Raw genomic sequence first — 461,373 nt, 5'->3', positions numbered from 1 at the left:
GGTGTCCGATCACCTGGCCCCCTTCGCCCTGCAGACGGCTTTCCCGCCCTCCCTGGCCGGTCGTGACTCCGGCGACTACTACGAGGCCTCCGTCGCCATAGGACTCGCGTCCCACAGGCGATCCCGCGTTCGTCTCTGTTGTACGTAGCAGCGTGACGTAGGCGCCCCACTCATCTCCTTGAACACCCTCGCTGGGCGTCGCCCCGCGCTCCGAGGGTGCGTCGGCCACAATCGACTCCGACGCAGAGCACGGCACCGGTTTCAGATGCCTTTCCGGTGGATGAGAACTTGCATCGACTGGAGATTAGGGTTCAGGCAATCCAGCTTTCGCCATATCACGCGGGTCCTCCCGGTGCACCGTCCCTGACATCTGGGCCCAGCCACCGGGCTGCTCTGGCATGCTCCTGTCCCCTTCACCTTTCGGATCCAGGTAAGCCAGCCAACCCAGGAACCTCCCTTCGAGTCCCTCCCAGCTGAGCTGGGGATACAACAGAGCGCCTCGCGGCGCACATCGTCCGCTCAATCACCCACCTGAACACGCCGAGGCCGGAGCCGTGCGGTTGACCGCGGCGCGCGATGCGGGGGCGGATGCCCTTGGCCCGTACCGCTCGGCGGTACTTGTCGTGGTCGTAGGCGCGGTCGGCGAAGACCTCGTCGGGGCGTTGGCGGGGCCGGCCGCGGCGGCCCCGCACGGGTGGGACCTTGTCGATCAGCGGCAGGAGTTGGGTGACGTCGTTGCGGTTGCCGCCGGTCAGTGAGACGGCCAGGGGGATGCCGGCGCCCTCGGTCAGGACGTGGTGCTTCGAGCCCGCTCGGGCGCGGTCGACCGGGCTCGGACCGCTTCTGGGCCGCGCCGGGCGGCGCGGACGTGGGAGGAGTCGATGACCGCTCGGGACCAGTCCAGCTTCCCCGCGCCCTGCAATTCGGCGAGGAGCAGTTCGTGCAACTGCTGCCAGACCCCGGCGCGGTTCCATTCCTCCAGCCGCCGCCAGCACGTCATCCCGGAGCCGAATCCGAGCTCCTTGGGTAGGAACTCCCACTGGATCCCGGTATGCAGCACGAACAAGATCCCGCACAGCACCTGCCGATCCGGGATCCGGTTCCGACCGGGTCGCCGTGGATCGCGTGGGACATGTCTGGGCAGCAGCGGCTCGATCCGCTGCCACAGCCCATCGGGCACGATCCACGGCGGCTGCTCACCACGCCGCACAGCTCAGCATGGTAGACGAACGTCTACAAAGGACACCAGTGGGTCATCTACTATCTTTGTTAGGAACTCTAACGCACCTCATCGACGTCCAGAACCATTTCATGCAGGTTGGCGGGTACGACCCCAACGATCGGCGGACAATCCCCCGGACGCCGGCAGCGAACGACCGGCGCCGGCCCCGTGGGTCGAACGGCGCCCGGATACTGCGCGATGATCGTTTCCACAACGGTGCCGACGATGGATCCGGCGGCCGGCGCGGCCCTGGACGACGAATCCGGCACGTTCCATGTGTCGTCGGGTGGCGGGGCCGTGTCGTGGCCCAGCCGGGTGCGGGACAACGAGCCGCTACGGCAAGGCGTTTGCCGACGCGTGGGACCGAGCACATCAGCGGTTGCACCGCCGCGCTGCCTGGGCCGGACACGAAGGGCAACTGCCCACTGTGGAGGGTACGTTGATCCGGCTGCTCGTGGACCGGTTGCCGGGCGACCGCAACCCGAAACCGGTCTGGCTGTGGAGTTCGGCGATCGGACTCGATATGTCCAATGTGGACCGGCTCTGGCAGGCGTACCTGCGCCGATTCGATCTGGAACATACGTTCCGGCTGTTCAAGAAAACTCTTGGCTGGACCAAACCACGCATCCGGGACCCGAAGACAGCCGACCGCTGGACCTGGCTGACGATCGTCGCCTATACGCAACTGCGCCTGGGCCGAGATCTCACCAACGACCTACGCCGCCCGTGGGAACGACCGGCTACCGAACCGGGCCGCCTGACCCCCGCCCGTGTACGGCGCGGGTTTCGCCACCTGCGCGCGAAACTGCCGAGGCTGTCGCACAGCTTTCGATCTTCGGCTGTCAAGCGGTCTTTCGTCTGGCGTCTGACGAAAGATCTTGTTCAGGTTGTGGACGACGCCGAGTAGTTTGATCTCGGCGTCGACGTCGTTGGTGCCGCGGTGGTGCAGGTGGCGTCCGAACCATTGGAACAGTTGGGCGAAGCCGGGTTCGACGAGGGCGCCGCGGCGGGCGTAGAGCTGCTTGCCTTCGGGGGATGCCAGGCGGGTCGCCATGTCGCGGTGGCCGGCGGGGGCGTTGTGGCTGGGTGGTGTGGTGGCCCTGGTCTGGTCGTATTCCTTGGTGAGCGACACGAGCAGCGGGAGGTCGGCCAGGGCGGTGAAGTTCGCGGTGCTGGCGTATCCGCTGTCCGCGAGCCATGCCGCGACATCGCTGGTCAGGCCCGCGGTCGCGCAGTTGTGCCGAGCACGTCTGATGACGGGGATCAGGGCAGTGGTGTCTGACGGGTTGTCGTGCAGTTCGATAGCGAGGAGGACCTGGTTGCGGGAGCAGGCGATCTGCACGTTGTAGCCCTGCACGTAGCCGCCGTGCTTGCCGAGCATGAGCCGCGACGTTGGATCGGTAAGTGAGGCCCTGGCCGCTGCCGACGGGATCGGCCGGGGGTTGAGCGCACGGTGCAGCGCGGCCTGCGCCCTTGCCAACCGGGCGTGCTGCCGGACGACCTTGGTCTTGGCCTCGACCGCGACCGGTGGGCGCCCGTTGGCGCGCCGGCGTCCCTCGGCCTGGTCCTGCAGGCTCCGGCGGGCGTAGTCGGCCAGCCGCTGCTGCTGGGCGGCGGTAACCTCGGCCAAGCGCTGGGCGGCTCTGGCCACCATCCGCTCGGCGGCCTCGACCTTGATCCGGATCTCGCCGGCTGAGGGCAGCGCGCGCTCATACAGCTTGTCGCGGGCCGCCCGGGCTCGCGCCATGCGGTCGCCGAGCCGGGACAGCCGCCGCAGACGGCTGCCGGCAGCGGTCTGCTTGCCCTCTTCGGCGGCTGCCGGGTTGTCCATGTCACTCATCAACTGGTCAATCTCGACCTCGCCATCGGCGATCACGGTTTCCAAAGCGTGGAGGCTGCGGTTGGTGGAGCGGGCGGCGGCCGCCTGCATCGGCGAGCCGTCCACCGCGACTGCGGACAGGTCCACCAGCCCACGCTGGGCGCATAGCGCCAGGACCTGCACGAACAGTGCCTTCATACGGTCGCGGTGACGGCGCAGGAACCGCGCGATGGTGGCATGGTCGATGTGCTGGTTGCTGGTGATGATCCGGCAGCCCACATCGCCGAGGCATGCTCCCTCGATTCTGCGTGACGAGCGCACGCCCTTGCAGTAGCAATACAGCACCAAGCTCAGCAGCACCTGCGGTGGATACGCGGCCGCGCCTTGGCCGTCGGTGCGGTAGCCCCGCAGGAACTCCGACAGGTCGAGCTCACCGACGATCTTCAGGACCTGCCAGCACAGATGCTGCGACGGCAGCCACCCACGCAGGTCATGTCCGGGCAGTGACAAGCCGTCCGCGCTACAGGAGATGAAGTTGTATGCCACGGCACGACATGATCGTCAACCGCGGACGAATTGCAGCAACGACTCTCGACAGCCGAAGATCGAAAGCTGTGCGACAGCCTCACGGTTGTCGCGCGGAGGTGCCGAAAGGCGCGGCGGACTCGTGCGGGGGTGAGCCGTTCGGGCGGTGCGGGCCGTTCCCACGGCCGGCGCAGGTCGGCGGCGAGGGGACGGGCGAGGCGCAGTTGGGTGTAGGCGGCGATGATCAGCCAGGTCCACCGGTCGGCGGCCTGTGGGGTGCGCAGCTTCGGCACGGTCCAGCCGAGGGTCTGCTTGAACAGCCGGAACGTGTGCTCGATGTCGAAGCGGCGCAGGAACGCCTGCCACAACAGGTCCACGGTGGCCGGTTCGGCGTCCACGCCGGACCACCACAGCCACACCGGCTTCGCGGTCGCGCCCGAGGGCAGCCGGGCGACGTCGAGGCGGATCACGGTGCCCTCCAGGATCGGCAGCACAGCGCAGTCGGCCCATGCGGCGCGGCGGGTCAGCCGGGGATGCAGCCGGTTCCAGGCCCGTGCCGTCGCCGTGCCGTAGAGGCGGGTCTCCGTCACGGTCAACACGTCCGGGGCGCCCCAGCCGGCCGGGTCGGCGAAGATGAACTCCCCGCCGTGCCGGCGCGGCCGGCCCATGCTGCCCGGCGCTCGCGGTGGCGCAGGGCGGCGCAGGACCCGGTCCGAGCGCATCCGGGCCAGGATCTGCACCGGCAGATCCCGCAGCAGGTAGGCCAGCCGCGCGGCGTCGTAGCCGGCGTCCATCACGACCCAGACCTCGGCATCGCCGGGCTGCCAGTGCCCAGTCTCGACCAGCCGGGTCACCACCTGGCGCAGCTGCTCGGCGGTGACCGCGGCCAGGTCGGCGCCCGGGGCGAGGCGGACCGCGTCCAGCGGCGCGGTCCACGAGCTACGGCCGGTCTGCAGCGCCACCACGAACGAGTACGGCCACCCCGGGACCATGATGTGCTGATCCTTGCCCCGCCCGTAGGTGTGACACAGGATCCGCTCCGGTGCGGTGTGCGCCTCCGGCCGCAGCCAGGACGTCACATCCACCGCCAAGACGATCCGCCCGTCCGCGGCCGGGGCACCGGCACCGCGCTCAGGCTGACCCGCAGCCGCTCAATGTCCATCCGGCCGCGGCTCAACGCCGCGTACAGCGAACCATGACCACGGCGGTGCTCGGCGACCAGCGACAGCTCAGCCAGCGAATGCACCGGCCCGTCACCGCACAGCACCGCATCGGCCAGTTCGAACAGCACATCCGCCCGGCCGGTCAGAGACCGGTAGAACTCCTGCCGGAACCCGGCGAGATCCCCGGCCGCGCAGTCCGGTCGGACGTCAGGCACACTGATCACCACAACAGCCCTTGGTTTGTGGATCTTCTTCCCTAGACAAGAGGAATGATCACCCAAGGGCTGTTGCCGTCATCAGCCGGGGTCGATACCGACCCGCTCAAGGTTAAAACTCAAGTTAGGACGGAACACAGGGCTTCGTTGGTTGGCGCCTTTAACATTTCTCATAAAGAGCGGCCTCTTTCGACCGACATTTCCCGGCTTGAATTAACCTCGGTCGGCATGGATATGACCCGACGGGCCGCGCTGGCGGCCGGTGCCGGTGCGGCCGCCGCCCTCGTCGCCGCAGGCAAGGCCGCCGCGGCGCCGGCCGACGACCTCTCGAAGCTGGCGCCGGCCGAACGCATCCGGCGCACGTACGCCCGCCAGACGGCCAAGGCCGGCGGCACCTGGTACTCCCACGTCACCCGCGTCGACGACGCCGGCGCGCTGCGCACCGTCGTCGAGCAGGACGCCGACCACGTGGTGAACGGCTACAGCGTGCAGAAGCTCGCGGTGGCCACCGCCGTCATGGACAAGATCGACCGGGGCGAGCTGCAGCTGGGCCAGAAGCTGGACCTGCAGGCCGACATCATCCTGGGCGGCAGCGGCATCTACTTCCTGCACACCGTGTGGGGCGACGACATCACCGTCGCCAACTTCCTCACCGCGATGCTGCTCGTGTCGGACAACACCGCGGTGCGCATGTGCGGCCGCGTGGTGCCCGCGCTGGAGATCAACGAGATCCTCGCGGCCAAGGGCTTCGTACACACCCGGGTCGAGCCGGTGGCCAACCCCAACCGGTTCTACCTCGGCACGACCACGCCGCACGAGATCACCGACCTGCTGACCCGCCTGGCGAACAAGACCCTGCTCACACCGGCCTCGTGCACGTTCCTGCTGAGCATTCTGCGCTGGATCGACGGCTACCACGACGGCATCCGCCGCAACATGTCCTCGCAGGAGCGCAGCCGCGTCGCCACCAAGTACGGCGCCGACTTCAACACGCTGGGCGCGGCCCGGCACGAGGCCGGCATCATGTTCGGCCCCGACGGCGCCCCGGTGCTCGTCTACGGCTTCTTCGCCGAGGGCCTGCCCGACCTCGACAACTACGGCGCGACCCACCCGGCCGTCGAGGCACACGCCGTGCTCGGCCGCACCATGTTCGACACCATCAAGACGACCACGGTGGCAGCCGCACGCGCCAAGACGGTCGTACCGCAGTTCCGCCCGGTCAACGGCGGCTGAACCGGGTCGAGTATCTTGCCCGCGTGATCGGTGAGGAGCGTCGCGAGCCGCGGCCAGTCGAGGTCGTCGGGGTGCGGGCCGCTCGTGCCGGCGCCGTTCACGACACCGGCAACGCTGCCGCCGCTGCCGTCACGGCGATCGCCGTGGCGGTCCGGGACCCTGCTGACCGGCGCGGTGGTCGTCGCGGTGGTCGCCGCGCTGCTCGTCGCCGGCGGGCTGCGCGCGCGGCCGGCGAAGTCGGCCGCGCCCGGTCCGTCGGCCGTGGCCTCGGCGACGGTGTCCCCCGCGCAGGCCGCGGCCGCGGCCGTCAACCTCGAGCTGGCCGCGCAGAGCCGGGCGCTGCTGTCGGGCGACCTGTCCGGCTACCTCGCGCCGGTCGACGCCGGCCTTCGCGACGAGTTCACCGTGCGGTTCGGGTAGTACGCCGCCGACCGCGACGGCGCCTGGACCCGGGACCGGCTGCCCCACGTGCGGCGGTTCGTCAAGGCCGGCCGCTGGGACGGCACCATCACCCTCGGCGCGATGCCGAGGGACGCGTCGGCGGACGAGCGCACGGCCCGCTATGGCCTCGCCCTGCTCGCCGTGTCGTGCCTGGCCAAGCGCTTCGGCGAGGACCGGATGCTCGACTTCTTCGCGGCCGTGGTCCGCGGCTGGAGGACCCCGGAAGTGGCCTCGGCGACCGCATTCGGCACCGACTGGGCGCCGGTCGCCGCCTCCTGCGCCGCCCAGATCCGCGCCCGCGTCTGACTTTCACCTCCGTCGCGCCGAATACGGCAGCGGCATGTAGCGCTTAGGCGCAGCTACAGTATCTGCGGGTGCTCGGAACCGACCACCCCGACACCCTCACCGCCCGCGGCAACCTCGCCTACTGGCGACAGGCCGCTGGAACTCAGCCAGCATCCGAAGAAAGTGCCAAGTAGATCCGGACGCTTTCGGGCCACACCGTCCGGATGGAGTTGTCCTGCCTCAGGTCAACGTATCTGGCCCTGCCAACTTCGGCTGGCGGTGTGCCCCGCCACGGACTCCCTCGGACAGCGAATACTGACTCTCGATCTGACTGAAGGCCATACGGACGGCGAGATGACCGGCTGTTCGGAATGACCTTTCGCTGGAGTCGACCTTGTGCGCCACCAGGGTTCGTAGCACGACGGTCACCGCCACCTCGGCTCCGGTCACCCGGTCTGCCAAGGCGTCGGACAGACCCTCGGCCAGCGCTGCGCGGTACCCGGATAGCGCTTCCGGGTTGTTGTAGCCCGGGTAGCGGACATCCTCGGCGACGGTGAACGCGAACCCGGGCGAGCCCGGCTCGAAATCCACGGTGACGTCGGCGAACACGCAGGTGCCGCCGGTCTGAGGGGAGTGCCGCACCCGGACGCCACGGACCGGATGGGGCGGGAACCTCCGATCCATCACACAACGGTACTTCAGGACGACTGAAGCACTCCGCCACCACCCACGAGGCCAACCACCAGCAACCTCGCCGTCCACGGCGTCACCCACCTGCAGGCGATCATCAAGAACCGGCTCAAACGCATCCAGCGCCGTTTGTAGTGGCTTCGTTTGGCACCGGTTTGGTGTCGGCGTCGCCATCGTGACCATGCCAGGGCGATCATGGCCAGGAGTGTGAACCGGTGCCCTTCACTACACTCGCGCAGGTGCCGGCGCATAGACATTGACGAAGGCCAGTGATGGTCGGGTTGCCCCGGTATTGACACCCGTGAAATGCCACCGATTCAATGAGCCGATGACGGAACGGATCGCCGTCGGGTTCACCGGTGCGCGAGGCGGCGAGTGCGGGCTGAGCTGGGGCCAGATTGCCATCTGGCGCGCGATCCAGCGTCTCGTGCCCGACGACGCGAGCCTCAACATGAGCTGGGTGACCGCCCTCGAAGACGAGGGCCTGTCCGTCGACACGCCGCTGTCGAGGATCACCGACACGGTGTCGTACATCATGGGCCGCCACGAGTCGCTGCGGACCACGGTGCGGCTCGACGAGGCCGGCGAGGCGCGGCAGACGGTGGCGCGGGACGGCGTCATCGAGCTCGAGCTCGTCGACGCCGAGCGGGCCGAGGCCGGCGCCGCGGCGCGGCAGCTGCAGCGGCGGCTCACCGAGCCGGCGTTCGACTACCCGAACGAGTGGCCGTTGCGGGTCGGTGCGGTGCGCGTGGGCGACGTCGTCACGCACGCCGTCTTCGCGATCTGCCACATGGTCACCGACCGGGGCGGGCTCACCGCGCTCGTCAACGACGTCGTCTCCGGCCTCGTCGGCCGGCCCACGCTCGATCCGACCGACGCCCAGCCGTACGACCTGGCCCTGCACCAGCACTCCGATGCGGGGCGGCGGCAGACCGGGAAGGCGCTGCGGTACTGGCGGCGGCAGCTGAGCGCCGTGCCTGCCAGCCGGTTCGGCGAGCCCGACGGCGAGCCCCGGTTCATCAGCGCGACCCTCAGCTCACCCGCCGGCGACCAGGCCGTCAGTCTGCTCGCCGAGCGCGAGCGGGTCAGCACGTCGGCGGTCATCCTCGCCGCGGCCGCGGTGCAGCTCGCCCGCCAGACCGGCGCCCGCGAGGCCGTCCTGCAGGTCATCGTCAGCAACCGGTTCCGCCCCGGCCTCGCCGGCTCGGTCGGGCCCGCCTCGCAGGACGGGCTGTGCGTCATCGAGGTCGGCGACGACGAGCTCCGCCCCGTCATCGGCCGCGCCATGCGGGCCTCGATGCAGGCGTACCTGCACGCGCAGTACGACCCGGTCGCTCTCGATGCGCTCGTCGAGCAGCTCGGCGAGGTCGACCTGTCCTGCTCGTTCAACGACCGCCGCTTCGACTCGCAGACGCCCGTCTCGGCCGCGGCGGACGTCAGCGCCGACAGTCTGCGGGCCGCGCTGCCGCACACGACCCTGGCCTGGGAGCCGGTCGAGCACTACGGCGCCCGGTACTTCCTGCACGTCAACGCCGTGCCCGGCGTGCTCGACCTGACGCTCTTCGCCGACACCAGCGTCTTCGACTCCGTGTTGGTCGAGGAGCACCTGCGCGGCATCGAGTCGCTGCTCGTGGCCGAGGCGCTCGGCGCGCTCACCGTGGCCGCCTAGCCGTTGGCCGTCTTCGCGCACGCCACCTCCTGCATCGCCGGTGAGACGCTGCGCTTCACCCTGCTCGGCCCGGGCCCGGACACCGTCACGGTCCACGACGCCACCGACGACCGCCTCGTGCTGACCGCCGCGGTCGACTGTCCCGCGTGGACACTCACGGTGCCCGCCGACTGGCCCAGCTCCCTCTACCGGGCCGTGTTCAAGCACCGGGACCAGGAGGTGTACTTCGTGGTGCGCCGCCCGTCCGGCAGCCCGTCGGCCGCCATGGTCGTGTCGGTGCCGTTCGCGACGTGGCAGGCGTACAACCGCTCGGGCGTCCCCGGCGAGAGTCTCTACTACGCCGAGGAGCCGACGAGGGCGTCGCGGGTGTCGTTCGACCGCCCCGGCGGCGGGCCGCCCCCGCAACGCTGGGAGGAGGGGCTGCTGCGCTGGCTGCGCCCGGCCGGCTACCGCGCCGACTTCTGCTCCAACCTCGACCTGCACGCCGACGGCCCGGCGCTGCTGCGCCGATACCGCCTGCTCGTCGTCAACGGCCACGACGAGTACTGGTCGATGGAGATGCGCGATGCCGTCGAGGCCTTCACCGCGGCCGGCGGCAACGTCGCGTACTTCGCCGCCAACACGGCGCTGTGGCAGGCGCGCTTCGAGGACGCCGGTCGCACCATGGTCTGCTACCGCGACCCGGTCCGCGACCCCGTCGCCGCGCTCGACCCGACACGCACGACGGTCGAGTGGGCGGCGGCCCCGGTGCACCGGCCGGAGAACACGATGACCGGGGTCGGCTACCGCCACGGCGCCGGCGCGTGGGGCGACTTCATGGACGTCATGAAGGAAACCGAGTACACGGCCCGCTTCGCCGAGCACTGGGTGTACACCGGAACGGGTCTGCGCGACGGCGACCGGTTCGCGCTCGGCGCGGTCGGCTACGAGACGGACGCCGCGCTCTATCAGGACGTGGACGGTGTACCGCGGATCACCGGCGCCGACGGCACCCCGCCGTCGTTCGTCATCCTGGCCACGGCGGACCTGCGCCACTGGCGCCGATACGGCCAGGGCGGCCACGCGACGATGGGCGTGTTCCGGCTGGGTGCCGGCACCGTGTTCAACGCGGCGACCGTGAACTGGGGCAACCGCCTCGCCGACCCGGTGGTCGACCGCATCACCCGCAACGTCCTGGACCGCCTCTCGGCGCCGCCGGACCCGACCCGCTGGGACGCGATCGGGCCGGCACCGCAGCTGGCCGCGCTGGTCGCCTGCGAGCACGCCTTCTGGGGGTTGACCCCGGACGGCGCGCTGCTGGTCCGCGCCGCCTGCGGCCAGAACCTGCCCTGGCGCCCGGCGGTCGCGCCCTGGGATGGCGCCCACGATCCGCCGGTGTGCCTCGCGGCGCCCCGCGAGGCCGTTTCGGGGATGGCGGTCGGGCTGTACGCGGTCACGCCGCGGGGGCGCCTGCTCTACCGCGAGCCGGTCCGGGCGCCCGCGCAGTGGGAGGCGGTCGGCCCCGCGCCGGCGGGGATCCGGGCGCTGGCCAGCGCCGACGGGACGCTCTTCGCCGTCACCGAGGACGATCGGCTCCGATGCCTGCCGTTGGCCCGGCTCGCGCAGGGCGACCACGGCTGGGCCGACGCGGGGAGCGCCGGGGAAGCGCTCAGCCTGACCGCGGCCGGCGGGCTGCTCCTCGCCGTCGACCGCCGCGGCCGGCTGCGGTTCCGGCCGCCGGCGGCCACGGAGGCGGCCTGGTCGGACCTCGGCCCGGCCGGCGACCGCACGGTCATCGCCGGCTACGACGGGCACCTGGCCGGCACCGGCGGCGATCGCCTGCTGCGATGGCGCGACATCAGCCGGCACGAAGGCGGCGGACCGGTCACGCCGTGAGCGCGGCCGGTCCGCCGAACGGTGTGTCCGGATCAGCAGGTCAGGTTGCCACCCGCGGGTACACCGAGAATCCCGACGAACCGGTTGTAGAGGTTGACCCGGTCCTGCATCTGGGCGGTGTTCCCGCCGTTGCACTCGATGCTGTTGATCGCGCGGATCGTGGTACCGAATCCCTGGCCGTTGACCATCGCGTTGTGCGACGTCGTGCCCGCCCCGCCGGTGCCGGTCATCCAGTACCACAGGCCGGTCTGCCACGAGATCGACGAGTTGGTCGCCACGAGGTTCGGGTTGTTGAGCAGGTCGACGCCGAGCGCGTCACCCGCGGCCTTGTAGTTGAAGTTCCAGCTGAGCTGGATCGGGCCGCGGCCGTAGTACGCGGCCTGGCCGGCCGGGCAGCCGTAGGGCTGGCTGTAGTCGCAGTAGTGCGGGTAGTTGGCGGTGTTGATCTCGTTGATGTACACCAGTCCGCCGGTCTCGTGGCTCACGTTGGCCAGGAACGCCGCGGCCTCCTGCCGCTTGACCGTGTCGCTGCCGGTCGTGGCGAACGCGGGGTACTTCCGCATCGCGTCGGTCAGCCCGGCGTAGGTGTAGAACGAGTTCCGGCTCGGGAACATCTGGTTGAACTGGGCCTCGCTGACCACGAAGCCGCTCGTCCCGCCACCGCCGCCGGGGACGGTCCATTTCTGGTTGGCGCCGCCGGAGCAGGTCCAGATCTGCAGCGGCGTGCCGTCGGCGGAGCTCGGGCCGGTGGCGTCGAGGCACTTGTTGGCCTGCGGGTTGACGATGTCGCGGGCGGCGTTGGCGACCCACTGCTGCGCACCGGTGCCGTTGCAGTCCCAGAGCTGGACCTTGGCCCCGTCGGCCGTTGAGCCGCCGGAGACGTCAAGGCACTTGCCGAGGGCCCGGATCGTGCCGTCGGTACCCACGGTCCAGTTCTGGGCGTTGGTGCCGTTGCACGTCCACAGCTGCACCTTGGTGCCGTTCGCGGTGTTGGCGCCGGAGACGTCGACACACTTGCCGCCGTAGCCGGTGATGGCGCCGGTGCCGGCGGCGGCCGCGGCACCCGGGATGAGGATGAAGGCGCCGAGGACGGCAGCGACGGCCGCGACGAGCACCCGGCGCAGGCGCGCCGATCGTGACTTGTCCATGATGGAACTCCTGGGCGAGGGAGCGGGCGGGCATGGACCCAGATCTATTGGGGGCTTTTTTCATATCGCAAACTTGGCTAACTGTAAAGAGTCCTTCCTTTTTGTCCGATCGTGAAGGTCTCCTGCCGCCCGCCGGCTACACCCCGCAGAAGTACCTGGCGGGGCCCGACGGCTGGAACCCGATGTGCACGGCAGCGCCCACCGGCCATCCGGCCGGCGGGCGCGTCGGGCCTACCCCCAATATGCGGTGGACCAGTCGTCGCTGGACCAGTAGTGGCCGGTCCAGGTCCCGGTGGACCAGTAGTGCCCGGACCAGTAGTGCCCGGACCAGCCCGGGTCCGTCCAGCTGCTGGAGCCGCCCCACGGCCCGCCGGACCAGGTCGCGGCGGCCCACGTCTTCGACGCCCAGGACGTGCCGGTCCAGCCGCTGCCGGACACCTGGTAGCCCATCCACTGCCCGCCCGACCACGCGGCCTGCGACGCGCTGCGCGAGGCCCAGTCGGTGGTGCTCACCGCACCCCAGACGGTGGCCTCGCCGGTGAGCGTGACGTTGTCGCGGACCACGTGGCTGCCCCCGCGCGCGTCCTCGATCAAGCCGGTGCCGGTGGACCACGTGTAGGTCTGCTGCACGTTCGGCGTCGCGGCGGCCAGGGCGCCGTTCAGGTTGAGCTCCCGGTACCCGAGCCCGGCCGCGTTGCCGGCGGTCAGCACGGTGCCGTTGTTCATCAGCAGGTACTTCGCCTGGTCCGGGGTCAGCGACGGCCGGGCCTGCAGCAGCAGCGCGACGGCGGCGCTGGTGACCGCGGTCGCCTGGGAGGTGCCGCTGCCGCGGAACAGCGTCGTACCGACCCGGGCCGAGGCGTACGAGCCGTCGATGTTCGAGCCGGGATCGGCGAGCGACAGGATCGACTGACCGGGGGCCAGCAGATCCGTGCGGCGGTTGGCCGGGCCGTTGTAGGTGAGGCTGGTGAACGTCGAGATGGTGTCGTCGGACGCGGACAGCGTGCCGTTGGTGTCGGTCGAGCCGACGTTGAGGATGAACTGGTCGGTCGCCGGGTCGGTCATCTGCTTGCCGCTGTTGCCGACGGCGGCGACGACCACGATCCCGGCCTTCCACGCCTGCTCCGCGGCGAACTGCACCGGGTCGGTCCAGTAGTTCGGCGTGCCGCCGGTGCCGTAGGACAGGTTGATGACCCGGATCGGGTTGGCCGGGTCGTCGTTGCGGTGCGCCACGACCCAGTCGATCGCCGCGATCATCTGTGACGCGTCGACGGCGCCGTTGGACGTGCCGACCTTGATCGAGGTGAGCTTCGCCTTGGGTGCCAGGCCGACGGTGCCGGTCGCGGTGTCGTTGGCGATGATGATGCCGGCCATGTGCGTGCCGTGGCCGTACGTGTCGAGGTAGCGCAGGCTGGACGACTGCGACTCGAACGACAGGTCCGGCCCGTTGATGACCTGGGACGCGGGAATGCCGGGCACCGGCGCGATGCCGGTGTCGATCAGCGCGACGCCCACCCCGGCGCCGGTGAGGCCGGCGGCCGCGCCGGTGCTCGCCCCGATGACGTTGCGCACGTCGGCCAGCGAGAGGCCGGCGCCCGAGCCGGCCGTGCCCATCCAGATGTTCGACGCCCAGGCGCTGGAGGCCCGGTGCACACCGGACGCGAGCGCCTGGGGCCCGCCCGAAGCGCCGCCGAGGGCGACGGGCAGCAATGCGGCCGCGGCGGCGGCGACCCGCAGCAGGCTCCGCCTGCCGCGCCTGCGTGTGTTGCGCATCGTGGGAGTCCTTTCCGTACGCCCGGGTCGCGGGCACCCCAAGCGTCGGGCACCGGGCGGCCCGGCGTCAGCACCGGGCGGCCGCATCTCACCGAACCGCACCCGCCGCCTGTCAGCCGCCCGCCGGACATGTCCGCCGATCCGCGCCCGGCGGCCGCCAAGTGGGCGACGGCCCGGGAACGGCAGTGCCAGGGTTGCGACAGGTATCCGACGGCCCGCTCGACGGTCCGATCGGTGACACGGCAAGGCAAGCCGACATTAACTGAACGCCAAGTCGGTGCGGGCCTAATGGTGTTCGCCGGGCCGCACGGGCCCGGCCTCACCGGAAAAAGGAGTTGTACCGATGTTGAAGAAGGCCACGACGCGCATCAAGCTGGAGCAGATCGCCGCATCCGGCGTCGAGCTTCGCGAGGACGACCTGCGCCAGATCAGCGCCGGCGCGAAGAGCCAGGTCTGCACGAAGAGCGGCGGCGGCTGGTCGTGCTCCGGCGACGGCATGACCGACTGACCGGGTACCGGACGACGCACTCCTGACACATCGCCATGACTGAACAGATCCTCGTCCTGACCGAGGCCGACGACGTCACCGCCCAGCGGGTCGCGGCGCTGCTCACCTCCCGCGGAGCCGAGGTACTGGTGCTCGATCCGGGAGTCGTGCCGGCCGGTGCGCAGGTCGACATGACTGCCGGCGGCGCCGGCCGCGTTCGCCGGTGGCTGCGTCTCGGTGGCCGGGACGTCGATCTCGACGGTCTGACATGTGTGTGGCACCGGCGCCCGACGGCGCCGGTACCACCCCGCACCGTCGGCGACCCGGACGTGCGGGCGCACCTGTCCGGCGAGGTGAAGACCTACCTCGACGGCGTGTGGCGGGCGCTGGCGTGCCGCCAGGTGCCCGCCACCCGCGACGTGATCGACCGCGCCGACCGCAAGTCGTACCACCTCGCGGTCGCGGTCGAGCTCGGGTTCGCGGTGCCGCCGACGCTGATCACCGCCGACCCCGACCGGCTGCTCGACTTCTACGACGAGCACGACGGAAAGATCATCACGAAGCCGCTGCACCGCTCGTGGCGCGGCACCGCGGAGGCGCCGATGGGGCGCTACACGGAGCCGGTGAGCAACCGCGACCTCGGATACATCGCGGCGCTGCGGCAGTCGCCGATGATCGTCCAGGCGTACGTGCCGAAGGACGTCGAGCTGCGGGTAACCGTCGTCGGTGCGGCCGTCTTCGCCGTCGAGATCCATTCCCAGGCGACGCGCCACACGCGGTACGACTGGCGCCGCTACGACCACCAGAACACCCCGCTGCAGGTCCACACGCTGCCCGGTGACGTGGCCGAGCGCTGCCGGGAGCTGGTGCACCGCCTCGGTCTCAGCTACGGCGCCATCGACCTCATCCTGACCCCGGAGGGGGAATACGTGTTCCTGGAAATCAACCCCAACGGGCAGTACGACTGGCTCGAGCTGGCCACCGGGCTGCCGATCACCGCGGCGGTCGCCGACCTGCTGCTGACCGGGTCGGTCGAGGTATCGCCATGACGCTGCTGACGGAGGCGGTCGAGCTGCTGCGCGCGGCGGCCGCCGAGAAGTTCGAGCGGGCCGAGGTCCGGGCCCGGGTCGACGCCCTGCGGGCCCGGCACCCCGAGGCGGGGCTGCGCCTGCTGTGGCAGCGCGAGGAGTACGACGGGTCGCTGCACTACGACCTGCTCGTGCGCCAACCGGCCACCGATGCGGGCGTGGTGTCGCTGTCCTGGTGCCCGGACGACACCCTGCCGTGGCCGTTGCGCGGCGTGCAGCGCGGCGGCGAGATGCTGCTGGTGCGGGTCAACGGTTTCGAGCTGGACGTGGCCGACGCGATCGGCTTCCTCGACCTGCTGTGGCAGGATGCGGCGCTGCGCGACCGGCTCGTCGACACCTGCCTGGTGCGCCTGGCCCTGGACGCCGACGGCACGGAGCTCGACGACGCGGCGCTGCAGGAGGCCGCCGATGCGTTCCGGCGGGCGCGCGGCCTGCTCACGCTCGAGGACACCCGCGCCTGGATGGCCCGCGAGCGGCTCAGCGACCAGCAGTTCGAGGACCTCGTCGCGCACCAGGCCGGGGTCGCGCGGCTGCGGGAGCGGGTCACCGCCGGGCGGGTCGACGCCGAGCTGGCCGCCGACCCCGGCCGCTACGAGCAGCTGCGGCTGGTGCGGGTCGAGGCCGCCGACGAGGCCGCCGCGGCCCGGCTGGCCGCGGCACCGGACCTGCTCGCCGCCGCTGCCGCCGACTTCACCGCCGGCGTCGGCCCGGCGCCGGTGCTGATGACGGTCACGCGCGCGGACCTCGAACCGGTGCTGGCCGGCGACTTCGTCGTGACCGCGGTGCTGGGCGTGCAGCCCGCGACCCGTGAGGCGGTGTCGCGCCGGCTGTTCGCCGACTGGCTGGCCGAGCAGCGCGCGGCGGCGCGGATCGAGTGGAACTGGGGGCCGGCATGAGCGAGATGAACGTGACGCGGGACGGGGTGTTCCTGGCCGCCGCGGTGCGCCGCCACGCCGACGCCGGCCGGGTCGAGCCGGTGCGGCTGCGAGTCCTGCCCTCCCGGCTGTTCGCGGCGTTGTGGCTGGCGGCCGCGCTGCTGTTCATCGGACTGGCCGCGGTGCTGTTCATGACGTACACCGGGCCGGTGCCGCGGTGAGCCGCCGGCGCCTGCCGGAGCTGCGGCAGGTCAAGGCAGCCGACTGCGGTGCCGCCTGCCTGGCCATGGTGCTCACGTACCACGGGCGGCCCACGACGGTACGGCAGATGACCGCCGAGGTCGGCGTGTCCCGCGACGGGCTGAGCGCGCTGGCCCTCGTCGAGGAGGCCGGCCGGCGCGGCCTGCACGCCCGGGCGTTCTCGTTGCCGCCCGAGGACCTGGCCGCGGTGCCGACGCCCGCTGTGCTGTACTGGAACTTCAACCACTACGTGCTGCTGGAGCGCTGGGGCCGGCGGCGGGTGCATCTGCTGGACCCGGTCTCCGGGCGGCGCCGGCTCACCCACGAGGAGTTCGAGGTCGGCTACACCGGCGTCGTCATCGGCTTCGAGCCCGGCCCGGACTTCCGGCCCGGCGACGCCGAGCCGGACCGGCCGGCCTGGCGGCGGCAGTGGCTCGGCGCGGCGCTGCGCCGCTACCGGGGGCTGCTGACCCAGGTGCTGCTGGCCTCGGTACTGCTGCAGGTGCTCGGCCTGGCGGTGCCGGCGCTGTCGGCGGTGCTGGTGGACCGGCTGCTGCCCACCGGCGCCACCGACCTGCTGGCCCCGCTCGGCCTCGCCGTCGCGGTCGCCGTCGTGGCGCACGTCGTGCTCGGCTTCCTGCGCACCGCGCTGCTGCTGACCCTGCGCGCACGCGCCGACGACGACGTCACCGGCGGGGTGGTGCGGCACCTGTTCTCGCTGCCGTACCGCTTCTTCGCCGAGCGCGGCAGCGGCGACCTGGTGATGCGCACCCAGAGCGTCTCCGCGCTGCGCGACATCCTCTCCGGCAACGTGCTGTCGACGCTGCTCGACGCGCCGCTGGCGCTGGGGTACCTCGGCCTGGTGCTGTGGCGCGACCCGGTGTTCGGCGGCTTCCTCGCCGCGCTGGCCTGCGTCCAGCTGGCGGTGCTGCTGGCCACCCGCCGCCGCGTCGTCGAGCTCGCCGAACGGGAGCTGCACGCCTCCGGTAAGGCGCAGGCGCAGCTCATCGAGGCACTGGGCGGGATCGAGACGCTCAAGGCGGCCAGCGCCGAGGAGCGCGCGGTCGAGCGCTGGTCGTACCTGCTCGCGGGGCAGCTCAACGCCGGCACCCGGCACGGCCTGGTGCGCGGCGGCCTGGAGACCGCGCTCGGGGCGTTGCAGTACCTCGCGCCCGCGCTGCTGCTGCTCATCGGCGCCCAGCGCGTCCTGCACGGCGAGCTGAGCCTCGGCACCATGCTCGCCCTCAGCGCGCTGGCCACCGCGGCGCTCGCCCCGCTGTCGTCCATCGTGGACAACCTGCACCAGCTGCAGCAGACCGGGGCGCACCTGGCCCGCCTCGACGACATCCTGGACGAGGCACCGGAGGAAGGCGGCCGGGCGGCGCCGGCCCACGACGGGCGAGTGTCCGTGCGCGACCTGGGCTTCCGGTTCGACCCGCGGGCGCCGTGGGTGCTGCGCGGGCTGACGTTCACGATCGAGCCGGGGCAGAAGGTCGCGTTCGTCGGCCGCTCCGGCTCGGGCAAGAGCACCCTGGCCCGGCTGCTGCTGGGCCTGTACCGGCCGACGGAGGGCCACGTGTACCACGGCGGGCAGGACGCGGCGGCGCTCGACGTGCGCACGCTGCGCCGGCAGTTCGGGGTGGTGACCCAGGACCCGACGCTGTTCACCGGCAGCGTCCGGGAGAACATCAGCCTGACCGACCCGCAGGCGCCGCTGTCCCGGGTCGCCGCCGCGGCGGCCGCGGCCGGCATCCACGACGACATCACGGCGATGCCGATGGGCTACGACACGGTCCTCGTCGACGGCGGCGGCCTGTCCGGCGGCCAGCGCCAGCGCATCGCCCTGGCCCGGGCGCTGCTGCCCGAGCCGCGGGTGCTGCTGCTGGACGAGGCGACGAGCAACCTCGACCCGGCCACCGAGGCCTACATCGAACGGGAGCTGGCCGAGCTGCCCCAGACGCGTATCGTCATCGCCCACCGGCTGAGCACCGTCCGCGACGCCGACGTCATCTACGTCCTGGACGGCGGGCGGATCGTGGAGCAGGGCCGCCACGACGAGCTGCTCGCCCGCGGCGGGCACTACGCCGAGCTCGCCACGCTCCAGTCGGTGCCCGGGTAGCCGTTTCGCCGGGGCGGCGCGCCGACGTCAGTCGCCGAGCGTGCTGACCCAGTCGTTGCCCGCGGCCAGCGCGTCGGCCAGCGGCGGGATGCCGGGGTGCCATGTGCGTTCCCACTCGAGGCTGTACCAGCCGTCGTAGCCGGCGGCCTCGGCCGTGCGCAGGATCTCGCGCAGCGGCACCGCGCCGGCGCCCAGCAGCACCGGCGTCTTGTCGACGGCGTCCGCGTTGTCCTTCACCTGGACGTGCGCGAGCCACGGGGCCAGCGCCCGCTGGGTGTCGGCGACGGCCTCGCCCGCCGCCCAGGGGTGCCGGGCGTCCCAGATGGCCCGCACCCGCGGGTCGTCGACCGGCGCCAGGACCCGGCGCACGTCCTCGCCGCGCGGGTGGGAGTCGTGCGTCTCCAGCCAGACCTCGACACCGGCGGGCAGCCTCGGTGCGGCGGCCCGCAGGCGCTCGATCGCGCGGGCGTCGCCGTGCTCGTCGTCGCCGCCGGGAAAGACGCGGACGGCCCGGGCGCCGAGATCGGCGGCGAGGGCGGCCTCGGCGAGCAGGTCGGCGACGCATCGTTCGTCATCGACCTGGCCGCTGGCCACCTTGACGTAGGAGGCGACGCAGAGGACGGCGACGCCGTCCAGGGCGGCCACGGCGGCCCGGCGCCCGTCCGCGGACAGTCCGATGTGGACGGGCTCGTCGGGGGCCGAGCGCAGTTCGACGCCGCGCCACCCGGTGCGCCGGGCCAGCGCCGCGACCTCGGGCAGCGGCAGGCCGGGGCAGCCGAGGGTCGAGAACGCCAGCCGGTCGCGGATCCATGCCATCGATCCAGCATAGATCGGGACCGACGTCACGGGCGCTCGGTGCGGACCGGGTTGCCGCGCACGAGGTCGTCGTGGACGCGCCAGCGGGCCGTCTCCAGGGCCGCGCCGGCCGCCGAGTGCCGCTCCTCGAGGCGGCGGCGCAGCAGGTCGAGGGCGATGCGCCGGTTGAGGCCGAACCGCCGCTCGGTGTCGACGACGACCACCATCCCGGTCGGGCGGTGGGTGGCCCGCACGGCGGTGCTCACCTTGTTGCGGTGCTGGCCGCCGGGGCCGCCGGTGCGGCACGGCACGATGTCCACGTCCGCCTCGGCGAACTCGGTGCGCGGGGCACCGACCTCGCAGCGTTCGGCGATGACGTACCAGTTGCGCCGCTCGGTGCTGCGAAACGGGCTCGGCGCCCGCCAGCACAGCGTGCCCGTCCAGGCGCCGGCGACCCGCGCCGCCCGCTCCCCCGCGAGCCGCAGCAGCACCGAGCGCAGGGTGCCGCGCCGGTCGCCGGCCACGGACTCGAGCCGCTCGGTGCGCACCCCGGCGCCGGCCGCCTCGGCCTCGAGCCGCGCGACGAGCTCGGCGACCGCCCAGGAGCACTCCTCGGGGCCGCGGCCGGCCGACACGAGCAGGTGCAGCGGCTCGCTCATCGCCGCCCCTTGCGCACGTCGGCGGTCTTGTAGGTGACCACCGGCACCGTGCTCACCACCGGCGTGGCCAGGCCGTGCGCGACGAGGTCGGCGATGACCTGCTCGATGCGCTTGTACGCCCCCGGCGCCTCCTCGAACAGCAGCTGCCGGTCGCCGCACACGACGACCGACCCGGTCGGCGGGCGGCGCAGCTCCTCGACGGTGTGTTTGGCCCGGTTGCGCACGAGCGCGTCGGCCCGCGACATCTTGCGCCCGGCGCCGTGGGCGACGGAACGCCCGGCGTCGTCGCCGGCGTGGGCGGCCACCACGTACGACCGGGTGCCGCGGGTGCCGGCGATGAGCACGTCCCGCCCGTCGCCCGGGGCGGCGCCCTTGCGGTGCAGGTAGGCGCCGTCGCGGACCTCGACGAGGTTGTGGCACTGGTCGATGACCGGCTCGGCCGGGCGGGCGCCGAGCGCGTCGGCGACCCGCGCGGCGATGAGCCGGCGGTTGAGCGAGCCCCAGCGCACGGCGGCGTCGTGCCGGGCGAGGTAGTCCACCGGGTCGGCGGCGGGCCCGGCGCCGTGGACCTCGGTGTGGTCGCGCAGGATGCGCTCGCCAAGGCCGCGGGAGCCGCTGTGCACGACGAGGACGAGGTCGCCGGCGGCCAGGCCGAGCCGCTGGGCGTGGCCGGCGTCGAGGACCTCGTGGACGCGGGCGAGCTCGGCGAAGTGGTTGCCGCGCCCGACGGTGCCGAGCCCGTCGAGGTGCCCGGCCGGCACGTCCTCGGCGCTCAGGTCGGCCCAGTCCGGGTCGACGGGGACGTCGAGGTCGGGGAACTTCGCCGCGAGCTTCTGCGGATCGGGCCGCTTCAGCGCGATCGGGAACACGGCGATGCCGCAGCCGATGTCGGAGCCGACGAGGTGGGGGTACAGCACGGCGGAGGTCATGGCGGCGCCGATCGGCGCGCCCTTGCCGGGGTGCAGGTCGGGCATGCCGGCGACGTGCAGCATGCCGTCGAGGGCCGCGACCTGGTGGCACTGGTCGACGGCGCCCGACTCGATCCAGCTGCCCTCGGAAGCGAAAATGGTGACGGTGGCGGGCAAGAAACGCTCGTCCTTCGACTGAGGAGGAAATGGTTGGCGTCGGTGCACCGTCAGCGCGTCATGCGCCCAACCATCCCGGACCGCGCCCGGCCCTGCAATCGAATTACGGGTAGCCGATCGCGGCGACGTCGTCGCGCACGCCGGGCAGCGACGCCTGCGGGTTCAGCGCCCGGACCACGTTCTCGGTGAGCGGCCGTCGCCGCCGCCGACGATGCGCTCCAGGACCGTGCCGCATGTCGAGCAGGTGACGCGCATGCCGTTCAGGCTACGGCGAGCACGATCTTCCCGCGTACCGGTCCGCTCTCGCTGAGCTCGTGCGCCCGCGCCGCCTCCTCCAGCGGCAGCACCCGGTCGACGGCGACGCCGAGCGTGCCGGATTCGACCATGGCGGCGATCTTGCGGAGGTCTTCGCCGGAGGGGGTGAAGCCGAACTGGGTGTACCGCAGGCCGCGCTCCTGCGCCAGCGCACGCACGGCCGTGCGGTCGGGCCCGGTGCCGCGCACGTCGACGAGGATCCCGTCCGGGCTGAGGACCTCGAGCGACCGCGGCCCGTAGTCGCCGGCGATGGGGTCGAGCACGACGTCGACGTCTTGGACCGCCTTCGTGAAGTCCACGGCGGTGTAGTCGACGACCTCGTCGGCGCCGAGGCCCGCGACGAAGTCGTGCTTGTCGCGGCGGGCGGTGCCGATGACGTACGCGCCGCGGGCCTTGGCGATCTGGACGGCGAGGTGCCCGATCCCGCCGGCCGCGGCGTGGACGAGCACCCGCTGCCCGCGCTGGAGGCCGGCGCCGCGCACGAGCGCCTGCCACGCGGTGAGCGCGGTGGTCGGCAGCGCCGCCGCGTGCACCGGGTCGAGCCCCTCCGGCGCCGGCGCCAGCTGCACCCTCGGCACGGCGACGAACTCGGCGTACGTCCCGCGGGGCGGCAGCACGACCCCGAAGACGGCGGTCCCGTCCGCCGTGCCGGCGAAGTCCAGCCCGACGGTGAACGGCGGCTCCCCGAACCGTCGCAGCAGCCCCGCCCGCCGCTTCCAGTCGGCCGGGTTGACCCCCGCCGCGTGCACCCGCACGAGGACCTCGCCCGGTGCCGTCGACGGCGGCTCGATGTCGACCACGTGCAGGACCTCGGGCCCGCCGAAACGCTCCTGGCTGATGGCTCGCATGCGTTCATGCTGGCCGCCGCCGGTATGCGTTGTAAATTAGGCACCTTTGCGTAATGTGGTATCCGATGGAAACCTTCACCTACCGGCGCGACTGCCCGTCCCGGACGGTGGTCGAGCTGCTGGCCAGCAAGTGGGTGATGTACGTCCTGGCCGCGCTGCGCCACTACGAGCGCCCGATGCGCTTCAACGAGCTGCGCCGGGTGCTGGACGGCATCACGCAGAAGATGCTCGCGCAGACGCTGCGCGCCCTGGAACGCGACGGGCTGGTGAGCCGCACCGTGTACCCGACCGTCCCGCCGCGGGTCGACTACGCCCTGACGCCGCTCGGCGCCGACGTGGGCCGCCTGACGAGCGCGATCGCCGGCTGGTCCCTGGAGCACGCCCGCGAGATCGTCGCGTCCCGCGCGGACTTCGACGCCCGCGACGAGCTGCCGCCGGTCTAACAGCCCTTCGGGCTGCGGCAGCGTTCGATCTTCGTTGCGTATGGCATGAGCTCGTGCAGGCGGTGGTCCAGGCGGGTCAGCTCCGCGGCCGACAGGTCGCCGCGGAAGCCGACGTACAGCTTGTCGCCGGTCTCCAAGGGGGTGATGGCGACGCTGGTGGCGCCGTAGCCGATGCCCGAGCCGTCGTACAGCAGGGTGTCGCGGGGCGGCCGGCGGCCGTCCGTGGGCAGGTACACCACGTAGAGGTTCGGGACTCGGTACATCGCGTCCCAGATGAAGGCCGACCACGGGGCGACGACCACGACCAGGAGGACCGCGATCGCCGCTGTCCAGAAGCGCCGCGCCGAGCGGGAGCGGCCGGTGAACCTTGCCAGCAGCAGCAAGGCTGCGCTCGGCAGGAAGAAGTAGGCGCCGAAGAAGACGAAGGGGATCGCCAGCACGATCAGCAGGACGGCGCCGATCAGGGTGGCCGCCTCGAAGGCGCGGCGGCCGGCGCAGACGAGCGGCACGGCGGTGACGAGCGTCAGGGCGATGGCGGCGGCGTTGACCAGCACGAAGTTCGACGATCCGATGAGCAGGTACGTCGCGAACGCGGCGCTCAGCAGGGCCGTCGCGGCGATGGCGCGTTGCCACCATGTCGCACGGGTCGGATCGAGCTCCATCATGACGACCCCCGATTTGAACGCGTTCAACTACGAGCGAGCGTATCACCCCCGCATCGGTGACGTTCAGTTGAGGGCGCGGTGGACGAAGGCGCGGGGGACCATCGCGGCGTGCCGGCCCGGCAGCAACGCCAGGCAGCGCCGGCGCGCCTCCTCCGCCGTCACCGAGCCGTCAAGGACGACCGCGGTCAGGTCCGGGCCCGACAGCCGGGCCGCCCCCGGGCCCAGCGCCTCGTCGAGCAGCCGCTGCACCTCGTCGAGGTCGACCCAGCAGCCGTCGATCAACCGCCAGCCCGGCGGCCGTGGCAGCGGCGGCAGCGCCAGCGCCGCGGCGATCCCCGCCGGGTCCAGGTCCTGCGCGGCGGCGGCGAGCAGCAGTCGCTCCAGTGCCAGCAGCAGCTCCCGCGCCTCCCCCGGGGTCACGCGGCCCGTGTCGCCGCTCCACACGCGGGCCACCACGGCGTCGTCGGCGCGGCCCAGGTCGAAGCGCAGCAGGATGTTCGTCGGCGGCATCTCGACCCACCCCAGGTCGGTCGGGGCCGGCGGCGCGGCCGGCTCGGGCACATCGAAGCCGCGGGTGTCGACGATGACGCTGTTGAACAGCGGCTCGAAGCTCGGGGCCACGCCCCGCGCGGCGACCCGTTCCCGGGTGCCCGCATCCTGGCGGTAGACGTGGTACGCGCCGTTGACGCCCGCCTGCAGGACCGCGCCGAACGCGCGGCGGACGAGCTCGTCGAAGCCGGCCCCGGCGGTGTCCACGGCTACGAACGTCGACTGGGCCAGCGTCCCGACGAACTCGCTCAGGGCGGACTCGAAGCGGTTGGCCGAGAGCATCACGAAACGGCAGACGTCGTACCCCGTCCGCCGCGCCAGCAGCGCGCACCACGCGGCCAGCACGATCGTCGGGCGGCTGGTCCGGGTGCGGTCGGCGATGCGGTCGAGGGCCCGGGCGGCCGCCTCCGACGACATGCCGCACGCGCCCGACCCGCCGGCCGGGTCGGCCCGCGGGCCGGCGTACAGGTGCGCAGGCGCCGCTTCGACGTGCCGGAACCAGTGCCGCAGCGCCTGCTCCTGGCGGCGGCGCCGGGCCGGGGAGCACTCCGCCTCGGCGCGGTCGAGCGGCTGCAGGGCCACCCCCGGCAGCGGCTCGCCGCGCAGCAGCGCCGCGAACTCCCGCTCCAGCACCATGAGCGCCTGGAAGTCCACGGCGATGTGCGAGTACACGGCCGCGAGGTCCGTGACGAGGCCGTCGGCGGCCGCGGCCACGAACCGCACCGGAGCGCCGGCGGACACCCCACCCAGCTCGGCCGGCAGCTCGTCGTACACGTCCAGCGGGACGCTGCCGGAGTCCAGGACGCGCTGCTCGCCGGGGTCGCCCAGGGTGTACCGGCTGCGCAGGCCCTCATGCCGGCTCACCAGCGCGCCGAGCGCCGCGGCCACCGCGTCCACGGTGGTGCCGGGCGGAACCGGCAGGTGCTGCTCGAGGCGGGCGGCGGGCGCGTGCGGGGCATCGGCGAGCCACTTCGCCACGTTGAGCTGGCCGAGCGTGAGCGGACCGGCGACGGCCCGGGCCCCGCGGAAATCGATCGGGATCACCTGCACCATGGGCAACGATCATCCGGATCGCATCGAGAGATCGCCATCGACCGGGCGGACTACGAGTATTTCGAAATCCCGACAAACCATCAGCTTCGCTGGAAGTTTCATCGCCGCCGAATACGGCGCCCCGCCGGGCGCGTGTCGCCTGCACGCCCTCAACACATTGACGTCCGTAACCGTCGAAGCGCTTGACACGACGCCGTGTGAGCGCAAACATTCCCTGCGCAGCGCTGATCCGCCCCGCCCGCCTCTGAGGAAAGCGGTCAGACATGTCCGTGCCGAACAAGCGTCGCCTCCGCCGAAGCGTTGCCGTCGCAGCGTCCGCGGTGACCGCGGTCGCCGCGCTGCCCGCGACGGCGGCCGCCGCCACCGCCGTCACCGTCGCCGCGGACGGTTCCGGCAACTACACCACCATCCAGGCCGCCGTCGCCGCCGCCTCCGCCGGCACCGTCATCACCATCAAGGCCGGCACCTACCAGGGCCAGGTGAACATCCCCGCCGGAAAGCCGGGCATCACCCTGCAGGGCGCCACCGGCAACTCCGCCGACATCGTCATCACCGGCAACAAGCCGCAGTCCACCGCCGGCGCGACGGGCAGCGCCACGGTGCTGAACATGGCCAAGGACACCACCGTCAAAGGCCTCACGATCCAGAACACCTACGCCGCCCACGACAGCCAGGCGCTCGCCCTCTACGCCGGCGGCGACCGGCAGGTCTACCGCAACGTGCAGCTCAAGGGCTACCAGGACACCTTCCTGTCGTGGGGCGGCACCGGCAGCGCCCAGGTGCGCCAGTACGTGTACAAGAGCTACATCGAGGGGGCCGTGGACTTCATCTACGGCAACGGCGCGCTGGTCATCGACCGCACGACCATCCGTTCGCTGGACCGCGGCAGCTCGAACAACGGCTACATCACCGCCGCGGCGACGAACGCGAGCAACCGGTACGGCATCCTGATCACCCGGTCCACGCTGACCAGCAGCGCGGCCGCACAGACGGTGGCACTGGGCCGCTGCTGGCACGCCGGCGGCGCCGCGGACGCCATCGGGCAGGTGCTCGTGCGCGACTCAACGCTCGGCGCGCACATCCGCCAGGCCGGCGCCTGGCAGGACATGAGCGGGTTCTCCTGGAAGACCTGCCGCTTCTCCGAGTACGCCAACACGGGCGCCGGCGCCACCCAGGGCACCAGCGACCGCCCGCAGATGAGCACCTCGGCCGCCGCGAGCTACACCGCCCAGAACTACCTCGCCGGCAGCGACGGCTGGAATCCCGTCCAGCCATGACCGCACAATGAGGCGGTGACGGCGACAGGTACGAGTCCGCTTCACCACGATCAGCGCCTTGCCGCGCCGGTCATTGCCGAGCTTCTCGTTGCGGCCGAACCGGACTCCGAAGCCGAGACGGGACGCCGTGACCGAGGTCTGCGGGCCTGCCCCGCAGAGGGTGAGGCGGGGTGGAGCGGGCATGGCGGTTAGCAGGTATCCGCGGGTGCGGAAACCGGCAGCCGGAGAATGCAGGTGGCGGCGACGCCGCCCCTCACCGGTACGAGAGAACGTGGAATCAACACCGCCCACACCCCTCGCGAACAGGTGATCCGCCATGACGACCTACACAGTTGACCCGGTGCTGTGCATGGCACTGTTTGTCTCCGACGCCCCGCAGAAGGCCGACCTGGACAGCAGCACCGTTCGCGACACCGTCACCCGCACCCTCGAGCAGCTCGGCGCCGACGAGTGCTACGCCCGCGCCGCCGAAGAGTTCGGCAACCACCCCGACGTCGCCCTCCCCCGCATCACGTGGGCCCGCGAACTGTGCTCCCGCGCCATGACGCTCGCCGCCGCCTAACCAGCGACGCACCGGCGACACGGCAGGCGGCCGTCCGCCATCAGCCCGCGACATCGTCGTGCAGCAGGTTGGCGAGCTGTACCCGCGATCGCACGCCCAGCTTCGCGAAGATGGTGCGCACGTGCGTGCCGACCGTGTTGACCGACACACCAAGCTTGGACGCCGCCGACTTGTTGGTGTGGCCGGTGGTAATGAGGCATGGGCGAGCGTGTCGATGTCACGTTGCCACAGTCCGCGCAGGGTCAGGGCGACGCCTACGTAGGTGGCGACGCCGGGGTTACGCACGGCGGCAGCCTCAGCGATGGTGAGGCAGGACGCGGTGAAGACGGAGTCGGCGGCGGCCATGCCGATCTGGAAGAACATGCCGTTCCAGCAAGGCCATAGTGGCCAGTAGCTGTGTGATGCCGCGGCTCCCTGGAGGATGGGTCGCAGGGCGTCGATGGCGGAGCCGAAATCGTACCGGCTCGCCGCGAGCCAGCCGCGCATGACGGCAAGCCCCGGGCTGCGGACGTTGTCGTCGGCGTTGGTGACCCGGTCGACGAGACGCAGCTGGGCGGGGCCGCGGTCGTCAACGATGTCGCCCAACCGGCCAACGTCCCATCAAAACCGTGCCCCCGGGTGCTCAACGACCAGCCGGGGGCGGGCGAGAGTACCCGAGACGCTTGACGTCGGGATTGAGAGCGCTAACATTCACCACAGCAATTGCCTGGATCCAGGCTATCCCATGCCCTGCCGGGCAGGGTCACGCTGGTCCAGCAACGTTGTTATCGGTCACACGGCGCGGCGGCCGTGCCCGACCTGATGCGCTCGCCCGCCATCGGCGGCCGGTCGGGCGCACGCTGACCACGAACGGACCAGTCCGTTCACCCGCCGACCACAGGAGCTCTGTTGAGGCACCTGCATCGCCACGCCCAGCCGCCGTCACCACACCGTTGCGCCGCCCTGTCGGCGACCTGCCCGGCGCGGCCCTAGCCCGCCGCACCCAACAGGTTCTCACCGCCGGCCGCATGCCTCGGCATGGCACCGCGCCGGCGCGCTGCCCGCAGGTCAATCCGATGTTCAAGGGCCGGCGGCCCGCCACGCCGCGACGGCTCGTAGCTCGAGAAGGGATCGTCATGCAACGCAACAGTCCTCCAGGAAAGCGACGCGCGGCCGGCCGCGCGGCCGTCATCGGCGCGCTCATCGCTGGTTCCGCCGCGGCCGTCGTCAGCGCGCAGCACCCGGCCACAGCAGCCGTACCCACCGTCGACGGCTTCACCGCCGGTAACGCCGCCCTGACGTCGGTCGACCTCTCCGGACGGTGGACGTTCACGCCGGAGGGGCGAGCGGCCACATCGATCACGGTGCCGGGCGGCGGCTGGTACAAGCAAGGCTTCACCGACGTGTCCCACGCCGTGTACTCACGGACGATCACCGTCCCGGACGCGGGGCAGCCACAGTCGACGTGGATCGAGTTCGGCGCGGTGAACCACCAGGCGACACTCTCCGTCGACGGGCGGGTGGTGGCGACGCAGACGACCTCGTTCACGCCCTCGAACTTCGACATCAGCGCCTACGCCGCGCCGGGAACGACCCACACCATCTCGGTCGACGTGAAGGGCCGCAACGCGCTGAAGAACCAGGCCAACGGGAAATACCTGGTGCCGGACGCCGCGGAGTGGTCGGAGGCGGTGCCGCAGGGCATCTACCGCTCCGCGTTCCTGCGGGTCTATCCGGCGGTGTACATCAACGACGCCTTCATCCGCACCTCCGTGACCAACCAGAGCCTCACGTACGACGTGAGCGTGACCAACACCTCGGCAAGCGCCCGCACGGTGACGCTGACCGGCTCGCTGTCCTCCGACGGCGGCGGCGCCTTCTCCTATCCCGGACTCCCCAGCCGTACCGTGTCCGTCGGCGCCCACTCGACGGCCAGGGTCACCATCGGTCCGATCGCCTGGAACCTCGGCACCGCCTCCTACTGGTGGCCCAACGTGCCCTACCGCTCCGGATACCGGGCCCAGCTGCACCGCCTCGCCGTGCACGCCGCGACCGACGACGGGCGCGCCAGCGACGCCCAGTACCGGTTCGGGTTCCGGGAAAGCACGCAGAGCGGCGAGTACTACTACCTCAACGGCGTGCGCGTGAACTACCGCGGCGACAACCTGCAGGGCGCGGACTACGACCGGATCAACAACGGCGGGGCCGGCGACGCCTACGACACGCTGCCCGGATTCCTGCCGCCGTCGGCGGGCAACGGCGGCTGGCCGCAGGCGGTCGACAACTATCAGCGGCTCAACTACAACGTGGTCCGCATCCACCAGGAGCCCGCGAGCCCGTACATGCTCGACGTCGCCGACGAGATGGGACTCATGCTCGTTGACGAGACCGGGATCCGCGGCTCCGCCAACCTCCAGGACTACGTCGCCGGGCACGACAACATGGTCAACCACGCCCGCGCGCTGACGCTGCGCGACCGCAACCATCCCGCGATCACCCGCTGGAGCCAGAGCAACGAGCCCGGCTGTTGCGGCGGCCCCGACTCCCAGCAGTTCGAACAGGATCTCTACGCGGCGATGAACGGCAACGACGGCACCCGCCCGATCATCGTCGACGGCCAGTCCCCGACCCAGTACCCGACCATGAATTCGCAGTACGCCAACTTCGCCTCGTTCCCGCACTACAACGGAGGCCTCGGCGCCTACAACGACCAGGTGACGTCCACCCCGGGCAAGCCCGACGGGGAGACCGAGTACATCTGGCCGAAATGCAACACCAAGCAGGGCTTCGAGTGGTTCGCCACCCTGACCGCGGCCAAGCGCGCCAAGGACGCCAGCGACCTGCGCCCGTACACGCTGCTGTCCGGCTGGGCCGGCTTCGTGCCCGGCGTGAAGACGACCGACTTCGTCCCCGAGGAGAACGGCCACCCCATCTACGGCGCCGACAACCTGTCCGACCCGTGGAGCAACCCGCAGATCCAGCGCGTCCAGGCCGGCTTCCACCCGCTCGCAGCGATCGACCTGCCGTACTGGTCCGCTTCCGGCATGTCCGACGCCAACGGCACCTTCCCGCTGCCCTCCGCCGTCGACAGCTACGGCTTCAACGCCCCGGTGACCCGGACCATCACCGTCTTCAACGACGACTTCACCGGGACGTCGGTCGGCCTGACCTGGACCGCGCGCCTCGACCAGCCCACCGGCACCGTCATCGCGTCCGGCAGCACCACCCTCACCGTCCCGCTCGGCTCCCGGGCCGCCCAGCCGATCTCGTTCACCACGCCGGGCTCGGGCTCGCGGGTGTACCTGACGCTGTCCACGACGAAGAACGGCGCCACGGCGTTCACCGACACCGTCGAGTACTTCACGCTCGGCGGGAGCCAGGCCGCCAACATCGACGACGCCGACGCTCGCGTGACCTACACCGGCAACTGGGGCCACGCCAGCGGCGAGACCGGCCCGTACTCCGGCACCAACTCCTACACCGACGTCGCCGGCAACACCGCGACCCTGGTGTTCACCGGCACCGGCATCACCCTGCACGGCGTCACCGACCCGAGTCACGGCATTGTCGCCGTCTCGCTCGACGGCGGCGCCGAAACGCTCGTCGACGAGTACTCTGCGGCCCGCACCGGCGACGTCGCGGTCTGGACCAGCCCGCGCCTGGCCTCCGGCCAGCACACGATCCGGGTGCGCGCCACCGGCAACCAGCGGTCCGGCGCCACGCACAACTGGGCCACCATCGACCGGTTCGAGATCACCACCAGCAACGTGATCAGCCTGCGGGCGCATGCCAACAACCAGTACGTCACCGCGGGCAGCGCACCGCTCATCGCCAACGGCACCACCATCGGGACCGCGCAGCAGTTCGACCTCATCGACGCCGGCAACGGGTTCATCGCCCTGCGGGCCCGCGCCAACAATCAGTACGTCACCGCCGAGAACGCAGGGGCCGCGGCGCTCATCGCCAACCGCACCGCCATCGGCAGCTGGGAACAGTTCCAACTCATCCGCAACGCCGACGGCAGCGTCTCGCTCAAGGCCAACGCCAACGGCAACTACGTCACCGCCGAGAACGCCGGCGCCGCCGCGCTCATCGCCAACCGCACCGCCATCGGCCCCTGGGAGGAGTTCGACCTGATCTCGTCGTAACGCTCGAGCCCACCCGCCTCGCCCGCCGAACGAGCATCAGCCCGGTGGGCGAGGCGGCTCCTCATGCCCGCTCTCATCGGCGACAAGGCTCCGCGGGGTGCCGCGGCCGGGTAGAACGTGCACGGTGCGTTACCGCCGTGCCAGGCGTTGCCGAGCTGGCCGATGGTGTTGCGTGCGTTCTGCAGGTCGGTGCCGGAGCTGTCCAGTCCGACCAGGCCGCCCGGGTAGATGAACTGCGCGGCGATGTCGTTGCCGTCGTCGATGAAGTCGCTGCCGACCTCGGTCTCCCGGACCACGGTCTGCCCGTTGCGGGTGAAGGTGGCCGGGGTGGACAGGTGCGACAGGATGTTCTGCCACGTCGCCCGGGTGGTCGTGTCGACGTTGAGCGTGGTGCTCATGTCGATCAGACCCTGGAACAGCAGGTGCACCAGGCCCAGGGACATGCTGCTGTTGGTCTGCGGGTAGGCCTGGCCCTCGTGCGGCGCGTCGTTGGTGATGACGTAGCGGTTGCGCGAGGCGTCCCACGTCAGGTAGTTCTGCCAGAACAGGCCGACCTGCTTGAGCCACGGGTACACCTGGTTGGCGTAGTTGGTGTCGTAGGTGTACTCGAACCGCATCACCATGTCGCTGGCCAGGTTCGCGGCGTTGGACTTCTGGTTGAGCAGCGAGGCGCAGCAGACCTCCGTGCCGCCGGGCGAGATGCCGACCGGGTACAGCACACCGGTGAACCCGTTCTGGCCGGCCATCTGCTGGCCGCGGCTCTGGTAGTCCAGGACCGGCTTGTCGTAGGCGGCAGCCTGGTCGACGTGGTTGGTGGCCAGCGCCGCGTAGAACGGCACCTCGTAGTTGTAGTTGGTGTGGTAGTCCCCCGCCCAGGCCATGTCCGGCTTGTCGATCCAGCTGCCCCACAGGCCCGGGGCGAACTTGCCGGTCCGCGAGGAGCTCGCCAGCAGGTACAGCGAGCCGTACCAGCTCTTCTCGATCGCCTTGTCCGGGATCTCGACGTACGACTGCGACCATAAGTTCTGCCACCAGCTGCGATGCGAGGCGTTGTGGTTGTCGACGTCGGACTGGGTGAGGTTGGTGACCATGGACACGGCGCTGCTCTGGTAGCTGCCGGTGTCGATGCTGGACTGAATGCCGACGACGAGCGTCGACGTGGTGCCGGGGGCGAGCGTCAGGGTCAGCCGGTTGCCGGAGATCGACTGGGAGCCACCGATCGTGCGGGCGGCCATCCGGGCCCGCGGGTCGCCGGCGCCGCCGGTGTCGGCCTGGACGTCGCCGCTGAGCACGCGGCCGTCGTTGGACGCCGACGGCGTCCCGCCCGAGCCGTTCTGCAGTGTGATGCCGATGTTCTGGGTGGCGCCGCCGGTCAGGGTGAACGAGGTGACGAACAGGTTCCAGTTCGCATCCACCCAGCTCGCGGTGCGCAGGGTCTGGCCGCCCAGCGTGTACGTGCCGCGGACCTCGGCGTTCTTGATGTCCTGCACGGCGTTGTATGAGGCGCCGGACAGCCCCGACGCCGACACGACCACCCGGCCGAGCGGCTTGATCGCGTGCGTCGTGGACGACCAGAAGTCGTTCTTGCCCACGTAGAAGGTCTGGTTGGTGATCGGGCCGCCTTCCACGACGCCGACGTCACCGTTGCCCATCATGGGCCCGTCCTGGGTGAAACCCGTGCTCAGGTTGCTCGGCGGCGAGTTCCAGGTGCCGGTGTACTGGCCGACGATGCGGGTGGCGTGGGTGGCCGTGGCCGAGTCGGCGGCGGCGGCGCCGGGCCGGATGACGGTGAGCAGGGCGGCGGTCAGCAGCAGCACGGCGGCGGGACCGCGCAGCCTTCTGACATTGGCGGTGTGTCTCACGGATGCTCTCGCTTTCGCGGATCTCCGCCGGGCCCGGGTGTGGCGGCGGCGGGTCGGGTGTCGTCAACCACGCCGCCGAAACGTAGTCGCAAGAACGAGATAACGTTATCCCGCCGGTCGGAGGCCGTAAAGGGGGCCCGGCAGGAATCCTGCCGGGCCCCCTTTGCCACCCCACGAGCTACGACGTGATGAGGTCGAACTCCTCCCAGGGACCGATCGCCGTGCGGTTGGCGATGAGCGCGGCGGCGCCGGCGTTCTCGGCGGTGACGTACTTGCCGTTGGCGTTCGCCTTCAGCGAGACGCTGCCGTCGGCGTTGCGGATCAGCTGGAACTGCTCCCACGACCCCACGGCGCCCCGGTTGGCGATCAGCGACGCGTTCCCGGCGTTCTCCGCGCACACGTACTGGTTGTTGGCGTGCGCCCGCAGCGCGATGAGGCCGCCCCCGGCGTCGATGCGGTCGAACTGCTCCCACGGGCCGATCGCGGTGCGGTTGGCGATGAGCGGGGAGCTGCCGCCGTTGTCGGCGGTGACGTACTTGCCGTTGGCGTGCGCCCGCAGGCTGATGACGGTCGACGGCGGCGGGGGCGTCGTCGACACTGAGCAGTTGCCGGCGACAGCCCCGGCGGTGGTGAGGATCCCGCCGAGCAGGATGTGCAGGAAGTTGGCCTCGCTGTAGCTTTCGTTGGTGTGGCCCAGAGCGGTGTAGAACGACCGCCCGCCGTCGTAGTTCTGGCACCAGGTGGTCGGATGGTCGCTACCCATGGTCGAGCCGGTGTACGACGAGTTGTCCACCGACGTCAGCACGTGCACGCTGCCGCGCGGGTTGGTTTGGAAGTCGTACCACTCGTCGGTACGGGTGATCGACGACGGCAGCCCGGACGTGGCCGGGTGAGCGGTGTCCTCGACCACGACGCGGGCCGGCTGGATCGCGGGGTGCTGCTTGAAGTAGGCGCCGACGAGCTTGCCGTACCAGGCCCACGAATAGCCGCTGTCGGCGGCGGCGTGCACGCCGACGAATCCGCCGCCGTGCTCGATGTAGCGCTGGAAGGTGTCCTTTTCGGCCTGCGTGCCGACCGGGTCGCCGGTCGTGGACAGGAACACCACCGTCTTGTACTGCGCGAGGTACGCGTCGGTGAACAGCGTGTCGTCCTCGGTGGCGTCGACGGTGAAGTTGTTCGCCGCGCCCAGGTTCTTGATCGCCTGGATGCCGGCCGGGATGGAGTCGTGGCGGAAGCCGGTCGTCTTGGAGAAGACCAGCACCTTGAACGACGCGTAGGCGGGTGCGGCACCGCTCGGCACGGCGGTGCCGAACAGGCCGAGCAGGGAACAGACGACTGACAGCGTCGCGAGCACAATGCGACGTGTACGTGGAGACGCCATGCGAAGCACTCCTGTGATTCGTGGGTTCTCCCGGCCGCCGATGCCAGGCCGATGGATGAGGGGTTACGCGGCCGCCGCGTCGCGTGATGCCGAGTGTTCGCGCTCCCGGCGCGACACGTCAAGGGGCTCCGGCAAGAAAACGTCAGACGTCGATGCGCCCGGCCACCGGCGATCCAGGTCAGTTCGCCGATCGGCAGGGCGAGCCCTTCGCGCCCACTGCCAGGTCCTTGCCGGAGTCGCCGGTCACCCGCAGGGCATTCACCGATCCCGAGTACGCCAGCTCGGCCGCGAGGTCGCACAGCTGCCGTGCGGTGGTCGCGTCGCCGTCGGAGAGGGTCGTCGCGACGGTCACCGTACCGCACGCGGCGTCCACCGTGACGGTCTTGACGCCGGGGCGGGAGAGGCGCTCCCGGACCTTGCCGGCCACGGCGGCATCACACGATCCCGCGATCGCGCCGCTCGGCGCAGCCGCGGGAGCGGCACCGCGGTCACAGCCTGTGAGCAGGGCCAATACGGTGACAGCGATGGTGAGCGATCGATGCATGCGCTCGACCGTAGGATCGCAGCGCCGGCGGCACCAGAGGTCAAACTTTTGCCGTTTTCGCAGAAACTCCGTCAGACAGCCGGCGTCTTCGGCATCTCGTCAAGAAACTCGCCGTACTTGGGCCCTCGTCAACGAGCCGGCCGGACAAGAGGGTGAGGCGGGGTGCGGCGGGCATGGCGGCTAGCAGGTATCCGCGGCTGCGGAAACCGGCAGCCGGAGAATGCAGGTGGCGGCGAGGCCGTCCCTCATCGGTACGAGGGAACGTGGACGTAACGCCCACACCCCCTGCGAAGAGGTGAACCGCCATGACGACCTACACAGTTGACCCGGTGCTGTGCATGGCACTGTTCGTCTCCGACGCCTCACAGGCGAGCGACCTGGACAACAGCACCGTTCGCGACATCGTTGCCCGCACCCTCGAGCAGCTCGGCGCCGACGAGTGCTACGCCCGCGCCGCCGAAGAGTTCGGCAACCACCCCGACGTCGCCCTCCCCCGCATCACGTGGGCCCGCGAACTGTGCTCCCGCGCCATGGCCCTCGCCGCCGTCTGACCGGCGTTCATGCCTCGTCGATTGGAATCTTGACCAGGAGTGCTGTGCCGTGGCGGGCCGGGCTCACGACCTCCATGTGGCCGCCGAGCGCCTCGATGCGGTCCTGCAGGCCGATCAGTCCGGTTCCCTTGCCAAGGCTGGCTCCGCCGATCCCGTCATCCTGGATCGAGAGCCGGAATACCGCGTTCTCCGCCTCGGCGTTGACGTGGACGATGGTCGCGCGGGCGTGCGTGGCGGCGTTGGCGAGCGCCTCGGACACGATGTGGTACGCCGCCACCTCGGCATGTTCGGGCAGCGGCCGGCTGATGTTCAGGTTCAGTTCCACCGGAATCGCGCTGCGGCGGGCGAGCGACCGGATCGAGGCGCCGAGGCCGCCCTTGGACGTGATCGCCGGATGGATCCCCTGCGTGACCTCCTGCAGGCTGGTGAATACACCGTTCAGCCCCTGCGCGACATGTGACAGCTGTTCCTTGTACCTGTCCAGCTCGGGCGGCATCGACGCCTCGGTCATGCTCAGTTCCAGCCCGAGCGAGACGACACGCTGCAGTACGCCATCGTGCAGCTCTCGTTCGAACTGCCGTCGAGCGTTGTCAGCGGCGGTGACAATGCGGGCGCGAGAAGCGGCGAGCTGCGCGCGACTCTCGACGTTGGCGACCGCGGTTGCGATGAGGTCGCTGAAGTCGGCCAGGCGTGCTTCGGTGCCGGGCGGGATGGCCTCGTCCGTGAACGACACCACGGCAAGCACTCCCCAGAGACAGCCCTGGACCATGACGGGAACGCCGACCGCTGAGCGTATGCCCAGCCCGCGGGCCGTCGCCGCGGCCGGGCCCGCGGCGCTGTCGTAGCTGTCGATCCGGGCCGGACGCCTGGTGCGCAGAACCGTCCCGACGACGGTGTCCCCTTCGAGCGGGATGGACGTGGGGCCATGCAGCTCGTCCAGACCCGCAACACGAGTGGCGGTGCAGTCCGGCTCGTAGCGCATCAGCGCGGTGCGGACCCGGCCAAGGGTCCGGCAGAGCTCGTCCGTCATCGCATCGAACACATCGACGAGTGAGGCGCCACGCGCGACCATCGTGGGGACCCGCCGCCACGCGGCTTGATCCTCCGTGAGCAACGTGGACTCGTTACGGCCCGCCTTCAGCGAGTTGACGATCGCCTCATGCTCACACGCGGCGCACAGCAGCGGCTCCAGCGTCGGCACCACGCGTTGCCGCAGGCGCTCCAGCGTCTGGTCCGGCAGGTCCGCCGGAACGAGCAGGGTGCCCAGGCGCCTCGCACCATCACACAGCGGGAATGCGGCCCGCTGCCCATCCCCGGCAATCACGTCGAGCCTGATCGCCGCGGACCGAAGCTCAAGCACCTGCGCGAGCCGCTGTGACGCCGGGCCGAGCGCGGAGCGCAGATCGTCCGCGCCCACCATACATTTGGCCAGCTCTGTGGCGAGGCTGGCTTCCTGACGGCGGTCAGGCGCCTCGGCGGCACGGGAGCGGGCCAGATCGGCGAGGCGGCCGGTCGCCAGCCCCGCCGCGATGAACACCACGACGATCGGCAGATCCCGGCGAGCTGTGAACTCGAACGCCCAGAAGGGCGGGACGTGAAAATAGTTGAAGGCAAGAGCACTGGCCACCGCCGTCGAGACGCTGAGCCAGGGTCTCCACACCATCGAGATGGCCAGGACGCCGACGAGATACACCACGCCCGAGGCGGCCGAATACGAGTCTCCCCTGAGGGGAAACAGCACGACGGTCTCCAGCGCGATCAACGCCACGGCGACGACCAGCCCGAGCCAGAGCGGTGGCGGCTTCGGCCTCAGCAGCAACGGAACCAGGTTTGCGGACACCGGCGACCGTCTTTCACCTCGCCGTCAACACGCGACGCCTGCGCTTACCGTCACCGCGGGTGCGAACCGTGGATCGCCGGGCGTGCTGACGCACCTTCCTGCCAGGGCGATATTACCGCAACGCAGCGCCTTGACTGGCTCCGCTACACGGGTGCGCCGGCCACCCCCGAGCTCGCCAGCCTGGTCGCCCCCCGCCCGGTGTCCGGTGACGCGATGAGGCGTGCCAGCGCCGCGCCGGCCGCTTCGGCCAGGGACTGCAGCCGGGCCAGTTCCTGTTCGGTGACCCGGTGTGGCTGGATCCAGTAGGCGCCGATCGCCCCCAGCGGGTCCTCGACGCGCATCGGGACGATGACGAGGCTCTTCACGAACGTCGGCCGGTACGCCTCCTGCGGCACCCGATCGTCGACCTGGATGTCCGGCACAATGGCCGGCCGACGATTGCGGATCGACCACCCGCTGATGCACTGCCGCACCGGGAATCGCTGGCCCTTCCACAGCGGGCTCACCGCGTCCTCGTCGGCGTAGAAGCAGTGGCCGCGGTCCAGCAGTACCACGGTGGCTCCGTGAGCGTTCGCCAAACGCCTGGCGGTGCTGCGGATGATCTGCTGAGCCTGCTCGACGTCCTGCACCAGGCCGAGATCAGCCACGGCGGTGCGCAACAGCTCGGACGCGTCCATCACCGATGGTCCTTCCCGTCACGATGTCGCACTGGAGACGACCCCACGCACGACACGCGTCTCTCCGAGGCAGCTCGCTGCCACCTCACTTCCAGTGTTTTCCCGGCGTCGCGCAAGGTGTTCTCATGCTTCCGGGTGATCGCCGCCGTATCCCCCGCTGCGGGTGAGCTCCACCGGGTCAGTTCCGGCAGCCCGCCGCCGCGCTGCGGACAGTGCTGAAAAAGTCCCAGGTTACCCGGGTAGCCGACGGGGTGACGTCGTCGCCCTGCGGCCAGTCGTGGCTGCCGCCGTGGTAGACGGCGAGCTGCACGCACTGCCCGGTGGCGCACCGCACCCAGGTGCTGGTGGTCACACTGCCCTGCGCCCGGGTGACCGGGGTACCGGCACAGCGGTTCGCCCGCCGGTACTGCTCCACCTGCGCGTCAACGGTGGGCTGGGTGTAGCCGTCGAGGGTGTGGGGCGTTCCGCCGGAGCCGACGGTCAGTTCCGGGTCGCCGGTCGAGGCGATCTCCAGCAGTGACACCGGCGCCGGGCTGGGGCACGGCATGGAGCTGACGGCCGCGTAGGACGCGACGGCCGCGAAGCGTCGAGGCGCCGCGCAGGCCATGCGCAGGGCCATCTTTCCGCCGTTGCTGTACCCGAGCAGGAACACCCGGCCGGAGGCGGCGTCGGGCTGGGTGTCGAGCACCTTGTCGACGACGGCGGTGAGGAAGGCGACGTCGTCGACCGCGGCGGCCTGGGCGGGGCCGCAGCAGTGGCCCGCGTTCCAGGACTGGCCGACCCCGGCGGGGTACACCAGGATCGCCGGCCCGGTCACGCCGGCGAACCCGCTGCGCTGCCGCTCGTAGTCCGGCGTGACGCAGCAGCCGTGCAGGACGACCAGCACCGGCAGCCGGGCCGCGCCGGCCGGCCACGGATGGACCAGGAGGTAGCTGCGGGTCAGGCCGTCCACGACGATCGGGACGGTCGCCTGGGTCCACCTGACCGGCGGACCCGGCAGCGTTCGGACGGACGGCGAGCGGGAGGCGGTCAGGACCAGACACACCACGACCAGCGCCGCCGCGGTATGCAGTGGTCGCCTCCGGCCCGAGCGACAGCCCGGACCGACGTGCATCGGTGGCGACCCGACGGTCAGTACTGCAGCCTGGGGTCGTCGTACTGCTTGAACTCCAGCACGTTGTTGGACGGGTCGACGAGGAAGATGGTGCGGTGCTGCTCGGCGGTGCCCTCGAAGCGGGTCGCGGGGCCGGACAGGACCGGCAACTTGCGGTGCTCGACCAGCTGGAGCAGCCGGTCGAAGTCCTCGGCGCGGGCGAACGTGACACCGAAGTGCCGGGGGTACTCGACGGGTTCGGCCGCCACGGCGGCGGCGTCGAGGTGGCAGACGAGCTGGTCGCCGAAGAAGTCGAACGTGACGCGGTCGTCGTAGCGGCGGGCCAGCTTGGCGCCGAGGCCGAAGACGTAGAACCGTACCGCCTCGTCGAGATCGTGGGTGGGCACCGCGACGTGGAAGGCGTCGTGCGTGGATCGCATGGAGGTCTCCTCGATGGTGTCAGGGAACAGGGCTCGCCGGGACGGCGGCCACGTGCAGCAGGGTGTCGCCGCGCAGCCCGCGGCGCAGCGTCTCCGCCCCGAGGACGTCGGTGGCGGCGACGTTGCCGAGGTTGACGCCCGGCCCGAGGGCGGTGATGAGCTCCACCTGGAGCGTCTTGGTCGGCGCCTCGAACATCACCCGCTCGGTGTCGACGTTGTCGATGACCGCGTCCAGGACGTCCCGGCGCAGGTGCCCGTCGGCCCGGGCGATGCCGCTGCGGCCGCTCTCACGAGCCTCGGTGACGACCATGGAGGCACCGGCGGCGAGATCCTCGCCCATCGCGTCGACCCACTGGGCCGGGGTGAGCCGGGCCGACCGGTCGGCATCCTTGTAACCGACTTCGGCCAGCACGGGGCGGTACTGCGACATGCGCCGCACGTGTTCGGCCTTGCCGCTCTGGTCCAGCGGGATGGTGCCGTTGGACACCTCGATGTGGGTGGCGCCGGTACGCCGGACCAGCTGGAGGTACTCGTCCAGCCGGCCGGTCCACAGCTGGTGCTCGAACAGGGTTCCGCCGAAATAGAACCCGATTCCGGCCTCCCGCAGCACCCCGGCCTTGCGATCGAGGTCCCGGGTGACCAGCGCCGTGCCCCAGCCGAACTTGACCAGGTCGATGTAGTCGCCGTGGCTGGTGACGAGGTCGGTGAAGGCACCGGTGGGCAGGCCGCCGTCGATCACCATCGTGATGCCGGGTGACGTTCGCATCGCATCCTCCTGAAGGGTCATTCCCGGGTACCGCGCCGAGTGCGGCCGGTCAGCGCCAGGCTCAGCGGCGTGCGCAGCGCCACTGCCACCGCCGACCAGCACGCGAGATAGATCAATGGGACGACGGTCATCGCGACCGCGGTGACGAGCGGGCCGGGCTGGCGCTGCGCCACGGCGGTCAGGCCGGACGCCGCGCACACCGCCAGCAGCCCCTGCAGCAGCAGCGGGTGAGCCAGGTAGACGCCGAACGAGGCGTCGGAGGCGGAGCGGACCAGGCGCCGGCCCGGTGTACGCCGGCGCTGCCACACGACGCCGCAGGCCAGGAACGCCCATGCGACGGCGACGCTCTCCACCACGACGACGGGCTGGAACACGGCGCTGGCAACCACCGGAGCCTGCCCCAGTGCTGATGCCTGTACGAAGAAGACCGCGACGGCCGCGGCGACGACGAGCGCGCATCCGGCGAACACCCACCGCACCCGCTCGCGGGTCCACCGTAAGAGCGTCTCCGCGTGCCACGCCGCCACGCCACCGGCCACGACGAACCCCAGGTAGCTGGGCAGGTAGGCGCTGGGGTCGGCGAGCCCGGGCACCGATCCCCGCTGGACGGCGGTGTAGCAGCCGACCTGGTAGACGGCTGCGCCGGCCAGCAGCCATCCATGCCTGCCGCGGGTGGCCGTCAACAGCCGGCGCAGCAGCGGGAACACGAGGTACACCTGCATCGTCACCAGCAGGAAATACAAGTGGTAGCGGGCACCGCCGTTCAGCACGTCCCGCGCGAACCCGGCCAGCGCCCGGCCGGCCGGCCGCAGCGGCCCGCCGCCGGCGAGGAAGTACACGGCGGTCCACAACAGGTACGGCGCGCAGATCAGCACGTAACGCTTCCGCCAGAACGCCCACCAGCGCGACGGCGCGCGATCGCGATAGCTGTAGACGAGCACGAACGCGGTGAGCAGGAAGAAGACCTCGCGGCTGACGTGCAGCACGATGAGCGGCGCACCGTTGGACAGCGTCACACCGCCGGGCTGCTGGGCGAGCACGTGGACGGCGATGACGAGCCCGACGGTGAGCACCCGGACGACATCGACCGAGTCGAGGTGGGCGGGCGCTCGTGGCTTCTCGGGCGGCGTGCGCGCCTGGGCGGCCGGTTCGCCGTCGGGTGCCGCGCGCAGGCCGGCGAGCGGCCGCGGCGACCCGCTCACCGGCCACCGCCCGCGACCGGCCCGCCGGCCAGCGCCGCCGCGTCGGCGCGCAGGGCACGACGCAGCACCTTGCCCGTGGGGCTGGTCGGCAGTTCGGCGGTGACGGTGATGGCGGCCGGGCACTTGTGGCGGGGCAGCCGCTGGGCGCACAGCCGGTCCAGTTCGTCGACCAGACCCGCTTCCGCGCGGTGCGGCCGGAGCATGACGAACGCGACCGGTACCTGACCGAGCCGCTCGTGCGGCGCGGCGACCACGGCGGCCGAGGCGACCGCGGGATGGCCGAGCAGGACGTGCTCCACCTCCTGCGGGTGGAGCTTCTCCCCGCCCCGGTTGATCACGTCGTCGGCGCGGCCGGCCAGGTACACGAAGCCGTCCTCGTCACGGAACCCCAGATCGCCGGTGGGCAGCCACCCGTGCGCGTCCCGGGCCGGCCGGCTCGCTTCCGCCCCGTACCCGGTCAGCTCCAGATACCGGTCCGTCACCTGGCGGCCGCGCAGGACGACCATGCCCTGCGAACCCGGCGGGGCGGGCCGGCCGTCCGGGCCGGCGACCGCCAGCTCGACGCCGACCGGCAGCCCGACGGAGCCGGCGCGGCGGGCGGAGATGTCGAACGGGTTGGCGGTGATCTGACCGGCCGCCTCGGTCATCCCGTACGTGTTCAGCACCGCGACGCCGGTGTGCGCGGTGAAGGCGTCCTGCGTCGCGACCGGCAGCGGCGCCGACGCGCTACGGGCGAAGCGCAGCCGGGCAAGGGTCGCCTCGGGCGGCGGGGGCTGCGCGGCGAGGGGGCCCAGGATCGCCGGGACGGTGTTGAGCCAGGTGGGTGACCACTGCGCCACCCGCGACCAGTACGCGTCGGGCTCGAAGCGCCGGTCCAGTACCAGCGACGCGCCGCTGACCAGCGCCGCGAGCAGCCCCATCACCTGGGCGTTCACGTGGAACAGCGGCAGCGCACTGTACCCGCGCTGGCCCGGGCCGAACCGGTGGTGCCCGGCGACCCGCCGGGCGGCGTGCAGCAGTTGTGCCTCCGACAGCGGAACGCCTTTCGGCTCGCCCGTTGTGCCGGACGTGGTCAGCAACACGGCCGGACGCAATGCGGCGCCGGCGCTGGGCCGCGCACCGGTCGGCGCCGCGCCCACCGGCACCGGCGCGGCGCGCTCGGCCACCCAGTTCTCCAGCCCCGCCACCGGCGAGGAGAGCGGCGCGTCGGTGACGACGACGTCGGCCCGCAGCTGGATGAGGAAGTCGTCCAGCGTCGGCAGCCGGGGGTCGACGGGCACCACGGTGAGTCCGGCGGAAAGCCCCGCGAGGTAGGCGGCGGCGAAGGCCAGCGGGTCGGCGACGACCAAGCCGATCCGCGCGCCCGGCGGCAACCGGCGCGCGGCGGCCAGTTCCCGGAGCCGTTCGGCGTACGCGGCCAGCGCCGGCCATGCGATCGTGCGACCGTCCGCGCCGCCGATGAACGCCGGCTCCTCCGGTTGCTCCTGCGCTCGTGCCGCCAGCAGTCCAGCTACTACCGCCATGCGTCTTGCCACCGTCCTTCGTCACCCTCGGGTGAGCTCGGGGCCCAGGTCGTTATTTCTGTTGGCATACAAGGCGATCCAGCCGCGGCCATACCCACCGGCGCGCTGTGCAATCGCCGCCCGCCTCACAGCAACTTCACGGTCGGCGGCGGCGGTGCGGACAGGCCTGGTGGCTACGGTTGAGCCATGTCCACGGCTTTGCCGCCGGTCGACGAGACATCGCGAGGCGTCGGATCCCGTTGGTCAACGGCCTTCCGCCGCCTGCTGCGCGGCCGGGACGGGGACCCCGTCTGGGCCAGGCCCATGCTTGCCGTCCTGCTTGGCGCCGCCGCGCTGCTGTACGGGTGGGGGCTCGGCGCGTCCGGGTGGGCCAACGCGTTCTACTCGGCGGCGGCTCAGGCCGGCTCGCTCAGCTGGAAGGCGTGGTTCTTCGGGTCGTTCGACGCCGCCAACTTCATCACGGTCGACAAGACGCCGGGCGCGCTGTGGCTCTCCGGCCTGTCGGTACGCCTGTTCGGGCTCAACCCGATCGCCTGGCTGCTGCCCGCCGCCCTGCTGCTGTGCGGGGCCGGCTTCGCGCTGACGGGCAGGAGCGCCGCGGCGCCCACGCAGGCCGGACGGTGGCGGGCCGCATATGCGCTGTGGGGCGGATGGCTGGTGGCGACCGCGGTGGTCCTCAGCCTGATGCACGGCATCTTCCATCCGTACTACACGCTGGCGCTCGCCCCCGCGGTGGCCGCGCTGGCCGGCATGGGCGCACACACCCTCTGGCGGCTGCGCTACGACCGCGCCGGCGCGTACCTGCTGGCGGCGGTGGTCGCCGGAACCGCTGTCTGGTCCTGGGTGCTCCTCGATCGCAGCGCCGCCTTCCATCCGTGGCTGCGCGCCGCGGTCGCGGTGACGGGGCTGCTCGCGGCGGCCGCGCTGGCGTTGTCCGCGCGCCCGGCTCGTCGCGGCCGCCGCCCGACGGCGCTGCTTGTGCCGTTCGCCGCGGCCGCCGCCCTCGTCGCCGTCCTCGCCGGCCCGGTGGCGTACTCCCTGCAGACCGTCGCGGCGCCGAGGTCCGGGTCGCTCGTATCGGCGGGACCTGCCCTGGCCGGGGTGCGCACCGGCCGATTCGGCGGCCTGGACCTGGCGCGGACGGTCGCCGTCCGGGCACCCGACCCGCGGGTCCGCGCCCTGCTGGCGCAGAACGCCGGTGCGTACACCTGGGTCGTCGCGACGGTCGGCTCCCGCGGTGCGGCAACCTACCAGCTGGCCACCGGGTGGCCCGCGATGGCGGTCGGCGGCTTCAGCGGCACCGACCCCGCCCCGACGCTCGCGCAGTTCCAGCGCGACGTCGCCGCCAAGCGGATCCACTACTTCATCGGCGATCCGTTCGCCCGCGCCCTCGCCCGCACCCGCGCGAGCGACAGCGTCCGGATCGCCGACTGGGTCCAGCACACCTACCCGGCCGCCACTATCGACGGCATCACCATCTACGACCTTTCGAGGTGAGACGGTGACCGATGTCCGGCCTCCGCGCGCGATCGACCAGACGCGCGACAACCGCTCCGGCCCCCAGGCGCCGGTCCTCGACATCGTCATCCCCGTGTACAACGAGGAGACAGACCTGGGGCCGTGCGTGCGGCGGCTGCACGCCAGCCTCACCGCGGCGTTCCCGTACCCGTTCCGGATCACCGTCGCCGACAACGCCAGCACCGACGCCACGCTCGACATCGCCCGCGCCCTGGCCGCCGGGCTCCCCGAGGTCGCCGTCCTCCACGTGGCCGAGAAGGGGCGCGGCGGCGCGCTGCGGGCAGCGTGGACGGCGTCGGACGCCGCGGTGCTCGCCTACACCGACGCCGACCTGTCCACCGATCTGGCGGCGCTGCTGCCCCTCGTCGCACCGCTGCTGTCCGGCCACTCCGACCTGGCCATCGGCACGCGCCTGTCCGACGGCGCGCGCGTTGTCCGCGGGGCCAAGCGCGAGTGGCTCTCCCGCTCGTACAACCTGCTGCTGCGTGGCGCGGTGGCCGCCCACTTCTCCGACGCGCAGTGCGGGTTCAAGGCGATCCGCAAGGACGTGGCCGAGCAGGTGCTGCCGCTGGTGCGCGACACCGGCTTCTTCTTCGACACCGAGCTGCTCGTGCTGGCCCAGCGCGCCGGCCTGCGCATCCACGAGGTGCCCGTCGACTGGGTCGACGACCCGGACTCCAGGGTCGACATTTTCGCCACCGCGGTCGCCGACCTCAAGGGCATCGCGCGGCTCGTCCAGGGGGCGATCACCGGCCGGCCGTCCCTCACCGCGCTGCGGGCGCAGTTCGGCCGAGGGCCGCTGCCGCCCGCCATGCCCGGCGTACCTTGTGCGATTCGTCCTCATGCGTGGATGGGTCTTCCGCGCCGCGCTCTGACGAGGCGGTGATCCGTGAACTGGTTGAACCGCAACACCATCTGCGCCGCGGCCGTGGTCGCGGTCCTCGCCGGGCTCGTCCTCGCCGCCGGCGCCGGGCTCTTCGACGGCGTGCCGCTGCTGAACCCGGCCGCGGCCACCGCGATCGAACTGCTCGCCCTCGCCGCCCTGGCCGGCTCGTGGGCGCGCCGGGACGCACGCTGGCTTACGCGCACGCTGCCGCTGCTGTGGGGATCGGCGCTGGCGCTCACCGTCGCGACCATGGTGACGCTGCGGGTGACCGCGACGATCCGTGACCGCTACCCGCCGATCTTCGCCGTCTGGTTCGCCCTCGCGGTGGCGGCCATCGCCGGGGTGCCGCTCGCGTTGTCCCGCCCGGGCCTCGTGCGCCGGGTCGTCGCCGTGTGCGCGGTGCCGCTGACGCTCGCCGGCGGCCTGCTGGTCGTCGATCAGGTGTATGCGGTCTGGCCGAATGCCGGCGACCTTCTCGGCCACTCGCACGCGCTGGGCGGGGCGGCACTCAACCGGACGCTGCGGGCATCACCGCCGTCCGTACGCGAGAACGGCCTACTCGGCGAGTACGACATGCCGGCGACGGTCTCGCACTTCCAGCACCGGCCCGGATATGTGTACCTGCCGCCGGCCTACTTCACCGCCGACCGCCCGAACCTGCCCGTGGTGGTGGTGCTGGCCGGTGTGCCGGGCTGGACCGGCCAGTGGCCGCAGGCGGGCGGGGCGGTGACGACAGCAGCCGGCTACGCCGCCGGTCACCACGGAGTCGCGCCGGTACTCGTCTTCGTCGACCAGAACGGCGGGACGTACCGGGACACCGAGTGCGTCGACGGGCCGCTCGGCAACGCCGAAACCTTCCTCTCTGTCGACATCCCCGCATTCGTGACCGGCACGCTCCACGTCCACCACGAGGCCAGGGCGTGGGCCGTCGTCGGCTTCTCCGAGGGCGGTACCTGCGCGACCGATATCGTGCTGCGCCACCCCGACGTGTTCCGGCACCTCGTCGACCTGGGCGGCGAGCCGCGGCCGACGCTGCGCGGCCCGCGCACGACCCTGCTGCAGCTGTTCGACGGCTCCGCCGCCGCCGAGCGCGCCCACGACCCCGTCCACCTGCTCGCCACCCGCCGGTACGACCAGGTCAGCGCCTGGTTCGCCGCCGGCGCCGACGACCCCAGAGGGATCGTCGCCGCCCATCAGCTCGCGCAGGCCGCGGCCGCGGCGGGGGCCACCTGCCACGAGTTCACGGGCGACGGCGGGCACAACTGGCAGTTCGCCCGCACGGCCTTCGCCCAGGTCCTGCCGCAGCTCGCACAGGGCCTGGGGATCCGCTGACGGCGCACCGCGACCGGCCGCCCCCCGGCGTAGGCTGAGCAGAGGACTTCCGGTGCTGTATGCGCCGCACGGGCGAGGTGGCCGAGATGTCTTCCGTCGGCATCGTTGTCTTCGCCGCACTGTGGCTGGCCTGCGCGGTCGCCTCGCTGTGTGTCGCGGCGCGCCTGGCCCGCCAGCACGAACAACACTGGCGACATGCCCACGGCGACGGACACGTCCGGATCCGGCCGCTCCACGCGGCGCACGGGACCGCGTTCGGCACGCTCCACTTGGCGGCCCGGCATTGGGCGACCCGGCTACGCCGCCGGTAGCGGCGACCTCGGGCTCCGCCGCGGTCACCTGCTCGAGTCACTGAGCCGAAGGGAGGCGAGCGCAGTGGATCCCGGTCCCGGCGGATGTTGTCCGCCGACTGGTGTTCTGCATCGTCCTTGGATCGCTCGCGGCACCCGCCGGCCGGCCTCTCCGCCCGGACGCATGACGCAGCCCCCTCGCTGAGCGACGCGCCGGGCAGCGCCGGCGCGTGCCGCCTCTGTCCCGTCCCGGACGGGAAGGGGATGCGCTATGGCGGGAACGCGCGCCCGCACCGACAGCGGGCAGACGGCGCTGGACCCCACGCAGACCGGCGAAATCCGGGGCGCGCTGGGCAGCATCGCAGCGCACGACACCGGCGAGCGGCCCGGGCTGCCGGCCAGGCTGAAGACCCTGCTGGCGATCGTCGGCCCCGGCCTGATCGTGATGGTCGGCGACAACGACGCCGGGGCGTTCAGCACCTACTCCCAGGCCGGGCAGAACTACGGCACCCGGCTGCTGTGGACGCTGCTGCTGCTCGTGCCGGTGCTGTACGTCAACCAGGAGATGGTGCTGCGGCTGGGTGCCGTGACCGGGGTGGGGCACGCCCGGCTCATCCTGGAGCGCTACGGCCGGTTCTGGGGTGCGTTCAGCGTGATCGACCTGTTCGCGCTCAACGCCCTGACCATCGTCACCGAGTTCATCGGGGTCAGCCTCGGGCTGGACTATCTCGGCCTGCCCAGAGTTCCCGGGGTGCTGCTGGCCGCCGCGGCGGTGATCGCGGCGGCGAGCACCGGTTCGTTCCCGCGGTTCGAACGGGTCTGCCTGGCCCTGGTGGCCGGCTCGTTGGCGCTGATCCCGGTCGTGGTCATGGCCCATCCGCCGCTGGGGCAGGTCGCCCGCGCCTTCGTCGTGCCGGGTCTGCCCAGCGGCGAACCGTCCACGGTGCTGCTGCTGATCATCGCGATCGTGGGTACCACCATCGCGCCGTGGCAGCTGTTCTTCCAGCAGTCCTACGTGATCGACAAGCGGATCACGCCCCGGTTCATCCGCTACGAGAAGGTCGACCTGTGGATCGGCATCGTCATCGTCGTGGTCGGCGCCGCGGCGATGATGTGCGCCGCCGCGGCCGCGTTCACCGGCCGGCCCGGGTACGGGCAGTTCACCGACGCGGCCGGTGTCGCCGCCGGTCTGGGCCGATACGTGCATGAGGCGGCGGGGATCCTGTTCGCGATCGCGCTCATCGACGCCTCGATCATCGGCGCGGCGGCGGTCGCCCTGTCCACCTCGTACGCCATCGGCGACGTGCTCGGCCTGAAGCACTCGCTGCATCGCTCGCCGCGGCAGGCCAAGCCCTTCTACGCGATGTTCGCCGCGCTGCTGCTGGTCTCCGCGATCATCGTGGTGCTTCCGGGCTCCCCGCTCGGGCTGCTGACCGAGGGGGTGCAGACCCTCGCCGGGGTGTTGCTGCCCTCGGCGACGGTGTTCCTGCTGCTGCTGTGCAACGACCGCGCGGTGCTCGGACCATGGGTCAACGGCCCGGCCACCAACCTGTTCACGTCGGCCGTCGTCGGCGCGCTCGTCCTGATGTCGATCATCCTGACCGCCAGTGTCCTCTACCCGAACATCAGCCTCGCGCAGATGCTGGCCATCCTCGCCGCCGGCGCCCTGCTCGGCGTGGGCGGCGCGGCCTGGCTGCCGGCCGCGCGCCGCCGCCACCGTGGCCGGGACACCGTGCCGGTCGACCGCTCGCAGCGCGAGACTTGGCGCACACCGCCGCTGGCCCTGCTGGAGCGGCCGCGCCTGTCGCCCGGGCGACGGCTGGGCCTGGCGGTCCTGCGCGGCTATCTGGTCATCGCCGTCGCGCTCGTCGTGGTCCGGGTGGCCCAGCTCGCGCTGGCACACTAGAAGGTGAACCCGCCAAAAGGGGTCCCGTCATGTCCTGCGGTCCCGGTCCCGCCCGAACCCGAAGACTGGCGCTGTCACGGCTGCTGAGGACCGCCGCGATCGACGCGCGCGGGCAGCGCCTGGGCGGCCTGGTCGACGTCATCGTCCGGCTGCCCGCCGAGGGCGGCTACCCGCCGGTCGTCGGCCTGGTCGCCGAGGTCGGCCGGAGGCGGGTCTTCATTCCCGCCTCCGTGGTGCGCACCTGGCAGCCCGACCGCGTCGAGCTCGTCACCGCCCGCGTCGACCTGCGCGCCTTCCAGCGCCGCGAGGGAGAGGTGCTCCTGCGCGCCGACGTGCTGGGGCACCGCCTGTTGGACACCACCACCGCCCGGCTGGTCCACGCCCACGACATCGAACTGACCGCCGGCCCGTCCGGCGTATGGGTGCTCTCCGGAGTCAACGTCCACCGCCTGCCCTGGCTGCACCGCCCCGGCCACGACCCGGGCCATCCGTTTCGCGACTGGCTCGGGTTCGAGCCGCTCATCGGCCACCAGGCATCAGTGCACGCCCGCCACCCCCTGGTCCGGCTGCGCCGCCTCAGGGCCGCCGAACTGGCCGACCTGCTCGAGAACGCCTCCGCACACGAGCAACGCGAGATCCTCACCCAGGTCCACACGGACCCCGAGCTGGAGGCGGACGTCTTCGAAGAGCTCGACGAGGACCAGCAGAGCCACCTGCTCTCAGGCCGCAGCGACGCCGAGGTCGCCGAGCTGATCGCCCACATGCGCGCCGACGACGCGACCGACGCCATCGCCGGGCTGCCGCAGGACCGCCGCCGGCGGGTCCTGGCGCTGCTGCCCGACGATCGCCGGGCCACGGTCACCTACCTGCTGCACTACCACGCCGCCACCGCTGGGGGCCTCATGGGCGTGGACATCCTGGCCCTGCCCGAGGACGCTACCGCGCGGCAGGCGGTGCAGGCCGTCCGCGACGCCACCACCACCCAGCCCGAGGCCCTCGCCGACCTGTACACGGTGAATCCCGCGGGGCGGCTGACCGGCACGATCAGTCTGGTCAACCTGCTGCGGGCCGACCCGGCGGTGCTCCTTCGGGCCGTCGCCGAGCCGGACCCGGTCACCGTCACCGCGGACGCCGACCAGATCGAGATCGCCACCTTGATGGCCGACTTCAACCTGAGCACCCTGCCGGTCGTCGACGACGACTGCCACCTCATCGGCGTGATCACCATCGACGACGTCCTCGACGAGACCATCCCCGACAACTGGCGCCGCCGCGAACCCGCCCCGCACCACCACTACACCGCCGCCTGATGCCGGTCCGGGCCTGGCTGGACCGTGACGACGATCTTCTTCCCGGCGTGGAGGCCGTTCTCGAGCCGGCGGTGTGCCTCGACGACGTCGTCGAGGGCGAACACCTTGTCGATGGCCGGCCGCAGCACACCGAGACGTACACCGGCGTTCAGGAAGGCCGCCATGCGCTTCACCACGACGGCGTCGAGGGTGTGCTCGAAGCTGCGGTAACTGAAGATCGTGAGCGGCGCGCCGCTCGGGAAGGGCGTGGGCCGGGGGTCCAGGAAGCCCGCGGCGACCAGTGTTCCACCGGGGCGGGCCGCCTTCAGGAGGTCCTGCTGGCCGGGGCCCATGACAACGTCGAGGACGATGTCGGCGCCGGTCCCGCCCGTGTGGTGCCGGACTGCTTCGACGACGTCCACCTCGTCGGTGGCGATGACCGCGGCGGCGCCGGCGGCGAGCAGGTCGTCCTGCTTCGCTGTGTGCCGGGTGATGGCGATGGGCACGGCGCCGATCTGGTTGGCGATCTGGATCGCCGCCCGGCCGACGCTGCCGGACGCGGCGGTGATGAGGACCCGGTCGCCGGGCCGCATCCTCGCCTTCTCGACGAGCGCGCCGTAGGCGGTGGAGTACGCGACCCAGATCGCCGCCGCCTCGGTGATGCCGAGCCCGGCCGGCCGGGCGACAAGCCGGGTCGCGGGGACCGTGGTGTATTCGGCGTAGCTGCCCCTGACGCTCGCGTCCGGAATGGCCGTGAGGATGACCGGATCGCCGATCTCCAGCCCGGCGACCTCGGGGCCCAGCGCGTCGATGACGCCGGTTCCTTCGACCCCGAGGCGGGCATGTGGCAGGGCGACCGTTGCGGGCAAGGCGCCGGAACGCATCATCCGGTCGAGCGGGTTGACGGCGAACGCTTCGATCCTGACCCGTACCTCGCCGGCCGCGGGCTCGACGACCGGCTCCTCGACGACGTGCATGACATCCGGCCCGCCGAACTCGTCGAACACGACGACTCGTGGCATGGTGACTCCTCCGCATCCGGTGCTGGTTTCGTAGCTCGCGGAAAGACGTTACGGAGCCGTGAGTTACCTCCTGGTACCTTCGATGCTCATGCAGAACGCGGCTGGACCAGCCTTCCTCGCCGACTGCCCCACGCGCCTGGCGGTCGAGATCATCTCCGACAAGTGGGCCGTGCTCGTGCTCTTCGGGCTCAGCCATCAGCCCCGCAGGCACGGTGAGCTCGTCGACCTCATCGGCGGCATCTCCCGCAAGGTGCTCACCCAGACGCTGCGCCGGCTCCAGCAGTACGGTCTGGTCGAGCGCCACGCCGAAGCGCCGAAGCGGGTCGAGTACAGCCTCACCGACCTCGGCCGGACCCTTGTCGAGCCCATCGAGGTCCTGACGAACTGGGCGAGGGACTACGGCGGGGCCATCGCCGACTTCCAGGAGGCGGCGGAAGCCGCTACTTCGGCTCGGGGCTCGCGCGCGGCCCGCCAATGACGGGCCCTTCATCGACATTCTTCAATGCACCTGTACCATGGTGCAGGTGTTGCGGTTGCCGCCTCTCGCCGGTCTGATGGCCGATCCCGACGTCGACACCACCGACGACGCGCGGATGCTCGACCGATACCTGCGGTCCGGGCACGCCCTGCCGCCACTGCCGATGTCGATCGGGGACCCGTACCTGCTCGGCGGGGCGCTGCCAGCTGGACTGGCGGTGTACGAACAGCAGGCACCGCAGTACCTCGCAGGGTACAGCCGCACGCCGGCCGGTCTGCCCGAGGCGCGCCGGTCGATCGCGGCGGACACCGTGCGGTCCGAGCGGCTGGACCGGCATGCGAGCCCGGGCGGGGACTTCGATCTGCATCTCACCTCCGGCACCGGCACCCGCGGCATCATGGGCGACTTCGCCCGGCACCTGCTCGACGCCGACGGCGACGGCCGGACCCCGGCGGTGTTGTGCGCCTACCCGACGTGGGACTACGCGGGCGTGTTCGAGCCGCTCGGCTACGAGATGGCGTACTGGCCGCTGCGCGCCGAACACGCCTGGATTCCCGACCCGGCCGACATCGAGCACGCACTGGCGAGGCTCGACGCCGACCCCCGCCGACGGCTCGCGCTCGTCGTGGTGAACACCCAGCACAACCCGACCGGCGCGACCTGGCCGGAGAGCGTGCTGACGACGCTGTTCGAGGCCGCCACCGCCCGGGGCGCGGGAATCCTGCTCGACGACGCCTACCGCCGCGTGGTGACCGACGACGCCGACGAGGTCTCCGCGCCGGCGGCCCTGCTCGGATACTTCGCGCGCGCCGACCCGCCACAGCAGGCACGGCGCCGGTGGTGCCGCGTGGAGTCGTTCGGCAAGGTGTTCGCCTGCAACGACTGGGGCATCGGTACCGTCATGGGCCACCCCGAGACGCTGCGCGCCATTGCGCGGCACACCATCCAGTGGGCCTTCCCGCGCGGGGCGCGGCGGCAGTGGGCGATGGCGCGCTGGCTGGCCGATCCCGCGTGCGCACGCTACCTCGCCGGGCTGCGCGCCGCCCTCGGCCACCACCGGTCTCTGTGGGCCAAGTCGCTGGTCGGGCTGGGCTGGCCCCGGGAGCTCACCGCCACCGGGACCACGACGCCGTACTTCCTGGTCGCGGTACCGCCCGCGTTCCGCACCCGGCCGGACGGCGTCGACGCTTGGCGCCGCGACCTGCTGGACCGCACCGGGCTGCTGTTCTCGCACGCGTCGATCACGATCGACGGCACCGACGCCGGCGTACCGTTCCTCCGGGCGTACCTGGGCGGAGGCGATGACGCCGTCGCCGAGGCGATCCGGCGGCTCGAGGACGCTCAGATCCGCTACCTCTGAACGTTCCGCTTCCTCTGCACGTTTGAACGTTATGCGGGAACGCACTCGACGACGTCGACCTGCGGCAGCCGGATCGTGGGCTCGCGGATCGCGAGGCCAGCGCCGTGCACGAGGGCCGCCAGCTCGCTCATGGTCCGGTTGCCGCCGCCGGTGAACGAGAAGACCAGCAGGTCGTCGAGGACCGCGGACTGCGCGCGGGGCGTCGCCGTCGGCCGATCGGGGACGATCTGCTCGAGCACCAGCAGGCGGCCCCCGTCCCCCATCGCCGCCCGGCATGACCGCAGCAGCGTGCTCGCCTCCGCGTCGCCCCAGTCCTGCAGGACGTACTTCAGCAGGTACACGTCGCGGCCGGCCGGTACGCCCGCGAAGAAGTCGCCCGTGACGACCGCGCACCGCTCCGCCACGCCTTCCGCGTCGAGGAGCCGCTGCGCCGCCGGGCGCACCTCGGCCCGCTCGAAGACGGTGCCGCGCAGGTGCGGCCAGGCGTGCAGCAGCCGGGTCAACATCCGGCCGTCGCCGCCGCCGATGTCGACGACGGTGGACACGTCCGAGAAGCCGTACGCACGGGCGAGCTCGTCGCCGATGCCGACGGAGTTCGCGGACAGGTCCCGCACGAACAGCTCTCCCAGCGGCGGGCGGTCGCCGAAGAACTCGTACATCGTGCGCTTGTGTGCCGCCTCGAACGCGCAACCGCCGTCGAGCAGCGCGGTGCCGAGCCCTTCGAACACCCGGAACAGGTCGGGGTGGCCGAGCTGCAGCGACCGGTGGTGGAGCGAGCCGGGCGTGTCGCGACGCAGGAGCGGCGTCAGCGTCGTCTGCCGCAGCTCGCCGGCGTCGTCGATGGCAAGCAGGCCGAACGCCGCCCAGGCCCGCACGATCCGCAGCAGGTTGGGCAGGTCGACGCCGGTGTCCCGCGCGAGGTCCTCGGCGCTGCGGGGGTGGTCGCTCAGGTGATCGGGCAGCCCGAGTCCGACGCCGGCCGAGACGACCTGCGTCGTGATGGCGCCGGACAGCAGGGACAGGACGGCGGTCGTGCCGGCGAAGTCGATGCGGCTAGGCAACGGGTACTCCGCGGGTCTCGGCGTGGCTGCCACGGGTCTGCTCGTGGCGGGCGTGCGCCTCGGCGCGGGCCGCCCACAGCTGGGGGAACGGCGCGTGCAGCCGGCGCGTCAGGTATTCCAGACCGGTGGTGCCGCCGGTGCCCGGGCGGTCACCGATCATCCGGGTGACGACGTGCAGGTGGGTCGTCTGCCAGCTCCAGACCCCTTGCGCCAGCTCGGCGAGCGCCTGGGGCATTCGGAACATCGGGTCGCCGCGCAGCCCGCCGGCGACGAGTTCGGCCAGGTCGCGACCGGAGCGGTCGAGCAGCCGCAGGTAGCCCTCGAAGAGCGGGCCGGGCCCGTCGCCGTTCATTCCGAGGATCGTCCGCAGCCGGTGGAAGTGCGCGGACTGGGCGCCGCTCGCCGCGCCGAGTCGCTGACGGAACGCGGCGAAGCACTCGACCGGCAGTCGCCCGAGCAGCTCGGCCTGCTGCCGCAGCGTCACCATGCAGTCTGTCGCCCGCCCCACGCTCTCCAGCCAGTCCTCGACGTCGCCATCCGGCGCGCCCAGGCACTCGACCGCGGCGTCGAGCTCCAGGATCGCCTGTCGCAGCAGCAGCTCGCTGCATTGGTGCATAACGATGAAGAAATGTTCCGCGCGGAACGTCCTGAGGTCGTCCGGCGGAGTCAGGGGGTGCTGCAGGGACATGAGCTCCGGAATTCGGAGATAGCCGGCGTAGCTCGGGCGCTCCATGGCCGGATGTAGGTGCGAATACACGATTCAGCAGGCCCTTCCCGTCTCCATTGACCGCCAACGATATCCGAGCCGCGGGACGGAGACAAGAAGCCGGTATATTTTTTGAATTGCCGTACAGCAATGAATTACACCGGATTTAATTAGATGTTTATGCCTGTGAAATGCTGAGCCTCTTTCATCGTGACCCGGCAGGTCCTGGCCGACAAGGCCACCAAGGTGCCGGTGGCACCATCCGCACTTCGTTCGAACGCCACCGACACCGGCCTCGGCTCTCCCGCCGGCAGCGCGGCATCAACCGCTCGCACGCCCGCATCCGAGGTATCGGCGAGCACGCCGTCGCCACCCTCAAGGGCTGGAGGATCCTGACGAAATTGCGCTGCTGTCCTCGCCGCGCCACGGCGATCGTGCAGGCTATCCTGGTCCTGCACCACATCGAAACCGTCCGCTGCACGTGGTGAAGGGGACGCCTCGAAGCCCCATCAACGACCGATGCCGCAGCGGGGTGCTGCGTCGATCCGGGGATGATGTTTCCGTGGACTACCCGCCGCGGATACCAGATCCGGCAACTGACGACCATGGTCATGGTGTGACCTGGACGGATTAGTCACTGGGTCGTGTTTGTGGAGGCTGATGAGGTTGCCCGCCGGGTTCTTTCGTCAGTTGGGTCTGGCGGGCAATCGTTCGTGTCCACCGGGCCTGCTGGTGGAGCTGGCTGCCCTGACGGTGCATGAGGATGTGCGGGCGGAGTTGGCCGGTCGGGCGGAGTTGCCGGGAGCGGTGCTCGCGGAAATGGTCGGGGCGGGCGGTCCGCGGGCCGAGTTCACCGTGGTCGGGAATCGGGCCTGCCCGGCCGACGTCCTGCTGGGTGTCTATTTCCGGGCGCGGTGGTCGGCGGCGGAGGGGGCCGGTCTGGAGCATGTGCGTCTGATCGCGGCGCTGGATGCGGTGGAGCATCGGCACTTCCCGCCGGATGTGCTGGGGTTGCTGGCGCGGGGGTTCGCGCCGCTGGTGCCGGGTGGGAATGAGGCGGTCGCCGCCGCGATGCGCAATCCGTCGCTGCCGGGGGATGATGCGCTGCTCGGGTCGAGGGATTCCCGGGTGGCGGTGCGGGCTTCGGTGGCGGCGAACCCGGCGATCTCCGCGCGGATCGTGCGGGCGCTGCGCTCGGATGAGCGTCCGGAGGTGCGTCTGGCGCTGGCCGGGAATCCGGCGGTGCTGGACCCCGGCCTCCGGGAGTCCCTGCTGGAGGGTGTCGTGGCGCTGCGCCCGGATGCCGTGGCCGGGCTGGACGGTCTTCCGCGCGAGCTGATCCCCGGGCTGGTCGGTCTCGTCTCGGACGCGGGGTGGCGCGCCCTGGCCGGGAATCCGTCGGTCCCGGCGCTCGTCGTCGAGCGGATGCTCGCCCGGGCCGCGACGGCCGATCGACGTGCGTGGGCCGAACTGGCCCTGCTGCGGCGGAGGGAGTGCCCGCCCGGCATCGTCGCCAGGTTCGCCGCGGACGACGACTTCCGCCGGCGTGCCCTCGCCGCCGCTAGCCCGGCCCTGTCGGGCCGGCACCGGGACCTCCTGGCCGGCGACGGGCAGGCGCTGGTCCGGGCGAAGGTCGCGGCCAACCCGGGCACGCCGCCGGAGATGCTCGAGTCGCTGGCCGCAGACGCCGACCGTTCGGTACGAGCGGGGGTGGCCGGGAACCCGGCCACCCCCGCCACGCTGCTGCCGCCGCTGTCCCGCGACGACGACCGGATCGTCGTGCTGACCGCCGCGCGCCACGCGAACCTGCCGATCAGCGAGATGCGAGCCATCGTGCAGGGAAGCGCCGCGAGGACCACGTAGACCCGCGTCGGCGACGTCGGCTGGAGGGCTTTCGGCATCCGTCTCCTAGCGTGTGCACCGCGGAGCAATGTCATGCACCACCTCCCGCTCCCGGGAGGTGAGCAGGGCCAGCTCCGGCGGTTTGGGCCTCGGCCTGGCCGCGGGCTACTCAGCCCCGACCGAGCGTCGGATCACCGCCCGGGTGACGCTGGGCGACAGCAGCGCGTCGCCACGGGCCACCACGCGCACCGCCTGCACCAGTTCGTCCGGGTCGGTGTCCTTGACCAGGAAGCCGCTGGCGCCGCAGCGCAGGGCGGCGAACACGTTGTCCTCCTCGGCGCTCGTCGACGCCGGGCTGCTGTGCGCGCGCTACGAGGCCCCCGCCGACCAGCCCCGCGGGCGGGGCCGGGCGCCGAAGGTGTACGAACCGGCAACGGACGGCCTGGCCATCACCGTGCCGGAGCGGCGCTACGAACTCATCGCGGAGATCCTCGCCGACGCGGTCGCGGACGACCCGGCGCACGCCGACGAGGCGGCGCGCCGGCGTGCGCACAGGACCGGGCAGGAGATCGGCGCCCGGTTCGCGTCCGGCCGGGTCGACACGGTGGCCGCGCTTGCCGGCCTGGGGTTCAAGCCGCAGCCGGACGCCACCGGGCGGGTACTCCTGCACAACTGCCCGTTCCACGCCATCGCGGCACGGCAAACCGCACTGGTGTGCGGCCTCAACCACACGTTCCTCGCCGGCCTGGTCGACGGACTGGGCGCCACCGGGCTGCAGGCCCGGCTGGCGCCGCGTCCAGGCGCCTGCTGCGTCGAGCTCGTGCCGGCCCCGCAACCACCATCCGGCTGAGGCGACAGGCCGGTCGCGGCGCTGAGCCGGCCGGCCCGCTCGAATCCGGCAACAGGGACGTTGACGACGGCGCCGCCGCGCCGAAGGGCATGGTCGCCGTCATCGTCGACCGGATCGGTTCACCAGGGCCAGTGCAGGGCGAGGCCGGCGGCGGCGCCGAGGCCGACCAGGATTGGTTCTTTGACCTTCCACTTCAGCAGCAGCCCGAGCGCGATCACCGCGATCGCGGCGGACGGCCAGTCGGTGATGGTCTGCCGGGACAGCACCACCACCGCGCCGGCGATTGCGCCGGCGGCTGCGGCGGTGGCGCCCTTGACGAAGGCCCGGATCTGCGGGTTGCCTCGGTGGCGGATGAACCATCGGCCGGGCACCACCACTCCGAGGAAGATCGGGATGAAGATCGCCACGGTGGCCACGATGGCGCCCTGCCAGCCGGCGACGAGGTAGCCGATGAACGTGGCGGTGATGACGACCGGCCCGGGGGTGATCAGGCCCATCGCGACGGCGTCGAGGAACTGGCTGTCGGTCAGCCAGTGGTGCTGATGGACCACGCCTTCGCGCAGGAACGGCACGATGGCCAGGCCGCTGCCGAAGATGAACGCGCCGGCCTTGAGGAAGAACCAGCCTAGCGCGAGGACTGTGCCGCCGCCGGCCGCCGCAGCCAGCGCCTTCCCCGCCAGACCCCTGCCCGCCAACGGCCCGAGGCCGGGCACCGCTACGGCGGCGGCGCGAGTGGGGCGGTGCAAGCGCCGGGGCGGGGCGTCGAGGATGATCATGATCAGCCCGGCGGCGATGAACAGCAGTGCGATCTCCGCGCCGGTCAGGGCTGTGACCACCGCGACGACCATGCTGATCGCCCACAGTCGCAGGTCGCGGTGGTTGGTCATCCGGGCCAGTTTGTACGCGGCCACGGCGATGATGGCCATGACGGCCGGGGCGATGCCGTGGAACAGCGCCTGTACCACGGGCAGGCCCTGGTAGTGGGCGTAGGCGATGGCCACGGCGAGCACGAGCAGGAATGACGGGGCGATGAACGTCGCCGCGGTCACGAGGGCGCCGATGGTACCGCCGCGCAGGTACCCCAGCCACATCACCACCTGCGCGGCCAGGGGGCCGGGCATGCTCTGGCCCAGCGCGACGCCGTCGAGGAAGTCCCGCCGCGACAGCCAGGCGCGTCGCTCGACCAGGTCGCGTTGCATGTAGCCGACGGTGGCGATCGGCCCGCCGAACCCCCACGTACCCAGGCCGAGGAAGTAGCCGAGGAACGTCCGCTGCGGCACGGCCCGCACGTCAGCTCCAGCAACCCGGGCACCGGAACCAGCGGCGGTCTCGGGCTCCGGCGTTGCCGTGCCCTCATGCGTTGCGTGGTTCGGTGGGTTGCGGTGGTTCATGCCGGCTCCCGGCCGAGCAGCAGGGCGCGGCGCTGGAACTCGTACAGGCCATCGAAGATCGGCCCGGTCACCTCCAGCATCCGCTCGTCGTCGCACACCATGGACAGCCCGCGCAGCACCACGTCCAGGCCGGGCGCCTCGGGGGCGTCGTAGCGTTCGTCGTCGAGGTCGGCCTCGTGCACGATCTGTCCGATGCGCCACAGCACCGGGTCGGTCAGGTCGTAGCGGCGCAGGATCGTCTCGAAGCTGCAGTCGGCCGCCCCGTCCGGGCCGGCGTGGTGCGACAGGTCCACCCCGCGCATGTCGAACGCGGTCGCGTCCGGCGGCAGCTCGGCGGGGTCACTGACGAAGACAAACTCGGCGTCCGGGTCGAGGAATCGGCGGACCAGCCAGGCGCAGGCGGCCCGATCGACATGGATCCGGGCGCGGGTAGCCCATCTCATCACGGCACCTCCTGCACCTGCGTGTCCGCCTCCTGTGCGGCGGCATCCCCCAGCAGTGCCTGGACCGCGGCGTGCGCGGCATCCCGCTGCGGCGGCGGGAAGTAGTCGCGACGGCCGATACGGCGCAATTCGCCCCGCAGCCGTTCGCCGGTCCGGCGGGCCTCCCGTGCCCCCGCCGCCGACACGGCGCCGGCCTCGGCAATCACCGCGTCATACTCGGCGGCGCGGGCAGCAGCCATCCGCGCTGCAAGATCGCGCTCCTGCACGGCGGAGGCGGGCCGGGCCAGCCAGATCGACGCCTCGCCACCGGCCTCGACGATCTCGTCGGCGATCCACTCCAGCTGCTCGCGGGTGCGGGCGTCGGCGGGCAGCGTGACGAGCCCGTCCGCCAGTTGCGCCACCCCGAGCCGCCTGAGTTTGCGCCACACCGTGATTCGCGGTGTGGACGGTTCCCGGGGCAGCCGATAGCACAGCATCACCCACGACTCCACCGTCCGATCACCACCCACACCTTCCATGTAACCACGGTTACACAGGTTCGGTCAGGGTGCGAAACATAGCCTGCGTCATCCCATGCAGAGGAAACGGATTCGCTCGTGCCGGCACCATGATGCTGGTTGGTCGTCGGAGCTGATCCGAGCCATAAGCGTGCCGGGCTTGGCCGATGCAGGGAATCGATACATGATCAGGGGCCCCGCGGCGGGGTACGAGTTGCTGCCGCACACCGCCGACGTGATGCTCACGGCGTGGGCACCGACCGCCGAGGAGTGCATCACGGAGGCGGTACGGGCGCTCGCCGCCTGCTTCGCCGACGTCCGTACGGCCTGCCCATCCCGCACGGTCGCGTTCGCCTGCGAACCGGCGCCCGACGACGAGCTGCTGGTGCAGGTGCTGGAGGAGGCCATCTACCTGCTCGACACCGAGGACGTGGTGGCGGTCCAGATGTCGGCCGTCCGGACCGCCCAGGGCGGCCTGGTGGGGGACTTCGGCGTCGTCGCGCGCTCGGACGTCGCGCTGGTGGGCCCGTTGCCGAAGGCGGTCACCCGGCATGGGCTGCGTTTCGCGCGGCAGGGTGAGCTGTGGCACTGCCGGGCCGTCATCGACGTGTGAACCGCCGCCGTGCGCACCGGCTCAGCCCTTGACGACACCGACCGGCACGAGCCGGGCCACCACGTCGGCGAGGCGGGCCCGCCGGCAGGTGTCGACCACCTCGTCCACGTCCTTGTACGCCTCCGGCGCCTCCTCGGCCAGCCCGCGGGCGCTCGCGCCGCGGACCAGGACGCCGGCGGCGGCCAGCTCACGACGGACCGCCTCGACGGGCGCGTGCCGGACGGCGGCGTGACGGCTGAGCGTGCGTCCGGCGCCGTGGCACGCGGAGTGGAACGCCTGCCCGCCGGGCACGCCGACGAGCACATACGAGGCGGTACCCATCGAGCCGGGGACCAGCACCGGCTGCCCCACGGCCCGGATCGGGTCCGGCAGGTCGGGGTTGCCGGGTGGGAAGGCCCGCGTCGCACCCTTGCGGTGTACGCACACCTCACGGGCCACTCCGTCGACGACGTGCGTCTCCAGCTTGGCAAGGTTGTGCGACACGTCGTACAGCAGCCGCAGATCCCCCAGGCCGGCATCGCGGAAGCTGCGCCGGGCGGCGTGGGTGAGCAGCTGCCGGTTCGCGCGGCCGTAGTTGGCCGCCGCGGCCATCGCGGCCAGGTAGCGCCGGCCCTCCGGCGACGTTACCGGGGCGCAGGCCAACTGCGGATCGGGCACCTGGATGCCGTATCGGCGCATCGCGGACAGCATGACGCGGACGTGGTCGGAGCAGATCTGGTGGCCCAGCCCCCGCGACCCGCAGTGGATCATCAGGCAGAGCACGTCCGGCCGCAGCCCGAGCGCGTCGGCCACCCGCTCGTCGTAGATCCGGTCGACGGCCTGGACCTCCAGGAAGTGGTTGCCCGAGCCGAGGCTGCCGACCTGGCCCCTGCCCCGGTCCAGCGCACGCGCACTCACGGCGCCGGGGTCGGCACCGGCGACCGCGCCGCCGTCCTCGCAGAAGGCCAGATCCCCCGGTACCCCGAACCCTCGCTCGACCGTGTACGCCGAGCCGCCGAGCAGGATCTCGTCCAGCTCGGCGGGCTGGGCGGCCGGCAGCACGCCGCCGCGGCCCATGCCCCGCGGCGTGGCCGCCCCGAGCAGATCCATCAGCCGCCCCAGGTGCGGCGCCGCGTCGGCACGGGTCACGGCCGAGGCGAGCAGCCGCACGCCGCATGAGATGTCGAAACCCACCCCGCCCGGGGAGATCACCCCGCCACGGGCCGGGTCGGTGGCCGCGACCCCACCGATCGGGAACCCGTACCCCCAGTGGACGTCCGGCATGGCGTACGACGCCTCTACGATGCCGGGCAGTGACGCCACGTTCGCCACCTGCTGCAACGCCTGATCCCCCGGCGCGTCCGGCAGCAGGCCCTCGGTGGCGAAGACCACCCCCGGCACGAGCATCGACCCGGCCGGCTCGATACGCCACCGGCATTCCCCGTCCGGCACGACAGTGACCATGACGTTCTCCCTGACAGGTTCGCGGGTACGTCCGGTTCTCTCTCCATTCTTATCGGCATTCTTATCGGCATTCTTATCGGCGTGGACGCCGGCGGCCCGATCCACTCGACGCTGAACGCGCACATGGTCGCCTTCGCCCTTCAATAGGGGCGATCAGTAGGCTATGAGGTAGGTCCGATCCTGCGCGGAGGTGTCGGATGGGGAACGGCGGAGTGCTGACTGGCCGTGATCCACCTGATCAGGGCGAAATGCTGTACGACACCGAGCGCACGCGTGTCTCTCGGCTGTTTGTCGGTGGGCGCATGGTCGTCCGTAAGGAGCCGCTGGGACCTGATGCGCAGCGGCGGGTGCGGCACGAGACGGCGATCCTGAGGCGGCTGCGCGGTGTGGTGGGTGTCGCGCAGTTGGTGGAGGCGCCCGGGTGCCCGGGGTCGGTCGTGGTGGAGGACGTCGGTGGCACGAGCCTGGCTCGGCTGGCGAAGCCGCTGGCGCCCGATGACCTGATCGGGCTTGCGGTGGAGCTGGCCCGGGCGGTGGCCGGCATGCACCGGCGCGGCGTGATACACCGGGACATCACGCCGCCGAACATCGTGGTCTCCCGCGACGGCGTGCCCTGGCTGGTGGATTTCGCGTTGGCGACGTCGTTTGCCGAGCTTCGTCCCGGGTTCACGCATCACACCGAGATCGTGGGGACGCTGGCGTATCTGGCGCCGGAGCAGACCGGGCGAACCGGCCGGTCGGTGGATCAGCGTGCCGACCTGTACGCGCTGGGCGCGACACTGTATGAGCTGGCGACGGGCACGCCGCCGTTCGGCTGGGGTGACCCGCTGCGGCTCACACATGATCATCTGGCTCAGCTGCCGGTGCCGCCGATGCAGGTGAACCGGGCCGTCCCGGCACCGTTGTCCGAGATCATCATGCATCTGCTGGAGAAGGAGCCGGACAGCCGGTACCAGACCGCGGAGGGCGTCGTCCACGACCTGCAGCGGCTGCGGGACACCGGCCCGCGCGCTGGAGCGGTGGCGTTTCGGGTCGGCGAGCGGGATGTCCCGCTGCGGCTGCTACCACCGCGACTGGTGGGGCGCGATGCGGAAGTGGTGGCGCTGGAGGCGGCGTTCGAGGAGGCGCTCTCGGGCCGGTGTCGCGGGGTGCTGATCGGCGGGGCGCCGGGGGTGGGCAAGACGGTGCTGGTCGATGAGCTGCGGCCGGTGGTGACCGGCCGGGACGGCTGGTTCGTGGCGGGCAAGTTCGACCAGTATCGGCGGGATCTGGAATTCGACGCGTTGCATCAGGCCATTCGGGCGGTGGGCCGGCTGTTACTGGCCGAGCCGGAGGACGAACTGATCCAGGTCCGCGGACGGATCTTGGCGGCGGTCGGCGCGAACGCGGGTCTGCTGACCGCGGTGGTGCCGGAGTTCGCGGCGCTACTGGGCGTGCCGCCCGATCCGGGGGATCCGCTGACCGCGCAGGCGCGGGCGCAGCGGCTGGCGTTCGACGTGCTGCGCGTGGTGGCCTCACCAAAACGGCCCGTGGTCCTGTTCATCGATGACCTGCAATGGGCGGGGCGTACGCCACTGGGCTTCGTGGACCTGGTGCTGAACGCGGAACCGGTCGACGGTCTGTTGCTGGTGGGTGCTTACCGCGAAGGTGACGTGGGCGCAGTTCATCCGTTGGCAGCGGTGCGGTCCTGGTGGCGTGAACAGCCGGAGGTGCGGCACCTGCGCCTGACCAACCTGCCGGTGGCCGGCACGATCGCCATGGTCGCGGAGATCCTCCATGTGGACGAGGCCGCGGCGGCGAGCCTGGGCGAAGCGGTCAGTCCGTACACGTCCGGAAATCCGTATGAGACGGTGGAGTTGCTCAACGCCCTGCGCCGTGACGGCGTGCTGACGGCGGACGCCGGGTGGCGGTGGGATACGGCGGAGGTGCGCGCTCACCTGGGTCGGCCGGACGTTGCCGGGTTGCTGGCGCCGCGGGTTGATGCCCTGCCGGCGCAGTCGCGGCTGATGGTGGAGGCGATGGCGTGCATCGGCGGGCGAACCGACCTGAGCGTGCTGCGGACCGCCGTCGGCGAGCCGGCGGACGTGATGGAACAGCGGCTGGCGCCCGCCCTCGACGAGGGGCTGCTGGTGGTGGAGCCCGGGGCGCGGGAGGCTGTGCTGTTTCGCCACGACCGGATCCGCGAGATGGTCCTGCGCGGGGCGGATCCGCGGCGGCGGCGCACCCTGCAGTTGGCGATGGCGCGCCGGCTGGCGGCGGTGGCGGAGTTGTTCGCGGTCGCGGCGGAGCAGTACCTGCAGGTGGTCGACGCCGTCGACGACCCTGAGGAGCGGCGCCGGGCGGTGGAGCTGTTTCGGCGCGCCGCCGACCAGGCGTCGATGATCGGGGAGTACTCGCTGGTGAACGCGCTGCTGGCGGCCGCGCTGCGGCTGATCGGCCCGGACGACACCACCGCGCTCGTCGAGGTGCACACCGGCCGGCACGCCGCCCTGTACAGCCTCGGGCGCCTGGACGAGGCGGACGAGGAGTACCGCACGATCGAAGGGCTGTGCCCCACCGCCTTGCACAGTGCGGCCGCCACGGCGGTGCAGGTGCGCAGCCTGACCCACCGCAACCGCTACGTCGAGGCGATCGGGCTCGGCCTGGAGTCGCTGCGTGAGCTGGGCATCGCCGTACCGACCGCGGACCGGCTCCCGATGGCGCTCGACCACCAGTTCAACTATCTGTACCGGTGGCTGGAGCACAACGAAGCCGCGGACGAGCTGACCCGGCCGGAGGTCACCGCGCCGGCGGTGCTCGCCGCGGGCCGTCTGATGAACGCGATCCTGCCGGCCGTCTACTTCGCCGCCGACCACCCCGCGCTCGCCTGGCTGAGCCTGGAAGCGCTGCGAATCTGGATCGAGCACGGCCCCGCCGGCGCCCTGCTCGGCCCGGCGAGCCACGTCAGCTTCGCCGCTGTGACGGCGCGCGATGACTACGCCGCCGGGTACCGGGCGATCTGTCGAGTGCTGGCGCTGGGCGAGGCCCGTGGCTACGAGCCCGACACCTCGCAGGTGCGCTTCCTGTCGGCTCTGCTGAGCTGCTGGTTCGAGCCTATCGAAAACGGCATCCAAGCCGGCCGGCGGGCCCGCGAAGGCTTGATCGCGGGGGGGTGACCTGGCCAACGCGGGATACACCTACTACCCGGCCGTGGTGGGCCTGCTGGATTGCGTGCCATCGCTGGACGCCTACATAGCCGAGGTGGAGGAAGGGCTTGCCTTCGTGCGGCAGACCGCCGACGAGCACATCGGCGAATCGTACGACAGCTACCGGCGGCTGGCTGGTGAGCTGTGCGGCGAACGCGCCACCACAGCCGGTGCGGCGGTCCCGACCGAGGGGTACGCCGAAAGCCCGTGGGCCCTGTTCCACGGGCACCTCACCCACGCGATCGCCGCCGCCATCCTCGATGATCTGGCCGGCCTGACACGGCACACCGCGGCGGCGATGCCCCTGCTGCCGGCCGCGGCGACCTTTTACCCGACCGCCGCGGCGCACGTGCTGCGTGGACTGGCGCTCGCCGGGCAGGTTCGAGCCGGCCACGGCGGCGAGCGCGACGGTCCACTGTCCGAACTGGACGAGGTGACACGCTGGCTGGCCGCACGCGCCGCCGACGCGCCGGCCAACTTTCGGCACTGGCTGCGGTTGCTCGAGGCCGAGCGGGCCTGGGCTCTCGGCGACTTCGGCGCCGCCGTCATCGGCTTCGACGCGGCCCGCCACGAGGTCGCCGGTCACGCCCGGCCATGGCATCAGGCCCTGATCACCGAACACGCGGCCCGCTTCTACCTCGCCCACGGCGCCCAGCACGCCGGTTACGAACTCCTCGCCGAGGCCCGTCAGGAGTACCTCGCCTGGGGCGCGACGGCGAAGGTCGACCAACTGGACTGGGCTTACCCTGTCCTGCGAGCACACGGCGAGCCGACCGGCAGGCACGGCGCCCGCCACCCCGGCGACCTTCCCCAGCGTCACCCCACCGTCACGACCGGAACCGTCGACCTGCTCGGCATCCTGTCCGCGTCGCAGGCGCTGAGCTCCGAGACGAACATCGAAGACCTGTACTCCCGCCTGGTCGAGGTGCTCTCCGCGATGACCGGCGCCACCGGTGTACACCTGCTGCTGTGGAACGACGAACGGCAGGACTGGCTGCTGCCCGCAGCCGGGGGTGACGGCGGCATCATCCCGGCCGCCGGCAACGGTCACGAACACACGGTGCCGATATCGGTCCTGCGATACGCCCAGCGGATGCGTGAGTTGCTGGTCGTGGGCGACGCCACCCGCGACGACCGCTTCGCCCGCGACCCCTACTTCGCCGGCCTCAGCTGCTGCTCTGTGCTGGCCGTACCCATCCTCAACCGCGGCACGCTGCAGGCGGTACTGCTGCTCGAGAACCGCCTCATCCACGGCGCCTTCACCGCCGAACGGCTCGACGGCGTCAAGCTCATCGCCGGCCAGCTCGCCGTGTCCCTCGACACCACCCAGCTGTATGCGGCGTTCCGCCGGATCGCCGACGAGCAGACGGCCTTGCGGCGGGTGGCGACGCTGGTCGCCCGCGGGGCGGCCCCCGATCTCGTATTCGCCGCCGTGGCCGACGAAGTCGGCGCGCTCTTCGGCGCCGACGACACGTCGATCGTCCGATTCGAGCCGGACGGAGAGGTGACGGTGCTGGGGGGCTACGGACTCGAGCCGTCCGTACCAGGTTGGCGCGGCAAGCCCGACCCCCGCGCCGCCATGGCAGCGGTACGGGTGACAGGCCGCGCTGCCCGCCACGACGTGGACCACTCGAGGTCAGCGAACCCGCCCGGGGCCGGCCTCGAGGGCATCTGCTCCGCGGTCGCCAGCCCGATCGAGGTCGAGGGCCGGATCTGGGGCGCCATGCGCGTCGGGTCGCGGCGCCAACCGCTGCCCCAGGACACCCAGCAGCGGCTGGCCGACTTCACCGAGCTCATCGCGACCGCCATCGCCAACGCTGAAAGCCGTTCCGAGCTCACCACGTCACGCGCCCGGATGGTCGCCGCCGCCGACCAGACCCGCCGGCGCATCGAGCGGGACCTGCACGACGGGGCCCAGCAGCAGCTGGTCGCCCTGGCCCTGCAACTGCGCTCCGTGCAGGCGGCGCTGCCGTCCGAACGCGACGCCCTCGCCGCGAAACTCGACCGCGCCGTCGCCACGGCGACGAGCGCCGTGGACGAGCTGCGCGAGATCTCCCGTGGCATCCACCCGGCCATCCTGACCGAATCCGGCCTCGGCCCGGCGCTTCGCACGCTGGCCCGCCGCTCCCCGATCCCCGTCGACCTCGACATACGCACGACGGGACGGCTGCCCGAGCACCTCGAGGTCAGCGCGTACTACATCATCGCCGAGGCGCTCACCAACGCGGCCAAGCACGCGCACGCCTCGGCCGCCACCGTCACCGTCGAAACCGACCCCGCCGGCCGTGTCCTGTGCATCGCGGTCCGCGACGACGGCGTCGGCGGCGCCGACTTCGCCCGCGGCACCGGCCTGGTCGGCCTCAAGGATCGCGCCGAAGCGCTCGGCGGCCAGATCGTTCTCCACAGCCCGCGCGGGGCCGGAACCACGCTGTGCGCGGAACTCCCGCTCACCCCCCGCTCGTGACCCTGACGCGCGATCGTACGGCCCGTGGAGGCGTGTCACGGGATTGTCGCAGTATCTCAGTGGCTTCGTCGTATGTGACGCCGAGTATGTCGCTAGTTCGGACCCGCCCGTGGACGGCTGTGGTGTGGTGGGTGGCGAGGAACGGGACGTCTGTGGCGATTGTTCGGGGGTGATTCGGGCCCGTGGTATGCCACGATGAGGCTCGAGACGGTGCGCTGGTCGGCGCCTTCCGGCCGCGGCCGGTGCACCTGCGGACCACGCGTCGATGGCTGGCTGCGCCGAGCGATCGGGCCGGGCGGCTGCTGTTGCTGCTGCCGGTGCTGCCGGTGCTGGCAGTCACCGGCTGGCTGCTGGTTGCGGTTCCGCTCGCGGCACTGGGCGGCTTCCACTGGTGGACGGTGCTGCCGCTGGGCGCGCTGGCCGCCGGGCTGCTGATCCGCTGGGCGCTGCCCCGGCTGGCCATGGTGCCGGTCCGGCCGGCGCCGTGGTGGGCGGTGGCCGGGGTGCTGGCCGTGGCCGGTGGTTTCGCGATGCTGGCGATCCTGACGCACAGCCAGCAGGCGGTCCTGCACCGCGATGCCGGCACCTATGCGCAGATCGGCCTGTGGCTCAGCAATCACTCCGGGCTGACGGCGCCGGTGCCGGCTGAGGCATTCGGGGCCGGCTCCGACATGGTCGACTACACCCATCCCGGCTTCTACGTGCAGGACGGCCGGGTTGTGCCGCAGTTCATGAGTGGCTGGCCGACGCTGCTCGCCGCCGGGTTCTGGGCGGGCGGCTGGCACGGCGCGTTCGCGCTGCCCGGACTCATCGGCGGCGCCGCGGTCCTGGCGATCGGCGGTCTCGCGGCGCGGCTGTGCGGTCCGCGGTGGGCTCCGTTCGCCGCGCTCCTGCTGGCGGTCGCGTGGCCGATGCTGCGGGTCAGCCAGACCACCTACTCCGAGCCGCTGGCCTGTCTGATGCTCGCCGGCGGCCTCTGCCTGCTCGCCGACGGCTGGGCGATCGGTGCGCGCGCCGCAGCGGCCGGTACCGGCGCCGTCGGTGAGATCCGCGGTCACCGCAACGCCGTGCGGCGGCGGGCGGGCGGCCTGCTGCTCGGACTGGCCGGACTCGTGCTGTCCAGCGGCGAGTTGGTCCGGCTCGACATGGGTGTGGACTTCGCGCTGGTGTTGCCCGCACTCGGTTGGTGGTGGCTGCGTGGCCGCGCCGGCGTCGGCTCGTTCCTGCTCGGCGCAGCAGTCGGCGGCGGCCTCGGGTTGCTCGACGCCCGATACGTGACGCTGCCGTACGTCCTGGTCAACTGGTCCTCGGTCCGGCTCATGATCGCTCTGCTGGTGGTCGTGGCCGCCGGGACGGCCGCTGTCGCGCTGGTGTTCCGGCGGCGTCCCGCTCCGGTCTGGCTCCGCCATCGGCGACGACTCGCCGCGGCAGCGGTGGCGACGCTTGCCGTGGCCGGCGCAGCCCTGGCCGCGCGGCCGCTGCTGTACGTCGACCACTCCACCACAGCGTCGGCAACCATCGACTACGTCCAGAGTCACCAGGAAGCGCTCGGGCTGCCGCTGGACGGCACCCGCGGCTATGCCGAGCACAGCCTGTCCTGGGTGGTGTGGTACCTCGGCTGGCCGGTCGTCCTGCTGGCCTGGGCCGGCGTCATGCTCGCCACCGCCGCCGCCGTGCGCGGCCGGGGATGGCGGCTGCTGCCCATCCTGCTCGTGTTTGCGGGTTCGGGCGCCGCCACGCTGCTGCGCCCGGCGATCACGCCGGACCATCCGTGGGCCGACCGGCGGCTCGTCGTGGAGGTCCTCCCCGCAATCGTGCTCTTCGCCACCCTCGCCATCGCGCGCGCCGGCCGCGCGTGGCTGCGGGCCGGCGCGGACCGGTCGGCGGCGCTGCCGATGCTGCGTCGCCTGCCGCGGACGGCGCGGCTGGGGCTCCTGCCCGCGCTGCTCGTGGCGGCCGCGGTGGTACCGGCGCTACCGGTGTTCGCACATCTGGCGCCGCTGCGCACCGAACTCGGTGAGCCTCAGGCGACCGCCGCGGTGTGCCGGGCGCTGCAGCCGAACGATTCCGTGATCCTCATCGACGTGTGGTGGGCACCGACCGTCCGCGATGAATGCGGGTTGCCGGTCGCGACGCTCGTCGACCCCACCCTGCCCCGGATGCATTCGGTGGTGGCGGCCGTCCGGGACACCGGCCGGCAGCCGGTGCTGCTGGCCAGTACGGCGGATGCCCTCGCACCGTACGGGGTGGCCGTGCACCAGGTCGTCGACCAGTGGGTCCAGCACGATCAGCACCAGCTGGTCCAGCGTCCGACCGGCACCGACTGGGAAAAGCTGCAGTGCTGGGTGGCACGCCCGTAGGCGTACCACTGATGTACCACCGTCGTAACAACGACAGTCACGGGCATGCAACCTCCGCGCTGCGCAGACTCGCCGGCTATGAGATTGATCCGAATCCTCGTCGTCGCGGTCACCGCTGCGGCGACAGTGGCGATCGCTCCGCAGGCCGCGTTCGCCATTCCGTCCGGCACCGGGTGGTCCGGCTCCTGGAAGTACACCGGCGGCACCAGCGTCCAGGTCACGCTCGACGTGCCGGGGGCGAAGCTGGTGGCCAACGGCTGGGACGCGCTCGGGACGCGCGCCTTCGTCCTGAACATCACCGACACCGTGGCCGACGGCAAATGCGCCTACGTCAAATGGACCGCGGCCGCCACCACCGAGCACTGGGCGTGCGGCAACGGCACCACCACACAGGTCACCGGCCTGCCGACCTCGACCAACGCCATCACTGCCGTGCTGTGCCGCGACTCCACCGCCCACAACAACAAGACCAACTGCAATGTCATCGACGTCCCCTCGTCGTACACCGACGACTTCATCCGCACTGAGGGCAACGGTGCGCGCTGGAAGTACTACAGCGCCGCCGAACAGTACGACGGCGGCGAGGACTGGGGCGCCTGGATCACCATCGGAGACGTCGACTTCGACTACTTCGGCTGGGACGACACGCCGGCCGGGCAGCGCTGGATCAAGTCCTGGCTGACGGTCTTCGAGCCCGCCTGCGCATCGGGCACCCTGCTCAACGCCACTCCGGCGTCGAGCCTGTCCTTCTGCTCACAGTACGACCTCATCGACGCCCTGCCGGTCACGAACATCACCGGGACGGCGTGGGGCAAGGGCTGCACCTGGGCCATCGCCAGCCGAGTTCCCAATCCGCCCAAGCACTGCATCACGGTCCGCGTCCCTGAACCCAGCTGACCCCTGAGCCGGTCTGCGTGCCGGGGCGGGTCCAGCGGATCCGCCCCGGCAACCGGTTCAGGCCGAGAGCAGGCCGCCGTCGATGATCACAGACTGTCCGGTGATGTATCCCGCGCCCGGACCGAGCAGGTACATGATGAGGGCGGCCACCTCCTGCGGATCGCCCTGCCGGCTTAGCGGCACCCGCGCGACAACGCCGTCCACGGCTGCCTTCGCGTCGGCCTGGGCCCGCCAGTACGGATCGTTGAACGGGGTGTCGATCCACCCCGGGCACACACTGTTGACGCGAACTCCGCTGCCCGCGAGCTCGACCGCCAATGATCGGGTCAGGCTGATGAGTGCGCCCTTGGATGCGGCATAGGCAAACGTGCCCGGGCTGCCGCGGTGAGCCGCGGTCGAGCCCGTGAACACGATGCTCCCGCCGGTGTCCGCCAGCGCCGCCATGGCCGCCTGCGCAAGCAGGTAGGGGGCTCGCACGTTCACCGCCATCGTCGCCTCCCACGCCTCGAGCTGGAAGGACTCCAAGGGCGCAACGACGTGCAGACCGGCCGTCACGACGACGTGGTCGAGCCGTCCGAATGCCTCCAGGGCCGCGGCCACCGCGGCCTTCGGCGCGTGCGGGTCGGCCAGGTCGTGATGCCCGACGACGATCCGCCCCGCAGCCTCCTGCGCCGCCACCTCCCCCGCGGCCGAGTCGTTGACGTCGGCCAGGTACACGTCGGTCCCGGCGGCGCGCAGGGCCCGCACCGTTGCGCGTCCGATCCCGGTGGCGCCGCCCGCGACCAGCGCGCTGGTCACGCGCCCATCACTGCGTACGCCCGGTAGTTGGCCGATCCCGGCCCGGCCGCACGGTTCTTCACCACGGCAGCCGCGCGGTACACCGCCGAGCTCGGCGTGGCGTCACGGACAACGGCCGGGACGTCGCCGCCCTCCCCGCTGCTGTCGGCCAGGGCGTTGAGGATCCGGCTGAGAAACTGGGGCAGGTCGTTCGGCAGTTGCGAGGTGATGAGATTGCCGTCGACCACGACGGCCTCGTTGCGCCAGTCGCCACCGGCATGAATCACGTCGTCCTTGATGACCGGCACCGACGTGACGGCACGCCCCTTCACGATGTCCGCGCTCGCCAGCAGCCACCCCGCGTGGCAGATCGCCGCGACCGGGGCGCCTCGCTCATCCAGGGCGCGGACGAGCTCGACGAAGGCCGGTTCCCTGCGCAGGTACTCGGGGGAAAAGCCGCCCGGCACGATCACCGCGTCGAAATCGTCCGCCGACACGTCCGCGATGCCGACTTCGGCCACGGCCGGGTAGCCCAGCTTGCTGGCGTACACCTCCCCCGCGCGGGAGCCTACGATCGTCACCTTCACGCCGGCCTCACGCAGCCGCAGGACCGGGTACCACAGCTCCAGCTCCTGGTACAGGTTCTCGGCAAGGACAGCGACTCGAGCCTTCTGCAGTTCCATCCAGTCCTCCGTCAGACCGCAATCGAGAAGATGCGCCGGGGGTTGTGAATCATGATCTGGTCGAGCTGTTCGTCGGTGACGCCCTTGGACTTCAAGCGCGGAACCCAGCTGGTGAACATGTAGTTGAGGTCGACCTTCTCGTTCTCCAGCTGCGGGTCGGTTTCGGTGACGGTCGCACGGGGGTTGAAGAACCACCGATCGAACGTCAGGACGATCCGATCCACGTAGCCGTCCTCGATGAGCTCCACGAGAGCATTGGCCATCGCCTCGTCCAGCTCTTCCGCGCTACTGATGCGCCAGGGAATGCCGATGTGGTCGAGCTGGACGTTCGAGCCCATCTTGAGGACCTCGCGGATCATGCCGAGCTGCGGCGGCACGAAGGCGTGGCCGATGATCACCTTGGACAGGTCCATGCCGACCTCGTCGAGGATTTCGAGCTGCTCGCGTCCCGGGTTGGTGACCTGGAAGTCCATCGGGTCGATGTGCGTGTTGATGGCGCAGCCGGTTTCCATGGCCGCCCGGCCGGCGGCCCGGATCAGGCGGTCCTCAACCTCGTGGACGTGGCGGCCGTACGCACCCACCGGGCTCGGCCTGGGGTAGACGCTTTCCTGACCGGTGGCGATCTTGATCGCGCCGGCCTTGTACGGCGTCTGCTGCCACGCGAACACCATGCCCTCGGTGAGGTCGCGCACGAAGAACTCGGTGAGCTCCTCGATGGTCTGGCGGCGCCAGTAGTAGGGCACGCCCATCCGTTCCGGGAAGAACCCGGTGATCGCCACGACGTTGATGCCGGTGCGCTTGGCGACGTCCACCATGAACTGCGGGTGACGGCCGACCTCCGCCGGGGTCATGTCGACGAGGGTGTCGTAACCGTTGGGGAGCATGCCATCGATGATCTGGCGGCTGACCCGCTCCACGGCGGCGGGGTGGTCGAATACGGTCCGGTGGTCCAGCTCCGCCCCCGGATAGCCGTACAGCAGGTGTTCGTGGGTGAGGATGCGACCGGACTGCTCGGCCGGGACGTCACCCAGCACGGTTCGAAAGATGTCCATGACGAACGCTCCTTTGACGTCGACGAACGGCGGCTCAGCCGGCCAACTCGGTGCGCAGCCGGGTAACCAGGGAGGGAAGGGCGTCAGCGTCCGCCGCGACACGGTCGGGATCGATGTCGAGGACGAGCTCACGGACCAGGTGGGCACCGGAGCCGCTCGCGAAAATGGGCACCTCCGCGGCGTGCAACCGCTTGAGCAGGGACACCTGCTCGTCGCTGACCGCCGGGCGACCGGCAACGGTCCCCGGCACGATGAGAGCGTCCACCGCCTCGGACACGACCTCGCCTGGCGCCGTGTCCCCGAGCACCGGGTATCCCAGGTGGCTTTCGCACGGGCCCTCCCCCGGACCGACGACCTTGACCTGCGCCCCCTCCTCCCTGGCGCGCAGGACCGGATACCAGAACTCGAGCTCCTGGTAGCCGTCGAAGGCGAGGACGACGATCGAACGGTTGGACAACGTCATGAGGAGTGACCTGGCCTCTCAGAGAACTGGTCTACTAGATGAACCAGTTTTAGTCTGCCACACGATGAATCGGCTGGGAAGGTGAGCTACAGGCCGGGCTGGGCCGCGGTGAACTTGTTGCGTGCGTACGACGCGGCCCCGAGCAGTGCCGCGTCCCCGTCCTCCGCCACGTGGTGCAGCTCGGTTCGGGCCCAGCGCGGCCGGATGAGGTCCCAGTGCTTTCGCACCGCTTCGCCGAACCACGTGTCCGGGGCCAGCGTCGCACCGGCCAGGATGATGCGGTGCGGATCGTGCGTCGCGACGATCGTGCGCATGCCGGCGGAGAATGCCACCGCGGACCGGCCGAGTATCTCGGCCGCCCGGCCGTCGCCGTCCCGGGCGGCGTCCTGAAGGTCTCCGGCGTGCAGGACGCGTCCGCTCCGTGCGCGCGCCTCGAGCAAGGGACTCAACCCCGCCTCGGCGAGCGCGCGTGCCGCTTCGGCCAGGGTCCGTCCGGAGACCAGCTGCTCCAGGCAGCCGGTGCCGCCGCACCAGCAGCGCGGGCCGTCGACCGCGATCACCATGTGGCCGAAGTCGCCGGCCGCTCCGAGTCCGGGGTCCAGCGCGCCGTCCTTGACCACGGCTCCCCCGATGCCGGTACCCATGGTCAGCACCGCGGTCGTCCCGTGCGGCCAGCGCGCCGCCACGCCCAGTGCCGTGGCCTGGGCGTCATTGAGCAGGTAGGTGGGCAGTGGCAGGTGCGGGCGCAGTGCGGCCGCGACGTCGGCCCCGTCGGTGAAACCGAGGTTGTGGGCGGTGCCGACGATGCCTTCCTGGATCACACCGGCGAGTCCGACGCCTACCGCCGCGGGCGGCTGGGCGAGGTGTGCGGTGGTCTGCCGGACCATGTCGGCGACGGTGGCGTACTGCTCGGCCAGACTCTGCGGCTTGGCGCGCCGGTCCTTGCGCACGATCCGGCCGCCCGACACGGCGGCCACCCTGATCCACGTCCCACCCCAGTCGACGGCGGCCACGAGGGTGTCGTGACCGGCGTCGACCGCGAGGTCAGCCAAGGCAGCCCGGCCGATACTCGCCGGCCACCGAGAAGATGCACGAGGCGGGGTCGTGGCTCATGTTGTAGAACGAGTGTTCCGTGCCGGCCGGGATTCGCACACCGTCCCAGGGGTTCAGCTCGACCCACTTCTTCGTGCCGGCGAACTCGACGTGCAGGTTGCCTGACTCCACGAAGACCACCTTGTCTGCGGGGTGGCTGTACACGCCACTTCGCTGGCCACCCAGGAACGACATCTTCCCGGCGGTGAGGTGTTCCGTGCTGCACAGGATCCCCACGAGGATCTCGCGACCCCGAACGGAGCCTTCCATGCGCCAGAGGATGTCGGCCTCCCGGATCATCCACGTGGTCCGCTCCCGGGGGGTGTCGCGGGCCATCGGCCAGTTGCCGAGCAGCTCGTCCTGGCCCTGCTTCGGCGGGCCCTCGAGCGGAGGTTGCGCGCGAGCGTAGGCTCCGCCCGTTCCCGACTTGGGAGCAGGCTGGAAGAACTCCAGCATCCGCAGTTGTACGTTGCTGTGGTTCCACTGGTAGTGCCATGTGTCCTTGCGGAAGAAGATGGCCTCACCAGGGTTGACGACGAAGACCTCGCCGGTGACCGGGTTGCTCTGGACCATGCGGCCCTCGAGCACGTAGAAGAGCTCGTCCGCTCCGAACACGGTGGGGTTGGCGGGCGAGGAGATCGCGGAACCGTTCGGCGGCATCCCGACGATGTTGAGGTTCATCGTCGCGTCGTCGGCGTAGAACCAGTCGCACAGCCGTCCGGTGGTCTCGTCACCCCAGGTGCGCCGCTCAAGGTCTTGGTACCGAAGGACTTCCGGCTCGCGGATGGTCTCGTCTGTCATGTCGCCCTCTCGGGGTCGGACGCTTTCGCGTTGAATCCAGCCAAGCACGTGGCGCTAACTGGTCTAAATACTGAACCAGTCTGTAGGATTGGCCTGGTCGTGTCAATCGACTCGGCCTGCACAGCAAGCGATTTCCCCGGGAGCGGACGGCCTGGCGCTACGATGCATCCCGGCCGGCGCACCACAGCGCACAGCAACGCCATCAAGGAGGGCAGCCGTGGTGAAGGCACTCGACCTCAAGGTCTCCCCGGCCCGGGCAGAGGGCCGCAACAACGCCGTCGAGGCCTACCGCGCCCTGCAGCAAGCGTTGACCGTGGGGCAGTTCCCGGCCGGCACCCGCTTGCCCGGTGAGCGCACCTTGGCCGCCGAGCTCGGGGTCAGTCGCGCGACGCTGCGACAGGTGCTGAGCGCCCTGGCCGATGCCGGGCGGATCATGCCATCACCACAGCGCGGCTGGTTCGTAGCCGAGAACCGGCTCGTGCACGAGCCCAACCGGCTGCGGGGGCTCAGCGAGGTCGCACGTGAGCGCGGCATGGAAGCGTCGTCCCGGGTCCTGCGGGCCACGGTACGCCAGCCCACGCTGGCCGAGGCGGAGGTGCTGGGCATCGACACGTCCCAGCCGGTGGTCGACCTGCGCCGGGTGAGGTTCCTGGACGGGTCGCCGCTCAGCGTCGACCACTCGTGCCTCGACGCCGCGCGGGTCCCCGGCATCGAGGACGTCGACTTCACCGGCCAGTCCCTCTACGACGTGCTGCGCGACCGGTACGACATCGCCGCCAGCCGCTGCGACTACGAGCTCGCCGCGGAGGCGGTCAAGCCCAGGGAAGCCAAGCTGCTCGGACTCGAGCCCGGCGATCCGGTGCTGGTCGGTTATCAGCAGACCTTCGACCAGCACGACCGCTGCTTCGACGTGGGCAGCCAGCTGTACCGCGGGGACGCCTACCGGTTCCAGGCGTCGCTGTTCCGGTTCTGAGGCGGCGCCGTCGACCGTCAGCCCTTCATCGCACCCGATGCCATTCCCTGCATCAGCCTCTTCTGCACGAGGAGGAAGAAGAGCACCACGGGGATAGTGAAGATCACGCTCGCCGCCATCACTCCTCCCCAGTCCGTGTAGTAGCTGGAGAAGTACTGCTGAAGGGCGACGGGCAGCGTTTCGATCTCGGGCCGCTGCATATACGTCGCCGAGAACATGAGTTCGTTCCACGATGTGATGAATGCGTAGACGGAGCTCGCGGCCAACCCCGGCCACGCCAGCGGAAACACGATCGACCATACGGCTCGCAGCCGGCTCGCCCCGTCGACCAGCGCGGCCTCTTCGAGTTCGAACGGGATCTCGACGACGAACGATCGCAGCATGAACGTGCACAGGCCCACGGTCAGGGCCAGGTGGCTCAAGGTCAGCCCTTGGAATGTGTTGAGCAGGTCGGCGTTGCGGAACAGCGTGAACAACGGGATCACGAGGATGGTCTGCGGGAGCAACTGCGTGAGCAGAATGACGACCGTGAGGATGTGCCGCAGCCGCAGCCGGTAACGGGCCAGGGCATAGCCGGCCAACAGGGCAATGAGGCCGGTCAGGACCGTCGTCGCCACCGCAACGATGAGGGAGTTGCGGAACTGGGTGGGGATGTTGCCGTCGAGCAGGTGCGTGTACCGCTGCACGGTCGGCGAGGTGACGATGAAACGCGGGGTACGCGTGAACAGCTCGCTGTCGGGCTTGATCGACGTGACCAGCATCCAGAAGAACGGAAAGAGGCTGCTCAGCACGATCACGGCGATCAGCAGGTACAGCGCACCACGGCGCAACGCAGACGTCATCGAGCGTCCTCCCGGTTCAGCCGGACGTACAGCACGCTCACCGCGGACAGCATGAGGAACAGGACCACGGCCATGGCCGCGGCGGAGCCCTGGTCGAGCTGCGCGAAGGCCTGCAGCCAGGTCAGCAGGGACAGCACCTCGGTCGAGTGGTTCGGGCCGCCGGGCGGTGTGGTCATCACAAGGAAATGGTCGAAAGACTGATACGCCCAGATGGTCGAGATCGTGGTCATCACGACGAGCAGGGGGCGGATCATGGGCAGCCGGATGCGCCGCAGGATCTGCCAGCCGTTGGCGCCGTCGACCCGTGCCGCCTCCACCACTTCACCGTGGGTGCCTCGCAGCCCGGCGAACAACGAAACCGCCACGAAGGGCACCGAGTGCCAGACGACGGCGACCGTGATGGCCACCATGGCCGGCGTACCCGTGCGGAACCACGAGTAGCCGTTGAAGGAGTCGATGCCGAACCAATGCGCCAGCACCCAGTTGACGACGCCGTACTGGTCGTCGAACATCCACTTCCAGACGATGCCCGACGCGACCCGCGGCATGGCCCACGGGAGCAGCACGATGACGCTGAGCACCTTGGCCGCGCGGGGTGCGGCATCAAGAACCAGGGCGATTGCCAGGCTCAGCAGGATCGTGGTGACGACCACCGCGGCCGCGAACAAGGTCGTGCGCAGCAGGGCCGCGGTGTAGTACGGGTTGGCGAAGATGTCACGGTAGTTCTTCAGCCCGACGAACGGTCCGTTCTGCAGGTACTCACCGTCGTGGAACGACAGCCAGATCGTCCGCACCACCGGATATCCGACGACGCCGACGACCACGACGAGCAGCGGCGTCAGAAAGCCCCACGGCAGGAGCCGCTTCTCAAAGCTGGACTGCCCGGGCAGCAGACGCCGCCGGCGGGGTGCCCCCGGCGTAGCCGAGGACACCGCGCGACGGGTAGGGGTCTTCACGTTCTCAACCAATTGCCTGGTTCACCTGGTCCGAAAGCTCCTTCATGGCGGCGTCCGCAGTCTTCTGGCCGCTCATGATCGACTGCATGGCGTTCACGATAGCGTTGGCCCCCTCCACCTTGCCCCAGCTGGCCACCGGGGGGATGGAACGGGTGTGATCAGCCTGCTCGGCGTAGGCCTTGAGCAGCGGGGTGGAGAAGGATCCGGTGGACTTCTCCTGTGCCAGCGCGTCGTTCGTCGCCGGGAGCAGACCCAGGTTCGAGGTGACCGGCACGAGGTTTTCCTTGCTCATCATGAACTTCACGAAGTCGTTCGCCACTGCCTTGTTCTTGCACTCGCGGAACACGGCGAGGTTGCTGCCGCCGGCGAACGTGTCGTTGTTCCCCCCCGGGCCCTTGGGAAGGACCGCCGTGGCGAGTTTGCCCTCCAGGTCAGGACTCTGCTTGATGATGGTCCGCAAATCCCACGACCCGCCGACCATCATCGCCGTCTGGCCCAAGCCGACCGACTTGTCGACGTCGGCTGCGGTCCAGGCGGACGCACCCTTGGGTGAGAGATTGTCCTTGGTCAGCAGATCGGCGTAGAACTGGAACGCCTGGACGGCCGGCGGCGACGAAGCCTCGGAAACCCACTTGTCACCGCTCTGCTTGGCGATCTCCCCGCCCCAGTTCCAGATGAGCGGCAGGTAGTACCAATGGGCACCGCCGATGATGCCGAACCCGTTGACACCCTTGTTCTTCGCCTGAATGGCGATAGCGTCCTCGCGGAGCTCGTCCCAGGTGGCGGGCGCCGTGGACTTGCCGATCGACTCGAGCATGTCCTTGCGGTAGATCAGCGCGCGGACACCGGTGTCGTAGGGAACCGCGTACGACTTGCCCTTGAAGACGGTCGAGTCGATCATGCCTGGCACATAGGTGCCCTGCAACGTCTTGGGGTCGTCTGCGTAAACGTTGAGGGCGTTGAGTGCCGCGAATTCGGGGGTCCAGGTGTTGCCGATGAGTGCGACACAGGGAACGCTGCCGCCGGCGATCGAGGTCAGGTACGTCTGGTGCGCGTCCTTTCCGAGGAATCGGAGGTTCACCTTGGTTCCTGGATGCGCTGCGGCGTAGTCGTCCGCCAGCTTCTGCATGATCGGCTGCTGGGCGTCGCCGATGGGGTCGCCCATCCAGAAGTCGATCGCTCCCTTGATCTCGCCCGAGTCGTTTCCGCTCGAGTCGTTCGCCCCACCGCAGGCCGCGAGGGCGAGGACCCCCATCAGCCCAATGGCAACGGCAACACGGCCGCGCCAAATGTTCCTTGCACGCATCCCTGCTCTCCTCTGCTGGGGACCGAAGACCTGCTAAGCGCGGGGTACGCGGTGCCTCCGGATGACTTGTCAACCTGCCCGGCTGTCAGACAGCCCGATAGGTTGCCACTCAGCGTGCACCGTGGTGGGGTGGATCGCAAGGGCCTCCGCTCGGTTCGTTACGAAGTTTCCTTGCTCTCAGGTTCCGCAGCTGGTAGGCACACGGGAGCGGCCGGTTCGGATCGCCGCTGGTCAGGGGTTGGCCGGCGGGCCATGGAGCAGCTTGGAGGGCTGCATGTGTAGTAACACAACGTAGCATCCTGTCCTTGTGCTACCAGGGCATGGATGGTTCATTCGTAGCCATGTTTCTGCGGTTCACGTCGCGGACCAACGCCGACGGCACGGTGGTGCGCTACGTAGCCCTCGCGCACAACCGGCGCGTGGAGGGGCGGATCAAGCCGGACGTGCTGATGAACCTGGGCCGGGTCGACCGGGTCGACGTGGCCGGGCTGCAGCGGCTGGCCGCGTCGATCAACAAGCACTTCGGCGGCGACGACGGGCTGGCCGGCGCCGCAGAGGCGGCTACAGCCGCCCGTGCCGCGCCACTGGAGGCCGTCGACGCCCGGCCCATCGGGGCCACCTGGCTGCTCGACGGGCTGTGGCACCGCCTCGGCGTGGGCACGGCCATACGAGCGGCCACCGGCGCGCGGCGGTTCACCGCCAACATGGAACGGGTGCTGTTCGCGCTCGTCGCCAACCAGGCGGTCGCGCCGGCGAGCCGGCTGTCCGCCGCCGAATGGGTGCGTGAGGACGCCGCCGTCACGGGACTGTCCACGATGGATGAGGACCACGCGTACCGGGCGATGGACCTGCTCGTGGACGCCGACACGCACGGCCGGGTGCAGCAGTCGGTGTTCGCCGCCGTCGCCAACCTGCTCAACCTCGAAGTCGACCTGCTCTTCGTCGACACCACCTGCTTCGAACGCGACGACGCGCACGGCCACGCCGAGCAGCACCGCGGCGATCTGCCGCAGCTCGTCATCGGCCTGGCCGTGACCAAGGAAGGCATCCCGGCCCGCTGCTGGTGCTGGCCGGGCCACGCCGGTGACCAGTCCGTCCTGACCGGGGTCCGCGACGACCTGCGGGACCCGAAGCTGGGCCGAGTCATCACCGCGGTCAGCCGCGGCTTCTCCAGCGCGGACGACCTGGCCGACCTGCGCCGCACCGGCGGGCACTACCTCGCCGGGATGCGCATGCGCGACGGCAACCCCCTTGTCGAGGCCGTGTTGTCCCGCCAGGGCCGCTACCAGCACGTCCGCGACAATCTGCGCGTCAAGGAGGTCCGTCTCGGCGGTCAGGACGCCCGGTTCGTCGTCTGCCACAACCCCGACCAGGCGCAGCGCGACCAGCAGTACCGCGACGAGGCGATCGGCCGCATTCAGGCCGAACTGGCCCGTTTCGCCGAGCAGCGCGGCCGCACCGAAGCCGCCCACGTGCGCGCCGAGTGCGCCCTACGCGACCACCCAACCCTCGGCCGCTGGCTGGTCCAGCAGCCCAACGGACGCCTGAAGGTCAACGCGGCGAAGGTCAAGGCCGAGGCCAGACTCGACGGCAAGTACCTCATCGCCACCTCCGACCCGGACATCAGCGCCGAAGACGCCGCCCTGGGCTACACGAACCTCCTGGAGGCCGAACACGGCTTCCGTGACCTCACGACACAACTGCTCCTCCGCCCGGTCTTGCACCGCCTGGAGCATCGCATCCACGCGCAGGCGCTGGTCTGCTGGCTGGCCCTGGTGCTGACCCGCGTCGCCGAACGCGGCAGCGGTCAACCCTGGCGAGACATCAACCGGCAACTCGGGCGGATCACGCAGGTAACCCTCGCCGGCCCGGCCGGCAGGGTCACGCAGACCACCCCGCTCACCCCCGAGCAGAAGGCCATCTACCAGGCGCTTTCCATCCAGCCGCCGGCCCGGGTCGCCGCCTTCGACCCCGCCTGGTCACGACCGCGGAAGGCCGGGACGGCGTAGACACACGCCAACCCCTACCCCCCGAGTTCGATGCTCCGGTCACCGAGGACTTCACGGGCGTTCGCGCTGAGCACGGCGGAACGGTGCGTGTCGCCGAGAAACTCACACAGGAGGGCGAAACGCTCGGCCACCTCGTCGGCCGACGAAAACGGGAAGTCCGTGCCGAGTACCACCCGCGTGTCGTCGATGAAGGACAGCAGTGCGCCGAGGTCGGCTGCGGTGTGGGACAGGGCTGTGTCGTACCTGAAAGCCGACAGAGCGCGCAGGACACCCTGCGGACCGACGGCCGCGAGCTCCGGCATGCCTTCGGCCAGAACCATGCGTGGAGCGACGGCGGGCATCGCGCCGCCGCAGTGCGAGAAGATCCATCGGATTCGCGGAAATCTCCGCGGCACGTCCGTGAGGAGAAGGTTCGTGATGAGGCGCGTCGAGTCGAAGAGGTACTCCAGTACCGAGGGTCGAATGGGGATCTCGCCCTCCGGCCACCACGCGGGCAGCACCGGATGCACATGGACCAGAGCACCGCGGTCGTTGAGAGCCTCCAGAAGGCCGTCAAATCGGGGGTGGCCGACGTATGACCCGGCATAGCTGGTGAGCAGGCCGACGCCGACGAACTCCGGCCGGTCGAACACCCGCTCGACCTCGGCGAGCGCGGCATCGACCGAAGGCAGGGGCAGGCATGCAACCGCCGCGAACCGCCCGTCGCCGTCGCGGACCACTTCGGTCAGCTCGTCATTGGTGTCTTGGCACAGGGCGGTGGTGAACACCTGATCGCCGAAGTAGAACCCGGGTGAAGCCACGGACAGCACGGCCAGGTCGATGCCTAACCGGTCCATCACCCGGACTGAGTCCGCAGGTTCCCACACCGGAAATGGGGCGCCGGGCTGCGCTTGGATTCCCAGCGCGGTCAACCGGCTGACATAGGACGCCAGTGGTGCGTGGTGATGAAAGTCGACGATGGTCATTGCACCAGCTCTCGGACGGCTCGAATGGTTCGCAAAATGTCGTCGGGGCCGCCCGCCTCGTGGCCGTTGAACTGCCACACGGTCATCTCTTTGGGCCCGGAATAGGCATTGTAGGCAGCGAAGACGGTGGAGGGTGGGCTCACGACGTCGTGCAGGGCGACGCAGAACCGGCCGTGGCAGGTGGCTCGGCGCGCGAAGGATACGGCGTCGAAGTACGCAAGCGTCTGGAAAGCACGTTCCACAGAATCGCGGTGGGCGGCCAGCCATTTGACGATCTCCCCGTGGGGACTGTGGTCCGTCACCTGCAGTGCGCGCCGGAAGGCCGACAGGAACGGCACATGCGGCATCGCCAGCCGGACATCGTCACGTAGGCCGGCTGCCACGAGCGCCAAGGCGCCGCCCTGGCTGCGTCCCGTCACCGCGATCCGGTCCGGCGCCACGGCCTCGTGGGTTGCCACGGCGTCGACGAACCGGTAGGCGTCGGTGAACAGGCGGCGGTAGTAGTAGCGCTCGGGGTCGAGGATGTCCCGGGTCATGAACCCCGGTACGGAGGGCCCCGCCCCGTGCGGGTCGGCGGTGTGGCCGGCGCGCTGAGCACTGCCCTGTCCGCGGGAGTCCATGATGGCGTGGGCGAACCCGGCACTGGCATAGGCGAGGGACTCGACCGGGTGGCCGCGTCCGCTGCCGTACCCCAGGTACTCCACCACGAGCGGCAGCGGGCCGGTTCGTTCGTGCGGCAGGAGCAGCCAGCCGCGTACCTCGTCCCCGGCGTACCCGCCGAAGGTGACGTCGTACACGTCAACGGTCCGCACCAGTGCGTCCACCGGGTCGAAACGCGGATCGAGGGCGTGGACACGTTGTTCGTCGAGTGTCCGGCTCCAGAAGGAGTCGAAGTCGTCCGGCTCCGCGTACGGGTACTCGTACTGCACGAGCCGATCGAGGGGAAGATCTACCTGCACCAAGCAACTCCTGTCTGACAGCCAGACAGGAGTGTAGCAATGGTGGCGCTGCCGACAAGGACAACCTGTCATGCAACCTGATAGCCTGCTAGGCAGGCTGATCGTAGGGCTACAGTGGAGGTGGGAATGGCGCGGACAGTCGCCTCCGGGTACGACATCGTGACCGTCACGGGCGACCCGGACGAGCGGGGATACCGGTACGGGCTCGCCGCGAGGACTCGGATAGAGCTCGCCTTGCGGACCTATGCCGACGTGTTCATGCACTACGCGTCGTGGGACTGGCCGACCGTGCGACGACACGGACTCCGGTTCGCCGGTCCCATCGAGGACTTCTCACCGGCGTCCGCGCGTGAGATCCGGGCGATCGCCCTCGGGGCCGGCGTCGAGGTGGCCGACATCCTGGCCCTGAACACCCGCAGCGAGATCATGTTCGCAGCTCCGGGACGTGCCAGGGCCGTCGCCGCCAGCGAGTGCACGTCGTTCGCGCTGACACCCGAACGCACGGCTACCGGCAGCACGCTGATGGGTCAGAACTGGGACTGGATCGAGGGGGCCCGGGAAACCGCGATCGTGCTGCAGGTGCGTCGTGACGACGGCCCGGACTTCATCACCGTGGTCGAGGCCGGAATGCTGGCGAAGGTCGGGATCAACTCCAGCGGTGTCGGCCTGTGCACCAACACCCTCATCTCGGACGGGGACGAGGGCCGCATCGGCGTTCCGTACCACGTGCTGCTGCGGTCGGTTCTCGACAGCGACAGCGGTGCTCAAGCCGTACAGCGGATCAGGTCGACATCCCGAGCCAATTCCGCGAACTATCTCATCGCCGACGCGGGCGGGTTCTGTGTAGACCTGGAGACGCGACCGGGCGATGGTGACTGTGGCGCGATCATGCCCGTCGACGGCGCCGTCACGCACGCCAACCACTTCCTGGTCGACGGTCTCACCGGGGTGGACCGCTACCTCGAGCGCAAGACGCACACGCGCAACCGGCTGCACCACCTGACGGCGCGCATGCGGCAACAGCGCACGCACACGGTCGAGAGCCTGCAGGAGGCGCTCGCCGACCACGCGGACGCACCGGACAGCGTGTGCCAGCACCCGGACGCGACCCGGCCCCCTGCCGACCGCACCTGCACCATTGCGGGGATAGTGATGGATCTGTCGGCCCGCTCCCTGATATACACCTCAGGGAGTCCGTGCGAGTCGACCTGGTCAGGGCCAGTGGGCCTCAATGCGTCCTCCTGACCGCTCAGCTGCCCGGCAGCCTGTTAACCTGGCAGCCGTGAAGGTGGTCCCCGTCGCGCAACGAACAGCCGCGGAACACGTGCGATCGCAACTCGTCGAGTTGATCGAGTCGGGTGAGTTCGCGGTGGGCCAGCGGCTGCCCTCCGAGGCCGAGCTGGCCAAGTCGTTTGCGGTCAGCCGTTCGGTGATCCGTGAAGCGCTCCACAGTGTGAACGCGCTTGGTCTCACCCGGTCGTATGCCGGCAAGGGCACCTTCGTCGACGCGCAGTTCGCGCCGTCCCAGCTGCTGACCGGCAAGTACCTTCCCCGCGACCTGCACGAGGTGCGCAGGACGCTGGAGGTGCCGTTGGCCGCCCTCGCGGCGGAGCGCCGCTCCCGGGCCGACCTCAAGGCGATGACCGCGCTGCTCGAAAAGTTCCGTGCAGAGGAGAACCCCTCCGTGCGGGTCGGCATCGACGCCGACTTCCACGTCGCCATCGCCACGGCGACCGCCAACCCGCTGTTCCCCCGGCTGGTCTCGGAACTGCGCACGGTACTGCAGGAGCAGGCCATCGCCGCGACGGCCGTTCCGGGCCGCGCGGCCCAGGCGGCCGACGAGCACGACGCGATCCTTGCGGCCATCTCGGAGCGCAACGCTCATGCAGCGGCTGAAGCGATGAAGCTTCACCTTGCGGCGGCGGAGGACGCCGGGAACCCGCACGGACGCCGGAAATAGTCCACCCCGAGAGCCGTGTCCACTTTCCTGACGGACGAGTGCTGGTGAGCCGAGCAGACTGCAGCGTCGCAGGGGACAAAGCCGGCACGCGCATCAGCGACCGTCCAGCATGACCGCTTGGCGGATGTAGTCGGCAACGGCCTCCTGGTCGATGCCTTCGACACGCTTGATCTTGATGTGCCGAGTGGTCTTGCCTGTGCCCTCCAGCAGGCCGTGGCCGTCGGTGAACGCCGCGCCCCGGCCGAAGGCCAACGTGAGGTGCGTCTTGCTGCGGCTGACGATGGCCAGCAGGCCACGGCCGGTCCAGGCCGGCGAGCCGCGACTGATCACAAGCTGGGCGTGGGGGGCGTGGCGGCGCATGAGCTCGCGCAGCGACTCGAAGATCTCGCGGTGGTGCGGCTCGAAGTTGGCATTGAGGTAGGCGTCGATGTCAACCGTCATGGCTCGGCCTCCGTTCTGTGCGTGCGCTCCTGGTCCGGGCGGGCATGCGGTGTCCGCCCGGTTACCGTGCACCCGGCGCCTTACCGAATCTTTACGGCATCCGTGGACGGCGTTGCCGTGTGCGGCCACCGCGAGCCTGGCGTAAGGAAACCGTAAACGGCTTTCGGCAGCGTGGGCCACGTCAGGCGCGCGGTCGACCAGCGCATCACCACACCCACCGGGAGCACACCGTCATGTCAGCGTTGCAGCGACAGGTACAGTCCGTTGTCGACGAACTGGTCGAGACCGGCGCCGAACGGGGGCTGCAGGTCGCCGTCTACCACCGCGGCGAGCCGGTCGTCGACGCCGTCGCCGGCGTGGCCGACCCGGTCACCGGCCGGGCCGTCACGCCCGGTACCCCGTTTCACGTCACGTCGACCGCCAAGGGAATCACCGCCGCCGTCATCCATGTCCTCGCCGAGCGCGGCGAGCTCGGCTACGACACGCGGATCGCCGAGCTGTGGCCCGAGTTCGGCGCCCACGGCAAGGACCGCGCCACGGTCCGGCACGCGCTGACCCACACCCTCGGCGTCCCCGGTGTCCCCGTGGAAACCACGCCCGAGGACCTGTGCGACTGGGAGCGCATGTGCGCCGCGATCGCCGGTGCCAAGCCCTGGTGGGAGCCGGGCACGAAGCAGGGGTACCACCCGCAGACGTTCGGATACGTCCTCGGTGAGGTCGCCCGCCGGGCCACCGGTCTGAGCATGTCCGAACTGCTGCACGAGCACATCGCCGGCCCGCTGGGGCTGGTCGGCGAGCTGTATTTCGCAGTACCGGCGGCCGAGCAGCCACGGGTGGCCCGGATGGAGGAGGCCGACGAGGCCGCGGCGCTGACCCCGGAGGGGTTTGCCGCGCTGGCGGAGCAGGTCCCGTTCTTCCGGATCGTCGAGGGCTGGACCGCCGCCCCACCGCACGCGATGCCCACCGCCGCGTACTGCAACCGGGCCGACGTGCTGGCCGCCGACATCCCCGCCGGCGGGGTGACGTCCGCGCGCGCCCTCGCCCGGGTCTACGCCGCGCTCATGGACGGCACCGGCGGCGTCCGGCTCGTCAGCCCCGGCCGGCTGCGCGACATGACGGCCCCGGCCGTCAGCGGCGTCGACGAAGTCGTCGGCTTCCCCAGCACCCGCAGCCTCGGGTACAGCCTCGGGTTTCCCGGCCCGCTGGACAGCCCGACGTTGTTCGGGATGGCCGGCAGCGGCGGCACGGCGGCGTACGCCGACACCGCCACCGGGCTCACGGTCGCGGTGTGCAAGAACCGGGTCAGCGCCGGCGACTACGGCACGTTCAACCGGATCGCCGAGACGGTGGCGAAGACAGTGATCTGAAGGCGTCCTGGACGCTCGACCGGCGCCCCTGCGCCACCATGGCGTCGTAGCCGGCGTCGCCGAGCACCGACCGGGCCTTCGCGGCGGTGCGGTCCAGATCGTAGCGCTCAGCCACACTGACCGTCATGCCGAGCCGGTCGCGGGCGGCGGCAACCGCGCCGAGGATGCGCGCGGCCCGGCCGGCGCCGGCCCGCCCGCCGTCCAGCGCCGCGGCACCGGCCAGCCCGGCCAGCGCATGCACGGCGTCGCGGGTCGCGCCGAGCCGCTGGGCGACGGCATACGACTCAGCGTGGTTGCGCCGGGCCGTGTCCGCGTCGCCACGCTGCTCGGCGAGGTACCCGCACTCGACGAGGACGCTCGGCACGTGCAGCGGCTGGCCGGCCTCGCCGTCGCGGTCCGCGGCCGCGGCGAGCAGGCTGTGCAGGTGCGCCTCGGCGGCCTCGAGGTCGCCGCCGCGGCGGGCGGCGAACGCCAGCACCATCTCGGCGAAGATCGCGTTGAGCGGTGAACCCTGTTCCTGCGACAGCCGCAGCGCCCGGGCGCTCAGCTCACGGGCCGCCGCATAGTCGCCGCGTTGCAGCGCCCCCCATCCCAGCCAGGACAACCGCCCGGCCACCTCGGGCCACAGCCCGAGATCCTCGGCCATGCGCAAGCCGTCCTCATGCAGCTGCGTGGCGCGGTGCTCGTCGCCGCTCAGCTCGGCGTGCGCCGCCAGCCACTCCGAGGCGTGCAGCAGGCCCCACCGATCGCCCAGCCGGCGAAACAGTGCCACGCTGCGCCCGGCATCAGTGGCGAGGGCGTCGAGGTCGCCGGTGATGTGGGCGTGCTTGGCCCGCAGGCTCAGCGCCGCCGCGACGCCCCACTGGTCGCCGACCTGCTGGCAGTCCGCCAGCACCCGCTCGACCAGGGCACCGGCGGCGGGCACGTCGCCCAGGTCCATCTCGGCGTACGCCAGGAACCACAGCGCCCGAGCGCGGGCGCGGGTGTCGTCGACCTCGTCCAGGGCGCGCAGGGCGGCCGCGTGCCGGTCGGGCCAGTCCGCGATGTCGCCGAGCAGGAACGACATGCCGGTCAGCCAGGCCGCTGCGGTGGCCCGCCGCGCCGGTTCGGTTGCGTCGGAGCGCGCCAGCGCGGCGCCCAGGGCTCGGTGCGCCTCGCTCAGCCGGCCGCGCAGGAACCAGTACCAGGCCAGGGCATTGGCCAGCCGGAGCGGGAGCTCACCGTCGGCGCGGTCGAGGGCGGTGCGCAGATTTGCGGCCTCGGCGTCGAGCCGGCGCAGCCACGCACGCTGGGCCGGTCCGAACAGCTGTGGTGCGGCCGCCTCGGCGAGCTCGGTGTAGTAGCGGACGGCTCGCCGCCCGATCGTCGCGACTTCGCCGGCCTCGGCCAGACGCTGCGCCCCGAACGCGGCGACGGACTCGAGCAGCCGATAGCGCGGGGTGCCGTCGGCGGCCTCCGCCACGGCGACCAGCGACCGGTCGACCAGACGGCCGAGCACGTCCAGGACCGCCGCGCCCGACAGCTCGCCGTCGGCGCACACGACGGTCGCGGCCTCGCGGGTGCAGCCGTCGGCATGGACGGCGAGCCGGCGCAGCACGAGCCGCTCCGGCTCGGTGAGCAGCTGCCAGCTCCAGTCGATCATCGCCAGCAGCGTCTGCTGGCGAGGCGGGGCCCCCCGATGTCCGGTGGCCAGCAGCCGGAACCGATCGTCGAGGCCGGCGACCAAGCCCTGCACGCCGAGCGCCCGTACTCTGGTCGCGGCGAGTTCCAGCGCGAGCGGGATGCCGTCGAGACGCCGGCACAACAGCGCGACATCGGCCGCGTTCGCGGGCGTGAGGGCGAAGCCGTGCGCTGCGGCGGCGGCCCGGGCCACGAACAGCTGTCCGGCCCCCGTCCGCGCCACCGCCTCGGGATCGCCGCTCGCCGGGACGTCCAATGGCGGTACCGGCCACACCGCCTCGCCCGGCAGGCCCAACGGCTCGCGGCTCGTCGTCAGCAGCCGCACCCCGGGGACCGTGCCCAACAGCCGTCCGGCGAGATCGGCGACCTGGTCGACGAGGTGCTCGCAGTTGTCCAGCACCAGCAGCAGCCGCCGCCCGCGCAGCACGCTGGTGAGCCGCTCAACCGGATCCTGTCGAGCGCCGCCGGGGCCGGGACCGTCGTGGACGTCCAGGACGCCGAGCACCGTGGCGGCGAGCACCGCCGGCGGGTCCGTCGGGTCATGGGCCGCGAACTCGGCCAGCCACACACCGTCGGGGCAGTCCACGTCCAGGCCGCGGGCGACCTCGATGGCGAGGCGCGTCTTGCCGACGCCGCCGGAGCCGGTGAGCGACACCAGGCGGTGCTGACCAACCATCGCTCGCAGCGCGGCAACGTCGCCGTCGCGGCCGATGAGGCCGGTCACCGCGGCCGGCAGGTTCGTCACCGGCCGGTGACCGCCGGACCGGACCGGCCCGGCCGACGCGGACAGTGCCGGATCCTGCCGCAGGATCGCCTGGTGCAGCCCGGCGATCTCCGTGCCCGGCTCCAGGCCCAGCTCGTCACGCAGGTGCGCGCGCAGTCGCGCGTAACCGTCCAGCGCCTCTGCCTGCCGGCCGGCGCGATACAGGGCAAGCATGAGCAGCGCCCGCGGACGTTCCCGCAGCGGCTGTTCGGCCACCAGCTCGGCCAGCTCACCGGCGACCGCATCGTGCTGCCCGATGGCGAGCCGAGCCTCGGCGAGGTCCTCCCTCGCGACGATCCGTTGCTCCTCGAGCCGTGCGGTCACCGCCCGCGTGAACTCCTCGTCGCGGAAGTCGGCGAAGGCGGCACCCCGCCACAGCGCCAGCGCGTCGGACAGCAGCGCGGCGCGCTGCGCCGGCGGCCGCGTCCCCCGCGCCGCCGCGGTCAGTTCCGCGAACCGGTGCACGTCCAACGCGCCGCCGGCGATGTCCAGCACGTATCCGGGCGGCGGCGACACGACCAGCCGCCGGGCGCCCGGCTCGGCGTCCTCCAGTGCCCGTCGCAGCTGCGAGACCTTCGCCGACAGGGCGGCGGGCGCGTTGCCCGGGGCGCGGTCGCCCCAGAGGTCCTCGATGAGCCGATCGGCAGTCACCGGCCGGCCGGCGTCCACCAGCAACGCGGCGAGCAGCGCACGGACCTTGAGGCCCGGCACCGCGACCGCCCGGCCGTCGTCGGTCCAGACCGCCACCGGTCCCAGCACCCCGAACCGCATGTCAACCGGCCCGGGTCGGGCGGTGCGACGCAAGCTGAGCTCCTGCCATGGCTCCCCCGTTCATGACGATCCACATTCTTGCGCACGGTGCACTGCGTAAGGAAACCGTAAACGGCTCGCGGCAGGGTGCTCATCACAACAGCCCCGGCCGAATGGAGCTACGAATGCCGACCACTCCCCCGATGGTCCGTCACCGCCGCGCCGACGCCGGCCCGATTCGCGCGCTGCTGCTCGTCGTCGTCGCGCTGGCCGTACTGGCGCCGTCCACCCCGGCGGCCGCGACCGCGTTCACGGCCGGTTGGTCGGCCGGCTGGGCCGCCGCCGTGCAGCCGCCGGCGCTGCCCAGCGAGTGGGCACCACCGAGCTGGTCCACGGCCGGCTTCCACAACCAGTCGATCCGGCAGGTCGTGCGGGTCAGCACCGGTGGACAGTGGCTGCGCATCCGGCTGTCGAACGCCTACGGCGCGAAGCCGCTCCGGCTCACGGGCGCAAGCATCGGAAAATCCGGCACCGGTGCGGCGATTCACGAGGGGAGCATCCAGTCGCTGCAGTTCGCCCGGCACGCCTCGACCACGATCCCGCCCGCGGCCACGGCCACCTCCGACCCCGTGCGGCTGCGCACCACGGCATTGGAACGACTCACCGTGACGTTGTACTTCGCCGAACAGACCGGGCCGGCGACGTTCCACTCCACCGGGCTGACCACCACGTACCGGGCCACCGGCGACCATCGGTCCAGCCGCAGCGCCGGCGCGTTCACCGGCGAGACCAGCCCGTCCTACTTCTACCTCACCGGCGTCGATGTGACGGGCGGCGACGGACGCAGTTCCGGCACCGTGGTGACGTTCGGCGACTCCATCACCGACGGGTACGACTCCACACCGAACGCCGACAATCGCTACCCCGACGAGCTCGCCGAACGACTCGTCGCCGCAGGGCGACCGCTGGGCGTCGCGAACAGCGGCATCGACGGCAACCTGCTGCTCACCAGCTCCCCCTGTTTCGGCGAAGCCGGCGTCGCCCGCTTCCGTCGCGACGCTCTCGACCAACCGGGGGTGCGCGCCGTGATCGTCCTGCTCGGCATCAACGACATCGGCTCGGCCAACGGTCCCGACTTCGGATGCGGCAGCCCGCCCGACGTGAGCGCGGCCGATCTCATCACTGGCCATCGGGCGCTGATCCGGGCCGCCCATGCGCGTGGAGTACGCATCATCGGCGCGACCCTGACCCCCTTCAAGGGCAACGCCTACTACGACACCGAAGCCAACCAGCGCCGGCGCGCGGACTTCAACGAGTGGATGCGGACGAGCGGCGAGTACGACGCCGTCATCGACCTCGACCGGACGCTCGCGGACCCGGCTGACCCGGCGGCGATGAACCCGATCTACGCCTCGCCCGACCGTCTGCATCCGAATGATGCCGGCATGACGGCTATCGCCGCGGCCGTCCCCATCAGCAGGCTGTGACCTCGGCCCGCTATCCCGGCGACGGGGAAGTACCGTAGGGGGTGTGGCCGACGACGCTACTCGTGCCGGGCTGGAGCAGTTGCGTTCAGCCGTCGCCGGGGAGGTGAACACCCTCGAGGCCGACCTGCGCGCCGTGTTCGAGGCGAGCCAGGACTCCAACGCCGACGACGAGCACGACCCTGAGGGAAGCACGATCGCCTACGAACGCGCACAGCTCACCGCCGTGCTCGCCGCGGCCCGCCGCCGGCTGGCCGACCTGGACGAGGCGCTGGCTCGGCTCGACTCCGGCGTCTACGGCATCTGCGAGCGCTGCGGCCGCCCGATCCCGGCCGATCGCCTCGCCATCCGCCCGTTCGCTCGCACCTGCGTCAGCTGCGCGTGACCACACCGTGAACGTCAGTGCAGGACGGCTACCCGTCGCCGCACGGCGATGTCGGCCAACCGGCTGAGCATCTCCGTGCTGCGAGGTCCCAGCAGGGCCGACTGGATGATCCGCGGCACAAACCGGCCGATGCCGGCAATGAGTTCGTACGACAATGTCACTCGGGTGGCCGCCGCCTCCACCGGCTCGAGGTCCAGCCTGACCTTCGCCTCCCCCAGCGGCCATGCGCGGGCGTGCAGTTCGAGCATCCGCCCAGGGGTGACCGCGTGCACCCAGGTCACATCGCTGATGTGCAGCGGCCATGGTCCGACCTGGTGGAACAGCCGAGCGCCGACAGCCGGCCAGCCGTCGTCGACATCACGGATATGCGAGGCACCGACCACCCAGCTGGCGTATGTCCAGCCGTCAGCCAGTACCGCAAAGACACGGTCGGGAGTTGCGTTGACGGTCCTCCATCGCTTAGCCACTACCGTCCCCCCTCGAAGGACCATGCCAGGTCATACTCCGCCGGACACGGTGATATCGCTGCCGGTGACGTACGACGCGGCCGGCGAGACCAGCCACGACACGGCATCGGCGATCTCGTCGGGCCGGCCCACGCGACCGAGCGGGCTGCTCGTGGCGAACTGACTCGAACCTTCGGTTTCCGCCGCCATTTCCGTGTCGACAGCACCCGGCGAGACGCTGTTGACACGGATCCCTTCGGGGGCGACCTCGTTCGACAGGCCACGACTGAACGTCACCACGGCGCCCTTCGTGGCCTCGTACGGCACGACCCCTTCTACGCCGGGGACCGCCCGGGCGGCGACCGAGGCGATGTTGACAATGGAGCCGCCGGTCCCGCCGTGCGCGGTCGACATCGCTCGTACGGCGTGCCCGGCGCACACCATCGGGCCCACGACGTTGACCTGCATCAGCCGAGCCAGCTTGGCCGCGTCCTGCTCATCGATGCGCGCCTGCTCGCCGACCATGCCGGCGTTGTTGACCAGCGCGGCCAACGGCCCCAGCTCGCGCTGGGCGCGTTCGAACATGGCCGCGACGGCATCCGGTGCCGCCACGTCCGCGCCTACGGCGATGGCCCGGCCGCCGCGCCCACGGATGGCGGACACCACCGATTCGGCGCCGGCCTCGTCCGCGGCATAGTTGACGACCACGCCGTACCCGTCATCGGCCAGCTTCTGGGCGATCGCGGCGCCGATACCCCGGCTCGCGCCGGTGACGATCACCGCGCCTTTCTCCTGATCAGTTGTCGTCATCTCTTCGAACTACCCACGGGGCCGCGGCGAAACCCAGGCCGTCCTCGGCGTGGGTTTGCCGGCGCTTGTCTCACCAACCGCAGTCGACTTCTGCTCGGCTGAACAGAAGTATCGAACATTCATGCCTACGGATGGACACCACCGCGCGACTGCGTCTACGGTGGTGGCAAAAGTCGGATGAGGTGTTCGGCGCACCACGTCATGCCCGCTACAGCAGGAGTGATTGTGACACTGCGCCGACCGCTCGTGTCCACCTTTTCTGTCGTCCCCGCGCTCGTCGCCGGCCTCGCCGCATCCCTGTGGTTGTTGCCCGCGGGCACGGCCCGAGCGGCCACCACCACCTATGAGGCGGAGTCATCCGTGTTGAGCGGCGGCGCCGTCGTGAACACCGACCACTGCTGCTACACCGGCACCGGGTTCGTCGCCGGGTACGGCGCGGTCGGTGCCAGCACCACGTTCAGCGTTGCGGCGACCGCGGCGGGCGCCTACGACGTGACCCTGCGGTACTCCAACGGCCCGTACCCGTCCAGCATGACCAAGACGATCAGCATCTACGTCAACGGCGCGAAGATCAGGCAGATCAGCCTGGCCAGCACCGGCACCTGGGAGACCTGGGCGAGCCGTAGCGACTCGCTCAACCTCAACGCCGGCACCAACACCATCATGTACCGCTACGACCAGGGCGACACCGGATGGGTCAACCTGGACTCGATCACGGTCACCACCCCGACCACACCCGCCGTGAACCTGGCCCTGAACAAGCCGGCCACCGCCGACAGCTCGTGCAACGCCAACGAGACGGCGGCAAAGGCCGTCAACGGCAGCGTCTCCGGCGGCAACAGCGACAAGTGGTGCTCGCAGGGCGCCACCAAGTGGCTCCAGGTCGACCTCGGCACGACCAGCACCATCGGCCGCCTCGTGGTCAAGCACGCGCAGGCCGGCGGCGAGGCCGCCAGCATGAACACGCGGGACTTCACCATCCAGCTGAGCACGAACGGCACCACCTGGACGACCCCGGTCACCGTCACCGGCAACACCGCCGCCGTCACGACGCACGACATCGCCGCGACGGCGGCCCGGTACGTGCGGCTCAACGTCACGCGGCCGACCGGCACGACCGACAACGCGGCCCGGATCTACGAGCTCGAGGCCTACGCGGCGGCCGGCCAGCCGAACCGGCTCACGCTCTTCGACGGCACCAGCCTGGCCGCGTGGCGCCACGCCAACGGCAGCGACGCGACGTGGCTGCTCACCGGCGGGGCGATGGAGGTGCGCAACGGCGACATCTACACGCGGCAGAACTTCGGCGACTTCAAGCTGCACGTCGAGTTCTGGCTGCCGCTGTACCCGCCGGACGTGACCGGCCAGGCCCGCGCCAACAGTGGCGTGTACCTGCAGAGCCGGTACGAGATCCAGGTGCTGGACTCCTTCGGCGACACCACGCTCGCCAACGACGAGGCGGGCGCCATCTACTCGAAGAAGGCCCCGGACAGCAACGCGGCCACCGCACCGCAGACGTGGCAGACCTACGAGATCACGTTCCGGGCCGCCCGCTTCACCGGCGCCACCAAGACCGAGAACGCCCGCGTGACGGTGGTGTGGAACGGCGTGACCGTGCAGAACAACGTCGCCATCGACGGGCCGACCACGCTCGGCGATCCCGAGGGACCCGCGGCCGGCCCGATCCGGCTGCAGGACCACGGCAACCCGGTCCGCTATCGCAACATCTGGATCGAACCGGCGAACTGAGCAACCGCCGGCGGGCGGGCGCCGTCCAAGCGTGGTGGATCCTTCGCCGGACCACCTGATCGGCCGGCGCCCCGGGCAACGGCTCCGGCCGTTCACAGGCCGAAGGCACCGCCGTCGACGAGAATGACCACGCCGATGCCGATGAGGACCATCGGGAGCAGGAGGTGTCCCCATCGGCTCAGCGCCCGGGCGACGACGGGGCGGGTGGCGAAGTACCGGCCGGCGGCGATCCACAGGGCGAGCAGAGCGAGGAAGACGACGACGTAGGAGCTCATGCCGACGATGCCCGCGGTCGCGAAGACCGGGACGTAGACGCCGATGTTGTCGCCGCCGTTGGCGAAGGTGACGGCGGCGACCTCCAGGAGGCGCGGGCCGCCGGGTCCGGTCCGTTCGTCCTCCTCCTGCCCGCCGCGGCCGCGGTGCCGCCAAACCCGCACAGCGGCTCGGACACCGATCGCGAGGGGCAGCAGACCGAGATACGGCACGACCCGCTCCGGCAGGAAGGTGGCGCCGAACGCGGCCGTCACGGCGACGGCGACGATCGCGGCGAAGCCGACGTACTGTCCGACAGTGATGTTGCGGGCAGCGTGGCGGCGGCCAGCGCCCTGGGCGAAGAACAGGGCGAGGACGACCACGTCGTCGATGTTGGTGACGGCGAACAGGCCGACCGCCTGCCCGACGATGCCGAGATTCATGGCCTTGACAAAGATCGACTATTATCGATCAGAATGTGGCGATCGGGTTGACCGGGCTGCCGGACGTGCCGGCGAAGCGGACCGGGGCGACCGCGAGTTGGAAGTCCCACTGGCCGAGCTCGGCAGCCGCCGTCGCGCACGCCTCTAGGTCGCAGTTGTCGAGCAGCCACAGACCCATCGCGACGAGACTCACGGCATGAACCGGCATCAACACGTCTTCGTACCCCGACGGCTGAACGTCCTGGGGGGTGTCCGCGCCGATCAGCGCGACCTGCCGTTCATGCAGCCACGGCAGGCAGGACGCGTGCCAGCCGGCCTGCGTGAAACCGCCGGCCGCACCGCCCTCGTGCCGCACACGGCCACAGCCGGTCCGCAGCAGTACCGCATCGCCGGATCGCACCCGCACACCCTGGCGACGCTCAGCCTCCTCGAGATCTTCGGGAAACACACCCTGCCCCGGCTCCAACCACGGCACATCGCGCACCCTCGCAACGTCCAGCAGGACGCCACGCGTGACGATCCCGTTCGCCGCCGCCGTGACGGCCGCCCACGCCGATCCCGTTGCGGCATCGACCAGCGAGTGTGACCGCCCGTTGTACGTCGCGCCGTCCCAGAAGATGTGGCACGGCGAGTCGAGGTGGGTGATGGTGTTGCCGTGGAACGTGATGCCAACCCGCTCGGACGAAAAGCCCCAGCGCCGGTCGTTGCGGAATCCGGCCGGCATATGCTCGGCACCCGGCATGTCGGCGGCGCACGGGCACGTCGTCGTCGACCGCTCCATCTCGTCCGGTACGGCAACCTCCCATGCGCACGACACGCTCCTGCCGTGGCGCACGGCCCGCGCCGCCGCCAGCCGGACGGCGTCGGTGATGTGGTTCAGCGTCCCGAGCTCGTCGTCGTCGCCCCACCGTCCCCAGTTCGACAGCGTGTCGAAGTACCCGAGCACGTCGTCCTGTGTGGGCATCGGTCGCCCTGCCGTCATCCCAGCACCGACTCTCCGGTCACGCGGTTCGAGGCACCGCAGGTAGGCCGCCGTTCGTACTCCCCGGCACGGCCGAGTTCGTCGAACACCGACATTATGCAAGGTGACGGCCGGCTTCCGATCGGGTGTGCTGGTGGACTCGGCTTTCGCAAATTTTCTGGTACACATGCGCGAGCGCGGACATGGCGACCGCGGGCGCCGGTCTTCGTGGCTGGACCCGCACGTCGGAGATCTGCGACGACCAGCCGTCTCCAACGCGGGTGGCGGATTTGTGGCAGGCGGGTGTAATAAACGCGAGTTCCAAGGGATTACCGGGTGAAGTGACCTGTGATTCGGAGGAGGAGCGTTGCCTGCACGTTGTGCCTTGAGTGGCACGCAGAGTGTTCTGGCCCGATCAAATTCCCTGTTCAGCGCGGCCAGCCGAGACATTGCCCCCATCGGCCTGGAATCGAGATTCTTCGCTGCCGCATCGGTCCGATGAACCGTGGTGGCAACGGAGCGAGATCTACAGGCGCGGCTGGTCGGCATCTTCCAGGCGCACCGTCGCCGCGTGTACTCGTACGTGGTCAGCCACGCTGGCCGGCAGTTCGCTGACGATGTGGTGAGCGAGACGTTCGTCGTGGCGTGGCGCAGCATCGAGAAGATCCCGGCGGACGAGTTGCCGTGGCTGATCGGTGTAGCACGCAACCTGCTGCGTAAACGCTACGAGCGGGAGGCTCGGCAGGCATCACTGGCAGTGGAGATGCGTGCCTGGATCGAGGACGTCGATGACATCGCTGACAGCGTCGCCCAGCGGTGGGCCGTGCTGGAGGCGTTGGCCCGGCTCAGTGAGTTTGACAGGGAGCTGTTGACGCTTGTCGGGTGGCACGGGCTGTCCAACGCGCAGGCGGCACGGGTCATCGGCTGCTCCGTCGCCACCCTGCTGGTCAAGCTGCACCGCGCCAGGAATCGCCTGGCCAACGCAATGTCCGCGGTGGAGCAGTCCAAAGCCCTCATCCGAACGGAGCACTGATGACAACCGGAAAGGAAGCAATGCAGCACCTGCAACGAGCCCGGCCGCCGCGGCTTGACGATGTGGATTCCAGGCTCGACTGGGAAACGATCGTGGCCCAGCCTCGAGGCCACCGCACGAGCAGCCCGGGGCGGCTGGTGCTCGGGTGGGGGTTGGCAGGTGCTGTCCCGATTGTGGCGGCAGCTATCGCGCTAGTGCTGGTCGGCGGGCAGCCGACAACGCCGGCATCACCCGAGCAGCGACACTCCGAGGCCTCCACGCCACGCGAACTGCTGCTCGTTGCGGCCACCAACGCCCTGAAGACAAAGTCGACCGGTCGCTACTTCGTCACCAAGACGGAGACCGGATACGTCTTCTCCGCCAAGGGGTACGACGTCCTCGGCCGGCGTTACGCAGAGGATTGGGAACCGCGATCCGCCCAGGACCACCCATGGGGGGTGGGGCAGCATCTCGGCGCTGCACCGTTCGGTCCTGGCAGCGAGGCGGCTTGGCGCGCCGACGGTTCGCCGACATCGTGGACCATACCCGGCAATGGCAAGAACCCGGATGCCACCACGGTAACCGCAGCGGCAGGGCCAAGAACTGTCGGTGGCAGCATCGTAGTCAAGACCGGCAGCGGCCCCACGAACTGGGCAAGGGCCTTTGTTCTCGGCGGACAGGTCGTGTCGGCCGAGACGATGGCAACCCTTCCCACGGACGCCGCCAGGCTACGAGCATGGCTCACCGAACGGTACAACGCCGACCCGGACCCCTTGATGACCAATCAGGACCGTCTGATCGATGACGCCTTGCAGCTGATCGCGCAGATGCCCGTCACCGCACAGGTGCGCTCGGCCGCCTATCAAATGCTGGCAGAACTCGACACGGTCCAGCTGCTCCCCGCCGCCGCCGACCAGCGCGGCCGGACCGGCGCGGCAGTAGCCCTCCCGGTCAGATACGAAGACGGTGTGACAACCTTGCGCGTCATCTTCAACCAGGACAGCGGTGACGTGCTGAGCATCGAGCAACTGACCGCGGCGGGGAAGCTACGCGGCTACACCCTCACGGTCAGCAGCGGCTGGACCGACGAACCGCCGCCGGCCGAATAGACCCACAACCAAGACGAATATTCCTTTTCCGGGTTGAGCCTGGCCGACGGCACGACCGGACAGGTCATTCGCGACATACCCAGCCCGGACCTGGGGCTGCGTCCCATGGAAGCGGTCCTGACCGAACTCGGAACGCCGATGCTGGGCCCGGACGACCACACGCTGTTCCCGGGTACCCGCGACACGGCCACGCCGGGCTCGACCGCAGCCCCGGAGAGCCGGTTTCTCGTGGGGTTCGACATCGAGACCGGACGGCTGACCGAGCGGTACCCGCTGCCCGACCAGATCCCCGCTGCCCAGCGCTCCGCCACGAAGGGGGGATCGGTCATCGTCCCGGCCGGCAGGTCCTGTGGGGTTCTCCTGCCGCCAGAGCCGCAGAGGTCGGGGCGGCCAGCGGGATGGCACCGCACCGGTCGCCCTGCCGTCATCCCCGCACCGACTCTCCGGTCACGCGGTGCGCGGCGCCGCAGCGGCGCGGGCCACTTCCGTAACGGGTGGCGCCGGTGTACGCGTCGACGAGCACCACCGGCCGGAACACTCAGGCCGCGCCGCAGTCCTTGCGATCGTCCGGGACGGTGATGTCGAGCTCGGACTGCAATGAGCTGATCTTCAGCGAGAACGCGACCCCGCTGCACTTGTACCGCGCGACCAGCCCGTTCGGGGCGACATGGATATTGTTCGCCAGCCACTGGACCGCGCCGCCGAACGCCGGGTCGTCGCCGGGGAGGGCGGCATTGCCACACAGCTTCAGGTAGCCGATTTCGACGGGGGTCAGTGGGGTCGTCCCGGTCGAGTTGGCCTCGCACCGGACCGAGTACACGACCTGGTGGGCATGCTCGACGGTGAGCCGCCCGGCGGCGGTGCCGGGCCGGTCGGTGAGCGTCGGCAGGTTGAGCGTGTGCGTGCCCGAGGTGTTGACCCACTCGAGGCTCGCGCTGAATCGCTGCGCCTCCATCAGCTGGTTGAGCGTGACCGGCAGCCGCCGAGCCGGGTCACACCCGTAGTCGTGCAGGTCCAGACAGGACGACCGGCTCGGGGCAGGCGACCGCGGCGCAGCGTCCTCGGCCGCCCGCTCAGCCTCCGCCTGATGGCCGGAGTGCACCTGGATGCCGATGTAGACCGCGGCGAACGCGAGCACCACGAACGCGACGGCACCGGCGACGAGCAAGATGGGAAAGGGCCGCCCGCCACCCGGAAGCGGCTCGTCGTTGTTGTCGCCGTTTTCGACGATCTCCGGTTCAGCCACGGTGCAGTTCATATCACGGCCGCCGCTGCCGGGATGTCCCTCGTTGACGACGTGAAGTGTCGTCTGCATAGTGATGTCGACCTGGCCGGGGCTCATCGTGCAGTACGGGGGCAATGTGTTCGACAAGGAGCTGTTCTCGGAACGGCTTGCGGCGCGCCGCGCACGCAACGCGGCACGACCCTGGTGGCAGAAACTTCTCATCGTGCTGGTGCCGTGCGTTCTCGGCATTGCGTGCTACGCCAACCTCCACGTGGACGACAATGCGCCTTCGTCGTCGAAGCCCGCTGCGGTGCACTCGGCCTGCGGGTATGTCGACGAACATGGTCTCGCCGCGTTGTTCGGCTCGCCGGCCCCGGCACTCGTGGAACAGCCGCGGGTGCAGACCGGCAGCGTCACGACGTACAGCTGCCTGATGCAGTCCGATCCGGCAATGCGGCTGCGGCTTGACCTCGGTGTCCACCAAGGGACGGTCGGACCCGCCGATCCGCTCCTGCTCATGGCATTGAGCAACCAGGTCGAGTACTCCGTTGACGGCACAGACGGAGTGCTGAGTGCGGCGAAGCGGTCGAGCGGCACGCTGTACAGCGTCCGCCTGAGCGGGTCATCCGGCACACCGGCCGTACCGTTGACCCAGGAACGACTCCAGACGCTGGCAACGCCAATCATCGGCAAGTTGTAGGGCGCGGCCGCGTCACTCGGCCGGCCGGTGCGAAGCCCAAGACACGCAGGCCGGCGAGTCCGCTCACGTTCAGGGCCGACGGAAACAGCTCATTTGGGTGGCGCCGTGGTCTCGATCATGATGGGATCTGGCGTGCTCTGGACGGGGAACTTCACGCGCTACTTCGTCGCCCGCACCGTGTCGGTCTTCGGCGACGCGATGCTCATCGTCGCCTCCGCCCTGGCCGTCGGGCACCTCTACGGGGCGACGGGCGTGGGGCTGGTACTGGCCGCGTTCTCGATCCCGTTCCTGGCGAGCATCCTCTTCGGCGGCGTGTTCGCGGACCGGATCGGTGCGCGCCCGCTCATGCTCGGCGCCGACATCGTCCGGTTCGTCGCGCAAGGCACCGTGGCGGCGTCATTCTTCGCCGGTACGCCGGCGCTGTGGCTGCTGCTCGTGTGCTCCGCGGTGCACGGCGCCTCGTCGGCCGCCTTCCAGCCCGGCGTCAACGGCATGGTGCCCCTCGTCGCGACCGACCTGCACCGTGCCAACGCGACCATCAAAGTCTCCCAGTCGATCGCCCAGCTGCTCGGCCCGGCCACCGCCGGCATCGTCTTCGGGTTCCTCGGGGCCGGGCCGCTGTACGCCACCGACGCCGCCACGTTCGCCGTGAGCGCGGCGTGCCTGGCGGCCCTGCGCCTCGGCGGCCTGCCGCGCCCGGAGACGTCCTCGTCCCCGCTGCGCGACCTCGCCGCCGGCTGGCACGAGTTCCGCTCCCGCACCTGGATCTGGAGCGTGATCCTGGTCTGGGTCGTCTACGGCGTGCTGCTCTTCGGCCCGCTCATCCCGCTCGGCTCCGTGCTCATCAGTGGCCGTCTCGGCGCCGCCGCGTACGGCTGGACCGAGTCGGGCCTCGCGGCCGGCGCCATCATCGGCGGCCTGATCGCCCTGCGCCTGCGCCCGCGGCACCCGCTAGCCGCGGGCGCAGTCGCCATGTTCGGCTACGGCCTGCTCCCGCTCGCGATCGCCGTGCACGCCCCACTGGCCCTGCTCCTGGCCGCCGCGTCGGTGAACGGCGCCGCGTGGTCGTTCTGGTCGGTGATGTGGCAGACGAGCGTGCAGACCCATATCCCGCCCGCGATGCTGAACCGCATCACGTCGTACGAGGTGTTCGGCTCCGACGGCAGCCTGCCCATCGGCCAGGCGCTGGCGGGCCCGGTGGCGGGCCTGCTGAGCGCGGAGGCGGTGCTGGGCTTCTCGGCGGGCGTGAGCGCGCTGGGCTGCGTGGCCCTGCTGCTCATCCCCGCGGTCCGCGCCCTGCAGCGCATCGAACCCCGCGAGCCCGCCGAGATCCCCGCCCGTTAAGCGGCGGATGCGCTCGGTCAGCCCGCGGTGAACAGGTCGCGGTGGCGATCCGCGGACTCCAGGCGGCACCAGACCGGGATCTCGCCGAGCGGGGCCGGGACCTCCACCACGCGGCCGCCGTCCAGCACCTCGTGCGTGCGCAGGTCCAGCCAGCGCCCGTGCGGCAGGTAGGCCGACCGGGCGGTGGCGCCCTCCGCGACCACCGGCGCGATGAGCAGGTCGTCGCCGAGCAGGTAGTCGTACTGGTGCTGCCAGGCGCCGGGGTCGTCCGGCGCGACCAGGCACACCGACCGCAGCATCGGCCAGCCGGTCTCGACCGCCCGGGCCGCCGACGAGGCGAGGTACGGCACCAGCCGCTCGCGCAGGTGGGCGTACCGGCGGAACACCGGCAGCACCGCGGGGTCGCCGGTCTGCGCGGCGATGTTCCACGGGGTGCGGTCGCGCGACGGGCTGCGGTGGTGGTTGTACTCCGAGTGGTACTGCATGATCGGCAGGAACGCCGACATCGCCGTGGCCCGCAGGTACAGCTCGGCGGAGGGGACCGGCCCGGAGAAGCCGGCCAGGTCCCAGCCCCAGTAGACGATCCCGCACGCCGCCGCGGTGAGGCCGGCCCGCAGCGAGGACCGCATGGCCTCCCACGTGGAGTCCTCGTCGCCGGCCCAGAACACGCCGTGCGCCTGCGAGCCGGTGAAGCCCGCCCGGCTGAACGTGACCGGCGCCTTGCCGCAGGAGCGCAGCAGGTCGCCGTACGCCGCGGCGTAGTGCACCGGGAAGCGGTTGTTGCCGGTGGCGCCGATCGAGCCGTCGGCGTAGCGCAGGTCGTGGCCCCACGCGTGTTCGCCGCCGTCGGTCTTGAACCCGTCGATGCCGACGTCCTCGACGAGATACCGGCGCTTCGCCAGCCACCAGTCGCGGGCCTCGGCGCTGGTGAGGTCCGGCATGAGCGCGGCCGGGAACCACCAGCCGCGGTTGCGGTACGGCCGGCCGTCGCCCTCGCGCACCCCGTAGCCGCGGGCCACCATGGTGGCGGCGTCGGCGGCGGCCTGGCCGGTCGGGTGGGGGCGCATCTTGTGCAGCGGAATCTGCCACAGCACGACCTTGACGCCGTCGGCGTGCAGGTCGTCGACCATGCCCTTCGGGTCGGGCCAGGCGCCGTCCGGCGGGAAGGTGAAGTCGGCCAGGCGGTGCGGGCGGCCGTCGTCGTGGACCTCGTACCGCGCGTCGCGGAACGCCACGAACGTCGACTCGTCGCTCCACGCCTCGACGACCACGACCCCGACCGGGATGTCGTGCTTGCGGTGCAGCGCCATCTCGGTGCTCACCCGCTCCTGGGTGTTCCACTCGTTGCCGCTGGCCCACAGCCGGAACACCCAGTCGGGCAGCGGCTGCGGCCGGCCGACCTCGCCGAGCCACCGGTGCAGGATCTCGCCGGGGGTGCCGTCGTAGAAGCGGACGTCCAGGTGCCCGCCCACCACGTCGGCCTCGACCCACAGGTCCGCGCCCGCGTCGAACCAGGTCCGCTCGGCGGTGTCGACGTGGAACGCCCACCCGGAACCGCCGAGGACGTGCGCGAACGGCATCGGCAGGTAGGTGCGCCCGGCGGCGCCCTGGCCCTTGTACTGCTCGAAGACCGTCGCGTCGAGCGTGTGCCCGCGCTGGTCGAGCCGGTCGAAGCGCTCCCCGAACCCGACCAGGTGCTCGCCGGCGGTCAGCCGCAGCGCGAACCGCACCTTGTGGACCCCGTCGGGGCCGACAAGCCACGAGGTGCTGTCCGGCACGAGGCGGCTCGTGCCGTGGGTGGTGAGCGTGCCCCCGGCCGGCGACCAGGCGGCGCCGCTCACCTCGTACCACCGGGTGCGGCGGGTGCGGGTGCCGTCGGTGGCGACGAACCGGTACCGGACCGGCCGGCCGGCGGGCAGCGGCGGGCTGTCGGCGGCCCAGCGGACGCTGCGGCCCTGCCGCCCGGCCGCGGCCGTGGCGAGGTGCCCCTCGGCCCCGGCCGTCGGCCCCGTCGGCGCGCCCTCACGGTGCAGGTCGAACCCGCCGCCGTCCCACTCGCAGCGCACTGAGGTGACGGACGCGGCGGCGGCGACGCCGAGGTTCACCGGCTCGCCCGCGAGGGGCCGCACCGGCCGGCGCTGGTCGATGGACGGCTGGTAGACGTGGCCGGAGCCGAAGGGCCGGTGCCGGATCACAGGGTGACCTCCAGTTCGGCGGCGAGGGACAGCAACGCGCCGTGCGACCACAGCAGCGGGGTCGCGACCGGGCCCCACCGCTCGAGCCACTCCTGGCGGTGCTCGGGGTGCAGCAGCCGGTCGCTGACCTGCTCGGGCAGGTCGCCGTTGGCCGCGGCGGTGCCGGCGATCCAGGCGAGCTGGCGGCGGGCGTCGCCGGGGCGGCCGAGCCGGAGGTACGCCTGCCCGAGCAGCCCGGCCAGGACCGGCCACCGCCCGCCGCCGTAGAACACGTCGGCCCGGAACCGGTGCACGCCGCCGTCGTCGAGCAGGTCGCGCTCCACGGCGGCGACCGTGCGCGCCGCCGTGGCGTCGTCGACGACCCGCAGCGGCGCGACGGCGGCCAGGAGGCTGCCGTCGACGGCGTCGGAGCCGAGCCACTTGCGCAGCCGCCCGTCGACGCTGCCCTGTCCGGCGATGACCGCGGCGATCTCGTCGGCGGCGGACAGTGCCGCGCCGGCGTCGCCGTCGCCGAGCAACCCGGTGCGTGTCGCCGCGCGCAGCCCGGCCTCGACCGACGCGAGCGTGGCGACGTGCACCTGCTCGGCGTGCTCCTCCCACCAGTCGTAGCAGGGCAGCCGCCACGCGGCGCAGAGGTAGCGCACCGTGAGGGCGACCGCCTCCGCGAACGCGCGGTCGGGGGTTCCGGCGAGGTGCCGCTCCAGCGTCCACAGCCAGGTGCCGTAGCCGTCGAGCTGGAAGTCCCACCAGGACTCCGACCCGTCCTGGCCGTCGAGGGTGTAGCGGGTGGGCAGGAACCGCGCGTGGTCGACCTCCTCACCGGCGGCCAGCGCCGCGACGACCGCCTCGATCCGCCCCGCGCGCTCGCCGATGACCCGGGCCGTCCACTCGTGGAAGGCCCGGGGCCCGTCGGCGATGCCGTGCGCCCGCAGACCTTCGGCGACGAACGCGCCGTCGCGCAGCCACGCGTAGCCGTACACGGGGAAGTTCGAACAGGCGGGGTAGGCGCCGCTCGGCGCCTGCTCGGCGTTGATCACCTTGATGCTGTGCTCGACCAGGTCGCGCATGTGCTGTCCCTTACCTTGCTGGAGGAGGGCCGTCAGAGCAGGGCCGTGACCTGCTTGGCCGCGTCGTCGAGGGTCTTCTGCAGGTCCGCGCCGCCGGCCGCCTTGGTCAGGGCGTCGTTGACGATGTCCTGCATCTGCTGTTCCTTGGCGATGACCGGCAGCAGCGACTGCTTGCCCAGCGCGTCCATGACCGCCTTACGGTTCGACGGCGGCGTCTTGCCGAGGTAGCCGGACAGCTTCGAGGCGTCGGCGAGCGGCGGCAGCTCCCACGACGAGTTGATCCGCGCGGTGACGGTCTGCTCGGAGGTGGTGAGGAAGTTCAGCCAGCGGAACGCGGCGTCCTGGTGGCTGCTCTTCGCCGACACTGCGACGCCGTTCTGGAACACGGCGCTGGCCTTCTGCGCGTCGCCGGGCTCGACCACCACGTCCCAGCCGAACGGCACGCTCTTGAGCGTGTCGAACTGCCAGTTCCCGTTGTGCCACATCGCGAGCTTGCCGGCCTTGAACAGGTTGGTGTCGAAGTCCGGGGTGTTGCCGATCTCGGTCAGGGTCGGCATCGTCGCGCCGGGCTTGCCGATGAGCCATTTCGCGGCCGCGACGCCCTGCGGGTTGTTGAACGTGGCCGTCTTGCCGTCGGCGCTCAGGAAGGTGCCGCCGGCCTGGTTCACGGCCTTGTAGAACTCGTAGAAGCTGACCGGCTGGTAGTCGCCGTAGACGCCCTTGGCCTTGTCGGTGAGCTTCTGCGCGGCGGCCGTCTCGTCCGACCACTTCCAGTCGGCCGTCGGGTAGGCCACGCCGGCGGCGTCGAACAGCGCCTTGTTGTAGATGAGCACGACGGTCGAGAAGGACTCGGGGAGCCCGTACTGCTTGCCGCCGTGCTTGAACGCGTCGAGCGCGGCCGGCGAGAGCACCGACGGCTGCCACGTCTTGTCGTTGGCGGCCGGGCCGGCGAGGTCGGCGAGCGAGCCGGCCTGGGCGTAGGTGACGAAGTTCTGGTAGTCCAGCTCGAAGGTGTCGGGGGCGGTGCCGCCGGCGATCGAGGTCTGCAGCTGGGTGAAGTAGTCCTTGTACGGCGCGGTCTGCACGGCGATCTTGACGTCGGGGTTGGCCTTCTCGAACGCGGCGACGATGCCGTTGAGGTCTTCGAGGTGGTCCGGCGCCGCGGAGAACGTCAGGTAGCGGACCGTGGTGACGCCGCCCTCGGAGGTGTCCTTCGTGGCGGAGCCCTTCGAGCATCCGGCGAGGGCGAGCGCGGTAACGGCGATCAGGGCGGCGGCCCGGTGTAACCGGAGCCGGGGTCGAGCGGACATGCTGGTCCTCACAATCGGGGGTGCTGGGGTGTCTGGCTACTTGAGACCGGCTTGGGCGACGCTCTGCACGATGTGCTGCTGCGCCACGGCGTAGAGGGCGAGGATGGGAACGATGCTCACGACCGAACCGGCCATGATGGCGTTCCACTGGACGGTGTATTCGCCGCTGAGGCTGGCCAGCCCCAGCGGCAGGGTCATGAACTCGCGGGAGCGGATGACGACGAGCGGCCACAGGAACGCGTTCCAGCTGGACATGAACGCGAACAGGCCGTAGGTCACCAGGGCGGGACGGATCAGCGGCAGCGTGATCCGCAGGAAGATGCGGATGTGCCCCGCCCCGTCGACGAACGCCGCCTCGTCGAGCTCCTTGGGCAGCACGGCCACGGACTGGCGCAGCAGGAACACGCCGAACGCGGAGGCGATCGTCGGCACGATGAGCGAGGCGTACGTGTCGACCAGGTCGAACGCGCGGACCTCGATGAACAGCGGCACGACGAGCACCTGCATGGGGATCATCAGCGTCGCGAGGTACGCGACGAAGACGACGTTCTTGCCGGGGAAGTCGAGCCGCGCGAAGGCGTAGGCCGCCGTGGAGCTGGTGATGAGCAGCAGCGTGGTGGAGACCACGGCCAGCACGAGGCTGTTCAGCGTGATCCGCCAGAACGGCAGGACCTCGAAGAGTTTGCGGTACCCGTCGAGGCCGGTCTGCTCGGGGATCAGGCGGGGCGTGGTGAGCACGCCTCCGCCGGCGGTGATCGAGGTGACGAAGGTCCAGACGAACGGGAAGATCATGAGCAGTGCGCCGACGGCGAGTACCGCGGCGAGCAGGCGCCTAGACATAGGTCACCCACCGGCGCTGCAGGCGCTGCTGGACGACGGTAACCACGAGGATCAGCGCGAACAGCAGCAGGCTCAGGGCGGATGCGCCGCCGGCGTCGCCGTAGCGGAACGTCAGGTCGTAGATCTCCTCGACCAGCGGCCGGGAGGCGCCGGCGGGCCCGCCGCCGGTCATGACGTAGATCTGGTCGAAGACCTGGAATCCGCTGATCAGTGAGATCACCACCACGAAGTAGCTCGACGGGGTCAGCAGCGGGAACGTGACGCGCCAGAAGGTCTGCCAGGCCGACGCGCCGTCGAGGCGGGCGGCCTCGAGGTACTCCTCCGGGATGCTCTGCAGGCCGGCCAGCAGGATGACCATGACGAACCCGGCGTCCTTCCACACCGAGGCGACGACCGCGGAGGGGATCGCCCAGCCCGCCGACGCCCACCAGCCCGGCCCGGGGATGCCGACGGCCTCGAGGGCGTGGTTGACTAGGCCGTTGGCCGGGTTCAGCAGCCATTTCCAGGTCAGCGCGACAACGACCCAGCTGGTGACGACCGGCAGGAAGTACATCGAGCGCACCAGGTTGCGCCCGGGGAAGCGGCGGTTGAGCCCGACGGCGAGCGCCAGGCCGAGCACGTAGACCAGGGGCAGGTACAGGGCCAGGAAGTACAGCGTGTGCAGCAGCGCGTCGCGGGTGGCGGCGTCGCCGAGCAGCCGGGTGTAGTTGTCCAGGCCCGTCCACCGCATCGGCGACTGCAGGTTCCAGTCGTGCAGGCTGATCCACGCCGCGCCGAACATCGGCGCGATCGTGAACAGCAGCAGCGGAACGGCGCTCGGCAGCAGGAACAGCGCGACGACGGCGGCCTTGCGCACCCCGCGCGGGCCGACCATCACTCCACCGTCCCGTCGGCGCCGTCGGAGCCGTGCAGGCGAGCGACGACGAGGTTCGCCTGTTCGCCGCCGAACCCGTCGAGGTCGAACGGCGCGGCGAGCACGAGCGCCGCCGCGCCCTGCGCCCAGCTGCTGTCGTCCCAGTTGTGCACCACCACGTCGATCCCGTCGCCGCCGCGGACCTGGCGGCGGGCGAACTCGGCGCGGAACGTCGCGTCCCAGTGGATCCAGTGCGCGACCCCCTCGCCGGCCAGGACGATCCGCGCCGGGTCGAGCATGTTCGCGGCGCCGGCGACCGCCCGGCCGAGCAGCCGCCCGGCGTCGGCGAAGATCTCGACGGCGTGCCGGTCACCGCGATCGGCGGCCGCGACGAGCGCGGCGAACCCCTGGCGCGGGCCGATCACGCCACCAGCGCGGGCGATGCGCTCCAGCGCCGGCTCGCCGAGCCACGCCTCCAGACAGCCGTGCCGGCCGCACTGGCACAGCGGGCCCTCGTCGTCCATCGGCACGTGCCCGAACTCACCGGCGCCGCCCTTGCCGCCCCGGTACACCGAGCGGTCGGCGACGATGCTCAGGCCGATGCCGCGGCCGATGGTCAGCACGAGGAAGTCGTCCGCCTCGCGGCCGTGGCCGTAGAGCACCTCGGCGACGGCCAGGGCGTTGACGTCGTTCTCCACCACGACCGGCAGCCCGAGCGCACCGCGAAGGTGGCGGCCGACCGGCAGCCGGCGCCACTGCAGCACGTCGGCGTCGACGGTGCCCTTGTCGGGCCGCGGCACGACGCCCGGGACCGCCACGCCGACGCCGAGGAGCTTGGGCAGCCCGGGGTCGAGGTGCGTGTGGGGCGCCAGCTCGGTGGCGAGCCTGGCGAGTGCGTCGGGGGCCATCGCGTCGAATGCCAGGGTGGTGCTGCTGAGCATCTGCCCGTCGAGCCGGACGTTGACGATCACGAGGTGGTCGGCCGCGACCTTTACCCCGAGCGCCCGGCCGGCCTCCCCCACGAGGCCGATGAGCGAGCCGGGCCGCCCGCCGCTGGACGGCGCCTGCGCGACCTCCTCGACCATCCGCTGCTCGAGGAGCCGGCGCATGATCTGCGACACAGCAGCGGGGCTGAGCCCGAGCTCACGCGCGATGTCCGCACGGGACATCGGCCCGCGGCTCCCGAGGAGCGCGAGCACCGCTGACCGGGAGAGGTCCCGCCCGGCCCCATGCTTCGCTAACGGCACTTCGTCCACCCACTTCATTAAGTTGCGATACAAAGTCCCACGTGGGTCCCCCACGGTCAAGAGCACATTTCGGTAACCGCCCGGAGGTGGCGGCTCGGCGCACCCTCGCCGTCAGCCATGCCGCCGAGCTTGGGGCGAGGCGCGGCTGCGGCACCACTCCCCGCGCTGCTGCGTGACCTCGGTCCGCAACCGGCCGCACCCGGCCGGCAGCGTCACCGCCCGGGCCTGCCCGGCGGGCCGCAGCGATAGGCTGAATGAGCGCGTTGCACTGAGATGGATGGGCGGTCGCTGATGCGGGCCCGCCTGATGGCTTTGATCCTGAGCCCGAAACCGCCACCGTTTGCCGTCGGGTTGCTGGTCGCTGTGCTGGTCATCGCGGTGGAGACTGCGGTGCTGCTGCCCCTGCAGACGGGCAGTCAGATCGGCGCGGACAGCGTGATCTACCTGTGCGGCGTCCTGCTCATCTCCAGTGTGTGGGGTGCCAGGCTCGGGATCGTCACCTCGCTGGTCAGCGCCTTCGCCTTCAACTTCGTCTTCCTTCGCCCCTACTGGCGGTTCCACCTCGTTCCGCGCAGCGACGTGCTCAGCGCCGTCGTCTTCATCGCGGCCGGGCTGCTGACCAGCTTCCTGGCCAACCTGGCTCGCAAGCGCGCCGCCGACGCGACGGCGCGGCAGCAGGAGGCTCACCTCGCCGCCGCGCTGGCCCGGCGGATGCTCGGCGCCGACGACGTGCGCTCGGTCCTCGGCCCGGTGTCCCAGCGCATCGCCGACGAGTTCGCGCTGGACTCCGTAGCCGTCGAACTCGGGGCGGTACCCGGGGACGAGCGCCGGACCGCACTGCCCTTGTGGGACCACGCGACGCGCCTGGGCACCCTGCTGGTCCCGGCCAACCTGCCCGAAGCAACGCTCGAGCGTCTGCGGCAACGCGTGGTCCCGTCGCTGGATTCGCTGCTGCACGCGGCCGTCGACCGTGAGGCAATGACCGACTCGCTTCGGGCCAGCCGCAAGGAGGCCACCTTGCTGATGGAGAAGCAGGCCGCGTTGCGGCGGGTGGCCACCCTCGTCGCGGATGGAGCCGCACCGACCGAGGTGTTCGATGCGGTCGCCGAGGAACTGCGCCAGATCTGCGGCCCCCAGAACACCGCACTCATCCGGTACGAACCGGACGGCACGGCCACGCTCGCCTCAGGCCGCAACGAACCCGGCCTCCCCACGCTGCCGGCCGGGACGCGCATTCAGCTCGACGGGGAGTGCCTCTCCGAGACCATCAGGCGCACCGGAACCGCGGCCCGCATGAACTACGCCGACGCCGCGGGTCCCACCGCCGCGATGCTGCGCGAGATGGGCATCCGTTCCGGGGTCGGCGTTCCGGTCCTGGTCGAGGGTCGCCTCTGGGGCGCCGCCCTCGTCACCACCACGTCGCCCGCACCGATCTCGGAGGCGGCCGCGGCGCGTCTGGTGGATTTCACCAAACTGCTCGCAACGGCGATCGCCAACGCCGACAGCCAGGCGCAGCTCGTCGCCTCCCGCGCCCGCATCGTCGCCGCGGCCGACAACACGCGCCGGCAGCTCGAGCGCGATCTGCACGACGGCGCACAGCAACGTCTCATCTCGATCGGGCTTCAACTGCGCTCTATCGAAGGGTCGCTGCCACCGGGCCTCGACGCGATCAGCGACCAGCTGAAGGTTGCCGCGCACGACGTGACCGGCGTCTGCGATGACCTGCGGGAAATCTCCCGGGGCATCCACCCGGCAATCCTGTCCAGGGGCGGGCTCGGCCCGGCGCTGAGGACGCTGGCCCGCCGCAGCGCGATCCCGGTCGAGCTCACCCTGGACATCAACCGGCACTTGGCTGAACGGACCGAGGTCACCGCGTACTTCATCGTGTCCGAGGCACTCACGAACGCCGCCAAACACGCCCGGGCGAGCACGGTACGCATCGAGGCTAAGGTCGCCGGCGCGTTCTTCAAACTCTCGATCCAGGACGACGGCATCGGGGGCGCCACCACCGGCACAGGAACCGGGCTGATCGGCCTGCAGGACCGGACCGAAGCACTCGGCGGCGAAATGGAGGTGGTCAGCCCGACCGGCGGCGGCACGACGCTGAACGTCAGTATTCCGATCGAAGACGGCTGACCACCGCGACCTGGGCCTTGGAGTTCTTAACCACATCGGGCGACGTGTCGGTACGTTAGGATGCAGGTGGCGAGGCCGAGGAACGCTTCATGGACGTCGTCGCGGCGTCCCCAGCGGACGCGAAGCCGTTCCATGCCTTGGCGCCAGCGCCGGCGCGTTCCACGAACCTGCGGTAGACGCCGAGGGCCCGAACCGTGGGGTGTGCCGCGGCCGGCGATGCGCGGGCGGATGCCTTTGGCGCGCACCGCGCGGCGGTAACTACCGTGATCCACAATGGACACCGGACCCGCCACGAACGAGTGAAAACTCGATGAACCTGGATGTTTTGCGCCGTCCTGAGTGGACAGGCAGGGGTCGTCTTCGGGTGAGCCATGAAGGTGCGGACGTGTGGCCGTGCTTGAGGCAGCCATCACGATTCCACGGAAGGTCACCGTTGCATGTCCGCTCGGTTTCCAATCCTCAGGCGGCGCCGGGGATCTGCCGCGCTCGTCGCCGTGCCGCTCGCACTCGGGATCATCTTGACGATGTCGGTCGCCGGATACGTGACCCAGATGGTCTCGCACAGCCGGCCGGACACGCAGGCGACGCCCACGGCGGCGCCGGAGCAGGTCAGGCCGACGTTCGACCCGAGCATCGGTGCGCCGCTGCCGACGAACCGGGTCGTGGCGTTCTACGCGGTGCCGGGCGCGGCGGCGACCGGGCCGGCCTACCAGCTCAGCCAGGCAATGCTCGCCCGGCTGAAGGACCAGGCCGCGCAGTATCAAGCCCTCGACCCTCAGCACCCCGTCGTCGCCGGCATCGACCTGGTGGTCAGCGTGCCCGACGGATCTCGCGGGCCCGCGGGCACCTACAGCCACCACGTCGACGACGCGACCATCAACAGCTACGTCGAGTTCTGCCGCACCAACGGGCTGGTGCTGTTCCTGGACCTCAACTTCGGCTGGACCGATCCGCTCACCGAGCTCAACGCCTTCCGCGAGTACCTCAAGCTGCCGTTCGTGCACGTCGCGGTCGACCCGGAATGGATGTTCCCCCGGCACAACGGCATTCCCGGCACGAACCTGGCGAACGTGCGTGCGTCCGACCTCAACCCGCTCATTGAGGCGGTCGCCGCGATGCCGCAGGAGTACAAGGTGCCGCGCAAGATGTTTCTCATCCACCAGTACCGCCCCGACGGCGACGGTCTCGCCGATCCGTATGATCCCGGAGCAGCGCTGATCGCCGACAAGCGCAACCTCGTCAACGACGGCCGCGTCGACGTCATCATCCACATCGACTCCGTCGGCGGCTGGCCCGGCGACATCGAGCTCAAGACGCAGCAGTATTCCGCCTGGGTCGGCCAGAGCATGCAGCAGTACGGCAACTTCAAGTACGGCGGATTCAAGATCTTCTACCAGCTGGAGTCGAAGCACAGGCTGATGACCCCGCAGGAGGTGATGGCCCTACAACCTCCGCCGATGGTCATCACGTACGGCAACTGACGTACGGGCCGCTACCGGTGAAAGCGGGTGAGCTCATCGCCCCAGCACGGTTCCTCCGTTGACTCCTACCAGTTGCCCGGTGATGAACGATGCCGCGGGCGAGGCCAGGAAGCTCACGACGGACGCCACGTCCTCGGGTGTGCCGGCGCGTCCGACCAGGGTGCGGTCGACCCGGGCCTGGTGGAACTGCGGGTTCATCCGGTCGCCGAAGAACTCGGTGTCCGGCACATAGCCGGGTAACACGAGGTTGGCGGTGGCCCCGGTAGGCCCGAGTTCCGCGGCGAGCCAGAAGATCCACGCGTGCAAGGCCGCCTTTGCCGCACCGTACGAGCCGCTGTAGCCGCTGCCGAGTTGGGCGCCGATCGAGCCGATGCCGATCACCCGGCCCTGCTCGGCCAGCTTCGGCCGCAGCGCGGCCACCAGCAGCACGGCGGTCAGCACGTTCTGGTCGAAGTCGGCACGCCACTCCCGGGCGATCGCGTCCAGTTCGGACGGCACCGCCGCGCCGGTGCCCCCGGCGCCGGCGACGATCACGTGCACCCGCTCCACCGCGCCGGCCACCCGCGCGGCACCGTCCGCCGTGCTCAGATCGGCGGCGACCCAGGTCGCCGCGGGGCCGAGCGTCTCCGCTGCGGCGCGGAGCGTCGGCTCGCGCCGGCCCACCAGGACCACCCGGTCGCCGCTCCCGACGAACGTCGCGGCGATCGCCCGGCCGATGCCGGTGCCGCCGCCTGCCACCACCACCGTACGGCTCATCGAGCCCTCCCGAGCACCACGTCAGGGCACCAGCATCGTCTTGATGCGCGCCGACGGGCCTCGCATCAGCGCCTCGAACACCTCGACACCGTCGGCGAGGTCTCGAAGTTCCAGCCAGTCCTCGTCGAGGGCGGCGGCAAGTGGCGCTGCCGCCGCGAACTCCGCGTCGGTGTAGCAGAAGCTGCCCAGGACCGCCTTCTCGCCCCGGATCATCGCTCGGCAGTCCGCATCGGACTCCGCGGCATGCAGGCCGAGCCAGACCGCGGCACCGCCCGGATGCAGCTGGGCGACGGAGTCGGCGCGGGTCCCGGCCGTGCCCACCGTGTCCAGGATGACGTCGAAGGCGCCGGTCAGCCGCTGCCCGGTGCGCTCGGCGCCCGCCTTGACCGCGGTCGCGAGCCGCGGTTCGGCCAGGTCGGCGACGTCGATGCCGGTCAGGCCGCGGCTGCGCAGCACCAGCAGTACCGCTGTGCCCAGCATGCCGGCGCCGATCACGCCGACCCGGGCGTCCGGGGCGAGCCGGTCGGCGACCAGGTTCGCGGCGTGCACGGCGTTGGCCATGGGTTCGACGAACGCTCCGCGCTGCGGGGACACGCCGGCCGGCAGCGGGTGCACGTTGGCTCGCGGCACGGCCACGTACTCGGCGAAGCCGCCCGCCCGGTTGATCCCGAGGATGCTGCGGTGGTCGCAGATGTTCGTCCTGCCACGCCGGCAGTTGGCGCATTCGCCGCATGCCACCAGCGGGTTGACCGTGACCAGGGCGCCGTCGTCGACCCGATGCCCGGCGAACTCGTGGCCCATCACCAGTGGCGGCTTGCGGAACGGGCTCTGGGTGGCGAAACCCTCCACCTCGGATCCGCAGACCCCGGCCGCGGCCACCCGTACCAGCACCTCGTCGTCGGCCGGAGCCGGAACGTCGAGATCGGTGACGACGAGTTCGAGCGGCCCGGCGTAGAGCAGTGCTTTCATGCGACACGCACATCCTTCCGCGCGCCGATGCGCGCACCGCTGTCACTGTCGAACCAGCAGGCGCCGCTCAGGTCGAGCAGCACCCGGCATTCGTCGTCGACGACGAGGCCGGCGTCACCCGGTAACTTCGCGTAGTGCAGGTCGCGCACGGCGGCGGCGCCGAGCTCGTCGGGGTTGGCGGCGAGCCCGAGCCGGAAACCGACCACGGTTTCGGCGCCCAGCCGTTCCACCACCGCCACCCGGGCCGGCAGGCCGGAGCCCGTCGCGGCGACCCGCACCTTCTCCGCCCGCACGCCCAGCAGGGCCGGCCCGTCGGGTACCCCGGCGGCGGGCACGGTCGTACCGCCGTCGATCGTGGCCTGTCCGTCCTGGACCGTGACCGGCAGGAGGTTCATCGCCGGCGAACCGATGAACCGGGCCACGAAGGTGTTCGCCGGCTCGTCGTAGATCTCCTGCGGGGTCCCGCTCTGCTGCACGACGCCGTCGTTGAGCAGGATGATGCGGGTGCCCATGGTCATCGCCTCGACCTGGTCGTGCGTCACGTAGATGAAGCTCGCTCCCACTCGCCGGTGCAGCGCCGTGATCTCGGTGCGCATCTGCGCCCGCAGCTTGGCGTCCAGGTTGGACAGCGGCTCATCCAGCAGGTAGATCGAGGGCTCGCGAACCAGAGCCCGGGCCAGTGCGACCCGCTGCCGCTGCCCGCCGGACAGCGTGCGCGGCCGGCGCTCGAGGTAGGGTGTGAGCTCCATGGTCGCGGCGATCTGCTCGATTCTCGTGGTGATCGCGGGGTCGCGCATCGCCCGCCAGCGCGCCACCATGCCGACCACCGGGATGTGCTGCCACCAGCGGAAACGGCTCATCAACAGCGGGAAGGCGATGTTGGCCCGCACCGTCTTGTGCGGGTAGAGCGCGTAGGACTGGAAGACGAACGCGACGTTGCGCTGCTTGGGTTCCAGGTCGTTGACCCGCTGGCCGTCGAAGAGCAGATCACCGCCGGTGATGTCGATGAGCCCGGCGATCATGCGCAGCATGGTGGACTTTCCGCACCCGGACGGGCCGAGCAGCACCAGGAACTCCCGGTCCCGGATCTCCGTGGAGAACTCGTGGATGACCGGTGTGTCGCCGTAGGACTTCCGGATGCCCCGGAACGCGATGGCTGGCATGCCTACCCCTTCACCGAACCGGAGGTGAGGCCACTCACGATCCGGCGCTGGACCAGTAGGAAGAAGATGATGGCGGGAACGGTGAACACCAGCGCGGCGGAGAACACCGTCGACAACGGGGTGATGAACTCGCCGATGAACGACGACAGGCCCTTGCTGGCCGGCCATTTCGCCGAGTCGCGGATGAACGTCGAGGCGAACAGGTACTCGTTCCAGCCGTCGAAGAACGTGATGACGGCGGCCGCGGCCACCGACGGCGCGACCAGCGGCAGCGTGACCTGGGAGAAGACGACGAACCGGGGTGCGCCGTCGACCCGGGCCGCCTCCTCGATCTCGTAGGGCACGCCGTCCACGGCCGACTTGATGATCCACGCGGCGACCGGCATGGCGAAGGCCGTGTTGGCCAGCACCAGGCCGAACAGCCCGTTGATCAGGCCGAGGGACACGAACAGCGTGTAAAGCGGCACGATCAACAGCGCCTCGGGCAGCATCTGGGTGGCGAACAGCGCGAAGCCCACGAGACCGCGGCCGTGGAAGCGGCGGTACCGCGACAGCCCGTACCCGGCCAGCACGGCGAGCGCCAGGCTGAAGAACGTCGTGCCGGACGCCACGATCGCGCTGTTGGTGAGCCAGCGCAGCAGCGGTACGTCGCTGTCGAAGACGTCGAAGATGGAGGCGATCCGGTCGACGCGCGGCCACAGGCTCTGCCCGTTGAACAGTTCCTCGCGGGTGGCGAGGGCGGTGTTGAGCATCCAGTACACCGGGAAGCCGGCGACGACGATGAGCACGACGACCGCGAGCCATCGCCCCGGACCCGCTCCGGTCAGCCGCTTCACTGCGCCTCCCGCCGCGCCGAGCGTCGCTCGACGACGAAGTAGACGACGGTGACGACGAGGGACAGGCACAGCCCGAGCATCCCCAGCGCGGACGCCCGGCCGAGGTCGGAGTTGGCGAACGCCTCCCGGTAGACGTTGATGACGAGCGTGTTGGTGGCATCGACCGGTCCGCCGCCGGTGAGCAGGTAGATGATCTCGAAGCGGCGAAGCGACCAGATCGTCATGAGCAGCGCCACGATGCGCAGGGTCGGCGCGATGTGCGGCAGGACGATCTCCTTGAGCGCGGTGAACCGGTCGGCGCCGTCGACCCGGGCCGACTCGCGCAACTCGGCGGGCACCGACTGCAGGGCGGCGAGGACGACGAGCATGATGAACGGGAACACCTTCCAGACGCTGACCGCGGTCACGGACAGCAGGCCGAGGTCGGGGTCGATGAGCCAGCCCTGCTCACCGATGCCGAGGACGGCGAGGCTGCGGTTGGCGACCCCGTCACCGACGTTGAAGATCCAGGTGAAGACGAGCACGACGGCGATCGAGGGCACCGCCCACGGCATCGTGAGGATGGCCCGCACGACGGCCCGGCCGCGGAATCCGTCGTTGATCGCGAACGCGGCGGCGGTGCCGAGCAGCAGCGACCCGCCGACCGTGCAGGCGGTGTAGAGGATCGTGGTGAGCACCGATGAGGCGAACCGGTCGTCGACGAGGAGGTCGTGGTAGTTGTCCAGGCCGACGTACTCGCCGCTGTCGGGGTTGAGCAGTTTGGTGTCGGTGAAGCTGAGCAGCACCCCGCGCAGCAGCGGGGTGGCGGTGAACACCAACAGATAGACGGCCGCGCCGCCGACGAACAGGTACGGCGCGAGCCGCGATCGGGTGCTCATGGGCCTCCTTCGGGGGGATCGTGCGCGGTAGATGCCGCGTGGCCGGCACCTACCGCGCCGGCGGCGGGTCAGCCCCCGACCGCCGCCTTGGCCTCCTGGGCCGCCTTGGCGAGGGCCTCCTCGGGCGGGACGTTCTGCAGCAGCACCTTCTCGATCCACTGCAACACGATGTGGCGGATCTGCGGGGTCTTGGCCTCGAACCCGTCCACCACGGCGTCGTGCGAGTACGGCGCGTTCTCCCGGTAGGCGGTGACCCACGGGTTGGCCTTGACGTACGCCTCGGGGACGGTCGTGTCGACGGCCACGGTCGAGGCGTTGCCGATGACCTCGGAGAGCTTCTGCTGCGGCTGCGGCTGGACCAGCCAGCGCAGGAAGTCCTTGGCCAGCTCCTTGTTCTTGGAGTGCTTGTTGATGACGAAGTAGATGCCGACCTGGCTGGTGTTCTTGCCCGGGAACGGCAGCTTCGAGGACATGATGGAGGTGCCCGGCACCTTGTCGCTGATCATCGCGGTCGGCGCGCCGGTCGCGTCGATGAGCATCGCCAGCTTGCCCTCCTTGAACTTCGTGCGGAAGGTCGACGCGTCGTCACCCACGGCGAAGGCGCCGGAGTCGTAGACGGCCTTGTAGGCCTTGAGCGCGGCGATGTTCTCCGGCCGGTCGATGGTGAGGTTCTTGCCGTCGGACCAGCCGCCGCCGAAGCCCTGCGGCCAGTTGTTGAAGTCGATCCACCACGGGTTCTCCTCGGCGATGCGATGGCGCACCGCGAAGCCGGTGATGCCCGTCTTCTCCTTGATGGTCTTCGCCGCCGAGACGAGTTCCTCGGGCGTGGTCGGCGGCTGGACGCCGGCCTGGGCCAGGATGTCCTTGTTCCACAGCAACGCGTAGGGGGCGATCTGGGCGGTGATGGCGAGCTGCTTGCCGCGCCACTTGCCGCCCTCGTTGGTGACGTTGAGCTTCGTGTCGGCGCTGAAGACGCCGTCGAGCGGTTCGAGGACACCTGCCTCGGCGAGCTCCGGCAGGAACGTGTCGGCGACGGCGAACACGTCGGGGCCGCCGCCCGCGGCGATCTGCGTCTTGATGGTGGTCTCGTAGTCGGCCCGGGTGATTTCCTGCTTGGTCAGCGTCGCCTTTGGGTTCTGCTGCTGGTAGCCCTGAAAGGTCTCCCACATCTTCGCGCCGTAGCTCGGTGCCAGCAGGTCCCAGTGGGTGATCTCGAGGGTGCCGCCGTCCTGGGCGGACTTGGTGGGTTCAGTGGTGTCGCCGCATGCGGCCGTCAGGCTCAATGAAGCCACGACAGCGGCCGCCAGAAGTGCGGATCGGTGTCTCAACATTCCAGTCCACCTCGTGTGGCAGTTGGTGTGTCGCAGGGACGTGGGACTTGGTCCACGACTGTAGACGCGGTGATCGGATATGGGAATACGCGTTCAGATATATGAATCACGTGCCTATTCTCCAAGCTCAGAGCCGGTTGATTGCCTACGATCGGACGCGTGTGGCACCCTGCTCGGGACTCGACTCACGGACGAAGGCGGACGGAAACCATGGCGCCGACACCCCGATCTCAGGACGTCGCGGACGCCGCGACGCCGGCCGGCTCGATCAAGTCGGCCGAACGCGTACTGCAGATCCTGGGCCTGGTCGCGGGGCACACCGACGGGATCGACGCCAGCGGTATCCGCACCGCCCTGCAGCTGCCCCGCAGCAGCCTGCACGGGCTGTTGCGGGTGCTGTCGGAGCACGGCTACCTGTTCATGGACCCGGACTCCCGGGTCTACCGGGTCGGGCTGCGCGCCTGGGAGGTCGGGCAGGCGTACGCACACAACCGGAACATCACCGTCCTCATTGGACCCGAGATGCGCGCGCTGCGTGACGAGCTCAACGAGACGGTGCAGCTGGCCGTCCTGGACGGCCTCGACAACGTCTATCTGGCCAAGGAGGAGTCCGACCATCCGCTGCGCCTGGTCTCCGGCGTCGGGCTGCGGCTGCCCGCGCACACCACGGCGCTGGGCAAGGTGCTGCTGGCCGGCCTGCCCGCGGGCGAGCTGCGCCGCCGGCTGATCGGGGTCACGTTGCAGCGGTTCACCAAGAGCACCGTCGGCGACAAGGCCGAGCTGCAGCGGCGGCTCGCGGCCGTGCGGACCAACGGGTTCGCCGAGGACGACGGCGAGTACACCGTCGGGCTCTACTGCGTCGCCGTGCCGGTGCGCAGCGAGTCGGGGGCGGTCGTCGCCGCCGTGAGCTGTTCCATCCCCTCGGCCCGCGCGGGCGGTGCCGGCGACCGCGCCCAGCGATACCTGCCGGCGCTGCGAGCCTGCGCCGACCGGCTCGCCCCGCTGATGGCCCCCCTGTCCTGAGCGCCGCGGGCGCGGCGTCAGCCGTCCACTGCCGCCACGCAGTCGATCTCGACCAGCATGCCCGCGGCCAGCGTCGATCCCACCGTCGTGCGCACCGGGCGCGGCTCGGACATCAGCCGGCCGTACGCCCGGTCGAAGGCGGCAAAGTCGGTCAGGTCCGCCAGGTGCACGGTGACCTTCACGACCCGGCTGAGCGAGCTTCCGCCGGCCCTCAGCACCTCGTCGAGATTGCGCAGCACCTGGACGGTCTGCTCGCCGACGTCACGGCCGACGAGCTGCCCGGTGGCCGGGTCGACCGGTCCCATCCCGGCGGTGAAGAGCAGCCCGTTGACGAGCAGCCCCTGCGAGTACGCCCCGGCCGGGACCGGGGCCCGGTCGGTCCGGATCTGTTGCACCATGTCTCCGCCTTCGGTGTCTGATGTGGACGAACACTGGTCACTGGTCACCGCCGCGCCAGCCGAGGTCACGGGACATCGCGTCGCAGTGGCGGGTCAGCGAGCTCACGAGGTGGTCGCGGTGCGCCGGCCCGTCACCGAGCCGGACCCGGGGGATGGAGCAGCTCATCGCGGCCACCACCCGCCCGGTGCCGTCCCTGACCGGTACGGCGACGCAGAAGACCCCGGGGGTGTACTCGCCGTCGTCCTCGCCGAAGCCGCGCTCACGGATGTCCTGGACCCGCTCGAGCAGCTGCTGCCACGTGGTGACGGTGTGCTGCGTGAACTTGCGCATGCTCACGCCCTCGAGGCGTGCCTTCAGGTCCGCCGGATCGAGGTAGGCCAGCAGCACCTTGCCGAGGCCGGTGGCGTAGGCGGGCAGCCGCATCCCGACCCGGGACACCAGCCGCAGCGGATGGTCGGCCTCGACCTTGGCGATGTAGACGTTGTCGATGCCGTCGAGCACGGCGAGCTGCACGGTTTCGTTGAGCTCGTCGCGGGCCGCCCGCAGGTGCGGTTCGGCCCGCTGGGCGAGGCTGTCCAGGTAGTCGAAGCTTTGCGCGGTCTCCCAGACCCGCACGCCGATCCGGTAGCGCCGCTGTTCCTCATCCAGATGGATCCAGCCGCGGCTCACCAGCGTGCCCAGCAGTGCGTGCAGGCTGCTCTTGGGAAAGCCCAGGTCGTGGCTGATCTGCGGGAACGTTGCGCCGGAGCGGTGTGCGGCCAGGTACTCCATGAGATCCAGCGCGCGCTCGGCAGACTTGACGCCGGTCGCGGACTGGACGTTCGGCGGGGTGTTACGGGTGGCGGTCATGACGCTGGCCTCCTTGCGTGCTGAGATGTGACCGGCTGTCCCGCCCAGGTTCGATCGGGAAGCGCGCCGCGTTGCCCGGGTCGTGCAACGCCACCACCTCATCACACACGCGTCGATACTGTTTGATGGACTGGCGGCACGCGGCGGCGTCCTCGGCGATGCCGATCGGGAGCTCCTCGGCGATGTTGCGGTCGAAGAACGCCGTCTCCAGCAGGCCGACCACGCCGTCGGCGCAGCGGACCCGGACGCCGGCCGACCCGGGGTGGTGGCCGCCGGTCGTCTCGAACTCCAGCCCGGGCGCCACCGTGACCGGCCCGTCGGTCAGCACGAGCCGCCCGGCGACCGCCAGGTCCCGCAGCAACGACCAGGTGCCGCTCGTGAAGTAGAACTCGGTGGGCGGGTGCCCCGGCGGCGCGCACAACATCTCCCGTACCCCGGCGTACGAGGCGTAGATCGTGGCGCGCGGGAGCAGGCCCGGCAGGAGCCCGCCGGTGTGGTACGTGACCGTCTGGGTGAGCAGGACGAAGTCGACGTCCTCGCCGCGGACTCCGAGCACGTCGAGGGCCTCCGGCAGCAGCCGCACGTCGTGGAACGCGCATCGCGGGTCCAGGGCCTGATTGGCCTTCTCCAGCGCCGCCCGGTCGGCGTCGCCGATGGGCAGGCCGGTGTCGATCAGTCCGGTCCGCTCGCCGTCGGTGACCAGCCAGACGTAGAACCACAGGTCGTAGAAGTCGTGGTCGTTGCGGCCGAAGAACGCCGCCGTTCCCACGAGCGGCATGCGGGCCACCGGCGCCGCGGCCAGCCGCCATGGGCCCGTCATTGGTCGAGTACCTCGATCAGCCGCTTCGCCAGCGCGGCACCGTCGCCGGGCTGTAGTCCCATCGGGTTGACGACGAGCACGCCCTGCCAGGCGCGGTCCTCGCCGACGTGGATGCGGGGCGCGCCCCGGTCCAGCTCCCGCACGACGTCATCGGCGTCGCGACCGGACGCGGACAGGTCGATCTCGAGGACCGGTACGTCGAGGTGGTGCTCGTAGCCGTCCCGGACCGCGCACCGGGCGTCGGCCTCCAGCGCGGCCCGGATGTCGGCCAGCTCCTGCGCCCCGTGCCGGTGGTGGGCGTCCGGGTCCCGGACGAACGCCCGCAGGGCGACGAGCAGGCCGATGATCTGTTCGCGGCCGACCTTCATGCCCCGGCCGATGCCGTGCCGGCCGCGGACGGGGTCGGCGCCGGTGATCTCCGAGCGCTGCCAGGTGCTGGGCCGGATGTCCATGTCCTGGTGGTGCAGGGCGACCGCGCCGACCAGGTCGGCCCGGCCGCAGAGGATTCCGGCGGTGTGCGGGCCCCGGAAGGCCTTTCCGGCGCTGATCGCGACCAGGTCGGCGCCGCCGTCGAGCAGCTCCGCGAGCCTCGCCAGGGGTGGTACGTCCATCGCGGCATCGACGAGCACCGGCACACCGGCGCGGTGGGCCAGTTCCGAGACCTCGGCGATGCCGAGGTGGTCGCCGCCGCGGCCGGGCCGCCACAGCACCAGCGCGGCCCGTTCGTCGAGCTCGCGGACGAGCTCGTCGGGGCGCGTCGATCCGGGGTAGCCGATCTCGACCAGTTCCGCGCCGACGGCGGTCAGCGCGTGGTCGTAGGGGTCCCGGTGGGCCCGCTGGATGATGGCCCGGCGGCGGGGCCCGGCGACGTCGGGCAGCACGTCGATGGCCGCTGGACGGTCGCCGGCGAGGCAGACGGCGGTGGCGAGGCTCAGGGCCGCGGCGGCGCCGCTGGTGACGTAGGCGGCGGGCGCGCCGAGCAGGGCGGCGATCTCGGCGCCGGCGGCCTCCTGGAGCTCGTCCATGCGTACGTTGCGTGCGCCCGCCGCCCGCATCGCCTCCACGACGTCGTCGGACAGCGGCAGGCCGCCCAGCCGGGTGGCCGGCCCGACCGCGTTGATGATGGTGCGCACGCCCAGTTCCGTATAGATGTCCATGTGTCGATGCCCCTTTCAGATTGGTTCGGCGCGGTACACGATCTCGCCGCCCCGGACGGTCAGCACGGCCGCGACGGCCGGGGCCGGGTCCTCGGTCACCCGCAGGACCGCGACGTCGGCCGGTGCACCGGCGCGGAGGGTCCCGACACCGGCGCCGTCCAGCCCGGCGACCCGGGCCGGCGCCACCGTCGTGCGGCGGACCACCTCGGGCAGGGCGACGCCGAGCCCGAGGAACTTCGCCATGACGTCGGGCAGGCCGCCGACGATGGGCCGCGAGTAGGTGTGCAGGTCGGAGCTGATCGTGTCGGGCAGGAACCCGGCGCCGACCGCGGCCCGCGCCTGCTCCAGGTCGAAGCCGCACATGCCGTGCCCGACGTCGAAGAGCACGCCGCGCTGCCGGGCCTCGTGGACCAGGTCGACGACCCGGCCGTGCTCGGTGTACGGGGTGCCGGACAGGCCGGTGAAGCAGTGGGTGAGGATGTCGCCGGGGCCGAGCCGGGCCAGGATGTCGGCCAGCGAGGCGGGCGGCGGCCCGAGGTGCACCATCAGCGGCAGCCCCTCGGCGTCGGCGACCTCGCGAGCCCGGTCCAGGGCGACGACGCCGTTGTCGCCGGCGACGTCGGCGGACGCCCGGACCTTCACGCCGATGATCCGTTGCCGGTGTTCGGCGATCGCCGCGCGGCAGGCGGCGGGGTCGACGTACGGGAGGGTCTTCAGCTCTCCGGAGAGCAGGATGCTCGTGGTGCCGACGGTGGAGATGTTGATGAACGCGCCGATCCGGGTGCGGGCCTGTTCGAGCGTACCGCGGACGAACGCCCCGAACAGGTGCGCGCCGGCGCTGCCGGTGTCCACCATGGTCGTGACCCCGCTGGGCGGGCCGAGCACGTCCGGATCGACACCGAGGTCCTGGCCGACGAAGACGTGCGTGTGCAGGTCGACCAGCCCAGGCGTCACCACCAGCCCCGACACGTCCACGACCCGGTCCGCCGGGCCGGCCCTGCCGGCGATCCGCCCGTCGCGCACGACGACGTCCCCCGGGGCCAGGGTGCCGGCCTCGGGGTCGCAGACGAGGCCGCCACGGAGCACGAACCCGGTCATGACAGCCTCACCGGCTGTCCGGTGCGGGCGGACTCGGCCGCGGCGGCGGCGCAGACCACGGCCAGCCGCCCGTCCTCGGCGGCCGGGACGGCGGGCTCCGGCCCGGAGCAGGCCGCCACGAACGCCGAGAGCTGCCGGTGCAGCCAGTCGTCGCCGGCGTAGGACTCGGCCCGCTCCCCCGCCGTGGACGACACGGCGAGCGTGCCGCCCTGCTCGATCCGCAGCTGCCCGGCGCTGCCCTGCACGACGGTCAGCGACCGGGGGCCGGCCCCGTGCGTGCGGCCGAACGACAGCGAGATTCCGGCGACCGCGCCGGACGCGAACGTCCCGGTGATCGCGGCCGCCGACTCGGCCTCCCCGGCCAGGCCGGTGGTGCGGCAGGTCAGCTCGGCCAGGGGCACGCCGACCAGCCACGGCAGCCGGTCGAAGCAGTGGTGCGCCTGCAGCTGCAGGATCCCGCCGCCGCGGCCGGCGTCCCAGTACCAGGGCGGCGTGTCGGGCGTCGCCTCGACGATCACGTCGGTGACCGACAGCGGCTCCCCGATCACGCCGTCGGCGACCAGCGTCCGGGCCGCGAGCCACTCGGCCCGGAACCGGTAGCTGAACCCGACCATGAGCACGATGCCGGCCGCGTCCCGGGCCGCGATGATCCGGTCCGCCTCGGCGACGCTGTTGCACAGCGGCTTGTCGATCAGGACGTGGACGCCGCTTGCCGCCGCCGCGACGCAGGCGTCGGCGTGGCCGTCGTGGGGCAGCCCGAGGTAGACGGCGTCGACCGCGCCGGAGTCCAGCAGTTCGGAGCAGCCGGCGAACGCGAGGCCGCCCGACCGGCCGGTCAGCGCGGCGGCGCGTTCGGCAACCGGGTCGGCGACGGCGGTGACTCGCACCCCGGGCAGCCCTTCGGCGGTCGCCGCCACCTTGGCGCCCATGATCCCGGCACCGACGATGCCAAGCCTGATCATGACGTCGCTCCTCACATGCCCAGCAGCTCGCCGCCGTCGACGACGATGTCGCCGAGCAGGATGTGGGAGCTGTCCGCGGAGAGCAGGAAGCGCACCACGGAGGCGACGTCGCTGCCGCGGGCGACCCGGCCGGCCGGGATCCGGGGGCGGAACGCCGGCAGGCTTCCGTCGGCCAGGTCGTCGACGGAGGCGTGGTCGCTGGCGAGCTGCCGCATCATCTCCGTGTCCGTCGGCCCGGGCGAGACGGTGTTGACCCGGACCCCGCTGCCGGCGACCTCCAGGGCGAGGACCCGCAACGACTGGCGCAGGGCGGCCTTGGACGCCGCGTAGGCGGCCTGCCGCATCCGGGGCATCCGCGCGGCGACGGAGGCGACCGCCACGATGGACCCGCTGCCGCGGGCGGCCATGCCGGCGGCGTAGCGGCGGGCCACGTCGAAGCAGCCGACGGCGTTGACCCGCAGGATGCGCTCGAAGTCGGCGACGGTGACGTCGAGGGTGGGTGAGCTGTCGAAGACCCCGGCGGCGATCGCGACCTTGTCCGCCTCGGCGGTCTCGGCGACCAGGTCCTGCACCGATTTCTCGTCGGTGACGTCGACGTGGCGGGCGGTCGCCTCGACGCCCTGCACCCGCAGCGTGGCCGCGACGCGTTCGACGAGCTCGGCGTCGATGTCGGCGAGGACCAGCCGGTCGCCGGGGCAGGCGCGGGCGAGGTCCTCGCCGATCGCCTGCCCGATGCCGCGACCCGCGCCGACCACGACTGCTGTTGTGCTCATGGTTGTTCTCCAGGTTCAGTGGCGGGCGCCGCCGCGTACGCGAACGCCCGGGCGGGGTTGGCGACCGTCATGCGGTGGATGTCCTCCTCGGACACTCCCCGGTCGCGCAGCATGGGCAGGAAGGTCTCGATCACGTTGGCGTAGCCCGGTCCGCCGTACGCGGCGAGCTGGCCCAGCTCGCAGATGTCGTTGGACAGCATCAGCTGCCCGGCCAGTCCCATGGCGGTCAGTTCGGCGACGTTGTCGGCCCGGAACGACAGGGGCGCGTACCCCTGCACGAAGGCCAGGTTGTCGATGTTGAGCCAGGCGCCCCGTTCGGCGATCGGCAGCCACCACTTCGTCCCGCGCCGGTCGCCCAGGTGCGACACGATGACGCGGGCCGGGTCGACCCCCTCCTCGGCGAGCAGGTCGAGCTGCTCGAGGGCCAGCTCGCCCCAGTGGGTGGTGTGGGTCATGATCGGGCAGCCGGTGCGGCGGTGGGCCCGGCCCGCGGCGCGGAACACCCGCTCCTGGTGCGGGGTGATGTGGCCGCGCTCGGTGCCGATCTCGCCGATGAAGCCGGGGCGGATGCCGCTGCCGTCGACGCCGTCGGTGACCTCGGCGACGAGGCGGTCGGCGAGGGCCTCGGTGCTGTCGGTGGTGATGTAGCCGGGGTAGACGACCTCGCGGTACCAGCCGGCGCCCATCACGATGTTGATGCCGCTGGCCTCGCTGATCCGGCGCAGGGCCTGCGGGTCGCGCTTGAGCCCGATGTTGGTCGGGTCGCAGATCGTCCGGCCGCCGGCCGCGGCGAACCGGCGGAGCTCCTCGACGGCGATCTCCTCGTCGTCGAGGATCGCCTCGTACAGCTGGCGCAGTCCCCACCCGTCGACCAGCACGTGGTCGTGGCTGAGGGTGTTGCCCATGTCCTCGGGCTCGATCGGCCCGAGGACGGTCATGACCTTCCCGGCAAGACTTTCGATCATTTCACACTCCCTGCGGCAAGGCCGGTCACGATGTACCGCTGAAACGCCAGCGCGATGAGCACCGGCGGGACGACCGTGAACATGGTGGCCGCGGCCAGCGTCGTCCAGGAGAACTGCTGGAGGTTCTGCAGGCCGGCCACGACCGGCGGGACGGTGAGGGCGTTGGTGAGCACCAGCGAGTAGAAGAACTCGCTCCACGCCTCCAGGAAGACCAGCAGGCCGGCGGCGATCAGCCCGGGCCGGGCGATCGGGGTGACAACCACCAGCAGGCAGCGCAACCGGGACGCGCCGTCGACCTCGGCGGCCTCCTCCAGCTCCTTGGGCACGCTGTCGAAGTACGTCTTGAGCAGCCAGATCGCCAACGGCAGCGTGAACGCGTTGTAGCTGATGATCAGGGCCAGCGACGTGTTGAGCAGCCCGAGCTGCCGGAACGCGACGAAGAACGGCAGCACGATCGCGATGGCCGGCACCACCCGGGAGGCGAGCAGCAGCAGGTACGCCAGGCGCGAGCCGCGGAACTCGTACCGCGAGAACGCGTACCCGGCGGTACCGGCGATGACCAGGTTGCTGGCGACCACGACGACACCGACGACCAGGCTCCGCACGATCGCCGGCATCAGCCGGGCGACCGCGTCGGTGCTCGAGACGATCCCGCCGTCCTGCCCGGTGGAGAACGGCGCGCTGTTGCCGGTGAAGATGGCGACGTAGTTGGCCAGCGTCGGGTCGTGCGGCCACCAGTGGAACGGCTTGGCGCCGATCTCCGACGGCCCCATGAAACTGCTCAGCACGGTGAAGTACAGCGGGAACAGGATCCAGACGAGGAACAGCGCGAACCCGGCGTAGATCCCGGCCGAGGCGAGTTTTGATCGTCTCACTCCACGCCCTCCGTGATCGTGCTCGAGCGGTACAGCAGCTTCACGAACACGAACCCGAGCACCAGCGCGATCCCGCCGAGGACGACGGCCGTCGCCGAGCCGAGGCCGGTGTTCGTGTAGACGAACAGCTGCTGGTACAGGTAGATCGACAGCACCGACGTGGCGTCGCCCGGGCCGCCCTGGGTCAGCGCCCAGATCGTGTCGAACTGCATGAACCCGAAGATCGTGTTGATGATGACCACGACGACGATGACCGGCCGCAGCCAGGGCAGGGTCAGGTGCCGCAGCCGCTGCCAGGCGTTGGTCCCGTCGACCATCGCGGCCTCCGGAAGCTCGCGCGGGATCGTCTGCAGCCCGGCCAGGAACAGCAGCCCGGTGAACGACGCCTGCCGCCAGGCCCCGGCGAGGATCGCGACGACCAGGGCGCCGGTGCTGTCCGACAGCGGGGAGACGCCGTCGAGGCCGACGAGGGCGAGGGCGCCGTTGAGCGCGCCGACCTCGCCGTCGACGAACCACTTCCAGATCATGCCGACCATCACCCACGGACACGCCCACGGGACGATGAGCAGGCTGCGGGCCAGCCACCGGCCGCGGAAGCCGGTGTTGAGCAGCAGCGCGAAGGCGAGGCCCAGCAGCGTCGAGACGAGCAGGAACCCGACCGCGTACAGCACCGTGGTGGTGAGCGCGTGCACGAACTGCTTGTCGGCGAACAGGGTCTTGAAGTTCGCCAGCCCGGCCCACCGCTCCTGCCCGGCGAAGGTGACCTTCTGCAGGGAGTAGATCGTCGTGCGGATCGCCGGCCAGGCGACCAGACCGAGCACGAAGACGAGGGCCGGGGTGGCGAGGACGAGCCCGAACCGGGCATCGGCCCGGGCCCGCACCGATTTTGCGGCCATGCTCTAGCTGCCCGCGGCGGCGAGGTTCTTGGCGTCCGCGGCGAGCCCGTCGACGGTGTCCTTGATGCCGGCCTGGCCGAGCAGCATCGCCTGGAGCCGGTCGCCGACCTTGACCTGGAACGAGGCGTACCACGGGGCGACCCGGGCCGGGACCACGTCGCTCTGGTTGGCGAAGGCGTCCTCCAGCTTCGGCATCTCGTAGTAGTCCGGGAACGCGGCCAGGAAGTCCTTGTCCTTGAACAGCCCCGGGTACGGGCCGAGCAGCGCCGCCGCCTTCGCCCAGGAGGTGAAGGTGGAGTACTTGCCGGCCTCGTCCTTCCAGCCGTAGAACTTCAGCAGCTTCCAGGCGTCCTCGGCCCGGGCGCCGCCGGCCGTGGCCCCGATCTGGATGACCTCACCGATCTGCAGCGTCTTGCCGGTGATGCCGGGGTGGCGGTACGAGATCGTGACGTTCTTCGACTCGGGCCCCTCGGTCGTGCGGATGATCTGCAGGAAGTAGTGGTGCAGCGTGTAGAAGGTGGAGTTGCCCTGCGCCATCGCGGTGACGTGCGCGCCCGGGTCGGCGGTGAGCACCTCCTTGGACGTCAGTCCCTCCTGGTACATCGCCTTCCACCACTCCATGACGCTGAGCGTCTTGGCGTCGTCGGCGAAGACCGGGGCACCCTTGGCGTCGAACGGCGTGATCCCGTCGGCCAGCAGGTAGACGAGGAAGTACTCCTCCAGGAACTGCTTGGTCCAGTAGCCCGCGTACGGACTGGCGACCCCGGCGGCCTTGAGCTTCTTGCACTGCTCGTACACCTCCTCCTTCGTGGTCGGAGGTGCACTGATGCCGTGTTTCTGCAGGTGGCTCTGGTTGTACATGAGGCTGTGCACCGCGGAGAAGTACGGGACGCTGATGATTCGGCCGTCCGCGAGCCGGTGCCGGGCCGCCGAGGCGGGGAACATGTCGCCCAGCATGTCCTCGACGCCGGCGAACTTGTTGAGCGTTCCGGCCCAGCCCGCGTCGACGTACTTGGTCGAGGCGTAGGCGAAGTTGTAGAAGGCGTCGATCGCCTGGCCGCCCTGCAGCCGCGTCTGCAGGGCCGGGCCGTAGCCGACGTTCGGGATAAGGGACAGATCCACGCCCACGCCGGACTGGTCCTTGAAGGACGACAGCAGGGTGCGGATCTGGTCCGGGTACGCCTCCCAGGCGGTCATCGACAGCGTCCCGGGAGTGTCGTTGGTCTTCGGGGTGGACGCACCGCCGCACGCAGCGAACAGCGATGCCGTGGGAACGGTCAGGCCCGCCGCGAGCGCGCCGCGCAGCAGGCTCCGACGGGAGATCGACGTGCTGGTCAAGAACAAACCCGGGTTCGGGCGCCGCTCATCCATGTGTGACCCTCCGGCCCGTCAGATGGTTCATATACATGAACCTAAGTTCTGAGTTGAGCATTCGTACCAGGTCAACGAGGCGCAATCAAGAGGCAGCGTGGGATCGACGCCGGACGGTGAAGCGCCCGTGGAGGAGGTCTTCGATGTCTATCGGGAGGCTGTCACGGCCGGCGGCGCCGGCGGCCACCCTGAGCGTCATCGATCTCTGGCCGACCGGAAAGCGGGGAACGTCGCCGGCGGCGGGGCTGTCGCGTCCCGCCAGCGGGCCGACATCGCGTCGGCCAGCCGGGCGAACCAGTCCGCCATCGCCGGCAGCGTCGCCGCCCGCTCGGCGAGCCGGGTGAACACCTGGATCTGTTGCACGAGCTGCACCCGGCGGCGCCAGCGGGCTTGCGCGGGCTGGCCGGCGGCGGCCAGCAGCGGCAGCCGCTGCACCCGAACGGCAAGGGCCGCCGCCGCACCGACCGCGAGCGCCTGGTCAAGGCCTCCGAGGATGTCACCGGGCACGGCCGCGGCCAGTTCGCGGCGGTAGGCACGATCGGCCTCGGCCACCACGCTGTCGGGCAGCGTCGCCCAGTGGGCGCTGTAGGTGGGGAACGGGAAGTGCAGGAACGACGTGTCGAAGCCGAGATGCCCGAAGATCGCGCCTTCGAAGTCCACGATCCGCACACCGTGCGGCGTCACCAGCGCGTTGCCGGGATTGAGGTCGGTGTGCGTCAGCGCCGCGAACGGCCCGGCGTCGGCGATCCGATCCTGGACGAACGCGGCGTCACCGGCCGCGGCGCGCGCGTCCGGCAGGCCCAGCTCGGCGCACACGACCTCCACGTCCCGCCACCTGTCCACACCGGGCCAGGGCAGTGCGGGGCCGGCATCCGCATCCGGCGCGCCCAGACCCGCCAGCGCCTGCCGGTACCCCTCACCCGCGCCGCGCGTGCCGGCGTGCAGCCGCCCGACGGCCACGCCGAACTCCACCACCGCTCGCGCGGCGGCGCCGGCATCGGCGCCGAGCAGGACGCTCTCCAGCGTCGGCCAGTCCCCGAGATCGGTGGTGACCACGACACCCGCGGCCTGGTCGGAGGCGATCAACCGCGCGGTGACCCCGGTGGGCGCGGCCGTCCGCAACGCTGCCTCCTCACGCCGCAGGTGGGCGGGGCCACCGTGACCGGCCCCGTCCACCCGGCGTGTCTTGACCACCACCGTCCGGCCGACGCCGGGCAGGTCGCGGTCGAACGTCAACCGCGTCACCGGAGCCCAGTCATGCCCGAGCGACGCCTCCGCCACCAGCGACGCGGCCCCACCATGCAAGGGGCGCAACAGCGCGAGGACCGTGTCCCGCCGGTGCGCGGCCAAGGAGTACTGCCGGTCCGTCACGTCGGCCCGATCCGATCATGTGCCGGGACCGTAGCAGCGTTATTCAATCGCCCTCGCGTGCGCCGTCGGCGGTCATCGCGCCCTGGCCCGGGGCGCTGGGCAGGAACACGTGCTGGTGGCCGTGACCGGTGTCGATGTTGAGCTGGTCCAGCTGCGTGGCGCCGATCGACCAGCTGGCGATGGCGTTGTCGCGCTGCCGCGACGCCAGGGCCTGCAGCGCCGGGCGCTGGTCGTCGCCGGCCTTGAGCGCCGCGGCGTAGGTGTCCACGGCGAGGTCGAGCTGGCGCGCTCCGGCGGCGAGTCCGGACCGGGCGACGTTGACGGCGGTGCCGGCCGACGGCGGGTTCTCGAAGTCCTTGGCGGCCTGGCGGGTGGCCGCCTTCCAGCCGTCGACCTGGGCCGCGGAGGCCGGCGGCCCGGGGGTCGCGCCGGGCGGCAGGGCCGTGTACAGGCCGTCGAGCGCCGAGCCGAGCAACTCGCGCACGCGGCGGGCCTGGTCGGTCAGCGCGACCACCTGGTCGGCGTCCCGCTGTACCTCGGCGGCCTGCATCGCATCGATGCGCTTCTGGGCCTCGGTGCGCGGGTCGGCGGTGACGGCACCGAGCAGTGCACCGACGGCCACGGCGACGGCGAGGGCCGGGTAGACCCAGCGCGGCACGGAGGAGCGGCCCGCGGGGCGGGCGGCGGCTGGGCGGGTTCGGGTGCGGTTGGTCATGCCGCACACGGCTTCGGCGGTACGGGACGCACGGGTCCTCCAGGCGACGGCCCGGGGCTCGCCGAAGACCTCCGGGCGGATGGCAGCAGGCCATCGATCCTATCGCCCCTGAACATGGCATGTCACGTCGGCGACACATCACTACCGGGACGGGGCACGGGGATTCATACTCGCGAGTCGAAGCGTCCGCATTGTTTGGACGCGCTTCTCACGTCACCTTGTGATGCGCAGGAACGCCTCGTTCGAGCGATGTGGTCGCGGCAGCCGCCTGAGGCCTCGTCACATGGAGGCGCCATGGATACGGGCACGGCATCCCGTCGATTACCGCGCCGGCGGGTAACGTTGGTGCGCCCCCGCAGCGCTGATCGTGGCCGAGATTCCGCAGCGCGAGCCCGCGCGGGCACATCAGTCCGGGGCTCACGATGATGAGACTCGGTTGGAAACGTGTCGCCACGGCCGTTGTGGTGGTCGTGGTCAGCAACGTCGCGAACTTGCAGGTCGCGCACGCCGCCGCCTCGACGGTTACGGCAGTCGATGCCACGAATGTGGCCCTGCGGGGCGCGCCGGTCAGCACCACCGACAGCACCGGCAGCGTTGTCTCCAAGGCGTTCAATACTCCCAGCGCGGCGATGGCCGGTGACCTGCTGATCGCGTCGTTGTCGTACAAGACTCCGGGGTTGTCCGACCTCGCCAACACCGCGCCGACCGGCTGGACCAAGATTCCCGGTGAGCTGTTCGATGTCTCGATCACCACCGGCTCGCATCTGGTGGTGGCTGTGAAGGCGGCGGTGGGGGGAACGGAGTCCGGCACGTGGGGATTTTCGAGCCCGCCCGCCGGCATGGTGATCACCGTGCTGGCGTACTCCGGCGCCGACACCACAATCGACATGACGAATGGCGTCTATCCCTTCGAGAAGTACGGCTACAAAGTGGAAGCCGGTGGGTCCAATACCACCACCCACACCGCCCCGGCCTTCACGCCGACGGTGGCCGGTAGTTGGGGCTTCGCGGCCTTTGCCTCCCGCGCCTCCGAGACGTGGACGCCGGGAGCGGGGTTGACCGAACGCTCCGATATCAGAGCCGCCACATCAGCCCAGGCCACACTCGAGACCAATGACTCCAACGGTGTCATCGCCACCGGTAGCCCGGTTACCTACTCGAGTACGGAGTCCGGCGGTACGTCGGTGCAGGTGAGTTTTGCCGCAAACATCAAGCCGAGCGGCCAAGCGCAGGGGCCGTCGGTGGCGACCGGTAGCGCCACGGGTGTTACCAGCAGCACCGCGACCATCGCCGGCACGATCAACCCCAACGGATTGACCACCGCATATCACTTTGAGTACGGCACCACCACGTCCTACGGGAACCGGGCGCCCTCACCGGACGGTTCGGCGGGGTCCGGCACCACCGCGGCCCCGGTGTCGGCCGATCTCAGCGGCCTGATTGCGTCCACGACGTACCACTACAGGCTCGTCGCGACCACCTCGGCAGGCACCAGCAACGGCTCCGACGCCGTCTTCACCACCAGCGTGGCGGGCAGCATCGGTGTTGCCGGGCCGGCGACACCGGGGGCGGCAGCGACCGGTGAGAAGCCGGAGAGCAAGTTGTGGTGGAACGACGGCGGCTGGTGGGCAGTGCTGTTCGACACGGTCAGCCAGACCAACCACATTTTCCGGCTGGATCGGTCGATGCAGACCTGGATCGACACCGGCACGCAGAGCGACAACAGGGCGAAGTCGCACTCCGACACCCTGTGGGACGGTACCCACCTCTATGTCGCCTCCCACGTGACGGCCAGTTCGTCCACCGGGGCCACGTCCGGCAACCCAGCCCGGCTCTATCGCTACAGCTACACCCCCGCGACCAGGACGTACACCCTCGACACCGGGTTCCCGGTCCAGATCGACAACTACTCCAGCGAGACGCTGACGATCGACAAGGACTCCACCGGCGTCCTGTGGGCGACCTGGACTCAAGCGTCGAAGGTCTACGTGAACGCCACCACGGGCAGCGACACGACGTGGGGCACGCCGTTCCTGCTCCCAGTCGCCGGCGCAGCGTCACTGGACCCCGACGACATCTCGTCCATCGTGGCCACGGGCGACCACAAGATCGGCGTGATGTGGAGCAACCAGGTCGATTCGGCGATGTACTTCGCCACCCACGCCGACGGTGCGGTGGCGGCAACCTGGTCGGCGACCAGTACGGTGCTCAGCGGTGCCGGTTCCGCCGACGACCACATCAACCTCAAGGCCGACCAGTCCGGGCGCGTCTACGCGGCGGTCAAGACCAGCTTGGACGACGTCGGCGGCTCAGCGTCCGCGCCACAGATCATGCTCCTGGTGCGGGACCCCTCGACCGGCGACTGGGCGAGCTACCCGATCGGCCGCCTCAGCGACTGCCACACCCGGCCGATCGTCATGCTCGACTCCGAGCACCAGATCATCGACGTGTTCATGACTGCGCCGGACTCCGGGTGCCCCTTCTCAGGATCTAACGGGACGATCTTTATGAAGAGCTCCCCGATGGACAACGTCTCCTTCCCGCTCGGCCGGGGTACGCCGGTCATCAGAGACGCGCAGTCGCCGCACCTGAACAACGTGACCTCGACCAAACAGTCGGTCACCAGCACAACCGGCCTGGTCGTCATGGCCAGTAACGACACGACGCAGCGGTACTGGCACGCGGACATTCCGCTGGGGTGATCACGTGGGCGGGGACGACCGCTCGCCCACCACTTCGCGGGGGCTGGCGTTCGTGCGCGGCCGTCAGTGATGACGAGGGTGAGCTCCTGCTGGTAACCAGCGGGGCCCGCTCGTGCCGCCGCGTGCGCCGGGCACCTCGAGCAGGCCCGTCGCGCAGGTCGACGCCGGGGCGGGCCGGTGGCGGGTACACGAACGCCGTCCGTCCCCTTCCCAACTGCGCGGGCTTACTCCCGCCCGGCCGCCTTCTCACCCGCTTTCTCGCCCAGGCGTGCGCTACGGATTGATCACGATGGCGGCTCCACGCTGTCGAGCGGCGCAACCATGCGGACGTCCACATCGGACAGTCCCATCTGATCGCGGGCGCGGTCGCCCGGCCGGATCGGCCGGTGCGTCGAAGAAGCCGGGCACGATCCCGGGTGATACGGCCGGCGACGTCGCGGATGTCGCGGTTACCGGCGTTCACTCGCTGTTAACGTCGGGTTCAGACCAGGCACAGCCAGCCGTATCGGCGCTGCGTACCGATTCAATCGCTTCGGGCACCTTCGGGAGGGCTTGATGAAAACTGCTGCGCGTTTCGGTCTAGGTGAAACGCGAAAGACCAACGACGGCGCGCTGGGAACCAACCGGACGGCCCGGGTCACCGGGAGGAACCGATGACCGGATCCAGTGACATCAACAACGCGCTGGGTCCCGCCGTCGACGCGTTCCCCGCGCCGGAGGAGGACGGCGAGCCATCGGTGGGTATCCCGCGGATGAGGGACTGGACCGACCACATACCGGCCGAACCGATCAGCGGGATCCCCGGGCGGCAGAGCGTGAGCGTGGTCATCCCCACACTCAACGAGGAGAAGAACATCGCCTGGGTGCTCAAGCGGCTCCCGTCCATTGTGGACGAGGTCGTCCTTGTCGACGGGCACTCGTCCGACCGCACGGTGGAGGTCGCACGCGCCATCCGGCCCGAGATCGTGGTGCTGGCCCAGCACTGCCGGGGCAAGGGAGACGCGGCGCGGGTCGCCTTCGCCGCGGCGACCGGAGACCTGATCGTGATGATCGACGCGGACGGCAGCATGGATCCCGGCGAGATCCACAGGTACGTCACGCCGCTGATGAACGGGTACGACTTCGTGAAGGGCTCCCGGTTCCTGACCGCCGGGGGCTCGACGGACCTGACCGCGCTTCGGCGGATCGGGAACCAGGTGCTGGTCCGGATGACGAACAGCATGTTCCTCGTCCGCTTCACCGATCTGTGCTACGGGTTCTGCTCGTTCCGTCGCGAGTGCCTGCCGGCGCTCGCCCTCACGGCGCACGGCTTCGAGATCGAAACCGAACTCGTCATACACGCCTTGAAGGCGGGCCTGCGCATCGCCGAGGTGCCGAGCACCGAACTGCCGAGGCGGTGCGGCACCTCGAACCTGCGCACGTTCCGAGACGGCCAGCGGGTGCTCCGTACGCTGATCCGGGAGCGCATGGTGCGGCGGCCGCGGCCGGTCGTGGACCCGATCGACCACCGGGTCCTGCACACCTGGCAGTCGCTGACCGCCGATCTGCCCGACACCGCGGCGCTTACCGAAGAGGCCCGGCCGTGACCGGCTACCCGAGCCCACCCGCCAATGCCTCGACGGGTGTGCTGCGAGCGGCGCCGTGAGCGCGGCTCCCGGCCTGCGGCCGCGGTCGCGCCGGGCCGGCGTCACGAGCGCACCGGTCGTGACGAGCCCGGCCCCGGTCGACGAGTGGCACGAGGTGCTCGCTTCCGCCCCGTGGGCGCTGCCGACGCAGTCCCCGGAGTGGCTGGAGTGCATCTGCGCCGTCGGTGGGTATGCGGACGCCTCGCGGCTCTACCGGACCGCGGACGGCCGACGGCTGGTGCTCCCGTTGGTGCGCCGCGCGATCGCCGGCCCATTGATCACGATGGAATCCTCGCTGCCGGTCGGCTGGGGAGCGGCCGGTCTGCTCGGCGAGGGCGGTACCGTCCGGCCGGAGGATGTACGGATGGTCCTCGCCGATCTGGCGAAACGGCGCACCGTCAGTGCCTCGTTCCGGCCCGATCCCTCGACCGCGGAGTCCTGGGAACAGGGCTGCCCGCCCGGGGTTCAACGCGAGCCGCGGATGGCGCAGACCCTCTCCCTCGCCGGTGGCTTCGACGAGGTCTGGCGGACCCGGTTCCGCAGTGACACACGCAACCGGGTCCGGCGAGCCGAACGCGCCAATGTCGTTGTCGAGCGGGACGACACCGGCCGGCTCGTCCCTGCCCTGCAGGAGTTGTACGCCAAGTCCGTCGACCGGTGGGCACAGCAGGATGGTGTACCGCTCCGGCTGGCGCGCTGGCGGGCGGCGCGGCTGGAGCCGCCCCGCAAGCTGCATACGGTCGCCCAGGTGCTCGGCCCGCGCTGCCGAATCTACGCGGCGTTCGTCAACGGGCGTCCGGCCGCCGCCATCGTCATACTGCTCGGCCAGGCGGTCGCCTGCATGTGGCGGGGCGCGATGGACGAGGAACTCGTCGGCCCCACGTACGCCAACTACCTGTTGCACCGCGCCGCCATCGAGGACGCGGCCGAGGCCGGGTGCGTGTCGTACCACCTGGGCGACTCGGCCCCCGGCTCGTCGCTGGCGCTCTTCAAGAGTCGCTTCGGCGCCGCTGAACAGCACTACGCCAGCTACCGGCTCGAGCGAATCCCGTTGGGCGCGCTTGCGCGTCGTGCGCGTGGCCTGACCAGCGCGGCGCTGCGGCGCATGAGAGGGCGCGGGTAGGTCCGTGTTCCGCAGATCGTTGCGATTGCCGAAGCTCCGCACCGGACGCCGTCACGTCGTGGTCACGCTGATCACGCTTTCGCTGGTCTCCACGCTGCTGCTCCTCGGATGGAATCCCGGCCACGAGCACACCTCGGACCAGCCGCCCGACGAGTCGGACCTCGCCGATACCGCCGGCTACAACTGGGCCGCGCCGAAGATCCACCGCCCCGACCCGCGCACCCTGGCCGTGGGCGTCACCCACACCCAGAACTCGATCGACGACTGGGGCGATCCCGCGGCCTCCGCATCGGCGCGGGCCGTCCTGACCGCCTCGGCGACCTACCAGAACCAGCACATCTACGGGTGGGGGGCGGGGAACCCCGAGCCGAGCCCGGGAACGTTCGACTGGTCGTCGCTCGACCGCCGGATGAAGCTCATCAGGTCAACCAACGGCACCCCCGTGATCACACTCTGCTGCGCCCCTGACTGGATGAAGGGTGGCCGGCCCGGGGAGACCGACTGGGACCGGTTGCAGGTGGCGCCACAGCCGAAGCACTACGCCGACTTCGCCGCGCTCGCCGCGGCGGTCGCCCGCCGGTATCCCGACGTGCGGCACTTCCAGGTGTGGAACGAGTTGAAGGGCTTCTGGGACGAAGCGCGCAACCGCTGGGACTACGAGGCGTACACGAAGCTCTACAACGCGGTGTACGACGCGTTGAAGGCGGTCAACCCCGCCATCGCTGTCGGCGGACCGTACGTCGTGCTCGACCTCTGGGCGAACCCCAAGGCCGGCGGTTACCCGTCCGTCCTCGCCGGCGCCTGCGGCACGATCGACCAGCGCAGCCTCGACGTGCTCGACTACTGGTTGCGGTACAAGCACGGTGCGGACTTCATCGCGGTCGACGCTGGATCGGCGACCCGCGACGGGGGCCGGATCACCGCCACCGGCGTGAACAGCGCGCTGTTCGGCGCCCTGACCCAATGGCTGCGGCAACGGACCCCGCTGCCGGTGTGGTGGAGCGAGTTCCACGTCGGCCAGGCCACCGCGGACGGCCAGGCGAAACTGGTCGCCCGGGCCGTCGGCGCCCTGCTGCACATGGTGGATCAGAAGGCTGCCGTAGCACTCATCTGGCAACCGCAACGCGACGCCGACCAACGCGAGGCAGACTCGCCGGCGCTGTGGAGCGCGACCGACCGGCAGGACGGCGGCCATCCTCTCGCGTACGCCGAGGCGGTCGCGCGGCTGCAGCAGGTGCTCGCGGACCCGGCCCGGGACGAGGCCGTGACATGGCCGGTGCCGGAGCTGGGACTCCTCCGCGGCAGATCGGCGCTGCTGCTCGTACACCTCGGAACCAGCCGGATCGAGGTGACGGTGCAGGGGCGGTCGTTGCCGCTCGAACCGTACGAGGTGCGGTACATCCCCCTGCGCACCGACCGGCCGGCGGACTTCGCCCTGGCCGTCCAGCCCGCACCGGCCGCGGCACCGGCGGATCCGTGCCTTGCCCTCCCAGCAGCAACCACACGAGCGTCGGAGAGCACTCGATGACAAACGATGACACGACCGAACGGACGCTTCAGGGACATCCGCATCGGTGGCCGGACCCCGCTGTAGCCGAACTCGGGCTCGCCCGTACGGTGCTGGCCGGGCTCGACGAGGCCGGCGTACGGTGGTGCCTGCTCCGCGGCGGCCCCGACGGGCTCACCGCCGGGGACGACCTGGACATCCTCGTCGCGGCGGCCGACCTCGCCCGGGCCGCGGCCGTCATCGAGGCGAACGGGCTGATCCGGTTGCGCAGCCACGGCCGGGGTACTCACCGCTTCTACCTCGGTCTCGACACGTCCACCAGCACCTGGGTCGAACTCGACCTGGTGACCGAGATCGCCTACGGCCGCCATTTCGAGGTGCGTACGGAGGCCGCCGACGAGTGCCTGGACCGGCGCCGGGAGCACGACGGTGTGTGGGTGCTCGCGCCGGGGGACGAATTCTGGGCGCTGCTGCTGCACTGCGTGCTCGACAAGGGCGCCTTCGCGGCGCGCCACGTGCGCCGGCTGGACGACCTGGACCACGCGGCGTCGCTCGACGGCCCGCTGGTACGCGCGATGCCGGCGGCCACCGCGTCACTCCTGCTGAAGGACTGGCGGGCGGGACGACTCGACGCCCTCCCGGCGCGGCGCCGCGCCTTGCTTGCCGCCTGGCGGCGAACCCGCCCGGGCACCGTGGCCGGCCGGCTCGTCGCCGCGGCCGCGCTGCGGCTCGTGGAGAGGCCGCTGCAGGCCTGGAGCAGACGGGGGGTCAGCGTCGCGCTGCTCGGCCCCGACGGTTCCGGGAAGTCGACGCTCGCCGCCGGCATCCAGTCGGCGTTCTACTTCCCGGTGCGGCGGGTCTACATGGGACTGTGGCCGTCGAACGAGGCGCCGGTCAGCGTTGCCGCGCACGGACTGCGCATCCTGCTGCGCCCCCTCACCGTGTGGCGTCGCTACCTGACCGCGCTGCGCCACCGGGTGCTCGGGCGAGTCGTGGTCTTCGACCGGTACGTCTACGACGCGCTACTGCCTCCGCGCGGGCCGCTGGTGTGGCTCAAGCGGCCGTACTTCGCGCTGCTGAGCCGACTCTGCCCGGCGCCGAACCTGGTCCTGCTGCTCGACGTGCCGGGTCACGTCATGCACGTGCGGTCCGGTGAGTACGACCCCGCGCATCTGGAGGCCGAGCGGGAGCAGTACCAACGGCTGCGCCGGCGGATCCCGCACCTGGAACGCTTGGACGCGGACCGGCCGCCGGACCTGGTGCTCGCCGACGCGATCGCGCGGATCTGGCGGTACCACGCGAGGCGGGTGGCCCGGTGAGGGGCACGCTGCAGAAGGCCCGGCCGGTGCTGCGCGACCGCTTGGCCGGCTGGCTGCACCGGGAAGAGCGGCGATGGACCGCCGCCGTCGCACCGCGCCTGGTCGCCGGCGCGACGTCGATCCGGAACACCGGCTGGCGGACCGAGACCGTCAGCTTCACCAGCACCTCCGTCGCGGTCGCCACGGTCACCCGCTCCGGATCGCCCGGCCGTTACGTGGTCAAGGTCCCGTGGACCGCCGCCGGCGCCGATGGCCTGCGGCGTCAGGCGACGGTGCTCGCGATCCTCCAGCACGATCCGCGGCTGCCCAACCTGCGTCCGGTGCTGCCCCGCTGCCTCGCCCAAGGGACTATCGAGGGGCGCTACTACTGTGTGGAGGAGGCGCTGCCGGGGGTCTCCGCGATGGGGCCGATGGTACGGCGGGCCCGGCGAAGCATGCTCCTGCGCGCCGCCACCAGGCTCATCAGCGACCTGCACGCCCGCACCGGGGAGCAGACCGTGCTCGACCGGCCCGCCCTGCGGGCGTGGGTGGACACACCGCTGAGGCGGCTCGAGCAGTTCGCCCTCACCCTTCCCCAGCCGGCCCGGGTCGTCGACGCGGTCGGGCGTCTGCGCGAGGAGCTGTCCGCCGTTCTTGTCGGGCGGACTGTGCGCGTGTCCTGGATCCACGGCGATTACTGGCCCGGCAATCTGCTGGCCGCGCCGCCGGGCGTGCAGGTGACGGGGATCGTCGACTGGGACCGCGCCACACAGGGCCAGCTTCCGCTGCATGACCTGCTGCATCTGCACGTCCTGGCCCGGCGGTTGACCGGCGGCGATGAGCTCGGCGACATCGTCGTCCGCGCCCTGCACCGCGGCATCGAGGAGACGCTCGACGTTCCCGCCCGCGACGTCGCCGCCTGGCTGGACGGCATCCCACAGCGGGCGGCCCTGCTCCTCTACTGGCTACGCCACACCTTGCTCTTCATCGACTCGGAAGGTGACCATGACAATCCACGGTGGCTTCGCGGCAACGTCGAGCGCGTCCTCGTCAGCGTCTGAGCTGGTCGTCGACCGCGCCCCGGAACGGCCCGACGACCCTGGGCCGGCGCCGGGCGTCACCGTCGTCATCTGCGTCTACACCGAACGGCGCTGGCCGCAGATCGTGCGGGCCGTCGAGTCGGTGCTCACGCAGGAGACCCCGGCAGCGCAGATCGTCGTGGTCGTGGACCACAACCCCGCGCTGCTGGACCGGGTCCGGCACACCTTGCCCGGCGTGACGGTCGTGCCGAACAGCGGCCCGCGCGGCCTGTCGGCGGCCCGCAACACCGGCGTGGCCGAGGCACGCGGAGAGATCGTCGCCTTCCTCGACGACGACGCGGAGGCGGAGCCCGACTGGCTGGCCCGGATGGTCCCGCACTACCGCGACGAGCAGGTGCTGGCCGTCGGCGGGCGGGCTCTGCCGGCGTGGGAGGAGCAGCGCCCGCGGTGGCTGCCGCCCGAGTTCGACTGGGTGGTCGGGTGCAGCTACACCGGGCAACCGACGAAGGTCTCCCCCGTGCGCAACGTCATCGGGTGCAACATGTCGTTCCGCCGGACCGTGCTGCAACGCTCCGCCGGCTTCGACCCCGCGCTCGGACGGATCGGGCGCACGCCGGTCGGCTGCGAGGAGACGGAACTGTGCATCCGTATCCGGCGCGAGCACCCTGACGGCGTGGTCCTGTACGAGCCGGCGGCGCGAGTCCGGCACCTGGTGACGTCGGACCGGACGACTTGGCGCTACTTCCGCCGGCGTTGCTTCCTGGAAGGGCGGTCCAAGGCGGTGGTCGCCCGTCTGGCCGGCAGCGATGCGGGGCTTTCCGCGGAGCGCGCGTACACCCGCCGGGCGCTGCCGGACGGGGTGCGTCGCGGGCTGCGCCAGATCCGCGACGGCGACAGCGCCGGGCTGCTGCGGGCCGGGGCGATCGTCGCCGGGCTGCTCGTGACCGCCTCCGGCTACGTCTCCGGTCAGGCGATGCGCGCCTCCCACGCCGCCGGCAAGCCCACCCGCGAACGGCGCGGCCCGGGGCCGGCGCCGATACGCGTACTCACGGTCGAACTCGCCGAGGGGCTGCCCGCGGTGCCTGACGGCGGTGGCCCGGCCGGGAGCCGGTACGCGGCGGCGCAGATCCTGGTCCGGCTGCACGAGCGACCGCTGGGGCTGCTCGACGTCCCGCTGCCACCCGGCGGCCTGACCGCGCCGGCCCTGGCCGGGGTGATCTGGGAACGGCTCGGCGAAGAAATCGACGAGCACCTGCGCAAGGACGGTCTGCCGCCGCTCGATCGGCTGGATCCGGGCCTGCTCGGCGAGGCCGGAACGGTCGGCAGTGGCATGTCGTGCCCACCCGGCCGGCCGCTGGCGGAGCCGAGCCCGCTCGTCAGCGTGATCGTGCCGACGTGCGGGCGGTCGCCGCTGTTCGAGACGGCGCTCGACTCGCTTGCCGCGCTGGACTACACCCGGTACGAGATTGTCGTCGTCGACAACGCCCCTCAGCGGCCCGACACGGCACGGATCGTCGCGGCGCGGGCCGCTGCCGATCCCCGGATCCGCTGCACCTGCGAACCGCGACCCGGCGTCAGCCACGCACGGAACCGGGGGCTCGCCGAGGCCCGGGGCGAGATCGTGGCCTTCGCGGACGACGACGTGACGGTGGACCGGCGGTGGCTGCGGTCGCTCGTCGACGGCTTCACCGACGCCGACGTTGCCGGAGTCACCGGACAGGTGCTTGCCCGTGAGCTCGAGGTGCCGGCCCAGATCTGGATCGAGCAGTACGGCGGTTATGGCAAGGGCTGCCGGCGCCGGCGGTTCGACCGGACCGGATTCGAGACGCTCGAGGCCGAGCACGTGCACCGGGTTCCCGCGTCGCCCCGCTCGCTCTACCCGTATCTGCCGGGTTCGTACGGCTCCGGGGCGAACATGGCCTTCCGTGCCGCGCAGCTGCGCCGGTTGGGCGGGTTCGACCCGCGCCTGCCCAGCGGCGAGGACATCGACGTGCTGCTGCGCCTGGTGCTGGCCGGCCACGCGCTGGTGTACGAACCGGGCGCGATCGTCTGGCACACGCATCGGCGTGAGGTGCGGGCGTTGCGGCGCACCGTGTACCAGTACGGGACCGGCCTCAGCGCGGTGCTCGCGAAGTGCGTCGCCACTGATGCCTCGGCCCGCGTGGACCTGCTGAGACGGCTGCCGCGCGGCATGGCGTACGCCCTACTGCCGCGGTCCGGGAAGAACGCGCGGAAGCAGGACGGCTACCCCGCCTCGTTCACCGCTCTGGAGCTGTGCGGGCTGGCGCTGGGCCCGGCCTACTACGCCGCCGCCGCGTGGTCGGCCCGGTTGCGACGGAGCCGCCGGTGAGCGCCGCGCGACCGAGGACCGTCGTGCCCGTCCTCGGGTACCACAGCATCAGCGACGAGCGCCGTGACGGGACGCTGCGATGGTCGGTGTCCCCCGGCGACTTCGCCGACCAGATGGCGTTGATCAGCGAGCGGGGCCGCACCGCCCTGACGGTCAGCCGGTACGCCGCCGCGCTCCGTGGACTGGCGCGGCTGCCGCCGCGACCGGTTCTGATCACCTTCGACGACGGGTTCCCCGACCTCGCCGGGACCGCCCTGCCGGTGCTGCGCCAGTACGACCTCTCGGCGACCGCGTATGTCATCACCTCCCGGCTGGGCGTGGCGCGGCCGACCGGCAGCGATCCCGCGCTTGACTGGGACGCACTGGCGGAGCTGCGCGCGCACGGGGTGGAGATCGGCTCGCACAGCCGCACGCACCACGCTCTGGACTGCCTGGGCCGCCGCGAGCTCGATTCGGAGATCGCGCGCAGCAGACGGGATCTCGAGGACGGGCTGGGGGCACCCGTGTCGTCGTTCGCCTACCCGTACGGTTACCACAGCCCGGCGGTTTGCCGCGCGGTACAGGCTGCCGGCTACTCCTCCGCCTGTGCGGTGAAGAACGCGCTGAGCCACGAAGAGGACGACGTCTTCGCCATCGCCCGGGTCCTGATTGAGCGCGACACCGGCACCGAGGCGCTTGACGCGCTGCTCGACGGACGTGGCTGGCCGCCGGCCTGGCGGGGGGAGCACCTGCGCACGCGGGGCTGGCGCGCGTACCGGCGGGTCCGGCGATTTGTGCACGCGGCCCGCGACACCGTCCGGCGTCCGCGCAAGCCGGACCGGAGCGAGCCGCCTGACCGCGGCCGGGAGGTGACGACGTGACAGGGCGGCATTCCGGAATCGCCGATCCGGCGATCGCTGACGGCGCGCCCGCCGTCGGCGCCGTCGCCGATGCCCCAGTCGCCGCACGGCTGCGCCGCCACCTGCGCAATCCGCTGAACAGCAACGTCTACGCCCTGATGGCCAACACGGTCCTCAGCTCGCTGCTGGGCGTCGCGTACTGGGCGATCGCGGCGAGGCTGTACACCACGGCGGAGCTGGGCATCGGCGCCGCCCTGGTCTCGACGATGACCTTCCTGAGCAACCTGTCCCAGCTCAACCTGAACGGGACGCTCGCCCGCTTTCTCCCGGCGGCGGGCCGGCAGGGAACCCGGCTGGTCGGCTACGCCTACGGGACGAGCTGCCTGGTGGCCCTCGCCATCAGCGGCGCCTTCCTGGCGATCACTCCGTTCGTCGCCGACCAGTTCGACTTCCTGCACCGCGGCCCGCTGCTCGCGCTCTGCTTCGCGCTGGCCGTCGCCGGTTGGGGGGTCTTCACGCTCCAGGACAGCGTGCTCACCGCGCTGCGGGGAGTCGTCTGGGTTCCGGTCGAGAACGCCCTCTTCAGCGTCCTCAAGATCGCATTGCTGGTACTGCTGGCCGGTGCCGCACCGAGCCTTGGCATCTTCGTCTCCTGGAATCTCGCGGTCGTGGCCGCGCTCATCCCGGTTAACGTGCTGGTGTTCCGCAGGCTGCTGCCCCGGTTGCACGCGCGGGGCGACGCGGGTGCCCTGCCCGGCCGCCGGGCCCTGGCCCGGTTCGTTGCGCTGGACTACGTGGGGTACCTGTTCATGCAGGCCGGCACGAACGCACTGCCGCTGATCGTGACCGCCAGGCTGGGCGCGGAGGCCAACGGCGTGTTCTACGTGGCGTGGCTGCTCGGCAGCTCGGCGGAGCTGGTGGCGTACCACTTCGGCACCTCGCTCACCGTGGAGGCCGCCGCCGACGAGTCCCGGCTCGCGACGTACACACGGCAGATGCTGCGCCGGGCTCTGCTCCTGTTCACTCCGGCGGTCGTCCTGCTCTGTGCGTCGGCGCCACTGCTGCTGACCCTGTTCGGTGAGCACTACGCCGGGGCCGGCGCGAACACCCTGCGGCTCTTCGCCATCGCGGTGCTGCCCAAGCTGGTGGTGATCGTCTTCGTCGCCGCATCCCGGGTGCAGCGGCGAGTCGGCCGGATCATCCTGGTCAACGCCGCGGCGAGCACATTGGTGCTGTCGCTGACCCTGGTCACCATCGACGAACTCGGGGTGACCGGGGTCGGCGTCGCCTACCTGGCCGCGCAGCTGCTCGTGGCGGGAGCCGTACTGCCGGCGCTGCTGCGACTGGTGAGGGGCACGCCATGAGCAGCGAGAGTGCCGTGCTGACCACGGCGGCCGCGCCGGGGCGCCGGGTACACGACGGCCTGTGGGTCGCGGCCAGGTGGTGCGCGCCCATGATCGCGCTCGGGCTCGGACTGCAGTCGCTGCGGCGGTCGGACGTCGCTGACATCGGGTCCCTCGGCCTCGTCACGGCGCTGCGCCCCGAGCTGTACGTCGCGCTCGCGCTGCTGACCCTCGGTTTCATCAGCGGTGTGTTCAGCACCCGAGCCGTTGCGGGCCCGCTGCTCGCCGCGCACGTCGTCGTGCTGGTCGTCCTGCTGCACGGCGCGGCGGCGGTCGTCGAGCCGTTGCCGCGGATGATCCCGAGCTGGCTGCATGTCGGCTTCGCCGACTACATCGCGCGCACCGGCGACACGCTGCCGCAGCTCGACGCCCGATTCAACTGGCCCGGGTTCTTTGCCCTGGCGGCGATGGCGACCCGCGCGGCGGGGATGCCGGACGCCATGCCGCTGGTTGCCTGGACATCCGTCGTCCTCAACCTGCTGTACGGCGCGACCGTCTTCAGGCTGACCCGGGAGCTGTCGCCGGACGTGCGTACGGCGTGGCTGGCCGTCTGGCTGTTCGTGCCGGCGAACTGGGTGGGGCAGGACTACTTCGGGCCGCAGGCGATGAACTATCTGTTCTACCTGGTGCTGATGCTGGTGCTGGTGGCGTGGTTCCGCCGGCGTCCGGATGCCCCGCCGACGTTACCCGGACGGGCCATCGGCTGGCTCCTGTGCCTGCTCCCGCGGAGGTCGCTGCGGCTCGCCCCCGACCCGCATCCGGCCGATCCGGTGTCGCTGGCGGGCCTGATCGGGGTGGTGCTGGTGATCTTCACCGCCAGCACCGTCAGCCACCAGCTCACCCCCATCGCGATCGTGATCTCCGCCGGCGCGCTGGTGCTGACCGGGTGCTGCACGATGCGTACGCTGCCGATCCTGCTGGGCGTCGTGGTCGCCGTCTATATCAGCTACGGCACGGTGCCGTACTGGTCCGGGCACCTGCACGACATGTTCGGCTCCGTCGGCGACGTCGGCGGTACCGTCAGCAGCGCAGCGGTGCAGCGGGTCCGGGGCGACCTCGCGCATCAGATCGTGGTGCTGTCGCGGCTGGGTGTTGCCGCGGCCGTCTGGGGCCTGGCGGCCGTGGGAGCGTGGCGCTGGATGCGCCGCGGGCAGGGGGACCTCGCGTTGCTGTCGCTGGCCATCGCCCCGTTCCTGTTGCTGGCCCTCCAGAGCTACGGCGGCGAGATCTTCCTGCGTGTCTACACCCTCGCGCTGCCGTTCATGGTGATCCTCGTTGCCGCGGTGCCGGCAGCTACGTGGCCGGCGCGGCGGCGTGTGCTCGCCGCCGCCCTGACCGGTGGGCTCAGCGCCGTGCTCGTCGGCGGGTTCTTCATCGCACGATACGGCAACGAGGCCTTCGAGCAGGTCCGCCCCGGCGACGCCGAGGCAGTGGCCTGGCTCTACGCGAACGCGCCGGCGGGCACGTCGTTCGTCTCGCTGACATCGAACGTGCCCTGGCGGGCCCAGGCCATCGAACGATATAAGTACGTGCCTCTGGGCGAGGATTTCGGGCCGACCACGCTGGCCGATATCGAGCGCGAGATGCGGGCCAACCCGCGGGGCGCGTACCTGGTCGTCACGAAGGGACAGTTCGTCTTCGCCGAGTCGTTTCTCGGCAAACCGGCGGGCTGGGGCGAGAGCATCGAACGCGAGGTCGTCGACTCCGGCCGGTTCCGGCCGGTGTACACCACCCCTGACGCGAGGATCTACGTTCTCACCGCCCCCGGAGGCGCAAGCCGATGACGGACACCACCGAGCCGAGAGTGGCCAACGGCAAGAGCGTTCCGAAACCCCGGCAACCGACCGGAATGCTCGCGCGCCGGCCGGCGACGCCGCGTGGCCCGGATGGTTCCGGGCCGCCCGCCGTCTGGCCACCGGTGCTGATACTGCTCGCCGGCGCCGGGGTCTTCGGGCTCGTCCTGCTGAGCGGACCCGGCACCGTACGGGCCGTCGCCGTGCTCTCCTACCTTGTGACTGTGCCTGGGCTGGCCTGCGTGCGGTTGATCCGGCTGCCGGACCGCCTCACGCAATTCGTCCTCGGGGTCACGCTCAGCCTGGCGCTGGGCACCCTGGTCGCCCAGGCGATGGTTGCGCTGCGGCGATGGTCGCCGCTGCTCGGGCTGTGCACCCTCGTGACCGTGGCCTCGGTCGCGGCGCTGATCGAACTGGTCCGGACCCGGCGCACGGCGCGACGGGGGCGGGTGAGCTCCTCATGAGCCCCCAGCTGCTCAGGTCGGTGTGGATTGGCGAGGGCTCATGGGCGTGGGGCCACGCGATCCTGCTCACTGTGCTGCTCGGAACGCTCGTCGCCAAGGTCGTGCTGCACGGTGCCGTACGGTCGCCGAGCAGAAAGGCCTTGCGCGTGCTCAACCTGGTGATCGCGCCGCTGCTCGCCGTGTTCCTCATCGTGGTGCTGCAACGCTTCCGCGAGCTCAGCGGCTAACGGTGCGAAGGGGGAATACGACCGCAGCACCGGTTAGTGGCCCAGTCGCTGCTGAATGATGCACACGTCACCGGGCGACACGGTGACCCGCACCGCGTCGCCCGCGGCGACCTTGCGCCGGCGGCGCCACATCCGGGTGCTCCGGGTTGCGTGGAGCCGGCTGCCGTCGGCGAACTGCACCTCGTAGCGATCCCCGGGCAGTACCGAGACGACAACGCCCTGGCGCGGGACGGCGTTCAGTGCCGCGTACACGCCGAAGGCGACCAGCTGCTCCCGTGTCACCGGGCGGCCGGCTTTGACGTCCTCGACGGCCGCCCGTCCCAGCTGAAGGTCCACGCCTTTGCGGCGGCGGCGGGCCAGCAGGAACAGCGCGACGGGCGCCAGCATCATCGCCGCGAGCACGACACCGTGCGGCCACACCTGCACCGAGTCGACCTCCTTCGCCCGACCCGAAGCCTCGCACGGCTGGCTCAGAGAATCCAGATCGACCGGCTGTCCGGGTTGCGACGGTGAGACACCATTGGCGGCTGCACGTCCGACGCAGATGTTGGCCGGCCACTCAGGGGAGCGACGACCCGCCGCTCCCCCGAGATCCCCACCCGGTTGGCGGGTCAGGTCACCGTGACCCGCATAATCTGGTCGGAGCCGTTGGCGGCGCCGCCGTTGTTGTCGCAGTTGGTGGTGCTGAGCCAGAAGGCGTCGGCGCCGGGGACTTTGGTGACGGTGCGTAGGCGGCCGTAGGTGCCGACGTAGTAGGCGCTGGGGGTGCCGGTGGACTCGCCGCTGAGGATGGGGATGCGCCAGAGGCGTTCGCCGCGCAGGGCGCCCATGTAGACGACGTCGCGGACGATGGCGATCCCGCTGGGTGATGCCTGGTCCACGGACCATTGCCGCTTGGGGTTTTCCATGCCGGCGACGCTGCAGGTGCCTTCGCAGGTGGGCCAGCCGTAGTTGAGGCCGGGCTTGATGAGGTTGAGCTCGTCGTACAGGGAGTTGCCGAACTCGGCCTCCCACAGCCGGCCCTGGGAGTCCCAGGCGATCCCCTGCGGATTGCGGTGGCCGTAGCTGTACACCAGGGTGCCGAACGGGTTGCCGGGAGCCGGGGTGCCATCGGTCTTCATCCGCAGGATCTTGCCGTTGAGCGAGTTCTTGTTCTGCGCGTTGCTGCCGGTCTGCGCGTCACCGGTGGTGGCATAGAGGTAGCCGTCGGGTCCGAAGGCGAGCCGGCCGCCGTTGTGGTAGCGGTTCTTGGCGATCCCGGTCACCAGGGTGGTGTACCCGGTGAGGGTGTTGCCGTTGTACGTCATCCGGACGATCCGGTTGCCCTCCGCGGCGGTATGCATGAAGTACACGAAGTGGTTCGTCGCCCAGTTCGGGTCGAACGCCACGCCGAGCAGTCCACCCTCACCGTTCGTGGTGACGACGTTGGGCACGGTCCCGACGAGGGTCTTGCCGCCGCCGGTGGTATTGAGCTTGTACACCCGGAACTGCCCGCCGGCGACCTTGTCATCCCGCTCGGTCACCAGCGCCGACTGCCCGTCCGGCGCGAAATAGGTACCCCAGGGGATCGTCCACCCGCTCGAGTACGTCGAGATGGCCGACGGCACCCCGCCGCTGCATGCGGGCGTGGTGAACGAGACCGTGTTGCTCTGCCCCGACACGTTGCCGGCCAGGTCCCGAGCCACCGCGTTCAACGTGTACGACGTGTTGCACGCAAGTGTGGTGATCGCGGTCGTGGTCGCGGGCGGGGTGCCGTTCACCGACTTCACCACCGTCGTGCCAACCCTGACGTCATAGGCCACGACACCTCGGTCGTCGGTGGACGCAGCCCAGCTCAGCGTCACGCTTCCCGACATCAGGTTGGAGTAGGTGAGGCCGGTCGGGGCGCTGGGCGCAGACACATCCGTGCTCTGCGCGGTGGTGCAGATTGCCTGCGCGCTGGACAGCGACACGTTGCCGGCGGCGTCGCGGCCGAAGACGGACAGCCGGTATTCGGTGTTGGGGGTGAGCCCGGTCAGGGTCTTGCTCGTTCCGGTGCCGGCGGACTGCGCGAGGAGGTTGCCGTCGTGGTAGATGTCGTACCCCACCACGCCCACATTGTCCGTCGAGGCGCCCCACGACAGGCCGATGCTGTTCTCTGTGATGCCGGAACAGCTGGGCTGACCCGGCGTGGTCGGCGGGGTCGAGTCGGCCTGACCCGTCACCCGCAACCGATCCAGGTTCGGCCCGCCGCCGGCCGTGGTCGCCGTCGCCCGCACCTTGTTGCTGCCCGCGGCGAGCGTGACCGAGATGGTCTGCTCCGCCCACGTGTCCCAGTTCGCGGTCGCCCCGAACGCCAGATCGAGCTTCACCGAATTGCCGTTGACGGTAATGTCCATCGGGCGGTTCACCGTCGTGCCGTTGGCGTACCGGAACGTCAGCTGAGCCGTGCCCGCGGCTGCGGCGGTGACCGTGAACTCCACATATGAGCCGGCCACGTTCGTGTAGTCCACGAAACCGCTACCGGTGTAGCCGGTGTGGTTGCTGGCGACCGTGCCCTGCGAGATCGCCGCGTCCTCGGCCTGGTAGTCGACGAACTGCGGCGCGACGCTGAAGTCGACGTAGTCCAGGTTGACGTTGCCCAGCACGGTGGTCGCGGTGATCCGGATCTTGTTGGATCCGGCGTTCACGTTCGCCGTGACGGTCTTGTCGGCCCAGGTGTCCCAGTTGGTGGTCGGGTCGAACGCGGCGGCCGCGGCGACGACGGTGCCGTTGACGCTGATGTCGGCCGTGCGGTTGGCGGTGGTGCCGTTGGAGTACCGGATGACGAATGTGCCGGGGCCGGCGTTCGCCGCGGTGACGGTGCATTCCAGGTAGTTGCCGACCGCGTTGTCCCCGTTGGCGAACCCGGTGCCGCTGTAGTTGAGGTGGTTGGTGTCGACGGTGCCGGCCGAGATGGTGCAGTTCTCGGCCTCGTACCGGGTGGTGGCGGCGCCGGCGGCCGGCGCGATACCTACCGGTAGCAGGATCACGAGCCCGGCGGCTGCCGCCAGACTGGACCTTTTCATCCATCCTCCTTGATGGTGAGAGCCTCAGTGAACGGTGAGGTAGTCGACGTTGGGCCCGCCGCCGGCCGTCGTGGCGGTGGCCCGGATGGTGTTGGTGCCGGCGGTCACCGGTACGGTCACCGTCACGTCCTGCCAGGTGTCCCAGTTGGCGGTCGGGTTGAACGCGACGCCCGCCGCGACCACCGTGCCGTTGACCGCGATGTCCATCGGACGGTTCGCGGTCGTACCGTTGGCGACCCGGAACGTCGCCGTCGCGGTGCCCGCCGCCGGCGCGCTCACCGACCACTGCACGTAGCTCCCGGTCACGTTGGTGTAGTCGACGAACCCGGTACCGGAGTAGCCGAGATGGTTGGTCGCGACCGTGCCCCGCGAGATCGTCGCGTTTTCCGCCTCGTACCGGACGAACGAACCGCCGCCCGCGGGTACGGTCTGCGTGGCCGCGTTCCATCCGGAGACCCGTACCGACGGCGTCGCGCCGGCCAGGTCGCTCGTGCGGTACCTGGCGGTCAGGGTCTTCGATTCGCCCGGCCACAGGCTGATCTCGTTGTCGTCCCACTGGATCGGCAGCACGGGTTTGCCGGACGGATCGACCACGTGCGCGTCGAGGTAGAACGCCGGTGTCTTTCCGGTCGAGGTGTTCCTGAGCGTGACGGTGGTCGTCGTGGTGCCGCCCGCCTCGCTCGACGACGCCGTCGCCGACACCGGTGCCTGCGCCATGCTCGACAGACCCTTGAGGTTGGCGTAGGCGGTGGTCGGCGCGTAGTACCAGTCGTTGTTCGCCCAGTCGACGGTGTCGGGCGCCGTCGACAGCCAGTAGACGTTGCGACTGACCTCGGTTCCGGCCGAGTCGAGCAGGACGAGCTTGGCGAGGTACGTGCCAGCGATGCCGCTGATGGACGACGGTACGGTCAGCGCGGTCGCCCGCCCGCCGTCGCCCGGGACCGTCAGCGCCGCTGAGGTCTGGCCGAACACCTGGGTGCCGTCGGGGTTGTAGAGATTCACCTTGGCGACGAGGCCGCTCGCCGAGCCGTGCCGCTGGTTGACCACGACGACCGAGCGGCTGTCGTACGAGTACTGCACGTGCAGCGGCTCGTTGGCCTTCTTGGCGCCGTAGTAGGCGCCGTTCTGGTCCAGGTAGGAGTCGAACAACTGCCAGTGCAGCGAGGTCCAGCCGCTGTTGAGCATCCAGTAGATGACGCCGTCGGCCGGGTTCGACGAGTCGGTGAAGTTGCGCCGGTACGCCTCGAACTGCGCTCGGACGTTCTCGTACTGGGCCAGCTGCGCCTTGCGCACGTAGTCGTCCAGGCTGGTCGGCGCCCCGTACCGGCCGGTGATGGCGTTGTCGAAGATCTTCAGCGTGTTGAAGGTGCTCGACTGGGACCGGTGGTACTGCACGGCGGTCGGGCTCTGCCACAGCGTGCCCAGCTCGGTGCTCGACATCATCCGTCTGAGGGTGTCCATCGTCGGCACGTCCGGCCCGGCACTGGTCTCGGAGTTGAAGCCCCATGCGCCGCCGCTGTCCGAGTGCGCCTTGTCGTACCAGTAGTTCGGCGGAATCCAGTCGTACGGCCCGGTCATCTTCATCCCGGACGAGCCGGTCAGCGGCGCGGACCTGTCCGACGCGGCGGCGACGACCGGGGTCGACCAGTCGGCCGCGGTCAGCGCGTCCACGTAGTTCTTCTCGATCGTCGCGTTGGGCGCGAAGTCGCTGCCGATGAGGAATGAGATGACGCTCGGATGGTCGCGCAGCCGGGCGGCCTCGGCGGCCATCGACACCTTCGCGATCGGGTAGTCGCCGGAGGTCCAGGCCTCGCCCGGCTCGCTGCCGTTGACCTGGCCCTCCCATTTGTCGCAGCACTCCCAGCCCGGCAGCGTGAGGATGCCGTACCGGTCGGTCAGGTCGAAGAACTCGTCCGGCTCGATGTGTCCCTCGAGGCGGATCGTGTTGAGCCCGAGGTCGAGCGTGTAACGCAGCTTGTCTTCGACGTACACGGGGTTCCACCGCAGGAACAGGTCCGGCGACCAGCCACCGCCGCGGATCTGCAACGGTCGTCCGTTGATGCTGTACCGGCGGTGGCCGCTCGCGTCCAGCGGCGCCTTGACGTCTCGCACGCCGAACCGGTCGTGCGCGGCGTCGGTGACCGTGCCGCCGACCGACGCGGTGAGGTTCAGGTCGTACAGCGGCTGACCGCCCATGCCGGCCGGCCACCACACCTGCGGGTTGGCGAGCGTCACCTGAGGGAAGGTGACCGTCTTCGTCTCGTGCGCGGCCAGGCTCACGGGCTGCGACAGCGAGGTGCCGGCGACGCTGCCGGCCACCGTCGCGGTGACCGCGACGGCGGAGTCGTTGCGGACGTCGGCCTTGGCGGTCAGCGTCGCGCTGTCCAGCGCCGGCGTGCTGAGCTTCGTAACCACGTGCGCGTTGCGCAGCGCCACCGTGCCGGACCGGCGCAGCAGCACGTCGCGCACGATGCCCATGTTCTTGTCCGGCGGCGTCTGCACCCAGTCGATCCAGCCCATGGTGAGGTCCCGGTTGGGGTCGTTCGGGTACACCTTGACGGCGATGCTGTTGACGCCACTGTGGACGATCGCGGTCAGGTCCAGTTCGTGCTGGGTGTACGCGCCGGCGACGGTGCTGCTCGTGGCGACCTGGGTGCCGTTGACCCAGACGTCGGCCTTGGACAGCACCCCGCTCATGTTGACGAAGGTGTGCAGCCCGGTCTCCGTGCCGAGCGAGAAGTCCGCCCGATACCACCACGGCACCGTGAAGTCGGCCGTGGGTATCGACTTCATGTTGGTGGAGTAGAAAGGGTCGGGGTAGACGTTGTTGTACAGCAGGCCGGCGAGCACGGTCGAGCGCGCCGGCACCGCGAACCAGCCCGACGCCGCGTAGTCCGGCTGCGAGATGGTGCCCCCGTTGTCACTGGTCTTGCCGGACGACTGGATGACGAAGCCGGGGATCGCGGTCGACTCGCCGGGAGCCGCGGAGACCGGGACGGCCGCCGGCGGTGCGGCCGTCGCCGGGCGGGCCGCGGCCGTCGCGGCGCCGGTGCCGCCGAGCGCGACCAGCGTGGCCGCGCCGACGAGCAGGCGCAGCGGGACTCGGGTACGAATTTGGCGCAGCATGAAGCCTCCCGGGTGATGGGCGGTCTACGTGCACGGGTGCGGACGGCCCGGGGCGGCGGGCCGACCGGTCACACCCCGGAACTGTTAAAGACTCTTACTATTCAATGGCTCTCGATGCTAGGCACGCGGCTCCGATGCGGTCAAGACGCCACAGTGCTGAAAAGTTGTGGGTTGACCTCGGTTTGCGCACGGTCCTAGCATCGAGACCCATCTGTCAGTAAAGTTGCCTGACAGTTCCCCGCAGGGAGGCAGCCCATGGGAAGACGCAGACAGCGAGCCGTGCTCGCGGTGCTCGGCATCGCGAGCGCAGTGCTCGGTGTCCTGGTCCCGGCCGGACCGGCCAGCGCCGCGACGACCCGCTACGAGGCGGAGAACGCGACGATCTCGCAAGGCGTGGTGGAGTCCAACCACCTCAACTTCTCCGGTACCGGATTCGTGAACAACGACAACGTCGTCGGCAGCTACACACAGTGGACGGTGAACGCCGCCAGCGCGGGCACCGCCACGATCACGATCCGGTACTCCAACGGCACCACCGCCGACAGGTCCGCCGACATCGCGGTGAACGGCAGCGTGGTCTCCGCCGCGGCGTCGTTCGGCAGCACGACCAACTGGGACACCTGGGCCGACAGGACGCTCACCGCTGCGGTGAACGCCGGCTCCAACACCATCCGCGTCACCGCAACGACGTCGAACGGCCCGCCGAACCTGGACTACGTGGACGTTGCGATCGCCGCGTCAACGTTCACGGACTACCAGGCCGAGGACGCGACGCTGGTGCAGGCCACGGTCGCGACCAACCACACCGGCTACACCGGCGCGGGGTTCGTCGACTACGTCAACGCAACCGGCTCGTACATCGAGTGGACGGTCAACGCGGCGTCGGCCGGCAGCGCGACCTTCACCATCCGCTACGCCAACGGCACGACGACGAACCGCCCGATGAACATCGCCGTCAACGGTACGACCGTGGCATCGAACCAGGCCTTCAACGGTACGGCCAACTGGGACACCTGGGCTGACCAGAGCTTCACGGCCACCTTCAACGCCGGCGCCAACACGATCCGCGCGACGGCGACGACGAGCAACGGCGGCCCGAACGTGGACCGGCTACGCTTCGGCACTTCCGGAGGCGGCGGTGGCGCCCCGACCGCGGCCGAGCTGCTGGCCAAGGTGACCACGTGCAACCAGATCTCCAACGGCAAGTACAAGACGGACTCCGACGTGGCGACCGCGACCGTCGCCGTGTGCCAGAAGACGGGTGCCGTGTTCTGGAAGGCCGACATGGACATCGACTGCGACGGCGTGCGCACCACCCAGTGCAACGAGACCACGGACTGCTGCTTCCAGGCGGACACGTTCTGCCACACGTCGGGCAACAGCCCGCTGAACGCGGCGCAGCTGCCCTACGTCGTGGTGCCCAGCTCGAGCTCCGTCTGGAACTACACCAACTACCAGATCGGCTGCGGCACGGTTGTCGCCGTGATCTACAACAACCAGGTGCTCTATGCCGTGGTCGGGGATACCGGGCCCACGGGGATCATCGGCGAGGCGTCCTATGCCACCGCCAACGCGCTGGGCATCAACCCCGATCCGAGCAACGGCGGCACCGACTCCGGCGTGACGTACATCGTGTTCCAGGGCTCGCAGCGGGTCTCCCCCATCGAGAACCACAACAACGCGGTGACGCTCGGCCAGAGCCTTGCTCGCACCTTCGTCAACAGCAACTGATCCGACGCAGGACGGACCCTGCCGGTGGGTGCGCCCGCCGGCAGGGTCAATCACGTGTGCAGCCGGGCGATCGCGGACCGCGCGACCGCGGCGGCCGCGTCGCGCAGGGACTGCGTGCTCGGCGGCGTCGAGGACGTCACCTTCAGGCGTACCCCGAGCTGCGTGCGGCCGTCGAGCGCCCACAGCTGGTAGGTGCGCACTCCGCCGTCGCCGATCTGGTAACCGAAGGCGCTCGAGCCGATCCCGGCGATGTCCGCGGCGTCCGCGGGCGCATGCGCCCGCGCGTCGGCGAAGCGGCTGGACGCGCCGGGCGCATCCGCGCCCACCAGGGCCGTGACGTCCGCGGCGATCTGCAGGTTGTTCCCGGCGAAGGGTCGGTCGCAGGTGTACGACGTGTAGTCGGACTTGTCGGCGTGGTCCCCGACGGCCGGCTGCGTCGCGGCGGCGCCCAGCCCGGCGACCGGCCCGAAGTCGACGGCGCCGCAGAGGTCGAGCGGCCCGGGCGGCGCGCCGGCACTGCCACCGGCCGCAGTGGGACCGGCGGTCGCGCCTGTCGCACCTGTCGTGCCGGAGCCGCTCACCGCGGACGGCCCGGGGTTGCCTGCCATGGCAGTCGTCGCGATCGTCGTCGCCGATGCGGGCGCGGACGCGTCGGCGGCCTCGTTCCGTCCGGCCGGCGGGCCGCCGCCCAGGGTCGCAACGGCGAGCACCACCAGGGCGACGACCACCGCCCCGACGCCGGCCAGCGTCCACCACGCCACCTTGCCGAGCCGCCGTTGCGGGCCGGTCGAGCCATCCATCGGCGCAGTATTGCAGAACACGGCGCAGACGCGTCAGTCCTTAGCCTGGATCCACCGATCGGTGCTGGAGCGCTCGCGTCGTAGGCATTGCATCGATATGTGCTGATTGGGTTGGTTGGTGGGTGTGATGGACCCGCCGGGCGCTCCGGCGTGCTCCGTGGCGATGGTGGGGCCCGGGGTGGGCGGCTGGTCCGGGTCAGGCTGTGGCGGGTGGTGCGTGGACTCGGTCGAAGAGGGTCTGCCAGGGCTGCTGCCAGGGCCAGTGGGTGGGCAGGTGCAGGATGAGGCGGCGGGCTCGACGGGCCAGCCGGGCCGGGATGGTGATCAGCTGCCGGCGGATGGTGGCGGCCCGGGCGGTGGCGTAGCGGGGGCTGGTCAGGCAGCCGGCGGCGCGGAGCAGGTTGTGGCTCATCGCGGCCAGGGTCAGCCAGGCGGCGTTGGCGGCGAACCGGCCCGAAGGCAGATGCGCGAGGGGTCCGTCGATGAGGTCGGCGAAGACCTGCTCGACGATGGCGTGACCGCGGTGAGTCAGATCAGCATCCACTGTGGATTCCGTGGTGTCGGTGAGAAATGCGTGATACCGCCACAGCGGGAACAACGCCTCCTGACCTTCGGGTGCGGGGTTGCGTTCCTTGACCCGGCGCACGACAAGCCGGGCGGTGATCTTGTAGCGGGTGGACTCGAACGCGGTGTAGACCGTTTCGGCGACCTCGGCCTCGGAGATCCAGCCTCCGGTCTCCTCGTCGAACACCGCGCCGGGGTAGCGCACCGGGGTCCACGCGGTCTCGTCGATGCTGGCGATCGCGGTGCGGAGCTTGGGGTTGGACTGCAGGGTGAGCGAGAAGTTCACTCCGGCGTTGCGGCAGGCGGCGGCCACCGGGCCGGAGCCGAACGCCGAGTCGGCACGGACCAGGATCGGGCCGGTGGCGCCGCACGCCCGCGCGGTCGCGATCGCCTGGCGGATGAGGGATGCCGCGCCGCGGGCGGAGCCGGCGTTGCCGCCACGCAGCCGGGTCGTGGCGATCACCGGCGCCGCCGTGGTGGTGCTGATCGTGGCCACCAGCGGGGACAGACCGCGCAGTCGCGCGCTGTAGCCGCCGACCTTGGCGTGGCCGAACGCCGCGCCCTGCTTGGCGTGGCCGTAGACCCGCCGCAGCAACGAGTCCACGTCGACGTACGCCTGCCTGCCCGCGCCGGGCAGCAGCGGCGTGGCCGCGGCGAGGGCGGCCAGCAGGTCCCGGGCCGCGGCCTCCAGTTGCAGGGCGTGGCCCCAGGTGAAGAACCGCAGGAACGACCCCAGCGTCGAGGGCGCGTACACCCCGGCGAACAGCGTGGCCATCCCGCCATGCCGCAACACGTCCAGGTCGTCGATGCTGTCCGCGCCGGCAGCCATGCCGGCCACGACGGCGGCGGCCTTGGCGCCCGGGTTCGACCCCGTGGACAGGTCCGGCCGCACCCGGGATGTGACCAACCCGGCCAGATCGACCTGCTCGGCCAGGCCCATCACCGGGACCAGGCCGGCACACGACACCAGATTCGCCTCGTCGAACACCACGTCGACCGCGCGGCGAGCATGCAACAATCGCACCTACGAGATGCCCTCTCGACCAGGGTGATGGAAGCGTAGAGAACTCCCATCCTTCCAGGTCAGAGGGCATTTCCCATACCCTCGCAGCTCACGACGTCATCGTTAGTCGGTGGATCGAGGCTTAGTGGCGCCGCCGGTGGGCCAGCACCGTGATCCCTCAACCGCACCGGCTGACGCCGGCCCCGCCGTCGTCGCCGTCGTGGCGGCGATCGCCGCGAGGTACGTCGTCCGGTGGACCTGAAGGAAGCCGTCTGTGGCTACGGGCGGGCCGATCGTGACGAGGCGCGGACCACGAGACGGGGGGCGAGGAGGCGGCCGTGTACCGCGTGCCGGTCCGGTTTGGCGACGGTGTCGACGAGCAGCTCCATGATGGCGCGCGCGGCCTCGGTGACCGGCTGGCCGATGCTGGTGAGGCCGAACGCGAGCGCGGTCGGGGTGTCGTCGAAGCCGACGATCGCCAGGTCGGTTCCGGGGCGCAGGCCGCGGGTCGTGGCCTCGTGGTGGATGCCGACGGCGATGGTGTCGGTGGCGGCGACGATGGCGGTCGGCGGGTGCGGGTCGTCGAGGAGCCGGCCGGCCGCCTGGCTGCCGGCGGGCATCGTGTCCTCGGCGCGGGCGTCGAGGTCGGTGGGCAGGCCGTGGCGGGTCATGGCGTCGCGCCAGCCGCGGGCGCGGCGCACCCCGACGGAGAAGTCCTCCGGCCATCCGATGTAGCCGATGCGGCGGTGGCCGCGCTCGACGAGGTGGTCGACGGCGTCGGAGACGCCGGTCTCGTCGTCGACGTCGACCCAGGAGTACTCGCCGGTGCCGGACACGGTCCGGCCGAAGGACACGAACGGCACCCGGCCGGCGAGCAGGAGGCCGGGCCGCGGGTCCTGGGCGCGGACGTCGTAGAGGACGACACCGTCGGCGGCGCCGGCCCGGATCAGCGTGCGGGCGGTCTCGGCCTCGGCGGCGGCGTCGTCGGCGGTGAAGAGCTGGATGTGGTACCCGCTGGGCCGCCCGGCCTCGGCGAGCGCGTGCAGGAACCGGTCGTGGATCGAGCCGACGACCTCGGTGGAGGTCGGCTCGATCCGCAGCCCGATGACGTGGGAGGCGCTGGCGCGCAGGGCGCGGGCCGCGTAGTTGGGGTGGTAGCCGAGCTGCTCGATCGCGGCCTCCACCTTGCGCCGGGTCTTGGGCAGCACGCGTTCCGGGCGGCGCAGCACGTTGGACACGGTCTGGGCGGAGACCTTCGCCACCGCCGCGACGTCGGCCAGGGTGACTGGCTGATCGTTGACTGGCACCGTGACGTTTCCTCCGAGACCGGCGTGGTCTCGCCAGTTTAGTGCCACCAGGCGGTGGCACCGGGCGGCAGGGACACCGCGCCGGTGGGCCGGGCGGTGGCGAGCGCGGTGCTGGCGAGCAGCAGGGTGCCGGGCGGGGCGACGTCGACGTCGTGGTCCGTGAGGTTGGTCGTGCACGTGAGCGTCGAGCGGGTGAAGGCCAGCACGCCGTCCGGGGCGTCCTGCCAGTGCAGCGGACCGCTCATGCGGCGGCGGATGTGCAGGGCGCGCCGGTACATGGTGAGTGTCGAGTGGGGCGTCTGCTGGGCCTGGACGCTCAGCTGCCGCCAGGCCGGCGGTATCGGCAGCCAGGTCGCGGCCGATGCGCTGAACCCGAACGCGGGCGGCTCACCGGTCCAGGGCAGCGGCACCCGGCAGCCGTCCCGGCCGGGGTCTCGGCCCTGGGACCGCCGCCAGGTGGGGTCCTGCCGGGTGGCGTCGGGCAGGTCGAGGACCTCGGGCAGGCCGAGCTCCTCGCCCTGGTAGAGGTAGGCGGAGCCGGGCAGCGCGAGCATGAGCAGTGTGGCGCCGCGGGCCCGGTCGAGCGAGCCGAGCCGGGTGACGTGGCGTTGCACGTCGTGGTTGGACAGCACCCAGGTGGGTGCGGGGTTGGTGCGCAGGGTCTGGTCGATGACGGCCCGGACCGCGCCGGCCTGCCAGGGGCTGAGCAGGAACGGGAAGTTGAACGCCTGGTGCAGTTCGTCCGGGCGGGTGTAGTTGGCGAGGCGCTGGGCGGTGGGCGCCCAGGCCTCGGCGATGCCGATGCGGTCGCCGGGGTACGAGTCGAGGATCTTGCGCCAGTCGCGGTACACCTCGTGGACGTCGTCCTGGTCGAAGTACGGCAGGATGCCGCCGCGGTGGTCCTGGCCGGTGTGGCCGGCGTCGGGCAGGCCGGGGGCCTTGACGAGCCCGTGGGCGACGTCGATGCGGACGCCGTCGACGCCGCGGTCGAGCCAGAACCGCAGGACCGCGGCGTACTCCTGCCGCACGGCCGGGTCGTCCCAGTCGAGGGCGTCGGTGAGCAGCGCGTCGAAGTCGGCGAGCGTGCCGAACATCGGGTCGACGTCGCGGTGGTCGGTGATGTCGTAGCCGCCGTCGCGCATCGGCGATTGGTAGAACGGGGTGAGCCACACGCCGTCGACGCCGAGCTCGCGCAGGTACGGCAGCCGGCTGCGGACGCCGCCGAGGTCGCCCACGCCGTCGCCGTCGGTGTCGGCGAAGCTGCGGACGTAGATCTGGTAGATGACGGCGGACTGCCACCACGGGGTCATTTGACGCCTCCCGCGGTGAGGCCGGCGACGATGCGGCGCTGGCAGATGAGCACGAGCACGACCAGCGGGACGGTGACGACGGTGCCGGCCGCCATCTGGGTGCCGAACGGCTGGTCGAAGCCGTACTGGCCGGTGAACAGCGACAGGATGACGTTCGCGGTCATGGTGTCCTTGCGGTTGACGACGCTGGCGGCCACCATGAACTCGTTCCAGGAGGCGATGAAGGCCAGGATCGCCGTGGTGAACACGCCGGGGGCGGCGAGCGGGAGCATGATGCGGTAGAACGCTTCCAGGGTTCCGCAGCCGTCGACCTGGGCGGCCTGCTCGAGCTCGACCGGCAGTTGCCGGAAGTATGCGGTCAGTGCCCACACCGCCAGTGGCAGGGCGAAGCTGATCGTGGGCAGGACCATCGCCTGATACGTGTTGATCCAGTCGAGTTTGATGATGACCTCGAGCATCGGGACCAGGATGGTGATGCCGGGGAACATCGCGGTGGCGATGATGAAGCCCAGGATGACGCCTTTGAACGGGAACTCCAGCCGGGCGATGGCGTAGGCCATCAGCGCCGCGACGGCCACCACGACGACGGTGGTGACGCCGGCCACGATGAGGCTGTTGAGCAGGGCCTTGGCGAACCCGTTGGCCGGGTCGAAGGCCGCGCGGTAGTTGTCCAGCGACGGTGGCAGGGGCAGTGGGTCGTTGGAAAACTGGTCGGCCGGGCGGCGCAGGCTGGAGATGACCATCCAGGCGAACGGCAGCAGGCAGTAGGCGATCAGGCCGCCGGTGGCGGCGAACTGCGGTATCCGTTTCACGAGGCACCCCGGTTGGTGACGTCCGCGCCGAAGATCCGGACGAAGACGAACGCGATGGTCATGACGTAGAGGAACAGGACGGTCGCGTAGGCGGCGGCGGGCCCGAATCGCAGGTTGGTCATCTCGTCGTAGGCGAGCATCGACAGGGTCTCCGCCGAGCCCTTGTGCGGCCCGACCAGCACGTAGGGCAGGTCGAACATGCGCAGCACGTCGAGCAGCCGGAACAGCACCGCGACGACGAGGACCGGGCGGACCAGCGGCAGGGTGATCCGCCAGAAGGTCGAGAGCGGGGAGCTGCCGTCGACGCGGGCCGCCTCGTAGACCTCCCGGGGAATGGCCTGCAGTCCGGCCAGGGTGAGCAGGCCGATGAACGGCGCGGTCTTCCACGTGTCGGCCACGACGACGGCGGTCCAGGAGGAGATGCCGTCGCCGGTCCACACGACGTCGGCGGACAGGACCGCGTTCGCCACCCCGGACGGTGCGAAGATCCACCGCCACAGCAGGGCGGACACGACGGTCGGGATCGCCCAGGGCACCAGGATCGACGAGCGGACCAGGCCCCGGCCGCGCAGGCCGCGGTTCATGATCAGCGCCATGGCGACGCCGATGACGACCTCGATGGCGACCGACACCACGGTGAACGTGGTCATCGGCGGCAACCGCTTCGTCGCCGCCTACTCCCGGGTAACGATCGCCAACCACGACTCGGTCGCACACACGCAGAACCCGGCCCCGTCCTCGGCGCTGCTGGCCCTGAACAGCCCGTCGACGACCGTCGCGGCCGGGCAGAGCGTCAACTTCGACTACGTGATCGCGATCGACAAGTTCGGTGGCAGCTACGCCTGGCCCGCAAACGCCGCGCTGACCGGGGCCGGCGGCTACGACACGCACTACGCCCACATGACGTCCTACTGGGACGGCAAACTCGCGCAGATCGCGCAGATATCGGCGCCGGATCCGCAGATCGCCAACGCCTACAAGGCCGGCTACATCTACACGAACATCGTCAAGGACGGGAACAACCTCAACGTCGGCGAGAACGGCTACGACCGGCTGTACGACCACGACCTCGTCGGGATCATGACCAACCTGTTCGACGAGGGCGACCTGTCCAACGCCACGAGCTACCTGCAGACCCTGCTCTACAACGAGTACCCCGACGCGCTGTACAAGTACAGCTGGCCCTGGGCGGTGTACCTCGAGAAGACCGGCAACACCACCTTCGTCCAGCAGAACTTCGCCAAAATCCAGCAGAACGCGCACGCCATCGCCGCCAACGCCACCGGCCCCGGCGGCATCATGAAGCTCTCCAACGCCATCGACTCCGACGGCTACTGGACCCTGGACAACGAGTCCGCGCTGATGGGCCTGCTGACCTACAGGTACATCGCCGCCAGGCTGGGCAACACCACCGAGGCCAACTGGGCGGCGAGCCAGTACCAGACGCTGCTGGCCGCGGTGAACGCCAAGCTCAACGCCACCATCTCCGCCAACCACCTGTCCTACCTGCCCTGCGCGATGGACGTCCCCAACTCCGCCAACGCCTGCGGCCAGCCCGGCAACGCCAACTGGGCCTCGACGTTCCTGTTCGGTCGCTGGTCCTGGGACGGCCAACTGTGGGGCGCCAGCGCGGGCGGGCCCATGACGAGCATGATCGACGCGACGTACGACTACGGGTTCACCTACAACTCCGGACTGCCGGCGCACACCTACGGCGGCTACAACGGCTACAGCACCGCCTACAACGCCGGCTACGGTTCGGCCGGGCTGAGCTCGACCCGCTACCGGGCCGAGGGCATCTACGACTACCTCTTCATGATCCAAAATGCGCAGAGCGCGCCGTACTCGTGGTGGGAGGGCATCCCGTCGGCCGCCACCACCAACTGGTCGCCCGGAACCCATGCCACGTCCGGCACCGGCTCCAGCCCGCACATGTGGGGCCAGGCCAACAACGCCAAGGTGCTCCTGGACTCGCTGATCGCGGAGAAGTCCAACGGATCGGTCATCGTCGGCCGCGGCGTGCCCACCGAGTGGCTGCGCAGCGGCCGGTCGGTGAGCGTCGGCAACTACCCGATCGCCGGCGGCCGCGCCGGCGCGACGATCAGCGCCTCGGGCTCCACCGTCACCCTGACCATGTCCGGCAAGGCCCCCTCCGGCGGCGTCCAGTTCAGCGTGCCGGAGTTCATCGGCAACATCGCCTCCGCCAGCACCGGCACCGTCGACAACGCCAACGGCGTCGTCGCCCTGCCGCCCGGCGCCACCTCCGTCACGGTGACCCTGAACACCGCGCCGGCCTACACCCAGCTCGGCGGAGTCGACCTGCAGGGCTACTGCCAGTCGATCGGTCATTCGGGAGCCAGCCTCGACGGCACGACGAGCAACGACTGGCACTGCGTCACCTACACCGGTTCGCACGTCTCCATCGACATGGACGACGCGTGCCAGCGGCAGTACCCCCACAACGCGGCCGCCTTCAGCACGACCTCGGGCTCCGGGCCGTACACCTGGGGCTGCCAGGCCACGTCGCCGAAGGCTCACACCGGCCTGATCACCGGCTACCAGGGCCTATGCGTGGATGTCCGCAACGGCACCAACGCCGACAGCACCCCGGTGCAGGTCTACACCTGCAACGGCACACTGTCCCAGCAGTGGGCGGTCATCACGGACGGCACCGTGCACGCCATGGGCAAGTGCCTGGATGTCAGCGGGGGCTCCACCGCCAACGGCACCCCGGTGCAGCTGTACACCTGCAACCAGACCGGAGCCCAGCAGTGGCAGGCACTGTCCGACGGTTCGCTGGTCAACCCGCAGTCCGGCCGATGCCTGGACGACAACGGGGCCGGCGGTTCCGGCACCCAGCTGCAGATCAGGGACTGCACCGGCGGCGCGACCCAGAAGTGGAACCTGCCGTGACATCCGGCTGAACCAGCCGGCAGAGCGCCACGCTCATTGCCCATCATCAATGCGCATGCCATCGTTCATCGTCGAACTCCAACTCCCTGGAGACCAGATGCGCAGACTCCTCCCGTTGGTCCTGGCCGTCCTCGTCGCCGCTCTCATCGCCGCCGCACCGGCGCGGCCTGCCCTCGCGGCGGCCGACGGCACGCTCGCCGCGACGTCCGTCACCGTCGGGTCCGAGCTCCGGTTCAGCTACTCCACGCCCCGCCCCGCCGCGGCGAACTGGGTCGGCCTGTACACCGACCCCGGCAACGGCCCGGCCGGCGAGGCCTACGTCGGACCGTCCCTCAAGTGGACGTACGCGGCCTCGGCGAGCGGTTCCGGCTCGCTGCCAACCACCGGGCTGGCCCCGGGCGCGTACATCCTGTACTACCTCTACAACGACGGCTACACCTGGCTCGCCCAGCCCGTACGGATACAGCTGATCGCCGCGTCGGGCACCCTCCCATGCTCGTGATCTCGCCGTGGACCCGCGGGGGCTGGTTGAGCTCGGAGGTCTTCGACCACACCTCCATCATCCGGTTCCTGGAACGGTGGACCGCTGCGCTCGGCACGCCGGCGACCTGCCCCAGCATCAGCGCGTGGCGCCGGAAGGTGACCGGCGACCTCACCGGCGTCTTCGACTTCGCCTCGCCCGTGTACGGGCTGCCGCAGCTGCCCGCCACCAGCGTGATCACCCACGCCTACTGCAAGACGCTGCCCAACCCGACCCCGAGCACCAACGCCCTGCCCGCGCAGGAGCCCGGCACCCGGCCGGCCAGAGCCCTGCCCTACCAGCCCAACGGATACCTCGACCGGCTCGAGTTCGGCGCCGGCGGCAAGATCCTGGCCTGGTTCCAGATGGTGAACCAGGGCGCCGAGGCGACCCGCGCGGCCCACTTCTCGATCCACCCCAACGCGTACCGCAACCGCGACCCCTGGCAGTACACGGTCGACGCCGGCGGCACCACAACCGACTACTTCAACTTCGGGGCAGGCTACGGCTCGGGCCATTATGACCTGAGCATGGCCGGCCCGAACCGCTTCCTGCGCCGCTTCACCGGCAACGCCACCACCGCCGGCAAGGACGCCTTCGTCGGCAGCTACTACGCGGTGGCGTCCAGCACCGGGAAACAGGCAATCTGGTTCCGGATGAAGAACACGTCAGCGTCGGCGATGACCTTCACCATCACGTCGAACCAGTACCGCACGGACGGCCCCTGGACCTACCAGGTGGGCGCCGGGCAGAGCGTCGACGACTGGTTCAACGCCGTTGCATACAACAACGGCTGGTACGACTTCACGATCACCGTCAACGTCGACCCGGCCTGGTCGCAGCGCTTCACCGGCCACATCGAGACCGGCCGGCCCAGCGTGTCCGGATGACCACCGATCGGGCTGCGTCGCACGACATGCTTGCGCGAGGCAGCCCCGATCGCCTGGCACGCCGGGTCAGACGCCGGACGCGAAATACTGCGTCGCGACGGTCCTGCTGCGCTCCCTCAACCAGCGCGTCTAACCGCTCGCCGGCCCGCCGCGTACCTGCTCGATCAAATCCGTCCGGGCGGAGGCCAGCGACGGGCCGTACCAGGTGAGGTTCCGCCCGGAGACGAGCACCGATGTGCTGCCAGGGAACGCCTCCGGCCCGTCGTCCCGGGTGAACTCGTACGGTTCGTCCGGCAGCAGCACGACATCCGCGCCGGCGGATCGCAGGTCGGCCAGCTCGACGCGCGGATAGCGGTCCGGATGGGCACCGAAGACATTTGAGAAGCCGAGCCGGGACAGGAGGTCACCGGTGAACGTCCGCGAGCCGACGACCATCCAGGGGTCGCGCCAGATCGGAACCACCACGCGGATCACCGGCTCCGGGGCCGGGCGGCGCCACGCTGCGGCGGCGGCCGTCAGCCAGTCGGGTTCGCCGACGGCAAGCACGTCGACGAACAGCCGCCGCATGGAACGCAGCGCGTCGTCGAGGGACTCGATCCTGGTGACCCACACCGGCACACCGCTCGCTCGCAGCCGTTCGACGTCGATCCTGCGGTTCTCCTCCTGGTTGGCCACGACCAGGTCGGGTAGCAATGCCTCGATCGCCGCCCGGTCCGGGTTCTTGGTGCCGCGTACGCGCGGCAAGCCCATTCCCGGCGGATGCGTGCACCAGTCGGTGACGGCGACGAGCCGGTCGGGAACCGTCACGGCGAGCGCCTCGCTGAGCGAGGGAACGAGCGAGACGATGCGCCGCGGCGGCCGCTCGAAGGTCATGGCGTGGCCGAGGTCATCACTGAGCCGCAACGCTCCGGTCGGGGTCACGATGCCAAGTCCCCCGCCGCGCGGCGAAGCGACCGCAGAGGGCCCACTATCGCCTGCATTGCGTGTGTGATGGGCTCAGGTCGGTTGAAGACCTCAGCGGCGTGCTGCTCACCTGGTTCCTCCTGTGCTGGTCGAGCCCCTCGGAGTCTACGATCCGGACCAGCGGGGGCCGACGAGCATCCGCTTGTCGAGTTGGTGACCGGGTGCTGGCCGCGGGCCGGTCGCTCGTCGATGATCTGCTCTTGTGCGCCCGCCGTTGCTCATCCGCCGCTCCATCTACACCTTCATCGGCCTCGCCGGGGCGTTCGCCGGTCTGACGCTGCTGTTTCTCGCCTCTCGCCTGGTGTTCGCGATAGGCGGGCGGTGCGGTTCGGGCGGCGCCGGCGTGTACGCCTACCCGCCGTGCCCGCAGCACGTGCCCGAGTTGGCCCTGCTGGGCCTGTTCGGCGGCGCCGCGTGCACGATCTTCTACGCCGCGAAGGGCCTCAAGTTCGGCGCGCGGCTGAGCCTGCTGCCGGTACCGGTGCTGTTCCTCAGCATGGCGTGGAACTTCTTCGAGTTCGGCTTCGATCCCCCGGGCGGTGGCCTGGCCATCGGCTGGCTCATCTGCGGGGTGATCTTCGTCGTCATGGGCGGCGGGCCGCTGTTCATGGTGGGCAGGCCCTGGCGGGAGACGCTGTGGGCCGACTGGCAGCCGCCGGCCGCGCCGGTCCTGCAGCCGCTGGCGGGGCCCACGCCGCGCGAGAGGGCCGAGCGGGCATGGGGTAGGGCGTTGGACATGCCGGCCGCCGGCGGCGCGCCGGGGGCGGCGCCCGATCCCGCCGAACTCGCCTCGGCGCTCGAGCACGTGAGCCGGTTGCACGCCGCGGGCAGGTTGACCGACGCCGAATACACGGCCGCGAAGGCGCGGCTGCTGGGACTGTCTTCCGGGGAGGGGCGATGAACAGGACGACGGCAGGGCTGAAGATCTACTCACTGGTTTTGCAGGCCGCGGCGATCCTCTGCGGGGTGGCGCTGGGAGTGGTGGCATACCGGTGGATCACCGGGTGACGCGGACCGCGTCACGGTGACCCTTTAAGGTCACCGGACGGCGGCCTGCTGTCCAACGGCATCCTCGACGTCGGCCTCATCTTCTGCTGCTACCAGCACGACATCCGGCGCCGGTTCGGGGCGGTGCAGGGCCGGCTGGCCGACGACCCGCTCAACGACTACGTCCGCCCGGCGAGTGCCCGGCGTGGTCAGCTCGGGCTCGGCGTCGATGACGGGGACGGCGCGGTCGTGCCGGACGGGGCCGGGCCGACGCTGGGACTGACCTCAGACGGTGACGGGGATGCGGATGGGGCTGAGGCTGAGGCGGACGGGGCTGAGGCCGCGGCGGACGGGGCCGAGGCGCCGTTGGGCGCGGCCGGTCCCGTGGCGGGCCCCGTGGTGCGCTTCGGCGACGGATCGCGCACGTTCGGTATCTGTGCGGCGCGCTGCTGGGTTGGTGCGGGATCGGCCCGGGTGGCGGACGGCGCCGCCGGCTCCTGGTTCGGCTGGTCGCCGGGCCGCGGGTCCGTGCCGGACGAGGGGTTCTCGACGAGCGCCGTCTGAGCGACGCCGTGCTGCGGCGCCGTGGCGGCCTGTGCTACGTCATCCGGTCTGCCGGCCTGGGACGACACGTACGCCGAGCCGATCGCCGCGGCTGCGAGGACGGCCGCAGCGGCGTACAGGCCGGTCCGCCGCCGGTCGGCCGAGTGCCGGCCGCGCCGCAGATATTGCAAGTGACGAGGAAGATACTTGCGGGTGGCGGCCGGCTGCTGGTTGGGATTCTCCACAGACACGGCAATGCTCCTTCCGAAACCGTCTACCGGGTTAGCTGACGGATTCGGACGGAAGGGTCGCCCTACCTCGCGACGCGACGCCGCTCGGATTCACCCCAGTAATACCTGGTTCCCCGGCTCGTGTGAGCACGATTCAACGGGTCCGCCGTGACGTCACCCCGGATTGGCGACGGCCAGCCACAGCGAACCCTACGACCATAATGGCTGCCCGTCCGTACGTGAAGCCCGAGCTCAGAGCAGCCAACAAGCCATGCTGCGGCCCCAGACGCTGCGCCAACTCGCGCATCATCACCGGCCCGTCGGCGACCCGGCGCAACGCCATGCGTTCAAGAAGCCGGCTTGTTGAAGAAGGTGCGCAGCCTGCGCAGCGGCCACGTGTTGATGACCTCGTCCGCGGTGAGCCAGCCGCGCTGGGCGGTGCCGACGCCGTAGCGCAGGTTGGGCAGGTGCGTTGTCGCGTGCGCGTCGCTGTTGATGGCGAACCGCACGCCGTGCCGGCGGGCCTGGATGAGGTGCTCCGCCGGCAGGTCGAGCCGTTCTGGCGAGGCGTTGATCTCCAGCGCGGTGCCCGTGCGCGCGGCCGCCTCGTACACCGCCTCGAGGTCGACGTCATAGGGCTGCCGGCGGCCGATGAGCCGGCCGGTCGGGTGACCGATGATGTTGACGTGCGGGTTCTCGCAGGCCCGCACGAACCGCCGGGTCATGTCCTTGCGTGACTGGTTGAAGTGCGAGTGCACCGACGCCACGCACAGGTCGAACCCGGCGAGGAACTCGGCCGGCCAGTCCACCTCGCCGTCCGCGTCGATGTTCAGCTCGGTGCCGTGCAGCAGGTGCAGCTTCGGGTGCTCGGACGCGAGCGCCCGCAGCTCCTCGCGCTGGGCGAGCATCTTCTCGTCGGACATGCGCTGCATGAACAGGTTGGGCGCGTGGTCGGTGATGGCGAGGTAGGTGTAGCGGAGCCGCGCCGCCGAGGCGACCATCTCGGCGAGCGCGGCCACGCCGTCGGTGAGGTCTGTGTGCGTGTGCAGGTCGCCGCGGAGGTCCTTGGTCTGGATCAGGTCCGGCAGCTCACCGCGCAGGGCGGCCTCGATCTCGCCGCGGTCCTCGCGCAGCGGCGGCGGGATCCAGGGCAGGCCGAGCCGTTCGTACACCTCTTCCTCGGTCTCCGACACGATCAGGGTGTTCGTCGGCGCGTCGAACAGCCCGTACTCGGAAAGCTTGAGCTTGTGTCGCACGGCGATCTCGCGGGTGCGGATGTTGTGCGCCTTCGCGCCGGTGAAGTACTGCAACGCGGCGCCCCACGCGCTCGGCGGCACCACCCGCAGGTCGACCTGCAGGCCCTTCGCGGTGCGGATCGACGTCTTCGCCGCGCCATGGGCGATGACCTCGGCGACCAGCGGCAGCCCGACGAACGCGGCCATCAGCGCGTCGGAGCGTTCCGCGGCGGCGAGGACGTCGACGTCGCCGATCGTCTCGCGCATCCGGCGCAGGGATCCCGCGTACGTGCAGCGGACGCATCCGTCCACGGTGGACAGCGCGTCGACGACGTTCTCGGCCACCTCCATCGCCGCGTTCACCAGCAGCCGGTCCCCGGTGTGGTGCAGCAGCTCGATGCCGTGGCGCAGGTTGTCCTCGGTGCGGGCGCCGAATCCCTTGAGCCCTCGGAGCCGGCCCTCGTCGATCGCCGCCGACAGCTCCTCGACCGAGGAGACGTGCAGCTGCTCGTACAGGGTCATCGCGCGCTTCGGCCCCAGGGTCGGAATCTCGATCATGCGCCGGACCCCGGCCGGGATCTTGGCGCGCAGCTCCTCGAGCGCGGCGAACGTGCCGCCGTTGTGGAAGTACTCGACGATCTTGTCCGCGATCGACGCGCCGACGTTCGGGATGCCGCGCAACGTCTTCACGTCGGCGGCGGAGATGTCGTCCGGGTGGCCGGCGACGGAGCGCGCCGCCTTCTCGTAGACGCGCGCCTTGAACTGTTCCTCACCCGTGATCGCGATGAGGTCGGCGTACTCCTGCAAGTGCGCCGCGACCTCCTCGTTCGGCCGAACCATACCCCCAGCCTAGGTCTGCCGAGGGTCAGGCGGCGGGGTCAGGCTGCGGGTCAGATGGAGCCCTTGTCAGGTGGCCGGCGTCATCGGCGGCCCGGCCCGTGGTCAGCCGAGGGCGCGGTCGAGGTTGAACGCGGCGCTGATGAGCGCGAAGTGCGTGAAGGCCTGCGGGAAGTTGCCCTGTTGTTCACCGGTGCGGCCGATCTGTTCCGCGTACAGGCCGAGGTGGTTGGAGTAGGTGAGCATCTTCTCGAAGGCCAGCCGGGCCTCGTCGAGCCGCCCGGCCCGGGTGAGCGCTTCGACGTACCAGAACGAGCAGACCGAGAAGGTGCCTTCCTCCCCGCGGAGGCCGTCCGGGCTGACGGTGGGGTCGTAGCGGTACACCAGCGAGTCGGACACCAGCTCCGCGCTGAGCGCGTCGAGGGTGGCGAGCCAGCGGGGGTCGGTGGGGGCGATGAACTTGGTCAGGGGCATCATGAGGACCGCGGCGTCGAGGAGATCGTTGTCCTCCTGCTGGACGAACGCCCGCCGGGTGGGCGACCAGCCGTGGCGCATGATGTGCCGGTAGATCGTGTCGCGGGTCCGCCGCCAGCGCGGCATGTTCGCCGGCAGGCCGCGGTGGTTGGCCATGCGCATGGCCCGTTCGATCGCCACCCAGCACATCAGCCTCGAGTACAGGAAGTTCTTGCGTCCGCCGCGGGTTTCCCAGATGCCTTCGTCAGGCTGGTTCCAGTGGTCGCAGACCCAGTCCACCAGGCCGGCGATCGCATCCCAGTAGTCGCTGGAGATGGGCTGTCCCCACTTGTCGTAGAGGTAGACCGAGTCGATGAGCGCTCCGTAGATGTCGAGTTGCAGCTGGTCGGCGGCGGCGTTGCCGATGCGTACCGGGGAGGAGCCCTGGTATCCGGCCAGGTGGTCCAGCTCGCGTTCGGGCAGGTCGGTGCGGCCGTCAATGCCGTACATGATCTGCAGCGGCCCGGACGGACTGTCGTCATGCCGGGCGGTGCGATCGGACAGGAAGGTCATGAAGGCCTCGGCCTCACCGCTGAAGCCCAGTCGCAGCAGGGCGTAGGCGCAGAAGGCGGCGTCGCGGATCCACACATACCGGTAGTCCCAGTTACGCTCGCCGCCGATCCGCTCGGGCAGGCTGGTCGTCGGCGCGGCCACGATCGCGCCGGTCGGGGCATACGTGAGCAACTTGAGGGTCAGCGCGGAGCGGTGGACGGTCTCGCGCCACCGGCCGCGGTAACGGGAGGCGGACAGCCATCGCCGCCAGAACGCCACCGTGGCCTCGAATTCCTGCTCGGCCTCGGCTTGCGGGCATCCGCGCGGCGCGACGTCGTCGCCGATCCGGTCGAGGGCGAACACCGCGGATTCGCCTTCCAGGAGTTTGAACGACGCCGTCGCGTCCAGGGCGTCGTGTTCGACCGGTACGGTGGCGGTCAGGGCGAGTACAAGGTCGGCGGACTCGAAGCGGGTCTGGCCGGCGTGCCACCGGACGGTGTGCGGCTGTCTGGCGTAGTCGAACCGGGGGGCCACCCTTGCCCGGAACGGGATCGCGCCGCGCACGCACAAGACGCGCCGGATCAGCCGGTGGCGGCCGACCTCGCCGGAGTCGCCGGTGATCGGCATGAAGTCCTGGACCTCACCCACGCCGTCCTCGGTGAAGAACCGGGTGATCAGCACGTTGGTGTCGGGAAAGTAGAACTGCTTGGTTGTCGCCGGCGCATCGGCGGCCAGCTCGAACGACCCGCCACGGTCGGCGTCGAGGATCGAGGCGAACACGCTCGGGGCGTCGAAGCGGGGACAGCAGTACCAGTCGATGGTGCCTTCGGTGCCCACCAGGGCCACGGTGCGCAGGTTGCCGATCAGGCCGTGCTCGGCGATCGGCAGGTAGCCGGCACCCGCACCCAGCTGTCGCCCGCCGCTCATGCGTGTCTCCTTTCCCGTTCGGGGCCCGGCTAACGAGGGCCGGCGGATCCGAGCGGGCTCGCGGCCGTGATCAGCCGGGGCGCGACGCGAGCAGGCCGTCCTGGGTGACGCCGACCCGGGCGCCGTACCGGGTGCTGACCGAGTCGAGGACGGCGCCCAGCCACGCGGTGTCCTCGGGCGAAGCGCGATGCAGCCGCATGCGGCTGACCTGCATCGGTGCCATCCGCAGGTCGATCAGCGCGCCGGTGGCGTCGACGCCGGCCAGGTACATCAGCCGCAGGTCGTCGCGGTATCCGGCGTATCCTCGGATGCCTTCGTAGTCGTTGACGAGGTCGCCGCAGCCGTAGAGGACGAGCCGGTTGCGGTACACCTCGATCGGCCGTGGATGGTGCGAGGAGTGCCCGTGCACAATGTCGGCGCCCCCGTCGATCAACGCGCGGGCGAAGAGCCGCTGCTGCTGCGGGATCTGGTAGCCCCAGTTGGATCCCCAATGCACGGAGGCGACCACGACGTCACCCGGTCGCTTCACCTGCCGTATCTGGCTGACGACCCGCGCGGCACCGTCCGCGGGGAACTCGGGCACGAGATGGACGCCCGGCCGGTCGCCGGTCGCGGCCCAGTGCGACGGAATGCCGCTGGACGCCATCCCGAAAGGAGAAGACAAGGACCCTGCCGCGGTCGACGGCGACGACGGCGGGCCGCCGCGCCTGGTCCGCGTCCACGCCGGCGCCGGCCACCTGCAGGTCCGCCGCGCTCAGCGCGCCGAGCGTCTCCCGAAGTCCGCGGTACCCGAAATCCAGCACGTGATTGTTCGCCAGCACGCACGCGTCGGGCCGGGCCGCGCCGAGGCACGGAAGGTTCGCGGGACTCATCCGGTAGTGGACGCCCTTGCCCGGTTCGAACCCGTCGCTGCGGGTGACGCTGGTCTCCAGGTTCACGATACGGGCGTCGGGCGCGGCGTCAGCGAGGACGTCCAGGGCCTCGCCCCAGGGCCAGGCGAAGTCCACCGGGCGGGGAATCGGGCCGTTCGCCTCCTCCGCGAGGGCCACGTAGTCGCGTGCGTCGGTGACGTACCGCTCCCGCAGCGCCGGGTCGCCGGGGTGCGGCAGGATCTGGTCGACGCCGCGACCCAGCATCACGTCGCCGCACAGGAACACCCTCAATATGTCCACGATCGACCTCACAGGGCACGGGTCAGAGCTTGTAGCCGATGCCGCGCAGCAGGCTGCGGCGTTCGGCGACGTCGGCCTCGGTCTCCACGCCGACCGGCGGTTCGCCGTCGACGACGCCGATGATCCCGCGGCCGCGCCGGGTCACCGCGACGAGCACGTCGACCGGGTTTGCCGTCGCGCAGACGATGTTGCAGACCTCCGGCACGGCCTTGAGCGGGTTGAGGACATTGATCGGGAAGCCCTCCCGCAGCAGCGCCACGAACGCATGGCCCGCTCCGATCGCAGCGGCGATGTCGGTGGCGCGGGCCACGAGATCGTCATCGTTGCCGGAGCGGCGGATCAGGCGAGCGCCCGACGCCTCGCAGAAGGCGACCCCGAAACGCAGATGCGGGCCGACCCCGACCAGCGCCTCGTGCAGGTCGTCGACGGTCTTGATGAAGTGCGCCTGACCGATCACGATGTTGGTGCCGTCGGGGATCTCGACGCTGACGACCTCGACCGGCACGGTCATCTCGACCATCACGTCCTCCTCACGGGCCGAGCAACGAACCGCGGACGATGAGCCCATCGCCAGGAGCCTCATCGCAGTCCAGCGGGTGTCGGAATCCGCACCTTCAGCTGCTTCAAGTGTGACGCGGCGACCGCTCCCCCACGCCACACCCCGGACGGCTATCGTCTGCGGAATGCACGATGGGCGATGGCTCGGCATCGATTTCGGGACGTCCAGCACGGTCGCGATGGTGGCCCGTGCCGACGGGCGGGTCGGTCCGGTGCTGTTCGGGGAGACGCCGGTCCTTCCGTCGGCGGTCTGCGTCGACGCCGACGGGCAGTTGCTGACCGGCCGGGACGCGCTCTACCTGGGCCGGTCCCGGCCTGAGTGGCTGGAGCCCAACCCGAAGCGGCACATCGACGAGGGCGTGGTGCTGCTGGGCGAGCGCGAGGTCGCCGTCACCGAGCTGGTCGCCGCCGTCCTGCGCCGGGCCGCCGGGGAGGCCGCCCGGGTCACCGGCGGCGGCGGGCCGGTCGTGCTGACCTGCCCGGCGGGGTGGGGGCCGCGGCGGCGCGCGGTGCTGCTCGAGGCAGCCGAACGGGCCGGGCTCGCTGCCGTCAGGCTCGTGGCCGAGCCGGTCGCGGCGGCGTCGTACTTCGTGCACGTGCTCGGCAACGACATCCCCGCCGGCCGGTGCGTCCTGGTCTACGACCTCGGGGCGGGCACGTTCGACGCCTCCGTGGTACGCCGCACCGCCGACGGCTTCACGGTGCTCGCCGAGGAGGGCATCACCGACGCCGGCGGCCTGGACATCGACGCGGCGATCGTGAGCTACCTCGGCGCGGTGTACTCGTCCGGGGCGCCCGAGGCATGGGCGCGGCTGAGCCGGCCGGGCGGGCCGGCCGAACTGCGCGCCAACCGGCAGCTCTGGCAGGACGTCCGCGACGCCAAGGAGATGCTGTCGCGGTCGGCGACGACGAGCATCCACCTGCCGCTGCTGGAGACCGACGTGCCGCTGGGCCGCGAGCAGCTCGAGCAGCTGGCCAGGCCGGTGCTCGACCGGACGGTCGCGGCCACCCGGACCGCCCTGCGGGTGTCCGGCATCGGCCCGGACGAGCTCGCGAGCGTGTTCCTGGTCGGCGGGTCGAGCCGGATCCCGCTCGCCGCGACGCTGCTGCACCGCGCACTGGGCATCGCACCGACCGCCTTCGAGCAGCCCGAGCTGGCGGTGGCCGGCGGCAGCCTGCACGCCCCGGCCGCCGCCGCACCGGCCACCGCCCCCGTCACCGGTCCCGCCGGCGCCCCGGTCACCGGTCCGGCCGGCGTCCCGGTCACCGGTCCGGTCACCGTGGTCCCGCCGGTGCCCGCGTCGTCGCCGGTGTCGGCAAGCCCCGCCGTGCCGGTGTCGTCGGTGCCCGTCTCGCCGGTGGCCGCGCCCGTCTCCCCCGGGACCGGGCAGTTCACCGACGACCGGACCCCGCCGTCGGCCTTCCCGGCGGCCCCGCCCGCGGCCCATTACGCCCCGCCCCCGGCGGCCCCGGTAGCAGGGCCGCCACCGCGCCCGGCGGGCCGTGGACGGCCGGCCGTTGTCGCGATCGTCGCGGCCGCGGCGGTGCTCGGGACGGTGGCGGCCGTCGCGATCCTGGCTCGGGGCATCGGGAACGGCACAGGCGGCAACGTCTCGTGTACCAACCCGGCGATCGCCTTCATCGGCCCGCTGACCGGCAGCCAATCCCAGCAGGGCACGGCCGCGAAGGAGGCGGTGCGGGTGGCGGTCGAGGAGTACGGCGCGGCCCATCCCGGCTGCCGCGTCGAGCTGAAGCCCGTCGACACCCAGAGCGCGGCCGGGTCCGTCGCCGTCAAGCTCGCCGCCGGCGAGCTCGACGCTCACGTGCTCGGCGTCGTCGGCCCGATCTTCACCGAGGACGTCCTCGCCGCGGGGCCGAACCTGGAGGAGGCCCAGGTGCCGTTCATCACCCCGAGCGCGAGCCGCACCGAGCTGTCCGGGCACAACTGGCAGATGTTCCACCGCTCGATCGCGACGAACCGGGGCGTGGCCGCCGCCGCCGTCAAGTACCTCGGCGAACAGCAGCACAAACAGTCGATCTACGTCGTGACCGACCAAGGGGCCGCCGGAAAGGACCTGCGCGCCGGTGCCCTCGCCGCGGCCGGGGCGTACCTCGCCGGCAGCTTCGAGTTCCCCACGGGCTACAACTTCGCCACGCTCGCCACGACCATCGCCGGCAGCAAGGCCGACGCTGTGTTCTTCAACGGGCAGCCCGCCGACGGGGTCGCGTTCGTCAACGCGGTGCGCACGGCGGGCTTCGCCGGCCCGATCGTCGCCAACGGAGACCTGTTCGACCGGACCTTCGCCAGCGGCGTGGCCGCCACCAAGGGCGACATCTTCCTGGCGTGCACCTGCCTGCCCGCGCCCGACGGCACCTTCCGCGACAAGATGCAGCTCTCGCCGGGCACCGGCCCCGAGTGGTACGTGGCCAGCTCCTACGACAGCGCGAACTTCCTGCTCGACGCGATCGGCAAGGGCGCCACCACTCGCCGGCAGGTCGCCGACTACCTTGCCGCGAAGACCTACCACGGCATCCTCGGCGAGTACCGATTCACCAGCACGGGCGAGCTGTCCGGCGCATCCGTCGCCGTCTTCAGCGTCGGCGCGGGCAGCTTCGCGTACAAGATGAACATTCCGGTCTGACGGGGAGGTGCAGCCCGGAGGCCCGGGCGGCACCTCCGTGCATCTCACGCCAGCGAGGCCGCCGCCCGCTTGATCAGATCGGCGACGACACCGGGACGTGACACGTAGATCGCGTGGCTTCCGGGCGTCTCCGCGACCGTCGCCCCGATGCGCTCAGCCATTGAGGCCTGCGCGGCCGGGGGGATCATCCGGTCCTCCGTGACGTGCAGGTACCAGCTGGGCTTCGTGTGCCATGCGGCCTTGGTCACGATCCCGCCGAGCGCCTCGAGGCCCCAGGGCACCTGCGAGTCGGCCATGAACGCCGCTTCCTGCGTGGACACGTCGGCGGCGAATGACTCGGCGAACTGCACACGGTCGAGGAACAGGTAGCCGCCGACAGGCGGCAGGATGGGCGGCTGCGGCCCGTCGGCGGGGAAGGTACCGAGGAGCGTGTTGACCGACTCGCCCTGGTCGGGCGCGAACGCGGTGACGTAGACGAGGGCTTCGACCCTCTCGTGGTTGCCGGCTTCGGTAATCACCGCGCCGCCGTACGAGTGGCCGACGAGCACGACGGGACCGTCGAGGGTGTCGAGCACGTCGCGGGTAGTGGCGGCGTCGTCGGCGAGCGACTTGGTCGGGTTCTGCACGACCCGGACGTCGAAGCCGTCCGCTTTCAGCTCGTCGTACACCCCGCGCCATCCGGCACCGTCGACGAAACCACCGTGCACGAGAACGATGGTGGCATTCATGTTGGCTCCTTCCAGGATCTGGTGACAGGAGCGAACCTAGAGTTGACGCGGCCTCGGCGGATCTGTCAGATGACCTAGTTCGTCGCCTTCTGCGACGGACCGGCACGCGGCGGCGCAGTAGAGTCTGAGCCGTGCCGGGTCCGTTATCCTCCATGCGGCTCGTCGGCCGCGAGCGCGAGCTGGTGCTGCTGCACGAATTCGTCGACGACGCGGCATCCGATGGCGGCGCCCTCCTCATCGTCGGCGAGGCAGGCGTCGGTAAGACCGCGCTCCTCGACGCGGCGGCCGCCCATGCCGCCACTATTGGGGTACGCGTGCTGCGTGCGTCCGGGGTCGAGTTCGAGGCCGAGGTGAGCTTCGCCGGCCTCCACCAACTGCTCTCCCCGCTCAGGGCCGAACTCGCTGCCCTCAAGCCTGACTATCGGCGCGCGATCGGCGTGGCGCTGGGGCTGGAGGAGGGGCCGCCGCCAGATCCGCTGACGCTTGTGAATGCGCTGCTCGCGCTCCTGGCCGGCGACGCATCCGTCCTGGTGGTCGTCGATGACCTGCAGTGGCTCGACCGTGCGAGTGCCGCCCTCTTCGCCATCCTCGCCCGGCGACTGTCCGGCACCGGGGTCGGCCTGCTCGGCGTCGTACGGGCCGGGGAAAGCCGTGTATTCGAGGATGCCGGACTTGCCGAGATCGCGGTCGGACCGCTCGACGACGACGCCGCCGCGGCGCTCCTCGCCGAAGCATTCCCCGGACTCGTGCCTCGAGCGGCCCAGCGGGTGCTCACCGAGGCGCAGGGGAACCCGCTGGCGCTGATCGAGCTTCCGGCACACCTCGGCTCGGGTGTCCCCGAGCCCTCCCTGGGCCGCACCCCCGTTGGCCGGCGGCTGCAGGTGTACTTCGCGCGCCAGATCGACGGGCTGCCCGGCGAGACACGCGCCCAGCTGTTGCTGGCCGCACTCGACGGCACTGGCGAGCTGTTCCCGGCGATATCGGTCAGCGACCTCGAGCCAGCCGAGCGGGCCCGGCTGATCCACATCCATCCCATCACGCGCGGCATTCAGTTCCGCCATCCGCTCACCCGTTCCGCCATCGTCCGGCGGTCGACCGACGAGGAGCGCCGGCAGGCCCATCGACAACTGGCGAACCGGCATCAGGCGGATTCGCAGCGTCGCGCGTGGCATCTGGCAGAGGCCACGTCCGGGCCGGACGAGCAGATCGCGCAACTGCTCGAAGCGGCCGCGCTGAAGACGAAGGGCCGCGGCGACCCCGTCGGGGCGATGGGCCTGCTGCTCCGGGCCGCGGAACTGAGCCCCGGACCTGATGACCATCACCGTCGTGCCATGTTCGCGACGTACCTCGGCGCGGATATCACCGGCGATCTCACCGCCCCGAACGTGCTGGCGGCCGAAGCGAGCACCGGACGGAGTCATACGATCGCGGCCGCCGTTGCCGCGGCCGCCTACATGGTCAACAGCGGCGGCGACATCGACACCATCCACCGGCTGCTCCTCGGTGCGCTGCGCAACGCCGGCCATCCGGTGAGGGTCTGGGACGCGCCGTTGCAGGAGATCGTGTACGTCCTCCAGGCGAACTGCTCGTTCGGCTCCCGCGCTGACTTGGTGGCTGATTATCGAGCGGCGCTCGACCGGCTCGGCCTCGACCCTCCGGAGGTCCTCGGACTGCTCGGCAGCACGTTCCTCGAGCCGGCGCGCCTAGCCCTACCCTCGCTCGTGCGGCTGGATGAGGCGATCTCCGGAATCGGCGATCAGGCCGATCATGCTCACGCCGTCCGCCTGGGCATCGCCGCGATGTACGTCGACCGGCTCGCGGGATGCCGCAATGCGCTGTGGCGGGTCGTCGACCACGGTCGCGCCGGCGGCGCAATCGCGTCAGCGATCAAGGCGTTCGCGCTGCTGGGCTTCGATGGGCTTCTCAGCGGCGACTGGGACTGGGTGCTGAGCCTGGCCGAGGAGGGGCTCGCCTTCACGACGCGGCACCACTATCGACTACTCGGCGGGTTCCTGCAGTACGACCAAGCCATGGTCGCGGCAGCCCGCGGCGACCGCGACACCGTCCGCAGGATCACCGACGATCTGGTCAGCTGGGCAGCGCCGAACCGGATCGGCTTCGTGCTGCAACTCGCTTCGCACGCGAAGGCGCTGGCCGCGTTGAGCCATGGGGAGTTCGAGACCGCGTACCACCGAGCGGCCGAGATCTGCTCGCCCGAAACGGTGCCGCTCTACAAACCGGCCGCGCTGTGGGTTCTGCTGGACCTGGTTGAAGCCGCCGTCCGGGCCGGGCGGATGACCGAGGCGAGTACGCACGTCGCCGACATCGACACCGCAGGCGTTGCCGCGATCTCGCCTCGACTGGCCCTCATCGCCGCCGGGGCCGCCGCGATGACGGCCCCGGGCGACGCCTACCGCGACGCATTCGACGCTGCGCTCGCCACGACGGGGGCGAGCCGCTGGCCGTTCCCGCAGGCGCGGATCCAACTCGCATACGGGGAGCGCCTCCGACGCGCAAAGGCCACAACCGAGGCGCGCAAACAGCTGACCGACGCACTCGACGCCTTCGAGCGACTCGGCGCCGCCCCGTGGGCGGCACGCGCGCGCAGCGAACTGCGCGCAAGCGGGCTCGCCCATAACCAGACGCCCACTCGCGCGATGATGGACGCGCTGACCCCGCAGGAACGGGAGATCGCCGGGCTCGCCGCCGCCGGTCTGACCAACAAGCAGATCGGGGAGCGGCTGTACCTGTCCCCCCGCACGGTCAGCGCCCATCTGTACAACGTGTTCCCCAAGCTCGGCATCAGTTCGCGAGCCGCGCTGCGCGACGCTCTCGGCGACGCTCCGCCCTCCGGGTCGATGTAAGTGCAGCCACTGGTGGCACGACGCGACCTGCAGATGCAGGCCGACGTCCGGTTCCCTCGTTCGTGAGTTCGGGACCCACCCATGTGGATGGAATGCCGGCGGTTGAGCCCAACGCGCCCGAGTCGCGATCGACGCCCTTTGCCGACTACGCTCCGTGAGTAGGGTGTCCCGGCGCAGTCGGAGGACGCCCGCACGCGATGTCGCTCAGCCGGGTGTGCTACGGCGTGACGGTGCTGTCGATCTTCGAGTCGGGCCCACCAGGGATAGGACTCGTCGTGTCGTGCGGCGGCAACCATCGGCGCGTCGCGTTCCTGTCCTTCGACCCGCGGACTGGCCAGGTCCAGCCGCTCGCGGCGGTATCGACCGCGAACCTGCCCCGCATGTCTGGTTACGGTGGGGGTACCTGGTCCGACGCCGACCGAACCGCCATCATCCAGTACAGCACCCTGGGCTGCGCGGGCGTGGGGACACTGGCCGGTGCAACGGTGCACCCGCTGGACCTCGAGGTTGTGGTGTCCGGCAGTTCGGTACGTCTCGCCGATGCCCTGCCGGAGGTCGGCGGAGCGGGATGCGCGGCCCGCGCGCTGGCCCGGGCTCCGGCCCTGTCGTCGCACGGCCGGTTTCTCGCGTTCTTCGTGCACGTATGTGCAACGCCGTGCAGTGGCCCGATGCCCGATGCGCAGCCCGGGCCGGTCGCCGTGGACGCGATCTGGCGGATTGCGGTCCAGGATCGACTCAACGGCACGGTCACCGTGGCCGACGCCGAGTTCCGGTGGCCCTTGGGCGCGGCACTGACCGACGATGGCGTACTCGTGATCAGCGCCGGGCAGGGCGATACGGCCGGGCTGTACCAATGCGGCATCATGACGTGCGATAACCCCGCCCGGTTGGCGAGTGGCCGGTTCGACTCTGTGCAGATCCGGCCGGACGGTGAGGAGCTCGTCGCGTTGCGGCAGGGCGCAGACGAACCGACCTTCGTCCCGCTCAGACGGTGACGGCCGTGCTGTTGCGCCGCGTTCGCAGACATCGGCACGACGCGAGCCAACCGGCACCGACCAGTGGCACGCTAGAAACGATCCCATCGTGGCAGATCAGTGCGCTCGTAGCCACAACCGGCCATTGCGACTCGGCCTTCGGCCGGGTCGTGGCGTTCGCTCACCGCTGCCGTCATGCTGGTCCTTGAGGTGTTACCCGCTTGCAGAATGCTCTTGCCGGCTTGCATCTGCTGTTGAGGATGCTTCGCATGTCGACGTCTGAGGGTGCCGTGGCGCAGGCCGTCACGCTGGCGTTGCGCGGGCGCCGAGGGGGACGACTGACCGCAGGACGCGGGCCCGGGTGGGCGATTCCGGGCCGGGTGGAACCGGTCGCGGCCGCTGTGCGCCTGTAGGAGGTGACCGTGCTCTCGGAACCGGCCGTCCGGGCGACTTCGACGCGCTCTACGCGGCGCAGTTCGCTCCCATGGTGCGGCTGGCCTGTGTGACGACCGGAAGCGTACCGGCGGCGGAGGACGTCGTGCAGGAGGTGTTCCTGGCGTTGCTGCACCGTCCGGACGTCCGCGAACCGACCGCATGGCTGCGCCGCGCCGTCGTGTCCAGATGCACCTCCTGGGTGCGCCGTCGTCGGCTGGAACGACGCCATGCCAGCCAGCCTGAGCCTGAACCGCTCGTGGCGCTGGGGCCGGACGCGATCGCCGTCCGCGCCGGCCTCGCCAGGCTGCGGCCGCGGCATCGGGCGGCCATCTTCCTGCGCTACTACCTCGACCTGTCCGAGGCCGATATCGCCGACGCGCTGAACTGCCGGCCGGGCACCGTCAAGTCCCTGCTACACCGGGCCCACTCCGCACTGCGGGAGCACCTCGATGACCACTGACCAACGCCTGCGCGCCGCCGTCCACGAACTCGTCGAGGCGATCCCCGTTCCCACGGTGGCGCCTCCCGTCATCCCGCTGACCTCTCGCCGGTCATGGCGGCCAGTGCTCGTGGCCGCCGCCGTCGTGGTGCTGCTGCTTGCGGTGGGGCTGGTGCGCTTGCCGGCGACGCCGAGCGCACCTGCCGCCGGTCCCGACACGCTACCGCGCGTCTTCGCCGGTCACTCCCTCCTCACCGCCACCGTCTCCGCCGCGCCGGCCGGGCCCGCGATCGCCATCTACAGGTACGGGCAAGGCGACATGCCCTTCCAGACCCCGCAGCTCATCGCCGTCGGGACAGACGGGCGCACTTACCGCGTCATCGACCTCGCCAGGAAGCGTGGCCGGTCCGCCGACGCCCTTGCATTCGCCCTGCTGTCTCCCGACGGCAGCAGGGTCGCCGTCGCCGACACGCTCGGGCCGGTCCAGGATGTGGCAATCGTGGACCTGACCACCGGCCGCACCCGCGGCTACCCGGTGCCTGCCGGCTCGGCGGTACAGCTGCTCGCCTGGTCGCCGGACTCGAAGCGGCTCGCGTACGCCATCGCGCCGTATCGGGCGGACAGCAATGGCGACCCCCGGGCCGCGCTCGCCGCCGACGGCGAACTGACACTGCTCGACCTGGCCACCGGCGTCACGTCTCCGGTAGCCGGACAGCGCGGGGTGCTCGACGCGGCGTTCTCCCCCGACGACAGAACGCTGGCCGTCCAGGTCGGCGCCGAGCTGCGCCTCCTCACCGCCGGCGGGAGCACGGTCGTCCCGCTGCCGGACAGGCACCGGCTCGGCGGCCCGGCCGCCTGGTCGCCCGACGGCACCCGGCTCGCGCTCTTTCGGGTGGCCGCGGGCAGCCCGTCCTGGGCCGCCGGGTATTGGGCACCAGACGGGCTGGCGGTCCTCGACCTGTCCACCGGAGTGTCCACGCCGCTCGACACCAACGCGACCGGGGTCCTCGGTTGGCAGGGCGCCGACCTGTTGGCGACCAATTACGAGACAATTGTCTCGGTGCCCCCGACCGGGCCGGCCCGGGTCCTCGCCCGGCTCCAACCCGGCAACGACCACTGGATCGACACGGTGCAATTGGCGACCGCCCGCACCGGCGACCTTCAGGTACGGGAAACCGGCGTCGATCGTGGCCCGTGGCCATGGTGGCTGTGGGCGCTCGCCGTCGGGCTGCTCCTCCTCGCAGGTGGCGTCGTACGCAAGGTACTGCGCCGCCAACGGGCTCATTGACACCGCGGCATTCGATGCCCCGCCTACAGGAGGACGACGCCGACGTCTTCGTCGAAGCCGAGGCGAACCGCTTCTTCGCCCGCATTGGGCCTTCCGCCACTGCGTAGCACTGACTGACCGCGGTCGTTGCCCGCATTGGCGGCCGTGAGATGGCACCGGCGCCGGACGACGGGAGGTGGCCCGCCGGCCGGCACCGGACGGATGTGAGCGGTGGACTGACTAGGAGATGGTCACCGAGTCGATGTTGGCGGCGCCGCCTGCGGTGGTGCCGGTGACCCGGATGGTGTTGGTGCCTGCGGTCAGGGGCACCGAGATGGACGCGGTGGCCCAGGTGTCCCAGTTGGCGGTGATCGGGAAGTTCAGCGTGCCGCGTGAGGTGCCGTTGACCGAGATCGTCGCGGGCCGCGCAGCGCTGGTGCCGTCGGAGTACCGGAAGGTCAGGGTCTTGGTCCCGGCGGTGGCCGCGGTGACCGGGATGTCGACGTACGCGCCAACTGCGTTGGCCGTATTGGCGAAGCCGGTACCGGTGAAGCCGAGGTGGTTGGAGTCGAATGTGCCACCGGCTGACAGGGTGCCGGTCTCCGCCTCGAACGTGTTACCGGTCGGCGGCGCAGTCGTGGGCGGTGTGCCCCCCATGCTTGCGCCGAGGCTGTCCAGGGCCGTCTGGACCTTGGCCTGGATGTTGTCGTTCAGGTTGGCGTTGGTGCCGTTCACGACCCAGGACGAGCCGGAGAACATCACCACGGTTACGCCGTTGTCAACGCCACCGGTGGTGCCGCTGCTGGGGATGCCGAGCAGTTGGGCGGCCTTCACGGACCCCTCGCCCAGTTCGCGGGAGTCGTTGTCCGAGGTGGTCTGGTTGTTCGCGGTCTGCGTGTCGCCGAAGATCGCGCCGATGCACTTGCCGTTGTAGAACATCAGGGCGAACTGCCGGCCCGTCATGTTGTGTTCCTTGTAGAAGAAGTGCGGGCAGGGGGACGTGCGGTCCCAGCAGTCGTCGCCCAGCACGTAGAACGGCACGTGGTGTGCGCCCAGGGCCTTGCCGTTGCTGTCCGACCAGGTCGTCTGGCCCTGGTGGTCGGGGTCGGGATCGGGGTCGCTGCCGTCGGTGTCGATGGCCAGGCCGGAGGTGTAGGCGTAGACGCCCGGCGCGACCTGGTACACGTTCACGTTCTGGGCCCGCGTCATGGTGTTGATGTGGGGCTTGGAGTTGACCTTCTTCGCGGTCGTCATGTTCGCCTGGACGCCGGCCAGCACCTGGGCGGGCGTGAACGAGGTGGCGGCAGCGGGGCCTGCCTTCACAGTGGTGGGCGTCGTGGCGGCGTCGGCGTTCCTGATGGCGAGCGGGATGGCGAGCGCGAGAACCGCGGCGGCTGCCACGGCGAGGCGCGTACGGGTCGGTGACATGGGTTGGCGGCCTCCATCTATCTGTTAGTCAGACTGATTAACAGATAGAAGCACTCGAGGCCCCCGCGCACAAGCATCTTTATGAGTCAATATCTCGCCGCGTTGCACCTCGGGCGCCTCGCGAAGGAGCCGATCGACACGGAAGGCATCGCCGACCTCAGATTGTGGAGAAACTGCCGATTTCCGTGGGCTCGGACCGGCACCCGCTCATCGACAGTTCAGCGCACCGGCCGATCTGCTGTGCTGAACACTCGTCGCGCGGCGTGACCGAAACTGTTACACAGCGGCATGCCAAAGCACGTGATCTTGGCGTCGAGATTGCTGTGCCTTGGAGCATGATGCGCAGCGGCGGTTGGGTTCGTGGGGCGGTGGCGCACGATGCTGGACGGCAATCTCAGCCCGGCGTCGCCGGAAGCCAGCGCTCCGGCATCGAGATGTCCGGGGCGGACCGGACAGCCTTGCCCACCGCCAGTACCTCGGCTTCGGTCGCGCCGCGGGACGTCGTCATGGCCAGGGTCAGCTCGCCGAACTCCGGCAGTTGCAGCTGCACTCCGTCCTCGACGGGCACCAACGCCGCCGGCCAGCCGGCCACCTTGCGGTCCAGCGCAGCGTCTTCGTCGTCCTTCGTGCGCGGCTCCCGTTTCACGACGATCATCATGATGCGGTGCGCCGTGCCGGTTTGGCTGTAGGTGATGGTCGCGCCGTCCAGGGACGCCCGCTGCTGTTCGGGCAGCAACCGCAGCGAGACGTCGCAGTCCTCCACGGCGTAGCCGGTCGGCAAGGCGACGGGCGCGGCCGGCACTGCGCAGTGCGTGCGACGGTCGAGGCGGACGTGCTCGGCCAGCTCCATGGCGAGTGCATCGCTGCCGGCGGTCACGTGCATCCACACCCCGGCACCGTCGGCGATCTCCCACACCACCCGGTGGAAGTCGCCGGAGCGGTACAGCGTCGCCGTGCGCTGCCCCACGGTGAGCGCCTGCGTCGATTCCGCGGCTTCGATCGGCGTCGGCTTGTCCAGCAGCTGCAGCTGGGCGCTGGCCCCCCGATCGTCTCGGAGCCGCAGCCCCGGCTCCGGCCCGAACCGCACGTCGTACAGGTCGTACGCGGCAGGAATCGCATCGAGTGCGAACGGCAGCTCGTCCGGGTCGCCGGCGGTCACCTCGGCGCGGCTCGGCAAGCGAGACGCGTCGGTCGTGGGCAGCCCGGGAACCCCGGGCACGACGACGAGCGGGGAAACACCGACCGGCATCGACGGCTCGCCGTGGTTGCGGTACACCGCGATACCGATGACCAGGGCACCGGTCACCACCAAGGCGGTACTTCCGGTGGCCAGTCGGCGCGTCGCGATCCGGCGTCGGCCCCGCCTGGCGGCGCGCTGCGCCAAGACGGTGAGGTCCGCCCGGCTTTCGGCCCGCTCACGAAGTGTCTCGGTCAGCAGTTCGTCGATCATGTCACGCTCCCAGAGGTCGAGGTGCTCGGTGCCGGGAAATGTCCCCGCAAGGTCGCCAGCCCGCGCATGGCATGGGTCCGGACGGTCGCCGTGGAGCACGACAGGATCTCGGCGATCGCCGCGTCGCCGAGGTCTTCGTAGTACCGCAAGACCAGGACTGCGCGCTGTTTCGGCGGCAGCGCGCGGATGAGGCGCCACATCGCGTCCCGGTCGGCCAAGGCCTGCTCATGGTCGCCGCCGCCGCGGCGATCGGGGACGGCGTCGGTCGTGACTTCCTGATTGGTCAGCCGCCGCCACCACGAGATGTTCGCGTTGACGAGCATGCGGCGCATGTACACATCGGGGCGGTCGGCAGTACTGATCCGGTGCCATTTCGTATATGCGCTGGCCAACACCTCCTGCACGAGGTCCTCAGCCCGGTGCGGGTCGCCGGTCAGCAGGCAGGCGAGGCGAAGCAGCGCGGGCCCGCGGGCGTGCACGTACTCGTGGAAGTCCATCTTCCGAACAGACGCATCCGGCGGCCGCAACCGTTGACCCAGCACGCGGTATATCGCAGGCCAGGCGTGATCCTGCTGCACGCACGTCGGCAGATCCGCACGCCGAGCAACCGCTGGGCCATCACGCTGCGTAGAGCGCGGATCGCGGCAGAAGTGCGCACCTGACCTTGCGCCCGGATCGCGGCCACGACCGTCTTCCTCTGGAGCGCGAGCGGCACTCGCGCGGTGTAGCGCGCATCCCGCCGCTGTGCGCCCTCGGTCAGTACTGACCTCGGTCGGGAAGATCACGTATGACGCGGGGTTCCTCGAAGTTTCGATTGTCGATGACGATGTCCGCTTGTTCGGCGGGGCGGATCTCGGCCAGGTAGAGCTCCTCGCCGGGGATGTAGTAGGTGCGGTAGCGCTCGGCGGCGGCCTCCGCCGAGTCCATCCACGCCTGGTCGCGGACCGTGCCGCGGTACAGCACATCCGCTACTTCGATGTGGAGGTAGACGCGCAGGTCCCAGTGCCGGGACAGGGCCGGTTTCTGCAGGAAGCCGCCGTCCGCGATGAGGATCGCGTCGTCCGAGGTCTCCTGGACGCCGGAGTCGATCGGCGTGCGACCGCTGAAATCCATGATCTGCGTGCGGTAGCGGCGGTTGCCGCCGGGACCGAGCGGCACCAGCAACTCATCGCGGATGGCGTCGACGTCGAACATCTCGAAGTAGTAGCTTTCCGGCGAGCCGGGCGGATATTGCGTACGCAGGTCAACATGCCGTTTGAAGTGGTCGACCGTGACTCGGAGCACGGGCCGCGCCGTCTTCCCCCGCAGGGTGGCGGCCAGCTCGTCGGCGAGGGTCGTCTTGCCGGCAGCGGAGTGGCCGTCGATCCCCACCCGTGTCGGGTGATCCAGTCGCAGCGCGAGGATCCGGTGGGCCAACCCGTCGAGTACCTGCTGCCGTGCCATGGTCATCGAACGTTTGTTGTCAGAGGTCGGATCGGCATCGCCACAGAATGCCGCGTCGACGGACAGGCCTGCAAATGTTCGCGGAGGCGTAGTCCTCGTGCTTCCACGTTGACCCGGCACCTGCGCACGCTCATCGGCAGATCCGCGCGCCGAATCGCCAGCTGGGCCGTCACGGTCGATCACCGTGCTCCCGCAGCGGCAGATGCGGTAAATCGGTTGCACGCCGTTTCGGGTGCGAAAGCATGACCCCCATGAGTGTCTTGGACACCGGGTGGCGCGAACCGGCAACAACTCGTCGCGCCGGGCCGGATGACGCCTCCGCGGTTGCGGACGTCATCATTCGTTCCCGCCGCGCCGCTGCCGGCGCGATTCCCGCATCGGTCCACTCGGATGTCGAGATACGCGAGTGGATCAGCGCTGTCGTCGTCCCCGAAAGGGAAGTATGGCTGACGGAGGACGACAACGGCCGCCCTTTGGCGGCGCTGGTTCTGGACGGTGACTGGATCGACCAGCTCTACGTCGAGCCCGCGATCACTGGCCGCGGATTGGGCTCACAGCTCGTCGAGCTTGCCAAGTCACGCCGTCCCGAAGGGCTTCAGCTCTGGACGTTCGCCACCAACATCGGCGCGCAAAGGTTCTACCTTCGCCATGGCTTCACCGAGGCTGAGAGGACCGACGGATCCGGCAACGAGGAGAAGGCGCCGGACATCCGCTTCATTTGGAGCCCTGTGTAGATCGTGATCCACTCCGGTATCCGCTTCGCGGCTTCAGGTCTCCTCGACGGCCCGAACATCCCTTACCGCCCGTGACAAGCGGTGACCAGCTGGCGCGCACCATCGGCGGTGCCATGAGCGGGCACACCTGGGTGCGACGTTGTGACCCGGAAGGTGTGAGCATTCCGCGGTGGTCATGGAACCGATCCCGAGCTATGACGATCTCGTCTGGTTGTTTGAGGCCGAGCCGACCTGCCTGGACGCAGCCGACGAACGTCCGGCAGACAGCCGCTGTGGCTGCGGATGGAGCCGGACGTTTTCCTGCATTGGTCGTACGACTCCACGAGTTGATCTGAACACGCACGGACATCGGCATGAGAGGGCACCCGACCGCGGCGCGGCGCTGCAGCCGTGGTGAGATGGACTCCGCTTCTGCGACCGTGCTGGCAAGGCATGCCTCTGGCCGCAGAACATCGTCCGACCGCAACCCGTCAGAGGGGCCACGGCGCCATGCTCACGCCAGCATCGTTCGTCGTCACCGGGGGCGCTCAGGGCGTCGGTCGGGCTATCACTGAACGCCTGACAGACGTCGGTCAGGTCGTCGTCGTCGATGTCATCGGTGAGCTGGACTGGCGGCACGAGCGGGTCATCCTCGTCACCGGCGACGCCCGCGACCCCGAGACGACACAACGAGCAGCGGCGGTAGCCGAGACCGCTGGTCCTCTTCTCGGCTGGGTCAACAACGCCGCGATCTTCCGCGACGCCGGCCTCGCAGACGCCTCGGCTGTCCGGATTCTGGACCTCATTACCGCGAACTTGGCGCTGGCCCTGACCGGCTGCCACACCGCCGTCAACCACTTCCTGGCCCATCAGCGGGCCGGCGCCATCGTCAACGTCTCCTCCCACCAAGCCCAGCGCCCAGTCCGCGGAGCGCTGCCCTACGCGACCGCGAAGGCAGCGGTCGAGGGCTTGACTCGCGCCGTCGCCGTCGACCACGGGCCAGCCGGGATCCGCACCAACGCCGTCGCACTCGGATCGATCACCACCGCCCGGTTCGAGCAATACCGGGCAGAGCATGTCGAGGTGGACGCCCAGATGGCCGCCCTGCACCCGCTCGGAAGGGTCGGCACCCCGAACGAGGTCGCGGACGCCGTTGCCTTCCTGCTGTCTCCCGCTGCGGGATTCATCAACGGCGTCATCCTGCCTGTTGACGGAGGACGAGCCATCAACGGACCCGACCCCGAAGCCACCTGACGGGTCCAAACGCTCGCCCGTCGGCATGAGTGCGCACCTGATCAAGGGATGTGCCGACTTCGCAGCGGCAGCCGGGCGCACGAGATCCGCGGGCGCCACGCCAGTTCGGTGCTTACCGTTATGCCTCGGTTGTCGCGACGCTTGCGAGCGCGGCGGCGGCGCTGTAGCGAAGCCATTCGACCGCGGTCGACACCTCCCAGCTCGTCTGGGCTAGAAGCTTGCCGTTCTCCCCGTGCGGCCACGGGTGTCGGCCGGGTAGTGCTTGCGCAGGTCGGAGGTCGTCATCCGGTCGAGCATCCGGTCGGGAAGGACGCGGGAAGCCCGGATGAGGAAGGCAGCCGTCGCGCCGATGGTGTAACGGGTGCGGGGCCTGTCGTCGGTCACCGCTTTGGCGATTCTCTTCGCGGCGACGTCGGAGGTCACGCCGGCCTTGGTGAACGCGGCCACGTGGGAGGGTATTGCCCGCATCAGAGCGTCGTAGCGCGCGTACTGCTCGGGCGTCATCCCGTCGTCGAGGCGGCCAAGGGCGGCGAGGCCGACGCGGGACATCTCGGTTTTGACGCCGCCCGGTTCGACCACGATCACTCGCACACCGTGGGGTGCCAGCTCGTTGCGCAGGGCGTCGCTCATCGCCTCCATTGCGAACTTGCTGGCGGCGTACGGTCCGTAGCCGGCCATGGAGATCTTGCCGTTGAGGGAGCTGATGTTGACGACGCGTCCCTTGCCGCGTAGCAGCGCGGGAATCAGGCTCTGGATGACGGCGACGTGGCCGAAGAGGTTCACCTCGAAGATGCGCCGCCATTCGCTGAGCGGCATCACTTCGACCGGGCCGGCGCCTGGGACGCCGGCGTTGTTGACCAGCGCCCGCAGCGGCCGCGGATCCCGCTCAACCCGTGCGGCGAGCGCGGCGACGTGGTCGGGGTCGGTGATGTCGAGGATCACCGGCTCGATGCCCTTGGCCTTTGGGGGCATCCGGTCGCTGTCGCGCCGTACGCCGGCGAGGACATGGAAGCCGCGCCGAGCCAGTTCCCGCGCGGTAGCCGCGCCGATGCCGGTCGATGCCCCGGTCACGACCACAAGTTCCCGAGTTTCAGATGACGCTGTCATCTCTTGAGTGTGCAGCACTGAGATGACATCGTCAACTGATTCAAGTGACTTAGTCATCACAAGTGGGCTAGACTCCTCCGCATGATCAGCCGTGCCGAATCAGCCGCCGCCACGCGCCGCGCCCTGCTCGACGCGGCCGCTGAGCTGCTCGATACCGGTGGTCTCGACGCCGTGACGTTGCGCGCGGTGGGAGCACGCGCCGGAGTGACCCGCGGGGCTCCCTACCGGCACTTCGCCGACAAGGAGAGCCTGTTGATCGCCGTCGGGACCCGGGCCTGGGACATGCTCGGAGACCGTATGCAGGCCCTTCGCGCGGATCCGGGCCTCTCACCCGCCGAGAAAATGCGCGGTGGCCTCATCGCACTAATCGACATTGGTCGCTCTCGGCCGCACCTCTACAAGCTCATGTTCAGCACCCCCGCCGGCGACCCCACAGCACTCGCCCGTGCCGCCCAGCGAAGCCAGACCGAGTTCCTGGCCGTCGTCGCCGACCTGGTCGGCGAGCAGGACGCCCGCCGATACGCAGCCCTGCTCATCAGCAGCGCGAACGGGATCGCCGGCCTCGCGGCCAGCGGCCAGCTCGCCGACCCGAAGTGGGGAGGCGTCTCCGCCGAAGACCTCACCGACACCCTCGTCGACATGATCGCCGGCAAGAGCCGGCACGCATGACCGGCGACAAACGGCCTCAACGGCTACTGCCAGAAAAGCGGTGAGATGCGCCCGGACGTCATCGGCTCGCCGTCAGAGTCCGGGTCGGGGCGGTACCCGGTCGACTGGTTGGCCACCGCGACCACGTCCCAGCCGGATGCGGCAGGGGCGAATGCGATCTCGCCACCTGCGAGGACGTCGTGTCCGCCGGCCAGCGCGACGTGTTCAGAGCTCCGGGGTGCCAACCTGAGTTCACCGTCGAGCGACACGACGAAGGTGAACGGCTCGACGAGTTCACCGCGGTTGCGCCCAGCGAGCCAGCGTGCGAGGGCGGCAGCCGTCTGGACAGCTACGGTGTCCAGCCCCACCACCCGGCCGCGCAGCTCAGGCGGACCAACGTAGCCGTACCGCCTGGCATGCGTCACCGGGCGACGGTATCCGAACAGCGGCATGTGCGGACGCCAAGATCGTCGAACGAACGGAGGTTCGGGCGGTCGACGGAATGCTACGTCGTGGAGCGGGCGGTCAGCTGCCGATCAACTCCATTGACCCACCGTCCTGGCCGGCCCACACCTGCGTGCCGGCCGACCGCGAGATCGAGATGAAGTCACGTGCATGAGCGATCTGGAACTGCATCGCTGCCACCGCGAAACTCGATCACGACCTCACGCTCCGGCGGAAAGTTGTACGACATTCCTTCCGGTTCGATGTTGAGGTCGAACCCCTCTTCCGCGTCGTAGCTGCTAAACACCATGCGGACCTTGGTTGGTTCGCCATGTTCGGTCGTCACGACCATGATCGTCGCACGAGACATTCAGTAGTACACCCGCCCTGCGGGTCGACCGTGCTTCAGCAACGTTCCGTGGCGGCCTGTCGCGGCATGAGCGGACACAACGGTCGTTGCATTGCCGGCAGCTGTTGTCACGTTCGGTCCGCACGAGGAGCTGTCCGGAGCCGCGGCTGTGGTGCATCATGGGCGCCGATGGAATTCGCGCTGTTCTCCGATTACGAGCAGATCGAGCTGTATGACGTGGCCTCCGGTGCGCTGCTTGCCGACCACTGGGCGCCGGACGAAGCCAATCCGTTGGGTGAGCTGTTCGCGCTGGCTGACGACGCCGTCGCGATCTGGACCGGCGTCAACGCCCACGTCGTCGTCACCGTCGAGGTGCTGGCCGCCCCGGCACCCCTCGACGCGGACGCCTTCGCGATCGTCGCCGAATGCAGCCTCCGCTCGCCGTCGGGCCGACTGCGCCTGACCTGCCCGACGTACGGCGAGCACGACGGCGACCGTTTCGACGTCCCAGCCGGCGGCCTGCGCCTGCGGGTGTCGCTGACGCACGAACTGCTCGCCGCGCAGTTCCGCACCGGCAGCCCGTTCCCGCTGCGCCTGCAACTCTGGCCGGCGCCGCCAAAGCCGCCGGTCGTCGTCAAAGACTTCGGTGTACCAGCGAACGCCGAACCAACGGATGGCAGGCCTCGCCGGTAGGAACAGGCCGGGTCAGCGCCCCGGGCAGGTCGTCCACGCTCCGCTCGTCCCTGCGCCTTCAGGTTGTAGCAGATCTCCTCACCGCCCGAGAAGGTGGACTCGCTGGTCAACAGGTACACGAGCCGGTCGAGATACCGCTCGCCGAGACGCCCGATGAGCCAATGCAGGACACGGTCACCGCGGCGCAGTTCCTGTGCGCGGCGATCGGGCGGCTGGTGCTGGTGCACCGGTGGGGGCCCGCGCCGGCGGTTCGTGGTGCCGCTCGTCGCGACCTGGCTCGGCGTCGGCGGGATGCTCGCCAGCGGGTTCCTGGGCGGGCCGACGATCCTCACCGCCAGTGACGACGGGCCGCGGTGGGCGGCGCCGGGCCAGACGTTCACCGGGGTACGCCACCGGCACGCTCCTCACCAGCGTCGCCGGTGCCCCGATCAGGGTCGTCGCCCTGTTCCTGCCGGTGGATCGCGGCGGGCTCGGACGGGGCGACGCGCAGCAGGGCACGGGACAGCAGGTGCCGCTGCTCGTACCGGTTCGTGGTGAGCCGGGCGGCGGCCCGGTACCAGTGCGCGGCCTCGGCGGGCCGGCCGGCCATCGCCAGCAGGTGCGCGCGGACGGCGGCGGGCCGGTGGCTGCGGGCCAGCCGCGGGTCGCCGGCGACGGCGTCGAGCACGGCGAGCCCGGCGGCCGGGCCGTGGACCATCGCCGTGGCCACCGCCCGGTTCACGGTCACGACCGGGTTGCCGGTGACGGTCTCCAGCAGCCGGTACAGGCCGAGGATCTGCGGCCAGTCGGTGTCCGCGGTGGTGCCCGCCTCGGCGTGCACGGCGGCGATCGCGGCCTGCAGCTGGAACGGACCGGCCGGCCCGGCCCGCAGCGCCGCCACGGCCAGGGCGGTGCCTTCCCCGAGCGCGGCCCGGTCCCACCGGGTGCGGTCCTGCTCGTCGAGGGGCACCAGCGCGCCGCCGCGGGTGCGCGCGGCGCGGCGGGCGTGGGTGAGCAGCATCAGCGCGAGCAGCCCGGTGACGTCGCCGCGGCCGGGGAGCCGGGCGTGCAGCAGCCGGGTGAGGCGGATCGCCTCCGCAGCGAGCTCGACCCGGTCGAGGGTGTCGCCGGCGGTGCCGACGTAGCCCTCGGCGAACACGAGGTACAGCACGTCGAGGACCACGTCGAGACGCTCGTCGAACTCGCCGGGCGCCGGCAGCCGGAACGTGGCGCCGGCCTCGCGGATCCTCGCCTTCGCGCGGCTGATCCGCTGAGCGACGGTCGCCTCCGGGGTCAGCAGCGCCCGGGCGATCTCGGTGGTGCTGAGCCCGCCGACGGCGCGCAGGGTGAGGGCGAGCTGCGCGGCCGGGGCCAGCGCCGGGTGACAGCACAGGAACAGCAGCGTCAGCGAGCGTCCTGCTCGGGGGCGGCGGAGACCGGCGGCCGCCAGGCGGCCTCGCGGCGGGACCGGGCCTGTTCGCTGCGCAGGTCGACGAGGCGCCGGGACGCGACCCGGATCAGCCAGGTGCGTGGCTCGGCGGGCACGCCGCGCGCCGGCCATTGTGCTGCGGCGGCCAGCAGCGCCTCCTGCACCGCGTCCTCGCAGGCGTCGAAGTGCCCGTAGCGGCGCACGAGCGCGCCGAGCACCTGCGGGACGAGGTCCCGCAGGTGCTCCGTGAGCGGCTCAGCCATGCATGATCGGGCGGACCTCGACGGTGTCGCCGACAGCGTCGGCGATGCGGGCCGCGATGGACAGGGCCCGGTCCTGCCCGTCGCAGTCGATGATCGCGAAGCTGGCCAGGACCTCACCGGTCTCCGCGTACGGGCCCTCGCTGACGAGCGACCCGCGCCGCACCGTGCGCGACAGGGCCGGGTGGCCGAGGCCCTCGGTGGTGAGCAGCTCACCGGAGCCGGTGAGCTCCTTGACCAGGTCCCCGTAGAACGTCGACGGTGTCCCATTCGGCGAGGCTGGTGTACGCCAGCAGCAGGTACTTCACGCGATGCGCTCCATGTCGGCGTGGTAGCCGCCGCCCGGATAGACCCAGTCGCCGGTGAGCCGGTCGCCGGTGGCGTCGAACGTGCCCCGGAAGTAGCCGGGGGAGCCCTTGAACCCGCCCCAGATAGTGAGGTGTCGCCGTCGAGCTCGTACACGTAGTCGAGGGTGCTGCGGTCGGCGTCGTACGCGCGCGACTTGATCTCGGTGCCGGGCTCCCCACCGAACCGCGGTGTTTCAGCGCGTCGATCTTGGCGAGTGCGGGCGTTTGCGTGCGTCGTACCCGCTGGAGTGGGTGGTTCGAGCGCGGGGATCACGCGAGTGGGCGTTCGACCGCCGTTGGCGGGTCGTTGCGCAGTCGGGACGCCCACGACGTGGTCGAGGCGGCTGTCGGCGGGTGGAACGGTGCCCACCCGCCGACAGCCGGAACTGGCTCGGTACGTCGCTGTCGGCGGTGCCCCGGTAGGATCGGGCGGCGCGCCGGTTCCTTACCAGGTGAAGGACTCCCACGGTCCGACCGAACCCAGCCGGGCGCGAAGGCTCGCGTACTCCGTCCCCGAATAGTCGAACTGCGCCGAGACGTACAGGCCCGTCGCGAGCGAGTAGAACCAGGTCGAGTTTCCGCCGGTGCCGGTGGGCTCCGTCAGCGTCGTGAAGTACGGATCGATGGTGTTGACCCACCCCTCCAGCATGAAGGCCTTGAGCAGCCCGCGTCGAGTGCCCTGCTCAAACGTGGTGGCCCCGACCCAGATGAGGCCGTTTGGAATGCTGGGGTTGGAGTCGTACGACATGATCGTCGTGTGCCAGGTGTCCCGGTTTCGGCACACGCGGAACAGTTCCCACGTGCCGACCTGCGAAGGGTCGGTGCGCGCCCGCAGCATCTGGTAGTCCTTACCACTGAAGCCTTTCTCGGCCGCGACGTACTTCCCGTTGGCGGTCGAACGGATCTTGACGTTGCCCCAGCACCGTTCCGGCGGATCGGGGTTCGTCAGGTCGACGGACGATCCGGGCGCGGCGACGCTGCGGCGCATCTGCTCCACCTCGGCCGATCCGGTGCCGGGAGCAATGAGTACGGGTCCGTCCACGGCAACCGCAGAAGGCTGCGACGGCGCTGCCGATGCGGGCATGGACGGCACGGCGGACGTCAGCGCGACGGCGCCGGCCAGTGCGACCAACGATCTGATCTTGAACATTCAGCTCCCCGTGGTGAGTAGTGCAAGTGTGTGAACGCCATCGTCCCGGGTGCCGATCAGCGGATCGTCATGAAACGATCGACTTTCGCCCCTGAACTTGGGCAGCGTAGCTGACGTTGTTCGGCATGGTGATCCCATAGGCGATCGTGGATTGGTGTGCCAGGCGTGAATGGCGGCGGACGGTGTTGTTGCGGTGCGGCCATCGGAAGATGGTGACCCCGACGACACCGCACCCGGTCACGATGGCACCCCAGATCGAGTCCACAATTGAGTCCGTCCCACCGTCGTACGTGAACCATTCCGCGCAACGGTCGGGTAACGCTGGGTAGCTGTCCGGCCTGCGGTACGGCGGCACGCTGAAATCGTTGCGGTGCAACGAAAAGACGCAGCATCCCGGTATGAAGGTGGTCCTACCACAGATCAACTTCATACCGGGATTCTGCGTCGACGATGAGTGTCACATACACCTCGGTCCCTGCCGGTACGCGATGAGACGGTGAACTTCCTGGCCGGGCTGCTGACCGCGGAACGGGCACGCCGTGGTACGCAATCAGCGCGTCCACCGGCTACGACTATCTGGAACACGGCGATCCATTCGACCACCGCCGGCGGCCGTCGTGCCGTGCCAGTACGCGTGCTACCGCAGAGTCGGAATCATCATCGGCCAAGCCGATGATGCCGCATCAGCACATCCGCAGCCGCTGATGTCGCGATCGCTCGGCGCGGCGCCGGAGTCGACTTGATCGATTCGGTGAGGTGAGCGTCCATGGCACCGGACCAACGCGCCGGCGGCCGTCCCGGTCACCGGCGTCCGGGAGTAGAGGAGACATCCGTTGCCCGACTCGATCATGACCGACCACGAGGCCCTGGCGGTGTGCCCGCCACCACCAACCAGCCGCCCCAGTCCACCAGCATCGACGATGAGCGCGAGGTGGTTCCGGCGGCGCTGCGACGGTTGCGGCAGGCGGCGCACGACTGCTGCCACGCCGCCGCGCACAATGGCTTCTACCCGGCGCACCTGGACGTCTCCGTGCTGGCCGACAGCACGGCGGCCCTCGCCGAACTGGCCGGCTGGGTCGCGCCGTACGCGGGAGACTTCTGGCCCGCCGCCGGCAGCGCCGTGGACACGGCCGCCACCGCTCTGGCCACCGCCCGGGGGCACCTCGACAGCGCACGTCACCACATCGAGCTCGTCCCGCCCGGCGGCCGGACGGTGACCGTGCCGGCGTAACACGAGACCCCAGCACGGCACGCATCGTGCCCGGCTCGCCGAGCCGGGCACGACCTGTCGTGCGGCAGCTGCGCACGTGGCACGCGAGACACCCCTGGCGTCAGCCGGGTGCCGTCAGTGGAGGACGTCGCCGCGTCGGGTCGGGCGACGGCCGACGCCCACGGCTGGCCGGGGTGTCACGGCGCCTGCCGCCGGTTGCGCACCAGCGAGGCCACTCGCAGCTGCGCCGCCGTGCCGCGAGGGTGGCGCGTATGAGACCTGCCTTGCGTGGCGCGGCGGTGGCAGAGTTCCGGCCATCACAACAACGGTTCCTCCGAGACGAGACCGGCTTCGGCGCACAACTTCAGCACCTCGCGGACCGTGGCCACCATCGCGTCGACGGTGCGCTGCTCGTCGGCGGTGCCCTTGGCGGCCTGGGCGGCCTTCGTCTGCTCGAGAAGCCGCTTGCCGACCGCGGCCAGCGCGTTGTTGCGCGACCCCGCCGCGATTTCCGCCTTGGTGATCACCTCCTCCGGGTCACGCATCTTCTTGCCCGCGAAGTAGATTCCCCTGCAGGCCGAGCCGGCCACGAAGTCGTCCTTCATCGCCATACCGGCCGCCGACGGGCTACTCGAGACGCTGGACGGGCTGCTCGTGGCGGCCGGCTGGGTCTGGGACTGGGCCGGTTCCGCCGTCGACTCCGCGGTAGGGGCAGGATCCTTCGCGCAGCCGCCGACGGCCAGCACGGCAGCGAGCGCAACACCGAGAACACGCACTCTCATGATCGATGAGGATGCCACATCGGCGCCGGTGGCGTGTCCCGTGAATGCTGTGTGGCGTCGAGGGCTGGCGCCGGTGCGCGCATTGTTCGGCTCTTGAGTCGCGCTGGATGTCGAAGGGCCTGTGAAGGGCTCGAACGGCTACTGCGTCCGCAGCGCAACGCCGAGCGCCGCCGTGAACCCGAGCGAGACTGCGGCGCCGATGACCAGCCGTGGGCTGAGGCTGTCGAGGTTGGGCCACGCGCCGGCCACGAGCCAGGACACGGACTCGTGCAGCAAGCCGCGGGAGAGTCTGGTCGGCGGTTCGGCCATGATCACGTGCACGCACATCGGCAGGACAGGAAGCCGAGCCGGTCACCGCTGGTGACGAGCGCTCGCCGGCTGGCGCACCAACGGCGGCATGTCCGCGCACCAGATCTTAGGCTCGCGCCCGAGCCGCCCGGTCGCGTGGAATGATCGTCGGTGTTGTGCTTCTGGAAGGAGCGCGCTGATGGGTTCGTCTGCGTGGTGGTACACCGTGGACTACCAGTCCGATGTCAACGCCGCGCTCCACCAGTTGCGGCAACAGGTCTACGAGCGGGGTGAGTACTACCGCGAGCCCCGGGATCCCGACCTGGACATGACAGAAGCGGAGTTCCGGGCGAGCCTCGCCCCACGCGACACCGACCCCGAGCGGTACGACGCGATCGTTGAGGACTGGCTGGAGCGCAAGTCCAGGCCGGTGCCGACCGACCTGGACACCCTCGTCGCGGCGCAGCCGCACTCGGGAACCCACTCCATCATCGACATGGTCAACGGCGTGTCCGCCGAGCCGGCCTTCGCGACGGTGTCCCCGCTGTCCCACGACAACCTGATGTACACCTTCGGCACCGTGACGCCTTCGGCGAACCAGGTGCAGGCATGGATGAGCACCGACATCGTCGATGAACGGGATCGCTGGGTCGGTACATACATCATCAGCTACGACAACGGTCGGCCCGCGCACATCCACTTCGGCGGCGATTCGGGAGACTGAGCCACGAGGCAGCCCATTGCGCAGCGGCGCTTGTCACGGCAACACCGGACGCCCCAGGCAGGTTGATGCGTCCATCCGGTCACCAGAGCGTACCGTTGCGGGCGTCCGTACTACAGGTCGCAGCCCGCTTGGCCCCATCCGGCTTGAAACAGAGCTCGACCGCACCCATCCCGTCCCGTACGAACTCCCGGTAGGGTCCACGGCGTGGAGCTGCGCGACGCGCTGGTGCGCCGGCCCGTCATGCCCGAGCGACGAGCCGCGATCGCAGAGGCGATACTGCGGATCGAGGAACTCGTCGACCGCGGCGGCGACGCCACCGCCGCGGTCGAGACGCTCAACGAGATGACCGGTCACAGCTTCGGGCTCGACGAGTTCCGCTACCACCGCGAGGCGCCGGACCCGGAAGCACTGATCGAGTGGGCGTGCGCGCCGCCGCCAGTACGACTGCCCGACGTCATCCGAGACTGGTCGAGATCGTGCGCCGCATCCTTGCCGACCCGACCAACGACTGGTACATCGAGGCGTTCGAGCGCAACACCGTGATGCCCGGCGCCAGCGGACTCATCTTCCACCCGCCGGCTGAACTGCGGGCCGCGACCGCAGAAGAGATCGTCGACGCCGCGCTGGCTCACCGCCCGATCGCCCTATGATGCGGCACGCGGTGGAACCGGTCGCGTCACTCGATGTGACCAGCGTTGGCCACCGCCCAGCAGCACCGGCGGCATGTACGTGCACTCAATCGACCGGCCCGTCGCGCGATGCGGCCTGCTGTCGCGCTGGGGCTGGCCGGTCAGGCCGCCCGCCACGGTGCCGTAAGGGGCTTGTCGGCGAGGATGAGCACGATCGAGTCGTCGCGGTGCTCGACGTCGTCGCGCCAGGTCAGATCCGTGGACGGTATGAGCTCGGCGCAGGCGTGGTCGGCCCAGAGCAGGACGCCCCGGATCGGCAGGCAGCCCGTGAGCCGGCCCGTCGTCGCGGCGGGACTCATCGGCCAGCCCTTGGTGCGCAGGTGCTGGGCCAGCAGCTCGGCGATCTCGGCCGGCGGCTGGCCGGCAGTGCTCCAGACCTCGAGGGCCTCGGTGCACACCCCGGTGCCGGTCTGGCAGTCCAGAACGATGCGCGTGCTGTGCAGTATCGCCGGGAAGGGCAGCAGGTCGTGGCGGTCTACGTCGATGTCGCCCGAGCCGGGGCGCTGACCGCCGGGGCCGGCTGCGATGATCCCGACGAGGCAGAGCAGGACGATGGCTCCGCCCGCGCCGGACAGCAGCAGGGTCTTGCGTCGCTCGGGCTCGGCGGTTGCGACGCGCACGGTGAACGCGGCGAGCCAAGCGAGGACGGCGAGCGCGAGGTACGGCAGCAGCCAATCGGTCTGCGGTGGCCGGAGCGCATCCGGCCACCGCGTCGACGCCACAGCGAGTCCAATCAGCGCGGCCAGCAGCCCGCCGGTGACGGCCGCGCCTGAGCGCCAGGCCGGCGCGAGGGCCACCGCGACAAGCGCCGGCGCGGCCAGGAACAGTGCAGTGGTGAACCACTCCCCGAGGACATCGGCCGTGAACCAGGCGGTCCAGCCCGTCACGGCCAAGGAGATGACGGCGGCGCCGAGGCGCCAGCGACGAGCGAGCACCGCGGCATTCGATCACGCCGGACCAGCCGCCGCTACCCCATACGACTCGCGGCATGACAATGCATCCGATCTTGGGCGACGGCTGACGTCGGAGAGCAAGGAGGTGAGCCGGGGTCATTACCGTGGCGTGCATGGAATCGTCCACTCGAGCTCTGCCCATGTCGGATCTTCAGGCTCTGTTCGGCGTGCTGGTGACCGTTCACGGTCATCTCATGGCCGACGAACTACCGCCGGATCTGGTGCGCCGTCTACTCAGCCGCCTCACCGACCACGGACCATTGCCTGACGGCGCCTCGGCCGGCGAGATGAACGCCTTGCTGGCCGACCTGTGCCAGCGCATGCATTGGGCGATGTCGGAGGAGTACGGCGACTACCCGGCGCCGACGCCGAGGCGAACCACCTACTACCTCGACATCCCAAACGAGCCCGACGCCGTGGCCGCATGCATCGCGGCCTTGACCGAACTCGGTGGCCAGGTCAGCGAGCAATCGCTCGAGCGCCCTATCCCTCCGAGTCGGCGACACATCGGCGCAGCATTCCCCGACCTGCCGCCCGACCCGGCCCATCACGCCCGGGTGGCGCACCTGACAGCTCTGGCACGCCGCTACGGAGGCCGCTACGCCGGCTTCGGCGCCTGACCTGCGCCACGCGGCAGTACACCAACGGCGGCATGAGCGGAGCCGTGATCAACGGCGACCCGACAGTTCGTCCACTATCGATCTGCCGAGATGCCTTGACGCCTCGGCAGTTGCGGCCGCGGTCGGGAAGACGACAATCCGCTCGACAGCACGAACACAGTCATTGTGCGTGACCGTCGGCGACAGCCGACGCAGCCACTCTCTGACCTGCGACATGTAATAGTCTCGGAGGAGGCCCGTGCGCTCACAATTCTTAGCGAGTAGGAGAATCACCGCGCTCAGCCGATCGCTCGGCGAATCGTGATCCGCCAGATAGTATCCGAGAAGCTCGGGAAACGAAGGATGTCGGGCGTTCGGTGCGACCCCGCCGAAGCACTCGCCGTCGAAGCGCCCGTCGTCACCGTTATGACCCTGGCTGGAAACGATCCACACACGCGAGGCTGCACCGGGATCGTCGACCGCCACCAGAATGCGCTGCCGCCCGGGAGGACCGAAACTGAACCGGTGCCACACGAGTTCATCGACGTCGCGAACGTACAGCCGGCCGTCGGGCAGGTCGATCTCGCCGTCGAACAGCACCGTCCCGGCACGCATTTCCACATTCGACCAGAAGTCGATGCGAACCAACGCCATCTGCGCCTGCACAGTCAACACCAAATGTGAATCTGAAATCCCGATCGGCGTCGAAGCGCCCAGGAGTTCTGAACGATATTCGGTTGGCGCGCCCAGAATGAGGAAGGCGTGCTCCATGTTGAGATCAAGACGGCCGGTCTTCACATCATCATCACCTTGACGGGGTATGAACGATCTCCAGGAGCCTATCGAATGCGTTGCACAGCTGTCGCAGCCCGTTCGGACGAGGCCGCACGCCCCGTACGCGTGCCCGACCCGTCTAGGGTCAGCACGACTGGAAGATGCCCGCTCATCGGCAATGTGTGCGCGCCTGATCAAGGCCGTCAATCGCCATCAGCGGCGATGCGTCGCGGTGCCGGTGGTGCCCACGGTGAAGTGGGGCACCGACGTGGCCGCTCGTCACGGTACGGTCGTTGGCGTGGTGCGGGTGATGGACGATCCGGGCGAGGTTGCCGTGGCACTGCGGGGAACGGCACTCAACGGGCATCCGGTGGAGCCGGGACTGGGCGACACGATGCTGGTGGAGGGCGTTGTGCCGGCCCGGGTCCTGGAGTCCTGGCGGGCGGCCCGATCGGTGGTGGCGCTGACTGGCCGGTGGCCGGTGCTGACGGGTGTTGGGGAGTTGTACCACGAGCCGGAGCCGCACGAGATCGCCGCGCTGGAGCGGGCAGCTCGCCTGTTTTCCTGCGGCCGGACCGAGGCCCGGCCAGGCTCCTGTCTAGACGTCCGGGCTGTCGCTCTCACATCGGCTGCTCACTCGGGTGTGGCTCTCAGCTCGAAGAAGGGCTAGGCGTAATCCGGGCGCGGGGCCGGTGGAGCCGCGCACCACCAGCCGGGCGACCGGCTCGAGCGCCGGCACGGGGAGCAGGCGCGGGTCCGCCATCAGCCGCAGCAGCAGGTCCATGCCGGCCCGGCCGGCCTCCTCGCTGGGCTGGCCGACGGTGGTCAGCGCCGGGCTGACCAACTGCGCCGGCAGGATGTCGTCGAAGCCGACGATACTGATCCGGCCGGGCACCGCGACGCCGCGGGCGCCGAGGGCGTCGAGCAGGCCCAGCGCCACCAGGTCGTTGTAGGCGACCACCGCCGTCACCCCGGCCTCGAGGACCCGGTCGGCCGCGGCGATACCGCCGGCGAAGCGCGGCTCGACGTTGGCGGTCTCGACGAGGTCGACGCCGGCGGCAGCCACGGCGGTGCGCAGCAGGCGCAGCCGGTCGCGGTTGGACCAGGATGAGCGGGGGCCGGCGACGTACGCCAGCCGCTCGTGCCCGAGCGCGACGAGGTGCGCGACCGCCTGCCGGATGCCCTCGCCGTTGGCAGTCGTCACCGACGGGATCCCGGCGACCCGCCGGTTGAGCATCACCATCGGCGTCTCGCGGGCCAGGGCCCGCAGCCGCGAGTCGCTGGTGCGCGGGGCGCACAGCACGACGCCGTCGACCTGCTTGACGAGCGCGCGGACGCGGTCCGCCTCGACGCCCGGGTCCTCGTCGGTGTCGGCGAGGAAGACCCAGTGGCCGGACTCCCGGGCGCGGGCCTGCACCCCCTTGACCACGGCGGCGAAGTACGGGTTGAGCAGGTCGGGCACGAGCAGCCCGACGTTGCCGGTGCGCCCGGTGCTCAGCGCTCGGGCCACCCGGTTGGGGTGGTAGCCGAGCTCGTCGGCCGCCTCCTCGATCCGCCGGCGGGTGCCGCGCGGCAGCAGGTCGGAGCCGGCCAGCGCCCGGCTCACCGTCGACGTCGAGACGCCGACCGCCCGGGCTATATCCTTGATGGTTACCGCCATGACCGACTCCTGGAAGTGTCTGCCGCGTCCACGGTCTGCTGTAAAAGGTCGGGCCGGGTGGCCGCGGGCGCCGAACCCGCGGCCGCCCGGCCTGGACGATCAGGTAACGGTGACCCGCATGATCTGGTCGGAGCCGTTGGCGGCGCCGCCGTTGTTGTCGCAGTTGGTGGTGCTGAGCCAGAAGGCGTCGGCGCCGGGGACTTTGGTGACGGTGCGTAGGCGGCCGTAGGTGCCGACGTAGTAGGCGCTGGGGGTGCCGGTGGACTCGCCGCTGAGGATGGGGATGCGCCAGAGGCGTTCGCCGCGCAGGGCGCCCATGTAGACGACGTCACGGACGATCGCGATCCCGCTGGGTGACGCCTGGTCCACGGACCATTGCCGCTTGGGGTTTTCCATGCCGGCGACGCTGCAGGTGCCTTCGCAGGTGGGCCAGCCGTAGTTGAGGCCGGGCTTGATGAGGTTGAGCTCGTCGTACAGGGAGTTGCCGAACTCGGCCTCCCACAGCCGGCCCTGGGAGTCCCAGGCGATCCCCTGCGGATTGCGGTGGCCGTAGCTGTACACCAGGGTGCCGAACGGGTTGCCGGGAGCCGGGGTGCCATCGGTCTTCATCCGCAGGATCTTGCCGTTGAGCGAGTTCTTGTTCTGCGCGTTGCTGCCGGTCTGCGCGTCACCGGTGGTGGCGTAGAGGTAGCCGTCGGGTCCGAAGGCGAGCCGGCCGCCGTTGTGGTAGCGGTTCTTGGCGATCCCGGTCACCAGGGTGGTGTACCCGGTGAGGGTGTTGCCGTTGTACGTCATCCGGACGATCCGGTTGCCCTCGGCCGCGGTATGCATGAAGTACACGAAGTGGTTCGTCGCCCAGTTCGGGTCGAACGCCACGCCGAGCAGTCCACCCTCACCGTTCGTGGTGACGACGTTGGGGACGGTCCCGACGAGGGTCTTGCCGCCGCCGGTGGTGTTGAGCCTGTACACCCGGAACTGCCCGCCGGCGACCTTGTCATCCCGCTCGGTCACCAGCGCCGACTGCCCGTCCGGCGCGAAATAGGTACCCCAGGGGATGGTCCAGCCGGTCGAGTACGCCGAGATCGCCGACGGAACGCCGCCGCTGCAGGAGCTGGTGGTGAAGCTGACCGTGTTGCTCTGCGCCGACACGTGACCGGCGAGGTCCCGGGCGACGATGTTGAGCGTGTACGGCGTGTTGCAGGCCAGGCTGGTGACCGTGGCCGTGGTCGCCGGAGGGTGGCCCTCGACCGACGTCACCGCCGTGGTGCCGGCCCGGACGTCGTAGGCGACGACGCCCACGTTGTCGCTCGAGGCGCCCCACGACAGCGAGACGCTGCCGGCGGTCACGTTCGAGTAGGTGAGGTTGGCCGGTGCGGTCGGGGCCTGGGTGTCGGTGCTGGGCAGGGTGGTGCAGATGGCCTGGGCGCTGGACAGCGACACGTTGCCGGCGGCGTCGCGGCCGAAGACGGACAGCCGGTATTCGGTGTTGGGGGTGAGCCCGGTCAGGGTCTTGCTCGTTCCGGTGCCGGCGGACTGCGCGAGGAGGTTGCCGTCGTGGTAGATGTCGTAGCCGGCCACGCCGACGTTGTCGGTCGAGGCGCCCCACGACAGGCCGATGCTGTTCTCGGTGATGTTCGTACAGCTCGGCTGGCCCGGCGTGCTGGGTGCGACGGAGTCGGTCTGCCCGGTCACCCGCAATCGGTCAAGGTTCGGGCCGCCGTTGGTGGTGGTGGCCGTCGCGCGGACCGTGTTGGTGCCGGCGTTGAGGGAGACGGAGATGGTCTGGTCGGCCCAGGTGTCCCAGTTGGCGGTGGCGCCGAAGGCCAGGTCCAACGCGACCGAGTTGCCGTTCACCGTGATGTCCATCGCCCGGTTCACCGTCGTGCCGTTGGCGTACCGGAACGTCAGCTGGGCGGTACCCGCCGCCGCCGCGCTTACGTGGAACTCCACGTAGGACCCGGCCACGTTCGTGTAGTCCACAAAACCGGAACCCGTGAAGCCGGTGTGGTTGCTCGCCACGGTGCCTTGCGAGATGGTCGCCGTCTCGGCCTGGTAGTCGGTGAACGCCGCGGCGACGCTGACCTCGACGTAGTCGAGGTTGGGGTTGCCCAGCGCGGTGGTCGCGGTGATCCGGATCGTGTTCGACCCGGCGTTGACGTTCGCGGTGACCGTCTTGTCGGCCCAGGTGTCCCAGTTGGTGGTCGGGTCGAACGGGGCCGCCGCCGCCACAACCACGCCGTTGACACTGATATTGGCCGGTCGGTTCGCGGTGGTGCCGTTCGAATATCGGATGACGAACATGCCCGGGCCGGCGTTGGCCGCGTTGACGGTGCATTCGAGGTAGTTGCCGACGGCATTGTCGCCGTTGGCGAATCCGGTGCCGCTGTAGTTGGCGTGGTTCGTGTCGACGGTGCCCGCCGACATCGTGCAGCGCTCCGCCTCATACCGGGTCGGGGCGGCCGAGGCCGGCAACGCGTACAGCGCAACGACGATGAGCAGGCCCGCCGCGACGACCGCGGTTGCCCTCCTGATATTCATCGATATCCTCCTCGCGGCCGCTCAGCCCACTGACAGACGATCGAGGTTGGGACCGCCGTTGGCGGTCATTGCGGTCAGGCGGACGGTGTTGGCGCCGGCGGCGAACGTCGCGGTGAGCCCGGTGGTGGTCCACGTGTCCCAGTTCGCGGTCGGCGGGAACGACACGGTGACCGGCGTCGCACCGTTGACGGTCACTGCCATCGGGCGGGCGGAGGTGGTGCCGTTGGCGAAGCGGACGGTCACCGTCCGCTGGCCTGCGGCGGCCACCGTCGCCGTGCACTCGACGTAGGCGCCGGCGACGTTATCGCCGTTGACGAATCCGGTCCCGGTATAGCCCGCGTGGTTGGACTCCACCGTGCCTTGCGACACGGTGCAGTCCTCGGCCTGGTAGTCGACCGGCGCCGGGCCGGCGGCCACCGCGTCGAGGTAGTCCAGGTTGGGGTTGCCGCCGGCGGTGATGGCGGTGATGCGCACGGTGTTGGTGCCGGCGTGGAGCGGTGCGCCGATCGTCTTGACCGCCCAGGTGTCCCAGTTCGCGGTCGGCGGGAACGAGGTGCCGGCCGCGACGACGGTGCCGTTGACGCTGATGTCGGCGGGCCGGTCGGCGGCGGTGCCGTTGGCGTAGCCGATGCTCAGGTTCGCGGTGCCGGCGGCGGCCGTGTCGAGGTTGAACTCCACGTAGGACCCGGCGACGTTGTCGCCGTTGACGAACCCGGTGCCGGAGAAGCCCGCGTGGTTGGACTCGACCACGCCCTGGCCGATCGTGGCGGCCTCGGCCTCGTAACGGTTCGGGCCGGCGTCGCCGCGCGACACCCGGTACATGACCACGCCGTGGCCGGGCACCGAGGCGCCGATCGGGCCGGTGGTGGTGCTCGTCGCCTTCGACCACAGGTCCCTGAGGCGGTAGCTCGGCGACCCGGCCAGGCCGATCGCGGCGGCGGTGGTGCTCACCGTGGCCGTGGTGGTGTTCTCGTTGAGCAGCACCACCGCGCGGTCGCCGTTGGCGAGCACCTTGTTGTACACCACGAGCCCGCCGCCGGCGGAGACGACGGTGCCTTGCCGGCCGAGCGCGTCCTGGTCCACGGCGATCACGTCGGTGTTCTTCAGTGTGGCCAGGGTGGCGCTGGACGCCGAGCGGATGTCGCTGCCGATCAGCAGCGGCGCCGCCATCTCCGCCCAGAGGCTGAAATGGGTGCGGTACTCGGCGTCGGTCATCCCGCCGTTGCCGACCTCGAGCATGTCCGGGTCGTTCCAGTGCCCGGGGCCCGCGAACTGGGCCAGGTCGTCGTTGGTGTGCACGCGCGAGATCATGCTGGACCAGTTGTCGCTGATGTCGCCGGTGGTGCGCCACAGGTTGCCGACGTCGGCGCCCCATTCCCAGACCTTGGGCGGGCCCGTGCGGCCCCATTCGCAGATGCTGTACACGATCGGCCGCCCGGTGCTGGCCAGTGCGTCGCGCATCGCCGTGTAGCGGGTCCGGGCGTCGACGTTCTGGTTGTTGCAGTTGTCGTACTTGAGGTAGTCCACGCCCCATGACGCCCACAGGTTCGCGTCCTGCTGCTCGTGGCCGAGGCCGCCGGGGAAGCCGTTGGTGTTGCACGTCTTCGTGCCGGCGCTGGAGTAGATGCCGAACTTCAGGCCCTTGCCGTGGACGTAGTCGGCCAGATACTTGATGCCGTGCGGGAACCGGGTCGGGTCGGGCACCAGGTTGCCGTTGCCGTCGCGGGACGGCAGCGCCCAGCAGTCGTCGAGGTTGACGTAGGTGTAGCCGGCGTCCTTGAGCCCGGCGGACACGAACTTGTCGGCCACGCCGATGACGAACGCCTCGTTGAACGTGGCCGTGCAACCGGTGGTGTTCCAGTTGTTGAAGCCCATCGGCGGCGTGCGGGCGAGCCCGTTCTCCAGCGCGGCGGCGGGCTGCGGGCGGGCCAGCACGGTGGCGGCCAGCGCCGCCAGCGCCAGCACGGGCAGCGCCGTCAGGAGTCTTCGCATGCTGCTTCCTCGATTCTGGTGCGTCAGGCGGCGGTGGCGACGACGTCGAGGCGGTCCAGGTTCGGCCCGCCGTTGGCGGTGGTGGCGGTGAGCCGCACGGTGTTGGTGCCGGCGTTGAGGTCGGCGGTGTACGGCACGTCGGCCCAGGCGGTCCAGTCGCCCGTCGGGTTGAAAGCCAGGGCGGGGGCGACCGCGGTGCCGTTGACGGTCAGCGACATGGGGCGGTTGGCGGTCGTGCCGTTGGCGTGGCGGAAGGTCAGCGTTGCCGGTCCGGCGGCGGGGGCGTTGACGGTCCACTGCACCCAGGCGCCGGTGGCGTTCTCGGTGTTGACGAAGCCGGTGCCGGTGAAGCCGGCGTGGTTGCTGTCGACGGTGCCGCCGGAGCGGGAGGCGTTCTCCGCCTCGTAGCGCACCGGTGCGACCGTCGTGGCCTTGTACGCGCGCATGCGGGTCAGCAGCAGGTAGGTGTCCTGCAGGGAGCCGGACGTGTCGCCGAGCGAGCGGTAGATCCCCCACTTGGGCCGCACCCGGTCGCCGAGGAAGGTGTCCAGCCCCGACCGGCTGACGTCGATCACCGGCGTCGCGCCGTCGTGCAGTGCCCAGCGCACCGCGCCCTTGGCCCCGTCGCCGACGGTCATCTCGAACTCGACATCGATCCACTTGTTCTGCAGCGGCGCGAGGTCGGCCCGGCCGACGATGACGTCGTCGTTGAAGGAGTGCAGCTGGATCTTCGGTACGGTGCCGACGCGCTGCAGCGACGTGGTGAGGATGGGCAGCGAGCCGTCGCCGGGCATCTTCATCTGCATGATGTGGGTGAAGGTGGTGGTCGCCTTCAGGCTCCCCGGGATGTACATCGCATAGGTCCAGCGCCAGGTCTCGCCGTTGGCGACGACGAGGTCGGCGCCCTGGGCGTGCATGCCCTTGACCTCTTGGCGCTGCCGGTCGGTCATCGAGTCGCGGTCGACCGTGTGCATGTTGAACCGGAAGTTGTTGTTCTGGACGAAAATGTGCGGCTGCCCGGCCGGGTGGGAGTTGGCGCGGTCGTCCTCGACGCCTTCGAAGGCGCTCAGGCCGTCGACGCTGGCCTCGGGCGCCCAGCGCTGCTGCCAGCCGGTGGCGGCGGCCGCCGCCGTGACCCTTCCGAACACGGAGCCGACGATCGCCGCCCCCGTGACGGCGATCAGTGTCCTGCGTTGCATGGTGGGGTTCCCTTCCGGATGCGGTGCCCGCGGCGCTCGGGCACCGCATCACGCGGTGTTCAGCCGACGGTGATCCGATCGAGATTCGGGCCGCCGTTGGCGGTGGTGGAGGTGAGCCGGATCAGGTTCGTGCCGGCGTTGAGGTTGGCCGTGAACGTTGTCGTGGCCCAGGTGTCCCAGTTGCCCGTGCCGGCGAACGTCGGCGAGGCGGCCGCCGTTGCGTTGACGGTGATGTTCATCGGCCGGGCCGTGGTCGTGCCGTTGGCGTAGCGGACCGTGACCGGCACCGAGCCCGCGCTCGTCGCCGTCACCGCGCACTCCACGTAGGCCCCGACCTCGTTGGTGCCGTTGACGAAGCCGGTGCCGGTGAAGCCGCTGTGGTCGGCATCGACCGTGCCGTGCACGACGGTGCAGTTCTCGGCCTGGTAGTCCACGCCGGTGGAGGTCGAGCAGTTCTGGCTGGACGCGGAGTCCGCGTTGACGCGCAGGGCGCCGCCCGCAGTGTTCTGGCTGCTCTTGACGCAGTAGCCGGAGACGGACTGGAAGCCCATGTCGTACGGACCGCTGCCGGTTCGCTCGGCGGTGAACCCGTCGAAGGTGAGGTTCGCCGCGCCGTTGGCGATGACCGCCGGCCGGCCGTCGCCGGAGGCGAACTCGACCGAGCTGTTCGTCCAGGTGATGTCGTGCGCGTTGTGGACGTACCAGCCGTAGGCCGGGCGGGTGCCGATGCTGTTCGGGTTGTAGTTGTTCGGGTCGTTGCTGGGCACGCCGGTGCCCATGGTGCCGTTGCCGCCGGGCACGGTGATGTGCACGTTGGTGAAGTGCACGTCGGAGATCCGGTTGCCGCCGGACTCGCCCCAGATGGTGGGGCTGAACGACGGGTTGGCGCCGGTGGCGGTGATGTTGTCGTAGGTGATGTTGCTGATGTGGCCGACGCCCGGACTGTTGCCGCAGCGTTTGCGGGTGCCGATCTTCTGCATGATCGGCGACCGCACGCCGGTCATCGTGATGTCGCGGTAGTGCACGTCGCTGATGTTCGCGCCGTCCATGGACACCATGCCAAGGCCGGACTTGTCCGCACCGGTGATGGTGATCCGCTGGAAGTTGTAGTCGGTGAAGTCGCCGCAGGTCTCGGAGCCGAACATCAGCGCGTTGCAGCACTGCGCGGACAGGTGCGAGTCGGTGACGGTGACGTGCCCGTTGGGCAGCTTCGCGCCGAGGGCGTAGTCGCTCTTGAACACCAGCGCGTCGTCGTTGGCGGCGATGTCCGCGTTGGTGACGGTGACGTTGGAGGCGCTGATGACGTTCCAGCCGTCACGGTCGCCGGCGGTGTCGATGTGCAGGTGGTCGGAGGTGATGTGGTTGCAGTTGTTGGTGAGGATGGCAAAGTGCCCGCCGCGGCGGAACGTCACGCCGTCCAGCCGCAGCCCGTCGCAGCGGGTCAGCGAAAGGATCTTGTCGGCCTCCCCCGACGTGGGGTTGCCGGTGATGAGATTGCCGGCCCCGTCGATCGTGCCGGAGCCGGTGATGGCGATGTTCGTGAGGCGGTCACCGTAGATCATCGCGTTGTGGAAGTGGCTGTGGCCGTAGTCCTGGTAGCTGTCGTTGGGGTTGGACTCGGGCGCATCGTAGGTGTCGGCGCTGGAGCCCTGGATGGTCGATCCGGCGTCGAGTTGGAGCGTGACGTTGCTCTTGAGGTGGATGGTGTGCTTCGACTTGTAGTTGCCCGACGGGAACTGCACGGTGCCACCGCCGGCGCTGTTGGCCGCGGTGATCGCGGCGTTGATCGCCGGGGTGTCGTCCGTGGAGCCGTCACCGGTCGCGCCGTAGCTGCGCACGTTGTACGTGGCCGCGTACGCCGCGACCGGCACGCCGAGCATGGCCGCGACGACGGCGAGCACCGCCGCGACCCGAGCGAGTCTGCGCATGTCTGTTCCCCGCCTTCTCGTTGGACGTCGGCTCAGCCGACTGTGATCTTGTCCAGGTTCGGTCCGCCGTTGGCCGTTGTGGCGGTCAGGCGGATGGTGTTCGCGCCGGCGGTCAGCGGCGCCTGGAACGTGATCGTGGTCCAGGTGTCCCAGTCGGCGGTGGCGTTGAACGCCTGGCCGGCCACGACGGTGGTGCCGTTGACGGCGAGGTCCATCGGCCGGTTGGTCGTGGTGCCGTTGGCGAACCGGATGGCGACGGGCGCGGCGCCGGCCGAGGCCGCGTTGACCGCGAGCTCGACATAGGACCCGATGACGTTGGTGTAGTCGACGAACCCGGTCCCGGTGTAGCCGGTGTGGTTGGTGGCGGCCGTGCCCTGCGAGATCGTGCCGTCCTCGGCCTGGTAGTCCACTGGGGACGGTCCGCCGGTCACGGTGGCGTCGAGGTAGTCGATGTTGGGGTTGCCGCCGGCGGTGGTGGCGGTGATGCGGACGGTGTTGGTGCCGGCGCGCACCGGCACGCTCAGCGTCTTGACCGCCCAGGTGTCCCAGTTCGCGGTCGGCGGGAACGAGGTGCCGGCCGCGACCGCGGCGCCGTTGACGCTGATGTCGGCCGGCCGGTCGGCCGCGGTGCCGTTGGCGTAACCGATGCTCAGCCTCGCGGTACCGGCGGCGGCCGCCCCGAGGGTGAACTCCACATAGGACCCCGCGACGTTGTCGCCGTTGACGTAGCCGGTGCCGGAGTAGCCGGTGTGCGTGGTCTCCAGCACGCCTTGCGAGATCGTGGCGTTCTCGGCCTCGAGCCGGCCGGGCGGCGGCGCCGCGGCGCCCGCGTAGTCCGAGCCGACCCACGCCTCGTCGATGCGCAGCCGGTTGTTGCCCTGGCTGTTCACCTTCTCCAGGCGGACGTGCCGGGCGGTGGTACGGGGCAGGTCGATGATCTGCACGCCGCGTGCGTTGGGCAGCGTGCCGGACTTGATCTGCGTCCAGGCGGTGCCGTCGTTGGAGGTGTAGACCCGGTAGTCGCGGATGCGGGCCGACCCGGAGGCCGGGTAGACCGTCGAGTCCTCGCGCTGGTTGACGGCCAGGTACTGGATCGGCTTGGCGGAACCGAGGTCGAAGCTCAGCGAGACGGGCTGGGTCGTGCCGGCGTCCCAGTAGGTCAGGTAATTGCCGTCGGTGGCCGCGGAGGCGGCGTGCCCGCTGGCGGAGGCGCTTGCGCTCATCGTGTAGGTCGACGGTGGGATGATGCCCGCACGGCCGTTGGTGACGACCTTGAAGACGGTGTCGTAGGTGTCCCAGCTCGAGACGCCGGTCAGGGTCAGGGTGCCGCCGCTCTGGGTAAAGGCGACCGCGGTCCCGGTCCGCAGGTTGGTCACCGACGAGACCCGGTAGCCGTTGTCGCGCACGGACAGCGTGCTGCCGGTCGGGCGGTCGGTGACGTGGATGTACTGGAGGTTGGGGTCGGTCTTGCTGATCGTGGTGACGCCGTAGGCGCCGTTGTTCCACGCGCCCGGCTTCAGGCCGCCGTACATGTAACCGCCGCCCTCGGTGCCGTGCAGCGACGGCCAGATGGGACCGAGGTAGCCATTGGCGAAGTTGTTGAAGTTCGCCTGATTGGACGGGAACTTCCCGTTGACCATCGCGGTCTCGGCCATCAGTGATTTCACCGAGGAGCCGGCGTTGGTGACCATGCGGCCCAGCGTCAGCTTGTTGTCCACCGCCGAGTTGCTGCCGTCGTACCACCATGCGCCGGTGGACGGCAGCTTGTAGTCCGCCTCGATCAGCCGCGGCGCCGCCGTGTACACCGCCTGCGGGTAGTCGTACGACGGCGTCATGCCGGTCTTCTGTTCGTTGCTGATCATGTCCATGATCGGCGTGTCTTCGTTGTTGTTGCTGATCGTGTAGCTGGGTCGCTGCTGGTAGATCTGCTGGTAGAGGTTGTGGTCGAGCCAGTACTGGTTGTCGTTGTCGATCCAGAACCCGCCGAGGTCTGGGTAGCGGTCCATCACCTCGAAGAACAGGTCGTAGCTGAACTCCCCGAAGCCGTCGCGGGTGGTCAGGTCCACGTTGTGGCCGGCATAGGACGAGAACGCCTTGGAGTCCAGCCAGCTCTGCCCGGACGACAGGCCCTCGTTCCACCACTGTGGATCGTCGGTCATGTACAGGATGGTGCGCATGCCTGCGGCCTTCGCCGCGGCGATGGTCTCGCCGAGGAAGTCGCGGCTGGTCTTGCAGCTGCCCGGGATCGCCGACGGCCACGGCCGGGCGTAGCCGAGCCGGCTGTGGAACGTCGCGAGGACCAGGTACTGCAGGTGCAGCTTCTTGGCCTCGTTGACCCAGTAGTCGGCGCTCCAGCCGCCGTTGGTGACGTCCGCCTCCCACTGGCTGCAGCTGGTGTGCTGCGGCGACGTGCGCTCTCCCCAGTGCAGGAAGAGCCCGCCGACCGAGTCGCGCAGGAACTGCTGGCGCGGGTTCTGCAGATCGGCCCGCGCGCCGGGCATGTCGAGCACGAGCACGGTCGCGGCAACGAGCAGCGCGCCGAGCCACATGCTGATCCTTCGCCTCACCTCTACCCCCTCATGGGCAATAGGTCGGATCAATTAAGTTTCCTTGATATTTCGCGGAGTCTAATCACAGGACATAGTCGGACGGAAGTCCGCGCGCCCGCTAAATTAGTCCGATGATTCCCGGGACCGACCCCTTGACCGACATCGATACAGATCGGTATGTTGTCCGGCACGCCGGCCAAGGAGGCGACAGGCGTCCACATATGTGTCCCCCGTCCAGCGGGTCGGGAGAGGAGTCCCCGCGTGCGTACGTACCTTGCGGCCGCCCTCGTGGCGGCGCTGACCGGAGGCGGCATCGCCGTCGCCGGCCCGGCGTCCCCGGCGTCGACGGTCTACGAGGCCGAGCAGGCCTCCGTGTTCCACGGCACGGTCGACGCCGACCACGCCGGATACACCGGCACCGGCTTCGTCAACAGCGCGAACGAGACCGGCGCCTATGTCGAGTTCGCGGTGCACGCCACCGCCGCCGGCACCGCCGGCCTGACCTTCCGATACGCCAACGGCACCACCGCCGACCGTCCCGGCACGGTCAGCCTCAACGGGGCGGTCGCGGCGACGCCCGCGTTCACCGCGACGGCGAACTGGGACACGTGGGCCGCCACGACGGTGGCCGTGACCCTGACCGCCGGCACCAACCTCGTGCGGGTCACCAGCACCACCGCGGGCGGCCTGCCCAACCTGGACTCGCTCACGGTCGCCGACGGCTCGACCGGCGGCGGCACGGACTGGTCCGACGCGGTCGTCGACTCGACGATGCGACGGTTCACCCCGTCGAGCGTCGGCGGCTGGAGCTACCCCGTCGCGCTGTACCTGATGGGGCAGTACCAGGTGGCGCTGCGCACGACCGACCCGGCCCGGCGAGCCGCGCTCATCGCCTACATCCGAGCGTGGGCGGACCGGTTCGTCGACAGCTCCGGCCACATCTCCAACAGCTTCACCAGCCTCGACAGCATGATGCCCGGCCAGGTCATGATCGCGATGTACCGCGAGACCGGGCTGGCCAAGTACCGCCTGGCCGCCAAGCAGATCCACGACCGGCTCGCGCCCGGCGGCGGATACCCGACCACGAACGACGGCGGGTTCTGGCACGCCACCAGCTCCAGCCGGGCCCACCAGCTGTGGGCCGACGGCACGTTCATGGCCGACCCGTTCATGGCGCAGTACGGCCACTACGTCGGCGACAGTGCCCAGTCCTACGACATTGCCGCGAACCAGCTGATCGTCTACGCGAGCCACCTGCAGCAGCCCAACGGCCTGCTCAAGCACGCCTACGACGAGTCCAGGGCGGCGTCCTGGGCGGACCCGTCGACCGGCCTGGCCCCCGAGTACTGGTGCCGCGCCGTCGGCTGGTTCGGCATCGCCGCCATCCAGGTGCTCGATCTCATCCCGCCCGACCACCCGCGCCGCGCCCGGCTCATCGCGATCCTGCAGAACCTGGTGCGCGGCATGGCCACCTATCAGGATCCGGCCAGCGGCCGCTGGTTCCAGGTGGTCGACAAGGGCAGCCGGACCGGCAACTGGACCGAGACGTCGTGCTCGGCGATGTACACCTACACCGTCGACGCCGCCGTCAAGCGCGGCTACGTCCCGGCGTCGTACCAGTCCACAGCGGACGCGGGACGGACCGGCGAGCTCAACCGGATCTCTTTGCACAGCGACGGCCTGACCTACCTGACGACCATCTCGGTCGGCACCAACGTCGGCGACTACGCCTACTACATCGGCCGCACGCAGGCCACGAACGACTTCCACGGCCTCGGCGCCTTCCTGTTCTTCGCCGAGGAGTCGTTCCACTGAAGCAGCTTCGCGATCTCTCAAAGAGATGCCCTCCGATGTCTTGCGCCGCGCACGCCCGGTCGCTACGGTGTCGAGTTAATTGATAGGCAGACTTCCTAACAGTTCGGGCGGAGCGCCGCCGCCACGGCCCCCGGATCTGCCAAGCCCTACCTCTCTGGAGGAGAAGCTGTGGGACGAAAGCTCAAGGCCGCCCTCGTCGCGCTCGCCACGACGTCCAGCGCGGTCGCGGTGACGCTGTTCATGGCGCCGGCGGCGCACGCCGCCGGCGGCCCGAGTGCGAGCGCGCTGCTGGCCAAGGTGAAGAACTGCACCGTGGTCTCGCACGGCAAGTACGCCACCGACGACGGCGCGTCGTCGACGGTGAACATCTGCAAGTCCGGCTCGGCGTTCTTCTGGAAGTCCGACATGGACATCGACTGCGACGGGCTGCGCACGTCGAAGTGCAACGAGGACACCGACCCGTGGTATCAGAACGAGACGTCGTTCGAGACCTCGAAGGGCCGGCCGTTCCAGGCCGACAGCACGCGCTACTTCGTGATCCCGCTGCCCAGCTCCCGGTTCGACTACACCGCCAACGGCATCAAGCCGGGTAGCGTCGCCGCGGTCATCTACAACAACAAGGTCGTCTATGCCGTGTTCGCCGACGAGGGCCCGAACAACATCATCGGCGAGGCGTCCTACGCGACCGCGAAGGCGCTGGGCATCAACCCGGATCCGGAGAACGGCGGCGTCGACTCGGGCGTGACGTTCATCGTGTTCCCGGGCAAGGTGCCCAGCCCGATCGAGTCCAACAGCGCGATCGACAGCAAGGGCATCGCCGCGGCGAACGCGTTCGTCAACGGCTGACCCAACCGACCGGGGGCGTCCCGTGGCCGGGCACGGCTACGGGACGCCGCCCGCACTCGGCGGGTGGCGGCGGCGATCGATCTGGGTCCTTACGAACTGCTCCATGCCGGCCACGTGTACCGCGGCCCGCAGCCGGGCCAGCTCCGGGTCCCGCGCCCGCAGCGCGGCCAGGATGGCGCGGTGCTCGTCGAGCGTCTGCCTGGCCACGCCGTCCTCGGCCAGCTCCCGCCACCGCCGCGCCCGCATGGTCTGGCCGGACAGCAGCTCGGTCAGCGACGCCAGCACCGGGTTTCCGGACGCCTCCACGATGAGCCGGTGGAAGGCGCGGTCGTGCTCGAGCAGCGCGTCGACCCGTCCGTCGTCGACCCGTCCGTCGTCGACGAGCCCGGCGGCCTCGTCGAGGATCTCGGTGAGCCGGTCCAGCTCGGACTCGCCCAGCCGGACCGCCGCCCGGCTCGTCGCGTGCGACTCAAGGGCCCGCCGGGTCTCCAGCAGGAACAGCTCCGAGCTGTCCTGGTGAAGGTCCATGGTGATCGCGAGGGAGCCCAGCAGCAGGTGCGGCTCCAGGCTGGTGACGTAGGTCCCGTCGCCCTGCCGGCTGTCCAGCACGCCGACCATCGTCAGCGACCGCACCGCCTCGCGCAGGGTACCGCGGGACACGCCGAGCTCGGCGGCCAGCGCCCGCTCGATCGGCAGCTTGTCGCCGGCCCGGAGACGGCCGTCGAGAATCATCGTCTTGATCGCCCCGACGGCGTCGTCGCTCAACGCCATGACGCACCACCCCCAGACCGGACATCTTATTCTTGGTCCGGCCTGACGCGTCGGTGCGCCCGGCGCCGTTACGTGAGTCAATGTCCTCCTCCATTCGGGCGCGGTGGCAGCTCCGGTCAGCCCTTGGTGGCACCGCCCGTGAGCCCCTTGACGAAATGCCGCTGCAGGGCGAGGTAGAACGCCAGGACGGGCAGCGTGGCCAGGAACATCAGCGCGAACACGGAGCCGAAGTCCGATTGGTACTGGCCGATCGCGCGGTACACGCCGGTGGTGACGGTCGTGCCGCGGCCAGGACCGAGGATGATGAGCGGATCGATGAAGTCGTTCCAGATCCACACGCCGAGGAAGATCATCACGCTGGCGCTGGCCGGTCGCAGCAGCGGGAACACCACGCGCCAGAACACTTGGGCGCGGGCGGCGCCGTCGATGGTGGCGGCCTCCTCGAGCTCGACCGGAATGGTGCGGATGAAGCCGGCGAAGACGAACATGCCGAAGGGCAGGTAGTAGCCGACGTTGAACAGGATCAGCCCCTGGACGGTGGCCATCAGGTGCCCGGCGCGCAGCACGTCGGTGATCGGGATGAGGATCACCTGCGGCGGGATCATGAGCCCGGCGAGCAGAACCAGGGTCAGTGCCCTGGCCCAGCGGCTGCGGGTGCGGGCGACGTAGTGCCCGAGCATCGCCGAGAGCACGACGAGGATGAGCACGGAGATCGTGGTGACAATGACGCTGTTGATGAGGCTGGCCCAGAACAGGCCGTCGGGCCGGGTCAGCACCGCGACGATGTTGTCCAGCGTCGGTGGCCGGGGCAGCGACGCCGGGGCGGCGGAGATCTGGTTGCCGGGCTTGAACACGTTGGTCAGCACCAGGTACAGCGGAACGAAGAACACGGTGGTGACGGCGAGTGCGGTGACTGGGCGCAGCCAGGGGATCCGGTCGTTCACAGGTCGATCTCCCGGCCTCGCAGGATCCGCAGGGCGACCGCGGTGGTGACGCATACGATCGCGAGCATGGCGATGGCCATCGCGGAGGCGTAGCCGACGTGGTTGGCGTCGAAGCCGGTCTGCAGCACGTCGAACGCGATGGTGGCGGTGGTACCGGCGCCGGGGCCGCCGTTGGTGATCACCTTGATGTAGTCGTATGTCTTGAACGCCGAGATCAGCAGGACGACGGTGTTGATGGTCAGCGCTGGGGCCAGCAGCGGCCAGGTGACGGCCCGGAAGCGGTGGAAGGCGCCGGCGCCGTCGATGGCGGAGGCCTCCTGCAGCTCCACCGGGATGCCCTGCAGCCCGGCCAGGTAGACCACGACGCAGAAGCCCAGCATCTGCCACGAGATGATCGATGCCACCGAGTACAGGGCGTAGTCCGGGTCGGACAACCAGTTGGGTGGCCGGTCGAGGCCGAGCGCCCGCAACGCCTGGTTGAGCGGCCCGTCGGTGTCCAGCAGCCGGGTCCAGATGACGCTGACGACCACCGAGCTGAGGATCACCGGCGTGAAGAACACGCTGCGCATCGCGTTGTAGAACTTGCCGGACCGGTCCAGCAGCAGCGCGACGAGCAGCCCGAGCACGTTGGGCACAATGACGACGATCAGGGTCAGCATCGTGGTGACGCGCAGCGCGGTGAGGAACTGCTCGTCGCGCAGCAGCATCCAGTAGTTGTGCGCGCCGACGTAGCGGGTGGGCGGGTTGAACGGGTTGGCATTGGTCAGGCTGTAACCGAAGCTCACCGCGATCGGGGCCAGCACGAAGCAGGCATATACCAGCACACCGGGGGCGCCGAAGCCGGCGAAATGGGCGAGCTCGGCCCGGGCTGGACCGCGCCGGCGCCGAATACGGCGCGGTCCAGGCTCGTGCGCCGCCGTCCCCCGCACGGCGGCCGTCCCCGACGGTGTTGCGGTGCGCAAAGGCATCTCAGCTCGCCTTGGCCCACTCGGTGTCGAGGTACGCGGCGGCCTCGGCGGCCGTCTTCCGCCCGCTGATCAGGTCCTGGGCTGCGGCGTCGACCTTGGCGGCCATGCCCGGCAGCAGCCCGTCGTCGGCCGTCTCCCAACGGAAGGTGTGCACCACCGCGTTCTGGGCGACGGCACGCTGGTAGAGGTCGAAGCCGGCCTTGTACACGGCGCCGACGTCGGCCGGCGGGGTGTAGCCCTTGATAGCGGGAAACAGTCCGTCGGCCTTCACCGAGGCGTCGAGCTGGGTCTTGTCGAGCTGGAAGGCCAGCGCGAAACTCTTGGCCGCGTCCAGGTTTGCCGCCTTGGCGCTGACGATCATGCCGCCGCCGGTGTAGGCGGGCACGACCAGCTTGCCGTCCGCGGTGGGGAAGTTGAACACGCCGATGTCGAACGGGTGCTTGCTGTCGGCGCTGGCGGCGAACCAGTTGCCCATCGGGTACATCGCGCCCTTACCGTCCAGGAACGCCTGCTCGGTGGCGGCGTAGTCCCGCGACACGTCGGACTTGGCGATGTAGCCCTGCTGGGCCAGGCCTGCGAACTTGGCCAGGGCCGCGGTGAAGTCCTGGTCTGCGAACTTCACCTGACCGGCAAGGCGTTTGGTCAGCCAGTCCGCGGTCTTGCCGTACACGTCGACACTGACGATGCCGGCCAGGATCATCGAGGAGGCGAAGGTGTCCTTGCCTCCGCCCACGACGAACGGCGTCACGCCCTTGGCCTTGAGCTTCGCGGCCACGTCGAGCAGTTCGGCCCAGGTCTTCGGCGTGGCGGTGATGCCGGCATCGGTGAACATCTGCTTGTTGTAGTAGATCGGCGGGATGGTCTGGGTGTTGGCCGGGAGCTGGAAGTACTTGCCCTTGATGGGGTTGGCGGTCGGGAAGACGAAGTCCTTGAGCTCGTCTGGCTGCCAGGCGTAGAGGTTGCCCGCCTCGGCGAACCCGGCCGGTGAGACGGCGATCATCACATCGGGGAACTGCCCGGACTGCAGCAGCTGCTTGGCGTAGTCGGTGCGCCCGTCGGCGGTCGGCGCGACCAGCTTGTTGACCTTGATGTCGGGGTACTTGTCGGTGATCCGCTTGATGGCGGCGTCCCAGTAGGCCGGGGTCAGGTTCGGTGTTTCGAAGGTCAGGAAGCTGATGGTCTTCGTCCCGGAACCGCTGTCGGAGCCGCCGACGCTGCAACCTTGTACCGCGACGCCGGCGAGGAGTCCGACCGCGGTGCCGAGCGCCTGCCGTCGTGTCAGAGATGGCATGTGGGGTGTCCCTTCCGAACGCGCAGAGGCGGTGCGCGATGAGCAGGCAGACAGGAGGGCGAAACCACAAATGAACGCGCGTACATTGTTCAGCCCGGGACGCTACGCCCCACGCGCAGGACCGTCAATGGTTGACGGGCTTCAGCCGGGGAGCCGATACTGGCGTCCGGTTTCATGTACGCGTGTTCAGCGGGAGAGGATGGGCGATGGCCACGAGCGAAGAGGTGGCGCGCCTGGCCGGGGTGTCCCGGGCGACGGTCTCGCGCGTTCTGTCCGGCACGGCGAAGGTCAAGGACGCCACCCGGATCCGGGTCGAGGCCGCCGCGGCCCGCCTCGGCTACCAGCCCGACGTGGCCGCGCAGAGCTTGTCCGGGGCCCGGTCCAAGACGATCGCGCTGGGCTTCTTCGCCAACGACGTCTGGACCCTGTCGCAGCTGACCCGGCCGCAGTACCACTTCCACCTCGACGTGCTGCACCACATCGAGGCAGCGGCCGCCAAGGCCGGCTACGACCTGCTGGTGCCCTCACGCCCGACCAGCGCGGCCAGCGACAGCTACGTGCGGCTGCTGCGGTCCCGGCGAGTGGCCGGCACGATCATGGTCGCCTGCCCCCCGGACGACGTGCGGATCCAGGCCCTGGTCGAGTCGGGACTGCCGACCGTCTTCGTCGACGCGATCGGCGCCGGCCCGCACGCCACCTACGTGGCCTCGGACAACACCGACGGCGCCCGGCAGATCACCGAACACCTCCTTGCGCTCGGGCACCGCCGCATCGCCCGGATCACCGGCACCGAAACCGACCCGTCCGGCCGCGACCGGCTCGCCGGCATCCGCGCGGCGCTCGGCGCGGCCGGCATCCCCGAGGACCCCGGCCTCGCCCGCCGGTCGGACTGGTCCACCGAGGGCGCCTACCGCGCCGCGCTCGACCTGCTCGAAACCCGCCGGGACTTCACCGCCGTCATCGCCGAGAGCGACATGATGGCCATCGGCATCCTCCGCGCGCTGCACGAACACGGCCTGCGGGTGCCCGACGACGTATCGATTACCGGGTTCGACGACATCGACCTGGCGGCGTTCACCCAGCCTCCGCTGACGACGGTCCGGCAGGACACCGACGCTATCGGGGCCGCCGCGATCACCACACTGCTCGACATCATCGACGGCGGGACCGCACTGCCGATCCTGCTGCCCACCGAGGTCGTCATCCGCCGCTCGACCGCAGCACCGCGCGCATGACCGCCTCGGCCATCACCGGCGGATTCGCCGAGGGTCTCTGGTGCCTGTCCACCCCCAACAGCAGCTACGTGCTCGCCATCGCCGCCGACGGACGCCTCGTGCAGCTGCACTGGGGGGCCCGGCTCTCTCCCGGCGACGGGTCCCGCCTCGGCGAGGCCGCCGCCGTGCCGCCCTACCAGCTGCCGCTGGAGAGCCAGGAGCCGCTGCCGGTCGACGGTGGCCTGCGCTGGGGGCCGCCGTCGCTGCAGATCGCCTTTCCCGGCGGCGTCCGGTCGCTCGAGCTCAAGCTCGTCGACGACGTCGCCGCCGCCGCGCCCGGCACACACCGGCTCGACCTGGTGCTCGCCGACACGCACTTCCCGCTCCAGGTCGTCCTGCACCACCGCGTCCGCGACGACTCCGACGTCATCGAACGCTGGGTCACACTCCGGCACACCGCAGACAGCGGCGAACCGCTGCGGATCATCCGCGCCGACTCCGGCAACTGGCTCATCCCCCAGCTCGGCGACTACCGCTACAGCGTCGTCAGCGGCGGCTACTACGCCGAGGGCCAGCTGCGGCGCGGACGGCTGCCCGATGGGGAGTACCGCCTCACCAGCCGCACCGGCATCACCGCGCACCACGCCAACCCCTGGATGATGATCGACGACGGCACGGCCACCGAGGCACACGGGCCGGTGTGGAGTGTGGCGCTCGCGTGGAGCGGCTCCTGGCGCCTCACCGCCCACCGCCATTTCCAGGGCCGCGCCGCCGTCAGCGCCGGGTTCGGTCACGATGGCCTCAGCTGGCCCCTCGACCCCGGCGCCGAGCTGACCACACCACCGATCCTGGGCCTCTACACCGACGGCGGGTTCGGCGCGGCAAGCCGCGGCTGGCATCAGTACGCCCGCGCCCACGTGCTGCCGCACCCTGGCGAGGACCGGCCGGTGCTGTACAACTCGTGGGAGGCCGTCGAATTCAACGTCGACGAGACCGCACAGCTCGACCTCGCCCGCCGCGCCGCGGATATCGGCGTGGAACTGTTCGTCATCGACGACGGCTGGTTCAGCACCCGTACCAGCGACCGTTCCGGCCTCGGCGACTGGTGGCCCAACCCCGGCCGCTTCCCCAACGGGCTGGCCACCGTCGCCCGGCACGTCCACCAGCTCGGGATGCGGTTCGGCGTCTGGGTCGAACCAGAGATGGTCAACCCCGACAGCGAGCTGTACCGCGCCTACCCCGACTGGGTAATGCATTTCCCTCACCGGCGCCGCGACGAGCTGCGCCGCCAGCTCGTGCTCAACTTCGCCCGCGCCGACGTACGCGCCTGGGCCATCGACTGGCTCGACCGGTTCGTCACCGACAACGACGTGGACTACCTCAAGTGGGACATGAACCGCGGCTTCAGCCAGGCCGGCTGGCCCGAACGTGGCGACGCCCAGGACTGGCTGTGGATCGACCACACCCGCGGCGTCTACGAGGTCATCGACCAGTTACGTGCCCGGCACCCGGCGCTGCGCATCGAGTCCTGCGCCGGCGGCGGCGGACGCCTCGACTTCGGGATCCTGGCCCGCACCGACCAGGTCTGGCCGTCGGACAACACCGACGCCTACCAACGCCAGTCCATCCAGCACGGGCTGAGCCAGCTCTACCCTGCCACCGTCATGTCAGCCTGGGTCACCGACAAACCGTACAGCCGCGACGAACAGCGCAACCAGTACGCCTACCACGTCGCCATGGCCGGCGTCCTGGGCATCGGCAGCAACCTCAGCGCCTGGACCGACGGGCGCCACGAGCAGGCCCGCCGCAATATCGCCCTCTACAAGCAGATCCGTGCGATCGTGCAGCGTGGCGCGCAGTACCGCGTCGGCGATCCGCCCGGCGCCGGCCTCACCGCGATCCAGTACCTGCTCGGGGACGAGACCGTCGTCTTCGTCTACCGCCCGCGCGCCGAGGTCACGCCCGACCCCGACACCGTCCGCCTCGCCGGCCTCGACCCGAACGCCACCTACACCGACCCGGACACCGGAACCGTCGCCTTGGGCCGGACCCTGATGTCCGCCGGCCTGCCGGTCTGCAGCCGACTGCCCGCCGGCGACTGGGCCAGCGCCGTGATCCGCTTCAACCGCACCGGCTGACGCCGAATAGGAACCCGGTGACCAGCGCTGCCATCTCGTTCGGCCGCTCCAGCGGGAACAGGCGAGGGCCGACGCAGCCCCCGCCGCCGGGGGTCCCGGTCATCGGACTACTCCACGGCCGGCGGCGGGCTGATCTCGCGCTTGAGGATCTTCCCGGTCGGCCCCTTCGGCAGCGCGTCGAGCAGCCAGATCCGGCGGGGGTACTTGTACGCCGCGACCTGGCTCTTGACGTACGCCTGCAGGCTCTCGACGGTCTCGGTGACGCCCGGTCGCAGCACCACCGCGGCGCCGACCTCCTCGCCGAGCGCGGCATCGGGGATGCCGACGACCGCCGCCTCCAGCACGGCCGGGTGCTCGTAGAGGACCTCCTCGACCTCGCGGGGGTAGACGTTGTACCCGCCGCGGATGATGAGCTCCTTCTTGCGGTCGACGATGAAGAGGTAACCCTCGTCGTCGGCCCGGGCCAGGTCGCCGCTGCGGAACCAGCCGTCCGGGATCGCCTCCTCGGTCGCGTCCGGCCGGCGCCAGTAGCCCTTCATCACGTTGTGACCGCGGATGGCGATCTCGCCGACGGCGCCGGGCGGCACGTCGGCGCCGGTGTCGTCGACCACGCGGATCTCCACGCCGCGGATCGGGGTACCGATGGAGCCGGGCTTGCGCGGGCGATCGGGCTGGTTGAACGAGGCGACCGGCGAGGTCTCGGACAGGCCGTACCCCTCCAGGATGATGCAGTCGAACGTCTTCTCGAACCCGTGCAGCACCTCGACCGGCAGCGCAGCCCCGCCGGAGACGCAGACCCGCAGCGCGTCGTAGCGCGGCAGGCCGGCAACGGCGCCGGCGGCGCCGAGCAGCGCCACGTACATGGTCGGCACGCCCTCAAAGACCGTCACCCCGTCCCGGTCGAGCACGTCGAGGACTACATCGGGCACGAACCGCGGCACCAGCGTCAGGCAGGCGCCGGCGCTGATCGCGGCGTTGAGGCCGCAGGTCTGACCGAACGAGTGGAACAGCGGCAGCCCACCGAAGATCACATCGTCCGGCCCGAGGCGGAACAGATCCCGGGCAGCGACCTCGACGTTGGTGGTCAGGTTGGCGTGGGTCAGTTCGGCGCCCTTGGGCTGGCCGGTCGTACCCGAGGTGTAGAGGATGACACCAGTGTCGAAGGGGTCACGATGGCAGACACCCAATTCACGGGGCACCGGTAGGTCCGCGCCGAAGCCGGCCTCCACGACCGTGCAGTCGATGCCGGCCCGCGCCGCGCCGGCGTTCGCCGCGCCGGCACTCGCCGCGCCGGCAAAGATCATCCGGGCCTGCGAATCGCCGAGGTAGTAGGCGACCTCACGCTCCTTGAACAGCGGATTCATCGGTACCACGACGGCGCCGGCGCGCAGGATCGCGTAGTACACGACCGCGAACTCGGGGACGTTGGGCAGCATCACGGCGATCCGGTCACCCGGCCGCACCTCACGGCCGGCGAGAAGTCCGGTGACGCCAGCGACTCGCCGCTCGAGCTCCTGGTAGGTGAGCACGGTCTCGTGCAGCCGGACCGCGGGGCGGTCGGGGAATGCGCGCGCGCTGCGCACAAGATTCCCGGCGAGATTCATGGCGGACCTCCGAGCGGCGGTTGAGGTGCCACGATTCTGGCCAGCGGCGGGCCGGCCGAGCCATGTCCCCCGGAACACGGCCCCGAGCCGGTAAGTTGTGCCCGCGCACAACGCCGCACCCTCCCCCGGCCCCACCCGGGCCCGTACGCTTCCCGGATGGCGCACTTACCCGCCTTCCCCGGGCCGACCGTCGCCGCGATCAGCGAGCGGCTGTTCGGCCGGATCGACGAGCTCGCGGACGAGCTCACGGCGGCGATCCGTGCGGCGGAGCCGTTCTACGACGCCGGGAACGTCGTGCCGACCGCCGACCTGCGCAGCTCGATCCACGACAATCTGGTGTACATCCTGAGCCGGCTGGCCGGCCGGGCCTCGCCCGAACTCGGGCCGCCGCGGGCGACCGGCCGCCGCCGCGCCGAACAGGGGGCGCCGCTGCCGGCGATCCTGCACTCGTACCGCGTCGCCGGCACGCACATCTGGTCGGCGATCGTCGAGGAGGGGCTGCGCTTGGACGGCAACGCCGAGGCGCTGCTACCCGCCGCGTCCGAGCTGTGGTCGATCATGGATGAGCTGTCCAGCTCGGTCACCGACGCCTACCGCGAGACGGTGGCCGAGATGATCCGCAGCCACGCGCAGACCCGCAACGCCATGCTCGACGTGCTGCTGCACGGCGACGCCGGCGACGGGTCCCGGCTGTGGGAGAGCGCGGCCGGGCTGCGGCTGCCGCGCAAGGGGGTGTTCGTCGTCGCCGCCGCGCACGCCGAGCGGCTCGGCGCGGAGTCGATCCCCCACGCCGAGGAGGCGCTGCGGGCCCGCGACATCGAGTCGGCCTGGCGGGTGGAGATCAATGCGCACGTGGGCGTCGTGGTGCTGACCCCGCGCAACACCATCGACCGGCTGTGTGCCCTCCTCGCCGAACTGGCCGGCGGGCCGGTCGGGGTCAGCGAGCAGTACCACAGCCTGGAGCAGACCCCGACCGCGCTGCGGCAGGCCCGGCTCGCGTACGCCACCGGCGCGCAAACCGAGCGCGGCGTGATCCGCTACGAGCAGGTGCCAATCGCGGTACTCCTGGCGAGCGCGCCGGACGCGGCGGCCGGTGTCGCCCAGGCGGTCCTCGGGCCGGTCCTCGCCCTGCCGACGCAGGAGTGCCAGCTGCTACTGGCGACGCTGCGGGCCTGGTTCGCCGCGGACGGGGCTACGTCGGCGGCGGCCGCGAAGCTGTACCTGCACCGCAACACCGTGCGGTACCGGCTGCGGCGGGTCGAGGAGCTCACCGGGCGCAGCCTGACCCGGCCGGCCGGCATCGCGGAGCTGCACCTGGCACTGGAGGCGGCCCGGATCCTGCAGATCCCGATGTGAGGCCTGCGGGAGTCCAAACCGAGGCTAATGGTGCGGGGCTCAGACTCCTTTGCCCGGCCGGTTTATGCTGTGGCGACCGGGGAGAACAGAACTTCCAACGCTTCGCCGCCTGCGACGCACGGTCCCGTCAATACGTGCGACCAGCCGCCGATGACGAGCCGCTGGATGCCGACTGGCGCCTCATCGACCCGGATCGCGACCATTTCCGCACACGCTCGCGCAGTTCTACTGGTTACGGCACCAATCAGGCACCGAGGAGCGAGGGCCGGATTACTACGTTGCCGCTCGGCTGTACTCCCCGCTCTTCTTCATTGATCCGGAGACTGTTCCGATCGTGCCGGACATGGCGGACAACGTTCGAGTGTTTCCGGCGGCCGGGCGGATCCGAACCTGGAAAGCGGTACCGGCGAGGAAGGGCTACCGCTGTGTGGTGCCGCTTGCTGGGGGCACACCGCCAAGGCCCGGGAGCTATTGACCGGCAGCGCTGACCCGAACTTGCGGGAGGACGACGGGCGCGGGCACACGGCAGTCGAGTGGGCCGAGATCGGCGGGCATCGCAGCACCCTGGAACTCCTGCGCGCCGTCGCCTCGCCGCATCGTAGGGAGCGATCCGCGGGATAGGTGAACGGACGGTGACGGCCGCCGGCCCGCCGCGCCGCCTCAGCGGCAGAAGTGCGCATCCGATCAAGGCCAGGTTGGAGTACGCCATTGGAGACGGATGCGGTCATCAGCGATGATCGGATCATGAAGTACACCCACGTGTGTCCTAAGTGCCACGCGTCGAGCGTCGCTCGTGTCCCTGGAGCGGTGGGTGCCTACGGGGCGGGCAACAACATCCTTGTGGGGATCACCACCTTCGGCGCCGTCCCGGTCTCCCGGTATGTCTGTCTGAACTGCGGCTTCGTCGAGGAGTGGATCGACACACCAGAGCACCTGGCTAGGCTGCGGCAGAAATACGGTCAGTCAACCGGCCCATCCGGAGCCTGATCCGGTGATGCCGGTCCAGCCGGCGCCGGCCCAGGCGGCGCCGTTCCACTACGGGCGTTGTTGCAGCAGCAGCGCGGCCGCGCCGGAGACCGCCGCGGTGGCCTGCGAGGTCCCGGTACCGCGGAAGTACCGCTGCCCGGGGTCGATCGCGGCGGGCAGCAGACCGGTCGGGCAGTTCGTGTCGATGTAGGAGCCGGGGTCGCGCAGCGACACGATCGACCGGCCGGGTGCGAGCAGGTCGGCGTTAACGATCGGGGCGGCGGACCCGGCGAATGCCGGATGCGCCGCCCCGATCCGCGTGCACGCGTCCACGCTTCCGGCCCGCTCAGCTCCAGGTGCCGCCGGACCATCCGTCGCTGGACCAGGTCCGGCCCGACCAGGTGCCGGCCGACCAGGTCCTCCCGGACCAGGTGCGCCCTGACCAGGCGGGGTCGCTCCAGCCGGTTGTGGCGCTGCCGGCCCACGGGGCCGCGGTCCAGGTGCCCGCCGCCCAGGTCTTCGACGCCCAGGAGGTGCCGGTCCAGTCGTCGCCGGCGAGCCGGTAGCCGAGCCACAGGCCACCCGACCAGGACGGCGTGGTCGACTTCGCCCACAGCGAGGTCTGGAAACTGCCCCAGATCGTCCTCTCGCCGGTGAGCCTCACGCCGTCGAGGGTCAGGCTGGCAGTACCGCGGGAGCCTTGCAGCGACCCGCTGCCGGTCGACAGCGAGCCCGTGTAGGGCGCCGGCGTGGTGCCGGTGCGGGCGAGGGCGCCGTTGACGTTCAGCGCGGACAGCCCAAGCGTCTTGGCGGTGCCGAGAGGCAGTGCGGAGCCGCCCTTGACCAGCCAGTCCTTGATCTGGTCGGGGGTGGCGGCCGGCTTGGCCTGCAGCAGCAGGGCGGCGGCGGCGCTCACCACGGCGGTCGCCTGGGAGGTGCCGCTGCCCTTGAACAGGGTGGTGCCGACCCGGGCGTCCGGGTACAGGTTGTCGACGTTGGAGCCCGGATCGCGCAGCGACGCGATCGAGGTGCCCGGCGCGAGCAGGTCGACCTGACCGGCCGTACCGATGGCGAGGTTCGTGAACGTCGCCAGGGTGTCGTCGGCGGTCGTCGCCGTGCCGTTGGTCGCGGTCGCGCCGACCGAGAGGATCGAGTCGTCCATCGCCGGGTTGGTCAGCGCGCCGGCGGCGTTGCCGTTGTTGCCGGCCGCGGCGACGACCACGATGCCGGCCTTCCACGCCTTCTGCACGGCGAACTGCAGCGGGTCGGTCCACGACTGGGTGGCGCCTCCGGAGCCGTACGAGAGGTTCAGCACCCGGATCGGGGCGGCCGGGTCGTCGAAGCGGTGCTGGATCACCCAGTCGATCGCGGCGATCATCTGCGACACGTCGACCGCACCCGTGGCGGTGCCGATCTTGACCGAGGTGAGCTTCACGTCCGGGGCGATGCCCTTGGACCCGGAGGCGGTGTCGTTGCCGACGATGATGCCGGCCATGTGCGTGCCGTGCCCGTAGCTGTCGAGGTAGCGCAGGTTCGCCGCCTGCGACTCGAACGACAGGTCCGGACCATTGACGATCTGGGCCGCCGGCAGCCCCGGGACCGACGCGACGCCGGTGTCGATGAGCGCGACGCCGACCCCCTTGCCGGTCAGCGTCGCCGCGGCGCCGGTGTCGGCGCCGATACTCGACCGGACCTGCGCCAGCGTGGTCGCCGACGCCGCCGTGCCGGCTGAGGCCACGTCGGCGGTCGCGACGCCGGAACCGGCGAGCACGACCGGCACGGCAACGGCTCCGGCCACGACGACGCGCAGTCTCTTAGCAGTCTTCACAGGTTGGTGCTCCGTCCTTGGAACAACTGGTCAGCACCAACCGTGACCGCCCACCGGCCGATCGGCACTGGCCACGCCGCGAATCTGCCCGGCCACCCGACACGAACCATCCGGCCGGTGTCCAACGCTCGTCCACCCCGCAACCTGGCCGCAACCCCCCGCCGCCTGGCCTGCACCACCGGCCCCCCGGGACGAAACTCGGAGGCAACCGCGGGGCCGCCCCAGCCGCGTCCGCCTGTGCGCTGCCGCCGGCCTGGCGTTGCGGCCTCGATACCCGGCCGCCGGCGGCCGGGCGTCTGACCGGCCGACGGCATAGCCCGGGCAGCTTGTCACCGTGCCGATTCGGCCGACACCGCTCCATCACCCGGCCATGACAGTGCAGACGCACGTGCATTTGCACCGACAGGCACCACGGATACCATGAGTGCGCTGCGCATATACACCGAGATCACTCTGTTGAGATGAGGACGATGGCATTCAACTGCACTGGCGCCGCCGTGCAGGTCCGGCTCGTTGGGGACCTCCACGCCGACGCACCGCCAGCGGCGCGCGGGACCGTTGAGACGGTGCTCGATGCCGCGCTGGGACAGGTCGACGTGGACATCGACGGCGTGACGTTGCTTGCGACTGCAGTGATGGCGATGCCGCATGCCGCGGTCCGCCGTAGCGGCGGTCTGCAGGCGTATCTGTGGGCCGACGGCAGTGCGGGCGGCGCGGCGTGACCGAGCCGGCCGTGCATGTGCTGACCCTGCCTGAGCAGGACTATCTGTACGGCAGCGGCCCGCTGCGCCTGCGGGTCGAGCACGTCGACGTCGACCGGCCGTTCGCGTACGACGGTGAAGACTGGTACGGCGTCAGCGGGGTGCAGCTCGACCACGCCGGCGCTGACCTGCACGCGGTCCAAGTGCTCGTCCGCGGGCGGCGCATCCCGGCCGCGCTGCGTACCTGAGGCCCGGCAGCACACGGAGAATGCGATCCCCGCCGCAGTGGTAGCCCCGCCATACATGGCCGCACCGCCGCTCGGCGGGCGCCATCCACGCCGGCGGTAGCCCGGCCCCGCGTGATCGGCGGGTCCGTCTGCGGGCCCGCCGACCACGGCGGACCGGGCCGGTGCGCGACGCCGTGGCGATAACTGCCGCCTCACCGCGAGGATGGCTGGGCCCGGCCGACGAGCTCACCGGCGATGCCGTCGAGCAGGAAGCGCAGTCCGAGGTCGAAGCGTTCGTCGGGCGTCGGGCCCCCGGGGCGGGCGAGCCAGGACGTGAGCAGCGGCAAGCGCCCGTCGGCCGCGGCCAGGCCGTGGATCGGCTCGAGCGCGGCCATGAGCGCGGCCGGGCTCTGCAGCCCGTGCTCGCGCTCGAAGCGGGTCTCGACCTGTTCCTGCTGGGCGCTGCCGAAGACGTGACGGTCGAGCAGCGCGGCGTAGGTCAGCGCCTCGGTGACGCTCGCGCCCTGCCCGGCGAGCACCGCCAGCATGAACTCGGTCCGGCGCATCTGGTGCGGGCCGGCCGGCGGGCGGGTGTGCACGAGGTCGGCGAACCAGCCGTGGCGCTTGGCCATCTCCCGGGTGCCGGCGGCGAGGACCCGCAGGTCGGCGCGCCAGTCCGGGCCCGGGCCGCTGGGGATCGGCACCTCCGCGGTGACCGCGTCGAGCATGAGGTCCACCAGGCCGTCCTTGCTGTGGACGTATCGGTAGAGCGCCATCGGCGAGTAGGAGCCGAGGCGGGCGGCGACAGCCTTCATCGTCAGCCCTTGCGCCCCGGCTTCGTCCGCGACCGCGATGGCGGCCCCGACGATCTCTTCGCGGCCCAGCAGCCGCTGCCGGGGCGGGGGCGAAGGTAGGTTCCAGATCGGAGTGTACGGCATAAGATTGAGTTTATGACGTACACTTCCGCCATGCGAATCGGTGTGGTCAGAGGGATCAGCTACGGGCTGTTCGGCAAGCCGGACCAGTTCGTGCCGCAGGCGCGGCAGCTGGGCGCCGGCCTGATACGGGCATACCTGTTCTGGGGCCAGATCGAGCCGGAGCCCGGGCGCTACGACTGGTCCGCCGCCGACGCGCTGCTGGACCAGTGCGTGGACGGCGTCGACGTGTGGCTGACCGTGTGCTCCAGCTCGCCGTGGGCGACGCGCGTGCCGACCGACTTCCTGCCGCCGTCCCCGGCGCTGGACCCGCGGCGATACGGCGCGTTCGTCCGGCGGCTGGTGCGCCGCTTCGGCGGCCGCGTCCGCTACTGGCAGTGCGACAACGAGCCGAGCAACACCGGCCTGCTGTGGAGCGGCACGGCCGCCGAATACGTGGAGCAGCTCCGGGTGATGTACCAGGCGGTGAAGGAGGCCGATCCCGTCGCGTCGGTCGTGCTCGGCGGCTGCGGCTACGACATGCTCGGCAGCGCACCAAACAGCGAGCAGCGGCGCTTCTTCGACGAGATCGTCGCCGGCGGGCGGGACGCCTTCGACGTGTTCGACATCCACCTCTACGGGCCGCCCGAGCGGATACCGGAATACGTCGCCACCGCGCGCCGGCTGCTCGCCGCACACGGCGCCGACAAGCCCATCGTCGCCGGCGAGCACGGCGGGCCCGTCCTGTTCGAGTTCCCCGAGGTCGAGCCGGTGCTGCAGGACACCATGATGCGCGCCTACGCGGACGTGCCGGCCACCCAGAGCATCGGCGAGCTGCGCGAGCGCGCCGCCCAGGAGACGCCGGAACGGCGCGCCATGCGGGCGCTGTACGAGCAGATGCCGCAGCTGCCGCCGCGCCTGCAGATGCTGATGGCCGGGTGCCCGCCGCAGCTGGAGGCGCAGCGGCACCGCATCAACGCCTGCCAGATCGCCCAGCGCACGGTGCTCGCCCTGGCCGAGGGCATCACCGTCACCGCCTACTGGAACCTGGCCCCGGAGGTGCCCGGCCCATCGGATCCGTATCAGCTGATGCACCTGCTGTTCGGCAAGCTCCCGCTGCTGGACTACCGCGACGGCGAACTCGGCGTGCGCCACCCCGCCGCGGACGCGTTCGCGCTCGTCGCGCACCACCTCCACGACGCCACCGGCGCGCGGCGCCTCGACGCCGGGCCGGTCGCCGCCTTCGGCATCGATCGCGACCGGGGACCCCTGCTCGTCGCCTGGGCCGGCACGCCCGCCACCGTGACGCTGGCCTGGCCCGCGGCGAACGCCACCGCCGTGGATGTCTTCGGCGCCGAGCACCCCGCCGCCGTCACCGGCGGCGAGGTGCGGTTCGAGACCGGCCCGGCACCCGTGTTCGTCACCGCGGGCTGAACCGGCGCTGTCAGTCGAGGCCGTAGGGCGGCCGCGGCCGGTAGGGGGCCTCGAGCCGCTGCGTCTCGGCGGCACCGAGCCGCAGCCGCACCGCAGCCAGCGCGTCGTCGAGGTGCTCGACCCGGGTGGTGCCGATGATCGGTGCGGTCACCCCCGGCCGGCCCAGCAGCCAGGCCATCGCGATCCGGGCCGGCGGCACGCCGTGCTCGGCCGCCACGGCCCGCAGCGCGGCCAGGATCTCGGCGTCGTTGCCGGGCGGACGCCCGGCGGTGGTGTCGTCGGTGCGCGCCCGGACGGTCCCGCCGGAGCCGTCCGGGCCGCGCGTGCCGGCCAGCAGACCGCGCGCCAGCGGGCTGTACGGGAGCACGCCGACGCCCTGCGCCGCGCAGAACGGCAGCATCTCCCGCTCGTCCTCGCGGTCGGAGAGGTTGTAGCGGGTCTGCATGGAGACGAACTCGGTCTGCCCGGCGTCCCGGGCGGTGAACTGGGCGACGGCGAACCGCCACGTCCACATGAGTGAAGCGCCGACGTACCGGACCTTTCCCGAACGGACGAGGTCGTTCAGCGCCGTCATGGTCTCCTCGACCGGCGTCTGCGGGTCCCAGCGGTGCACCTGGTAGAGGTCGATGTAGTCGGTGCCCAGCCGGCGCAGCGACGCGTCGACCGCGTCCATGATGTGGGCCCGCGACAGGCCGCGGTCGTTGGGGCCGGGACCGGTCGGATAGAAGACCTTGGTGGCCAGCACGTAGTCGCTGCGCCGGGCGAAGAACTTGCCGAGCAGCCGTCCGGTCAGCTCCTCGCAGGCGCCGTCGGAGTACATGTCGGCGGTGTCGAAAAGGGTCACGCCGCCCTCGACGGCGCGCCGGACGATCGGCTCGGCCGCCTCCTGCGACAGATACCAGGGCACCGTGGCGGGATCGCCGAAGCTCATCATGCCGAGGCCGATGCGCGAGACGCGCAGGCCGGACGAGCCCAGCCGGACGTAGGTCATCTCAGGTTCCATGCCGACATCCTCGAAACAGCGACGCCGCGACTGAAGGGCATACTGAAGGTGTGAGCCGCAATCCGCCTGCAACTTCAAGGCCTGAGGCCGCGACGGCCTTCGGGCGCCGGACGTCGGCGCTGGACGAGGTCAACCTCCGCCTGCTGGCCGAGCTCCAGCGCGATCCCCGGATGTCCATGTCGGAGCTCGCCCGCCGGGTGGGCATGTCGGCGCCCGCGGTCACCGAGCGCGTGCAGCGCCTGGAGGCCGCGGGCGTCATCCGCGGTTACCGGCTGGAGGTGGATCCGGCCGCGCTGGGCCTGCCGGTGGCGGCGGTGGTGCGGATCCGCCCGGGTCCCGGGCAGCTGACCAGGGTGGCCGACGCCATCCGGGCGACGCCGCAGGTCGTCGAGTGCCACCGGGTCACCGGCGAGGACTGCTTCGTCCTCGCGGTGCACGCCCCGTCGATCCCGGAGCTCGAGTCGATTCTGGACGTGTTTCTCATGTACGGGCAGACCACCACGTCGATCGTGGTCTCCACGCCCGTGCCGGCCCGCCCGCTGCCGCTGCCGGCCTGGGGGGCGTGACCGGCCACGGGGCCGGCGTCAGCCCTGATACGGCGAGGGCGAGGCGAGTGCCCCTCGGTGGGCTGGTTGCCCGGTTCCCGACCGCGAAACACCTCGCCGCGTGGGCCGGGCTGGCCCCGGGGCAACAATGCGTCACGGACCGAGACCCGGATCGGGGCCGTTTCCACCGGCTGCACCGCCGTTTCTGCCGTTGGATGGGGCCTTCGACCCTTGTCGGCGGGATCGACCTGGCGGCAGCCCCGGCCACGCCGTCCGTCAGAGATCAGCGCCAGATCCGTCGGACCGAGACGAGGTACCGCGATGAGCACGCTTTACGCCCTCATGGTCGGCATCGACGACTACCTCGGTCCGCAGGTCCGGCCCCTCTCCGGCTGCCGCAACGACATCGACGACGCGACCCGCTTCCTGTCCGCGCGGTGCGCCACCGGCACCGAGCTGAAGGTCGAATCCCTCTTTGACCACGATGCGACCGGCGTGGCGATCGTCGAGGGCTTCCGGACACACCTGGCCAAGGCCGGACCGGGCGACACCGCCCTGTTCTGGTTCTGCGGTCACGGTTCGCGCGCGCCGGTGCCGAAGGACCTGTGGCACCTGGAGGACAACGGAGCGTACATGCACACCCTCGTGTGCTCCGACAGCCGTCACGACGGACGTCCGGATCTGCTCGACAAGGAGCTCGCGCTGCTTGTGGACGACGTGGCGGCGGGCGGCGGCCATGTCGTCACCATCCTCGACAGCTGCTACTCGGGCGGGGCTGCCCGCGGTCCCGAGGTGCGCGTCCGGGCCGAGCGGCCCCGGTCCGACGTCGCCGACGTGTCGCTGGTGCCCGACCTCTCGAAACGTTACGCCACCGGCCCCCCGCCCGTCCGGCACGTACAGCTGGCCGCGTGCCAACCTACCGAGGTCGCTGGCGAGCAGCGGCTCGACGGCAGGCAACGGGGGCTGTTCAGCTGGGCGCTGCTGCAGGCTATGCGCCGCGCCGGCCCCGGCACGACGTATCGCGAGCTGCTCGTGCTTGCGCGCAACGAGGTCGAGCGGCTCTCCTACAGCCAGCGGCCGCATCTGTTCCCGTCCGGTTCCGGTCTCGCGGACCGGCCGCTGCTCGGTGGCGACACGATCACGCAGCCACCGTCGATCACGATGCGGCACGGACGCCACGGCTGGGAGATCGACGCCGGTTCGTGTCACGGCATGGTCGCAGGAACTGCCGACGAGCCGTACCGCGTCGCTGTCGCCGACCGGGCGCCGGCGCGCGAGGCGCAGGTCACCCGCGTCGAGGTGCGCCGCAGCATGGTCGAGCCGATCGGCTGGCGGCCCGACCCGCACCAGGTGTACCCGGTCGTGGTCAGCGCCGTGCCGATGCCTCTGACGACCGTGGCTGTCGACGCCGAGGAGCACCCGGAGTTCGCGGCGCAGGTTGGCCGGGTTCTCCAGCACTGCGGGCCGAACGGCGGCCCGTCGCCGCACGTGCGGCGGATCGGCGGCGCCGACAGCGAGCTGACGTTGTGTGCCTCCGCCGGGGGAAGGATCGCGATCACCGACCGGGATCGCTATGTCCTGCGCGACGGGCTCGCCCCGGCGGACGCTCGTCGCATCGTCGCCGAGCTGGAGCACATCGCGCGCTGGCGCCAGGTACGCAACCTGCGCAACCCCGCGTCGCGGTTGCACAACGCAGTCTCCCTGGAGATCGTCGAGCCGCTGCCGGGCGAGCGGAACGCACCACGCGACCGCGCGGCGGTGCGGCCGGACGACGACGGCGCCTTCCGGCTCGCCTATCACCTGCAAGACGGCGAGTGGACTCCGCCGGAGCGATTTGTCCGGCTGCGCAACAACACCGCGAACCGGTCCCTCTACTGCGTCCTACTGGACCTCACCGACGACTTCTGCATCGACGCCGATCTGTTCCGCGGCGCCGAGGTCGCAGCGGGCGCTGTCGCGCCGGTGGCACAGGGCGAACGCGTCGAGTTCAGCCTGCTGTCCGGCCGACGCGTCGAGCCCGGCGCCCAGGGACGCGACTGGCTCATGATGATCGTCGCGGAGGACGAGATCGCCGCGTCACCGTTCGAGATGCCACCGATCAGCGAGGCCGGACACGACACGGCGAACCGTGGGCCGCTCGGGCTCGAGGGTCTGGTCGAACGACTCGGTCGGCGTGCGGTCGACCGCGACGTCCGCCCCATCGTCCGGGCAGGTGTCTGCGACTGGTGGACGCTGGTCGTGCCGGTCATCACCGAGGTTCCGGCACGGCGGACGGACCCGTTCCATGAGTGACGCCAAACGCGCGATTCAGGACTGGTGGGACGGCGTGCGGTGGGATCCACCGGGCGAGGGCAGGGATGTCGTGGGAGCCGTGTTGCTCGTCGTTCAGGCAGCCGCAATCGCTTTCACCAGTGAGAGCGTGTCCGGCCTGTGGGCGTTGGCGCCAACGCTGCCTCTGGTTTGGATGACGCTGCGCGGGCGCCGTTGGGATCACGAAATTGCGAAGGCTTTCGTCCTGGTAACGCTGCTTCCGGCCTTTGTCGTGTCCGGACTCGTATCACTCGTCCTGCCCATCGAGATGCTCGCAGGGGACCTTCGTTACCGGCACAACTACGGGATCGTACTGATGGCGTGGGCGTACGTTCTCGTCTGCGGCCGGCAGCTGAGCGTGCGCCTCCGAGACGAACACGAGCAATGGGCTCGTCCCGGCAGGCTGCTCTTGGTGATGTATGGACTGATGGCGATTGCGCTCGTCAAGGAGATTCCTTCGATGGTCGCCTGTGACGAGTGGGAAGCACAGCTGCCCGGCTGGTTGCACACTGCGCTCTGCTGACCATGTCGGCCCGATGCACGCTCGTGGCCGTTGCACGGTCCGCGCGGTGCGTCCGTCAGATGGTTGCGGGATTCCACCGGAGGGGATGGCTTGTGGCTCTGACCGACGTGGTTGAGGCTCTCATGCAGCGACTGGCGTGGCACGAGACATCGCCGGATGCCGCCTCCGTCCTGGATGCCGAGGTGCTTGCCTGGGGTGCCGAGATCCTGTTGGGGTTCGGCCCGCCGGAGGGTCAACTCGGCCGCCGGGCGAGCGTCGATGACGTACTTACGCTCAAGGTGGCCGGATCTCTGTACCTGTACCGTGGGCAGTCGAGACCGGACGGCGAACAGGACCAGGACCTCGAGGCCGCTTGTGCGGTCTTCGCGTTGCTGCTGCCGCACCATGGCGACGTCCTTGACGACGACCTGCGAGAGGCGGTCGCCGGGACGGAGTGGCTCGGTCCCAGCGATGGGCTGAACGCATGGAACGAGGTCGGTCTGGTCCATCTGCAAGCCGCGGAAGGGCGAGCGGACGCGACGGCACTGAACCAAGCCATCGCGTTGTTCCAGCAGGCTGAACGCGTCGGACCGCCGGACCATCCCGCACGCGTGCTTCTGGACATGAACCTCTCCCATGCCCTGCGCCTGCGCTCCGAACGCAGCCGCGACATGACGGACGCGCGAGCCGCGGTCGCGCGCGCGAAGTCGGCGCTGGCCCGGAGGCCTGCGGGTGAGGTCGAAGCCACGAGTTGGCTCAATCTTGTCGCGGCCCAGTCCGCCCTGGCGAACTTGGGTGAGCCGGGCGCCCTGGATACCGCGGTGAACTCGGCTCGCCGTGCGGCGGCCACCGTCGCCGAGGACGCGCCGTCGCGGCCACGCATCCTTGCCAACTTGGGAACTGTGCTGCGGCAACGGCATCTGGCCGGCGGCAGCGCCGACGATCTGCGCGATGCTTACCGGGCAACCCGGGAAGCGTGGATGCTGCTGGCGACGCAGCCGCCCTCACCATTGCGGGTCCGGATAGACCTCAATCTGGCAATGGTGCTGCTCGACCTCTACCACCGGGAGCCCCGCCCCGAATACCTCAGCGACGCGATCGGCCGGCTGGTCCGCGGCACGGCCGAGCTTCCCGACGACCACCCCGACCGGTTCGGCGTCGTCGAGGGCCTGGTCCGCGCGCGACTGTGCCGGCTGGACGCCAGTGGCGAAGACGCTGACCGCGACGCCGCGATGGCGGAACTCGCGGGCGCCATGCTCTTGCCCACCAGCGATGCCACGAAGATAGCGGCCATGCGCGGCATTCTCGGCCAATTGCACCACGATCGGTGGGTTGGTCTGGGTGACTCCGCGGACCTGAACTCGGCGCTGGATCTCCTCACGCGCAGCCAGGCCGACCTGCCCGTAGATCATCCATACCGGCCAATGACACAGACCGTACTGGCGGCGTGTCTACGCGACCGGTTTGAGCAGACCCGCCAACCGGAGGACCTGCTCTGGGCGCTGGAACTGCTGCAGGGCGTAACCGCTCGCGAGGACTTCCCCCCGATCGCCGAGAGGCTTCGCGCCCTGGTGCGATCCGAGCGTGCCAACCTCGACGGCGATGTCGGCACGCTTCGGCAGTGCGCCCGCGTATTACGTGATGCGCTGGATGGGCACGACGGCGACGACGACCGGCGCCGCAAGCTGACGGGCCTGGCCCTGACGCTCACCTATCTGGCTAGACACTCCGGTGCACCTGGCGATCTCGAGGCCGCCATCGACACCGCCCGGCAAGCGGTCGCGGGGGCGAGCCACGGGGTGGCCCGGTCGGTGGCCTTGGCGAATCTGTCCGCCTCCCTCTTGCTTCGCTACCAGACCCACCACGGTCTTTCCGACCTGAACGAGACAATCGACGCCCTCGACATGGCGATTGCCGACCTACCCACGCGGCACCAGCTCCGCCGCAACCTCCTGTCCAGCCTTGGCTTGGCCCTCATGTTGCGCTATGGCCGCGTCGGCGACGAACAAGACCTTGTCCGGTCCGTTGCGTGCCACCGGCAGTCGCTGCTGCACACCCCGCCGGATGAGATCAGCAGCGAGCGCCTGAGCAGACTCGCCGGTGCGTTGATCCAGTACTTTGTCGACGCAGGTGACAGACCGGCGCTGCTGGAGGCCATCGACCGGAGCCGCAAGGCGGCGGCCAGGGCGGTGAAGGGCAGTTACGACCATTGCGTGGCGCTGGGCTGGTTGGCCCGCGCACTGAGCCAGCGGGCGATGGCGGAGCACGACCCGGATGTCGGGGATGAAGCGGTCGGTGCAATGCGGCAGGCGATTGCCGTCGCCAAAGGCCCCCTCTCGTCGGGAATGCGGCTCCTCCTGGCCCGGATCCTCTGGCAGCGGCAGCTTGTGGAAGCCGAGCCGGACCGGCAGATCGAAGCCGCGATCGACGCGTACCGGGCGGTGGTTGACGACGTGACCGTGCTGGCGTGGGAGCGGTTTGAGGCGGCCGGCGAATGGTCCATCATCGCCGACGAGGCCAACCAGCCCGCGCTGGCGCTGGAAGGCTCGTGCCACGCGGCTCGCCTGCTGCCCGAAGCGGCCTGGCTCGGTGTGCACCGGCGTGACCAGCTGCAACTGATCGCCGCCCACAACGGCCTGGCACAGTTCGCGGCGCGTTGCGCGGTGGCCAATGGACAGCCCGCGCTCGCCATTGAGCTGGCTGAATGCGCCCGGACCGTCCTGGCCGGACAGGCTCTGCAGATGCGACGCGACCTCAACAGCCTGCGCCGGAAAGCACCCGAGCTGGCCGCCCGCATGATCGAACTGGCCGCCGTACTCGACGACACGGGACTGTCGACATTGGACGACAGCCGAGCCATGCGGTCTCTCGATCTGCGTATCCGCGCAGCGAGGGACTGGCAGCAGCTCTATGCCGAGGCGGCCCGTGTCCTGGGCCCGGACGCAACGTTTCCACCGGACCAACCGACCTACGCCCGGATGGCCGCCTCGCTCACCGCCCCCGTCGCCTACATCAACGTCACCTCGACCACGTGTGTGGCGCTGCTGATGCATCCGGGTTCCGCCGCGCCGGACGTCGTGGAACTCCCAGACCTTCGCCAGGAGGACATCGACGCGGCGATCAGTGCCCTTCGCCAGGCCGCCCCGGGCCGAGCCGACCGCGTTGCCCGGGCCTCCCGCGCTCGCCAGACCCTCACCGGAACGCTGGCTTGGTTGTGGGAGACCGTTGCTGAACCCATCCTCACCGCGGCCGGCGCAGCGGCCCCGGTGCCGAGTGGCGCGACGTGGCCGCGCCTGGTCTGGTGCCCGAGCGGAGCCCTGGCCCGCCTGCCCATCCACGCCGCCCAGACTCGCCAGGGCGACGGCGCCCTCGACCGCGTCATCTCCTCCTACACTACGAGCGTCCGCGCCCTGCTACGGCCGGACGCTGTGCGCAGCACACCTACGCTGCTGGTGGTGTCCGCGGCGAACGCCCCCGGCCTGCCACCGCTCCCCGCAGCCGTCGACGAAGCCCGCGCCCTGTCCCGGATCGTCGAACACACCAGCGTCCTGGAAGGGCGGCACGCCGCAGCGGACGACGTCCTCGCGGCCATCCCCGCCCACACCTGCGTGCACTTCGCCTGCCACGCCGGATGGACCGATGCCAGCCCGTCCGGCACGCCGCGACTCGCCCTCACCACCGGCGACATCACCCCGCTCGACCTGGCCGGCCTGCGCCTGGACGGCGCCGACCTCGCCTACCTCTCCGCCTGCGACACAACGGTCGGGCTCCCCGACGCCGCTGACGAAGGGCTCCACATCGCCGGCGCCATCCAGCTCGCCGGCTTCCGTCACGTGATCTCGACACTGTGGACCATCGAAGACCGCGCCGCAGCCGAGCTCGCCGAGGACGTCTACGCACGCATGACCGGGCCCGGCAAGAACCTGGAGCCGGCCCGAGCGCCCGAAGCCTTGCACCATGCCGTTCGTGACCTGCGGCACCGCTCACCCGGCACTCCCGGGACGTGGGCCGCCTACCTCCACCTCGGGGGCTTCAGTCGCTGAGACTTCTCCCGGTACTACCGGGACTCGGACTACGGCGCAGGTTGGAGAACCGCTCGTACTCCCGCAGCGCATGCGGCAGCTGCCGCTGGTTCCAGATCAGCACGCGGTCCAGCAGCTCGGCGGCGGCTGGCGTGTTCGATCACCGTCAGGATGTACATCCGGGTTCCGGTCAGCGTCACGGTCTCGATGAAGTCGACGGCCAGCAGTGCCGGCGGCGCAGGCGCAGCCCCTGCGGCCCGGCACCGCGCATGATCCGGGCGACCCGCTTGTGGTTGACCCGTACGCCGCGCTCGCGCAGCTCCGCGGTGATCCGTGGCACGCCGTAGGTGCCGTCGGAGGCGGCGTGCACCGCCTGGATCCGTTCAGCCAGCTGCCGGTCGGCGGTGACGCGATCGGCCCGGACCGGCCTGGTGCTGCGCCAGTGGTAGAAGCCGTGACGGCCGATGAATTGCGAGCGCGCGTGTCGTCTCAATCGAGTCAATCGAGGCGAGCTCTCCTGAAAGGCAGGTTCGATGGGTGGATCGGCATCCCCGGATCCGCGTCGTTGGTGGGTCCTGGTCATCTGCTGTCTCTGCATGGTCGTGCTGGTCATCGACACGTCGGTGCTCAACGTTGCCATCCCCACGCTGATCCGCGAGATGGGCGCGAGCCGTTCGGACATCCAGTGGATCCTCGACTCGTACATCCTGGTGTTCGCCGGTCTCCTGCTCACCGCGGGTGGCCTGCTGGACCGCCACGGCCGCCGCCGCGGTCTCGTCATCGGCCTGGTGCTCTTCGGACTCGCCTCCTTGGCGGCGTCGTTCGCCGCGTCTCCCGGCCAGCTCATCGCCGCGCGCGCAGGGATGGGTGCGGGCGGCGCTCTGGTCATGCCGGGGACACTGGCGATCCTCACCGCGGTATTCGACCCGGCCGAACGCAAGCGGGCTTTTGCCGTCTGGAGTTCGGCACTGGTGCTCGGCGCGCTGGCCGGCCCCGCCGTGGGCGGTCTGCTGTTGCGGCACTTCTGGTGGGGTTCGGTGTTCCTGGTCAACGTCCCGGTGGCCATGGCCGGCGTGCTCGCGGCGGTGCTGATCATTCCCGAGTCACGAGCACCGGCTCGACGCCCGGACCTGGTCGGGGCCCTGCTGTCGATCATCGGGCTGACGGCCCTGGTCTGGGCCGTCATCGCCGTGGCCGAGGACGGCTGGTCTTCCGTCGTCGTCCTCACCGGGTTCGGGATCGCGGCGCTCGGCCTCACTGCGTTCGTGCTGTGGGAGCGGCGGCAATCCGAGCCCATGCTTGCCCTCGAGCTGTTCAAGGACCGGACCTTCAACGGCGGAAGCCTCTCCATCGTGCTGCTGTCGTTCGCGGGCGGTGGCGTGATGCTCGCGCTCACCCAGTACCTGCAGTTCGTCCTCGGATTCGACGCCCTGCGAGCGGGTCTGGCCCTCGCGCCGCTGCTGGTGTCCGTCATGCTGTTCAACGCCGTCGGTGTCGCCGTCGACAAGCGGTTCGGAGCGCGGGTTGCGGTGAGCGGGGGCCTCCTGCTGCTCGCCGCCGGGTTTGCCCTGCTCGCCACAACCGCCGCCGGCGATAGCTACCTGCGGCTGGTGCCGGCACTCGTGCTCACCGGTGCGGGCAGCGGCATGGCCGTGCCGGCCTCGTACGGCACCGTACTGGCCGCGTTGCCCCGGGAGCATGCGGGCGTGGGATCGGCCGTCAACGAGACGGTCCAACAGGTCGGTCAGGCACTCAGCGTCGCCGTCCTGGGAAGCATCCTCACCGCGGCGTTCACCGCCGCGATGCCCCGCGGTGCCGGCTCCGCGGCCCGGCAGTCGATCGGCGACGCGCTCGCTCTCGCCGCGGCTACCGGCGACGCCGAGCTCACCCACGCCGCCCAGCGAGCGTTCGTCCAGGCCATGTCGCTGACGACCCTCATCGGCGCCATCGCCGCGACCATCGCCGCCGCGGCAACAATCGTGCTGCTCCGCCCCGGCAACCGATCGAGCCGGTTGCCGCCCGCGTCCGCCGCGGAGCGCGCACCCACGGTCGCTTCCCCCGAGATGAGGTACCCGTCATGACTCTGAACTGGGCAGTGACCGCAGATGCAGGCTGCTCTGCGGCAGGGACACAGCATTGATTTCCGGGGGTACGTGATGGAGCCCGGTGGTCTGTACCGGCCAGCCCGGTTCGGCAAGGGGAAGCGGCTGATGTGGGCCGAGATCCAGCAGGCGCGCCTCAAGGCGGGTGCCGTCCATGTGATGGCTCGGGGAAAGCGCTGGCCGTGGGCGTCGGTCGGCGTCCACCGCGTTCCCAACCTGACCGCCTTCATGACCCTGGTCCACGCCGCAACATCCAACTGACCCGCGCCAGCACCGACATTGCTCGGGTCCCGGTCACGGCGGTTGATTCGATCCGCCCCGGCCCACCGCCGGGGCGGATCCCAGGTCGCCGAGGCGGCCACGCCGTGCCCGACGACGTCGCCCACGATCAGCGCGACCCGGCCGTCGGGCAGGGTGAGCGCGTCGAACCAGTCACCGCCGGCCGCGGTGTCGGCATCGGCCAGGAATCAAGAGGGGGCGCCCGGTCGCCGCGCTCTCAGCAACAATGCGAGACCGGTTGCGGTGAGCGCGAGGAACAGCGGTGCCGGGAGGGCGCCCTGGAACGCGGCGAACTGTCCCCACAGGACGATCGCCATCGCGATCGCGAACCAGCCGGTCCAGCGCGGCGCCAGCCGGGTACGCACCATGCCGGCCCCGACGACGACCAGCGCGAGCGGCGCGAGCAACGCCGAGTGCGCGGTGAACATGCCGTCGATCCACGAGTCGACCACCGGGTACCAGTCGGGCTGCGACCGGCGCTCGGCGGTGAGCGGAAGCTCGACGGTCGCCTCGAAGGTGAGGCTGACCAGCGCGAGCCCGGCGCCGGTCGCGAACACGGCCAGGGCCGCGGTGGCGACGGCCGAGCCCAGCATGCGGGCCAGCAGCGCGATGCCGGCGATGCTGGCCACGACGCCGGCCCAGATGAGCCAGGTGGCCGCGGTCATCGAGGCATGCCGCTCGGTGATGAGCCGCCACGAGTCCGCCTCGGCGGCGCCCCAGACCGGCCAGGTGCGCGGGTTGAGCACGGCGGCCAGCGGCAGGAGCCCGCCGAGTGCGAGCAGAGCGCCAGTCCAACGGCGGGTCTGGACATCCGGGTCAGGCATGAGCGGACACCTCCACCATCGCGAGGACGTCGGCGGTCACGCCGACGAGGGCAGCAGCCCGGGTCACGTAGTCCTTGAACGCCCGGGCGTGTGGCTCGGTGTCGAAGACCGCGACCGTGTGCACCTTGCCGGTCTCCGCGTCCCGCATCCAGTACCCGCCGACGAAGCCCGGCTGCGCGGCGGTCGCGGGTACCACGTCGTCGCGCAGCGCCCGCCGTTGTTCCTCCAGTCGGCTCTCATCGGCCGACCAGATGCCCACGACCGCATGCATGCCCAGGACGCTACGGCCGCGGCCGGCTCCGGGCATCCGTGCAACCACTCATCCGCGGTACCTATCCGCGTGCCCGGTCCGTGTACCAGGAGGCGATGCGCGCCCGCGACTCGAAACCAAGCTTCACCAGGATGTGCGTGACGTGGTTCTCCACCGTACGCGCAGATAGGTAGAGCCGCTCGGCGATCTGACGGTTCGACAGGCCCTCGGCAACCAGGGCGGCGACCTCCTGCTCGCGCGCGGTCAGCGGGCCGGCGGCCGCTGGCGCGCCCGCCGCTTCGACCGCGGCCCGCAGCGGCGCCAGGCCCAGCCGCCCGGCCAGGTCGCGGGCGGCGTCGAGATTCCCGCGGGCGGCGGCCCGGTCGCCCCGGTCCAGCGCCGTCCGGGCCAGTTCCACGTGGCAGTACCCGGTGAACGGCGCGAGACCCAGCGCGAGGCTGGCGGCCAGCGCGGAGCGCAGGTGTGCTTCGGCGGCCTCCGTATCCCCGAGAAGGCGGGCGAGCCGGCCCAGGCAGAGCGCCAGCGGCCCGTACCCGGGCCCCTGCGGATCGGCGATCACCTGCCGGTCGGCGAACGGCAGCAGCTCCGTGTACGCCCACGCCCCGGTCCCCGAGCGCGACGCAGACGTCCGCGTTCCCGGCCATCGCCACGATCCACTCCCGCGCGTGCCGCGGGAACGCGCCCAGGTGTGGTACGAGCGACGGCCACATCGCTCGCGCCTCGTCGATCCGGCCCATGTGCACCAGCACATTCACGTGCCAGGTGCGGGCCAGGAACGGGCCCTGCTCGGTGTACGCGCGCACCGCTCGCTCCACCGGCTCGTACCCCTCGCCGGTCAGCTGCGCGAGCGCCTCGGCGTAGATGAGGTGGAAGAAGTCGGCCGCCTCGTGCCCGGCGCGCCGACCCCGGACCAGGCCCTCGGCCATCAGCGCGGCGGCCCGGTCCAGCCGGCCCTCGCCGAGCGCGACGGACGTGCGCACCAGGGTCAGCCGCCACGTCCACAGCGGCTCGCGCAGCTGGTCGACCGCCGCCGCATTCCGGCGTCCAGGGCCGGACCCAGCCCCGCGACCACCTCGGATCGGGCCAGCTCCCCCGTCGCGGCGAGGGTAGCCGCGTCGAACTCCCGCCCGTGCACGGACGCCTGCCGGAGCAGGGCCCGGGTGCCCGCGGGAACCCGCTCAGCCGCCGGCCGATCGTTTCGCGGATCCCACGCGGCAGCCTCTTGCCGCTACCCGCGAGCCGGGCGAGCTCCATCGCGAACAGCGGGTTACCCCCGGACCGCTCGCCGATCGCACGCAGCGTCGCCGCGTCCAGCGGGCGCACGGCAGCCCGGGTCGCCAGCTCCGCGACCTCCTCGTCGGCGAGCGCGCCGAGCCAGATCCGGTGCGCCCCGCGCTCCCTGCCCACCGCGGCGAGCATCTCGTGCCGGTCCGCACCGGCCTCCTCCGCGCGGGCCAGCGCGAGCAGCACCAGTGGCAGGTCGGCCGCCTCGGACGCGACGTGCTGGAGCAGCCGCAACGAGCCGAGGTCGGCGTCGTGCAGGTCATCCAGGACGAGCAGCAGGCCGGTTCCAACAGCACGGTCGCGCAGCGCGTCCAGTACGGCGTCGAACCGCCGGTACCGGGTGACCGAGGCGTCGGCCGGCTCGTCCAGGTCGATGCCTCCGGCCCCGATCGCGCGTAGGATCTGCAGCCACGGCCGGAACGGCGCGCTTGGCTCGCCTTCGAGGCACGACCCCCAGGCGGTGGCGTGCCCGGCGGCCCGCGCGCGCCGGTTGACCTCGTCCGCGAACGCGGTCTTCCCGGCACCGGCCTCGCCCTCGACCAGGACAAGGGCGCCCGACCCGCCCCGCGTCGCGGCCAGCCGCGCCTCCACGTCGGCCAGCTCCCGCGCACGCCCAACGAGCTCCGTCACGCGCACACGGTAGCCGGGCCGAGCCACCGGGCGCCGAATGAGTGGGTCAGATGAGTGTTCTCCCGGACGTCCACCCGACCGGGTAGGGCCTACGGTCGCCGGCATGATGACCGTTCGTACGTTGGGCCGGGTCTGCATGGCCGGCGGGGTGATCGGAGCGGCCGGGGGGCTGGTCACCGCGTTCGTCCCCGCCGCGGTCGACACCGACCGGTTCAGCTACCCATATACGCCCGGCTGGTTCGTAGTGGCCCAGACCGTCTTCCTCCTCAACCACGTACTGATGCTCGCCGGCATCCTGGGCGTGCTCCGCGCCGGGGTCGCCGGACGCGGTCGGCTCGCCGCCTGGGGCGGCGCCGTCTCCGTGGCCGGTCTGGTCATCCTCTCCGTCTGCGAGGTGGCCGCAATGTCCCTGCTGCATACATCCATGTCGTCGGCCACGGTCGGGTGGATCAACGCCGGCTACGGGCTGGCCTCGCTGCTGACCGGTACTGGCCCGGTACTGCTCGGCATCGCCGTCGCCCGCGCGGACGCCTGGCACGGCTGGCGCCGGTGGATCGTACTGGCCTGCGGCGTGGAACTGCTCGCCTCGATACCCGCGATCGCCGGGCCGTTCCTAGCCGGGCGGCTCGCGCTGACCGTCTGGGTCGCGCTGTACACCGCGCTCGGCCTCGCGCTCGTCCGGCCCGCCGTCACCATCCCGGCGCAGCCCGCGCCGGCCTTCACCGCATGGGAGTTGCCATGAACACGTTCGTCAAGTGGGGGCTCGTGCTCAGCATGCTGCTCGGCCTGTTGGACATCGCCGGCGTGAGCGGCGTGTGGGCAGACGACGGGCCCCCCGCCGCGATCGCGGTCTCCGGCGGAATACTCGGTGTCATCACCATCGTGGCCGCAGCACTCGCCCGGCGGCGCGGCGCGATTCCCGCGGTGATCGTCTCGCGGGTCCTCTCCGGGCTGCTCAGCCTGCCGGTCTACTGGGCGGACAACGCTCCGGACTGGGCGAAGATCGTCGTCGGGATCGCGCTCGCGGTCACCATGGCCGCCGTCGCGCTCCTCACCATCGGCCGGCGGACCCTCCGCCCGGCCTGAGCCCCGCCCGACGCGAGTGGCAGAGGGGCCGGACCTGTCTCATCGGGACATGCACCCGCACACCGCTTGACCGCCGTGCTCGGCTGTCAAGCCGTAACCATCGTCCGGTGTATGACTGACCGCAACCTCCCGGCAGCGTCGAGGTGGGCGATGTGCCGGTTCGGCACTCGGCAACTCCGCCGGCCGCTGACATGTGGTCACAGCACTACTTGATCCGGTGCCCGTATTCGGCGGCGAGCGGGGCCAGGTCCGGCTCGCCGTACTCGGCGACCATGGCCTTGAACGCCGCAGCCTTGTCCTCGCCGAAGCGGGTCACGGCCGCGGTGTACGCCTCGGCCGACACGAAGCGCGGCGGCGTCGACTTGCTGTGGAACTTGTCGGCGTACATGACGAGTCGCTCCTCCTCGGTCTCGGCCACGTAGTCCTCCAGCGGCAGTGGCAGGTTTTGCCGCCACACGTCGTCGCGGGTCAGGCCGACGCCGGTGTGGTGCGAGCAGAATCGGGCGAGCGGCTCGGGGAAGCCCAGCCCGGCGAGGGCCTCGTAGCCGAGCAGGCCGTGCCGGATGTACGCCTCCCCGGGGGCCAGGCGGTACACGCCGATGTCGTGCAGCAGGCAGCCCGCGCGCACAAGGGCCACGTCGACGCCGGGCGCAATGACCTGCTCAGCGATCCGGGCGACGATCTCGCAATGGATGTACACGAGGTCAAACGCGGCCGGAGTCGGGGCAAGCCGCTCGTGCAATGCCCGGATCTCGTCGTGGGCAGGGATCCTCATGAGGGGGATCCTGCCGCACCGCCGAGCACGTGCGGGTCTCACGGCATCTGCTCAGATGGACTTCGCAACCTGGAGGAATATTCGTCGGTACCGCCATGAACTGGCAGTCGGTGTGTACCCGGTTGCGGCGCGCAGTTCGCCTGGCCCCCATGAACTGCGGAAACGCCGAGCGATCACGGCCTGATGAGTGTCGTGCTCCGCGCGGGCGGCCGGCGGGTCCACGAGGCGGTGCTGCCCTGTTGCCGCGGCAACTCCCCCAGCTCTTCGAGAGGCACGCGGGCGCACTCGATCTCCTGCTGCGCCTGCTCGGGCCGCCCGAGCCGCGAGCGCGAGGTGGCCCGGCGGGCCGCGTCCGAGCGCCCGTGGCCACGTACAGCGCCAGGAACCCCAGCGCGCTCAGGCGCTGCGATGTCGTCTGAGCGCCCGCCTTTTATGCCGCGATGCGACGCTCGTGTGTCGCGACCCACACTCCGGCCGCTGCGGCCACGGCGACCGGCCATTCCAGGACGCCGAGCGCGGCGAGCGCGCCGACGCCTCCGTAGTAGAGCAACTGCCTAGGCTGCGGAATGGCGGACTTGACGGTGTGGCCCGTCCACCTGGCGTTCGTGATTCTGGACTGTACCTTCGACGGCAGGTGGATTACCGGCACTTTGAGGTGCGGCATCCGTACGTCCTGCCACGTCACGAGGTCGGTCTCGGGCGCGGCCTCGGGATGGGCGGGTAGTGCCTTGACCGATTCGGCCGTCAGCTCGGCCTGCTGATCGGGCTTCGACGCCGTCTTCTTCCCCGTACGGTCCGGCCGGGGTGCATTCTGCGTCGTGCCGCGGCGCCGCGTTCCTGCCTGTGTTGCTGTGGTCATGGGTGAGGACCTCCCCAAAAAGGAGGGCCTACCCCGACCCGGCGCACCCAATCACGATCGCAAGCAGGGGCCGGATGACCCGGTCGGGCGCCGGCTCCGCGGCCGGTTCAGGCGGTGCGGGCGGCGTTGCCGTTGAAGAGGCGGCGGGCCCCGGCGACGAGGAGCGAGATCAGCAGGGCGCTGACCACCTCGACCGCGATGGCGGAGAGCAGAGCGGACATTTTTCGGCTCCTTCACATTCGGTGCTCGCCGGAATCTAGGAGCGTCAGGTGAATGGCGCGTGAACGGACGGCCCCGTGTCGGTGATCGGCCCTGGTCGGGGGCATTGCGCTCTTCTTCACCTCGCTTCCGTCAGGGGCTGACGATCTCAGCGGGCCGGGTCCGGACGGGCGGGTGCCGCCAGGCTGAGTCGGCGAGCAGGCGCCGGCTGTTGAGGCCGACGACGACGGTGGAGCCCTCATGGCAGGTGCCGTGGATACGGGGATCAGCCCCCGACTCCGTGACGGTCATACGAGCCACTTGACGAATCCTACAGTGGCGAGTACAGAATTTATGTGTTGGCTGAGTCATGGTTCCCGGTGAGAACGAACGTTCTGACAGGAGGTGGTCATGATGATGTTGCCGGTCCCTGCCCATTACCGTCACCACCGCACGAGGTGGCGCGTCGACTGCCGAAGACCGCCGAACCGGCGCCACTGACCACTCGCGGTAACCATCCGCGGCATCGAGGTGGCGTGCTCACGGTCGATCAGCTCGCGGCCCGCGGCGCGAGCCCAGGCCCCGCCGGGCCGGCCCGCGCCAGGCACATCGCGTCGACCCCGCACGAGCGACAGTTCTTCCTGAGGACAGTTGTGGAGGTGTGTTGGTTATGTTTCCCCTTCGATTCGACCCGTTCCGCGACCTCGACCGGCTCGCCGCCGAGGCGTTCGGCGCGGCGCGCACGCCGTCGCTGATGCCGATGGACTGCCTGCGCACCGGCGAGAAGTTCGTGGTCCGGTTCGACCTGCCCGGCATCGACACCGAATCCCTCGACGTGTCGGCCGAGAATCAGACGCTGACCGTGCGCGCGGAGCGCACCCGCCGCGACCCGGACGACTCGACGTACCTGGTCTCCGAGCGCCCGTCGGGCACCTACAGCCGGCAGCTGGTGCTCGGCGAAGGGCTGGCCGTCGACGAGATCTCGGCCGAGTACCGCGACGGTGTGCTCACGCTGACCATCCCGGTCGCCGAGCAGGCCAAGCCTCGCAAGATCGAGATCGCTCGGCCCGGGAGCGCGGCGATCGGCTCCCATGAGGGCCACAAGATGATCTCCGGCGAAGCCGAACGGGATCGCCGGCCGGCCGGCGCGACCAGCTGACCTGCGCGCCGTGTGACGGCCGCCGCGTCAGGGAGGTGATCGTCAGCAACGGTGAATGGCGAACAACATCTGCGAATCGGAGGTGACCCCGGTGGCCGAACTGCCCCACCCGGCCGAGCGGGCCGCGGCGCTGGACGACGCCGGCTTCCCCGGCTACGCCATGGGCCCGGCAGCCGACGCCATCGGGGTCACCCCCGCCTTCCTGCGCGCGGCCGAGGCCGCCGGCCTGTTCGAGATCGCCCGCTCCAGCGGCGGACACCGCCGCTACAGCCGCGACGACCTGCACCGCGCCGACCGCGCCCGCCGGCTCGTCGACGACGGCATCCGCATGGACGCCGCCGTCCGTATCGTCACCCTCGAATATCAACTCGCCGCCGCCCACGCCATGATCGACCTGCTGCGCCGCAAGGCCGAACCGCGTACACGAGGCGGCAGCCGCCAGGAGTGAACGGCCATGACGCTGCATCTCAACCTCGACCACGACAGCCGCGTCTACTTCACACTGACCTGCGACCGCTGCGGGCTGCCGTTCGTCTGCTACGACGACGCCTGCTACGGATTCAGCACACTTCGGACCGAAGCCGTGTACGCCGGCTGGGATGCCGCAGCGCGGCCCGAACAACCGACGTACTGCCCCTCATGCGTCCACACCGGCGCCCCGGCGGCAAACGTGCAGCCCGCCGAGGCGGCTGCGATTCGATGATGCTGCCGTTTCTCACGACTGGGCGGTTGAGAGAGGCTGGTAGCAGGTCCCTCGCGAGGAGGACGCGGTGTCCGCTTTCGCGCACCTGCACGTCGTCTCCGGGTACTCGCTGCGCTACGGCGCCGCTCTGCCCGATCGCCTGGCGCAGCGCGCCGCCGAGCGTGGCATCGCCGCGCTGGCGCTGACCGACCGGGACACCGTGGCGGGCAGCATCCGCTTCGCCAAGGCCTGCGCCGCCGCCGGGGTGCGCCCGCTGTTCGGCGCCGATCTCGCCCATGCCCCCTACGCCGCGCCGCAGTACCGGCCCGTTACCTGGCACACGGCACGCGAGCGCGTCATCGCCGCCGACAGCACCCCCCGCGTGGTCCTGCTCGCCGAAAACCGCGGCGCCTGGGCCGCACTGTGCCATCTGATCAGCGCCGCCCACGCCCACCCCGGCACCCCACCCCTGCTCGCCTGGGCCGACCTTGAGCGCAACGCCAGCGGCCTGACCGCCCTGCTCGGCCCCGCCTCCGAACCCATCCGGGCGCTCGGCGCCGGCCACCCCGACCGGGCGGTGGCGCTGCTGGCACCGTGGCGCGAGATCTTCGGGCCCCGGCTGCGCCTTGAAGTGGCCTACTACGACCCGCGGGGCACCGGGCCCGGCTCGCTGTCCCTGGCCGCGCGCACGCTGAACCTGGCCGCCGACCAGGGGATCGAGGCTGTCCTTGCCGGTGCCGTCCGCTACGCCGATCCCGACCAGGCCCCCGTCGCCGACGTCCTGGACTCCGCCCGCCGCCTGACCCGCATCGACCCCCGGCACACCGACCGCGGCGAGCGCTGGCTCAAACCACCCTCGGCCATGGCCGCCATCGCCGAACACGTCGCCCGAGCCGCCGGCCAGGACGCATCGCACCTGCTGGCCGCCACCGCCCGCTGCGCCGAACAACTGCGCCTGAGCCCCGAAGGCGACCTGGGCCTCGGCCACGTCCACCTCCCCGAGCCGCAGCTGGTCGGCGCGAGCCAGACCACCGCGGCCCGCCGGCTGGCGACCCGCTGCCAGGCCGCCATGGCCGCCCACCACTACGACCACGACCCGGGCATGGTGCGGCGCCTGGAGGAGGAGCTCGCCGTCATCGAACACGCCGGCTACTGCGCCTACTTCCTGACCGTCGCCCAGATCGTGGACGACACCCGGCGCCTGGGCATCCGGGTCGCCGCCCGCGGCTCCGCCGCCGGATCCCTGGTCGTGCACCTCCTCGGCATCGCCACCGCCAACCCCGTCGAGCACGGCCTGCTGATGGAGCGCTTCTTCTCCCCGCGCCGCACCAACCTGCCCGACATCGACATCGACGTGGAAGCCGCCCGCCGCCTGGAGGTCTACCGCGCCGTCTTCGACCGCTTCGGCCGCGAACGGGTGGCCACGGTCGCCATGCCCGAGACGTACCGCATCCGCCAAGCCATCCGCGACACCGCCACCGCGCTCGGCCTCGACCCGGACGAGACCGGCCGCCTGGCGAAGGCGTTCCCCCACATCCGCGCCAAGGACGCCCGCACCGCCCTCGCCGAACTGCCCGAACTGCGCGTCGTCGCGGCCCGGCACGGCCGCCGCACCAGGCTGTGGGACCTCGTCGAGGCCCTGGACGCACTCCCCCGTTCGATCGCCATGCACCCCTGCGGGATCCTGCTGTCCGACCGCACCCTCATGGATCGCACCCCGGTGGTGCCCAGCAGCGGCGAGCACCTGGCGATGTCGCAGTTCGACAAGGACGACGTCGAGGACCTCGGCCTGCTCAAGCTCGACGTCCTGGGCGTGCGGATGCAGTCGGCCATGGCCCACGCCGTCGCCGAGATCCACCGCACCACCGGCCGCCTCGTCGATCTGGATGACCCCCGCCAGGTTGCGCCCGAAGACTGCGCCACCCTCGAACTGATCCGCTCCACCCGCACTCTGGGCTGCTTTCAGATCGAAAGCCCCGGCCAACGCGACCTCATCGGCCGCCTGCAGCCCACCAGCCTGCACGACCTCGTCGTCGACATCTCCCTGTTCCGGCCCGGGCCGGTCGCCGCCGACATGGTCCGCCCCTTCATCGCCGCTCGCCACGGCCTACGCCGCCCGCACTACCCCCACCCCGACCTGGTGCCCGTCCTGAAGGAGACCTACGGCGTCGTCGTCTGGCACGAACAGGTCATCCAAATCATCGCCCAGCTCACCGGCTGCGACCGGGCCATGGCCGACGAAGCCCGCCGCGCCCTCACCGACACCATCCACCGGGCCGGGGTGCGCCAGTGGTTCACCACCCGGGCCCGCGCCCGCGGCTACCGGCCCGCGGTCATCCAGCAGACGTGGCGGGTCCTCGAGGCGTTCGGCGCCTACGGGTTCTGCAAGGCCCACGCCGTCGCCTTCGCCGTCCCCACCTACCAGTCCGCCTGGCTCAAAGCCCACCACCCCGCCGCGTTCTACGCCGGCATCCTCACCCACGACCCCGGCATGTACCCCAAACGGCTGCTGCTGGCCGACGCCCGCCGCCACGGCATCACGATCCTGCCCCTGGACATCAACCGCTCGGGCACCGACTACCGCATCGAACCCATCGACGGACACCACTGCAACCATGGATACGGCCTGAGACTCGCCCTGTCGGACCTCTACGGCATCCACGCCGCCGAAATCGCCCGGATCACCGCCGCCCAGCCGTACAGCTCACTGACCGACCTGTGGCAACGCGCCCGCCCCAGCCGGCCCACCGCCGAACGCCTCGCCCAACTCGGGGCCCTGAACCCGCTCGCCCCGGGACTCACCCGCCGCGACATTCTCCGGTACATCGCACAGCTCCACGACCGCCCTCGAGTCCACGCCGACCAGCTCACCGTTCCCGGCACCGACACCCGCACCCTCAGCTCGCTGCCCGACCTGACCGGCCGCGAGCAACTCCACGCCGAGCTGCGCCTCCTGCGTATGGACACCTCCCGTCACCTCATGACGGAGTACCGCCCGCTCCTGCACGAATTGGGCGCCCTGCCCGCCAACCGCCTCACCGACCAGGCAGACGGCGCAGCCGTGCTCGTCGCCGGCGTCCAGACAGCCATCCAGACCCCGCCCATCCGCTCCGGACACCGCGTCATCTTCACCACCCTCGACGACGAAACCGGCCTCATCGACCTCGCCTTCTTCGACGACACCCACCCCACCTGCGCCCACACCCTCTTCCATTCCGGGCTACTCGTGGTCCGCGGCACCCTCCAGCGACGCGGGCCGCGCAGCCTCACCGTGGTCGGCACCCACGCATGGGACCTGACCGCCGTCCACGCCGCCTCCCGGACCCTCGGCTCCAACACCGCCCGCCGGCTGCTCGCCGCCCCGCCCGCCTTCGGCAGCGCCACCCAGCCAACGCCGGTAACGGCCGGCTACGCCCTACAGCTGTCCACCGACCTGCAGCCGGCCCAGGCCGCCGACACGCGCCTTCAGCACGCGTGGTGATCCGTCCCACCACTCGGGCCTCAACTATTGTTCCCAAGCCAGGGAACGTAGCCTGGCTATATGTAGGCACGCTACCTCATGCCAGGAGGCGGTGATGCGGGTTTTCGGGGTTGAGGTTCCCGATGCGGGGGCACTGTTCGTCCTCATGCTGGCGACGCACGTCGCCGCCGGAGTGACCTGCGTGGTGGCAGCGACGCTCGCCTGCCTGGCACGGAAACGGCGGGGGGCGCATCCGCGGTGGGGGCGGCGCTACCTGTGGGCGCTCGCGGTGGTGGCGGCGAGCGCGGTCACGATGGCCGTGATTCGCTGGCCGGCCGATGTGCATCTGGCGGTGATCGCGCTGGTGGCGGGCGGGCTGGCCGGGTTCGGGTGGTGGGCGCGGCGGCGGCATCAACCCGGCTGGCCGGTGCGGCACGCGATCGGGCTGGGCGGCTCGTTCGCCGCGCTGTTGACCGGGTTCTACGTCGACAACGGCCCGCAGCTGCCGGTGTGGCGGTCGTTGCCGCACCTGGTGTACTGGCTGTTGCCATCGGCGGTGGCCGTTGTGCTGATCCGGCGCGCACTGCGACGGTTCGCGGCCGGGGTCAGCTCGCGACCGCACGGAACCGCGCCACCCGCCGCCGGGACAGCACCGCCACGATGAGCCGTACGTCGCTGGCCGAACTCGCCGTCCACCCGGCCGGGACGGTGCTCAGCAAGCCCGCGACATGACCTGCAATGCCCGCCGCCGCGCCACCGACGGCATGACCGTGCAGGTGGATCGGTGCGTACGTCATCAGCTACCGCGACGGCCAGCCCGACCACATCCATTTCTGCGGCCACTCAGGAGACTGCTTCCCTACGCATCCGGTACCAGACACGCGTTCCAGGGAGCGACGATGCATACGCGCGTACGGCGGCAGCATGAGCGGATGCCCGGACGGGACCGCAGCGCGGCGAGGGTGCCGGATGCCGGGATTGGCTCGCCGGCTGGGATGCGCCGCCTCCGCTACGACTCGAGTCGCGCCGCTGACATCTCGACCGGCCTGCCGATGGTGCACTCGATGACCGTTTCCAGGTCGGCCCTGGTGGCGCCGTCGCGGGCGGACAGGGCCATGCCCTGCAGGACGGTCATGTAGTAGGTGGCCAGGGCGCTCGCGTCCGTGCCGGGCGGCAGGTCGCCGTCCGCGATGCCGCGACGCAGCCGGTTCAGGATCGCAGCGTGCATCTCCTGGCGCCGTTCGACGAGAAACGCCTGCAGGCCTGGGTTCTTGCCGCTGCCCGCGACCGAGGCCAGCACGACCATACAGCCCGGCGGGGTCGCAGGGTCGGTGAAGCGGTCGGCGTTCGCGCGCAGCATCGCGGCGATCGCCGCCCGGGCGTGCGGCGTACGCTCCAGCGCGAGCCGTGCTGGCAGGCCCTCGGTCGCCGCGTAGAGCTCGACCGCGAGCCGGAACAGCTGCTCCTTCGAGCCGAAGCAGGCGTAGATGCTGGGGGAGGCTATGCCCATCGCGGCGGTCAGATCGTGCATCGATGTGCCGTCAAACCCGTGGTGCCAAAACAGTTCCATCGCCCGCCGCAGCGCGATGTCCCGATCGAACCCGCGCGGCCGGCCCCGCTCGCCCATCCCCACCCCATTTCTGTGTCGCCCGTGAAACATATCTCTTGACCGGGCCGGCGGCCACTGATACCTATTTTGTGCTAAGCGACACAGAAATCGGGAGGTACATCGATGGCGCCACTCATGGGCAAGGTAGCCCTCGTCACCGGCGGCGGCCGCGGCATCGGCGCGGCGGTCGCCCGGCGCCTGGCCGCCGACGGCGCGGCCGTCGCGCTGACCTACGCCTCAGCGCAGGACGGTGCCCGCGCGGTCGCGCGGGACATCGAGGCGGACGGCGGGCGGGCCGTTGTGCTGCAGACCGACCTGGCCGAGCCCGGGGCGGCGGCCGAGGCCGTCGGCGCCGCGGTGGCCACGCTCGGGCAGCTCGACGTGCTGGTCAACAACGCGGCGTACTTCGCCCGCGGCGCGCTCGACGAGATCACCCTCGAGGACGTCGACCGGACCCTGGCCGTGAACGTGCGGGCGGCGTTCCTGGCCGCTCAGGCCGCGGCCCGGCACATGGGACCGGGCGGACGGATCATCACGATCGGCACCACTGTCGCCGGTCGCGTGCCCGTACCCGGGATGAGTCTCTTCGCCATGAGCAAAGCGGCGCTGAACGGACTGACCAGAGGGCTGGCCCGCGACCTCGGCCCGCGGGGCATCACCGCCACAATCGTGCACCCCGGGCCGATCGACACACACGCCAACCCGGCCGACAGCCCGCAGGCATCTGTCATGGGCGCACTGACGGCACTCGGCCACTACGGCCGCCCGGACGACGTCGCAGCGACCGTCGCCCACCTGGCGGGAGAAGGCGGCCGATACATCACCGGCGCCGCCATCGCGGTCGATGGAGGCTTCGCCACCTAACCCCCTGTGGACAAACCGCACATCGCCACCGGCGACCAGCCCGGCCATCGCCGGGCCAAGACATGCGGCCCGTCCACCTCCTACGGGCCCGCCGTGGATCATTGATCGCGTTGCACCACGCCATCTCGACCAAGTCCGACGAGATGATCGAATGCGCTGATCCCGGCATGACGGCGCGGCTCGTCCGACCAGAGTCCTACGTCGGCCTGCCGCGGGCCGTGACCGGCTCGGCCGACGGCCGACGAGCCAATCGAGGGCCGTGTCGGACGACGCGGAGCATGAAAATTCTTTGGCCCTGATGTCGAAACGGCGCGCTGTCGCGCGAAGGACGGGTGCGGGCCGGAAAAGCCGGCCCACCAGCTGACCGCTGTCAAGGCGCTCAAGGGCCGCACCGGCCTCCAGCACTTCGAGACCACCACCTCGAGTCCGGGGTGGTCGTGTCGACCTACCACGTCACCACCGCCTGAACAGGAGCACCGAGATGAGCGACGACATGAGCCAGGACGTCACCGATTACCTCGCCAAGACCAAGCCGTGGCAGCAGGACCTGTGTGCGATGCTGCGCCAGACCGTTCTCGACACCGTTCCCGGCGTCGAGGAGGTCATCCAGTACGGCCGGTCCGGTCGGCCCGTCCGAGTCGGCCACGGACGCTGCGGCGATGACCTGGTCAATGCCGCCGCCACCAACGTGCGGCAACAAGCCGGCGCGGGGCCGCGCTGCCGGCCGCGCTCATGGCGGCGTGGACGGCAACGGCTCGGTGCCACGTGTGCGGCTGGTCAAGTGCGGGTCGCCGCTGCCAGGATGCATGGATGGGGAGCGCTTGGCGCAGCATTGTCGGAGTCGTCGCCGGTACCGTCGCCGCGGGGGTCTGGGCCGTGAGCCTGGCCGTCTACCAGCCGATCATGGAGCCCCACGGATTCTGGACGGACCCGGCGACCGGCGCGATGTATCCGGTTGTGGCCAGCAACAACACCTACTGGCCGCGTGATATCCGGCAAACCGCGATCCTGGTGGCGTTCGCCGCCGTGATCCTCATCTGCCGGGCGAACCTGCGCGCCATCCTGGTGGCGGCGGCCGGCACCGCGGTGTGGATCGCCGCCGACCTGGTCCTGGACCGCGTCGACGTGCACGGGAGCGGCACCGCGGCCGTGCTCGCCGGCGCCGGGGCGGCCGCCTTCGCGGTGACCGCGCTGGTCGCGCGGCGGCTCTCGACGGGCGAGCCCGGCGGCGAACGCACCGTGCACCTGACGGCCACCATGACCGCGGTGCTCGGCGCCCTCACGCTGCTCGTCACCACGCCGTGGGAGGAGCCAGTCACCGACCCCGCGAAGGTCCGGGTCGAGAACGCGCTGACGCTGCTCGAGGTGGCGCTGGCCGTGGCGTGCGCCGCCGTCGCCGCCGGCCTGATCCGCCCGGCCGGCTGGCGGCGGGTCGCCGTGTTCGGCGCCGTCGCCGCGCTGGCCGCCTGGTCGGTCACCGCGGTGGAGAGCCTGGACGGCTTGGCCGGCCTGGTTGTCCTGCCGGTCACCGCCGCGGCCGCCGTCGCCGCCGCGCGCGACACCCCGCTGTGGCGGCTGCTCGTCGCCGCCGCCGGGGGCGCCGTCCTGATGCTTCCGGCCTTTCTGATCGTGTACCTCATCGGCTCCGCCCTCGGCGCGGCGATGACGTCCGCCGCCAGCAGCCCGCCGGTGAACTCGGCGGACACGGACCTCGCGCTGCCCTTCGCGGCGGTGGTCTGCGGGCTGATCCTGGCCGGCATCACCGGCTGGGTCACCGGGCCCGCGTTCAACAGGTCCGCGCCGGTGCCGACCCAGGTTCCATAATTCCGCCTCTGCAGCGAGCCCGACCTCGCGCGCCTCGCCGTCGTCAAGCGCATGAAGCCGCTCGGCTTCAGCCGCGAGGAGATGCGCGACCTGCTCGACATCCTCGACTCCCTCGCCGCCGAGCCGGCGCCGGCCGGCGAGGTCCGCACCGCGCTGCTGGACCGGCTGCACGGCTGGCTCGCCATGGCGGAGGGCTTCGCCGGGCGGTTCCAGGAGCAGGTCGACCGCTTCGCCCCGTGACGCCGCGAGGCGGACTCGAAAATGGGTGGAACGGCACGGCGCATGCAATGAGGCACGACATCGCATGCGCCGCACCGGCTTGGGGTCAGGCCGTCGGGCCCATCTTCGTCAGGCGCGAGTACAGCTCGGGCCGCCGATCCCGCAGGAACGGCCGCTTGCGCCGGGTGCGGTCGATCAGGCTCAGATCCACTTCCGCGACCGCCAGGCCGTCGGCGCCGTCCGCCGCCTCGGCCAGCACGTCGCCGTCCGGGCCGTAGACGGCGCTGAGGCCGAAGTAGTCCTTGACGCCCTCCTTGCCGACCCGGTTCGAGCAGATCACGAACAGGCCGTTGAACACCGCGTGCGCGCGCAGTTCCAACTGGAAGACCTCGCGCATCGGGGCGCTGGCCGAGGCGACCGGCACGCACAGCACCGAGCCGCCGCGCAGGGCCACGATCCGGCTGAGCTCCGGGAAGTGGCGCTCGTAGCAGATGATGGTGCCGACGCCGGTTTCGCCGGTGTCGACGACCTCGGGCTCCGAGCCGCCGGGCTGGAAGTAGAACTTCTCCGGGAAGCCGTTGGAGAAGGGCAGGTGCGACTTGCGGTACACCGACTTGAGCTCGCCGGCCACGTAGGTGCAGGCCGTGTTGTAGTACACGCCCGGCACGTCGGCGGCCTCGAAGATCGACGAGACGATGGTCATGTTGTGCTGCCGCGAGCGCTCGGCGGCCATCTGGTTCGAGGGGCCGTCGATGCGCTCGGCCAGTTCGAAATAGTCGAGGTCCGGCTCCGGCTGGACGAACGGCACGGCGAAGAGCTCCGGCAGCAGCAGAATCCGGGCGCCCTGGCCGGCGGCGTCGTCGATCAGGGCGGCGGCGCGGCCGATCGTCTCCTTGCGGTCGTTGGAGGCCTGCAGTTGCAGCGCGGCGAGCTTCACGCGGGGACCCTCTCGTGGGAGGCCTGGGTCAGGCCGGTGATGGACACCCCGGAACGGGTCTTGTACCGCTTGTTCACCGAGATGAGCACCGCGGTCAGCGGTTCCAGCTGACGGGCCAGCCGCAGCCGGCCCGCGTCGACGCCCCGGCCGCCGGTCACGTCGGCGGCCAGGCCCATGACGAGCTCCTTGGCTTCGCGGTCGTCGCCGCACACCAGGACGTCCTCGTGGCTCAGGTTCGCGTCCGGGTCGAGCAGCAGCGGGGCCGAGAGGTGGTGGAACGCGCCCACCACGGTGGCGCCGTCGGCCAGGGACGCGGCCTCCTCGGCGGCGCTGCCCGCGGGGACGTCGAGGCCGAACGGGCCCTGCTTGTCGAAGCCCAGCGGGTTGACGCAGCTGATGACGATCTTCCCGGCCAGCTTGCCGGCGAGGGCCTGCAGCAGCTCGGTGTGGCCGTCGTAGGGCACGGCGAGCAGCACGACGGGTGCCGAGGCGGCCGCGTCGAGGTTGGATGCGCCGGTGATGTTCCCGGCCTGGTGCCGTAGCTCCACGGACGCGATCTCGAGCTCGTGGCGCAGTTCCACCGCGGCGGCCTCGGCCTTCTCGGGCGAGCGGGAGCCGAGCACGATGGAGTGTCCGGCGCGAGCCAGGCGGTAGGCCAGGCCGCGGCCCTGGGGACCGGTGCCGCCGATGACGGCGATCGTGGTGACGCTCATGCCTTGGCCGCCTGGGCGAGCCGGGTGAGGGTCTGCTCCTTGTCGCCCAGCGTCGAGATGATCGGGCTGCGGACGCCGGCCTCGTGGTACGACATCAGCTTCTCGAACGCGTCGTCCGTCGAGCCACAGGCGGTCACGTTCTGGACCAGGCTGTTGGGGACGAGCTGCATCGCGCGCTTGATGTCCTCGGGGGTCGCGGGCCAGCCGGCGATCTCCTGGAGCCGGTCGACCAGCTCGCGCTCGACGCCGCAGTGCTCGGCGATGTGGGGCTGCTGGCACAGGTACAGCGTCAGGAAGGCCTTGCAGGCGTCGATGGCCTCCTGCGGGTCGTCGTCGTTGATGCTGCACGAGACGATCTGCGTGAGGTCGATCGACGTCTTGCCGTCGGTGCGCTTGGCCAGGCCGCGCTCGATGGCGGCGTTCGCGCCGACGAGGTACGACGGCGGCAGCAGGAAGTCCATGTGCACGCCGTCGCTGATCTCACCGGCCAGCTCGAGCATCTTCGGGCCCACGGCGCCGATGTAGATCGGGATGTCGACGGGCTTGTTCTCGCGGTACATGCTGTCGAATCGCACGCCGCGCATCTGCACGAAGTCGCCCTCGAAGTCGACGAGCTCGTTGCGGAAGAACGACTGCAGGACGGTGATGTACTCACGCATCGACGCGATCGGCTTGACGAGGGGCTGCCCGACCTTGGTGGCCGGCGGCTCCCACCAGGCGCCGATGCCCAGGATCGCGCGGCCGGGCGCGACCTCGTCGAGGGTCTTGAAGGTGACCGCCATGAGCGCGGCGTTGCGGCTCTTGTTGTTGACGACACCGGTGCCGATCTTCACGTTGCGGGTCTTGCTCGCGATGATCGCGGCGGGCACGATGCCGTCGCGGGCGAGGCGCCCCTCGGCGACCCAGACCGACTCGAAGCCGTTCTCGTCGGCGAACTCGGCCTGCCAGTAGGTCTGCTCGAGGCTGAGCCGCTCGCCGACGTGGATGCCAAGAGGAATCTTCATAACGCTCCGTTCAGAAGAGGTGCGGCGCGCCGCGCTCGGCGAAGGATCCGCGGCCCGCGGCGCCGTCGAAGGAGCCGTCGGCGCCGACCAGGTGGTCGCCGCGGGACAGGACGTGGACCGGCTTGCCGGTCACCCGCATCCCGTCGTAGAGGTTGTAGTCGGTGCGCATGTGGGTGTTCTCGGTGGTGATGACGTGGTCGGCCTTCGGGTCCCACACGACCAGGTCGGCGTCGGCCCCGACGGCGACGATCCCCTTGCGGGGGAACAGGCCGAAGAGCTTGGCCGGCCGGGTCGAGACCAGGTCGACGAACCGGCAGGCGTCGAAGCGCCCGCTCGCCACGCCGCCCTCCCAGAGCACCATGAGCCGGTCCTCGATGCCGGGCACGCCGTTGGGCACCTTGGGGAAGTACCCGGGGCTGCGCAGTTTCTGCGGGGGCAGGTCGTCGGGCTGGTGCAGGCAGAAGCCCGCGTGGTCAGTCGCGACCGTCGCCACCGCGCCGGTGACGAGCGCCTTCCACAGGCCTTCCTGGTTGCTGCGCTCGCGGATCGGCGGGGAGCACAGGTAGGCCGCGGCCTTCTCGCCCAGGCCCTCGTAGTCCTCGTAGGCGACCTGCAGGTACTGCGGGCAGGTCTCCGCCCACACCCGGCGGCCGTCGGCCCGGGCCCGGCTGATCTCGTCGGCCGCGGCGGCGCTGGAGACGTGCACGACGTACAGCGGCGCCCCGACGGACTCGGCGAGCACGATCGCGCGGTGCACCGCCTCGGCCTCGGAGTCGTGGCCGTGTGCGGTCGCGTGGAAGTGCTCGGCCGTGTCCCCGCGGTCGATGAGCAGCTGGGTCTCGCGGGCCACCATGTGCCCGTTCTCGGCGTGCACCATCGGCAGCACGCCGAGATCACGGGCGAGGTCGAAGCCCTCGAGCAGCTCGCCGTCGTCGACCATCTGGGTGCCCGGGTAGGCCATGAAGAACTTCCAGCTGGCCGCCCCCTCCCCGACGAGCCGGCGCAGGTCGTCGAGCACGTCGGGCTGCTGGACGCGGGGCGGGACGATGGCGTGCAGACCGAAGTCGATGACCGAGCGCTCCAGGGCCGCATCGCGGCGGCGCAGGTAGGTGTCGTACAGCGACCGGTCCGGCTCCTTCTTGACGAAGTCCAGGATCGTCGTGGTGCCACCGTGCGCGGCGGCGACGGTCCCGGTGTAGAAGTCGTCGGCCGTCCTGGTGGTGAACCCGTCGATCGGGTACTCCAGGTGCGTGTGCGCGTCGATGCCGCCCGGGATGACGAGCATGCCGGTCGCGTCGATCACCTCGTCGGCGGTCCAGTCCGAACCGATACCGAGCGCGACGATCCGCCCGTCGCGCACCAGGACGTCGGCGCGGATCGCCGAGTCGGCGTTGACGACGGTACCGCCGCGAATCAGTGTCGATCCCATGTCACTCCCCTGTCACTGCCCTGTGTCGCGTTCAGCCCTGGTAGTGCTCGTCGGCGAGGGCGAGGACCTCGTCGAGCACGCCGAGCGCCAGATCGATCTCGGCGGCGTTGATGACCAGCGGCGGGGTGAGGCGCAGGACGTTGAAGTTGGCGGTGAGGTACACGCCCCGCTCCATCGCGGCCTTGAGCAGCTTGCCGACCGGGGCGGCCGCGGGTCCCTTGGCGTTGAACGGGACGAGCGGCTCCTTGGTAGCGCGGTTCTTCACCAGCTCGACGCCGTAGAAGAGGCCGCGGCCGCGGATGTCGCCGATGCTCGGGTGCCGCTCGGCCAGCTGGGCCAGGCCGGCGCCGAGGCGCTCGCCCATCGCCCGCGAGTTGTCGACGACGCCCTCGTCCTGCATGATCCGCAGCGAGGCCACGCCGGACGCGCACGCGAGGGGGTGACCGGCGTAGGTCATGCCGCCCCAGAACATGTTCGTGCGCAGCCACTCGGAGATCCGCTCGTTCACCGTCATCGCGCCCAGCGGGACGTAGCCCGAGTTCAGGCCCTTGGCGGTGATGAGGATGTCGGGCGTGACGTCCCAGTGGTTGCAGGCGAACCACTCACCCGTGCGGCCGAAGCCGGCCATGACCTCGTCGAAGATCAGGATGATGCCGTACCGGTCGCAGACCTCGCGCAGCGACTGCAGGTACCCGTCCGGCGGGTAGAGCAGGCCGTTGGTCCCGGTGACCGGCTCGACGATGACGGCGGCGACGGTCTCGGGGTTCTCGTACTGCAGGATCTCCTCGAGGTGCGGCCCGCCCGAGCAGACCGGGCACGGGTCGGGGTGCCCGGCCGGGCAGCGGTACGTGTACGGGTCGAGCATCCGCACCACGCCGCTGATGCCCGGCTCCGCGGCCCACCGGCGCGGGTCGCCGGTGAGCGACATCGCGCCGGCGGTGGCGCCGTGGTAGGAGCGGTACCGCGCGACGATCTTGTGCCGGCCGGTCACGTGGCGGGCGAGCCGTACCGCATTCTCGTTGGCCGCCGCGCCGCCGGTGGTGAAGAAGCTCATCTTCAGGTCGCCGGGGGTCAGGTTCGCGATCATCTCGGCGAGCTCGGCCCGCGAGCGCTCCGCGAAGCCGGGGCCGATGTAGCACAGCTCCTCGGCCTGGGCGCGGATCGCCTCGACGAGGCGGGGGTGCTGGTGGCCCAGGTTCAGGTTGACGAGCTGCGACTGGAAGTCCAGGTACTTGCGGCCGTCATAGTCCCAGAACCACGAGCCCGAGCCGCCGGCGACGGGGATCGGGTCGAGCGAGCCCTGCACCGACCAGGAGTGGATGACGTACTCCTTGTCGACCGCCTTCACCCGCTCCGCGGTCCAGGCGTCGGTGCCGATCTGGTTCTCGGTGATGGTCATGCGCCGGCCTTGACCTCGGCGCCGAACGTGGCGAGGCGGGCGAGCGGGCGGCCGGCGTTGGCCGCGGCGACGATCACGAAGATCTCGCGGGGCCGCGGGACGTCGGCGACCTGCAGTGTCACCGTCTGGTGGTGCGAGCGGGTCTTCGAGTCCAGCTTGTGCTTGAGCGGGATGTCGATCGGGCTGCCGGTGAGCCCGACCTTCTCGGCCGCCGGGAGCAGCTCGGTGCCGCCGGCCGCGTTGCGGAACATGTTGCCGAACCGCAGGTTGTGAATGAGCGCCGAGCCGTGCTCGAGCTCCCCGTCGATGCCGACCAGCGCCGCCTTGCCGAAGGCCTCGACCTCGTCGCCCAGCAGCTCGACGCAGGCCGGGCCGATGAGGCTGCCGATCTCCTCGCCCAGCTCGTCGGCGAGGGTCACCAGATCCTGCACGTACTCGCTGGGGTAGGGGTTCTCGATGACGACCCCGACGAACGCGACGCGGTGGCGGGGCTGCACGTCCTGACCGTTCTCCAGCCAGGTCTCCTCGAGGTGGCGAACGATCTTCCGGACCCTGATCACGATCACTCCTCTGTGGTTCATTGAACGAACCGTCGGTTCAAATACTGTAGACACTGCAGGGGGCTGTCAAGAGCCGTGAGGACTCGAAGCTCAGCTCGAGTAGAGGTCGGTCCGCCGGTCAGCCAGCGGCTGGTTGAACGGGTTCTCCCGGCGCTCCCGGCGGGTGCCGATGAGGTCGACCTCGGCCAGCACCAGCTCTTCGCGGTCGCGGCTCGCGGGCTCGGCCAGCGGCCAGCCGTCGGGGCCCACGAGCACGGACCGCCCGACGAACTCCTGCCCGCGCTCGACGCCGATCCGGCTGATGCCGGCGACGAAGAACTGGTTGCTGTGCGCGCCCGTCATGCACATCAGGTGCGCCATCGCCGGCCCGGTGTCGGGCTGCCCGGGCACGGGCACCCAGTTCGACGGCAGCACGAGAAGATCCGCACCTTGTACGGCCGCGCTGCGGAACATCTCGGGGAACCAGGCGTCGTAACAGATGCCGACGCCGATGCGCCCCAGCGGGGTGTCGAACACCGGGAAGCCGGCCGTGTTCGGGTCGTAGATGCGTTTCTCGTCGTTCCAGAGGTGGGCCTTGCGGTACGTGCCCAGGTGGCCGTCCGGCCCGAGCACCACCGCGGAGTTGTAGACCCGCTCCCCGTCGAGCTCGGTCAGGCCGCCGACGATCCAGATCCCCAGCTCCGCCGCGAGCGCGGCCCAGCCGGTGCTCGTGGGGCCGTCGGGTATCGGCTCCGCGTACTTCGCCGCCTCCGCCCGGTCCTGGAACACGTAGCCGGCCGAGGACGCCTCGGGCAGGACGACGAGCCGGGCCCCCTCGGCCGCGGCCCGCCGGATCCAGGCCGACGAGGCCGCGAGGTTGCCCTCGACGTCACCGAGCACCGGTTCCCACTGGACGCCGGCCAGCAAGAAGCCGGTCACCAGTTCGCCCGGACGGCCGTGTACTTGATGTTCAGGTACTCGTCGATGCCGACCCGCCCGCCCTCGCGGCCGAGCCCGGACTGCTTCACCCCGCCGAACGGCGCCGCCGGGTTGGAGATGACGCCCTGGTTGAGCCCGACCATGCCGCTCTCGAGGCGTTCGCTGACGCGAAGGCCGCGGCCCAGGTTCTCGGTGAAGACGTAGGAGGCGAGGCCGTACTCGGAGGCGTTGGCCAGGCCGACCGCCTCGTCCTCGGCGTCGAAGACCACGATCGGGGCCACCGGGCCGAAGATCTCCTCGCGGACCGTCCGGGCATCGCCGGGCACGTCGGCGAGGACCGTCGGGGCGAAGAAGTACCCGTCGCCGTCGACGGCCGCTCCCCCGGTCACGACCCGGGCGCCGGCCGCGGTCGCGTCGCAGACCAGCTCACCGACCGACTTCACGGCGTTGCCGTCGATGAGCGGACCCACCTCGCTCGCCGGGTCGAGCCCGTGGCCGACGCGCAGGCGGCCCAGGCGCTCGGCCAGGCCGCTGACGAACCGCTCCGCGACGCAGCGCTGGACATAGAAGCGGTTGGCGGCGGTACAGGCCTCGCCGACGTTGCGCATCTTGGCCTGGACGGCCCCCTCGATGGCGAGGTCGAGGTCGGCGTCGTCGAAGACCAGGAACGGCGCGTTGCCACCGAGCTCCATGGACGTGCGCAGCACCCGCTGGGCGGCCTGGCCCAGCAGGGTCCGGCCCACCTCGGTCGAGCCGGTGAACGACACCTTGCGCAACCGCGGGTCGTCCAGCAGCGCCGAGCTGGCCTCGCCCGAGCGGGCCGTGGTGAACACGTTGACCACGCCCCGCGGGACGCCGGCCTCCTCGAGGATCGCCACCAGCGCCAGCATCGACAGCGGGGTCTGCTTGGCCGGCTTCACCACGACCGTGCAGCCGGCCGCGAGCGCCGGACCGATCTTGCGGGTGCCCATCGCCATCGGGAAGTTCCACGGGGTGATGAGCAGGCACGGGCCGACCGGCTGGCGCATGAGCAGCACCCGGGAGCCGCCGGCCGGGGCCGGCAGGTAGCCGCCGTCGATACGGACGGCCTCCTCGGCGAACCAGCGGAAGAACTCCGCCGCGTAGGTCACCTCGGCCTGCGACTCGGCGAAGGCCTTGCCCATCTCCAGGGTCATCAGCCCGGCCAGGTCGTCGCGGCGCTCGACCATCAGCTCGAACGCCCGGCGCAGCACCTCGCCCCGCTCGCGCGGCGCCGTGGCGGCCCAGGTGTGCTGGGCCCGGTCGGCGGCGGCCAGGGCGTCGAGCGCGTCGGCGACGGATGCGTCGGCGACCTCCGCGATCACCGAGCCGGTCGCCGGGTCCTCGACCGCCAGGGCCTTGCCGCCCTGGGCCGCCCGCCACTCGCCGTCGATGTACAGGCCCTTCGGCACCCGGCCGGCCGCCGCCGTCGCCGCGGCCAGCGCGTCGTCAAATGAGGCCATTGCTTCCTCCTCCACCGGCCGGTCGTCCCCGGTCCGGTCCATCGCCGGCGTTACAGCCGGCCTAGCCCACTGGGCAGCTCGATGTCGGTATTGCTGAGCAGCTCGCTGAGTTGCCGGGCGGCCTTCATGACCGACTCCGCCACCTCGTCGATCCGTTCGCGGGTGAGCCGGTAGGTGGGGCCGCCGATCCAGACCGCGTACGGCGTGGTGCCCCGGATTCGCACCGGCGCCGCCACCGAGGCCGCGCCGACCTCGAGCTCGTCGTAGGCGAACGCGAACCCGCGGGCGCGGACCGCGGCCAGCGAGCCCATGAACGTGTCCAGGTCGCCGACCTCCGGCGGGGCGTACGCGGCGAACTCCTCGGCGAAGTCGGCGCGGACCTCGGCCGGGTCGAGCGCGGCCAGCAGCACCTTGCCGGTGGACGTGGCCCACACTGGCTGGGTCCGCGGCACGGGCTTGAGGGTCTGGCCGATGAGCGAGGGTCCCGGCACCTGGGCCACGACCATCACCTTCGGGGCGAGCAGGACGTCGAAGCCCGCCGTCTCCCGGGTCTCCCCCGCCAGGCCGCGCAGGACGTCACGCATGTGGCCATAGGCGCCGCCGCCGTCGAGCAGGCCGCCCACGATGGACAGCAGGCCGAGGGACACGCGGTACCGCCGCGTCACCGGGTCGAGGGTCAGCCAGCTCTCCCGCTCGAGCACGGTCAGCACCCGGTAGCAGGTCGCCTTCGGAATGCCCGCCTCGCGCGCGACCTCGCTGAGGCCGACGCCCTCGGGATGGGCGGCCACCGCGCGCAGCAGCCAGATGGTGCGCCGGACCAGGCCGGCTTCACCAGATGCCATCGAGTTCCTCCCGTTATCCGCTTGCCATCGTCAGCGGCAATTCTTTCGATGCCATCCTGGCAGTCGCGGCGGGCCACCGGGATGCCGGACGAGGCCGCCACCCCGTCCGGCACCCCGCGCGGCTACTTGCCGCCCTCGGTGATCGTCGGCGTCTCGGGCTTGTAGGAGCTGCCCACGACGTCCACGCCGGCCGCCTTGAGCTCCTCGCGGGCCTTGTCGGACAGGTCGGTGCGGAACGCGCTGCTGTCCGGCTTGCTCTTGAGCACGCCGCCCTTGATCGCGATGTCGATGGTGGAGTCCCACGACTTCTGGTCCATCGCGCCGATGCCGTTCGGCGACGGCCAGATCAGCTTGTTGACCTCGGTGAGCATCCAGGTCTGGTGACCGGTGCCCAGCGCGCTGCCGTGGTTGAGCACGATGTCGACGCAGCCCTTGAGGTCGTCGCGGCAGGCGGCCCAGCCCTGGTACGACGCCTTGAGGAACTTCACCGCGGTGTCCTGGTTGGCCTGGTCCTTGAGCCAGTCCCCGCGGGCGTAGATGCCGTCCTCGAGGCTGGTGTAGCCGGCGTCCTGCAGGCTGATCGCGGTGAAGTCCGACGGCTGGTACAGCTTGCCGGTCTTCGGGTTCTTGGTCTCCAGCAGCTGGGCGTACTCGTTGTACGTCTTCGCCTGCGCGCTGTCGACCTCGCGCTTGAGCAGCAGCGACATGTCGAACGGCTGCTGGATGATCTGGGTGTCCTTGGTCGGCTCGACGCCCGCGCCGCGCATCGCCGCGTACTGCACCAGCTCGTTGCCGTAGCCCCAGCTGCCGGTCTTCTTGCCCTTGAGGTCGGCGAGGGTCTTGATGCCCGAGTCGGCCCAGGCGACCTGCAGGTACGCGCCGCGCTGGAAGACCTGGCCGATGTTGACGAGGTCGGCGCCCTGCTCGCGGGTCGCCATCGTCTTGGTGACGTGGCTGACCGCGAACTCGGCGTTGCCGGAGGAGAGGACCTGCTGGGGGACGATGTTGACGCCGCCCTCCTGGATGGTCACGTCCAGGCACGCCGCGTCGTAGAAGCCCTTGTCCTTCGCCGCGTAGTAGCCGGCGAACTGGGCCTGGGCGACCCACTGGAGCACGACGCGGACCTTGGTCTTCGACTTGCAGTCCTTGCCGGCGTCGGACGCGGCCTGCGTGCCGCTGTCGGACATGCCGCCACAGCCGGTCGCGAGCAGCGCGGTGGCGGTGAGGGCGCTCAGACCGGCTGCTAACCGGCCCGGCCGTCTACGAAGGAACATTGGTGACTCCAAAGCAGAGAAGAGTTCGGGGGCTTGAGGGAGGGGGGTGCGACGCCTACGGGTTCTCGTCGTGCAGCGAGGAGTGCCAGGGCATGAGGAGGCGCTCCAGCAGCGAGACGACGCCGAACATGGCCAGGCCGAGCACGCTCGCCACGAGGATTCCGGCCCAGGCGTAGTCGAACCGGGGCAGCGACGCCTGCGAGGCGATGTAGACGCCGAGTGCGTTGCTCGGGCCGCCGAAGTACTCGGTCACGATCACGCCGATGACGGCGAGGGTGGAGCCGAGCTTCAACGCGTTGAACAGGAAGGGCAGCGCGTTGGGCAGCCGCAGCATCAGCGCCACGTGTCGGGGCTTGGCCGCCAGCGACTGCATGAGCTCCAGGTGCAGGGGTGAGACCTGGAGCAGGCCCCGGGTCGTGTTGACCAGAACGGGGAAGAACACCATCACGGCGGCGACGCCGGCCTTGGAGAGCAGACTGGTGACGCCGAACCAGTTGTTGAAGATCGGGGCCAGGGCCACGATCGGGGCGCAGTTGATGATGACGGCCACGGTGAGCACGGGCCCGGACATGCTCGGGAACCGGCTCAGTACCAGCGCCACCACGACGCCCCAGACCACGCCCATGAGCAGGCCGAGCAGGACCGCCTCGACGGTGATCCGGGAGGCCGACATGATCGTGCCGAACTGGCCGGCGAACGCGGACAGGATCGCGGTCGGCGTCGGGAGGATGAACGACGGGACGTCGAACACGATGACGGCGAGCTGCCACGCGCCGAGGACCACCAGAGCGGTGACGACGACCGGCAGGACGCGGCCGAGCTGGGCCCGCAGCCGGGACGGCTGGACGGCCTGGGTGACGGCCATCAGGCGGCCTGCTCGGCCAGCTCGCTGTGCAGGGCGGTGCGGGCCTCGGTCACCTTGGCGAAGAACGCCTCGGTGGTACGGGTGGCCGAGGTCCTCGGGTACGGCAGGTCCACGTCGATGCTCGCGGCGATCCGGCCCGGGCGCGCCGACATGACGACGATCCGCGAGGACAGGAAGACCGCCTCGGAGATGCTGTGGGTGACGAACACGACCGTGGTCCGGGTGTCGGCCCAGATCCGCAGCAGCTCGCCCTGCAGCCGCTCCCGGTTCATCTCGTCCAGCGCGCCCAGCGGCTCATCCATGAACAGGATCGCCGGATCGGCGGAGAGCGCGCGGGCGATCGCCACCCGCTGCTGCATGCCGCCGGAGAGCTGCCACGGGAAGTGCTTGGCGAACTCGGAGAGCCGGACGAGCTCCAGCATCTCCTGCGCCTTCGCCCGGCGGGCCTGCTTGTCGGCCCCGGCGACCTGCAGCGGCAGCTCCACGTTGCGCTGGACGCTGCGCCAGTCGAACAGGCCGGCCTGCTGGAAGACCATCCCGTAGTCGCGGTCGGTCCGGGCGGCGCGGGGTGTCTTGCCGTTGAGCGTCACCGTGCCGCTGGTCGGCTCGGTGAGGTCGGCCAGCACGCGCAGCAGGGTGCTCTTGCCGCAGCCGCTCGGGCCGAGCAGCGACACGAACTCGCCGCGCTCGATGGTCAGGTCGATGTTCTGAAGCGCGGTCACCGAGCGCTTGCCGCCGCTGTTGAACTCTTTGTTGACTCCGCTGACGGAGATGATGGCGGGCTCAGTCATCAGCTACTCCAGGCACATGTCGAAGGTTCGGTGCGGTCTTGCCACCGCGGACGCCGGGATTCCTGGCGGGAGCGACGGTCCGCCGCTGACGCGGTCCGAGCCATGAGTTCTTGGCTCTTTCTGGACTGCTCACGCATGGCGGTGCCGGAGCGCGAATCGCTCGATCAGGCCCAGCAGCTGCACGAAGACGATGCCGGCGACCGCGGATACGAGGACGGCCGCGTAGAGCTTCTCCGGGCCGTTCGAGTAGTAGTAGGCGAAGGTGAGGATGGACCGGCCGATGCCGCGACCGGTGCCGGCCGACAGCTCGCCGACAATCGCGCCGACGACGCTCGCCGTCGCGGCCAGCCGGAGCCCGGCGAACACGAACGGCAGCGAGGCCGGCACTCGCAGCCACCACAGCACCTGGCGGCGCTTGGCACCGACGCTGTGCATGAGCTCCAGGTGCACCTTCTGCGGCGACTTCAGGCCGCGCAGGGTGTTGATCGTGACCGGGAAGAACGCCAGGTAGGCGGCGATGCCGGTCACGGCGATCCACGGCGGGGCGCCGGCCTTGCCGCCCCAGATCACGATCATCGGGGCGATCGCCACCAGCGGCACCGTCTGCGAGGCCACCAGCCACGGCATCAGGCCCTTGCTGATCGGGACCACGTTGAGGAACACGATCGCGAGCAGCAGGCCGAGCGCGGAGCCGGCGACGAGGCCGTAGAGGGCCTCGCGCAGGGTCACCGTGGTCTCGCCGATCAGGTACGCACCCAGGGACATCGAGTCGCCGCGCCGGGCCGGCTCGATCAGCGAGTGCAGGATCGTCGAGAGGTGGGGCATCGACAGGTCGTCGGTGGCCACCGGGAAGCCGATCTTGGTTCCGGGGATGACGTCGCCGACCGCCTGGCCGAGCGCCTTGTACCCCTCCCAGAGCCCGGCGAGCAGTGCGACGATCCCGATCGAGCCGACGGTGTTGATGACGTGTTTCTTCACGTTAGGTCCGCGAAGGGACCGGCCCTGCGCCAACTGCTGCCGTCCGCGCTGGGCGCGCCCCGTCTCGGCCGACGTCGGCGGCGGAACGATCTTTGTCGCGGTCATGTGCAGGCACTCTCCGAAACCTCTCGGGAGCCGTCGTCCGGCGGTCGTGTTTCACTTAGTGAACCGTTGGATCGGATCACTCAGTGAACTGGTGGTTCACGATAGAGCCGTGACTCACGGCACGTCAATGCATCCGGCAACGCGGATCCCAAGCGTTTCGGCGGACCTTCCTACCGCTGGTGACCTGCGAGTTTCCGCCCGTTGCGGGCATGTTTCGCGTCGGCCGTTCGGCTGGGCCGCAGATCGTCGGGCTTTCGTTTTCGTCGGGCTCGACGTCGGGCCGACCGGTTCGCGGACCTGGGACCCGGTTCCGTTTCCTGGCCGAGCGGGACGTGCCGGGGTGCGTTCAGGCTGGGTGTCGCAGGGCCGGGAGCAGGACGTACTCGACGAGGTCGGTGGCCGTCTGCGGGTCGATGGCCTGGCGTTGCAGGACGACGCTGCGGAATGCGGCGGACGGGACGATGCCGGCCAGCAGGGCGGTCGGGGCCGGTGAGGTGACCTCGCCGCGGGCGCGCCAGCGGTCGATCACGATCGCGAAGGCCACGGCGGGCGGGCGGCCGATCGCGGCGTAGGCGGCGGCGCGGAGCTCGGCATTTCGGCCGAGTTCTTCTAGGAGGCCGGCCAGTACCAGGACGGGGCGGCGGTCGGGCAGGACGAAGTGGCGGGCGCACGCGAGCAGGTCGCCGCGCAGGGTGCCGGTGTCGGGCACGACCGGCGGGCGCTGCAGGGCCTGGACGGCGGCGATGACCAGGTCCGTCTTCGTCGCCCAGCGCCGGTAGACGGCGGCCTTGCCGGTGCCGGCGGCGCGTGCGACGGCCCCGACCGTGGTGCCGGCGAAGCCGTGCGCGATGAGCTGGTCCTGGGTCGCGGCCAGGATCGCCGCGTCGAGCGCCGGATCGCGGGGACGTCCGGCTACCGGGCTGCGGTCGGGGCTCTCAGCTGCCACACAGCAATGATACGAGACCATCGGGTACCGTAATTTACGGGACTGAAAGGTCCCGTAATTTACTCGAGAGGGGTGTGTCATGGTCCGACGTACCGTGCTGATCCTGCTGGGTGCCATCATCGGTGCCGTCGCCGTCAACGCTGTGGTGGCCGCTGTCGCGGTCGGTGCCGGGGCGAGCGCGTCGTCCGGGCCGCTGCAGCTGCCGGTCTACGGCGCCTTGACGGCGCTCGGCGTCGTGGGCGGCTGGCTGGGCTGGCGGGCCGTGCATCGCCGTTCGGCCCGGCCCCGCGCCGTGCTGGCGGTGCTCGTGCCGGCCGTGACACTGGTGTCGTTCGTGCCGGACCTGGCGCTGCTGGCGCTGCGGTTCATCCCGGACACCGGCCCGGCCGCGGTCGTCGCCCTCATGGTGATGCACCTCGTCGTGGTCGCCTTCGCGGTGCCGGCCTACACTCTCGCGACGCGAGTGCCGGCCGGTTCCCCGCAGCCGGCCACCATCCGCTGAACCTCGACGCAGTGTCGACGGCTTCCACCGCTCGACCGTCCCGGTGCGCGATGACAGCGGCAGGTGAGTGCGCCTCGGCGTTGTGGTGTGGTCGGGCCGAGGCATCGCGCGGCCAGCCGGATTGCGGTATCAAGAGCAGCATGGGAATCGCGTTTGGGCTGGCGGTGAACTTCGGGGTTGATCAAGCCGCGGCGTGGACCGCGCAAGACCTTGTCCGTGGTGCGATGCCCTTGACTGCCGGACGCCGGCAAGTCGGCCTACACGAGCCTGCCGTCTGCTGGGAAACTGATGCCGATGACGTCCCGTACCTCCTGATGAGTGTTCTGCCGATCGGCATCGGCCGGGGCTTGCCAGTGGATCGTGGGCACGAGCTTGTCCGGCTGCCGGCCGCCGCGCTGACCGAGCTTGGCCATCAGCTGTACCGGCTGCTCGGCCGATTCACGGGCTACCGGGCCGCCCAGGTCGGATGGGATCCATTTACATTGGTCGACCTGGCCGAGTTGCGACGCGAGTGCGTCGAAGGACTCCAGGCCGGAACAATCCCTGGCTTGGTGCTGGCCGAAAACATCCTGCCGGAGGCCCGCGGTACGGTGTTCAAGCCTTTCGTTCCCGAGTTCGTGTGGATTCCTTACGCGGGCGAACGCCCGTCGACCCTCACCACCGACGGCGACAACCTGGTGGCTTGAGAAGGCGGTTCCGAGCGTCCTGGCACATGGATGCTGACGGACGCTGTTTCCCTTGCCGCCGTCGTGGGCGGTGTGGGTCAGCGCATGGTGCGGAAGGCGCGCCGGATCTGGTCGACGAACAGTTCCGGCTGTTCGAACGCGGCGAAATGGCCGCCACGGGGAAGCTGTTCATAGAAGCGAAGATCGGAGCAGTACCGCTCGCACCAGCGCCGCGACGGACGGAAGATTTCGCGCGGGAACACCGACACACCGACCGGCACGGTGAGGAGCCCGGGATCGAGCCCGTGGGCCGACGGCCGGCCGAAGCCGTGCTCCCAGTAGATTCGGGCCGAGGACGCGGCTGTGGCGGTGTGCCAGTACACGCTGATGTTGTCGAGCATCTGGTCGCGGCTGAGCGCGGCGAGGGGATCACCGTTGTGGTCGGTCCAGGCCCAGTACTTCTCGGCGATCCAGGCGCACTGGCCGACCGGGGAGTCGGTCAGCCCGTAGCCGACGGTCTGCGGCCGGGTCGCCTGTTCGAGGGCGTAGCCGCTGCCCCATTCGCGGTGGTGGGCGGCGTCGGCCAGGCTCTGCCGCTCGAGATCCGTCAGGTCGTCGGAGGGGAACTGGTCGGGGCGGGCCATGGGGAAGAAGTTGAGGTGGATGCCCACCATGCGTTCGGGTTGCTGCGCCGCCAGCGCCGCGGTCACGGAGCCAGTCCAGCGGTACACCCTGGCTCCAGTCGGCCACCGTCGCCGGCTCCGGCCAGCGGGCGCGACCCAGGCGCTGCCGCAGATCATCGAGCGCATCCTCGGCAACGCTGACCCGGAACGCGGCCAGCTCAGCGGTCATGCTGCCACCGTACGACGGAACCCGGCCGCCACCGTGCCCCTCGGGCGCCCTTCACCTGGCGGGTGACCCCGCTGTCCGGCTCGTGCCCGGTCGTGGCGTGTTCGCCGATCAATAGGGGACTGGCCGGTTTTCGCGCGCCCAGAGCTGTTCGGCTTCGCTGCCCGAGGCGGGAGGCCACATCCCGTTGATCATCCATAGGTCCCGAGGGGTTTCGTCGATGTGGAACTCGTAGTAGAGGCCACGGTCCACGGTGGCCTCGCAGATCTGTGTTCGCGTGGCGGGATCCGGCGCGTGGCGAGCGAGGTGATCGATCATGAAGCAGGCCAAGTTCCTCATGCTCGCCGCGCACAAGCTCCTCCCGCAGCGCAGGCACGGCAGCCCGGCCGCGATGCAACATCGACCGGCCCAGCCCACCGTCACCGCCGCCGCGTCGGCGCCGCCGTCCAGCTCGTCCACGGTGCCGGCCACATCACACCGGTAGGTTCCGTCAGTCCGACCATTGGTGCTGCCGGATCAGGATGCGGGTGCGTCGGGGGCCGCCGCGACGGTGGCCGTGGCGGTGGTGCCGTCCGGTCCGGTGGTGATGGTCAGCTCGCTGAGCTGGCGGACGATCCACAGCCCTCGGCCGTTGAGCGCCGCTGGTGGCACCTTGGTGCGTCCGGCTCCCTGCGGGTCGGCCAGGCCGGGGCCGTAGTCGCGGACGACGCAGACGAGGTCGGTGCCGGACCGGGCGAGCGTCAGGTCGCCGCGGCCGCCGCCGTGCAGCACGGCGTTGGTGGCGAGCTCACTGACAATGATCAGCAGCGCGTCGACGGTGTGCCGGTCGACGCCGTCGGCGGTGGCATGGGCCTCGACGGCGGCGCGCAGGGCGTACAGGTCGTCGATCGTGAATGACTGCCGCAGGTCGATCACCGCTCGGGGAAGCTGTTCGGTCGCGGCCGGCCGGCTGTCTGGTTCGGTGTCGTCGAGGGGTGGCTGGCCGTCCGCGGTGACGCGGAACCGTGCGGTGCCGGTCATGTCGCCTCCCGTACCCGTAGCCGTGCGCCGCCAACCGTATCCGCTCCGCACAGCCGCAGCATGGTGGCCGGCAGTGATCCGCAGATCACGTCCATGCTGCGCCCGGGTGGCAACTGTGACGCCGCGCGGACGATGGCCGCCGCGCACGCCCCGTCAACGTACCGCAGCCGGCGGAGGTTGACCTGCGGGCAGTCGTCCAGGCGCAGCGTCTCTGCGAGGGCCTGTTGCAGCACGTCGAGGTGGCGGAAGTCCAGTTCACCGGCGATGCGGACACCGGCCGGGCGGTACTGCCGGCAGATCCGCAGCAGCGGGTCCTCGTGGTACACCTGCGCCGCGACGGCCTGCCCGTGCACATCGGCGGCGAACGCCAGGGTGACCGGGTCGAACACCGCCCGGTCGTACTGGCAGATCGTAGTCAGCCCGCCGCCGGTGAGCACGTCCCGGAAGCCGTGTTCGAAGCGCAGCAGTTCATGCGCGGCGGCATGCGGGCGCGCGGCCCAAGCCATGTCGGCGGCGACCCGCAGACCTGAGTAGCCGTCCTCCGCCGCGGAGCGGACCTGTGCCCGGACGGCATCGAGCATCTGTTCGGCCGTGGCGGTGTCCGAGCCGAGCCAGCCGGTTGCGCAGTCGGCCACCAGCAGCTGACCCCGCTGCGCCGCGGCCGTGGCTGGCACCGACCGGTTGACGAGCTCGTCGACGAACGCCTCCGGCGGGATCCCGTCGCTGTAGCACACGACCCGCGCACCGGCGTCCAGGCCGTCGCCGATGAACACGGCGAGCAGGTCAAGGCGCTCGTCCGCGTCGGTGAACGTCAGACACGCGTGCCCGCCAGCCGGCACCCGCTGCACCTGCATTGGCTGCGCCACCCGACTCCTTCCGCCACGCACTCGGCCCGGGCCATTGCAGCTGCCCAAAGTCGCGTGGTAGCGCAGTGCCCGGATCGCCGACGCGGAGATACCCAATCCGCCGACTCGTCACACCGGCGCGGCACGGCGCCCCAGTCGAGCGGCCGCCGTCCGACGCGGTCGAGGTCCGCTCCGCCCTCGCGACCTGCACCTCTCTACGGCTGGAAGTGGCGGGCGCCACCACCGTCCAATCGATCGGCAACGCGATACAGCCGCGTCACCAGGGCGTCGCCGTTGCCGGCCCGTCGTCGCTGCAGGATGGTGCGGACGCGCCTTCGGCTGGGCTCGGGGCTTTTGCGACGGCGGCCCGGTCGGTAGATCTGGAATCGAGATGGCCGGTGAACCATTGGCTGGCCCGTCCAGCGATGTGATCCGTCGCCGCTGCTTGGACCGAAATGGTGCTGTCGGATGCCAGCTGAAGCTGGCAGGGCGCGCACATGCTGGCGGCGGCTTGCCGGCTGAGCGTAACGAGCGTGCTGTCGCGCTCGCTGACGATGAACAGGGTCGGGGCATGCACCTCGCCCAGCGCGCTGCCGACGCGGTCCGGTCGTCCGTCTCGGAACACCATGGCCTGTACCGCCGCGGGACGGCGGACGGCGGCGAACAACGCGGCGGCCGCGCCGGTACCATCACTGAACAGGCCGACGGGCAACCGGGCGGTCTGCGGACGGTCCCATAGCCAATCGACTGCGGCGACCAGCCGACCGGCCAGCAGCCCGACGTCGAACCGCAGCCGAGCGGCGCGTTCGTCGATGTACTGCTCGTGCGGGGCGAGCAGGTCGGTGCGTATCGTGACCAGGCCGGCTCGTCCAAGCCGGCCGGCCAGTGCCGAGCCCCAGGGGCTGCGCCGGGCACGGGCGCTGCCATGCGCGAACAGCACCAGCCCGACCGGATCGTCGGGCACCGCTACGTCGGCTTGCCAGACCACTCCGGCCGCCGGAATCGGGACCACCTTTTCCAGCACCATGTCGCGGCTGCCTCCTGCGGATCGACGGCCTCCGGGACACCAGCCGCCGAGAACACTTTCAATCGTGCGGTTATCTGCCCAGTTGTGCCGCGTTGACGCCGGCGAGCTCCCGGATGGCAGCCGCACGTGCCGTTCGCCACCCCGACGAACGGCCGGATCAACGCACAGATGTCCCCACTACGACGGACAGGTCTGGACACCAGCACGTGGACCCGGGCATCGACGGGCTGGCCTCGTCGGCCGCAATCGGCGCGCTGCCGGGTGGCGGCCAGCCGGTCCGGACCTGCTGACCGACCTCGAGCGCGGCCACTACGTCACCTGATCGGGGTCGCCTTCCAGATCGATGCCGGGATGGCGCCGGCCCCAGTCCCGGGCCGCATCGATGAGCTCGATGAGGCTGCGGCCCAGCGCGGTCAGCTCGTACTCGACGTTGGGCGGATTGACCTCGTGGTCGTGCCGCCGGACGAAGCCGCGGCGCTGCATGTCGCGCAGTGTCTCGGCCAGCACCTTCGCGGAGACCGGGGCGAGCTGCGCGCGCAGGTCACCGAAGCGCAGCGGCCCGGCGGCCAGGCACAGCACCGCCATGCCGGTCCACTTGCCGCCGACCTGGACCGGAAACGCCGACGTCGGACAGGCCGGGTGGATGCGAGCGGGACGGCTGTGCGCGGCGCTCATCGACGCCCTCCGGTTTCGTTGCGGTAACCAGACCTCCCGACGGTACCGTCGGCCCCGTGACAGCTCCGATTGCAGTGTTGGGCGCCGGCGGACGAGTCGGGCGGGCCGTGATCGCCGAGGCCGCCCGGCGCGGGCATCCCGTGATCGCGATCGTGCGCGGGCCGGCCCGCCACGACGACCTGCGCGGCCCCGGGGTGACCCTCGCCGCCGGTGACGCGCTCGACTCGGGCTCGCTGGTCCGCGCGGCCGCCGGCGCGCGCGGGCTGGTCTGCGCGGTGACGCCCTTCTCCGCCCCGCCGGCGTCCTTCTCGGGATTCGACCCCGGCTACTACGAGCGGGTCTTCGCGGCGGTCACCGCGACCGGCGTTCCCCGCGCGGTCGTGGTCGGGCTGTTCGCCACCATGCACACCCCGGACGACGGCCGGGTGCTGGACGACCCGGAGCTGTTCCCGGCGGCCCTGCGCCCGTTCGCGCGGGCCCACGCCGACGGCATCGAACGACTGCGCGCCGAGCCGGGCGCCGACTGGATCGTGTTGAGCCCCCCGCCGGGGCTGCATCCGGATGCCGTGCCGACCGGCCGTTACCGACTGACTGAACCGGTCGTGGACCGGCGGTGGTGGGACCGGCCGCTCGCCCACGCGGACCTGGCCCTGGCCGTGCTCGACGAGCTCGACCACCCGACGGCCCGGCGCGCACACCTGGCCGTCCACTCCGTCGACCGTCATGCTCGGGAGGGATAATCTATCGGTCGCGGACCGACGCCCGCACCATTAGCTTTCTGCGCGCCGTCGCCGGCCGCGTCCGGGCGGACGACCCGGCCGGCCTGCTGCGCCACATCGACGACTTCCCCCGCGACGCGCTCGTCGTCAACGCGTGCGTCGTTCAGCGTGAGGTCATCGACGACACTCTGCTCAACGCGTTGCAGCGGGCCGATCGGTATCGCATCGACTCACGGCGGCCGGATCGGCCGCATGGGCGGGCGACCAGCCGAGGGCGGGCGCGACAGTTGCCGCCAGGTCCTCGAGGAGTCGCACGTTCTCGGCGAGGCCGAGCGCCGGCGGGAGGAAGAGCACCAGCTCGTCGGCGGCGCTCAGGCCCGGGTCGGCCCGGACCGCCGCGGCCACCGCGTCCGGCTCGCCGTGGTAGACGGGGCTCATCAGCATGCCGGGTGGCAGGTCGGGCACCAGGGCCGGCTCGAGGGCGCCGGCCGGGCGCGACGCGGCCGGGCCCTGGGTGCGGCGCTGCCGGTCGTAGGCGGCGTAGGTCTCGCGCAGGGCCGCGGTCGGGCCGGGCAGCACCGAGGCGGCGACCGCGACGGGCGGCGGCGGTGTGCCGTGCGCGGCCGTCCAGGCGTCGCGGTAGGCGGCGATGAGCCGGGCCTGGTGGGCGGGGAAGGTGTCGCCGGGCGGCACGTCGTGCAGGATCGTCCCGGTGATCAGCCGCAGACCCTGCCGGGCGGCCGTGACGGCGGAGGCGATGCTGCCGGAGCCGTACCAGATCCGCTGACGCAGGCCCGGGCTCGGCGGGGTCACCCGCAGCTGCGTGCCGACCGGCGGGCCGCCGACGCCGCGGCGCTCGGTGACCGTGTGCAGGGTCTCGCCCGCGACCGCGGCGAGGAACCGGGCCAGCCGGCGCTGGCCCTCGGTGCGGGCGTCGGCGTCGACCGCGCCGAAGACGGCGTCCCAGACGTCGGTACCGCTGGAGAACGCCAGCTGCAACCGCCCGCCCACGAGCAGGTCCGCTGTGCACGCGGCCTCGGCGAGCAGGATCGGCTCCTGGTAGCGGGCCGGGATGACGGCGCTGCCGAGCGAGATCCGCTCGGTGTGCTGGCCGGCGGCGGCGAAGAACGGGATCGGCGAGGACAGGTAGTTGTCGAAGTGGCGCTGGTACACCCACCCCGACTGGTATCCGAGGGCCTCGGCCGCGCGGAACAGCTCGATGCCCTCGCGCAGACCGCGGGCGGCGGCGCCGGTGGGGAACGAGACGCGGGTGTTGAACCCGAGCCGGCTGACGGTCATGACGGCACTCCTGTCCAGGCGTCGGCGAGTTCGGCGTAGGGGCCCGGTTCGGCGGCGAGCCGGGCGGGCGGCCCGGACTGGACGACCTGGCCGGACTCGAGGACGAGGACCCGGTCGGCGCTCGCCGCGGTCGGCATCCGGTGGGCGATCGACACGGTAGTGCGACCGCGGGTGAGCACGGCCAGGGCCCGCTGCACGGCCGCGTCGGTGGCCGGGTCGACGCCGGACGTCGCCTCGTCGAGCACGACCAGGTCCGGGTCGACGAGCGCGGTGCGGGCCAGGGCGACGAGCTGCCGCTCGCCGAGCGAGAGCCGCTCCCCCGCAGTCCGACCGGGGTGTCCAGGCCCGCCGGCAGGGCGGCGAGCCAGTCCGCCAGGCCGAGGTCGCCGAGGATACGAGCGGCGTCGGCGTCGGTGGCGCCGGGCGTGCCGAGCCGGATGTTCTCCCCCAGGGTGCCGTCGAACAGGAACGCGTCCTGCGGGACGATGACGACCCGGCCGGCCAGGGCTGCGGCGGTCAGCCGGGACAGCGGCACCCCGCTGAGCCGGATCGTGCCGCCGGCCGGTTCGAGGCGGCGGGTGAGCAGCTTCGCGAACGTGGACTTGCCCGACCCGGTCCGGCCGACGACCGCGACGTGCTCGCCCGCGGCGATGTGCACGCTCAGCCCGGGCAGGACCAGCGGGCCGTCGCTGTAGCGGGCGGACACGCCGTCCAGGCAGACGCTCACCGGTCCCTCCGGCAGGGTGCCACCGCCGCCGGCCTCGGCGCTGGGGACCGAGGCCAGCTCGATCGCGCGCCGCCAGCCGGCGAGGGCGTTCTGGGCCTCGCCGAGGCTCTGCACGAGGTACTGCAGCGGCCTGACGAAGAAGCCGACCAGGAACACCATGGCGACCACCTCGCCCGCGGTGAGCCGGGGCCGGGCACCGTCCCCCGTCAGCGCCCACCAGACGCCTCCGAGCAGCACCGTGACCGTCATCGTGGAAATGGCCAACTCGCCGAGCGATGCGTTGGTGTGCAGCGGCGCGAGGGTGCGCAGCAGGGCGTCGCGGGCCCGATCCACGGCGGCGTCCAGTTGGGCCCGCATGCGCGGCTGCGTGCCGGTGGCCCGGATGACGGGGGCGCCGAGTACGGCCTCGGTGATCGTGGTCTGCAGTCGGGCGAGCTCCCGCCGGGACGCGTCGTAGCGCCGGCCGATCACCCGCTGCAGCCCGAGCATCGCGCCGAAGGCCAGCGCGGCGAGGACGAGCACGGGCAGAGCGAGGAGCCAGCCGTACACCAGCATGACCAGGTCGCCGACGGAGAGCTGGCCGCCGGGCCCGGTCCGCGGCGCCCCGACCGCCAGGTCGGCCAGGACGGCGACGGTCGGCAGCAGCTCCAGCAGCGGTCGAAGATCGAGCTGACGGCCGCGATGCGCAGGTCGGCGTCGCGCAGCCGGCCGACCGCGGCGGCGAAGCGGGCCGCCTCTTGCTCGGCCAGGCCGAGGCTGCGCACGACCGGTCCGCCCTCGATCGACTCGTGGGCGACCCCGCCGACGACGCCACGGGCGGCCTGGGCGGCCCGGGCCCGCGGGGCCAGCCGCCGCTGGTAGGTGACGTTGAGGCCGAGGACGAGGACCACGAGGGCGAGCCCGACGAGGCCGAGCGCCGGATCGCGCCGGACCAGCTCGGCGAGCGCCAGCAGCAGCATGAACACCATGCCGGCGGCGAAGTACGCGAACTGCATCGGCGACCACAGCGCATCCACGTCGGAGATCGCGTGGGCGAGCAGCCGGCCCGGCGGGTGCCGGCGATGCCACGAGGGGCCGAGGTCAAGATAGCGGTGGGCCACCCGACGGCGGGTCTCGGCCTGGGCCCGGTACTGCACCCGCCCGGTCGCGAGCCCACGCACGAGGATGGTCGCCCAGCGCACCACCGACACGCCCAGGATCAGCGCCGCGCTCCCCCAACCAGGCCGACGCCGGCACCGTGGCCCCGGACAGGGCCGGCAGCACCAGATGGTCGGTGGACCAGCCGACGGCGGCCGCCCGTAGACCATCGTGGCCCCGTTGAGCAGCCCGGTGACGGTCGCCAGAGCGGCCGGTCCGGGGTTGGCCCGGGCCCCGGCGAGCTGGGCGGCGAGGGCTGACGGGCGCTCAGCCATGCACGTCCGCCGTGATCGCGCCCCCGCCGGCGGCCCGCAGGGCCGGGGTGACCGCTCGGATGCCGAGCGCCACGCCACGCACGTTGACCGCGTGGATCGCGTCGAGCGCCGCGATCGCGCGGTCGTCCTCCAGCGGCGGGGCCCCGCCGATGCCGGCGTTGAGCACGGCCGCGTCGAGCCGGCCGAAACGGCGCCGGGCCAGGCCGACCATCTCGGCATTGGTCCGCTCCTCGGCCACGTCGCCGACCAGGGTGACGATCCCGGTCACCGCGGACAGCGGGGCCAGCCGCCCGGCATCGATGTCGACCGCCACGACGCCGTAACCGCGCTCGGCGAACAGCTCGGCCGCCGCTCGTCCGATGCCGCTACCGGCCGCCGTCACCACGACCGATCCCGAGAGCTCCGCCATCCCACTGATCCTATCGGATCAGTAGAGAACATCGGACGGCGGACGGTGTCACCGCATCATGCTTCGGCCCGCGGCGCGGTCAGCGCGGCGACGAGGCCGGGGAAGCGAGCGTCGAGCTCCTCGCGGCGCAGTTCGATGGTGTGGGTGCGGCCGGTGACCGTGGTGCGGGTCAGACCGGCCTGCCGCAGCAGCCGGAAGTGGTGCGTCATCGTCGACTTGTGCACCCCGAAGCCCCATTCGGCGCTGCACTTGGCATGCGGGCGGCCATCGGCGAGCGTCTGCACGATGCGCAGCCGCGTTCGGCGACGCGGGCCGCCTCGATCCACCGGTCGACGTCGGCGTAGGTCGCCGGGTCCGCGGCCGGCCACCGCCAGGCCGCGGCGTGCAGGCCGAGGCCGGCGCCGACCAGGTGGACATTGACATGCAGATGCCGTCGAGTCGCGCGGGCTCCTTCACGCTGGGGATCTCGGGGACAGCGGCGAGGAGCTGTCGGGTGTACGGGCGCCGCGGCGCGCCGAACAACTGCTGCGCCGGGTCGGACTCCACGACCTCGCCGTCGCACATGACGAGCACGTCGTGGCTGAGGCGGCGGACGACGCCGAGGTGATGGGAGATGAGGACGTAGGCGAGGCCGAGCCGGTCTTGCAGGCCCAGCAGCAGGTCCAGGATCTGCGCCTGGATCGTCACGTCAAGCGCCGACACCGGTTCGTCGCAGACGATGACCGCGGGGTCGGCGGCGAGCGCCCGGGCGATCGCGAGGCGCTGCCGCTGCCCGCCGGACAGCTCCCGAGGCCGGCGGGGCAGCACCGTGCCGTCGCATCCAGCCGCGGGACCGCTTCGAGGAGGCTGCGGGTGTACTCGTGGCTGGGGCCGGTGAGGACCCGGTGCGCGGGTCCGCTCTCCACGAACACACCGTCGCGCATCACGTGGATCTCGTCGGCGAGCCGGCCGACCATGGCTTTCCCGGAGCCCGATCAGGAATCGTCCGGGGTACGCCTCGTCAAGGGTGCGTTGTGCGGCTGCGGTGGTGACGGCGTCGCGGGCGTAGATGTCGGCGGCGCCCGCCGCCACCACGATCCGCTGGGTGGCCGATAGCAAGATCGCGGCCTGTGTCATCGCTTCCCGGCCGGTCGTCTCGGGGAACCACAGCGTGCCGTAGCCGAGATCCTCGATCCTTATGGCGGTGTCGCGGACCGTGGCGGCCGGGTAGTTGTCGAGGTGGCCGGCCCAGATCCGACTCTTCCGAGGTCTGCCTTCTGGTTGCTCACGCCTGCTGTCCTGCGGCGTCCTGGCTGGCGAGGAACGTGCTGATCTGCAGCGCCCCGGTGACGGCCAGCCAGCTACCGAGGTCCATGAGGCCTGGGTGGAGCCGGCGTGCCTCGGCGATGTCGGCTCGGTAACCGAGCGTGTTGAGCCACTCGTACGCGTACGCGAATTCCTCGCCGATCTGCCGGATGGCGTCGATCGGAACCTGCGCATACGGCAGCGGGCGGCCGATGGCTTCGGAGATGGCCGCCGCGATCTGTAGTGGTGTCAGCTCGTCGCCGGCCAGGTCGATCGCGCGCCCGATCCAGTCCGCCGGCCGGGCGAAGGCGAGCGTGGTGAACACGCCGACGTCGTCGACGGCCATGATCTGCTGTGGGACGTCGGGCTCGAACGCGGTCGCCAGGGTGCCGTTGTGCAGGTGGTATCCGCCCGTGTAGTTCTCCATGAACGACACCGGCCGCAGAATCGTTGCCGGTAGGTCGAGCTTGGCGATGCGCTGTTCGATCCGCCATTTGCTCACCAGGTTCTGCGGCACCTTCTCGCTGTCGTGGCGGCCCGCACCGGCGACGGAGGTGAAGACGAAGTGCGCGACTCCTGCGGCCTGCGCGGCTTCGGCGACGTTGACGCCCCACCGGACCTCGTCCTCGGTGGAGAAATCCGGCGCGGTGCCGGGGGAGCCGACCGTGGGCTGGACGCTGAACATGCCGTACGCGCCCTCCGCCGCGGCGCTACTGCAGGCGGTCTTCCGAGACCGGGTGCAGGCCCTCTGCGCCAAGGCCCACGACCTTGCCACCCGTCTCGACCCCTGGACCGCGCTGACCACGTGGCTGCGAGCCGTCGGCACACACGCGACAGCCAACCGTGGCCTCGCGGCAGCGATCATGTCCGGAACCCCTGGCGGCGATCCCACACTCGGCGCCACCTGCCACACGATGATCGTGAACGCCGGCGACGAGCTACTCGTCCGCGCGCGCCACGCGGGCAGCGTACGCCCGGACGTCACCACCACCGACCTACTCAAACTTGTCAGCGCAATCGCCCTGGCCGCGGAGCCCGAACCCGACAGCGCGGCCGACGTCGACCGACTGGTCGCACTCGCCATCGAAGGCGTGCGGCCTCGGATATACGATCAAAGAAGGTGCCAAGTAGATCCGGACGAATAGCCGTTCGCCGTCCGTGCGAAGTTGTCCCGCTGCGGGACAAGCGCGGGGATGGTGCCACGTTCACGCGCGACCATCTCCACCGGTGCACTGACGTTCGGCGGGCTGGCCGTGAGCCCGGACGGCGCGAAGCTCGTCGTGGCCACGTTCCGCGGCATCACGGTGATCGACACGCTCACGAACACGGTTGCGAACAAGATCGACACCGTCGTCACCCACCGGCCTCCAACGGGGACATCGCTGCGCTGTCGGCGACCGTGGTGTGGGGATGGACGCGGTCGAAGCTGATGGGTAGGTGTCGTGGGCCGCGGAGTACGGGGTTGGGCCGGTACGGTGGCGGGTCGGCGAGTAGGCGGGGGTTTTCCAGTCGCCGGGCCAGTTCGCGCAGGGCGATCTGGGTTTCCAGCCGGGCCAGCGGTGCGCCGAAGCAGTGGTGGACGCCGCCGCCGAAGCCCAGGTGCTGGCTGTCTTCGCGGTGGAAGTCCGTGCTTTGCAGGTCGTGCCGCTCTGGGGCGAATCGGTCGGGATCGCGGACGTGGTCGGGATCGCGGCTGCCGGCGGCGAGGACGAGCTGGATCGTGGCGCCGGCCGGGATGGTCGTGGACGCGATGTCGATGTCATCCAGTGCCGTACGAACCAGCATGTGCACCGGCGGTTCGTAACGGAGCAGTTCCTCGACGGTGGGGAAAACGTAGTGGGGTTCGTGGCGGATCCGATCGAGCGTGCCGGGGTGCCGGAGCAGGGTCAGCATGCCGTTGGTGATGAGGTTGACGGTGGTCTCGTGTCCGGCGACGAGCAGCAGCGAGGCGTTAGTGAGCAACTCGACCCTGGACATTGCCTCCCCGGTGCGATCGTCTGCCGCCATCGCCGAGAGCAGATCGTCGCCCGGCGTCTGCCGGTACGCGTCGATCAGCGTTGCGAAGTAGCGGCCCATCTCGGCGAAGGCCTCATCGGCATGGTGGCGGGCCTGTTCCGCTCCCTGGGGTTGCGGGCCGATGCCTTCGACGATGGCGTCGGCCCAACGGTGGAAGCGGGGTTCGTCCTGCACCGGCACGCCGAGCAGCCGGCAGATCGCCGTCACCGGCAGCGGGTAGGCGAAGTCGTCGACCAGATCGACCTCGCTCCGGCCGGTGAAGCGGTCGATCAGCGCGGTGACGATGTCCACCAGCTGCGGGGCCATGCCATCGATCCGTCCGGGTGTCTCGGGCGGGCCGTAGTGACGGTTGATGAGCCGCCGCATGCGGTCGTGTTCCGGCGGGTCCGTGGAGATGAAGCCGCCGAGCGTGACAACGTCCCGGGAGCTGGTCCGGGGGTCGTGCAGCAGGGCGACGATGTCGCGGTACCGGCTGACGACGTAGGTGCCGTCGGCCTCGCGCACGACCGGGTTCGTGCGCAACTGCCGGTAGAGCGGGTAGGGATCGGCCCGGTTGCTGAAGTCGAGGATCTGCTGGAAGACGCTGGCCGTTGCCATGGCGCGTCCTTTCGCGATTGATCGACGGCGACAGGGTGACGGCGGCGGGTTCAGCCGCTGTGCACGAGCACGGCACGGCGTTCGCTCGGTTGGTGGCCGGTGAGTACCACCGTGGCATGGGCGGACGGCTCGGGCCGCACCTCGGCCGGTACCGGCTGCTGGGCTTCGGGCTGGTCGACGGTGCGCCATCGTGGCGGAAACGGGGCGGCCCGCTCGATCAGGCGGCCGTAGAACTGCAGCCACATCCCCTGGTCGAAGGTGACCGCGGCGGTGATTCGCCCGCGGCGGCCGTAGACGGCCACGAACCGGCGCTCGGCCGTCGACCCCTGAGTGATGATCAGCTCATCGGCGAACGTGGGCACCCCGATGGATTTGATCTCGGTGCCGAACTGCGTGGACCAGAACACGGGCAGGGCCAGGTGCGGCCACCGGTCGGGCTCGGCGCTGATCATGTTGTGCGCGGCGATCTCGGCCTGGTCGACGGCGTTGCCCCAGTGCTCCATGGCCATCAGCTGGTAGTCGTAGACGGGGTGCGGGAAACGTGCCACATCGCCGGCCACGAAGATGTCGTCGGTGACCAGACCGTTGGCGTCGAACGCGCGACATCCGGCGTCGCACGCCACACCCCAATGCCCGGCCGCCAACCCCGAACCCTTGAGCCACTCGACGTTACGCTGCGCACCCAGCGCCGCCACGGCGACCTGGACGTCCACCGTCGTGCCGTCCGACAGCCGTGCTCGGCGGAGCCGGCCGTCGGCGTCGCCTTCCAGCGCGTCCACCGCCACGCCGCAGCGCAGATCGACGCCGGCGTCGCGCTGCAACTGTCCCGCGACCCGGCCCACCGCCGCGCCCAACGCGCCCGCCAACGGAGCCGGCCCCCGGTCGACCACCGTGACCGGCAGTCCAAGCTCCCGGCAGTCGGAGGCGACCTCGCTCCCGATGAACCCGGCCCCGATTACCAGCACGTGCCCCGGCGCGGCGGCCAGCCGCTGCCGCAGCCCGGCGGCGTCGTCCCGGCTCCGCACCGTGTAGACGCCGTCGAGCGCCGCCTCATCGGCGTTGGGCCACGGCCGCGCCCGCACTCCGGTGGCGATCAACAACCGGTCGAAAACTACCTCTTCCCCATTCGCGAGCAACACCCGCTTGTCGCGGCGATCGAGCCCGACCGCCGGCTGCCCCAGCCGCCAGTGCGCATCCAGCGTCTCGCTGCGCGGCAACGCCGTATGGTCGGACGGCACCCATCCGGTCAACACTTGTTTGGACAGTGCGATCCGGTCGTAGGGCCGGTACGGCTCGTCACCGATCAACGTCAGGGAACCGGTGAAACCCTCACGGCGCAGCATGTCCGCGGCCCGCAGTCCGGCCAGCGAGGCACCGACGATGACGATCCGCTCGACGCCCGCGGCACGCTCCGCCGCCGGCGCGCGGGTCACGGTCTCACCCGCCCGATAGTCGAGCACAATGGCTCGCACGGGACAGGACGCCGCCGCCCGCAGCACCTTCTCCCGCTGCTCCTCGCCGGGGTTCGGCTCGTACACCAGCGCTTCATCGCCGGGCATCCGGAATACCTCCGGTGCGGCGAAGGCACACTGCCCATACCCCTGGCAGCGGGTCAGATCGACCACCAGCCTCATGCTCGAACGCTAGGTTCACACCCGGTACCACCACCTCATCCGAGGCAGGCGAAATCGGCGACGACCACAACTGCACGGCATGGGTCGCGGAGCGCGGGGAATGGCTGGTGGTGGAGTGCAAGGAAGGCGCCGAGCGCGATGGATGGGACGCCGTAACGGCTCGGGTGCTACGACTGAACCTCAGGTCGGCTCACCGACAGCCTCCCGCGGACCCGGGATCCGGGTTGCCTCCCCAGCCCCGTCGAGCACGTCCAGGACGCGACCGGCCCACCAGTGCACATCGTGGCGGCGTACCGTCTGCCGCATACGGCCCATCGCGGCGTTGTCGCCGTCGATGCGGCGCGGGTCGACGGCCACGGCCATCGCCCGCTTGAGGTCCTCCACGTCGTACGGGTTGACGGTGACGGCCTCGGCCAGCTCGTCGGCGGCGCCGCTGAACTCGCTGAGTACGAGCACGCCGGTGTTGTCCAGGCGGGCGGCGACGAAGGCCTTCGCGGTGAGGTTGACGCCGTCGCGCAGCGGGGTGGCCAGGAACACGTCGGCAAGGCGGAACAGGGCCACCAGGTCGATCGGGTCCAACTGTCGGTGCACGTAGTGGACGGCGGGGCGGCCGACCACACTGTGCGTGCCGTTGATACGGGCGACCAGCTGCTCGACCCGCATCCGAATCCTGGCCTGTTCGACGGACTGCCGGGCAGCGGGCACGACGACCTGGACGAGCACGCAGTCGGCGGCCCGGAGCCGGCGATCGGCCAGCAGCTCGCCGAACGCGGCGAGTCGCTGCTCCGCGCCGCTCGTCGCGTCCAGGTGGTCCACGGCGAGCAGCACGGCCCGGGGATGGCGCAGCTCACGCCGCAGACCCTCCAGCCGGCGTCCGACGCTCGCTCCGCCGGCGAGACGCTCGACCAGGTCGGCTTCGGCACCCATGGGCAGCGCATCGACGACCACCCGGCGATCGGCGACGGTGACCACACGGCCCTCGGCCTCGTGGCCAGCGAGACGCGATGCCAGGTGGACGAGATTGTCGGCGCTTCGCTGGTCCGGAACCCGGATCGCGTCCGAGCCGAGCAGGCCGTCGATGATCTCCTTGCGCATCGGCATCCGGCCGAACAGCTCGGCCGGCGGTACCGGCAGCGGTAGGTAGCAGCCGATCATCAGGTCCGGGCGGGCCGCCCGCAGCAGTGCCGGGACGAGTTGCAGCTCGTGGCCATGGATCCAGACGGCGCCGCCGGGCGCGGCCACGGCCGCCGCAGCCGACGCGTACCGGTCGTTCACGGTTCGGTAGGCCCGCCGCCAGCGCCGGTGAAAGGCGGGCCGTTCGACGGCGTCGTGGTACAGGGGAACGATCGTCGACGCACAATGGCCCTCGAGATGATCGGCGATCTCCGTCCGCGAGAGTCCGACCGGCCGCAGCGACACGCCCTGGAACATGACGGGTGATGCGCCGTCGCCACCGTCCCAGCCGACCCACGCACCGCCCCGGGCCGCCAGCGCGGGCTGCAGGGCGCTCGCCCACGCCGCATGCTCGGTGGCCCATCGCGCGGGGCGACGGCCGGCGTCCAATGGTTCGGCCGGGATCCGGCTCGTCACAACTACCAGCTCGCGTCGGTCCAGGACGCTCATCGGCGCGGGGCCGGTGTCAGGACGCAACCGTGGCTCCGCCCATGCCCGCCGGCACTGACGGCTGACGCAGCAGGCACCGCGGGCAGCGGTGCAGTCCGTCCGGCGCGCTCTCGCCGACCCAGCCGTGGCGGCTGAAGAAGATCCACGCCAGTTCCCAGTTGTGCAGGTTCGCCCCGAGGCGGCCCACAATCAGGCCGCATCCGTCGCAGACGAGGCTGAAGTCCGTGCCGTCGTGCGTGTGCATCGCGGTCATGTCCGTCCTCCGTACCGGCGGGCCCGAAGCCATGCGTTCGCAACACCGATCCCGCAGCCTTACCCATGGCAATGTTTGTGCTGATACAACTGATGAGCCTGCGGGGGCCTTGTGACGGCCGGTCTGCGACATGGTGGCAATCGCATGACAATCTGCGTCGCCGCCGCAAATCGGGCACGACCACCCACCGGAGGCGGCTCGTCCGGGGGTACATTGTCTGGACGCTTCGGTTGTATTGATGCAACTGTCCGCTGCTGCTCGCGGCGGGGCGGGCCAGCCGAGAAGTCTGGTCGGCGGCTGAGATCGTGCTGAACACCTGGAGGCAGGCCGCGATGAGCGGACTCGCAGACAACGACCGCCCGAGTGACAGCGCGCCCGGCGCGCCGTATGAACAGCTGCCGTTGGCCCGGATTCTGCTCGTCGAGGATGATCCGGGGGATGTCGCGTACACCCTTGACGAGTTCCGCGAGCACCGGCTACGCAATCCGGTCACCGTCCTCGGTGACGGCCGGCACGCTCTGGACTACCTGCATCGGCAGGGCGTGTATCAGGACGTGCCACGGCCGGACATCCTGCTCCTGGACCTGAACCTACCCGTAGTGGACGGGTGGGTGGTGCTCGACCAAGTGGTCGCCGATCCGCTGCTGGCCCAGCTGACCGTGGTGGTGCTGACGGGCTCGGACGTCGAGGAGCGGATGCTGCGGGACTTCGGCGTGCCGTCGGCATACTTCTTCCGCAAGCCGGTCGAGTTCGCGCAGCTGGCGGGGCTGATCCGCAGCATCGAGCAGTTCTCACTGGTCGTCGACCGGAACCCTCCGCGCCCGTAGGCCCGGTCAGGCGAAGGCAAGGTAGCCAAGCCACGGATACGGCACGCCGGCAGCGGCGACCAGCAGCCGAAGCCGGGCCTCGACCTGATGACGACTCCCCCGCCGGCCGTCTCGCCGCCGTTTGGGAGAATGAACCGATGCCCGAAGCCGACGATGAGGCACTCGTCAGCGCCCTGCTCGCGGTCAGCCGGACGATGGTGGCCCTCACCGCCCGGACACTGGCCGACCTCGACGTCGACGTGACCGTGCCGCAGTACCGCGCGCTGGTGATCCTCGCGACCGAGCCCCGGCGCAGCAGCGAGCTGGCCGAGGAGCTCGGCGTTGCGGTGTCGACGATGACCCGGATGTGCGACCGGCTGTGCCACAAGGGCCTGATCCACCGGTTTCACCGGGACGGCAACCGGCGCACCATCTGGCTCGGCCTCACAGATGCCGGGCGCGACACCGTCGGCGCCGTCATGCACGCCCGCCGGCGGGAGCTGCGCGGCATCGTCCAGGAGGCCGGCCTGACCGCCTCGCGCCGCACCCTGGACCTGCTCCACCGGTTCGTCCGGGCCGGAGGCGAACTCCCCGACGACGAGTGGTGGCAGCACTGGCAACGCTCGGCCGACGAGGCCCCGGCGCCGGCGAGGCGACGCCGGCCGATCAACACGGCACGGGATGACCGGCGCGCAGCCACTCCAGTGCGCTGACCTGATCGGCGTACGCCGGCAGTGCGTCCTCCAGGCACTGCCGCCGCCGGGCCGACGAGGCACGTCCGGCCGCCCCGCTCCATCGTGCGCCCGGCCGCTCGGACCAGGACGTCGACCGTAGCGGAGGTGAGCCGCCGAACCTGGCTGACGTCGACCATGAGATGCCGGTACTGCCCCGGTGAGCGCGCAGGGGGAAGGGGCTGCGGCGTGCGCAGCCCCTTCCGTGTCGGGGTCGTGCTTAGCGGAGTTTGAACTGCGCGGTCGTGCTCGATCCGTCTTGTGCTGTGGACGTAACGGCGTAGCAGGTGCCGGGGCTCTTCGGGGTCTTCCAGTTGTACTGGAACTTGCCGTCGGCGTAGGTAAGCGATGTCTCGCCTGTGGTGAGGGACTGGATTTCGTCCGTCTGCGCGCTGGGGTCGCAGGCGATGTTGGTCACCGTCACCGTTACCAGGGCGGGATCGGTCAGCTCGGTGGGGCCGGCGTAGACCTGGAACTTCATCGGTACGGTGCTGCCGCCCTTGACGGTGTTGATCACGCCGTCCATGTCGACCGGCTGGTAGTAGCCGCGGATCGTCCACGGCAGGACCGTGTACGTCTGCTGGGTCGTGCCGGTGTTGCCGGCGGCGTCGGTTGCGGTGGCGGTGAGCGTGTGCGTGCCGACGGCGTTGCTGTACCCGGTGACGACGCAGTCTGTCGGGCCGGATGTGTCGTCGCTGGCCGTGCAGGTGGGTGCCGGCGACAGGGAGCCGTAGTACGCATCGGAGAGGGTGGCTGAGAAGGTTGCCACGGGTGCGACGGTGTCGACCTTGATGGTGGCGGTCTTGGTGTCCTCGACGTTGAGTGCGGTGTCGGTCGACCGGTACTCGACGGTGTGGCTGCCTTGCTGAGCGATGGTGACCGGCGAGCCGTCGTAGACCGTCCAGTCTCCACCATCGAGCCGATACTCGGTTTTGGCGACGTTGAAGTCGTCGTCCGTCGCGCTCAGCGTGAACGATGGAGCTGTCCTGTACCAGCCGTTCGTTCCGTCGGGCTGCGCCGGCGACTGGGTCAGGGTCGTCGTGGGAGGTACCTTCTTCAGCGTGAGCAGGCCCGGCCGGTAGGGCAGGAGGCCGTAGTTGCCGCCCGAGGCCGGATCGCGGCCCTGGTAGAGCATCTGCAGGTTGCAGGCGTCGATGGTCATGGTCTGGTCGGCGCTGGTGCGAATCAGTTCGCCGTGGCTGATGTCGTTGGTCCAGGTGGCACCGCTGTTGGCCTTGCCGGCGAAGGGGTTGCTCTCGGTCGCGGCCTGCGGGGTCCACGTACCGTCAAGGCTGGTGGCGGTGAACGAGCGGAAGTACCTCCCGTTGGCGCCGATCGCCTCGACGATCATGAGGTACTGGTTCTGGCCCTGCACCTTGTAGACCTGGACCGCCTCGAACAGGTTGTTGTTGGTGTCGGTCATCACGATGGTCGACGTGGTGCCGAAGTTGCCGGGGAAGTTGCCGATCGGCATGCTGGCCCGGTAGATCCTGCCGTTGTCACCGGCGAAGAACAGGTACATGTTCGTGTCGTCGCCGATGACCGCCTGGTCGATGGGGCCGGTGCCGGAGTTGGAAATGGTGCCGGAGAACAGCGGGCTCACGGCCGACCAGCCGTTGGCGTTGGTGGGGTCGTTCGACGTCCGGTAGCTGAACGCGGTCGGGCCCCACTGGTAGGCCAGCACCCAGATGTTCTTGGGAGCGAAGTAGAACAGCGACGGCGCAACCGTGGAGCTGGTCATCGTGTTCTGGGTGGCGGTGGCCATGTCGGACCAGTCGTCGAAGAGGCTGAAGTTCATCGAGCCCCACGACGATCCCGTGTTGTGGGTGGTCGCGTAGACGAGGTGCTTGCCGTTGTACTCGACGGTGGAGAAGTCCTTGAGCGAGACCCATCCCGCCTTCGGAGTCGCGAGTGACCCCGTGGACGTCCAACTGTACTTTTTCGGAAGCGGACACGACGCCGACGAGCTGGCCAGCGGAGCGTCGTCGACGTTCGTCGACGGACTTTCCGTGGCAGCGGAGGCAGCGGGGGCCGAGAGCGCGACGAGCGAAGCCATCGCGGTGACGACGGCGAGACCTAACGAACGGATCGTGGGGATTTTCTTCGCTTTCACCTAACATTCCTATCCTTTGTTGCCGCCGGCTGGGATGTGCCAGCGGGTACCCGGACCCAACGGACTGTGTTCGCCTTCGTTGGAATGGGCCTCGCCCCGTCCTTTGCTGACGGAGACGGGCGTGGCCCCGATCAGGCCGGCGATCCTCTATGACCGCCGCGCGCGTTTCTGCGTGTCGCCGGTCGGCCCGCCGTTCAACCGCCCACGCGGGCACGAGCCCTGGCGGCCGACCGCATGTTAGCGCTAACATACGATCCGGTCGCTAGGGGACGAGGCGGCACATGGGTTAGATGGAGTGGCCGATTCAGGCGCTGGCGGTATTGTGTTAGCGGTAACATCGGTGTGTGCGTAATTCGTAACACCGGCGACACAACGGTGTCAAGAGTCACAGGGCTCGTTCGCATCGCGATCGGCCGAAATCGGCACGCCCAGCTTCATATCGGCGAGGGGTGTAACATTGGGAGCGCTGCCGACGCTGCCGATCGCATTCCTACCGAATGCGACACATACATGGCAGCAGCTGTTGACAACGGATTCTTGCGGTCGCATGCCACATGGCGACCACCGAGGCGCCACCGACGCGTTGACAGCGATCCCACACCCGTGTTGTTTGACCGCAATGCCAATCGTTGTGGCTAATATCCCGGGCCATTTCCCACCACGACATGGCTACCGACCGCACGTCCTCGCGTGCGAGACGCCGTTCAACACCGGCCGCGCATCGACACCATGCCGCGATGGCCTGTCGCCATGGGAATGACCCAGTCGACGTGGTCAGAACCTCAACCGGCCGCGCGAAGCGCGTCCCGCACGATCACCCCGCCAGCCATGCGCGTGGACCGCTGCCGCCGACGCGGTCACCTTGTCCTGAAGGGCCGGCGTCGCCTTGCCGACGTCATGGGGGTGCGCACAACAGCTCCCTGGTGGGAGGTCATCCGGCCGTTCCTGGAAGCCGGCGGTGCCATGCGGTCACTCGGCTGTGGAGGTCGTCGCGTTCGTCGGGAGGTAGGAACGCGGCTGCGGCCGCAACCGCGGTCATCTGGGCGATCTCCGGCCAGGTGAGCCGGTGCAGCCGGACCAGGTGGTCGAATTCCTGGCTGAGGGTGGTCTGGCTCATGAGCCGGTTATCGGTGTTGACGGTGACGGCGAAACCCAGCCGGTGCAGTCGCGGTGCCGGGTGGTCGGCCATGGACGCGGCCGCCCCGGTGTGCACGTTGGATGATGGCGAGGTTTCCAGGACGATCTGATGGTCGTGGACGAAGCGGGCCACCGGGCCGAGCGCGTCGCCGTCGATGTCGTCAATGACGCGTACGCCGTGGCCCAGCCGTTCCGCGCGGCATTCGACGGCGGCCTGCCGGACGGACTCGACACCGTCGCCCTCGCCGGCGTGGATGGTCAGGCGGACACCGGCGTTGCGGAGCTCGTGGAACCGGTCGCGGAACTGCGCCGCGGGATTTCCAGCTTCGGGCCCGCCGAGGTCGAAGCCCGCCACGCCGGGATCACGCCGTTGGATCATCAGGGTGGCCATGTCGTGGAACGCGCCGCGGTCGCGCATGGCGCAGACGATGATGCGCACGTCGACGTCTCGACCGGTGGCTTTGACGGTCTGGACGCCCTCCCGGGTGCCGGCGAGCACGGCGTCGAGTGCCTGGCCCGCCCTGAGCCCGTGCCGTAGGTGCAGTTCGGGCGCGAATCGGCTCTCGGCGTAGATGACGCCGTCGGCGGCGAGGTCTTCGACGTTCTCCCGCGCCGCCCGTGCGATCGCCTCGGTGCTCTGCAGGACACCGAACGTGTGCTCGAAGGTGGCGAGGTAGGCCGGAAGCGACCCGCTGGTGCTCGCGGCGGCGAACCAGTCGCGCAGGCTGTCGGGATCGTCGGCCGGGAGGTCGCGATATCCGGACCCGGCGGCCAGGTCGACGATCGTCTCCGGGCGCATGCCGCCGTCGAGGTGGTCGTGGAGCAGCACCTTCGGTGCGCTGCGGAGCTCGTCGAAACTGGGTGCGGCGTCTGGACGGGACATCGATTCCTCCGGATCTCGCTGAGGGTCTGGACGCAGTGCTGGTAGAAGCCGGCCAGGTCGACCGGGACCGCCCGTCTGACCGGCCGACCGGAGCTACGCACCACCGTCCGTCCTTGGCTCTGGCCAGAGGTCACGAGCGCGGGTGGGCGCCCGCTGGTTCAGTCGCGGCGACGGACGAGGTGGAAGGAGAAGTCGGTGCCACGGTGATAGTCCTCGGAGTAGAGCAGCGGACGACCGGCGGAGTCATGGTGAGTCTGTGTGAGTAGGAGCCACGCGACGGTGGCGGGTTGGCCGAGGCGTCGGGCCAGCGCGCGGTCCAGGGTCACGGCGCGTACCTGGGCCGACGCGTAGGCGACTGAGTGCCCGTGGTCGCTCAGCAGGGCGAAGAGCGAGCCGGTCCAGTCCACTTCGGACAGTGGTTGCGGTACGAGTGAGCGGGGGAACAGGTCGATGGAGTAGAGCAGGACGTCGTCGCGGTGCTGACGCCGTCGTTCGAGCCGTACCAGTGCCTCGCCCGCGGCGAGGCGGAGCTGACGTCGCTGCTCCTCGTCGGGTTCGATGAGCGCGATGTCCAGAACGGTGTTGTGGACGGTCAGGTCACGGCTGGCGAGCATTTCGGTGACGCCTTCCAGCCGGGTCAGCGGCCGGTCGAGCCCGGGCTGGGCGGTCAGGTATCGGCCGTCGCCCTGCCTGGTCTGCACGACACCGTCCTGCTCCAGCAGCTTCAACGCTTCCCGGACTGTCGTCCGGCCGACGCCGAAGCGGGCGATGAGCTCGTTCTCCGAAGGCAGCTTGTCTCCGGGCTTGAGCATCTCCGCCAGGACGAGGTCGCGGATCTGGTCCCGTAGTTGGACGGCGAGGGTGCGTCGTGGAGTGGTCACCGGCCAAGGATCGCGCACCGGTTCAGCCGCCCCGATGCCCGGCCACCGGGTGTCCGCTGCTCGGCAGAACCCCGGGGCAGACCTGACGAACCCCTCACGACTTCCTCCTGACTGGCCGACCGGACGGCCCTCTTGACCCGCCGGCGCCTGCACCACAGTCTGCGCAACTTGGCTGATGACTGTCAACACTTGTCAGACAAGCTAGGTTACGGCGGGCCGAACCAAGGGACGCGCTCGATATCGGACCGGCACAGGATGCCTGCCACACGTAACGGGGTCGTAAGACCGGACTGCAGCCCGCCACAGCGTCGTGCCGGGACCAACACAGCATCGCCACGACCGGTCAGCGACGCATGCAACGCCTCCGAGCAACCACGGAGCAGCCAGCAGGGCCGCACCAACCCGACTATTCGGACGACGGCGCGCTCGCCGGGCCTCGGCGACGGCGGAATGCCGTGACCTTGACCCGGTTTTGACATGTTGTCGTGCAGAAGCGGCGGCTGCCGTTCTTGGAGACGTCGACGAATACTCGTCCACACTCCGGCGCGTGGCAGGTGCCGAGCCTGTCGGCATCCCCGGCGCTGACAACACGGGCCAGCGCCTCGGCGCAGATCGCGGTGTACATCGCAACGAGCTCCACGTGCACTGGATGGTGATGGAGTCGCCAGCGCCCGTCTTCCTTGGCCAGGTGGGGCTGCGCCGGGGAGCGCGCGAGCAGGGCGTTGAGTCGATCCGCAGCGGCATCGACGTCGCCGCCGTGCAGGTCGTCGAAGATCTCGCGAAGCCGTCCGGCGAGCGCGACGAAGCCGGGCACATCATCCGCTCGCAGTGCGGCCAGCGACGGGCCGTCGAACGCAAGGATCCGCGAAAGCGCCCCCAGCTCGTCGCCGGCCGCGGGTCCGGCTCGGTTGCCGGTGGCCGTCAGCTCGTTGACGAGATCAACGGAGACGAGCACGCCCGCATCGATGTAACTGTCTAATTTCACTTGACCGGTCACCCCTTCGCGCATACGGTGTTACTGGCAATCAAGGCTACATCGGTTACACCTTGCGTCGAAGGGAGGGAACCTGTCGTGACGTACCGGTTGGTCCGCCCGGCGGCATCCGCGTTCGGGGTGGCGCCGCGATGAGCCGGCGGGGCTGGGCACTGTTCGCCCTGATGAGCCTGCTCTGGGGGCTCCCGTACCTGCTGATCAAGGTCGCGGTGGGCTCGATGTCCGTGCCGTTCCTCGTGTCGGCGCGTGGCCTGCTGGGCGCGGCGATGCTGCTGCCCTTCGTCGACTTCGGCCGGCATGGCCCCGTGCTGCGTCGCCGCTGGCGCCCGATCGTCGTCCTGGCGCTGCTGGAGATGGCCGCACCATGGACCCTGCTCGCGCATGCCGAGACTCGGCTCAACAGCTCCACCACCGGCTTGCTGATCGCGACCGCCCCACTGGTCGCAAGCCTGGTCGCCGCGGCCACGCCGGGCGGTGAGCGCCTCCACCGGATCCGGGTGCTCGGCCTGGCAACGGGATTCGCCGGTGTGGCGATCCTCGCCGGCCCGCGACTGCGCGGCGACGTCGTCGCGATTGCCGAGGTGCTCGCGACCGCCGTCTGCTGGGCGGTGGCCCCGCTGCTCGTCACCCGGCGCCTGCAAGATGTGCCGGCCGTCCCACTGACGGCAACCTGCGTTGCGATCGGCGGACTTTCGACGTTGCCGCTGGCGATCACCCGAGCACCGGCCGAACTTCCGTCACCGGCGGCGTTGTCCGCGCTGGCGGGCCTGGCCGGGGTCTGCACCGCGCTTGCGTTCGTGGCGTTCTTCGCGCTCGTCCGCGAGGCGGGACCGTCCCGCACCTTGGTGGTGACGTTCATCAGCCCAGCGGTGTCCGTGGCGGCCGGCACCCTCGTGCTCGGCGAATCGGCAAGCGCGGGCACGATCGCCGCCCTCGGCCTGATCGTCGGCGGCTCCATGCTCGCCACGAGCGCAGACCGCGCCGCGCGACCGGCCGAGCCGCCACACGGATCACAGCAGCCTCGCCAGACTCCGGCCCCCGCGGTCGTCGACTGACCCGCGGTACGAACGCAACCCGACAAGGAGCCGAGCCCATGAGCCTGACGCAGTACTACGTCGCGACCACCCTCGACGGCTTCATCGCCGATCGCGACCACTCGTTGCAGTGGCTGTTCACCGCCCGAAGCAACGACGGCGGCCCACCCGGCTACCACACGTTCATCTCGTCGGTCGGCGCGATCGCGATGGGGTCGAACACCTACGAGTGGATCGTCGCGCACGCGAGCTCAGGCGCGGATCCGGCGGGCGCCGCCTGGCCCTACGACCAGCCGTGCTGGGTCTTCACCCACCGCGAACCGCCGCTGCTGCGCTCGTCGGCGCCGATCGTCTTCACCAGCGATGACGTTGCGACCGTACACGCCGAGATGGTTGCGGCCGCCGGGGGCCGAAACGTCTGGGTCATGGGCGGCGGCGACCTGGCCGGCCAGTTCGCCGATGCCGGACTGCTCGACGAACTCCTCGTCAACATTGCACCCACGACGCTCGGACACGGCGCCGCGCTGCTTCCGCGACCGCTCGAGCTGACCCTGCACGACGTCAGCCGAAACGGAGACTTCGCCTGCTTGCGCTACGCAGTGGGGCGGTAGCGAAGGCTCGCGACCTTCGCAGTGCGTCGCGATGAACCCCGATGTGTGAAGGCGGACGGTGCCGGACCGGCAATCAGTAACTTACACTCCTAACTTAGGATGCTAAGATAATCGTGTGAACCACTCGAAGAACCTCGGGCTGGAACTGCACACCCTGGTTTCCCGCCTCGAACGGGCCGGCGACCGGATCCTGCGAACCGAACACGGACTGTCCTACCGACGGTTCATGGTCCTGGTCACGATCGGCGAGCTGGGTGAGTCCACACAGCGAGCGCTGGCCGACAGCCTGGCCGTGACCGAGCCCTCGATGAGCCGGATGGTCGCCGCCCTGGCCGAGACAGGACTGCTCACCGTGGTACCCGACCCCGCCGGCGGCAACCGCCGGCAGATCGCCCTCACCGACGCCGGCCGGGCAATGGTCGAGCGCGCCGGCACCGACCTCGTCCAGCGGCTCACCGAGCTGGTCGAGTCCAGCGGCGTGCCGTTCGACACCTACCTGGCCCACACCCGGCGGCTGAACGCCGCCCTCGACAGCCCCGGCGCCCGGCCCGCGCCGCGACACCCACCACGACCGTGAGGAGCTGACCATGATCGCCACGCCCACCGCGCCCACCGTGCGTACCGTCCACTCCCCCGACGGCACCACGATCAGCTACCACACCATCGGCACCGGCCCGGATATCCTGATCGTCCCCAGCGCGCTCAACGACGCCACGGACTACACCGCGCTGGCCACCGCGCTCGCCGCCCGCTTCACCGTGCACACCATCCAGCGGCGCGCACGCACCGGGAGCGGCCCACAAGGCCCCGACTACAGCATCGCGACCGAATGCGCCGACCTCGCCGCCGTGCGCGCAGCAACCGGCGCCCGATACGTCTTCGGCCACAGCTACGGCGGCCTCGTCGCGCTGGAAACAGCCCGCCGCGACCCTGGCATCGCCAAACTGGCACTGTACGAGCCCGGGGTCAGCGTCCACGGCCTGTTCCCGATGGACTGGACCGCGCAGTACCGCCGGTTCCTCGCGCAAGGGCGCCCGTTCGACGCGTTCGCCACGTTCGCCATCGGCACCGGCCCCGCCGCGGCACGCCGCAACCCCAGATGGCTCATGTCCGCGATCCTGCGCCTGGCGTTCCGCGGCGAACGGCGAGCGAAGGTCTTGCAGTTGCTCGAGGCCAACCTCCACGAGCACAAACAGGTCGGCCGCCTCGACGACAGCTACCCCAACTACCGCGAGGTCTCCGCAGACGTCCTGCTGATGGCCGGCGGCAAGAGCGGACTGCCGCACGTCGCCCCCGCCTTCGACCGGCTCACCGAGGTCCTGCCCTCCTCCCAGGTCCACACGTTCCCAAAGCTGGACCACTTCGGACCGGACCACAAAGGCCCGGCCGAGGTAGCCGGCACCGTGGCCACGTTCATGCTGAGCTGAGCCGGCCGGATCAGTCACAGCACGGTGAAGCCCTGATGCAACGGGCGCCTGACCGTGTTCACACGAGCGGGGCGGCGGCCCCATCGCCGATGTGGGATCCTCCTGCTGGCGAGAAGGGGGTCCCGTGCCGGACGCGATCATCGAACTCGATCTGAGCACTCCGTGGGAGCCGCCGGGGCCGTCGCCCTCGCGGCCGCGGCGTGTGCACCAGCGGTGGTTCGCGCTCGTCGCGGTCGCGCTGCTCACTGCGGGCGTACTGGTGGCGGACGTGCCGAGCCGGGGCTTCGGACCGGTGTTCACCGTCGACGGTCCCGTGCTGAGCCTCAACGCCGCCGAGGGCCGGATCGTCCTCAGCCGGTCGTCCGGGGCGGGACAGCAGATCGAGGCGCTGAGCCTGCGCGACGGCAGGCCGCTGTGGTCGGTGCCGTCCGAAGGAAACCACAACCAGTACCTCGCGATCATGACCGACCGCGTGATCGGGCTGGTCACCGAGCCCGGCATCAGCGACCAGAGCAGCACGTTCACCGTGCTCGACGTAACCACCGGCGAGCAGCTCTGGCAGCGCAAGCAGGTCGGTGGATTCGGGCAGGCCGGTGGGCGGATCATCGTCGAGGACCTGACCGGCGTCGTGGATGGCCCGACCGGCGTCTTCAACGGCGCCGAGGACGGCGCGGTCAATCCCCCGGCGGAGCAGCGCGACCAGCGATTCCTCGCACTCGACGAGCGCACCGGCGCCACGGTCTGGCAGGTCGACGCGCCTAAGGGCTCGCTGATCGCCTTCTCGTGGAGCGCCCCCTTCTCCCTCGCGCGCATGACGGAGCTGAGCCCGACCGGCCTGCTGCAGATCCGCGACCTCGACACCGGCGCCGTCATCGCCGCTCACCAACTGGACTGGTCGGGCACCCTCTCGTCGTACAGGACCGGCACCTCGTTCTCGGACACCGTCGGCGCGGCCGGTGAACAGGTGGTCATCTTCAAGGCCGGCGACCGTGGCGCCGACGTCTACGACCGCGGCAGCGGCCGGCTGCTCTGGCACTGGCAGGGCCGAATGCTGTTCGACGGGCCCTTGGCCTGCGCCCAGGAGTTGTACTGCGTGCAGGATCAGGACGGCATGTACACCGTCGACGCACGCACCGGCCGGACCGTGTGGCGCGTCGCGGGGTACAACACCATCCTGCGCGTCGAGTCGGGCGTCATCGCGTTGACCCGATGGAACCGGACAGACAACCTCAACATCAGCGGCGTCGCAACCGTCGACATGCGCACCGGCCAGGTCCTGCGGAAGCTCGACAACTGGTCCGTCATGCTGGGCCGGCTCACCGACCGGGTCGTCGCCTGGAAGCTGCTGGGCGACCGCTCCGCAGTGCTCGGTGCCGTCAACCCGCGCACCGGTGAGGTAACCGTGTTCGGCAAGGCCAGGGACTGGAACGGGCGGCCCGACTGCGTGCAGTCCGGCGACGATCTCGCCTGCGTGGTGACCGGCCGTCTCTCCGTGTGGAAGCTCCCATGATCATCAAGGATGATCGTCCAGCCTGAGCGGGAAACACGGCCGGGAACAAAGGATCGCACGCCGGGACCGAGCGGTCGAACGGGGCCGGCGGTCGGCTACGAAACCCCGAGCCGACCTCGGCCACCGCCGGACCCGGCGTGCCGGCCCTGCCCGCTCCGACGTCGCCACGCCTGCGACATCGGCGACGAGGTGGCCGTGGCGAGCCGTCCGGTATCCGCGCAAACCTTCCGCCAGCGCCGCCGGCCGGCGCTGCCGTAACGCGAGGCTACGTGCCTACGCGCAGCACCTCGGCCAGCCGCTGGCGGCGGCGGATCGCCGACTCCAGCGGCACCACCGCGGCGACCGACGCGATCAGCGCGAGTGTGACCAGTCCGAGCTGCCACCACGGCCAGGCCGGCGGCGGGTCCTCCGCCTGGCCGGTGAGCAGGCCCAGCTCGAGTGGGCTGAACGTGAGGGCGGCCAGCAGCAGGCCCAGGAGCGGCCCGCCGATCGCGGCCACGGCGGCCGCCGGTGACAGTTCACCCACGGCGATCCAGCGGGCCTCGCGCGGGCGCACGCCCAGGGTGCGCAGGCGGGTCAGCGTCTGCCAGCGGTCCGCAGCGCCGGCCGCCGCGCCGAGGGCGAAGCCCAGCAGCGCGAGGGCCACCAGCACCACGGCCGCGGTCCAGGCCAGTCGCAGCAGTCCCGATGTCAGCGGGGCGGCGCGGCGTTCCCGCAGCGTGTCCGAGCGCAGGACGACGGTTGCGGCGACGTCCACGGCCGACAACGCCCGAGCGGCGCCGGGGCCCTGCACCCATACCGTGTTCGGGGTCGCGGGCAGTCCGGCCGCAGCGAGGCGGGCGGCGTCGACGATGACGACGGCGTCGGCGTCGCCGACAGCGGGGGCGGTGCCGACGGCGGCGAGGTCGATCGCGGGGGCGTTGTCCCGGGGCAGCTGCAGCCGCATGCCGGGGCGCAGGCTGCCGTCCTGCGACCGTACGAGCGCGGGAACCGGGCCGGCGCCGGCCGCTGTGAGGCGCGCCAGCGCGGGGGCGTCAGGTAGCGGCGTGGTGGCCAGCAGACGCTGGAACGCGGTGGCGTCCACCACGACGAGGCGCGGCGCGACGATCGTCGAGTCGGCGATGAGCCGTGCCCGGTCGGTCACCTGGGCGGTGACGACCTGCTGGACACCCGGCGCGGCGGCGGCGCGCTCGGCGAGCATCCGCGTGGAAGCCTCGGCGGAGGCGGCGACGTCGAGCCGCGCGTCCGCGCCGACGGTTCGCCATGCGCCGTCGGCGAGGCCCTGCCCGGCGGTGGCGGCCAGGACGAGCGCGAACGAGGCCAGCGCGGTGGCGGTCACGAGCGCCAGCAGGGGCAGCGCGCGGCTCGACGTCTCGGCCGCTCGGGCCGCGCCGAAGACCGCCAGGGGCCGGTCGGTGCGCAGCGCCCGCCGCAGTGCGAGCCGGGCACCGGCGGGAAACAGCCGGAGCAGGACGAGTGCGGCGGCCAGCGCGCCGAGGGCGGGGGCGCTGACCGGCAGGGCCGAGCCGGCGGGGGTGAGGCCCCGTTGGTGCAGCGCTGTGAACGCGGCGGCCGCGGCGATCGCGACCGCCGCCTCGACGGCGGCGCGCCGCAGCCGGCTCGTGTCGCGGGCCCGGAGGCGGGCCACCCGGTTGGCGGGTTGGCGCCGGTTGCGGGTGGCCCGGGCCGCGGTGAGGACGCCGAGCGCCGGGCCGGCGGTGGCCGCGGCGACGACGACGGGTACGGCCCACGTCCAGGAGACGCCGGGGGCGAGCGCGCGGGCCAGGGCGAGACCGGCGGCCGCGGCGAGCAGCGTCGTGCCGGCCGCTTCGAGGAACAGTTCCGCGCCGAGCGTGGGCAGGCCGGCGCCACGCCGGCGGGCGGCGGTCAGTACCGGGGCACGGCGGCGGATCAGCAGGTCGGCGGCGAGGAACAGCACGAGGGCGGCGCCGAGCAGGATGCCGGCCAGGAGTACCGATGCCTGGGTCTGCGCGGCGTCGATCTGGGTCAGCGCGTTGTGCAGCACGGCATCGAGCTGCGACTCCCACCGCAGCGAGCCGTCAGCGGAGCCGGACGATCCGGAGGTGGCCTTGAGCTCGACGACGGTGCGGGCGAGGCCGGGGGCCGCGGCCCGGGTGAGCGCATCGGGCTGCGGCGCGAACCGGACCGTGCGCTGCAGCTGCTCGGCGTCGAAGGCGAGGCGGGCGTCGGGCAGCGACTCCCGCGACAGCAGGCCGGCCGTGCGGGTCGTTCCGGTGCCGTCGGCGCCGGGCACGGGGTGCAGCAGGGCCGGAGTGAGGCGCCATGCAGGGTCGGCGGCGTCGGCGGGCCGGAAGACGCCGCTGACCCGGACGTCCTTGACGTTCTGCTGTACGTCCTTGAGCTGCATGTGGTCGCCCGGGCGCAGGCCGAGCGCGGCGGCGTCCGCCTCGGACAGGCCGACCTGGACGGGCCAGGGCGGTGCGTTGAACCGGATCTCGACGGATCGGGCCGGGTCCTCGGGCGTGGAGCGGGGCGGGCCGCCCGCGATCCACACGACGTCCGGTCCGCCGCTGTCGCCGGCCAGGTAGGCGAGCTGGAAGGTACGCAGGACGCTGCCGTCGGTCACGCTGAGGACCTGGCTGGTGACGACGGCTACCGGCGGGCGCAGCACCGAGCCGAGATCGGGGCCGAGCGCGTCGGAGGCCCGGCGGCGCAGGGCGTCGACGTCGTCGGCGATCCGCGGCATGCGGATCCGCCCGCCCGTCGGTCCGTCGTCGCGTTCCCAGTCGGCGCGGACCAGCACGTCGGCGTCGACGCCGGCGCGGCGCACCGCGTCGTGCACGGCGGCGTCGGCGGTCGCGCCCAGCCAGGGCGGCACCGCGCCGGCGAGCACCGTGACGGCGGCGACGATGGCGGCGGCGAGCAGCAGCGGCCCGGCGTCGGCGCGGGCGCGGCCCCGGATGCTGGGCCAGTGCAGCGCGGGCACCAGGCGGCGGATGGCCGGGCGGTGTGCGGTACCACTCATGAGGCCACCCGCAGGTGCGCGGCGTCGGCGCGGCGGATCTGGACCGTGACCACGGCGGCGACGGCGAGCGCGCAGGCGGCCAGCAGGGCGGCGAGGAGCAGGGCCTCGGCGCCCCACGGCCACTGCGGCCGGGCGGCCGGGATGGGCGCGGCGCCGGTGTCGGAGCGCACAAGCAGCGGCGCCGCGAGGACCGTGGCGAGCGCGCCGACGGTCGCGCCGGCGGTGAGCAGCGGCAGGAGAGTGCCCGCGTGCTGGCCGAGCAGGACACGGCGGATGTCGCGACGGGACAGGCCCAGGCCGCGCAGGCGGGCCACCTCGAGCGCACGCACCTGCAGGTCGCAGGTGGCGTGCAGGATGACGCCGGCGAGCAGGAGCAGCGCGGCGGCCGGGATGAGCAGGCGCAGGGCGGCCGGCAGCGCGGCTCGCAGCGGTCCGCCGGTGAGGCGGTCGGTCTCGGCGGCGCGGGTGGTGACGGGGCCGAGGTGCAGGGCGGTGGCCCGCTCGGCGGCGTCGGCCCGCGCGGGGCGCCCGACCCACCAGGCGTCGATCGGGTAGGTCAGGTCGCCGGCGACGGCGAGTGCCCGGGACAGGGTGTCGAGGTCGGCGAGGAGGGCGGCGGCGCCGGGTGCGCCGGGGATGGAGGGCAGCACCGTCGCGACGGCGACCGGGACCGGCGTGGTGCCGACCGTGACGCTGAGCTGGGAGCCGACGTGGGCACCGGTCTGGCCGGCGAATTCGGCAGAGACCGCGACGGGCACGCGCCCGGGGTCGGGGAAGGCGGACGCGACGAGGGTGCGCGCGGCGTCCGGTGGGCCGTCGAGCTGGACCGTGGCCGTCATTTCCACGTTGGTACCGCGGGAAGAGCCGGACACCGCGGCGCTCGGGTCGATGATCATCCCCGGCACCGGCGGTGCGGAGGTGGCGCTCCACGGCGACCCAGGGACCGGCTCGGCGCCGGATGGTGGCACGGTGAGCGTGACGGCGATGGGCACGCGGCCGACCGCCTCCTCCTCGCCGGCGGCGGCCACCGGCAGCGACACCGCGACGATGCGCAGCCCGTCCGCGGGCGCGCACCCCGGCAGCGGCACCTCCCGGCCGTCGAGGCGCAGCGGCGCTGCGGTGCAGGTGGTGCGCAGGCCCGTGGCGTCCTGGACCAGCAGCCGGGGTGTGACGGTGAGCGGGGTCGCGCCGCCGGCGATCCCCGACAGCAGCAGCGTCGCCCCGGCCCGCACAGCGATGCCGGCGGCGGGGCCCGGCGGGGCCAGGGCGGCGCCGACGTCGCTCCAGGTGCGCTCGCCGTCGAGCCGGCCGCGCAGCACCGGGCCCGCATGGGCGGTGTCGACGGCGATCAGCCGCGGCGTGGCGCCGGCGCTGCCGAGCCACTGCCCGACCGCGATGCCGCGGTTGACGGCGGGGCTGAGCGTGCCGCCGGTGGCGTCGGCGACGGTCGCGCCCTGCCCGGCGACCGGCGGGCGGGCCAGGGCGAGCACCAGGTCGGTGCCGACGGCCAGGTCGGCCTGGTCGGCCTGGGAACGGTGCCAGGTGGCGTCGAAGGCGGTACCGAAGGTGCCCGCGGCGGCGGCCAGCGCGACGAGCAGTCCCGCCGCGATCGCGTGCGGGCGGCGGGCGGCCTCGGCCGCGGCCAGGGGCACGACCAGTCCCCGGGCCCGCCGGGCCAGGCGGTCGAGGCCGCGCAGGGCCGGCACCGCCAGCCGCAGGGCCAGGGCGGCTCCCGCGGTGAGCAGCAGGGCCGGCGCGAGCACCCGGACCGCGTCGGTGCGGGCGGTGGCGCCGGCCGGCTGGGTGGACAGCTGCCACCACCCGGCGGCGGCGAACGCCACGAGCAGCAGGTCGGCCCCGGAGCGGGCCAGCAGGTCGCGACGGTGGTGGCGGTCGGCGGCCGGCGCCGGCCGCGGCGCGAGCAGGACGAGCAGCGCCGCGAGGGCCAGCGCGCCGGCGGCGACGGCGAGCACCTGCACGCCGGTCACGGCCGGGCCGGTGGCGAGCCCGGCGCCGCGCAGCGGCGGCAGATGGGTCAGACCGGCGTGCGCGGCGGACGAGCCGGGGATCGCCAGCGCCGCGGCGAAAAGGGCCAGCGCCGTGGCCTCGACGACCGCGGCGGCGGCCAGCTGCCCCGGGCCGAGGCCCAGCGCGGAGAGCAGGGCCGTTTCGTGGGCGCGGACCGCGGCGGTCAGCCGACCGGCGAGCGCGAGCGCGACCGCGGCGAGGACCGCGCCGAGCAGGGCGACGGCGAGCACGACCGCGCCGGTGACGCGCCGCTGCTCGTCCGCGGCGCGCAGGGTTAAGGGCAGGTCGGAGGAGACGCGCTCGAAGTGCACCCGGTCGCCGAGCGCCGCGCTGAGCCGCCGGTCAGCGTCGCCGACAGCCCCGGCCACGGCGTCCAGATCGCGGCGGGACGGGTTGGACAGGTCGGGATGGGCGCGGATCTCCATCCGGTCGAGGGTGGCGCCGCTTTGCAGCAGGGCGTCGAGGCCGACCAGGAACGGGCCGTAGGCGTTGACGGGCTGGCCGTAGCGGCCGTCGCGGTACCCGGCCATGAAGCCGGCCGCGGCGAGCGGGTCACGGTCCCAGCCGATGCCGGGCAGCGGCCGGGCCACACCGACCACCGTGAGGTCCAGCGGCGGGGCGGGGGCGTGGGCCAGCTCCGCGCCGAGGCGGATGCGGCTGCCGGCGGTGAGGCCGAGCATCCGGGCGGTCGGCTCCAGCAGGACCGCCTCCAGGGGACCGCCCGCGCCGCTCGGCCAGCGCCCCTCGATGAGCTGCGCCTGCTCCGGCAGGGCGTCCATCGCCTCCAGGTACGCCTGGGGCGCCACCGTGGTACCGGCGGCAAGCTCTGCCGGCAAGGCCCGCAGAATGCTCGACGCGCGCGTGGACGTGGTTGCGCGGAACGGCGCGACCGCGGCCGTCACCACGTCGCGGGTCTCGGCGGTGACGGCGGCCGCGTCGGGGCCCTCGATGGTGCCGGTGTACGCGGTGACGTCGACGGCGTCGGGCGCGGCTCGCGCGGCGGCGATCTCGAACGCCCGCTCGGCGGTGCGGGTCGTCAGCAGCGCACAGGTGCCCAGCACCACCGCACCGACCGTGACGACCCCGAGCAGGGCCGCCAGCAGCGCCCACTGTGCGCGGGCGCGGCGGGCGAGCAACGCCAGCATCAGCCCAGCTGCCCGTCGTGGATGCTGATCACCCGGTCGGCCAACGCCATCATCACCGCGTCGTGGGTGGACACGAGGGCCGTGACGCCCTCCGACTCCACCACGCCGCGCAGCAGCGCCATCACCGACAGCCCGGTCTCGGCGTCGAGCTGGCCGGTGGGCTCGTCGGCGATGAGCAGCCGCGGCGACGCGGCCAGGGCCCGGGCGATCGCCACCCGTTGCTGCTGCCCGCCGGAGAGCTCGGCCGGGCGCTGGTCTGCGTGGTCGGCCAGGCCGACCAGTTCCAGCAGCAACGCGACGCGGCGCTCCCGCTCCGCCCTCGCCACCCGGGCCAGCCGCAGCGGGGCGCCGACGTTCTCGGCCGCCGACAGGACCGGGATCAGCCCGAACGTCTGGAAGACGTAGGACACCTTGTCGCGGCGCAGCCCGGACAGGCCGTCCTCGTCCAGCGCGGTGACGTCGACGCCGTCGATGTGCACACTGCCCTCGTCCGGGCGGTCCAGGCCGCCGATGACGTTGAGCAGGGTGGTCTTGCCGGAGCCGGACCGCCCGACGAGCGCGACCATCGTGCCCGCTTCGACGTCCAGCGACACGCCCTTGAGGGCGTGCACGGCGAGCGGTCCGCGGCCGAAGCGCCGGTGCACGCCCCGCACCCGCAGCAGCGGCGTGCTCATCCGTCGCGCTCCGTGTCGGGGCGGATCGTCACGTGGTCCGGCTCGAGCGCCAGCCGCACCCGACGGGTCAACGCCAGCGCCTCCCGGAAGTCGCGCGGGATCTGCACCCGCCCGGCGCGGTCCATCACGGCGTATTCCTCGGCGATCACGTGCGTGTCGCCGTCCGCGCCGGTCGCCGTGCGGCGCAGCACCTCGCTGCTGGTGCGCCCGTCCCGGATCGCCACGGTCCGCTCGACCCGGCCGCTCACGGTGGGGTCGTGGGTCACGACGAGCACCGTGACGCCGTAGCGTCGGTTGACGTCCCGCAGCACGCCGAAGACCTCCGCCGACGTGTCGGTGTCGAGCTCACCGGTCGGCTCGTCGGCCAGCAGCACCCGCGGCCGGTTGGCCAGCGCCACGGCAATCGCGACCCGCATCTGCTGCCCACCGGAGAGCTGGCCGGGCCGGCGATCCGCGAGCCGCTCGATGCCCAGCGCGTCCAGCAGTTCGGCGGTGCGCTCCCGGCGTTGCCTGACCGGCGTGCGGGTGGCGGTCATCGGCAGGTCGATCATCTGCCGCGCGGTGAGGTACGGCACGAGGTTGCTCGCCGTCTGCTGCCGGACGAAGCCGACCGTGCGGCGCCGGAACTCCACCCGCTCGGACCGCGACATCGCCAGCAGATCCCACCGGTCCACCCGCGCCCGCCCGGCCGTGGGCGCGTCGATGCCGGCCAGAATGGACAGCAGCGTCGACTTGCCGGACCCGGACGCGCCCACGACGGCGATCATCTCGCCGGTGTTCACGGTCAGATCGAGGCCCTGCAGCGCCTGGACCTCGACGGAGCCGGACTGGTAGATCCGCACGAGGCTCTCACAGACGATGAGCGCGTCCCGCCCGAACTCCGGCGCACGCCGGGGCGGCGGCGGTAGTGACAGCGAGGTTGCGGACATCGCTGGCGAGCATCTCACAACGATCGCGGCGCGCGGTACGCGGATTCACTACGCGGGAGCGGGCCGACGCTGGGCTGCATGCGCCACGCAGGCCGGCCGGAGGGACGGCCTGCGTGGCGCGGGCCTCGATCAGGGGCTGGCGCAGGTGAGGTTGCCGGGGGGCGTGGAGCTGCTGCCGGTCGCGACGAACCCGAAGATGGTCGTGGCGTTCGCCGCGAGGCTGCCGTTGTAGTCGGCGTTCCTGACCGTGACGTTGCCGGTGGTCCCGGTGTTGACGCCGTTCCAGAGACTGCTGATCGCTTGGCCGCCGGCGAGCGTCAGGCGCACGGTCCAGCCGTTGAGCGTGGTGGAGCCGTTGTTGGCGACGACCACCTCGCCCTGGAAGCCGCCGGGCCAGCTGTTGACGGGCCGGTAGGTGGCGGTGCAGGTGCCGGGCTGGCCACTGGCGGGCGGCGAGCTCGGCGGCGCGCTGCTCGGCGGGGTCGATGAAGGAGGAGCCGAGCTCGGCGGGGTCGACGAAGGAGGAGCCGAGCTCGGTGGCGTCGTGTTCTCGAACTGCCCGAAGAACTTCCAGATCTCGCCGGACGTCCACGTCCGGGCGTCGTTGGGGCTGGCCGAGCCGTCAACCGGGCTGGGGGTGTGGTCACCGTCGAACGCGGCCCACTGGACCGGATAGCCCGGCCGGCACCCGGAGTACGTCGTGGTGATGTGGGTCAGGCTGCCTTGCGCCGGCTCGCGCGGGTTCTGTTGCGTACAGCCGTTGTTGCGCACGAACGTGTCGCGCAGCGACCGCCCGTTGCTGATGTTGAGGACGCTGTCGTGGATGCCGTGGATGCCGAAGTAGGCGACGGGCTGGGTGCCGCCGTTGCATCCGCTGAGGTTGGCGCCGGACAGCACGGCGACGGCACGGAACACTGTCGGACGGGCGCAGGCGATGGCGTAGCTCATCGCGCCGCCGTAGCTCCAGCCGAGGGCGAAGACCTGCGTCGTGTCGACGCAGAGGCCGCCCTCGATCAGTCTGGTCAGATCGTCGACGAGGGTCAGGTCCTGGCCGTTGGTGTTGGCCCAGCCGTTGTTGATGCCCTGCGGTGCCACGAAGATCGTGCTGTTGTTGGACAGCGGCTGCAGCCCGTAGTACCCGGCCGAGGCGACCGCGCCGGCGGAGCCGTTCAGCCAGTGCAGCCCGAAGACCAGCCGGTACGGGTGGCTGTTGTTGTAGTTGTCCGGGACTCTCAGGATGTAGGTGCGGCTCTGGCCGCTGCTCTGAATCGAGTGCGTACCGCTGGTCAGCGTCGGGGCCGTGCCGCATCCGGCGGTCGCCGCCAGGACGCCGTTGGTGGCGGCGGCCGCGGTTGCGCCACCGCCGCCGGTCAGGGCCGGGCCGGCGGCGACTGCGACGAGAACCGCCGCGACCGCGAAGGCCGGCAAGAAGAATCTGCGCTTCGGCATCGAGACCTTCCTTTCCTTGGGTCGACGTTCGGCGTTCATCCCCCGCCGACAAAAGGCGGGCGTGTCCGGTACGTTGCCGGCACCGGACACGCCCGAGCGATCAGCGGATGGGATTGGGTCTAGCGCTGCAGCGTCAGCACGGCCGGCCGCCACGGCAGCAGGTTGTAGTCGCCCCCGGCGCTGGGGTTCTTGCCCTGGTAGAGGAACTGGAGGTTGCACGGATCGATGGTCTTGGTCTGGTCGGGGTTGTTGCGGACCAGGTCACCGTGGCTGATGTCGTTGGTCCAGCTCGCGCCGCTGTTGGCCTTGCCGGCGAAGGGGTTGCTCTCGCTGGCGGCCTGCGGGGTCCAGGAACCGCTCAGGCTGGTGGCCGTGAACGAACGGAAGTAGCGCCCCTGGCTCCCGATCGCCTCGACGATCATGAGGTACTGGTTCTGGCCCTGGACCTTGTAGACCTCGACCGCCTCGAACAGGTTGTACTGCGAGTCGCTCATGACGGTCGTGTAGCTCGAGCCGAAGTTGCCGGGGAAGTTCCCGATCGGCATGCTGGCCCGGTAGATGTTGCCGTTGTCACCGGCGAAGAACAGGTACATGTTCTGGCTGTCGCCGATGAGCGTCTGGTCGATCACGCCGGTGCCCGAGTTGGAGATGCTGCCGGTGAACAGCGCCTGCGGCGAGGACCAGCCGTTGGGATTCGTCGGGTCGCTGGAGGTCTTGTAGTTGAACGCGTTGGGACCCCACTGGTAGGCCAGCACCCAGATGTTCTTGGGGGCGAAGTAGAACAGCGTGGGCGCGACGGTGGCCTGGCTCATCCCCGTCTGGCCGGCCGAGGCCATGTCGGACCAGTTCGTGAAGGTGCTGAAGGCCATCGAGCCGTACGATCCGCCGCTGTTGACGTTCGAGCCGTAGACCAGGTGCTTGCCGTTGTAGACGACGTTGGTGAAGTCCTTGAGCGACACCCACCCGTTGGCCGGATTCGCCAGCGGGCCCGTCGACGACCAGTGGTACGACGACGGCAGCGAGCACGACCCGCCCGGTGAGGACGGCGGCGGCGAGGACGACGGGGGCGAGGTCGGCCCGCCCAGCGAGACGAGCTTGAACTGCTGGTTGGCCCCGCCCCAGCAGTCGTAGAGCTGGACCTGCTGGCCGTTGCCGGTGCCCCAGACGTCCAGGCAGCGCCCGGACTGCACACCGGTGATGGTGCCGTTGGAGTTGACGTTCCACTGCTGGTTGGAGCCGCCGTTGCAGTCCCAGATGATGATGCCGGTGCCGTTGGCGGTGGCGGCGCCGTTGGCGTCGAGGCACTTGTTGCCGTACACCTGCAGCTGCTTGCCCGACGTGTACGTCCACTGCTGGTTCGACCGGCCGTTGCAGTCGTAGAGCTGGACCCGCGTGCCGTTGGTCTGCGTCGCGTTGGGCACGTCGATGCACCGGCCCGACTGCGACCCGACGATCTCGTTGGCCCCGCCCGACGGGTTGCTCGGCGGGGTGGTGGTCGGGTTGCCCGGTGTCGTCGGCGGCGCAGTGGTGGGGTTGGCGGCGTTGAGGGCGTTGAGGACGGAGGTGTAGGCGGCCTTCTTGTTGCCGCTGCCGTCGAAGAGCAGCGGGCTTTCGCTGGAGCGCCAGGAGTCGCTGTCACGCACGCCCCACACGGTGATGCCGACGCAGCGCGACACGTTCATGCAGGCCTGGGTCAGCCCGGAGTACTGCGACGTCGAGGCGTTGGTGACGTCGACCTCGGTCAGCGCCACGTCGACGCCCAGGGCGGCGAAGCTCGACAGCGTGGTCTGGAAGTTGGACGGCAGGGAGCTGCCGCCGGTGAAGTGGGTCTGCAGGCCCACGCAATCGATCGGCACGCCGCGGGACTTGAAGTCCCGGATCATGTTGTACACGCCCTGCGTCTTGGCGTAGGACCAGTTCTCGATGTTGTAGTCGTTGTAGCACAGCTTGACCGAGGGGTCGGCGTTGCGGGCGGTCTTGAACGCAACCTCGATCCAGTCGTTGCCGGTGCCCTGCAGGTTGGACTGGCGGCGGCTGCCGTCCTCGTTGAAGGCCTCGTTCACGACGTCCCAGTAGGCGAGCTTGCCCTTGTAGTGGGCCATCACGCCGTTGATGTGGTCGATCATGGCCTGCCGCAGGGTGGAGCCGGACAGGCTCTGCATCCACCCCGGCTGCTGCCCGTGCCAGGCGAGGGTGTGGCCGCGCACCTTCATGCCGCGCTGGGTGGCCCAGTTGTAGATCTGGTCACCGGCGCTGAAGTTGAACTGACCGCGCTGGGGCTCGGTCGCGTCCGGCTTCATCTCGTTCTCGGCCGTCACCATGTTGAACTCACGCCCGGCGATCGTGGTGTACGTCGAGTCACCGAGCCGGCCCGCGGCGATGGCGGTGCCGAAGTACCGCCCGGACTGCGCGGCCGCGGCACCCAGCGTGCTCGCGGCGGCGTTCGCCGACGGCATCATCACCGCGGCCGTGGCCACCGCCACGACACCGACCACGCCGGCGATCAGCGCTCTGACGGCGAGCGTTCTCTTCCGCCGGGTCCCGCCACGATGGGCGGAGGGGCTAGTAGCCACCTTTGGCCTCCTTTGCCAGCGTCCGAGCCGTCGCTGTGGTACGGCTGGGACGTCCAGGTAGAGTGAATTGTCAGCGCCAATGTTCAATTCGGGCGCCGGGACCCGACCGTGTCGCGCCCCTTCTTCGGTTGTCCGAACCGGCTCACTTACGGTCCGCGCGGCGCCGAGTGAGCGTTCACATGCTCGGCCGGACGCAGCCCGGTCAGCCGAAGGGGTGATCGATCGCGAGCGCCGGCGGAAAACGTTCGCGTCCTGGACCGCGAGGTTGCCAGACCCCTTCTAAACATTCAAGAGGGCCACGCACGTTTTCAAGCGCGACGCGTTTTCTCAGGGCGCCCAACGGCAGAGTCTGCGCAGCTCATCAGCGTGTCTAGGCCAGCGGTCCCGCATCCGGCGCGTGCCGGCATCCGCAGAAAATTTCGCGAACGACTCTGCACATCCGGCGTTCATAACACTTTTCTGGAACGTCCTTTTTCCCGTCCGGAGGATCGCATCAAAACGATCTCAGGCCGAACCGGAAAGCAGTTTCGAAAATGCGGTGGGTAACAGACGGCACGGCACGCAATTTCGACAATTGCGTCGCTTGACATGGAGTCGCAGCTGTTGGCCGCGGCTGCTTGCTGTCACCGCTTCGAACGAGTGATATTGCCGGCAGCAGGCCGACGAGCCAGCAGCCCGCACCAGGTTCGATGGGTTCGGCCCCGCCGAACGGGAAAGTTTCACGAGGCACCGGGCGACCCGCTTTCGCCATTGCCCGTAACGCTTTTCACGGCACTGCTTCAACGCGCCGGCCGCCGCCATGCGAGCCCACATCGCCTGCGCATGCAGTTTCCGAGTTTCCTTGCCGGACGACACCAGCGTCTCTTGACACGCTGATAGAGCCGCTCCTAGCGTCAAGGCAATCGATTTCCTCGGGTTTCCTTGCCGCGCATTCCGCGCCGAAACACCGCCTGGAAAGAAAGGACAGCAAGCATGTCGCAGACCGTCCGAACACGCGGGCCGCGCAGAGGCCGGGGCATGACGCTCACAGCGTCGGTCGCGGCCGCCGCCATTGCGCTGGTGTCCGCCGGGTTCGTGCTCAGCCCGGCGTCCGCCGCCACGGCCGCCAACACACTCGTCGTCGACGCGAGTCAGACACTGCGCCCAGTGACCCACGTCGCGACCGGAAGCCTCTACGGGCTCGCGAACGCGTCGCAGCCCTCGGTCGCACTCGCGCAGGCGATCAAGCCCAACACGTTCGTACAGATGCCCGCGGGCGGCCGCCAGCAGCCCACCGGTGACATCTCCGTCGTGGCACCGACGGCCGTCAGCGTCGGCGCCAAGCTCGTCAACCGGCTCTCCGACTACTACGCCGGCTGGCCCTACCAGTTCAGCTGGAGCACCTGGACGCCCTTCATCACCTCGCAGATCAACGCGATGAAGGGGGCCTCGTACTACAACAGCATCTCCGCATACGAACTGTGGAACGAGTCCGACAACACCTGGAACTCGGCGAACGGCACCTACGAGAACTTCTGGACCACCACCTTCCGCCAGGTCCGCTCGCTCGACCCGAACAAGCCGATCCAGGGCCCCAGCTTCTCGGACAACATCGGCGACATGCGGAACTTCCTGCAGAACGCGGTCGCGACGAACACCGTGCCCGACGTCCTCGCATGGCACGAGCTCACCCGGTCCTCCAAGATTGCCGGGGACGTCGCCGCGGTCCAGGCCATCGAGGACCAGCTCGGCATCAGCCGGCGGCCGATCGCCATCGAGGAGTACGCCGCGCCGGGCGAGGTCGGGCTTCCGGGCCCGCTGGTCGGCTACATTGCAAAGTTCGAGCGACTCGGCGTGCGCGACGCGGAGCTTGCCTTCTGGAACCAGTCCGGCGCCCTCGGCGACCTGCTGACCGGCAGGGGCGGCAGCCCGAACGCCGCCTACTGGCTCTACACCTGGTACGCCGCGATGAGCGGCAACATGGTCGTCACCACCCCGCCGGCGCAGACCGGCATCGACGGCTTCGCCGCCGTGCCCGCGGCCCGCAACCAGGTCAGCATCATCGCCGGCAACTGCAACGGGTCGTGCGCCGTGACGGTCAACGGGCTCAACGCGCTCGGCCTCGGCAGCACGGTCAGCGTGAAGGTCGAACAGACGGTGTCGCTGGGCCGCACCGTCGCCTCATCGGGGCCGAGCACCGTCTCCACCACGACCTACACGCCTGCCAACGGCTCGATCTCCGTCCCGATCACCATGGCGACCAACAACGCGTACCGCATCACCATCACGGCCGGCTCCGGCGGCCCCTCGACCGACCTGGCCGGCACGTACCGCATCACCAACGCCAACAGCAATCTGCGGCTCGACGCGCTCAACTCCGGGACCGCATGGGGTACCCCGGTCGTCCAGGCGAGCAGCAGCAGTAGCACGTCGCAGATCTGGACCCTGACATCCGCCGGCAACGGGCAGTACAAAATCGTCAACCAGCTCAGCGGCCTGGTCCTCGGCATCCAGAACGCCTCCACCAGCCAGGGAGCAACCGCCCTCGTCTGGGGTGACACGGGCACCGCCGACCATCTCTGGTCGGTGGACTCCGACGGCGCCGGGCACTACAAGATTCGCAGCGTCAACAGCGGCCTGGTCCTCGGCGTCACCAACATGAGCACCAGCTCGGGCGCGCAGGTGCTGCAATGGGGCGACAACGGCACGACAGACCATCTCTGGAGCCTGGCCCGGGTCTGAGCTCGCCCGGACGGACCGTGCCTCGTTTTGCGGATTTCGCCGCACGGCAGCGACCCCCGGCGCGCGCCGGGGGTCGCTGAGCGGTTCGTCAGAGCCGGGTCAACCCCGGCGGCCACCCTGCGCGCTCTCCCCCGGCGCGCGGTTGTGGCACGGCCCGCGGCGGGGTGCGGTCGGCGTCGACGCCGCTCGAGCGGGTCAGGCACTCGAATTCGGCGCGGACCAGGTCATCATCGTGGCTCAACAGCTCGGCGAAGACCTCGTCGGGCCGCCGCGCCCACTCCGGCGAGAGTCCCGTGCGTGAAGCGGGCATCGTCGTTTCACCACCTGCCAGAACAACTGTCGCGAGACGCGGCCGATCAGCCGGCGAGCACCTTCTGCTCACCCACGGCGTCGCCGCCGATCGAGATCTTGCGAGGCTTGGCTCGCTCGGCGATGGGGATCCGCAGCGCCAGCACGCCGTTGTGGTACGTCGCCTCGATGCGGTCGGTGTCCAGCGCGTCACCGAGGAACATCTGCCGGGAGAACACCCCCAACGGGCGCTCCGTGAGCGTGGCCTGAACGTTCTCGCCGAGGTTGACGGGTCGCCGCTCGGCGCGCACGGTCAGCACGTTGCGCTCGATGTCGATGTCGATCGAGTCGCGCTCGACGCCGGGAAGGTCGAACACGATCACGAACTCGTCACCGTTGCGATACGCATCGGCGGGCATCGCGGTCGGGTGCGACCAGGTGCCGGTCGCCGGGCCGCCGAACAGCTGCTGGGCCAGCCGGTTGACTTCGGTGAAGGGCTCGCTGCGCATCAACATTGGGCCACCTCCTGGGTCTCGACTGCACTCGTCAATGCGCGATACGATCGTTGTATCACGTCATCGGAACGATGACAACCAGAACGTCAACGTTGTGATGACAGATGCTGGAGTTGAGCATGAGCAACCCGCCGGATTCGGCCCTTGACGTCCCCGCGGCCATCGCCGCGATCCTCGACGTCGCGGATGAACCGGACGCCGCACCCCCCGCGATCCTCGGCGCGCTGGCGATGCTGCGTCAGGTCCGCCTCGAACTCGACGCCGCCGAGCCGACCCTGATCGAGGCCGCCCGCCGGGCCGGCGTGAGCTGGCAGGCGATCGCCCCCGCACTGGGCGTGGCCAGCCGTCAGGCCGCCGAACGTCGCTACCTGCGGTCCGCTCACGCCACCGGCCGGCACGACGCCGACACTCGCGACGGACGAGTGCAGGCCGAGCGCGATCGCCGCGCCGGCCTGCGGGCAGTGGATCGCTGGGCCAACGACAACACCGCGAACCTGCGCCGCCTCGCCGGCCAGTTGGCGGCCCTCCCGGACCTGCCGACCGCCGCGGGCGACCTCGAACGTCTGCACCGGGCGCTCGGGGACCCCGACGCGACCGCGCTGCCGCTGCTGCTCGCCGCCGTGCGCCGTCATCTCTCCGGGCATCCCGAACACGCCGACATGGCAGACCAGATCGACGCCGTCACCGCAGCCACGGCCGAGGTACGGCGGACCAGTCAGCGCCACCGCGAGTCATCCCGCCCGGCCACCGCCCCGTAACACTGCTGCGAGGTGCGCACCGAAACCGCCGACGCCGCCGACATGTGGTGGATCGACGTCGACTACACCACGCTCATCGCCCGCTGTGTGCACCACCTGGCCGACCTCGGGCACCGGCGGCTCGCCTTCATCAACCGATCAGCCGAGCTCGTCGCCGCCGGATACGGCCCCGGCCACCGCGCCCTCGCCGGCTTCACGCAGGCCGCGGCCGAGCGCGGCCTGTCGGGCATCGACGTCTGCTGCCCCGACGACGCCAGCGGCGGCGAGTCCTGCGTCGAGCAGCTGCTCGCCATCCATCCGGAGCTGACCGCTGCCGTGACGATCAACGAGGCCGCGCTGCCCGGCGTCCAGCGCCCACTCGAAGCGGCCGGCCGCGCCGTGCCGGACGACTTCTCGATCACCGGAGTCGCCGGGCGGCACTGGGCCGAGGACTTCCGCCCGCCGCTGACCGCGGCGGACGTGCCGGCCCTGGAGATGGGCGACGAAGCGGTGCGGCTGCTCCTGGAGCGCATCGCCACGCCCCAGCAGCAGCCGAGGCACATCCTGCACGCCCCGCCGATCTCACTGCGGTACAGCACCGGCCCGGTACCGGCCAACGGTCGTCGTTGACCCAACGGGCCGCGCGTCGGATGGCTCACACGACCCTGGCCGTGCTGTCGCGCGCGATCAACGTCGGCACCACCACCGGCACCGGCTCGAGCCGATCCGTCTCCATCGTGTGCAGCAGGGCCGCGACACAGCGCCGGCCCACCTCGTCGAAGTCCTGCCGGATCGTGGTGAGCGGCGGGCACAGGAACGCCGCCTCCGGGATGTCGTCGAACCCGACGACGCTGACGTCCTCGGGGACCCGGATGCCCCGCTCATGGAAGGCGCGCAACAGGCCGAGCGCCATCTGATCGTTGCCCGCAAAGATCGCGGTCGTGCTCGCCCTGACGGCGAACTCGAGGCCGGCCGTGTAGCCGGACCGGGCGCTCCAGTCGCCGGCCATCGGGTCGGGCACCCGCAGGCCGGCATCTTCCAGCGCCGAGCGCCAACCGTCGATGCGGCCCCAGCTCTCCAGCCAGTCCGGCGGCCCGGCCAGATGCCACACCTCGCGGTGCCCGAGCCCGATCAGGTGTTCCACGGCCATCCGGGCACCGGCGCGCTGGTCGACGCCGATGACCGGGGTCTGCCCGCCGGTGTCGGCCCCCACGGCCACGACGGGTATCGCCGACTGCAGATCCCGCAGCGCCCGCGCCGTGGCGCCCTGCGGCGCGATGACCACGACGCCGGCCACCGACTGGTCCGCGAGGGCGCTCAACGCCGACAGGACGCCGCGGTGGTCGATCCGTTCGAGCGTCGAGACGCTCACGCTGTAGCCCTCGGCGCGCGCGGCCCGCTCGACACCGAACAACGTCGCCGCGGGACCGTGCAGGACGGTCTCGAGCGTGACCACGCCGACGATGCGTGACCGGCGCGCGGCCAGGCCCCGAGCCATCGCGTTGCGGCGGTACCCGAGCTGGCGGACGGCCTCGAGCACGCGTTCGCGCGTGCCCGGGCTGACGTTGGGGTATTCGTTCAGCACCCGCGACACCGTCTGGGACGAGACCCCGGCGAGGCGGGCGACGTCCTTGATCACCGCCCGGCCGCTCACCGTGCCGCGCCGCCGGGTCCTGAAGGTTCTCACAGTGTCCCACCACAATCGAGGAGCACCTTGACGTCGCCGCCGGCCTCCAGGGCCCGAAACGCCGTGTCGACCTCGTCCAGCGGCACGACGCGGGAGATGAGCCGACCCGCGGGCACCACGTTGCGGGTCACCAGCCGTACCGCCTCCTCGTAGTCCTCGCGTTCGTACACCCGCACGCCGATGAGCTCCAGCTCCCGCCAGAAGACCCGGTGCAGGTCGACCGGCCGGGGCTGGGAGTGGATCGCGACGACGACGAGCCGCCCGCGCACGGCCAGCAGCCCGGTCGCCGTGCGCACGCCCGCCGGCGAGCCGGACACTTCGAAGACCACATCCGCGCCGGCCCCGCCGGTCAGCTGCTCCACGTGCCCCACGGCGTCGAGGGCCACCGGATCGACGACCGGCAGCCCGAGGTCGGCGGCGACGGTGCGCCGGTACCCGTCGATCTCCAGCACGGTGACCGAGGCGCCCGTGGCCTGGGCGGCCAGGGCGATGAGCAGGCCGACCGGGCCGGCGCCGATGACGACGGCGTGCTCGCCTGCGGCCAGCCGGGAGCGCCGCACGTCGTGCACGGCCACGGCGGTCGGCTCGACCAGCGCGCCGTGTTCCAGCGGCAGCTCGGCCGGCAGCGGCACCAGGACGTGGGCCGGCACCGTCCAGGACCGCTGCATCGAGCCCGCCGAGTCGATGCCGATGAAATTCAGCCGATGGCAGATGTGCGTGTGCCCGGCGCGGCAGGCCGGGCACGCGCCGCACCAGTCCAGCGGCAACACGGTCACCGGGTCGCCCACGCGGTGGCCCCCGACCCCGGCGCCCAACTCGGCGACGCGGCCGGACATCTCGTGGCCGATGATTGCGGGCCGGCTCACCCGCCGGTCCATGGCGCCGTGCGCGATGTGCAGGTCGGTGCCGCAGATCCCGGTGTAGGCGACGTCGAGGCGCACCTGGCCAGGGCCCGGGGGCACCACGTCGGCCGCCCGCACCTCGAACCGGTGTGCGCCGGTGTAGTACGCCGCGCGGTTCATCCCGCTCCCTCCGTCAAACGTCTGATGTCTCTATAGTGGGGTTGCGGCCGTTCACAGCCGGTTCGAAGGAGACCCGTGGCACTGACCGACGAAGCGATCGCGAAGATTCGCAGCATGATCCAGAGCGGTGAACTGCCGCCGGGTTCGCGGCTGCCGCCGGAGCCGCAGCTGGCGTCGCAGATGGGCCTGTCCCGCAGCGGCGTGCGGGAGGCGGTGAAGGTGCTCGAGTCGGCGCGTGTGCTCGACGTGCGCCGCGGCGACGGCACCTACGTCACCAGCCTCGCCCCCCGGCTGCTGCTGGAGGGTCTCGGCGTCGCCGTCGAGCTGCTGCAGGACGACACCCTGCTCGAGGTGATGGAGGTCCGCCGGATGCTGGAGCCGATGGCCACCGGCATCGCAGCGCTGCGGATGTCGGACGACGACCTCGACGGGCTCGCCCGGATCCTCGACGACATGCGCGCGGCCGCGGACGACCATGAGCGGCTCATCCAGTTCGACACGGCGTTTCACCGCACGGTCGTCGCGGCCACCGGCAACGAGACGCTGACGTCGCTGCTGGACGGCCTGTCCAGCCGCACCCTGCGGGCCCGGGTGTGGCGGGGGCTGATCGAGGGCAACTCGGCCCACACCACCATCGAGGAGCACCACGCCATCTACCTCGCGCTGCGCTCGCGCGACCAGCTGCTGGCCCAGGCCAGCGCCCTGCTGCACGTCAACACCTCCGAGTCCTGGCTGCGGACGGTGCTGTCGCAGCCGGTCCGCCGGGCGGGGTGAGGCCGTAGGTGCGGATCGTAGTGCCGGCAAAGATCTGGTCGCGCTCGGCCGGCGACAGCGCCGGCAGGCTCTCCTGCAGGGACCGCAGCACACTGCGGTAGTCCGCGACGAGCAGGCAGACCGGCCAGTCCGAGCCGAACATCAGACGTCCGGGACCGAACTCGTCAACCGCCACAGCGACGAACGGACGCAGGTCGTCCTCGGTCCAGCTCGGCCCAGCCTCGGTGACCAGGCCCGACAGCTTGGCCGTCACGTTGTCGTGCTCGGCCAGGGCGGCAAGCGGCTCACGCCAGCGCCGTAGCCCGGCCGCGCCCTCGTCGATGCGCGGCTTGCCCAGGTGGTCGAGCACGAACCGCAGCTGCGGCACCGCCCGGGCCGCGCGCGCCGCCGATGGCAGCTGGTCGGCCCGTATCACCAGGTCGAAGGCGAGCCCCGCATCGGCGACGGCGGCCAAGCCCCGTCGCACGCCGGGCCGGTCGAGGTAGTCGGGGTCGGCCTCGCCCTGCACCTGCGAGCGCACGCCGACGAGCAGCTCGCCGCCGCGCTGGCGGCGGTAGTCCGCCAGCGTGGCGGCGACGTCGTCGGCCGCAACGTCGATCCACGCCACCACGCCGGCGATCGGCGCAGTATCGGCGGCGTACCCGAGAAATTCGGCCGCCTCCTCGACGTGACACCGGCCGCCCTCGACCAGCACGGTGGCGTCGACGCCGGCCGCCGCGAGCTCCGCCGTCAGGTCGGCCGTGGTGAACGGGCGCCGGATACGCTCCAGCCCGGGCTCGTCCAGCCAGCGGTAGCCGCGCTCCGGCCGCCACAGATGGTGGTGCGCGTCGACGATCATGCCGCGGCCGCCGTCGCCCACTCGGGGCCGTCCGGGAACCGGTAGGCGGCCAGCGACGCCGGAACGATCTGCGCGCTCATCCCAGGCGCGATGGGCGCCAGGTAGCGACCACCACGGATACGCACCGGGTCCACGAAGTGCTCGTGCAAATGGTCGACGTACTCGATGTAGCGGTTGTCGGTCGTGCCGCTGACCGCCAGATAGTCGAACATGGCCAGGTGCTGCACCAGCTCGCACAGCCCGACGCCGCCGGCATGTGGGCAGACCGGCACGCCGAACCTGGCCGCCAGCAGCAGGATCGCGAGGTTCTCGTTGACGCCGCCGACCCGGCAGGCGTCGATCTGCACCACGTCGACTGCGCCGGCCTGCAGCAGCTGCTTGAACATCACGGCGTTGTGCACGTGCTCGCCGGTAGCGACCTTGACGGGTGCGAGGGCTCGGCGCACGGCTGCGTGGCCGAGCACGTCGTCCGGCGACGTCGGCTCCTCGATCCAGTACGGGTCGAAGCGACTGAGCTCCCGCATCCAGCGAATCGCGTCCGGGACGCCCCAGATCTGGTTGGCGTCGACGGCGATGCGGACCCCCGGCCCGACGCTCTCGCGGGCGATGCCCATGCGCCGGACGTCGTCGGCCAGGTTGCCGCCAACCTTGAGCTTGATCAGCTTGTAGCCGTCGGCAACCGCCTCGCGGCACAGCCGGGCGAGCTTGTCGTCGTCGTAGCCGAGCCAGCCCGGCGTCGTCGTGTAGGCCGGATAGCCCTCGCCCAGCAGCCGCCGCTCCCGCTCACCCCGCCCGGGCGCCGCCGAGCGCAGCAGCTCGAGCGCCTCCTCCTCGGTGAGGGCGTCGCGCAGATACCGGAAGTCGATCTGGGCCACGAGCGCCTCCGGTGACAGCCCGGCCAGCAGCTTCCACAGCGGCCGGCCGGCCCGCCGGGCGGCCAGGTCCCACACGGCGTTGACGAGCCCGCCGGCAGCCATGTGCACGACGCCCTTCTCCGGGCCCAGCCAGCGGATCTGGCTGTCGCCGACGAGCCGCCGGGCGAGCGCCCCCGGGTCGGCGACGACGTCGTCGACCGGCTGGCCGATCAGCATCGCGGCGAGCGAGCGCACCGCGGCCACCTCGATCTCGGTGCCACGGCCGACGGTGAACACCAGCCCGTGCCCCTCGCCGCCGGCGCTGGTCCGCAGCACGATGTAGGCGGCGGAGTAGTCCGGAAACGGGTTCATCGCGTCGGAGCCGTCGCGATGGCGGGAGGTCGGGAACCGCACGTCGAGGACGTCGACGGACGAGATGCGCTCAGTCACCAATGCTCCTGGAGGTTGGACGGCGCCGCACAGCCGCGCCCGGGATCGTCGTGGTCACGTCTGCGCCTTGCCACCGGTGACCCGGGACAACACCAGCGCCACCAGGATGACCGCGCCGTTGAGGAAGTTCGTCCACTGCGCGGGCACACCGGCCAGGGTCAGCACATTGATGATCATGAACAGCAGCAGCACGCCGGTGAAGGCGCCGAAGACGGTGCCCTTGCCGCCGTTGAGGCTGACGCCGCCGATGACGGCCGCCGCGAACACCTGGAAGATGGCGCCGCTGCCCTGTGCCGCCGGCACCGACGCCAGCCGCCCGCTGATGAGCAGCCCGGCCAGGGCGGCCAGCACGCCGGCCACCACGAGGGTGAGCCAGAGGACCCGGTCGGTGCGGATGCCGGCGGCGCGGGCCGCATCGGCATTACCGCCGATGGCGTAGAGCGCCCGCCCCGGCCGGGTGAAGCCCAGCACCACAATGCCCGCCCCGAACAGCGCGAGGGACAACCACACCGCTGCCGGCATGCCCAGCCATTTGGCGGACCCGAGGTACGTCATGGATGCGGGCAGCGCAAAGAACGTCTTCCCCCCGGAGATGCCGGTCAGCAGCCCGCGCAGCACGATCAGCATCCCGAGGGTGACGACGAAGCCGTTGAGCCCGAACCGCACGATGAGCAGGCCGTTGAATGCCCCGATGAGGGCCCCGGTGAGCAGCACGGCCGGTACCGCCCACGCGGGGGGCAACACGTGCAGGCCGAGGCCGTGGGTGACCGCCGGGTCGACGACGAGCCAGGCGACAAGACCCGGGGCCAGCCCGAACGTCGACTCGAGGGAGAGATCCATCTTGCCGGCGATGAGCACGACGGTCTCGGCCAGCACGACGATGGAGATCTCGGACATGCTCTGCAGCACGTTGACGATGTTGTCCGGCTGCAGGAAGACCGGGTTGACGACGAAGCCGACGATCGCGACCGCGATGATCGCCGGCACCAGCGCGAGGTCGCGCAGGCGCGCGATGGCCAGCCCGCGACGCTGCGGGGACGGCGCCGCGGCGGCCGGCGCGGCGTTGGTGGACAGCGTGTCAGACATGGCCGAGATCGACCCCTTCCATGGCGGCTACCAGTTCGTTGTCGCTCCAGCCGGCGGCCATCTCGGCCACGACCCGGCCTTGGAACAGCACCAGGATTCGGTCGCAGATGCGCAGATCGTCGAGCTCGTCGGAGACCACGAGCACCGTCGTGCCACGCCGCCGTACCTCCTCGACCGCGCCGAGCAGTGTCTGCTTGGACCGCACATCGACGCCGGCGGTCGGCGTCACGAGGACCAGCAGTTTGGGGTCCGCGGCCAGGGCCCGCCCCAGGACGACTTTCTGCTGGTTGCCTCCGGACAGGTCCCCGACCGGCACCCGCGGGCCGTCGGCCTTGATCGACAGCTCGGCGATGGCCCGGCCGGCAAGGGCGTCGCGGCGCCTCGGCGAGAGCAGACCGTGACGGCGGATGCGCTCCGGCACGGTCATCGTGAGGTTCTCGGCGATCGACAGCAGCGGGACGAGGCCCTCGCGATGGCGGTCCTGCGGCACGAGGCCCACACCCGCGGCGAGGGCGTCCGGGACGCTGCCGGGCCGCAGCGTCCGGCCATCCACCGTGACAGTGCCCTCGGCCGGCTTGGCCAGCCCGACGATCGCCTCGGCCACGTCGACCTTGCCGCTGCCGCCGCTGCCGGCGATGCCGACGACCTCGCCGGCCCTGGCCTCCAGCGACAGGCGCACGGCGGAACCGGTCACCAGTTCCCGGACGCACAGCCGGACCGGCACGTCGGCGGGGATACGCCGGCGCACGGCCTCGGGCATGGTGACGTCCTCGCCGGTCATCGCCGCCACCAGGGTCGGGCGGCCGAGCTCGGCAACCGGCGCGGTCAGGATGAGCCGGGCGTCGCGCAGCACGGTGACCTGGTCGCAGATCTCGTAGATCTCCGGCAGGTGGTGGCTGATGTACAGGAAGGTGACGCCCTGCTCGCGCAGGTCGCGGATGCGGGCGAACAGGCGCCGGATCCCGGCAGCGTCGAGCTGCGCGGTCGGCTCGTCGAGGATGATGAGCCGGGCGCCGAACGACAGCGCCCGGGCGATCTCCACGAACTGCCGTTGCTCCACCGTCAGCGCCGAGGCCGGCTGGCGCACGTCGACGTCGACGGACCACTCCGCGAGCAGCCGCTGCGCGTCGCGGCGCATCGCCGCCCAGGTGATGAGCCCGGCGGGACCGAGGGCCTGCCGGTTGAGGAACAGGTTCTCGGCCACCGTGAGCGCCGGGATGATGGTCGACTTCTGGTAGACGCAGGCGACCAGCCGCCGCCAGGCGGCACGGTCGCCGAGCGGCGGGGCCGGACGGCCGTCGAAGGCGACGGCTCCCTCGTCCGGCGCCTGCAGCCCGGTCAGGATGCTCACCAGCGTCGACTTGCCGGCCCCGTTGCGCCCGACCAGGGCGTGTGTCGTACCTGGGCGGACGACGATGCCGGCGCCGGCCAGCGCCACCGTGGAGCCGAACCGCTTGGTGACGTTGGCCGCCTCGACGGTTGCGGGGCTCATGCGTTGTTGCCCCACAGCGACTTGTCGTCGAACTTCGTCGTCGGCTGCCCGCCGATGGTGGCGCCGTCGAGGGTGACCAGCGGGGCGGCCAGCTGGTCCTCGAGCACGCCGTCGCGGACCTGGATGATGGTGCTGCCGTGGTCGGTCGGGCCGGGCTGGAACGTCTTGCCCTCGATCGCCGCCTTGACGTAGTAGAGCCCGTACTTGGCGAAGAGGTCGGCCGGCTGACTGACCGTGGCGTCGATGAGGCCGCCCTGGATGTCCTTGAGCTCCTCCGGGATGCCGTCGTTGGACACCACGAAGACGTGCTTGGGGTCGGTCGGCGCGACCTGCAGGCCACGCTGCTTGAGAATCTGCAGCGTGCCCGAGAGCGCGAACGACGACTCCATGTAGATGCCCTTGATGTCCGGATCGGAGACGAACCGCGTCTGCAGCTTCGTCGCGGCCACGTCCCCCTTCCAGTCGGTGGCCTCGCCGAACACCGTGATGCCGGGGAAGTCCTTCTTCATGCACTCGTTGAACGCCTCGGTGCGGTCCCGGCCGTTGATCGAGTCGAGGCCGCCCTCGAGCATGACGACCTTGCCCTTGCCACCGAGCTTCGTGCCGAGGAACTGGCAGGCCTTGGTGCCGTACGCCCGGTTGTCGGCGCGCACCACCATGAAGACCTTGCCGGTGTCGGGGCGGGTGTCGATCGTGACGACCGGGATCTTCTTCCCGGCCAGCTGCTCCAGCGTCGGGGCGATCGCCGCGGTGTCCTGCGGCGCCATCACCACGCCCTTGACCCCCTGGCTCTGGAACGCCTGAACGTTGGAGATGAGGGCGGCGATGTCGTTCTGCGAGTTCGTCGTCTTGATCTGCACGCCGAGCTCGCCCGCGAACTGGGGCACGTACTTGATGTAGGAGTTCCAGAAGTCGGTGTCCGAGCGGGGGTAGTCGACGCCGATCAACGGCGCCGCGGCCGGCCCTGCCCCCGGGGACGCGTTGTCGCCGGAGCAGCCGGCCGCCAGCACAGCAGTGCCGAGCACCACCGTCAGGCCAAGGCCGAATAGAGCGTTGCGGTTCACCGGGTCTCCTTGTCATGGGCGCGCCCGGCCGACCCGCGGCGACGCGCGGGGTTCGGTTGGGGTGTGGGGTGTTCTCACGTCTGCCGGCCATGCGGCCGGGCGACATTCATCTGATGTATTTATAGGCCGACAGACATCTGATGTCTAGTGCCACCGCGGCGAGTGCCTATTTGGTGGGATAACGGCCGATTGCGCTCCGCCATTACATCTGATGTATCGGGGCCGCCGCCGCGTCCACGCCGGACGCGGCGGCGGCCCCTGACGAGCCGGCAGATCCGTCAGCGGTAGCCGGCGGCCACGATGTTGGCCTGCACTGCGTTCTCGGTCGCGTCGGACGGATAACCGGCGACCATGGCGCCCTCGTAGAAGGTGCCCGCGCTGAGGTTGGCGCCGCCGCCGGGCTTGCAGCAGTCACCGCCGCTACCCAGGATGATGGCGCCCTGCTTCTTCATCGGGCTGTACCCGTTCGGCAGGCTGCCGTCCCAGAGCGTCGTGAGACTGCCGGACTGGGCGTTGCTGCCCTTCATGGCGAAGCGCGAGGTGCCGTTGTTCTTCAGCGTGGCGGTGACGAACTTGCTGGCGAACGCCCGCTGGTTCGGGTTCCACGACTGGCTGCCACCCGGGTACAGGCCCCACTCGAGGTCCGCCTGGACCCACGGGCCGGAGCCGGAGCAGCCGCCGAACCAGCACTGGGTGCTGAAGTTGATGGCGTCCATGGCCCCGGCGGCGTCGGCCTTGCGGGTGGTCTCGCTGTTGCCGTAGTCGAAGCAGCAGCCGCCGTTGACGTGCCCCCCGCTCGTCACCATGTACATGCCCTCGGGCGCGGCTCCGGTCGGCACGCCGGTGAGATGGCCGTCTCGCCAGTAGCTGTTGCCCGGATTGATGTACAGCGAGTAGGCCTTGCTGCCGCCGATCGTCAGCGACTCCGAGGTCGCCTTGGCCGGGCTGCTCTGGCTCGAGCCGGGCACGACGCTGGAGCCCTGGTACCACAGGTCGTTGCCGCGCCCGGACTGGTCGTACACGACGGTGATGACACATGTGGTGCCGGCGCAGAACGAGTCCTGGGCCGCGGCGTTGGCGGCGCCGCCCGCGCTGAGCACCCCGATGTCGCGGGTGGCGTTGTCCGATGAGCGCCGGACCTGGTACAGGTTGCCGGTGTACGCCTGGAAGAGCCCACGGGTGGTGCTGTGCGCGGCCACGCATGGCGTTCCGCCGGCCGCGTAGATGTCGCACGGGCCGGCACCGGGCGGCGGCGTGGTCGTCGTCGACTGGGTCCACTGCTGATTTGCTCCGCCGTTGCAGCTCCAGAGGATCAGTTTCGTGCCGTTGGCGGTCGCGGCACCGCTGGCGTCGAGGCAGAGCCCGGACTGCACCCCGGTGATGGTGCCGTTGGTGTTGAGGTTCCACTGCTGGTTGGTCTGCCCGTTGCAGTCCCAGATGATGACGGTCGTGCCGTTGGTGGTGCCCCGGCCGTTCGCGTCGAGGCATTTGCTGCCGTACACCTGCAACTGCTTGTTCGACGTGTAGGTCCAGGCCTGGCCCGTCTGACCGCCACAGTCCCACAGCTGCACCTGTGTGCCGTTGGCGGTGCTCGAGTTCGGCACGTCCACGCAGCGACCGGACTGCCCGCCGACGATCGGCGTGGCGGTGCCGACCGTCGCGGCCGACGCCGCCTCGCCGGTGGTCACCAGCGTCACGCCGCCGGCGATGAGCACGATGAGCAACGCGCCGAGCACAGACGACCGTCGCGTGTACCGGGCACGCCGCCCGGGCGGGAAGATCATGCCCGCTCCTCGAAGTGATGTAAGGCCTGAGTGGGTGGTCGGCCGCGGTGGCCGGCGCGGGCCGGCGGTGTGATCAGACACCGGTGACGGTCCAGAGGTTGTTGGTGTTGGTGTTCGGCGCCCACAGGCCGACGGTGGAGCCGACCGTGGCGTTGCCCATGCCGTCCAGGGCGGTGCCGGTGCCGCGGTTGATGATCTGGTACCGGCCACCGCCCGTGTCGTTGAGCCGCCATTGCTGGTTGTTGCCGCCGTTCCAGGGCGCCTGCATGGCGTTGGCGCCGTTCGCCGTGTTGCCCCAGCTGTCCACCACCATGCCGTTGGTGCGGTTGACGATGCGGTACCAGCCGCTGCCGAGCGCGACGAACTGCCACTGCAGGTTGGTGCTGCCGTCGTAGTTCCATTGCTTGACCACCGATCCGGAGGCGACGTTGCCGCCGCCGTCCAGGACGAGGCCCGTGGTGGCGTTGCTGACCCGCGCCCAGCCGGTGGGGATTCCGGCACCGCCGCCGTTGCCCAGGGTGGGGATCGTCCCGGAGAAGGTCAGCTTCAGCACATACGCAGGGGCGCTGAACGGGGCGCTGCCCGGCAGGGTGACGTGCAGGCCGCCGCCGTCCTGGCTGCGGGTCGGCAGGTCGATGTAGGTGCCGGCCGCACTGCCCAGCAGCTGCACCGACGCCAGGGTGCTCAGGTTGATCCGGTTCGAGTTCAACGTGGTGATGGTTGTCGAGCCGCCGGGCCAGCCGAGCACGGTGGCGTACAACACCCGGTTGTCCTTGCTCCGCGTGAAGCGGAAGTCCTGTGCCGTGCCGGTGCGCGGGGTCTGGAACGAGCCGCCGCCCATCTGGGTCGGACCCTCGCCGTAGGCGCTCCAGGCACGGGTGGCGTAGATGGACTCACCGAAGCGCTTGAGGTAGTCGCCGATGCCCCGCAGGACCGTCTGCTGTCCGGAGGGGATCGTGCCGTCGGCCATCGGCGCGATGTTGAGCACCATGTTGCCGTTCTTGCTCACCCGGTCGATGAGGGCGTGCAGCAGCGCGTTGGTCGAGTAGTAGCCGATGCCGACGGTGTAGCACCAGCTGGAGCTGGAGATGCTGTCGTCGGTGAGCCAGTACGGGCTCTGGATGCCGGCCGGTCCGCCGCGCTCGTAGTCGAAGACCTCGCCGTTGGTGTTGAAGCCGTCCTTGTAGGTGGCGACGACCTCCTTGCCCCAGGCGACCGCGCGGTTGTAGTAGTACGACAGGAAGTCGAGCCGGCGCGACTCGGGCAGCTGCGACAGGTTGAAGTCCTGCCACAGGATGTCCGGCTGATACCCGTCGATGACCTCGCGGAGCTTGTCGTACCACAGCTGCTGCTCGGCGGCCGCCCCGAGCTGGCCGTAGAGCTTCTTGAGACTCGCGTCCGACTGCGCGGGCACCCACTGGTAGTAGCCGGTGAAGTGGTACGCGTGGTGCATTGCGACCATCAGCTTGAGGCCCTTGCCGCGGATCGCGTCGGCGTGCAGGCGCAGCAGGTCCAGCCGGGGCCCCTTGGCCACCGAGTTCCACTCGTTGGCGCTGCTGTTCCACATCGAGAAGCCGTCGTGGTGCTCGGCCACCGGACCGGCGAACCGGGCGCCCGCGTCGACGAAGAGCTGGGCCCAGGCGTTGGGGTCGAAGGCGCCGCCGGCGGAGGCGAGCTTCGGCGCGAACTGCACGAAGTTGCCGGCCTTGTCGCGGGCTCCGTTGATGAAGTTGTGGTACGGCCACACCGAGGGATCGCCGTACACCGCCTTGTGGTGGTTGTTCTCGTTCGAGCCGTTGTTGTACATGTTGCGCGGGTACCACTCGTTGGCGTAGGCCGGGACGCTGAACACGCCCCAGTGGTAGTAGATGCCGAACTTGGCGTCCTGGAACCACTCGGGCGCCGGCGGGTGCTGGTCGACCGACGACCACGCGGCGGAGTAGCTCGTCGGCCCGGGGATGGCGGCCGAGGCGGCGACCGCGCGCAGGAGGCCGGAGGAGCCGAGCGCGGTGGCCGCTCCGGTGGCGCCGAGGGCGGTCAGCAGGGACCGCCGGGTGAACGGGGTGCGGGACATGGAGATGCCTCCAGAAGAGATGCGGTTGGCGCAGGCGGGCGCCAGACATCTGACGTTAAGTACGCGTATAGCCGTTCGTCAACGCCTCGCGGGTCCTCAAACGGTGCATCTCAACGTCAGACATCAGATGTAAGGCGGACGGCGGGCGGCCCAGGGCCGCTCGCCGCTGAAAGTGCCATGCCTCAGGCGCGCTGGCTCCACTGCTGGTTGGAGCCGCCGTTGCACGACCAGAGAATGATCTTCGTACCGTTGGCGGTCGCGGCCCCGTTGGCGTCCAGGCACAGGCCGGACTGCACGCCGGTGACGGTGCCGTTGGCGTTGAGGTTCCACTGCTGGTTGGGCTGGCCGTTGCAGTCCCAGATGATGACCGCGGTCCCGTTGGCAGTGCCCTGGTTGTTGGCGTCGAGGCACTTGTTGCCGTAGACGGTCAGCTGCTTGCTCGACGTGTAGGTCCAGCGCTGGTTGGAGCCGCCCCAGCAGTCGTACAGCTGCACCTGCGTGCCGTTGGTGGTGCTGGCGTTCGGCACGTCCACGCAGCGGCCGGACTGCCCGCCCACGAGCTCGACATTGCTCTGCCCACCGCCGCCGCCGCTCGACGTCGAGTATCCGGCGGCGGTGATGTTGGCCTGGACGGCGTCCTCGGTGGCGTTGCTCGGGTAGCCCGACGTCATCACGCCCTCGTAGAACGTCCCGGCCGAGCCGTGGCTGTTGTCACCGCCGATGCCCAGGATGATCGCGCCCTCCTTCTTCATCGGGTTGTACCCCGACACGTTCGGCCGCTTGCCGTCGTAGAACGTCGACAGCCCACCCGACTGCGCGTTGCCGCCCCGGATCGCCCAGTGGTTCGCCTCGCCCTTGACGATCGCCGTCGTGAACCGGTAGTTCACCGTCGGATCGTTCGCGTTGTAACCAGCGTTGACGCCGGAGTACAGGCCGTTCTCGAGATCCGCCATGATCCACGGACCGTTGCCGGTGCCGTAACCCCAGACCTTGATGTTGCCGAAGTAGATGGCCTCCATCGTGCCGTTGCCGTTGTCGCGGCTGTTGCGCTCGGCATTGCCGTAGTCGAAGCAGCAGCCGCCGTTGTAGTGCGTGCCGTCGAAGATGGCGTACATCCCCTCCGGCTGGTCACCGGTGGCGATGCCGTTGGTGTTGTTGTTGCGGTAGCCGGTGCCCGCGGCGACGTACACGCCGTAGGCCTTGTGGCCAGCGACCGTGACCGGCGCCGCCGTCGCGTCGGCCAGGTTGTCGTAGCCGCCCGCCGCGGGGCCGGAGAAGCCGCCGGGCGGCGCCTGGGTGAGGTGGTTGTTGCGGCCGGACTGGTCGTAGATGACGGTGATGAGACAGCTGGTGCCGGCGCAGAAGGAGTCCTGCGCGGCCGCGTCGGCGTAGCCGCCGGCGCTCAGCACGCCGATGTCCCGCGTGGTGTTGTCCGAGGCCCGGCGCACCTGGTACAGGCGGCCGCTGTACGACCCGTACAGCGCCCGGGTCGTGCTGTGCGCGGCCACGCAGGGCGTCCCGCCCGAGCCGTAGATGTCACACGGGCCCGACGTCGCCGCCTGCGCGGTCGTCGACGCCGCGAGCGCGATGGCCGTTCCGGCGACGACCGTGGCCGCGGCGGCCACCACCGTCGTCACCGGACGCCGCAGTCTTGTGCTGATCTCCATTCGGTTCCTCCGTCTGGGCACCACTGGAGGTGGCGGGTTTTGGGGTGTGAGGATCTCGCCGGCGGCGCGAGGCGGCCCCGCCCCCGATATCGGGGCGGGTCGCGACGAGCGGCGATGTTAGCGCTCACATCGATGTGCACTGAATTTGCCAGACTCCTGCGGAGGCTGGCAAGCGGCCGACGAAAGGACCATTTTCCCGGCGCCGGCATAACGGTTTTTCAGCGGGCGGTGTCCACCCGGCCGACCCACCACAGCACGGCCTCGTCGCGGGTGCTCACCCGCAGCTTCAGATAGATCTGGCTGACCCGGTTGCGGACCGTCTTCTCCGCCAGCGCGAGGCGCTCCGCGATGGCCCCGTTGGCCTCGCCGGCCACCAGCAGCTCCATGATGTCCAGCTCCCGCGGCGTCAGGATCGACCGAGCCGGGTCCGGCCCCATCTCCACCGGCCGGGTCTGCACGTGGTCGACCACGGCGGCCAGCGGCCCCGGCGAGAGCCGGCTGTGCCCGGCCGCTGTCGCCCGGACGGCGTCGAGCAGGTCGGCCAGGGTGTACTGCCCGTCGACCAGGATGCTGCGCACGCCAGAGCGCAGGACGGTGAGCACCTCCGCGGGGGAGATCGCGGGCGTCACGACGAGCATCGGCGGTCGGGGCGCGGGCAGCGCCGCCAGAGCGGCCAGCTCGCGCACGGCCGCGGGCGTGGGCAGGACGATCAGGTTGGCGGCCGCGCCGTCGCCGTCACGCACCTCGGCGAGCCGCCGGACCTCGACGCGCTGCACGGCCGGGCGGATGAGCTCGGCGAGCGCGTCGCCCGCTCCGCCGATCACCAACGCCGTCGCCATCATTCGTGCAATTCTTGCAAAAAATCGTGAGAGAACCAGTGCGACCTTTTTACCCGACCGTTCATCACACCTTTCCCGTCTCTTTTTCGACCGCCCGACAACCGTTACGAAAAGACTCCTCGCCGGGTCGCACCGGCGCGCATCGGAAAAGATGCGCATACGATGTGCGGCCGTTATCGATAATCGACCGGTCCGGGTTGGCGTTGCGACGCATGCCCTGACACGCTCCCGGTGCGCCGGCGGCGGTCCGGCCTTCCGCGGGAAGACCGGACCTCCGTCGGTTCACTGCGGTGTCAGCCGCGGGTCCACTTCTGGTTGGCCGCGCCGAGGCAGTCCCAGATCTGCACCTTGGTGCCGTTGGCGGTGCCGTTGCCGCTCACGTCGAGGCACTTGTTCGCCCCGACCGCGGTGATGGTGCCGTCGCTGTTGAGCCGGAACTGCTGGTTGGTCTGACCGTTGCAGTCCCAGATCTCCACCGCGGTGCCGTTGGCCGTGCCGCGACCGGTGACGTCCAGACACTTCGCGCCGCCGTACACCCGCAGCTCGCCCGCCGCGGTCGACGCGAACTGCTGGTTGGTCTGGCCGTTGCAGTCCCAGATCTCGGCGAGCGCGCCGTTGGCCTGCGACGCGCCGGTGATGTCGAGGCAGCGGTTCGACGCCTGGCCGCGCAGCGCAAACGTGCCGTTCGGCGCCGTCCCGCCCGGGCCGGCCGCGGCCATGACGGCGCGCGCGCCGCTCGGCCAGTTGCCGCCCGTGACCACGACCGTGCCGGAGTTGGTGTTGCCCCGGGAGCCGGTGGTGACGTTGGTGGTGCTGCTCGTGGTCCAGTTGTTCGTGAGCGTCAGGTTGCCGGTGTTGTTGTTCGCCCAGGCTTGCGTGTACGCCCAGGTGCCGATGTTGTCGAGGACGTTGTTGGCCGCGGAGACGTAGCGCGAGCCCTCGTCGAAGTACATGCCGAGCCAGCCGTTGGTGTTGCGGAAGTAGTTCTGGTTGACGGTCGTGCCCGGGTTGGCTGACAGGTTGTAGAACGCGCCGCCGTCGGTCATCTGCTGCACGACGTCGTGGACGTAGTTCGCCGTGACGCGGTTGTTCGCCGCGACCGTCGCCGTCGTGTACTTCGGCTGGTAGTTGTACAGCCCGCGATCGACGTAGTCCTGGCTGCCGCCGGGGTCGTTGGCACCCCAGCCGTAGCCGAGCGCGATGCCGGAGTACGGCAGGTTGTACACCTCGTTGTTGGCGATCGACGAGCCCGCGGTGTAGGTCATGAGCAGCCCGACGTGGCTGCGGTAGTCGATCGCGACGTCGTGGATGACGTTGTTGCTGACCACGATGTTGCTGTTGGTCATCCGCGAGTCGCTGGGGTGGTGGGCATCGGCCTGCACGCCGCCGACGACGATGCCGCCGGCCGCGAGTGTGTCGAACGTGTTGCCGGTGACGGTGATGTTGCTGGCGCCGAGCCCGACGCCGGTGGCGTTGGCGTTCGCGTCGTTGCCGATGCCGAGCCCGACCTGGCCGAGGTCGGTGTAGCGGTTGCCGGCGAAGGTGATCGCGTTGGCCGCCGACACCTGCACCGCGGCCGGCATCTGCCGCCAGGCCGGCCGGGTCGCCTCGAACAGCGGGCAGCCGGACTGGCACGACGTCAGGGCGTCGGACGGGCGGTTCCAGGTGCCGTAGATGTAGGCGCCGGTCTGCTGGTCGGCGTAGCCCTGGCTGGTGCTTGGCTGCAGCCAGCTGGTGTAGGCGAACTGCAGGCCGGTGAAGGAGATGTTGTGCGCCGGCGCGGCGTAGGTGCCGCCGACCCGCAGCAGCGACTCCAGGCGCGGGAGCTCGACGTCGGCGGTGGTCACGTCCTGCCCGGCGAGAGGCTTGTAGTACAGGTTGCCGGCGGCGGTGTCGAGGTACCACTCCCCCGCGCTGTCGAGAAACTCGCGGGCGTTGGCGAGGTACATCGGCCCGGACCGGAAGGGCTTGCTGAGCGTGTCGTAGCCCCACGTGTTGTTGTTCCACGCCGGCTGCTGCAGCGTCAGCGTGTTGTTGGCGATGGTCTGCACGGGCACGTAGCGGTCGGTGAACGAGTCGACGGACTCGACCTCGACCCGGCTCTTGTTGGCGAGGTTGTTGAGGTACGACAGCGCGCCGTTGGTGAAGCTCAGCCCGGTGGTCGTGGCGGTGAAGTCGCCCCGGTTGACCTGGGTGCGGGCCCGCGTGGCGAGGCGGCCGTCGACGTAGAGCTGCCGGGTGTCGAAGCCCGTGCCGACGGCAGCCCGCCAGATGTTCTGTCCGGAGTCGGCCAGCGTCCAGCCGGTGACCCGCTGGCCGCCGGAGATGACCGGGCGGGCGCCCGTCGCGGCCTGCCAGGAGACCGTGTAGCCACCGGTGCCGGAGTCGGCGGCGGTGAACGTCAGCGGCGCGCTCAGCGTGTACGTGCCGCCGGCCAGCTGCACGACGATGTCGCCGGTCATCGACGGCACGGCGGCCCGCACGGCGGTCTGCGCCTGGGCGAGCGAGCACGGCTGGGCGGCGGAGCACGCCGTGCCCGACCCGGTCGGCGACACGACGAGCGTGGTCATGACGGCGGCGGCGGCCGGCGGGGCCAGGGTCGCCAGCACGCCGGCGGCCAGCAGGCCGGCGGCCGCCACGCCGGCGGCGGTGGAAAGTCGGCGCGTTGTTCGCAGTCTGGGCACGGGGGTGCTCCTTCGCGAGACGGGACGGAAGAGGGCTCGCCGGTTGGCGGCCGGACGAGGCGCATTCAGCTCAACATAGGTATGACGTATTATCAACCGCGGCCCGCCGCCCACATAGTGTTATGAGCGGCGGGCCGGACGGGTCGCCGAGCGCGTCAGGCGCGGCCCCACTTCTGGTTGTTGCCGCCGTTGCACGTCCACAGGATGACCGGTGTGCTGTTGGCCGTACCGGCGCCGCTGGCGTCGAGGCAGAGGCCGGACTGCACGCCGGTGACGGTGCCGTCGGCGTTGAGGTTCCACTGCTGGTTGGCCTGGCCGTTGCAGTCCCAGATGATCGCCCGGGTGCCCGCCGTCGTCGCGCCGCCCTCGGCGTCGAGGCACTTGGTGCCGTACACCTGCAGCTGCTTGCCGGACGTGTACGTCCACTGCTGGTTGGTGCCGCCGTTGCAGTCCCACAGCGCGAGCTGGGTGCCGTTGGTCTGCGACTGCGACGGCACGTCGAGGCAGCGGCCGGCGTTGGTGTTGCGCAGCGGGCCCGTGGACCCGCCGGTGGAGCCGCCGGACCCGGCCACCACGCTGAGGTTGTCGAACTGCGCCGTAACGCCCTGACCGGTGCCGAAGCCGACCTGGCCCGCGCCGTAGGCGGAGTCGGTGGCGCTGCCGACGGTGGCCCCGTCGATCGCGGCGGTGATCGTGCTGCCGGCGAAGGTCAGCGCGAGGGCGTGCCAGCGGTTGAGGCCGAGCCCGGCGACGCTGCCGCTGCGCAGGGTGCTGAGCTGGCCGCCGGTGCTGTTGCGCAGGATCGACCAGGCGCCGCCGTCGGTGACGCGCAGGTAGTAGGCGTTCTGGTTGCCGATCGGGTCGAGGTTCTGGCTGCCGACGCGCCCTTCGAGCTGCACGTAGCCGGACTTCTCCAGCAGCGCGTCGGCCGAGACGGTGTAGTTGCCCCAGCTCAGGTTGCCGCCGTAGGTGCTCGGGTCGGCGAGGGTCTTCCAGGTGATCGGCGCCTGCGGCGAGGACTGGCGCAGGCACACGCCGGAGCGCCCGCCACCGCACGCGGCGGTCTCGAATGCGCCCTGCATGTCCTGCAGGTACTTCGGCATCCGGCCGGTGGCGTAGCCGTCGAAGTTGTCGGCGTAGGGCAGCGCCAGCGCGCCCTGGGCCGGGCTGGTCGCGGTGCCCTTGCCCTGGCCGGTCGTGGTGGTGATGCTGTACAGGTAGCCGGGCTGGACGGTCAGGGAGAAGGCGCCGCCGGACGGGGTGATGTCGGTGGCGTGGCGGAACTGGTCGGCGGCGTTGCTCGAGTTGAGGTTCGTCGACCACACGTGCACGGTGCCGGTGGACAGCCCGCCGGTGACGCTGAAGTTGAGCGTCTGCGCGGCGCTCGCGTCCATGGTTTCGATGATCGTGCTGTAGTCGGTGTTGTTCGTCGACTTGAGGCTGACGTAGCTGCCGTTGTTCCGGTTGCCGCCGATGTAGCCGCTGGAGGAGTCGAGGTACTTCCAGCCCGGCGCGGTGAACTGGGTGGTGTGGGCGAGCGCCCAGGTGTCCTTGCCGACGGCGTACCAGCCCGACCACGGCTGGTTGGCCAGCACCAGCCCGACGGTGCTCCACGGCAGGTTCGGGGTGATCGCGGCGATCAGGTCCCAGTTGAGGTAGGCCGTCATCCTGCCGTCGATGTAGCCGCGGTTGATCCCGCGAGCGAGGGGTTTGGCGCCGTCGTTGTAGTCCTGGGAGCCGCCCTCGCTGTCCCAGAGCGTCTCGCCGGAGTTGGTGGCGTTGGCCGATACCGTGCAGGTGCTCTGGGCGCTGAGGTAGCCGCACGGGTAGTGCCCGCTGAGCACGTCGATGGCGTTCCGCAGCGAGGCGTTGCTCACGACCGCGTTGGCCGGGTTCCAGCTGCCCGGGTAGTCGTCCCCGTAAATGATCTTCACGCCGCTGTAGCCGCTGGCGTTGAGGGCGCTGCGCAGGTTGATGGTCCAGTTCGCGTCGGTGCGCTTCTCGTTCTGGGCGGCGGTGAGGTAGTCGATGGTGAGGTTGTGCTGCTTCGCGCAGCCGAGCCACGCGATCAGATAGTCGATCATGTCGGTGGACATGAAGTTGCCGTTGCCGATCCAGCCCGGCGCGCCCCAGGCCAGGCCGGCCAGCTTGATGCCGGGGTTGCGGGCCTTGGCCTGCTCCATGATCCACCACTCGTAGCCCCGGTTGCAGTTCAGGTCGCCCCGGAAGTGCTCGTGGCTGGGCTCGGCGCCGCTGGTGGAGTTGGTGTCGCCGCCGATCTCGACCTTGAGGATGTGCAGGGCGGCACCGTAGCCGGGCGCGAACAGGTAGTCGAGGATCTGGGAGCGCTGCGGCTCGGGGTAGTCGATGAGCAGCCGGCTGTTGCCGCCGCCGCCGCTGACGGCGCCGACGCCGTCGAACGTGCGGCCGGCGGAGGCGCCGTTGACGGTGATGGAGGTGGCGGCCGCGGCCGGCCCGGCAGACACGGCGACGATGCCGGCCGCGGCCAGCACGCACGCGGCCAGCCCCACTCCGAGGCCCGACAGGCGCGGGCGGATGCGTTTGGCGAGAGGCACGTGAGGGTTCCTTCCGTGTGCTCACACGGCGGTGACGGTTCTGCTGGCGGATGGCGCCGCGGCGGTGGCGGTGTTCGGCGGCGCTGGGCGGCAACGCCCGCGCGCGCTCCGCGGCACCCAGGGGGAACCCCACCGTAAGGCGTCATACGTCATACGTCAACGCATTGCATCATATTTCTTCCATCAATTCACGGCCGGAAATCCGTTATCCCGTCAAGACCGGGTGAGTCGCATTTCTTGGCATGCCCCGTTGTGAATCCGTTACGCCTGTTCCACGCTTGACCCAGGTATGTTCGCGGCCGTAACAAACCGGTCCCTCGACGATTACCGAAAGGGTTTACGACCGTGTCCAGAACACTCCGGCTCCTGGCCGCCACCGCGTTGGCGGCGCTGTTGGCCACCACCTCCGCCTGCAGCAAGACCCGTAACGACAACGGCGACACCGCCGCCGACAGTGGACCCGCGCTGGTGGGCATCGCGATGCCCACGCGCAGCCTCGAGCGGTGGAACAATGACGGTGCCCACCTCGAGGACCTGCTGAAGAAGGCCGGGTACAAGACCTCGCTGCAGTACGCGGACAACAAGGTCGACCAGCAGATCACGCAGATCCAGAACATGATCAACGACAAGGCGAAGATCCTGGTCATCGCCTCGATCGACGGCACCGCGCTCGCCCCGGTGCTGCAGACCGCGGCCGACAAGAAGATCAAGGTCATCGCGTACGACCGGCTGATCAACTCCACGCCGAACGTGGACTACTACGCCACGTTCGACAACTACAAGGTCGGGCAGCTGCAGGGCCAGTTCATCGTCTCCCAGCTCGGCCTCGACCAGGGCAAGGGCCCGTTCAACCTCGAGCCGTTCTCCGGCTCCTCCGACGACAACAACGCGAAGTTCTTCTTCGCCGGCGCCTGGGACGTGCTCAAGCAGTACGTCGACAGCGGCAAGCTCGTCATCCCGTCGGGTAAGAAGCTGGCCAGCAACGACGACTGGAAGACGGTCTCCATCAACGGCTGGAAGTCCGAGGGTGCCCAGGCCGAGATGGACAACCGGCTGAACTCGTTCTACACCGGCGGCAAGAAGGTCCAGGTCGTGCTCTCCCCGAACGACTCCCTCGCCCTGGGCATCGCGCAGTCCCTCGACTCCCACGGCTACAAGCCCGGCGGTGACTGGCCCATCCTCACCGGCCAGGACGGCGACCTCGCCAACACCAAGAACATCCTCGCCGGCAAACAGTCCATGACCGTGTGGAAGGACACCCGGACCCTGGGTGACCAGGTCGCCAAGATGGTCGACGCGATCAGCAAGGGCGGCACCGTGGAGACCAACGACACCAAGACCTACAACAACGGCGTCAAGGTCGTCCCCTCCTACCTCCTTCCGCCCGTCGTCGTGACGAAGGACGATGTGAAGTCGAAGCTCGTCGACTCCGGCTTCCTGAAGGCCTCCGACCTGGGGCTGTAGACCCAGCAACGCGCCCGGCTTCCCGCAGTGGGCGGGAGCCGGGCGTCAGCTCAACCGGCCCGGACGCTCGAGCGGCCGTAGACATCGACGACCTTGCCCGAGCAGCAGAGCGACGAGCGGCTTCGCGCATGCACATGGGCCGAGCAGAATATGGCACTCCCAGCAGCTCACCTTGCAAATTTCGGTGCTGGAACGACGTAACAATTTCCCGCCGGAAAAGTCATCAACGATTTGTGTTATGCACGGCGGCCGGCCGGAGTCGCCACCCGTTTCTGCTTGACGCGGCGGTGGATCGTCCACGACAGTCAACGTCCGCAACGTGGGACGGCGGCCGGGCCCGGCCCGGCCGCCGGAGGTCGGTTCTGTGGGTGCGATGTGAGTATGCGAACGACCGGCACGACCGGCCCGGGCCTCGTGGAGGCGGCCCGGGCCGGCGACCGGCACGCCCTGGACGAGCTCATGGCGCTCAGCCTGCCGATCGTCTACACCATCGTCCACCGGGCCCTGGACGGTCATCCCGACGCCGACGACGTCGTACAGGACACGATGCTGCGAGTGGTGCGGCAGCTGCCGTCGCTGCAGAGCGCGCAGCGCTACCGGGCCTGGCTGGCCGCCATCGCGGTGCACCAGGTGAGCACCCACCTGCACCGCCGGGACGTCGCCGACCGGCGCGCCGCCCCGCTGGAGGCGGCCGCCGCCGTCCCGGCCGACGGCGCGCCGTTCGAGGAGCTCACCGCAGTGCGGCTGCTGCTGTCGCAGCAGCGCCGCCAGGCCGAGCGGGCCGCCCACTGGCTCGACCCGGACGACCGGGCGCTGCTGTCGCTGTGGTGGCTGGAGGCCGCCGGTGAGCTCAGCCGCACCGAGCTGGCCGACGCCCTGCACGTCAGCGTCGCGCACGCCGGCGTGCGGGTGCAGCGCATGCGCCAGCAGCTCGACCTGAGCCGGGAGATCGTGGCGGCGCTCGAGGCCCGGCCGCGCTGCGCGCAGCTCGAGGCCGTGGTGGCCGAGTGGGGCGGCGCGCCCGGCCCGCTCTGGCGCAAGCGCATCGCCCGCCACACACGCTCCTGCCCCACCTGCGGCCGGGCCGCGCAGGACATGATCCCCGCCGAACGGCTGCTGGCCGGGCTTGCGCTGCTGCCGGTGCCGATCGGGCTCGCGGCCGCGCTGCTGGGCCGGCTCGCGCTCGGCGCCGCGGCACCGGCCGGCGCCGGCGTGACCGGCGGCATCGGCGCCGGCACCCAGGCCGGGCTGCTCAGCCAGCTGCTGAAGGCGTTCGCGGCGCATCCCGTCGCGGCGGCGATCGCGGGGGCCGTGACGGCCGGCGCTGTCGTCACGGTGGCGGTCCTGCCGGCCGGGGCGCCGACGACCTCCGGCCTGGCCGCGGCGCCCTCCTCGGCCCCCGCCGTCGCGGCGAGCGCCGGCCCGCCCGACGCCCCGTCGCCGCCGCGGCCCCCGCGCTCCAGCGCCGCCGCCCCGTCGCCGACCCGCGCGCCGACCCTGGCGCCCGGGCACAGCGTCTCGCTGGAGTCGGCGGAGGTGCCGGGCCGGTTCGTGACGGCGGCCGACGGCCTCGGCGTCCTGACGCCGCTCGGCCCGACCAGCGCCGATGCCGCGCGCCGGCCGGCCACGTTCGCCGTCGTCGCCGGCCTGGCCGACCCGGCCTGCGTGTCGTTCCGCGGCGCCGGCGGCGGCTACCTGCGCCACGCGTCGTGGCGGCTGCGGCTCAACCCGGACGAGGGCACGCCGCTGTTCCGCAGCGACGCGACCTTCTGCCCGCGGCCGGGCGCGGCCCGCGACTCCGTCCTGCTCGAGTCGTCCAACTACCCCGGGTGGTTCGTCCACGCGCGGGGGGACGAGCTGTGGGTGGACCAGTCCGACAACAGCGCGGCCTTCCGTGCGGCGAGCTCGTTCTGGACCCGCGCCCCGCTGGCCCCCTGAACGTCGCGCCCCGGAAGTTCCCGGGCCCGCGCCGGGCGGCGCCGCGGGTCCGTGCACCGGGCGCGCGCTCGCCGGCCCGGCGAGGATCGCACGTCGGCGTTGACGACAGACGTCATACGAGTTACGTTTTGCGCCGATGAGAGCAGTCGTTTATCGGGGCGCCCGCCGGGTCGAGGTCGAGCAGCGGACCGCCGGGGAGCCGGGGCCGGGCGAGGTCCGCATCGCCGTGGCCTTCACCGGCATCTGCGGCACGGATCTGCACATCTTCCACGGCGACATGGACGCCCGGGTCGGCGCCGAGGCCGTGCTCGGCCACGAAATGTCCGGCCGGATCGACGCGATCGGGCCCGGCGTGTCCGGCTGGTCGCTCGGACAGCCGGTCACCGTGATGCCGACCCTCTCCTGCGGGCACTGCCCGGCCTGCCGGCGCGGCAACACGCACATCTGCCACAACCTGCGGTTCCTCGGCATCGACGCCCCGGGCGCCATGCAGTCGCGCTGGAACGTGCCGGCCGGCCTCGTGCTCGCCCTGCCCGAGCGGCTGCCGCTGGAGCACGCGGCCCTCGTCGAGCCGGTCGCGGTGGCCGTGCACGACGTGCGGCGGGCCGGCGTGTCCCGCGGCGACCACGTCGTCGTGGTCGGCGGCGGCCCCATCGGCACACTCATCGCCCTGGTCGCCCAGCGCGAGGGCGCACACGTCGTGCTGCTCGAACCCGACCCGTTCCGCCGCTCGGTCGCCGCCGAGCTCGGCATCGAGGCCCTCGACCCGGCCGAGGTCGACGCGACGGCGGCGATCGACCGGCGCACGGCCGGCGCCGGAGCCGACATCGCATTCGAGGTCTCCGGCGCCCCCGCCGGGGTCGCCACCGCGGTCGACGTCCTGGCCACGCGCGGCCGCCTGGTCATGGTGGCCATCCACTCCCAGCCCCGGCCGGTGAACCTGCACCGCATCTTCTGGCGCGAGCTGGAGCTGTTCGGCGCGCGGCTCTACCAGCGCCCGGACGTCGTCGCCGCCATCGAGCTCGTCGCGGCCGGCGCCGTGCCCGCCGAGCGGCTCATCTCCCGCATCGAGCCGGTCCCGGCCGTCGACGCCGCGTTCGCCGCGCTCGAGTCCGGCGGCGCCGTCATGAAGGTCCTCATCGACTGGCGGGAGCAGGACCGGTGACATCGCTCTTCGACCTGTCCGGGCGCACCGCCGTCGTCACCGGCGCGCGGCGCGGCATCGGGCTGGCCATCACGGAGGCCCTGGCCGCGGCCGGCGCCGACATCATCGGCGTCTCCGCGCGGCTGGAGCCGACCGGCAGCGAGGCCGAGCGGCGGGTTCGGGCCGCCGGCCGCGGCTTCACCGCGATCAGCGCCGACCTCGCCGACCGGGCCGCCGTGCACCGCCTGGCCGACGAGCTCAACGCCCGCGGCCCGATCGACATCCTGGTCAACAACGGCGGCACCATCGAGCGCAGGCCCGCCGCCGAGCACCCCGACGAGCTCTGGGACCGCGTGCTGGAGGTGAACCTCAGCAGCCAGTTCGTTCTGAGCCGGGCCATCGGCCGGGAGATGGTCGGGCGCGGCCACGGGAAGATCATCTTCACCGCCTCGCTGCTGAGCTTCCAGGGCGGCATCAACGTCCCCGGCTACACGGCCTCGAAGTCGGCGATCGCCGGGCTCACCAAGGCCCTGGCCAACGAGTGGGCGGCGCACGGTGTCAACGTCAACGCCATCGCGCCCGGCTACATCGCCACCGACAACACCCGGGCGCTGCGCGACGACCCCGACCGCAGCCGCTCCATCCTCGAGCGCATCCCGGCCGGCCGCTGGGGTCGCCCCGACGACCTGGCCGGCGCCGCCGTGTTCCTCGCCGCGCCCGCCTCGGACTACGTCAACGGCGCCGTCCTGCCCGTCGACGGCGGCTGGCTCGGCCGATGAGCGCGGCCGGCACCCGGGCACTGCCCCGCCGGCCCGCGGTGCGCCTGACCGGCCTGGGCTTCGGGGCGGCGCAGGGCGGCAACCTGTACCACGCCACGAGCGACGAGACGTTCCAGGGCGCCGTCGACGCCGCGTGGGACGCCGGGATCCGCTACTTCGACACCGCGCCCCACTACGGCCTCGGACTGTCCGAGCGACGGCTGGGCGCCGCGTTGCGCACGCGGCCCCGCGACGCGTTCGTGGTCTCGACCAAGGTCGGCCGGCTGCTCGTGCCGTCGCCGCAGACGGCGCAGCAGCGCGACCCGGAGGGCTTCGACGTCCCCGCCGCGCTGCGCCGCGAGTGGGACTTCAGCCGCGACGGCGTCCTGCGCTCGCTCGAGGCCAGCCTGCAGCGCACCGGCCTGGATCGGATCGACGTCGTGTACCTCCACGACCCCGACGACCACTGGGACCAGGCCGCGAAGCAGGCCGTTCCCGCCCTCGCGGAGCTGCGCGACCAGGGCGTCATCGGCGCCGTCGGGGCCGGCATGAACCAGTCGGCGATGCTCGCCCGGTTCGTCCGCGAGACCGACGTCGACCTCGTCATGTGCGCGGGGCGGTACACGCTGCTCGAACAGGGCGCCCTCGAGGACCTGCTGCCGGCCGCGACGGAGCGCGGGGTCGGCGTCGTGATCGCCGGCGTGTACAACTCCGGGCTCCTCGCCCGGGACCGGCCGCCCGCCGACGCCACGTACAACTACCAGCCGGCCCCGGCCGAGCTCATCGACCGCGCCCGGCGCATCGCCGACGCCTGCGAGGCCCACGGCGTCAACCTGCCCGCGGCCGCGCTCGCCTTCGTCCGCCGGCACCCCGCGGTCGTGTCGACCGTGGTGGGCCTGCGCTCGGCCGCCCAGGTGGAGCAGACGCTGCAGCGCGCCTCGGCCGCCGTGCCGGACGCGCTCTGGCCGGCCCTGCGCGCCGCCGGGCTGCTGCCGGCCGAGTAGCCCGCGCACCAAGCGCGCACGGGCCCCCGACCGTCCGCCGGCAGCATGCAGCGCGGGCCGGCCCGGCACGATGTCCAGGCCGACCCGCGGGCTACCCAATACCTACACGCCGCCGGGCTGCGGCCGATCGCGGACCAGGCCGACCCGGTCGCTCTCGCCCGCGGCGGCGTCGAGCACGATGCGCAGGCCGGCCCGGCGGGGCCGCACGTGCGGGCCCTCCGTGGCCGCCGGCAGGTCGACCAGCCCGGCGCGGATGCGCTCCTCGTCGACCGCGATGCCCAGCCCGGGCTCGTCGCCGAGCACGATCCCGCCGTCCTCGAACTCCTGATCGACGCTCAGGCCGATCGGCGCCACCAGGTCCTGCACCTCGAAGGCGAGGTGGTTGGGCACGGCCACCGCGGCGTGGGCCAGCGGGTTGGTGTGGTAGGCGACCGGGCTCACCGGCAGGTCCCGGCCGTGGGCCATCGCCGCCACGCGCAGGAAGTGGGTGATCCCCCAGACGCAGCCCGCCTGCACGATGTCGACGGCGTCGGCGTCCAGCAGCGGGCGGTACTGCTCCAGGCCGGTCAGGTTCTCGCCGGTGGCGACTGCGGCCCGGATGCCCCGGCGGACCGAGGCGAGGCCGGCGGCGTCCCAGCGGCGCACCGGCTCCTCGACCCAGGTGAGCTCGACGCGGCGCTCCAGCGCGGTGACGAACCGCACCGCCTGCGAGCGGTTCCACGACTCGTTGGCGTCGAACATGAGCGCGGGCCGGGCGGCGTTGCGCCGCAGCACGTCGCGCACGGCCTCCAGGCGGCGCAGGTCATGCTCGACGTCGTGGCCGCCCTTGAGCTTGGCCGCGCTGAACCCGCGCTCGGCGAAGCGGCCGTAGAGCCCGACGAGAGCCTCGTCGTCGACGGCGATGTCCAGGCCCGAGGCGTAGCCGGGGACGTAGCGGTCCCGGCCGCCGAGCGTGCGCCAGAGCGGCTCGCCGGCGAGCTTCGCCTTGAGGTCCCACAGCGCCATGTCGATCGCGCCGATCGCGCCGAACGTGGCCCCGGCGTGCCCGCTCTTGAAGACCCGGTCGAGCATCCGGTCGTAGAGGGCCGAGACGGCGCGCGGGTCCTCGCCCTCGACGGCGGCGAAGACTCGGTCGATGTCGCCGTGGGCGCCGACGCCCACGCCCTCGAGTCCCTCGTCGGTCTCCAGGATCAGCACGTGCACGTCGGTACGCGGGTCGGGCATCACCCCATTGGCGTCGCCGATCAGCCGCCCCCAATCGTGCTTGGTCGTCAGGCTGCGATATCCGGTGATTTTCACGGTTCTCCTTGTCGCCGATGGTGCGCGCTCACTCCTTGGTGCCGCCCGCCGTCATGCCCGCCACCAGGAAGCGCTGGGCGAAGACGAAGACGATGAGCACCGGCAGCACCGACACGACGGTCGCCAGGGCGAGCGTCGGCAGCTGCACCGACTGGGTCCCGGCCGAGCTCGGATTGAATGCCGGCGTCGAGGCCAGCAGCGAGGTGAGCCCGACCTGGACCGGGTAGCCGTCGCTGGAGGGCAGCATCACGAACGGCAGGAAGAAGTTGTTCCAGCTCTGCACGAAGCTGAAGAACCCGACCAGCGCGACGATCGGCGTCGCCAGCGGCAGCGCCACCCTCGTAAACACCTCCAGCTCCGTGCACCCGTCGATGCGGGCCGCGGCCAGCAGGTCGCGCGGGAGGCTGGTGGAGAAGTAGATGTACGCGAGATAGACCCCGAACGGGAAGAACGACATCGGCAGGATCACCGACAGCGGGCTGCCGATCAGCCCGACCAGGTTGAGCTCCAGGAAGATCGGCAGGACGAGCGCGGTGTTGGGGATCAGCATCACGACCAGCGTCAGCACGAGCAGCGTGCGGCGGAACCGGAACTGCGTCATGGCCATCGCGTAGCCGGCCGGGATGCTCACGAGGAGCGTGACGACCAGCGCGCCGACGGCGTACAGGGCGGAGTTGGCCAGCCACGAGGTGACCGCGCCGTCCTGGAAGCCGAACAGCTGGCGCCAGTTGGCCGCGAGGTCGCCGAGGCTTCCGGGCCGGAACGGGTTGTCCACAATGAGCCCGTGGGCCGACTTGGTCGTGGCCAGCAGCAGCCAGACGATCGGGATGGCGAAGAAGAGCACGAAGACGCCGAGCATCGCCGTGACGATGCCGCGCCCGGCCCGGCCGCCGGCACCGCCGCGGCGGTCGTCCGTCATGGTCATGGCTCAGTCCCTGGAGAACAGGCCGCCGCGGGTCACGAAGACCGCGGACAGCGCGAGGGCGATGACGAGCAGCAGCAGCGAGATGGCGGCCGCCGCGTTGAAGTCGTTCTGCTGGAAGGCGTACAGGTACGCCAGCTGGTTGAGCGAGTAGTCGTTGGGCACGATCGCGTTGCTGGCCTGGGACAGCAGCTGCGGCTCGACGAACAGCTGGGTGCCGGCGGCGAGCGACATGATGCCCATGTACGAGATCCACTTGCGCAGCAGCGGCAGCTGGATGCGCCAGGCGATCTGCACCGGGCCGGCGCCGTCGATGCGCGCCGCCTCGATCACCTCGGGGCTGATGTTGTTCAGCGCCCCGTACATGATGACGATCCAGCCGCCCGCCCCCGTCCAGAATGCGATGACGGCGAAGATCGGCGGCAGGTTCGCCGGCGCGATCACCTGGTTGAAGCTGGTGAACCCGAACAGCCGCAGCAGCCCGGCGGCGGGGCTCGCGGTGGGGTCGAGCACGAAGAGCCACAGCAGCACGCTGGAGGCCCCGGCCACCGCGCCCGGCAGGTAGAACACCAGCCGCAGGGCCCGGCTCAGCCACCGCACCCGCACCGCGTGCACCGCGATGGCCAGCACGGTCACCAGCACGACGAGCCCGGCCAGCCAGATCACCAGGTACGACGCGACGTGCCCGACGGCCGGCAGGAACCGGAAGTCGTCGAAGACCTTGGTGAAGTTCGCGGCGCCGGCGAACCCGCCGCTGCCGCTGGTGAAGGCGAGGTAGACCGAGTACAGCACCGGCAGCAGCCCGAACGCGACGGCCAGCAGCGCGTAGCCGGCGACGAACGCGTAGCTCATCGCGTGCTGGGAGCGCGCCGGTCGCGACGACCGAGGCCGCCCACCCGTCGAGCGGGCGGCCTCACGCAGCATCGTCATGTGACCGTGTAGCCGTCGACCTGAGCCTGGTTCTTGATCGCCGTCTGCCACTCCGGCAGCAGGTCGACCAGGCTCTTGCCGCCGGCGATGGCCGGAGTGACGGTCTTGGCCCAGATGGCCTCCTGGCTGAAGATGCCGGAGCCCCAGCCGGTCCAGATCTGCTTGCCGGCCGTGATCAGCGGCTGCAGGTCGGTCGCGTAGTACCCGCTCGACTCCTGCTTCTTGATCCACTTGTCGGCCGCCGGCGCGTACGCCGGGTAGCCCGGCGCCAGGTTGACCTGGTAGTCGTCGGCGGTGGTGACGAACTCGGCGAACTTCTCCGCCGCCTTGAGGTTCTTGGAGTGGCTGCTCACGAACCACGTGCCGCCGCCGACGTTGCCCGTCGCCGCCTCCTCGCCCTTCCACGGCAGCGGGGCGGCGACGCCGAGCTGGCCCTTGGGGACGTTGAGCGACTGCGGGTTGTTGAAGATGGCGCCGGCGTACCAGGCCGGGCCGGGCATGAGCAGCACCTTGCCGGTGTACTTCTGCACGAACTCCGGCGTGAACACGCTGACCGTCGGCGTCGTGCCGTTCTTGATGAGGGTGTCGAGCATGCCGGCGACCCGCTTGCACTCCGTGCTGCCGGTGTTCACCGTGACGGCCTTCGGCCCGGTGATCCCGTTGGCCTGGCACTTGCTCGCCCAGAAGTAGATCTCCGGCGTGAACGCGTCGCCGGCCGCGCCGACGATGTAGCCGGGGTGCTCCTGCGCCACCTTCACGCCGAGCGCCTGGTACTCCTCCCACGTCGTCGGCAGGGTGTAGCCGAACTGCGCGAGAAGGGCCTTGTTGTACCAGAGCACCGTCTGGGCCAGGTCGTTGCGCAGGCAGTACACCTTGCCCTCGACCGTGCACGGGTTCAGCGCGCCGGCGGTGAAGCTGTCCAGCGTGGTCTTCGGCACGAGCCCCTGGTTGAGCACCGCGGCGAACGCCTGCTTGCCGTTGCTGCTCTGGCTGGCCCACGCCGCGTCGTTGTTCTGCGAGGAGAAGACCACGTCCGGCCAGCCACTGCCGGCCCGGTCGAACAGCTGCATCTTGGTCCGAAACGAGTTGGAGCCGTTGGCCGAGCCGTCGTACGTGACCACGTCGAGCTTCACGTCCGGGTTGGCCTTCTTGAACGCGTCGACGGCGCCCGAGCGGTCGGCGTCGACCCATACCGTGATGGTCGCCTTGTCGTCCTGGGCGGCCTGGGGGAATCCGTAGGAACCGGCGGAGGTTCCGGCGTCGTGGCTGCAGCCGGCGAGCGCCAGGGCGAGCGTCAGCGCCCCCGCCCCGGCCCACCGGTGGCCGCGCCCGGCCCGTGGGGTGTGGAACATGTACACGTCCTTCTCAAGAGGCTTGTTGAGCACAAGTTCACCGGCACGAAATGTAAGGGCATACGTATGATGTTCGCAAGGCCTCGCCGCCGAAGATCGGGCGACTTGGTCATACGTCTGACGTAAGCCCGCCGGGCATACACTGTTCGCGACGCGTCACGCCGCCCGTGGCGTGCAACCGGGAGGGCACATGACGACATCCGAGGCCGGACCGGCCACCCACGCCGTCACGCCGCCGGCCTGGGCGCGGCGGCCGGCCAACCTGGGCCGGGCCGTGACCGCGGAGCTCGTGGAGCGCATCGTGCGCGGGCTGCACCCGCCGGGCACGCCGCTACCGCCCGAGCCGGCGCTGTGCGAGACCTTCTCGGTCAGCCGCACGGTGATCCGCGAGGCGATGAAGGTGCTGCAGGAGAAGGGCCTGGTCCAGGTCCGGCAGGGCAGCGGCACCGTCGTCACGCCACCGACGCGCTGGAACATCCTGGACGAGCTGGTGCTCGCCGCGACGATCGCGGAGGACGAGACCCTCGGCGTGCTCGACGACCTCGTCGTCACCCGGCGGCTGCTGGAGTCCGACATGGCCAACGTCGCCGCACGCCTGGCCGACGCGGCGACCGTCGAGCGGCTCGGCGCGATCGTCGAGCGGATGGACGAGCTCGTCGACGACCACGTGACCTACGAGGAGCACGACCGCGCCTTCCACGACACGATCATGGAGGCGTCCGGCAACCGCATCGCCCGCGGCGTCGTGAAGGCCCTCGAGAGTCAGGTCATCCACACCGCCCGCTACGTCGGGCGGACCGACCGCAGCCTGTGCATCGCCTCGAACCTCGGTCACCGCCGCATCTACGAGCGCATCGCCGCCCGCGACCCCGAGGGCGCCGCGGCGGCCATGTTCACCCACATCACCGACGCGTGGCTGGTCCGCCGCGGCGGCCCGAGCGACGCCGCGCGCCTGCACCGGTAGCGCCGCCCCCGGTCACAGCCGGCCCGCGGCGGCCAGGCCCAGCAGCGTCACGGCGGTCACCGTGGCCACGATGAGCGGCACCAGGACCGCGACGGCGGCCCCGGGAAGGCGCGGTTCGCCCGCCCCTTCCCAGGGCCGCCGGTCGTCGCGGCTCGGACCCATCAGACCCGGTTCCAGCGCTGGTTGGCCGCCGCGGTGCAGGTCCACAGGATCACCGTGCTGCCGTTCGCGGTGGCCGCCCCGTTGACGTCCAGGCACAGGCCCGACTGGGCGTTGCGGATCGTGCCGTCGGCGTTGAGGCTCCACTGCTGGTTCGCCGCGCCGGTGCAGTCCCACAGCTGCGCCTTGACGCCGGCGGTGGCGTTGGTCGGCGAGTCGAGGCACTTGCCGAGCGCCTTGACGGTGCCGCCGGAGACGGTCCACTGCTGGTTGGTGGCGCCGTGGCAGTCCCAGATGATCGGCTGGGTGCCGTTGGCCGTGTTGCCGCCCGGCACGTCGAGGCACCGACCCGAGGCCACCCCGACCAGCTGGGTGGTGCCGGCCGGCGGCGGCGAGGCGCTCGACGCGCTCGCGCTCGGCGTCGGCGAGGTGGTCCCGCCGCTGCCGTCGAGGCCCAGGAAGGCGATGGCGTACGCGAGCTGCCCGCTCATCGGCAGCTGGTGCCCGACGCCGGCGATGCTGATGCCCTCGACGGTCGCGTTCGTGCCGGTGTTGCCGTAGCGGGTGCGGGTCCAGCTGCTTTGCGGGTGGTCGGTGAACGCCGGCGTCTGGCTCAGGCTGTTGAGGTTGGTCCACTGCTTGATCTCCTCGCCGAAGTTCGGGTAGGCGAGGGTGGTGTCGGTCGTGCCGTGCCACAGCTGCATGCGCGGGTAGCGGCCGGTGTAGCCCGGGTACATCGCGCGGGCCAGGTCGCCCCACTGCTGGGCGGTGTGGATGACGTTGCCGCCGGAGCACTGGCTGTTCCACAGCGAGCCGTCGGTGGTGGCGAAGCAGCCGGCCGGCACGCCGGAGTAGGCGGACGCGGCGCTGAAGACGTCGGGGTACTCGGCCGCCAGGACGTTGGTCATCATGGCGCCGGAGGAGAACCCGGACACGACGATGCGGGACGCGTCGATCGGGTAGTGCGCACGGGCGTACGCCACCATGGACATGATGCCGGTGGAGTCACTGCCGCCGTTGCGCTTCAGCGCGGCCGGCGTCGACACGTCGAAGCAGTTGCCGCTACGGGTGGCCTCGGGGACCACGATGATGTAGCCGTAGCGGTCGGCGGCGGTGGCGTAGTCATGGCCGTTGCCGTTGAAGATGCCGGAGGCCGAGCCGCCGCAGTAGTGCACGAGCACCAGCAGGGCGGGCTTCGGCGCGACCGTGGCCGGCACGTAGATGTACATGTTGAGGTTCGTCGGGTTGTTGCCGAACCCGGTCACCCGGGTCAGCCCGGCCGCCGACGCGGGCCGGGTCGAGACCAGCACGGCGGCGACAACCAGGGGCAGCGCCGCGGCGAGCAGCAGGGCCCGCAGCTTTCGTGGCATCAGGCAATCTCCAGATTGTGAGCGCTAACTCGCGCGCCCGCGCCGAGGCGGCGACGCGGATATGAGCCCGACGTTGGCAGAACATTCCGCAATGTTCAACACCCTAAAAAGTGTTACGCGCATCGACGGACCCGGGTCACGTCGACGAGCTTGAATGCGACGAAACACTGTGGCAATGTCTCGGCCACTTCGTTGTTAGCGATAACAAGCTCGGGAGCACTCGTGAAACTGACCATTCCCCGCCCGCCCGGCGCGGCTCTTCGCCGCGCGCTGGCGACCGTGGCGGGCCTGCTGTGCGCGGCGGCGCTCGTGCCGGCCGTCGCGCGGGCCGACAACCCGATCGTGCAGACCATCTACACGGCCGATCCGGCACCGCTGGTGTACAACGGCCGGGTCTACCTCTACACCGGCCACGACGAGGACGGCTCGACGAACTACACCATGCGCGAGTGGCGGGTCTGGTCCTCCGCCGACATGGTCAACTGGACCGACCACGGGTCGCCGCTGAGTCTCGCCAGCTTCAGCTGGGCCAGCTCCAACGCCTGGGCCGGCCAGGCCATCTACCGCAACGGCAAGTTCTACTGGTACGTGCCGATGACCAACCGCGCGACCGGCCGCATGGCCATCGGGGTGGCCGTCTCGACCAGCCCGACCGGGCCGTTCAGCGACGCCCTCGGGCACCCGCTGGTGGAGACCGGCGAGATCGACCCGACGGTGTTCATCGACGACGACGGCCAGGCGTACCTGTACTGGGGCAACCCGAACCTGTGGTACGTGAAGCTCAACGCCGACATGATCTCGTACTCCGGCAGCCCGGCCCAGATCCCGCTCACCACCGCCGGCTTCGGCACCCGCACCGGCAACGCGAGCCGGCCGACGCTGTTCGAGGAGGGGCCGTGGGTGTACAAGCGCAACGGCCTCTACTACAACGTCTTCGCCGCGCGGTGCTGCTCGGAGTACATCGCCTACTCGACGGCGACCGGCCCGACCGGGCCGTGGACCTTCCGCGGCACCGTGATGCCGACCCAGGGCGCCAGCTTCACCAACCACCCCGGCCTGGTCGACTTCAACGGCGGGTCGTACTTCTTCTACCACAACGGTGCGCTGCCCGGCGGCAGCGGCTACACCCGCTCGGTGGCCGTGGAGAAGTTCAGCTACAACGCCGACGGCACGATCCCGACCATCAACATGACCACGACGGGGGCGCCGCAGATCGGCACGCTCAACCCGTACGTGCGCCAGGAGGCCGAGACGATCGCCTGGGAGTCGGGCGTGGAGACCGAGGTGTCCAGCGAGGGCGGAATGGACGTCGGCTGGATCGAGAACAACGACTACATCAAGGTCAAGGGCGTCGGCTTCGGCGACGGCGCGGCCTCCTACAGCGCCCGGGTCGCCTCCGCGACCAGCGGCGGGCGCATCGAGCTGCACCTGGACAGCGTCAACGGCACGCTGGCCGGCACGTGCACCGTGCCCGGCACCGGCGGCTGGCAGACCTGGACCACCGTCACCTGCCCGGTCTCGGGGGCCACCGGCACGCACGACCTGTACCTCAAGTTCGTCGGCGGCAGCGGCAACCTGTTCAACGTGAACTGGTGGCAGTTCACCGCGGCCGGCGGCAACACCGGCGGCGGCAACCTGCTCACCAACCCCACCATGGAGAGCGGCACCAGCGGCTGGAGCGTGTTCGGCGCCGGGACGCTGGCGGCCAACAGCTCCGTCGTGCACGGCGGCTCCCAGTCGCTGCTGCTGACCGGCCGCACCGCGTCGTGGAACGGCCCTGCCCAGGCCGTGACGTCGAAGCTCACCAACGGCAAGAGCTACGCGACGAGCGTGTGGGTGCGCTCGCAGAGCGGCACGCCGAGCGCCAAGGTGACCCTGGCGCTGACCGCGAACGGCTCCACGAGCTACGTGCAGCTGACCCCGGCGGCGACGGTCAACGCCAGCGGCTGGACCCAGCTGACGGGCACCGCGACCGTGTCGTGGACCGGCACGCTGACCGGTGCCACGCTGTACGTCGAGACGGCCGCCGGCACCGACGGGCTGTACATCGACGACGCCTCCCTGCAGTAGTGCAGTCCCCGGCCGCGGCGGCGAGCACCGCCGCGGCCGGGAACGCCGGTCAGCCCGTGGCGCAGGCCGACCCGTTGAGCGCAAACGCGGCCGGCGCGCCCGTGTTGCCGGTGTGCGTGGCCTGGAAGCCGATGGTCGTCGACGCCCCCGGGGCCAGCACGGCGTTGTAACTTACATTGCGCGCGGTCACCGCGCCGCTGCTCGGGCTGTAGGCGGCGTTCCAGCCGGAGGTGATGGACTGGCCGCCCGGCAGGGTGAACGTCAGCGCCCAGCCGTTGATCGCCGCGCTACCGGTGTTGGTGATCGTGATGCTCTCGGTCAGCCCCGTGTTCCAGGCGTTGACCGCGTCCGCGACCCGGCACGCCGAGCCGCCCGGCGGCGGGCTCGAGGGCGGCGGGCTCGAGGGCGGCGGGCTGGACGGGCGGGAGGGCGACGGCGAACCCGGCGAGCTCGGCGGGGCGCCCGTGAGGCCGAAGAAGGCGATCGCGTACGCGGCCATGCCGGCCGAGGGCAGGCTGTGCCCGGCGCCCTGGATGCTGTACGCCTCGACCTGCACCGTGCCCGACGCGTCGGCGTAGCGACGGCGGCTCCAGCCCGACTGCGGCGTGTCGGTCGCCGTCGGGGTCTGGCTCAGGCCGAACACGTTCGTCCACTGCTCGATCTCCTCCTGCAGCAGCTGGTACGGCACCAGGGTGTCGGCCGTGCCGTGCCACAGCTGCACCCGCGGCCGCGGCCCGGTGTACCCCGGATACGCCTGGCGCACCGCGTCGCCCCACTGCTGCGGGGTGCGGTCCATGCTGCCGCCGGTGCACCGGCTGGTGCCGGGCGGATAGTCGGCGGCGTTGGCGAAGCAGGTGAACGGCACGCCCATGAACGCCGCGCCAGCCTTGAACACGTCCGGGTACAGCGCGAGCATCTCGTTGGTCATCATGCCGCCCGAAGAGCTGCCGGTGGCGTACACCCGGTTCGGGTCGCCGCCGTACTGGCGCTCCACATAGGTCACCATCGACACGATCGAGACCGGGTCGCTGCCGCCGCCGCGCCGCTTGGCCGCGTCGGACCAGGTGTCGAAGCAGTTGCCGAAGCCAGCCTGCTGCGTGGCGGTGGGGAAGATGACGATGTAGCCGTAGCGGTCGGCGAGCGAAGCGAACTCGCTGCCGGAGTAGAAGCCGGGGCCCGAGCCGCCGCAGCCGTGCATGGCGACAACGATCGCCGGGTTGGCCGGCCGGGTGTCCGGGACGTACACGTGCATGCGCATGCCGCCCGGGTTCGTGCCGAAGTTCGTGACCTCGGTCAGCGTCGCGGCGTAGGCGGGCCGCAGCGCCACGAGGGTCAGTCCGGCGACGGCCAGCAGGGCGGCCGGGGCGAGCAGGATCTTGCGTTTCAGGTTCATGCGCCTCCTCCTTCGACGAGCGCGTGGATCCCGGGCTTCGCGCGGCACTTAGTGTGCTTGCGGTCCAATAAAGTGTCAATCGAAGACAACCGATACCATGAGCGGCCGCTACAGTCGGCACAGCCGCCCGACGCGAGGCCACCGGAGGGACCGCGTGTCCGACCCGTTCGACATCGAGGAGATCTTTCCCGACGAGGAGCCGCCGGCCGTCCGCCTGCCGCGGCGGCAGTCCGGCCCGGCGCCGCAGGGGCTGGCCGTGACGCTCATGGCCGACTACACGCTGCGCAGCCGGGCCTGGATGCCGTCCGCCGCGATCGTCGCACTGCTGGCCGAGGCGGGGGTCAGCGAGGCCGGCGCGCGGGCGGCGATCAGCCGGCTCGCCCGCCGCGGCGTGCTCGAGGGCGACCGGCGCGGGCGGCACAGCGCCTACCGGCTCGCCCGCGCCGCCGCCGGGCAGGTCTCCGCCGGTGGGCGCTGGATCGTCTCGGCGGCGGCCGGCGGCGAGCCGTGGGACGAGTGGTGGACGCTCGTCGCCTTTTCGCTACCGCAGCAGGAGCGCGGCCGCCGCCGGGCACTGCGGGGCCGGCTGCGGTGGCTCGGCTGCGCGCCGCTGTACGACGGGCTGTGGATCTCGCCGCACGCGCTCGGCCAGGAGGCCCTGGCCGAGCTCGCGCAGGCAGCACCGGGCGCGCTGACCGTCTTCCGGGCCCGGCACGTCGAACTCGGCGCCGCGACGCACCGGCCTCCGCTGCAGGCCTGGGACGTCCCCGGCATCGCCGCGCAGTACGAAACTTTCATCGCGCGCTGGCGCCCGCTGCTGCCCCGGATGCGGGCCGGGCGGGTCGACGGCCCGGCCGCGGTGCGCGCCCGCACCGAGGTCATGGACACCTACCGGCGCTTCGCCGTGCTCGACCCGCGGCTGCCGGTCCGCCTGCTCCCCCGCCGGTGGCCCCGCGCCACCGCCCTCGAGGTCTTCACCGCCGTCTACGACGGCCTGGCCGCGGTGGCCGAGGCGCACGTGCGGGCGGTCGCGGCCCGCCACGCCGAGGGGCCGGTGCCCGACGTGCGGGCGCACACCGTGGCCGACATCCGGGCCGGCGTCCTCGAGGACGCCGGCCCGGCCCGGGTCCACTAGACCCGGTTCCACCGCTGGTTGGCGGCGGCGGTGCAGGTCCAGAGGATCACGGGGCTGTTGTTGGCGGTGGCGGCGCCGGAGACGTCCAGGCACAGGCCCGACGAGACGCTGCTGATCGTGCCGTTGGCGTTGAGGTTCCACTGCTGGTTGGTGCCGCCGTGGCAGTCCCAGAGCTGCACCTTCGAGCCGGCGGCGGCACCGGTCGGCGCGTCCAGGCACTTGCCGAGCACCTGCAGCGTCGCGCCGCTGCGGGTCCAGCGCTGGTTGGTGCCGCCGCTGCAGTCCCAGATGATCGGCTGGACGCCGTTGGCGGTGCTGCCGTTCGGGTCGTCGAGGCAGCGGCCCGAGCCGGCGCCGACCAGCGTGGTCGTCGTGCCGCCGGTGCTCCCGCCGGTGCCGATGCTGCCGGGCACCGAGAGCAGCGCGTTGTACCAGGTGGCGGCCATCTTGTCGTAGCCGTTGGCGGTCGGGTGGATGCCGTCGGTCAGGTCGGCCGCGGTCAGCGCGCTGTGCATGTCGACCAGGTGGACGTGCTTGCCCGCGCTGACCTTGCTCTGCACGATGCCCGGGATCGCGGCGTTGAACGTCCGTACCGCCGACTCCTGCCCGGCGTTGGCCAGCGGGATGATCTGCGCGACGAACACCTCGGCGGTCGGCGCCGCGGCGGTGATGTGGTCGATCAGCGTCGACAGCCGGCCCGGCGCGCCGGCGACGTTGTAGTTCTGCAGCACGTCGTTGGTGCCGATGTGCAGCAGCACCGTGTGCGGGGTGGTGGCGCCCAGCCAGCCGGTGATGTTGGCGTCGATCTGGTCGATGCGCCAGCCGGGGTGGCCCTCGTGGTCGTGATCGCCCAGGGCGGCGGGCCCGTTGAACTGCGACCCGACGAAGTCGACCCGGTAGCCGCCGGCGGCCATGCGCTGCCACAGGCCGATCCGGTATCCACCCGGCACCTGCGTGCCCTCGGTGATCGAGTCGCCCAGCGGCATGACCCGCACGCCCCCGTTGGACTCCGCGGCGGCAGTGCCGACGGGCACCAGGGCGCCCAGAACCGCCGATACGGCCATGACCGCGGCCAGGCCGAGCCGGCGTCTGCGTGTGCGCATACGCGTTCCTTTCGTGAGTTCGGCGGCGCCCAGAATGCGCGACCGGTGCACTTTGCGCAACCGTCCGCGTTAACGCTCTCATCGATCTTGCATTTCGCTCCACGCACACCTCGCGTTTGTGTTATGGGCGGGCATCAGCCCGAGTCGTACGCACTTCTGGCTCTGGCTATTGATGACCTCCTCTTGAAGGGCCGGTGGTGATGTGGGAGGCTCGCGAGGCGGCACCCCTGACGCAGCCAACCGCCAAAACGGCGCGTCATGTGAGCGCTCACAGCCGCATTTCCTCACCCACACCCGTAGCGAGGACTTCGATGCCCATGAAACCGAGGGCCGGCCGGCGCCTGCTGGCCGCCCTGACCGGCGCGGCCACGATCGTCGCCGGCGTCGCGATCGCCCTGCTGGCCCCGACGGCCAGCGCCCAGGCCGCCACGTCGCAGGTGTGCGACATCTACGCCGCCGGCGGGACGCCGTGCATCGGCGCGCACAGCACCACCCGGGCGCTGTTCGGCGCCTACAACGGCCCGCTGTACCAGGTGCAGCGCGGCTCCGACCACGCCTACGCCGACATCGGGCTGCTCGAGGCCGGCGGCTACGCCAGCGCGGCCGCGCAGGACTCCTTCTGCGCCGGCACGTCCTGCACGATCACGAAGATCTACGACCAGAGCACCAACCACAACGACCTGCCCATCTCCTGGGGCGGCTTCTGGAAGGGCCCCGGGCCCAACGGCGCCGACGTCGGCGCGGACGCCAAGGCCCTGCCGCTGACCGTGGGCGGCCACCCCGCCTACGGCATCAAGGTGACCCAGGGCGTCGGGTATCGCATCGACAACGCCCGCAACGCGCCGACCGGCTCGCACCCCGAGGGCATCTACATGGTGACCTCGTCCAACTACGTCAACCAGTGGTGCTGCTTCGACTACGGCAGCGGCGAGAACTCCCACACCGACACCGGCAACGCCACCATGAACGCCATCGAGTGGGGCACCGCCTGCTGGTTCGGCAACTGCGTCGGCAGCGGCCCGTGGGTCGAGGCCGACCTGGAGAACGGCATGTACCACACCAACACCGGCTCCAACAAAGACCCCAACAACTCCGGCGTGCACTTCCCGTTCGTCAGCGCCTGGGAGAAGAACAACGGCACCAGCAACTTCACCCTCAAGTACGGCAACGCCACCAGCGGCGGGCTCACCACCACGTTCTCGGGTCCGCTGCCCAACGGCTACTCCCCGATGAAGACCGACAGCTCCCTGCTGCTGGGCACCGGCGGCGACAACAGCAACACCGGCGTCGGCGAGTTCTTCGAGGGCGCCATCACCTCCGGTTACCCGTCCGACGCCACCGAGAACGCCGTCCAGGCCAACATCGCGGCCGCCGGCTACTCGTTCGGCGGCAGCACCGGTGGCGGCCAAAGCAACGTCGAGATCGTGGGCGCCCAGTCGGGGCGCTGCCTCGACGTGAGCGGGCAGAGCACGGCCAACGGCGCGGCGGTCCAGCTCTACGACTGCTGGGGCGGGTCCAACCAGCGCTGGACCGTCACGTCCGGCAAGCAGCTGCAGGTGTACGGCAACAAGTGCCTCGACGCCAGCAACAAGGGCACGACGAACGGCACCGCCATCATCATCTGGGACTGCAACGGCCAGACCAACCAGCAGTGGAACGTCAACGCCGACGGCTCGATCACCGGCGTGCAGTCCGGGCTGTGCCTGGACGCCAACGGCGCCGCGACGGCGAACGGCACGAAGATCATCCTCTGGTCCTGCAACGGCGGCACCAACCAGCACTGGAGCCTGCGCAGCTGATGCCGGCCCAACGATTCCTGAAGAAGCGAAAGGAGAACACTGTGCGCCTGCATCACAAGCTGGTGCTGCTGCTCATGGCCGGCGTTGGCCTGTCGTTCGTCGCCGGACCGGCCGCGCCGGCCCAGGCCCTCGCCAACAACCTGGCGCTCACTCCGCCGATGGGGTGGAACGACTGGAACGCCTACGGCTGTAACGTCTCCGAGTCCCTGGTGAAGGCAACGGCGGACAAGATGGTGTCGTCGGGGCTGGCCGCCGCCGGGTACCAGTACGTCAACATCGACGACTGCTGGATGCAGCACAACCGCGACTCGGCCGGCAACCTGCAGCCCGACTACGCCAAGTTCCCGGACGGCATCTCCGGCACCGCCGCCTACGTGCACTCCAAGGGCCTGAAGCTGGGCATCTACGAGGACGCCGGCACGCTGACCTGCGCCGGCTACCCCGGCAGCCTGGGCCACGAGGCGCAGGACGCGCGCTCGTTCGCGGCCTGGGGCGTGGACTACCTCAAGTACGACAACTGCAGCAACAACGGCAGCTCCACCACGCAGCAGTACATCGCCCGCTACTCCGCGATGCGCGACGCCCTGGCCGCCACCGGGCGCCCGATCGTCTACAGCATCTGCGAGTGGGGCGTCAACGCGCCGTGGACCTGGGCCGGCAGCGTCGGCAACCTGTGGCGCACCACCGGCGACATCCAGGCCAACTTCAACAGCGTGCTGTCCATCTTCCACCAGAACGTGGGCCTGTCCGCGTACGCCGGTCCGGGCCAGTGGAACGACCCCGACATGCTCGAGGTCGGCAACGGCATGTCGGCCACCGAGGACCGCGCCCACTTCAGCCTCTGGGCCGAGATGGCCGCGCCGCTGCTGGCCGGCAACAACCTGGCCAACGCGAGCTCGACGACGCTGTCGATCCTGGGCAACCGGGCGGTGATCGCGGTCGACCAGGACTCGGCGGGCAAGCAGGGCCGGATGGTCAGCTCGAGCGGCGGCCTGGACGTGCTGGCCAAGCCACTGGCCAACGGGGACGTGTCCGTCGTGCTGTTCAACGAGAACACCTCGACGGCGACGATCAGCACCACGGCCGCCGCGATCGGCAAGACCGGCGCGGCAAGTTACACGCTGACCGACCTGTGGTCCGGCGCGACGAGCACGACGAGCGGCGCGATCAGCGCCAGTGTTCCGGGACACGGCGTCGTCATGTACCGGGTCGCCGGCGGCACGACCGGCGGTGACCCGGGCGACACGACAACGGCGATCCGCGGCGCCGGGTCCAACCGCTGCCTCGACGACCCCAACGGCAGCACCACCAACGGCGTCCAAATGGTGATCTGGGACTGCAACGGCGCCGCCAACCAGCGCTGGACCTACACCGGCGCCAAGCAGCTGCAGGTGCTCGGCAAGTGCCTGGACGCCTACAACAACCAGACCTCGCCCGGCACAAAGGTCGAGATCTGGGACTGCAACGGCCAGACCAACCAGCAGTGGAACGTCAACGCCGACGGCACCATCACCGGCGTGCAGTCGGGCCTGTGCCTCGACGTGACCGGCGCCGCCACCGCCAACAACTCGCCCGTCGAGCTGTGGACCTGCAACGGCGGCAGCAACCAGCGATGGTCGCGCTCGTGACCTGATCTCCGGAAGTTCTGAGCGGTACACCTGGCACTCCGGCCGAAACTGAGCCGGAGTGCCTCCGCCGTTGCGTACGCACCAGCCACCCGCGATCCCGGAGCCGCATCCACAGATCCGGGTTGTGGTTCAGCCGCCGAGCGCGCGTTCGAGATCGGCCTTGCTCATGCTCGAGCGACCCTTGATGTTGCGCTGCCTGGCCTCGTTGTACAGCTGTGCCTTGGTGCGGCCCTGCGCGCCGGTGTGCGAGCGCTTCCCGCCGCGGTGGCCCGACGACACATCGTGGATGGAGGAGCGGCTCGCGGTCTTGGATTCCCCGGCCCGGGCGCGTTCCTTGTTCACGGTCCTGGCGGCGATCTCCTCGGCCCGGTCGGTGGACTCGCCGCGCCGTTTGACGCTGGCCTTGATGTGCTCGTACTGGCGTTCACGTTTGGCGTTCGAACCCGCAGGCATGTGTCCTCCTTCGACATCGGCGGGAACCTCCTCCTCACCATGCATTCCCGGCATCAGGCCCGCGTAACGCGAGTCGCGACCGGGCAGCGGGTCGATCAAAGTCCGACGCACGCATCCTGGGCCGCTCCGCCGCCGCGCTGACGGGTGCGTCGAGTTGGCGGCGGACGTGGGCGAGGCGGTCGGCGAGGCGCTGGTCGGCGGTACGCAGCGCAGACAGGTCGGTCCGGGACTCGAGCAGCTGTGACCACAGCACGCCGCGGCCCTGCTCGAGCAGTGCCACGGCGAGGTCCGGCGCGGCTGTGCCGATCGCGCCGGCGGCGGCGTCGCAGGCCAGGCCGGAGCCCGAGACGTGCAGCAGGCGTTGCCGATCCTCCCGGGTGATGCCGCGCCAGGCCATCAGCGGCACGAGGCCGACGGCCACGCGATACATCGGCAGGGCGGCCTCGAGGCCGCGCCAGCGGGCGGCCGCTTCGGCGTGCGACCGGGCCGCGTCCAATCTGCGCGCCACCGGGGCGGACGGGTGGTGGGCGGCGCGGTGCAACAGCGCCAGCGCCTCGGTCAGGTCCGCCTCGGCCGCATCGTGCCGGTAACGCTCCAGCAGCCCCTCGGCCAGGTTCGCCAGATGGCTGCTGTAACTCGGATGAGTCGCGTTCGCCGACCCTCCGACCCCCTGCCGGGCGGCCGCGATGGCCTCCTCCAGGGTGTCCCGCGATCGATCGATGTCGAAGTACGACAGGAGCAGCATGCTGAGATCCGACAGCGCGCCACGATCCGGCGCGCCCCGATCTGAGGCGGTCGCGGCAACCGCCTGCCGTGCATAGTCGATCGCCGCGTCCAGATCCCGGAGGTTCCGTGTGCGATGGAAGCGCACGTGGAGGGCTCCGGCGAGGTTGGTGAGCACAGCCGGACGTTCGGGGGCGTCGCGCGGCGCCGCTTCGGCCGCCGTTCGCCCCCACCGGATCGCGTCGTCGAGGTCTGCGGCCGCACCGGAGGCCATGTGCCGGATCATCAGCGCGAGGCACAGGTTGGACCGGCAACCGAGCTGGCGCTCCTCGTCCGCCGCTTCGGCCGCCTCACGCCCGAGCGCGACCGCTTCGTCGAGGTCGGCCGTCGCGCCGGTGTGCCGGAACCGGAGCAGCAGCGCGCCGGCGAGATTGGACTGCACGACCGCACGCAGAGCCGGCGTCGCCGTTCGCAGGGCCTCGCGTCCGAGCGTGACGGCCTGGTCGATGTCGTCCCGGACGCCCAGCTGCTCGAATCGCATCCGCAGCGCCAGGGCCAGATTCGACTGCGGCCCCACGCGATCCGGGGCGTCGGCGGAGTGCAGGCGGAGCCCCTCCCGCCAGCCGGCCACGGCCTCGTCGAGGTCGGCGGCCTCCGCCCCGGCCTCGTAGCGGCGCTGCAGCGCACCGGCGAGATCGGCGTGCATCTGTCCCAGATCGGGCTCGTCCGGGCCGGCCGCCGCGACGGCCGCCCGCAGCCTCGCGACCGCCTGGTCCAGATACCGCCGGTCATCCGTCAGGGCGAACCGTGCCCGGTCGGCCTGGCCGAGGACCCACAGGATGACCGGCCGGTTCACGCCGGCGTTCGCGTCCCCTTCCGCCGCGCGCTCCAGCAGGCCCGTCGCGCGGGCCAGGGCGGCCTCGTCGGTGCCCAGCATGGCCGTCTGGGTCAGCTCGAGGGCGTACTCCGCTCGCAGGAGCGCCTCGACGCCCAGGTCCCCGGCCAGGTACGCCCGGATCGGCGCCGGAACCTGCTCCGGATCGATCTCGAGGACGATCCGGAACCAGCCGACGGCGGCCTTCCAACTCCAGGCGTCGCCGCCGGACGAGGCCCGGTAGCGGCACCAGTGCAGCCAGGCCACAGCGTGCACCGTCGGCACGGAGAGCGTCCGCCGGCCGGTGGGTGACCCGATGAGCTGTTCCACTTCACGCAGCGCCTCGTCGTCGAGCACAGCCGCGGCGTCACCACGTTCGAACGCGCGGATGCGATCAGACAGCCGGCCCACCAGTTCATGCACAGCAGCTCCTCGGACATGATCTCGACTGCGCCGCGGCGGCCGCGCGGGAAAGCACGCGGGTGACGGTCAGGCGCTGCCGCTCACGGCTTCGTCACCGACGACGGCGAGAACGCCGGCCGATCACGGTGAGCAGGACGGTGACAACCAGTGGCTCCGCCTCCCGGCGGTGCTGCTCGACCTCGAGCTTGCCCAGCTGCAGCCGGCCCTGCCCGTCACCGAACGCCATCGAGCCAGCCTAACCCCATGCCAGGACGCCGGCATCCCGCTGCCGGAGGCAGCGGTGACTCCCTTGACACTTTCCCGCGCGGGACATAGCGTGCCGTCAAACTAGCAGGAAACTTAACAGTTTCGCTGGAGGATGCCGTGCCCCGTTCCCCGCGCAACCTGTTGCTCGCCGCCGCCGTGGCCGTCGCGACCGCGACCACCGGCGCTGCCTGGGTGCTGGCGGCCTCCCCGGCCAGCGCCGCGGTGAGCCTCTCCGACGTCGTACCCGCACCAGTGTCGGCGCAGCCCGCGGCCGGCGTGACCTACACGCTGCCCTCGAACGCCGCGATCCAGACCGCGGCCGGCGCCACCGACGCCGGCAACTACCTCGCCGGCATCCTCCGCCCGTCGACCGGCTACGCGCTGCCGGTCTCCACCACGACCGGCACGCCGACGAGCGGCATCGCACTGCTGCTGTCCGGCGCCGACCCGAGCGTGGGCGCCGAGGGCTACCAGCTCGACGTGACCGCCGCCGCCGTCACGCTCCGCGCCCAGACCACGGCCGGGCTGTTCCACGGGGTGCAGACGCTGCGGCAGCTGCTGCCGGCGACGGTCGAGGCGCAGACGGTCCAGAGCGGACCGTGGACGATCACCGGCGGCCGGATCGTCGACTACCCGCGGTACGGCTACCGCGGCGCAATGCTCGACGTGTCGCGGCACTTCTTCGCCCCCGACGTGGTGAAGCGGTACATCGACGAGATCGCCCAGTACAAAATCAATATCTTGCACCTGCACCTCTCCGACGACCAGGGCTGGCGCATCGTGATCGACGCCTGGCCGCAGCTGGCGACCGTGGGCGGCAGCACCCAGGTGGGCGGCGGCGCGGGCGGCTACTACACCAAGGCACAGTACTCCGACCTGGTCTCCTACGCGGCGTCGCGGCAGATCACCATCGTGCCCGAGATCGACATGCCCGGCCACACCAATGCCGCGCTCGCCTCCTACGCGCAGCTCAACTGCAACAACACGGCCCCGCCGCTCTACACCGGCACGAACGTCGGCTTCAGCTCGCTGTGCGTCAGCAAGGAGGTCACGTACACGTTCGTGCAGCAGGTGCTCAATGAGCTCGCCGCCATCACCCCTGGCCCGTATCTGCACGTCGGCGGCGACGAGGCGTCGAGCACGCCCGCGGCGGACTACACCACGTTCATGAACCGCGTGCAGCCCTTCGTCGGCGCGGCCGGCAAGACCGTCGTCGGCTGGCACCAGATCGGGCAGGCCGACCACACGACGAACCGTGTCGCGCAGTACTGGGGCACGTCCACATCGGACGCTGACCTGAGCGCGGCGGTGAGCAAGGGCGACAAGATCCTGCTGTCGCCGGCGAACAAGGCGTACCTCGACATGAAGTACACCAACTCGACCCCGCTCGGCCAGACGTGGGCCGGCCTGATCGAGGTGCAGACCGCCTACAACTGGGACCCGGGCGCCTACCTCTCCGGCGTACCGGCCAGCGCGATCCTCGGCGTCGAGGCTCCACTGTGGACCGAGACGATCACCAAGCTGGCCGACATCGAGTTCATGGCGTTCCCGCGGCTGCCGGCGCTCGCCGAGCTGGCGTGGTCACCGCAGTCGGCACGCAACTGGGACACGTTCAAGGTGCGGCTCGGCGCGCAGGGTCCACGGTGGACGGTGCAGGGGATCAACTACTACAGCTCGCCGCAGGTCCCGTGGGGCTCTTCTCAGACGACGCGCAGCGCGTACACCCAGATCCAGGCCGAGAGCTACAACGCCCAGACCGGGACGCAGACCGAAACCACCACCGACACCGGCGGCGGCCAGAACGTCGGCTACATCACGCCCGGCGACACGCTCGCCTACGACCTCGACTTCGGCGCGACGTCGCCGGCCTCGGTCACGACCCGGCTGGCCTCCGGCGCGTCCAGCGGCACCATCCAGTACCGCCTGGACTCCACCACCGGCCCGATCATCGCCAGCGTCCCCGTCACCTCCACCGGCGGCTGGCAGACCTGGATCAGCGCCACCACCAACCTGACCGGCGCGGCCACCGGCGTGCACCGCCTGTACCTCACCTTCACCGGCACCGCGGGCACCGACTTCGTCAACCTCAACTGGCTACAGTTCAACGCCGGCGGCGGACTGCCCAACGCGTACGGCGTGCGGCAGGCCGAGAGCTTCAGCAGCCAGTCCGGCACCCAGACCGAGACCACCACCGACACCGGCGGCGGCCAGAACGTCGGCTACATCACGCCCGGCGACTGGCTCGGCTACACCAACGTGGACTTCGGCACCCCGACCGCGGCGTCGGTGACCACGCGGCTGGCCTCCGGCGCGTCCAGCGGCACCATCCAGTACCGCCTGGACTCCACCACCGGCCCGATCATCGCCAGCGTCCCGGTCACGTCCACCGGTGGCTGGCAGGCCTGGACCAGCACCACCACCAACCTGTCCGGCTCGGCCACCGGCGTCCACACGGTGTTCCTGACCTTCACCGGCACGGCGGGCGCCGACTTCGTCAACCTCAACTGGTTCCAGTTCAACCGGTAGCGCATGTTGCTGTCGAGCACCTCGAGGCCGGCGGCGAGCATGCCGCCGGCCTCCTCGCGCCGAGCAGCCGCCACTCGGGTCCGCCCATCCGGGGCGTCCCGCTCACGGTGTGGCATCGCTCAGCGGTCGCAGCCGCCCATGACGGGATCGAGCGAGGCGCCGCCGGCGATGAGGTCGGCCAGTAGCCCACCCTCGGCCACGGCGGGGACGGCTTGGAGGTTGACGAAGCTGGGCTCGCGAACGTGCACGCGCAGCGGGCGGGTCCCGCCGCCGGAGATGGCGTGCACACCCAGCTCGCCGCGGGGTGACTCGATGGCCGTGTACACCTGGCCGGCCGGGACGCGGAAGCCCTCGGTGACCAGCTTGAAGTGGTGGATCAGCGACTCCATCGACTGGCCCATGATCGCCGCGACGTGCTCCAGAGAGTTGCCCAGGCCGTCGGCGCCGACCGCCAGCCTGGCGGGCCAGGCGATCTTCTTGTCACCCACCATGACCGGGCCGGGCTCCAGCCGGTCCACCGCCTGCTCGACGATCTTCAACGACTCCCGCGTCTCGGCCAGCCGGACCTGGTAGCGGCCCCAGACGTCCGCGGTGGTCGTGGTGGGCACCGCGAAGTCGTACGTCTCGTAGCCGCAGTACGGCATCGTCTTGCGCAGATCCCAGCCCAGCCCGGCCGAGCGCAGCACCGGCCCGGTGACGCCCAGCGCGAGGCAACCGGCCGCGTCCAGCACCCCGACGCCCTGAGTGCGCCGGCGCCAGATCACCTGGCCGGACAGCAGGTCCTCGTACTGGGCGAGCTTGCCCGGCAGGCCCGTCACCAACGCCCGTATTGCCGTGACGGCCTCGGCGGGCATGTCCTGGGCCAGGCCGCCCGGCCGGACGTACGCCATGTTCATCCGCGCGCCGGTGATCATCTCGAAGATGTCGAGGATCTGCTCGCGCTCACGGAAGCCGTAGATCATCATCGACAGGGCACCCAGTTCCATGCCCGTCGTGGCCAGCCAGACCAGGTGCGACGCGATCCGGTTGAGCTCCATCATGAGCACCCGGATGGTGCTCGCCCGGGATGGGATGCGGTCCTCGATGCCGAGCAGTTTCTCCACCGCCAGGCAGTACGCGGTCTCGTTGAAGATCGGCGCGAGGTAGTCCATCCGGGTCAGGAACGTGGTGCCCTGCACCCAGGTGCGGAACTCCAGGTTCTTCTCGATGCCCGTGTGCAGGTAGCCGACCACGACCCGGCACTCCCTCACGGTCTCGCCGGACAGTTCCAGCACCAGCCGGCACACGCCGTGCGACGACGGATGGACCGGACCCATGTTCACCACGATCCGCCCGTCGCCGACCGGATCATCCGGATCGCACAAGGTGTCGTACCAGTCCCCACCGGTGACGGTGAAGACCGGCCCCTCGGTGGTCTGCCGGGCGTTCGCGTGCAGTTCCGTGGTCACGGCCCCTCCTTGTGTACCACATGGTACGTGTACCGAATGGTACACACACCTCGGCGGCACCCCGGCCACCGCCAGCACGTTCCGAGCGGACACTGTTGTACCATCTGGTACACGTACGGATCGGTACGTGATACGTCCGGAGTGTGGTGACGTGACGCAAGAGCCTGGCCAGGCTCGCGAGCGGCTGCTGGCCGCGGCGGTGGACTATGTGGCCGAGCACGGGTCCGCGGACATGACGCTGCGGGGCCTTGCCGCGGCGATCAACACCAGCCATCGCATGCTCATCTACCACTTCGGTTCCAAGGAGGGACTGCTCGTCGAAGTGGTCGGCGCCGTCGAGGAGCGCCAGCGCGCCGCCCTTGCCGAGCTCGCGACGACCAACGCCGGGACACTGGCCGACCTGACGCGCGAGTTCTCCCGGCGACTGGCCGATCCGGCGTTGTGGCCGAACGAGCGGTTGTTCTTCGAGATGTACGGCCAGGCGCTGCAGGGCCGCCCGGGCACCGCCGCGTTGCTGGAGAACGCCATCGAGCCATGGCTTGCGCAGGCCGACGAGATGCTGCGACAGCACGGCTTCGATCCCGCTGCGGCGCGAGCGCACGCCCGCCTCTCGCTGGCCGTGAGCCGAGGCCTGCTGCTCGACCTGCTGACGACCCACGACATGGCCGGCGTCGAAGAGGCCATGGAATACTTCATCTCCCTTTGGGAGCAGCGGGCCGACCCGCGGACAAGCGCACGCAGCGGTAGTGGGTCATGAGCCTTCCTCGCCCGGCGATCAACTCGCGCGCGGGGACGGCTCCTGCAAGGGCAGCCCTGGCGGGCATGGATCGGCCGGGTCGATGTCGTATCGGGCAGTGGGGCCGCCCAGTTCATGGAACGCCAGACGGAAGCAGGGTCGTCAACCCGCCGTCACCGGTCGCCGCTTGCGGCGGTACATGTCGGCGTCGGCGCGGCGCAGCAGCGCGTCAGCGTCGGCCGGGGTGCCGGTGGCGACACCGACGCTGGCGCCGACCTGCACCACGGTGCCGGCCAGGTCGTACGGCCGCGTGAGGGCGGCGGCGACCGAGGCCGCCCGGCGGTGCGCCGCGTCCGCGTCGAGCCCCGGCAGGAGCATCGCGAACTCGTCGCCGCCGAGGCGGGCGACCAGGTCGTCCGGGCCGACGGTCGCGTCCAGCCGGCGGGCCACCTGGATGAGCAGCTCATCTCCGGCGTGGTGACCGCGGACGTCGTTGACCTGCTTGAAGCCGTCGAGGTCGAGCACGAGGACGCTGAGCTCGGCGGCGGTGTCCATCGCCGCCAGACGCTCGGCCAGCAGAACGCGGTTGGCCAGGCCGGTCAGCGCGTCGTGGGTCGCCTGGTGGCGCAGCTCATCGTGCAGCCGCTGCAGCTCGAGCATGCTGCGGTCGAGGTCGGTGAGCAGCCGGTCATTGTCGTGGAAGGCGACCAGCTGGCGGGTGAGCACCACCGCGGTGATCACCAGGATGCCGATCGCCACGCCCCACATGCGCGCGTCCGCGCCGGTGCCCCGCAGGGCGACGACCCCGAGCAGCTCGGTGGCGACGACGGCGACGTACGGCATGACGCTGAACCGGCGCCGCTCCCCGCTTCCGCGCTCGGCCGGGCCGCGCTGCTGGACCTCCTGCACGCGAAGGCTCGCCACGGTCAGGATGCACGGCAGCAGCGACGCGATCGCCTCGATCCGCGGGTCGGCGACGCCCGTCAGCATGAAGCTGACCGAGGTGCCGACCGCCGTGGCGCCGACCCCGACGCAGCCGGCGACCCCGGCCAGCCGGGTGAAGGGGGCGGTACCGCTGAGAATGAGCTTCAGCACGCCCAGCACGATGACGAGCATGACGACCGCGCTCGCGGACCCCGTCAACCGGTCCGCCAGGCGTGGATTGTCCAGTTCCGCGCCGATTGAGAAGTACCACAGGAACACGGCGACACCGGTGAGCACGGCGCCCGCGTCGAGCCAGAGCCGCACCCGCTGCCGGCCGCCGCGGCCGAGCGGATGGCGCAGCATCACCACGGCCATCACGGTCATCGCGGACACGACGCACGACGACTGCACGATGCTCACCGCTGCGGCGGGGTCGGCCAGCACGAGCCCGGTCTGCGTTCCGTCGCCGACCGCGCACACCAGCCCGGCGGCCGCGATCGCCCGCCAGAACCGGCGATTGTGTCGTTCCGCGCCGCCGTGCGCCCCCAACCGGCGGGCGAACACCACGATCGACACGTCGAGCGCGGCCTGTATCGCCCAGGAGGAAACGGCACCGCCCGGCCCGGCCAGGAACCACACCGGCACGGCCAGGGCCAGCCCGGCCATGCCGAGCAGGACCGGGTCGCGGAGGAGTTCGCCCGCTGAGGACCGTTGCGCCATGGCAGCCAAGTCGGCCGCGGGCGGGGCCACCTGAGCGCCGCGCGCGGACAGCTCCAGCCGGCCGCGGTACTGCAGCCGGACCGCAACCGGATCAGGCGGCCGGCGGGCGCGGAAACGGCGTCGCCGCACGGCGGACGCGGCCGTCGCTCCGGACGAGGCCGCCCGGGCGGCGACCGGGCGTCCGACGCCGGCTACGTTCTCCGCGCGGTCTTTTTTCTGGTGACTGTGCGCTGCAGGACGATGAAGACGAACAGCAGTACGCCGATGAAGATCTTGGTCCACCAGGAGCTGAGGGTGCCTTGGAAGGTGATGATGGTTTGGATGAGGCCGAGGACGCCGACGCCGAGGACGGTGCCGAGGACGAAGCCGGAGCCGCCGGTGAGGACGGTGCCGCCGATGACGACGGCGGCGATGGCGTCGAGTTCCATGCCCAGGGCGTTGAGGCCGTAGCCGGACGGGGTGTAGAAGGTGAGCAGGACGCCGCCGAGGGCTGAGCAGATGCCGCTGATGGTGTAGACGGCGATTTTGGTGCGGCCGACGGGCAGGCCCATGAGCAGGGCTGACTGCTGGTTGCCGCCGAGGGCGTAGATGTTGCGGCCCAGCCTGGTGTACGCCAGCACGTACGCGGCGGCCGCGACCAGGGCGGCGGAGATGACGACGCTCCAGCCGATGTGGAAGCCGCCGAAGCGCAGTTTCGCGGAGGCGACGTCGTTCCACCACTGGTTGGTGATGGGGATCGAGTCGGTGCTGATGACGTAGCAGGTGCCGCGGGCCAGGAACATGCCGGCGAGGGTGGCGATGAACGGCTGGATGTCGAAGAAGTGGATGATGCAGCCCATGCCCAGGCCGATCACCGCGCCGACGGCGAGGACCACGACGAGGACCAAGCCTGGGTTGACGCCTTTGTCCAGCAGCGACGCGGCGATCATCGTGGTCAGGGCGACGACGGCGCCGACGGACAGGTCGATGCCGCCGGTCAGGATGACGAAGGTCATGCCGACCGCGACGACGAGCAGGAACGCGTTGTCGATGAAGACGTTGAGCACGATCTGCGTGTCGTCGAAGCCGGGGTAGCGCAGTACGCCGGCGCCGTACATGAGGCACAGCAGGATGCCGGTGGCCATCGCGGGTTTGCGCAGCCAGTTCGCGGCGAGCGTCATGCGCGCACCTGCACCTTCTCATCGGCGGGCGCGACGGCCGGGACCGGCCGCTGCCGCTGGAACATGGCCCGGAACTTCGGTGACTGCGCCAGGCACAGCACGATCACCACGATCGCCTTGAACAGCAGCGTCACCTCCGGCGGGACACCGATGGTGTAGATCGTGATGTCCAACGTTTTGATGAGCACCGCGCCGAGGACGGTACCGACGATGGAGAACCGGCCACCCGACAGCGACGTGCCGCCGAGCACGACGGCGAGGATCGCGTCGAGCTCGATGAGCAGACCGGCGTTGTTCCCGTCGGCGCTGGACACGTTGGAGCTGATCATCAGCCCGGCGATGCCGGCGCAGACGGCCGCGAAGACGTACACGGCCAGGATCAGCCACCGCGACTTGATGCCGGCCAGACGGCTCGCCTCGGCGTTGCCGCCGACCGCCTCCAGCAGCATGCCCAGCGCCGAGCGGCGCGCCAGCAGCGCGGCGAGCACGATCACGGCCCCCGCGATGAGGACGTTCAACGGGAGGCCGAGCCAGTAGCCGGCCCCGATCTCCTTGTACGGCGAGCTGTTCACCGTGATGATCTGCCCGTCCGTAATGAGCTGGGCCAGGCCGCGCCCGGCGACCATGAGGATCAGGGTCGCGATGATCGGCTGGATGCCGATCGTGGCGACCAGGAACCCGTTCCACGCGCCGAGGACCAGCGACAGCAACAGCGCCAGGCCGACGGCCACCAGCACGCCGCTGACCGCGTTCTGGTCGCCGAGACCACTGATCCGCAGACAGGCGAGGGCACCGGCGATCGCGACGACGGCGCCGACGGACAGGTCGATGCCGCCGGTGGCGATGACGAGCGTCATGCCGAGCGCAACGAGGGCCAGCGGGGCGCTCGCGCGCAGGATGTCGATGACGCTGCCGTAGAGGTGCCCGCCGCGCAGCTCGATATCGAAGAAGCTGTGTGAGAACAGGACGTTGACGACCAGCAGGACCGCAAGGACGACGAGGGGCCACAGGAAACGTTTCACGGCGTGCCGCCCCCGCTCGCGATCGCCGCCATGAGCCGGTCGGTGTCCACGTCGTCGGTGTTGGGCAGTTCGGCGACGACGCGGCGGTCGCGCAGTACCGCAATCTTGTGGCTCAGGCGGAGGACCTCTTCCAGTTCGGCGGAGATGAACAGCACCGCCATGCCGCCGTCGGAGAGTTCGGTGACCAGTCGCTGGATTTCGGCCTTGGCGCCGACGTCGATGCCGCGGGTGGGTTCGTCGAGGATGAGCAGCCGCGGCTCGGTGATGAGCCAGCGCGCCAGGAGCACCTTCTGCTGGTTGCCGCCGCTGAGGTTGCGCACCGGCAGCTCGGGGTTGGCCGGGCGGATGTCGAGGGCCTTGATGTACTTCTCGACGAGCTCGTCCTGGCGGCGGCGCGACAACGGCCGGGACCAGCCGCGGGCGGCCTGCAGGGCGAGCACAATGTTCTCCCGCACCGACAGCTCCTCGACGAGCCCCTCGGTGCGCCGGTTCTCCGAGCAGAACGCGATGTCGTGCTGCATCGCGGTGCGGGGGCCGTGTAGCACGACCTGCTTGCCATCGATGCCGACCACGCCACTGTCGCAACGATCCGCGCCGAAGAACAGCCGGGCGGCCTCGGTGCGGCCGGAACCGAGCAGGCCGGCGAACCCGACGACCTCCCCCTTGTGGACCGTCAGGCTGAACGGCTCGATCCCGCCACGTCGGCCCAGTCCTTCCGCGACGATGATCGGTTCCGCGCGCTCGAGGCTGCGCTTGGGCCGATCGTCAAGGGTCTCCAGCGTCGCCAGCTCCTTGCCGATCATGAGGCTGACCAGCTCCAGCTGCGGCAGGTCGGCGACGACGTGCTCACCGACGAGCCGGCCGTTGCGCAGGATCGTCATCCGGTCGCAGATCTCATACACCTGGTCCAGGAAATGCGACACGAACAGGATCGCGATCCCCTGCTCCTTGAGCTGGCGCATGACCCGGAACAACTGCGCCACCTCACCCGCATCGAGGCTGGACGTCGGCTCGTCCAGCACCAGAACCTTCGCCTCGACATCGATCGCCCGGGCGATCGCCACCATCTGCTGCACCGCAATCGAATAGTCCGACAACGGCGCCGACACATCGAGGTCAAGCTCAAGACGGTGCAGCAGATCCGCCGCCCGCCGGCGCATCTCGGGCCAGCGGATGTGCCCGAACGTGCGCGGCTCCCGGCCGATGAACACATTCTCCGCGACCGAAAGGTTCGGGCAGAGGTTGACCTCCTGATAGACCGTGCTGATGCCGGCCTGGGTCGCCTGCAGCGGCCCGGAGAACCGCACCGGGGTCCCGTCGAGGACAATCTCGCCCGCGTCGTTGCTGTAGACACCCGTGAGCACCTTGATCAGAGTCGACTTCCCGGCGCCGTTCTCGCCCATGAGGGCGTGGACCTCACCTGGCAACAGGCGAAAGTCCACGTCCTGCAGGGCCATGACACCCGGGAACTGCTTGGTGATGCCGGTCATGGTCAGCATGGTTCAGATCTCTGTGTCAGGACTCGTCAGTACTTGCGGTCCGGAAGCGCGGCCTTCGCCTGCTCCGGCGTGAACTCGGTCTCCACCGTCAGAATCCGCGGCTCCACCGACTCCCCCGCCACGACCTTCTTCGCCAGATCCATCAGCTGAGGGCCGAGCAGCGGGCTGCACTCCACAATGTGGTTGATCTTCCCGGCAGCCAGCGCCGTCATGCCGTCCTTCACCGCATCCACCGAAATGATCTTGATGTCGGTGCCCGGCTTCTTCCCCGCCGCCTCGATCGCCTCGATCGCACCCAGCGCCATGTCATCGTTGTGCGCATACAGCACATCGATCTTCGGGTTCGCCTTCAGGAAGGCCTCCATGACCTCCTTGCCCTTCGCCCGCGTGAAGTCACCCGTCTGCGACGCGATGATCTTCAAATTCGGGCTGCCCTTGATCGCATCAGCGAACCCCGCCTTACGGTCATTGGCCGGCGCCGAACCCGTCGTACCCTGCAACTCCACGATGTTCACCGGATCGGTCTTGCCCTGGTACTCCTTCACCAGCCAGTCCCCGGCCTTCTTCCCCTCCACCACAAAGTCCGACCCCAGGAACGTCTTGTACAGCGTGGTGTCCTTCGAGTCCACCGCACGGTCGGTCAGGATCACCGGGATCTTCGCGTCCTTGGCCTCCTTCAACACCGTGTCCCAGCCGGACTCCACGACCGGCGAGAACGCGATGACATCAACCTTCTGCGCGATATAACTGCGGATCGCCTTGATCTGGTTCTCCTGCTTCTGCTGCGCATCAGAGAACTTCAACTCGATACCCGCAGCAGCCGCAGCGTCCTGGATCGACTTCGTGTTCGCCGTCCGCCAGCCACTCTCAGCACCGACCTGCGCAAAACCCATGACAATCTTCTTGTCACCCTTGGGCGCGCTGCCGCTACCGGCGTCATCGCTCTTCTCCCCACCACACGCGCCGAGCGCGCCAAGCAGGAGCACACCGCCGAGCACGGCGGTGGACCATCTCTTCAACATTGCATTCCTTCCACGATCATGGGGTGTGACGCGCGGCAGCGAGGAGGACGAGCGCGACGCCAGCCGCGGTGCGTCGCGATGCGGAATGCGAGTCACGACCAATTCCCGACGAAACTCATGTCGCGAAGAACAGGACGCGCGCTCGCAAATGTTACCGTTCTCAATTGGCGGGTCAAGGCCGGAACCCGGCCGAGATTCAATCGCAATCCTTGGCGTCCGCCTCCGCCCGGCACGACGAGTCACAACGGCTTTGACCTGCGGCTTTCCGGGCAGCCGCGCTCGCCGGGTTGCGAACAGAAAGCGTGAGAAGGTTCCGCGGAAAAAGTGTTATGACGCGCCGCACCCACTGCACATATGCGCGCGTTAAGGAATAGGCATGCCCTTGAGTGCCCGGTCCCCCGCCCGACCCTCCGCGCGGCCCTCCTCCCGGGCGCGAGCGAGCAGCTGCGCGAGCCGCCGACGTCGACGCCGGACCACGGTCCGGGCCGCGAGGACGAGCAACGCCAGGACGACCGCGAGGACCAGCTGTGGCCAGGGCATCATCCAGACGGTTACGGTGGTCGACGCCGGCCGGATCTCGGCACCGGCAGCATCGCCGCCGAACACGGTCGGGGTCACGTGGACGGTCGTGCGCACCGGACCCAGCGCCCACACGCCCCGGACACGGGTATCGGCCGCCCGGCTGCCGCCCGGCAGGATCTCCTCGACCCCGCCCGTGGCGTCGTGCCCGGTCAGACCGAACAGCTCGTCGACCGTCACCCGGCCGGTGCCGGTGACCGCGACGTTGCCGCTGTTCTTCGCCGTGTAGGTGACGTGCACCGTGCCGGGCGAGAACGGGTTCCAGGAGCGCTGGTAGGTGGCGGTGAGGTCACTGACGTCCAGGGCCGCGGTGACCGCGCCCGCGGCCCGCATCATGACCCGGAACCCGACTCGGCTCTCCACGTTGACGGTGCCGCCGGCGGTCATCAGCGTCGCGGCGATGCCGGCGGGGTGGTCGCCCGGCGCTGCGTCGTCGGGCGCGGTGATGGTGAACGGGACCACCTTCGTCTCTTTGGCCCCGACGTTGACCTTCTCCTGCACGTCGATCCACCGCCCGCCGTCCACCGACGGGCTAGCGGACGGGAGCATGTTGAAGCGCCCCTTGTCGGTGAGGTAGCCGTCGGCGGCCTTCAGGGAAAAGATCACGGCGGTGTCACTGAAGTTGCGCACGGCCAGGTGCTCGGTCACGGCCTGCCCCGGGTCGAGGCTGACCTCGATCCACCGGCGGCCGTCCGGGCCGTGCTCGTCGGCCGGCTGGACCGCCCAGGTGAGCGTGGGGCCGCTCGGCTCCGCCCCGGCGCCGAGCGGCGCGATCGGCACGGTCACCAGCACGGCGGCGAGCACCGCGAGCAGCCGCGGCAGCGCTCGCGGCACGGTTCGAATCATGGCGGGGGTCCTTCTGGCGGAGGGGGATGCGGTGGGGGCCGCCGCGCGGCGGCCCCCACCCGTGCGTCATTCGAACAGGGACAGGGTCAGCGTCGAGGCGTACGAGCCGGCGGCGACGTCGGCCGGGGTGCGCAGGTACAGGTCGGCGTTGACGGAGTACGCGGAGCCGGTGACGGCCGCCGAGTCGTACGTCGAGACCAGCAGCTCCTGGTCGACCAGGCCCACGTTGTTGCCGGGCTGGGTCGGGTCGTCCAGGACGGTCACGACCTCCTCACCCTCGGTGACCAGGCCGGTGCTGCCGCCGTTGACCAGGCGGGGCTTCCAGCCGAGGTGCCCGGCGCTGATCGGTGCCTGGCCGGCGTTGCCGACGAAGTCGCCGGCGCTGCCCAGCACGGCCCAGGCGGCGCCGGTGGGCACCTCCTCCGTGGTACGGGTGTCGGTGACGGTCACCGTCGGCAGGGTGCCGACGAACTGGCGGACCAGCAGGGTCGAGCCGTCCTCGGACAGCACGACCGAGTTGCCGGCGATCGACATGGCCAGCACGCCGGGTTCCTTGATCTTCTGGATGTCGACCGTCACGTGCACGTCAGCACCGTCGCCGTCGCCGGCCACGGCCGGTGAGGGCAGCGCCATCGTGCCGGCCAGCACGGCGCCGGCGGCTCCGGCCGCGAACAGCCGTTTGCGATTCCAGGTGTTCATGCGATGCTCCGTTGTCGTTTCGTGGTTATCGAGGGGTCAGGCGCAGGTCAGGGCGGAGTACTGGGCGGTGACGGCGGTCGTGACGTTCTTGCCGCCGACCGTGCCGGTGACCCGCACGGTCGCCGAACCGGCCGGGACCGCGCTCACCCGGGTGGCGAAGGACTGGTAGGCATTCGCCCCCGGCGCCACACCGGCGAAGGAACGCTCGCCGTACGCGGTCTGCAGGGCGATGTCCACCGGCGCGTCATGGTCGTTACGCGCCTGCACCGCCACGTACCCCTTGCCGGCCAGGCACTTCACCTGCGCGGTGACCGTGACCGGCAGGTCGGGGCCGAACGTGAACCGCCAGTCGTCGACGTCGAAGAGCTCACCGCTGCCGGTGCCCTTGAAGACGAAGAAGACGTGGTGGACGCCGGTCACCTTCGTGGTCAGGTCGGTGCTGACCGTCGTCCAGGTGCCGGCCGTCGACGCGGGGACGGAAAGCGTGCCGACCAGGTTGGCAGCGCTTGCCGTGCTCGGGCTGTCGAGACGGATCTCGACCTGGCCGCCGGCCTTCGGCAGGACGTCGGCGGTGAGCCCGGTGGCTCCGCTGCCGAAGTCGACGTTCGCCAGCGACGTCCACTCATCCTTGTTGATGTTGGTGAGCTTCTGCTCGCCGGTGCTGTCGGTGCCGACCGGCAGCACGCGGACGCCGGAGGAGTCGACGTAGGCGTCCTGGATGCCGGAGTCCCAGGCGATCGTCTCGGCCTCGATCCGCTGGCGCGGGTCGAGCGTGCCCTGCTGGGCGACACCCTTGTAGGTGGCGGTGATCGGTGCGATCCGGCCGTCGGCGTTGATCGTCACCTTGTCGATGTGGGTGGAGCGGTAGCCGCGAGCGGCGGTGAGGGATCCGCCGGCGACCAGCGCCGACTGGACCGTCTGGGCGTGGTAGGTGATGTACATCTGGTCGTGGAACTCGAACATCGCGTGGTGGTTGTTGCCGCCCACGCCGAAGAACGTGCCGGGGTTGTTCAGGATCTGGCCCTGGTAGGTGAAGGGCCCCATCGGGCTGTCCGACACCATGTAGGCGATGTTGCCGGATCCGATGGTGTTGCCGTCGATCACGCTGGAGTGGCTGAAGTTCGTGCAGTAGCTGTAGTAGTACTTGCCGTTGATCTTGTTGATGCCGGAGTCCTCGAACAGCGCCGGCGCGTCGATCGTCGCCGCCGTGCCGACGGTGCTGATCATGTCGTCGCCGAGCTTGATGACGCGGGCGGTCTTCGGGTGGTCGGTCTCCCCGCTGGGCACGCCGCCGCCGAAGTAGAGGTACGCCGAGCCGTCGTCGTCGATCAGCACCGCCGGGTCGAACAGCCACACCACACCGGCGACGCCGGGCGTCGAGTTCGTCACCAGGGCCTTGCCGATCGGGTCGGCCCACGGCCCGACCGGCGAGTCGGACGTCAGCACGCCGATGCCGCCGGCGCTGTTGGCGAAGTACAGGAAGAACTTCTCCTGGCCGCCGATCGTGCGGTGCGTGGCCGCCGGCGCCCACGAGTTGGACGCCCACTTCGCAGCGCCGAACGACCCGGCCACCTTGACCTGGCCCTCGTTGGTCCAGTTCGCCAGGTCCGCGGAGGAGATGACGGTGAGCGTCTTGATCTGGCCGTAGGAGTTGTCCTTGATGTTGCCGCTGCCGTCGTACTCGTAGGTCTGCACGACGTTGCCGTTGGCGTCGTACTGCTCCCCGTCCGAGGTCATGTACTCGTAGACGCGCCCGTTGTAGACCATCGCCCACGGGTCGGCGCCGTACTGGTAGTCCATCAGCGGGTTGGCGTTGCCGACCGTCTTGGCCGGCTGGGCGTTGCCCGGCGGATGGGTGGTCGTCGGCGCGCCCTCCTGCAGGGTCACGTCGTCCACCTTGAAGTCCATCAGGTGGGTGTCCGGCGCGCTCTGCGGGTTCGACGTCCACGGCGTCTCGAGGAACAGCCGCGCGGTCGTGACGCTCTGCGTCGCGGGGATCGTGAACGTGCTCTGGATGAGCCCCCACTGCCCGCGCGGCACGGTCACCGTGCCGAGGTTGGTGTAGGTCGATCCGCCGTAGTGCATGGTGACGAAGAACTGCTTGGTCGCCGGGCTGTTCGGGTTCTCGTACTTCACCCGGGCCGTGACCGTGTACGCCTTGCCGGCCTGCACCTTGCCGGACAGGTCCTGCATCGGGCCGGACCCGGTCGTCGTCCGGTTGGTGACGAGCACGGCGCTGGAGCCGGAGTAGGCGTCCGGGGTGAGCGACAGCGTGGCGCTGTCGGACGCGTTGCCGTTGTTCACGAACCAGCCGGTGAGGCCGTCCTCGAACCCGCCGTTGACGATGATGGTGTTCGGGTCGGCGGCCCCGGCGGGCGAGGCCAGGGCGACGACTCCAGCGGCCAGGACGGCGCCGACAGCCGCGATCGCGGCGATCCGACGGCGGGCCGCTCTTCGCAAGCGGTCTTGCACAGGCATTCTCCTTGGATGTGGGGTGTTTTCAGGCACCCCCGGGGCCGGCGGCAGCCGGCCCCGGAGGCGGGTCGGATTCCTGGAGAGGTCCGGGTCAGGCGCAGCTGGCGGCGGGGTACTGGGCGGTGACGGCGGTCGTGACGTTCTTGCCGCCGACCGTGCCGGTGACCCGCACGGTCGCCGAACCGGCCGGGACCGCGCTCACCCGGGTGGCGAAGGACTGGTAGGCATGCGCCCCCGGCACCACACCGGCGAAGGAACGCTCGCCGTACGCGGTCTGCAGGGCGATGTCCACCGGCGCGTCATGGTCGTTACGCGCCTGCACCGCCACGTACCCCTTGCCGGCCAGGCACTTCACCTGCGCGGTGACCGTGACCGGCAGGTTCGGATCGGTCTTGAGCACGCCGAGGCGGGCCAGCTGGTAGCTGAGCGCCCGTTCTGGCGCGTCGATCTGGTTCTGGGTGCCGAAGGTGCCGGCCCGGGCCTGCTTCGCCGCGCCGAGCGCGGTCTGCATCGCCGCCCACGCGTCCTGCGGGTAGAACCGCTGGTCGAGCGTTGCCGCGTAGGCGATGGCGGCGTCCAGAGCGCTCGTGTCCAGCGCCCGGCCCTGCGCGGTCAGCGTGTCGCTGAGCAGGAAGTAGTCGAAGTCGACGTGCCCGCCCGTGGCCTGCGTGGCGTAGTTGAACAGGCCGACCCGGTGCCCCATGAAGTGCGCGAGGGTGCCGTCCAGCGTCTGCGGGCCGACACGGTCGCCCAGCTTGGTCCACTGCCGGCCGTCGAGGCTGTAGTAGAACGTCGTCCACAGCTGCCCGACGGGCGAGGCGAAGTCCAGGTCCGCCTTGACGTACACCTGGGTTGCGCTGCCCAGCGCGACCGTGCTGCCCGGCACGAAGTTCTCCAGCGTGGCCTGGTCGAGGTCGACCGCGAACGGCTGGCCGCGGTTGACCACGCCCAGCGTGTTCTGGCCGCCGGCGCGCTTGACCGCCACGTACGAGAAGCCGCGGTTGTAGGCGGCCAGGCCGGCGACGTCGCCGTCCTTCATGCCGGAGACGTCCATCTTGGTCTCGACCGACTGCCGTGGCCCGAACGTGCGCTGCGACAGCGTGTTGCGGGCCTCCTCGAGCCAGGCGAGCTCGGGCCGGTTCGACAGCTTCGTGTAGACGTACTTGCCGGTGACCGTCTTGCCGTTGGTCAGCCGCAGCCAGCCGTCGCGGTCGGTGAGCGACCAGTACCGGTTGTCCGGCGCGTGGTTCCACTCCCACGCCAGGTCCAGCCGCGACCCGTTGGGCGCGATCTCCGCCGCCGTCGGGTACTCGGTCGTCACCGGCTGGCCGACGATCGAGACGTCGTCGATCAGGTACTCCACGCTCGATGACGCCGGCTGCGGGTTGGCCCAGGGCGTCTCCACCGCGAACTTGAAGTTGTTCAGGTTGGCCGTCGACGGGACGGTGTACTGGCCCGACACCGTCGTCCACTGCCCGACCGGCACGCTGCCGGAGGCCATCACCTGCACGCCCGAGCCCCAGTCCGCGGCGAGGTTGAACGTGATGGTGGCCGGGCCGGACGCGTACCTGATCCTCGCCGACACCTTGTAGGTCAGGCCGGCTTGCATCTTGCCGTTGAGGTACTGGTTCGGGCCGGAGCCATTGAGCGTGCGGTTGCTGACCTTGAGCGCCGCCGAGCCCGCGGCCGGGCCGCTCGTGTCCAGGGCGAGCGTCGCGCCGTACTGCGCGGCCCATGGCTCGACCGACCCGGACTCGAAACCGGGGTTCTGCAGCAGCTCGACGCCGATGAGCGACGCGTCGTACTGCGGTGGCTGCGGGATCGTCCACTGCTCGTCCGTATACCCCTTGTGCGGGGCGTCGTTGCTGAAGTCGTCGGATGCGACGAGGGCCTTCTGCCGCTCGAACGTCTCCTGCGCCGGGTCGAGCGCGATCGGCTTGTTGAACAGGCCGTCGACGGGCACGACGCCGTTGTTGCCGAAGGTCGGCCACCCGTCCTGCCACGTGGCGGGGATGAGCGCCGGGGTGCGCCCGATCGGGAAGTTGTCGCGGAAGAACATGCCGTACCAGTCGGTTGTGCCGCCGGGACGCGAGATCGGCACGAGGCTGCCCTGGGCGAAGCCGTTGGAGTTGAGCACCCCGCGAGCCTCGTAGGTGTTCGCACCGCCCGGCGCGGTGTAGCGCCCGAGCAGCTGCCGCGAGCGGAACATCGCGACCTGGCGGCCCTGTCCGGACGGCCATGTGATGATGACCGCGTAGTAGTAGCCGTCGATGTAGTACATCTGGGCGCCCTCGAACAGCCCGCCGATGAACGGCTGGCCGGCGTAGTTGCTCGCCGTGAAGATGTTCGGGTAGTCCTGTGCGATGGCGGTCAGGTCGGCGTTGAGGCGCACAGCGCTCGTCCCGCCGGAGCCGTAGAAGATGTACGGCGTGCCGTCGACGTCGAAGAACAGCGACGGGTCGTGCAGGGCCCGGCCGAGCGCGGTGCGCTGCCATGTGCCGTTCTCGATGTCGCTGGTGCGGTAGAGGTACGCGCCGCCGAGGTTGTTCGTGTTGAACACGACGTAGAACGTGCCGTCGTGGTAGCGCAGCGACGACGCCCACTGGCCCTGACCGTAGGAGTTCTGGCCGTTGCGCAGCGAGAACCCATCGTCGATGCTAGCCCGGTCGAAGACGTAGTTGACGATCTCCCAGTTGACCAGGTCATAGGACTTCATGATCGGCGCACCCGGGCTCAGGTGCATCGTCGTGCTGATCATGTAGTAGACGTCCCGGCCCTCGCGGTTCTGGGCGGCCGGGACGCGCTCCACGCTGATGTCCGGTACGTCGGCATTGAGCAGCGGCACGGAGTACCGGCCGTCGCCCTTGTCGGTCGATGTGTAGGACGAGCGGGGCGACCAACCGTCCGCGGCATGCGCCGCAGCGCCCGAGGACACGAGGCCGGTGCAGACCAGCACGCCGGCCATGGCGACCGAGACCTTGCGTGCGCCGCGGGGCGCGGTGGGCAGCAGCGCCGCTGCGACGTGTCTCGACAGCGCGGCAAGGATCAGCGCAACGGTGGCGATACGAGCCCGCATAGGCCTATGCGGAGGACCAGAATCATGGGGGCTGGCGGACGCGTGCATGGCGAGCTCCAGACGAAAATGTGACGGGGAGCCCCATCGTGTTACCGCTAACATCGCGTGTCAAGACAGCGACGAGCCGGTTACAACCGTCATAAAAAAGTCGCATTCTCCATGGAAGCGCTCCCATTTCGTCCGTCGCGCCGGGACATTCGACACCCACCGACAACGCCCGCGCCGGGGCGGCCCGCACTACGGGAAGACCGCGGAACTCCACGGACCGAAGGATTGTGACAATTGCCGCCTGTCACATTTGGCGATCGGTACATCGATGATCGTTTGCCGATCCGCGTGATCGCCAGGAACACATCCGAGTGAATCGAAAATGTCACAGCACGGAAGCGTTATCGCTGAGCCCGCCACATCGTCGGCCATGGCACGCCGCCTCGCCGGCTCGGCGTCGACCGGGCCCGAGCGGGCTGCGGCCACGGTCGTACAGCAGAAAGCCACCTGGCCGACACGCCGCCCCTCCGGGGTGATCATGCACAGCGCAGCCGAGCGCATCGCACATGTCACAGCCCAGAAGCGTTATCCGGGAGCACGTCGCATGGTCGGCCACGGCACGTCGCCCCGCCGGCATCGGCGCCGACCGAGCCGGGACGACACTGGTCCGAGCCACACGGCAGACAGCCATCAAGCTGGCGAGATCTCCTGGCCAATCCGATCGACAAAGTAGACGCTGCGCGATTCTTGCGATGCATTGCTTTCACGTTCGCGACCGTCGCAGCCCCCTGGCGTGGGAGGGTTCCCATCGACGGTTGGCCGCGCTGAAACTGCGGGTTCCGCCAGGGAAAACTGCCACGCTCGCCTTCGCGTCGACCAATGATGTAACGTTGGGAGCGATTCCAACGCTGGCCATTCGCTTTCCGCCCGAAAGCGACACATACGCGGCCGTAGCTGCGCACCTTGGATTCTTGCGGTCGCATGCGGCACGGCGACCATTCGAGCGGCATGAACCGTTGACAGTGATGTGTCCAGAGTGTTTCATTGACCGCGTTGCCTGTTGTTATCGCTAACATCCACGGCCGTCCAACCCCCAGAGGGCCATTAGTCGCACGTCTCTTGTGCGAGACGGATGACACTGCGAGCCATTGCCCACGTGCTCGGCGCAGTCTCATGCTTCTCAGTGTTAGCGCTAACACGACGACTCTCGCTTGCCCGCCATCGAGGAGAGTGGTCCACGCATGACCCAGCTCAGCCGCGCACGAGGTCGCCGAGCAGCGCGGCCCTCATCATCGCCTCCGCGGAAGCCACGTGACCTGCGCGAACCTGCGCCGGCGCGGCATCCGGCCACGACGCAGCGGACGCGCGCACCGCCGCCCCGGCAGACACGCAGCCGCGGACCGCCGTCACTCGCCGGCCGGCGTCCTCAGCCCACGCCGGCCCGCCATCCTCTGCTGCACCTCATCAACCAGTTGCCTGATCGAGGCCGCTCAACGCGCGGTCAACGACGCCGGCGGGGAACCCCGCATCCATCGGCGCCGGCCAACGTCGTCCACCAGCTTCCCGGCTCAGCCGAGCTCGTTAGCAGACGAACGATCGGAGCTCGCCCAAACATGTTCAGATCCCCGGTCCGGCCCACAGGCCGGAGAACCTTCGCGGCTCGCACCGCGATCGCCCTCACGCTGATCGGCGCGTCGGTCGCGCTGGCGCCATCGGCGCTGGCCGCACCGGCAGCGGCACCGGCCAGGCCGCAGGGCCCGTGTGACATCTACGCCGCCGCCGGCACCCCCTGTGTGGCGGCGCACAGCACCACGCGGGCGCTGTACGCGTCGTACGACGGCCCGCTGTACAAGGTCCAGCGTCTGTCGGACAACGCGGTCAAGGACATCGGCGTCGTGCCGCCCGTCGCCAAGCCGTTCGCCGACGCGGGCGGGTACGCCGATGCGGCCGCGCAGGACCAGTTCTGCGCCAACACGACCTGCCTGATCACCGTGCTGTACGACCAGTCGCCGAAGCACAACGACCTCACCCAGGCGCCACGCGGCGGCTTCAGCGGGCCAGGCCTGGGCGGGTTCAACAACTACCCGATCGCCGACATGGCGCCGATCACGATCAGCGGCCACAAGGCCTACGGCGTGTTCATCGAGCCGGGCATGGGCCTGCGCAACAACAACCCCTCGGGTACCGCGGTCGACGACCAGCCGCAGGGGCAGTACTGGGTCATCAACGGCCACCACTACAACAGCGGCTGCTGCTTCGACTATGGCAACGCCGAGACCGACAGTCGCGACGACGGCAACGGCACCATGGAGACCACGTACTACGGCAACGCCACCTCCTGGTACCGCGGCAGCGGCTCCGGCCCGTGGATCATGACGGACCAGGAGAACAACCTGGTCGGCTGCGTCAACCAGGGCAGCACCTCCAAGGTCTGCAACGACCTGCCGAGCATCGACTGGCGGTTCGTGACCGCGATGGCCAAGGGCGAGCCGCACCACTGGGCCTCGATGGGCGGCGACGCGCAGACGGGCCAGCTCAAGACGATGTTCGACGGACCGCGCATCGACGCCAGCTACGACCCGATGCGCAAGCAGGGCGCCATCCTGCTGGGCAACGGCGGCGACAACAGCAACGGTTCGCAGGGCACGTTCTACGAGGGCGTGATGACGACCGGGTACCCGTCCAACGACGTGGACCAGCTGGTGCAGGCCAACGTCGTGGCGGCCAAGTACGACGTGCAGCGGCTGAGCCTGGCCCCGGCCTCGGCGACCGACACGCCGCCCGGACTGCAGACGTTCGCGCCCGGGACGTCGCAGGACACCACCGTGACCTTCACGAACACCACGGGCTCGCGCGCCGTGGGCGTGAAGCTGAGCATCTCCCTGCCGGACAAGCAGTGGACCTCGTTCGTGCCGGGCAGCACGGACACGTCGGTGACGTTCGACTCGGTCGACCCCGGTACGAGCGTCAGCGCGACCTTCAAGGTCACCGCCGGGCCGGCGCCGTTCAACGGCGACCTGGTCGGCAACGCGTCATGGACCAACCCGACCTTCGGTGGCCGGCGGTCCGAGACGACGGCCGAAAAGGTCCGCAACGTCAGCCCCATCAAGATCAATGAGTTCCGCACCGGTACGAGCACCAACTCGACCAACGCGTACATCGAGCTGTACAACGCCGGCGCCGCCGACGTCGACATCTCCAACTGGACCCTCACCCAGCACCCCACTCAGCAGGCCGTCTTCTCCACGGTGAGCGTCCCGGCCGGCACCACGATCCCGGGCCACGGCTTCTACCTGCTCGGCCTGTCCAACTCCGGCCTGGCGGCCCCCGCCGGCAAGGGCGACAGCACCGTCAACGTCAGAAGCACCACCGGGATGGTCACCGGCCACCAGATCGACATCGACACGGGCTCTGGTGTGGAGACCCGCACCATCACCGGCGTCGGGACGGCGGCCACCGCCAGCACGACCCTGTGGCAGCCCCAGCCCGACGGCCCGATCACGATCCCGGCCGGCTCGACCAACGTGCCCGTCACCAGCACCACCGGGTTCACGGTCGGGCAGAAGCTCAGCCTGGGCTTCGGCGCCAACTACGACGTGGCCACCGTCACCGCGGTGGGCAAGCCGGGCACCCAGGGCCGCCTGTCGGCCGCGGCGCACCCGGGCGACACCACCATCAAGATGTCCTCGACCACCAACATCTCCGTCGGTGATGTGATCCGGCTGGACATCGACAGCCCCGGCCACGGCATCGAGAACGTCACGGTCACCGCCGTCGGCACCTCCGGCGCGAACGGCACGGGCATCACCGTCGCCGCCCCGCTGCGGTTCGAACACGCCAACAACATGCCCTACAGCGTCCGGGGCACCGGGATCAGCTTCACCCCCGCGACAAGCTCGGCGCACTCCAGCAACGAGCCCGTACAGCCGCTGGGCACCGGCATCACCCTGGACAAGCCCCTCGACAACGGCCACCCGATCAACGCCGTCGTCCGCGACGCCCAGGTCACGAACGCCGGCTACCAGCCGGCGCCGGCCCCCAACCAGTGGTTCGGCGGTCCCGCCCCGTCCTCCAGCGCCGGCAACATGGCGCTGCGCGACGGCAAGAACCTGCTCGTCGACAGCCTCAACTACGGCCTCCTCGTCGACCCATGGCTCGCCGAGGGCTACCAGGCCACCTCCGGATCGGGGCAGAGCGGCTGCCGGGTGACCGCACCCGGTTCGGCCGCCGGCGCCGGAGCCAGCGCCGGCCGCGTGCCCGACGGCTACGACACCGACAGCAACTGCGCCGACTTCATCCGGTCGACCACCCCCACGCCGGGCGGGCCCAACGGCAACGCCACGCTCTCCCCCGGCCCCCGGGTCTCGCTGCAGGCCGCCAACGGCACCACCGGCAACTACATCAAGCACAACGACACCGACGACGGCGTCGTTCTCGCACCGGTCACGGCGGGCAGCTCGTCGACCGTCAAGGGCGACGCGACGTGGGTGCAGACGGCCGGCCTGGCCAACCCGAGCTGCTTCTCGTTCGAGTCGGTCAACCGGCCGGGTCTCTTCCTGCGGCACCAGAGCTTCCAGCTCCACCTGCAGGCCAGCGACGGCAGTTCACTGTTCGCCCAGGACGCGACCTTCTGCCAGACCGCAAGCAACAGCGGAGAAGGCGTGTCGTTCCAGTCCGTGAACTTCCCGACGCGATACCTGCGCACCTACAACAACGGCATCTACATCGCCAGCAACGGCGGCACCAACGCCTTCGACACCACCACCTCGTGGGCGGCCGACTCGAGCTGGTCGGCGGCGACGCCCTGGACCCCGGCACCGTAAGCACACCAGCCGGCGGGCGCTGACCCACAGCGCCCGCCGGCCCCGGCCGATCGCACCGTCGGGCGGCGGCTCGGCCCGCCCAGGCTCGACGCAGTCGAGCCGGACAACGCATAGGAGTTGAAGGAATCATGTTCACGCCTCCCGTCCGGCGCAGACGCCGGGGGAACCCCGCCGCCGCTCGTACGGCGGTCGTCCTCACGCTGATCGGCGCCACGCTCACGATGGCACCGTCAGCGCAGGCGGAGCCGCCGGCCGCACCGGCCAGACCGCAGGGCGCATGCGACATCTACGCCGCCGGCGGAACCCCCTGCGTGGCCGCCCACAGCACCACCCGGGCGCTGTACGCCACCTACAGCGGCCCGCTGTACCAGGTCAGGCGTCAGTCGGACGACGCCGTCAAGGACATCGGCATCGTGCAGCCCGTCGCCAAGCCGTTCGCGGACGCCGGCGGGTACGCCGACGCGGCCGCGCAGGATGCGTTCTGCGCCAACACGGTCTGCTTGATCACCACCCTCTACGACCAGTCCGGCAAGGGCAACCACCTCTACCAGGCGCCCCCCGGAACGTTCCGGGGCCCAGCGGTGGGCGGGTTCGACACGCTCCCGATCGCGGACATGGCGCCGATCACGATCAGCGGCCACAAAGCCTACGGCGCCTACATCATGCCGGGCATGGGGTTCCGCAACAACAACGCCACCGGCCTGGCCAAGGACGACGAGCCGGAGGGCATCTACTACGTCATCGACGGCACGCACTACGACAGCGGCTGCTGCTTCGACTACGGCAACTCCTCGACGAACGGCCGCGCCGTGGGTACCGGCACCATGGAAACCACGTACTTCGGCACCGCCACCGCCTGGGGCCGCGGCAGCGGCCCCGGCCCGTGGATCATGTCCGACATGGAGGCCGGCCTGTTCTCCGGCTACAACGCGAAGCAGAACGACGCCGACCCGACCATCGACTCATGGCGGTTCCTGACCGCGGTCGTCGACGGCGGCGGCGGGAACCAGTGGGATCTGCGCGGCGGCAACGCGCAGCAGGGCCCCCTGACGACCTTCTACAGTGGAATCCGCCCCGGCTCACTGACCAACAGCAGCTACTACCCGATGCACAAGAAGGGGGCCATCCTCCTGGGCACCGGCGGCGACAACGGGAACGGCTCGTCCGGCACCTTCTATGAAGGCGTGATGACCTCCGGATACCCGTCCGAGGCCACCACGGACGCGGTGCAGGCGAACGTCGTAGCCGCCAAGTACGACGTGCAGCGGCTCGGGCTGTCGCGGCTCACGACCTTCACCCCCGGCTCGACGCAGGACGTGACCGAGACGTTCACGAACACCACCGGGTCGGTAGCGGTGGGCGTCAAGGTGAGCCTGTCCGCGCCCGCGGGTTGGACCGCGGTCGTCAAGGGCACCGCCGACAGGTCCACGACGTTCGAGCAGCGGATCGCGCCCGGCGAGAGCGTGAGCGTGACGTTCACGGTCACCGCAGCGGCGACGACCGGGGCCGGCTTCGTGTCCGGCAAGGCGGAATGGACGAACCCGACATTCGGCGGACGGCAGTCGACGGCGACCACCCAGGCGGTCCGGAACGTCCTCCCGGTCAAGATCAATGAGGTTCGCTACCGCACCAGCAGCAACGCCACCGACCAGTTCATCGAGCTCTACAACGCCTCCGCCAGTGAGGTCGACCTGTCCAACTGGACCCTGACCAACACCCCGAGCCAGTCGGCCCCCATCACGCTGGCGACAATCCCGGCCGGTACGAGGCTCGCGAGCGGCGCCTACTACCTGCTCGGCCTCTCCAGCTCCGGACTGGCGGCCCCGGCGACCCCCGGCGCCACCACCATCAACGTCAGGAGCACCACCGGCTTCACGGTCGGCCAGCAGGTGTCCATCGACACCGGCTCCGCCGCGGAGACCCGCACCGTCGTCGGCGTCGGGACGGCGGCCACCGCGGCCACGACGCTGTTTGTACCCGTTTCGACCGGGCCGTGGATCACGATCCCGGCCGACTCGACCAACATGCCCGTCACCAGCGCCAACGGCTTCGCGGTCGGCCAGCAGATCGGCATCGACGCCGGTAACGGCTACGAACAGGCCACGGTCACCGCGGTCGGCAAAGCGGCCACGCAGACGACCCTGTCGGCAGCGGCGCCGGCCGGCGCGACCAACATCAAGGTCACGGCCGACGCCAACATGACCGTCGGTGACAGCCTGACGGTGGACACCGGGGGGAACACGGAGGTCGTCACGGTCACCGCGGTCGGCACCACCGGCGCGAACGGTACGGGCGTCGACCTGGCCACCCCGCTGCGCCTCGCCCACGCCTCGGGCGTCGACGTGTCCGATCCGGGCACCGGGATCAGCTTCTCGCCGGCGACGAGCCGGCCGCACGTGAGCGGCGCCTCGGTGCAGGCCCTCGGCGGCGGCATCGTGCTCGACAGCCCATTGGCCCACGGCCACCCGACCGGCGCAGCCGTCGTCAACCCCCTGGTCACGACCGCGGGCTACCAGGGCTCACCGGCGCCCAACCAGTGGTTCGGCGGTGCCCTCTCCACCAGCGCCGGCTCCATCGCGCTGCGGGACGCCACCGGCGCAGTCGTCGTCGACGCCATCGTCTACGGGTCCCAGCAGAGCAGTTCGAGCGGCAACGGCACCATCACCAGCCCCGAGCTCGCCGTCATGGAGGCCGACCAGGGCGGAGGCGGCTGCATCGCGGTGGTGGCCGGCTCGGCCGCCGGCGCGGGCAGGAGCAACGCCCGCTGGCCCAACGGCAGTGACAACGACAGCCTCTGCCACGACTTCATCACGACCACCGTGCCCACACCGGGCGCGGCCAACGCCAAGTGATCTGACCGACCCGGGAAGCTGGTGCCCACTGTGGACAGTGGGCACCAGCGCTCCTTCCAGGGCCACGAAAGGGGATAGGGCTGATGCTCCATGGCCGCGCAGCGGTGATCACGGACGTCGCGCGGCTCGCGGGTGTCTCCCACCAGACGGTGTCGCGGGTGCTCAACGACCACCCCAACGTCAGCGACGGCACGCGGGAACGGGTGCTCGATGCCATCCGCCAACTCGACTACCGCCGCAACGCCATGGCGCGAGGCCTGGCCGGTCGCCGGTCGCACGTGGTCGGGGTCGTCACGCTGGCAACCATTCTGTACGGCCCGGCCGCGACGTTGCGAGGGATCGAGCGGGCCGCGCTCGCCGAGGGTTACGGCGTCAGCATCTCGACGCTGGAGCGGATCGACCACAACGGCGTCCTCCTGGCGCTGGGAGCACTGGTGGATCAATCGGTGGCCGGCGTGGTGGTGATCGCGCCACAGGGCGCCGTCGCTCAAGCGTTGCACAGTCTGCCGGCCGGGATGGCGGCCGTGGCCGTGGAGGCCGACATGGACGGCGCGATACCGACCATCTCGGTCGACCAGACGGCCGGCGCCCGGATCGCCGTGGAGCATCTGATTCAGCTCAGCCATCGCGAGGTGTGGCATCTGGCCGGCCCGCCCGATTGGCTGGAGACCCAGGGTCGCATCCAGGGATGGCGCGCAGCGCTGGAAGACGCGGGCCTGCGGGCGCCCGACGTGATGACCGGTGACTGGAGCGCACGTTCCGGCTATGCCGCCGGGCTCGAACTCGCGGCGCGGGGTGACGTGACCGCCGTGTTCGCGGGCAACGACCAGATGGCGCTCGGCGTGCTGCGCGCCTTCCGCGAGCGGGGCATCCGGGTTCCGGAGGACGTCAGCGTCGTGGGATTCGACGACATCCCCGAGGCGACGTACCTCTGCCCGCCGCTCACGACGGTCCGGCAGGACTTCGACGAGATCGGCCGGCGTTGTATCGCCACGCTGTTACGGCTCATCGAGGCGGACTCGCCGGAACCGCCGCACCGTCCCGAGCCGCCACCGGCCGTGGCGCCAACCTTGATCATCCGCAGCAGCACGGCCGCCGCTGCCGGTAACGGCTGAGGTGGTCGTAGGCGATCCACGATCGCCTACGACCACCGATCAGCGCAGCGGGGCTGTCTACCGCTGCAGCGTCAGCACGCCCGGGCGGTACGGCAGCAGGCCGTAGTCGCCGCCGGAGCTCGGGGATCGGCCCTGATAGAGCAGCTGCAGGTTGCAGGGGTCGATGGTCTTGGTCTGGTCGGGGTTGGTGCGGACGAGGTCGCCGTGGCTGATGTCGTTGGTCCAGGTGGCGCCGCTGTTGGCCTTCCCGGCGAAGGGGTTGCTCTCACTGGCCGCCTGCGGGGTCCACGAACCGCTCAGGCTGCTGGACGTGAACGAGCGGAAGTAGCGCCCTTGGCTGCCGATGGCCTCGACGAGCATGAGGTACTGGTTCTGGCCCTGGACCTTGTAGACCTCGACGCCCTCGAACAGGTTGTTGGTCGAGTCGCTCATGATCTGGGTGTAACTGGAGCCGAAGCTGCCGGGGAAGTTCCCGATCGGCATGCTGGCCCGGTAGATCTTGCCGTTGTCGCCGGCGAAGAACAGGTACATGTTCTGGCTGTCGCCGATGATGGTCTGGTCGATGGGGCCGGTGCCGGAGCCGGAGATGCTGCCGGTGAACAGGGTCTGCTGCGCCGACCAGCCGTTGGGGTTGGACGGGTCGCTGGAGGTGCGGTAGGAGAAGGCGGTGCCGCCCCACTGGTACGTCAGGACCCAGATGTTCTTCGGTGCGAAGTAGAACAGCGTCGGCGCGACCGCGCTGAAGTTCATCCGGTTCTGACTGGCCGAGCCCATGTCGGACCAGTTGGTGAACAGTCCGAAGTTCATCGAGCCCCACGTCGAGCCGGTGTCGTGGGTCGTGGCGTAGACGAGGTGCTTGCCGTTGTAGACGACGTTGGTGAAGTCCTTCAGCGACACCCACCCGTTGGCCGGGCTGGCCAGCGCGCCCGTCGACGACCAGCGGTACGACGACGGCAGCGTGCAGCTCCCGCCGGTGTTGCCCGGTGTTGTCGGAGTTGTGCCGTCGACGCGGACGAGCTGCCACTGCTGGTTGGCGCCGCCCCAGTCGCTGTACTGCACGACCGCTCCCCCATCGGCCGTCGACGCATTCTGCACCTCGACCGCCTTGCCCGAGTTGCGGTTGATCAGCCGCACATAGCCGCTGTCGGAGTCGGCCAGACGGAACTGCTGGTTGGTGCCGTTACCGTCCGTCCACTGCACGATCTTGGCGCCGTCGGCGGTCGAAAGGTTGTAGACGTCCAGGACCTTGCCCGAGTGGCGGGCCTTGAGCCGGTAGTAGCCGCCGCCGGAGTCGACGAACTGCCACTGCTGGTTCTGCCCACCATTGCGGGTGTACTGCTGGACGCAGGCACCGTCCGCAGTGGACACCCCGCACACGTCGAGGGCCTTGCCGGAGTTGCGGTTGACGAGGGTGTACCACGCCGACGTGTCGACGGTCGCCGCCGAGGCGGAGGTCACGTTGACGGCGACCACCACTGCGGCGGCCACGACCGTCGCCGCGAGCGCGGCGCCGAGGGCCTTCATGTTCATGTTCTCCTCAGGAATCTTGACGAGTTGCCACTGCGTACTTCGGCGTCAGGGTGTGGTCAGGTCGAAGCGGCGGACGGTGACGGCGCCGCCGAGCGACTTGGTGGCGTAGTTGAAGACGGCGAAGCGGTACCCCATGAAGAACTGCCAGGCGTTGCCGAGCGTGAACGCGGGGCCGAGCGTGGTGAAGTTCGTGCCGTCGGTGCTGTACGAGAACCGGGCCTGCCGTCCGGAACCGGGCCGGATGTCGGCGGTGGCCCGCAGCCAGACATGGCTGCCGGAGATGGTGGCGCCCGCCGCTTCGGTGCCGGTGCCGGTGGTGTTCCAGTTCGAGTCCATCGTCAGACCGTTGACCATCGTGATGCGGGTGCTACTGCCGTCGCGTTTCAGCCCGATCCAGGCCGAGGAGTCCCGTAGCAGGGCCAGGCCGGTGCGGTCCCCGTCGGCCATCGCGGATGCGTCGAGCTCGACGGTGGCGGTGGAAGTCGGGCCCTGGATGCGGCGGGTCAGGGTGTTGCGGGCGTTGTAGAGGTCGCTCGTGACGGTCGCGGTCTGCAGCCGCAGGCCGTTGCCGGACGACCATTTGGTGTTGTCGGGGTTGTGGTTCCACTCCCACTGCGGGCCCAGCGCCGTGGTCGTGAACGAGTCCGAGCCGGTCATCGGCGTGACCGTCTTGGTGGTCTGGATGTTCGGGGCCGGGTAGGTGGCGCCCCAGCCGCCGCCCACGGTCTGGATGCTCGGCCAGCCGTCGCCGCTCCAGTTGATCGGCGCGAGCACGGGGATTCGGCCGCCGGGGTAGGCGTCGACGAAGGCCGCGTAGTACCAGGCGCCGTTCTGGGTCTGCACGAGGCCGCCCTGGTGCGGGGTGCCGGCGCCGGAGACGGGCGTGGGCATGTTCAGCAGCACCTCCCGCATCTCGTACGGCCCCCAGGGGCTCGTCGAGCGCAGGACATACTGGCCGTTGGCGGGCTTGGTGACCCAGATGTAGTAGTAACTGCCACGCTTGTAGAAACGGGAGCCCTCGAGGGTGCCGACGCTCGACGGGGTGCTGAACACCTGCTGGTGGCGGACCTCGCTGGTGCCGTCGGCGGACAGCTGGGCAACGCTGAGCGTGGTGTTGCCGTAGGCGACGTACATGGTGTCGTTGTCGTCGATGAGCAGGCCGGCGTCGTAGTAGCAGTTGTTGATCCGGGCCTTCTTCGACCATGTGCCGTCGACGGCCGGCGCGGTGTACACGTAGGTGCGGTTGAACTCGACGCACCCGAGCCAGTAGTAGGTGCTGTTGCTACTGCGGTAGTTGAACGCGGATGCCCAGATGCCCTTGACATAGGCGCGGCCGCCGCTGAGGTTGTAGGCGCTCGAGTCGAAGTCGAGGCTCGGCACCGAATGTCCGGCGTACTCCCAGTGCACGAGGTCGTAGGAGCGCAGGATCGGCGCGCCCGGCGAGTAATGCATGGTCGATGCCGAGTAGTAGTACGCGTCGCCGACCCGGATGATGTCGCCGTCGGCGAAGTCCTGCCACACGATCGGGTTCGTGAACTGCCCGGTCGGCGTGGTCGGCGGTGTCGAGGTGGGCGTGCTGCCGACCCGGACGAGCTGCCACTGCTGGTTGGCGCCGCCCCAGTCGCTGTACTGCACGACCGCTCCCCCATCGGCCGTCGACGCATTCTGCACCTCGACCGCCTTGCCCGAGTTGCGGTTGATCAGCCGCACATAGCCGCTGTCGGAATCGGCCAGACGGAACTGCTGGTTTGTGCCGTTACCGTCGGTCCACTGCACGATCTTGGCGCCGTCGGCGGTCGAAAGGTTGTAGACGTCCAGGACCTTGCCCGAGTGACGGGCCTTGAGCCGGTAGTAGCCGCCGCCGGAGTCGACGAACTGCCACTGCTGGTTCTGCCCACCATTGCGGGTGTACTGCTGGACGCAGGCACCGTCCGCAGTGGACACGCCACACACGTCGAGGGCCTTGCCGGAGTTGCGGTTGACGAGTTCGTACCAGGCCGAGGTGTCAACCGAGGCCGCCGACGCCGTCGTCGCGTTGATCGCAACGACAACGCCGGCGGCGAGCGCGGTGACGACGGCCGCGAGCACGGCCGATCGGCGGCGGGGTGTTCGGATCTGCATGAGGGGATTCCTTCCGGATGCACACTTGTGAGCGTTCACATGTCATCCCAGCATTCGGCGGGTCAGCGGGAAGGACTGGCGGTGGAAACGCTCACATGCAGGATCGCGAGATTGCCAGAATGCGTTGGAACCCGCAAGACCACCCATGGGTTCAAGCAGCACCCGGGCAACCCGACCGCCGAGCAAAGCTCCAGTTCAGAGCCGCTTCAGCAGCAACTGAGATCTTCAGAAAATTTCACTTCGGTAGATGCGCCGACCCTATTTCGTCTGGGCCCATAACACTTTTTCCCACCGACTCTCGCCGCACGTTCCTGACGATTTTGCGTTACGCCTGGGCCGCCCGCATGGTCGACGGGCCGCCCTGCCCCTTCGGCGCCGCCGGCGGGAGCGTGCCTGAACGCCGATTTGGCGTCGTCAGGACAACGGCGCTCGGACGAAGAACGCGCTGTCTGTTCGGAACGTCGTCGTGCCGTCCCACTTCTGTACCCAAAGCTGCCCGTTCTCCGGGTGGATGAAGTACCCGCGATAGTTGGACGATTCCAGCAGCACCTGGCCGTCCCCGGCGCCGATCGGACAGAAGGTGGCGTCGCCGCGGAACAACCGGGTACCTTCGTCGCGGCTCAGGCGCAGCCGCCACGACGCATGCCGCAGGTACTGCCCGTCGGCCGAGCGCAGCGAGTAGCAGGTCGCGTCGGCCAGGCCGGGCACTGCTTCGAACGTCGCGCGTTGCCGCGACAAGGGGGCGTCGTCGGCAATGAGAAGGCCGAGCTGGCCGTCGGTGCCCAGGTAGCGCCCGGGAGCGGCAGCGAGCTCCAGGGACACCGGCCCGGACCGCAGCGCCGATGCCGCCGCGGAGGACGACCCGGCTGACGGCGCGGCCGCCGCCGGCGGGGCCGACGGAGCTTGGGGTGGTCGATCGTCATCGGGCCAGGCGAGGGCGGTCGCCGCGACGCCGGCCGCGAGCGAGGCGACGGCGATCTTCGCGATCGGCAGCCCGGTCAGCCAGCCGGCCTTCACCGCCCCATTGGTCGCGGCGCTGCCGACCGAGGACACGCTACCGGCGGAGGAGGCGCCGCCGACGGAGGACGCGCTGCCGGCGGTCGCCGCCACGTCGTGGGCATCGAGCGCGGCGGTCAGGGCAGCCGGCACCGGCAGCAGCGCGAAGCCCGCCAGCAGCCGCTCGGTGTCGATCGCGCCATCCGCAGCACGGGCGCAGGCGACGCACGTCCGCGTGTGCCGCGAGATCCGCTTGCGCCACAGCGGACTCGGGATTCCGCTCCACTCGGCGACGACGGTGTCCAGCCACGGGCAGCGCGGCCGGGCGTCCAACGCCGCGACGAGGGCGCGCGCCTGCTCGAGGCGGTTGCGCATCCGCTGGACCCGGACTGCGGCGTGTGCGACGCTTACCCCGAGCGCGGCGGCGAGCTCGGCGCGGGTCAGCTCCTCCCCGATCTCCAGCCACCACAGCGACCACAACACCCGGTCCTCGTCGTCCAGCCAGCCGACCGCGCGCCCGACCTGACGGCGCTGCCCGGACAGCTCCACCCGCAGCATCGTGAGGTCCTCGAAGTCCTCGGCGTCCGGCGCATCCGAGAGTACTTCCAGTGGCGCGCGCCGGTCGGCCGTGAGATGTTGACGCTGCAGGTGCGTGCTGGCCTGGCGAACGGCGATCGAGGCCAGCCAGACGCGAAAGTGCTCCGGCTCGCGAAGCGACGGCAGCCGGCGTAGTGCCCGCAGCATCGTGTCCTGCACGACGTCATCGACGCCGCCCGGGTGCCCGGCCAGGGCGCGGCGCACGATGCTGTAGACCAGCGGCAGGTTCGCCGCCGCCAGCTCGCCCAGGGCCCGTTCGTCGCCAGCCTGCGCCGCGGACACCAGCGACGTATGGTCACTCTTCGTCGTTCGCACGCACCATCACCGGCCTGTTGAGCGGCGACTCCACCGGTTCGCACGGCGGCTGACGGGGCCACCGGCGTCGAGGAGCCGGATTTCCATCTCGGCATACAGCTCAGGTGATGTCAAGGGTCGCGCCCGCAGGCGAGGCCCGGGGAGCCGCCCGCGGAATGCCGAAGCCCGTCCGCATATGACCTGCAGCCAGGACCTCCCGCCGCAATGGCATCGGCGATCACCGATCACGGCTGCGGCTGACCGGAGCCGACCTGGCGGAGCTTGGCTGACGACCCGCACGCGGCGACCAGCTGTGCGTGCGGGCCCATGACGTCGTCGGCAACGCCGCCTGACGGCCTAACGGCGCTGTAGCTCGCGGCGGCCTGCCGGCACCCGGCTCCGCCGGAGCCGAACGCGAGCAGGACTCCTCAAGCGACGTCGCCGGCGCGGCCATAGGGCGCAGCGGCTCGGTTGTGGCGACCTTTTTCCGGTGGGTGGCCGGGAGGCGGCGGTGGATGTTTCACGCGTTTTCACGGACCGGACGCTCGCGCAGGTCGCTGGAGTGGACCACGCGCGGACTGGTCGCGATGATGGGCGCCATCCCATATCGCTCGACGCGAATCGATTTCACCTCCTGAAGGAGTCTCCGTGTCCACACGTCGCCCCCGTCGGCGCCGAGTCGTGGCCGCCGCGGCAGCGTCGGCATCTGTCGCCTTCGCCGCCGGCTGGTTCGTCATCGGCTCAGCCTCGGCGGGCACGCTGTCCGGCACCCTCTACCGCGACCCCGCCTCGCAGGCCGTCCGCTGGGTCTCCGCGAACCCGAACGACTCGCGCATGCCCGTGATCCGCGACAAGATCGCCAGCCAGTCGCAGGCGCGCTGGATGGCGAACTTCAACCTGTCCACCGTGCAGTCCGACGTGTCCTCGTTCGTGGGCGCGGCCAACGCCGTGAACCAGGTACCGGTGCTGACGACCTACGCAATCCCGAACCGCGACTGCGGCGGGGCGAGCGCCGGCGGCGCCCCCGACCTCAACCAGTACCAGCAGTGGATCTCCGGGTACTCGAAGGGCCTCGGCAGCCGTACCGTCATCGTGATCATGGAAACCGACGCGCTGGCGCTGCAGACGTGCTTGAGCAGCACCGAGGTCCAGCAGCGCGACCAGGCGATCAGCACCGCGGTGCAGACGCTGAAGGCCGGGAACCCCAACGCCAAGGTGTACCTCGACGGCGGCCACTCCGCCTGGAACTCCGCGTCGGACCAGGGATCCCGGCTGGTCGCCGCCGGCGTCCAGTACGCCGACGGGTTCTTCACGAACGTCTCGAACTTCCAGCCGCTGGGCAACGAACTCTCCTACGGCCGGTCGATCATCTCGTACCTGCAGAGCCGCGGCATCAACGGCAAGCACCAGGTCATCGACACCAGCCGCAACGGTGGCGCGGCCGGTGACTGGTGCGCCGACGACAACACTGACCGCCGGATCGGCAACTACCCGACGCTGAACACGGGCGACGCCAACGTCGACGGATACCTGTGGATCAAGCCGCCCGGTGAGGCCGACGGCTGCGCCTACGCAGCCGGCAGCTTCGTGCCCGACCTCGCCTACAGCCTGGCCGCCAGCGCACCGTACCCGCCGACCGGGTCCCCGACCGCCTCGCCGTCGGCCAGCCGCTCCAGTTCCCCGTCGGCTTCGCCGTCGGCGTCCCGCTCGCCGAGCGCGTCGCCGTCGCCGAGCCGCTCGTCCGGCGGTGGCGGCGGTGCGTGCAGCGCGACGTACCAGACCGTCAACTCCTGGCAGGGCGGGTTCCAGGGCAACGTCACCGTCACCGCGGGCGCCTCGCCGATCAGCAACTGGACGGTCACCTGGACGCTGGCGAGCGGCCAGTCGATCACCCAACTCTGGAACGGCACCCTCACCACCAGCGGCTCCGCCGTCACGGTGCGCAACTTGTCGTACAACGGCTCGCTCGGCGCGAGCAGCTCGACGCAGTTCGGCTTCACCGGAACCGGCAACGTCACGACGCCGACGCTGACCTGCACCGCCTCCTGACCGATTGTCCGGGGCCGCGGACCGGAGACGGTCCGCGCCCCGGCCCGCATGATGCCATCGCTGCCGACGTCTCGGGCGGTTACCACGAGCCCGTGACCAGCAGCCATGAGAGTAAAGCCTGATCTTGGTTGGGTTGATGTCGACCGGAGTTGTCGTATCCGAGCCGCGCTGTTCGTAGCTTGGGTGAGAGGCGCCCACGAGGGCGCTGCCACGACCAGAGGAGACTCGACCGATGCCGCACCCACAGGCCAAGGTCCACCGCATGTTCGAGCTCGTCGAGCCAATCGCCGCGGTCACCTTCTCCGAGGTGCCGAACGAGGCGTTCCTGGCCCTCGGCATGCGCAACTACTGGGACGGATACTTCGCGGGCCGGGCCGCGCCGCTGGGACTGGCGCCGGCCGAGGTGGTGCACGCGGTCTTCTACAACTTCGCCGACGGTGAGGTGGCCCGCCACATCCCGTGGGTCTGGGGAAAGACCACCCCGCAGGAGGCGATCGCCGTGCGCGAGCGGGGCAGCGCCACCGCGCTACGGCAGATGATCGGGGAACTCGCCGACTCCCCGGGACTGGTGCGGGCCGCCGACCTCGCTACCCGAGCAGCGCTCAGTGCGCCGACCGAGGGGCGCGTGCTGTACGCCGGGCTCCGGGCGCTCAACGTGCCGCAGGAGCCGGTGGCCAGGCTCTGGCACGCGGCGACGCTGCTGCGGGAGCACCGCGGGGACGGCCACAACGCCGCCCTCCTCGCCCACGGCATCGGCGGCACCGAGGCCCACGTCCTGCTCGCGCTGTCCCTCGGCATGAGGGCGGAGGAGTTCGGCCGGGTCCACCACCTGCCCAAGGCGCAGCTGGCCGCGGTCGTCGACGGGCTGCGCGGCCGCGGCCTCGTGGACGCCGCCGGCGGGTTCACCGACGCCGGCCGGGAAACCAGGCAACGGATCGAGGCCCTCACCGACGAGCTGGCGGCGCCGGCGTACGACGTACTCAGCGCGAACGAACTCGACGAGCTGATCGCAGGGCTCGAGCCGATCGCCGCCGCAGTAGAAGCCGCCGACGACTGAGCGGCTGCATCAGGCGACGGCCACGACCCTCGGCTCGCCACCGAGTTGAGCAGCGCGGGCAGCGGCGACCAGCCGATCGGCGCATCGTTCGGCACCAAACCGTCCAGATTGAGCACTTGCGTCCAGCTCTGCAACCCGCCACGGTAGCCACAGCGAAGGCGCTCTTGGCGACGTTCCACCGAGGCGACGAGGGGTTGCCGGGCGCCCGTACCCTGTCGCCATGCGGGGGCAGAGCACTGGGCGGTTGTGCGCATCGGCGGTCACGGCGGCTCTCGCCGCGCTCCTCGGGCTGGCCGCGTGCACCAGCTCCCCCCGGTCCGACTCGGAACCCGGGCCGGACCGGGCGGCCGCCTCGGCACCGGGGCCGGACCGGACCTCCGCCTCGACACCCCAGCCCGACCAGACGCCCGAGTCGTACGACCACCTGGCCGGCGCATGGAGCTCGACGGTCTACGGCGACAGCCACGTCGAGGTCTCGATACCCAAGGGCTGGCACCTCCACCTCAGGACGCGCTGCACGGGTACCGGCGAGCTCCGCATCGTCATCAGCACCCCGCACCCGTTCAAGATGACCTTGGGATGGCCCTGCGCCGGCCGGTGGGAGTTCTCGGACGCCTGGTTCCCGGCGTGGGGCATTGATGTCGCCGACCAGGACCACGGTCCGTTCACCATCGCCGTCGACCGGCCGGAAACCATCACCGCGTGGGACATCGAGGCCTACGACCTCGGGGAAACCGAGCAGGACCGCCGCAACGCCAGTCCGCGGCCGTCCACGTCCTGACCTTGGGCGCGAAGCCGACGGCGGAGGCCGAGGCTGGTTCAGGCGGTGATGGTGTACGAGTCGCCGTACACCTTCCATGACAGCGGCAACCGCAGGTCGAGGTTGCCGGCGGTGAGGAACACGCGCTGGGCGGTGTCGACGCGGCTCGTGTCGCTGTGCGCCTCCTCGGAGCGCATCGCGGCGACCCGGGCGTCGAGGAACGCGTTGAGGTATGCGGTCTCGTCACCGCCCTGAGCCGGGCTCTTCGCCCTAGCCAGGGCCGCCTTGCGGATGCCGCCGAAGCTGACCGGGTCGCTGCCGGGGCCGTGCATGACGATCGCGTCGAAGTAGGCGAACTGGCCCAGGGCACGCAGGCCGTCGGCCCTGGCCTGGGCGACCGCGGGGTTGAGGTACACCCGGTCCCGCTCGTCGTCCTGGGCCTTGCGGAGCTGCGGGTCGGCCGCGGCGCTCGTCCAGTCGGCGACGAACGCCGCGCCGAGGCCCGTGTGCGAGGCGGTGCCGTTCGCGCTGCGCAGCGCCGGCAGATACTTCGCCAGGACGTTGCCGGGCACGGCCGCGGTGTAGGCCTCGACGACCTCGAGCATGTCGCCGGTGCCGGAGCAGAAACCGATGATGCCGCCGGTGTACCCCCGGCCGTCCCCGATGTCCTCGATGTACTGGTACTGGGCCCGCCAGTCGAGGCTGGAGTTCTCGGCGGAGGACACGAGTTGCATGGCGATGTCGGTGCTGAGATCCGCCCGCGGCACCGGCACCGGCGCCGATTCGGTCCGGTGGCCGAAGACCTCCAGCTCGCCGAGTGCGAGGCCCTTCGCGCTGCGCGGGGTCGCCGTCAGTCGCACGAAACGGGTACTGCCCTGCAGGCCGGCGATGTCGTCGGTCTTGCCGTCGCCGGCGCTGGTGGCGTACAACGGCGCCCAGGTGTTGCCGTCGGCCGAAGTCTCCAGGCGGTACACCTTGGCGAAGGCGGAACCCCAGGACAGCCGGACGCGGCTGACGGTGTTCACGGCCCCGAGGTCGACCCGCAGCCACTGCGTGCCGCGCCCGCTCGTCGTCCACCGCGTCGAGGTCTTCCCGTCCACGGCGCGCACCGCACTTCCCGTTGACGCGGCCACCGCCCGCCCCTTGGACACGACGGCGTCCGCCGCGTAGGCGCCCGGCGCACCGACCGTCACCCCCGCGACCACCGCCACGAACCCTGCCACCGGCCGCCATGCCGCCATGCCGAACCCACCCATCCGTCGGAAACCCGGTCGGCGTGACCATCGGCGCATCCGGACGCGCTCATGATCCCGGCAACCATCCCGCTCCCGCCCCGCGACCGGGTTGGTTGAGGTACGCGAGCACTGCCAGCACCCGCCGGTGACCCTCCTCCGACGTCGGCAGTCCCAGCTTGTTCATGATCGAGCTGACGTGCGCCTCGACCGTGCGGTCGGCGAGCCAGAGCCGGCGAGCGATGCCGATGTTGGTCAGGCCCTCGGCCATGAGGGCCAGCACGTCGCGCTCGCGTTCGGTGAGCGGGGCAAGCAGCCGTTCGCTGCGCTGTCCGCCGACGAGCCGGCGCACCACCTCGGGATCGAGGGCGGAGCCACCGGCGCCGATCCTGCGTATCGCGTCGAGGAAGTCGTCGACGTCGAGGACCCGGTCCTTGAGGAGATAGCCGAACCCGCCGTGCGCGACGAGCTCGACGGAGTGCCGGGTCTCGATGTGCTGGGAGAGCAGCATGATCCCGCAGCGAGGCCGGGTGGTGCGGATCTGCCGCGCCGCGCGGGCGCCGTCGTCGGTACGGTCGGGCGGCATCCGGATGTCGATGATCGCGAGCTCGGGCTCGGTCCGCTCGACCGCTTGCAGCAGGGACGGGGCATCGTGGGCCTTCTCCACCACCTCGTGCCCCGCGTCGACCAGCAGGCGCGCCAGACCCTCGCGAAAGAGCGCGGAATCCTCACCGATCACGATTCGCACGGCAGCACCGCCTCCACCGTGGTACCCCCGGCAACGGGGCTCACGACCCGCAACCGGCCGCCGGCCGCGGCGACCCGGTCGGCGAGACCGCCCAGGCCGGATCCGGGGCGGACGACCGCGCCACCGCAGCCGTCGTCGCACACCCGGACGGTCAGCCGTCCCGCGTCACAGCAGACCGTAACGCCGATCGCGGTGGGCTGGGCGTGCTTGGCGGCATTCGTCGCCGCCTCGGTGACCACGTAGTAGGCCGTCGTCGCCAGGTCGTCGGGGATCGGGTCGTCGGTGCGCAGATCCAACGTCACCGGGATCGGCATCTGGCTCACCATGGCGCCGAGCGCACGGTCCAGCCCGTCGTCGAGACTGCTCGGCCGCAGCCCGTGCGCGATCTGCCGCAGCTCCGCGACGGCGCCGCCGAGCTCGGCCACCGACTGGTCGAGCAGTCCGTCGACGTCGACCGTGCCCTCGTCGAGGTGGCGCTGGGCCAGCCGGAGCCTCATGCCGAGCGCGACGAGCCGTTGCTGGGCGCCGTCGTGGAGGTCGCGCTCGAGCCGGCGCCGCTCCTCGTACCCTGCGGCCAGCAGCCGGGCCCGGCTCGCCTCCACCGCCGCCAGCGCCGAGGCCAGCTCCGCCCGCAGCCGGACGACCTCGACCAGCAGCGAGCTGGCCGATGCCACCTCGCGGAGCAGTTCCCGGCTCGCCCCGCCGCCCGCCGTGACGACGCCGATCTCGTTGCCGCCCAGCCGTACCGGGGCCGACCGCCCGGACGGGGACCGGTCCGGCTCCACCGGACGTCCCGCCGTGTCGAGCATCGCGGCCGATCCGGGCAGCCGGTAGCCGACCCTCAGGCTCGGATCGCGCAGGGCCGTGCGCAGTACGCTCTCCAGCTGCTCGGGCCGGGCGCTGCCCGCGTCGGTCCGCCGGCGCAGGTCCTCGATCGCGGCGATGGCCGCCTCCCGGGCCGGGTAGAGCCGGTGGTCGACGAAGCGCTGCAGACGGTTGCGCATCGGCGCGAGCGCGGCGGCGCAGACCGCGGTCGCGGCCGCGGCGGCCACCGGCGAGCCGCGGCCCGCGCCGAGACCGACCACGAACGACGCCGCCGTGTAGAAGGCCAGCAGCATCGCCGTCGCCAGGGCATAGGTCGCCGTCGCGCTCAGCGCCCGGTCGACGTCGTACAGGTCGTGCTTGAGCAGGGCGATCGTGGTCGACGCCGGGATCGCGAGATAGGTCGCGATCAGTCCGACGAGGCCGAGCTCGGGCCGGCCGAACACCAGATAGCCGGCCCAGCACAGCAGGAGGGTGATCGGGAGGAAGCTCGCCCCGAGCACGAACCACTTGAGCTGAGCGCGCTCGACGGCGCCGCCGGTGCGGCGGTACCGCACGATGATCGACGCGAACGACGCGACGAGCAGGCCGAGGAAGATCGGCAGCAGCCCGAAGGCGAACGTCTCGATGGCGCCCTGGGCCTCGGGGGACGCGCGGAACGCCTTGGGCACGCCCGGATACCGGGGCGCCGGGGTCGGGTCGAAGGCCGCCGCCAGCATGAACAGCACCGGCACCACCAGGAGCCCGGCCACCACCCAGCGCCAGCGCGGTCCAGGCACCCGGCCCTCGGGCACGAGCAGGAACAACAGGGCCGGCGGCACGTACAGCAGCATCCAGGCGCCACGGACGAGGTCGACATACACAGCCGCCAGCGGCAGGCGCGGGTCGACGGCCAGGGCGGCCGGGTACAGGTCACTGACGGCGACCCCGACGAAAGCGGCGCCGGTGCAGACGAGCAGCAGGCCGACCACGTTGCGGGGGCGGCGGGTGGCGACCGTCAGGCCGAGGAGCACGGAGGCGAGTCCCAGCACTTCGCCGACCGCCAGCTCCACCGTGGCGGCCCTGTCCCGGGCGATCGCGGCCAGGTAGATCCCGAACCCGGCCAACGCGAGCACCGCCGCCCCGGCCAGGTACGCGACCAGCCGCTCGCCGTACATCGCCCCACCGTAGCGGCGCCCGGCGGCGGCACGAATACGTGCCAGTACGGAAATCTTCCGGGAGCTGGCACGGATGGCATCCGCGGCCGCGGACCGGACGCTGTGCCCATGAAGCGAACGATCTCCCTCACCGTCGGCCTGGTCCTGTCGGGCCTGCTCGGTCTTCTCGATGTCGTCTCACTGCCGCTCGGCACCGACGGGCCGCCCATGGCGGTGCTCATGATCGGCGCCGTGCTCGGTCTCGGCACCATCGCCGGTGTCGTGCTCGCATGGCCGAACCGATCCCGGGCCGGCGCCGTCACCGTCATCGTCACCCGGCTGCTCTCCGCGCTGACGGCTGTGCCCGCGTTCTTCGTCGCCACGACGCCGGCCGCGGCCAGGGGCGCCGCCGCGGCCGGGATCGTCATCACCCTGCTGTGCGTCGCCCTGGTGGCTCCCGCCCTCCGCTCCCGCCCCGCCGGGGTGCCCTCCTAGGTGGCTGGTGTTAAACGGTGGTTGGCCGGTGCTGCCGGTCGGCCACCGTTGGTCCTTGGGGCTTGGTCTGTCGATGGTGTAACGGGCGGTTCTTGGCGTGGATCCGTTGGCGCGTAGGCGTTTGTGGCGGTCGGCCGGCATCAGTGAGTTGCTGTTGTGGTGTCGGTGGTGGTTCAGGCGGGTTTGAGGGTCCAGCCGCTGCGGGTGGTGTGGGTGAGGCTGAGGGTGGCGAGTCTGGCGAGGTTGGTTGCGGCGGCGAGGAGGTTGAAGTCGGCGGCGGTGCGTAGCAGGCCGCGCATGCGGGCGCGACGTCCGCCGTGGCGGTGGCGCATGAGGTGGGCGATCTTGCGTTCGACCTTGGGGCGGGTCGCGCGGTAATCGGCCTGCCAGTCGGGGTCCTGCTGGCGGGTGCGGGCGGCGGTGAGCCGGGCTTCGTGGTGGCCGATCGTGATGCTGCGGCCGGTTTTGGAGTCCGTGCATCCGGGCTGCAGGGGGCAGGTGGTGCAGGCCCGGCCGAAGTCGGCCCGGCCTGCGTGGCGGCCTTGGCCGCGGGCCGGCCGGATCCGGATGGTGGTGCCGTTGGGGCAGGTCACCGTGTTCGCGTTGAGATCGATGTCGAAGCGGTCTTTCGGGTACTTCCCAGCGGGTGCGCTCGGTGGCTGCACCTTCGTCATCGCGGTGATCGCGGCGGTGTCGAGGTGGTGCAGGACCTCACCGGCGCCGTAGGCGGCATCGCCGTAAACCGCTGCGGTGCCCTCGGCCGGGCTGGTGCCGGCCGGGCTGGTGAGGTCGGTGATGAGGCCGGCGACGGGTTCGGCGTCACCGGTGTTGCCGGGGGTGACCGCGGTCGCGGTGATGACCTCACTGTCGGGGTCGACGGCGATGTGGCCTTTGTAGCCGTCGAAGCCGCGGTGGTTGGTCTTGTGCCCGTGCCGGGCCTGCGGGTCGACGGTGGAGATGACCCGGTCCGGGGCGACCTTCCGAGCGATCCGCAGGGTGCCGTCGGGGCCGGTCTCCAGGTCCTGGCCCAGCACGGTGGCCAGCAGCCGGGTCGCCTCGCCGACCGGCGCCGGCAGGTCCTTGACCCCGTCGAGCGCGGCGAGCAGGGCGTAGCCGTCGCGGGCCCGGGAGTCCACGAGCGCCTCACGGGCGGCCGGGTCGTCCCAGTCGATGACCGGCTTGCCCGCCGCGGCGTACTCGTCGCCGCTGCCCAGCACCGCCCGCAGCCGGCCCGCCAGGCCGTTACCGGCGACGGTGAGCAGCCCGCGGATCGCCGAGCGGATCAGCGTGATCGTGTCCATCGTGGCGACCGCGTCATACAGGGGTGTGGAGTCCAGGACCCGCCGCCGGCCGACCAGACCAGCGGCCCGAGCGGCGGCCAACGCCACCTCGAAGATCCGGTCCGGCTGCCGGGAGCGGCGCAGCCGCTCGCGCATGTCGACCAGCACGGTATGGGCGAACCCGGCCCGGCCGCCGTCCCAGCCACCGACCCCGGCGGCGTAGCGCCACCGGGCGTCGAACGTGAACCGGTCCACCGCCTCGCGGTCGGACAGTCCTTCCAGGCGTTGCAGCACCATCACCGTGGCCACCACCGAGGGCGGTACCGACCGGCGGCCGACCGCGGCGAACAGGTCGGTGAACATGCTGTCCGGAAACAGCGTCTCGCGATGCTCGTGCAGGAACCCGAAGATCGAGTTGCCCGGGAGGGTCTCGCCGCAGAACCGGGTAACCGGGTCCAGCAAATCCAACTGCTGTGACGCCCTGCCTAACGCCATCCCAGCAAACTAGCCGAAATACATCGAAAACGATGGCCGCCACGCCGGTGCCGGCCATCGTTTAACACCAGTCACCTAGACCCGCCACCGGCCCCGGCCGGGCAATCCGATTGGAAGAAGCGTCATGCTCGACACCGCAACACACACGACCACCACCCCCCGCCGCGCGACCGCGCTCGCGGCGGCACTGTTCACCGCGCCGTGGGGATTCGTCGTCGCCAACGCCGCGTACGCCTGGTCCACCCGGGACGGCGGCAGCGACAGCGACGGGGCCGGTGCCCTGGCGCTCGCCGCCGCGCATCCCGGGCCGACCCGGCTCTCCGCCCTGGCGGCGATGGTCGGCAGCCTGCTCATCGTGCCCGCCGTCCTCGGCGTCAAGCGGCTCGCCGGGGATCGCGCCCGCAGGCTCGCCGGCATCGCGGCGGCGCTCACCGCGGGCGGCTACATCTGCTACTTCGGCATCGCCATGAACACCTTCGTCACGCTCGCCATGGCCCGCCACGGCGACTCGACGGCCGGCTTCGCCGCGGTGCTCGACGAGGCCCAGTCCGACCCGTTCGCGCTGTGGGTGTTCCTGCTCTTCGTCCTCGGAAATCTCGTCGGCACGGTGCTGCTGGCCGTGGCCCTGTTCCGCAGCCGTGCCGTGGCCACCTGGGTCGCCCTCGCGCTGGGCGCCTGGGCACCGCTGCACATCGCCGGCCTGGTCGCCGGCACCGAGTGGTTCGAGGTCGCGGGGGCCGTCAGCCAGGCCGTCGCCCTGGCCGCGGTGGGACGTGCGCTGCTGAACGCCCCGGCGCAACACTGACCCGCACCGGCCCTCGGCGGCCTGCGCTTGCGCGGCGGCGCCCGGCAGTGGCGCCGCCCGGCAAGGGCCGCTCGATCTCAGGGTTCCGCGACGTGGATGAGGATCTTGCCGCGTTTGTGCTCGGTCTGCAGCGCCTCGTAGGCGGCGGGCGTGTCGGGCAGCGAGACGACGTGATCCACTGGCGGGGCGAGGCTGTCGGTCCAGGTGGCGCGTACGGCCACGAGCACCTCACCCGCGGCCGGCGCAGGACGCGGCGCCTGCTCGTACACCAGCTGCTCCGGCCCTCCGCGGTGGTGTGCTCGCACCGCACTCATCGTGGACATCTGCGCTCCTCCAGCATCAGGGATTTCTGCATTGCGGCAGTTGGCCCGTCGGCACGTGCGCAACCGTGCCCACGGACCGTCGGTTCAGCGCGCACCGTGGATGAGACCCCGGGGGAACCGGTCCGGCAGGCGTGCTGCTCCCCGGTTCCACCGGCATATCGACGGCGTTGGTGGAACGATGGAAGGCGTGGGAACTGCGAAAACTGCCATGCCTGCTACCTCGCCACTGGCCGGCGAGCCGATCGAGCGCGCCGATGCCGAACGGCTCGCGGGAGTCCTGAAGGCCATCGCCGACCCGGCCCGGCTGCGACTGCTCAGCCTGATTCAGTCCGCTCCGGACGGCGAAGCGTCCGTGAGTGATCTCACCGCGCCGCTCGGCCTCTCCCAGCCGACCGTGAGTCATCACCTTCGGATCCTCACCGAGGCCGGCCTGCTCGAGCGCGAGAAGCGCGGCGTGTGGGCGTACTACCGCCTGGTGCCGTCGGCGATCGCCGCGATAGCCGACCTGTTGACGCCGCCCCGCAAGCGGGGGGCGAAGCGGGCCCGCTGAGCCGGCCCGGCGAGGCGTCAGCCACCGCAGCACCGCGCACGTGCTGCGGTGGGCTACCGGGCGGTGTGCACCCGGGACAGCCCCGTGGTGGCGTACTCGGTCTGCGGCGGCTCGACGGTGGCCGGCGTCGACGCCGACCGCTCCAGGAACCGCAGCAGCTCGACGGGGAACGGCAGCACTACCGTCGAGTTCTTCTCGGCTGCCACCTCGACCACCGTCTCCAGCAACCGCAGCTGCAGCGCCGTCGGTGTCCGCGCCATCGTGTCCGCGGCGTCGGCGAGCTTTCGCGACGCCTGCAGCTCACCGTCCGCGGTGATGATTCTGGCGCGCCGCTCCCGCTCCGCCTCAGCCTGCCGGGACATCGACCGTTTCATCGACTCCGGCAGCGAGACGTCCTTGATCTCCACGCGGTCGATGTGGACGCCCCAATCGATCGCCGGACTGTCGATCATGACCTCGAGACCCTGGTTGAGCCGCTCCCGGTTGGTCAGCAGCTCGTCGAGGTCGCTCTTGCCGATGATCGAACGCAGCGACGTCTGCGCCACCTGGAGGACCGCGAACATGTAATCCTGCACGTTGACGACGGCCCGGATCGAGTCGATGACCCGGAAGTACACCACCGCGTCGACCTTGACGGTCACGTTGTCGCGGGTGATGCCGTCCTGTGCCGGTACCGGCATGGTGACGATCTGCAGGTTCACCTTCTGCAGCCGGTCCAGAATCGGGACGATCATCGTCAGGCCCGGCCCGCGGGTTTCCTCCCGCAGGCGCCCGAACCGGAAGACCAGACCGCGTTCGTACTGTCGAATGATCCGAGCGCTGGCCAACAACCCGGCCACCGCCACCATCAACACGACGATCAGCACCAAAACCATGGCAGTTCGCGCCATCCTTGCATCTCCGCCCAGCTTAACGCGGCGTGACGGCCGCATCACCCGTGGCGCCGGCTGCCATCGCATCCGTGTTTCGCGGCTGCCGGCCCGGGCATGGATGGCCGATGGTGCCGGCGTCATTCCGCATTAGCCGCCATCGACCTGCCCCGCGGAGCATGGTCGCGTACAAAGCGGTGCAATAGGCGCCGCGCTGCACGCAACCGCGAACACACTCTGCGGAGTGCCTGTGACGGCGGATTCGTCCTCTCCACACGGTGTCGGAGGCCATTCTCCGCTGCGTTGAGTGCACCGACCGGCGGCTGCGGCCCGTTCGCTCATGCAGGGAATGATCGCCGGGCGGGTGGCGGTGACCCGGGGTCGCGGATCCGGATCGGAGGTTGCCATGTTCGGTGGTCTGCTTCCCCGCATCGTCGCGAGCGTCGCCGTATTCATGCTCGTGTTCGGCGCTGCATTCAGCGCGCTGCTCGGCGCAATTCTTCAGCACCGTGAAACGGACCGTCTGTCGGCACAGTCCGTGGAGATGCTGGTTGCCGAGAAGGAGATCGAGCAGCACCTCCTCGACCTCGACCGGACCGAGCGCGGCTTCATCGCCACCAGGGACATGAGACTGCTCGAGGCTTGGGCGCACGAGCGGGTCGCCGTCTGGCAGGCATGTGCCCGGCTGGAGCGGCTGGCCAGCACACCGCAGCAGGCCCAGGAGGCTCGGCGGATCACGCGGGACAGCCAGTCCTACATTCAGGACTATGCGGCGCCGGTGCTGCAGGCGGCGCAACGCGGCGACCCCGCCGCACACAGTGCGGCGACGGTACAGGAAGACGAGCGCAGAGTCGCGGACCTGCGTGCCGAACTTGACCGCCTCGCCGCGAGCGAGCGGCACCTGGCGAGCGAACGCAGCCGACTCGCCCACGCCGCCACCGGCCGGGCGGTCACGGCAGGCGCCGCAGGTCTGGCCGGCTCGGTGCTCGTCGGCGGCATCGCCGTGGGATACCTGGCCCGGGTCGTCGTCCGGCCCGTTCGCCGGGCTTCCGCCATGGCCGGCCAGCTCGCCCGCGGCGAACTCGACACCCGCGTCCCCGAGACCGGCGTGGGCGAGGTCGGCGAACTGAGCCGCTCGCTCAACACGATGAGCGACTCGGTGCGCCGCAGCGTCCAGGACCTCGTCCACGACGCCAGGACGCAGACCGCGGTCCGGCGCGTCGCGACCCACGTCGCGCGTGGCGCCGCACCTGCCGAGGTCGTGGACGCCATCGCCAGCGAGCTCGGTGCACTCATCGGCAGCGACGGGGCGCACATCATGCGATACGAGGCCGACGGCACCGCAACGGTGATCGGCGCCTGGCAGGCCACCGACATCAACCTGCCCGTCGGCACGCGGCTGGCCCTGGACGGCCGCAGCGTCACAGCAACGGTCCTGCACACCGGCCGCCCAGCCCGGATGGACAACTACGCCGACGCCCCCGGGCCGATCGCCGCCCACCTGCGCCGGCAGCATGTCCGCGGCGCGGTCGGCGCCCCGATCTTCGTCGAGGGGCGCCTCTGGGGAGTCGTGAACGCCACCGTGACCGGCCAGCAGCCCTTAGCCCCGGACGCCGAAGCACGGCTCGCCGACTGCACCGACCTGATCGCCGCCGCCATCATCAACGCCCAGGCCCGCGTCGACCAGGCCACCTCCCGGGTGCGCCTGGTCACCGCCGCCGACCACGCCCGGCGGCAGATCGAACGCAACCTGCACGACCGCATCCAGCAGCTCATCGCATGCGCCATCGAGGCAGGCGGCACCACCTCGGACATCCCGCCTGACATGCCACACGTGCGTCAACGCATGTCCACCGTGACGCACCAGCTCAACGAGGTCCTGGACGACCTGCGGGAGATCTCCCGCGACCTCTACCCGACCCTGCTGTCCGACCTCGGCCTGCGACCCGCCCTCAAAGGGCTCGCCCGCCGCTCCCCCCTCCCGGTCGAGTTCGACGTCCGGGTCGACTGCCGCCTCCCCGAACCGGTCGAGGTGGCGGCCTACCACATCGCCGCGGAGACGCTGGCCAACGCCGCCAGACACGCCCACGCCTCGTATGTCCGCATCGAGGCGGCAGTCGACCATGGACGGCTGCACCTGCGCGTGCGAGACGACGGCATCGGCGGCGCCGACCCGGCCCGCGGCACCGGCCTCCTCGCGCTGACCGACCGAGTCCATGCGCTCGGCGGAACCATCACCATCGACAGCCCGCCCGGCCAAGGCACCACCCTGCAGTCGGAACTGCCCCTGCAGTTGCCTGCCGCCTGACCCCAAGGCCCGCACGCCCCGGGCATCAGTGCGACTCGGCTCGGGGAGGCGCACACTCGCAGGTATGACGCAGTTCACGACCGAGTTCCATGGCTACAAACGGGCCGAGGTAGACAAGTTCGTCCAGACGGCCAATGACGCTATCGCGTCCAACGATCCGGCCCGACGGGCGAAGGCTCAGGCCGACGCCCAGGCGGTCACCTTCCCGGTGACCCTCCGCGGGTACAACCGCCGGGAGGTCGACCACTACCTGCGCCGGATCGCCAAAGGCCGCCCCGACGACCGGGCCTGACATTTGCCGCTCCGGCAGCAGCACGCGCTCACCTCCAGTCGTGCAGCCTGGTGGCGAGCGTGCGCCGGGCGCGGTACAGGTGGCTGCGGACCGCCGGGACGGTGCTGTGGGTGACCTCGGCGATGTCGTCGTAACTGAGGCCCTCGAACTGGTACAGGACCAGCGCCACGCGCTGGGCGGCGGGCAGCTCGGCGACGGCCTCGGCGACCGCGACGGCGGCCTGGTGCTGTTCGGCCTGCTCCGCGGGGCCACGTGCCGGATCGGCCGGTTCGGGCACCGCGTCCAGCGGCCGGGTCCGGGCGGCGCGGGTGCTCCTGTTCAGCGCCCGGGTGGTGACGATGCGGTGCAGCCAGGTGGCGAAGCTGGCGTCGCCCCGGAAGGTGGGCAGCGCCAGCCACGCGGCCAGCAGTGCCTCCTGGGTGACGTCCTCGGCATCCTCGGGCCTTTCCAGCATGGCGAGGGCGACCCGGTAGGCGCGCGTGGCGTGGCGTTCGACGAGCGCGCGGTAGGCGTCCAGGCAGCCGTCCCGCGCACGCCGCACCAACAGCGTGTCGTCGACAGGGTCAGCGGCGGTACGGGCCGGCCGCCTGACGGTGCGGGAGCCGGGGCCCATGTCCGCTGAGGTGCCCACGGGCGGGCAAAGAAATCCTGCGGCCGGTGCGCGAGGTTTCGCCGTCGCGCGTGTCCAACTGATGATGGCCGCGAGGCCGAGTGTCCCCGTGGCCCTCGATCGCGAAGGAGCACTCGTCCCATGACCCAGACCCAGACCGCGCCACGGACCGGCGCGACCGCCGAGACCAAGCCGGCACCCCGCCCCGGCACAGAGGTCAAAGGCCCGATCACGCAGAACCGGCTCGCCACCGAGGAAGGCAAGATCAGCGTCGCCGAAGGCGTGGTGCAGAAGATCGCCGGCATCGCCTGCCGGGAAGTCAGCGGCGTGCACGCCATGGGCACCGGCGGCACCCGCACGTTCGGGGCGCTGCGCGAGCGAATCCCGGGCAGTAGCGGGCCCAACGTCGCCCAGGGCGTCGGCGTCGAGGTCGGGGAGACGCAGGCTGCGGTCGACCTCGACATCGTCGTCGAATACGGGGTCGGCATCGCCGATCTCGGCCGTGGCATCCAGCGCAACGTCAAGCAGTCCATCGAGCGGATGACCGGCCTGGAAGTCGTCGAGGTCAACATCAACGTCGACGACGTGCACCTGCCCGAGACCGACGAGGGGCGCGGCGAGTCGCGGGTGTCATGACGACCGCTCCGGCTGCCCCGTCCGCCGTGGTGAACGGCGTCGACGTGGTGGCGGTGGCCGCTGCGGTGACCGCCTGCCCCGCCGTGGCCGGCCTGCACGCCGGCCCCCGCGGTGGCCCGGCGACCTATCTGCCCGGGCAGCAGGTCGACGGTGTGCGCGTCGGCCCGCACTCGGTGCAGATCGCGATCCGCGCCCGGTGGGGCGTGCCCGTCGGCGAGGTCGCCGCGCAGATTCGTCATGCGCTGCGGGCCCTCGCGCCGGACCGGCGCGTCGACGTGGTCATCGCCGACCTGACCGACCCACCGCCGGCGCCCGCCGGGCCGGCGGACCCGGAGGCGGTGGCGTGCAAGCACTGAACGACGAACTGCAGCGGCGGGCACGGCGACGGGCGTTCATCCGGGCCTGCCATCCCGACCGCGGCGGCGACGCGGCCGCTTTCATCGCCGGCTTGGCGGCGTTCGACGAGCCGGCGACCCCGGAGGCCGCCCGGCGGGTCCGGGTGACGGTCGTGCGTCACCCATCGTTGCTGGCCCGGCTGCTCCGGATCCTGATACGACGACACCGCCGACCGGCGCGGGTCCGCTAGCCGGCCCGCCGCCTTCCGCAGGGACGTGAGAGCAATGAACCGTATCGCCTTCGGCACCGCGATCGGCATGGCACTGGGATTCGCGGTGGCCTTCGGCAGCCTCGGCCAGATGCTGATCGTCGCGGTGTTCACCGCGCTCGGCTACGGCGTCGCCAAGGTGGTCGCCGGCGACGTGGACCTGCGCAGCTACCGCATCACCCGGAGCGGCAAATGATGCCGGCCGGCACGCAGGCCCGTGCGGTCGAGGAACCGCCGGGGTCGATCGCCATTGCCGAGAGGGTGGTGGCGAAGCTCGCCTCGCATGCGGTGCTGGACCTACCCGACGCCGCAGCCGCCGCTGGGCGCGCCCTCGGCCGGACCACGCCCAAGGCATCGGCCCGCGTCGAGGGCGATGTCGCCGTCATAGACTTGGAGATCGGCGTGCGCTGGCCGGCGTCGGTGCCGCAAGTCACCGCCGCGGTTCGCCGTCACGTGCGGGAACGGTTGACATCGTTGACCGGCCTGACGGTCGCCGAGGTCCGCATCGTCGTGACCGACCTGGCCACCGGAACCCCGTCGCCCCGGGTGCACTAGCGGCCACCGGCAGGAGGCGCGCTGTGAGACTGGTCAACCGGCTGCTCGCCCTGATCGTCAGCCTCGCGCTCGTCGCGGGCGCGGTCGTGGTCGTGGTCGACGTCGTCGCCGTGATGACGGGCCATCGGCCCGTCGCCGTCGATTGGCCCGCCGCGTACCGATGGGCCGGTCACGTGACGTGGGCCGGCGGCGAGGTCCGGCTCATCTGCGGGCTGCTCGCCGTGGTCGGGCTGGTCCTGCTGGGCCTGGAGCTCAGACCACGCCGGCCCGCCAGGTTCGCCACCGCCAGCGACAACCCTGCCACCGACGCCGCGTACACGCGCCGCGGCGTCGGGCAGACGGTCCGGGACGCGGTCACCGGCGTCGGCGGCATCGACGACGCCGCCGTCACCGTCCGGCGCCGACACCTCCGCGTCCGCGCGAAGGCCATCGCCCGCGAGCCGGCAACGGCGGCCTCGCGCGACAGCGTCACCCAGGCCGCGCGAACCCGCCTCGACGCTCTGCAACTGCGCCGGCCGCCGAAGCTGACCGTGCGAATCTCCGCCAAGGCGCACTGATGCATGCCGACCGCGCCAACCGCGTCGCGCTGGCCGTCGTCGGACTGGTCCTGCTGGGTCTGGGCTGCACCGGGCTCCTGCTCGGGGCGGGAGTGTTCGGCGGCTCCGCGGCGCACCGAACCCTCGTCGACAACACCGTCGTCCGCTTCGCCATCGCGCAACGCAACTGGCTGTGGCCGGTCGCGGCGGTGATCGCGGTCGTCGTCGCGCTCCTGGCACTGCGCTGGCTGCACGCCGTGCTGTTCTCCACCGGGCGGCTCGCCGGCATCCGCGTGGCCGGCGAGCCCGGCGCCGGCCGCACCACCCTCATCTCCGCCGCGCTGCGCGACGCCGTTTCCGGAGAGATCGAGCAGTGCCACGGCGTGCGCTCCGCCCGCACCCGCGTGGAAGGAGACCCGGGCGCACCGCGGCTGGCCGTCACCGTCCACGCTGACCGCGACGCCGACCTGGCCGGCCTGCGCCACAACATCGAGCAGCACGCCCTCGCCCACGCCCGGCACGCCCTCGACGCGCCCCATCTGCCCATCCAGCTGGACCTCACCACCGCCCGGCGCGGCGGCCCACGGGTCGCCTGACGGCGCCAGCCGGCGGCCGGCACCACACCACGCTGAGCGAGCCGCGGCGATGGGGCGCTGGGCAGAACGCCCGGCGCCCGTTTGGGTTCCCGCCTCGGGCCGAGGTCTACAGCCTGAGCTCGTCGAGCAGCTCCTCGGCCTGCCGCCGGGCGGGTGTCGCGCCCTCGCCGCACAGCAGCCGGACCGCGAGCGCCAGCGCCTCGACACGCCGCTCCGCACGGCACAGTCGCAATGCCACATCGCCGGTGTCTGTCGTCGGCGGCCACGTGTCCGCTTGTGCCGGACCTGCGTTCCGCACTGTCGCCGCCTCGATCGTCGTCGCGGTCATCGCACTCGCCTCCGTCCCTGCTCTGCCCGATCCTTCGATTCCCGGGCCCACTTCAAGCCTTCTCGAGTTCGGCCCACGGGTTCAGGCCGATGGTCCCCGGACGGTGCGACCTCCGGCCGCAATGTCGCGGACGGCGGCGACGATGTGCTCGACCACGCGATCGACGGCGCTCGCCACAGCGGGGGTCAGGCCGATGCCGTAGCCGGTGTCCGCCACCTCGATGCCGAGCAGCAGCATGCGGTCGGGAAGCCGGTCGAGCTCCCGGGCGAGGGCGACGGCGTCACCGAGGTCCATGGCGTGGGAGCCGGCGCTGCCTCCCGGTCCGAGCGGACGGTGGGACATGAGCCGGCGGTGGACATACCCGGCCGGGGCGCGGTGCGTGTGCAGCGCGTCGACGACGACGGCGAGCCGGCGCTGCTCCCACAGTGTGATGAGCGCAGCGGGTTCGCCGTCGCTCTCGGCGAGGTCGACCCCGGTCAGGTCGGCGCGCCCGAGCCGCTCGATGACCGCCGGGCCGGCGCCGTCGTCGCGGCGGAACGGGTTGCCGACACCGATCACGACGACCGGCAGGTTCATTCGCGTTCCACGGTGAGGTCGAGGAAGTGGGTGGCGCAGGAAATGCACGGGTCGTAGTTGCGGATCGCCTGCTCGCATTGGGCGGTGAGTCGTTCGTCGTCGAGATCGAGCCGGTCCTGCACATAGCGGCGCAGGTCGTCCTCGATGCTCGGCTGGTTCTGTGCCGTGGGCGGCACGATCCGGGCGCTGCGGATCGTCCCGTCGGCGTCGAGCTCGTAGCGGTGGAACAGGGCCCCGCGGGGTGCCTCGGTGGCCCCGTATCCGATGCCGGCGCGCGCCGGTACCTCCACGTGAGGCGGTCGCGGCGGCTCGTATGCCTCGATGATGCGCAGCGCCTCGTCGAGGGCGTAGACCATTTCCACGGCGCGCACGACGATGCTGCGGAACGGGTTGTCGCAGCGCTCCCCGAGGCCGCCCGCTTCGGCGGCTTGGCGGGCGCGCGGCGACAGCGCGCCGTGGTTGAGCGCGTACCGGGCGAGGGGGCCGGTGAGGTACTTTCCCGCGCCGGCGAGCCCCGCGTGCAGGGCCGTCGAGTGCGCCGCCTGTGTCTCGACGATGTGGTGTTCGAAGTCGCGCACCGGGAACGACCGGCCGGCCGTGGTTCGTGGCGCTCCGCGGTCGATCGGGTACCGGTCCGGGTCGGTCAGCGCGAGCAGCTCGTGCTCGACGGTGAAGTCCGGGAACGGGAAGCCGGCGACCCAGTCGACGGTGGCGAGGGCGTGATCGAGGGCCGGTCGCAGGGTCTCACGGGCGAGCGCCCGCAGCTCGTCCGGTGACGGGCCGTGGTAGAAGCCGCCGACGCGGACGTTGATCGGGTGGATGGCGCGGCCGCCGACGAGTTCGAGGATGGCGTTGCCGGCCTTCTTGAGGGCCAGGCCGCGTTCGACGGCGTCGCGGTGGTCCCGCGCCATCTCGACGACACCGGGGTAGCCGAGGAAGTCGGGCGCGTGCAGCAGATACACATGCAGTGCGTGGCTTGCGACCCATTCGCCGCAGTACAGCAGCCGGCGCAGCTCGGCGACCGGCTCGCTGACCCGCACCCCGCACGCGTCCTCGATCGCCAGGCAGGCGCTCATCTGGTACGCCACCGGGCAGATGCCGCAGATGCGGGCCGTGATGTCGGGTGGTTCGAGGTGGCCGCGTCCGCGCAGGAACGCCTCGAAGAACCGGGGTGGCTCGTAGATCTGCAGCCGCACGCCGGTCACCGCCGACCCGTCGACCCGCACGTGCATCGCGCCTTCGCCCTCGACCCGGGCGAGCGCGCCGACGCGCAGCGAACGGTCGTTGCGGTGGCTCATCCCTGCTCTCCCTGCTCGGCGGCGGCCCGGAACTCCGGCTTGGCGGTGTGGAAGGTCCGGAAGACGCGGGCCACGTCGGACGGGGACATGCCGTGGCTGCGCAGCGAGGCGACCATGGCGGCGGTGTTGGGTTTCGCCATCGGGCCGAAGCAGCCGTAGCAGCCGCGCCCGTACGCGGGGCAGAGCGCGCCACAGCCGGCGCGGGTGACCGGCCCCAGACACGGGATGCCCTGCGCCACTGTCACGCAGGCCGTCCCGCGCAGCTTGCACTCCTGGCAGACGCTGTGCACGGGCAGGCCCGGACGGCGCCCGGCCAGCAGGGCGGTCAGCACCCCGATGAGCTGGCGCCGGTCGATCGGGCATCCCGGCAGCTCCAGGTCCACCCGCACGTGCGCCGAGATCGGCGTCGACTCGGCCAGGGTCGCCACGTACTCCGGTCTGGCGTAGACGACCGAGCGGAACTCCTGGACGTCGGCGAAGTTGCGCAACGCCTGGACGCCGCCGGCGTTGGCGCACGCGCCGATGGTGATCAGCATCCCCGACTGCTCCCGGATGCGGCGGATCCGCTCGACATCGTCGTGGGTGGTGACGGATCCCTCGACAAGGGAGACGTCGTACGGGCCCTCCACCACCGCGCTGGACGCCTCCAGGAAGTGAGCGATGTCGACGTGCTCGCTCAGCGGCAGCAGCTCGTCCTCGCAGTCGAGCAGGGTGAGCTGGCAGCCGTCGCACGATGCGAACTTCCACACCGCGAGTTTCGGCCGTGCCGTCGCAGTCATCACAGCTCCTTGACCGTCATCAGCGGGCCGGCCCGGTCATAGCCGACCACCGGGCCGTCCCGGCAGACGAGCAGCGGACCGAGCTGGCAGTGCCCGCAGTGGCCGAGCCCGCACTGCATGTTGCGCTCCAGCGACAGCCACACCTGACCGGCCGGCACGCCCAGACCAACCAGGCCCCGCGCGGCGAACCGCATCATGGTCTCCGGCCCGCACACGCAGGCGACCGTGCCGGCCGTCCGGTGGCCGAGACGGTCGTACAGCGCGGTCACCACGCCCACGTGACCGCTCCAGTCGGCCGTGGCGCGGTCCACCGTCGTGTACACCTCGAGCCCGCCGGCCCGCCAGTCCTGGTACTCGCCGGGGTACAACAGGTCGTCCGGGGTCCGGGCGCCGATGAGCACGGCCACCCGCCGGTAGCGGTCCCGATGGGCCATCGCGTGCAGGACGACCGGTCGCAGTGGGGCCAGCCCGAGCCCACCGGCGACGACGACCAGGTCGGCACCGGCGCGCGCGGGCAGGTCCCAGCCGCGGCCGAACGGTCCGCGCACGCCGAGCATCGTGCCCGGCTCGGCACGGCACAGGGCGCCGCTGGTGGCCCCGACCGCCCGGATCGTGTGCAGCGGGCCGGCTGGGCTGTAGCCGGAGACGGAGATCGGCACCTCGCCCACCCCGAAGGCGTACAGCATGGCGAACTGGCCGGGGCGGAACACCGGCAGCGCCTCGTCGACCGGTTCGAGCGCGAGGGTGACCGTGTCGCCGGTCTCGCGCCGGCGGTCGGTCACCCGGTACCGGGCGGCGGTCATCGTGCTCATGCGGGTGCCTTGTACAGGTCGAGCAGCCGGATTCTGGTGGCCTGCATGCGCTCCACGACGACGGCCATGAACCGCTTGGTCAGCTCGTAGCCGAAGCCGGTGTCGGCGTCGCACAGCGCGCGGACGGCGGCGCCGTCGATCGCGATGCTGCGCACCGGGTCGACCGCGACCGCGCCGAAGTGCCAGCGGTACGGCGGAAACATCCAGGACCAGCCGAGGACCGTGCCGGCGCCGATCGTCTCGATGACGGCGTCGCCGCGGCCGGGCACCCGGATGTCGAGGTGGACGCAGCCGTCGCGAATGAGCCAGAACCGGTCGGCCCGGTCGTTCTCCTCGAAGATGCGCATGCCCGCGCTGAACGGCGCGGGGGACGCCCAGCGCGAGAGGAGCTCGACGTCGCCTGCCGGCAGCCCGGCGAGGAACGGGTGCGTGAGGAGCATGTCGTACGTGGTCATCATGGCGTGTCCTCGGCCGGCGTGGGCGGGTGTGCGTTGAGGGCGTGCAGTTCGGCGGTGACGTCGATGCCGACCGGGCACCAGGCGATGCAGCGGCCGCAGCCGACGCATCCCGACTCGCCGAACTGGTCGTGCCAGGTGCCGAACTTGTGCGTGAGCCAGTGGCGGTAGCGACCGGCGTTCGACTCGCGCACCGGCCCGCCGTGCAGCGAGGTGAACTCCAGGTCGAAGCAGGACTCCCAGGACTCCCAGCGCTCGGCGTGGTCGCCGGTCAGGTCCGTCGTGTCGGTGACCGAGGTACAGAAGCAGGTCGGGCAGACCATCGTGCAGTTGCCGCAGGTCAGGCAGCGCGACGCCACGTCGTCCCACTGCGGGTCCGCCCGGTGACCGGCCAGCAGCGTGCGCAGGTCGGTCTCGGGCAGGGTCCGGCCCATCCGCGTCGCGGCGGACTCCACCGCCCGCTCCGCGGACCCGACGTCGTCGGCGGATGCCGGCGTGGCCGGAACACGGGCGAGGATCGCTTCGCCGGCGGGCGTCCCGCCGCTTGCCAGGTACGTCCCGTCGGGGCGTTCCGTCAGCACGATGTCGTAGCCGGTGTCGGCGCCGGGTCCGCCGCCCGCCGACACGCAGAAGCATGCGCCGCCCGGCTCGGTGCAGTTGACCACGACGAGGAGCACCTCGGCGCGGCGGGCGGCGTAGCGTTCGCCGTCGCCCAGGACGTGGTCGAGCACGCCGATCGCGCGCAGGTCGCACGGGCGGACGCCGAACAGCGCGAGCCGCCGCGGCGGCGCGGGCTCGTCGGCGACCGTGAAGCCTTCCGCGGACCTGTCGGCCGACCACAGCCGCTGCCGGGGCGGATGGAGCACCTGTTTCCACGACTGCGGCCCGGAGGTGTGCGTGAACGCGAGCCGCTCGTCGCCGGGCAGCAGCCGGTAGACGCCGGCCTCGACCTCGGTCCGCCGGCCGTACGGCAGATCGGCCGCACCGCCGATCTCGGTGAGCACGATCGCGTGCCCGCGCACGGTCGGGCCGATGACGGTGCGGCCGTCCTGCCGCAGGGCGGTGAAGAGGTCGTCGAGCCGGGACAACACCACCGGAGCCATCGCGCGCCTCCCACAACTGGGCGTGTGAGCATCACTACCCCTTCACGGCCGTTCCACCCCGATGTCAGCAGATCCGGGGCAGCTGCTCGCCGACGAGCATGTCGACGATCCGGCGGCCACCCATGAGGGTGCGCATGACCACCCGCCCGGGGTGCGCCCCCACCACCGACCCGAGCCGGACCGCGTCCCGCCCCTCCGGCGTAGCCCGCATCGTGGCCAGCAGGGCCTCGGCGGACTCGGGCGCCACCAGCGCCACCAGGCAGCCCTCGTTGGCCACGTGCAGCGGATCCAGGCCGAGCAGCTCACATGCCGACGCCACCGGCGCCGGTACCGCAACCGCCGCCTCGTCGATCTCGATGCCCACCCCCGCCGCGGCGGCAATCTCGTTCAGGGCAGAGGCCACCCCGCCCCGGGTCGGGTCGCGCATGACGTGGATCGCCCGCCCGGCCCCGGCCACCATCGCCGCGACGAGCCGGTGCAGCGGGCGGGTGTCGGAGGCGATCTCAGCCTCGAAGCCGAGCGACTCGCGCGTGCTGAGGATGGTCGTGCCGTGCGCCCCGATCGGCCCGGACAGCAGCACGACGTCACCGGGACGGGCGAACGCGGCCGACACCCGGGCGCCGGGCAGCCGGCGGCCGAGCCCGGTCGTGGTCACGAACAGGCCGTCGGCCGCACCGCGCCCGACCACCTTCGTGTCGCCGGTCACGACCGGCACCCCGGCGGCCGTCGCGGCGGCGCCGACCGAGGCGGTGACCCGCCGCAGATCGGCGACCGGGAATCCCTCCTCGATGACGTACGCCACCGCGAGCGCCAGCGGCGCCGCACCCATCATCGCCACGTCGTTGACGGTGCCGTGCACCGCCAGCACGCCGATGTCGCCGCCGGGGAAGAACAGCGGGCTGACCACGAACGCGTCGGTGCTCACGACGAGGTCCAGGCCGTCGACATCCACCACGGCGGCGTCCTCCGGCACGGTCTCGGCGGCAGCGGCGCCAAGTGCCGGTACCACGACGTCGCGCAGCAGCTCCGCGGACAGCTGGCCGCCGCTGCCGTGGCCGAGCAGCACCTTCTCGGTCTCGGCGAGCGGCACCGGGCACGCGCCGCGCGACGGGTCGGCAGCGCTCATCGCTGTCCCGCGGTGGCCGCCGGGCGCACACGCCCCGCGTTGTAGAAGGCGGCACACGTTCCCTCGGCCGACACCATTGGCGCGCCGAGCGGCGTGCGCGGGGTGCAGAGGGTCCCGTATGCGGCGCAGTCGGTCGGCACACGCGTGCCCCTGAGGATGTCGCCGGCGATGCAGGCGGGGTGCTCCCGGGCGGTCAGGCCGGCCACGGCGAAGCGCAGCTCGGCGTCGTACCCGGCGAACTCGTCGGCGAGCATCAGGCCGCTGCCGGGGATGGTGCCGATGCCGCGCCAGGCGCGGTCGCCGATGCGGAACACCCGGCGGATGGCATCCTGCGCGTCGGTGTTGCCCGAGCGGCGCACCGCGCGGGCGTACTGGTTCTCCACCGCCGCGCGACCGTCCTCGAGCTGCCGGACCGCCATCAGGATGCCTTCGAGGAGGTCGAGCGGCTCGAACCCGGTCACCACGATCGGCACCCGGTAGTGGGCGGCGATCGGCTCGTACTGCGTCCACCCCATGATCGCGCAGACGTGCCCGGCGGCGAGGAACGCCTGCACCTCGCAGTCCGGCGCGTCGAGGATCGCGGTCATCGCGGGCGGCACCAGCACATGGCTGACCAGCATGCTGAAGTTGGGCAGCCCGAGCTGGTGGGCCCGCAGCACGGCCATGGCGTTGGCCGGGGCGGTCGTCTCGAAGCCCACGGCGAAGAACACGACCTCGCGGTCCGGGCGGTCGGCGGCGACACGGACCGCGTCGAGCGGCGAGTAGACCACGCGGACGTCGGCACCGCGGGCGCGCAGCGACAGCAGATCAGTCCGGCTGCCCGGCACGCGCAGCATGTCGCCGTACGACGTGAAGACGACCTCCTCGCGCCCGGCGATCTCCAGGGCCTTGTCGATGAGCTCCAGCGGCGTCACGCAGACCGGGCACCCCGGCCCGTGGATCATCCGCACCCCCCTCGGCAGGAGTTCGTCGATACCCTGCCGCACGATGGTGTGGGTCTGGCCGCCACACACCTCCATCAGCGTCCACGGCCGCGTGACCGCCGCGTCGATCTCGGCGAACAGGCGCCGGGCGAGGGCCGGGTCCCGGTACTCCTCGACGTACCTCACGGCGCCACCCCCGATCCGTCGGCGAGCTCCCGCTCCAGGACGCCGCCCATCGCCTCCAGGATCTGCAGCGTCCGCCGCGCCTCGGTCTCGTCCACCACGCTGATGGCGAAGCCGACGTGCACGATCACGTAGTCGCCCGCCCGCGCCTCAGGGGCGTAGGCCAGGCAGACCTCACGCTCCACGCCGCCGAAGTCGACCGTGCCCATGCGCAGGCCGCTCGCGTCGTCGGCCGACACGATCCGGCCCGGGATGCCCAGGCACATCCGGCTCACCCCCTCCGCATCCGGGCGGCGGCAACCGCCGCCTGGCCGTAGCTGATCCCGCCGTCGTTGCCGGGCACCAGCTCGTTGACCAGTGGCTCCAGTCCCGCCTCCGACAGTCCCCCGATGACGGCCTCCACCAGGAGCTGGTTCTGCATGACCCCGCCGGACAGGCAGACGGTCCGCAGGCCGTACCGCGCGGCGACGTCGGTGCACAGGGCGACGGTCACGGCGGCGATCGTGGCGTGGAACCCGGCGGCGAGCGGCCCCGCGCCGGCGCCGTCATGCGCCGCGTCCAGCAGTGCCAGCAGGGTCGGCGCCGGGTCGTACACCACCAGGTCGTCCCGTCTCGTCAGCCGCCACGGCAGTTCGGGCGCGGCCGGGCAGCCGGCCGCGAGCGCCTCCAGCGCAACCGCCGCCTCCCCTTCGTAGGTCGCCTCGTCGCGGACGCCGAGCAGCGCGGCGACCGCGTCGAAGAGCCGCCCCGCGCTCGACGCGACCGGGCAGTTGACGCGCCGCGCGACCATCCGGCGCACGGTGGCGACCTCGCGATCCGGCAACCGGCGCAGGAACTGGCCGGCGGCGCGCGGGACGCGCTCGTCGGGCAGTTCGGAGCCGAACAGGTAGCCGAGCGCCATGCGGGCCGGGCGCCGCACCGCGGCTTCCCCGCCGGGCAGCGGCGCCCGGGCGAACCGTGCCACCCGCCGGTACGAGACGAGGTCGGCGACGAACACTTCGCCACCCCACAGGGTGCCGTCGTCGCCGAGCCCCAGCCCGTCGTACGCCACGCCGACGAACCGGCCGGTCACCCCGTGCTCCGCCGCGCATGACGCGACATGCGCATGATGATGCTGTACCGCGATCCGCCGCCCGACCGGCAGCGCCGCCGCGTACTGCGTCGAGAGGTACCCCGGGTGCAGGTCGTGCGCGACGACGCCCGGCGTGACGCCCACGACGCGGGACAGCTGCGCAAGGTTCGCCGTGAACGCCTCCATCGTGGCCTGCTGTTCCAGGTCGCCGGTGTGCGGGCCGACGAACGCGGTGCCGCCGGCGGCGAGCGTGAAGGTGTGCTTGAGCTGAGCGCCGACGGCGAGCAGTGGCGGCCGCGCGGGCACCGGCAGGGCGATCGGCTCGGGTGCGTAGCCGCGGGCGCGCCGCACCAGCGACGGCCGGCCGGCGACGACGCGGGTCACCGAGTCGTCGTACCGGGATCGGATCGGCCGGTCGTGGCCGAGGAAGCCGTCGGCGATCCCGGCCAGCCGCCGCCGCGCCTCGGCGTCGTCGACCACGATCGGCTCGTCCGAGACGTTGCCGCTGGTGACCACCAGCGGGCGGGCCACATCGGCGAGCAGCAGATGGTGCAGCGGCGTGGTGGGCAGGAACAGCCCCAGCCGCGGGACGCCCGGCGCCACGGCGTCCGCCAGGGGGCCGTCCGCTCGTGGCGCCACCAGCACGACCGGGCGTGCGGGCGAGGTCAGCAGCGCCGCCTCCGCCGCGCCGACACGGGCCAGCCGCCGCGCCGTCGCCACGCTGTCCACCATGACGGCGAAGGGTTTTGCCGGGCGGTGCTTGCGCTCGCGCAGCCGGACGACGGCGGCCCCGTCGGTCGCGTCGCAGACAAGCTGGTAGCCGCCGAGTCCCTTGAGCGCGACGACACCGCCGCGGCCGATGAGGTGCTCCGCCGCGGCGAGCGCGTCGTCGCCCTGGGCGACGGCGTGGTCCGCGCCGTGCCATGCCAGTCGCGGGCCGCATGCCGGGCAGGCGATCGGTTCGGCGTGGAAGCGCCGGTCGGCCGGATCGGCGTACTCCCCCGCGCAGCCCGCGCACATCTGGAAGTCCCGCATGCTCGTGCGTGCCCGGTCGTACGGCAGCGCGTCGACGATCGTCGCCCGGGGACCGCAGTCGGTGCAGTTGACGAACGGATAGCGGTACCGCCGGTCGCCGGGATCGAACAGCTCCGCCCGGCATCGGTCGCAGGTGCCGAGGTCGGGCGGTATCCGGCCGGCCGCGGCGCCCGCCGGGTGCGGGCGGATCGACCGGCCGACCCGGAACCCGGCGCCGGGCATCGGTGCGCAACCGTGCAGCTCGCTCACCTGCACGTCCGCGACGCGGGCCTGGACGGGTGCCTCGGTGCGCAGCCGGGCGACGAGCGCGTGCAACGCCTCGGCCGGGCCGGCGGCCTCGACCACCACGACGCCGCCGTCATTGCGGACACAGCCGTCCAGGCCCAGCCCGCGGGCCAGCCGGTAGAGGAACGGCCGGAAGCCGACGCCCTGCACCGTCCCATGGATTTCGATACGGCGCGCCACCCGCGTTGCGACCGTCTGCACAAGTTCAAGTCTCGTCCCTGTACACGCATCCGGACACGGAAGTCCGGGGCTTCTCACCCGTCACTCGCGGCGGCCGGCGTCGATCACCGCGTCGTACGGCCCGGTGCCGGCACCGTCCGCCGCGGCGGCCACGGCCGCCCTGACCCGCCAGGCGTCGACGGCGAGCGCGGCGGCCGCGCCGATGGCGGGACGGCCGTCGAAACCCGGTGCGCGCAGCAGTGCGTGCGCGTCCCGGCCCACCCGTGCCCACCAGCCCGCCTCCGCCCGCCAGAGCTCCTCGGGCCCCGGGGCGTCGTCGAGTGCCCACGCGGCCGCGGCCGGAAGTGCCGCGACGAAGCCGGCGAACGACGCGGCGCCGAGCGCGCGCCGGCCGAGCAGACCGGCGGCGCGGGCGCGGGCCGCTTCGTCGAGCGGCCGGCCGATGAGCCACTGCTCCCGGGCCACCATCAGCGCGAGGCCGCCCGCCGCCCACGGCTCGGCCGCAGGCACCGCCGCGGCGCGCACCGCCCACGCCGCCCGCATGCCCTGCCCGATCGCGCGGGCCGTCGCGGCCCCGGGGTCACCCCATGCGGATGACGCCAGCGCCGCGCGCACCTGGTCCACTGTGAACGTGGCGGACAGCGGCGGCCGGACGACCGCCAACGACCCCAGCCTGAACGGCGCAAGGCCGTCGTGGCCCCGTCCGTGGCGCAACACCCGCTCCACGTTGCGGATCTCGAACCAGCCGGCGATCGCCCGCAACTGCTCGACGCCCTCGCGCGGCAGCCATCCCGCGAGGATGCGAAGGTGCCACAGCAACGTGCGGGCCACCGCCTCCTGCACCGCCGGCGCGTCCTGGCCCGGCCGCACCTCGCGGTGGTACGGACCCGACGCCAGCATGCCGATCGCCGCATCGAGCCCCGGACTCCCGGCCAGCCTCCGCGCCGCGGAGGGACCCACACCACGCCGGGCGAGGGCGCGTGCCCGCACGGCGCCGGCGACGTGTGCCGCACCGGATCGCATACCCCCAGGATGCGCCGCGGCGAGCCGTTGCCGGCCGCTCGGCGGGGGTAGGTACCGGCCGTGACGACGCTGCGGCAACTCCTGCAACGGTTCCGGCCGGCCGGTCCCCCGGGCTCCGCCGGCCAGGCCGCCGTGCCCGCCGACCGGGCGGCCCGGGCCGAGGAGGAACTGCGGCCGGTCTTCTCGGTGCTCGCCGCCGCCGACGCGGAGGCCGCCGCGGTCCGGGCGGCGGCGGAGGTGGCGGCCGCGCAGCGACGGCGCCGGGCCGGCCTCGCGGCGCAGCGGATCGTCACGGCCGCGCACGCCCGGGCGCAGCGGGCTCGCGCCGAGGCGTTCGCCGCGGCACGTGCCGACACCGCCCGGGCCGCGCAGACCGTCATGGCCGACGCGCAGCACTCGGCCGAGGCGCTGCGTGCCCGCGCCCGGGCCCGCCTCGACGTCGCCGTGCCGTCGATCGTCTCGGCGGCGCTGGACGAGGTGTACGGCACCGGCCGGGATGCGGGCGCACCATGACCGCGTCCGAGCCTTCGTCGTGGCGCGGACGGCTGAGGCCGGTGCGCATGACGCGCGTCGCCCTGGTCGCGCCCGAGGACGCGCTCGACGCGGTCCTGGCGGAGGTCGGCGCCGCCGGCGTGGTCGAACTGGAGCTGGTCGACCCGGGCGCCGGTGATACGGACGCGGTGGACTTCGACCGGATGCGGTCCGAGGCACTGCGCCGCCACGGAGCGGCCGCGTACCTCGGCTGGTGTCCCGAGCCGGCCCGGGGGGCGTTGTCCGACCGGCTGGCGCCGCTCGGTGGTGCGCTCGCCGCGCTGCGCCCGCCGCCCGGAGTCGAACCACCGACGCTGCTCACCAGGGCCGGGCGGGTGAGCAGGTCGTTCGCACCGATCGTCGAGACGTACGGCGCGGTGCCCTACGCCGACGTCGACCCGACGCTGCCGGCCGGAATGGCGTACGTGGTGATGTTCGGGATGATGTTCGGCGATGCCGGTCACGGGCTCGTCCTGGTGCTGGTGGCCGCGGTGCTGGCCTGGCGCCCGCCCCGGCGGTACCCCCGCCTTCGCGACGCGTGGCCGTTCGTCGCCGGCGCGGGCCTGACCAGCACCGTGTTCGGGGTGCTCTACGGCGAGTTTTTCGGGCCCACCGGACTGCTGCCCGCGCTGTGGCTGCGGCCGTTGGACGAGCCGGTGCGGCTGCTGGTCGCCGCGGTCGGGCTCGGCGGGGCGTTCCTGGCCGTTGCCTACGTGGCGGGCATCGTGAACCGCTGGCGGGAGGGCTCGGCCGGCCTGGCGTTGTACGCGCCGTCCGGCATCGCGGGCGCGGCCGTCTTCGCCGGCCTGGGCCTGCTCGCCGCCGGAGTCTTCGCCGCGAGCATCCCGCTCGTCGCCGTCGCGGCGGCCGTCGCGGCCGCGGGACTGGCGACCGCCGCGGCCGGCCTGTATGCCGCCGCGGGCGGGGGTGCCGCCGTGGCGCAGACCGTCGTCCAGCTCTTCGACCTCGTCGTCCGTATCTGCGCGAACCTGGTGTCCTTCGCCCGGCTGGCCGCGTTCGGGCTGACGCACGCGGCCCTCGGCGCGCTCGTGTGGGCCGGCACGACCGGGCTGTGGCACCGGGGCGGGACGTGGACGGTCGCGGCGGTGACCGTCTTCGCGCTCGGCAACGCGCTCGCGTTCGGCCTCGAGGCCGTCGTCGCCGGGGTGCAGGCGCTGCGCCTGGAGTACTACGAGCTGTTCTCCCGGGTGTTCGAGGGAACGGGCCGGCCCTTCCGGCCGTGGCGCCGGGTTCCGGTTTCGAAGGAGGTTCAACGGTGAATGCAGTCTGGCTCGGCGCGGTGCCGGGTGTGCTGGCGGTCGCCTGGGCGGTGCGGCGCTGCGCCGCCCGGCGGCCTCGACTGGTGACCCGCGCGCTGGTCCTGGTGAACGTCGTGCTGTTCGCTGCCGCCGTCTCGGCCGCCGTGCTGCTGCTCACCCCGGCTCGGGCCGGTGCGGGCACCACGGCGGTCGCCCAGGCCGGGACGGGCGGCGCGAGCTGGGCCGCACTGCTCGGCGCGGCCATCGCGGTGGCCGGCTCGTCGATCGGCGCGGCGATCGCCGTGGCGTACACCGGCGCCGCGGCGCTGGCGGCGTTGAGCGAGCGTCCCGAGCTGTTCGGCCGCGCCATGGTGGTCGTCGGCCTGGCGGAAGGCATCGCGATCTACGGGCTCATCGTCGCGATCATCCTGATCGGCAAGGCGTGAGCATGGACGCGACGGCTCACGTCGCCGCGATCGGCGAGGCCCGCCTGGTCCGCGGCTACGGCCTGGCCGGAATCACGGTCGTCACCGCGGAGGACGAACGGGCGGCACAGGCCGCGTGGCGCGAGCTCGACCCCCGGGTCGGCATCGTCATCATCACCCCGTCCGCGGCCCGGGCCGTGGCGGCGGCCGGCGGGCCGGGTGGCCGGCTGCTCGCGGTACTGCCGGATCCGGACGGTGCCGTATGAGCATGCCGGTCCGCGAAAGCCTCGAGCCGGTCCGTTCGGCGCTGCTGCACCACGCGCAGGCGGACGCCGCCGCCGTCCGCGCCGAGGCCGCACGGTCCTGCACCCGCCTGCTGACCGACGCCGGCGCCGAGGCCGAACGGCTCCTGGAGGAGGCGCGCAGCATCGGCCGCGCCGACGCCGCACGCCTCGCCAAGGCCGAGGAGGCGCGCACCCGCCGTGCCGCCCACGCGCTCGTGCTCGCGGCCCAGCGCGACGTCTATGACGACTTGTGCCGTCGCGTGGGCGAGGCGCTGCGGGCGGCGCTCGAGGGCGGACGGCTCGGGCCCGCGCTCGCCGCCCGGGCCGCCGCCGCCCTCGGCCCCGACGCGGAGGTCGAACCGGCGACGGGTGGTGGTTTTACGGCCCGCCTCGGCAACCGGCACGTGGACTGCTCCGTCGCGTCGCTCGCCCGGCATGCCGTCGAGTCGGCCGAAGCGGTGCCGGAGCTGTGGCGATGACCGCACGGGTCACGCGCGTCAGCGGGCCGCTGGTGCAGGTGGAGGGCGCGGACGCCGCCATGCACGACGTCCTCGAACTCGGCCCAGACCGCTCCCCCGGTGAGGTGGTCGCCGTCCGGGGCCCGACCGTCACCGTGCAGGCGTACGAGTACACCGGCGGCCTTCGCCCGGGAGACGCCGCCGTCCCGCTCGACCGGCCACTGGCGGCGCCGCTCGGGCCGTGGCTGCTCGGCGGGCTGTTCGACGGCCTGCTGCGCCCCCTCGCCGGCGGCCCGGTCTGGCTCACCGCAGGCTCACTCACCGCCGCGCCGGCGCACGGCGCGACCCGGCGCTTCACACCGCGGGTGGCGACGGGCGACACGGCCGCACCGGGCGGGATCCTCGGCACCATCGCCACCGGCAGCCCGATCGAGTTCCGGGTGCTCGTCCCGCCGCACGTCTCCGGCAGAGTCCGGCAGGTCGCCGCACCCGGCGAGTACGGACCCGACGACGTCCTCGTCGCGGTCGGGGCGACGCCGGTGACGATGACCTCGTCGTGGCCCGTACGCACCCCGCGCCCGTACCTGGCCCGCCGTGCCGCAGACGTGCCGTTGCTCACCGGGCAACGGGTGGTCGACGCGTTCTTCCCGATCGCCAAAGGCGGCACGGCGGCGGTGCCGGGCGGCTTCGGTACCGGCAAGACCCTGCTGCTGCAGCAGATCGCCAAGTGGTGCGACGCCCATGTCATCGTCTACGTCGGATGCGGCGAGCGCGGCAATGAGATGGCCGACGTCGTCGGCGAACTGTCCACCCTGGACGATCCACGGGCCGGGGGCCGCCTGCTCGACCGGACCGTCGTGATCGCCAACACGTCGAACATGCCGATGATGGCCCGGGAGGCCAGCATCTACACCGGCGTCACCGTCGCCGAGTTCTACCGCGACATGGGCTACGACACGGTGGTCATCGCCGACTCCACGTCGCGCTGGGCGGAGGCGCTGCGCGAGTTCGCGTCCCGCAGCGGAACACCACCGGCCGAGGAGGGCTACCCTGCCGACCTCGCCTCGGCGCTGGCCGCCTTCTACGAGCGGGCCGGCGCCGTGCAAACGCTCGGTGGTGGCTCCGGCTCGATCACGATCGTCGGCGCGGTGTCTCCGCCCGGCGGCGACATGACCGAGCCGGTCATCGCGAATACCGAGCGGTTCGTACGCTGCCGATGGACGCTCGACCGGGATCTCGCCTACGCCCGCCACTACCCCGCGGTGTCCTGGTCGGCATCGTTCTCCCGCGACACCGGGCTGATCGGTGCGGACTACGCCCGCCGCGGGGATCCGGGCTGGACCACCCGCCGGGCACAGGCACTGGACGTGCTCGCCGACGCCGACCGCATCGCCGCCCTCGCCGACCTCGTCGGCACGAGCGGGCTGCCGGCGCACGAGCGGATGACGCTGCTCGCCGGGCGGCTTCTGCGCGACTGCGTACTGCAACAGAACGCCCTCGTCACGAACGACGCCTACTGCACGACGGTGAAGTCGGCGGCGCTTCTCGACGCCGTCCTCACCGTGTGCGACCGCTGCCACGCGCTTGTCGACACCGGCGCCGCGCCGGCCCCCATCGAGGTGATCGACTTCGGCCCGCTGGCCCGTGCCCGGGAAACACTCGGTCCCGGCGACGCCGGCGGCGTCGCCGGGCTGCGCGACGCGGTCCTGGCCCAGATCGACGCGACGGCCCCGGCGAGGACGCCATGACCGCATGGCCCGTGGTCGAGTACGGCGACATCCGGGAGCTGCGCGGCCCCCTGATCGTCGTCGGCGGCGTGTCGGGCGCAGGCTACGACGACGTCGTCACCGTCCGCCTGCCTGGCGGCGCCCGCCGGCACGGCGTCGTACTCGAGGTCGACCGCGACACGGCAGTCGTCCAGGTGCTCGAGGGCACCGCGGGCATCGGCCGCCGCGGCAGCACCGTCGCGTTCGCCGGCGCACCGATGCGCATCCCGGTCGGCGACCGTTGGCTGGGGCGCACCGGCAACGGCCGCGGTGCGCCGATCGACGGCGGCCCACCCGTCACCGGTGCACGCACCGCAGCGGTCGCCGGGGCGCCGCTCAACCCGACGTGGCGCGAACCACCGGCCGAGCCGGTCATCACCGGCGTCTCCGCCGTCGACGCGCTGACCACCCTGGTGCGCGGCCAGAAGCTTCCGGTGTTCAGCGTCGCGGGCCTGCCGCACCTCGAGCTTGCCGTCCAGATCGCCGCGCAGTCCCATGTCGGCGGCGCACCGTTCAGCGTCGTCTTCGCGGGCATGGGCCTCACCCACGCCGACGCCGCGTACGTCCGGGACGCCCTGGACGAACGGGCCACCGCCGGTGAGCTGGTGCTGCTGTTGAACACGGCCGACGATCCGGTGATCGAGCGCATCCTCACGCCGCGGCTGGCCCTGACCGTTGCCGAGGATCTCGCGTTCACCGGCGGCCGGGACGTGCTTGTCGTGATGACCGACATGACCAGCTATGCGGAGGCGCTGCGGGAGGTGTCGTCGGCCCGCGGCGAGCTGCCCGCCCGGCGTGCCTATCCGGGGTACCTCTACACCGACCTCGCCTCGCTCTACGAGCGGTGCGGCCGCATCCGGCACCGGCCCGGCTCGGTGACGATCCTGCCGGTGCTGACCATGCCGGCCGGGGACATCACCCATCCCGTACCGGACCTCACGGGGTACATCACCGAGGGGCAGATCGTGCTGTCGGCCGAGCTGCACGGCCGGGGCGTGTATCCGCCGGCCGACCCGCTGTCGTCGCTGTCCCGGCTCATGCGCCACGGGGCCGGCCCGGGCCGTACCCGGGACGACCATCTCCCGCTCGCGGCGCAGGTGCTCGCCGCCTTGTCGCGCGCCCGGCAGACCCGCGAGCTGGCCGACCTGATCGGCGTGGCGGCCCTCGGCGACGTGGACCGCCAGTATCTCGGCTTCGCCGACGTCGTCGAACAGCGACTGATCGACCAGCGGCCGGACGAAGCGCGGTCCCTGGACGACACGCTCGATCGGGCCTGGCAAGCGGTGCGGACCCTGCCGGAGCGTGAGCTCGTCATGCTGCCCGAGGCAATCCGGGCAGCCCACGCCCCCGGGGTGAGCGGATGAATGCCCTGCGCCATGTGCCGGTGGGCCGTTCGGGCCTGCTGTGGCTGCGGCACCGGCTCGAGGTCACCCGGCACGGCAGCAGCGTCCTGCGGCGCAAGCTCACCCTGCTCGCCGCCGAACGCGACCGCCTCAAACGGCGCCGTGCCCAGACAGTCACGGACTGGACGGCGGCCGACGCGACGGCCCGCGGCCGGCTCGAGCGCGCGACGCTGCTCGACGGCCTGGAGGCGGTCGAAGCGGCCGCCGAGGTGCCACCGGCCGAGGTCGCCGTGCCGTGGACCGCGGTGATGGGCGTCCGGTGCCCAGGAGAGCCGTCGGTGCTGATGCCGCAGCGCCTCCCGCAGCTGCCGGCGCCGGGAGGAGCTGCGCTCTGCGAGGCCGAGGAGGCGTACCGCGGGGCGGCACTCGCCGCGGTCCGGCACGCGGCCGCCGACGCGGCCCTCGCCGCCGTCGAGGCCGAAATGGCCGCCACCCGGCGGCGAGTGCGGGCGCTGGACCGGCACTGGATTCCGGCTCTGGAGGCCGCGCTCGCCGCCCGGACGCTGCAGCTGGCGGAGCTGGAGGCGGCCGACCTCAGCCGCCGCCGCAGCGGCCGTCTCCCAGCGTCGCCGGAAGATTCGGCGCCCGGCCGCGAACCACCATGACCGTTGCGGCCTTGGTCAGCCGTGCGGCTGGCGGACGACCGCGACCGGGCACGACGCGTGGTGGAGCACCGCCTGGCTGACCGAGCCCAGGTGCAGTCCGGGAAAGCCTCCGTGACCGCGGGCGCCGACGACGAGCAGTTCGGCTCCGGCCGCGGCATCCGTGAGAACCCCGGCGGCCGATCCATGCACGATGTTCAGGCGCACGTCGACCTCGGGGTACTTCTCCCGCCAGCCGGCGAGCGACTCCGACGCCACCCGCCGTTGCTCCTCGCGCACCTCGTCCCCGTCGTACACGACCGCGGTGATGCCACCCGCCTCCGCCGCGGCCGGCAACCAGTACCCGTGCACCGCCGTCAACCCGGCGCCGCGGAACGCGGCCTGCTCGAAGGCGAACTGCAACGCGTGCTCGGCATCGTGGGAACCATCGACGCCGACAACGACCCGGCCGGCCTCCGGCCCGGCCGCACGGCCGTGACGGCGCACGATCACCACCGGGCACTCGGCGTGCGCGGCGAGCTGGACGCCGGTCGAACCGACCAACAGCGCGGCGAAGCCACCGAAACCCCTGTTGCCGACGACGACCAGTGAGGCGTGCCGCGACGCATTCAGCAACGCCGGCACCGGCCGGTCGACGACGATCTCGGTGGTGATCCGCAGGTCGGCCGCGACGTCCCGGGCGTGCACCACGGCAAGGGCGACGGTACGTTCGGCGATCTGCCGGGCATCCTCCTGGTATGCGACGGGCAGCGCCAGCCCCACCGGCGGGTAGAGGTGCTGCAGCGACTCACAGGCGTGGACCAGGTGCAGGGGGTGGTGCCGACGGGCCGCGTCGGCGGCCGCCCACTGTAGGGCATGCACACCATCGTGGGAGCCGTCGACGCCGACGACGACGGCAGCGGCGGGCATGGACGCGGTGGTCACGATGCTTTCTCCGGTCCCTGAGCACCACGCGGGAGGTGAGCGATCAGCACCGGGCAGTGCGCCCGGTGGAGCAGGCGCAGACCCACCGAGCCGAGCAGCAGGCCGGCGAACCCGCCGTGTCCGCGGCTGCCGACGACCGCCAACTGCGCCCGTTGCGAACGCTCGACGAGCACCTCGGCGGCGTCGCCGGGGACACCGTGGCACTCCCACCGCACATCCGGGCAGCGCTTGCTCGCCTCGGCCACCTGCTCGACCGCCTGCTCGGCCAACGCGCGCTGGACCTCGGCCGTGTCGTACACCAGCGGCGGCGCACCGACCGGCACCGGCGCCAGCAACGTCTCGATGGCCCGGACCGCCACCAGACCACAGCCGCGCTGCCGGGCCTCATCGAACGCCAAGGCCAGCGCGCGGTTCGATGATTCGGAGCCGTCGACGCCGACGAGGACGTCACCGGTCGGGTCGGTCCGTCCTCGGACGACCACCACGGGGCACCTCGCGTGGACGGCGACCTGCTGGCTGACCGAGCCGAGCACGGCCCCCGTGGCGGCGTGCCGGCCGCGGGTCCCCAGGACCAGCAGCGCCGCATCGTCTCCGGCCTTCAGCAGCACCTCGGCAGGATGTCCAGGCACTGCCGCCACCTGCACGTCAGCCTCGGGATCGGAAACGGTCGCCTCCCGCGCGACGTCCGCGACGAGCGTGTCGGCGAACCGCCGCGCGGTTTCGGCGAGCTCACCCGCCGGGGCGAACGCGGTCAGCGGCGCTCTCCAGTAGTACGCGAGCAGCACACGCAACGGCGCATGTCGCCGGGCCGCTTCCGCCGCGGCCCATCTCACGGCCTGCAATGACGGCTCCCCGCCGTCGGCGCCGACCACGACCATCCCGTCGTTCACGTCAACCTCCGCTCGACGGCTCGCATGCGAGCCCTCTCCACTTCGACGACAACCACACCCGGACGCGACCGATTCGCCCGCCGAGGATGACCGGCGGCGAGACCCGCCATCTCCCGCCCCTGCCGTTCGCGTCGGCCTTGGGCGAGAATGACGTGTACGGGCAGGGCGCATTCCTTCCGAACGCCGCGGACAGCGGCATCACGGGCTGGAGGCAACCATGACCTACCGGATGGCGGTCAACGGGTTCGGCCGCAGCGGCCGGGACTTCGTCCACTGCCTCATCGATCTGGCGCTGGTGATGACGGCCGCCGCGAGCCCGCGATGAGCGCCGTCGACTGTCTGACCGCGGCGGGCCGGATCGTCCGGCTCCGCACGATCCGGCCGCAGGACGCGGCGGCCCTGCTCGCCCTGCACGAGCGGCTCTCCCCGACGAGCCGGTATCTGCGGTTCTTCAGCGCGGGCGCGGCACTGGACGCCGAGGTCCGCAGGCTCACCCGGCCGTCGGGGCCCGACCACGTGCACCTGCTCGTCGAGGAGCGCGACAGCGTCCTCGCCGCCGGCTCCTACGAACGGATCGACGCGGCACGGGCCGACTTCGCGCTCGTGGTCGACGACAACCACCACGGCGAGGGTCTCGGCACGCTGCTGCTGGAGCATCTGGCCGCCGCCGCACGACGGGTGGGCATCACCGAACTGGTAGGCGACGTGCTGCCGTACAACGCCGCCATGCTCCGGGTGAGCGGGGACCTCGCGCCGGGTGTCGCCCGCCGGCTCGAAGCCGATGCCGGGACGGTCCAGATCCGGGTGCCGACGCTGCCGGACGAGGCCGCGCTGGCCGCCGTCGGGCTGCGGGACCGCACGGCGGCGCACCACTCGTTGCGGCCCCTGCTGACCCCGGCCTCGGTGGCCGTCATCGGTGCCGGACGGCGACCCGGGGGGATCGGCCGCGAGGTGCTCGCAGCGCTCAAGGCCGGCGGCTACACCGGGGCGCTCTACGCGGTCAACCCGCACGCCGGCGACGTGTGCGGGATCGCCGCTCATCCCACCGTGGCGGCGATCGGCGGCGCCGTGGACCTGGCCGTCATCGCCGTGCCCGCGGCGGCGGTCCCCGAGGTGGTGCGGCAGTGCTGCACGGCAGGCGTGCGCGCCGCGGTCATCCTGACCGCCGGTATCGAGTCGGCGACCCAGTCGGCGCTCGTCCGCCAGGCGCGCCGGCACGGCATGCGAATCCTCGGCCCCAACTGTCTTGGCGTGGTGAACACCGACCCCGCCGTGCGGCTGACCGCCACCTTCGCCCCGGCACCCCCCGTCGCGGGCGGCCTCGGGGTGGCGTCGCAGTCCGGCGCGATCGGCGTGGCCATCCTCGACGCGGCCGCCGACTGCGGCATCGGCATCTCCAGCTTCGTGTCGCTCGGCAACAAGACCGACGTCAGCAGCAACGACCTGCTCAGCTACTGGGCCGACGATCCGGCGACCCGCGCAGTCGCGCTCTACGTCGAATCCTTCGGCAACCCGCGCCGGTTCGCCTGGATCGCCCGGGCCCTGGCCAGCCGCAAGCCGGTGCTGGCGGTCAAGAGCGGCCGTTCGGAAGGCGGCAGGCGGGCGGGTGCCTCGCACACCGCCGCCGTCGCGGCGCCCGAGACGGCTGTGGCGGCGCTGTTCGAGCAGGCCGGCGTCATCCGCACCGACACGCTCGGCGAACTGCTGGACACCGCACGGGTGCTGGCCGACCAGCCGCTGCCCACCGGCAACCGCCTCGGCGTGCTCGGCAATGCGGGCGGGCTGAACGTGCTGGCGGCCGACGCCGCCCAGACCGCGGGCCTCACCGTGCCCACGCTGACCCTGCCGGATCGCACACCGGCCGTCGTGAACCCCGTCGTGAACCCCATGGACCTCGGCGCCCAAGCCACCGCCGAGACGCTGAGCGAGGCGATTCGGGTGGTCGCCCGGTCCGGCGAGGTGGACCTGCTGGTCGTCACGTTCGTCTCGACCAGGACCAACGACACCCCTGCCGCGGTCTCGGCCGTCGCCGCCGCGGTCGATGACTGGCCGCAACTTCCGATCGCCGTCGTCGTGGTCGGCGCGCCGGACGTGCCCAGAACCCTGGGGGCCCGCAAGGTGCCGGTGTTTGCACTGCCGGAGCCGGCGGTGCTGGCGATGGGCCGCGCGGCGCGGTACGCGGCCTGGCGCCGCACGCCGGTCGGGACTCGCCCCGCGCTGCACGACATCGACCACGGCACGGCCCGTGGCATCGTGCAGCGGGCCCTGGCAACCGGCGGCGGCTGGCAGCCCGCCGACGTGGCCAGGTCGCTGCTGAGCTGCTACCGCGTGCCGGTGGTGGAGACCCGCATCGCCGCGGACGCCGAAGAGGCGCTGCGCCACGCCGAGGCGATCTCCTATCCGGTGGCGCTGAAAGCCGCCGCACCGGATCTCGTGCACAAGAGCGACATCGGCGCCGTGCGGCTCGGGCTCGCCGACGAGGCTTCGGTCCGTGCGGCGTATCGGGCCATCGGCGTTGCCATCGGCGCCGCGCAGCCCCTCGCGACCGTCCAGCCGATGGCCGATCCGGGCGTGGAAATGGTGGCCGGCGTGGTCCACGATCCGCTGTTCGGTTCCCTGCTCATGCTCGGCCTCGGCGGTGTGTACACCGACCTGCTCGGCGACCGGACGCTCCGGCTGCTGCCGCTCACCGACCACGACGCCGCGGCGATGTGGCGCGGGCTGCGCGCCGCGCCGCTGCTGACCGGCTACCGCGGCACAGCACCCGCGGACACCCCGGCGCTGGAGGATCTGCTGCTGCGCCTCGGCCGCCTCGCTGAGGACTTCCCCGAGGTATCGGAGCTGGACCTGAACCCGGTCCTCGTCGGCCCGCGCGGCTGTACCGCGGTCGACGTGAAGCTGCGCCTGTCACCGGTCGGCGCCGAGCCCGACCCGTACGTTCGGCACCTGCTGGAGCAGTCGGCCGGCACCCGCGCACTATCCGGTGTCGCCGTTTCGCAACGCGGCACGGCCGCTGGTGAGGATGCGGCCGGGTCATCCGGGTGAGCCGACGATGGCCACGACGCATGGGGGCCGGTCGGCGAACGCCCGGCTGACCGAGCCGAGCCGCAGCGGCGCCGGCAGGCGATGCCCATGGCGGCCGAGGACGAGCAGGACAGCGCCGCCGGCGGCACGGCGCAGGCCCTCGGCGGGTGGGCCGAGGAACACCGCACGCTTCAGCGGTACCCGTGGGAACCTGGCGGCGACCGGCTCGACCGCAGCAGCCAGGAGCTCGATCGACTCCGGCTCGGTGGCGAAGTGCGTTTCCAGCGTCGTCTCGTCGAACCAGAAGTCTCCCGCCGCATGCGCGCTGACGTGGACCGCCGCGAGCGGCACGCGGTGGTGGTAGGCGTACTGGTAACCGAACCTGATGGCGAAGTGCGACGCGGCCGAGCCGTCGACCCCGACGACGACGTGCCCGGCGAACGACCCTTGCGCGTGGGGCGGCTCCGGACCGGGCACGATCACCACGGGCACGGGTGCGTGGGCGGCGACGCGGGCAGCGGTCGACAGGTGTCCCGGACGGGCCGGAGCAGCCGCGCCGAGCACGAGGAGGTCGGCCCGGTCGGCCAGGTCCAGCAGTGCGGCGACGGCACCACCATCGGCCACGTCAAGGTCGACGCGCTGCCCGCCGAGGCGGTCGCTGACGGCGCGCAGGTGCCGGGCCAGGACGGGATCGGCGAGCTCCAGCGCCGGCAGGTCGGGCCTGGGGCCGCGGATCCGATGGGATGGATCGGTGTGACGGATGGCGACGTCCGCGGCGCCGGCCTCGGCCTCATCGCAGGCCCAGGACAAGGCGGTCCATCCGGACTCGGTACCGTCGACACCCACGCCGATACGCCGGTACGGCCGGTCCGTCAACGGTGCCGCCGCCTCGGTCACGGGCCCCGCGGCGCGGGCAATGAGCACCGGGCCCGCGGCGTGGTGCAGCACCTGCCCGCTGACCGAGCCCAGCCGCGATCCCGTGAACCCGCCACGTCCCCGGGCGCCGACGACCACCATCACGGCGTGCTCCGACGAGCGGGTCAGCACCTCTGCCGGGGCGCCGTGCACAAGCCAGAGATCGACCTTCACGTCGGGGTACTTCGCCTGCCAGGGCTCGACCTCGGCGGCCAACGCGTGACGCGCGGCAGCCTCCGCCGAGGCCGAGTCGAAGTCCGGCTCCGGCCAGGCTCGGACGACGGCCAGCGGGAGATGACGGCAGGCCGCCTCCTCGAAGGCCAGCCCGAGCGCCAGCGCGGAACCGGAGGACCCGTCGACACCGACGACAACCGGGCCGTTGCGCGGCAGCGACGCCTCCGGGCCGGCCCACCGCTCGGCGTGGTGGACGACCAGCACCGGGCACGCGGCATGTGCGCTCAGGTGCGCGCCAACGGAGCCGAGCAGCAACCCGGCGAACCCTCCGAGCCCGCGGCTGCCCACCACGACCAGCCGCGCGCGGTTGGACTGTTCGCGCAGCACGTCGGAAGGCTCGCCGACGGCGACGACGGTCTCGACCTTGACCGCCGGTTCCCATCCGTGCACGAGCGCGGCGGCGTCCCCGGCATGAGTGGCCTCCTGTTCGTAGAGGCCGAACGGAACGGGGATGCCGAGCGCGTGAACCACCGTCAGCGCACACCCGTGCCGGGCCGCTTCGTCGGCCGCCCAGCGCACCGCGCCACGGCTCGCCGCCGACCCGTCGACACCGACCACGATCGGTGCAATATCTCCCGGCATGGCTACTCCGCTCGGCAGATCCAGCATGCCGAGGACTCGTCTTGCCCACATGGCCCCGTTCATGACCACCCGACGGGGTGATCGCGCACCGTCCGGCCAGCCGAACCGGGCGGGGCACGGCCGGTCCGCGGGTGATTGGCGCCCGATGCCCGGGGTAGTGCGCCGTGCATGACGCCGCGGCAGGAGCCGGGAGGCCTCAGCGGACACCTGGCCGAGGTGATCGAGCGCTCGCGAATTGCGCTGGAGCACGTCACCGAAGCCTGGTGCGACTCCGGTCCCTCGGCCGCGGAAGCCCTGCCGGCCGCGGAGAAGGCGCTGTATGCACTGCGCCAGGCCATCGACGATCAGGCGTTGGCGATCGAGGAAACCCGGGACGCGTCGCCTGCCGCCGCTGTGCGGACGATCCTCGCTGCCGCGCAGGTCAACGCCGACGCCGAATGCATCGAAGGACTGGCCAGGCGGCTGGTCGAGATCGCCGGGTCGCGGCCGGCGCGGCCGGCGATACCGGCGGCGCCGCACGCCGTCGTGAGCCGCATGGGCCGGGTGTGCGTCGACATGATCGTCACGGCGGGCATCGCCGGGACGTCGTCGCGGGCCGACACGAAGGCGCGGATCGAAGCGGCCGATGCCGAGGTGCGCCGGCTGCGCCGACGCCTTTACCACCTGCTGCTGCACGAACCGGCTCCGGTCGATGTGGACGCGGCGCTGGACGCCTCACTGGCCTGCCGGTACTACACACACTGCACCGAGCTCGCGCTCTCCATGGCGCGGCACGCGATCCTGGGCGCGCACTCAGGGCAGGCCCGCCAGTGAGACGGTGGCAGTTCTGGATCGACCGTGGCGGCACGTTCACCGACATCGTCGCCAGGAGGCCGGACGGCCGGCTGGTGACACGCAAGCTGTTGTCGAACAACCCGGCACGCTACGCCGACGCGGCGGTCGCCGGAATCCGGGCGCTGCTCGGTGTTCCCGATACCGCGCCGATCCCGGTGGACCGGATCGAGGCGGTGCGGATGGGGACCACGGTCGCCACGAACGCGCTGCTGGAGCGCACGGGCGAACGCACCGCGCTGGTCATCACCAAAGGCTTCGGCGATGCGCTGCGGATCGGCTACCAGAACCGGCCACGAATCTTCGACCGGCACATCGTGCCACCGGAAGTGCTGTACGAGGATGCGATCGAGGCGGACGAACGGATGTCGGCCGACGGCACCGTGCTGCACCCGCCGGATCTCGATCGGCTGGCCGGCGACCTGCGGCGTGCGTACGACAGCGGCATCCACGCGGCCGCGGTGGTCTGCCTGCACAGCCACCTGCACCCCGCGCACGAACGGGACATCGGGATGCTGGCGGAGCGGATCGGCTTCGGCCAGGTCTCATGCTCCAGCGAGGTGAGCCCGTTGATGAAGCTGGTGCCGCGCGGCGACACCACCGTCGTCGACGCCTACCTGTCTCCGGTGCTGCGCCGGTACGTCGAAGCGGTGGCGGCGCAGCTGCACGGCGTACGGCTGATGTTCATGCAGTCCAACGGGGGCCTGGCTGCGGCCGGGCACTTCCGCGGCAAGGACGCGATCCTGTCCGGTCCGGCCGGTGGGATCGTCGGCATGGCGCGCATGTCACAGCTGGCCGGCTTCGACAAGGTGATCGGCTTCGACATGGGCGGGACCTCCACGGACGTGTCGCACTACGCCGGCCAGTACGAGCGGGTCTTCCAGACCCAGATCGCGGGAGTACGGCTGCGCGCCCCGATGATCGACATTCACACCGTCGCGGCGGGAGGCGGGTCGGTCCTGCACTTCGACGGCGCCCGCTACCGCGTCGGCCCGGACTCCGCAGGTGCCGACCCGGGACCGGCCTGCTACCGCCACGGCGGGCCGCTCACCATTACCGACGCCAACGTGATGCTCGGCCGGATCCAGCCCGCGACGTTTCCCCGCGTCTTCGGTCCGGACGGCGACCAGCCGCTGGATGCCGGCGTGGTGCGACGGCGGTTCGCCGACCTGGCCGGGACCATCGCCGGGCAGACCGGCGACGAGCGCACGCCGGAGCAGGTCGCGGAGGGGTACCGGCAGATCGCGGTCGCGAACATGGCCAACGCGGTGAAGCGGATCTCGGTACAGCAAGGCCGTGACGTCAGCGGGTACGCGCTCACGACGTTCGGCGGCGCCGGCGGGCAACACGCGTGCTCGGTGGCCGACTCGCTGGGTATCCGCACCGTGCTCGTGCCGCCGATGGCCGGCGTACTGTCCGCGCTCGGCATCGGCCTCGCCGACACCACCGCGATGCGCGAACAGTCGGTGGAAAGCCGCCTCGAGCCCGCGGTCATGCGACGGCTGAGCGACGTCGCGGACGCCTTGGAGGCCGCGGCCCGCTCGCAGCTGCTGGACGAGGATGTGCCGGCCCACCGGATCCGGGTGCACCGGCGCGTGCACCTGCGATTCGAGGGCACCGACACCGCGCTGCCGGTCGAGCTCGCCGACCTGGACACGATGGTGGCGTCGTTCCGGGCGGCATACCGGCGCATGTACGCGTACCTCATGGATCGGCCGCTGATCGCCGAGGCGGTCTCGGTCGAGACTGTCGGGCTGACCGAACCCCCGGACCTCTCCCGACTCGGCGAACCCGCCGGCGCGCCGGAACACCCCGCCGCACGGCCGCCCAGCACGACCCGCCTGTACACCGGTGGGGCCTGGCGGGAGGTGCCGCTGTACGAACGGGAACGCCTGCGCCCCGGCGACACCGTCGGCGGCCCGGCCATCGTCGCCGAGGCAGACGCGACCACGGTGGTCGACGACGGCTGGCGGGCGGCGGTGACCAGGTTCGGCCACCTGCTCCTGGAACGGATGCGGCCGAGCGACACGGCATCCGGGGCGACCACCCAGGTCGATCCGGTGCTGCTGGAGATCTTCAACAACCTCTTCATGTCGATCGCCGAGCAGATGGGCGCCCGGCTGGAGTCGACCGCGCAGTCGGTGAACATCCGGGAACGACTGGACTTCTCGTGCGCGCTGTTCGACCCGGACGGCAGTCTCATCGCCAACGCGCCGCACATCCCCGTCCACCTCGGCTCGATGAGCGCCAGCGTCAGGGAGGTCATCCGTCGCCGCCGCGCCGACATGCAGCCCGGCGACGTGTACGCGATCAACGACCCGTACCACGGCGGCACCCATCTACCCGACATCACCGTCGTCACCCCGGTCTTCGGCGCCGACCGGCCCGAGGTGCTGTTCTACGTGGCCTCCCGCGGCCACCACGCGGAAATCGGCGGACTCACACCCGGCTCCATGCCCGCGGCCAGCCGCGACGTCCACGAGGAGGGCGTGCTGTTCGACACCTGGCCGCTGGTCGAGGACGGCCGGTTCCGCGAGGAGGAGACGCTCCGGCTGCTCACGCAGGGGCCGTACCCGTCCCGGAACCCGGCGACCAACCTCGCCGACCTGCGCGCCCAGATCGCCGCGAACGCCAAGGGCATCGAAGAGGTTGGACGGATGATCGACCATTTCGGCCTCGACGTGGTGCAGGCGTACATGCGGCACGTCCAGGACAACGCCGAGGAGGCGGTACGGCGCGTCATCGACGCCCTCGGCGACGGCGAGTACCGCTACGAGATGGACTCCGGGGCGACGATCTCGGTCCGGATCACGGTCGACCACGCCGGCCGCGGCGCAACAATCGACTTCAGCGGCACGTCACCGCAGCTGGCAACGAACTTCAACGCACCGTCGTCGGTCGCCACCGCGGCCGTGCTGTACGTCTTCCGGACGCTGGTCACCGACGAGATCCCGCTCAACGACGGCTGCCTACGCCCGCTGCGCATTGTGGTGCCGCCCGGTTCGATGCTCGCGCCCGCCTACCCCGCGGCCGTGGTCGCCGGAAACGTGGAAACGTCACAGGCAATCGTCGGCGCGCTCTACGCCGCGCTCGGCGTCCAAGCCGAAGGGTCCGGGACGATGAACAACGTCAGCTTCGGCAACCAGCGGCACCAGTACTACGAGACCATCGCCTCCGGCTCCGGCGCCGGCGACGGGTTCGACGGGGCCTCGGTCGTGCAGACCCACATGACGAACTCCCGGCTGACCGACCCCGAGGTCCTCGAATGGCGCTTCCCCGTATTCCTGGACGAGTTCGCCGTCCGGCACGGCAGCGGCGGCGCCGGCCGGTGGCGGGGCGGCGACGGCGCGGTGCGTCGCATCCGGTTCCGCGAGCCGATGACCGTCAGCACCCTGTCGAGCCACCGGCGCGTGCCGCCGTACGGTCTCGCCGGCGGCTCGCCCGGCGCGCTCGGCGCCAACCGGGTGGAACGCGCCGACGGCAGCGTCGTCCGCCTCGCCGGCTGCGGCTCCGTCGACGTCCAGCCGGGCGACGTGCTGGTCGTCGAGACGCCAGGCGGCGGCGGATACGGCAGCGGGGCCGGGTGCGGTCGCGGCGGTGCCGTGTCGAGTGGCGGGGTGATTCGGGACGTTTGACTCTTACCGGTGGCGGCGCCGCGCGGGCAGGGTGGAGAGAGGCATCGTCCGACTGGAGGTGCGGCCATGACGACGATCGCGACGCCGCGAACCTGGAGCCTCGAAACGTTCACCGATGCGGTCGGTGATGCCGTCTGGGCGCCGTCGATACACAACAGCCAGCCGTGGCGGTTCCGGCACACCTGCGACGGCGTGGACGTCCTGCTGGACGAACGCCGTGTCCTTGCCGCGTGCGACCACTACGGCCGGATGGCCCGGATCTCGTGCGGTGCCGCCGCGTACAACCTGCGGCTGGCCTTGGCAATGACTGGTCTGCCGGCCCAGTACCGGTTCGGTGCTGGACGGACACTGCTCCACCTCTGGCCGGATCGGCTGCGGCGGCCGACACCGCTGGAGAGCCGGCTACACCACCAGATCCCGCACCGGCACACCAACCGCGGCCCGTTCGCCGACACTCCGGTGGACACCGCCGCGCCGCCCCGGCTGTCCGAGGCGGCCCGCCGGGAAGGCGGCTGGCTCGATTTCGTAGCCGATGAGGCGGCACTCAACGTGGTGGCCGGGCTCGTCCGGGCCGCAGACGCCCAGCTGCGAGCCGACCCGGCCTGCACTGCGGAGCTCCGGGCCTGGAGCGTCACGGCCGATCACCGTGTCGAAGGTGTCGGACCGGCTGCGGCCGGTGCCGCGCCGCATCCGGATGAGCTGCTGACCCGCCGCGACTTCGGCGGCCCGGTCCTCGAAATGACCCGCGATCCGGCGCGGCGGCCGGTGGTGGCCGTGCTGGGCGTGCTCGGCGACGGGCTCGAAGACGCCGTCCGAGCCGGGATGGCGCTGCAGTGCGTGCTGCTCACGGCCGCCGACCTCGGCCTCGCCACGGCGCTGTACTCGCAGCCGACCGAGGTGGCGGCCCTGCGGGAACGATTGCGCCGCACCGTCGATCGCTTGCACGACCCGCAACTCGTGCTGCGGTTCGGGTACGCGCCGCGGACCTGCTACACCAACCGGCGGCCCATCGCCGATGTCATCGAGCCCTGACCCGCAACGACATCTGCAATACGCGACGCGCGCGTTCCGGTGCGACGGCCGAGTGGTGCCGGTAGGGCCGGCATCCTATGCAGGCTCCGTGGCACGCCGTCTCTTTACGCTTCTTACCCCTCCGCCCTCCCTCCACCATGCCGCGTACGTGTCGTCCCATGGGAGAGGGTCCCTTCGCGGACCGTCGAAGCGGTACGTGCGCCGGGTGGGGAAGACCGTGACTCCCATTTCCGCCTCGGACTCCTGGGAAGCGAGCCTCACTTCATCGTAAGAGTCGTCCACCGAGACGATCGGCCGACCGCTCATGACGACATGAATGTGGTCGAAGATGCCGTGTTCGAACGAGTCGAATACGGTGATCGTCAAGAAGCAGGCGCCAAGTGGGTTGGGCGGATCGGGGTTCTCGCGGGCGTCCGCCCACTCGGCAATCGTGTGACCGGCGCCCCATTCGAACACGGCTACTTCTCCCGGTCGCAAGAGGCGCTCTCTCTTTGCGGTGGTCGCGTCCACGAACTGGGCCGCGTCATCGAGTCGCACCCGTGCGGTGGTCGCGCCTTCATTGATCAGTACACCCCGGGTCTGAAACCACATGAGCCCGTTACGCTCCGCGTTTCGTGTGAAGAGCCGCGCCGGCGAGGCCGCCTCGGCCTGCGCCACAGAACGATGGTCAAGCAGTCGCAATTCGTTCCCATAGGGCATCCGATCACGCGTCGCATCGATCAGTGGGGGCCATTGCGGCACCTCCAGCAGCGCAACGACGAGGGGAGCCCGCTCGTCCGTCCTGGCGCGTGCCGCTTCCCGGATCGCCGCCGTGGCGGCTTTCAGCATTTCTTGGCCGAGGACGACCTGCTCGTCAGCGGCTTTCGCCTGAGCCGCGTTGATCTCGATCTGTTTCTGCAACTCCGGCAACTGCTTGGCAGCGGTTCGGGCCGCAGCGCGCCCCGAGCGAGCGGCCGAGGCGCCGGCAATCGCCGCGGCGACCGCACCTATGGCTGAGATGATCTGAATCCACCCAGCCACCGTCAAACGATCAATGCTGGCTGCCAGCGCGTCCCAAAATTCCCGCACGGCCAAGGCCCACTTTCAAGAGAGACTCACCTTTGTGGCCGGGTCCGTGCTGGGCTCGGCCGCTCACCGGTTGATGTGCGGTCTGCCCCGCTCGGGACGGTATAAGCGCTTGATGCCGAGGTGACGGCCGCGGCCCGCCGCTCCAGCGCACCCTCGACGGCCGCCAAACCGGCGACAACTCCTGGAAGCTGCTGAGCCACCCGGCAGAAGGGCACAGGTAACTCCCCACGTGGGGCAGGCATAGACCGCGACATTGGCGTCGCGCACGGCCGCCGGCCGGGACGCCGCCGTCGCCGACGCGGATGTCACCCGCCGTGGTGCCCGCCGGGATCGGCACGATCAGGAATCCGCCGGAGACGAACTGGACCACGGCTCTTCGACGCCCTCCGCAACGGGGTCGGGTAACACCTACCCTGGCGCTCACCCGGCCGGGCGCCGCGCCGCGGTTAGCGTCGGGGGCTGTGGCGGCTACCGACCTCACCGGCACCGTGATACTCCCGGGCGATCCGGAGTACGACGCGGCGCGGACCGTCTGGAACCGGGCGGTGGACCGGCGCCCCGCCGTGATCGTCCGCGCGGGAGCCGATGCCGACGTGGTGGCCGCCCTCGCCTACGCGCGCGAGCGCGGCCTCGAGGTCGCCGTCCGCGGCGGCGGGCACAACTTCTCCGGCGCCGCGGTCTGCGACGGCGGGCTCGTCGTCGACCTGAACCGGATGTGCGGCGTGGACGTCGACCCCGGCGCGCGCCGGGCCCGCTGCGGCGGCGGCGCCACGTGGGCGCAGGTCGACGCGGCCACGCAGCGGTACGGGCTGGCCACCCCCGGCGGCACGTTCAGCGACACCGGCGTCGGCGGGCTCGCGCTCGGCGGCGGCATCGGCTGGCTGACCCCGCGCTGCGGCCTGACCGTCGACAACCTGGTGTCAGCGCGGGTGGTGACGGCCGACGGGCGCGTCCTGCGGGCGGCGGCGCACGAGCATCCCGACCTGTTCTGGGCCCTGCGCGGCGGGGGCGGGAACTTCGGCGTCGTCACCGAGTTCGAGTTCCGGCTGTTCGAACTCGGCCCGGAGGTCGGCTTCGGGTTGTACTTCGTGTCGGCCGCCGACGCCCGCGAGGGCCTGCGCCACATGCGGTCGCTGGTCGACATCCTGCCGACGGGCACCGGCTGCATGCTCGGCGGGCTGACCGCCGGCGGCGAGCCGTTCGTGCCGGCCGAGCTGCGCGGCCGGCCCGGGTTCGCGATGCTGGTCGCCGACACGGCGCAGACGGCGGCGTTCCCGGCGGTGCGGGAGCGCATCGAGGCGGAGCTGCGTCCGGCGTACCGCATCGCCGCGCCGATGCCGTGGGTCGACATCCAGCGCGTGCTGGAGACGGCGCTGCCTGAGGGCGGCGTCTGCGCCTACGAGAAGTCGCTCTACGTCGACGATCTCGCCGACGGCGTGCTTGACGTGCTCGCCGAGCGCTGGCCGCGGCGCGGTTCGCCGCTGTCGATGTTGGGCATTTTCCCGCTCACCGGCGCGTTCCTGGACCACACCGACGACGACACCGCGTTCGGCGGCGCGCGCCGCCCCAGCTACGCGGTCAACCTGATGGGCGTCACGGGCACCCCGGCCGAGCTGGCCGCCGAGCGGGCGTTCATCCGGGAAATGTGGGCGGCGCTGGTGCCGTTCGCCAGCAACTCCGGCGGCTACGTGAACTTCATGTCGGAGTACGAGCGGGACCGGGTGCGGCAGGCGTACGGCGCGGCGAAGTACGACCGCCTGACGCGGATCAAGGCGGAGTACGACCCCGGCAATGTCTTGCACCGCAACGCCAACATCAGCCCGTCAAGTCCCTGATCGGCGTAGCGGCGCAAGACCCCGACGGGGCCAGCCGGGCCCGGAGGGCGGGTCCTGCGCCGCTACGCATTGACCTCCAAACGATGCACCACCCGTGGCGCATCCGGATCACGACGGCGAGGCACACCGATGGTTCAGCACAGGTACGACTAGCGGGGGCGTCGTTCGGTGCCGGGCCGGTCAAACCCGGGCCGGTCCGAGCCGGACCGGTCGTAGCCGGTGCGCTCCACGTCAGGCTGGTCGTAGCCGGCCCGTGGCTCATAGCCGGGCCGCTCCGGCCCGCGCCTTGCGCCCGTACCGCGGTTGAACCGGGTCTGGCGGCTCGTCGACATCAGCAGCCCGACGGCGCCGAGGCCCAGCAACGCGGTCACGGCACCTGTGGCGACGTTCGACGCGATCGTTCCGGCCGTCACCCCGGTAACCCCTCGCTCAACGACCCACGGCGAGATGATGACCCACACGCCGATCGCCGCCATGGCCCAGCTCAGCCGGTACATGTGGGCCGGCGCCAGCGTCAGCCCCAGGGCGATCACGCCGATCGTGATCCCGAGAATCAGGTCGTTGACGGTCAGGTGTGGCGCGCTGGCGTTGAAGCCGATCACCCACGGTGAGATGGCCAGCCAGGCGCCGGCCAGCAACACCAGCCCATCGATGACAACCGCCTGTCCGCTGGCGCCAAGTCGCTCATAGCGCTGTTGCATCTCGGCGATGTCTGGATGTCCGGCGAAGTCCTGATACTGCGAAACCTCGGCCACCACACACCTCCCTTAGTCCGTAGCTGCCTTCCTCTTGACGAGCTACCCACCGGCGGCACGACCGACCATTTTTCTTCCAGGCCAGCCCCGCCTGGACGAAAAGTCGGGTGGCGGCGGAAGGAGCCACCCCGGCGTAGGCGCGCCGGGCGGCTAAAGGTGATCGTCCTGCCGCAGGGTGGCGCGCTGCTGCAGGGCGTACAGCAACACCAGGGACGGGGCGACGACAAGGGCGGCGGCGGCGAACACGATCAGCAGGGTGACCATCGTGGCGGTCGGGGCGGCGGCCTGCTGGATGGTGGTGTGGGTGCCGAGCAGGTACGGCGCCTGAGCCACACCCCAGGCCGCGACGAGAGCGGCGATCGCGACGCCGGCGAGGAACCGCACGAGCCCGGGAGAGTGCCGGCGCAGCAGGACCAGCGCGGCCGCTCCGGTCAGCAGCGAGGCGAGGGTGGCCGGCAGCGCGGTGCTCAGCAGCCGCTCGAAGAGCCGCGGGGCGTCGACGGCCATGGCCGCCAGACCGGCGACGGCAAGGGCGCCGCAGACCCAGGCGGCCCACCACGCCCGGTGGCGGAACCGGCGCTCGAGGAGCACGTCCCGATCGGTGCGGGCCTCGGCGGCGAGCAGGACCGCGGCCAGGTAGGCGCACATGGCGGTGAACAGCGCGCCCATGAGCAGCGAGGTGGGGTTCAGCCAGCTGGTGAGCGGATCGCCGTGGCCGCCGGCGGGGACTCGGCCGGTCGCGATGCCGCCGGCGACCGTGCCGAGGAAGAACGGGGTGATGACGGAGGACACGGCGAAGGCGGCGCCGTTGAGCCGCTGGGTGCTGGTGTGCACGAGGGCCTTGCGGAACGCGAACCCGGCGCCGCGTACCACGATGCCGAGCGCGGCCAGGCCCAGTGGCAGGTAGAGCGTGGTCGTCACGGCGGCGAACGCGGCCGGGAAGGCGCTCCAGGCGATGACCAGGCAGTAGATGAGCCAGACGTGGTTGGCCTCCCAGACCGGTCCGAGGGCGTGGTCGATGTGGGCGCGGATCGCCCGTCCGCGCTCGGCACCGCCGGCGGTGAGGTCCCAGAACCCGGCGCCGAAGTCGGCGCCGGCGAAGACGGCGTAGGCGAGGAAACCGGCCAGCAGCCCGGCCGCCACGACCGTGCTCATGGCGCCTCCTCGGGCTCGGCGGGCCCGTACGGCACCTCGACGCTGCGCGGCGGGCCGGCGGCGGCCCAGCGACGGCGCATCGATCGCAGCACCAGGATCGCGCCGACGCCGACCGCGATGTACAGCAGCAAAGTGCCGGCGAAGAAGGCCCACATGTTGCCGCTGGTGTTGACCGCGTCGCGGGTGAGCAGCAGCCCGACGACGGTCCAGGGCTGGCGGCCGACCTCGGTGACCACCCAGCCGCTCTCCAGCGCGACGACCGACACGACACCGGCGGCCGCGGCGGCGCGCAGGAACCAGCGGCTGCGCGGCAGGTCCCGGCGGCGCCACCAGGCCCAGCCGAACCAGGCCGCCAGGGCGAGCAGCGCGAAGCCGGTGCCGACCATGACGTCGAAGGACAGGTGGACGATCGTCACCAGGTGGTCCGGTGGCCGCACGTCGGCCGGGATCGCGTCGAGGCCGCGGATCTCGGTGCCGGGGCGGTAGCCGGCCAGCAGCGACGCGCCGTTGGGGATGCCGATGCCGTAGCGGACCCGGCCGGCGATCACGACACCGCCGATCGTCTCCGGCACGTGGGTCCCGGTGTCGGGCACCGCCTCGATGGCGGCGAACTTGGCCGCTTCGTGCTTGAAGACCTCCCGGGCGGCGACGTCGCCGACGACGATCTGCACCGGCATGACCACCGCGGCGGTGACGAAGGCGATGAGGAAGCCGAGCCGGTGGTAGCGGTCCCGGCGGCCCTTGAGCATCGCCGCGGCGTAGACGCCGGCGACGAGGAAGCCGGCCACGATGTACGCGGCGAGGAACATGTGCAGCGTCTCGTACCAGAACGCGCCGTTGAGGAACACGCGGCCCGGCACGACGTCGACGACCTGCCCGTCGCGCACGGCGACGCCCGCGGGCCGGTTCATCCAGGAGTTGGCGGCCACGACCGAGGCGGTGCCGCCGAGCCCGGCGATCGGGACCGGAACGCCGGACCAGAAGTGGACCCACGGGCGCAGCCGGTCCCAGCCGAAGATGTAGATGGCGACGAAGATCGCCTCGAGGAAGAAGAAGATGCCCTCGACGGCGAACGGCAGCCCGTACGCGGCCCCGAAGCGGCGCATGAGACCGGGCCACAGCAGGCCCATCTCGAAGGACAGCACGGTGCCGGAGACCGCGCCGACGGCGAACAGCACCGCGGACACCTTCGACCAGCGGCGGGCCAGCAGCAGTGCGTCCTGATCGCCGCGGCGGATACCGCGGTACTCCGCCAGCAGCATGAGGAACGTGAAGGCGAGCCCGAACGGCACCAGGATGATGTGGAACCCGAGCGTGAAGGCCATCTGCTCACGGGCCGGCAGCAACTGCGCCGGCTCGCCCGGTGCGGCCAGCATGGTGGCCGCCACCATCGTCGCGCCCGCCATGCGCACCTGCCCTGTCCGGTTGCCCGCCCGATTCCGGCGACTGCTACCCCGGACGCGCCGGCTTCACCGTTCCAGCGCCCGAATTCGTGCGAGGTCGCCCGCGGCAGCTCCCCGAAGCGTGGCCCTCCGATCCGGCCGGACGGTACGTTGAGTCGTGCCGCGCCAGCCACCCGACGACCGCCGGACCGCAATCGCCGACGCGGTCATCGAGGTCCTGGCCTCCTCCGGCGCGCGCGGCCTCACCCACCGGGCGGTCGATGCCGCCGCCGGGTTGCCGGCCGGCTCGTGCTCGTACTATTTCCGCTCCCGCGAGGCGCTGCTCATCGCGGGGGCGCGGCGCATCGCCGAGCTCGACATGACCGGCCGGCCGCCCACCGCGCCGGCGACCGTGGACGACCTGGCCGGCCTGCTCACCCGGCTGGTGTGGGCGCAGATCACCGCCGACCGGCGCCGGACCGAGGCGCGGTTGCACCTGAGTCTCGAGGCCACGCGGTACCCGGCCGTGCGGGCGGTCCTCGAGGAGCTCGCGGCCACGTTCACCGGCGCCGCCGTCGCCCTGCTCTCGGCGCTCGGCACCCGCCACCCGCGCCGCGATGCCCGGGCCGTGCTGGCCGTCTGCCAGGGCATCGTCTTCGAGTCGACGGTGAGCGGGCGGCGGCCCTTCACCCAGCCGGAGATCCGCGCCGTGCTCACCGACGTGCTGACCGCCCGGCTGCCCGGCCCGTCCCGCGCCTGAGCACGCGGGCCGGCCCCGTGGTCACGGCCGCGCCGGAGGGGCGTGTTCGGCGATGGCGGCACGGACCCGGTCGGCGTCGGCACCGACCTCGCCGAGCCTGCAGATCGGGTAGCCGGCGACCTGCGGCGCGTAGCGGCGCGACGTGAGCGCCTCGCCGTCGCGGGGCCCGGCGTGGGTGCGCAGGACGAGGTTGGGGAATAGGTCGACGTCCGTCACGACCGCTTCGCGGATCTCGGTCCACGGCACCGAGTGGCGCTGCAGGCCCCGGCCCCATCGCATGCGCTGGTGGTGCACGCCGTGGTCGTCGATGACGAGCAGGTCCGGGACGAACGTGCGGAACAGGCCGCTGACCGCCACCATGAACGTGCCCACGAGCACGGCGATGCCCCACACCCAGCCGCCGGTCGGCAGGTCGTCGAGCATGGCGTCGTGGGCGGCGACGTACGCCAGGCCGGCGACGATGGCCACGGCGGCGACGATGAACTCGGCGAGCGGGCGGGCACGCGAGCCGTGCGAGCGCATCGGCCGGCGTTCCCGGCGCGGTCCGGGCTCCGGGGGTACCACGGCCGGCTCCTGTGGTGTTGCCTGCGGCGCTTCCCGTGCCGCCGGTGCGGCCGTAGCGTGGCCCAGGGCGCCCTCGGCGACGATGAGCTCGGGCTGCTCGCGCACGATCGGGGGCCGCCCGGTGGCGCGGTGCAGGAGGGTGCCGACCAGCGGCGTGCGGGTGGCCCCGCCGACCAGGAGGATCCCGGCCAGGTCACCCGGGTCGAGGCGGGCCCGGCGCAGCACGGCGAGCGTGCGGTCGACCGCGAGCCCGAGCACCGGGGCGGCGGCCTGCTCGAACTGCTCGCGGGTCACCGGCACGTCGCGGTCGAGCAGGGGCACCACGAGCGTGGCCGAGGAGTGGCGGGACAGATGCTCGCGGGCGGCGCGGGCGGCGTCCCAGAACGCGCGGAAGGCCCGGCGCTCGGCCCGGGTGCCCGGCGCCGTGAGCCGGGCCCACGCTTCGGGGTCGGCGGGCGCGGCCGCGCGGCGGACGATGTCGACGACGAGCGCGTCGAGGTCGGCCCCGCCGACGTCGGCGAGACCGTCGGCGGCGAGGATCTCGAACCCGTCGCCGTCGGCACGCACCACCGCGACGTCGAAGGTGCCGCCGCCGAGGTCGAAGACGGCCAGCGGGCGGCCGCGCGCCTCGGCCGGGCCGGCGCCGGCGAGCACCTGCAGCGCCGCGGCGACCGGCTCGGCGAGCATCTCCGGGCGGGCGAGCCCCGCCGCCTCGGCGGCGCTGCGCAGCACCGCGCGCCGGGCCGCGCCCCAGCCGGCGGGGTGGGTCAGCACGGTCTCGAACGGCTCGCCGCCGTTGACCCGCGCGGCCTCGTCGGCGACCCGGCGCAGCGTCGCGGCGATCAGGGCGGCGACGGGCACCGGCCCGTCGCCGAGCAGCACCTCGCCGGCGTCGATCTGGCGCTTGGGGCTCGGCTCGAACCGGGCCGGGTCGATCCGAGCCCCGGCGAGCGCGTCGGCGCCGGTGAGGATCGTGCCGTCGGCGTCGGCGAAGACGGCGGAGGACAGCAGCGGCGTGCCGTCGAAGAGCAGCGGCCGGACGGGATCGCCGGGACGCCGTAGCGCGGCGACGGTGTGCGACGAACCGTAGTCGATGGCGAGCCGGTGCAGCACGAGGCGCGAGTGTACCCGCCGTCGCCGTTCGGCTCTACAGCCGTAGAGGCATCGGCGCGCGTCGGCGTCGGTGTGCGGTCCTGAACGGGCGCGAGCCCGGCGCGGCGAACGGGTGGTCGCCGGGCCGGGCTCGCGGAACTGCGTCAGGCGGTGCAGGTCAGGGTCGGGGTGGCGTTCGTACCGTTCCAGGTGCCGGTGAAGCCGAACGTGGTCGTGCCGTTGGCCGGGATCGAGCCGTTGTACGCCAGGTTCGTCACCGTCACCGCGGAGCCGGACGTGCTCAGGGTGCCGTTCCACAGCTGGGTGATGGTCTGGCCGTTGGCGTACGTCCACTTGACCGTCCACCGGGAGATCGCCGACGTGCCGGCCTTGACCGTCACCTCGACCTGGAAGCCGCCCGGCGAGCCGGTCCACTGGTTGGTGACCTTGTACGTCGCGGTGCACGCGCCGGTCGGCGGCGGGGGCTGCGAGCTCGTCGGGGGCTGCGAGCTGGTCGGCGGCTGGGAGCTGGTCGGCGGCCGGGAGCTGGTGCCGCCGGTCGGTCCGCCGCCGCCGGACGGCGGGATGAGGTAGGGGCCGATGATGTTCATCTTGGCCTGGTTGACGGTGTTCCAGTCGTCGCTGACGATGCCGCCGGTGTCGCCCGAGTCCGGGTTCCACGACCAGTACGTGAACGACATGCCGTTGACGCCGCTGCCCATGTACGCCATGAGCTTCGTCATCCACTGGGTGTCCAGCGGGTTGGCGAGGGTGCTGCCGAACTCGCCGACGAGGACCGGGGCGATGTTCTGCTTGTACAGGTAGCCCCAGAAGTGGTCCCACACGTCGGGCAGGTTGTTCGGGAAGTTGGGGTCCTTGAACCACGGCTGGCGGTCGTACACCGAGATGCCGTAGTCGTGCGCGGAGTACACCAGCCGGTTGGCGACGTTGAGCCGGACGGGGTAGGTGCCGGCCTTGGAGAGGTTGCCGCCCCACCAGCCGCAGGCCATCGGGTCGTCGGGGATGTTGTCGTACGGGTTCGGCGAGCCGCCGGTGCCGTCGCAGCTGACGCCCTCGACGAAGATCAGCCAGTTGGAGTTGGTCTGCAGGATCGCGTTACCGATCCGCTCGGCGGCCAGGCGCCAGTCCTTGGTGGTGTCGCCGCAGCCCCAGCAGGAGCCGACGCCGTTGGGGTCGGTGCCGTCGGCGTGCGGCTCGTTGAACAGGTCCGCGCCGACGACGGTGGGGTTGTTGGCGTAGCGCGAGGCGAGCATCTGCCAGTCGGCGATCTCGCTGGCCTCGGTGGCGGTGCCGGTGTACCACAGGGCGGTCTGCCCGGCGGCGGTGGGCCGGTGCCGGTCGAGGATGATGCGCATCCCCTTGCTGCCGGCGTAGTTGACGACCTTGTCGAGGATCTGCAGCGGGGACAGGCCGACGAGGTCGGGGTTGGTGTCGGTGTTGACGCTGGTGGCGGTCGCGCCGGCGCGCAGGGAGTCGCCGGTGTACGGCACGCGGATGGTGTTGAAGCCGAGCTGCGCCATGTGGTCCAGCTGCTGGGTCCAGCTCGCCGGCCGGCCCGCCCACAGCCCGTGGAAGGTGTGGTTGTCGGTTTCCATGCCGAACCAGTTGAGGCCGGTGAGGCGGACCGTCGCGCCGGTGGAGTCGACGATCTTGTTGCCGTTGGTGTGCAGGTAGCCGGTGCCGGTGCCGGCGGATGCGGTGCCGGCGGTGAGGGTGACGGCGACGACGGCGGTGGCCGCGGCGGCGGCCAGGGCCGCTGCGCCGCCGACGGCCCTTCGCATCCTGGTACGTCTGAGAACCACGGGGTGACACTCCGATCGCGTGACGTCGTGCGGGCGGAGCGGTGTGGCCGGCCGGGCCGACTTCGGGCAGCGACGGGCGCCCGCTCCTCGTGGGGATCGTGGGCCTCGGCCCGATCGACGTCAATGCTCGAGCGCCGCGACCTGCGGTTTACCTGCGGTGGCGGCTGAAACTTTCTACGAGCTGTGTAAAAAGCATCGCCGGGATTGTCATATGCCACGTTCACGCATAGTCTTCTGACATGACTATCCGGGGCACGGTGCTCACCGCGCCGAGCTACTTCGTGCTGGCCGCGCTCCTCGACGGCCCGCTGCATGGCTACGTCATCATCAAGCGGGTCGAGACGCTCTCCGGCGAGGCGGTGCGGCTCGCGGCCGGCTCGCTCTACGCGGTGCTCGACCGGCTGGCCGAGGCCGGGCTGGTCGAGGTGGTCAGCGAGGAGATCGTCAACGGCCGGGCGCGCCGCTACTACGCGCTGACCCCCAAGGGCACCGATGCCGTGCAGGCGGAGGCGGCCCGGCTCGCGAGCGCCGCGAAGATCGTGACCAGCCAGGCGCTGCGCCGGCGGGTGCTCAACACGACCATGGCGTGGCCGGCATGAGCGACGTCCTCACCCGGCGCTACCGGCTGCTCCTGCTGGCCTACCCGCCCGAGTACCGCCGGCGGCGGGGCGACGAACTGCTCGGCACCGTGCTGGAGGACGCGTCGGCGGGGCAGCGCTGGCCGAGCGGGCGCGAAGCGGCGAGCATCGTGGCCCAGGGGATGCGGGCGCGGCTCGGCGCCGCCGGGCGCCGCACGCCGGGCGCGGTGTGGTCCGAAGGCCTGCAGATGGGCGCGCTGCTGCTGCTCGGCTTCGCCTTCGCCGGGCTCGTTCCCGACCTCGTCTGGGGCCGGGCGTGGTCGGTCCAGGGCGGCATCGCGGCGGTGCTGGCGCTGGCGGCGATCGCCGCGACGGTGTGGGCCCGGTGGATCGTCGCGCTGGCGCTGACGGCCGCGTGGCTGACCGTGCTGCTGCCGGGCCAGTGGCTGCCGTGGCCGTTGGGCACCGCCGTGATCGTCCTGGCCGTGCTGGCGGTCCGGTTCCGTTCGGGGCGCGTGACACGCTCGGCGTGGTGGCTGCTGGTGGCGCCGGCCGCGGTAGCGATCCAGCACGGGCCGGGTCTCCTGTCCGACGGGACGGCCGGCGATCTCGTGGCGGCGCTGCTCGCGATGGCGATCGTCGGCGGCTTCGTGCTCGCGTGCCTGATCGGGGTGGCGCTCGATCCGCGGCTGCCGATCGCGGGCGCCTGGCTGCTGGTGGCGGTCGCACTGCAGAACACCGTCGGCTTCCGGGCGTTCCTGGACACCCCGGACGCGGACACGCATTTCGTCGTGCATCCGATCCCGGCGTCCTACGTCATGCTCGCCATGGTCGCGGCGCTGTTCCTGGCCGGCCACGTCAGGAGTCGTCAGCTGGCGCGGCTCTGAGCGTGGGGAAGAGCCGGGCGAGGCTGCGTTCGGCCGCGCGGGCGTACTCGAACCGGTCGGTCGATCGGCCGTAGGCGAGGTCCTCCAGGGCGGCGCACCGGGCGAAGAACTCGATCCGGTCCCGGGCGGGCGGCTCGCCGTACTCGGCCAGGACCGCGGCCAGGAACTCGGGGCCGAAGTCGCGGTACAGGCGGGCGAAGTCCAGCGCCGGGTCGGTGACGGCGGCGTCGGTCCAGTCGATCACGCCCGTGACGGCGCCGTCGCGTTCCAGGATGTGCTCCGCACCGAGGTCGGCGTGGGCCAGGAC

At 71.0% G+C, this 461,373-nt stretch carries 392 protein-coding genes, 15 pseudogenes and 1 riboswitch (1 of these 408 cut by a window edge); of the genes and pseudogenes, 166 read left to right on the top strand and 241 right to left on the bottom strand.

Going from position 1 to position 461,373, the window contains the following annotated elements:
* Positions 1-512: 512 nt before the first annotated feature.
* Positions 513-1,183 (bottom strand): annotated as a pseudogene (locus ACQEVU_RS21010) (IS5 family transposase); the annotation flags it as partial.
* Between the two features lie 364 nt (positions 1,184-1,547).
* Between ACQEVU_RS21010 and ACQEVU_RS21005 the strand changes: the two are divergent.
* Positions 1,548-2,027, top strand: a pseudogene (locus ACQEVU_RS21005) (NF041680 family putative transposase); the annotation flags it as partial.
* On the opposite strand, the gene ACQEVU_RS21000 reads toward ACQEVU_RS21005, so the two are convergent.
* Positions 1,938-3,587, bottom strand: a complete 1,650-nt coding sequence (locus ACQEVU_RS21000; protein ID WP_433326005.1) for a transposase — start codon at positions 3,585-3,587, stop codon at positions 1,938-1,940. The pseudogene ACQEVU_RS21005 and the gene ACQEVU_RS21000 sit on opposite strands and share 90 nt — an antisense overlap.
* Positions 3,588-3,670: 83 nt before the next feature.
* A pseudogene (locus tag ACQEVU_RS20995) lies at positions 3,671-4,953 on the bottom strand (NF041680 family putative transposase); the annotation flags it as partial.
* Positions 4,954-5,172: 219 nt separating this feature from the next.
* Between ACQEVU_RS20995 and ACQEVU_RS20990 the strand changes: the two are divergent.
* The 3 genes from ACQEVU_RS20990 to ACQEVU_RS20980 all read left to right on the top strand — a co-directional run bounded on the left by ACQEVU_RS20990 (position 5,173) and on the right by ACQEVU_RS20980 (position 6,924).
* Entirely contained in the window at positions 5,173-6,177 is a 1,005-nt protein-coding gene (locus ACQEVU_RS20990; RefSeq protein WP_433326003.1) for a serine hydrolase, read from the top strand.
* A gap of 84 nt (positions 6,178-6,261) precedes the next feature.
* On the top strand, positions 6,262-6,597 hold the full coding sequence (locus ACQEVU_RS20985; RefSeq protein WP_433326001.1) for a hypothetical protein: 336 nt from the start codon (positions 6,262-6,264) through the stop codon (positions 6,595-6,597).
* 48 nt (positions 6,598-6,645) lie between these two features.
* Entirely contained in the window at positions 6,646-6,924 is a 279-nt protein-coding gene (locus ACQEVU_RS20980) for a hypothetical protein (RefSeq protein WP_433325999.1), read from the top strand.
* A 219-nt stretch (positions 6,925-7,143) separates the two neighbouring features.
* Here the strand turns inward: ACQEVU_RS20980 and ACQEVU_RS20975 are convergent, their stop codons facing one another.
* Positions 7,144-7,587, bottom strand: coding sequence for a hypothetical protein (locus ACQEVU_RS20975; protein ID WP_433325997.1), 444 nt, complete (start codon positions 7,585-7,587; stop codon positions 7,144-7,146).
* 334 nt (positions 7,588-7,921) lie between these two features.
* Between ACQEVU_RS20975 and ACQEVU_RS20970 the strand changes: the two genes are divergently transcribed.
* Entirely contained in the window at positions 7,922-9,262 is a 1,341-nt protein-coding gene (locus tag ACQEVU_RS20970) for a condensation domain-containing protein (protein WP_433325995.1), read from the top strand.
* Between the two features lie 3 nt (positions 9,263-9,265).
* The gene (locus ACQEVU_RS20965) at positions 9,266-11,137 is read left to right on the top strand and encodes a N,N-dimethylformamidase beta subunit family domain-containing protein (protein WP_433325993.1); all 1,872 of its coding nucleotides are present in this window, start codon (positions 9,266-9,268) and stop codon (positions 11,135-11,137) included.
* A gap of 32 nt (positions 11,138-11,169) precedes the next feature.
* Here the strand turns inward: ACQEVU_RS20965 and ACQEVU_RS20960 are convergent, their stop codons facing one another.
* Positions 11,170-12,285 (bottom strand): glycoside hydrolase family 19 protein, encoded by a 1,116-nt coding sequence (locus ACQEVU_RS20960; protein ID WP_433325991.1) that lies wholly within the window; start codon positions 12,283-12,285, stop codon positions 11,170-11,172.
* A gap of 231 nt (positions 12,286-12,516) precedes the next feature.
* The gene (locus ACQEVU_RS20955) at positions 12,517-14,058 is read right to left on the bottom strand and encodes a S8 family serine peptidase (RefSeq protein ID WP_433325989.1); all 1,542 of its coding nucleotides are present in this window, start codon (positions 14,056-14,058) and stop codon (positions 12,517-12,519) included.
* 343 nt (positions 14,059-14,401) lie between these two features.
* Here ACQEVU_RS20955 and ACQEVU_RS20950 point away from each other — a divergent pair, with 343 nt between their 5' ends.
* Genes ACQEVU_RS20950 through ACQEVU_RS20930 form a run of 5 tightly spaced genes read left to right on the top strand, consistent with a single transcriptional unit; the run spans position 14,402 to position 18,867 of the window.
* Positions 14,402-14,566, top strand: a complete 165-nt coding sequence (locus ACQEVU_RS20950; protein WP_433325987.1) for a hypothetical protein — start codon at positions 14,402-14,404, stop codon at positions 14,564-14,566.
* A 35-nt stretch (positions 14,567-14,601) separates the two neighbouring features.
* Complete coding sequence (locus ACQEVU_RS20945; RefSeq protein WP_433325985.1) at positions 14,602-15,594, top strand: MvdC/MvdD family ATP grasp protein; 993 nt, start codon at positions 14,602-14,604, stop codon at positions 15,592-15,594.
* Positions 15,591-16,529: a TIGR04500 family putative peptide maturation system protein gene (locus tag ACQEVU_RS20940; protein WP_433325983.1), complete on the top strand. Its 939-nt coding sequence runs from the start codon at positions 15,591-15,593 to the stop codon at positions 16,527-16,529. Before ACQEVU_RS20945 ends, ACQEVU_RS20940 begins: the two co-directional genes overlap by 4 nt.
* A complete protein-coding gene (locus ACQEVU_RS20935; protein ID WP_433325981.1) occupies positions 16,526-16,729 on the top strand; it encodes a hypothetical protein in 204 nt (67 codons plus the stop codon). The genes ACQEVU_RS20940 and ACQEVU_RS20935 overlap by 4 nt, the downstream gene beginning before the upstream one ends.
* Positions 16,726-18,867 carry a peptidase domain-containing ABC transporter gene (locus ACQEVU_RS20930; RefSeq protein ID WP_433325979.1) on the top strand — a complete coding sequence of 714 codons (2,142 nt, stop codon included), beginning with the start codon at positions 16,726-16,728 and terminating at the stop codon, positions 18,865-18,867. Before ACQEVU_RS20935 ends, ACQEVU_RS20930 begins: the two co-directional genes overlap by 4 nt.
* Positions 18,868-18,894: 27 nt before the next feature.
* On the opposite strand, the gene ACQEVU_RS20925 is transcribed toward ACQEVU_RS20930, so the two are convergent.
* The 5 genes from ACQEVU_RS20925 to ACQEVU_RS20905 are packed head-to-tail and all read right to left on the bottom strand — an operon-like array spanning position 18,895 to position 22,569.
* Positions 18,895-19,683, bottom strand: a complete 789-nt coding sequence (locus tag ACQEVU_RS20925) for a sugar phosphate isomerase/epimerase family protein (RefSeq protein WP_433325977.1) — start codon at positions 19,681-19,683, stop codon at positions 18,895-18,897.
* Positions 19,684-19,709: 26 nt separating this feature from the next.
* Positions 19,710-20,321 (bottom strand): peptide chain release factor H, encoded by a 612-nt coding sequence (gene prfH / locus ACQEVU_RS20920; RefSeq protein WP_433325975.1) that lies wholly within the window; start codon positions 20,319-20,321, stop codon positions 19,710-19,712.
* A complete protein-coding gene (locus ACQEVU_RS20915; protein ID WP_433325973.1) occupies positions 20,318-21,454 on the bottom strand; it encodes an RNA ligase RtcB family protein in 1,137 nt (378 codons plus the stop codon). The genes prfH and ACQEVU_RS20915 overlap by 4 nt, the downstream gene beginning before the upstream one ends.
* 55 nt (positions 21,455-21,509) lie before the next feature.
* On the bottom strand, positions 21,510-21,641 hold the full coding sequence (locus ACQEVU_RS20910; protein WP_433325971.1) for a hypothetical protein: 132 nt from the start codon (positions 21,639-21,641) through the stop codon (positions 21,510-21,512).
* 25 nt (positions 21,642-21,666) lie between these two features.
* The gene (locus ACQEVU_RS20905; RefSeq protein WP_433325969.1) at positions 21,667-22,569 is read right to left on the bottom strand and encodes an NADP-dependent oxidoreductase; all 903 of its coding nucleotides are present in this window, start codon (positions 22,567-22,569) and stop codon (positions 21,667-21,669) included.
* A gap of 65 nt (positions 22,570-22,634) precedes the next feature.
* Here ACQEVU_RS20905 and ACQEVU_RS20900 point away from each other — a divergent pair, with 65 nt between their 5' ends.
* A complete protein-coding gene (locus ACQEVU_RS20900; protein WP_433325967.1) occupies positions 22,635-23,012 on the top strand; it encodes a winged helix-turn-helix transcriptional regulator in 378 nt (125 codons plus the stop codon).
* Here the strand turns inward: ACQEVU_RS20900 and ACQEVU_RS20895 are convergent.
* Both ACQEVU_RS20895 and ACQEVU_RS20890 read right to left on the bottom strand, forming a co-directional pair.
* Positions 23,009-23,704: a hypothetical protein gene (locus tag ACQEVU_RS20895; RefSeq protein WP_433325965.1), complete on the bottom strand. Its 696-nt coding sequence runs from the start codon at positions 23,702-23,704 to the stop codon at positions 23,009-23,011. The two genes, ACQEVU_RS20900 and ACQEVU_RS20895, sit on opposite strands and share 4 nt — an antisense overlap.
* 36 nt (positions 23,705-23,740) lie before the next feature.
* Positions 23,741-25,279 carry a hypothetical protein gene (locus ACQEVU_RS20890; RefSeq protein ID WP_433325963.1) on the bottom strand — a complete coding sequence of 513 codons (1,539 nt, stop codon included), beginning with the start codon at positions 25,277-25,279 and terminating at the stop codon, positions 23,741-23,743.
* Between the two features lie 320 nt (positions 25,280-25,599).
* Here ACQEVU_RS20890 and ACQEVU_RS20885 point away from each other — a divergent pair, with 320 nt between their 5' ends.
* Positions 25,600-26,556, top strand: a complete 957-nt coding sequence (locus ACQEVU_RS20885; RefSeq protein ID WP_433325961.1) for a pectinesterase family protein — start codon at positions 25,600-25,602, stop codon at positions 26,554-26,556.
* A gap of 316 nt (positions 26,557-26,872) precedes the next feature.
* Positions 26,873-27,118, top strand: a complete 246-nt coding sequence (locus ACQEVU_RS20880; RefSeq protein ID WP_433325959.1) for a hypothetical protein — start codon at positions 26,873-26,875, stop codon at positions 27,116-27,118.
* A gap of 40 nt (positions 27,119-27,158) precedes the next feature.
* Here ACQEVU_RS20880 and ACQEVU_RS20875 read toward each other — a convergent pair whose 3' ends face one another.
* Complete coding sequence (locus ACQEVU_RS20875; protein WP_433335013.1) at positions 27,159-27,311, bottom strand: response regulator transcription factor; 153 nt, start codon at positions 27,309-27,311, stop codon at positions 27,159-27,161.
* 922 nt (positions 27,312-28,233) lie between these two features.
* Between ACQEVU_RS20875 and ACQEVU_RS20870 the strand changes: the two genes are divergently transcribed.
* A complete protein-coding gene (locus ACQEVU_RS20870) occupies positions 28,234-31,245 on the top strand; it encodes a glycoside hydrolase family 2 TIM barrel-domain containing protein (protein WP_433325957.1) in 3,012 nt (1,003 codons plus the stop codon).
* On the opposite strand, the gene ACQEVU_RS20865 is transcribed toward ACQEVU_RS20870, so the two are convergent.
* The 3 genes from ACQEVU_RS20865 to ACQEVU_RS20855 form a co-directional block, all read right to left on the bottom strand.
* Positions 31,152-33,107 (bottom strand): glycosyl hydrolase family 95 catalytic domain-containing protein, encoded by a 1,956-nt coding sequence (locus ACQEVU_RS20865; RefSeq protein ID WP_433325955.1) that lies wholly within the window; start codon positions 33,105-33,107, stop codon positions 31,152-31,154. The two genes, ACQEVU_RS20870 and ACQEVU_RS20865, sit on opposite strands and share 94 nt — an antisense overlap.
* A 178-nt stretch (positions 33,108-33,285) precedes the next feature.
* Positions 33,286-34,461 (bottom strand): ThuA domain-containing protein, encoded by a 1,176-nt coding sequence (locus ACQEVU_RS20860; protein WP_433325953.1) that lies wholly within the window; start codon positions 34,459-34,461, stop codon positions 33,286-33,288.
* A 205-nt stretch (positions 34,462-34,666) separates the two neighbouring features.
* Positions 34,667-34,915: a hypothetical protein gene (locus ACQEVU_RS20855; protein WP_433325951.1), complete on the bottom strand. Its 249-nt coding sequence runs from the start codon at positions 34,913-34,915 to the stop codon at positions 34,667-34,669.
* A 422-nt stretch (positions 34,916-35,337) separates the two neighbouring features.
* Here ACQEVU_RS20855 and ACQEVU_RS20850 point away from each other — a divergent pair, with 422 nt between their 5' ends.
* Entirely contained in the window at positions 35,338-35,583 is a 246-nt protein-coding gene (locus ACQEVU_RS20850) for a hypothetical protein (protein WP_433325949.1), read from the top strand.
* 7 nt (positions 35,584-35,590) lie between these two features.
* On the opposite strand, the gene ACQEVU_RS20845 is transcribed toward ACQEVU_RS20850, so the two are convergent.
* From ACQEVU_RS20845 to ACQEVU_RS20815, 7 genes are all read right to left on the bottom strand, one after another.
* Entirely contained in the window at positions 35,591-37,423 is a 1,833-nt protein-coding gene (locus tag ACQEVU_RS20845) for a sensor histidine kinase (RefSeq protein WP_433325947.1), read from the bottom strand.
* Positions 37,424-37,566: 143 nt separating this feature from the next.
* A complete protein-coding gene (locus ACQEVU_RS20840; protein ID WP_433335011.1) occupies positions 37,567-38,100 on the bottom strand; it encodes a GAF domain-containing protein in 534 nt (177 codons plus the stop codon).
* Between the two features lie 178 nt (positions 38,101-38,278).
* A complete protein-coding gene (locus ACQEVU_RS20835) occupies positions 38,279-39,148 on the bottom strand; it encodes an alpha/beta hydrolase family esterase (RefSeq protein WP_433325942.1) in 870 nt (289 codons plus the stop codon).
* 83 nt (positions 39,149-39,231) lie between these two features.
* Positions 39,232-39,633 carry a VOC family protein gene (locus ACQEVU_RS20830; RefSeq protein WP_433325941.1) on the bottom strand — a complete coding sequence of 134 codons (402 nt, stop codon included), beginning with the start codon at positions 39,631-39,633 and terminating at the stop codon, positions 39,232-39,234.
* Positions 39,634-39,652: 19 nt separating this feature from the next.
* A complete protein-coding gene (locus tag ACQEVU_RS20825; RefSeq protein ID WP_433325939.1) occupies positions 39,653-40,399 on the bottom strand; it encodes a phosphosulfolactate synthase in 747 nt (248 codons plus the stop codon).
* Between the two features lie 17 nt (positions 40,400-40,416).
* A complete protein-coding gene (locus ACQEVU_RS20820) occupies positions 40,417-41,601 on the bottom strand; it encodes an acyltransferase (RefSeq protein WP_433325937.1) in 1,185 nt (394 codons plus the stop codon).
* On the bottom strand, positions 41,598-43,136 hold the full coding sequence (locus ACQEVU_RS20815; protein WP_433325935.1) for a class I adenylate-forming enzyme family protein: 1,539 nt from the start codon (positions 43,134-43,136) through the stop codon (positions 41,598-41,600). The genes ACQEVU_RS20820 and ACQEVU_RS20815 overlap by 4 nt, the downstream gene beginning before the upstream one ends.
* A gap of 174 nt (positions 43,137-43,310) precedes the next feature.
* On the opposite strand from ACQEVU_RS20815, the pseudogene ACQEVU_RS20810 reads away from it, so the two are divergent.
* The 5 genes and pseudogenes from ACQEVU_RS20810 to ACQEVU_RS20790 all read left to right on the top strand — a co-directional run.
* Positions 43,311-43,691: pseudogene (locus tag ACQEVU_RS20810) on the top strand (glycosyl transferase); the annotation flags it as partial.
* Positions 43,692-44,652: 961 nt separating this feature from the next.
* Positions 44,653-45,510 (top strand): annotated as a pseudogene (locus tag ACQEVU_RS20805) (dolichyl-phosphate beta-glucosyltransferase); the annotation flags it as partial.
* A 21-nt stretch (positions 45,511-45,531) separates the two neighbouring features.
* On the top strand, positions 45,532-46,860 hold the full coding sequence (locus ACQEVU_RS20800; protein WP_433325933.1) for an alpha/beta hydrolase: 1,329 nt from the start codon (positions 45,532-45,534) through the stop codon (positions 46,858-46,860).
* 561 nt (positions 46,861-47,421) lie between these two features.
* Positions 47,422-49,056, top strand: coding sequence for an NRAMP family divalent metal transporter (locus tag ACQEVU_RS20795; protein WP_433325931.1), 1,635 nt, complete (start codon positions 47,422-47,424; stop codon positions 49,054-49,056).
* Between the two features lie 29 nt (positions 49,057-49,085).
* Positions 49,086-50,366 (top strand): magnesium transporter MgtE N-terminal domain-containing protein, encoded by a 1,281-nt coding sequence (locus ACQEVU_RS20790; protein WP_433325929.1) that lies wholly within the window; start codon positions 49,086-49,088, stop codon positions 50,364-50,366.
* Here the strand turns inward: ACQEVU_RS20790 and ACQEVU_RS20785 are convergent.
* Positions 50,351-51,367 carry a zinc-dependent alcohol dehydrogenase family protein gene (locus tag ACQEVU_RS20785; RefSeq protein WP_433325927.1) on the bottom strand — a complete coding sequence of 339 codons (1,017 nt, stop codon included), beginning with the start codon at positions 51,365-51,367 and terminating at the stop codon, positions 50,351-50,353. The two genes, ACQEVU_RS20790 and ACQEVU_RS20785, sit on opposite strands and share 16 nt — an antisense overlap.
* A gap of 58 nt (positions 51,368-51,425) precedes the next feature.
* On the opposite strand from ACQEVU_RS20785, the gene ACQEVU_RS20780 reads away from it, so the two are divergent.
* Positions 51,426-51,845 (top strand): winged helix-turn-helix transcriptional regulator, encoded by a 420-nt coding sequence (locus ACQEVU_RS20780; protein ID WP_433325925.1) that lies wholly within the window; start codon positions 51,426-51,428, stop codon positions 51,843-51,845.
* Positions 51,846-51,891: 46 nt separating this feature from the next.
* Positions 51,892-53,205, top strand: a complete 1,314-nt coding sequence (locus ACQEVU_RS20775; protein ID WP_433325923.1) for a pyridoxal phosphate-dependent aminotransferase — start codon at positions 51,892-51,894, stop codon at positions 53,203-53,205.
* 29 nt (positions 53,206-53,234) lie between these two features.
* Here the strand turns inward: ACQEVU_RS20775 and ACQEVU_RS20770 are convergent, their stop codons facing one another.
* Positions 53,235-54,266 (bottom strand): methyltransferase, encoded by a 1,032-nt coding sequence (locus ACQEVU_RS20770; protein ID WP_433325921.1) that lies wholly within the window; start codon positions 54,264-54,266, stop codon positions 53,235-53,237.
* The gene (locus tag ACQEVU_RS20765; protein ID WP_433325919.1) at positions 54,259-54,999 is read right to left on the bottom strand and encodes a tryptophan 2,3-dioxygenase family protein; all 741 of its coding nucleotides are present in this window, start codon (positions 54,997-54,999) and stop codon (positions 54,259-54,261) included. The genes ACQEVU_RS20770 and ACQEVU_RS20765 overlap by 8 nt, the downstream gene beginning before the upstream one ends.
* A gap of 206 nt (positions 55,000-55,205) precedes the next feature.
* Here ACQEVU_RS20765 and ACQEVU_RS20760 point away from each other — a divergent pair.
* A pseudogene (locus ACQEVU_RS20760) lies at positions 55,206-55,460 on the top strand (transposase family protein); the annotation flags it as partial.
* A gap of 178 nt (positions 55,461-55,638) precedes the next feature.
* Positions 55,639-56,835: a hypothetical protein gene (locus ACQEVU_RS20755; protein WP_433325917.1), complete on the top strand. Its 1,197-nt coding sequence runs from the start codon at positions 55,639-55,641 to the stop codon at positions 56,833-56,835.
* A 144-nt stretch (positions 56,836-56,979) separates the two neighbouring features.
* Here the strand turns inward: ACQEVU_RS20755 and ACQEVU_RS20750 are convergent, their stop codons facing one another.
* A complete protein-coding gene (locus tag ACQEVU_RS20750; protein ID WP_433325915.1) occupies positions 56,980-57,138 on the bottom strand; it encodes a hypothetical protein in 159 nt (52 codons plus the stop codon).
* A 1-nt stretch (position 57,139) separates the two neighbouring features.
* On the opposite strand from ACQEVU_RS20750, the gene ACQEVU_RS20745 reads away from it, so the two are divergent.
* Entirely contained in the window at positions 57,140-57,664 is a 525-nt protein-coding gene (locus ACQEVU_RS20745; protein ID WP_433325913.1) for a helix-turn-helix transcriptional regulator, read from the top strand.
* A gap of 119 nt (positions 57,665-57,783) precedes the next feature.
* On the opposite strand, the gene chrA is transcribed toward ACQEVU_RS20745, so the two are convergent.
* From chrA to ACQEVU_RS20730, 3 genes are all read right to left on the bottom strand, one after another.
* Complete coding sequence (chrA, locus tag ACQEVU_RS20740; RefSeq protein WP_433325911.1) at positions 57,784-58,953, bottom strand: chromate efflux transporter; 1,170 nt, start codon at positions 58,951-58,953, stop codon at positions 57,784-57,786.
* A 98-nt stretch (positions 58,954-59,051) separates the two neighbouring features.
* Complete coding sequence (locus tag ACQEVU_RS20735; RefSeq protein ID WP_433325909.1) at positions 59,052-59,498, bottom strand: chromate resistance protein ChrB domain-containing protein; 447 nt, start codon at positions 59,496-59,498, stop codon at positions 59,052-59,054.
* Positions 59,498-59,989: a Chromate resistance protein ChrB gene (locus ACQEVU_RS20730; protein ID WP_433325907.1), complete on the bottom strand. Its 492-nt coding sequence runs from the start codon at positions 59,987-59,989 to the stop codon at positions 59,498-59,500. Before ACQEVU_RS20730 ends, ACQEVU_RS20735 begins: the two co-directional genes overlap by 1 nt.
* Positions 59,990-60,179: 190 nt before the next feature.
* Here ACQEVU_RS20730 and ACQEVU_RS20725 point away from each other — a divergent pair, with 190 nt between their 5' ends.
* Positions 60,180-60,608: an archease gene (locus ACQEVU_RS20725; protein WP_433325905.1), complete on the top strand. Its 429-nt coding sequence runs from the start codon at positions 60,180-60,182 to the stop codon at positions 60,606-60,608.
* A 21-nt stretch (positions 60,609-60,629) separates the two neighbouring features.
* Here the strand turns inward: ACQEVU_RS20725 and ACQEVU_RS20720 are convergent, their stop codons facing one another.
* Positions 60,630-62,051 carry an RtcB family protein gene (locus tag ACQEVU_RS20720; protein ID WP_433325903.1) on the bottom strand — a complete coding sequence of 474 codons (1,422 nt, stop codon included), beginning with the start codon at positions 62,049-62,051 and terminating at the stop codon, positions 60,630-60,632.
* 248 nt (positions 62,052-62,299) lie between these two features.
* Between ACQEVU_RS20720 and ACQEVU_RS20715 the strand changes: the two genes are divergently transcribed.
* From ACQEVU_RS20715 to ACQEVU_RS20700, 4 genes are all read left to right on the top strand, one after another.
* Positions 62,300-65,206 carry an ATP-binding protein gene (locus tag ACQEVU_RS20715; RefSeq protein WP_433325901.1) on the top strand — a complete coding sequence of 969 codons (2,907 nt, stop codon included), beginning with the start codon at positions 62,300-62,302 and terminating at the stop codon, positions 65,204-65,206.
* 55 nt (positions 65,207-65,261) lie between these two features.
* A complete protein-coding gene (locus ACQEVU_RS20710; protein ID WP_433325899.1) occupies positions 65,262-67,700 on the top strand; it encodes a GAF domain-containing protein in 2,439 nt (812 codons plus the stop codon).
* A gap of 242 nt (positions 67,701-67,942) precedes the next feature.
* Positions 67,943-70,060 carry a hypothetical protein gene (locus ACQEVU_RS20705; RefSeq protein WP_433325897.1) on the top strand — a complete coding sequence of 706 codons (2,118 nt, stop codon included), beginning with the start codon at positions 67,943-67,945 and terminating at the stop codon, positions 70,058-70,060.
* 78 nt (positions 70,061-70,138) lie between these two features.
* Positions 70,139-70,957 carry a hypothetical protein gene (locus tag ACQEVU_RS20700; protein WP_433325895.1) on the top strand — a complete coding sequence of 273 codons (819 nt, stop codon included), beginning with the start codon at positions 70,139-70,141 and terminating at the stop codon, positions 70,955-70,957.
* 57 nt (positions 70,958-71,014) lie between these two features.
* Here the strand turns inward: ACQEVU_RS20700 and ACQEVU_RS20695 are convergent, their stop codons facing one another.
* The 6 genes from ACQEVU_RS20695 to ACQEVU_RS20670 all read right to left on the bottom strand — a co-directional run bounded on the left by ACQEVU_RS20695 (position 71,015) and on the right by ACQEVU_RS20670 (position 75,825).
* Positions 71,015-71,755 carry an SDR family NAD(P)-dependent oxidoreductase gene (locus tag ACQEVU_RS20695; protein ID WP_433325893.1) on the bottom strand — a complete coding sequence of 247 codons (741 nt, stop codon included), beginning with the start codon at positions 71,753-71,755 and terminating at the stop codon, positions 71,015-71,017.
* Positions 71,752-72,417 (bottom strand): type 1 glutamine amidotransferase domain-containing protein, encoded by a 666-nt coding sequence (locus ACQEVU_RS20690; protein WP_433325891.1) that lies wholly within the window; start codon positions 72,415-72,417, stop codon positions 71,752-71,754. The genes ACQEVU_RS20695 and ACQEVU_RS20690 overlap by 4 nt, the downstream gene beginning before the upstream one ends.
* 11 nt (positions 72,418-72,428) lie before the next feature.
* On the bottom strand, positions 72,429-73,469 hold the full coding sequence (locus ACQEVU_RS20685; RefSeq protein ID WP_433325889.1) for a phosphotriesterase family protein: 1,041 nt from the start codon (positions 73,467-73,469) through the stop codon (positions 72,429-72,431).
* A gap of 34 nt (positions 73,470-73,503) precedes the next feature.
* A complete protein-coding gene (locus tag ACQEVU_RS20680; protein WP_433325887.1) occupies positions 73,504-73,932 on the bottom strand; it encodes a DJ-1/PfpI family protein in 429 nt (142 codons plus the stop codon).
* Between the two features lie 86 nt (positions 73,933-74,018).
* Positions 74,019-74,984: an ROK family protein gene (locus ACQEVU_RS20675; RefSeq protein WP_433325885.1), complete on the bottom strand. Its 966-nt coding sequence runs from the start codon at positions 74,982-74,984 to the stop codon at positions 74,019-74,021.
* Complete coding sequence (locus ACQEVU_RS20670) at positions 74,977-75,825, bottom strand: cupin domain-containing protein (RefSeq protein WP_433325883.1); 849 nt, start codon at positions 75,823-75,825, stop codon at positions 74,977-74,979. The genes ACQEVU_RS20675 and ACQEVU_RS20670 overlap by 8 nt, the downstream gene beginning before the upstream one ends.
* Positions 75,826-76,042: 217 nt before the next feature.
* On the opposite strand from ACQEVU_RS20670, the gene ACQEVU_RS20665 reads away from it, so the two are divergent.
* Positions 76,043-76,798, top strand: coding sequence for a GntR family transcriptional regulator (locus ACQEVU_RS20665; RefSeq protein ID WP_433325881.1), 756 nt, complete (start codon positions 76,043-76,045; stop codon positions 76,796-76,798).
* A 17-nt stretch (positions 76,799-76,815) separates the two neighbouring features.
* On the opposite strand, the gene ACQEVU_RS20660 is transcribed toward ACQEVU_RS20665, so the two are convergent.
* Genes ACQEVU_RS20660 through ACQEVU_RS20650 form a run of 3 tightly spaced genes read right to left on the bottom strand, consistent with a single transcriptional unit; the run spans position 76,816 to position 79,851 of the window.
* On the bottom strand, positions 76,816-77,640 hold the full coding sequence (locus ACQEVU_RS20660) for a carbohydrate ABC transporter permease (protein WP_433325879.1): 825 nt from the start codon (positions 77,638-77,640) through the stop codon (positions 76,816-76,818).
* Positions 77,637-78,596 (bottom strand): carbohydrate ABC transporter permease, encoded by a 960-nt coding sequence (locus ACQEVU_RS20655; RefSeq protein WP_433325877.1) that lies wholly within the window; start codon positions 78,594-78,596, stop codon positions 77,637-77,639. Before ACQEVU_RS20655 ends, ACQEVU_RS20660 begins: the two co-directional genes overlap by 4 nt.
* A 4-nt stretch (positions 78,597-78,600) precedes the next feature.
* Positions 78,601-79,851 carry an extracellular solute-binding protein gene (locus ACQEVU_RS20650; protein WP_433325875.1) on the bottom strand — a complete coding sequence of 417 codons (1,251 nt, stop codon included), beginning with the start codon at positions 79,849-79,851 and terminating at the stop codon, positions 78,601-78,603.
* Positions 79,852-80,243: 392 nt separating this feature from the next.
* Here ACQEVU_RS20650 and ACQEVU_RS20645 point away from each other — a divergent pair, with 392 nt between their 5' ends.
* Entirely contained in the window at positions 80,244-81,911 is a 1,668-nt protein-coding gene (locus ACQEVU_RS20645) for an IS1634 family transposase (protein ID WP_433325873.1), read from the top strand.
* A gap of 14 nt (positions 81,912-81,925) precedes the next feature.
* On the opposite strand, the gene ACQEVU_RS20640 is transcribed toward ACQEVU_RS20645, so the two are convergent.
* Positions 81,926-82,876, bottom strand: coding sequence for an amidohydrolase family protein (locus tag ACQEVU_RS20640; RefSeq protein WP_433325871.1), 951 nt, complete (start codon positions 82,874-82,876; stop codon positions 81,926-81,928).
* Positions 82,873-83,835 carry an acetylxylan esterase gene (locus ACQEVU_RS20635; RefSeq protein WP_433335009.1) on the bottom strand — a complete coding sequence of 321 codons (963 nt, stop codon included), beginning with the start codon at positions 83,833-83,835 and terminating at the stop codon, positions 82,873-82,875. Before ACQEVU_RS20635 ends, ACQEVU_RS20640 begins: the two co-directional genes overlap by 4 nt.
* A gap of 126 nt (positions 83,836-83,961) precedes the next feature.
* On the opposite strand from ACQEVU_RS20635, the gene ACQEVU_RS20630 reads away from it, so the two are divergent.
* Positions 83,962-85,080, top strand: a complete 1,119-nt coding sequence (locus tag ACQEVU_RS20630; protein ID WP_433325869.1) for a C45 family autoproteolytic acyltransferase/hydolase — start codon at positions 83,962-83,964, stop codon at positions 85,078-85,080.
* A 37-nt stretch (positions 85,081-85,117) separates the two neighbouring features.
* Positions 85,118-85,795, top strand: a complete 678-nt coding sequence (locus tag ACQEVU_RS20625; RefSeq protein WP_433325867.1) for a FadR/GntR family transcriptional regulator — start codon at positions 85,118-85,120, stop codon at positions 85,793-85,795.
* A gap of 93 nt (positions 85,796-85,888) precedes the next feature.
* Here the strand turns inward: ACQEVU_RS20625 and ACQEVU_RS20620 are convergent, their stop codons facing one another.
* Complete coding sequence (locus ACQEVU_RS20620) at positions 85,889-86,236, bottom strand: DUF1801 domain-containing protein (RefSeq protein ID WP_433325865.1); 348 nt, start codon at positions 86,234-86,236, stop codon at positions 85,889-85,891.
* A gap of 233 nt (positions 86,237-86,469) precedes the next feature.
* On the opposite strand from ACQEVU_RS20620, the gene ACQEVU_RS20615 reads away from it, so the two are divergent.
* Positions 86,470-87,603 carry a serine hydrolase domain-containing protein gene (locus ACQEVU_RS20615; protein WP_433325863.1) on the top strand — a complete coding sequence of 378 codons (1,134 nt, stop codon included), beginning with the start codon at positions 86,470-86,472 and terminating at the stop codon, positions 87,601-87,603.
* On the opposite strand, the gene ACQEVU_RS20610 is transcribed toward ACQEVU_RS20615, so the two are convergent.
* Entirely contained in the window at positions 87,563-90,793 is a 3,231-nt protein-coding gene (locus ACQEVU_RS20610) for a BTAD domain-containing putative transcriptional regulator (protein ID WP_433325861.1), read from the bottom strand. The two genes, ACQEVU_RS20615 and ACQEVU_RS20610, sit on opposite strands and share 41 nt — an antisense overlap.
* Before the next feature lie 188 nt (positions 90,794-90,981).
* Between ACQEVU_RS20610 and ACQEVU_RS20605 the strand changes: the two genes are divergently transcribed.
* Together ACQEVU_RS20605 and ACQEVU_RS20600 are read left to right on the top strand one after the other, a co-directional pair.
* On the top strand, positions 90,982-92,283 hold the full coding sequence (locus ACQEVU_RS20605; RefSeq protein ID WP_433325859.1) for an SGNH/GDSL hydrolase family protein: 1,302 nt from the start codon (positions 90,982-90,984) through the stop codon (positions 92,281-92,283).
* A gap of 43 nt (positions 92,284-92,326) precedes the next feature.
* A complete protein-coding gene (locus tag ACQEVU_RS20600; RefSeq protein ID WP_433325857.1) occupies positions 92,327-92,665 on the top strand; it encodes a TraR/DksA family transcriptional regulator in 339 nt (112 codons plus the stop codon).
* Between the two features lie 14 nt (positions 92,666-92,679).
* On the opposite strand, the gene ACQEVU_RS20595 is transcribed toward ACQEVU_RS20600, so the two are convergent.
* Both ACQEVU_RS20595 and ACQEVU_RS20590 read right to left on the bottom strand, forming a co-directional pair.
* Positions 92,680-93,156: an SRPBCC family protein gene (locus ACQEVU_RS20595; protein ID WP_433325855.1), complete on the bottom strand. Its 477-nt coding sequence runs from the start codon at positions 93,154-93,156 to the stop codon at positions 92,680-92,682.
* Between the two features lie 6 nt (positions 93,157-93,162).
* The gene (locus ACQEVU_RS20590) at positions 93,163-93,921 is read right to left on the bottom strand and encodes an SDR family oxidoreductase (protein WP_433325853.1); all 759 of its coding nucleotides are present in this window, start codon (positions 93,919-93,921) and stop codon (positions 93,163-93,165) included.
* Positions 93,922-94,257: 336 nt separating this feature from the next.
* On the opposite strand from ACQEVU_RS20590, the pseudogene ACQEVU_RS20585 reads away from it, so the two are divergent.
* Positions 94,258-95,670, top strand: a pseudogene (locus tag ACQEVU_RS20585) (family 16 glycoside hydrolase); the annotation flags it as partial.
* Between the two features lie 92 nt (positions 95,671-95,762).
* On the opposite strand, the gene ACQEVU_RS20580 reads toward ACQEVU_RS20585, so the two are convergent.
* Positions 95,763-96,365, bottom strand: a complete 603-nt coding sequence (locus tag ACQEVU_RS20580; RefSeq protein ID WP_433325851.1) for a cadmium resistance transporter — start codon at positions 96,363-96,365, stop codon at positions 95,763-95,765.
* Between the two features lie 28 nt (positions 96,366-96,393).
* On the bottom strand, positions 96,394-97,311 hold the full coding sequence (locus ACQEVU_RS20575) for a cyclase family protein (RefSeq protein ID WP_433325849.1): 918 nt from the start codon (positions 97,309-97,311) through the stop codon (positions 96,394-96,396).
* Between the two features lie 523 nt (positions 97,312-97,834).
* Here ACQEVU_RS20575 and ACQEVU_RS20570 point away from each other — a divergent pair.
* Both ACQEVU_RS20570 and ACQEVU_RS20565 read left to right on the top strand, forming a co-directional pair.
* Complete coding sequence (locus tag ACQEVU_RS20570; RefSeq protein ID WP_433325847.1) at positions 97,835-98,359, top strand: RNA polymerase sigma factor; 525 nt, start codon at positions 97,835-97,837, stop codon at positions 98,357-98,359.
* Entirely contained in the window at positions 98,359-99,447 is a 1,089-nt protein-coding gene (locus ACQEVU_RS20565; RefSeq protein ID WP_433325845.1) for a hypothetical protein, read from the top strand. The genes ACQEVU_RS20570 and ACQEVU_RS20565 overlap by 1 nt, the downstream gene beginning before the upstream one ends.
* 538 nt (positions 99,448-99,985) lie before the next feature.
* On the opposite strand, the gene ACQEVU_RS20560 is transcribed toward ACQEVU_RS20565, so the two are convergent.
* Positions 99,986-100,693: a hypothetical protein gene (locus tag ACQEVU_RS20560; protein ID WP_433325843.1), complete on the bottom strand. Its 708-nt coding sequence runs from the start codon at positions 100,691-100,693 to the stop codon at positions 99,986-99,988.
* Between the two features lie 70 nt (positions 100,694-100,763).
* On the opposite strand from ACQEVU_RS20560, the gene ACQEVU_RS20555 reads away from it, so the two are divergent.
* Entirely contained in the window at positions 100,764-101,372 is a 609-nt protein-coding gene (locus tag ACQEVU_RS20555; RefSeq protein ID WP_433325841.1) for a hypothetical protein, read from the top strand.
* 132 nt (positions 101,373-101,504) lie between these two features.
* Entirely contained in the window at positions 101,505-102,716 is a 1,212-nt protein-coding gene (locus ACQEVU_RS20550) for an MFS transporter (RefSeq protein ID WP_433325839.1), read from the top strand.
* Positions 102,717-102,733: 17 nt separating this feature from the next.
* Here the strand turns inward: ACQEVU_RS20550 and ACQEVU_RS20545 are convergent, their stop codons facing one another.
* From ACQEVU_RS20545 to ACQEVU_RS20520, 6 genes are read right to left on the bottom strand one after another with little or no spacing between them, the layout of a single operon-like run.
* Complete coding sequence (locus ACQEVU_RS20545; protein WP_433325837.1) at positions 102,734-104,911, bottom strand: TIM-barrel domain-containing protein; 2,178 nt, start codon at positions 104,909-104,911, stop codon at positions 102,734-102,736.
* Positions 104,908-105,978 carry a glycoside hydrolase family 15 protein gene (locus tag ACQEVU_RS20540; RefSeq protein WP_433325835.1) on the bottom strand — a complete coding sequence of 357 codons (1,071 nt, stop codon included), beginning with the start codon at positions 105,976-105,978 and terminating at the stop codon, positions 104,908-104,910. Before ACQEVU_RS20540 ends, ACQEVU_RS20545 begins: the two co-directional genes overlap by 4 nt.
* Before the next feature lie 32 nt (positions 105,979-106,010).
* Positions 106,011-107,288, bottom strand: coding sequence for an ABC transporter substrate-binding protein (locus tag ACQEVU_RS20535; RefSeq protein WP_433325833.1), 1,278 nt, complete (start codon positions 107,286-107,288; stop codon positions 106,011-106,013).
* Positions 107,289-107,324: 36 nt separating this feature from the next.
* Positions 107,325-108,128 (bottom strand): carbohydrate ABC transporter permease, encoded by an 804-nt coding sequence (locus ACQEVU_RS20530; RefSeq protein WP_433325831.1) that lies wholly within the window; start codon positions 108,126-108,128, stop codon positions 107,325-107,327.
* Positions 108,121-109,002: a carbohydrate ABC transporter permease gene (locus ACQEVU_RS20525; RefSeq protein ID WP_433325829.1), complete on the bottom strand. Its 882-nt coding sequence runs from the start codon at positions 109,000-109,002 to the stop codon at positions 108,121-108,123. Before ACQEVU_RS20525 ends, ACQEVU_RS20530 begins: the two co-directional genes overlap by 8 nt.
* Positions 109,002-110,246 (bottom strand): ROK family protein, encoded by a 1,245-nt coding sequence (locus ACQEVU_RS20520; protein ID WP_433325827.1) that lies wholly within the window; start codon positions 110,244-110,246, stop codon positions 109,002-109,004. Before ACQEVU_RS20520 ends, ACQEVU_RS20525 begins: the two co-directional genes overlap by 1 nt.
* A gap of 273 nt (positions 110,247-110,519) precedes the next feature.
* Between ACQEVU_RS20520 and ACQEVU_RS20515 the strand changes: the two genes are divergently transcribed.
* Positions 110,520-112,364, top strand: coding sequence for a DUF4118 domain-containing protein (locus tag ACQEVU_RS20515; RefSeq protein ID WP_433325825.1), 1,845 nt, complete (start codon positions 110,520-110,522; stop codon positions 112,362-112,364).
* Positions 112,365-112,888: 524 nt separating this feature from the next.
* Positions 112,889-113,845 (top strand): hypothetical protein, encoded by a 957-nt coding sequence (locus ACQEVU_RS20510; RefSeq protein WP_433325823.1) that lies wholly within the window; start codon positions 112,889-112,891, stop codon positions 113,843-113,845.
* A gap of 33 nt (positions 113,846-113,878) precedes the next feature.
* Here the strand turns inward: ACQEVU_RS20510 and ACQEVU_RS20505 are convergent, their stop codons facing one another.
* The 6 genes from ACQEVU_RS20505 to ACQEVU_RS20480 form a co-directional block, all read right to left on the bottom strand.
* Entirely contained in the window at positions 113,879-114,601 is a 723-nt protein-coding gene (locus ACQEVU_RS20505) for an SDR family NAD(P)-dependent oxidoreductase (RefSeq protein WP_433325821.1), read from the bottom strand.
* Positions 114,602-114,622: 21 nt separating this feature from the next.
* Positions 114,623-115,570, bottom strand: a complete 948-nt coding sequence (locus ACQEVU_RS20500; protein ID WP_433325819.1) for an alcohol dehydrogenase catalytic domain-containing protein — start codon at positions 115,568-115,570, stop codon at positions 114,623-114,625.
* On the bottom strand, positions 115,567-116,733 hold the full coding sequence (locus tag ACQEVU_RS20495; RefSeq protein ID WP_433325817.1) for an ABC transporter ATP-binding protein: 1,167 nt from the start codon (positions 116,731-116,733) through the stop codon (positions 115,567-115,569). Before ACQEVU_RS20495 ends, ACQEVU_RS20500 begins: the two co-directional genes overlap by 4 nt.
* 2 nt (positions 116,734-116,735) lie before the next feature.
* On the bottom strand, positions 116,736-117,569 hold the full coding sequence (locus ACQEVU_RS20490; RefSeq protein WP_433325815.1) for a carbohydrate ABC transporter permease: 834 nt from the start codon (positions 117,567-117,569) through the stop codon (positions 116,736-116,738).
* A complete protein-coding gene (locus ACQEVU_RS20485; protein WP_433325813.1) occupies positions 117,566-118,447 on the bottom strand; it encodes a carbohydrate ABC transporter permease in 882 nt (293 codons plus the stop codon). The genes ACQEVU_RS20490 and ACQEVU_RS20485 overlap by 4 nt, the downstream gene beginning before the upstream one ends.
* A 68-nt stretch (positions 118,448-118,515) precedes the next feature.
* A complete protein-coding gene (locus tag ACQEVU_RS20480; RefSeq protein WP_433325811.1) occupies positions 118,516-119,730 on the bottom strand; it encodes an ABC transporter substrate-binding protein in 1,215 nt (404 codons plus the stop codon).
* A 258-nt stretch (positions 119,731-119,988) separates the two neighbouring features.
* Here ACQEVU_RS20480 and ACQEVU_RS20475 point away from each other — a divergent pair, with 258 nt between their 5' ends.
* On the top strand, positions 119,989-120,801 hold the full coding sequence (locus ACQEVU_RS20475; RefSeq protein ID WP_433325809.1) for an IclR family transcriptional regulator: 813 nt from the start codon (positions 119,989-119,991) through the stop codon (positions 120,799-120,801).
* A gap of 17 nt (positions 120,802-120,818) precedes the next feature.
* On the opposite strand, the gene ACQEVU_RS20470 is transcribed toward ACQEVU_RS20475, so the two are convergent.
* The 13 genes from ACQEVU_RS20470 to ACQEVU_RS20410 form a co-directional block, all read right to left on the bottom strand.
* Positions 120,819-121,199, bottom strand: coding sequence for a Rid family detoxifying hydrolase (locus ACQEVU_RS20470; RefSeq protein WP_433325807.1), 381 nt, complete (start codon positions 121,197-121,199; stop codon positions 120,819-120,821).
* Positions 121,200-121,236: 37 nt separating this feature from the next.
* A complete protein-coding gene (locus ACQEVU_RS20465) occupies positions 121,237-122,049 on the bottom strand; it encodes an IclR family transcriptional regulator (protein ID WP_433325805.1) in 813 nt (270 codons plus the stop codon).
* Positions 122,033-122,869: a hypothetical protein gene (locus tag ACQEVU_RS20460; RefSeq protein ID WP_433325803.1), complete on the bottom strand. Its 837-nt coding sequence runs from the start codon at positions 122,867-122,869 to the stop codon at positions 122,033-122,035. The genes ACQEVU_RS20465 and ACQEVU_RS20460 overlap by 17 nt, the downstream gene beginning before the upstream one ends.
* Entirely contained in the window at positions 122,866-124,026 is a 1,161-nt protein-coding gene (locus ACQEVU_RS20455; protein WP_433325801.1) for an aminotransferase class V-fold PLP-dependent enzyme, read from the bottom strand. Before ACQEVU_RS20455 ends, ACQEVU_RS20460 begins: the two co-directional genes overlap by 4 nt.
* 15 nt (positions 124,027-124,041) lie before the next feature.
* Entirely contained in the window at positions 124,042-125,124 is a 1,083-nt protein-coding gene (locus tag ACQEVU_RS20450; RefSeq protein WP_433325799.1) for an amidohydrolase family protein, read from the bottom strand.
* Positions 125,121-126,086, bottom strand: coding sequence for a Gfo/Idh/MocA family protein (locus ACQEVU_RS20445; protein WP_433325797.1), 966 nt, complete (start codon positions 126,084-126,086; stop codon positions 125,121-125,123). The genes ACQEVU_RS20450 and ACQEVU_RS20445 overlap by 4 nt, the downstream gene beginning before the upstream one ends.
* A gap of 11 nt (positions 126,087-126,097) precedes the next feature.
* On the bottom strand, positions 126,098-126,859 hold the full coding sequence (locus ACQEVU_RS20440) for an SDR family NAD(P)-dependent oxidoreductase (RefSeq protein ID WP_433325795.1): 762 nt from the start codon (positions 126,857-126,859) through the stop codon (positions 126,098-126,100).
* The gene (locus ACQEVU_RS20435; RefSeq protein WP_433325793.1) at positions 126,856-127,824 is read right to left on the bottom strand and encodes a phosphotriesterase family protein; all 969 of its coding nucleotides are present in this window, start codon (positions 127,822-127,824) and stop codon (positions 126,856-126,858) included. The genes ACQEVU_RS20440 and ACQEVU_RS20435 overlap by 4 nt, the downstream gene beginning before the upstream one ends.
* A complete protein-coding gene (locus tag ACQEVU_RS20430; protein WP_433325791.1) occupies positions 127,821-128,699 on the bottom strand; it encodes a carbohydrate ABC transporter permease in 879 nt (292 codons plus the stop codon). Before ACQEVU_RS20430 ends, ACQEVU_RS20435 begins: the two co-directional genes overlap by 4 nt.
* Complete coding sequence (locus ACQEVU_RS20425; RefSeq protein WP_433325789.1) at positions 128,696-129,595, bottom strand: carbohydrate ABC transporter permease; 900 nt, start codon at positions 129,593-129,595, stop codon at positions 128,696-128,698. The genes ACQEVU_RS20430 and ACQEVU_RS20425 overlap by 4 nt, the downstream gene beginning before the upstream one ends.
* A gap of 3 nt (positions 129,596-129,598) precedes the next feature.
* Complete coding sequence (locus ACQEVU_RS20420) at positions 129,599-130,933, bottom strand: ABC transporter substrate-binding protein (protein ID WP_433325787.1); 1,335 nt, start codon at positions 130,931-130,933, stop codon at positions 129,599-129,601.
* 228 nt (positions 130,934-131,161) lie between these two features.
* Complete coding sequence (locus tag ACQEVU_RS20415; protein WP_433325785.1) at positions 131,162-132,337, bottom strand: hypothetical protein; 1,176 nt, start codon at positions 132,335-132,337, stop codon at positions 131,162-131,164.
* Positions 132,338-132,380: 43 nt separating this feature from the next.
* Positions 132,381-133,052 carry a hypothetical protein gene (locus ACQEVU_RS20410; RefSeq protein ID WP_433325783.1) on the bottom strand — a complete coding sequence of 224 codons (672 nt, stop codon included), beginning with the start codon at positions 133,050-133,052 and terminating at the stop codon, positions 132,381-132,383.
* 470 nt (positions 133,053-133,522) lie between these two features.
* Here ACQEVU_RS20410 and ACQEVU_RS20405 point away from each other — a divergent pair, with 470 nt between their 5' ends.
* The 12 genes from ACQEVU_RS20405 to ACQEVU_RS20350 all read left to right on the top strand — a co-directional run bounded on the left by ACQEVU_RS20405 (position 133,523) and on the right by ACQEVU_RS20350 (position 149,423).
* Entirely contained in the window at positions 133,523-135,754 is a 2,232-nt protein-coding gene (locus ACQEVU_RS20405; protein WP_433325781.1) for a hypothetical protein, read from the top strand.
* A gap of 653 nt (positions 135,755-136,407) precedes the next feature.
* Entirely contained in the window at positions 136,408-137,340 is a 933-nt protein-coding gene (locus tag ACQEVU_RS20400; protein WP_433325779.1) for a glycosyltransferase family 2 protein, read from the top strand.
* 55 nt (positions 137,341-137,395) lie between these two features.
* A complete protein-coding gene (locus ACQEVU_RS20395; RefSeq protein ID WP_433325777.1) occupies positions 137,396-138,502 on the top strand; it encodes a GNAT family N-acetyltransferase in 1,107 nt (368 codons plus the stop codon).
* Between the two features lie 58 nt (positions 138,503-138,560).
* Positions 138,561-140,030 (top strand): GH39 family glycosyl hydrolase, encoded by a 1,470-nt coding sequence (locus ACQEVU_RS20390; RefSeq protein WP_433325773.1) that lies wholly within the window; start codon positions 138,561-138,563, stop codon positions 140,028-140,030.
* Positions 140,027-141,328 carry a hypothetical protein gene (locus ACQEVU_RS20385; protein ID WP_433325771.1) on the top strand — a complete coding sequence of 434 codons (1,302 nt, stop codon included), beginning with the start codon at positions 140,027-140,029 and terminating at the stop codon, positions 141,326-141,328. Before ACQEVU_RS20390 ends, ACQEVU_RS20385 begins: the two co-directional genes overlap by 4 nt.
* Entirely contained in the window at positions 141,325-142,368 is a 1,044-nt protein-coding gene (locus tag ACQEVU_RS20380) for a phosphotransferase family protein (RefSeq protein WP_433325769.1), read from the top strand. The genes ACQEVU_RS20385 and ACQEVU_RS20380 overlap by 4 nt, the downstream gene beginning before the upstream one ends.
* Positions 142,313-144,697: a glycosyltransferase gene (locus ACQEVU_RS20375; protein ID WP_433325767.1), complete on the top strand. Its 2,385-nt coding sequence runs from the start codon at positions 142,313-142,315 to the stop codon at positions 144,695-144,697. Before ACQEVU_RS20380 ends, ACQEVU_RS20375 begins: the two co-directional genes overlap by 56 nt.
* Positions 144,694-145,557 carry a polysaccharide deacetylase family protein gene (locus ACQEVU_RS20370; protein ID WP_433325765.1) on the top strand — a complete coding sequence of 288 codons (864 nt, stop codon included), beginning with the start codon at positions 144,694-144,696 and terminating at the stop codon, positions 145,555-145,557. Before ACQEVU_RS20375 ends, ACQEVU_RS20370 begins: the two co-directional genes overlap by 4 nt.
* Entirely contained in the window at positions 145,554-146,900 is a 1,347-nt protein-coding gene (locus tag ACQEVU_RS20365) for a lipopolysaccharide biosynthesis protein (protein ID WP_433325763.1), read from the top strand. The genes ACQEVU_RS20370 and ACQEVU_RS20365 overlap by 4 nt, the downstream gene beginning before the upstream one ends.
* The gene (locus ACQEVU_RS20360; protein ID WP_433325761.1) at positions 146,897-148,723 is read left to right on the top strand and encodes a hypothetical protein; all 1,827 of its coding nucleotides are present in this window, start codon (positions 146,897-146,899) and stop codon (positions 148,721-148,723) included. The genes ACQEVU_RS20365 and ACQEVU_RS20360 overlap by 4 nt, the downstream gene beginning before the upstream one ends.
* A gap of 20 nt (positions 148,724-148,743) precedes the next feature.
* Positions 148,744-149,196: a hypothetical protein gene (locus tag ACQEVU_RS20355; protein WP_433325759.1), complete on the top strand. Its 453-nt coding sequence runs from the start codon at positions 148,744-148,746 to the stop codon at positions 149,194-149,196.
* Positions 149,193-149,423: a hypothetical protein gene (locus ACQEVU_RS20350; RefSeq protein WP_433325757.1), complete on the top strand. Its 231-nt coding sequence runs from the start codon at positions 149,193-149,195 to the stop codon at positions 149,421-149,423. Before ACQEVU_RS20355 ends, ACQEVU_RS20350 begins: the two co-directional genes overlap by 4 nt.
* 33 nt (positions 149,424-149,456) lie before the next feature.
* Here ACQEVU_RS20350 and ACQEVU_RS20345 read toward each other — a convergent pair whose 3' ends face one another.
* The 3 genes from ACQEVU_RS20345 to ACQEVU_RS20335 form a co-directional block, all read right to left on the bottom strand.
* Positions 149,457-149,849, bottom strand: coding sequence for a hypothetical protein (locus ACQEVU_RS20345; RefSeq protein WP_433325755.1), 393 nt, complete (start codon positions 149,847-149,849; stop codon positions 149,457-149,459).
* Between the two features lie 185 nt (positions 149,850-150,034).
* A complete protein-coding gene (locus ACQEVU_RS20340) occupies positions 150,035-152,470 on the bottom strand; it encodes a PQQ-dependent sugar dehydrogenase (protein ID WP_433325753.1) in 2,436 nt (811 codons plus the stop codon).
* 24 nt (positions 152,471-152,494) lie between these two features.
* Complete coding sequence (locus ACQEVU_RS20335; protein WP_433325751.1) at positions 152,495-155,596, bottom strand: glycosyl hydrolase 2 galactose-binding domain-containing protein; 3,102 nt, start codon at positions 155,594-155,596, stop codon at positions 152,495-152,497.
* Between the two features lie 255 nt (positions 155,597-155,851).
* Here ACQEVU_RS20335 and ACQEVU_RS20330 point away from each other — a divergent pair, with 255 nt between their 5' ends.
* On the top strand, positions 155,852-157,327 hold the full coding sequence (locus tag ACQEVU_RS20330; protein ID WP_433325749.1) for a glycoside hydrolase family 75 protein: 1,476 nt from the start codon (positions 155,852-155,854) through the stop codon (positions 157,325-157,327).
* Between the two features lie 50 nt (positions 157,328-157,377).
* Here the strand turns inward: ACQEVU_RS20330 and ACQEVU_RS20325 are convergent, their stop codons facing one another.
* From ACQEVU_RS20325 to ACQEVU_RS20300, 6 genes are all read right to left on the bottom strand, one after another.
* Positions 157,378-158,127, bottom strand: a complete 750-nt coding sequence (locus tag ACQEVU_RS20325) for a hypothetical protein (protein ID WP_433325747.1) — start codon at positions 158,125-158,127, stop codon at positions 157,378-157,380.
* A gap of 196 nt (positions 158,128-158,323) precedes the next feature.
* Positions 158,324-159,715 carry an IS1380 family transposase gene (locus tag ACQEVU_RS20320; protein ID WP_433325745.1) on the bottom strand — a complete coding sequence of 464 codons (1,392 nt, stop codon included), beginning with the start codon at positions 159,713-159,715 and terminating at the stop codon, positions 158,324-158,326.
* A 257-nt stretch (positions 159,716-159,972) separates the two neighbouring features.
* Positions 159,973-161,001 carry a LacI family DNA-binding transcriptional regulator gene (locus ACQEVU_RS20315; protein WP_433325743.1) on the bottom strand — a complete coding sequence of 343 codons (1,029 nt, stop codon included), beginning with the start codon at positions 160,999-161,001 and terminating at the stop codon, positions 159,973-159,975.
* 38 nt (positions 161,002-161,039) lie between these two features.
* Positions 161,040-162,311 (bottom strand): alpha-amylase family glycosyl hydrolase, encoded by a 1,272-nt coding sequence (locus tag ACQEVU_RS20310; protein WP_433325741.1) that lies wholly within the window; start codon positions 162,309-162,311, stop codon positions 161,040-161,042.
* Positions 162,308-163,123, bottom strand: coding sequence for a carbohydrate ABC transporter permease (locus tag ACQEVU_RS20305; RefSeq protein ID WP_433325739.1), 816 nt, complete (start codon positions 163,121-163,123; stop codon positions 162,308-162,310). Before ACQEVU_RS20305 ends, ACQEVU_RS20310 begins: the two co-directional genes overlap by 4 nt.
* Entirely contained in the window at positions 163,120-163,773 is a 654-nt protein-coding gene (locus ACQEVU_RS20300; RefSeq protein ID WP_433325737.1) for a carbohydrate ABC transporter permease, read from the bottom strand. Before ACQEVU_RS20300 ends, ACQEVU_RS20305 begins: the two co-directional genes overlap by 4 nt.
* Between ACQEVU_RS20300 and ACQEVU_RS20295 the strand changes: the two genes are divergently transcribed.
* The 3 genes from ACQEVU_RS20295 (at position 163,718) to ACQEVU_RS20285 (ending at position 167,446) form a co-directional block, all read left to right on the top strand.
* A complete protein-coding gene (locus tag ACQEVU_RS20295) occupies positions 163,718-166,036 on the top strand; it encodes a ricin-type beta-trefoil lectin domain protein (RefSeq protein WP_433325735.1) in 2,319 nt (772 codons plus the stop codon). The genes ACQEVU_RS20300 and ACQEVU_RS20295 overlap by 56 nt on opposite strands.
* 97 nt (positions 166,037-166,133) lie before the next feature.
* Positions 166,134-166,538 (top strand): hypothetical protein, encoded by a 405-nt coding sequence (locus ACQEVU_RS20290; protein WP_433325733.1) that lies wholly within the window; start codon positions 166,134-166,136, stop codon positions 166,536-166,538.
* The gene (locus ACQEVU_RS20285; RefSeq protein WP_433325731.1) at positions 166,529-167,446 is read left to right on the top strand and encodes a phospholipase domain-containing protein; all 918 of its coding nucleotides are present in this window, start codon (positions 166,529-166,531) and stop codon (positions 167,444-167,446) included. Before ACQEVU_RS20290 ends, ACQEVU_RS20285 begins: the two co-directional genes overlap by 10 nt.
* A gap of 129 nt (positions 167,447-167,575) precedes the next feature.
* On the opposite strand, the gene ACQEVU_RS20280 is transcribed toward ACQEVU_RS20285, so the two are convergent.
* Positions 167,576-168,319 carry a helical backbone metal receptor gene (locus ACQEVU_RS20280; protein WP_433335004.1) on the bottom strand — a complete coding sequence of 248 codons (744 nt, stop codon included), beginning with the start codon at positions 168,317-168,319 and terminating at the stop codon, positions 167,576-167,578.
* 292 nt (positions 168,320-168,611) lie between these two features.
* Between ACQEVU_RS20280 and ACQEVU_RS20275 the strand changes: the two genes are divergently transcribed.
* Together ACQEVU_RS20275 and ACQEVU_RS20270 are read left to right on the top strand one after the other, a co-directional pair.
* Positions 168,612-169,310, top strand: coding sequence for an SHOCT domain-containing protein (locus ACQEVU_RS20275; protein WP_433325729.1), 699 nt, complete (start codon positions 168,612-168,614; stop codon positions 169,308-169,310).
* Between the two features lie 152 nt (positions 169,311-169,462).
* Positions 169,463-169,960, top strand: coding sequence for a hypothetical protein (locus tag ACQEVU_RS20270; protein ID WP_433335002.1), 498 nt, complete (start codon positions 169,463-169,465; stop codon positions 169,958-169,960).
* Between the two features lie 235 nt (positions 169,961-170,195).
* Positions 170,196-170,339, bottom strand: a riboswitch (cyclic di-AMP (ydaO/yuaA leader).
* Positions 170,340-170,516: 177 nt separating this feature from the next.
* On the opposite strand, the gene polX is transcribed toward ACQEVU_RS20270, so the two are convergent.
* From polX to ACQEVU_RS20250, 4 genes and pseudogenes are all read right to left on the bottom strand, one after another.
* Positions 170,517-172,244 (bottom strand): DNA polymerase/3'-5' exonuclease PolX, encoded by a 1,728-nt coding sequence (polX, locus tag ACQEVU_RS20265; protein ID WP_433325727.1) that lies wholly within the window; start codon positions 172,242-172,244, stop codon positions 170,517-170,519.
* Between the two features lie 102 nt (positions 172,245-172,346).
* The gene (locus ACQEVU_RS20260; RefSeq protein ID WP_433325725.1) at positions 172,347-174,173 is read right to left on the bottom strand and encodes a glycoside hydrolase family 15 protein; all 1,827 of its coding nucleotides are present in this window, start codon (positions 174,171-174,173) and stop codon (positions 172,347-172,349) included.
* Between the two features lie 70 nt (positions 174,174-174,243).
* Positions 174,244-175,309 (bottom strand): annotated as a pseudogene (locus tag ACQEVU_RS20255) (CapA family protein).
* A 58-nt stretch (positions 175,310-175,367) separates the two neighbouring features.
* Positions 175,368-176,075, bottom strand: a complete 708-nt coding sequence (locus tag ACQEVU_RS20250) for an adenosine-specific kinase (RefSeq protein WP_433325723.1) — start codon at positions 176,073-176,075, stop codon at positions 175,368-175,370.
* Here ACQEVU_RS20250 and ACQEVU_RS20245 point away from each other — a divergent pair.
* Complete coding sequence (locus ACQEVU_RS20245) at positions 176,029-178,545, top strand: ABC transporter substrate-binding protein (RefSeq protein ID WP_433325721.1); 2,517 nt, start codon at positions 176,029-176,031, stop codon at positions 178,543-178,545. The two genes, ACQEVU_RS20250 and ACQEVU_RS20245, sit on opposite strands and share 47 nt — an antisense overlap.
* Positions 178,546-178,589: 44 nt before the next feature.
* Here the strand turns inward: ACQEVU_RS20245 and ACQEVU_RS20240 are convergent, their stop codons facing one another.
* Complete coding sequence (locus tag ACQEVU_RS20240; RefSeq protein ID WP_433325719.1) at positions 178,590-179,273, bottom strand: alpha/beta fold hydrolase; 684 nt, start codon at positions 179,271-179,273, stop codon at positions 178,590-178,592.
* A gap of 152 nt (positions 179,274-179,425) precedes the next feature.
* On the opposite strand from ACQEVU_RS20240, the gene ACQEVU_RS20235 reads away from it, so the two are divergent.
* From ACQEVU_RS20235 to ACQEVU_RS20220, 4 genes are all read left to right on the top strand, one after another.
* The gene (locus ACQEVU_RS20235) at positions 179,426-182,137 is read left to right on the top strand and encodes an AAA family ATPase (protein ID WP_433325717.1); all 2,712 of its coding nucleotides are present in this window, start codon (positions 179,426-179,428) and stop codon (positions 182,135-182,137) included.
* A 197-nt stretch (positions 182,138-182,334) separates the two neighbouring features.
* Positions 182,335-183,132: a hypothetical protein gene (locus tag ACQEVU_RS20230; RefSeq protein ID WP_433325715.1), complete on the top strand. Its 798-nt coding sequence runs from the start codon at positions 182,335-182,337 to the stop codon at positions 183,130-183,132.
* A 463-nt stretch (positions 183,133-183,595) separates the two neighbouring features.
* Entirely contained in the window at positions 183,596-184,006 is a 411-nt protein-coding gene (locus tag ACQEVU_RS20225; protein ID WP_433325713.1) for an RNA polymerase sigma factor, read from the top strand.
* Positions 183,996-185,273, top strand: coding sequence for a TolB family protein (locus ACQEVU_RS20220; protein WP_433325711.1), 1,278 nt, complete (start codon positions 183,996-183,998; stop codon positions 185,271-185,273). The genes ACQEVU_RS20225 and ACQEVU_RS20220 overlap by 11 nt, the downstream gene beginning before the upstream one ends.
* Before the next feature lie 219 nt (positions 185,274-185,492).
* Here ACQEVU_RS20220 and ACQEVU_RS20215 read toward each other — a convergent pair whose 3' ends face one another.
* From ACQEVU_RS20215 to ACQEVU_RS20200, 4 genes are all read right to left on the bottom strand, one after another.
* Positions 185,493-186,680 carry a glycoside hydrolase family 75 protein gene (locus ACQEVU_RS20215; protein ID WP_433325709.1) on the bottom strand — a complete coding sequence of 396 codons (1,188 nt, stop codon included), beginning with the start codon at positions 186,678-186,680 and terminating at the stop codon, positions 185,493-185,495.
* Positions 186,681-187,074: 394 nt separating this feature from the next.
* Positions 187,075-188,130 (bottom strand): hypothetical protein, encoded by a 1,056-nt coding sequence (locus ACQEVU_RS20210; protein WP_433325707.1) that lies wholly within the window; start codon positions 188,128-188,130, stop codon positions 187,075-187,077.
* Positions 188,127-188,627 carry a SigE family RNA polymerase sigma factor gene (locus tag ACQEVU_RS20205; protein WP_433335000.1) on the bottom strand — a complete coding sequence of 167 codons (501 nt, stop codon included), beginning with the start codon at positions 188,625-188,627 and terminating at the stop codon, positions 188,127-188,129. The genes ACQEVU_RS20210 and ACQEVU_RS20205 overlap by 4 nt, the downstream gene beginning before the upstream one ends.
* A 259-nt stretch (positions 188,628-188,886) precedes the next feature.
* Positions 188,887-189,756 (bottom strand): hypothetical protein, encoded by an 870-nt coding sequence (locus tag ACQEVU_RS20200; RefSeq protein WP_433325705.1) that lies wholly within the window; start codon positions 189,754-189,756, stop codon positions 188,887-188,889.
* 68 nt (positions 189,757-189,824) lie between these two features.
* Between ACQEVU_RS20200 and ACQEVU_RS20195 the strand changes: the two genes are divergently transcribed.
* Together ACQEVU_RS20195 and ACQEVU_RS20190 are read left to right on the top strand one after the other, a co-directional pair.
* On the top strand, positions 189,825-190,307 hold the full coding sequence (locus tag ACQEVU_RS20195) for an N-acetyltransferase family protein (protein WP_433325703.1): 483 nt from the start codon (positions 189,825-189,827) through the stop codon (positions 190,305-190,307).
* Between the two features lie 489 nt (positions 190,308-190,796).
* Complete coding sequence (locus ACQEVU_RS20190; RefSeq protein ID WP_433325701.1) at positions 190,797-191,540, top strand: SDR family NAD(P)-dependent oxidoreductase; 744 nt, start codon at positions 190,797-190,799, stop codon at positions 191,538-191,540.
* A gap of 210 nt (positions 191,541-191,750) precedes the next feature.
* On the opposite strand, the gene ACQEVU_RS20185 is transcribed toward ACQEVU_RS20190, so the two are convergent.
* Entirely contained in the window at positions 191,751-192,611 is an 861-nt protein-coding gene (locus tag ACQEVU_RS20185) for an SDR family oxidoreductase (protein WP_433325699.1), read from the bottom strand.
* Between the two features lie 117 nt (positions 192,612-192,728).
* Here ACQEVU_RS20185 and ACQEVU_RS20180 point away from each other — a divergent pair, with 117 nt between their 5' ends.
* Positions 192,729-193,316 (top strand): TetR/AcrR family transcriptional regulator, encoded by a 588-nt coding sequence (locus ACQEVU_RS20180; RefSeq protein ID WP_433325697.1) that lies wholly within the window; start codon positions 192,729-192,731, stop codon positions 193,314-193,316.
* Between the two features lie 23 nt (positions 193,317-193,339).
* On the opposite strand, the gene ACQEVU_RS20175 is transcribed toward ACQEVU_RS20180, so the two are convergent.
* The gene (locus tag ACQEVU_RS20175) at positions 193,340-193,747 is read right to left on the bottom strand and encodes a hypothetical protein (protein ID WP_433325695.1); all 408 of its coding nucleotides are present in this window, start codon (positions 193,745-193,747) and stop codon (positions 193,340-193,342) included.
* Positions 193,748-193,902: 155 nt separating this feature from the next.
* Positions 193,903-194,085 carry a hypothetical protein gene (locus ACQEVU_RS20170; RefSeq protein WP_433325693.1) on the bottom strand — a complete coding sequence of 61 codons (183 nt, stop codon included), beginning with the start codon at positions 194,083-194,085 and terminating at the stop codon, positions 193,903-193,905.
* 192 nt (positions 194,086-194,277) lie between these two features.
* On the opposite strand from ACQEVU_RS20170, the gene ACQEVU_RS20165 reads away from it, so the two are divergent.
* Positions 194,278-194,781: a hypothetical protein gene (locus ACQEVU_RS20165; protein ID WP_433325691.1), complete on the top strand. Its 504-nt coding sequence runs from the start codon at positions 194,278-194,280 to the stop codon at positions 194,779-194,781.
* Between the two features lie 493 nt (positions 194,782-195,274).
* Here the strand turns inward: ACQEVU_RS20165 and ACQEVU_RS20160 are convergent.
* The 4 genes and pseudogenes from ACQEVU_RS20160 to ACQEVU_RS20145 form a co-directional block, all read right to left on the bottom strand.
* Positions 195,275-196,452, bottom strand: a pseudogene (locus tag ACQEVU_RS20160) (RNA polymerase sigma factor); the annotation flags it as partial.
* On the bottom strand, positions 196,445-196,627 hold the full coding sequence (locus ACQEVU_RS20155) for a YciI family protein (protein WP_433334998.1): 183 nt from the start codon (positions 196,625-196,627) through the stop codon (positions 196,445-196,447). The pseudogene ACQEVU_RS20160 and the gene ACQEVU_RS20155, both read right to left, overlap by 8 nt.
* A 614-nt stretch (positions 196,628-197,241) precedes the next feature.
* Positions 197,242-197,784, bottom strand: a complete 543-nt coding sequence (locus tag ACQEVU_RS20150) for a hypothetical protein (RefSeq protein ID WP_433325689.1) — start codon at positions 197,782-197,784, stop codon at positions 197,242-197,244.
* 229 nt (positions 197,785-198,013) lie between these two features.
* Positions 198,014-198,376 carry a hypothetical protein gene (locus ACQEVU_RS20145; protein WP_433325687.1) on the bottom strand — a complete coding sequence of 121 codons (363 nt, stop codon included), beginning with the start codon at positions 198,374-198,376 and terminating at the stop codon, positions 198,014-198,016.
* A gap of 444 nt (positions 198,377-198,820) precedes the next feature.
* Between ACQEVU_RS20145 and ACQEVU_RS20140 the strand changes: the two genes are divergently transcribed.
* Positions 198,821-199,177, top strand: coding sequence for a hypothetical protein (locus ACQEVU_RS20140; RefSeq protein ID WP_433325685.1), 357 nt, complete (start codon positions 198,821-198,823; stop codon positions 199,175-199,177).
* Positions 199,178-199,473: 296 nt separating this feature from the next.
* Here ACQEVU_RS20140 and ACQEVU_RS20135 read toward each other — a convergent pair whose 3' ends face one another.
* Positions 199,474-199,761: a hypothetical protein gene (locus tag ACQEVU_RS20135; protein WP_433325683.1), complete on the bottom strand. Its 288-nt coding sequence runs from the start codon at positions 199,759-199,761 to the stop codon at positions 199,474-199,476.
* 315 nt (positions 199,762-200,076) lie between these two features.
* On the bottom strand, positions 200,077-200,265 hold the full coding sequence (locus tag ACQEVU_RS20130; protein ID WP_433325681.1) for a hypothetical protein: 189 nt from the start codon (positions 200,263-200,265) through the stop codon (positions 200,077-200,079).
* Positions 200,266-200,425: 160 nt separating this feature from the next.
* Here ACQEVU_RS20130 and ACQEVU_RS20125 point away from each other — a divergent pair, with 160 nt between their 5' ends.
* Positions 200,426-200,950, top strand: coding sequence for a hypothetical protein (locus ACQEVU_RS20125; RefSeq protein WP_433322648.1), 525 nt, complete (start codon positions 200,426-200,428; stop codon positions 200,948-200,950).
* Between the two features lie 204 nt (positions 200,951-201,154).
* Positions 201,155-201,493, top strand: a complete 339-nt coding sequence (locus ACQEVU_RS20120; RefSeq protein ID WP_433325679.1) for a hypothetical protein — start codon at positions 201,155-201,157, stop codon at positions 201,491-201,493.
* Between the two features lie 247 nt (positions 201,494-201,740).
* On the opposite strand, the gene ACQEVU_RS20115 is transcribed toward ACQEVU_RS20120, so the two are convergent.
* Positions 201,741-202,574: a hypothetical protein gene (locus ACQEVU_RS20115; protein WP_433325677.1), complete on the bottom strand. Its 834-nt coding sequence runs from the start codon at positions 202,572-202,574 to the stop codon at positions 201,741-201,743.
* Between the two features lie 131 nt (positions 202,575-202,705).
* Between ACQEVU_RS20115 and ACQEVU_RS20110 the strand changes: the two genes are divergently transcribed.
* A complete protein-coding gene (locus tag ACQEVU_RS20110; RefSeq protein WP_433325675.1) occupies positions 202,706-203,212 on the top strand; it encodes a hypothetical protein in 507 nt (168 codons plus the stop codon).
* A 48-nt stretch (positions 203,213-203,260) separates the two neighbouring features.
* On the opposite strand, the gene ACQEVU_RS20105 is transcribed toward ACQEVU_RS20110, so the two are convergent.
* Complete coding sequence (locus tag ACQEVU_RS20105; protein ID WP_433325673.1) at positions 203,261-203,989, bottom strand: hypothetical protein; 729 nt, start codon at positions 203,987-203,989, stop codon at positions 203,261-203,263.
* A gap of 22 nt (positions 203,990-204,011) precedes the next feature.
* On the opposite strand from ACQEVU_RS20105, the gene ACQEVU_RS20100 reads away from it, so the two are divergent.
* Complete coding sequence (locus tag ACQEVU_RS20100) at positions 204,012-204,635, top strand: hypothetical protein (protein ID WP_433325671.1); 624 nt, start codon at positions 204,012-204,014, stop codon at positions 204,633-204,635.
* Here ACQEVU_RS20100 and ACQEVU_RS20095 read toward each other — a convergent pair.
* The 6 genes from ACQEVU_RS20095 to ACQEVU_RS20070 form a co-directional block, all read right to left on the bottom strand.
* Positions 204,564-205,625 (bottom strand): LacI family DNA-binding transcriptional regulator, encoded by a 1,062-nt coding sequence (locus tag ACQEVU_RS20095; protein ID WP_433325669.1) that lies wholly within the window; start codon positions 205,623-205,625, stop codon positions 204,564-204,566. The two genes, ACQEVU_RS20100 and ACQEVU_RS20095, sit on opposite strands and share 72 nt — an antisense overlap.
* Positions 205,626-205,724: 99 nt before the next feature.
* Complete coding sequence (locus tag ACQEVU_RS20090; RefSeq protein ID WP_433325667.1) at positions 205,725-208,163, bottom strand: PQQ-dependent sugar dehydrogenase; 2,439 nt, start codon at positions 208,161-208,163, stop codon at positions 205,725-205,727.
* A gap of 21 nt (positions 208,164-208,184) precedes the next feature.
* Positions 208,185-210,155 carry a CBM35 domain-containing protein gene (locus ACQEVU_RS20085; RefSeq protein WP_433325665.1) on the bottom strand — a complete coding sequence of 657 codons (1,971 nt, stop codon included), beginning with the start codon at positions 210,153-210,155 and terminating at the stop codon, positions 208,185-208,187.
* Between the two features lie 23 nt (positions 210,156-210,178).
* Complete coding sequence (locus ACQEVU_RS20080; RefSeq protein ID WP_433325663.1) at positions 210,179-211,354, bottom strand: carbohydrate-binding protein; 1,176 nt, start codon at positions 211,352-211,354, stop codon at positions 210,179-210,181.
* 59 nt (positions 211,355-211,413) lie between these two features.
* Positions 211,414-213,282 (bottom strand): glycosyl hydrolase family 28 protein, encoded by a 1,869-nt coding sequence (locus ACQEVU_RS20075; RefSeq protein ID WP_433325661.1) that lies wholly within the window; start codon positions 213,280-213,282, stop codon positions 211,414-211,416.
* Positions 213,283-213,314: 32 nt separating this feature from the next.
* A complete protein-coding gene (locus ACQEVU_RS20070; RefSeq protein WP_433325659.1) occupies positions 213,315-215,849 on the bottom strand; it encodes a discoidin domain-containing protein in 2,535 nt (844 codons plus the stop codon).
* Positions 215,850-216,092: 243 nt separating this feature from the next.
* Between ACQEVU_RS20070 and ACQEVU_RS20065 the strand changes: the two genes are divergently transcribed.
* Both ACQEVU_RS20065 and ACQEVU_RS20060 read left to right on the top strand, forming a co-directional pair.
* A complete protein-coding gene (locus ACQEVU_RS20065; protein WP_433325657.1) occupies positions 216,093-217,646 on the top strand; it encodes a glycoside hydrolase family 88 protein in 1,554 nt (517 codons plus the stop codon).
* A 168-nt stretch (positions 217,647-217,814) separates the two neighbouring features.
* Positions 217,815-218,492: a glycoside hydrolase family 75 protein gene (locus ACQEVU_RS20060; protein ID WP_433325655.1), complete on the top strand. Its 678-nt coding sequence runs from the start codon at positions 217,815-217,817 to the stop codon at positions 218,490-218,492.
* A gap of 36 nt (positions 218,493-218,528) precedes the next feature.
* Here the strand turns inward: ACQEVU_RS20060 and ACQEVU_RS20055 are convergent, their stop codons facing one another.
* From ACQEVU_RS20055 to ACQEVU_RS20040, 4 genes are all read right to left on the bottom strand, one after another.
* Positions 218,529-219,263, bottom strand: coding sequence for a FadR/GntR family transcriptional regulator (locus ACQEVU_RS20055; RefSeq protein WP_433325653.1), 735 nt, complete (start codon positions 219,261-219,263; stop codon positions 218,529-218,531).
* A gap of 116 nt (positions 219,264-219,379) precedes the next feature.
* Positions 219,380-220,207, bottom strand: coding sequence for a carbohydrate ABC transporter permease (locus ACQEVU_RS20050; RefSeq protein WP_433325651.1), 828 nt, complete (start codon positions 220,205-220,207; stop codon positions 219,380-219,382).
* Positions 220,204-221,010 carry a carbohydrate ABC transporter permease gene (locus tag ACQEVU_RS20045; RefSeq protein ID WP_433325649.1) on the bottom strand — a complete coding sequence of 269 codons (807 nt, stop codon included), beginning with the start codon at positions 221,008-221,010 and terminating at the stop codon, positions 220,204-220,206. Before ACQEVU_RS20045 ends, ACQEVU_RS20050 begins: the two co-directional genes overlap by 4 nt.
* Positions 221,011-221,176: 166 nt before the next feature.
* A complete protein-coding gene (locus ACQEVU_RS20040; RefSeq protein WP_433325647.1) occupies positions 221,177-222,466 on the bottom strand; it encodes an ABC transporter substrate-binding protein in 1,290 nt (429 codons plus the stop codon).
* 206 nt (positions 222,467-222,672) lie between these two features.
* Here ACQEVU_RS20040 and ACQEVU_RS20035 point away from each other — a divergent pair, with 206 nt between their 5' ends.
* The gene (locus ACQEVU_RS20035) at positions 222,673-223,701 is read left to right on the top strand and encodes a LacI family DNA-binding transcriptional regulator (RefSeq protein WP_433325645.1); all 1,029 of its coding nucleotides are present in this window, start codon (positions 222,673-222,675) and stop codon (positions 223,699-223,701) included.
* Positions 223,698-225,818 (top strand): alpha-galactosidase, encoded by a 2,121-nt coding sequence (locus ACQEVU_RS20030; RefSeq protein ID WP_433325643.1) that lies wholly within the window; start codon positions 223,698-223,700, stop codon positions 225,816-225,818. The genes ACQEVU_RS20035 and ACQEVU_RS20030 overlap by 4 nt, the downstream gene beginning before the upstream one ends.
* A 107-nt stretch (positions 225,819-225,925) precedes the next feature.
* Here the strand turns inward: ACQEVU_RS20030 and ACQEVU_RS20025 are convergent, their stop codons facing one another.
* Entirely contained in the window at positions 225,926-227,422 is a 1,497-nt protein-coding gene (locus ACQEVU_RS20025) for a long-chain-fatty-acid--CoA ligase (RefSeq protein ID WP_433325641.1), read from the bottom strand.
* Positions 227,423-227,578: 156 nt separating this feature from the next.
* Between ACQEVU_RS20025 and ACQEVU_RS20020 the strand changes: the two genes are divergently transcribed.
* Complete coding sequence (locus ACQEVU_RS20020; RefSeq protein WP_433325639.1) at positions 227,579-228,778, top strand: PucR family transcriptional regulator; 1,200 nt, start codon at positions 227,579-227,581, stop codon at positions 228,776-228,778.
* A gap of 744 nt (positions 228,779-229,522) precedes the next feature.
* Complete coding sequence (locus ACQEVU_RS20015; protein ID WP_433325637.1) at positions 229,523-229,765, top strand: hypothetical protein; 243 nt, start codon at positions 229,523-229,525, stop codon at positions 229,763-229,765.
* A gap of 48 nt (positions 229,766-229,813) precedes the next feature.
* Here ACQEVU_RS20015 and ACQEVU_RS20010 read toward each other — a convergent pair whose 3' ends face one another.
* Both ACQEVU_RS20010 and ACQEVU_RS20005 read right to left on the bottom strand, forming a co-directional pair.
* Positions 229,814-230,077, bottom strand: a complete 264-nt coding sequence (locus ACQEVU_RS20010; RefSeq protein WP_433325635.1) for a S8 family serine peptidase — start codon at positions 230,075-230,077, stop codon at positions 229,814-229,816.
* A gap of 13 nt (positions 230,078-230,090) precedes the next feature.
* Positions 230,091-231,572, bottom strand: a complete 1,482-nt coding sequence (locus ACQEVU_RS20005; protein ID WP_433325633.1) for a S8 family serine peptidase — start codon at positions 231,570-231,572, stop codon at positions 230,091-230,093.
* Between the two features lie 470 nt (positions 231,573-232,042).
* On the opposite strand from ACQEVU_RS20005, the gene ACQEVU_RS20000 reads away from it, so the two are divergent.
* Together ACQEVU_RS20000 and ACQEVU_RS19995 are read left to right on the top strand one after the other, a co-directional pair.
* Positions 232,043-232,294, top strand: coding sequence for a hypothetical protein (locus ACQEVU_RS20000; RefSeq protein ID WP_433325631.1), 252 nt, complete (start codon positions 232,043-232,045; stop codon positions 232,292-232,294).
* An 11-nt stretch (positions 232,295-232,305) separates the two neighbouring features.
* On the top strand, positions 232,306-232,521 hold the full coding sequence (locus tag ACQEVU_RS19995; RefSeq protein WP_433325629.1) for a hypothetical protein: 216 nt from the start codon (positions 232,306-232,308) through the stop codon (positions 232,519-232,521).
* 191 nt (positions 232,522-232,712) lie between these two features.
* On the opposite strand, the gene ACQEVU_RS19990 is transcribed toward ACQEVU_RS19995, so the two are convergent.
* Positions 232,713-233,438 (bottom strand): TetR/AcrR family transcriptional regulator C-terminal domain-containing protein, encoded by a 726-nt coding sequence (locus ACQEVU_RS19990; RefSeq protein ID WP_433325627.1) that lies wholly within the window; start codon positions 233,436-233,438, stop codon positions 232,713-232,715.
* A 30-nt stretch (positions 233,439-233,468) separates the two neighbouring features.
* On the opposite strand from ACQEVU_RS19990, the gene ACQEVU_RS19985 reads away from it, so the two are divergent.
* On the top strand, positions 233,469-234,848 hold the full coding sequence (locus ACQEVU_RS19985) for a hypothetical protein (protein WP_433325625.1): 1,380 nt from the start codon (positions 233,469-233,471) through the stop codon (positions 234,846-234,848).
* Positions 234,849-234,858: 10 nt separating this feature from the next.
* On the opposite strand, the gene ACQEVU_RS19980 is transcribed toward ACQEVU_RS19985, so the two are convergent.
* Complete coding sequence (locus ACQEVU_RS19980; protein ID WP_433334996.1) at positions 234,859-235,782, bottom strand: aldo/keto reductase; 924 nt, start codon at positions 235,780-235,782, stop codon at positions 234,859-234,861.
* A gap of 188 nt (positions 235,783-235,970) precedes the next feature.
* Between ACQEVU_RS19980 and ACQEVU_RS19975 the strand changes: the two genes are divergently transcribed.
* The 5 genes and pseudogenes from ACQEVU_RS19975 (at position 235,971) to ACQEVU_RS19955 (ending at position 243,251) form a co-directional block, all read left to right on the top strand.
* Positions 235,971-236,417 (top strand): Lrp/AsnC family transcriptional regulator, encoded by a 447-nt coding sequence (locus ACQEVU_RS19975; RefSeq protein WP_433334994.1) that lies wholly within the window; start codon positions 235,971-235,973, stop codon positions 236,415-236,417.
* Positions 236,414-236,590, top strand: a pseudogene (locus ACQEVU_RS19970) (transposase); the annotation flags it as partial. The gene ACQEVU_RS19975 and the pseudogene ACQEVU_RS19970, both read left to right, overlap by 4 nt.
* 127 nt (positions 236,591-236,717) lie before the next feature.
* Entirely contained in the window at positions 236,718-238,688 is a 1,971-nt protein-coding gene (locus ACQEVU_RS19965; RefSeq protein WP_433325623.1) for a caspase family protein, read from the top strand.
* Entirely contained in the window at positions 238,681-239,229 is a 549-nt protein-coding gene (locus ACQEVU_RS19960) for a hypothetical protein (protein WP_433325621.1), read from the top strand. The genes ACQEVU_RS19965 and ACQEVU_RS19960 overlap by 8 nt, the downstream gene beginning before the upstream one ends.
* A gap of 92 nt (positions 239,230-239,321) precedes the next feature.
* On the top strand, positions 239,322-243,251 hold the full coding sequence (locus ACQEVU_RS19955; RefSeq protein WP_433325619.1) for a CHAT domain-containing protein: 3,930 nt from the start codon (positions 239,322-239,324) through the stop codon (positions 243,249-243,251).
* 211 nt (positions 243,252-243,462) lie between these two features.
* Here ACQEVU_RS19955 and ACQEVU_RS19950 read toward each other — a convergent pair.
* Positions 243,463-243,696: pseudogene (locus tag ACQEVU_RS19950) on the bottom strand (IS3 family transposase); the annotation flags it as partial.
* A gap of 130 nt (positions 243,697-243,826) precedes the next feature.
* On the opposite strand from ACQEVU_RS19950, the gene ACQEVU_RS19945 reads away from it, so the two are divergent.
* Complete coding sequence (locus ACQEVU_RS19945) at positions 243,827-245,311, top strand: MFS transporter (RefSeq protein ID WP_433325617.1); 1,485 nt, start codon at positions 243,827-243,829, stop codon at positions 245,309-245,311.
* 24 nt (positions 245,312-245,335) lie between these two features.
* The gene (locus ACQEVU_RS19940; RefSeq protein WP_433325615.1) at positions 245,336-245,593 is read left to right on the top strand and encodes a hypothetical protein; all 258 of its coding nucleotides are present in this window, start codon (positions 245,336-245,338) and stop codon (positions 245,591-245,593) included.
* 206 nt (positions 245,594-245,799) lie between these two features.
* Here ACQEVU_RS19940 and ACQEVU_RS19935 read toward each other — a convergent pair whose 3' ends face one another.
* The 4 genes from ACQEVU_RS19935 to ACQEVU_RS19920 form a co-directional block, all read right to left on the bottom strand.
* Positions 245,800-246,435, bottom strand: a complete 636-nt coding sequence (locus ACQEVU_RS19935; protein ID WP_433325613.1) for a hypothetical protein — start codon at positions 246,433-246,435, stop codon at positions 245,800-245,802.
* On the bottom strand, positions 246,428-246,706 hold the full coding sequence (locus ACQEVU_RS19930) for a hypothetical protein (RefSeq protein WP_433325611.1): 279 nt from the start codon (positions 246,704-246,706) through the stop codon (positions 246,428-246,430). The genes ACQEVU_RS19935 and ACQEVU_RS19930 overlap by 8 nt, the downstream gene beginning before the upstream one ends.
* A 61-nt stretch (positions 246,707-246,767) precedes the next feature.
* Positions 246,768-247,265, bottom strand: coding sequence for a response regulator transcription factor (locus tag ACQEVU_RS19925; RefSeq protein WP_433325609.1), 498 nt, complete (start codon positions 247,263-247,265; stop codon positions 246,768-246,770).
* Positions 247,262-248,725, bottom strand: coding sequence for an AAA family ATPase (locus ACQEVU_RS19920; protein WP_433325607.1), 1,464 nt, complete (start codon positions 248,723-248,725; stop codon positions 247,262-247,264). Before ACQEVU_RS19920 ends, ACQEVU_RS19925 begins: the two co-directional genes overlap by 4 nt.
* Here ACQEVU_RS19920 and ACQEVU_RS19915 point away from each other — a divergent pair.
* A complete protein-coding gene (locus tag ACQEVU_RS19915; protein ID WP_433325605.1) occupies positions 248,724-249,362 on the top strand; it encodes a hypothetical protein in 639 nt (212 codons plus the stop codon). The genes ACQEVU_RS19920 and ACQEVU_RS19915 overlap by 2 nt on opposite strands.
* On the top strand, positions 249,359-249,706 hold the full coding sequence (locus ACQEVU_RS19910; RefSeq protein ID WP_433325603.1) for a hypothetical protein: 348 nt from the start codon (positions 249,359-249,361) through the stop codon (positions 249,704-249,706). The genes ACQEVU_RS19915 and ACQEVU_RS19910 overlap by 4 nt, the downstream gene beginning before the upstream one ends.
* 205 nt (positions 249,707-249,911) lie before the next feature.
* On the opposite strand, the gene ACQEVU_RS19905 is transcribed toward ACQEVU_RS19910, so the two are convergent.
* The 3 genes from ACQEVU_RS19905 to ACQEVU_RS19895 all read right to left on the bottom strand — a co-directional run bounded on the left by ACQEVU_RS19905 (position 249,912) and on the right by ACQEVU_RS19895 (position 251,850).
* Positions 249,912-250,481 carry an HD domain-containing protein gene (locus tag ACQEVU_RS19905; RefSeq protein ID WP_433325601.1) on the bottom strand — a complete coding sequence of 190 codons (570 nt, stop codon included), beginning with the start codon at positions 250,479-250,481 and terminating at the stop codon, positions 249,912-249,914.
* A gap of 430 nt (positions 250,482-250,911) precedes the next feature.
* Entirely contained in the window at positions 250,912-251,340 is a 429-nt protein-coding gene (locus ACQEVU_RS19900; RefSeq protein ID WP_433325599.1) for a hypothetical protein, read from the bottom strand.
* A 351-nt stretch (positions 251,341-251,691) separates the two neighbouring features.
* Positions 251,692-251,850, bottom strand: coding sequence for a hypothetical protein (locus tag ACQEVU_RS19895; protein WP_433325597.1), 159 nt, complete (start codon positions 251,848-251,850; stop codon positions 251,692-251,694).
* A gap of 358 nt (positions 251,851-252,208) precedes the next feature.
* On the opposite strand from ACQEVU_RS19895, the gene ACQEVU_RS19890 reads away from it, so the two are divergent.
* From ACQEVU_RS19890 to ACQEVU_RS19870, 5 genes are all read left to right on the top strand, one after another.
* Positions 252,209-252,697: an Hsp20/alpha crystallin family protein gene (locus ACQEVU_RS19890; RefSeq protein ID WP_433325595.1), complete on the top strand. Its 489-nt coding sequence runs from the start codon at positions 252,209-252,211 to the stop codon at positions 252,695-252,697.
* 91 nt (positions 252,698-252,788) lie between these two features.
* Positions 252,789-253,145 (top strand): helix-turn-helix domain-containing protein, encoded by a 357-nt coding sequence (locus ACQEVU_RS19885; RefSeq protein WP_433325593.1) that lies wholly within the window; start codon positions 252,789-252,791, stop codon positions 253,143-253,145.
* A gap of 6 nt (positions 253,146-253,151) precedes the next feature.
* Positions 253,152-253,400 (top strand): hypothetical protein, encoded by a 249-nt coding sequence (locus tag ACQEVU_RS19880; RefSeq protein ID WP_433325591.1) that lies wholly within the window; start codon positions 253,152-253,154, stop codon positions 253,398-253,400.
* Positions 253,401-253,467: 67 nt separating this feature from the next.
* Complete coding sequence (locus ACQEVU_RS19875) at positions 253,468-256,860, top strand: DNA polymerase III subunit alpha (RefSeq protein ID WP_433325589.1); 3,393 nt, start codon at positions 253,468-253,470, stop codon at positions 256,858-256,860.
* 94 nt (positions 256,861-256,954) lie between these two features.
* On the top strand, positions 256,955-257,503 hold the full coding sequence (locus ACQEVU_RS19870; RefSeq protein WP_433325587.1) for a hypothetical protein: 549 nt from the start codon (positions 256,955-256,957) through the stop codon (positions 257,501-257,503).
* Between the two features lie 345 nt (positions 257,504-257,848).
* On the opposite strand, the gene ACQEVU_RS19865 is transcribed toward ACQEVU_RS19870, so the two are convergent.
* Positions 257,849-258,466, bottom strand: coding sequence for a TetR/AcrR family transcriptional regulator (locus ACQEVU_RS19865; protein ID WP_433325585.1), 618 nt, complete (start codon positions 258,464-258,466; stop codon positions 257,849-257,851).
* Between the two features lie 105 nt (positions 258,467-258,571).
* Here ACQEVU_RS19865 and ACQEVU_RS19860 point away from each other — a divergent pair, with 105 nt between their 5' ends.
* The 4 genes and pseudogenes from ACQEVU_RS19860 to ACQEVU_RS19845 all read left to right on the top strand — a co-directional run.
* Positions 258,572-259,312 (top strand): SDR family oxidoreductase, encoded by a 741-nt coding sequence (locus ACQEVU_RS19860; protein WP_433325583.1) that lies wholly within the window; start codon positions 258,572-258,574, stop codon positions 259,310-259,312.
* A 481-nt stretch (positions 259,313-259,793) separates the two neighbouring features.
* Positions 259,794-260,192: a hypothetical protein gene (locus ACQEVU_RS19855; RefSeq protein WP_433325581.1), complete on the top strand. Its 399-nt coding sequence runs from the start codon at positions 259,794-259,796 to the stop codon at positions 260,190-260,192.
* Positions 260,189-261,136, top strand: a complete 948-nt coding sequence (locus tag ACQEVU_RS19850; protein ID WP_433325579.1) for a hypothetical protein — start codon at positions 260,189-260,191, stop codon at positions 261,134-261,136. Before ACQEVU_RS19855 ends, ACQEVU_RS19850 begins: the two co-directional genes overlap by 4 nt.
* 36 nt (positions 261,137-261,172) lie before the next feature.
* Positions 261,173-261,376, top strand: a pseudogene (locus tag ACQEVU_RS19845) (MerR family transcriptional regulator); the annotation flags it as partial.
* 85 nt (positions 261,377-261,461) lie between these two features.
* Here the strand turns inward: ACQEVU_RS19845 and ACQEVU_RS19840 are convergent.
* The 14 genes from ACQEVU_RS19840 to ACQEVU_RS19775 form a co-directional block, all read right to left on the bottom strand.
* Positions 261,462-262,292, bottom strand: a complete 831-nt coding sequence (locus ACQEVU_RS19840; RefSeq protein ID WP_433325577.1) for a nitrilase-related carbon-nitrogen hydrolase — start codon at positions 262,290-262,292, stop codon at positions 261,462-261,464.
* A complete protein-coding gene (gene npdG, locus ACQEVU_RS19835) occupies positions 262,289-263,005 on the bottom strand; it encodes an NADPH-dependent F420 reductase (protein WP_433325575.1) in 717 nt (238 codons plus the stop codon). The genes ACQEVU_RS19840 and npdG overlap by 4 nt, the downstream gene beginning before the upstream one ends.
* On the bottom strand, positions 263,002-264,009 hold the full coding sequence (locus ACQEVU_RS19830; RefSeq protein WP_433325573.1) for an LLM class flavin-dependent oxidoreductase: 1,008 nt from the start codon (positions 264,007-264,009) through the stop codon (positions 263,002-263,004). The genes npdG and ACQEVU_RS19830 overlap by 4 nt, the downstream gene beginning before the upstream one ends.
* Positions 264,010-264,019: 10 nt before the next feature.
* Entirely contained in the window at positions 264,020-265,438 is a 1,419-nt protein-coding gene (gene hydA / locus ACQEVU_RS19825; RefSeq protein WP_433325571.1) for a dihydropyrimidinase, read from the bottom strand.
* A gap of 31 nt (positions 265,439-265,469) precedes the next feature.
* Positions 265,470-266,837 carry an aminotransferase class III-fold pyridoxal phosphate-dependent enzyme gene (locus ACQEVU_RS19820; RefSeq protein WP_433325569.1) on the bottom strand — a complete coding sequence of 456 codons (1,368 nt, stop codon included), beginning with the start codon at positions 266,835-266,837 and terminating at the stop codon, positions 265,470-265,472.
* Positions 266,834-267,397, bottom strand: coding sequence for an amino acid synthesis family protein (locus ACQEVU_RS19815; RefSeq protein WP_344513343.1), 564 nt, complete (start codon positions 267,395-267,397; stop codon positions 266,834-266,836). The genes ACQEVU_RS19820 and ACQEVU_RS19815 overlap by 4 nt, the downstream gene beginning before the upstream one ends.
* 90 nt (positions 267,398-267,487) lie before the next feature.
* A complete protein-coding gene (locus tag ACQEVU_RS19810; RefSeq protein WP_433325566.1) occupies positions 267,488-268,315 on the bottom strand; it encodes a nitrilase family protein in 828 nt (275 codons plus the stop codon).
* A complete protein-coding gene (locus tag ACQEVU_RS19805) occupies positions 268,312-269,796 on the bottom strand; it encodes an NAD-dependent succinate-semialdehyde dehydrogenase (protein WP_433325564.1) in 1,485 nt (494 codons plus the stop codon). The genes ACQEVU_RS19810 and ACQEVU_RS19805 overlap by 4 nt, the downstream gene beginning before the upstream one ends.
* 50 nt (positions 269,797-269,846) lie before the next feature.
* Complete coding sequence (locus tag ACQEVU_RS19800; RefSeq protein ID WP_433325562.1) at positions 269,847-270,638, bottom strand: IclR family transcriptional regulator; 792 nt, start codon at positions 270,636-270,638, stop codon at positions 269,847-269,849.
* Between the two features lie 122 nt (positions 270,639-270,760).
* Positions 270,761-271,912, bottom strand: coding sequence for an ABC transporter substrate-binding protein (locus tag ACQEVU_RS19795; RefSeq protein WP_433325560.1), 1,152 nt, complete (start codon positions 271,910-271,912; stop codon positions 270,761-270,763).
* A gap of 55 nt (positions 271,913-271,967) precedes the next feature.
* Positions 271,968-272,777 (bottom strand): ABC transporter permease, encoded by an 810-nt coding sequence (locus tag ACQEVU_RS19790; RefSeq protein ID WP_433325558.1) that lies wholly within the window; start codon positions 272,775-272,777, stop codon positions 271,968-271,970.
* A complete protein-coding gene (locus ACQEVU_RS19785; RefSeq protein WP_433325556.1) occupies positions 272,777-273,568 on the bottom strand; it encodes an ABC transporter ATP-binding protein in 792 nt (263 codons plus the stop codon). The genes ACQEVU_RS19790 and ACQEVU_RS19785 overlap by 1 nt, the downstream gene beginning before the upstream one ends.
* Positions 273,569-273,697: 129 nt before the next feature.
* A complete protein-coding gene (locus ACQEVU_RS19780; RefSeq protein WP_433325554.1) occupies positions 273,698-274,546 on the bottom strand; it encodes an ABC transporter permease in 849 nt (282 codons plus the stop codon).
* Positions 274,547-274,997: 451 nt separating this feature from the next.
* Entirely contained in the window at positions 274,998-275,597 is a 600-nt protein-coding gene (locus ACQEVU_RS19775) for a TetR/AcrR family transcriptional regulator (protein ID WP_433325552.1), read from the bottom strand.
* A 79-nt stretch (positions 275,598-275,676) separates the two neighbouring features.
* On the opposite strand from ACQEVU_RS19775, the gene ACQEVU_RS19770 reads away from it, so the two are divergent.
* Positions 275,677-276,099 carry a DUF6069 family protein gene (locus ACQEVU_RS19770; RefSeq protein ID WP_433325550.1) on the top strand — a complete coding sequence of 141 codons (423 nt, stop codon included), beginning with the start codon at positions 275,677-275,679 and terminating at the stop codon, positions 276,097-276,099.
* 140 nt (positions 276,100-276,239) lie between these two features.
* On the top strand, positions 276,240-276,785 hold the full coding sequence (locus ACQEVU_RS19765) for a hypothetical protein (RefSeq protein WP_433325548.1): 546 nt from the start codon (positions 276,240-276,242) through the stop codon (positions 276,783-276,785).
* Between the two features lie 77 nt (positions 276,786-276,862).
* On the opposite strand, the gene ACQEVU_RS19760 is transcribed toward ACQEVU_RS19765, so the two are convergent.
* From ACQEVU_RS19760 to ACQEVU_RS19730, 7 genes and pseudogenes are all read right to left on the bottom strand, one after another.
* Positions 276,863-277,474 carry a hypothetical protein gene (locus ACQEVU_RS19760; protein ID WP_433335388.1) on the bottom strand — a complete coding sequence of 204 codons (612 nt, stop codon included), beginning with the start codon at positions 277,472-277,474 and terminating at the stop codon, positions 276,863-276,865.
* Between the two features lie 55 nt (positions 277,475-277,529).
* Positions 277,530-277,616 (bottom strand): annotated as a pseudogene (locus tag ACQEVU_RS19755) (hypothetical protein); the annotation flags it as partial.
* 108 nt (positions 277,617-277,724) lie between these two features.
* Positions 277,725-278,072 (bottom strand): tautomerase family protein, encoded by a 348-nt coding sequence (locus ACQEVU_RS19750; RefSeq protein WP_433325546.1) that lies wholly within the window; start codon positions 278,070-278,072, stop codon positions 277,725-277,727.
* 57 nt (positions 278,073-278,129) lie between these two features.
* Positions 278,130-278,633, bottom strand: coding sequence for an ATP-binding protein (locus tag ACQEVU_RS19745; RefSeq protein WP_433325544.1), 504 nt, complete (start codon positions 278,631-278,633; stop codon positions 278,130-278,132).
* Positions 278,630-279,499: an MEDS domain-containing protein gene (locus ACQEVU_RS19740; protein ID WP_433325542.1), complete on the bottom strand. Its 870-nt coding sequence runs from the start codon at positions 279,497-279,499 to the stop codon at positions 278,630-278,632. The genes ACQEVU_RS19745 and ACQEVU_RS19740 overlap by 4 nt, the downstream gene beginning before the upstream one ends.
* Positions 279,500-279,755: 256 nt before the next feature.
* On the bottom strand, positions 279,756-280,505 hold the full coding sequence (locus tag ACQEVU_RS19735; protein ID WP_433325540.1) for a hydrolase: 750 nt from the start codon (positions 280,503-280,505) through the stop codon (positions 279,756-279,758).
* A 309-nt stretch (positions 280,506-280,814) separates the two neighbouring features.
* Positions 280,815-281,180, bottom strand: a complete 366-nt coding sequence (locus ACQEVU_RS19730; protein WP_433325538.1) for a winged helix-turn-helix transcriptional regulator — start codon at positions 281,178-281,180, stop codon at positions 280,815-280,817.
* A 56-nt stretch (positions 281,181-281,236) separates the two neighbouring features.
* On the opposite strand from ACQEVU_RS19730, the gene ACQEVU_RS19725 reads away from it, so the two are divergent.
* Positions 281,237-281,920 carry an NAD(P)-dependent oxidoreductase gene (locus ACQEVU_RS19725; protein WP_433325536.1) on the top strand — a complete coding sequence of 228 codons (684 nt, stop codon included), beginning with the start codon at positions 281,237-281,239 and terminating at the stop codon, positions 281,918-281,920.
* A gap of 171 nt (positions 281,921-282,091) precedes the next feature.
* On the opposite strand, the gene ACQEVU_RS19720 is transcribed toward ACQEVU_RS19725, so the two are convergent.
* The 8 genes and pseudogenes from ACQEVU_RS19720 to ACQEVU_RS19685 all read right to left on the bottom strand — a co-directional run bounded on the left by ACQEVU_RS19720 (position 282,092) and on the right by ACQEVU_RS19685 (position 287,715).
* The gene (locus tag ACQEVU_RS19720; RefSeq protein WP_433325534.1) at positions 282,092-283,198 is read right to left on the bottom strand and encodes an LLM class flavin-dependent oxidoreductase; all 1,107 of its coding nucleotides are present in this window, start codon (positions 283,196-283,198) and stop codon (positions 282,092-282,094) included.
* Complete coding sequence (locus ACQEVU_RS19715) at positions 283,195-283,443, bottom strand: hypothetical protein (RefSeq protein ID WP_433325532.1); 249 nt, start codon at positions 283,441-283,443, stop codon at positions 283,195-283,197. Before ACQEVU_RS19715 ends, ACQEVU_RS19720 begins: the two co-directional genes overlap by 4 nt.
* Positions 283,444-283,622: 179 nt before the next feature.
* Positions 283,623-284,480 (bottom strand): annotated as a pseudogene (locus ACQEVU_RS19710) (ATP-binding cassette domain-containing protein); the annotation flags it as partial.
* A complete protein-coding gene (locus tag ACQEVU_RS19705) occupies positions 284,393-285,337 on the bottom strand; it encodes an ABC transporter transmembrane domain-containing protein (RefSeq protein ID WP_433325530.1) in 945 nt (314 codons plus the stop codon). The pseudogene ACQEVU_RS19710 and the gene ACQEVU_RS19705, both read right to left, overlap by 88 nt.
* Positions 285,330-285,746, bottom strand: a complete 417-nt coding sequence (locus ACQEVU_RS19700; protein WP_433325528.1) for an SDR family oxidoreductase — start codon at positions 285,744-285,746, stop codon at positions 285,330-285,332. The genes ACQEVU_RS19705 and ACQEVU_RS19700 overlap by 8 nt, the downstream gene beginning before the upstream one ends.
* 56 nt (positions 285,747-285,802) lie before the next feature.
* Positions 285,803-286,030, bottom strand: a complete 228-nt coding sequence (locus ACQEVU_RS19695) for a transcriptional regulator (protein WP_433335386.1) — start codon at positions 286,028-286,030, stop codon at positions 285,803-285,805.
* A gap of 466 nt (positions 286,031-286,496) precedes the next feature.
* A pseudogene (locus tag ACQEVU_RS19690) lies at positions 286,497-286,895 on the bottom strand (LLM class flavin-dependent oxidoreductase); the annotation flags it as partial.
* A 115-nt stretch (positions 286,896-287,010) separates the two neighbouring features.
* On the bottom strand, positions 287,011-287,715 hold the full coding sequence (locus tag ACQEVU_RS19685) for an NmrA family NAD(P)-binding protein (protein ID WP_433325526.1): 705 nt from the start codon (positions 287,713-287,715) through the stop codon (positions 287,011-287,013).
* On the opposite strand from ACQEVU_RS19685, the gene ACQEVU_RS19680 reads away from it, so the two are divergent.
* Positions 287,696-288,175 (top strand): TetR/AcrR family transcriptional regulator, encoded by a 480-nt coding sequence (locus tag ACQEVU_RS19680; protein WP_433325524.1) that lies wholly within the window; start codon positions 287,696-287,698, stop codon positions 288,173-288,175. The two genes, ACQEVU_RS19685 and ACQEVU_RS19680, sit on opposite strands and share 20 nt — an antisense overlap.
* Here the strand turns inward: ACQEVU_RS19680 and ACQEVU_RS19675 are convergent.
* From ACQEVU_RS19675 to ACQEVU_RS19655, 5 genes are all read right to left on the bottom strand, one after another.
* Positions 288,142-288,378: a hypothetical protein gene (locus ACQEVU_RS19675; RefSeq protein ID WP_433325522.1), complete on the bottom strand. Its 237-nt coding sequence runs from the start codon at positions 288,376-288,378 to the stop codon at positions 288,142-288,144. The genes ACQEVU_RS19680 and ACQEVU_RS19675 overlap by 34 nt on opposite strands.
* A 5-nt stretch (positions 288,379-288,383) precedes the next feature.
* Positions 288,384-289,550 (bottom strand): cytochrome P450, encoded by a 1,167-nt coding sequence (locus ACQEVU_RS19670; protein WP_433325520.1) that lies wholly within the window; start codon positions 289,548-289,550, stop codon positions 288,384-288,386.
* Positions 289,551-289,693: 143 nt separating this feature from the next.
* The gene (locus ACQEVU_RS19665) at positions 289,694-291,277 is read right to left on the bottom strand and encodes an FAD-dependent oxidoreductase (protein ID WP_433325518.1); all 1,584 of its coding nucleotides are present in this window, start codon (positions 291,275-291,277) and stop codon (positions 289,694-289,696) included.
* A 180-nt stretch (positions 291,278-291,457) separates the two neighbouring features.
* Entirely contained in the window at positions 291,458-292,867 is a 1,410-nt protein-coding gene (locus ACQEVU_RS19660) for an alpha,alpha-trehalose-phosphate synthase (UDP-forming) (RefSeq protein WP_433325516.1), read from the bottom strand.
* A 49-nt stretch (positions 292,868-292,916) separates the two neighbouring features.
* Positions 292,917-293,153 (bottom strand): hypothetical protein, encoded by a 237-nt coding sequence (locus ACQEVU_RS19655; protein WP_433325514.1) that lies wholly within the window; start codon positions 293,151-293,153, stop codon positions 292,917-292,919.
* 305 nt (positions 293,154-293,458) lie between these two features.
* Here ACQEVU_RS19655 and ACQEVU_RS19650 point away from each other — a divergent pair, with 305 nt between their 5' ends.
* Positions 293,459-293,980, top strand: coding sequence for a response regulator (locus ACQEVU_RS19650; RefSeq protein ID WP_433325512.1), 522 nt, complete (start codon positions 293,459-293,461; stop codon positions 293,978-293,980).
* Between the two features lie 137 nt (positions 293,981-294,117).
* On the top strand, positions 294,118-294,672 hold the full coding sequence (locus ACQEVU_RS19645) for a MarR family winged helix-turn-helix transcriptional regulator (RefSeq protein WP_433325510.1): 555 nt from the start codon (positions 294,118-294,120) through the stop codon (positions 294,670-294,672).
* Positions 294,673-294,910: 238 nt separating this feature from the next.
* On the opposite strand, the gene ACQEVU_RS19640 is transcribed toward ACQEVU_RS19645, so the two are convergent.
* From ACQEVU_RS19640 to ACQEVU_RS19625, 4 genes are all read right to left on the bottom strand, one after another.
* Complete coding sequence (locus ACQEVU_RS19640; RefSeq protein ID WP_433325507.1) at positions 294,911-296,803, bottom strand: non-reducing end alpha-L-arabinofuranosidase family hydrolase; 1,893 nt, start codon at positions 296,801-296,803, stop codon at positions 294,911-294,913.
* Between the two features lie 931 nt (positions 296,804-297,734).
* Positions 297,735-298,823, bottom strand: coding sequence for an adenosine deaminase (locus tag ACQEVU_RS19635; protein WP_433325503.1), 1,089 nt, complete (start codon positions 298,821-298,823; stop codon positions 297,735-297,737).
* Between the two features lie 158 nt (positions 298,824-298,981).
* The gene (locus ACQEVU_RS19630) at positions 298,982-299,704 is read right to left on the bottom strand and encodes a GntR family transcriptional regulator (RefSeq protein WP_433325501.1); all 723 of its coding nucleotides are present in this window, start codon (positions 299,702-299,704) and stop codon (positions 298,982-298,984) included.
* 406 nt (positions 299,705-300,110) lie between these two features.
* Positions 300,111-300,713, bottom strand: coding sequence for a CGNR zinc finger domain-containing protein (locus tag ACQEVU_RS19625; protein ID WP_433325499.1), 603 nt, complete (start codon positions 300,711-300,713; stop codon positions 300,111-300,113).
* Between the two features lie 116 nt (positions 300,714-300,829).
* On the opposite strand from ACQEVU_RS19625, the gene ACQEVU_RS19620 reads away from it, so the two are divergent.
* The 5 genes from ACQEVU_RS19620 to ACQEVU_RS19600 all read left to right on the top strand — a co-directional run bounded on the left by ACQEVU_RS19620 (position 300,830) and on the right by ACQEVU_RS19600 (position 305,280).
* Positions 300,830-301,753, top strand: a complete 924-nt coding sequence (locus ACQEVU_RS19620; RefSeq protein WP_433325497.1) for a DMT family transporter — start codon at positions 300,830-300,832, stop codon at positions 301,751-301,753.
* Positions 301,754-301,791: 38 nt separating this feature from the next.
* Complete coding sequence (locus ACQEVU_RS19615) at positions 301,792-302,343, top strand: dihydrofolate reductase family protein (protein WP_433325495.1); 552 nt, start codon at positions 301,792-301,794, stop codon at positions 302,341-302,343.
* A 115-nt stretch (positions 302,344-302,458) separates the two neighbouring features.
* Positions 302,459-302,920, top strand: coding sequence for a MarR family winged helix-turn-helix transcriptional regulator (locus tag ACQEVU_RS19610; RefSeq protein ID WP_433325493.1), 462 nt, complete (start codon positions 302,459-302,461; stop codon positions 302,918-302,920).
* 10 nt (positions 302,921-302,930) lie between these two features.
* Positions 302,931-303,770 carry an alpha/beta fold hydrolase gene (locus tag ACQEVU_RS19605; protein WP_433325491.1) on the top strand — a complete coding sequence of 280 codons (840 nt, stop codon included), beginning with the start codon at positions 302,931-302,933 and terminating at the stop codon, positions 303,768-303,770.
* Positions 303,771-303,894: 124 nt separating this feature from the next.
* Positions 303,895-305,280 carry a PQQ-binding-like beta-propeller repeat protein gene (locus ACQEVU_RS19600; protein WP_433325489.1) on the top strand — a complete coding sequence of 462 codons (1,386 nt, stop codon included), beginning with the start codon at positions 303,895-303,897 and terminating at the stop codon, positions 305,278-305,280.
* Positions 305,281-305,545: 265 nt separating this feature from the next.
* On the opposite strand, the gene ACQEVU_RS19595 is transcribed toward ACQEVU_RS19600, so the two are convergent.
* The 6 genes from ACQEVU_RS19595 to ACQEVU_RS19570 form a co-directional block, all read right to left on the bottom strand.
* Positions 305,546-308,287 carry an FtsX-like permease family protein gene (locus ACQEVU_RS19595; RefSeq protein WP_433325487.1) on the bottom strand — a complete coding sequence of 914 codons (2,742 nt, stop codon included), beginning with the start codon at positions 308,285-308,287 and terminating at the stop codon, positions 305,546-305,548.
* Entirely contained in the window at positions 308,284-311,460 is a 3,177-nt protein-coding gene (locus tag ACQEVU_RS19590; RefSeq protein WP_433325485.1) for a permease, read from the bottom strand. The genes ACQEVU_RS19595 and ACQEVU_RS19590 overlap by 4 nt, the downstream gene beginning before the upstream one ends.
* The gene (locus ACQEVU_RS19585) at positions 311,460-312,134 is read right to left on the bottom strand and encodes an ABC transporter ATP-binding protein (RefSeq protein WP_433325483.1); all 675 of its coding nucleotides are present in this window, start codon (positions 312,132-312,134) and stop codon (positions 311,460-311,462) included. Before ACQEVU_RS19585 ends, ACQEVU_RS19590 begins: the two co-directional genes overlap by 1 nt.
* Entirely contained in the window at positions 312,131-313,063 is a 933-nt protein-coding gene (locus tag ACQEVU_RS19580) for an ABC transporter ATP-binding protein (protein ID WP_433325481.1), read from the bottom strand. The genes ACQEVU_RS19585 and ACQEVU_RS19580 overlap by 4 nt, the downstream gene beginning before the upstream one ends.
* 129 nt (positions 313,064-313,192) lie before the next feature.
* On the bottom strand, positions 313,193-314,512 hold the full coding sequence (locus ACQEVU_RS19575; RefSeq protein WP_433325479.1) for a cellulose binding domain-containing protein: 1,320 nt from the start codon (positions 314,510-314,512) through the stop codon (positions 313,193-313,195).
* A 119-nt stretch (positions 314,513-314,631) separates the two neighbouring features.
* A complete protein-coding gene (locus tag ACQEVU_RS19570; protein WP_433325477.1) occupies positions 314,632-317,085 on the bottom strand; it encodes a non-reducing end alpha-L-arabinofuranosidase family hydrolase in 2,454 nt (817 codons plus the stop codon).
* A 1,017-nt stretch (positions 317,086-318,102) separates the two neighbouring features.
* Here ACQEVU_RS19570 and ACQEVU_RS19565 point away from each other — a divergent pair.
* Positions 318,103-319,806 carry an RICIN domain-containing protein gene (locus ACQEVU_RS19565; protein ID WP_433325475.1) on the top strand — a complete coding sequence of 568 codons (1,704 nt, stop codon included), beginning with the start codon at positions 318,103-318,105 and terminating at the stop codon, positions 319,804-319,806.
* An 88-nt stretch (positions 319,807-319,894) separates the two neighbouring features.
* Here ACQEVU_RS19565 and ACQEVU_RS19560 read toward each other — a convergent pair whose 3' ends face one another.
* Both ACQEVU_RS19560 and ACQEVU_RS19555 read right to left on the bottom strand, forming a co-directional pair.
* Positions 319,895-320,116: a hypothetical protein gene (locus tag ACQEVU_RS19560; RefSeq protein ID WP_433325473.1), complete on the bottom strand. Its 222-nt coding sequence runs from the start codon at positions 320,114-320,116 to the stop codon at positions 319,895-319,897.
* Positions 320,117-320,162: 46 nt separating this feature from the next.
* Positions 320,163-320,609 (bottom strand): Hsp20/alpha crystallin family protein, encoded by a 447-nt coding sequence (locus ACQEVU_RS19555; protein WP_433325472.1) that lies wholly within the window; start codon positions 320,607-320,609, stop codon positions 320,163-320,165.
* Positions 320,610-320,728: 119 nt separating this feature from the next.
* On the opposite strand from ACQEVU_RS19555, the gene ACQEVU_RS19550 reads away from it, so the two are divergent.
* Both ACQEVU_RS19550 and ACQEVU_RS19545 read left to right on the top strand, forming a co-directional pair.
* A complete protein-coding gene (locus ACQEVU_RS19550) occupies positions 320,729-321,367 on the top strand; it encodes a hypothetical protein (protein ID WP_433325470.1) in 639 nt (212 codons plus the stop codon).
* A 12-nt stretch (positions 321,368-321,379) separates the two neighbouring features.
* Positions 321,380-321,976 (top strand): substrate-binding domain-containing protein, encoded by a 597-nt coding sequence (locus ACQEVU_RS19545; protein ID WP_433325468.1) that lies wholly within the window; start codon positions 321,380-321,382, stop codon positions 321,974-321,976.
* A 25-nt stretch (positions 321,977-322,001) separates the two neighbouring features.
* Here the strand turns inward: ACQEVU_RS19545 and ACQEVU_RS19540 are convergent, their stop codons facing one another.
* Both ACQEVU_RS19540 and ACQEVU_RS19535 read right to left on the bottom strand, forming a co-directional pair.
* Positions 322,002-323,033, bottom strand: a complete 1,032-nt coding sequence (locus ACQEVU_RS19540; RefSeq protein WP_433325466.1) for a LacI family DNA-binding transcriptional regulator — start codon at positions 323,031-323,033, stop codon at positions 322,002-322,004.
* Positions 323,030-324,055, bottom strand: coding sequence for a zinc-dependent alcohol dehydrogenase (locus ACQEVU_RS19535; RefSeq protein WP_433325464.1), 1,026 nt, complete (start codon positions 324,053-324,055; stop codon positions 323,030-323,032). Before ACQEVU_RS19535 ends, ACQEVU_RS19540 begins: the two co-directional genes overlap by 4 nt.
* Positions 324,056-324,130: 75 nt before the next feature.
* Here ACQEVU_RS19535 and ACQEVU_RS19530 point away from each other — a divergent pair, with 75 nt between their 5' ends.
* Positions 324,131-324,829, top strand: a complete 699-nt coding sequence (locus tag ACQEVU_RS19530) for a FadR/GntR family transcriptional regulator (protein ID WP_433325462.1) — start codon at positions 324,131-324,133, stop codon at positions 324,827-324,829.
* Here the strand turns inward: ACQEVU_RS19530 and ACQEVU_RS19525 are convergent.
* The 11 genes from ACQEVU_RS19525 to ACQEVU_RS19475 form a co-directional block, all read right to left on the bottom strand.
* Positions 324,768-325,667, bottom strand: coding sequence for an amidohydrolase family protein (locus ACQEVU_RS19525; protein WP_433325460.1), 900 nt, complete (start codon positions 325,665-325,667; stop codon positions 324,768-324,770). The two genes, ACQEVU_RS19530 and ACQEVU_RS19525, sit on opposite strands and share 62 nt — an antisense overlap.
* Entirely contained in the window at positions 325,664-326,971 is a 1,308-nt protein-coding gene (locus ACQEVU_RS19520) for an enolase C-terminal domain-like protein (protein ID WP_433325458.1), read from the bottom strand. The genes ACQEVU_RS19525 and ACQEVU_RS19520 overlap by 4 nt, the downstream gene beginning before the upstream one ends.
* Before the next feature lie 54 nt (positions 326,972-327,025).
* Positions 327,026-328,057 (bottom strand): ABC transporter permease, encoded by a 1,032-nt coding sequence (locus ACQEVU_RS19515; protein WP_433325456.1) that lies wholly within the window; start codon positions 328,055-328,057, stop codon positions 327,026-327,028.
* On the bottom strand, positions 328,050-329,549 hold the full coding sequence (locus tag ACQEVU_RS19510) for a sugar ABC transporter ATP-binding protein (RefSeq protein ID WP_433325454.1): 1,500 nt from the start codon (positions 329,547-329,549) through the stop codon (positions 328,050-328,052). The genes ACQEVU_RS19515 and ACQEVU_RS19510 overlap by 8 nt, the downstream gene beginning before the upstream one ends.
* Positions 329,546-330,613, bottom strand: a complete 1,068-nt coding sequence (locus ACQEVU_RS19505; protein WP_433325452.1) for a sugar ABC transporter substrate-binding protein — start codon at positions 330,611-330,613, stop codon at positions 329,546-329,548. Before ACQEVU_RS19505 ends, ACQEVU_RS19510 begins: the two co-directional genes overlap by 4 nt.
* Positions 330,614-330,891: 278 nt before the next feature.
* A complete protein-coding gene (locus ACQEVU_RS19500) occupies positions 330,892-332,397 on the bottom strand; it encodes an arabinofuranosidase catalytic domain-containing protein (RefSeq protein ID WP_433325450.1) in 1,506 nt (501 codons plus the stop codon).
* A 73-nt stretch (positions 332,398-332,470) separates the two neighbouring features.
* A complete protein-coding gene (locus ACQEVU_RS19495; protein WP_433325448.1) occupies positions 332,471-334,471 on the bottom strand; it encodes an alpha-L-fucosidase in 2,001 nt (666 codons plus the stop codon).
* 182 nt (positions 334,472-334,653) lie between these two features.
* The gene (locus ACQEVU_RS19490) at positions 334,654-336,138 is read right to left on the bottom strand and encodes an arabinofuranosidase catalytic domain-containing protein (RefSeq protein WP_433325446.1); all 1,485 of its coding nucleotides are present in this window, start codon (positions 336,136-336,138) and stop codon (positions 334,654-334,656) included.
* A 218-nt stretch (positions 336,139-336,356) separates the two neighbouring features.
* A complete protein-coding gene (locus ACQEVU_RS19485; protein ID WP_433325444.1) occupies positions 336,357-336,980 on the bottom strand; it encodes a LuxR C-terminal-related transcriptional regulator in 624 nt (207 codons plus the stop codon).
* A 290-nt stretch (positions 336,981-337,270) separates the two neighbouring features.
* Positions 337,271-339,661: an RICIN domain-containing protein gene (locus ACQEVU_RS19480; protein ID WP_433325442.1), complete on the bottom strand. Its 2,391-nt coding sequence runs from the start codon at positions 339,659-339,661 to the stop codon at positions 337,271-337,273.
* A 155-nt stretch (positions 339,662-339,816) separates the two neighbouring features.
* Positions 339,817-342,192 (bottom strand): ricin-type beta-trefoil lectin domain protein, encoded by a 2,376-nt coding sequence (locus tag ACQEVU_RS19475; RefSeq protein ID WP_433334992.1) that lies wholly within the window; start codon positions 342,190-342,192, stop codon positions 339,817-339,819.
* A 390-nt stretch (positions 342,193-342,582) separates the two neighbouring features.
* On the opposite strand from ACQEVU_RS19475, the gene chvE reads away from it, so the two are divergent.
* The 5 genes from chvE (at position 342,583) to ACQEVU_RS19450 (ending at position 348,545) form a co-directional block, all read left to right on the top strand.
* Positions 342,583-343,701 carry a multiple monosaccharide ABC transporter substrate-binding protein gene (gene chvE, locus ACQEVU_RS19470; RefSeq protein WP_433325440.1) on the top strand — a complete coding sequence of 373 codons (1,119 nt, stop codon included), beginning with the start codon at positions 342,583-342,585 and terminating at the stop codon, positions 343,699-343,701.
* 381 nt (positions 343,702-344,082) lie between these two features.
* Positions 344,083-345,639 carry a sigma-70 family RNA polymerase sigma factor gene (locus ACQEVU_RS19465; protein WP_433325438.1) on the top strand — a complete coding sequence of 519 codons (1,557 nt, stop codon included), beginning with the start codon at positions 344,083-344,085 and terminating at the stop codon, positions 345,637-345,639.
* Between the two features lie 136 nt (positions 345,640-345,775).
* Positions 345,776-346,804 carry a zinc-dependent alcohol dehydrogenase gene (locus ACQEVU_RS19460; RefSeq protein ID WP_433325436.1) on the top strand — a complete coding sequence of 343 codons (1,029 nt, stop codon included), beginning with the start codon at positions 345,776-345,778 and terminating at the stop codon, positions 346,802-346,804.
* Entirely contained in the window at positions 346,801-347,562 is a 762-nt protein-coding gene (kduD, locus tag ACQEVU_RS19455; RefSeq protein WP_433325434.1) for a 2-dehydro-3-deoxy-D-gluconate 5-dehydrogenase KduD, read from the top strand. The genes ACQEVU_RS19460 and kduD overlap by 4 nt, the downstream gene beginning before the upstream one ends.
* The gene (locus tag ACQEVU_RS19450) at positions 347,559-348,545 is read left to right on the top strand and encodes an aldo/keto reductase (RefSeq protein ID WP_433325432.1); all 987 of its coding nucleotides are present in this window, start codon (positions 347,559-347,561) and stop codon (positions 348,543-348,545) included. The genes kduD and ACQEVU_RS19450 overlap by 4 nt, the downstream gene beginning before the upstream one ends.
* Before the next feature lie 102 nt (positions 348,546-348,647).
* On the opposite strand, the gene ACQEVU_RS19445 is transcribed toward ACQEVU_RS19450, so the two are convergent.
* The 4 genes from ACQEVU_RS19445 to ACQEVU_RS19430 form a co-directional block, all read right to left on the bottom strand.
* Positions 348,648-349,844 carry a mandelate racemase/muconate lactonizing enzyme family protein gene (locus ACQEVU_RS19445; protein WP_433325430.1) on the bottom strand — a complete coding sequence of 399 codons (1,197 nt, stop codon included), beginning with the start codon at positions 349,842-349,844 and terminating at the stop codon, positions 348,648-348,650.
* A 28-nt stretch (positions 349,845-349,872) separates the two neighbouring features.
* Positions 349,873-350,769 carry a carbohydrate ABC transporter permease gene (locus ACQEVU_RS19440; protein ID WP_433325428.1) on the bottom strand — a complete coding sequence of 299 codons (897 nt, stop codon included), beginning with the start codon at positions 350,767-350,769 and terminating at the stop codon, positions 349,873-349,875.
* A 3-nt stretch (positions 350,770-350,772) separates the two neighbouring features.
* Complete coding sequence (locus tag ACQEVU_RS19435) at positions 350,773-351,618, bottom strand: carbohydrate ABC transporter permease (protein WP_433325426.1); 846 nt, start codon at positions 351,616-351,618, stop codon at positions 350,773-350,775.
* A 74-nt stretch (positions 351,619-351,692) separates the two neighbouring features.
* The gene (locus tag ACQEVU_RS19430) at positions 351,693-353,048 is read right to left on the bottom strand and encodes an ABC transporter substrate-binding protein (protein WP_433325424.1); all 1,356 of its coding nucleotides are present in this window, start codon (positions 353,046-353,048) and stop codon (positions 351,693-351,695) included.
* Between the two features lie 190 nt (positions 353,049-353,238).
* Here ACQEVU_RS19430 and ACQEVU_RS19425 point away from each other — a divergent pair, with 190 nt between their 5' ends.
* Positions 353,239-354,012: a FadR/GntR family transcriptional regulator gene (locus ACQEVU_RS19425; RefSeq protein ID WP_433325422.1), complete on the top strand. Its 774-nt coding sequence runs from the start codon at positions 353,239-353,241 to the stop codon at positions 354,010-354,012.
* 12 nt (positions 354,013-354,024) lie between these two features.
* Here ACQEVU_RS19425 and ACQEVU_RS19420 read toward each other — a convergent pair whose 3' ends face one another.
* Positions 354,025-354,174, bottom strand: coding sequence for a hypothetical protein (locus tag ACQEVU_RS19420; protein ID WP_433325420.1), 150 nt, complete (start codon positions 354,172-354,174; stop codon positions 354,025-354,027).
* Positions 354,174-355,541: an extracellular catalytic domain type 1 short-chain-length polyhydroxyalkanoate depolymerase gene (locus ACQEVU_RS19415; RefSeq protein ID WP_433325418.1), complete on the bottom strand. Its 1,368-nt coding sequence runs from the start codon at positions 355,539-355,541 to the stop codon at positions 354,174-354,176. The genes ACQEVU_RS19420 and ACQEVU_RS19415 overlap by 1 nt, the downstream gene beginning before the upstream one ends.
* A gap of 222 nt (positions 355,542-355,763) precedes the next feature.
* Here ACQEVU_RS19415 and ACQEVU_RS19410 point away from each other — a divergent pair, with 222 nt between their 5' ends.
* Positions 355,764-357,611: a family 43 glycosylhydrolase gene (locus tag ACQEVU_RS19410; protein ID WP_433325416.1), complete on the top strand. Its 1,848-nt coding sequence runs from the start codon at positions 355,764-355,766 to the stop codon at positions 357,609-357,611.
* A 49-nt stretch (positions 357,612-357,660) separates the two neighbouring features.
* Here ACQEVU_RS19410 and ACQEVU_RS19405 read toward each other — a convergent pair whose 3' ends face one another.
* Positions 357,661-359,004, bottom strand: a complete 1,344-nt coding sequence (locus ACQEVU_RS19405) for an extracellular catalytic domain type 1 short-chain-length polyhydroxyalkanoate depolymerase (RefSeq protein WP_433325414.1) — start codon at positions 359,002-359,004, stop codon at positions 357,661-357,663.
* Positions 359,005-359,158: 154 nt separating this feature from the next.
* Between ACQEVU_RS19405 and ACQEVU_RS19400 the strand changes: the two genes are divergently transcribed.
* Positions 359,159-360,139 carry a PaaX family transcriptional regulator gene (locus tag ACQEVU_RS19400; RefSeq protein ID WP_433325412.1) on the top strand — a complete coding sequence of 327 codons (981 nt, stop codon included), beginning with the start codon at positions 359,159-359,161 and terminating at the stop codon, positions 360,137-360,139.
* Here the strand turns inward: ACQEVU_RS19400 and ACQEVU_RS19395 are convergent.
* Positions 360,136-361,242, bottom strand: coding sequence for a ricin-type beta-trefoil lectin domain protein (locus ACQEVU_RS19395; protein WP_433325410.1), 1,107 nt, complete (start codon positions 361,240-361,242; stop codon positions 360,136-360,138). The genes ACQEVU_RS19400 and ACQEVU_RS19395 overlap by 4 nt on opposite strands.
* 317 nt (positions 361,243-361,559) lie before the next feature.
* On the opposite strand from ACQEVU_RS19395, the gene ACQEVU_RS19390 reads away from it, so the two are divergent.
* Both ACQEVU_RS19390 and ACQEVU_RS19385 read left to right on the top strand, forming a co-directional pair.
* Positions 361,560-363,041, top strand: a complete 1,482-nt coding sequence (locus tag ACQEVU_RS19390) for an arabinofuranosidase catalytic domain-containing protein (protein ID WP_433325408.1) — start codon at positions 361,560-361,562, stop codon at positions 363,039-363,041.
* A gap of 74 nt (positions 363,042-363,115) precedes the next feature.
* On the top strand, positions 363,116-364,669 hold the full coding sequence (locus ACQEVU_RS19385; RefSeq protein ID WP_433334990.1) for a glycoside hydrolase family 27 protein: 1,554 nt from the start codon (positions 363,116-363,118) through the stop codon (positions 364,667-364,669).
* Between the two features lie 129 nt (positions 364,670-364,798).
* Here ACQEVU_RS19385 and ACQEVU_RS19380 read toward each other — a convergent pair whose 3' ends face one another.
* From ACQEVU_RS19380 to ACQEVU_RS19370, 3 genes are all read right to left on the bottom strand, one after another.
* Positions 364,799-365,167, bottom strand: a complete 369-nt coding sequence (locus ACQEVU_RS19380; protein ID WP_433325406.1) for a plasmid stabilization protein — start codon at positions 365,165-365,167, stop codon at positions 364,799-364,801.
* Complete coding sequence (locus ACQEVU_RS19375) at positions 365,157-367,142, bottom strand: hypothetical protein (RefSeq protein ID WP_433325404.1); 1,986 nt, start codon at positions 367,140-367,142, stop codon at positions 365,157-365,159. Before ACQEVU_RS19375 ends, ACQEVU_RS19380 begins: the two co-directional genes overlap by 11 nt.
* Before the next feature lie 91 nt (positions 367,143-367,233).
* Entirely contained in the window at positions 367,234-367,368 is a 135-nt protein-coding gene (locus ACQEVU_RS19370) for a hypothetical protein (protein ID WP_433325402.1), read from the bottom strand.
* 137 nt (positions 367,369-367,505) lie between these two features.
* Between ACQEVU_RS19370 and ACQEVU_RS19365 the strand changes: the two genes are divergently transcribed.
* Entirely contained in the window at positions 367,506-369,914 is a 2,409-nt protein-coding gene (locus ACQEVU_RS19365; protein WP_433325400.1) for a family 20 glycosylhydrolase, read from the top strand.
* Positions 369,915-370,033: 119 nt separating this feature from the next.
* Here ACQEVU_RS19365 and ACQEVU_RS19360 read toward each other — a convergent pair whose 3' ends face one another.
* Positions 370,034-371,362: an NADH-quinone oxidoreductase subunit D gene (locus ACQEVU_RS19360; RefSeq protein ID WP_433325398.1), complete on the bottom strand. Its 1,329-nt coding sequence runs from the start codon at positions 371,360-371,362 to the stop codon at positions 370,034-370,036.
* A gap of 127 nt (positions 371,363-371,489) precedes the next feature.
* Between ACQEVU_RS19360 and ACQEVU_RS19355 the strand changes: the two genes are divergently transcribed.
* A complete protein-coding gene (locus tag ACQEVU_RS19355; protein WP_433325396.1) occupies positions 371,490-372,119 on the top strand; it encodes a TetR/AcrR family transcriptional regulator in 630 nt (209 codons plus the stop codon).
* A gap of 141 nt (positions 372,120-372,260) precedes the next feature.
* Here the strand turns inward: ACQEVU_RS19355 and ACQEVU_RS19350 are convergent, their stop codons facing one another.
* From ACQEVU_RS19350 to ACQEVU_RS19310, 9 genes are all read right to left on the bottom strand, one after another.
* Positions 372,261-373,871: a diguanylate cyclase domain-containing protein gene (locus ACQEVU_RS19350; protein WP_433325394.1), complete on the bottom strand. Its 1,611-nt coding sequence runs from the start codon at positions 373,869-373,871 to the stop codon at positions 372,261-372,263.
* 62 nt (positions 373,872-373,933) lie between these two features.
* Entirely contained in the window at positions 373,934-374,902 is a 969-nt protein-coding gene (yjfF, locus tag ACQEVU_RS19345) for a galactofuranose ABC transporter, permease protein YjfF (protein ID WP_433325392.1), read from the bottom strand.
* Entirely contained in the window at positions 374,899-375,924 is a 1,026-nt protein-coding gene (locus tag ACQEVU_RS19340; RefSeq protein WP_433325390.1) for an ABC transporter permease, read from the bottom strand. Before ACQEVU_RS19340 ends, yjfF begins: the two co-directional genes overlap by 4 nt.
* Complete coding sequence (locus tag ACQEVU_RS19335; RefSeq protein ID WP_433325388.1) at positions 375,921-377,423, bottom strand: sugar ABC transporter ATP-binding protein; 1,503 nt, start codon at positions 377,421-377,423, stop codon at positions 375,921-375,923. Before ACQEVU_RS19335 ends, ACQEVU_RS19340 begins: the two co-directional genes overlap by 4 nt.
* Before the next feature lie 26 nt (positions 377,424-377,449).
* Positions 377,450-378,445 carry an ABC transporter substrate-binding protein gene (locus ACQEVU_RS19330; RefSeq protein WP_433334988.1) on the bottom strand — a complete coding sequence of 332 codons (996 nt, stop codon included), beginning with the start codon at positions 378,443-378,445 and terminating at the stop codon, positions 377,450-377,452.
* A gap of 363 nt (positions 378,446-378,808) precedes the next feature.
* Entirely contained in the window at positions 378,809-379,870 is a 1,062-nt protein-coding gene (locus ACQEVU_RS19325) for a hypothetical protein (protein WP_433325386.1), read from the bottom strand.
* Between the two features lie 66 nt (positions 379,871-379,936).
* On the bottom strand, positions 379,937-380,569 hold the full coding sequence (locus ACQEVU_RS19320; protein WP_433325384.1) for a hypothetical protein: 633 nt from the start codon (positions 380,567-380,569) through the stop codon (positions 379,937-379,939).
* Positions 380,570-380,605: 36 nt separating this feature from the next.
* Complete coding sequence (locus tag ACQEVU_RS19315; RefSeq protein WP_433325382.1) at positions 380,606-383,041, bottom strand: family 43 glycosylhydrolase; 2,436 nt, start codon at positions 383,039-383,041, stop codon at positions 380,606-380,608.
* A gap of 94 nt (positions 383,042-383,135) precedes the next feature.
* Positions 383,136-386,120: a family 43 glycosylhydrolase gene (locus ACQEVU_RS19310; protein WP_433325380.1), complete on the bottom strand. Its 2,985-nt coding sequence runs from the start codon at positions 386,118-386,120 to the stop codon at positions 383,136-383,138.
* Positions 386,121-387,721: 1,601 nt separating this feature from the next.
* Here ACQEVU_RS19310 and ACQEVU_RS19305 point away from each other — a divergent pair.
* From ACQEVU_RS19305 to ACQEVU_RS19295, 3 genes are all read left to right on the top strand, one after another.
* A complete protein-coding gene (locus ACQEVU_RS19305; protein ID WP_433325378.1) occupies positions 387,722-390,931 on the top strand; it encodes an arabinofuranosidase catalytic domain-containing protein in 3,210 nt (1,069 codons plus the stop codon).
* A gap of 128 nt (positions 390,932-391,059) precedes the next feature.
* A complete protein-coding gene (locus tag ACQEVU_RS19300; RefSeq protein WP_433325376.1) occupies positions 391,060-393,783 on the top strand; it encodes an arabinofuranosidase catalytic domain-containing protein in 2,724 nt (907 codons plus the stop codon).
* An 83-nt stretch (positions 393,784-393,866) separates the two neighbouring features.
* Positions 393,867-394,898: a LacI family DNA-binding transcriptional regulator gene (locus tag ACQEVU_RS19295; protein WP_433325374.1), complete on the top strand. Its 1,032-nt coding sequence runs from the start codon at positions 393,867-393,869 to the stop codon at positions 394,896-394,898.
* A gap of 57 nt (positions 394,899-394,955) precedes the next feature.
* On the opposite strand, the gene ACQEVU_RS19290 is transcribed toward ACQEVU_RS19295, so the two are convergent.
* The 3 genes from ACQEVU_RS19290 to ACQEVU_RS19280 form a co-directional block, all read right to left on the bottom strand.
* The gene (locus tag ACQEVU_RS19290) at positions 394,956-396,422 is read right to left on the bottom strand and encodes a non-reducing end alpha-L-arabinofuranosidase family hydrolase (RefSeq protein WP_433334986.1); all 1,467 of its coding nucleotides are present in this window, start codon (positions 396,420-396,422) and stop codon (positions 394,956-394,958) included.
* Between the two features lie 51 nt (positions 396,423-396,473).
* Positions 396,474-398,549 (bottom strand): family 43 glycosylhydrolase, encoded by a 2,076-nt coding sequence (locus tag ACQEVU_RS19285; protein WP_433325372.1) that lies wholly within the window; start codon positions 398,547-398,549, stop codon positions 396,474-396,476.
* 414 nt (positions 398,550-398,963) lie between these two features.
* On the bottom strand, positions 398,964-400,457 hold the full coding sequence (locus tag ACQEVU_RS19280) for a sigma-70 family RNA polymerase sigma factor (RefSeq protein ID WP_433325370.1): 1,494 nt from the start codon (positions 400,455-400,457) through the stop codon (positions 398,964-398,966).
* A 627-nt stretch (positions 400,458-401,084) separates the two neighbouring features.
* Here ACQEVU_RS19280 and ACQEVU_RS19275 point away from each other — a divergent pair.
* The 3 genes from ACQEVU_RS19275 (at position 401,085) to ACQEVU_RS19265 (ending at position 404,323) form a co-directional block, all read left to right on the top strand.
* A complete protein-coding gene (locus ACQEVU_RS19275; protein ID WP_433325368.1) occupies positions 401,085-402,485 on the top strand; it encodes a glycoside hydrolase family 6 protein in 1,401 nt (466 codons plus the stop codon).
* A gap of 232 nt (positions 402,486-402,717) precedes the next feature.
* Positions 402,718-403,542 (top strand): SCO6745 family protein, encoded by an 825-nt coding sequence (locus ACQEVU_RS19270; protein WP_433325366.1) that lies wholly within the window; start codon positions 402,718-402,720, stop codon positions 403,540-403,542.
* Between the two features lie 220 nt (positions 403,543-403,762).
* Positions 403,763-404,323 (top strand): hypothetical protein, encoded by a 561-nt coding sequence (locus ACQEVU_RS19265; protein ID WP_433325364.1) that lies wholly within the window; start codon positions 403,763-403,765, stop codon positions 404,321-404,323.
* Positions 404,324-404,361: 38 nt separating this feature from the next.
* Here ACQEVU_RS19265 and ACQEVU_RS19260 read toward each other — a convergent pair whose 3' ends face one another.
* The 3 genes from ACQEVU_RS19260 to ACQEVU_RS19250 form a co-directional block, all read right to left on the bottom strand.
* Positions 404,362-405,543, bottom strand: coding sequence for a chitosanase (locus tag ACQEVU_RS19260; protein WP_433325362.1), 1,182 nt, complete (start codon positions 405,541-405,543; stop codon positions 404,362-404,364).
* A gap of 61 nt (positions 405,544-405,604) precedes the next feature.
* Positions 405,605-406,282 (bottom strand): response regulator transcription factor, encoded by a 678-nt coding sequence (locus ACQEVU_RS19255; protein ID WP_433325360.1) that lies wholly within the window; start codon positions 406,280-406,282, stop codon positions 405,605-405,607.
* Positions 406,270-408,261 (bottom strand): histidine kinase, encoded by a 1,992-nt coding sequence (locus ACQEVU_RS19250; RefSeq protein WP_433325358.1) that lies wholly within the window; start codon positions 408,259-408,261, stop codon positions 406,270-406,272. Before ACQEVU_RS19250 ends, ACQEVU_RS19255 begins: the two co-directional genes overlap by 13 nt.
* Before the next feature lie 108 nt (positions 408,262-408,369).
* Here ACQEVU_RS19250 and ACQEVU_RS19245 point away from each other — a divergent pair, with 108 nt between their 5' ends.
* Complete coding sequence (locus ACQEVU_RS19245) at positions 408,370-408,735, top strand: hypothetical protein (RefSeq protein WP_433325356.1); 366 nt, start codon at positions 408,370-408,372, stop codon at positions 408,733-408,735.
* Positions 408,736-408,908: 173 nt separating this feature from the next.
* On the opposite strand, the gene ACQEVU_RS19240 is transcribed toward ACQEVU_RS19245, so the two are convergent.
* Positions 408,909-410,477, bottom strand: a complete 1,569-nt coding sequence (locus ACQEVU_RS19240; protein WP_433325354.1) for an IS1182 family transposase — start codon at positions 410,475-410,477, stop codon at positions 408,909-408,911.
* A gap of 157 nt (positions 410,478-410,634) precedes the next feature.
* Between ACQEVU_RS19240 and ACQEVU_RS19235 the strand changes: the two genes are divergently transcribed.
* Positions 410,635-411,315, top strand: coding sequence for a hypothetical protein (locus tag ACQEVU_RS19235; protein ID WP_433325352.1), 681 nt, complete (start codon positions 410,635-410,637; stop codon positions 411,313-411,315).
* A gap of 77 nt (positions 411,316-411,392) precedes the next feature.
* Here ACQEVU_RS19235 and ACQEVU_RS19230 read toward each other — a convergent pair whose 3' ends face one another.
* Complete coding sequence (locus ACQEVU_RS19230) at positions 411,393-411,638, bottom strand: hypothetical protein (protein ID WP_433325350.1); 246 nt, start codon at positions 411,636-411,638, stop codon at positions 411,393-411,395.
* Between the two features lie 178 nt (positions 411,639-411,816).
* Here ACQEVU_RS19230 and ACQEVU_RS19225 point away from each other — a divergent pair, with 178 nt between their 5' ends.
* Positions 411,817-412,188, top strand: a complete 372-nt coding sequence (locus ACQEVU_RS19225) for an ArsR/SmtB family transcription factor (protein ID WP_433325348.1) — start codon at positions 411,817-411,819, stop codon at positions 412,186-412,188.
* 53 nt (positions 412,189-412,241) lie between these two features.
* Here ACQEVU_RS19225 and ACQEVU_RS19220 read toward each other — a convergent pair whose 3' ends face one another.
* On the bottom strand, positions 412,242-413,063 hold the full coding sequence (locus ACQEVU_RS19220; protein WP_433325346.1) for a slipin family protein: 822 nt from the start codon (positions 413,061-413,063) through the stop codon (positions 412,242-412,244).
* 400 nt (positions 413,064-413,463) lie between these two features.
* Here ACQEVU_RS19220 and ACQEVU_RS19215 point away from each other — a divergent pair, with 400 nt between their 5' ends.
* Together ACQEVU_RS19215 and ACQEVU_RS19210 are read left to right on the top strand one after the other, a co-directional pair.
* The gene (locus ACQEVU_RS19215; protein ID WP_433325344.1) at positions 413,464-415,365 is read left to right on the top strand and encodes a HAMP domain-containing protein; all 1,902 of its coding nucleotides are present in this window, start codon (positions 413,464-413,466) and stop codon (positions 415,363-415,365) included.
* A gap of 64 nt (positions 415,366-415,429) precedes the next feature.
* Complete coding sequence (locus tag ACQEVU_RS19210) at positions 415,430-415,657, top strand: DivIVA domain-containing protein (protein WP_433325342.1); 228 nt, start codon at positions 415,430-415,432, stop codon at positions 415,655-415,657.
* A 28-nt stretch (positions 415,658-415,685) separates the two neighbouring features.
* Here the strand turns inward: ACQEVU_RS19210 and ACQEVU_RS19205 are convergent, their stop codons facing one another.
* The gene (locus tag ACQEVU_RS19205; protein WP_433325340.1) at positions 415,686-416,198 is read right to left on the bottom strand and encodes an RNA polymerase sigma factor; all 513 of its coding nucleotides are present in this window, start codon (positions 416,196-416,198) and stop codon (positions 415,686-415,688) included.
* 210 nt (positions 416,199-416,408) lie between these two features.
* Here ACQEVU_RS19205 and ACQEVU_RS19200 point away from each other — a divergent pair, with 210 nt between their 5' ends.
* From ACQEVU_RS19200 to amaP, 7 genes are read left to right on the top strand one after another with little or no spacing between them, the layout of a single operon-like run.
* Complete coding sequence (locus ACQEVU_RS19200) at positions 416,409-416,903, top strand: Asp23/Gls24 family envelope stress response protein (RefSeq protein ID WP_433325338.1); 495 nt, start codon at positions 416,409-416,411, stop codon at positions 416,901-416,903.
* The gene (locus ACQEVU_RS19195; protein ID WP_433325336.1) at positions 416,900-417,259 is read left to right on the top strand and encodes a hypothetical protein; all 360 of its coding nucleotides are present in this window, start codon (positions 416,900-416,902) and stop codon (positions 417,257-417,259) included. The genes ACQEVU_RS19200 and ACQEVU_RS19195 overlap by 4 nt, the downstream gene beginning before the upstream one ends.
* Positions 417,247-417,489, top strand: a complete 243-nt coding sequence (locus ACQEVU_RS19190) for a hypothetical protein (RefSeq protein ID WP_433325334.1) — start codon at positions 417,247-417,249, stop codon at positions 417,487-417,489. The genes ACQEVU_RS19195 and ACQEVU_RS19190 overlap by 13 nt, the downstream gene beginning before the upstream one ends.
* A gap of 34 nt (positions 417,490-417,523) precedes the next feature.
* Positions 417,524-417,703 carry a hypothetical protein gene (locus tag ACQEVU_RS19185; RefSeq protein WP_433325332.1) on the top strand — a complete coding sequence of 60 codons (180 nt, stop codon included), beginning with the start codon at positions 417,524-417,526 and terminating at the stop codon, positions 417,701-417,703.
* The gene (locus ACQEVU_RS19180) at positions 417,700-418,062 is read left to right on the top strand and encodes an Asp23/Gls24 family envelope stress response protein (RefSeq protein ID WP_433325330.1); all 363 of its coding nucleotides are present in this window, start codon (positions 417,700-417,702) and stop codon (positions 418,060-418,062) included. The genes ACQEVU_RS19185 and ACQEVU_RS19180 overlap by 4 nt, the downstream gene beginning before the upstream one ends.
* A gap of 23 nt (positions 418,063-418,085) precedes the next feature.
* Positions 418,086-418,619, top strand: coding sequence for a DUF6286 domain-containing protein (locus ACQEVU_RS19175; protein ID WP_433325328.1), 534 nt, complete (start codon positions 418,086-418,088; stop codon positions 418,617-418,619).
* Complete coding sequence (gene amaP, locus ACQEVU_RS19170) at positions 418,619-419,194, top strand: alkaline shock response membrane anchor protein AmaP (protein ID WP_433325326.1); 576 nt, start codon at positions 418,619-418,621, stop codon at positions 419,192-419,194. The genes ACQEVU_RS19175 and amaP overlap by 1 nt, the downstream gene beginning before the upstream one ends.
* A gap of 106 nt (positions 419,195-419,300) precedes the next feature.
* On the opposite strand, the gene ACQEVU_RS19165 is transcribed toward amaP, so the two are convergent.
* From ACQEVU_RS19165 to ACQEVU_RS19110, 12 genes are all read right to left on the bottom strand, one after another.
* Entirely contained in the window at positions 419,301-419,522 is a 222-nt protein-coding gene (locus tag ACQEVU_RS19165) for a hypothetical protein (RefSeq protein WP_433325324.1), read from the bottom strand.
* 81 nt (positions 419,523-419,603) lie between these two features.
* Positions 419,604-420,098: a hydrogenase maturation protease gene (locus tag ACQEVU_RS19160; protein WP_433325322.1), complete on the bottom strand. Its 495-nt coding sequence runs from the start codon at positions 420,096-420,098 to the stop codon at positions 419,604-419,606.
* Positions 420,095-421,396 carry a Ni/Fe hydrogenase subunit alpha gene (locus ACQEVU_RS19155; protein ID WP_433325320.1) on the bottom strand — a complete coding sequence of 434 codons (1,302 nt, stop codon included), beginning with the start codon at positions 421,394-421,396 and terminating at the stop codon, positions 420,095-420,097. Before ACQEVU_RS19155 ends, ACQEVU_RS19160 begins: the two co-directional genes overlap by 4 nt.
* Positions 421,393-422,175, bottom strand: a complete 783-nt coding sequence (locus tag ACQEVU_RS19150) for an oxidoreductase (protein WP_433325318.1) — start codon at positions 422,173-422,175, stop codon at positions 421,393-421,395. Before ACQEVU_RS19150 ends, ACQEVU_RS19155 begins: the two co-directional genes overlap by 4 nt.
* A complete protein-coding gene (locus ACQEVU_RS19145) occupies positions 422,175-422,987 on the bottom strand; it encodes an FAD/NAD(P)-binding protein (protein ID WP_433325316.1) in 813 nt (270 codons plus the stop codon). Before ACQEVU_RS19145 ends, ACQEVU_RS19150 begins: the two co-directional genes overlap by 1 nt.
* Entirely contained in the window at positions 422,984-423,445 is a 462-nt protein-coding gene (locus ACQEVU_RS19140; RefSeq protein ID WP_433325314.1) for a cyclic nucleotide-binding domain-containing protein, read from the bottom strand. Before ACQEVU_RS19140 ends, ACQEVU_RS19145 begins: the two co-directional genes overlap by 4 nt.
* A complete protein-coding gene (locus tag ACQEVU_RS19135) occupies positions 423,442-424,545 on the bottom strand; it encodes a 4Fe-4S dicluster domain-containing protein (RefSeq protein ID WP_433325312.1) in 1,104 nt (367 codons plus the stop codon). Before ACQEVU_RS19135 ends, ACQEVU_RS19140 begins: the two co-directional genes overlap by 4 nt.
* 64 nt (positions 424,546-424,609) lie before the next feature.
* Entirely contained in the window at positions 424,610-425,671 is a 1,062-nt protein-coding gene (gene hypE, locus ACQEVU_RS19130) for a hydrogenase expression/formation protein HypE (protein WP_433325310.1), read from the bottom strand.
* Positions 425,668-426,780 (bottom strand): hydrogenase formation protein HypD, encoded by a 1,113-nt coding sequence (gene hypD, locus ACQEVU_RS19125; protein WP_433325308.1) that lies wholly within the window; start codon positions 426,778-426,780, stop codon positions 425,668-425,670. The genes hypE and hypD overlap by 4 nt, the downstream gene beginning before the upstream one ends.
* A complete protein-coding gene (locus ACQEVU_RS19120; protein WP_433325306.1) occupies positions 426,777-427,043 on the bottom strand; it encodes a HypC/HybG/HupF family hydrogenase formation chaperone in 267 nt (88 codons plus the stop codon). Before ACQEVU_RS19120 ends, hypD begins: the two co-directional genes overlap by 4 nt.
* A 5-nt stretch (positions 427,044-427,048) precedes the next feature.
* Positions 427,049-429,370 carry a carbamoyltransferase HypF gene (gene hypF, locus ACQEVU_RS19115; protein ID WP_433325304.1) on the bottom strand — a complete coding sequence of 774 codons (2,322 nt, stop codon included), beginning with the start codon at positions 429,368-429,370 and terminating at the stop codon, positions 427,049-427,051.
* A 60-nt stretch (positions 429,371-429,430) separates the two neighbouring features.
* A complete protein-coding gene (locus tag ACQEVU_RS19110; RefSeq protein WP_433325302.1) occupies positions 429,431-430,372 on the bottom strand; it encodes a hypothetical protein in 942 nt (313 codons plus the stop codon).
* A gap of 60 nt (positions 430,373-430,432) precedes the next feature.
* Between ACQEVU_RS19110 and ACQEVU_RS19105 the strand changes: the two genes are divergently transcribed.
* Genes ACQEVU_RS19105 through ACQEVU_RS19070 form a run of 8 tightly spaced genes read left to right on the top strand, consistent with a single transcriptional unit; the run spans position 430,433 to position 437,103 of the window.
* A complete protein-coding gene (locus ACQEVU_RS19105) occupies positions 430,433-430,885 on the top strand; it encodes a hypothetical protein (RefSeq protein WP_433325300.1) in 453 nt (150 codons plus the stop codon).
* A 47-nt stretch (positions 430,886-430,932) separates the two neighbouring features.
* Positions 430,933-432,183, top strand: coding sequence for a V-type ATPase 116kDa subunit family protein (locus ACQEVU_RS19100; protein ID WP_433325298.1), 1,251 nt, complete (start codon positions 430,933-430,935; stop codon positions 432,181-432,183).
* Positions 432,180-432,608 carry an ATP synthase subunit C gene (locus tag ACQEVU_RS19095; protein WP_433325296.1) on the top strand — a complete coding sequence of 143 codons (429 nt, stop codon included), beginning with the start codon at positions 432,180-432,182 and terminating at the stop codon, positions 432,606-432,608. Before ACQEVU_RS19100 ends, ACQEVU_RS19095 begins: the two co-directional genes overlap by 4 nt.
* A gap of 2 nt (positions 432,609-432,610) precedes the next feature.
* Positions 432,611-432,853 carry a V-type ATP synthase subunit F gene (locus ACQEVU_RS19090; protein ID WP_433325294.1) on the top strand — a complete coding sequence of 81 codons (243 nt, stop codon included), beginning with the start codon at positions 432,611-432,613 and terminating at the stop codon, positions 432,851-432,853.
* 2 nt (positions 432,854-432,855) lie between these two features.
* Positions 432,856-433,350 (top strand): hypothetical protein, encoded by a 495-nt coding sequence (locus ACQEVU_RS19085; protein WP_433325292.1) that lies wholly within the window; start codon positions 432,856-432,858, stop codon positions 433,348-433,350.
* Complete coding sequence (locus ACQEVU_RS19080) at positions 433,347-435,077, top strand: V-type ATP synthase subunit A (protein ID WP_433325290.1); 1,731 nt, start codon at positions 433,347-433,349, stop codon at positions 435,075-435,077. The genes ACQEVU_RS19085 and ACQEVU_RS19080 overlap by 4 nt, the downstream gene beginning before the upstream one ends.
* Positions 435,074-436,459 carry a V-type ATP synthase subunit B gene (locus tag ACQEVU_RS19075; RefSeq protein ID WP_433325288.1) on the top strand — a complete coding sequence of 462 codons (1,386 nt, stop codon included), beginning with the start codon at positions 435,074-435,076 and terminating at the stop codon, positions 436,457-436,459. The genes ACQEVU_RS19080 and ACQEVU_RS19075 overlap by 4 nt, the downstream gene beginning before the upstream one ends.
* On the top strand, positions 436,456-437,103 hold the full coding sequence (locus ACQEVU_RS19070; protein ID WP_433325286.1) for a V-type ATP synthase subunit D: 648 nt from the start codon (positions 436,456-436,458) through the stop codon (positions 437,101-437,103). The genes ACQEVU_RS19075 and ACQEVU_RS19070 overlap by 4 nt, the downstream gene beginning before the upstream one ends.
* 15 nt (positions 437,104-437,118) lie before the next feature.
* Here the strand turns inward: ACQEVU_RS19070 and ACQEVU_RS19065 are convergent, their stop codons facing one another.
* Complete coding sequence (locus ACQEVU_RS19065; RefSeq protein WP_433325284.1) at positions 437,119-438,024, bottom strand: universal stress protein; 906 nt, start codon at positions 438,022-438,024, stop codon at positions 437,119-437,121.
* On the bottom strand, positions 438,021-438,914 hold the full coding sequence (locus ACQEVU_RS19060; protein WP_433325282.1) for a universal stress protein: 894 nt from the start codon (positions 438,912-438,914) through the stop codon (positions 438,021-438,023). Before ACQEVU_RS19060 ends, ACQEVU_RS19065 begins: the two co-directional genes overlap by 4 nt.
* Before the next feature lie 321 nt (positions 438,915-439,235).
* Here ACQEVU_RS19060 and ACQEVU_RS19055 point away from each other — a divergent pair, with 321 nt between their 5' ends.
* On the top strand, positions 439,236-441,959 hold the full coding sequence (locus tag ACQEVU_RS19055; RefSeq protein WP_433325280.1) for a GNAT family N-acetyltransferase: 2,724 nt from the start codon (positions 439,236-439,238) through the stop codon (positions 441,957-441,959).
* Here ACQEVU_RS19055 and ACQEVU_RS19050 read toward each other — a convergent pair.
* Complete coding sequence (locus ACQEVU_RS19050) at positions 441,948-443,669, bottom strand: universal stress protein (protein ID WP_433325278.1); 1,722 nt, start codon at positions 443,667-443,669, stop codon at positions 441,948-441,950. The two genes, ACQEVU_RS19055 and ACQEVU_RS19050, sit on opposite strands and share 12 nt — an antisense overlap.
* A 168-nt stretch (positions 443,670-443,837) precedes the next feature.
* On the opposite strand from ACQEVU_RS19050, the gene ACQEVU_RS19045 reads away from it, so the two are divergent.
* The 3 genes from ACQEVU_RS19045 to ACQEVU_RS19035 all read left to right on the top strand — a co-directional run bounded on the left by ACQEVU_RS19045 (position 443,838) and on the right by ACQEVU_RS19035 (position 449,167).
* Positions 443,838-444,482, top strand: coding sequence for a hypothetical protein (locus ACQEVU_RS19045; protein ID WP_433325276.1), 645 nt, complete (start codon positions 443,838-443,840; stop codon positions 444,480-444,482).
* Positions 444,479-448,135 (top strand): hydantoinase B/oxoprolinase family protein, encoded by a 3,657-nt coding sequence (locus tag ACQEVU_RS19040; protein ID WP_433325274.1) that lies wholly within the window; start codon positions 444,479-444,481, stop codon positions 448,133-448,135. Before ACQEVU_RS19045 ends, ACQEVU_RS19040 begins: the two co-directional genes overlap by 4 nt.
* A 66-nt stretch (positions 448,136-448,201) precedes the next feature.
* Positions 448,202-449,167 (top strand): Acg family FMN-binding oxidoreductase, encoded by a 966-nt coding sequence (locus tag ACQEVU_RS19035; protein ID WP_433325272.1) that lies wholly within the window; start codon positions 448,202-448,204, stop codon positions 449,165-449,167.
* Between the two features lie 75 nt (positions 449,168-449,242).
* On the opposite strand, the gene ACQEVU_RS19030 is transcribed toward ACQEVU_RS19035, so the two are convergent.
* Entirely contained in the window at positions 449,243-450,241 is a 999-nt protein-coding gene (locus ACQEVU_RS19030; RefSeq protein WP_433325270.1) for a hypothetical protein, read from the bottom strand.
* Between the two features lie 455 nt (positions 450,242-450,696).
* Between ACQEVU_RS19030 and ACQEVU_RS19025 the strand changes: the two genes are divergently transcribed.
* Positions 450,697-452,070 carry an FAD-binding oxidoreductase gene (locus tag ACQEVU_RS19025; RefSeq protein WP_433325268.1) on the top strand — a complete coding sequence of 458 codons (1,374 nt, stop codon included), beginning with the start codon at positions 450,697-450,699 and terminating at the stop codon, positions 452,068-452,070.
* 149 nt (positions 452,071-452,219) lie between these two features.
* Here the strand turns inward: ACQEVU_RS19025 and ACQEVU_RS19020 are convergent, their stop codons facing one another.
* From ACQEVU_RS19020 to ACQEVU_RS19010, 3 genes are all read right to left on the bottom strand, one after another.
* Entirely contained in the window at positions 452,220-452,825 is a 606-nt protein-coding gene (locus tag ACQEVU_RS19020) for an SPW repeat protein (RefSeq protein ID WP_433325266.1), read from the bottom strand.
* A gap of 150 nt (positions 452,826-452,975) precedes the next feature.
* Positions 452,976-453,980 carry a cytochrome d ubiquinol oxidase subunit II gene (locus ACQEVU_RS19015; RefSeq protein ID WP_433325264.1) on the bottom strand — a complete coding sequence of 335 codons (1,005 nt, stop codon included), beginning with the start codon at positions 453,978-453,980 and terminating at the stop codon, positions 452,976-452,978.
* Positions 453,977-455,386 (bottom strand): cytochrome ubiquinol oxidase subunit I, encoded by a 1,410-nt coding sequence (locus ACQEVU_RS19010; protein WP_433325262.1) that lies wholly within the window; start codon positions 455,384-455,386, stop codon positions 453,977-453,979. Before ACQEVU_RS19010 ends, ACQEVU_RS19015 begins: the two co-directional genes overlap by 4 nt.
* A 154-nt stretch (positions 455,387-455,540) precedes the next feature.
* On the opposite strand from ACQEVU_RS19010, the gene ACQEVU_RS19005 reads away from it, so the two are divergent.
* The gene (locus tag ACQEVU_RS19005; RefSeq protein WP_433325260.1) at positions 455,541-456,122 is read left to right on the top strand and encodes a TetR/AcrR family transcriptional regulator; all 582 of its coding nucleotides are present in this window, start codon (positions 455,541-455,543) and stop codon (positions 456,120-456,122) included.
* Positions 456,123-456,143: 21 nt separating this feature from the next.
* Here the strand turns inward: ACQEVU_RS19005 and ACQEVU_RS19000 are convergent, their stop codons facing one another.
* Positions 456,144-457,799 (bottom strand): Hsp70 family protein, encoded by a 1,656-nt coding sequence (locus ACQEVU_RS19000; RefSeq protein ID WP_433325258.1) that lies wholly within the window; start codon positions 457,797-457,799, stop codon positions 456,144-456,146.
* A 143-nt stretch (positions 457,800-457,942) separates the two neighbouring features.
* Positions 457,943-459,580: a cellulase family glycosylhydrolase gene (locus tag ACQEVU_RS18995; RefSeq protein WP_433325256.1), complete on the bottom strand. Its 1,638-nt coding sequence runs from the start codon at positions 459,578-459,580 to the stop codon at positions 457,943-457,945.
* A 260-nt stretch (positions 459,581-459,840) separates the two neighbouring features.
* Here ACQEVU_RS18995 and ACQEVU_RS18990 point away from each other — a divergent pair, with 260 nt between their 5' ends.
* Together ACQEVU_RS18990 and ACQEVU_RS18985 are read left to right on the top strand one after the other, a co-directional pair.
* Positions 459,841-460,200, top strand: coding sequence for a PadR family transcriptional regulator (locus ACQEVU_RS18990; RefSeq protein ID WP_433325254.1), 360 nt, complete (start codon positions 459,841-459,843; stop codon positions 460,198-460,200).
* Positions 460,197-461,066, top strand: coding sequence for a hypothetical protein (locus tag ACQEVU_RS18985; RefSeq protein ID WP_433325252.1), 870 nt, complete (start codon positions 460,197-460,199; stop codon positions 461,064-461,066). The genes ACQEVU_RS18990 and ACQEVU_RS18985 overlap by 4 nt, the downstream gene beginning before the upstream one ends.
* Here ACQEVU_RS18985 and ACQEVU_RS18980 read toward each other — a convergent pair.
* Positions 461,038-461,373, bottom strand: partial view of a phosphotransferase gene (locus ACQEVU_RS18980; RefSeq protein ID WP_433325250.1) — the 3' end only. 849 nt of this gene lie beyond the right edge of the window; 336 of the gene's 1,185 nt are visible here — the last part of the coding sequence; its start codon lies off the right edge, out of view — the gene reads right to left on this strand; its stop codon occupies positions 461,038-461,040. The two genes, ACQEVU_RS18985 and ACQEVU_RS18980, sit on opposite strands and share 29 nt — an antisense overlap.

The organism is Dactylosporangium sp. CA-139066 (assembly GCF_050936175.1).
Lineage (GTDB): Bacteria > Actinomycetota > Actinomycetes > Mycobacteriales > Micromonosporaceae > Dactylosporangium.
The sequence above is the reverse complement of the archived record's forward strand: the minus strand, read 5'-3'. Positions and strand labels throughout refer to the sequence as shown.

Coding starts and splice junctions, on each gene's coding strand:
- ACQEVU_RS20990 (WP_433326003.1), top strand. CDS start 5,173: ATGGATATGACCCGACGGGCCGCGCTGGCGGCCGGTGCCGGTGCGGCC.
- ACQEVU_RS20975 (WP_433325997.1), bottom strand. CDS start 7,587: ATGGATCGGAGGTTCCCGCCCCATCCGGTCCGTGGCGTCCGGGTGCGG.
- ACQEVU_RS20970 (WP_433325995.1), top strand. CDS start 7,922: ATGACGGAACGGATCGCCGTCGGGTTCACCGGTGCGCGAGGCGGCGAG.
- ACQEVU_RS20960 (WP_433325991.1), bottom strand. CDS start 12,285: ATGGACAAGTCACGATCGGCGCGCCTGCGCCGGGTGCTCGTCGCGGCC.
- ACQEVU_RS20955 (WP_433325989.1), bottom strand. CDS start 14,058: ATGCGCAACACACGCAGGCGCGGCAGGCGGAGCCTGCTGCGGGTCGCC.
- ACQEVU_RS20950 (WP_433325987.1), top strand. CDS start 14,402: ATGTTGAAGAAGGCCACGACGCGCATCAAGCTGGAGCAGATCGCCGCA.
- ACQEVU_RS20945 (WP_433325985.1), top strand. CDS start 14,602: ATGACTGAACAGATCCTCGTCCTGACCGAGGCCGACGACGTCACCGCC.
- ACQEVU_RS20940 (WP_433325983.1), top strand. CDS start 15,591: ATGACGCTGCTGACGGAGGCGGTCGAGCTGCTGCGCGCGGCGGCCGCC.
- ACQEVU_RS20935 (WP_433325981.1), top strand. CDS start 16,526: ATGAGCGAGATGAACGTGACGCGGGACGGGGTGTTCCTGGCCGCCGCG.
- ACQEVU_RS20925 (WP_433325977.1), bottom strand. CDS start 19,683: ATGGCATGGATCCGCGACCGGCTGGCGTTCTCGACCCTCGGCTGCCCC.
- prfH (WP_433325975.1), bottom strand. CDS start 20,321: ATGAGCGAGCCGCTGCACCTGCTCGTGTCGGCCGGCCGCGGCCCCGAG.
- ACQEVU_RS20910 (WP_433325971.1), bottom strand. CDS start 21,641: ATGCGGCACGGTCCTGGAGCGCATCGTCGGCGGCGGCGACGGCCGCTC.
- ACQEVU_RS20905 (WP_433325969.1), bottom strand. CDS start 22,569: ATGCGAGCCATCAGCCAGGAGCGTTTCGGCGGGCCCGAGGTCCTGCAC.
- ACQEVU_RS20900 (WP_433325967.1), top strand. CDS start 22,635: ATGGAAACCTTCACCTACCGGCGCGACTGCCCGTCCCGGACGGTGGTC.
- ACQEVU_RS20890 (WP_433325963.1), bottom strand. CDS start 25,279: ATGGTGCAGGTGATCCCGATCGATTTCCGCGGGGCCCGGGCCGTCGCC.
- ACQEVU_RS20880 (WP_433325959.1), top strand. CDS start 26,873: ATGACGACCTACACAGTTGACCCGGTGCTGTGCATGGCACTGTTTGTC.
- ACQEVU_RS20870 (WP_433325957.1), top strand. CDS start 28,234: ATGCAACGCAACAGTCCTCCAGGAAAGCGACGCGCGGCCGGCCGCGCG.
- ACQEVU_RS20850 (WP_433325949.1), top strand. CDS start 35,338: ATGACGACCTACACAGTTGACCCGGTGCTGTGCATGGCACTGTTCGTC.
- ACQEVU_RS20840 (WP_433335011.1), bottom strand. CDS start 38,100: ATGGACGCGTCCGAGCTGTTGCGCACCGCCGTGGCTGATCTCGGCCTG.
- ACQEVU_RS20830 (WP_433325941.1), bottom strand. CDS start 39,633: ATGCGATCCACGCACGACGCCTTCCACGTCGCGGTGCCCACCCACGAT.
- ACQEVU_RS20825 (WP_433325939.1), bottom strand. CDS start 40,399: ATGCGAACGTCACCCGGCATCACGATGGTGATCGACGGCGGCCTGCCC.
- ACQEVU_RS20795 (WP_433325931.1), top strand. CDS start 47,422: ATGGCGGGAACGCGCGCCCGCACCGACAGCGGGCAGACGGCGCTGGAC.
- ACQEVU_RS20790 (WP_433325929.1), top strand. CDS start 49,086: ATGTCCTGCGGTCCCGGTCCCGCCCGAACCCGAAGACTGGCGCTGTCA.
- ACQEVU_RS20785 (WP_433325927.1), bottom strand. CDS start 51,367: ATGCCACGAGTCGTCGTGTTCGACGAGTTCGGCGGGCCGGATGTCATG.
- ACQEVU_RS20765 (WP_433325919.1), bottom strand. CDS start 54,999: ATGGAGCGCCCGAGCTACGCCGGCTATCTCCGAATTCCGGAGCTCATG.
- ACQEVU_RS20735 (WP_433325909.1), bottom strand. CDS start 59,498: ATGAGATGGGCTACCCGCGCCCGGATCCATGTCGATCGGGCCGCCTGC.
- ACQEVU_RS20725 (WP_433325905.1), top strand. CDS start 60,180: ATGATCAGGGGCCCCGCGGCGGGGTACGAGTTGCTGCCGCACACCGCC.
- ACQEVU_RS20720 (WP_433325903.1), bottom strand. CDS start 62,051: ATGGTCACTGTCGTGCCGGACGGGGAATGCCGGTGGCGTATCGAGCCG.
- ACQEVU_RS20715 (WP_433325901.1), top strand. CDS start 62,300: ATGCTGTACGACACCGAGCGCACGCGTGTCTCTCGGCTGTTTGTCGGT.
- ACQEVU_RS20700 (WP_433325895.1), top strand. CDS start 70,139: ATGAGATTGATCCGAATCCTCGTCGTCGCGGTCACCGCTGCGGCGACA.
- ACQEVU_RS20690 (WP_433325891.1), bottom strand. CDS start 72,417: ATGGAACTGCAGAAGGCTCGAGTCGCTGTCCTTGCCGAGAACCTGTAC.
- ACQEVU_RS20685 (WP_433325889.1), bottom strand. CDS start 73,469: ATGGACATCTTTCGAACCGTGCTGGGTGACGTCCCGGCCGAGCAGTCC.
- ACQEVU_RS20680 (WP_433325887.1), bottom strand. CDS start 73,932: ATGACGTTGTCCAACCGTTCGATCGTCGTCCTCGCCTTCGACGGCTAC.
- ACQEVU_RS20670 (WP_433325883.1), bottom strand. CDS start 75,825: ATGACAGACGAGACCATCCGCGAGCCGGAAGTCCTTCGGTACCAAGAC.
- ACQEVU_RS20660 (WP_433325879.1), bottom strand. CDS start 77,640: ATGACGTCTGCGTTGCGCCGTGGTGCGCTGTACCTGCTGATCGCCGTG.
- ACQEVU_RS20650 (WP_433325875.1), bottom strand. CDS start 79,851: ATGGGGGTCCTCGCCCTCGCGGCCTGCGGTGGGGCGAACGACTCGAGC.
- ACQEVU_RS20645 (WP_433325873.1), top strand. CDS start 80,244: ATGTTTCTGCGGTTCACGTCGCGGACCAACGCCGACGGCACGGTGGTG.
- ACQEVU_RS20640 (WP_433325871.1), bottom strand. CDS start 82,876: ATGACCATCGTCGACTTTCATCACCACGCACCACTGGCGTCCTATGTC.
- ACQEVU_RS20630 (WP_433325869.1), top strand. CDS start 83,962: ATGGCGCGGACAGTCGCCTCCGGGTACGACATCGTGACCGTCACGGGC.
- ACQEVU_RS20620 (WP_433325865.1), bottom strand. CDS start 86,236: ATGACGGTTGACATCGACGCCTACCTCAATGCCAACTTCGAGCCGCAC.
- ACQEVU_RS20615 (WP_433325863.1), top strand. CDS start 86,470: ATGTCAGCGTTGCAGCGACAGGTACAGTCCGTTGTCGACGAACTGGTC.
- ACQEVU_RS20605 (WP_433325859.1), top strand. CDS start 90,982: ATGCCGACCACTCCCCCGATGGTCCGTCACCGCCGCGCCGACGCCGGC.
- ACQEVU_RS20595 (WP_433325855.1), bottom strand. CDS start 93,156: ATGGTCCTTCGAGGGGGGACGGTAGTGGCTAAGCGATGGAGGACCGTC.
- ACQEVU_RS20590 (WP_433325853.1), bottom strand. CDS start 93,921: ATGACGACAACTGATCAGGAGAAAGGCGCGGTGATCGTCACCGGCGCG.
- ACQEVU_RS20580 (WP_433325851.1), bottom strand. CDS start 96,365: ATGAATCTCGGCATCGTCGGGCAGGCGGTCGGCCTGTTCGCCGTCACC.
- ACQEVU_RS20565 (WP_433325845.1), top strand. CDS start 98,359: ATGACAACCGGAAAGGAAGCAATGCAGCACCTGCAACGAGCCCGGCCG.
- ACQEVU_RS20540 (WP_433325835.1), bottom strand. CDS start 105,978: ATGCGCGACCTGGTCGAGCACAGCATCAAGGTGATCAACGCCGAGCAG.
- ACQEVU_RS20535 (WP_433325833.1), bottom strand. CDS start 107,288: ATGTCCGCTCGACCCCGGCTCCGGTTACACCGGGCCGCCGCCCTGATC.
- ACQEVU_RS20530 (WP_433325831.1), bottom strand. CDS start 108,128: ATGTCTAGGCGCCTGCTCGCCGCGGTACTCGCCGTCGGCGCACTGCTC.
- ACQEVU_RS20525 (WP_433325829.1), bottom strand. CDS start 109,002: ATGGTCGGCCCGCGCGGGGTGCGCAAGGCCGCCGTCGTCGCGCTGTTC.
- ACQEVU_RS20520 (WP_433325827.1), bottom strand. CDS start 110,246: ATGAAGTGGGTGGACGAAGTGCCGTTAGCGAAGCATGGGGCCGGGCGG.
- ACQEVU_RS20515 (WP_433325825.1), top strand. CDS start 110,520: ATGCGGGCCCGCCTGATGGCTTTGATCCTGAGCCCGAAACCGCCACCG.
- ACQEVU_RS20510 (WP_433325823.1), top strand. CDS start 112,889: ATGTCGGTCGCCGGATACGTGACCCAGATGGTCTCGCACAGCCGGCCG.
- ACQEVU_RS20505 (WP_433325821.1), bottom strand. CDS start 114,601: ATGAGCCGTACGGTGGTGGTGGCAGGCGGCGGCACCGGCATCGGCCGG.
- ACQEVU_RS20500 (WP_433325819.1), bottom strand. CDS start 115,570: ATGAAAGCACTGCTCTACGCCGGGCCGCTCGAACTCGTCGTCACCGAT.
- ACQEVU_RS20495 (WP_433325817.1), bottom strand. CDS start 116,733: ATGCCAGCCATCGCGTTCCGGGGCATCCGGAAGTCCTACGGCGACACA.
- ACQEVU_RS20485 (WP_433325813.1), bottom strand. CDS start 118,447: ATGAGCACCCGATCGCGGCTCGCGCCGTACCTGTTCGTCGGCGGCGCG.
- ACQEVU_RS20475 (WP_433325809.1), top strand. CDS start 119,989: ATGGCGCCGACACCCCGATCTCAGGACGTCGCGGACGCCGCGACGCCG.
- ACQEVU_RS20470 (WP_433325807.1), bottom strand. CDS start 121,199: ATGGTGCAACAGATCCGGACCGACCGGGCCCCGGTCCCGGCCGGGGCG.
- ACQEVU_RS20465 (WP_433325805.1), bottom strand. CDS start 122,049: ATGACCGCCACCCGTAACACCCCGCCGAACGTCCAGTCCGCGACCGGC.
- ACQEVU_RS20460 (WP_433325803.1), bottom strand. CDS start 122,869: ATGACGGGCCCATGGCGGCTGGCCGCGGCGCCGGTGGCCCGCATGCCG.
- ACQEVU_RS20455 (WP_433325801.1), bottom strand. CDS start 124,026: ATGGACATCTATACGGAACTGGGCGTGCGCACCATCATCAACGCGGTC.
- ACQEVU_RS20450 (WP_433325799.1), bottom strand. CDS start 125,124: ATGACCGGGTTCGTGCTCCGTGGCGGCCTCGTCTGCGACCCCGAGGCC.
- ACQEVU_RS20445 (WP_433325797.1), bottom strand. CDS start 126,086: ATGATCAGGCTTGGCATCGTCGGTGCCGGGATCATGGGCGCCAAGGTG.
- ACQEVU_RS20440 (WP_433325795.1), bottom strand. CDS start 126,859: ATGAGCACAACAGCAGTCGTGGTCGGCGCGGGTCGCGGCATCGGGCAG.
- ACQEVU_RS20435 (WP_433325793.1), bottom strand. CDS start 127,824: ATGATCGAAAGTCTTGCCGGGAAGGTCATGACCGTCCTCGGGCCGATC.
- ACQEVU_RS20425 (WP_433325789.1), bottom strand. CDS start 129,595: ATGGCCGCAAAATCGGTGCGGGCCCGGGCCGATGCCCGGTTCGGGCTC.
- ACQEVU_RS20410 (WP_433325783.1), bottom strand. CDS start 133,052: ATGACCAACCGCACCCGAACCCGCCCAGCCGCCGCCCGCCCCGCGGGC.
- ACQEVU_RS20400 (WP_433325779.1), top strand. CDS start 136,408: ATGACCGGATCCAGTGACATCAACAACGCGCTGGGTCCCGCCGTCGAC.
- ACQEVU_RS20385 (WP_433325771.1), top strand. CDS start 140,027: ATGACAAACGATGACACGACCGAACGGACGCTTCAGGGACATCCGCAT.
- ACQEVU_RS20375 (WP_433325767.1), top strand. CDS start 142,313: ATGACAATCCACGGTGGCTTCGCGGCAACGTCGAGCGCGTCCTCGTCA.
- ACQEVU_RS20360 (WP_433325761.1), top strand. CDS start 146,897: ATGAGCAGCGAGAGTGCCGTGCTGACCACGGCGGCCGCGCCGGGGCGC.
- ACQEVU_RS20350 (WP_433325757.1), top strand. CDS start 149,193: ATGAGCCCCCAGCTGCTCAGGTCGGTGTGGATTGGCGAGGGCTCATGG.
- ACQEVU_RS20340 (WP_433325753.1), bottom strand. CDS start 152,470: ATGAAAAGGTCCAGTCTGGCGGCAGCCGCCGGGCTCGTGATCCTGCTA.
- ACQEVU_RS20335 (WP_433325751.1), bottom strand. CDS start 155,596: ATGCTGCGCCAAATTCGTACCCGAGTCCCGCTGCGCCTGCTCGTCGGC.
- ACQEVU_RS20330 (WP_433325749.1), top strand. CDS start 155,852: ATGGGAAGACGCAGACAGCGAGCCGTGCTCGCGGTGCTCGGCATCGCG.
- ACQEVU_RS20325 (WP_433325747.1), bottom strand. CDS start 158,127: ATGGATGGCTCGACCGGCCCGCAACGGCGGCTCGGCAAGGTGGCGTGG.
- ACQEVU_RS20310 (WP_433325741.1), bottom strand. CDS start 162,311: ATGACCCCGTGGTGGCAGTCCGCCGTCATCTACCAGATCTACGTCCGC.
- ACQEVU_RS20295 (WP_433325735.1), top strand. CDS start 163,718: ATGGCGACGCCGATGACGACCTCGATGGCGACCGACACCACGGTGAAC.
- ACQEVU_RS20300 (WP_433325737.1), bottom strand. CDS start 163,773: ATGACCACGTTCACCGTGGTGTCGGTCGCCATCGAGGTCGTCATCGGC.
- ACQEVU_RS20290 (WP_433325733.1), top strand. CDS start 166,134: ATGCGCAGACTCCTCCCGTTGGTCCTGGCCGTCCTCGTCGCCGCTCTC.
- ACQEVU_RS20285 (WP_433325731.1), top strand. CDS start 166,529: ATGCTCGTGATCTCGCCGTGGACCCGCGGGGGCTGGTTGAGCTCGGAG.
- ACQEVU_RS20280 (WP_433335004.1), bottom strand. CDS start 168,319: ATGACCTTCGAGCGGCCGCCGCGGCGCATCGTCTCGCTCGTTCCCTCG.
- polX (WP_433325727.1), bottom strand. CDS start 172,244: ATGGTTCGGCCGAACGAGGAGGTCGCGGCGCACTTGCAGGAGTACGCC.
- ACQEVU_RS20260 (WP_433325725.1), bottom strand. CDS start 174,173: ATGAGCGGCGGGCGACAGCTGGGTGCGGGTGCCGGCTACCTGCCGATC.
- ACQEVU_RS20245 (WP_433325721.1), top strand. CDS start 176,029: ATGCACGATGGGCGATGGCTCGGCATCGATTTCGGGACGTCCAGCACG.
- ACQEVU_RS20240 (WP_433325719.1), bottom strand. CDS start 179,273: ATGAATGCCACCATCGTTCTCGTGCACGGTGGTTTCGTCGACGGTGCC.
- ACQEVU_RS20235 (WP_433325717.1), top strand. CDS start 179,426: ATGCGGCTCGTCGGCCGCGAGCGCGAGCTGGTGCTGCTGCACGAATTC.
- ACQEVU_RS20230 (WP_433325715.1), top strand. CDS start 182,335: ATGTCGCTCAGCCGGGTGTGCTACGGCGTGACGGTGCTGTCGATCTTC.
- ACQEVU_RS20225 (WP_433325713.1), top strand. CDS start 183,596: ATGGTGCGGCTGGCCTGTGTGACGACCGGAAGCGTACCGGCGGCGGAG.
- ACQEVU_RS20220 (WP_433325711.1), top strand. CDS start 183,996: ATGACCACTGACCAACGCCTGCGCGCCGCCGTCCACGAACTCGTCGAG.
- ACQEVU_RS20215 (WP_433325709.1), bottom strand. CDS start 186,680: ATGTCACCGACCCGTACGCGCCTCGCCGTGGCAGCCGCCGCGGTTCTC.
- ACQEVU_RS20210 (WP_433325707.1), bottom strand. CDS start 188,130: ATGATCGACGAACTGCTGACCGAGACACTTCGTGAGCGGGCCGAAAGC.
- ACQEVU_RS20205 (WP_433335000.1), bottom strand. CDS start 188,627: ATGGACTTCCACGAGTACGTGCACGCCCGCGGGCCCGCGCTGCTTCGC.
- ACQEVU_RS20195 (WP_433325703.1), top strand. CDS start 189,825: ATGAGTGTCTTGGACACCGGGTGGCGCGAACCGGCAACAACTCGTCGC.
- ACQEVU_RS20190 (WP_433325701.1), top strand. CDS start 190,797: ATGCTCACGCCAGCATCGTTCGTCGTCACCGGGGGCGCTCAGGGCGTC.
- ACQEVU_RS20180 (WP_433325697.1), top strand. CDS start 192,729: ATGATCAGCCGTGCCGAATCAGCCGCCGCCACGCGCCGCGCCCTGCTC.
- ACQEVU_RS20175 (WP_433325695.1), bottom strand. CDS start 193,747: ATGCCGCTGTTCGGATACCGTCGCCCGGTGACGCATGCCAGGCGGTAC.
- ACQEVU_RS20165 (WP_433325691.1), top strand. CDS start 194,278: ATGGAATTCGCGCTGTTCTCCGATTACGAGCAGATCGAGCTGTATGAC.
- ACQEVU_RS20150 (WP_433325689.1), bottom strand. CDS start 197,784: ATGCGCCGCAGCGTCGCCGCGCCCGGATCGTCCGTCGACCTGACGAAC.
- ACQEVU_RS20145 (WP_433325687.1), bottom strand. CDS start 198,376: ATGAAGTTGATCTGTGGTAGGACCACCTTCATACCGGGATGCTGCGTC.
- ACQEVU_RS20135 (WP_433325683.1), bottom strand. CDS start 199,761: ATGAAGGACGACTTCGTGGCCGGCTCGGCCTGCAGGGGAATCTACTTC.
- ACQEVU_RS20130 (WP_433325681.1), bottom strand. CDS start 200,265: ATGTGCGTGCACGTGATCATGGCCGAACCGCCGACCAGACTCTCCCGC.
- ACQEVU_RS20125 (WP_433322648.1), top strand. CDS start 200,426: ATGGGTTCGTCTGCGTGGTGGTACACCGTGGACTACCAGTCCGATGTC.
- ACQEVU_RS20110 (WP_433325675.1), top strand. CDS start 202,706: ATGGAATCGTCCACTCGAGCTCTGCCCATGTCGGATCTTCAGGCTCTG.
- ACQEVU_RS20100 (WP_433325671.1), top strand. CDS start 204,012: ATGAACGATCTCCAGGAGCCTATCGAATGCGTTGCACAGCTGTCGCAG.
- ACQEVU_RS20095 (WP_433325669.1), bottom strand. CDS start 205,625: ATGGCGGTAACCATCAAGGATATAGCCCGGGCGGTCGGCGTCTCGACG.
- ACQEVU_RS20090 (WP_433325667.1), bottom strand. CDS start 208,163: ATGAATATCAGGAGGGCAACCGCGGTCGTCGCGGCGGGCCTGCTCATC.
- ACQEVU_RS20085 (WP_433325665.1), bottom strand. CDS start 210,155: ATGCGAAGACTCCTGACGGCGCTGCCCGTGCTGGCGCTGGCGGCGCTG.
- ACQEVU_RS20080 (WP_433325663.1), bottom strand. CDS start 211,354: ATGCAACGCAGGACACTGATCGCCGTCACGGGGGCGGCGATCGTCGGC.
- ACQEVU_RS20075 (WP_433325661.1), bottom strand. CDS start 213,282: ATGCGCAGACTCGCTCGGGTCGCGGCGGTGCTCGCCGTCGTCGCGGCC.
- ACQEVU_RS20055 (WP_433325653.1), bottom strand. CDS start 219,263: ATGGCGTTGAGCGACGACGCCGTCGGGGCGATCAAGACGATGATTCTC.
- ACQEVU_RS20040 (WP_433325647.1), bottom strand. CDS start 222,466: ATGCCATCTCTGACACGACGGCAGGCGCTCGGCACCGCGGTCGGACTC.
- ACQEVU_RS20035 (WP_433325645.1), top strand. CDS start 222,673: ATGGCCACGAGCGAAGAGGTGGCGCGCCTGGCCGGGGTGTCCCGGGCG.
- ACQEVU_RS20030 (WP_433325643.1), top strand. CDS start 223,698: ATGACCGCCTCGGCCATCACCGGCGGATTCGCCGAGGGTCTCTGGTGC.
- ACQEVU_RS20025 (WP_433325641.1), bottom strand. CDS start 227,422: ATGAATCTCGCCGGGAATCTTGTGCGCAGCGCGCGCGCATTCCCCGAC.
- ACQEVU_RS20020 (WP_433325639.1), top strand. CDS start 227,579: ATGGCGCACTTACCCGCCTTCCCCGGGCCGACCGTCGCCGCGATCAGC.
- ACQEVU_RS20015 (WP_433325637.1), top strand. CDS start 229,523: ATGAAGTACACCCACGTGTGTCCTAAGTGCCACGCGTCGAGCGTCGCT.
- ACQEVU_RS20000 (WP_433325631.1), top strand. CDS start 232,043: ATGGCATTCAACTGCACTGGCGCCGCCGTGCAGGTCCGGCTCGTTGGG.
- ACQEVU_RS19990 (WP_433325627.1), bottom strand. CDS start 233,438: ATGCCGTACACTCCGATCTGGAACCTACCTTCGCCCCCGCCCCGGCAG.
- ACQEVU_RS19985 (WP_433325625.1), top strand. CDS start 233,469: ATGCGAATCGGTGTGGTCAGAGGGATCAGCTACGGGCTGTTCGGCAAG.
- ACQEVU_RS19980 (WP_433334996.1), bottom strand. CDS start 235,782: ATGATGAGCTTCGGCGATCCCGCCACGGTGCCCTGGTATCTGTCGCAG.
- ACQEVU_RS19965 (WP_433325623.1), top strand. CDS start 236,718: ATGAGCACGCTTTACGCCCTCATGGTCGGCATCGACGACTACCTCGGT.
- ACQEVU_RS19960 (WP_433325621.1), top strand. CDS start 238,681: ATGAGTGACGCCAAACGCGCGATTCAGGACTGGTGGGACGGCGTGCGG.
- ACQEVU_RS19945 (WP_433325617.1), top strand. CDS start 243,827: ATGGTCGTGCTGGTCATCGACACGTCGGTGCTCAACGTTGCCATCCCC.
- ACQEVU_RS19940 (WP_433325615.1), top strand. CDS start 245,336: ATGCAGGCTGCTCTGCGGCAGGGACACAGCATTGATTTCCGGGGGTAC.
- ACQEVU_RS19935 (WP_433325613.1), bottom strand. CDS start 246,435: ATGCCTGACCCGGATGTCCAGACCCGCCGTTGGACTGGCGCTCTGCTC.
- ACQEVU_RS19930 (WP_433325611.1), bottom strand. CDS start 246,706: ATGCATGCGGTCGTGGGCATCTGGTCGGCCGATGAGAGCCGACTGGAG.
- ACQEVU_RS19915 (WP_433325605.1), top strand. CDS start 248,724: ATGATGACCGTTCGTACGTTGGGCCGGGTCTGCATGGCCGGCGGGGTG.
- ACQEVU_RS19920 (WP_433325607.1), bottom strand. CDS start 248,725: ATGCCGGCGACCGTAGGCCCTACCCGGTCGGGTGGACGTCCGGGAGAA.
- ACQEVU_RS19910 (WP_433325603.1), top strand. CDS start 249,359: ATGAACACGTTCGTCAAGTGGGGGCTCGTGCTCAGCATGCTGCTCGGC.
- ACQEVU_RS19905 (WP_433325601.1), bottom strand. CDS start 250,481: ATGAGGATCCCTGCCCACGACGAGATCCGGGCATTGCACGAGCGGCTT.
- ACQEVU_RS19900 (WP_433325599.1), bottom strand. CDS start 251,340: ATGACCACAGCAACACAGGCAGGAACGCGGCGCCGCGGCACGACGCAG.
- ACQEVU_RS19895 (WP_433325597.1), bottom strand. CDS start 251,850: ATGACCGTCACGGAGTCGGGGGCTGATCCCCGTATCCACGGCACCTGC.
- ACQEVU_RS19890 (WP_433325595.1), top strand. CDS start 252,209: ATGTTTCCCCTTCGATTCGACCCGTTCCGCGACCTCGACCGGCTCGCC.
- ACQEVU_RS19880 (WP_433325591.1), top strand. CDS start 253,152: ATGACGCTGCATCTCAACCTCGACCACGACAGCCGCGTCTACTTCACA.
- ACQEVU_RS19870 (WP_433325587.1), top strand. CDS start 256,955: ATGCGGGTTTTCGGGGTTGAGGTTCCCGATGCGGGGGCACTGTTCGTC.
- ACQEVU_RS19865 (WP_433325585.1), bottom strand. CDS start 258,466: ATGGGCGAGCGGGGCCGGCCGCGCGGGTTCGATCGGGACATCGCGCTG.
- ACQEVU_RS19860 (WP_433325583.1), top strand. CDS start 258,572: ATGGCGCCACTCATGGGCAAGGTAGCCCTCGTCACCGGCGGCGGCCGC.
- ACQEVU_RS19855 (WP_433325581.1), top strand. CDS start 259,794: ATGAGCGACGACATGAGCCAGGACGTCACCGATTACCTCGCCAAGACC.
- npdG (WP_433325575.1), bottom strand. CDS start 263,005: ATGAGCGTCACCACGATCGCCGTCATCGGCGGCACCGGTCCCCAGGGC.
- ACQEVU_RS19830 (WP_433325573.1), bottom strand. CDS start 264,009: ATGAAGATTCCTCTTGGCATCCACGTCGGCGAGCGGCTCAGCCTCGAG.
- hydA (WP_433325571.1), bottom strand. CDS start 265,438: ATGGGATCGACACTGATTCGCGGCGGTACCGTCGTCAACGCCGACTCG.
- ACQEVU_RS19820 (WP_433325569.1), bottom strand. CDS start 266,837: ATGACCATCACCGAGAACCAGATCGGCACCGACGCCTGGACCGCGGAG.
- ACQEVU_RS19805 (WP_433325564.1), bottom strand. CDS start 269,796: ATGGCCTCATTTGACGACGCGCTGGCCGCGGCGACGGCGGCGGCCGGC.
- ACQEVU_RS19800 (WP_433325562.1), bottom strand. CDS start 270,638: ATGGCATCTGGTGAAGCCGGCCTGGTCCGGCGCACCATCTGGCTGCTG.
- ACQEVU_RS19795 (WP_433325560.1), bottom strand. CDS start 271,912: ATGTTCCTTCGTAGACGGCCGGGCCGGTTAGCAGCCGGTCTGAGCGCC.
- ACQEVU_RS19790 (WP_433325558.1), bottom strand. CDS start 272,777: ATGGCCGTCACCCAGGCCGTCCAGCCGTCCCGGCTGCGGGCCCAGCTC.
- ACQEVU_RS19785 (WP_433325556.1), bottom strand. CDS start 273,568: ATGACTGAGCCCGCCATCATCTCCGTCAGCGGAGTCAACAAAGAGTTC.
- ACQEVU_RS19770 (WP_433325550.1), top strand. CDS start 275,677: ATGGTCCGACGTACCGTGCTGATCCTGCTGGGTGCCATCATCGGTGCC.
- ACQEVU_RS19765 (WP_433325548.1), top strand. CDS start 276,240: ATGGGAATCGCGTTTGGGCTGGCGGTGAACTTCGGGGTTGATCAAGCC.
- ACQEVU_RS19745 (WP_433325544.1), bottom strand. CDS start 278,633: ATGACCGGCACCGCACGGTTCCGCGTCACCGCGGACGGCCAGCCACCC.
- ACQEVU_RS19735 (WP_433325540.1), bottom strand. CDS start 280,505: ATGGTGCTGGAAAAGGTGGTCCCGATTCCGGCGGCCGGAGTGGTCTGG.
- ACQEVU_RS19730 (WP_433325538.1), bottom strand. CDS start 281,180: ATGAGCGCCGCGCACAGCCGTCCCGCTCGCATCCACCCGGCCTGTCCG.
- ACQEVU_RS19720 (WP_433325534.1), bottom strand. CDS start 283,198: ATGACCGTCAGCCGGCTCGGGTTCAACACCCGCGTCTCGTTCCCCACC.
- ACQEVU_RS19705 (WP_433325530.1), bottom strand. CDS start 285,337: ATGGCTGAGCGCCCGTCAGCCCTCGCCGCCCAGCTCGCCGGGGCCCGG.
- ACQEVU_RS19700 (WP_433325528.1), bottom strand. CDS start 285,746: ATGGCGGAGCTCTCGGGATCGGTCGTGGTGACGGCGGCCGGTAGCGGC.
- ACQEVU_RS19685 (WP_433325526.1), bottom strand. CDS start 287,715: ATGTTCAGCGTCCAGCCCACGGTCGGCTCCCCCGGCACCGCGCCGGAT.
- ACQEVU_RS19665 (WP_433325518.1), bottom strand. CDS start 291,277: ATGAGGCTGGTGGTCGATCTGACCCGCTGCCAGGGGTATGGGCAGTGT.
- ACQEVU_RS19655 (WP_433325514.1), bottom strand. CDS start 293,153: ATGACCGCGATGCACACGCACGACGGCACGGACTTCAGCCTCGTCTGC.
- ACQEVU_RS19645 (WP_433325510.1), top strand. CDS start 294,118: ATGCCCGAAGCCGACGATGAGGCACTCGTCAGCGCCCTGCTCGCGGTC.
- ACQEVU_RS19635 (WP_433325503.1), bottom strand. CDS start 298,823: ATGTCCCGTCCAGACGCCGCACCCAGTTTCGACGAGCTCCGCAGCGCA.
- ACQEVU_RS19625 (WP_433325499.1), bottom strand. CDS start 300,713: ATGCGCGAAGGGGTGACCGGTCAAGTGAAATTAGACAGTTACATCGAT.
- ACQEVU_RS19620 (WP_433325497.1), top strand. CDS start 300,830: ATGAGCCGGCGGGGCTGGGCACTGTTCGCCCTGATGAGCCTGCTCTGG.
- ACQEVU_RS19615 (WP_433325495.1), top strand. CDS start 301,792: ATGAGCCTGACGCAGTACTACGTCGCGACCACCCTCGACGGCTTCATC.
- ACQEVU_RS19605 (WP_433325491.1), top strand. CDS start 302,931: ATGATCGCCACGCCCACCGCGCCCACCGTGCGTACCGTCCACTCCCCC.
- ACQEVU_RS19595 (WP_433325487.1), bottom strand. CDS start 308,287: ATGAGTGGTACCGCACACCGCCCGGCCATCCGCCGCCTGGTGCCCGCG.
- ACQEVU_RS19590 (WP_433325485.1), bottom strand. CDS start 311,460: ATGCTGGCGTTGCTCGCCCGCCGCGCCCGCGCACAGTGGGCGCTGCTG.
- ACQEVU_RS19585 (WP_433325483.1), bottom strand. CDS start 312,134: ATGAGCACGCCGCTGCTGCGGGTGCGGGGCGTGCACCGGCGCTTCGGC.
- ACQEVU_RS19580 (WP_433325481.1), bottom strand. CDS start 313,063: ATGTCCGCAACCTCGCTGTCACTACCGCCGCCGCCCCGGCGTGCGCCG.
- ACQEVU_RS19575 (WP_433325479.1), bottom strand. CDS start 314,512: ATGCCGAAGCGCAGATTCTTCTTGCCGGCCTTCGCGGTCGCGGCGGTT.
- ACQEVU_RS19565 (WP_433325475.1), top strand. CDS start 318,103: ATGACGCTCACAGCGTCGGTCGCGGCCGCCGCCATTGCGCTGGTGTCC.
- ACQEVU_RS19560 (WP_433325473.1), bottom strand. CDS start 320,116: ATGCCCGCTTCACGCACGGGACTCTCGCCGGAGTGGGCGCGGCGGCCC.
- ACQEVU_RS19555 (WP_433325472.1), bottom strand. CDS start 320,609: ATGTTGATGCGCAGCGAGCCCTTCACCGAAGTCAACCGGCTGGCCCAG.
- ACQEVU_RS19550 (WP_433325470.1), top strand. CDS start 320,729: ATGAGCAACCCGCCGGATTCGGCCCTTGACGTCCCCGCGGCCATCGCC.
- ACQEVU_RS19535 (WP_433325464.1), bottom strand. CDS start 324,055: ATGAACCGCGCGGCGTACTACACCGGCGCACACCGGTTCGAGGTGCGG.
- ACQEVU_RS19525 (WP_433325460.1), bottom strand. CDS start 325,667: ATGATCGTCGACGCGCACCACCATCTGTGGCGGCCGGAGCGCGGCTAC.
- ACQEVU_RS19515 (WP_433325456.1), bottom strand. CDS start 328,057: ATGTCTGACACGCTGTCCACCAACGCCGCGCCGGCCGCCGCGGCGCCG.
- ACQEVU_RS19510 (WP_433325454.1), bottom strand. CDS start 329,549: ATGAGCCCCGCAACCGTCGAGGCGGCCAACGTCACCAAGCGGTTCGGC.
- ACQEVU_RS19500 (WP_433325450.1), bottom strand. CDS start 332,397: ATGATCTTCCCGCCCGGGCGGCGTGCCCGGTACACGCGACGGTCGTCT.
- ACQEVU_RS19495 (WP_433325448.1), bottom strand. CDS start 334,471: ATGTCCCGCACCCCGTTCACCCGGCGGTCCCTGCTGACCGCCCTCGGC.
- ACQEVU_RS19490 (WP_433325446.1), bottom strand. CDS start 336,138: ATGGAGATCAGCACAAGACTGCGGCGTCCGGTGACGACGGTGGTGGCC.
- ACQEVU_RS19485 (WP_433325444.1), bottom strand. CDS start 336,980: ATGATGGCGACGGCGTTGGTGATCGGCGGAGCGGGCGACGCGCTCGCC.
- ACQEVU_RS19465 (WP_433325438.1), top strand. CDS start 344,083: ATGCGAACGACCGGCACGACCGGCCCGGGCCTCGTGGAGGCGGCCCGG.
- ACQEVU_RS19460 (WP_433325436.1), top strand. CDS start 345,776: ATGAGAGCAGTCGTTTATCGGGGCGCCCGCCGGGTCGAGGTCGAGCAG.
- ACQEVU_RS19450 (WP_433325432.1), top strand. CDS start 347,559: ATGAGCGCGGCCGGCACCCGGGCACTGCCCCGCCGGCCCGCGGTGCGC.
- ACQEVU_RS19440 (WP_433325428.1), bottom strand. CDS start 350,769: ATGACCATGACGGACGACCGCCGCGGCGGTGCCGGCGGCCGGGCCGGG.
- ACQEVU_RS19435 (WP_433325426.1), bottom strand. CDS start 351,618: ATGAGCTACGCGTTCGTCGCCGGCTACGCGCTGCTGGCCGTCGCGTTC.
- ACQEVU_RS19430 (WP_433325424.1), bottom strand. CDS start 353,048: ATGTTCCACACCCCACGGGCCGGGCGCGGCCACCGGTGGGCCGGGGCG.
- ACQEVU_RS19425 (WP_433325422.1), top strand. CDS start 353,239: ATGACGACATCCGAGGCCGGACCGGCCACCCACGCCGTCACGCCGCCG.
- ACQEVU_RS19420 (WP_433325420.1), bottom strand. CDS start 354,174: ATGGGTCCGAGCCGCGACGACCGGCGGCCCTGGGAAGGGGCGGGCGAA.
- ACQEVU_RS19415 (WP_433325418.1), bottom strand. CDS start 355,541: ATGCCACGAAAGCTGCGGGCCCTGCTGCTCGCCGCGGCGCTGCCCCTG.
- ACQEVU_RS19405 (WP_433325414.1), bottom strand. CDS start 359,004: ATGAACCTGAAACGCAAGATCCTGCTCGCCCCGGCCGCCCTGCTGGCC.
- ACQEVU_RS19395 (WP_433325410.1), bottom strand. CDS start 361,242: ATGCGCACACGCAGACGCCGGCTCGGCCTGGCCGCGGTCATGGCCGTA.
- ACQEVU_RS19390 (WP_433325408.1), top strand. CDS start 361,560: ATGAAACCGAGGGCCGGCCGGCGCCTGCTGGCCGCCCTGACCGGCGCG.
- ACQEVU_RS19385 (WP_433334990.1), top strand. CDS start 363,116: ATGGCCGGCGTTGGCCTGTCGTTCGTCGCCGGACCGGCCGCGCCGGCC.
- ACQEVU_RS19380 (WP_433325406.1), bottom strand. CDS start 365,167: ATGCATGGTGAGGAGGAGGTTCCCGCCGATGTCGAAGGAGGACACATG.
- ACQEVU_RS19370 (WP_433325402.1), bottom strand. CDS start 367,368: ATGGCGTTCGGTGACGGGCAGGGCCGGCTGCAGCTGGGCAAGCTCGAG.
- yjfF (WP_433325392.1), bottom strand. CDS start 374,902: ATGACGCTCGCCGCGAACTGGCTGCGCAAACCCGCGATGGCCACCGGC.
- ACQEVU_RS19335 (WP_433325388.1), bottom strand. CDS start 377,423: ATGCTGACCATGACCGGCATCACCAAGCAGTTCCCGGGTGTCATGGCC.
- ACQEVU_RS19330 (WP_433334988.1), bottom strand. CDS start 378,445: ATGTTGAAGAGATGGTCCACCGCCGTGCTCGGCGGTGTGCTCCTGCTT.
- ACQEVU_RS19325 (WP_433325386.1), bottom strand. CDS start 379,870: ATGATTCGAACCGTGCCGCGAGCGCTGCCGCGGCTGCTCGCGGTGCTC.
- ACQEVU_RS19320 (WP_433325384.1), bottom strand. CDS start 380,569: ATGAACACCTGGAATCGCAAACGGCTGTTCGCGGCCGGAGCCGCCGGC.
- ACQEVU_RS19310 (WP_433325380.1), bottom strand. CDS start 386,120: ATGCGGGCTCGTATCGCCACCGTTGCGCTGATCCTTGCCGCGCTGTCG.
- ACQEVU_RS19305 (WP_433325378.1), top strand. CDS start 387,722: ATGTTCAGATCCCCGGTCCGGCCCACAGGCCGGAGAACCTTCGCGGCT.
- ACQEVU_RS19300 (WP_433325376.1), top strand. CDS start 391,060: ATGTTCACGCCTCCCGTCCGGCGCAGACGCCGGGGGAACCCCGCCGCC.
- ACQEVU_RS19295 (WP_433325374.1), top strand. CDS start 393,867: ATGCTCCATGGCCGCGCAGCGGTGATCACGGACGTCGCGCGGCTCGCG.
- ACQEVU_RS19290 (WP_433334986.1), bottom strand. CDS start 396,422: ATGAAGGCCCTCGGCGCCGCGCTCGCGGCGACGGTCGTGGCCGCCGCA.
- ACQEVU_RS19285 (WP_433325372.1), bottom strand. CDS start 398,549: ATGCAGATCCGAACACCCCGCCGCCGATCGGCCGTGCTCGCGGCCGTC.
- ACQEVU_RS19270 (WP_433325366.1), top strand. CDS start 402,718: ATGCCGCACCCACAGGCCAAGGTCCACCGCATGTTCGAGCTCGTCGAG.
- ACQEVU_RS19265 (WP_433325364.1), top strand. CDS start 403,763: ATGCGGGGGCAGAGCACTGGGCGGTTGTGCGCATCGGCGGTCACGGCG.
- ACQEVU_RS19260 (WP_433325362.1), bottom strand. CDS start 405,543: ATGGCGGCATGGCGGCCGGTGGCAGGGTTCGTGGCGGTGGTCGCGGGG.
- ACQEVU_RS19250 (WP_433325358.1), bottom strand. CDS start 408,261: ATGTACGGCGAGCGGCTGGTCGCGTACCTGGCCGGGGCGGCGGTGCTC.
- ACQEVU_RS19245 (WP_433325356.1), top strand. CDS start 408,370: ATGAAGCGAACGATCTCCCTCACCGTCGGCCTGGTCCTGTCGGGCCTG.
- ACQEVU_RS19235 (WP_433325352.1), top strand. CDS start 410,635: ATGCTCGACACCGCAACACACACGACCACCACCCCCCGCCGCGCGACC.
- ACQEVU_RS19230 (WP_433325350.1), bottom strand. CDS start 411,638: ATGTCCACGATGAGTGCGGTGCGAGCACACCACCGCGGAGGGCCGGAG.
- ACQEVU_RS19225 (WP_433325348.1), top strand. CDS start 411,817: ATGGAAGGCGTGGGAACTGCGAAAACTGCCATGCCTGCTACCTCGCCA.
- ACQEVU_RS19220 (WP_433325346.1), bottom strand. CDS start 413,063: ATGGTTTTGGTGCTGATCGTCGTGTTGATGGTGGCGGTGGCCGGGTTG.
- ACQEVU_RS19215 (WP_433325344.1), top strand. CDS start 413,464: ATGTTCGGTGGTCTGCTTCCCCGCATCGTCGCGAGCGTCGCCGTATTC.
- ACQEVU_RS19210 (WP_433325342.1), top strand. CDS start 415,430: ATGACGCAGTTCACGACCGAGTTCCATGGCTACAAACGGGCCGAGGTA.
- ACQEVU_RS19200 (WP_433325338.1), top strand. CDS start 416,409: ATGACCCAGACCCAGACCGCGCCACGGACCGGCGCGACCGCCGAGACC.
- ACQEVU_RS19195 (WP_433325336.1), top strand. CDS start 416,900: ATGACGACCGCTCCGGCTGCCCCGTCCGCCGTGGTGAACGGCGTCGAC.
- ACQEVU_RS19185 (WP_433325332.1), top strand. CDS start 417,524: ATGAACCGTATCGCCTTCGGCACCGCGATCGGCATGGCACTGGGATTC.
- ACQEVU_RS19180 (WP_433325330.1), top strand. CDS start 417,700: ATGATGCCGGCCGGCACGCAGGCCCGTGCGGTCGAGGAACCGCCGGGG.
- amaP (WP_433325326.1), top strand. CDS start 418,619: ATGCATGCCGACCGCGCCAACCGCGTCGCGCTGGCCGTCGTCGGACTG.
- ACQEVU_RS19165 (WP_433325324.1), bottom strand. CDS start 419,522: ATGACCGCGACGACGATCGAGGCGGCGACAGTGCGGAACGCAGGTCCG.
- ACQEVU_RS19160 (WP_433325322.1), bottom strand. CDS start 420,098: ATGAACCTGCCGGTCGTCGTGATCGGTGTCGGCAACCCGTTCCGCCGC.
- ACQEVU_RS19155 (WP_433325320.1), bottom strand. CDS start 421,396: ATGAGCCACCGCAACGACCGTTCGCTGCGCGTCGGCGCGCTCGCCCGG.
- ACQEVU_RS19150 (WP_433325318.1), bottom strand. CDS start 422,175: ATGACTGCGACGGCACGGCCGAAACTCGCGGTGTGGAAGTTCGCATCG.
- ACQEVU_RS19145 (WP_433325316.1), bottom strand. CDS start 422,987: ATGAGCACGATGACCGCCGCCCGGTACCGGGTGACCGACCGCCGGCGC.
- ACQEVU_RS19140 (WP_433325314.1), bottom strand. CDS start 423,445: ATGATGACCACGTACGACATGCTCCTCACGCACCCGTTCCTCGCCGGG.
- ACQEVU_RS19135 (WP_433325312.1), bottom strand. CDS start 424,545: ATGGCTCCGGTGGTGTTGTCCCGGCTCGACGACCTCTTCACCGCCCTG.
- hypE (WP_433325310.1), bottom strand. CDS start 425,671: ATGAGCGCTGCCGACCCGTCGCGCGGCGCGTGCCCGGTGCCGCTCGCC.
- ACQEVU_RS19120 (WP_433325306.1), bottom strand. CDS start 427,043: ATGTGCCTGGGCATCCCGGGCCGGATCGTGTCGGCCGACGACGCGAGC.
- ACQEVU_RS19110 (WP_433325302.1), bottom strand. CDS start 430,372: ATGCGATCCGGTGCGGCACACGTCGCCGGCGCCGTGCGGGCACGCGCC.
- ACQEVU_RS19100 (WP_433325298.1), top strand. CDS start 430,933: ATGACGCGCGTCGCCCTGGTCGCGCCCGAGGACGCGCTCGACGCGGTC.
- ACQEVU_RS19090 (WP_433325294.1), top strand. CDS start 432,611: ATGGACGCGACGGCTCACGTCGCCGCGATCGGCGAGGCCCGCCTGGTC.
- ACQEVU_RS19085 (WP_433325292.1), top strand. CDS start 432,856: ATGCCGGTCCGCGAAAGCCTCGAGCCGGTCCGTTCGGCGCTGCTGCAC.
- ACQEVU_RS19080 (WP_433325290.1), top strand. CDS start 433,347: ATGACCGCACGGGTCACGCGCGTCAGCGGGCCGCTGGTGCAGGTGGAG.
- ACQEVU_RS19075 (WP_433325288.1), top strand. CDS start 435,074: ATGACCGCATGGCCCGTGGTCGAGTACGGCGACATCCGGGAGCTGCGC.
- ACQEVU_RS19070 (WP_433325286.1), top strand. CDS start 436,456: ATGAATGCCCTGCGCCATGTGCCGGTGGGCCGTTCGGGCCTGCTGTGG.
- ACQEVU_RS19055 (WP_433325280.1), top strand. CDS start 439,236: ATGAGCGCCGTCGACTGTCTGACCGCGGCGGGCCGGATCGTCCGGCTC.
- ACQEVU_RS19050 (WP_433325278.1), bottom strand. CDS start 443,669: ATGCCGGGAGATATTGCACCGATCGTGGTCGGTGTCGACGGGTCGGCG.
- ACQEVU_RS19045 (WP_433325276.1), top strand. CDS start 443,838: ATGACGCCGCGGCAGGAGCCGGGAGGCCTCAGCGGACACCTGGCCGAG.
- ACQEVU_RS19035 (WP_433325272.1), top strand. CDS start 448,202: ATGACGACGATCGCGACGCCGCGAACCTGGAGCCTCGAAACGTTCACC.
- ACQEVU_RS19015 (WP_433325264.1), bottom strand. CDS start 453,980: ATGAGCACGGTCGTGGCGGCCGGGCTGCTGGCCGGTTTCCTCGCCTAC.
- ACQEVU_RS19010 (WP_433325262.1), bottom strand. CDS start 455,386: ATGGCGGGCGCGACGATGGTGGCGGCCACCATGCTGGCCGCACCGGGC.
- ACQEVU_RS18995 (WP_433325256.1), bottom strand. CDS start 459,580: ATGCGAAGGGCCGTCGGCGGCGCAGCGGCCCTGGCCGCCGCCGCGGCC.
- ACQEVU_RS18990 (WP_433325254.1), top strand. CDS start 459,841: ATGACTATCCGGGGCACGGTGCTCACCGCGCCGAGCTACTTCGTGCTG.
- ACQEVU_RS18985 (WP_433325252.1), top strand. CDS start 460,197: ATGAGCGACGTCCTCACCCGGCGCTACCGGCTGCTCCTGCTGGCCTAC.